Origin of the sequence: Chitinophaga vietnamensis (assembly GCF_902167635.1) — a bacterium.
GTDB lineage: Bacteria > Bacteroidota > Bacteroidia > Chitinophagales > Chitinophagaceae > Chitinophaga > Chitinophaga vietnamensis.
Map to the genome: position 1 here is coordinate 1 of NZ_CABHMS010000004.1, position 461,373 is coordinate 461,373.

General features: G+C 49.3%; 393 protein-coding genes and 5 tRNA genes (1 of these 398 only partly in view). 228 read left to right on the forward strand and 170 right to left on the reverse strand.

The window, feature by feature from the left end; translation table 11 throughout:
* Nucleotides 1-149: 149 nt before the first annotated feature.
* A complete protein-coding gene (locus FPG75_RS11120) occupies nucleotides 150-860 on the reverse strand; it encodes an FKBP-type peptidyl-prolyl cis-trans isomerase (protein WP_143306927.1) in 711 nt (236 codons plus the stop codon).
* Nucleotides 861-973: 113 nt separating this feature from the next.
* On the opposite strand from FPG75_RS11120, the gene FPG75_RS11125 reads away from it, so the two are divergent.
* Nucleotides 974-2,158 (forward strand): acyloxyacyl hydrolase, encoded by a 1,185-nt coding sequence (locus tag FPG75_RS11125; protein WP_143306929.1) that lies wholly within the window; start codon nucleotides 974-976, stop codon nucleotides 2,156-2,158.
* A 43-nt stretch (nucleotides 2,159-2,201) separates the two neighbouring features.
* On the opposite strand, the gene FPG75_RS11130 is transcribed toward FPG75_RS11125, so the two are convergent.
* From FPG75_RS11130 to FPG75_RS11145, 4 genes are all read right to left on the reverse strand, one after another.
* The gene (locus FPG75_RS11130) at nucleotides 2,202-4,094 is read right to left on the reverse strand and encodes a CocE/NonD family hydrolase (protein WP_143306930.1); all 1,893 of its coding nucleotides are present in this window, start codon (nucleotides 4,092-4,094) and stop codon (nucleotides 2,202-2,204) included.
* 44 nt (nucleotides 4,095-4,138) lie between these two features.
* Nucleotides 4,139-4,486, reverse strand: a complete 348-nt coding sequence (locus FPG75_RS11135) for an MmcQ/YjbR family DNA-binding protein (protein ID WP_143306931.1) — start codon at nucleotides 4,484-4,486, stop codon at nucleotides 4,139-4,141.
* A gap of 76 nt (nucleotides 4,487-4,562) precedes the next feature.
* On the reverse strand, nucleotides 4,563-5,462 hold the full coding sequence (locus tag FPG75_RS11140) for a hypothetical protein (RefSeq protein WP_143306932.1): 900 nt from the start codon (nucleotides 5,460-5,462) through the stop codon (nucleotides 4,563-4,565).
* An 18-nt stretch (nucleotides 5,463-5,480) separates the two neighbouring features.
* On the reverse strand, nucleotides 5,481-5,993 hold the full coding sequence (locus FPG75_RS11145; RefSeq protein ID WP_143306933.1) for a hypothetical protein: 513 nt from the start codon (nucleotides 5,991-5,993) through the stop codon (nucleotides 5,481-5,483).
* Between the two features lie 234 nt (nucleotides 5,994-6,227).
* On the opposite strand from FPG75_RS11145, the gene FPG75_RS11150 reads away from it, so the two are divergent.
* Nucleotides 6,228-7,484, forward strand: coding sequence for an alkaline phosphatase family protein (locus FPG75_RS11150; RefSeq protein WP_236652770.1), 1,257 nt, complete (start codon nucleotides 6,228-6,230; stop codon nucleotides 7,482-7,484).
* Between the two features lie 42 nt (nucleotides 7,485-7,526).
* Here FPG75_RS11150 and FPG75_RS26315 read toward each other — a convergent pair whose 3' ends face one another.
* Entirely contained in the window at nucleotides 7,527-7,658 is a 132-nt protein-coding gene (locus tag FPG75_RS26315; RefSeq protein WP_262712051.1) for a hypothetical protein, read from the reverse strand.
* A gap of 128 nt (nucleotides 7,659-7,786) precedes the next feature.
* Nucleotides 7,787-10,648 carry an aminomethyl-transferring glycine dehydrogenase gene (gene gcvP, locus FPG75_RS11155; protein WP_143306934.1) on the reverse strand — a complete coding sequence of 954 codons (2,862 nt, stop codon included), beginning with the start codon at nucleotides 10,646-10,648 and terminating at the stop codon, nucleotides 7,787-7,789.
* A 164-nt stretch (nucleotides 10,649-10,812) separates the two neighbouring features.
* Here gcvP and FPG75_RS11160 point away from each other — a divergent pair, with 164 nt between their 5' ends.
* Nucleotides 10,813-11,307, forward strand: coding sequence for a YkgJ family cysteine cluster protein (locus tag FPG75_RS11160; protein ID WP_143306935.1), 495 nt, complete (start codon nucleotides 10,813-10,815; stop codon nucleotides 11,305-11,307).
* 91 nt (nucleotides 11,308-11,398) lie between these two features.
* On the opposite strand, the gene FPG75_RS11165 is transcribed toward FPG75_RS11160, so the two are convergent.
* Nucleotides 11,399-12,655 (reverse strand): MFS transporter, encoded by a 1,257-nt coding sequence (locus tag FPG75_RS11165; protein WP_143306936.1) that lies wholly within the window; start codon nucleotides 12,653-12,655, stop codon nucleotides 11,399-11,401.
* Between the two features lie 119 nt (nucleotides 12,656-12,774).
* Between FPG75_RS11165 and FPG75_RS11170 the strand changes: the two genes are divergently transcribed.
* Nucleotides 12,775-13,998 carry a PQQ-dependent sugar dehydrogenase gene (locus tag FPG75_RS11170; protein WP_161596759.1) on the forward strand — a complete coding sequence of 408 codons (1,224 nt, stop codon included), beginning with the start codon at nucleotides 12,775-12,777 and terminating at the stop codon, nucleotides 13,996-13,998.
* A 102-nt stretch (nucleotides 13,999-14,100) separates the two neighbouring features.
* The gene (locus FPG75_RS11175) at nucleotides 14,101-16,218 is read left to right on the forward strand and encodes a carboxy terminal-processing peptidase (protein ID WP_143306938.1); all 2,118 of its coding nucleotides are present in this window, start codon (nucleotides 14,101-14,103) and stop codon (nucleotides 16,216-16,218) included.
* Nucleotides 16,219-16,404: 186 nt separating this feature from the next.
* Here the strand turns inward: FPG75_RS11175 and FPG75_RS11180 are convergent, their stop codons facing one another.
* The gene (locus FPG75_RS11180; protein ID WP_236652772.1) at nucleotides 16,405-18,012 is read right to left on the reverse strand and encodes a S41 family peptidase; all 1,608 of its coding nucleotides are present in this window, start codon (nucleotides 18,010-18,012) and stop codon (nucleotides 16,405-16,407) included.
* Between the two features lie 159 nt (nucleotides 18,013-18,171).
* On the opposite strand from FPG75_RS11180, the gene FPG75_RS11185 reads away from it, so the two are divergent.
* The 6 genes from FPG75_RS11185 to FPG75_RS11210 all read left to right on the forward strand — a co-directional run bounded on the left by FPG75_RS11185 (nucleotide 18,172) and on the right by FPG75_RS11210 (nucleotide 24,042).
* The gene (locus tag FPG75_RS11185) at nucleotides 18,172-19,020 is read left to right on the forward strand and encodes an N-acetylglucosamine kinase (protein WP_143306940.1); all 849 of its coding nucleotides are present in this window, start codon (nucleotides 18,172-18,174) and stop codon (nucleotides 19,018-19,020) included.
* 21 nt (nucleotides 19,021-19,041) lie between these two features.
* Nucleotides 19,042-19,860, forward strand: coding sequence for an N-acetylmuramic acid 6-phosphate etherase (gene murQ, locus FPG75_RS11190; protein WP_143306941.1), 819 nt, complete (start codon nucleotides 19,042-19,044; stop codon nucleotides 19,858-19,860).
* A gap of 13 nt (nucleotides 19,861-19,873) precedes the next feature.
* A complete protein-coding gene (locus FPG75_RS11195) occupies nucleotides 19,874-20,437 on the forward strand; it encodes a hypothetical protein (protein ID WP_143306942.1) in 564 nt (187 codons plus the stop codon).
* A gap of 100 nt (nucleotides 20,438-20,537) precedes the next feature.
* Nucleotides 20,538-21,221, forward strand: a complete 684-nt coding sequence (locus FPG75_RS11200; protein ID WP_143306943.1) for a succinate dehydrogenase cytochrome b subunit — start codon at nucleotides 20,538-20,540, stop codon at nucleotides 21,219-21,221.
* 19 nt (nucleotides 21,222-21,240) lie between these two features.
* A complete protein-coding gene (locus FPG75_RS11205; RefSeq protein ID WP_143306944.1) occupies nucleotides 21,241-23,214 on the forward strand; it encodes a fumarate reductase/succinate dehydrogenase flavoprotein subunit in 1,974 nt (657 codons plus the stop codon).
* 63 nt (nucleotides 23,215-23,277) lie between these two features.
* Nucleotides 23,278-24,042 (forward strand): succinate dehydrogenase/fumarate reductase iron-sulfur subunit, encoded by a 765-nt coding sequence (locus FPG75_RS11210; RefSeq protein WP_143306945.1) that lies wholly within the window; start codon nucleotides 23,278-23,280, stop codon nucleotides 24,040-24,042.
* 114 nt (nucleotides 24,043-24,156) lie between these two features.
* Here the strand turns inward: FPG75_RS11210 and FPG75_RS11215 are convergent, their stop codons facing one another.
* The 3 genes from FPG75_RS11215 to FPG75_RS11225 are packed head-to-tail and all read right to left on the reverse strand — an operon-like array spanning nucleotide 24,157 to nucleotide 29,361.
* Entirely contained in the window at nucleotides 24,157-25,206 is a 1,050-nt protein-coding gene (locus tag FPG75_RS11215; RefSeq protein ID WP_143306946.1) for a phytase, read from the reverse strand.
* Nucleotide 25,207: 1 nt separating this feature from the next.
* Complete coding sequence (locus FPG75_RS11220; protein WP_143306947.1) at nucleotides 25,208-26,578, reverse strand: hypothetical protein; 1,371 nt, start codon at nucleotides 26,576-26,578, stop codon at nucleotides 25,208-25,210.
* Between the two features lie 11 nt (nucleotides 26,579-26,589).
* The gene (locus FPG75_RS11225; RefSeq protein ID WP_143306948.1) at nucleotides 26,590-29,361 is read right to left on the reverse strand and encodes a TonB-dependent receptor; all 2,772 of its coding nucleotides are present in this window, start codon (nucleotides 29,359-29,361) and stop codon (nucleotides 26,590-26,592) included.
* 196 nt (nucleotides 29,362-29,557) lie between these two features.
* Between FPG75_RS11225 and FPG75_RS11230 the strand changes: the two genes are divergently transcribed.
* Together FPG75_RS11230 and FPG75_RS11235 are read left to right on the forward strand one after the other, a co-directional pair.
* A complete protein-coding gene (locus tag FPG75_RS11230; RefSeq protein ID WP_143306949.1) occupies nucleotides 29,558-30,943 on the forward strand; it encodes a Gfo/Idh/MocA family protein in 1,386 nt (461 codons plus the stop codon).
* A 214-nt stretch (nucleotides 30,944-31,157) separates the two neighbouring features.
* Nucleotides 31,158-33,206, forward strand: coding sequence for a S9 family peptidase (locus FPG75_RS11235; protein ID WP_236652773.1), 2,049 nt, complete (start codon nucleotides 31,158-31,160; stop codon nucleotides 33,204-33,206).
* Between the two features lie 51 nt (nucleotides 33,207-33,257).
* Here the strand turns inward: FPG75_RS11235 and FPG75_RS11240 are convergent, their stop codons facing one another.
* The 3 genes from FPG75_RS11240 to FPG75_RS11250 are packed head-to-tail and all read right to left on the reverse strand — an operon-like array spanning nucleotide 33,258 to nucleotide 35,151.
* On the reverse strand, nucleotides 33,258-33,632 hold the full coding sequence (locus tag FPG75_RS11240) for a DUF1801 domain-containing protein (protein ID WP_143306951.1): 375 nt from the start codon (nucleotides 33,630-33,632) through the stop codon (nucleotides 33,258-33,260).
* A 23-nt stretch (nucleotides 33,633-33,655) separates the two neighbouring features.
* Nucleotides 33,656-34,474, reverse strand: a complete 819-nt coding sequence (gene murI / locus FPG75_RS11245; protein ID WP_143306952.1) for a glutamate racemase — start codon at nucleotides 34,472-34,474, stop codon at nucleotides 33,656-33,658.
* Nucleotides 34,475-34,488: 14 nt separating this feature from the next.
* Nucleotides 34,489-35,151 carry a carbonic anhydrase gene (locus FPG75_RS11250; protein ID WP_143306953.1) on the reverse strand — a complete coding sequence of 221 codons (663 nt, stop codon included), beginning with the start codon at nucleotides 35,149-35,151 and terminating at the stop codon, nucleotides 34,489-34,491.
* Nucleotides 35,152-35,303: 152 nt separating this feature from the next.
* Between FPG75_RS11250 and FPG75_RS11255 the strand changes: the two genes are divergently transcribed.
* The gene (locus FPG75_RS11255; RefSeq protein WP_143306954.1) at nucleotides 35,304-36,947 is read left to right on the forward strand and encodes an ABC-F family ATP-binding cassette domain-containing protein; all 1,644 of its coding nucleotides are present in this window, start codon (nucleotides 35,304-35,306) and stop codon (nucleotides 36,945-36,947) included.
* A 37-nt stretch (nucleotides 36,948-36,984) separates the two neighbouring features.
* On the opposite strand, the gene FPG75_RS11260 is transcribed toward FPG75_RS11255, so the two are convergent.
* The gene (locus tag FPG75_RS11260) at nucleotides 36,985-37,380 is read right to left on the reverse strand and encodes a response regulator (protein WP_143306955.1); all 396 of its coding nucleotides are present in this window, start codon (nucleotides 37,378-37,380) and stop codon (nucleotides 36,985-36,987) included.
* A 427-nt stretch (nucleotides 37,381-37,807) separates the two neighbouring features.
* Nucleotides 37,808-38,770, reverse strand: a complete 963-nt coding sequence (locus tag FPG75_RS11265; protein WP_143306956.1) for a coiled-coil domain-containing protein — start codon at nucleotides 38,768-38,770, stop codon at nucleotides 37,808-37,810.
* Between the two features lie 102 nt (nucleotides 38,771-38,872).
* Between FPG75_RS11265 and FPG75_RS11270 the strand changes: the two genes are divergently transcribed.
* The 3 genes from FPG75_RS11270 (at nucleotide 38,873) to FPG75_RS11280 (ending at nucleotide 41,013) form a co-directional block, all read left to right on the forward strand.
* Nucleotides 38,873-39,598, forward strand: coding sequence for a ribonuclease H-like domain-containing protein (locus tag FPG75_RS11270; protein WP_143306957.1), 726 nt, complete (start codon nucleotides 38,873-38,875; stop codon nucleotides 39,596-39,598).
* 9 nt (nucleotides 39,599-39,607) lie between these two features.
* Complete coding sequence (holA, locus tag FPG75_RS11275) at nucleotides 39,608-40,603, forward strand: DNA polymerase III subunit delta (RefSeq protein WP_143306958.1); 996 nt, start codon at nucleotides 39,608-39,610, stop codon at nucleotides 40,601-40,603.
* Between the two features lie 77 nt (nucleotides 40,604-40,680).
* The gene (locus FPG75_RS11280; RefSeq protein WP_143306959.1) at nucleotides 40,681-41,013 is read left to right on the forward strand and encodes a hypothetical protein; all 333 of its coding nucleotides are present in this window, start codon (nucleotides 40,681-40,683) and stop codon (nucleotides 41,011-41,013) included.
* 40 nt (nucleotides 41,014-41,053) lie between these two features.
* Here FPG75_RS11280 and FPG75_RS11285 read toward each other — a convergent pair whose 3' ends face one another.
* Nucleotides 41,054-41,989: a bifunctional riboflavin kinase/FAD synthetase gene (locus FPG75_RS11285; RefSeq protein WP_143306960.1), complete on the reverse strand. Its 936-nt coding sequence runs from the start codon at nucleotides 41,987-41,989 to the stop codon at nucleotides 41,054-41,056.
* 128 nt (nucleotides 41,990-42,117) lie between these two features.
* Between FPG75_RS11285 and FPG75_RS11290 the strand changes: the two genes are divergently transcribed.
* A complete protein-coding gene (locus FPG75_RS11290; RefSeq protein ID WP_143306961.1) occupies nucleotides 42,118-43,296 on the forward strand; it encodes an AIR synthase related protein in 1,179 nt (392 codons plus the stop codon).
* A 76-nt stretch (nucleotides 43,297-43,372) separates the two neighbouring features.
* Here FPG75_RS11290 and FPG75_RS11295 read toward each other — a convergent pair whose 3' ends face one another.
* Together FPG75_RS11295 and FPG75_RS11300 are read right to left on the reverse strand one after the other, a co-directional pair.
* Nucleotides 43,373-45,001, reverse strand: a complete 1,629-nt coding sequence (locus tag FPG75_RS11295) for a M56 family metallopeptidase (RefSeq protein ID WP_143306962.1) — start codon at nucleotides 44,999-45,001, stop codon at nucleotides 43,373-43,375.
* Nucleotides 44,998-45,369: a BlaI/MecI/CopY family transcriptional regulator gene (locus tag FPG75_RS11300; RefSeq protein ID WP_143306963.1), complete on the reverse strand. Its 372-nt coding sequence runs from the start codon at nucleotides 45,367-45,369 to the stop codon at nucleotides 44,998-45,000. Before FPG75_RS11300 ends, FPG75_RS11295 begins: the two co-directional genes overlap by 4 nt.
* A 155-nt stretch (nucleotides 45,370-45,524) precedes the next feature.
* On the opposite strand from FPG75_RS11300, the gene FPG75_RS11305 reads away from it, so the two are divergent.
* The 3 genes from FPG75_RS11305 to FPG75_RS11315 all read left to right on the forward strand — a co-directional run bounded on the left by FPG75_RS11305 (nucleotide 45,525) and on the right by FPG75_RS11315 (nucleotide 49,104).
* Nucleotides 45,525-46,220, forward strand: coding sequence for a cell division ATP-binding protein FtsE (locus FPG75_RS11305; RefSeq protein WP_143306964.1), 696 nt, complete (start codon nucleotides 45,525-45,527; stop codon nucleotides 46,218-46,220).
* Nucleotides 46,221-46,383: 163 nt separating this feature from the next.
* On the forward strand, nucleotides 46,384-46,656 hold the full coding sequence (rpsO, locus tag FPG75_RS11310; protein WP_143306965.1) for a 30S ribosomal protein S15: 273 nt from the start codon (nucleotides 46,384-46,386) through the stop codon (nucleotides 46,654-46,656).
* A gap of 123 nt (nucleotides 46,657-46,779) precedes the next feature.
* Complete coding sequence (locus tag FPG75_RS11315) at nucleotides 46,780-49,104, forward strand: polyribonucleotide nucleotidyltransferase (protein ID WP_143306966.1); 2,325 nt, start codon at nucleotides 46,780-46,782, stop codon at nucleotides 49,102-49,104.
* 79 nt (nucleotides 49,105-49,183) lie between these two features.
* Here the strand turns inward: FPG75_RS11315 and FPG75_RS11320 are convergent, their stop codons facing one another.
* Complete coding sequence (locus FPG75_RS11320) at nucleotides 49,184-49,765, reverse strand: hypothetical protein (RefSeq protein ID WP_143306967.1); 582 nt, start codon at nucleotides 49,763-49,765, stop codon at nucleotides 49,184-49,186.
* Between the two features lie 86 nt (nucleotides 49,766-49,851).
* Here FPG75_RS11320 and prmA point away from each other — a divergent pair, with 86 nt between their 5' ends.
* The 3 genes from prmA (at nucleotide 49,852) to FPG75_RS11335 (ending at nucleotide 52,446) form a co-directional block, all read left to right on the forward strand.
* A complete protein-coding gene (gene prmA, locus FPG75_RS11325; protein WP_143306968.1) occupies nucleotides 49,852-50,667 on the forward strand; it encodes a 50S ribosomal protein L11 methyltransferase in 816 nt (271 codons plus the stop codon).
* Nucleotides 50,668-50,798: 131 nt separating this feature from the next.
* Nucleotides 50,799-51,440: a glycerol-3-phosphate 1-O-acyltransferase PlsY gene (gene plsY, locus FPG75_RS11330; RefSeq protein ID WP_143306969.1), complete on the forward strand. Its 642-nt coding sequence runs from the start codon at nucleotides 50,799-50,801 to the stop codon at nucleotides 51,438-51,440.
* A 202-nt stretch (nucleotides 51,441-51,642) separates the two neighbouring features.
* Complete coding sequence (locus FPG75_RS11335; protein ID WP_143306970.1) at nucleotides 51,643-52,446, forward strand: M48 family metallopeptidase; 804 nt, start codon at nucleotides 51,643-51,645, stop codon at nucleotides 52,444-52,446.
* A gap of 66 nt (nucleotides 52,447-52,512) precedes the next feature.
* On the opposite strand, the gene FPG75_RS11340 is transcribed toward FPG75_RS11335, so the two are convergent.
* Both FPG75_RS11340 and FPG75_RS11345 read right to left on the reverse strand, forming a co-directional pair.
* Nucleotides 52,513-53,457, reverse strand: a complete 945-nt coding sequence (locus FPG75_RS11340) for a hydrogen peroxide-inducible genes activator (protein WP_143306971.1) — start codon at nucleotides 53,455-53,457, stop codon at nucleotides 52,513-52,515.
* 151 nt (nucleotides 53,458-53,608) lie between these two features.
* Nucleotides 53,609-54,856: a hypothetical protein gene (locus FPG75_RS11345; RefSeq protein ID WP_161596760.1), complete on the reverse strand. Its 1,248-nt coding sequence runs from the start codon at nucleotides 54,854-54,856 to the stop codon at nucleotides 53,609-53,611.
* A gap of 183 nt (nucleotides 54,857-55,039) precedes the next feature.
* Between FPG75_RS11345 and FPG75_RS11350 the strand changes: the two genes are divergently transcribed.
* From FPG75_RS11350 to FPG75_RS11360, 3 genes are read left to right on the forward strand one after another with little or no spacing between them, the layout of a single operon-like run.
* Nucleotides 55,040-55,777: a glycosyltransferase family 2 protein gene (locus FPG75_RS11350; RefSeq protein ID WP_143306973.1), complete on the forward strand. Its 738-nt coding sequence runs from the start codon at nucleotides 55,040-55,042 to the stop codon at nucleotides 55,775-55,777.
* Nucleotides 55,778-55,790: 13 nt separating this feature from the next.
* Nucleotides 55,791-56,588 (forward strand): O-methyltransferase, encoded by a 798-nt coding sequence (locus tag FPG75_RS11355; protein ID WP_143306974.1) that lies wholly within the window; start codon nucleotides 55,791-55,793, stop codon nucleotides 56,586-56,588.
* A gap of 48 nt (nucleotides 56,589-56,636) precedes the next feature.
* Nucleotides 56,637-57,428, forward strand: coding sequence for a carboxylesterase family protein (locus FPG75_RS11360; RefSeq protein WP_143306975.1), 792 nt, complete (start codon nucleotides 56,637-56,639; stop codon nucleotides 57,426-57,428).
* A gap of 149 nt (nucleotides 57,429-57,577) precedes the next feature.
* Here the strand turns inward: FPG75_RS11360 and FPG75_RS11365 are convergent, their stop codons facing one another.
* The 12 genes from FPG75_RS11365 to hemA all read right to left on the reverse strand — a co-directional run bounded on the left by FPG75_RS11365 (nucleotide 57,578) and on the right by hemA (nucleotide 71,649).
* Nucleotides 57,578-59,008: a TolC family protein gene (locus tag FPG75_RS11365; protein ID WP_143306976.1), complete on the reverse strand. Its 1,431-nt coding sequence runs from the start codon at nucleotides 59,006-59,008 to the stop codon at nucleotides 57,578-57,580.
* Nucleotides 59,001-62,141 (reverse strand): efflux RND transporter permease subunit, encoded by a 3,141-nt coding sequence (locus FPG75_RS11370; protein ID WP_143306977.1) that lies wholly within the window; start codon nucleotides 62,139-62,141, stop codon nucleotides 59,001-59,003. Before FPG75_RS11370 ends, FPG75_RS11365 begins: the two co-directional genes overlap by 8 nt.
* A 22-nt stretch (nucleotides 62,142-62,163) precedes the next feature.
* On the reverse strand, nucleotides 62,164-63,282 hold the full coding sequence (locus FPG75_RS11375; RefSeq protein WP_143306978.1) for an efflux RND transporter periplasmic adaptor subunit: 1,119 nt from the start codon (nucleotides 63,280-63,282) through the stop codon (nucleotides 62,164-62,166).
* A 77-nt stretch (nucleotides 63,283-63,359) separates the two neighbouring features.
* Nucleotides 63,360-63,773 carry a hypothetical protein gene (locus tag FPG75_RS11380; RefSeq protein WP_143306979.1) on the reverse strand — a complete coding sequence of 138 codons (414 nt, stop codon included), beginning with the start codon at nucleotides 63,771-63,773 and terminating at the stop codon, nucleotides 63,360-63,362.
* Between the two features lie 177 nt (nucleotides 63,774-63,950).
* Nucleotides 63,951-65,237, reverse strand: coding sequence for a glutamate-1-semialdehyde 2,1-aminomutase (gene hemL, locus FPG75_RS11385; protein ID WP_143306980.1), 1,287 nt, complete (start codon nucleotides 65,235-65,237; stop codon nucleotides 63,951-63,953).
* Between the two features lie 32 nt (nucleotides 65,238-65,269).
* On the reverse strand, nucleotides 65,270-66,241 hold the full coding sequence (gene hemB, locus FPG75_RS11390; protein WP_143306981.1) for a porphobilinogen synthase: 972 nt from the start codon (nucleotides 66,239-66,241) through the stop codon (nucleotides 65,270-65,272).
* A gap of 21 nt (nucleotides 66,242-66,262) precedes the next feature.
* Nucleotides 66,263-66,640 (reverse strand): four helix bundle protein, encoded by a 378-nt coding sequence (locus tag FPG75_RS11395; protein ID WP_143306982.1) that lies wholly within the window; start codon nucleotides 66,638-66,640, stop codon nucleotides 66,263-66,265.
* A 177-nt stretch (nucleotides 66,641-66,817) separates the two neighbouring features.
* On the reverse strand, nucleotides 66,818-67,732 hold the full coding sequence (hemF, locus tag FPG75_RS11400; RefSeq protein WP_143306983.1) for an oxygen-dependent coproporphyrinogen oxidase: 915 nt from the start codon (nucleotides 67,730-67,732) through the stop codon (nucleotides 66,818-66,820).
* Nucleotides 67,733-67,734: 2 nt separating this feature from the next.
* Entirely contained in the window at nucleotides 67,735-68,763 is a 1,029-nt protein-coding gene (hemE, locus tag FPG75_RS11405) for a uroporphyrinogen decarboxylase (RefSeq protein WP_143306984.1), read from the reverse strand.
* A gap of 9 nt (nucleotides 68,764-68,772) precedes the next feature.
* Nucleotides 68,773-69,480: a uroporphyrinogen-III synthase gene (locus tag FPG75_RS11410; protein ID WP_143306985.1), complete on the reverse strand. Its 708-nt coding sequence runs from the start codon at nucleotides 69,478-69,480 to the stop codon at nucleotides 68,773-68,775.
* Nucleotides 69,470-70,390: a hydroxymethylbilane synthase gene (hemC, locus tag FPG75_RS11415; protein WP_143306986.1), complete on the reverse strand. Its 921-nt coding sequence runs from the start codon at nucleotides 70,388-70,390 to the stop codon at nucleotides 69,470-69,472. Before hemC ends, FPG75_RS11410 begins: the two co-directional genes overlap by 11 nt.
* 5 nt (nucleotides 70,391-70,395) lie before the next feature.
* Nucleotides 70,396-71,649, reverse strand: a complete 1,254-nt coding sequence (gene hemA, locus FPG75_RS11420; protein ID WP_143306987.1) for a glutamyl-tRNA reductase — start codon at nucleotides 71,647-71,649, stop codon at nucleotides 70,396-70,398.
* 308 nt (nucleotides 71,650-71,957) lie between these two features.
* On the opposite strand from hemA, the gene hemH reads away from it, so the two are divergent.
* The 7 genes from hemH (at nucleotide 71,958) to FPG75_RS11455 (ending at nucleotide 79,953) form a co-directional block, all read left to right on the forward strand.
* Nucleotides 71,958-72,992, forward strand: coding sequence for a ferrochelatase (hemH, locus tag FPG75_RS11425; RefSeq protein WP_143306988.1), 1,035 nt, complete (start codon nucleotides 71,958-71,960; stop codon nucleotides 72,990-72,992).
* Nucleotides 72,993-73,014: 22 nt separating this feature from the next.
* On the forward strand, nucleotides 73,015-74,361 hold the full coding sequence (gene hemG / locus FPG75_RS11430; protein WP_143306989.1) for a protoporphyrinogen oxidase: 1,347 nt from the start codon (nucleotides 73,015-73,017) through the stop codon (nucleotides 74,359-74,361).
* Nucleotides 74,362-74,423: 62 nt separating this feature from the next.
* Entirely contained in the window at nucleotides 74,424-75,554 is a 1,131-nt protein-coding gene (locus FPG75_RS11435; RefSeq protein WP_143306990.1) for a Re/Si-specific NAD(P)(+) transhydrogenase subunit alpha, read from the forward strand.
* A gap of 32 nt (nucleotides 75,555-75,586) precedes the next feature.
* The gene (locus FPG75_RS11440) at nucleotides 75,587-75,904 is read left to right on the forward strand and encodes an NAD(P) transhydrogenase subunit alpha (RefSeq protein ID WP_143306991.1); all 318 of its coding nucleotides are present in this window, start codon (nucleotides 75,587-75,589) and stop codon (nucleotides 75,902-75,904) included.
* Nucleotides 75,905-75,943: 39 nt separating this feature from the next.
* The gene (locus FPG75_RS11445; RefSeq protein WP_143306992.1) at nucleotides 75,944-77,476 is read left to right on the forward strand and encodes an NAD(P)(+) transhydrogenase (Re/Si-specific) subunit beta; all 1,533 of its coding nucleotides are present in this window, start codon (nucleotides 75,944-75,946) and stop codon (nucleotides 77,474-77,476) included.
* Nucleotides 77,477-77,500: 24 nt separating this feature from the next.
* On the forward strand, nucleotides 77,501-78,904 hold the full coding sequence (locus tag FPG75_RS11450; protein WP_143306993.1) for a methyltransferase RsmF C-terminal domain-like protein: 1,404 nt from the start codon (nucleotides 77,501-77,503) through the stop codon (nucleotides 78,902-78,904).
* An 86-nt stretch (nucleotides 78,905-78,990) separates the two neighbouring features.
* Nucleotides 78,991-79,953, forward strand: coding sequence for a LysM peptidoglycan-binding domain-containing protein (locus FPG75_RS11455; protein ID WP_161596761.1), 963 nt, complete (start codon nucleotides 78,991-78,993; stop codon nucleotides 79,951-79,953).
* Between the two features lie 68 nt (nucleotides 79,954-80,021).
* On the opposite strand, the gene fmt is transcribed toward FPG75_RS11455, so the two are convergent.
* Nucleotides 80,022-80,948, reverse strand: coding sequence for a methionyl-tRNA formyltransferase (gene fmt / locus FPG75_RS11460; RefSeq protein ID WP_236652774.1), 927 nt, complete (start codon nucleotides 80,946-80,948; stop codon nucleotides 80,022-80,024).
* Between the two features lie 219 nt (nucleotides 80,949-81,167).
* Nucleotides 81,168-82,340 (reverse strand): exo-beta-N-acetylmuramidase NamZ family protein, encoded by a 1,173-nt coding sequence (locus FPG75_RS11465; protein WP_143306995.1) that lies wholly within the window; start codon nucleotides 82,338-82,340, stop codon nucleotides 81,168-81,170.
* Between the two features lie 101 nt (nucleotides 82,341-82,441).
* Between FPG75_RS11465 and FPG75_RS11470 the strand changes: the two genes are divergently transcribed.
* Nucleotides 82,442-82,870 (forward strand): FKBP-type peptidyl-prolyl cis-trans isomerase, encoded by a 429-nt coding sequence (locus tag FPG75_RS11470; RefSeq protein ID WP_143306996.1) that lies wholly within the window; start codon nucleotides 82,442-82,444, stop codon nucleotides 82,868-82,870.
* Here FPG75_RS11470 and FPG75_RS26355 read toward each other — a convergent pair.
* A complete protein-coding gene (locus tag FPG75_RS26355) occupies nucleotides 82,867-83,097 on the reverse strand; it encodes a cysteine-rich CWC family protein (RefSeq protein ID WP_143306997.1) in 231 nt (76 codons plus the stop codon). The two genes, FPG75_RS11470 and FPG75_RS26355, sit on opposite strands and share 4 nt — an antisense overlap.
* A gap of 19 nt (nucleotides 83,098-83,116) precedes the next feature.
* Complete coding sequence (locus FPG75_RS11480) at nucleotides 83,117-83,815, reverse strand: uroporphyrinogen decarboxylase/cobalamine-independent methonine synthase family protein (protein WP_143306998.1); 699 nt, start codon at nucleotides 83,813-83,815, stop codon at nucleotides 83,117-83,119.
* A gap of 194 nt (nucleotides 83,816-84,009) precedes the next feature.
* Here FPG75_RS11480 and pepT point away from each other — a divergent pair, with 194 nt between their 5' ends.
* From pepT to FPG75_RS11495, 3 genes are read left to right on the forward strand one after another with little or no spacing between them, the layout of a single operon-like run.
* Nucleotides 84,010-85,257, forward strand: a complete 1,248-nt coding sequence (gene pepT, locus FPG75_RS11485) for a peptidase T (protein WP_143306999.1) — start codon at nucleotides 84,010-84,012, stop codon at nucleotides 85,255-85,257.
* A gap of 51 nt (nucleotides 85,258-85,308) precedes the next feature.
* The gene (locus FPG75_RS11490) at nucleotides 85,309-86,025 is read left to right on the forward strand and encodes a MotA/TolQ/ExbB proton channel family protein (protein WP_143307000.1); all 717 of its coding nucleotides are present in this window, start codon (nucleotides 85,309-85,311) and stop codon (nucleotides 86,023-86,025) included.
* A gap of 48 nt (nucleotides 86,026-86,073) precedes the next feature.
* Entirely contained in the window at nucleotides 86,074-86,439 is a 366-nt protein-coding gene (locus tag FPG75_RS11495) for an ExbD/TolR family protein (protein WP_236652775.1), read from the forward strand.
* Between the two features lie 41 nt (nucleotides 86,440-86,480).
* Here FPG75_RS11495 and prmC read toward each other — a convergent pair whose 3' ends face one another.
* Nucleotides 86,481-87,332, reverse strand: coding sequence for a peptide chain release factor N(5)-glutamine methyltransferase (gene prmC / locus FPG75_RS11500; RefSeq protein WP_161596762.1), 852 nt, complete (start codon nucleotides 87,330-87,332; stop codon nucleotides 86,481-86,483).
* A 139-nt stretch (nucleotides 87,333-87,471) separates the two neighbouring features.
* Here prmC and ribD point away from each other — a divergent pair, with 139 nt between their 5' ends.
* Together ribD and FPG75_RS11510 are read left to right on the forward strand one after the other, a co-directional pair.
* On the forward strand, nucleotides 87,472-88,500 hold the full coding sequence (ribD, locus tag FPG75_RS11505) for a bifunctional diaminohydroxyphosphoribosylaminopyrimidine deaminase/5-amino-6-(5-phosphoribosylamino)uracil reductase RibD (RefSeq protein WP_236652776.1): 1,029 nt from the start codon (nucleotides 87,472-87,474) through the stop codon (nucleotides 88,498-88,500).
* 62 nt (nucleotides 88,501-88,562) lie between these two features.
* On the forward strand, nucleotides 88,563-89,159 hold the full coding sequence (locus FPG75_RS11510) for an IMPACT family protein (RefSeq protein WP_143307003.1): 597 nt from the start codon (nucleotides 88,563-88,565) through the stop codon (nucleotides 89,157-89,159).
* A 90-nt stretch (nucleotides 89,160-89,249) separates the two neighbouring features.
* Here the strand turns inward: FPG75_RS11510 and FPG75_RS11515 are convergent, their stop codons facing one another.
* Complete coding sequence (locus FPG75_RS11515; protein ID WP_143307004.1) at nucleotides 89,250-90,137, reverse strand: 3-hydroxybutyryl-CoA dehydrogenase; 888 nt, start codon at nucleotides 90,135-90,137, stop codon at nucleotides 89,250-89,252.
* A gap of 65 nt (nucleotides 90,138-90,202) precedes the next feature.
* On the reverse strand, nucleotides 90,203-90,859 hold the full coding sequence (locus tag FPG75_RS11520) for a carboxypeptidase-like regulatory domain-containing protein (protein ID WP_143307005.1): 657 nt from the start codon (nucleotides 90,857-90,859) through the stop codon (nucleotides 90,203-90,205).
* Nucleotides 90,860-90,998: 139 nt separating this feature from the next.
* Here FPG75_RS11520 and FPG75_RS11525 point away from each other — a divergent pair, with 139 nt between their 5' ends.
* The 3 genes from FPG75_RS11525 (at nucleotide 90,999) to pyrF (ending at nucleotide 93,676) form a co-directional block, all read left to right on the forward strand.
* Nucleotides 90,999-92,096, forward strand: coding sequence for an Mrp/NBP35 family ATP-binding protein (locus tag FPG75_RS11525; protein ID WP_143307006.1), 1,098 nt, complete (start codon nucleotides 90,999-91,001; stop codon nucleotides 92,094-92,096).
* Between the two features lie 62 nt (nucleotides 92,097-92,158).
* A complete protein-coding gene (locus FPG75_RS11530; RefSeq protein ID WP_143307007.1) occupies nucleotides 92,159-92,788 on the forward strand; it encodes an FMN-binding negative transcriptional regulator in 630 nt (209 codons plus the stop codon).
* A 78-nt stretch (nucleotides 92,789-92,866) separates the two neighbouring features.
* Nucleotides 92,867-93,676, forward strand: a complete 810-nt coding sequence (gene pyrF, locus FPG75_RS11535) for an orotidine-5'-phosphate decarboxylase (protein ID WP_143307008.1) — start codon at nucleotides 92,867-92,869, stop codon at nucleotides 93,674-93,676.
* 75 nt (nucleotides 93,677-93,751) lie between these two features.
* On the opposite strand, the gene FPG75_RS11540 is transcribed toward pyrF, so the two are convergent.
* Nucleotides 93,752-94,189: a YciI family protein gene (locus tag FPG75_RS11540; protein WP_143307009.1), complete on the reverse strand. Its 438-nt coding sequence runs from the start codon at nucleotides 94,187-94,189 to the stop codon at nucleotides 93,752-93,754.
* Between the two features lie 77 nt (nucleotides 94,190-94,266).
* On the opposite strand from FPG75_RS11540, the gene FPG75_RS11545 reads away from it, so the two are divergent.
* Together FPG75_RS11545 and FPG75_RS11550 are read left to right on the forward strand one after the other, a co-directional pair.
* Nucleotides 94,267-95,445, forward strand: coding sequence for an acyl-CoA dehydrogenase family protein (locus FPG75_RS11545; RefSeq protein WP_143307010.1), 1,179 nt, complete (start codon nucleotides 94,267-94,269; stop codon nucleotides 95,443-95,445).
* Between the two features lie 8 nt (nucleotides 95,446-95,453).
* Nucleotides 95,454-96,494, forward strand: a complete 1,041-nt coding sequence (locus FPG75_RS11550) for an FAD:protein FMN transferase (protein ID WP_143307011.1) — start codon at nucleotides 95,454-95,456, stop codon at nucleotides 96,492-96,494.
* A gap of 81 nt (nucleotides 96,495-96,575) precedes the next feature.
* On the opposite strand, the gene FPG75_RS11555 is transcribed toward FPG75_RS11550, so the two are convergent.
* From FPG75_RS11555 to FPG75_RS11590, 8 genes are all read right to left on the reverse strand, one after another.
* A complete protein-coding gene (locus FPG75_RS11555) occupies nucleotides 96,576-97,196 on the reverse strand; it encodes an outer membrane beta-barrel protein (RefSeq protein ID WP_143307012.1) in 621 nt (206 codons plus the stop codon).
* Nucleotides 97,197-97,243: 47 nt separating this feature from the next.
* Nucleotides 97,244-97,882: a DUF4136 domain-containing protein gene (locus FPG75_RS11560; protein WP_143307013.1), complete on the reverse strand. Its 639-nt coding sequence runs from the start codon at nucleotides 97,880-97,882 to the stop codon at nucleotides 97,244-97,246.
* A gap of 179 nt (nucleotides 97,883-98,061) precedes the next feature.
* A complete protein-coding gene (locus tag FPG75_RS11565; protein WP_143307014.1) occupies nucleotides 98,062-98,691 on the reverse strand; it encodes an HAD family hydrolase in 630 nt (209 codons plus the stop codon).
* A gap of 61 nt (nucleotides 98,692-98,752) precedes the next feature.
* A complete protein-coding gene (locus FPG75_RS11570; protein WP_236652777.1) occupies nucleotides 98,753-100,000 on the reverse strand; it encodes a DUF2130 domain-containing protein in 1,248 nt (415 codons plus the stop codon).
* A 136-nt stretch (nucleotides 100,001-100,136) separates the two neighbouring features.
* A complete protein-coding gene (locus FPG75_RS11575; protein ID WP_143307016.1) occupies nucleotides 100,137-100,394 on the reverse strand; it encodes a hypothetical protein in 258 nt (85 codons plus the stop codon).
* Between the two features lie 72 nt (nucleotides 100,395-100,466).
* Nucleotides 100,467-101,966: an eCIS core domain-containing protein gene (locus FPG75_RS11580; RefSeq protein ID WP_143307017.1), complete on the reverse strand. Its 1,500-nt coding sequence runs from the start codon at nucleotides 101,964-101,966 to the stop codon at nucleotides 100,467-100,469.
* Nucleotides 101,967-102,135: 169 nt separating this feature from the next.
* Nucleotides 102,136-102,222, reverse strand: a tRNA-Leu gene (locus tag FPG75_RS11585).
* Nucleotides 102,223-102,301: 79 nt separating this feature from the next.
* On the reverse strand, nucleotides 102,302-103,450 hold the full coding sequence (locus FPG75_RS11590; RefSeq protein WP_143307018.1) for a sensor histidine kinase: 1,149 nt from the start codon (nucleotides 103,448-103,450) through the stop codon (nucleotides 102,302-102,304).
* Nucleotides 103,451-103,570: 120 nt separating this feature from the next.
* On the opposite strand from FPG75_RS11590, the gene FPG75_RS11595 reads away from it, so the two are divergent.
* The 5 genes from FPG75_RS11595 (at nucleotide 103,571) to FPG75_RS11615 (ending at nucleotide 106,632) form a co-directional block, all read left to right on the forward strand.
* Complete coding sequence (locus tag FPG75_RS11595) at nucleotides 103,571-104,593, forward strand: glycosyltransferase family 2 protein (RefSeq protein ID WP_143307019.1); 1,023 nt, start codon at nucleotides 103,571-103,573, stop codon at nucleotides 104,591-104,593.
* Nucleotides 104,594-104,658: 65 nt separating this feature from the next.
* On the forward strand, nucleotides 104,659-104,865 hold the full coding sequence (locus FPG75_RS11600; protein WP_143307020.1) for a hypothetical protein: 207 nt from the start codon (nucleotides 104,659-104,661) through the stop codon (nucleotides 104,863-104,865).
* A 136-nt stretch (nucleotides 104,866-105,001) separates the two neighbouring features.
* Nucleotides 105,002-106,228: a PepSY-associated TM helix domain-containing protein gene (locus FPG75_RS11605; RefSeq protein WP_143307021.1), complete on the forward strand. Its 1,227-nt coding sequence runs from the start codon at nucleotides 105,002-105,004 to the stop codon at nucleotides 106,226-106,228.
* A 195-nt stretch (nucleotides 106,229-106,423) separates the two neighbouring features.
* A tRNA-Gly gene (locus FPG75_RS11610) sits at nucleotides 106,424-106,499 on the forward strand.
* A 57-nt stretch (nucleotides 106,500-106,556) separates the two neighbouring features.
* A tRNA-Gly gene (locus tag FPG75_RS11615) sits at nucleotides 106,557-106,632 on the forward strand.
* A 138-nt stretch (nucleotides 106,633-106,770) separates the two neighbouring features.
* Here the strand turns inward: FPG75_RS11615 and FPG75_RS11620 are convergent.
* Nucleotides 106,771-107,919, reverse strand: a complete 1,149-nt coding sequence (locus tag FPG75_RS11620; RefSeq protein ID WP_143307022.1) for a hypothetical protein — start codon at nucleotides 107,917-107,919, stop codon at nucleotides 106,771-106,773.
* Nucleotides 107,916-108,878: a DUF2157 domain-containing protein gene (locus FPG75_RS11625; protein ID WP_143307023.1), complete on the reverse strand. Its 963-nt coding sequence runs from the start codon at nucleotides 108,876-108,878 to the stop codon at nucleotides 107,916-107,918. Before FPG75_RS11625 ends, FPG75_RS11620 begins: the two co-directional genes overlap by 4 nt.
* 154 nt (nucleotides 108,879-109,032) lie before the next feature.
* Here FPG75_RS11625 and FPG75_RS11630 point away from each other — a divergent pair, with 154 nt between their 5' ends.
* Together FPG75_RS11630 and FPG75_RS11635 are read left to right on the forward strand one after the other, a co-directional pair.
* Nucleotides 109,033-109,935 carry an SMP-30/gluconolactonase/LRE family protein gene (locus tag FPG75_RS11630; RefSeq protein WP_161596763.1) on the forward strand — a complete coding sequence of 301 codons (903 nt, stop codon included), beginning with the start codon at nucleotides 109,033-109,035 and terminating at the stop codon, nucleotides 109,933-109,935.
* 148 nt (nucleotides 109,936-110,083) lie between these two features.
* Complete coding sequence (locus FPG75_RS11635; protein ID WP_161596764.1) at nucleotides 110,084-110,377, forward strand: GNAT family N-acetyltransferase; 294 nt, start codon at nucleotides 110,084-110,086, stop codon at nucleotides 110,375-110,377.
* A gap of 169 nt (nucleotides 110,378-110,546) precedes the next feature.
* On the opposite strand, the gene FPG75_RS11640 is transcribed toward FPG75_RS11635, so the two are convergent.
* Nucleotides 110,547-111,047, reverse strand: a complete 501-nt coding sequence (locus tag FPG75_RS11640) for an OmpH family outer membrane protein (RefSeq protein WP_161596765.1) — start codon at nucleotides 111,045-111,047, stop codon at nucleotides 110,547-110,549.
* Between the two features lie 234 nt (nucleotides 111,048-111,281).
* On the opposite strand from FPG75_RS11640, the gene FPG75_RS11645 reads away from it, so the two are divergent.
* The 4 genes from FPG75_RS11645 to FPG75_RS11660 all read left to right on the forward strand — a co-directional run bounded on the left by FPG75_RS11645 (nucleotide 111,282) and on the right by FPG75_RS11660 (nucleotide 115,807).
* Nucleotides 111,282-111,860: an RNA polymerase sigma-70 factor gene (locus FPG75_RS11645; RefSeq protein ID WP_143307027.1), complete on the forward strand. Its 579-nt coding sequence runs from the start codon at nucleotides 111,282-111,284 to the stop codon at nucleotides 111,858-111,860.
* Between the two features lie 10 nt (nucleotides 111,861-111,870).
* Complete coding sequence (locus tag FPG75_RS11650) at nucleotides 111,871-112,851, forward strand: FecR domain-containing protein (protein WP_143307028.1); 981 nt, start codon at nucleotides 111,871-111,873, stop codon at nucleotides 112,849-112,851.
* A 2-nt stretch (nucleotides 112,852-112,853) separates the two neighbouring features.
* Nucleotides 112,854-114,665 carry an STN domain-containing protein gene (locus FPG75_RS11655; protein ID WP_143307029.1) on the forward strand — a complete coding sequence of 604 codons (1,812 nt, stop codon included), beginning with the start codon at nucleotides 112,854-112,856 and terminating at the stop codon, nucleotides 114,663-114,665.
* A gap of 65 nt (nucleotides 114,666-114,730) precedes the next feature.
* Nucleotides 114,731-115,807: a hypothetical protein gene (locus tag FPG75_RS11660; protein ID WP_143307030.1), complete on the forward strand. Its 1,077-nt coding sequence runs from the start codon at nucleotides 114,731-114,733 to the stop codon at nucleotides 115,805-115,807.
* A 94-nt stretch (nucleotides 115,808-115,901) separates the two neighbouring features.
* On the opposite strand, the gene FPG75_RS11665 is transcribed toward FPG75_RS11660, so the two are convergent.
* Both FPG75_RS11665 and FPG75_RS11670 read right to left on the reverse strand, forming a co-directional pair.
* On the reverse strand, nucleotides 115,902-116,795 hold the full coding sequence (locus FPG75_RS11665) for an NHL repeat-containing protein (protein ID WP_143307031.1): 894 nt from the start codon (nucleotides 116,793-116,795) through the stop codon (nucleotides 115,902-115,904).
* Nucleotides 116,796-116,856: 61 nt separating this feature from the next.
* Nucleotides 116,857-117,741 (reverse strand): AraC family transcriptional regulator, encoded by an 885-nt coding sequence (locus FPG75_RS11670; protein WP_143307032.1) that lies wholly within the window; start codon nucleotides 117,739-117,741, stop codon nucleotides 116,857-116,859.
* Nucleotides 117,742-117,788: 47 nt separating this feature from the next.
* On the opposite strand from FPG75_RS11670, the gene FPG75_RS11675 reads away from it, so the two are divergent.
* From FPG75_RS11675 to FPG75_RS11685, 3 genes are all read left to right on the forward strand, one after another.
* Nucleotides 117,789-118,190, forward strand: coding sequence for a hypothetical protein (locus tag FPG75_RS11675; protein ID WP_143307033.1), 402 nt, complete (start codon nucleotides 117,789-117,791; stop codon nucleotides 118,188-118,190).
* Between the two features lie 162 nt (nucleotides 118,191-118,352).
* Complete coding sequence (locus FPG75_RS11680; RefSeq protein ID WP_143307034.1) at nucleotides 118,353-120,899, forward strand: phosphocholine-specific phospholipase C; 2,547 nt, start codon at nucleotides 118,353-118,355, stop codon at nucleotides 120,897-120,899.
* Between the two features lie 129 nt (nucleotides 120,900-121,028).
* A complete protein-coding gene (locus tag FPG75_RS11685) occupies nucleotides 121,029-121,586 on the forward strand; it encodes a collagen-like triple helix repeat-containing protein (protein WP_143307035.1) in 558 nt (185 codons plus the stop codon).
* Here the strand turns inward: FPG75_RS11685 and FPG75_RS11690 are convergent.
* A complete protein-coding gene (locus tag FPG75_RS11690; RefSeq protein ID WP_236652778.1) occupies nucleotides 121,583-122,341 on the reverse strand; it encodes a murein L,D-transpeptidase catalytic domain family protein in 759 nt (252 codons plus the stop codon). The genes FPG75_RS11685 and FPG75_RS11690 overlap by 4 nt on opposite strands.
* Before the next feature lie 315 nt (nucleotides 122,342-122,656).
* On the opposite strand from FPG75_RS11690, the gene FPG75_RS11695 reads away from it, so the two are divergent.
* Both FPG75_RS11695 and FPG75_RS11700 read left to right on the forward strand, forming a co-directional pair.
* Complete coding sequence (locus FPG75_RS11695) at nucleotides 122,657-124,366, forward strand: DUF885 family protein (RefSeq protein WP_143307037.1); 1,710 nt, start codon at nucleotides 122,657-122,659, stop codon at nucleotides 124,364-124,366.
* A 31-nt stretch (nucleotides 124,367-124,397) separates the two neighbouring features.
* Nucleotides 124,398-125,174 carry a DNA-formamidopyrimidine glycosylase family protein gene (locus FPG75_RS11700; protein WP_143307038.1) on the forward strand — a complete coding sequence of 259 codons (777 nt, stop codon included), beginning with the start codon at nucleotides 124,398-124,400 and terminating at the stop codon, nucleotides 125,172-125,174.
* A gap of 9 nt (nucleotides 125,175-125,183) precedes the next feature.
* Here the strand turns inward: FPG75_RS11700 and FPG75_RS11705 are convergent, their stop codons facing one another.
* The 8 genes from FPG75_RS11705 to FPG75_RS11740 form a co-directional block, all read right to left on the reverse strand.
* Nucleotides 125,184-125,999, reverse strand: coding sequence for an SDR family NAD(P)-dependent oxidoreductase (locus tag FPG75_RS11705; RefSeq protein ID WP_143307039.1), 816 nt, complete (start codon nucleotides 125,997-125,999; stop codon nucleotides 125,184-125,186).
* Between the two features lie 38 nt (nucleotides 126,000-126,037).
* Nucleotides 126,038-126,916 carry a phytanoyl-CoA dioxygenase family protein gene (locus tag FPG75_RS11710; protein ID WP_143307040.1) on the reverse strand — a complete coding sequence of 293 codons (879 nt, stop codon included), beginning with the start codon at nucleotides 126,914-126,916 and terminating at the stop codon, nucleotides 126,038-126,040.
* 377 nt (nucleotides 126,917-127,293) lie between these two features.
* The gene (locus tag FPG75_RS11715; protein WP_143307041.1) at nucleotides 127,294-127,872 is read right to left on the reverse strand and encodes a nucleotidyltransferase family protein; all 579 of its coding nucleotides are present in this window, start codon (nucleotides 127,870-127,872) and stop codon (nucleotides 127,294-127,296) included.
* Nucleotides 127,869-129,011, reverse strand: coding sequence for an XdhC family protein (locus FPG75_RS11720; RefSeq protein WP_143307042.1), 1,143 nt, complete (start codon nucleotides 129,009-129,011; stop codon nucleotides 127,869-127,871). Before FPG75_RS11720 ends, FPG75_RS11715 begins: the two co-directional genes overlap by 4 nt.
* A 2-nt stretch (nucleotides 129,012-129,013) precedes the next feature.
* Nucleotides 129,014-131,215: a xanthine dehydrogenase family protein molybdopterin-binding subunit gene (locus FPG75_RS11725; protein ID WP_143307043.1), complete on the reverse strand. Its 2,202-nt coding sequence runs from the start codon at nucleotides 131,213-131,215 to the stop codon at nucleotides 129,014-129,016.
* Entirely contained in the window at nucleotides 131,212-132,192 is a 981-nt protein-coding gene (locus tag FPG75_RS11730; RefSeq protein ID WP_143307044.1) for an FAD binding domain-containing protein, read from the reverse strand. The genes FPG75_RS11725 and FPG75_RS11730 overlap by 4 nt, the downstream gene beginning before the upstream one ends.
* Nucleotides 132,189-132,806 (reverse strand): (2Fe-2S)-binding protein, encoded by a 618-nt coding sequence (locus FPG75_RS11735; protein ID WP_143307045.1) that lies wholly within the window; start codon nucleotides 132,804-132,806, stop codon nucleotides 132,189-132,191. Before FPG75_RS11735 ends, FPG75_RS11730 begins: the two co-directional genes overlap by 4 nt.
* 89 nt (nucleotides 132,807-132,895) lie before the next feature.
* Nucleotides 132,896-133,207: a hypothetical protein gene (locus FPG75_RS11740; RefSeq protein WP_143307046.1), complete on the reverse strand. Its 312-nt coding sequence runs from the start codon at nucleotides 133,205-133,207 to the stop codon at nucleotides 132,896-132,898.
* Between the two features lie 174 nt (nucleotides 133,208-133,381).
* Here FPG75_RS11740 and FPG75_RS11745 point away from each other — a divergent pair, with 174 nt between their 5' ends.
* From FPG75_RS11745 to FPG75_RS11770, 6 genes are all read left to right on the forward strand, one after another.
* Nucleotides 133,382-133,999, forward strand: coding sequence for an RNA polymerase sigma factor (locus FPG75_RS11745; RefSeq protein ID WP_143307047.1), 618 nt, complete (start codon nucleotides 133,382-133,384; stop codon nucleotides 133,997-133,999).
* A 153-nt stretch (nucleotides 134,000-134,152) separates the two neighbouring features.
* Nucleotides 134,153-134,713, forward strand: coding sequence for a hypothetical protein (locus FPG75_RS11750; RefSeq protein ID WP_143307048.1), 561 nt, complete (start codon nucleotides 134,153-134,155; stop codon nucleotides 134,711-134,713).
* Nucleotides 134,714-135,196: 483 nt separating this feature from the next.
* Complete coding sequence (locus tag FPG75_RS11755; protein ID WP_143307049.1) at nucleotides 135,197-136,267, forward strand: FecR family protein; 1,071 nt, start codon at nucleotides 135,197-135,199, stop codon at nucleotides 136,265-136,267.
* A 193-nt stretch (nucleotides 136,268-136,460) separates the two neighbouring features.
* Nucleotides 136,461-140,186 carry a SusC/RagA family TonB-linked outer membrane protein gene (locus FPG75_RS11760; RefSeq protein WP_143307050.1) on the forward strand — a complete coding sequence of 1,242 codons (3,726 nt, stop codon included), beginning with the start codon at nucleotides 136,461-136,463 and terminating at the stop codon, nucleotides 140,184-140,186.
* An 18-nt stretch (nucleotides 140,187-140,204) separates the two neighbouring features.
* The gene (locus FPG75_RS11765) at nucleotides 140,205-141,812 is read left to right on the forward strand and encodes a SusD/RagB family nutrient-binding outer membrane lipoprotein (RefSeq protein WP_143307051.1); all 1,608 of its coding nucleotides are present in this window, start codon (nucleotides 140,205-140,207) and stop codon (nucleotides 141,810-141,812) included.
* Between the two features lie 149 nt (nucleotides 141,813-141,961).
* The gene (locus tag FPG75_RS11770; RefSeq protein ID WP_143307052.1) at nucleotides 141,962-142,630 is read left to right on the forward strand and encodes an ankyrin repeat domain-containing protein; all 669 of its coding nucleotides are present in this window, start codon (nucleotides 141,962-141,964) and stop codon (nucleotides 142,628-142,630) included.
* 3 nt (nucleotides 142,631-142,633) lie between these two features.
* Here the strand turns inward: FPG75_RS11770 and FPG75_RS11775 are convergent, their stop codons facing one another.
* Together FPG75_RS11775 and FPG75_RS11780 are read right to left on the reverse strand one after the other, a co-directional pair.
* Nucleotides 142,634-143,185, reverse strand: coding sequence for an SMI1/KNR4 family protein (locus tag FPG75_RS11775; RefSeq protein ID WP_143307053.1), 552 nt, complete (start codon nucleotides 143,183-143,185; stop codon nucleotides 142,634-142,636).
* The gene (locus FPG75_RS11780; RefSeq protein WP_143307054.1) at nucleotides 143,158-144,369 is read right to left on the reverse strand and encodes a tetratricopeptide repeat protein; all 1,212 of its coding nucleotides are present in this window, start codon (nucleotides 144,367-144,369) and stop codon (nucleotides 143,158-143,160) included. Before FPG75_RS11780 ends, FPG75_RS11775 begins: the two co-directional genes overlap by 28 nt.
* Nucleotides 144,370-144,456: 87 nt before the next feature.
* Between FPG75_RS11780 and FPG75_RS11785 the strand changes: the two genes are divergently transcribed.
* The 4 genes from FPG75_RS11785 to FPG75_RS11800 all read left to right on the forward strand — a co-directional run bounded on the left by FPG75_RS11785 (nucleotide 144,457) and on the right by FPG75_RS11800 (nucleotide 152,695).
* Nucleotides 144,457-144,723: a hypothetical protein gene (locus FPG75_RS11785; protein WP_143307055.1), complete on the forward strand. Its 267-nt coding sequence runs from the start codon at nucleotides 144,457-144,459 to the stop codon at nucleotides 144,721-144,723.
* 1,676 nt (nucleotides 144,724-146,399) lie between these two features.
* Nucleotides 146,400-149,681 carry a SusC/RagA family TonB-linked outer membrane protein gene (locus FPG75_RS11790; protein ID WP_143307056.1) on the forward strand — a complete coding sequence of 1,094 codons (3,282 nt, stop codon included), beginning with the start codon at nucleotides 146,400-146,402 and terminating at the stop codon, nucleotides 149,679-149,681.
* Nucleotides 149,682-149,701: 20 nt separating this feature from the next.
* Nucleotides 149,702-151,090, forward strand: coding sequence for a RagB/SusD family nutrient uptake outer membrane protein (locus tag FPG75_RS11795; protein ID WP_143307057.1), 1,389 nt, complete (start codon nucleotides 149,702-149,704; stop codon nucleotides 151,088-151,090).
* A gap of 39 nt (nucleotides 151,091-151,129) precedes the next feature.
* A complete protein-coding gene (locus tag FPG75_RS11800; protein ID WP_161596766.1) occupies nucleotides 151,130-152,695 on the forward strand; it encodes a peroxiredoxin family protein in 1,566 nt (521 codons plus the stop codon).
* 1,076 nt (nucleotides 152,696-153,771) lie between these two features.
* On the opposite strand, the gene FPG75_RS11805 is transcribed toward FPG75_RS11800, so the two are convergent.
* From FPG75_RS11805 to FPG75_RS11840, 8 genes are all read right to left on the reverse strand, one after another.
* Nucleotides 153,772-154,107, reverse strand: coding sequence for a hypothetical protein (locus FPG75_RS11805; protein ID WP_143307059.1), 336 nt, complete (start codon nucleotides 154,105-154,107; stop codon nucleotides 153,772-153,774).
* 149 nt (nucleotides 154,108-154,256) lie between these two features.
* Nucleotides 154,257-154,703, reverse strand: coding sequence for a MauE/DoxX family redox-associated membrane protein (locus FPG75_RS11810; RefSeq protein WP_143307060.1), 447 nt, complete (start codon nucleotides 154,701-154,703; stop codon nucleotides 154,257-154,259).
* Between the two features lie 10 nt (nucleotides 154,704-154,713).
* Nucleotides 154,714-157,350 carry a class III lanthionine synthetase LanKC N-terminal domain-containing protein gene (locus tag FPG75_RS11815; protein WP_143307061.1) on the reverse strand — a complete coding sequence of 879 codons (2,637 nt, stop codon included), beginning with the start codon at nucleotides 157,348-157,350 and terminating at the stop codon, nucleotides 154,714-154,716.
* 14 nt (nucleotides 157,351-157,364) lie between these two features.
* Nucleotides 157,365-158,537 carry a glycosyltransferase family protein gene (locus FPG75_RS11820; protein WP_143307062.1) on the reverse strand — a complete coding sequence of 391 codons (1,173 nt, stop codon included), beginning with the start codon at nucleotides 158,535-158,537 and terminating at the stop codon, nucleotides 157,365-157,367.
* A 4-nt stretch (nucleotides 158,538-158,541) separates the two neighbouring features.
* The gene (locus FPG75_RS11825; RefSeq protein ID WP_143307063.1) at nucleotides 158,542-159,330 is read right to left on the reverse strand and encodes a hypothetical protein; all 789 of its coding nucleotides are present in this window, start codon (nucleotides 159,328-159,330) and stop codon (nucleotides 158,542-158,544) included.
* Between the two features lie 2 nt (nucleotides 159,331-159,332).
* Nucleotides 159,333-160,868 carry a hypothetical protein gene (locus FPG75_RS11830; protein WP_143307064.1) on the reverse strand — a complete coding sequence of 512 codons (1,536 nt, stop codon included), beginning with the start codon at nucleotides 160,866-160,868 and terminating at the stop codon, nucleotides 159,333-159,335.
* Between the two features lie 401 nt (nucleotides 160,869-161,269).
* Nucleotides 161,270-162,274, reverse strand: coding sequence for a helix-turn-helix transcriptional regulator (locus tag FPG75_RS11835; protein ID WP_143307065.1), 1,005 nt, complete (start codon nucleotides 162,272-162,274; stop codon nucleotides 161,270-161,272).
* Nucleotides 162,275-162,503: 229 nt separating this feature from the next.
* Nucleotides 162,504-163,475, reverse strand: coding sequence for a sugar phosphate isomerase/epimerase family protein (locus FPG75_RS11840; RefSeq protein WP_143307066.1), 972 nt, complete (start codon nucleotides 163,473-163,475; stop codon nucleotides 162,504-162,506).
* A gap of 148 nt (nucleotides 163,476-163,623) precedes the next feature.
* On the opposite strand from FPG75_RS11840, the gene lepB reads away from it, so the two are divergent.
* Nucleotides 163,624-164,814: a signal peptidase I gene (lepB, locus tag FPG75_RS11845; protein WP_143307067.1), complete on the forward strand. Its 1,191-nt coding sequence runs from the start codon at nucleotides 163,624-163,626 to the stop codon at nucleotides 164,812-164,814.
* Between the two features lie 60 nt (nucleotides 164,815-164,874).
* Here lepB and FPG75_RS11850 read toward each other — a convergent pair whose 3' ends face one another.
* From FPG75_RS11850 to FPG75_RS11870, 5 genes are all read right to left on the reverse strand, one after another.
* Nucleotides 164,875-166,293: an amidohydrolase family protein gene (locus tag FPG75_RS11850; RefSeq protein ID WP_143307068.1), complete on the reverse strand. Its 1,419-nt coding sequence runs from the start codon at nucleotides 166,291-166,293 to the stop codon at nucleotides 164,875-164,877.
* 73 nt (nucleotides 166,294-166,366) lie between these two features.
* Complete coding sequence (locus FPG75_RS11855; protein ID WP_161596767.1) at nucleotides 166,367-166,780, reverse strand: YciI family protein; 414 nt, start codon at nucleotides 166,778-166,780, stop codon at nucleotides 166,367-166,369.
* 116 nt (nucleotides 166,781-166,896) lie between these two features.
* A complete protein-coding gene (locus FPG75_RS11860; RefSeq protein WP_143307070.1) occupies nucleotides 166,897-167,733 on the reverse strand; it encodes a helix-turn-helix domain-containing protein in 837 nt (278 codons plus the stop codon).
* Nucleotides 167,734-167,751: 18 nt separating this feature from the next.
* Nucleotides 167,752-169,242: a S41 family peptidase gene (locus FPG75_RS11865; RefSeq protein ID WP_143307071.1), complete on the reverse strand. Its 1,491-nt coding sequence runs from the start codon at nucleotides 169,240-169,242 to the stop codon at nucleotides 167,752-167,754.
* Nucleotides 169,243-169,325: 83 nt separating this feature from the next.
* Nucleotides 169,326-170,432 carry a helix-turn-helix domain-containing protein gene (locus FPG75_RS11870; protein WP_143307072.1) on the reverse strand — a complete coding sequence of 369 codons (1,107 nt, stop codon included), beginning with the start codon at nucleotides 170,430-170,432 and terminating at the stop codon, nucleotides 169,326-169,328.
* Between the two features lie 186 nt (nucleotides 170,433-170,618).
* Here FPG75_RS11870 and FPG75_RS11875 point away from each other — a divergent pair, with 186 nt between their 5' ends.
* From FPG75_RS11875 to FPG75_RS11920, 10 genes are all read left to right on the forward strand, one after another.
* Nucleotides 170,619-171,542 carry a YheT family hydrolase gene (locus FPG75_RS11875; protein ID WP_201747943.1) on the forward strand — a complete coding sequence of 308 codons (924 nt, stop codon included), beginning with the start codon at nucleotides 170,619-170,621 and terminating at the stop codon, nucleotides 171,540-171,542.
* Between the two features lie 218 nt (nucleotides 171,543-171,760).
* Nucleotides 171,761-172,294 carry a collagen-like protein gene (locus FPG75_RS26015; protein ID WP_161596768.1) on the forward strand — a complete coding sequence of 178 codons (534 nt, stop codon included), beginning with the start codon at nucleotides 171,761-171,763 and terminating at the stop codon, nucleotides 172,292-172,294.
* Nucleotides 172,291-172,563 (forward strand): hypothetical protein, encoded by a 273-nt coding sequence (locus tag FPG75_RS11885; protein ID WP_143307075.1) that lies wholly within the window; start codon nucleotides 172,291-172,293, stop codon nucleotides 172,561-172,563. The genes FPG75_RS26015 and FPG75_RS11885 overlap by 4 nt, the downstream gene beginning before the upstream one ends.
* Nucleotides 172,564-172,648: 85 nt before the next feature.
* Nucleotides 172,649-173,239, forward strand: a complete 591-nt coding sequence (locus tag FPG75_RS11890; protein WP_143307076.1) for an RNA polymerase sigma factor — start codon at nucleotides 172,649-172,651, stop codon at nucleotides 173,237-173,239.
* 57 nt (nucleotides 173,240-173,296) lie between these two features.
* Nucleotides 173,297-174,460 (forward strand): FecR domain-containing protein, encoded by a 1,164-nt coding sequence (locus FPG75_RS11895; RefSeq protein ID WP_143307077.1) that lies wholly within the window; start codon nucleotides 173,297-173,299, stop codon nucleotides 174,458-174,460.
* A gap of 288 nt (nucleotides 174,461-174,748) precedes the next feature.
* A complete protein-coding gene (locus FPG75_RS11900; protein ID WP_143307078.1) occupies nucleotides 174,749-178,099 on the forward strand; it encodes a TonB-dependent receptor in 3,351 nt (1,116 codons plus the stop codon).
* A 19-nt stretch (nucleotides 178,100-178,118) separates the two neighbouring features.
* Nucleotides 178,119-179,672 carry a RagB/SusD family nutrient uptake outer membrane protein gene (locus tag FPG75_RS11905; RefSeq protein WP_143307079.1) on the forward strand — a complete coding sequence of 518 codons (1,554 nt, stop codon included), beginning with the start codon at nucleotides 178,119-178,121 and terminating at the stop codon, nucleotides 179,670-179,672.
* A gap of 41 nt (nucleotides 179,673-179,713) precedes the next feature.
* Entirely contained in the window at nucleotides 179,714-180,565 is an 852-nt protein-coding gene (locus FPG75_RS11910; RefSeq protein ID WP_143307080.1) for a PKD domain-containing protein, read from the forward strand.
* Nucleotides 180,566-180,770: 205 nt separating this feature from the next.
* Nucleotides 180,771-181,619, forward strand: a complete 849-nt coding sequence (locus tag FPG75_RS11915) for a glycoside hydrolase family 16 protein (RefSeq protein WP_143307081.1) — start codon at nucleotides 180,771-180,773, stop codon at nucleotides 181,617-181,619.
* Between the two features lie 9 nt (nucleotides 181,620-181,628).
* Nucleotides 181,629-183,077 (forward strand): glycoside hydrolase family 30 protein, encoded by a 1,449-nt coding sequence (locus tag FPG75_RS11920; RefSeq protein WP_201747945.1) that lies wholly within the window; start codon nucleotides 181,629-181,631, stop codon nucleotides 183,075-183,077.
* An 85-nt stretch (nucleotides 183,078-183,162) separates the two neighbouring features.
* Here FPG75_RS11920 and FPG75_RS11925 read toward each other — a convergent pair whose 3' ends face one another.
* Nucleotides 183,163-184,302 carry a TlpA family protein disulfide reductase gene (locus tag FPG75_RS11925; protein WP_143307082.1) on the reverse strand — a complete coding sequence of 380 codons (1,140 nt, stop codon included), beginning with the start codon at nucleotides 184,300-184,302 and terminating at the stop codon, nucleotides 183,163-183,165.
* Between the two features lie 82 nt (nucleotides 184,303-184,384).
* Here FPG75_RS11925 and FPG75_RS11930 point away from each other — a divergent pair, with 82 nt between their 5' ends.
* Nucleotides 184,385-184,930, forward strand: coding sequence for a DUF1543 domain-containing protein (locus FPG75_RS11930; RefSeq protein WP_236652779.1), 546 nt, complete (start codon nucleotides 184,385-184,387; stop codon nucleotides 184,928-184,930).
* Nucleotides 184,931-185,072: 142 nt separating this feature from the next.
* On the opposite strand, the gene FPG75_RS11935 is transcribed toward FPG75_RS11930, so the two are convergent.
* A complete protein-coding gene (locus FPG75_RS11935) occupies nucleotides 185,073-186,035 on the reverse strand; it encodes a 2-hydroxyacid dehydrogenase (protein WP_143307084.1) in 963 nt (320 codons plus the stop codon).
* Nucleotides 186,036-186,084: 49 nt separating this feature from the next.
* Between FPG75_RS11935 and FPG75_RS11940 the strand changes: the two genes are divergently transcribed.
* The 4 genes from FPG75_RS11940 to FPG75_RS11955 all read left to right on the forward strand — a co-directional run bounded on the left by FPG75_RS11940 (nucleotide 186,085) and on the right by FPG75_RS11955 (nucleotide 190,970).
* Nucleotides 186,085-188,082, forward strand: coding sequence for an alpha-N-acetylglucosaminidase (locus tag FPG75_RS11940; RefSeq protein ID WP_143307085.1), 1,998 nt, complete (start codon nucleotides 186,085-186,087; stop codon nucleotides 188,080-188,082).
* Between the two features lie 154 nt (nucleotides 188,083-188,236).
* Complete coding sequence (locus FPG75_RS11945) at nucleotides 188,237-189,727, forward strand: glycosyltransferase family 39 protein (protein WP_143307086.1); 1,491 nt, start codon at nucleotides 188,237-188,239, stop codon at nucleotides 189,725-189,727.
* Between the two features lie 188 nt (nucleotides 189,728-189,915).
* Nucleotides 189,916-190,581, forward strand: coding sequence for a hypothetical protein (locus FPG75_RS11950; protein WP_143307087.1), 666 nt, complete (start codon nucleotides 189,916-189,918; stop codon nucleotides 190,579-190,581).
* A 29-nt stretch (nucleotides 190,582-190,610) separates the two neighbouring features.
* The gene (locus FPG75_RS11955) at nucleotides 190,611-190,970 is read left to right on the forward strand and encodes a hypothetical protein (RefSeq protein WP_143307088.1); all 360 of its coding nucleotides are present in this window, start codon (nucleotides 190,611-190,613) and stop codon (nucleotides 190,968-190,970) included.
* Here FPG75_RS11955 and FPG75_RS11960 read toward each other — a convergent pair.
* From FPG75_RS11960 to FPG75_RS11970, 3 genes are all read right to left on the reverse strand, one after another.
* Nucleotides 190,963-191,979 carry a response regulator gene (locus FPG75_RS11960; RefSeq protein ID WP_143307089.1) on the reverse strand — a complete coding sequence of 339 codons (1,017 nt, stop codon included), beginning with the start codon at nucleotides 191,977-191,979 and terminating at the stop codon, nucleotides 190,963-190,965. The two genes, FPG75_RS11955 and FPG75_RS11960, sit on opposite strands and share 8 nt — an antisense overlap.
* 2 nt (nucleotides 191,980-191,981) lie before the next feature.
* Nucleotides 191,982-193,514, reverse strand: a complete 1,533-nt coding sequence (locus FPG75_RS11965; RefSeq protein WP_143307090.1) for a sensor histidine kinase — start codon at nucleotides 193,512-193,514, stop codon at nucleotides 191,982-191,984.
* Between the two features lie 135 nt (nucleotides 193,515-193,649).
* Nucleotides 193,650-194,585, reverse strand: a complete 936-nt coding sequence (locus FPG75_RS11970) for a DUF3829 domain-containing protein (protein WP_143307091.1) — start codon at nucleotides 194,583-194,585, stop codon at nucleotides 193,650-193,652.
* Between the two features lie 144 nt (nucleotides 194,586-194,729).
* On the opposite strand from FPG75_RS11970, the gene FPG75_RS11975 reads away from it, so the two are divergent.
* The 3 genes from FPG75_RS11975 to FPG75_RS11985 all read left to right on the forward strand — a co-directional run bounded on the left by FPG75_RS11975 (nucleotide 194,730) and on the right by FPG75_RS11985 (nucleotide 197,810).
* Nucleotides 194,730-195,401, forward strand: a complete 672-nt coding sequence (locus tag FPG75_RS11975) for a Rossmann-fold NAD(P)-binding domain-containing protein (protein ID WP_143307092.1) — start codon at nucleotides 194,730-194,732, stop codon at nucleotides 195,399-195,401.
* Nucleotides 195,402-195,411: 10 nt separating this feature from the next.
* Nucleotides 195,412-196,914 (forward strand): sulfatase, encoded by a 1,503-nt coding sequence (locus tag FPG75_RS11980; RefSeq protein WP_143307093.1) that lies wholly within the window; start codon nucleotides 195,412-195,414, stop codon nucleotides 196,912-196,914.
* A 149-nt stretch (nucleotides 196,915-197,063) separates the two neighbouring features.
* A complete protein-coding gene (locus FPG75_RS11985) occupies nucleotides 197,064-197,810 on the forward strand; it encodes a metallophosphoesterase (RefSeq protein ID WP_143307094.1) in 747 nt (248 codons plus the stop codon).
* A 58-nt stretch (nucleotides 197,811-197,868) separates the two neighbouring features.
* Here the strand turns inward: FPG75_RS11985 and FPG75_RS11990 are convergent, their stop codons facing one another.
* From FPG75_RS11990 to FPG75_RS12015, 6 genes are all read right to left on the reverse strand, one after another.
* Nucleotides 197,869-200,418, reverse strand: coding sequence for a TonB-dependent receptor (locus tag FPG75_RS11990; protein WP_143307095.1), 2,550 nt, complete (start codon nucleotides 200,416-200,418; stop codon nucleotides 197,869-197,871).
* A gap of 117 nt (nucleotides 200,419-200,535) precedes the next feature.
* On the reverse strand, nucleotides 200,536-201,246 hold the full coding sequence (locus tag FPG75_RS11995) for a LytR/AlgR family response regulator transcription factor (RefSeq protein ID WP_143307096.1): 711 nt from the start codon (nucleotides 201,244-201,246) through the stop codon (nucleotides 200,536-200,538).
* Nucleotides 201,246-202,280 carry a sensor histidine kinase gene (locus FPG75_RS12000; protein ID WP_143307097.1) on the reverse strand — a complete coding sequence of 345 codons (1,035 nt, stop codon included), beginning with the start codon at nucleotides 202,278-202,280 and terminating at the stop codon, nucleotides 201,246-201,248. The genes FPG75_RS11995 and FPG75_RS12000 overlap by 1 nt, the downstream gene beginning before the upstream one ends.
* Before the next feature lie 388 nt (nucleotides 202,281-202,668).
* Nucleotides 202,669-203,997, reverse strand: coding sequence for an ABC1 kinase family protein (locus FPG75_RS12005; protein WP_143307098.1), 1,329 nt, complete (start codon nucleotides 203,995-203,997; stop codon nucleotides 202,669-202,671).
* 2 nt (nucleotides 203,998-203,999) lie between these two features.
* The gene (locus FPG75_RS12010; protein ID WP_143307099.1) at nucleotides 204,000-204,626 is read right to left on the reverse strand and encodes a TetR/AcrR family transcriptional regulator; all 627 of its coding nucleotides are present in this window, start codon (nucleotides 204,624-204,626) and stop codon (nucleotides 204,000-204,002) included.
* Between the two features lie 148 nt (nucleotides 204,627-204,774).
* Complete coding sequence (locus FPG75_RS12015) at nucleotides 204,775-205,935, reverse strand: MFS transporter (RefSeq protein ID WP_143307100.1); 1,161 nt, start codon at nucleotides 205,933-205,935, stop codon at nucleotides 204,775-204,777.
* 72 nt (nucleotides 205,936-206,007) lie between these two features.
* Here FPG75_RS12015 and FPG75_RS12020 point away from each other — a divergent pair, with 72 nt between their 5' ends.
* Entirely contained in the window at nucleotides 206,008-207,312 is a 1,305-nt protein-coding gene (locus tag FPG75_RS12020) for a DUF4116 domain-containing protein (protein WP_143307101.1), read from the forward strand.
* Here FPG75_RS12020 and FPG75_RS12025 read toward each other — a convergent pair.
* Nucleotides 207,309-207,923 (reverse strand): Crp/Fnr family transcriptional regulator, encoded by a 615-nt coding sequence (locus FPG75_RS12025; protein WP_236652780.1) that lies wholly within the window; start codon nucleotides 207,921-207,923, stop codon nucleotides 207,309-207,311. The two genes, FPG75_RS12020 and FPG75_RS12025, sit on opposite strands and share 4 nt — an antisense overlap.
* Before the next feature lie 162 nt (nucleotides 207,924-208,085).
* Here FPG75_RS12025 and FPG75_RS12030 point away from each other — a divergent pair, with 162 nt between their 5' ends.
* The gene (locus tag FPG75_RS12030) at nucleotides 208,086-209,909 is read left to right on the forward strand and encodes a chloride channel protein (protein ID WP_143307103.1); all 1,824 of its coding nucleotides are present in this window, start codon (nucleotides 208,086-208,088) and stop codon (nucleotides 209,907-209,909) included.
* A gap of 131 nt (nucleotides 209,910-210,040) precedes the next feature.
* Here FPG75_RS12030 and FPG75_RS12035 read toward each other — a convergent pair whose 3' ends face one another.
* From FPG75_RS12035 to FPG75_RS12045, 3 genes are all read right to left on the reverse strand, one after another.
* On the reverse strand, nucleotides 210,041-211,039 hold the full coding sequence (locus FPG75_RS12035; protein ID WP_143307104.1) for an LLM class flavin-dependent oxidoreductase: 999 nt from the start codon (nucleotides 211,037-211,039) through the stop codon (nucleotides 210,041-210,043).
* A 61-nt stretch (nucleotides 211,040-211,100) separates the two neighbouring features.
* Nucleotides 211,101-211,703, reverse strand: coding sequence for a TetR/AcrR family transcriptional regulator (locus tag FPG75_RS12040; RefSeq protein ID WP_143307105.1), 603 nt, complete (start codon nucleotides 211,701-211,703; stop codon nucleotides 211,101-211,103).
* Between the two features lie 196 nt (nucleotides 211,704-211,899).
* Complete coding sequence (locus FPG75_RS12045) at nucleotides 211,900-212,460, reverse strand: NADPH-dependent FMN reductase (protein WP_143307106.1); 561 nt, start codon at nucleotides 212,458-212,460, stop codon at nucleotides 211,900-211,902.
* Nucleotides 212,461-212,535: 75 nt separating this feature from the next.
* Between FPG75_RS12045 and FPG75_RS12050 the strand changes: the two genes are divergently transcribed.
* Nucleotides 212,536-213,165: a helix-turn-helix transcriptional regulator gene (locus FPG75_RS12050; RefSeq protein WP_143307107.1), complete on the forward strand. Its 630-nt coding sequence runs from the start codon at nucleotides 212,536-212,538 to the stop codon at nucleotides 213,163-213,165.
* Nucleotides 213,166-213,224: 59 nt separating this feature from the next.
* Complete coding sequence (gene acnA, locus FPG75_RS12055) at nucleotides 213,225-215,951, forward strand: aconitate hydratase AcnA (RefSeq protein ID WP_143307108.1); 2,727 nt, start codon at nucleotides 213,225-213,227, stop codon at nucleotides 215,949-215,951.
* Between the two features lie 243 nt (nucleotides 215,952-216,194).
* Here acnA and FPG75_RS12060 read toward each other — a convergent pair whose 3' ends face one another.
* On the reverse strand, nucleotides 216,195-218,429 hold the full coding sequence (locus FPG75_RS12060; RefSeq protein WP_143307109.1) for a cation:proton antiporter domain-containing protein: 2,235 nt from the start codon (nucleotides 218,427-218,429) through the stop codon (nucleotides 216,195-216,197).
* 216 nt (nucleotides 218,430-218,645) lie between these two features.
* On the opposite strand from FPG75_RS12060, the gene FPG75_RS12065 reads away from it, so the two are divergent.
* Nucleotides 218,646-219,542, forward strand: a complete 897-nt coding sequence (locus FPG75_RS12065) for a YihY/virulence factor BrkB family protein (protein ID WP_143307110.1) — start codon at nucleotides 218,646-218,648, stop codon at nucleotides 219,540-219,542.
* A 41-nt stretch (nucleotides 219,543-219,583) separates the two neighbouring features.
* Nucleotides 219,584-221,599 carry a patatin-like phospholipase family protein gene (locus FPG75_RS12070; RefSeq protein WP_143307111.1) on the forward strand — a complete coding sequence of 672 codons (2,016 nt, stop codon included), beginning with the start codon at nucleotides 219,584-219,586 and terminating at the stop codon, nucleotides 221,597-221,599.
* Here FPG75_RS12070 and FPG75_RS12075 read toward each other — a convergent pair.
* From FPG75_RS12075 to FPG75_RS12090, 4 genes are all read right to left on the reverse strand, one after another.
* On the reverse strand, nucleotides 221,550-221,975 hold the full coding sequence (locus FPG75_RS12075; RefSeq protein WP_143307112.1) for a hypothetical protein: 426 nt from the start codon (nucleotides 221,973-221,975) through the stop codon (nucleotides 221,550-221,552). The two genes, FPG75_RS12070 and FPG75_RS12075, sit on opposite strands and share 50 nt — an antisense overlap.
* A 133-nt stretch (nucleotides 221,976-222,108) precedes the next feature.
* Nucleotides 222,109-222,567: an IS200/IS605 family transposase gene (gene tnpA, locus FPG75_RS12080; protein WP_143307113.1), complete on the reverse strand. Its 459-nt coding sequence runs from the start codon at nucleotides 222,565-222,567 to the stop codon at nucleotides 222,109-222,111.
* Between the two features lie 425 nt (nucleotides 222,568-222,992).
* Nucleotides 222,993-225,119: a type IA DNA topoisomerase gene (locus tag FPG75_RS12085; RefSeq protein WP_143307114.1), complete on the reverse strand. Its 2,127-nt coding sequence runs from the start codon at nucleotides 225,117-225,119 to the stop codon at nucleotides 222,993-222,995.
* An 86-nt stretch (nucleotides 225,120-225,205) separates the two neighbouring features.
* Nucleotides 225,206-225,616: a response regulator gene (locus FPG75_RS12090; RefSeq protein ID WP_143307115.1), complete on the reverse strand. Its 411-nt coding sequence runs from the start codon at nucleotides 225,614-225,616 to the stop codon at nucleotides 225,206-225,208.
* Nucleotides 225,617-225,839: 223 nt separating this feature from the next.
* On the opposite strand from FPG75_RS12090, the gene FPG75_RS12095 reads away from it, so the two are divergent.
* From FPG75_RS12095 to FPG75_RS12110, 4 genes are all read left to right on the forward strand, one after another.
* Entirely contained in the window at nucleotides 225,840-226,226 is a 387-nt protein-coding gene (locus tag FPG75_RS12095; RefSeq protein ID WP_143307116.1) for a hypothetical protein, read from the forward strand.
* A gap of 122 nt (nucleotides 226,227-226,348) precedes the next feature.
* On the forward strand, nucleotides 226,349-227,161 hold the full coding sequence (locus tag FPG75_RS12100; RefSeq protein ID WP_143307117.1) for an MbnP family protein: 813 nt from the start codon (nucleotides 226,349-226,351) through the stop codon (nucleotides 227,159-227,161).
* Between the two features lie 5 nt (nucleotides 227,162-227,166).
* Nucleotides 227,167-228,204, forward strand: coding sequence for a cytochrome-c peroxidase (locus tag FPG75_RS12105; protein ID WP_143307118.1), 1,038 nt, complete (start codon nucleotides 227,167-227,169; stop codon nucleotides 228,202-228,204).
* A 10-nt stretch (nucleotides 228,205-228,214) separates the two neighbouring features.
* Nucleotides 228,215-229,138 carry a transporter gene (locus FPG75_RS12110; protein ID WP_143307119.1) on the forward strand — a complete coding sequence of 308 codons (924 nt, stop codon included), beginning with the start codon at nucleotides 228,215-228,217 and terminating at the stop codon, nucleotides 229,136-229,138.
* 209 nt (nucleotides 229,139-229,347) lie between these two features.
* On the opposite strand, the gene FPG75_RS12115 is transcribed toward FPG75_RS12110, so the two are convergent.
* The 4 genes from FPG75_RS12115 to FPG75_RS12130 form a co-directional block, all read right to left on the reverse strand.
* Entirely contained in the window at nucleotides 229,348-229,674 is a 327-nt protein-coding gene (locus FPG75_RS12115) for a hypothetical protein (RefSeq protein WP_143307120.1), read from the reverse strand.
* Nucleotides 229,675-229,760: 86 nt separating this feature from the next.
* Nucleotides 229,761-231,425: a response regulator gene (locus tag FPG75_RS12120; protein WP_143307121.1), complete on the reverse strand. Its 1,665-nt coding sequence runs from the start codon at nucleotides 231,423-231,425 to the stop codon at nucleotides 229,761-229,763.
* A 17-nt stretch (nucleotides 231,426-231,442) separates the two neighbouring features.
* Nucleotides 231,443-232,849: a sensor histidine kinase gene (locus tag FPG75_RS12125; RefSeq protein WP_143307122.1), complete on the reverse strand. Its 1,407-nt coding sequence runs from the start codon at nucleotides 232,847-232,849 to the stop codon at nucleotides 231,443-231,445.
* Between the two features lie 30 nt (nucleotides 232,850-232,879).
* Nucleotides 232,880-233,704 (reverse strand): universal stress protein, encoded by an 825-nt coding sequence (locus FPG75_RS12130; protein ID WP_143307123.1) that lies wholly within the window; start codon nucleotides 233,702-233,704, stop codon nucleotides 232,880-232,882.
* Between the two features lie 79 nt (nucleotides 233,705-233,783).
* Between FPG75_RS12130 and FPG75_RS12135 the strand changes: the two genes are divergently transcribed.
* The 9 genes from FPG75_RS12135 to FPG75_RS12175 all read left to right on the forward strand — a co-directional run bounded on the left by FPG75_RS12135 (nucleotide 233,784) and on the right by FPG75_RS12175 (nucleotide 244,256).
* The gene (locus FPG75_RS12135; RefSeq protein WP_143307124.1) at nucleotides 233,784-234,752 is read left to right on the forward strand and encodes an NAD(P)H-quinone oxidoreductase; all 969 of its coding nucleotides are present in this window, start codon (nucleotides 233,784-233,786) and stop codon (nucleotides 234,750-234,752) included.
* 35 nt (nucleotides 234,753-234,787) lie between these two features.
* On the forward strand, nucleotides 234,788-235,627 hold the full coding sequence (locus FPG75_RS12140) for a hypothetical protein (RefSeq protein WP_143307125.1): 840 nt from the start codon (nucleotides 234,788-234,790) through the stop codon (nucleotides 235,625-235,627).
* Nucleotides 235,628-235,718: 91 nt separating this feature from the next.
* Nucleotides 235,719-236,171: a DoxX family membrane protein gene (locus tag FPG75_RS12145; RefSeq protein ID WP_143307126.1), complete on the forward strand. Its 453-nt coding sequence runs from the start codon at nucleotides 235,719-235,721 to the stop codon at nucleotides 236,169-236,171.
* 11 nt (nucleotides 236,172-236,182) lie between these two features.
* Nucleotides 236,183-237,388: an MFS transporter gene (locus tag FPG75_RS12150; protein ID WP_143307127.1), complete on the forward strand. Its 1,206-nt coding sequence runs from the start codon at nucleotides 236,183-236,185 to the stop codon at nucleotides 237,386-237,388.
* A 37-nt stretch (nucleotides 237,389-237,425) separates the two neighbouring features.
* On the forward strand, nucleotides 237,426-238,265 hold the full coding sequence (locus tag FPG75_RS12155) for a helix-turn-helix domain-containing protein (RefSeq protein WP_143307128.1): 840 nt from the start codon (nucleotides 237,426-237,428) through the stop codon (nucleotides 238,263-238,265).
* Nucleotides 238,266-238,328: 63 nt separating this feature from the next.
* Complete coding sequence (locus FPG75_RS12160; protein ID WP_143307129.1) at nucleotides 238,329-239,720, forward strand: TolC family protein; 1,392 nt, start codon at nucleotides 238,329-238,331, stop codon at nucleotides 239,718-239,720.
* A gap of 5 nt (nucleotides 239,721-239,725) precedes the next feature.
* Entirely contained in the window at nucleotides 239,726-242,860 is a 3,135-nt protein-coding gene (locus tag FPG75_RS12165) for an efflux RND transporter permease subunit (RefSeq protein WP_143307130.1), read from the forward strand.
* Nucleotides 242,844-243,923 carry an efflux RND transporter periplasmic adaptor subunit gene (locus tag FPG75_RS12170; protein ID WP_161596770.1) on the forward strand — a complete coding sequence of 360 codons (1,080 nt, stop codon included), beginning with the start codon at nucleotides 242,844-242,846 and terminating at the stop codon, nucleotides 243,921-243,923. Before FPG75_RS12165 ends, FPG75_RS12170 begins: the two co-directional genes overlap by 17 nt.
* A 78-nt stretch (nucleotides 243,924-244,001) precedes the next feature.
* A complete protein-coding gene (locus FPG75_RS12175; protein WP_143307132.1) occupies nucleotides 244,002-244,256 on the forward strand; it encodes a hypothetical protein in 255 nt (84 codons plus the stop codon).
* On the opposite strand, the gene FPG75_RS12180 is transcribed toward FPG75_RS12175, so the two are convergent.
* The gene (locus FPG75_RS12180; RefSeq protein ID WP_143307133.1) at nucleotides 244,248-244,796 is read right to left on the reverse strand and encodes a GNAT family N-acetyltransferase; all 549 of its coding nucleotides are present in this window, start codon (nucleotides 244,794-244,796) and stop codon (nucleotides 244,248-244,250) included. The two genes, FPG75_RS12175 and FPG75_RS12180, sit on opposite strands and share 9 nt — an antisense overlap.
* A gap of 58 nt (nucleotides 244,797-244,854) precedes the next feature.
* Between FPG75_RS12180 and FPG75_RS12185 the strand changes: the two genes are divergently transcribed.
* From FPG75_RS12185 to FPG75_RS12205, 5 genes are all read left to right on the forward strand, one after another.
* Nucleotides 244,855-246,120, forward strand: coding sequence for an acetyl-CoA C-acetyltransferase (locus FPG75_RS12185; protein WP_143307134.1), 1,266 nt, complete (start codon nucleotides 244,855-244,857; stop codon nucleotides 246,118-246,120).
* 30 nt (nucleotides 246,121-246,150) lie between these two features.
* Nucleotides 246,151-246,957 (forward strand): class I SAM-dependent methyltransferase, encoded by an 807-nt coding sequence (locus FPG75_RS12190; RefSeq protein ID WP_143307135.1) that lies wholly within the window; start codon nucleotides 246,151-246,153, stop codon nucleotides 246,955-246,957.
* A gap of 255 nt (nucleotides 246,958-247,212) precedes the next feature.
* Complete coding sequence (locus tag FPG75_RS12195) at nucleotides 247,213-248,001, forward strand: HipA family kinase (protein ID WP_143307136.1); 789 nt, start codon at nucleotides 247,213-247,215, stop codon at nucleotides 247,999-248,001.
* On the forward strand, nucleotides 247,979-248,362 hold the full coding sequence (locus tag FPG75_RS12200; RefSeq protein ID WP_143307137.1) for a DUF3037 domain-containing protein: 384 nt from the start codon (nucleotides 247,979-247,981) through the stop codon (nucleotides 248,360-248,362). The genes FPG75_RS12195 and FPG75_RS12200 overlap by 23 nt, the downstream gene beginning before the upstream one ends.
* Nucleotides 248,363-248,383: 21 nt before the next feature.
* Nucleotides 248,384-248,992: a TMEM175 family protein gene (locus tag FPG75_RS12205; RefSeq protein ID WP_143307138.1), complete on the forward strand. Its 609-nt coding sequence runs from the start codon at nucleotides 248,384-248,386 to the stop codon at nucleotides 248,990-248,992.
* 198 nt (nucleotides 248,993-249,190) lie between these two features.
* Here the strand turns inward: FPG75_RS12205 and FPG75_RS12210 are convergent, their stop codons facing one another.
* A complete protein-coding gene (locus FPG75_RS12210) occupies nucleotides 249,191-252,316 on the reverse strand; it encodes a lantibiotic dehydratase (protein WP_143307139.1) in 3,126 nt (1,041 codons plus the stop codon).
* Between the two features lie 216 nt (nucleotides 252,317-252,532).
* Between FPG75_RS12210 and FPG75_RS26020 the strand changes: the two genes are divergently transcribed.
* The 3 genes from FPG75_RS26020 to FPG75_RS12220 all read left to right on the forward strand — a co-directional run bounded on the left by FPG75_RS26020 (nucleotide 252,533) and on the right by FPG75_RS12220 (nucleotide 254,788).
* On the forward strand, nucleotides 252,533-252,694 hold the full coding sequence (locus FPG75_RS26020; protein WP_161596771.1) for a class I lanthipeptide: 162 nt from the start codon (nucleotides 252,533-252,535) through the stop codon (nucleotides 252,692-252,694).
* Nucleotides 252,695-252,815: 121 nt separating this feature from the next.
* Nucleotides 252,816-254,030: a lanthionine synthetase C family protein gene (locus tag FPG75_RS12215; protein WP_143307140.1), complete on the forward strand. Its 1,215-nt coding sequence runs from the start codon at nucleotides 252,816-252,818 to the stop codon at nucleotides 254,028-254,030.
* A gap of 128 nt (nucleotides 254,031-254,158) precedes the next feature.
* Nucleotides 254,159-254,788: a response regulator gene (locus FPG75_RS12220; RefSeq protein WP_143307141.1), complete on the forward strand. Its 630-nt coding sequence runs from the start codon at nucleotides 254,159-254,161 to the stop codon at nucleotides 254,786-254,788.
* 53 nt (nucleotides 254,789-254,841) lie between these two features.
* Here FPG75_RS12220 and FPG75_RS12225 read toward each other — a convergent pair whose 3' ends face one another.
* The 3 genes from FPG75_RS12225 to FPG75_RS12235 form a co-directional block, all read right to left on the reverse strand.
* Nucleotides 254,842-255,156, reverse strand: a complete 315-nt coding sequence (locus FPG75_RS12225; RefSeq protein WP_143307142.1) for an SWIB/MDM2 domain-containing protein — start codon at nucleotides 255,154-255,156, stop codon at nucleotides 254,842-254,844.
* 68 nt (nucleotides 255,157-255,224) lie between these two features.
* Nucleotides 255,225-255,692 (reverse strand): NUDIX domain-containing protein, encoded by a 468-nt coding sequence (locus FPG75_RS12230; RefSeq protein ID WP_143307143.1) that lies wholly within the window; start codon nucleotides 255,690-255,692, stop codon nucleotides 255,225-255,227.
* Between the two features lie 6 nt (nucleotides 255,693-255,698).
* Nucleotides 255,699-256,826, reverse strand: coding sequence for a family 16 glycoside hydrolase (locus tag FPG75_RS12235; protein ID WP_143307144.1), 1,128 nt, complete (start codon nucleotides 256,824-256,826; stop codon nucleotides 255,699-255,701).
* Nucleotides 256,827-256,938: 112 nt separating this feature from the next.
* Here FPG75_RS12235 and FPG75_RS12240 point away from each other — a divergent pair, with 112 nt between their 5' ends.
* From FPG75_RS12240 to FPG75_RS12275, 9 genes are all read left to right on the forward strand, one after another.
* The gene (locus FPG75_RS12240; RefSeq protein WP_143307145.1) at nucleotides 256,939-258,198 is read left to right on the forward strand and encodes a hypothetical protein; all 1,260 of its coding nucleotides are present in this window, start codon (nucleotides 256,939-256,941) and stop codon (nucleotides 258,196-258,198) included.
* Nucleotides 258,199-258,431: 233 nt separating this feature from the next.
* Entirely contained in the window at nucleotides 258,432-258,608 is a 177-nt protein-coding gene (locus FPG75_RS26025) for a hypothetical protein (RefSeq protein ID WP_161596772.1), read from the forward strand.
* Between the two features lie 194 nt (nucleotides 258,609-258,802).
* Nucleotides 258,803-258,985: a hypothetical protein gene (locus tag FPG75_RS12245; RefSeq protein WP_143307146.1), complete on the forward strand. Its 183-nt coding sequence runs from the start codon at nucleotides 258,803-258,805 to the stop codon at nucleotides 258,983-258,985.
* 257 nt (nucleotides 258,986-259,242) lie between these two features.
* Nucleotides 259,243-259,845 (forward strand): RNA polymerase sigma factor, encoded by a 603-nt coding sequence (locus FPG75_RS12250; RefSeq protein ID WP_143307147.1) that lies wholly within the window; start codon nucleotides 259,243-259,245, stop codon nucleotides 259,843-259,845.
* Between the two features lie 56 nt (nucleotides 259,846-259,901).
* Nucleotides 259,902-261,056 carry a FecR family protein gene (locus FPG75_RS12255; RefSeq protein WP_143307148.1) on the forward strand — a complete coding sequence of 385 codons (1,155 nt, stop codon included), beginning with the start codon at nucleotides 259,902-259,904 and terminating at the stop codon, nucleotides 261,054-261,056.
* Between the two features lie 291 nt (nucleotides 261,057-261,347).
* Nucleotides 261,348-264,599 carry a TonB-dependent receptor gene (locus FPG75_RS12260; protein ID WP_161596773.1) on the forward strand — a complete coding sequence of 1,084 codons (3,252 nt, stop codon included), beginning with the start codon at nucleotides 261,348-261,350 and terminating at the stop codon, nucleotides 264,597-264,599.
* A gap of 19 nt (nucleotides 264,600-264,618) precedes the next feature.
* On the forward strand, nucleotides 264,619-266,199 hold the full coding sequence (locus FPG75_RS12265) for a RagB/SusD family nutrient uptake outer membrane protein (RefSeq protein WP_143307150.1): 1,581 nt from the start codon (nucleotides 264,619-264,621) through the stop codon (nucleotides 266,197-266,199).
* A gap of 8 nt (nucleotides 266,200-266,207) precedes the next feature.
* Entirely contained in the window at nucleotides 266,208-268,259 is a 2,052-nt protein-coding gene (locus tag FPG75_RS12270; RefSeq protein WP_143307151.1) for a glycoside hydrolase family 2 protein, read from the forward strand.
* Between the two features lie 9 nt (nucleotides 268,260-268,268).
* Nucleotides 268,269-269,678: an alpha-L-fucosidase gene (locus FPG75_RS12275; RefSeq protein WP_143307152.1), complete on the forward strand. Its 1,410-nt coding sequence runs from the start codon at nucleotides 268,269-268,271 to the stop codon at nucleotides 269,676-269,678.
* Nucleotides 269,679-269,752: 74 nt separating this feature from the next.
* Here FPG75_RS12275 and FPG75_RS12280 read toward each other — a convergent pair whose 3' ends face one another.
* On the reverse strand, nucleotides 269,753-270,982 hold the full coding sequence (locus FPG75_RS12280; protein WP_143307153.1) for a thioredoxin family protein: 1,230 nt from the start codon (nucleotides 270,980-270,982) through the stop codon (nucleotides 269,753-269,755).
* 135 nt (nucleotides 270,983-271,117) lie between these two features.
* Nucleotides 271,118-271,603, reverse strand: coding sequence for a YdcF family protein (locus tag FPG75_RS12285; protein WP_143307154.1), 486 nt, complete (start codon nucleotides 271,601-271,603; stop codon nucleotides 271,118-271,120).
* 139 nt (nucleotides 271,604-271,742) lie between these two features.
* On the opposite strand from FPG75_RS12285, the gene FPG75_RS12290 reads away from it, so the two are divergent.
* Together FPG75_RS12290 and FPG75_RS12295 are read left to right on the forward strand one after the other, a co-directional pair.
* Entirely contained in the window at nucleotides 271,743-272,708 is a 966-nt protein-coding gene (locus FPG75_RS12290) for a phosphatidylinositol-specific phospholipase C (RefSeq protein ID WP_236652781.1), read from the forward strand.
* 202 nt (nucleotides 272,709-272,910) lie between these two features.
* On the forward strand, nucleotides 272,911-273,603 hold the full coding sequence (locus tag FPG75_RS12295; RefSeq protein ID WP_143307155.1) for a sulfite oxidase-like oxidoreductase: 693 nt from the start codon (nucleotides 272,911-272,913) through the stop codon (nucleotides 273,601-273,603).
* Here the strand turns inward: FPG75_RS12295 and FPG75_RS12300 are convergent.
* The gene (locus FPG75_RS12300; protein WP_143307156.1) at nucleotides 273,594-274,655 is read right to left on the reverse strand and encodes a hypothetical protein; all 1,062 of its coding nucleotides are present in this window, start codon (nucleotides 274,653-274,655) and stop codon (nucleotides 273,594-273,596) included. The genes FPG75_RS12295 and FPG75_RS12300 overlap by 10 nt on opposite strands.
* 217 nt (nucleotides 274,656-274,872) lie before the next feature.
* Between FPG75_RS12300 and FPG75_RS12305 the strand changes: the two genes are divergently transcribed.
* The 7 genes from FPG75_RS12305 to FPG75_RS12335 all read left to right on the forward strand — a co-directional run bounded on the left by FPG75_RS12305 (nucleotide 274,873) and on the right by FPG75_RS12335 (nucleotide 285,308).
* Nucleotides 274,873-275,475 (forward strand): RNA polymerase sigma-70 factor, encoded by a 603-nt coding sequence (locus FPG75_RS12305; RefSeq protein WP_143307157.1) that lies wholly within the window; start codon nucleotides 274,873-274,875, stop codon nucleotides 275,473-275,475.
* 322 nt (nucleotides 275,476-275,797) lie between these two features.
* Nucleotides 275,798-276,802: a FecR family protein gene (locus FPG75_RS12310; protein WP_143307158.1), complete on the forward strand. Its 1,005-nt coding sequence runs from the start codon at nucleotides 275,798-275,800 to the stop codon at nucleotides 276,800-276,802.
* A 35-nt stretch (nucleotides 276,803-276,837) separates the two neighbouring features.
* Entirely contained in the window at nucleotides 276,838-280,299 is a 3,462-nt protein-coding gene (locus FPG75_RS12315; RefSeq protein ID WP_143307159.1) for a TonB-dependent receptor, read from the forward strand.
* A 17-nt stretch (nucleotides 280,300-280,316) separates the two neighbouring features.
* Nucleotides 280,317-281,924 (forward strand): RagB/SusD family nutrient uptake outer membrane protein, encoded by a 1,608-nt coding sequence (locus FPG75_RS12320; RefSeq protein WP_143307160.1) that lies wholly within the window; start codon nucleotides 280,317-280,319, stop codon nucleotides 281,922-281,924.
* Nucleotides 281,925-281,953: 29 nt separating this feature from the next.
* Nucleotides 281,954-283,078: a SusE domain-containing protein gene (locus tag FPG75_RS12325; protein WP_143307161.1), complete on the forward strand. Its 1,125-nt coding sequence runs from the start codon at nucleotides 281,954-281,956 to the stop codon at nucleotides 283,076-283,078.
* A gap of 7 nt (nucleotides 283,079-283,085) precedes the next feature.
* Nucleotides 283,086-284,231, forward strand: coding sequence for a glycoside hydrolase family 76 protein (locus tag FPG75_RS12330; protein WP_143307162.1), 1,146 nt, complete (start codon nucleotides 283,086-283,088; stop codon nucleotides 284,229-284,231).
* 9 nt (nucleotides 284,232-284,240) lie between these two features.
* On the forward strand, nucleotides 284,241-285,308 hold the full coding sequence (locus FPG75_RS12335; RefSeq protein WP_201747946.1) for a glycoside hydrolase family 76 protein: 1,068 nt from the start codon (nucleotides 284,241-284,243) through the stop codon (nucleotides 285,306-285,308).
* Here the strand turns inward: FPG75_RS12335 and FPG75_RS12340 are convergent.
* Complete coding sequence (locus FPG75_RS12340) at nucleotides 285,288-285,665, reverse strand: winged helix-turn-helix transcriptional regulator (RefSeq protein WP_143307163.1); 378 nt, start codon at nucleotides 285,663-285,665, stop codon at nucleotides 285,288-285,290. The genes FPG75_RS12335 and FPG75_RS12340 overlap by 21 nt on opposite strands.
* Nucleotides 285,666-285,759: 94 nt before the next feature.
* Here FPG75_RS12340 and FPG75_RS12345 point away from each other — a divergent pair, with 94 nt between their 5' ends.
* From FPG75_RS12345 to FPG75_RS12360, 4 genes are all read left to right on the forward strand, one after another.
* Entirely contained in the window at nucleotides 285,760-286,233 is a 474-nt protein-coding gene (locus tag FPG75_RS12345) for a cupin domain-containing protein (protein WP_143307164.1), read from the forward strand.
* Between the two features lie 113 nt (nucleotides 286,234-286,346).
* On the forward strand, nucleotides 286,347-287,447 hold the full coding sequence (locus FPG75_RS12350) for a linear amide C-N hydrolase (protein WP_161596774.1): 1,101 nt from the start codon (nucleotides 286,347-286,349) through the stop codon (nucleotides 287,445-287,447).
* A 189-nt stretch (nucleotides 287,448-287,636) separates the two neighbouring features.
* Nucleotides 287,637-290,087: an ABC transporter permease gene (locus tag FPG75_RS12355; RefSeq protein WP_161596775.1), complete on the forward strand. Its 2,451-nt coding sequence runs from the start codon at nucleotides 287,637-287,639 to the stop codon at nucleotides 290,085-290,087.
* A gap of 48 nt (nucleotides 290,088-290,135) precedes the next feature.
* Entirely contained in the window at nucleotides 290,136-291,029 is an 894-nt protein-coding gene (locus FPG75_RS12360; RefSeq protein WP_143307167.1) for a phosphotransferase family protein, read from the forward strand.
* Here FPG75_RS12360 and FPG75_RS12365 read toward each other — a convergent pair.
* The gene (locus FPG75_RS12365) at nucleotides 291,024-291,914 is read right to left on the reverse strand and encodes a DMT family transporter (RefSeq protein WP_143307168.1); all 891 of its coding nucleotides are present in this window, start codon (nucleotides 291,912-291,914) and stop codon (nucleotides 291,024-291,026) included. The two genes, FPG75_RS12360 and FPG75_RS12365, sit on opposite strands and share 6 nt — an antisense overlap.
* Before the next feature lie 266 nt (nucleotides 291,915-292,180).
* On the opposite strand from FPG75_RS12365, the gene FPG75_RS12370 reads away from it, so the two are divergent.
* Genes FPG75_RS12370 through FPG75_RS12380 form a run of 3 tightly spaced genes read left to right on the forward strand, consistent with a single transcriptional unit; the run spans nucleotide 292,181 to nucleotide 294,322 of the window.
* Entirely contained in the window at nucleotides 292,181-292,402 is a 222-nt protein-coding gene (locus tag FPG75_RS12370; protein ID WP_143307169.1) for a helix-turn-helix domain-containing protein, read from the forward strand.
* Nucleotides 292,403-292,410: 8 nt separating this feature from the next.
* On the forward strand, nucleotides 292,411-293,934 hold the full coding sequence (locus tag FPG75_RS12375) for an MFS transporter (protein WP_143307170.1): 1,524 nt from the start codon (nucleotides 292,411-292,413) through the stop codon (nucleotides 293,932-293,934).
* A 10-nt stretch (nucleotides 293,935-293,944) separates the two neighbouring features.
* The gene (locus FPG75_RS12380; protein WP_143307171.1) at nucleotides 293,945-294,322 is read left to right on the forward strand and encodes a nuclear transport factor 2 family protein; all 378 of its coding nucleotides are present in this window, start codon (nucleotides 293,945-293,947) and stop codon (nucleotides 294,320-294,322) included.
* Here the strand turns inward: FPG75_RS12380 and FPG75_RS12385 are convergent, their stop codons facing one another.
* The 6 genes from FPG75_RS12385 to FPG75_RS12410 form a co-directional block, all read right to left on the reverse strand.
* Entirely contained in the window at nucleotides 294,323-294,931 is a 609-nt protein-coding gene (locus FPG75_RS12385) for a sterol desaturase family protein (RefSeq protein ID WP_143307172.1), read from the reverse strand.
* 20 nt (nucleotides 294,932-294,951) lie between these two features.
* Nucleotides 294,952-295,716: a LytR/AlgR family response regulator transcription factor gene (locus FPG75_RS12390; protein WP_143307173.1), complete on the reverse strand. Its 765-nt coding sequence runs from the start codon at nucleotides 295,714-295,716 to the stop codon at nucleotides 294,952-294,954.
* On the reverse strand, nucleotides 295,713-296,795 hold the full coding sequence (locus tag FPG75_RS12395; RefSeq protein ID WP_161596776.1) for a sensor histidine kinase: 1,083 nt from the start codon (nucleotides 296,793-296,795) through the stop codon (nucleotides 295,713-295,715). The genes FPG75_RS12390 and FPG75_RS12395 overlap by 4 nt, the downstream gene beginning before the upstream one ends.
* A complete protein-coding gene (locus FPG75_RS12400; RefSeq protein WP_143307175.1) occupies nucleotides 296,792-297,781 on the reverse strand; it encodes an NAD-dependent epimerase/dehydratase family protein in 990 nt (329 codons plus the stop codon). The genes FPG75_RS12395 and FPG75_RS12400 overlap by 4 nt, the downstream gene beginning before the upstream one ends.
* Nucleotides 297,782-297,906: 125 nt before the next feature.
* Nucleotides 297,907-298,704, reverse strand: coding sequence for an SDR family NAD(P)-dependent oxidoreductase (locus FPG75_RS12405; protein WP_143307176.1), 798 nt, complete (start codon nucleotides 298,702-298,704; stop codon nucleotides 297,907-297,909).
* Nucleotides 298,691-299,332 (reverse strand): START domain-containing protein, encoded by a 642-nt coding sequence (locus tag FPG75_RS12410; RefSeq protein WP_161596777.1) that lies wholly within the window; start codon nucleotides 299,330-299,332, stop codon nucleotides 298,691-298,693. Before FPG75_RS12410 ends, FPG75_RS12405 begins: the two co-directional genes overlap by 14 nt.
* A 175-nt stretch (nucleotides 299,333-299,507) precedes the next feature.
* Between FPG75_RS12410 and FPG75_RS12415 the strand changes: the two genes are divergently transcribed.
* The 3 genes from FPG75_RS12415 to FPG75_RS26155 all read left to right on the forward strand — a co-directional run bounded on the left by FPG75_RS12415 (nucleotide 299,508) and on the right by FPG75_RS26155 (nucleotide 301,831).
* Nucleotides 299,508-300,092 (forward strand): RNA polymerase sigma factor, encoded by a 585-nt coding sequence (locus FPG75_RS12415; RefSeq protein WP_143307178.1) that lies wholly within the window; start codon nucleotides 299,508-299,510, stop codon nucleotides 300,090-300,092.
* Between the two features lie 63 nt (nucleotides 300,093-300,155).
* Nucleotides 300,156-300,935, forward strand: a complete 780-nt coding sequence (locus tag FPG75_RS12420) for a helix-turn-helix domain-containing protein (RefSeq protein WP_143307179.1) — start codon at nucleotides 300,156-300,158, stop codon at nucleotides 300,933-300,935.
* 71 nt (nucleotides 300,936-301,006) lie between these two features.
* On the forward strand, nucleotides 301,007-301,831 hold the full coding sequence (locus FPG75_RS26155; protein ID WP_143307180.1) for an ester cyclase: 825 nt from the start codon (nucleotides 301,007-301,009) through the stop codon (nucleotides 301,829-301,831).
* Nucleotides 301,832-301,838: 7 nt separating this feature from the next.
* Here the strand turns inward: FPG75_RS26155 and FPG75_RS26320 are convergent, their stop codons facing one another.
* The gene (locus FPG75_RS26320; RefSeq protein WP_262712055.1) at nucleotides 301,839-301,970 is read right to left on the reverse strand and encodes a hypothetical protein; all 132 of its coding nucleotides are present in this window, start codon (nucleotides 301,968-301,970) and stop codon (nucleotides 301,839-301,841) included.
* A gap of 82 nt (nucleotides 301,971-302,052) precedes the next feature.
* Between FPG75_RS26320 and FPG75_RS12430 the strand changes: the two genes are divergently transcribed.
* The 9 genes from FPG75_RS12430 to FPG75_RS12475 all read left to right on the forward strand — a co-directional run bounded on the left by FPG75_RS12430 (nucleotide 302,053) and on the right by FPG75_RS12475 (nucleotide 318,305).
* Nucleotides 302,053-303,021, forward strand: a complete 969-nt coding sequence (locus FPG75_RS12430) for a FecR family protein (RefSeq protein ID WP_143307181.1) — start codon at nucleotides 302,053-302,055, stop codon at nucleotides 303,019-303,021.
* 223 nt (nucleotides 303,022-303,244) lie between these two features.
* Nucleotides 303,245-306,685, forward strand: a complete 3,441-nt coding sequence (locus FPG75_RS12440) for a TonB-dependent receptor (protein WP_201747948.1) — start codon at nucleotides 303,245-303,247, stop codon at nucleotides 306,683-306,685.
* A gap of 24 nt (nucleotides 306,686-306,709) precedes the next feature.
* Nucleotides 306,710-308,446 carry a DUF4397 domain-containing protein gene (locus FPG75_RS12445; RefSeq protein ID WP_236654214.1) on the forward strand — a complete coding sequence of 579 codons (1,737 nt, stop codon included), beginning with the start codon at nucleotides 306,710-306,712 and terminating at the stop codon, nucleotides 308,444-308,446.
* A gap of 8 nt (nucleotides 308,447-308,454) precedes the next feature.
* On the forward strand, nucleotides 308,455-309,624 hold the full coding sequence (locus tag FPG75_RS12450) for a hypothetical protein (RefSeq protein WP_143307183.1): 1,170 nt from the start codon (nucleotides 308,455-308,457) through the stop codon (nucleotides 309,622-309,624).
* 11 nt (nucleotides 309,625-309,635) lie between these two features.
* Nucleotides 309,636-310,670 carry a fasciclin domain-containing protein gene (locus FPG75_RS12455; protein ID WP_143307184.1) on the forward strand — a complete coding sequence of 345 codons (1,035 nt, stop codon included), beginning with the start codon at nucleotides 309,636-309,638 and terminating at the stop codon, nucleotides 310,668-310,670.
* 11 nt (nucleotides 310,671-310,681) lie between these two features.
* A complete protein-coding gene (locus FPG75_RS12460; RefSeq protein ID WP_143307185.1) occupies nucleotides 310,682-311,851 on the forward strand; it encodes a fasciclin domain-containing protein in 1,170 nt (389 codons plus the stop codon).
* A 14-nt stretch (nucleotides 311,852-311,865) separates the two neighbouring features.
* A complete protein-coding gene (locus FPG75_RS12465; protein WP_143307186.1) occupies nucleotides 311,866-312,837 on the forward strand; it encodes a fasciclin domain-containing protein in 972 nt (323 codons plus the stop codon).
* Between the two features lie 14 nt (nucleotides 312,838-312,851).
* Complete coding sequence (locus FPG75_RS12470) at nucleotides 312,852-316,112, forward strand: TonB-dependent receptor (RefSeq protein WP_143307187.1); 3,261 nt, start codon at nucleotides 312,852-312,854, stop codon at nucleotides 316,110-316,112.
* A gap of 18 nt (nucleotides 316,113-316,130) precedes the next feature.
* Nucleotides 316,131-318,305, forward strand: a complete 2,175-nt coding sequence (locus tag FPG75_RS12475) for an IPT/TIG domain-containing protein (protein WP_161596779.1) — start codon at nucleotides 316,131-316,133, stop codon at nucleotides 318,303-318,305.
* A gap of 520 nt (nucleotides 318,306-318,825) precedes the next feature.
* Here FPG75_RS12475 and FPG75_RS12480 read toward each other — a convergent pair.
* From FPG75_RS12480 to FPG75_RS12490, 3 genes are all read right to left on the reverse strand, one after another.
* Nucleotides 318,826-320,529 (reverse strand): RagB/SusD family nutrient uptake outer membrane protein, encoded by a 1,704-nt coding sequence (locus FPG75_RS12480; RefSeq protein WP_161596780.1) that lies wholly within the window; start codon nucleotides 320,527-320,529, stop codon nucleotides 318,826-318,828.
* Nucleotides 320,530-320,548: 19 nt separating this feature from the next.
* Nucleotides 320,549-323,947 (reverse strand): TonB-dependent receptor, encoded by a 3,399-nt coding sequence (locus FPG75_RS12485; RefSeq protein WP_143307190.1) that lies wholly within the window; start codon nucleotides 323,945-323,947, stop codon nucleotides 320,549-320,551.
* A gap of 307 nt (nucleotides 323,948-324,254) precedes the next feature.
* Entirely contained in the window at nucleotides 324,255-325,232 is a 978-nt protein-coding gene (locus tag FPG75_RS12490; protein WP_143307191.1) for a FecR family protein, read from the reverse strand.
* Nucleotides 325,233-325,408: 176 nt separating this feature from the next.
* Here FPG75_RS12490 and FPG75_RS12495 point away from each other — a divergent pair, with 176 nt between their 5' ends.
* From FPG75_RS12495 to FPG75_RS12510, 4 genes are read left to right on the forward strand one after another with little or no spacing between them, the layout of a single operon-like run.
* Nucleotides 325,409-325,969, forward strand: a complete 561-nt coding sequence (locus tag FPG75_RS12495; RefSeq protein WP_262712056.1) for an RNA polymerase sigma-70 factor — start codon at nucleotides 325,409-325,411, stop codon at nucleotides 325,967-325,969.
* A gap of 53 nt (nucleotides 325,970-326,022) precedes the next feature.
* Nucleotides 326,023-326,658 carry a class I SAM-dependent methyltransferase gene (locus FPG75_RS12500; protein ID WP_143307193.1) on the forward strand — a complete coding sequence of 212 codons (636 nt, stop codon included), beginning with the start codon at nucleotides 326,023-326,025 and terminating at the stop codon, nucleotides 326,656-326,658.
* The gene (locus FPG75_RS12505; protein WP_143307194.1) at nucleotides 326,651-326,908 is read left to right on the forward strand and encodes a hypothetical protein; all 258 of its coding nucleotides are present in this window, start codon (nucleotides 326,651-326,653) and stop codon (nucleotides 326,906-326,908) included. Before FPG75_RS12500 ends, FPG75_RS12505 begins: the two co-directional genes overlap by 8 nt.
* Nucleotides 326,868-327,587, forward strand: coding sequence for a YoaK family protein (locus FPG75_RS12510; protein ID WP_143307195.1), 720 nt, complete (start codon nucleotides 326,868-326,870; stop codon nucleotides 327,585-327,587). Before FPG75_RS12505 ends, FPG75_RS12510 begins: the two co-directional genes overlap by 41 nt.
* Here FPG75_RS12510 and FPG75_RS12515 read toward each other — a convergent pair.
* Nucleotides 327,578-328,276 (reverse strand): Crp/Fnr family transcriptional regulator, encoded by a 699-nt coding sequence (locus tag FPG75_RS12515; protein ID WP_143307196.1) that lies wholly within the window; start codon nucleotides 328,274-328,276, stop codon nucleotides 327,578-327,580. The genes FPG75_RS12510 and FPG75_RS12515 overlap by 10 nt on opposite strands.
* A gap of 310 nt (nucleotides 328,277-328,586) precedes the next feature.
* On the opposite strand from FPG75_RS12515, the gene FPG75_RS12520 reads away from it, so the two are divergent.
* From FPG75_RS12520 to FPG75_RS12555, 7 genes are all read left to right on the forward strand, one after another.
* Nucleotides 328,587-329,174 carry an RNA polymerase sigma factor gene (locus FPG75_RS12520; protein WP_161596781.1) on the forward strand — a complete coding sequence of 196 codons (588 nt, stop codon included), beginning with the start codon at nucleotides 328,587-328,589 and terminating at the stop codon, nucleotides 329,172-329,174.
* Between the two features lie 97 nt (nucleotides 329,175-329,271).
* Entirely contained in the window at nucleotides 329,272-330,426 is a 1,155-nt protein-coding gene (locus FPG75_RS12525; protein WP_143307198.1) for a FecR family protein, read from the forward strand.
* Nucleotides 330,427-330,674: 248 nt separating this feature from the next.
* Complete coding sequence (locus FPG75_RS12530; protein ID WP_161596782.1) at nucleotides 330,675-334,001, forward strand: SusC/RagA family TonB-linked outer membrane protein; 3,327 nt, start codon at nucleotides 330,675-330,677, stop codon at nucleotides 333,999-334,001.
* Between the two features lie 17 nt (nucleotides 334,002-334,018).
* Nucleotides 334,019-335,590 carry a RagB/SusD family nutrient uptake outer membrane protein gene (locus FPG75_RS12535; protein WP_143307200.1) on the forward strand — a complete coding sequence of 524 codons (1,572 nt, stop codon included), beginning with the start codon at nucleotides 334,019-334,021 and terminating at the stop codon, nucleotides 335,588-335,590.
* A gap of 24 nt (nucleotides 335,591-335,614) precedes the next feature.
* Nucleotides 335,615-337,093, forward strand: coding sequence for a TlpA disulfide reductase family protein (locus FPG75_RS12540; RefSeq protein ID WP_143307201.1), 1,479 nt, complete (start codon nucleotides 335,615-335,617; stop codon nucleotides 337,091-337,093).
* A 622-nt stretch (nucleotides 337,094-337,715) separates the two neighbouring features.
* Entirely contained in the window at nucleotides 337,716-338,291 is a 576-nt protein-coding gene (locus FPG75_RS12550; RefSeq protein WP_143307203.1) for a DUF3347 domain-containing protein, read from the forward strand.
* Nucleotides 338,292-338,371: 80 nt separating this feature from the next.
* The gene (locus FPG75_RS12555) at nucleotides 338,372-338,779 is read left to right on the forward strand and encodes a heme-binding domain-containing protein (RefSeq protein WP_236652782.1); all 408 of its coding nucleotides are present in this window, start codon (nucleotides 338,372-338,374) and stop codon (nucleotides 338,777-338,779) included.
* Here FPG75_RS12555 and FPG75_RS12560 read toward each other — a convergent pair.
* Nucleotides 338,773-339,390, reverse strand: coding sequence for a 2,3-bisphosphoglycerate-dependent phosphoglycerate mutase (locus FPG75_RS12560; RefSeq protein ID WP_143307205.1), 618 nt, complete (start codon nucleotides 339,388-339,390; stop codon nucleotides 338,773-338,775). The two genes, FPG75_RS12555 and FPG75_RS12560, sit on opposite strands and share 7 nt — an antisense overlap.
* A gap of 50 nt (nucleotides 339,391-339,440) precedes the next feature.
* On the opposite strand from FPG75_RS12560, the gene FPG75_RS12565 reads away from it, so the two are divergent.
* Both FPG75_RS12565 and FPG75_RS12570 read left to right on the forward strand, forming a co-directional pair.
* On the forward strand, nucleotides 339,441-340,526 hold the full coding sequence (locus FPG75_RS12565) for an alpha/beta fold hydrolase (RefSeq protein ID WP_143307206.1): 1,086 nt from the start codon (nucleotides 339,441-339,443) through the stop codon (nucleotides 340,524-340,526).
* Nucleotides 340,527-340,611: 85 nt separating this feature from the next.
* Nucleotides 340,612-341,055: a hypothetical protein gene (locus FPG75_RS12570; protein WP_143307207.1), complete on the forward strand. Its 444-nt coding sequence runs from the start codon at nucleotides 340,612-340,614 to the stop codon at nucleotides 341,053-341,055.
* A gap of 59 nt (nucleotides 341,056-341,114) precedes the next feature.
* Here the strand turns inward: FPG75_RS12570 and FPG75_RS12575 are convergent, their stop codons facing one another.
* The 4 genes from FPG75_RS12575 to FPG75_RS12590 are packed head-to-tail and all read right to left on the reverse strand — an operon-like array spanning nucleotide 341,115 to nucleotide 343,755.
* Nucleotides 341,115-341,756, reverse strand: a complete 642-nt coding sequence (locus FPG75_RS12575) for a response regulator transcription factor (RefSeq protein WP_143307208.1) — start codon at nucleotides 341,754-341,756, stop codon at nucleotides 341,115-341,117.
* On the reverse strand, nucleotides 341,753-342,544 hold the full coding sequence (locus tag FPG75_RS12580) for a sensor histidine kinase (protein WP_143307209.1): 792 nt from the start codon (nucleotides 342,542-342,544) through the stop codon (nucleotides 341,753-341,755). Before FPG75_RS12580 ends, FPG75_RS12575 begins: the two co-directional genes overlap by 4 nt.
* 12 nt (nucleotides 342,545-342,556) lie before the next feature.
* A complete protein-coding gene (locus tag FPG75_RS12585; protein WP_143307210.1) occupies nucleotides 342,557-343,207 on the reverse strand; it encodes a hypothetical protein in 651 nt (216 codons plus the stop codon).
* Between the two features lie 2 nt (nucleotides 343,208-343,209).
* Nucleotides 343,210-343,755 (reverse strand): hypothetical protein, encoded by a 546-nt coding sequence (locus FPG75_RS12590; protein WP_143307211.1) that lies wholly within the window; start codon nucleotides 343,753-343,755, stop codon nucleotides 343,210-343,212.
* 289 nt (nucleotides 343,756-344,044) lie between these two features.
* Here FPG75_RS12590 and FPG75_RS12595 point away from each other — a divergent pair, with 289 nt between their 5' ends.
* Nucleotides 344,045-345,577 carry a hypothetical protein gene (locus FPG75_RS12595; protein WP_143307212.1) on the forward strand — a complete coding sequence of 511 codons (1,533 nt, stop codon included), beginning with the start codon at nucleotides 344,045-344,047 and terminating at the stop codon, nucleotides 345,575-345,577.
* A 53-nt stretch (nucleotides 345,578-345,630) separates the two neighbouring features.
* Here the strand turns inward: FPG75_RS12595 and FPG75_RS12600 are convergent, their stop codons facing one another.
* Nucleotides 345,631-347,070, reverse strand: a complete 1,440-nt coding sequence (locus FPG75_RS12600) for an amino acid permease (RefSeq protein ID WP_201747949.1) — start codon at nucleotides 347,068-347,070, stop codon at nucleotides 345,631-345,633.
* Nucleotides 347,071-347,178: 108 nt separating this feature from the next.
* Between FPG75_RS12600 and FPG75_RS12605 the strand changes: the two genes are divergently transcribed.
* The 3 genes from FPG75_RS12605 (at nucleotide 347,179) to FPG75_RS12615 (ending at nucleotide 348,933) form a co-directional block, all read left to right on the forward strand.
* Nucleotides 347,179-347,607 carry a MarR family winged helix-turn-helix transcriptional regulator gene (locus FPG75_RS12605; RefSeq protein ID WP_143307214.1) on the forward strand — a complete coding sequence of 143 codons (429 nt, stop codon included), beginning with the start codon at nucleotides 347,179-347,181 and terminating at the stop codon, nucleotides 347,605-347,607.
* Nucleotides 347,608-347,643: 36 nt separating this feature from the next.
* Nucleotides 347,644-348,201: an NADPH-dependent FMN reductase gene (locus FPG75_RS12610; protein ID WP_143307215.1), complete on the forward strand. Its 558-nt coding sequence runs from the start codon at nucleotides 347,644-347,646 to the stop codon at nucleotides 348,199-348,201.
* Nucleotides 348,202-348,306: 105 nt separating this feature from the next.
* Nucleotides 348,307-348,933 (forward strand): hypothetical protein, encoded by a 627-nt coding sequence (locus FPG75_RS12615; protein WP_143307216.1) that lies wholly within the window; start codon nucleotides 348,307-348,309, stop codon nucleotides 348,931-348,933.
* A 1-nt stretch (nucleotide 348,934) separates the two neighbouring features.
* Here FPG75_RS12615 and FPG75_RS12620 read toward each other — a convergent pair whose 3' ends face one another.
* The 5 genes from FPG75_RS12620 to FPG75_RS12640 all read right to left on the reverse strand — a co-directional run bounded on the left by FPG75_RS12620 (nucleotide 348,935) and on the right by FPG75_RS12640 (nucleotide 356,790).
* Complete coding sequence (locus FPG75_RS12620) at nucleotides 348,935-352,102, reverse strand: error-prone DNA polymerase (RefSeq protein ID WP_143307217.1); 3,168 nt, start codon at nucleotides 352,100-352,102, stop codon at nucleotides 348,935-348,937.
* A gap of 17 nt (nucleotides 352,103-352,119) precedes the next feature.
* Nucleotides 352,120-353,619, reverse strand: a complete 1,500-nt coding sequence (locus FPG75_RS12625) for a Y-family DNA polymerase (RefSeq protein ID WP_143307218.1) — start codon at nucleotides 353,617-353,619, stop codon at nucleotides 352,120-352,122.
* Nucleotides 353,620-353,621: 2 nt separating this feature from the next.
* Nucleotides 353,622-354,356, reverse strand: a complete 735-nt coding sequence (locus FPG75_RS12630) for an ImuA family protein (RefSeq protein WP_143307219.1) — start codon at nucleotides 354,354-354,356, stop codon at nucleotides 353,622-353,624.
* Between the two features lie 168 nt (nucleotides 354,357-354,524).
* Entirely contained in the window at nucleotides 354,525-355,766 is a 1,242-nt protein-coding gene (locus FPG75_RS12635; RefSeq protein WP_143307220.1) for an MFS transporter, read from the reverse strand.
* A gap of 85 nt (nucleotides 355,767-355,851) precedes the next feature.
* A complete protein-coding gene (locus FPG75_RS12640) occupies nucleotides 355,852-356,790 on the reverse strand; it encodes a helix-turn-helix domain-containing protein (RefSeq protein WP_143307221.1) in 939 nt (312 codons plus the stop codon).
* 73 nt (nucleotides 356,791-356,863) lie between these two features.
* Here FPG75_RS12640 and FPG75_RS12645 point away from each other — a divergent pair, with 73 nt between their 5' ends.
* Nucleotides 356,864-357,442, forward strand: a complete 579-nt coding sequence (locus FPG75_RS12645; RefSeq protein ID WP_143307222.1) for a hypothetical protein — start codon at nucleotides 356,864-356,866, stop codon at nucleotides 357,440-357,442.
* An 80-nt stretch (nucleotides 357,443-357,522) separates the two neighbouring features.
* Here FPG75_RS12645 and FPG75_RS12650 read toward each other — a convergent pair whose 3' ends face one another.
* Both FPG75_RS12650 and FPG75_RS12655 read right to left on the reverse strand, forming a co-directional pair.
* Entirely contained in the window at nucleotides 357,523-358,230 is a 708-nt protein-coding gene (locus FPG75_RS12650; RefSeq protein ID WP_143307223.1) for an MgtC/SapB family protein, read from the reverse strand.
* Between the two features lie 19 nt (nucleotides 358,231-358,249).
* Nucleotides 358,250-358,933 (reverse strand): response regulator transcription factor, encoded by a 684-nt coding sequence (locus FPG75_RS12655; RefSeq protein ID WP_143307224.1) that lies wholly within the window; start codon nucleotides 358,931-358,933, stop codon nucleotides 358,250-358,252.
* 272 nt (nucleotides 358,934-359,205) lie between these two features.
* Between FPG75_RS12655 and FPG75_RS12660 the strand changes: the two genes are divergently transcribed.
* On the forward strand, nucleotides 359,206-362,235 hold the full coding sequence (locus FPG75_RS12660; RefSeq protein ID WP_143307225.1) for a SusC/RagA family TonB-linked outer membrane protein: 3,030 nt from the start codon (nucleotides 359,206-359,208) through the stop codon (nucleotides 362,233-362,235).
* Between the two features lie 33 nt (nucleotides 362,236-362,268).
* On the forward strand, nucleotides 362,269-363,624 hold the full coding sequence (locus tag FPG75_RS12665) for a RagB/SusD family nutrient uptake outer membrane protein (RefSeq protein ID WP_143307226.1): 1,356 nt from the start codon (nucleotides 362,269-362,271) through the stop codon (nucleotides 363,622-363,624).
* A gap of 98 nt (nucleotides 363,625-363,722) precedes the next feature.
* Here FPG75_RS12665 and FPG75_RS12670 read toward each other — a convergent pair whose 3' ends face one another.
* Entirely contained in the window at nucleotides 363,723-364,469 is a 747-nt protein-coding gene (locus FPG75_RS12670; protein WP_143307227.1) for an alpha/beta fold hydrolase, read from the reverse strand.
* A 132-nt stretch (nucleotides 364,470-364,601) separates the two neighbouring features.
* On the opposite strand from FPG75_RS12670, the gene FPG75_RS12675 reads away from it, so the two are divergent.
* Together FPG75_RS12675 and FPG75_RS12680 are read left to right on the forward strand one after the other, a co-directional pair.
* On the forward strand, nucleotides 364,602-367,808 hold the full coding sequence (locus tag FPG75_RS12675; protein WP_143307228.1) for a TonB-dependent receptor: 3,207 nt from the start codon (nucleotides 364,602-364,604) through the stop codon (nucleotides 367,806-367,808).
* A 266-nt stretch (nucleotides 367,809-368,074) separates the two neighbouring features.
* On the forward strand, nucleotides 368,075-369,025 hold the full coding sequence (locus FPG75_RS12680; protein WP_201747950.1) for a hypothetical protein: 951 nt from the start codon (nucleotides 368,075-368,077) through the stop codon (nucleotides 369,023-369,025).
* Here the strand turns inward: FPG75_RS12680 and FPG75_RS12685 are convergent.
* Nucleotides 369,022-369,903: an AraC family transcriptional regulator gene (locus FPG75_RS12685; RefSeq protein WP_143307229.1), complete on the reverse strand. Its 882-nt coding sequence runs from the start codon at nucleotides 369,901-369,903 to the stop codon at nucleotides 369,022-369,024. The genes FPG75_RS12680 and FPG75_RS12685 overlap by 4 nt on opposite strands.
* 105 nt (nucleotides 369,904-370,008) lie before the next feature.
* On the opposite strand from FPG75_RS12685, the gene FPG75_RS12690 reads away from it, so the two are divergent.
* Nucleotides 370,009-371,721 carry an IlvD/Edd family dehydratase gene (locus FPG75_RS12690; RefSeq protein WP_143307230.1) on the forward strand — a complete coding sequence of 571 codons (1,713 nt, stop codon included), beginning with the start codon at nucleotides 370,009-370,011 and terminating at the stop codon, nucleotides 371,719-371,721.
* A gap of 15 nt (nucleotides 371,722-371,736) precedes the next feature.
* Complete coding sequence (locus FPG75_RS12695) at nucleotides 371,737-372,501, forward strand: SDR family NAD(P)-dependent oxidoreductase (RefSeq protein ID WP_143307231.1); 765 nt, start codon at nucleotides 371,737-371,739, stop codon at nucleotides 372,499-372,501.
* Nucleotides 372,502-372,584: 83 nt separating this feature from the next.
* On the opposite strand, the gene FPG75_RS12700 is transcribed toward FPG75_RS12695, so the two are convergent.
* Together FPG75_RS12700 and FPG75_RS12705 are read right to left on the reverse strand one after the other, a co-directional pair.
* Complete coding sequence (locus FPG75_RS12700; RefSeq protein WP_143307232.1) at nucleotides 372,585-373,538, reverse strand: amidohydrolase family protein; 954 nt, start codon at nucleotides 373,536-373,538, stop codon at nucleotides 372,585-372,587.
* Nucleotides 373,539-373,605: 67 nt separating this feature from the next.
* Nucleotides 373,606-374,175, reverse strand: coding sequence for a Crp/Fnr family transcriptional regulator (locus FPG75_RS12705; protein ID WP_143307233.1), 570 nt, complete (start codon nucleotides 374,173-374,175; stop codon nucleotides 373,606-373,608).
* A gap of 550 nt (nucleotides 374,176-374,725) precedes the next feature.
* Here FPG75_RS12705 and FPG75_RS12710 point away from each other — a divergent pair.
* The 3 genes from FPG75_RS12710 (at nucleotide 374,726) to FPG75_RS12720 (ending at nucleotide 380,296) form a co-directional block, all read left to right on the forward strand.
* On the forward strand, nucleotides 374,726-377,860 hold the full coding sequence (locus tag FPG75_RS12710; RefSeq protein ID WP_143307234.1) for a SusC/RagA family TonB-linked outer membrane protein: 3,135 nt from the start codon (nucleotides 374,726-374,728) through the stop codon (nucleotides 377,858-377,860).
* Nucleotides 377,861-377,887: 27 nt separating this feature from the next.
* Entirely contained in the window at nucleotides 377,888-379,390 is a 1,503-nt protein-coding gene (locus FPG75_RS12715; protein WP_143307235.1) for a RagB/SusD family nutrient uptake outer membrane protein, read from the forward strand.
* Between the two features lie 114 nt (nucleotides 379,391-379,504).
* On the forward strand, nucleotides 379,505-380,296 hold the full coding sequence (locus FPG75_RS12720; RefSeq protein WP_143307236.1) for an AAA family ATPase: 792 nt from the start codon (nucleotides 379,505-379,507) through the stop codon (nucleotides 380,294-380,296).
* A gap of 8 nt (nucleotides 380,297-380,304) precedes the next feature.
* On the opposite strand, the gene dxs is transcribed toward FPG75_RS12720, so the two are convergent.
* On the reverse strand, nucleotides 380,305-382,224 hold the full coding sequence (gene dxs, locus FPG75_RS12725) for a 1-deoxy-D-xylulose-5-phosphate synthase (RefSeq protein ID WP_143307237.1): 1,920 nt from the start codon (nucleotides 382,222-382,224) through the stop codon (nucleotides 380,305-380,307).
* 79 nt (nucleotides 382,225-382,303) lie between these two features.
* Here dxs and FPG75_RS12730 point away from each other — a divergent pair, with 79 nt between their 5' ends.
* From FPG75_RS12730 to FPG75_RS12740, 3 genes are all read left to right on the forward strand, one after another.
* Entirely contained in the window at nucleotides 382,304-383,710 is a 1,407-nt protein-coding gene (locus FPG75_RS12730; RefSeq protein WP_143307238.1) for an aminotransferase-like domain-containing protein, read from the forward strand.
* Between the two features lie 86 nt (nucleotides 383,711-383,796).
* Nucleotides 383,797-384,321 carry an N-acetyltransferase gene (locus FPG75_RS12735; protein ID WP_143307239.1) on the forward strand — a complete coding sequence of 175 codons (525 nt, stop codon included), beginning with the start codon at nucleotides 383,797-383,799 and terminating at the stop codon, nucleotides 384,319-384,321.
* A gap of 22 nt (nucleotides 384,322-384,343) precedes the next feature.
* Complete coding sequence (locus FPG75_RS12740) at nucleotides 384,344-385,555, forward strand: MFS transporter (protein WP_143307240.1); 1,212 nt, start codon at nucleotides 384,344-384,346, stop codon at nucleotides 385,553-385,555.
* Between the two features lie 149 nt (nucleotides 385,556-385,704).
* Here the strand turns inward: FPG75_RS12740 and FPG75_RS12745 are convergent, their stop codons facing one another.
* Nucleotides 385,705-386,121, reverse strand: coding sequence for a Fic family protein (locus FPG75_RS12745; RefSeq protein WP_143307241.1), 417 nt, complete (start codon nucleotides 386,119-386,121; stop codon nucleotides 385,705-385,707).
* A gap of 238 nt (nucleotides 386,122-386,359) precedes the next feature.
* On the opposite strand from FPG75_RS12745, the gene FPG75_RS12750 reads away from it, so the two are divergent.
* The 4 genes from FPG75_RS12750 (at nucleotide 386,360) to FPG75_RS12765 (ending at nucleotide 391,267) form a co-directional block, all read left to right on the forward strand.
* Nucleotides 386,360-387,184, forward strand: coding sequence for an ImmA/IrrE family metallo-endopeptidase (locus tag FPG75_RS12750; RefSeq protein WP_143307242.1), 825 nt, complete (start codon nucleotides 386,360-386,362; stop codon nucleotides 387,182-387,184).
* Between the two features lie 224 nt (nucleotides 387,185-387,408).
* A complete protein-coding gene (locus FPG75_RS12755) occupies nucleotides 387,409-388,761 on the forward strand; it encodes a hypothetical protein (protein ID WP_143307243.1) in 1,353 nt (450 codons plus the stop codon).
* A gap of 4 nt (nucleotides 388,762-388,765) precedes the next feature.
* Nucleotides 388,766-389,797, forward strand: a complete 1,032-nt coding sequence (locus FPG75_RS12760) for a hypothetical protein (protein ID WP_143307244.1) — start codon at nucleotides 388,766-388,768, stop codon at nucleotides 389,795-389,797.
* Nucleotides 389,798-390,193: 396 nt separating this feature from the next.
* Nucleotides 390,194-391,267 carry a hypothetical protein gene (locus FPG75_RS12765; protein WP_143307245.1) on the forward strand — a complete coding sequence of 358 codons (1,074 nt, stop codon included), beginning with the start codon at nucleotides 390,194-390,196 and terminating at the stop codon, nucleotides 391,265-391,267.
* Nucleotides 391,268-391,312: 45 nt separating this feature from the next.
* On the opposite strand, the gene mobC is transcribed toward FPG75_RS12765, so the two are convergent.
* The 3 genes from mobC to FPG75_RS12780 are packed head-to-tail and all read right to left on the reverse strand — an operon-like array spanning nucleotide 391,313 to nucleotide 395,027.
* Nucleotides 391,313-393,304, reverse strand: a complete 1,992-nt coding sequence (gene mobC / locus FPG75_RS12770; RefSeq protein WP_143307246.1) for a conjugal transfer protein MobC — start codon at nucleotides 393,302-393,304, stop codon at nucleotides 391,313-391,315.
* Between the two features lie 44 nt (nucleotides 393,305-393,348).
* On the reverse strand, nucleotides 393,349-394,659 hold the full coding sequence (locus FPG75_RS12775) for a relaxase/mobilization nuclease domain-containing protein (protein ID WP_143307247.1): 1,311 nt from the start codon (nucleotides 394,657-394,659) through the stop codon (nucleotides 393,349-393,351).
* Nucleotides 394,644-395,027, reverse strand: a complete 384-nt coding sequence (locus FPG75_RS12780) for a plasmid mobilization protein (RefSeq protein ID WP_143307248.1) — start codon at nucleotides 395,025-395,027, stop codon at nucleotides 394,644-394,646. The genes FPG75_RS12775 and FPG75_RS12780 overlap by 16 nt, the downstream gene beginning before the upstream one ends.
* A 553-nt stretch (nucleotides 395,028-395,580) precedes the next feature.
* Between FPG75_RS12780 and FPG75_RS12785 the strand changes: the two genes are divergently transcribed.
* Nucleotides 395,581-395,955: a hypothetical protein gene (locus tag FPG75_RS12785; protein WP_143307249.1), complete on the forward strand. Its 375-nt coding sequence runs from the start codon at nucleotides 395,581-395,583 to the stop codon at nucleotides 395,953-395,955.
* 230 nt (nucleotides 395,956-396,185) lie between these two features.
* Here FPG75_RS12785 and FPG75_RS12790 read toward each other — a convergent pair whose 3' ends face one another.
* The 5 genes from FPG75_RS12790 to FPG75_RS12810 form a co-directional block, all read right to left on the reverse strand.
* Entirely contained in the window at nucleotides 396,186-397,265 is a 1,080-nt protein-coding gene (locus tag FPG75_RS12790) for a DUF932 domain-containing protein (RefSeq protein ID WP_143307250.1), read from the reverse strand.
* Nucleotides 397,266-397,360: 95 nt separating this feature from the next.
* Nucleotides 397,361-397,738, reverse strand: coding sequence for a single-stranded DNA-binding protein (locus FPG75_RS12795; RefSeq protein ID WP_143307251.1), 378 nt, complete (start codon nucleotides 397,736-397,738; stop codon nucleotides 397,361-397,363).
* Between the two features lie 39 nt (nucleotides 397,739-397,777).
* Nucleotides 397,778-398,065, reverse strand: coding sequence for a hypothetical protein (locus FPG75_RS12800; protein ID WP_143307252.1), 288 nt, complete (start codon nucleotides 398,063-398,065; stop codon nucleotides 397,778-397,780).
* 424 nt (nucleotides 398,066-398,489) lie between these two features.
* Complete coding sequence (locus tag FPG75_RS12805; protein ID WP_143307253.1) at nucleotides 398,490-398,912, reverse strand: hypothetical protein; 423 nt, start codon at nucleotides 398,910-398,912, stop codon at nucleotides 398,490-398,492.
* A 10-nt stretch (nucleotides 398,913-398,922) separates the two neighbouring features.
* Nucleotides 398,923-400,266, reverse strand: coding sequence for a hypothetical protein (locus FPG75_RS12810; protein WP_143307254.1), 1,344 nt, complete (start codon nucleotides 400,264-400,266; stop codon nucleotides 398,923-398,925).
* Between the two features lie 130 nt (nucleotides 400,267-400,396).
* Here FPG75_RS12810 and FPG75_RS12815 point away from each other — a divergent pair, with 130 nt between their 5' ends.
* Both FPG75_RS12815 and FPG75_RS12820 read left to right on the forward strand, forming a co-directional pair.
* Entirely contained in the window at nucleotides 400,397-400,978 is a 582-nt protein-coding gene (locus FPG75_RS12815) for a Crp/Fnr family transcriptional regulator (protein WP_143307255.1), read from the forward strand.
* A 157-nt stretch (nucleotides 400,979-401,135) separates the two neighbouring features.
* Nucleotides 401,136-402,299: a hypothetical protein gene (locus FPG75_RS12820; RefSeq protein WP_143307256.1), complete on the forward strand. Its 1,164-nt coding sequence runs from the start codon at nucleotides 401,136-401,138 to the stop codon at nucleotides 402,297-402,299.
* Nucleotides 402,300-402,371: 72 nt separating this feature from the next.
* Here FPG75_RS12820 and FPG75_RS12825 read toward each other — a convergent pair whose 3' ends face one another.
* Nucleotides 402,372-402,830 carry a hypothetical protein gene (locus FPG75_RS12825; RefSeq protein ID WP_143307257.1) on the reverse strand — a complete coding sequence of 153 codons (459 nt, stop codon included), beginning with the start codon at nucleotides 402,828-402,830 and terminating at the stop codon, nucleotides 402,372-402,374.
* Nucleotides 402,831-403,178: 348 nt separating this feature from the next.
* A complete protein-coding gene (locus FPG75_RS12830; RefSeq protein WP_143307258.1) occupies nucleotides 403,179-404,162 on the reverse strand; it encodes a sensor histidine kinase in 984 nt (327 codons plus the stop codon).
* A gap of 605 nt (nucleotides 404,163-404,767) precedes the next feature.
* On the opposite strand from FPG75_RS12830, the gene FPG75_RS12835 reads away from it, so the two are divergent.
* From FPG75_RS12835 to FPG75_RS12905, 15 genes are all read left to right on the forward strand, one after another.
* On the forward strand, nucleotides 404,768-404,992 hold the full coding sequence (locus tag FPG75_RS12835; RefSeq protein ID WP_143307259.1) for a helix-turn-helix transcriptional regulator: 225 nt from the start codon (nucleotides 404,768-404,770) through the stop codon (nucleotides 404,990-404,992).
* A gap of 434 nt (nucleotides 404,993-405,426) precedes the next feature.
* Nucleotides 405,427-405,855 (forward strand): hypothetical protein, encoded by a 429-nt coding sequence (locus tag FPG75_RS12840; protein ID WP_143307260.1) that lies wholly within the window; start codon nucleotides 405,427-405,429, stop codon nucleotides 405,853-405,855.
* Between the two features lie 124 nt (nucleotides 405,856-405,979).
* On the forward strand, nucleotides 405,980-406,255 hold the full coding sequence (locus FPG75_RS12845) for a DUF4134 domain-containing protein (protein ID WP_236652913.1): 276 nt from the start codon (nucleotides 405,980-405,982) through the stop codon (nucleotides 406,253-406,255).
* A gap of 32 nt (nucleotides 406,256-406,287) precedes the next feature.
* On the forward strand, nucleotides 406,288-406,665 hold the full coding sequence (locus FPG75_RS12850; RefSeq protein WP_143307261.1) for a DUF4133 domain-containing protein: 378 nt from the start codon (nucleotides 406,288-406,290) through the stop codon (nucleotides 406,663-406,665).
* On the forward strand, nucleotides 406,616-409,078 hold the full coding sequence (locus FPG75_RS12855) for a TraG family conjugative transposon ATPase (RefSeq protein ID WP_143307262.1): 2,463 nt from the start codon (nucleotides 406,616-406,618) through the stop codon (nucleotides 409,076-409,078). Before FPG75_RS12850 ends, FPG75_RS12855 begins: the two co-directional genes overlap by 50 nt.
* An 11-nt stretch (nucleotides 409,079-409,089) precedes the next feature.
* Nucleotides 409,090-409,776 carry a conjugal transfer protein TraI gene (locus FPG75_RS12860; RefSeq protein WP_143307263.1) on the forward strand — a complete coding sequence of 229 codons (687 nt, stop codon included), beginning with the start codon at nucleotides 409,090-409,092 and terminating at the stop codon, nucleotides 409,774-409,776.
* A 23-nt stretch (nucleotides 409,777-409,799) separates the two neighbouring features.
* Entirely contained in the window at nucleotides 409,800-410,441 is a 642-nt protein-coding gene (locus FPG75_RS12865; RefSeq protein ID WP_143307264.1) for a hypothetical protein, read from the forward strand.
* 6 nt (nucleotides 410,442-410,447) lie between these two features.
* Nucleotides 410,448-411,098, forward strand: coding sequence for a TerB family tellurite resistance protein (locus tag FPG75_RS12870; protein WP_201747952.1), 651 nt, complete (start codon nucleotides 410,448-410,450; stop codon nucleotides 411,096-411,098).
* A 6-nt stretch (nucleotides 411,099-411,104) separates the two neighbouring features.
* Nucleotides 411,105-412,322, forward strand: coding sequence for a conjugative transposon protein TraJ (gene traJ, locus FPG75_RS12875; RefSeq protein ID WP_143307265.1), 1,218 nt, complete (start codon nucleotides 411,105-411,107; stop codon nucleotides 412,320-412,322).
* A gap of 11 nt (nucleotides 412,323-412,333) precedes the next feature.
* Entirely contained in the window at nucleotides 412,334-412,951 is a 618-nt protein-coding gene (traK, locus tag FPG75_RS12880; RefSeq protein ID WP_143307266.1) for a conjugative transposon protein TraK, read from the forward strand.
* 162 nt (nucleotides 412,952-413,113) lie between these two features.
* The gene (locus FPG75_RS12885) at nucleotides 413,114-413,437 is read left to right on the forward strand and encodes a hypothetical protein (RefSeq protein WP_143307267.1); all 324 of its coding nucleotides are present in this window, start codon (nucleotides 413,114-413,116) and stop codon (nucleotides 413,435-413,437) included.
* Nucleotides 413,438-413,470: 33 nt separating this feature from the next.
* Nucleotides 413,471-414,805 (forward strand): conjugative transposon protein TraM, encoded by a 1,335-nt coding sequence (gene traM, locus FPG75_RS12890; RefSeq protein ID WP_143307268.1) that lies wholly within the window; start codon nucleotides 413,471-413,473, stop codon nucleotides 414,803-414,805.
* A 32-nt stretch (nucleotides 414,806-414,837) separates the two neighbouring features.
* Nucleotides 414,838-415,671: a conjugative transposon protein TraN gene (gene traN, locus FPG75_RS12895; protein WP_143307269.1), complete on the forward strand. Its 834-nt coding sequence runs from the start codon at nucleotides 414,838-414,840 to the stop codon at nucleotides 415,669-415,671.
* A gap of 63 nt (nucleotides 415,672-415,734) precedes the next feature.
* On the forward strand, nucleotides 415,735-416,460 hold the full coding sequence (locus FPG75_RS12900; protein ID WP_143307270.1) for a hypothetical protein: 726 nt from the start codon (nucleotides 415,735-415,737) through the stop codon (nucleotides 416,458-416,460).
* 690 nt (nucleotides 416,461-417,150) lie between these two features.
* Entirely contained in the window at nucleotides 417,151-418,716 is a 1,566-nt protein-coding gene (locus FPG75_RS12905; protein ID WP_161596786.1) for a recombinase family protein, read from the forward strand.
* Here FPG75_RS12905 and FPG75_RS12910 read toward each other — a convergent pair.
* The 3 genes from FPG75_RS12910 to FPG75_RS12920 form a co-directional block, all read right to left on the reverse strand.
* Nucleotides 418,698-418,783 (reverse strand) — tRNA-Leu (locus tag FPG75_RS12910). The genes FPG75_RS12905 and FPG75_RS12910 overlap by 19 nt on opposite strands.
* A 20-nt stretch (nucleotides 418,784-418,803) precedes the next feature.
* A tRNA-Gly gene (locus FPG75_RS12915) sits at nucleotides 418,804-418,876 on the reverse strand.
* Between the two features lie 128 nt (nucleotides 418,877-419,004).
* Complete coding sequence (locus FPG75_RS12920) at nucleotides 419,005-419,838, reverse strand: hypothetical protein (RefSeq protein WP_143307272.1); 834 nt, start codon at nucleotides 419,836-419,838, stop codon at nucleotides 419,005-419,007.
* A gap of 141 nt (nucleotides 419,839-419,979) precedes the next feature.
* Here FPG75_RS12920 and FPG75_RS12925 point away from each other — a divergent pair, with 141 nt between their 5' ends.
* The 4 genes from FPG75_RS12925 to FPG75_RS12940 all read left to right on the forward strand — a co-directional run bounded on the left by FPG75_RS12925 (nucleotide 419,980) and on the right by FPG75_RS12940 (nucleotide 423,456).
* Nucleotides 419,980-421,038, forward strand: coding sequence for a DUF3667 domain-containing protein (locus FPG75_RS12925; protein ID WP_161596787.1), 1,059 nt, complete (start codon nucleotides 419,980-419,982; stop codon nucleotides 421,036-421,038).
* Between the two features lie 86 nt (nucleotides 421,039-421,124).
* The gene (locus FPG75_RS12930; protein ID WP_161596788.1) at nucleotides 421,125-422,039 is read left to right on the forward strand and encodes a DUF3667 domain-containing protein; all 915 of its coding nucleotides are present in this window, start codon (nucleotides 421,125-421,127) and stop codon (nucleotides 422,037-422,039) included.
* Nucleotides 422,040-422,047: 8 nt separating this feature from the next.
* On the forward strand, nucleotides 422,048-422,827 hold the full coding sequence (locus tag FPG75_RS12935) for an enoyl-CoA hydratase-related protein (RefSeq protein ID WP_143307275.1): 780 nt from the start codon (nucleotides 422,048-422,050) through the stop codon (nucleotides 422,825-422,827).
* 83 nt (nucleotides 422,828-422,910) lie between these two features.
* Nucleotides 422,911-423,456: a hypothetical protein gene (locus FPG75_RS12940; protein WP_143307276.1), complete on the forward strand. Its 546-nt coding sequence runs from the start codon at nucleotides 422,911-422,913 to the stop codon at nucleotides 423,454-423,456.
* Between the two features lie 105 nt (nucleotides 423,457-423,561).
* Here the strand turns inward: FPG75_RS12940 and FPG75_RS12945 are convergent, their stop codons facing one another.
* A complete protein-coding gene (locus tag FPG75_RS12945) occupies nucleotides 423,562-425,808 on the reverse strand; it encodes a Tex family protein (protein ID WP_143307277.1) in 2,247 nt (748 codons plus the stop codon).
* 272 nt (nucleotides 425,809-426,080) lie between these two features.
* Here FPG75_RS12945 and mazG point away from each other — a divergent pair, with 272 nt between their 5' ends.
* Entirely contained in the window at nucleotides 426,081-426,854 is a 774-nt protein-coding gene (mazG, locus tag FPG75_RS12950; RefSeq protein WP_143307278.1) for a nucleoside triphosphate pyrophosphohydrolase, read from the forward strand.
* A gap of 88 nt (nucleotides 426,855-426,942) precedes the next feature.
* Nucleotides 426,943-430,755 (forward strand): sensor histidine kinase, encoded by a 3,813-nt coding sequence (locus FPG75_RS12955; RefSeq protein WP_143307279.1) that lies wholly within the window; start codon nucleotides 426,943-426,945, stop codon nucleotides 430,753-430,755.
* Nucleotides 430,756-430,837: 82 nt separating this feature from the next.
* Here the strand turns inward: FPG75_RS12955 and FPG75_RS12960 are convergent, their stop codons facing one another.
* The 6 genes from FPG75_RS12960 to FPG75_RS12985 all read right to left on the reverse strand — a co-directional run bounded on the left by FPG75_RS12960 (nucleotide 430,838) and on the right by FPG75_RS12985 (nucleotide 436,221).
* Nucleotides 430,838-431,230, reverse strand: a complete 393-nt coding sequence (locus FPG75_RS12960) for a hypothetical protein (protein WP_143307280.1) — start codon at nucleotides 431,228-431,230, stop codon at nucleotides 430,838-430,840.
* A 135-nt stretch (nucleotides 431,231-431,365) separates the two neighbouring features.
* Nucleotides 431,366-432,715, reverse strand: a complete 1,350-nt coding sequence (locus FPG75_RS12965) for a sigma-54-dependent transcriptional regulator (protein WP_143307281.1) — start codon at nucleotides 432,713-432,715, stop codon at nucleotides 431,366-431,368.
* A gap of 6 nt (nucleotides 432,716-432,721) precedes the next feature.
* Nucleotides 432,722-434,275, reverse strand: a complete 1,554-nt coding sequence (locus tag FPG75_RS12970; RefSeq protein WP_143307282.1) for a sensor histidine kinase — start codon at nucleotides 434,273-434,275, stop codon at nucleotides 432,722-432,724.
* Nucleotides 434,276-434,472: 197 nt separating this feature from the next.
* A complete protein-coding gene (gene plsX / locus FPG75_RS12975) occupies nucleotides 434,473-435,423 on the reverse strand; it encodes a phosphate acyltransferase PlsX (protein WP_143307283.1) in 951 nt (316 codons plus the stop codon).
* A 48-nt stretch (nucleotides 435,424-435,471) separates the two neighbouring features.
* Nucleotides 435,472-435,666 (reverse strand): 50S ribosomal protein L32, encoded by a 195-nt coding sequence (rpmF, locus tag FPG75_RS12980; RefSeq protein WP_143307284.1) that lies wholly within the window; start codon nucleotides 435,664-435,666, stop codon nucleotides 435,472-435,474.
* 12 nt (nucleotides 435,667-435,678) lie between these two features.
* Complete coding sequence (locus FPG75_RS12985; RefSeq protein ID WP_143307285.1) at nucleotides 435,679-436,221, reverse strand: YceD family protein; 543 nt, start codon at nucleotides 436,219-436,221, stop codon at nucleotides 435,679-435,681.
* A gap of 252 nt (nucleotides 436,222-436,473) precedes the next feature.
* Between FPG75_RS12985 and FPG75_RS12990 the strand changes: the two genes are divergently transcribed.
* Entirely contained in the window at nucleotides 436,474-438,894 is a 2,421-nt protein-coding gene (locus FPG75_RS12990; protein ID WP_143307286.1) for a PAS domain-containing hybrid sensor histidine kinase/response regulator, read from the forward strand.
* On the opposite strand, the gene FPG75_RS12995 is transcribed toward FPG75_RS12990, so the two are convergent.
* Complete coding sequence (locus FPG75_RS12995) at nucleotides 438,895-439,773, reverse strand: fructosamine kinase family protein (RefSeq protein ID WP_143307287.1); 879 nt, start codon at nucleotides 439,771-439,773, stop codon at nucleotides 438,895-438,897.
* Here FPG75_RS12995 and FPG75_RS13000 point away from each other — a divergent pair.
* Nucleotides 439,772-440,866 (forward strand): DUF3810 domain-containing protein, encoded by a 1,095-nt coding sequence (locus FPG75_RS13000; protein WP_143307288.1) that lies wholly within the window; start codon nucleotides 439,772-439,774, stop codon nucleotides 440,864-440,866. The genes FPG75_RS12995 and FPG75_RS13000 overlap by 2 nt on opposite strands.
* Here the strand turns inward: FPG75_RS13000 and FPG75_RS13005 are convergent.
* Nucleotides 440,863-441,810, reverse strand: coding sequence for an arginase (locus FPG75_RS13005; RefSeq protein ID WP_143307289.1), 948 nt, complete (start codon nucleotides 441,808-441,810; stop codon nucleotides 440,863-440,865). The two genes, FPG75_RS13000 and FPG75_RS13005, sit on opposite strands and share 4 nt — an antisense overlap.
* A 249-nt stretch (nucleotides 441,811-442,059) precedes the next feature.
* Between FPG75_RS13005 and FPG75_RS13010 the strand changes: the two genes are divergently transcribed.
* The 5 genes from FPG75_RS13010 (at nucleotide 442,060) to FPG75_RS13030 (ending at nucleotide 446,366) form a co-directional block, all read left to right on the forward strand.
* Nucleotides 442,060-443,199 carry an acyl-CoA dehydrogenase gene (locus tag FPG75_RS13010; protein ID WP_143307290.1) on the forward strand — a complete coding sequence of 380 codons (1,140 nt, stop codon included), beginning with the start codon at nucleotides 442,060-442,062 and terminating at the stop codon, nucleotides 443,197-443,199.
* Between the two features lie 86 nt (nucleotides 443,200-443,285).
* Nucleotides 443,286-443,972: a YggS family pyridoxal phosphate-dependent enzyme gene (locus FPG75_RS13015; protein WP_143307291.1), complete on the forward strand. Its 687-nt coding sequence runs from the start codon at nucleotides 443,286-443,288 to the stop codon at nucleotides 443,970-443,972.
* 15 nt (nucleotides 443,973-443,987) lie between these two features.
* Nucleotides 443,988-445,220, forward strand: a complete 1,233-nt coding sequence (locus FPG75_RS13020) for a TlpA disulfide reductase family protein (protein ID WP_143307292.1) — start codon at nucleotides 443,988-443,990, stop codon at nucleotides 445,218-445,220.
* Nucleotides 445,221-445,677: 457 nt separating this feature from the next.
* The gene (locus FPG75_RS13025) at nucleotides 445,678-445,887 is read left to right on the forward strand and encodes a hypothetical protein (RefSeq protein ID WP_143307293.1); all 210 of its coding nucleotides are present in this window, start codon (nucleotides 445,678-445,680) and stop codon (nucleotides 445,885-445,887) included.
* 176 nt (nucleotides 445,888-446,063) lie between these two features.
* Nucleotides 446,064-446,366, forward strand: a complete 303-nt coding sequence (locus tag FPG75_RS13030) for a YtxH domain-containing protein (RefSeq protein ID WP_143307294.1) — start codon at nucleotides 446,064-446,066, stop codon at nucleotides 446,364-446,366.
* Nucleotides 446,367-446,460: 94 nt separating this feature from the next.
* Here the strand turns inward: FPG75_RS13030 and FPG75_RS13035 are convergent, their stop codons facing one another.
* A complete protein-coding gene (locus FPG75_RS13035) occupies nucleotides 446,461-447,183 on the reverse strand; it encodes an SRPBCC family protein (RefSeq protein ID WP_161596789.1) in 723 nt (240 codons plus the stop codon).
* A gap of 201 nt (nucleotides 447,184-447,384) precedes the next feature.
* Here FPG75_RS13035 and FPG75_RS13040 point away from each other — a divergent pair, with 201 nt between their 5' ends.
* Both FPG75_RS13040 and FPG75_RS13045 read left to right on the forward strand, forming a co-directional pair.
* Nucleotides 447,385-448,233 (forward strand): 3-keto-disaccharide hydrolase, encoded by an 849-nt coding sequence (locus FPG75_RS13040; RefSeq protein WP_143307296.1) that lies wholly within the window; start codon nucleotides 447,385-447,387, stop codon nucleotides 448,231-448,233.
* A 223-nt stretch (nucleotides 448,234-448,456) separates the two neighbouring features.
* The gene (locus tag FPG75_RS13045; RefSeq protein WP_143307297.1) at nucleotides 448,457-449,686 is read left to right on the forward strand and encodes a DUF4272 domain-containing protein; all 1,230 of its coding nucleotides are present in this window, start codon (nucleotides 448,457-448,459) and stop codon (nucleotides 449,684-449,686) included.
* Between the two features lie 77 nt (nucleotides 449,687-449,763).
* On the opposite strand, the gene FPG75_RS13050 is transcribed toward FPG75_RS13045, so the two are convergent.
* The 3 genes from FPG75_RS13050 to dcd form a co-directional block, all read right to left on the reverse strand.
* Nucleotides 449,764-451,503, reverse strand: coding sequence for a hypothetical protein (locus FPG75_RS13050; RefSeq protein WP_143307298.1), 1,740 nt, complete (start codon nucleotides 451,501-451,503; stop codon nucleotides 449,764-449,766).
* Nucleotides 451,504-451,646: 143 nt separating this feature from the next.
* Entirely contained in the window at nucleotides 451,647-453,392 is a 1,746-nt protein-coding gene (locus FPG75_RS13055) for a DUF885 domain-containing protein (protein WP_143307299.1), read from the reverse strand.
* Nucleotides 453,393-453,523: 131 nt separating this feature from the next.
* Nucleotides 453,524-454,060 carry a dCTP deaminase gene (gene dcd / locus FPG75_RS13060; protein WP_143307300.1) on the reverse strand — a complete coding sequence of 179 codons (537 nt, stop codon included), beginning with the start codon at nucleotides 454,058-454,060 and terminating at the stop codon, nucleotides 453,524-453,526.
* A 77-nt stretch (nucleotides 454,061-454,137) separates the two neighbouring features.
* On the opposite strand from dcd, the gene FPG75_RS13065 reads away from it, so the two are divergent.
* From FPG75_RS13065 to lpdA, 7 genes are all read left to right on the forward strand, one after another.
* Entirely contained in the window at nucleotides 454,138-454,758 is a 621-nt protein-coding gene (locus FPG75_RS13065; protein WP_143307301.1) for a 4'-phosphopantetheinyl transferase family protein, read from the forward strand.
* 32 nt (nucleotides 454,759-454,790) lie between these two features.
* Nucleotides 454,791-455,294 (forward strand): shikimate kinase, encoded by a 504-nt coding sequence (locus tag FPG75_RS13070; protein ID WP_143307302.1) that lies wholly within the window; start codon nucleotides 454,791-454,793, stop codon nucleotides 455,292-455,294.
* Nucleotides 455,287-455,679 (forward strand): DUF423 domain-containing protein, encoded by a 393-nt coding sequence (locus FPG75_RS13075; protein ID WP_143307303.1) that lies wholly within the window; start codon nucleotides 455,287-455,289, stop codon nucleotides 455,677-455,679. The genes FPG75_RS13070 and FPG75_RS13075 overlap by 8 nt, the downstream gene beginning before the upstream one ends.
* A gap of 16 nt (nucleotides 455,680-455,695) precedes the next feature.
* Complete coding sequence (locus FPG75_RS13080) at nucleotides 455,696-457,117, forward strand: alpha/beta fold hydrolase (protein WP_143307304.1); 1,422 nt, start codon at nucleotides 455,696-455,698, stop codon at nucleotides 457,115-457,117.
* Nucleotides 457,118-457,138: 21 nt separating this feature from the next.
* Entirely contained in the window at nucleotides 457,139-459,763 is a 2,625-nt protein-coding gene (locus FPG75_RS13085) for an FtsK/SpoIIIE family DNA translocase (RefSeq protein ID WP_143307305.1), read from the forward strand.
* A 133-nt stretch (nucleotides 459,764-459,896) separates the two neighbouring features.
* Nucleotides 459,897-460,556 (forward strand): LolA family protein, encoded by a 660-nt coding sequence (locus FPG75_RS13090; RefSeq protein ID WP_161596790.1) that lies wholly within the window; start codon nucleotides 459,897-459,899, stop codon nucleotides 460,554-460,556.
* 133 nt (nucleotides 460,557-460,689) lie between these two features.
* Nucleotides 460,690-461,373, forward strand: the start of a protein-coding gene (gene lpdA / locus FPG75_RS13095) for a dihydrolipoyl dehydrogenase (RefSeq protein WP_143307307.1). 723 nt of this gene lie beyond the right edge of the window; the window shows 684 of its 1,407 coding nt (coding positions 1-684); the start codon lies at nucleotides 460,690-460,692; its stop codon lies beyond the right edge, outside the window.

Consider the following 461,373-nt stretch of genomic DNA (forward strand, 5'->3'; position numbering starts at 1 on the left):
GATCTTCTCATCAATCTCCTTTAATCTTTATTAATCCTGTAAAAAAATCCTGGTAATCCTTTCAATCATTATAATCCTGAGCCAAATTAATGCGAGCGAAGCGAGCCTCTGCGCTTTGCGCCTTTGCTACTTAGCGTCTTTGCGTGAACTTACTTCTCGATGGCGAGCAGTTCTACGTCAAATATCAATGTGCTGCCGGGGGCAATCTTCGGACCTGCCTGGCGGTCGCCATAAGCCAGATCAGCAGGGATGAAGAGGCGCCATTTGGAACCTACCGGCATCAGCTGCAGGGCTTCTGTCCAGCCTTTGATCACACCATTCACCGGGAAGGAGATAGGTTCGCCTCTGTCTACAGAGCTGTCGAAAACAGTACCGTCGATGAGGGTGCCATGATAGTGTGTTCTTACTTTATCGGTGGCAGTGGGTTTAGGGCCGTCGCCAGCTCTGAGCACCTGGTATTGCAGGCCGCTGGGGAGCGCTACCACGCCGGGTTTGCTTTTATTCTCTGCCAGGAATTTCACGCCGGCTTCCCTGTTCTTCGCGAATTTTTCTGCTTTTAACTGTTGCAGATAATTACTGATGCTCATATCACTTTGTTCTTTTGTTAATAATAGCGGACTCTTTTTGAGTACGTCCTGTATTGCCTTGCTCAGCACGGCTGTATTCACATTTTCCAGTCCCTGTGTTTTCAGGTTGTCGGCGATATTGAGGCCGATACCATAGCTGATAGAATCGATGCGTGTTTTCAAAACCGCTGCTTTGGCTGTTGCCGCTGCGGGTTTAGGCTTGGCTTTTGACTGGCTGTAACCCTGCAGGGATAACAATCCCAGGGCGCCTAAAAAGAAAATGCTTTTAGTCATAATATGTTGATGTTGCTTAGGGTTTAGGTCTGCAAGTTAATCAAATATGCGGTTATTGCTAATGTGTTTCCCGTTCTCCAACAAAAGCGGCGCTGGATTGTTGTTTCATTCGTATGAAAATCATGTTGCTGGTTGGCCAGCTATTATGTTTTGGCCTGTTTGCATCGGCCCAGGACACCACCGATCTCTGGGTAAAAGCCAGACAGAATCCCAACCTGGGAAGGCACCGCTACCTGGAAGTGAAATTACATGGCGGATCACATATCTATTCCGGCGATGGGCTGGACGAGTTGCTGAAACACGGTTACCGCTCGCTGGAACTCCGCACTGGATGGCAGTCTTCCGGCAGGCAGGTATGGCAGCGCGTATTCAACTGGCCCAGCTATGGCCTTGGTTTTTATACCGGCAATATCGGCGATGTGGCCATACTCGGCAATCCCAGCGGCTTGTATGGCTTTATCTACATCCCTTTTCATGAACGCAAACGGAATCATTTTGAAGCGGGGTTGTCATTGGGATTTACCTATGATCTCAAACCGTATAACGCTAAAACCAATCCGCTGAATGACGCGATCAGTTCCAAGGTAGATGTATATTTTAATGCCAATGTAGGAGGAGTGTTGAGATTATCGGAGATGTTTGATTTCGTGTACGGACTGGACATCACCCATTTCTCCAATGGCCGCACACATACGCCCAACCTGGGTTTGAACATGGTGGGCCTGAATGGCGGTTTCCGTTTTCATTACAATGCGATCGGGCGCATCGTACGGGAGCAGATAGACAGCACCTATATCGCGCCACGGCGCCCGGTGAAACTGGAATTGCCGATACCGCCAGTGAACCATTATCATCAGCTGGCCCTGTACGCCGCCTTCGGCGTGGTGCAGAACGATAGCCGCATCGGCTCCGATGCCTTCTACGGCACTGCTTCGGCAGTACTGGACTATAGCTACCGCTATAGCCACGCCGGTAGTGCAGGCGCGGGCATCGACGGGCTTTACGACGCCTCACTGGGACGGGTATACAAAACCAAATATGGCCGCAACCCCGTTACCGACAGGATGCTGGCAGGCGTGCATCTCGGCCACTCCCTTCACTTGCAGCGCTTCGAGATCATAACGCAGGCTGGTACCTACTGGTGGCGCCGCGACGATGAAAAAGGCAGCTACTTTCTGCGCGTAGCGCTACGCTATAACATCAGTAATTATGGTTTTGTGCAGATCGGTTTGAAGACTTTGTCTGGCGGGGCGGCCGACTGGATCGAGTGGGGCGGGGGCGGAAAATGGCTATGGTAAAGGAAAGCAGCTGTGCAGTATTACTGCACAGCTGCTATAAATATTACTTCACAACAGGCAGTATCACACTGGATGCGTGCTGCGCATCATGATAAATGCGGATATCTGCTTTCTTGAAATCTTTATCATCTGCTTTATAAATATCCATGAACTGCTGCGGGTTCCTGTCTACCAGCGGGAACCAGCTGCTCTGTACCTGTATCATAATGTGGTGGCCTTTCTTGAAGGTATGCGCTACATCGGGCATGGTGAATTTTACGGTAGATGGTTTGTTTGGTACGAATGGTTCCGGCTTTTCCAGGCTGTTGCGGAATTTGCCGCGCATGATCTCTCCGCGTACGAGCATCTGGTAGCCGCCCATCGGGTAGGTGGCGGAAGGTATCCTGCGGTGTTCGCTGGGGGCATCGTCTTCATATTTGAAATCATCCGGGAACACATCGATCAGTTTTACGATGAAATCCGCATCAGTGGTGCTGGTGCTGGCGATGATATCTGCTATCACAGGGCCGGCGAGGGTGATATCGTTATCCAGCGCGGCGGATTCGAATACGGCTACATCAGGCCTGCGTGCGGCAAAGCGCTGATCGTCGGTCATGTAGTTGATGGTGCGGTTGAAGTGTACATCTTCTGTATAAGGCACCGGTTTGGCGGGATCGCTGACATATTCCGTGAAACTGTTGCCTGCATTGGGTTTGGTGAAACTGAGCTTGCCGTTTGCCTGCAGGTAGATGGGCTGTTGCTGCATATCGGCAGGAGGCCATACCGGTAATTTTCTCCATTGATTTTCACCGGTGAAGAAGATTGTCGCTTCTGCGATATCAGGCGCCTGGCCTTTGCCTTTGAGGTAGTAGTTGAAGAAGGGTACTTCTACATTTTCAGCGTACCAGTCGGAGGTGTTGCTGCCGAAACGCACATTGCCGAGATGCGTACCATCGAGCGATGACCATTGGCCATGATACCAGGGGCCCATCACCAGACGGTTGTTGGTAGCAGGGCTTTGCTTTTCGATGGCTTTGTAAGTGTTCCAGGCGCCGAAGCAATCTTCTGCATCGAATACGCCGCCAACGGTGAGCATGGCGGGTTTCACATTATACAGGAAGTTGCGCACATTACGGGCTTTCCACCAGCTGTCGTAGGTAGGATGGTTGTACATCTCCTGCCAGAAGGCTACGCTGTCGCCGATCAGGCGTGCGAAATTTTTCAAAGCGCCGGTTTCGAGATAGAATTTGTAGTTGTCGTGGCTATAGTAGTTAAAGCCCTTAGGCCCTACAGTAGTGGGTTTGGGGTGAGGATGATCGAAGACGGTATAGAAAGAGAAACCATCGGAGATGAAGAAAGCGCCGTTGTGGTGGAAGTCGTCGCCCTCGAACCAGTCGGTCACCGGCGCCTGCGGGCTTACTGCCTTCAAAGCGGGGTGATTGCTCAAAGCCGCCATGGTAGAGTAAAAGCCGGGATAGGAAGTGCCGAACACGCCTACGTTACCATTGTTGCCGTCCACATTTTTCACGAGCCAGTCGATGGTGTCGTAAGTATCGGTGCTTTCGTCAATATCGTTCTTTGTTTTTTTGTTGGTATTGAAAGGTCTTACGTTTACGAATTTACCTTCGCTCATCCAGCAGCCGCGCACATCCTGTAACACCATGATGTATCCTTCTTTCAGGTAGCGGTTGTTCTGGTTGGCGTAGTAAGGGCGGAATTTGTTTTCGCCATAAGGCGCGCAGGAGTAGGGTGTGCGGGTCATCAGGATAGGATGTTTCTCCAACTGGTCTTTAGGTGTGTATATAGCGGTGAACAGCTTTACGCCATCGCGCATCGTGATATACACTTCTTTTTTTGTGTAGTTTTCATACATCCAGAGGGAGTCCTGGTTAACGGCTTTGGTGATCACCGGGAATACGAACAGTGCGGCGCAGGCCAGCAGCAGCCATTTTCTCATAAACAGTTCTTTTTTTTGATATGGACTAAAGTAATAAAAAAAGCTTAACCTAGTTGTTCCCTGAGTTTTTTCGGCAGTGAGGCCACCACGAGATCGTAGGAGTGGCGTATCCATTCCACGATCAGTTTGTTGGGGATGTTACTGTGCGTTTCTACCGAGTTCCAGTGTTTCTTGTTCATGTGATAACCGGGCGTAACGCCGTCATAGCGCTCGCGCAGCTCTACGGCCAGATCGGGGTCGCATTTGAGGTTGATCCATTCAAATTCGTCGAGGTTGGTGAGGGCAAATACTTTGCCCATCACTTTATACACCAGTATGTTGTCGCCGAAAGGAAATTCTTCTGTGACGCCGGGCAGCGACAGGCAATATTCCTGGAATTGTTCGATATGCATGTAAAGGAGATTATGCCGCAAAAATAACACAGGCCCGTCAAATAAATGACAGGCCCGCGTAACTCAAAACAAACAGTTATATTTTCGTATAGGTAAAAGTGATGTGGTATATTTTCTTCACCGGGCGGTCATCTTCATCGGTCTCGTTTTTTTCGTATAGCTGTTGCAGTGGTAACAGGGTAACGGGATCGTATTGATAACGGCAGCTGATCTTGTTCACCACCGTTTCGTTGACGGCGCCCGTGAATGTTTCCTGTATCGTTTTGCTGACTACGTTGTTGGCGGCGTCGGCAAAGAGCACGTTTTCGTTGAAGGTTTCCCTGCTGATGCCCGGGTAGCTGCTGCACAACGGTGCAAACGGGTTTCGATACTGATCATAGATCAGTGTGGTGATGTTCTCATGTTTAATATAGGCGTTGCCGTTAGTACCAGTGGTGAAATAATCCTGCGAGCGCAAGGTGCTCAGGTTGGCGCCGTTGTATAGCAGGTCGTCGTAGGATATGAAACGGTGCAGTTCATCGGTGAGCGTGTCGGGAGTGCCTACCCTGGCGGCTTTCCCGACCTCGTTGAGTGCGATCACCAGTGTGTCGTAGGCCGCATGCGCGGAGGCCTGATGGCTCACGGTATAGCGTATCAGTAGTGAGTCGGTCCATGCCAGCGAGTCTGTTCTCATCAATTCATCTCCCCAATATTCCATGATCTTCGTTACCTTATTATTACCGCCAACAACGTATTCGTTGTGTGCATCCCAGTGCCTGGTGATATCGTCGTAGAACCAGATGGCCGACAGCTGCCGGCGCTCATCGTATACGATACTGTCTGCCGGTACGCCATTGACCGTAATGGTATGCAGCAGCGGCAGGGTGGCGGGCGGCACTGCCATGTGCTTATCTGATTTGACCAGTGCAGCAGACACCAGCAAGGTACTGAGAATGGTAGCCGACAAAAGATAATGCTTGATACGGAGACGCTTCATAGGACCAGGATTTTTTCTTTATTTTTTTTGGATGGAGATGATCACGCGCGAGTAACGGGCATACGTGATCTCTACCTCCTGGCCTGCACGATATCCTTCGAGGGCGCCACGCATCCAGTAAAAAATGCGTTTCTTTCTATTTTCCAGTCTGATAGAAAAGTTGGTCTGGCTGTCGTTGTTTTCCAGGTAAACCGCTTCCAGCGGGGCGTTGAGCGTGGCTTTCTGCAAGGCTACCAGGTCTTTTTTCAAGGCCCAGTAGCGAATATCTGTTACTTTGATCAGGGCAAATATCAGGGCGATCACAAAGCAGATGAGCCATATCCAGAACCAGGCATTGGTATAGGAAAATAAAGACTGGTCGGCATCACCGAGGGTATTGTGTGTGTAGAGGTAGATCTGTGGTATCACCGCTGCTATCAACAATAATCCAATACCGATCAGGAAAAATTTGGTTAACTGTCGCTTGTTCTTCTTCAGCGCTTCCTGTAACAGAAAGTTCTCCTCAGTGGTGATAAAGGTGTAGTCGGACATAGTATAGTATGGTTTTTCAGTTGGCTAATATATAGATTAACAATTAATTATTAAAATTTATATATATTTATTTTATACAGATGATTGTGGTTTCGCCAGGATTGTATCAATTATATAATTGTATGATAAAATATTATCATTAGATAGGGAGAACGGAAATGCGAATAGTTTTCTAAATTGCGAGCCATCCAGCCCTGCAAAAACGGAAACATTCGTAACACTAAAACAAGCATTTTGAAAAGGATCATTTTGTGGATGGCCATACTGGCATTTGTCGGCGGCCGCAGTGACGCACAGGACACCACACAACAGATAGTACCGAACCGTAAGAACAGCGCTTTGCAACAAACAAAGCCTTATGTGATCATGATCTCGATAGACGGATTCCGCTACGACTATGCCGAGAAATACCATGCAGAAAACCTGCTGAAGCTCTCTGAGAGCGGCGTACGCGCCACGGCCATGCAACCGTCTTTCCCCACGCTTACTTTTCCCAATCACTATTCCATTGCTACCGGTATGTACCCGGCGCATCATGGGTTGGTGGACAACCTTTTCTGGGATCGCAAAAGAAAGGAACGTTATAAAGTAGGCGATACCAGCTCCGTGCAGGATGGCAGCTGGTATGGCGGCATTCCGCTGTGGGTGCTGGCAGAGAAACAACAGTTGCTCAGCGCCAGCTATTTTTGGGTAGGCTCTGAAAGCGCCATTCAGAATGTGCGCCCCACTTACTATTTTAAATACCAGGAGAAAACCGGCATCGACCGCCGCATACAACAGGTAGTAGAGTGGCTGTCGCTGCCCGAAGACCAACGTCCGCACCTCATTACGTTCTATTTCCCGGAAGTGGATCATGCCGGCCATGCCTATGGCCCTGGCTCCGACAGCGTGCGCAAGGCCGTTCAGCTGGTAGATGAAAGCATCGGCAAAATGGTGACTGCCGTGAGCAAACTGCCGCTGCCAGTGAGTTTCATCGTAGTAGCCGATCATGGCATGACGGAAGTAAACACGGTTACTACCCTCTCCTTACCGGATACGCCGGTACTGCGGCCAATGAAGATTATGCCTGGCAATGAAAAAGTGATGTTGTATGGAGAGAATGAACAGGAGATCAAAGCGGCCTACCAGTTCCTGAAGCAACATGAAGAGCACTATGTGGCTTACCTCAAGAACGAAACGCCTGCCCGCTGGCACTATGGCCAGGAAGATGTATATAACCGCATCGGAGATATCATCCTGCTGGCGGAACCCGGCTACGCTTTCAGCGAAGACAAACGCAAAATGCATCCCGGCCATCATGGCTATGATAACAACCTCACCGAGATGAATGCCATCTTCATGGCCTGGGGACCGGCTTTCAAGCCGCATACCCGCATCGCTACCTTCGAAAACGTACATGTGTACCCGTTAGTAGCACGCATCCTCAGCCTGGAGATCACACAACCGATCGATGGCAAAGCGGAAGTGCTGGAAGGTATACTGGCGCAGTAATTACGAATGGTATCGCCCCCACGGGGCTTAACGCAGCGTAGCTCATCTTTCTACCGGGCTTTCGCCCGTACCGGGCGATATATTGGTAGATGTGATGCCTGCTACCAATATGCCGCCCGTAGGGGCGGTAACAATCGTACCGCCCTTGCAGGCGGCGATACATTTCGCTGCCACCGTAGATGTTCCGCTTCTATACGCCCCGTAGGGGCGATAGATTTACACAACGCCAACAAATAAAACATTACGGCCCACCAGGTAATCTACCTGGTGGGCCGTAATTATTAATTCGTAATCCGTAATTGCTACGCAGTAGCTTCTTCATAAGCGCTTACCGGCTCGCAAGTGCAGATGAGGTTTCTATCGCCATGGGTGTTATTCACACGGCTTACAGAAGGCCAGAATTTATTTACTTTCACATATTCCAGCGGGTAAGCGGCCTGCTGACGGCTGTATGGACGGGTCCATTCGTCAGCGGTGATCACAAACTGTGTATGCGGTGCATTTTTGAGTACGTTGTTTTGTTTGTCGGCAGTACCGAGTTCTATTGCGCGGATTTCCTCGCGGATGGCCAGCATTGCGTCGCAGAAGCGATCCAGCTCGCCTTTGTCTTCACTTTCAGTAGGCTCGATCATGATAGTGCCAGGAACCGGGAAGCTCATGGTAGGAGCGTGGAAACCGTAGTCCATCAGGCGTTTGGCCACATCTTCCGCTTCAACGCCGGCTGTTGCTTTGAACGGGCGCAGGTCTACGATGAACTCGTGTGCGCAGGTGCCGTTGCTGCCGCTATAGAGGATATCATATGCTTTTTCCAGGCGCGCTTTCATGTAGTTGGCGTTGAGGATCGCATATTCAGATGCCTGCTTCAGGCCATTGGCGCCGAGCATGCGGATGTAAGCATAAGAGATCAGCAGGATGCTTGCAGAGCCGAAGGGCGCTGCTGATACTGCACTGGATTTGTTGCCGCTGTTCAGTTCTACGTGACCGGGCAGGAATGGTGCGAGATGTTTTGCTACGCAGATGGGGCCCATGCCAGGACCGCCGCCGCCATGGGGGATCGCGAAGGTTTTGTGCAGGTTGAGGTGGCACACATCTGCGCCGATGAGACCCGGAGCAGTAAGACCTACCTGTGCGTTCATGTTGGCGCCATCCATGTATACCTGTCCGCCATGTTCGTGAATGGTGGCACAGATATCTTTCACACTTTCTTCATAGATACCGTAGGTAGAAGGGTAGGTGATCATGATACCGGCGAGGTCTTTGGAATGCGCTGCTGCTTTGGCTTTCAGGTCTTCTACATCGATGTAGCCATTTTCCAGTGCTTTTACTACCACCACTTTAAAGCCGGCCATTACTGCTGATGCAGGGTTGGTGCCGTGTGCGGAGATAGGGATGAGCATTACATCGCGGTGACCTTCGCCTCTGCTTTCGTGGTAAGCGCGGATCACGAGCAGGCCTGCATATTCGCCCTGGGCGCCGCTGTTAGGCTGAAGGCTGCATGCATCGAAGCCGGTGATCTTGCTGAGGTATTCTCCCAGTTCTTCTGCTATCTGGTAATAACCGCCTACCTGTGCTTTCGGTGCAAAAGGATGCATTTTGCTCCAGTGCGCCCAGCTCAGGGGGATCATTTCGGAGGCTGCATTCAGTTTCATGGTGCAGGAACCGAGGGAGATCATGGAGGTGTTGAGGGAGAGATCTTTATTTTCCAGTGATTTCAGGTAGCGCATCATCAGCGATTCGCTGTGGTGGCTGTTGAACACGGGATGAGTCAGGAAAGAGGAAGTGCGTTGCAGCGCTGCCGGGATAGCGGTAGTGTTGCTGTTCACGGTAGCGGCGTCGGTGTTACCATCGCCGAATATTTGCAGGATATCGTTGATATCGCTGATGGTGGTAGTTTCATCCAGGGAGATACCTACCTGGCCATTGGCGAAATAGCGGAAGTTGATACCGGCGGCTTCTGCTTTGGCTTTTACATCAGCGCCTGTAACGGTGATGGTGTCGAAGAAGTGGGTAGCAACGAGTTTCAGGCCTTTGGCAGTGAGTTTGTCGGCCAGTGTTTTGGCCAGTTTCGCTACGCGTGTAGCGATATGGGTGAGCCCTTCAGGTCCGTGGTACACGGCATACATGGCGGCCATGTTGGCCAGCAGTGCCTGTGCAGTACAGATGTTGGAAGTAGCTTTTTCGCGTTTGATGTGCTGTTCGCGGGTTTGCAGCGCCATGCGCAGTGCGCGGCCGCCTTGTGCGTCGATGCTTACGCCGATGATACGGCCGGGGATCGCGCGTTTGAAATCGTCTTTTACGGCGAAGAATGCGGCGTGAGGGCCACCGAAGCCCAAAGGAACGCCGAAGCGCTGTGCAGAGCCGAGGGCGGCGTCGGCGCCGAGTTCGCCGGGGCTGGTGAGCAGCGTGAGCGCCAGCAGATCGGTAGCCATGGCTACAAAGGCGCCGGTTTCATGTACCTTGGCGATGAAGCCCTGGTAATCTTCTACCGCACCAATGTTATTGGGATATTGTATCAGCGCACCAAAATAAGATGCGTCGATCTGCGCAGTTTTGTAGTCACCTGTCACCACTTCGATGTGCAGCGGTGTAGCGCGGGTGTAGATCACATCCAGCGTTTGTGGGTACACGTTAGTGTCTACAAAGAATTTAGGTCTGCTTAGGTGGTCATGATCTTTGTTCAGTGCGTTGAAGAACATGGTCATGGCTTCTGCGGCGGCAGTGGCTTCATCCAGCAGGGAAGCGTTGGCGATGGGAAGGCCGGTAAGATCGCTTACCATGGTCTGGTAGTTGAGCAGGCTTTCCAGGCGGCCCTGAGAGATCTCAGCCTGGTACGGCGTGTACTGCGTGTACCATCCTGGATTTTCGAACACATTGCGAAGGATCACGCTGGGAGTGATGGTATCGAAATAACCTTGTCCGATGTAGTTACGTGAAACTTTGTTTTTCAGTGAAACATCTTTCAGGTGACGGAGATAATCGCTCTCGCTCATCGCTGCCGGAACGGCAAGTGGCTGCTGCATGCGGATAGCGCCTGGTACAGTTTTGTTAATCAGCTCGTCCAGGTTGGCAGTTCCGATGGTTTCCAGCATCTGGTTCGTCTCAGCTTCATTCGGCCCTATGTGACGGTGCACGAATTCATTTTGTTGAATATCAAAAAGATTCATGATGTAAGCAGGTAGTTTGAAATAGAATGCGCAAAGCTATGATGTTTTTAAGCATTCGCCAAACAGTGGGCCGGGGCCGGTGAAAACAGTGATAAACAGGGCATCTCCGGCGAGGGGCTATGTCATAGTTTTGTCCATGATTGAAATAACTATCTTTGCAGCAAATGAGCGACTTACTAGAAAACTGGGAACAGAAGGCGAAAGACAAACAAAAAGCCAATAAGCAATTCCTGCAGAAATTGCAGACCCGCCGTGGAAAAGGCGTGGAGAAGCTGCTGCCCGAACTGCATGAGGAGGCTTTCAGCAAGATCGACTGCCTCCAGTGCGCCGGCTGCTGCAAAACTATTAGCCCGCGTTTCAAAGCACCCGATATCAAACGTATCTCCAAATATCTCGGCATGAAGGAAGGCGCCTTCATCGATACTTATCTGCGCATCGATAAAGACGAAGACTATGTCGTGAAATTCTCTCCCTGTCCCTTTCTGGGAGAAGATAACTATTGCAGTATCTATGATGTACGTCCCGGCGATTGCCACAACTATCCTTATACCGATAGCTACGACTTCTTCAAACGCCCTAATATCACGCATCTCAACAGCACGATCTGTCCGGCGGTGTATTATGTGTTGGAGAGACTAAAAGAGAAATTAGATATTTAGGGATTTACGGATTTGTGGATTTACGGATTTATCCAATATTTTCAGGTCTTTCCGTCTCCATCAATCAAGAAATCCGAAAATCCATAAATACCTAAATTTTTAAATCGAGTTTGCGCATCGCAGGTGAGATGATGTAAGTGGTAACCACTACTCCTAATGTTACGCATCCGCCGAACACCACGCTGGGCACGAGTCCCATGGCACGAGCCATGAATCCGCTCTCGAAGGCGCCCAGCTCGTTGGACGAGCCCACGAACATAGAACTGACCGAGGCCACACGGCCACGCATATCATCCGGCGTTTTCAATTGCAGGATCGTTTGCCTGATCACTACACTTACGCCATCCAGCGCGCCGCTGGCCAACAATATCAACAGAGAGAAATAGAAGCTGGTGGATAATCCGAAGAGGATGATCGTGATGCCGAAGCCGAAAACGGCTGCCATCAGCTTGATACCTGGCTTGTTCACCAAAGGTTTGTGCGCGATGATGAACATAGTGATCAGCGCGCCCACCGCCGGTGCAGAGCGCAACAGGCCATACCCCAATGAGCCTACATGCAGCACATCAGTGGCGAAGATCGGTAACATGGCAACGGCGCCGCCAAAGAGCACCGCGAACATATCCAGGGCCATGGCATTCAGCACTACCTTGGTGCGCCATACAAAGCGCATCCCCTGGGTAAGGCTCTCCAGGAAGGATTCCCCGCGGTCTTTATAGTAGATGGGCTTGGGTTTGATCTGTAAGAGGCTGTAAAGGGGCGGGAAGAACATAAACACCACTATGAGCATGGCCCAATGTACTCCGAAGAGATAGATGAAAAAGCCGCCCAGCGCAGGTCCCAGCACACCGCCGATCTGCCAGGCAGAGCTGCTCCACGTAGAGGCGTTGGCGTATAATTGCTTGGGCACCAGTAAAGACAGCAAAGTAAAAGTAGATGGGCTGGTGAAAGCGCGTACCAGGCCGCCTACAAAGGCCAGGCAATAGATCATCATCAGTACCCAATGCTTGGGAATGCCCGCCACAGCACGGTCCCAGGTGAGGAAGAAAAGCCCCGTGCTGATGAAGATATAGGCGATTACACACCTCAGTAGCATGCCCCGTTTCTCGCGTTTATCGACCAGGTGGCCGGCAAATGGCGCCAGCAGCACAGCGGGTATCACTTCGGCCAATCCTATCAAACCCAATGCAAACGGATCTCTTGCCAGTTCGTTCACTTTCCATTCAATGATGGCGAACTGCATAGTAAGTGCAAATACAATAGCAAAGCGGATAACGAGATAGAAATTAAATTCCCGGAAGCGTAACGAGGCGTATGGGTCGTTCTTGGGTGATGCCGAAGTGTCCAATCTGATGAATTTTTTACGAAGGTACGCCAAAGCGAAAAAAATCGTCACGCCATTCATCACATCTATTTATATAATTCGCCAAGATGATTATTTTTAGTGCAGTAAAAAGCTGTATTCTGATGAAAATGCACCGTTTCTTCGGCTGGGCCTTATTGCCGATGTTTACTATCCAGCTTGCCTGCGCAGCCAACCCCGGCAAGGACGAAGCCGCGCCCCCGGCCCGCAAAGCCAAGCTGGAACTGGTTACCGATAAATTTATTTCTCCTGTGAATATGGCTGTTCCGCATGATGGTACGGGCAGGCTGTTCTTCTGCCAGAAAGAAGGAAAAGTGTGGATCGTGCAGAACGGCAAACTCCTGCCGCAACCGTTCGTGGATGTGAGCAGCGAAATGGTGAAGATAAACCCCGCCTATGACGAGCGTGGCTTGCTGGGTATGGCCTTCCATCCGCAGTTCAAAAAAAACCACAAATTCTATCTGTATTATAGCGCGCCCCTGGCCAATCCGGTGAAAGGCGTGAACCACAAAAGCAAGCTGGTAGAGTTCACCGTATCGGCTGCCAACCCTAATGTAGCCGACCCGAAATCCGAAAGGGTGCTGCTGGAATTTGACAAACCTGAATCCAATCACAATGGCGGCCAGCTGCAATTCGGCCCTGATGGCTATTTATACATCGGTGTGGGCGATGGCGGCGGTGGCGGCGACAAGCACGGTACCATCGGCAATGGCCAGAGCCTCAATACCTTCCTGGGTAAGATATTACGTATAGACGTGAACGGAACACCGTACAAAGTGCCGGCAGATAATCCTTTTGTAAAAACGGCAGGCGCCAAGCCGGAAATATGGGCCTATGGCCTGCGTAACCCCTGGCGCTTCTCTTTCGACCGCGACACCAAACGCCTGTTCGCCGGCGATGTAGGCCAGAACCTCTATGAAGAAGTAGACATCATTACCCGCGGCGGCAACTATGGCTGGCGTATCATGGAAGGCTATCACGATTTCAACGTACCTCCGGGCACCGATAAAAGCAAGCTGATAGCGCCTATCCACGAATATGATCATAACCTCGGCATCAGCATCACCGGTGGTTATGTATACCGCGGCAAAGCCATTCCGTCGTTGAAAGGGCTGTATGTTTTCGGAGATTATAATGGCAAGTCTTTTGTACTGGAGCCTTCAGGTAACAAATGGGAGCGGGCCGATCTCGAATTTACCAACCGCCCGAATGAGAATCTCCAGATATTGAGCTGGGGAGAAGATGAAGACGGCGAACTGTATATGCTTACCAGTTACTCCACCAGCAGCGGCTTCAGAGGAGCCATCTACAAACTGGTCAAAGCGTGATCACTACCGCAAATTTTTGTTAAAAGGGATAAAGTGCCCCCGGTGGCGGTTGATTTTATTCTATATTTGGTTAGATAACATTTTTGTTCAATTGAGTATCATATGAGACTGAAAGTGATAATTCCGGTAGTGCTCCTCAGCATCTCCGCGGGCGTGTTGGCTTTTAACAAGCTGGGACATTATGACGACCCTCCCGGTCGTTATGAAGTGATCATGAACCTGGTCGGACAAATGCTGAAGGAAGGCCACTATCAGCCCAAGCCGATCGATGATGCCTTCTCAAAAGAAGTTTTCAATAAATACCTTCGTAGCCTGGATGTAGAGAAAAAGTTTTTCCTGAAAAGTGATGTGAACAGCCTGCTGCCACTCTCCACGCATATCGACGATGAGCTGAAAGGCGCGCCGCTGGACTGTTTCCGCCGCACTAACGAGATCATCAAACAACGTGTAGCCGAGGCAGCCGCCATCTACCCGGAAATCCTCTCCAAACCTTTCGACTTCTCCCAGAACGAACAGGTAACACTGGATGCCGACAAAATCGATTATCCCGCTGATGACGCCGCCCGCAAAGAAGCCTGGCGCAAAGTGCTGAAATATCGCACCCTCGAAAAGATGACCGACCTGATGGACATGCGCGAAAAATCCAAAGATAGCGCCACCAAATCCAAAACAGATGCGCAACTCGAAGCAGAAGCACGTGCCAAAGTGAAACAACTGTACGACCGCTACTTCGAACGCTTGAAAAATAAACAGAACGATAACGACCGCTTCAACCTTTATGTAAATGCGATCACCACTACCATGGACCCGCATACCGACTACTTCCCGCCCGACGAAAAACGCGCATTCGAAGAGCAGATGGCCGGTAAATTCTTTGGTATCGGTGCGCAGCTGAAAGAAGAAGATAATAAGATCAAAGTTGTGAGCATCGTTACCGGAAGCCCCAGCTGGAAACAAGGTCAGCTCAAAATAAACGACGTGATCCTGAAAGTAGCACAAGGCGATAAGGAACCTGTTGACATCACCGGTTACCCGGTGGAAGATGCCGTGAAACTGATCCGTGGTAACAAAGGCACGCCGGTGAAGCTCACCGTGAAAAGCGTGGATGGCACCATCAAGGATATCACCATCGTTCGCGATGAGATCGTAACCGAGGAAACTTTCGCCAAATCCGCCATCATCAACGGCGCGCACAAGATCGGATATATCTACCTGCCTGAATTTTATGCCGACTTCAACGACCGTAACGGCGCGCGCAGTGCCGACGACGTAGCCAAAGAAGTGGCCAAACTCAAAGCAGAAAAAGTAGAAGGTATCATCCTCGACCTCCGTTACAATGGCGGCGGCTCCCTCCAGGATGTAGTGCAGATGGCCGGCCTCTTCATTCCGGAAGGCCCGGTGGTACAGGTACGTTCCAGGGGCGGTGATGCCGTAGTGCTCCGCGACCGCGACAAAAATGTTCAGTATGATGGCCCGCTCGCCATTATGGTAAATGAATACAGCGCTTCTGCTTCCGAAATCATGGCCGCTGCCATGCAGGACTACAAACGCGCTGTGATCATTGGCAGCTCCCAGACTTTCGGTAAAGGCACTGTACAGCGTCTCTTCAATCTCGATGATTTCTATCCGGTGAAAGAAGGCACCAGCCTCGGCGCACTGAAACTTACCCAGCAGAAATTCTATCGCGCTAACGGCGGCTCTACCCAGCGCAGAGGCGTAGCTTCCGATATCGTACTGCCCGATCCTTACTACGAAGTAGCCGAACGTAAAGACAGCGACGCACTGGCCTGGGACGAAATTCCCAAAGCCAGCTTCACGCCCTGGTACAACCCGGTGAACGTAGAACAGCTGAAGAAGAACAGCGAAAAGAGATTGGCCGCCAGCCCGGCTTTCAAGCTGCTGAGCGAAAACCTGAACACCTTGAAGAAAATGGAAAAGCAGGAAACTTATTCTCTCAACCTGCAAACTTATAAGAACGAACAGAAATCCAATACCGCCGCATTAAAGAAATACGATGCTGTCAACGATAAAGTGAAAGAGCTCAACATCAGCAACATCAAAATGGATATGGAGAAACTGGGTAGCGACTCCGCCAAGATCGCCCGTAACAAGGACTGGCTCAAGGCAAGAACCAAAGACTTCTATCTCGATGAAGCGGTGAGCGTAATGAATGACCTGATCGTTCAGACTTATCCCAAGATGCATCGCAAAGCGCAGTAAGCGCGGAGGTTGTCTTGCTCAGGATTATAATGATTGAAAGGATTACCAGGATTTTTTACTGACTTATAAAGATTAAAAAAGGATTCGCGATTGATCTTCGTGAATCCTTTTTTAATCTTTATAAGTCAGTAAAAAATCCTGGTAATCCTTTCAATCATTATAATCCTGAGCAAGACAACCTCCGTCTCAATCCTTCACGGCCTCCACAGTTTCGATAGCTTTCTTGATCACTGGATCATTGGCGTTGATGGTTTCGTAGAAGCCTTCGGTGCGGTACAGTTGACGCGCCAGCATGGCTTTGAGGCGGGCCTTGATCTGGGTTTCGTCGTGTGTATTGAGGTGGTCGAGGCCCGGGATGCTGTCGGTTTTCGCGAAGGTTTTGTAGTCGTTGAACAGGGCCGGCGTTACCTGGAACTGTTTGGTGAAATCTTCAGCGTTCTTGTACGGTTTGAACTCGTCTTTGTGAGTGGTATAATATTGATAGGCGAAATTGCTGAAGGTATTTCGTGTGTACATGGCCGTTAGTGCCGGCGTGAAACGGGAAGTATCGAAGGGCACGAAGATATCCGGGGTGATACCGCCACCGCCGTATACGCGGCGGCCGGAATGGGTTTTATACGGCACGGTATCGGTGATACGGATGCTGTCTTTATTAACCAGTTCGCCATGGTTGTAGCGGTCCATGAGATCTTCATCATATGCCTCATGGCCTTTGCCATAGGGCTTTTGAATGCTTCTGTCGGAGGGGATATAGTAGCGGGCTACGGTGAGGCGCAGGGCGCCGCCGTTGCTGAGATCATACTGTTCCTGTACCAATCCTTTACCGAAGGTACGTCTGCCGATGATGGTGCCGCGGTCCCAGTCCTGGATGGCGCCGGCGAGGATTTCGCTGGCGGAGGCGGAGCCTTCATCGGTGAGGATGGCGAGGGCGCCTTTCTCGAACATGCCGGGGCGTTTGGTTTTATAGTCGGTGCGCGGATAATCTTTTCCTTTGGTATAGAGTATCAGTTTGGGTTCATCGAGCAGTTCATCGGCGATGCGGGTGGCGGCGTCGAGGAATCCGCCGGGGTTCTGGCGCACATCGATGATGAGTTTTTTCATGCCGGCGCGGGTGAGTTTGCGCATGGCGTTCATAAATTCATCGTAGGTGGTGGCGGAGAACTTGCTGATCTTGATATAGCCTACGCCCGGAGCGGCCATGTAGCTGGCATCGATGCTGTAGAGCGGTATCTTGTCTCTTTTGATGGTGACCTGTATTTGTTTCTGCTGGCGCAGCATGGTGGTTTTTACCAGTGATCCGGCGGGGCCGCGGAGCAGTTTGCGGATACGTTCCGGTGTGATGCTGTTGCCCGCAACGGTGCTGTCGTTCACTTTCAGGATCTTGTCGCCCGTTTGCACGCCGGCGATTTCGGAGGGGCCGCCACTCAGCACAGATACGACGTTCACCGTATCTGCCGTAATATTGAACTCTACGCCGATGCCTTCGAAATTGCCTTCCAGGTCTTCATTTACCTGTTGCAGTTGCGAAGGGGGAATGTAGATGGAGTGAGGGTCCAGGTGGGCGAGCAGTCCTTCGATCGCTTCCTGCTGTAGTTGGTCGGTATTGAGCGAATCAACATATTTGGCATTGATCAGGTCCATAATCTCCTGTAACGGACCACGGTTGGGCTTTGTAAAGAAGACAGTAGCGCCGCCGGTATTGGATCCGGGCATCTTATGCCCGAGGAACATGCCCAAGGCTAATACGACTGCAAATAAAAGAGGCAAAAAAACATTCAGCTTCCTGTTAGACATATTCAGATTATTATCCGCTAATTATTATGACCAATCTTTATCGCTTAAACTTCAAAGGTCCTATTTGTTTTTATGGAACCGTTTTGTTTAAATTGTGACAAAAATAGCATAAATCAGGAGCAAACCTTTACGATTCTTTAATTTGATAAAATAACGGACATGCCTGCAAAAATTAAGCTGATAGCTGATAGTGGATCTACGAAGGCCGATTGGGGCCTGCTTGGCGGAAGTGCGACCGGCGTTTTCCGGACACAGGGTATCAGTCCTTATTTTCAGTCGGCCGCTGATATACAAGACGTCTTTGAAAAGGAGTTGCTGCCGCAGCTGCCGGCAGGTATACATATCGATGAAGTGCATTTCTATGGCACCGGTCTCGCACAGCAGAAGAATGTGCAGCTGGTGGAAGGGGCCCTCAAAGCCCTATGGAAAGATGCTGACATAAGTGTGAACCATGACCTGATGGGCGCCGCCCGCGCCCTCTGTGGCCGTGAGGCGGGCATCGCCAGCATCCTCGGCACCGGTTCCAACTCCTGTTATTATGATGGGAAGGAGATCGTCAAGAACAACCCGGGGCTGGGATATGTACTAGGTGATGAAGGCAGCGGCGCCTATCTTGGCAGGAAGGTATTGCAATATTATCTGTATAATACTTTTGATGAAGAGCTGAAGATGCGCTTTGAACAAAAGTATCAGACCAATAAAGACGAAATACTGGAAAACGTGTACCGGAAGCCCTTGGCTAACCGCTACCTGGCCGGTTTTGCGATCTTCCTGGATGAGAACCGTGAACACTTCATGGTGGAGAATATCCTGGAAGATGGATTAAACGATTTCTTTTTTAACCATATTTATAAATACCGCGAGAGCTGGACCACTTCGCTGCACTTCACTGGCGGCGTGGCCTGGGCCTTCCAGGACATCCTGCGGGAGTTGTGCGAACTGTACGAACTGCCCATGGGACGCGTATTGCGCACCCCGATGGATGGCTTGCTGGTATTTCATAGTTAATCATTTTTCAACAGCGTAAACATGGCATTTGTTAAAGTAACTGAACAGACTTCTCACTACCGGCACCTGGAAAAAATGAGTGTGCAGGAATTGCTCACCAATATCAATAAAGAAGACCAATCGGTGCCGCTGGCGGTGGCCGGAGCCATTCCGCAGATCGAGAAGCTCGTAGCCGTTATCGCTGATAAAATGTTGGCCGGTGGCCGCCTCTTTTATATGGGAGCAGGCACCAGCGGCCGTTTGGGCATTGTAGACGCTTCTGAATGCCCGCCTACCTTTGGCGTGCCGCATGGCCTCGTGATCGGTATCATCGCCGGCGGCGATGCCGCCATCCGCAAGGCGGTGGAGTTTGCGGAAGATGACCGCGAACAGGGCTGGAAAGACCTGCAGGAATTCGGTATCACGGATAAAGACGTAGTGGTGGGCATCGCCGCCAGCGGTACCACGCCCTATGTGATCGGTGCGCTGGACAAATGCCGCAGCAACGGCATCATCACCGGCAGCATCAGTTGCAACCCGGATTCCCCGGTGTCTGCCTCCGCCGACTATCCCGTGGAAGTAGTGGTAGGCCCCGAGTTCATCACCGGCAGCACCCGCATGAAAAGCGGCACCGCGCAGAAACTTGTGCTCAACATGATCTCCACCTCCGTGATGATACAGCTGGGCAGGGTAGAAGATAATAAAATGGTGAACATGCAATTAAGCAATGAGAAACTGGTGGATCGCGGCGTGAAAATGCTGATGGAGAAACTCCAGCTCACCGACTATGAAGAAGCCCAACGCCTGCTGCTCAAAGCGGGCAGCGTAAAAAAGGCGGTTGACGATTTTGCAAAAGCCTGATGTAAACAAGATTATGCATGATATAGAGCCATATTACAATTGGCGGCATTTATACACGGCCGAAGACGATGAGCTATCGCCCTTCTATGGCCGTGAATACAGTGAATTTGAATATTCCAATACCGTATATAATTATTATGTGCATCCCCAATGGGATGAATTCGGATCGCGTAATCTCTATATAAAAATATTATATGCAGATTATCAGTTCAATTTTGCCATCATTGAATTGCTGGGAGAATGGAACGATGCGATCGATAATGATATTATGACACTCAAACGGGAGGTGATCGACGTGATGATCGCCGAGGGCATCACCAAATATATTTTAATTGCAGAGAATGTGATGAATTTCCATTCATCAGATGATTGTTATTATGAAGAATGGTGGGACGATATCCGGGATGAAGGGGGATGGATAGCCGCTCTCAACATGCCGGAGCAAACCCGCCAGGAGTTTGAGCGTGCACGGCTGAACAACTACATCACGCTGCTGGACGACGACCGCTGGCGAACATATCAGCCGCTTCATCTGTTTAACATGGTGGATAACATCATGTTACGGCGTCTGGAATAGGTTTTCCTGATAAATATCATTTGGTTTTAATTTTTCCTGCGTTAAATTTGCCCGACATTTCAAAACATCTTTTTATACTAGGAAGCTTAGATTTTTACTTATGAAGTGGTCACAGTTCTTTAATACCTCTATTGGTAAAAAGTTATTGGTAGGTGCTACCGGCTTGTTTCTCTGTAGTTTCGTGATCGTGCACCTGGCGGGTAACATCCAGCTGCTGTATAACGACCAGGGAAAGGCGTTTAACACTTATGCGGCATTTATGGGCCACAACAGCCTGATTCAGTTCATTGCATGGGGACTTAAAGTGGTGATCCTCCTCCACGCCTTTATCGCATTGCAGCTCACTTTCAGCAACAGGGCTGCCCGCCCCGTGAAATATGCGGTGAGCCCAGGCAACAAAACTTCTTCCTGGTTCAGCCGCCAGATGGCCATCATGGGAAGCATTCTCTTCATCTTCATCGTTATCCACCTCGCTAACTTCTGGGCCAAATTCCACTACACAGATATGCCCACTCAAACTTACGCCGGTGTTGAAGAGCCACTGAAAGATCTTTACAGGTTATCTTATGAAACATTCAAAAACGGCTGGCTGGTGGCCTTGTACGTGATCGGTATGATCGGCCTGTCTTTCCACCTGATCCACGGTTTCAAGAGCGCTTGCCAGACTTTCGGCCTGAATCATAAAAAATATAACGGGATCATCAATTTCATCGGCGTATGGATATTTGGTATAGCCATCCCCGTTGGTTTCGCCATTATTCCCGTGTTTATCTATTTTAAATAATTCTGTAAAGTAAGGATATATGTTGAATGCGAAAATTCCTGCCGGACCATTAGCCTCCAAATGGGAAGATTATAAAGGACATTGTAAACTGGTAAACCCTGCCAACAAACGTAACATCGAAGTGATCATCGTTGGTACGGGCCTGGCCGGCGCTTCAGCGGCAGCTTCATTGGGTGAGCTGGGTTATAAGGTTAAAGCCTTCTGCTTTCAGGATAGCCCGCGCCGTGCGCACAGTATTGCTGCCCAGGGTGGTATCAATGCGGCTAAAAACTATCAGAACGATGGCGACTCTGTATTCCGCCTGTTCTACGACACAGTAAAAGGTGGCGACTACCGCGCCCGCGAAGCCAACGTGCATCGCCTGGCAGAGGTAAGTGGCAACATCATAGACCAATGCGTGGCACAAGGTGTTCCCTTTGCCCGCGAATATGGCGGCCTGCTCAGCAACCGCTCTTTCGGTGGTACGCAGGTACAACGTACTTTCTACGCCGCCGGCCAAACCGGCCAGCAGCTGCTGCTCGGCGCCTACTCCGCACTGGAACGCCAGGTAGCTCTCGGTAACGTGAAAATGTACAGCCGCCATGAAATGCTCGACGTAGTGAAGATCGATGGTAAAGCACGCGGCATCATCGCCCGCGACCTCGTTACCGGCGAACTGGAACGCCACTTCGGCCACGCAGTGCTCATCTGCTCCGGTGGCTATGGTAACGTGTTCTTCCTCTCCACCAACGCTATGGGCTCTAACGTAACAGCAGCCTGGAAAGCCACCAAGAACGGTGCTTACTTCGCCAACCCCTGCTTTACACAGATCCACCCGACCTGTATCCCCGTATCCGGCGACCATCAGTCCAAACTGACCCTCATGTCAGAATCACTGCGTAACGACGGCCGTATCTGGGTGCCCAAGAAAAAAGACGATAACCGCAAAGCCAGCGATATCCCCGAAGAAGAAAGGGACTATTACCTGGAAAGAAGATACCCAGCATTCGGTAACCTCGTTCCCCGCGACGTGGCCTCCCGTGCAGCAAAAGAAAGATGCGATGCCGGCTATGGCGTAGGTACCTCCAAACAGGCGGTATACCTCGATTTCGCCGCAGCGATCGAACGTTACGGTAACATCGAAGCCGGTAAACGCCAGCTGACCAACCTCTCCAAAGAAGAGATCATCAAACTGGGTAAAGAAGTAGTAGCAGAGAAATACGGTAACCTCTTCGATATGTATGCGAAGATCACTGGTGAAAATCCTTACGAAACGCCAATGCGTATTTATCCTGCGGTACACTACACCATGGGCGGCCTGTGGGTGGACTATGAACTGCAAACCACCGTTCCCGGCCTGTACTCCCTTGGTGAAGCCAACTTCTCCGACCACGGCGCTAACCGCCTCGGCGCTTCCGCACTGATGCAGGGCCTCGCTGATGGCTACTTCGTGATCCCTTACACCATCGGTAACTACCTCGCTGATGAGATCCGTACCAAAGCAATTCCTACTGACCACCCTGCATTCGCAGAAGCAGAAAAGAAAGTACAGGATACCCTCAGCAAACTGATAAATATCAAAGGTTCCAAGTCTGTTGACTTCTTCCATAAAAAACTCGGCAAGATCATGTGGGACAAGTGCGGTATGGCACGTAACGAGCAAGGTCTGAAAGAGGCGATCGAAGAGATCAAAGCGCTGCGCGCCGAGTTCTGGAAAGATGTACGCATCCCGGGCGAACTGAAAGAGTTCAACCCCGAACTGGAAAAAGCCGGCCGTGTGGCGGACTTCCTCGAGCTGGGCGAACTGATGTGCATCGATGCGCTGAACCGCCGCGAATCCTGTGGTGGCCATTTCCGCGAAGAGTCGCAAACAGAAGACGGCGAAGCAAAACGCGACGACGAGAACTTCAGCTACGTAGCTGCCTGGGAATACAAAGGCGATGGCCAGTACGAACTCCACAAAGAACCGCTGGAATTTGTAGAATGTAAACCTACTCAACGTAGCTATAAATAATGGTTATTGGCTGATCACTGATGAACGGCCAGGATTATAAATCAAATAATTGTCCAAGCATATATGGAACATTATAACATGAACCTCACATTAAAAGTGTGGAGGCAGAAAAACAAAAACGATCAGGGTAGATTTGATACCATCCAGGCAAAAAACATCTCTTCCGAAATGTCTTTCCTGGAAATGTTCGACGTAGTGAATGAAGAACTGATCAACGAAGGAAAAGATCCGATCGCATTTGACCACGATTGCCGCGAAGGCATCTGTGGCATGTGCTCCATGCATATCAATGGCCGCGCACACGGCCCCTGGGATGGTACCACTACCTGCCAGCTGCACATGCGCGCTTTCAAAGACGGCGATACCATCACCGTAGAACCCTGGAGGGCAGGCGCTTTCCCGGTGTTGAAAGATCTTACTGTCGACAGAAGTGCTTTCGACCGTATCATCGAAGCGGGTGGCTATATCTCTGTAAATACCGGTAATGCGCAGGATGCCAATAACATCCCTGTAGATAAAGATAAAGCAGATGCCGCTTTTGCTGCTGCCGCCTGTATCGGTTGCGGCGCCTGCGTGGCAGCATGTAAGAACTCTTCTGCCATGCTCTTCGTTTCTGCGAAAGTATCACAGCTCGCGCTGTTGCCGCAAGGCCATCCTGAAAAGAAAACACGCGCACTCAACATGGTGGCACAGATGGATAAGGAAGGTTTCGGCAGCTGCACCAACACCGGCGCCTGCGAAGCGGAATGCCCGAAAGAAATCTCGCTCACCAATATCGCCCGCCTCAACAGGGAGTTTATTGCAGCAGGTTTCACCACCGAGAAATAAGGACTTAATGATGCAATATAAAAGCCTCTTCCTGCCATAATGGGAAGAGGCTTTTGCATAAATGGAAGAATTAGTATTAAAGAGAACGCCGGCATTTTGTGCCGGCGTTTTCTTTTAATGTTGCTGGATCCTCGCCATCAACTCGCGCCAGTCGTAAATATGAAAGGTACGGTCGGTGCTCATGGCTACAAAGATACCTTGCGGATACTTCGGGCCGAGGTTCACATTGGTAACATCAGAACCATCGCTGTTGATGGCCGCCACCGGAATGCGGGTGATCAGCGTATGCTGATGCGGCGCGCCCTTGCTGCCTTCGCGGGCATATACGTTAAACGCGTTGGCATCCTGGTCGGATACGAGGATGTAACCGGTGCTGTCGCCGGTTTTATAAATGCTGATGCCTTCGTTGTCCGCTTTGTACTGGCCCTGACCAAACAATGCCAGTTCGCTGTCGCCGCGTGCAGGATCAGCGTAATATTTGCGCACACCGGTTTGCTCATCTGAATAGTAGATATACCCCAGTTCATTATCTACTGCGATACTTTCTATCTCTTTCTTGCCACTGTAATTACCAAATTTTCGTACAACCGTTCCAGTTATATATCCTTTATCTCCATTCAACTGGTATTGCCACAGATAACCTTTGGCAGGCCCGCTTTTACGGCTTACCACCGCGAAGATGGCCGAATCTGAAGAACGGGTATACATGCTGATGCCCATGGGCCGCCGCTCTGCTTCGCCGGCAAATACTTCGATACCGCCATTGTCAACAGGCGTCATATCCGGCAGGCGATAGATACGCAATTTGTTGGTTTCACGCTCGGTGGTAACGGCAACGTCTATACGTTGTGAACCGAGTGGCAGGCCATAGGCGATATCCACATTGTTAGGGCGTTTCAGGCCGGCCACTTTTTTTACCACCTTGCCGTTGAGGTCGTACACATACAGGGCGCCGTCGCTGTTTTTGTCGGTGCCTACGATCAGGCTTTTGGAGCTATCGGCCTTGTTGATCCATATGGCAGGATCATCGGTATCATACTGTGTAGCCTCCGTGATCACGGCAGGTTGCAGCGCATCAGTGGCCGCTTTGGCGATGGCCTTTTTGTGCGAGCCTTTGCAAGAGAGCAGCACTGCGGCTGCTCCCAGTAAATACATGTATTTCATATCAGTGTTGGTTACCGCTGCCATCTACCTGGTAGGCGCCAAGGTCTTTACCAGGCGCCATTACATCGGCGGCATATTCGCCGGTGAGGGTAGTGGTGCGTAAGGGTGAAAAAGTAATATTGCCTTTTCCCGCTGCCGGCGAACTGGCCTTGATGCGGTAATTAGAAGTACCTTGCTGCAACAGCGCCAGTGGCTGCTGCTTCCAGGTGGTAGCATTGGCCTTGGTAGTGCCTCCTAGTGTGGTATAGTCAAACTGGTTCACATCGTAAGCATAAAACAGGGGATCGTTCTGTTTCACATCGCCATGTATATCGCTTGCTTGAAAAGTAGCGTTGGAAGCGGCATCCGTAGCATAGAACTGATTGACGAGCGTATAGGCGTTACCGTAGAAAAGATTGTTACCATAGGCGAGGTTTGCAAGATCCGCACCAGTGGCGCCCCCTACGATACGCAGGCTCACACGGCAATTGATGAACAGGTTATTGAATGCCTTGCCTTTACCGAGCGCTTCAAAGTTGATACCGCCACCGCGGCCTTCCTTGGTTTGGCGGAAGCCACAGTTCACCATCGTGTTATTATACACGTAGATATTGGTTTGAATGGTTTTATCGCCGGTATTGGCCACTTTGAAAGCATTGGTAGCAGTGCCGGTAGCGAAGTTGTAAGCTACATCGCCCACGGTGCCTGATTTAATATTGAGCGCCTCACCGCCTTTCTCGCCGCACATCTCGAAGGTGTTACGCATCACGCTGATCTTGCCGCCGTCAATGCGGATGGCATCATCTTTACTGCCGGTGATCCAGCTATCTTCCAGAATAAAATTCTTGTCTACATTGGCGAAATAGATCATATAGCGCGGATCGCCTGCTTTGTAAACATCATTGCCTACTGCAACCGGGCCGCCGGCAAATTCTACGTGCGTCCATTTTAATACGAGATCGCCACCGGATTTGCCTTGCACCGGCGTGCACTGGATACCGCCCCAGATGCCTTTGAAAGCATTGGCAGGTTTGCGCAGCGAATCAGTAACGGTGATATAATTAGGCGCCTCTTTGGTGCCTAAACTGATGAAACTCCCGTTCACCGTGATCTGCGGGCTCTTGAGCTGACTGCTGCCATCACCGAGCGCGATGAGCTTTACACCGCTTTGCATCACCAGCGTGTCTCCATCATTGATCGTGATATCCGTCGCAAAGTAATAAGTTTTGCCTGCGAGTAAAGTGCCTTGTATACTGCCCGACAAGGTATCTGACGTGATCGGTTTGCTTGGCTTCACTACTGGTTTGGAGATGAGCACTTCCGCATCTTTATGACAGGAAGAAAGCATGATACCGCTGCAAATAGCTGCTATGATGTGTTTGTTGAATTGCATACATAATGGTTTTAAATCTTGAAACGAAGGCCCAGCAGGTAAGTCTGGCCATAGGTGCTTTTACGTACAAGGATGTTCTTACCTGTTTCCTGATGCGGCACGCCGGCTTTGTTGTCATCATTTTTATGTTTGATGAACAGCTCGTAAGGTGTGTTCAGCAGGTTGCCCACCTTGGCGTAAAGAGAAAGATTTTTCCAGATCTTTTGTTGCAGGGAGAGATCGAGTTGTACGAAGGATTTTTGCCAGATATCATTATCGAGATAAGGAGATACCTTGTCGATACGCTCACCCGTATACACCATCGCCAATTGCGCGTCTGTACCGCTTTTGGTGTCTTTATACAGCAAAGAGAAGTTGGCGACGTGACGGGATTGTCCTTGCAATGGCCTGGTTTGACTAACGGTCTTCTGTGTAACATTACCATCTTCCTGACGGAACCATAGCGCTTTATTGCTGCTGATAGATGAATTGGTATAAGTATAGTTGGCACGCACGCCAAATTTGCGGATGTATTTCGCAACATCTACTTCCAGGCCATAGTTGGTAGCAGTACCAAAGTTGTTGCTCATGAAATAAATATTGCGGCCTTCCTGTACCAGCGCGGCTTCTATCGGATTCTGAATACGTTTGTAGAAAATGCCTGCAAGCAATTGATCCAGTCCTTTCGGGAAAAATTCATAACGCAGATCGAAGTTGTCGGAAGTGGCGCGTTTCAAGTTAGGATTACCTTTTTCAGTATAATCTGCTTCGGGATCGCCGCCGATATGTGGTATCACTTCATAAAACCCTGGCCGGCTGATCGCGGAGTAATACGACAAACGGATGTTCTGACGTTGATCAGGAGAATATTTGAGATGCAGGCTGGGCATTACATCGTAATATTTGATGCTGCCGGTTTTGCCTGCTACCAGCTCGCTCACATCGGAGCGCCATGATTCGGAGGTATGCTCTACACGCACGCCAGCAAGGGTTTGCAGGCGGCCGGTGCTGAACTTCACCTGTGCATAATAAGCGCCTACCTTTTCTGTGAAATGATAGTTCAGCGCATTATCAAAAGTGCCCAGCCTGGTGAACACACTGAGCGTATGTTTATCGATATCATTGAAGAACTGCTGTGTGGTAGAGTCTGGACGTAATGCATATTCATCGTAATTACTGCGGCGTTGTTTATCGCGGTACATACCGCCTGCGGAGATCTCTGTTTTAATGCCCGCGATCCTGGGAGAATAGATAAAGTTGAGATAAGCACTTTTATCTTCATCCTTGTTGCGCGCCCATTCGTGCGTAACGCCATTGAGGGCATCGAGTAATACAGGTTCTTGTTGCAGACTGTTGTCTTTCTGTTTGGTAACGCCGGTGGTGAGTTTTAATTCAGTGCGGTCAGGGAGATTGGCGGTAGCGCTGGACCATACGGCCGACCAGTTCATATGCAGATGCCTGGCCAGTTTATGATCGCCATGTAAGGTGATATTGGCAATTTCGTTCACGGTGCGTTCGCTGCGGTATTGGTTGCTGATCCTGCCGCTGCCAGGGCCGGTACGGCCCAGTTCCAGGCTGGTATCTGAACTGAAACGGAAGAGATTTTGTCCGAGGTTCATGTAAGCGGCATACAAGGATATTTGTTGATCATCATTAAATTGATAATCTGCTTTACCATGTAATCCAAGTCTTTGTTGCTGGATAGCATATTGCCTGCTTTCTGCCGCGGTGAATGCAGGTTGGTTGGTGGTGCGGTCTACTTCTGTAGAGAGGAACAGGCCTTCATTATAGCGGTAGGTGTTCTGATAGCTGATACCCGCGATGCCGCCCAGTTTTTTATTACGGCTGCGGCCTCCGAGGCTCAGGCCGAAAACGCTGGACAGTGGCGCTTTGCCGGTAGTATAGTGCAAGGGATTGTTCGGGAAGTCTTTGATATTTGCTTCGTAGCTGTTTCCGTTGCTAATGCGCGGAGATAATTTTGAAGAAGCGCTGCGGTCGAAACGGGGATAGTCATTATTGAAAAGCGTTTGTGCGTAACCGATAGCTGCGTTGGCATTCAATACAAAACGGTTGGGAGCGTCTTTCATCACCATATTGGTGGCGCCGCCGATGGCATCGGCTTCCATGGCGGGCGTCAGCGTTTTATATACTTCGAGGCGGTCTACCAGGTCGGCTGGAAAGATGTCCAGCGGTACGTAACGGTTTTTGTTATCCGGGCTGGGGATCTTCACACCATTGATCAGCGTGTATTGATAACGTTTATCCATACCGCGGATGATGGCGTATTGTCCATCTCCATTATTACTTCTCTCCAAAGATACGCCCGATACGCGTTGCATCACGTTCGCGATGGTGATGTCGGGAGAAAGCTGGATGGCATTGGCAGAAACGGTGTTCAGCAATTGGTCTGCTTTCTGGATACTTTTGAGGGCGGCCTGTTCATTGCCTTTATCGCCCTTTCCTTTCACCGTATGGGTTTGCAGGGATACGTCCCTGGTATCCATCGCCAGTTGAAGCGTGAGCAATTGCCCTTTGTTGCAGTGAACATGTTGTTCAATTTCGTGATGCCCCATGTCTTTTACTTTCAGTTCGTAATCGCCTTCCGGGATGTTCTTGAACAGGAAGCTGCCATCGAGGCCGGTGGTGCCGGCGCTGGCGTACTGTGCGCCTTTCAGCTTCACGGTAGCGCCCACGAGCGGCTCGCCGCTTTGCTTGTCTGTGATGATCCCTTTGAAGCCGGTGACAGTTTGTGCTACAGTACTGCCGGCTGTTAGCAGGAACAGCAGGGTTAAAGTTCGTCTCATATAGGTTGTTATTTGAGAGCGAAATAAGCTCGCTTCCCGCAGTATCCGGGTATGAGACCAGTTAAGGAATTATGAAAGAATTATGAAGTTTATATTAAGATTTTTTCAGAGAGATGAATACCGTTCATACGATGTTATTCTTTATTCCGGCAGATTTTTATTATCATGCGATTTCCACGTAAAAATGCAGAGAATTATGTCTGATCAATCCCGCAGAAAATTTATCAAACACCTCGGCAGTACTGCAGCGCTGCTGGGCATTGGCCAGCTGGCCGCCATAGGAAAGGACCATGAACCCGTTCAATTGTTATCAACGGATAACAGAATTTCCGCTAACGACAAGATCCGTGTAGCCGCTGTAGGCATGGGCATCATGGGCTTCGGCGATGTGCAAACCGCCATCAAGGTACCGGGTGTGGAATTTGTAGCCGCCGCCGATCTTTACGATGGCCATCTCACCCGCGTAAAAGAAGAGTTCGGCCCGAATGTATTCACCACGCGTGATTACCGCGAGTTGCTGCACCGCAAAGATATCGACGCCATCATCATCGCTACGCCCGACCATTGGCATGATACCATCTCCATCGCCGCCATGGAAGCCGGCAAAGCCGTTTACTGCGAAAAGCCGATGGTGCAACAGATCGACGAAGGTCATCAGGTGATTGCAGCGCAGCAACGCACCAAAATGATATTCCAGGTAGGCAGCCAGCGTGTGAGCAGCGTTGCATTAGCGGAGGCGCGTAAACGTTATAAAGCCGGAGAGATAGGCCAGCTCAATGTTGTAGAGGCGCGCATGGATCGCCACAGCGCACTGGGCGCCTGGCAATATTCCATTCCACCCGATGCATCACCCAAAACGATCGACTTCGATACCTTCCTGAAAGACACTGCCAAAGTGCCTTTCGATCCCGTGCGATTCTTCCGCTGGCGTAATTATCGCGCTTATGGCACCGGCATTCCCGGCGATCTCTTTGTGCATCTCATCTCCGGCTTGCACTTTATCACCGGCTCATTAGGCCCCAGCCGCATCTATGCCAGCGGCAACCTCGTGCAATGGAAAGATGGCCGCGATGTGCCGGATGTAGTAGTGGCTATCTTCGACTACCCGGAAACCAAGGAGCATCCTGCCTTCCAGATGACGCTGCGCGTCAACTTCGCCGACGGCAGCGGCGGCGGTGAATACACGCGCCTCATCGGCACCGAAGGCGTACTCGAACTCGGCTGGAACGATTTCAAAATTAAAAAGCACAAACTACCTGAAGCGCCCGGCTATGGCGGATGGGATACCTACAACGCTTTCCCGAAAGCCATGCAGGAACAATTCGTAAAAGCATACGATGCCAAATACCCGGCCTCGAAAAGACAAACCATCGAATCTTCCTCCGCATACGCAGCGCCCAAAGGCTACGACGACCGGCTCGATCACTTCATCAACTTCTTTGAATCCATCCGCAGCGGCAAACCTGTAGTAGAAGACGCCACCTTCGGCCTCCGCGCCGCAGGCCCCGCACTGCTTACCAACGAAAGCTACTTCAGCAAAAAAGTAATCGACTGGAACCCGGTGACTATGAAAACGCTTTAAATATTTAGGGATTTCTTGATTTACGAATTTGAGAATTTAAATTCCATGTAAATCTTCATGGAAATTTAAATTCTCAAATTCGTAAATCAAGAAATCCCTAAATCAAGAAATCCCTAAATGTTGTAATTTCCCTAAAAACGCACCCATGATAAGAAACTATGTTTGTTTGCTGTTGGGAATTGTGTTATTGTCCTGTAAAGAAAATAAAAAGACTATGAACGAAAAGGAAAAAGCAACACCGCCAGTAGCAGAGAAAATACCTAAAGAACTGACCATCCACGGAGATACCCGCATTGATAATTATTATTGGCTCAACGAACGCGAAAACCCTAAAGTGATCGATTACCTGAAAGCCGAAAACGCTTACCTGGACACGATCATGGCGCCAGAAGCCAAACTCCGCGAAAAGCTCTTCGATGAAATGAAAGGCCGTATCAAAGAAACGGATATGAGCGTTCCCTATCTCAAAAATGGATTCTATTATTATACCCGCTACGAAAAAGGAAAAGAATATCCCATCTATTGCCGCAAAAAAGGCAGCCTGGAAGCAGATGAACAGATCGTGCTCAATGTGAATGAACTGGCGCAAGGCCATGCCTATTGCCAGGTGGCAGGTATCAGTGTAAGCCCCGATACCAAAATGCTGGCCTATGGCATCGATACCGTAAGCCGCCGCCGATATGTGCTGCGCTTCAAAAACCTGGAAACAGGCGAAGCGCTGAAAGATGAGATACACGAAACCACTGGCAACGCTATCTGGGCCAACGATAACAAAACGGTGTTCTATACCACCAAAGATACCGTTACACTGCGCGCAGACCGCATCATGCGTCATGCGCTCGGCAATGCCCAGAATAAAGAAATGTTCCACGAAAAAGATGAAACCTTCGACGTGAGCGTGGCCAAAACAAAATCAGGAAAGTATATCGTCATCAACAGCAGCAGCACCTTGTCGTCGGAAAACCTCATACTGGATGCAGCCAAACCAGATGGCGAATTTCGCATTTTCCAGCCACGGCAAAAAGATATGCTGTATGATGTGGATCATAAAGATGATAAATTCTATGTGCGCACCAACTGGAACGCGCTGAACTTCCGCCTGATGGAATGCCCGCTGGACAAGACCTCCCGCGAAAACTGGAAAGAGCTGATCCCGCACCGCAGCGATGTGCTGCTGGAAGATCTCAGCCTCTTCAAAGATTATATGGTGCTGGAAGAACGTAAGAACGGCCTCACACAGCTGCGTATCATCAACACCAAAACACACCAGGAAAAATACCTGCCCTTCGCAGAGCCTACCTATACCGCCGGTATCAGCGTCAATCCGGAAATGGATAGCAAAGAGCTGCGCTATTTCTACACTTCGCTCACTACGCCCAGCTCCATCTACGATTACAATATGGAAACCGGCAAGAGTGAACTGAAACGCCAGCAGGAAGTACTGGGCGGCTACGATCCGAAGAATTATATTTCTGAAAGATTATACGCCACCGCAAAAGATGGCACTAAAGTGCCCATCTCGGTGGTGTACAAAAAAGGATTTGAGAAGAATGGCAAAAGCCCGCTCTTGCTCTATGGATACGGATCTTACGGCCATAGCATCGATCCGGGTTTCAATTCCAACCTCCTGAGCCTGCTCGATCGCGGTTTCGTTTTTGCGATCGCACATATTCGCGGCGGACAGGAAATGGGCCGCCAATGGTATGAAGATGGCAAGATGTTTAAAAAGAAAAACACCTTTACTGATTTCATTGATTGCGCAGATTATCTGCTGGCCCAAAAATATTCTACCAAGGAGCACCTGTATGCACAGGGCGGCAGCGCCGGCGGCCTGCTGATGGGCGCCGTAACCAACATGCGCCCCGAACTGTGGCACGGCGTTATTGCGCAGGTGCCTTTCGTAGATGTAGTAACCACCATGCTCGATGAAAGTATCCCGCTGACCACCGGTGAATTTGATGAATGGGGCAATCCAAAGAATAAAGATTCCTATGATTACATGAAGTCATATTCTCCTTATGATAATGTGGAACGCATTGCCTATCCGAATTTGCTTGTCACCACAGGTTTGCACGATTCGCAAGTGCAATATTGGGAGCCTGCAAAATGGGTGGCCAAATTACGCGATATGAAAACCGACAAAAACCTGCTCCTGTTGCATACCAACATGGATGCCGGCCATGGTGGCTCCTCCGGGCGCTTCACGATGTTGAAAGAAATAGCTTTGGAATATGCCTTCCTGCTGAAACTGGAAGAACAATAAAAAAAAGCAGGCTGACCTAAATGAGGTCAGCCTGCTTTATAATTGGAAAGATCATTTCTTCATTCGTTGCTCATAAGCCTTCATGGCTTCCTTCAACAATTGCAACAGCGCTGGTTGCGCTATGTCATCTGCCGATTGTATGGCTACATATGCATGCACTTTTCCCGTGCCTTTCAGCAGTCCTGCCGGGTCCGGCAATTCACGGCCTTTGTAAAACCCCAGCTTGATACCTTTTTGGGAAAGGATGATCGTGCAGATCATTTTCGTATAGCCGGTACCGTAGCCATAGCCTATGATGCGGGCAGCTTCGTCGGGCAGCTCGATGATCCCTGGAAGATGATGGAACAGGAAAGCGCGCAGTTCCATACCCAGTGCGCTAACCTTATCATCATATCTCGCAAGCAGCTGTGTAGCGGTGATCGTCATTCCCTTTAAATTTATGCAGAGGCTTATAACGAAAGATGTTTGGATGCCGCCACCGCCCTGCCGAAGAAGATCTCCGCCATGCGGTCAAATATCGCCGGATCATCCGTAGTGAAATAAGATTGTTGCCCGCCTTTGCTCAGGCGCGCCTCCATTTCTGGATGACGCTTCAGGTAGTCTTTCAGGCTGTGCGCCACGATCTTGCCCTGCGCCAGCACGGTAACGCCGCCGGGCAGGTATTGCCGGATCTTCTTCATCAGCAAAGGATAGTGTGTACATCCCAACACCAATGTATCGATGTTGGTAGACTGCGACAATATTTTATCAAGATATTCCTTCACAAAAAAATCGGCGCCTTCATTTTCATGTTCATTATTTTCTACCAGCGGCACCCACATGGGGCATGCCAGCTGGTGCACTTTCACATGTGGAAAGAACTTCGCGATCTCGATCGGGTAGGACTCTGACGAGATGGTGCCGTTCGTGGCCAGGATACCTACTTCGCCGGTTTGGGTGATGGTGCCCACCATTTCAGTGGTAGGGCGGATCACGCCAAGCACGCGGTTGTCGGGTGCAATGCGGGGCAGGTCTTTCTGCTGGATGGTGCGCAAGGCCTTGGCCGATGCGGTGTTGCAGGCCAATACCACCAGCGGGCAGCCCATATCGAAAAGCTGTTGCACACATTGCAACGTATAGGCGTGTATGGTATCAAAGCCGCGGTTGCCATAAGGCGCGCGGGCATTGTCGCCCAGATAGATGTAATCGTAAGCGGGCAACTCTGCGATGATCTCTTTCAAAACGGTGAGGCCTCCATAGCCGGAGTCGAATACACCTATAGGTCCCATATGGCTAGTTTGAATTAATCGTTATCTTTTTGCATCAAACCTTGTCCGGTGAGATCATAAATACGCTGGATCTCGTGCAATACGCCTTCAAAGTCAATTTCCAGGTCTTTCAGCAGGCCATTTTTCAGATCATATACCCAGCCATGTACGGTGGGGTAACCGTGATCAATATACGCTTTCTGCACTGCGGCCGTTTTGATGATGTTGATGCATTGTTCCTGTACATTCAGCTCTACGAGGCGGTTATAGCGTTCGTGCTCATCTTTGATGGCATTGAGTTCATCCATATGCAGGCGGTATACGTCGCGGATATTACGCAGCCATGGATTGAGCAGGCCGAGGTCCAGCGGCTGCATGGCCGCTTTCACGCCGCCGCAATTGTAGTGGCCGCAAACAACGATATGTTTTACGCCCAGATGTATCACGGCATAGTTGATCACCGCCATCACGTTCAGGTCAGTGTTGCAAACAAGATTGGCGATGTTGCGGTGTACAAACACTTCGCCCGCTTCCAGGCCCATGATCTCGTTGGTGGGCACGCGGCTGTCACTACAACCAATGTACAGATATTTGGGATTCTGTGAATCTGCCATCTTCTCAAAGAACTCCGCATCAGTGGCCTTTTTGGAGGCTACCCAGCGCCTGTTATTCTCAAAAACCTGGTTGTAGTCTGTCATAAGTAAATGATTTTTATGCGATAAAGATACGGAGAGAAAGAATATATGCGTTCGGGTGATGATTATCTTCCGGTAAACATAGCGGTGATGGGCTGGCTTGGAAAGCCCATATAGAATCCGTACCTTTGCGGCTTCAAAATTTCATAGCCAGCATGATCAGTGTTAAAAACGTAACGCTCTCTTTCGGTAAGAGAGTATTGTTTGACGAAGTAAACCTCAATTTCACAAAAGGGAACTGCTACGGTGTGATTGGGGCCAATGGGGCGGGTAAGTCTACCTTCCTGAAAATATTGTCCGGCGAGATCGAGCCGAACAAAGGCACCGTGGAAATCACTCCCGGCGAGCGCATGAGCGTTCTGAAGCAGAACCACTTTGAGTTTGACGAGATTACCGTGCTGAATGCCGTGCTGATGGGCAACAAGAAACTGTGGGAGATCGCCAAAGAAAGAGATGCCATCTATGCCAAAGCAGATTTTACCGAAGAAGACGGGATGCGCGCCGGTGAACTGGAAGCAGAATACGGCGAAATGGGCGGCTATACCGCCGAAAGTGATGCGGGCGTGCTGCTGGGCGACCTCGGCGTGAAAGAAGAAATGCATGGCATACTTATGAAAGATATCGCCGGTAGCCTCAAAGTGCGCGTGTTGCTGGCACAGGCGCTGTTCGGCAATCCCGATATCCTCCTGCTGGATGAGCCCACGAATGACCTCGACGTAGAAACCATCGGTTGGCTGGAGAACTTCCTGGCCGACTACGAAAACATCGTGATCGTTGTATCCCACGACCGTCACTTCCTCGATGCCGTTTGTACACATGTGGCCGACGTAGACCGCGCCAAGATCCAGATCTTCAGCGGTAACTACTCCTTCTGGTATGAATCATCACAACTGATGGCACGTCAGCTGGCCGACAAGAACAAGAAAATGGAAGAAAAGCGTAAAGACCTGCTGGACTTCATCGCCCGTTTCAGTGCTAACGCTTCCAAAAGTAAACAGGCTACTTCTCGTAAGAAAGCCCTCGAAAAGCTGGTGGTGGAAGACATCCAGCCCTCCAACCGTAAATATCCCGGTATCATCTTCAAACAACAGCGCGAAGTTGGTAACCAGATACTCAATATCGAAAAGCTGGAGAAGATCGTGGACGGCCGCAAACTGTTCTCTGATGTGTCTTTCTCTGTGAATAAAGGCGACAAGATCGCATTCATCTCCAAAGATCATCTGGCACTCACCACTTTCTTCCAGGCAATTACCAACAACGTTACTACCGATGGCGGCAAGTTCGAATGGGGCACCACCGTTACCAGCGCCTACCTGCCCAACGATAACGCGGAGTTCTTTACCAATAAGGATGTAAACCTGATGGATTGGCTCCGTCAATATGTGCCGGCGCACGTAACTGATGTGGATGAGCCCTTCCTGCGCGGCTTCCTGGGCAAGATGCTCTTCAGTGGCGACGAGATCATGAAGAAAACTTCCGTATTGAGCGGTGGCGAAAAAGTACGTTGCATGATCAGCCGCATGATGCTGCAGGACCCCAACGTAGTGATCCTCGACGAGCCCACCAACCACCTCGACCTGGAATCTATCCAGTCTTTCAACGAAAGCATGATCAACTTCAAAGGTATTGTGCTTTTCACCACGCATGACCATACCTTCATGCAGTCGGTAGCGAACCGCATCATCGAGCTAACGCCTAAAGGCATCATCGACAGGCTGATGACCTTCGACGAATACCTCGCAGATGAGCGCGTGAAAGCCCTCCGCGAAGAAATGTACGGCAATGCAGTATTAGCTTAACATAAAGAAGAAAGGCTCCGGTAGGAGCCTTTCTTCTTTATAAATATTCTTCAATTACTTTCAGCTTGTTTTTGTCGAGCGGCTTTGTGATATAGGCCATCAGTTCCGGTGTGTGCTGTACCTTTTGTATATCGCGCAGGTCCACAGAGGAAGAGCACATGATAATGGGAATATTATTTTTGAAAGATGATTTCAATCCGCGGTATGCTTCGATAAAATCCCACCCGTTCATGCGTTGCATATTCATATCCAGGATAATGAGAGAGGGGAGTGTTGGCTGCGGCACTGAAGACAGCTGTTCCAGTGCTTCTTCTGCACAGAGGAAAGAGGTGATAGTCAGGTTATCATCTTGCTGTCCCAACATCTTTTTAATGATGAAATGAAAAATTTCATCATCATCTACGACGTACACTATTTTATTCTTGTCTTCCATGCTTGGTTTTTAAATTGGGCTTCTGAACTATTCCGGTCATAGCAAAAGGTAAGCGCATACTGCTTTTGATCTTCCGGTATCGTCTCTTTCATTCAATAAGGGATCAGGACTTCAGGGTTTTCACAGGCGTGCTGAAATCTTACTCGCTTATCATCATGATCGGGTTAAGACTCTTATCGAGAGATCATGGCTACGTTGTTACGCATTGGTTTCTTATTCGCCAGCTGCACAGGCCTTAGGCTATTTGTTGATTACGTACGCAAAGAACGTTAATTTAATTTTATTTTTATATATAACTTTTTGCCAATAACTAATCATTAACAAACGCATGATTAGATGAGAATTGCAGAAATTACCGGAAATAAAACAACAAAGGCGGAACAATGGTTCCGCCTTTGCAAAAAATATTGGTAATAGTGATAGGATCCTAGAACAATCCGCCTTTTCTCAGCGTCACTTTTCCCTGACCGATTTTAAAACCGTTGTGATAGATTTCAACAGCGTAGTCGCCTGGTTTGAAATCGGAATTTTGTTTCCAGTCCATTACAACATTCTGTTTCTGGCCGGTTACATAGGAAACGGTTTTCTTGGCAGTGTATAATTTTTCGGTGCCGTCTTCCAGGGTAAATCTGCCGGAGCCGAGTGCTTCTACTGCCAGCGGGGAGCCATCAGGAGCGGTGATCGCCACATAGATCTCTTTATCGCCGGTAGGTGCGATCCTGTTATCATCCAGGTCAAACTGTACGCGCATCATATCGGCACGTTTTGCTTTGGAAGTTTCTACTTCTTTGCCGTTATGTTTTACGCGGATAGGCAGTAACTTGATGTTGGAGGCATGTAATACAGAGCCGAGATCTACTTTTTTATTCAGGCTGTCTTTTACAACAGAAACGGAATCCCTTTCTTTACGGGCCACGTCTCTTTCGCCAGCCAGTACGATCTTTTCACCTTCGAGGCGCTCGATCGTTTGCTGATAGCCTTCAATATTGGATTTGAGCTGTTCGATGAGTTTACGCGCTTCTGCCAGTTCTGCCTGGGTAGCATTTTTCTTGGAGAGAATGCTGGAGATCCTGGCTTTCATATCCTGGATTTCCTTGTCCTTGGTTTTTACCAGGCTATCCATACGGGTATTCTGAGAGATCAGGTCATCCAGACGGGCGTTGGCGGCATTGTATTCCTGCTGTAAAGCATCGCGGGAGGTGGAAATAGAATCGATCTGAATTTTTTGTTGCTGTGCTACTTCAGTAGATTTGTTTTTGTCATACAACATATATATCCAGGTACCTGCAAGCGCCGCAATCAAAATACCGTAAATCAGACCGTTGCGGCTGCGTGGTTTTTCAGGTCCGGGTGAACCCGGCGCAGGCGTGTTAAAAGTGTTCTCCGTCATAGTTGTTTGTTTTATGTTTAATTGTTATATGGTTAAAAAACGTTATTCAAAAGTAGGTATTTAAATTTTCATTTTTACAAGTTCTAAAACAGTTTTCAAACCGTGCTACCAAATATCGGATTAGATCAGTTGTTACTGCTGGACATAGAAACAACGCCCGGTGTAAAGGCGTTTGAGCAATTGCCGGAACAAATGCAATCGCTCTGGAGGGAAAAATTGGCAAAAATTGCGCCAGTTTCCGAAAATGAAGACGAAGGATACGCCGACAGGGCAGGCATCTACGCCGAATTCGGCAAGATCGTCTGTATTTCTGTTGGTTTTTTCAACCTCGAAGATAACCGGTACCATCTCCGCTTGAAGTCCTTTTATCATGACGATGAAGCAATTGTATTGAGCGGATTTTTAGAATTGATCAATAAATTTCATGCGAGAGTGCCCCGCTTTCAATTCGCCGGGCATAATATCAAGGAGTTTGATATTCCTTTTATTTGCAGGCGTTCTGTGATCCATCAGTTATCTTTGCCCCAGCCTTTGCAATTGCATGGATTGAAACCCTGGGAAGTGCCCATGCTCGATACCCTGCAACTGTGGCGCTTCGGCGATTTCAAACACTATACTTCTCTCAAGCTGCTCACCGCCGTTATGGGCATCGATACGCCCAAAGACGATATCGACGGCAGCATGGTCGGAAAAGTATATTGGGAAGATCATGATCTCGCCCGCATCGCCACCTATTGCGAAAAAGACGTGCTGGCCGTAGCCCAGCTGCTCCTGCGCTTCAAACGCCTGCCGCTGCTGAAGCCGGAAGAAGTGATCATCGTAAAGTAGTTTATCATAATGGAATACCAGGATATTATCAAGGATTGGAAACAACAAAAGTTCAGACCTCTCTACTGGCTGGAAGGAGAAGAAGATTTCTTTATAGACCAGGTCACCAATTATGCCGAACACGAACTGCTGAATGAAGCGGAAAAGGGCTTCAATCTCACCGTCCTTTATGGCAAGGATACCGATTGGAGCACCGTTATCAATGCCTGCCGCCGGTATCCCATGTTCGCTGAAAGACAGGTAGTGGTGCTGAAAGAAGCCCAGGCCATGCGCGACCTTCTCAAACTGGAAGCCTATATCGATCATCCGCTTAACACCACCGTGTTCGTGGTGGCCCACAAACAAGGCAAGATCGATGGCCGTAGCAAAATGGCCAAGCTGATCAAAGAAAAAGGCGTGCTGTTATCTACCAAAAAAATGTACGATAACCAAATCCCTGCCTGGGCAGAATCCTATGTAAGCAGCCGCGGACTGGCCATCACACAAAAAGCCGCCATCCTGCTGGCAGATCATATCGGTAATGATCTCTCCCGCATCGCCAACGAAATCGATAAGCTGCTGGTCAATCTTCCCGCACAAAAAAAGATCGATGAAGCTGATATCGAAAAATATGTTGGCATCAGCAAGGAATACAATGTGTTTGAATTACAGAACGCCCTTGGCCAGAAGAACGCCGATAAAGTATTCCGTATCGTTAACTATTTTGCCGCCAATCCCAAAGCTGCGCCCATCCAGATGACGCTGCCCGCGCTTTATAATTTCTTCGCCAAAGTGAACCTGGTATTCGGCGTAAAAGGCGGCGATAAAGAGATCGCTTCCGCACTCGGCGTTCATCCCTTCTTTGTAAAAGATTATCTCAGCGCCGCCCGCCAGTATGGCCCGGAAGGCACAGAGAAAGCCATCCTGCTGCTGCATCAATACAACCTGCGGAGTATAGGCGTTAACGATAGCGGCGTAGAAGATGGAGAACTGATGAAGGAACTCATGTATAAAGTGATGAACTGAAAAATTGATTGAACTCAGATCATATTGATACTTGTTAAAAGCCGCTGCTGGCCTATCTTCGCAAGAAATCAGTTACTATGGATCAGCAACAACAACTTTTACAGGAAATTTCAGGCAATGTAAGATCAATGAACATCCGCATGGCGGCGATGGAAGGCCGCATGGATGCGCTGGAAACAGGCATGCGCTCCATGGAAATGCAGGTGTTTGAAATGGACAAAAAATTAAATGGATTTATTGTGTCTGTAGATCAAAGGTTTGACAAAATCGATAACCGTCTTGACCAAATCGATAACCGGATCGACACGATGGAGACACATTTCAATGGCAGGTTACAGTCGATAGAAGACAAGATCGAGAAGATCATCGAATGGGTGCCCATCGAAAATAGCGGCTTCCGCATCCGATAGCCAATGAAATCATCAATCGTACTTCCCTTTTCATGATTCGTTACCTCTTCAACATCTCCCTCGCCTTCTCTGAATCCTTATCCATCTGCACGATCAGTGCATCTATATTATCAAATTTCTGATTGGCTCTGATATAATCTTCAAAGAATACGGTGAGTTGCTGCCCGTAAATATCTTCGTTGAAATCAAATAAATGTACTTCCAGGCGGAGGTCTGTACCATTGAAAGTAGGACGGGTGCCGATGCTCATCACGGCAGGCAGCAGGCTGGAATGCCCGGCCAGCTGTACTTCTACGGCATAGATGCCTTCGGCGGGTATCAGCTTGCGGGTATCGGCTAATTGCAGGTTAGCGGTAGGATAACCCAGCTGGCGGCCCATCTTGTCGCCATGCACCACTTCGCCGCTGAGAAAATAACGGTAGCCCAGCAATTCGGTGGCCAGGCGTACCTGGCCTTCCTGCAGGCTTTTACGGATCTTGGTGGAGCTGACGGTAAGGTCATGTACCACTTGCTGTGGTATCTCTATCAGCTTGAAGCCATAACGTTCCTGTTCGGCTTCCAGCAGCTCGAGGCCACCCTCCCGGTTATGCCCGAAACGGTGATCATAGCCGATAATAATAGTATGCGGCTTGAAACGCGCTACCAGAAAGTCTTCCAGGTAAGCTTGCGCAGAAAGTTCGGAGAAGGCTTTGGTAAAAGGAACCACCACCAGGTGATCCACTCCTTGCTGTTCCAGTAAAGTGATCTTTTCTGCTAAAGTGGTCAGCAGGTGTATGCTGCCCGGCTTTGGCGCCAGCACCTCCCGCGGATGCGGATCGAAGGTTACGATCACAGTTTCGCCCCCGCAGGCGGCGGCAGCCTGCTCCAGCTGCTGTAAAATGTAGCGGTGGCCTGCATGTACGCCGTCAAAAGTGCCTATTGTAACAATAGCATTACGGAATTCCGGTAGATGATCTAAGTCCCTGTGAACCTGCATATAATTCTATAACAATCAAAAACGCCGTGCAAATCTAACACATTCGCCGTGCATTCTGCACGGAATCTGTTACTTTTGCAGCCTGAAGAAATCCGTAAATCTCTAATTTTCTAAATCTCATATTCCAGGTGGATCAGAATATTTACGCCAAACGTGGCGTTTCAGCAGGCAAGGAAGATGTGCACAATGCCATTAAGAACATTGACAAGGGCCTGTTCCCGAAAGCATTTTGTAAGATCGTGCCCGATATTCTCGGGGGCGATGAGGCTTACTGCAACATCATGCACGCGGATGGCGCCGGCACCAAATCGTCGCTGGCATATGTATACTGGAAAGAGACCGGTGACCTCAGCGTTTGGAAAGGTATCGCCCAGGATGCCATTATTATGAATATGGACGACCTGCTCTGCGTAGGCGCTACCGATAATATCCTGCTTTCTTCAACCATCGGCCGTAACAAACAGCTGCTGCCGGGAGAAGTGATCGCGGCCATCATCAACGGTACGGAAGAAATACTGGCCGAACTGCGCAGCCACGGTATCAGCATTTATTCCACCGGCGGCGAAACCGCTGATGTAGGCGACCTGGTACGTACCATCATCGTGGATTCTACCGTTACCTGCCGCATGAAAAGGGAAGATGTGATCTCCAACGATCGCATACAGGCCGGCGATGTAGTAGTAGGACTGGCCTCTTACGGACAAGCTACCTACGAAACCGCCTACAATGGCGGCATGGGCAGCAATGGCCTCACCAGCGCGCGTCACGATGTGTTCCATAAAGCTATCGCAGAGAAATATGCAGAGAGCTTTGATCCCGGTATCCCGTATGAACTGGTGTTCAGCGGAAAGAAATCATTGACAGATAAGATAGATATTCCCGGCTTTGGCGCAGTGGATGCAGGTAAACTGGTACTTTCACCTACCCGCACCTATGCCCCGGTGATCAGGAAAGTACTGGAACAGTTCCGTCCGCAGGTACACGGCATGGTGCATTGCAGCGGCGGTGCACAAACCAAAGTGCTGCACTTTATCGACAAGCTGCATGTGATCAAGGATAACCTGTTCCCGGTACCGCCCTTATTCACATTGATACAGGAACAATCCGGCACCTCCTGGAAAGAGATGTATCAGGTGTTCAATATGGGCCACCGCATGGAGTTGTACGTGCCGGAAGCCATTGCGGCAGCGATCATCGATATCTCCAAAAGCTTCAACATCGATGCACAGATCATTGGCAGGGTAGAAGCGGCGGAACAAAAACAAGTGACCGTGAAAGCGCCTGCAGGCACTTTTATTTATCATTAATCAAAGTATTAAATATAAAAGCAAAGCCCTTCATCACGCGATGAAGGGCTTTTTTGTTGGTGGAACAAATAGTGTATCAAGGGCCTGGTGTAAACCGGATGGGCAGATTATATTGCACGTTCACATCGTGTCCGTTCTGTTTGCCGGGATTCCAGTGGGGCATGTTTTGCACCACGCGGATCGCTTCTTCTTCCAGTCCATAGCCTTTCGGGGCGCCTAGTGTTTTAACATCCTGTACCTGTCCTTTACGGTCGAGCACAAACTGAACGGATATGGTACCGCCTTTTTGGGCTTTGCGGGCTTCTTCCGGATATTTGATGTTGTCAAAAAGATATTTGGACAAGGCTTCTTCGCCGCCAACAAAGGATGGTGGCTGCTCTACGAAGGTGAATACTTCTTTGGCTTCATCAATATCTTGCAAGGTGAAGCGGATGGGCAGGTTAAACTCAACGGCTACACGCTTTTTGTTCTGCGTGCCGGGAACCCAATCGGGCATGCCTTCTATCACACGAATCGCTTCTTCTTCCAGCCCATAGCCTTTCGGGGCGCCTAAGGCATGTACAGACCTGATCTTGCCATTGGCATCTACAATGAACTGTATGAACACCGTGCCTTGTTTGTTATTGGTCTGGGCAGCCTTGGGATATACAATGGTCCTGGAGAGGTAGCTGTTCAATGAGTCTTCGCCGCCTTTAAATGTAGGCGGGTTTTCTACGAAGGTGAACACTTCATCGTGCAACTTGCGCGTGTCAGGTTTTACCGTATCTGCAACCGTGCTTTCAGCCACAGTGGTAAAGGGCGTGAAGGCCAGTGGCGCCGTTGATGTGATAGATGGGTGTTTGTCAGCAACAAAGGCCAGGGAGCAGAAAATAAATGCAGCCAGCGGCAGTACCATGATTCTTCGCAGGTAACTGAACCTGGGTGTATGGAACTTTGTGAGCATAACGATTCTACGTTTTATAGGCGGATGGAAGAAATCGTTGGTGATTGTAAACTGTTTGCTCTGAAAGGCCATCTGGAGAATGGTTTCAGCATATCCGGCTACTTCTTTGCCGGCAGCTTTCTGATCGGCGATGAACTCATGTACGAGCGACAGCTCCCGTTTGATCAGGTGAAAGAAGGGATTGATCCAGCAGCAGGCTGTAACTATTTCCAGCAGCATTTTGTCGGCGCTGTGTTTTTCTTTCAGGTGCACCAGCTCATGTTTCAGTATCTGCTGGCCTTCGCGGCTATCAAGCGATGTCTGGTTGTTCCAGAAAATATAGGAGAAGAAGGAGAATGGCGCCTGTATGCCGCGGCCGGTCACAAAGCGGTAGGGTGGTACCTCCTGTACGGTGTTGCGGCTGATCAGCCGCTTTATCTTCACAAAGCTCAGCAGCAGCCGTATCAGTAATACCGACAGCACAGCGATGTAGATAACGGCAAGCCATATACGATAATTCCATACCGGCCGGGGCGCTGGCATGACGGCCTCCCGCAGGGTGATTATACGGGTGGTATAGCTCATCATCACGGAGCTGGTTTCCTGCGGGCTAACGCTAAGGGGTATACGTAGCAGTGGCACCAACAGGGATACCAGTGTGATCAACACCAGGTAGTAACGGTTCCAGTGATGGAAGCGGTTATTGCGCAGCGCGATATGATAATAACCATATAGCAGCGCTGAACACACGATCACTTTGCAGAGATACAAGAGCGCTATCATGATCTGGGCTTTTGAGTGTCTTTGATTTTCTGTATCAGTTTTTCCAGTTCAGTTACGCTCAGTTCCTTTTCTTTCACAAAAAAGGACACCATGTTACTGAACGATCCTTCAAAATATCCTTTCACAATGTTGTTCACCGTTTTATGGCTATAGGCCTCCTTGCTGATGAGGGCATGGTACTGGTGCGATTTGCCGAAGGCCTTGAAATCCACGAAGCCTTTATCCATCAGTATTTTGATCAGGGTGGAAACGGTGTTGTAGTGCGGTTTCGGGTCGGGCATGGCTTCGATGATGTCTTTCACAAATGCGGGTCCTGTTTGCCAAAGGGCCTGCATCACTTGTTCTTCTGCTTTGGTCAGCTGTTTCATATGCCGGAATTATTTAACGAAAGTTATAACTAATTATTTAGTTTGAAAACTATTTTTTTAGTTGATGAAAAAAATTTGTGAAGAATTTATCACAAGGAGTTATGTTGTAATTGGTTATTTTTGTCGCTATCAAGCTTACTAAACTGAAACTAGGAATGACGCCCGAACAACCTATCATCCAATTAACGAATGCCAGCATATACCAGGGGAATTCATTGATCTTGTCAGATGTGAATATCACTGTCAATAAAGGAGAGTTTGTGTATCTCATTGGTAAAACCGGCACGGGCAAGTCCAGCCTGTTGAAAACGCTGTATGGCGACCTGCCTTTGAAAGATGGCAATGGCCAGGTGGTAGGATTTGATCTGAAGAAGATGGATTGGAAGAAAGTGCCTTACCTGCGTCGTAACCTGGGCGTGGTTTTCCAGGATTTCCAGTTATTGACCGACCGTAATGTACACGATAACCTGAAATTCGCTTTGCGTGCTACCGGCTGGCAGGATGCCAAGCAGATCGAAGACAAGATCAACGATGTGCTGGAGAAAGTAGGTCTGGGCACAAAAGGTTTCAAGATGCCTTATGAATTGAGTGGTGGTGAGCAGCAGCGTGTGGATATCGCACGGGCCATGCTGAACTCTCCCCGTCTGATCCTGGCTGATGAGCCTACCGGTAACCTCGATCCTGAAACTTCCGATGGCATTATGCAGTTATTGTTCCGCATATGCCGGGAAGGTACGGCCATTGTGATGGCTACGCACGACTATATCGTGTTGCAGAAATTTCCGTCAAGGGTGCTTCGTACGGAGAATGGCCGGGTAACTGATAACGCTGCGGTGAATTTTTCTTCCTAAAAAGAGATTATATATTTATTATTGGAAGTGAACGATTTATGATCATAAATCGTTTGCTATCAATTATTAATTTCCTGTTAATTGGTATTTCGTATTTTTTGAACTACCTTTGCCCCGGAAAAAATAGCGACAAAAACATTACTATTACTTATTATTATTAAAGATGTCTTACTTAACTGTTGAAAAGAAAGCCAATATTTTTAAGGAATTTGGTGGAAGCGAGAAAAATACAGGCTCTGTGGAAGCACAAATTGCACTGCTGACTGAGCGTATCAACAGCATTTCCAATCACCTGAAGGAGAACAAAAAGGATTTCTCTACCCACCGTGGTCTGATGAAAATGGTTGGTCAGAGAAAGCGCCTGCTTGCTTACCTGTCCAAAACTAACCTCAGCGGCTACCGTGCCCTTATCGAGAAGTTAGGTATCAGGAAATAACCATGACTTAATTATAGCGCTATTCCCAACTTTCTGGTTGGGAATAGTTTTTTGTATGTGTACCTTTTGTTGTTCTTTAGCAAGCAAAAAAAGAATAACTTTATTTTTAATCTTCACTTTTTTATGAATCTGACACCTATTTCAGTGAAATTCGATATAGGAGACGGCCGCATAGTGACCATCGAAACCGGTAAGTTGGCCCGTCAGGCTGATGGTGCCGTTACGGTGCGTTTAGGTGATGCTATTCTGCTGGCTACTGTAGTAGCTAACAAAGAGCCCAAACCCGGCCAGTCATTCTTCCCGCTAACTGTTGACTACCAGGAAAAATTTGCTTCTGCCGGCCGTATACCCGGTTCATTTTTCAAACGCGAAGGCCGCCTGTCTGACTATGAAGTATTGATCTCCCGCCTGATCGACCGTGCGCTTCGCCCTTTATTCCCCGATGATTATTTCTGCGAAGTACAGGTACTCGTTAGCCTCATCTCTTCCGATCCGGAAGTGATGCCGGATGCGCTGGCCTGCCTCGCCGCTTCTGCCGCCCTCGCTGTTTCTGATGTGCCCGTCCAGGAGATCATCTCCGAAGTACGTGTGGCACGCATCGATGGCAAATATGTGATCAACCCGAACCGCACTGACCTGGCTAAAGCTGACATGGACTTCATCATTGGTGCTACTGAAAAGAACATCATGATGGTGGAAGGCGAGAGCAAGGAATGCCAGGAAGAAGACCTGATCCAGGCTATCGAGGCAGCGCACGCTGCTATCCGTGTGCAGGTGAAAGCCCAGGAGCAACTCCGCGACCTGAAAGGCGTTACCGGCAAACGCGAATACGCCAAACCTCACCAGAACGAAGAACTCAAAGCAAAAGTGATCGCTTTTGCAAAAGATAAAATCTACCAGGTAGCCAAATCTGCTTCCGCTAAACACGATCGTTCCGATGCGTTCAAGAAGATCAGCGAAGAGCTGAAAGAACACCTGGGCGAACTGCCGGAAGAAGATCAGCCACTGGTAGGCGAATACTTCCACTCGCTTGAAAAAGAAGTGGTGCGCAACATGATCCTGGACGAATCCATCCGCCTGGATGGCCGCAGCCTCGATCAGGTACGCCCGCTGGCGATGGAAACAGATATCCTGCCTTCTCCGCACGGCTCCGCTTTATTTACCCGTGGTGAAACACAGTCGCTGACTACCGTTACATTGGGTACACCGGAAGATGAGCTGCTGATCGAAAGCGCAGCGGTTTCCAACTACGTGAAATTTATCCTCCACTATAACTTCCCTCCGTTCTCTACCGGTGAAGTGAAAATGATGCGCGGCCCCGGCCGTCGTGAAGTTGGTCACGGTAACCTGGCGATGCGTTCCCTGAAGCAGATGATGCCAGGTAACGATTACCCCTATACGGTAAGGGTGGTATCTGATATCCTCGAATCCAATGGTTCCTCTTCTATGGCAACCGTTTGCGCTGGCTCGCTGGCACTGATGGATGCAGGTGTTCCGCTGCCGAAACACATATCCGGCGTGGCAATGGGCCTGATCTCCCGTGCTTCCGACGGTAAATGGGCAGTACTCACCGATATCCTTGGTGATGAAGACCATCTCGGTGATATGGACTTCAAAGTAACTGGTACCCGCGATGGTATCTGCGGTATCCAGATGGATATCAAAGTGGATGGCCTGAGCATGGATGTAATGCGTTCGGCGCTGGCGCAAGCACAGAAAGGCCGTCTGCACATCATCGACGCTATGTATGCAGCTGTTCCTGCTGCCCGTCCTGAACCGAAACCACATGCGCCACGTATGGAAAAACTGATCATCGACCGCGAATTTATCGGTGCTGTGATCGGGCCTGGTGGTAAAATTATACAGGAGATCCAACGCGAAACCGGTACTACCATCAACATCGAAGAAGTGGGAGAAACCGGCGAAGTGAGCATCTTCTCTGCACAGAAAGAAGGTCTGGATAAGGCTGTGAAGTGGGTGAAAGGCATCGTGGCCGTACCTGAAGTTGGCGAAGTTTATGAGTCAGTAGTGAAATCTATCATGCCTTATGGTGCATTCGTAGAGTTCATGCCTGGCAAACAAGGCCTGCTGCACATCTCCGAAGTATCCTGGAAACGCCTCGAAACCATGGAAGGCGTATTGTCTGAAGGCGAAGTGGTAAAAGTAAAGCTCACCGGTACTGATCCCAAGACCGGCAAGTTCAAACTGAGCCGCAAAGTGCTGATGCCAAAACCTGAAGGTTATGTTGAGCGTGAAGAACGCAGCGACAGACCTGAAAGAGGAGATCGTGGAGATCGTGGTGGCGACCGTGGCGGCCGTGGCCGTGATGATCGCCGCGGCGGTGGCGACAGACGCGATAACCGTGGCCCGCGTGAAGACCGTGGTCCGCGCGAAGACCGCGGCCCTCGTCCTGAAAAGCCACAGGAGCCTTACTTCGATGAACAATAGTCGATAACTGAAATTAGATAAAAAGAAAGCAGTCACGAAAGTGACTGCTTTTTCATTTTACGTATAGGTGTTTCCGTTATCAATGCCGGAGTAATTGTTCTACACAAAAAGTACTCTCCCGGAAAATCTCTTTACCACTATTCAAACGAAAAGTACGGTAGGTTTTTCCATCGATCGGCTCAAACACCATGCGGTAGGAAGCTGCGATGCCCTTGCTGCTTCTGTCTATCACCCTTCCTTTCCCTTCGTTCAACATATTCGGGATGATCTCTTCCACATAAGGATGGAGGATGCCGCCATCTTCTGCCCAGAGCATATACATTTTATCGGTTGTGTAATTCAGATCGCGGTTGGCGCTGTCTGCCAGGTAGCAGAATGCTTTCAGGTAATGGGCGGCCATGTCGTTGCGATCCAGGTGCGACAGCTCAATATGATTGAATACCCGGTTGTTGAACTTGTTGTTGCGCAGCGTGGTGTCCATACTGAGCATATAGTTATAGAGTTCGGCCCGGTCGAGGATGATGACGGCGTTGTCGTTTTGATAGATAATAGAGTCTTTGATCGGTTCCGTAGCAGGCGGTACTTTGATTACTTTAAACTGCTGCGCCATCGCAGCGCTGCCCAGCATCAGTGTTGTGAGCAGGAGAAGAAGTGTTTTCATAGGTATGGTAATATTAAATAAAAAACAAATATAGTAAATGTTGCCGATCCTCCTTTCATCAGTACAATTTTCCTATATTTGCCGCCATGTCACACATTGCCATAACGTTGAAGGCTGGCCCGGAGCTGGCCGACGTGCTGGTTGCCCAGCTGTCGGACGCCGGGTTTGAAGGTTTTGAAGAGCAGACTGACGCCCTCGTTGCCTACATTCCGGAGGGAGATTTCAATGAAGATATTTTACGGGAGATTGTAGCGCCTTACGGGGTCGGCTATACGAAAGAGACGATTCAGCAGGAGAACTGGAACGCGGTATGGGAAAGTAATTTCCAGCCGGTACGGGTAGGGGATTTTTGTGGCATCCGTGCGGCGTTTCACGCGCCTTTCGAGCCGCAGCCGGCGCACGAGATTGTGATCACGCCGAAGATGTCGTTTGGTACGGGGCATCATGCCACTACTTCTTCTATGATACGCCTGATGCAAGGCCTTTCCTTTGAAGGCAGGCGGGTATTCGATTTTGGTACGGGTACCGGCATCCTGGCCATCCTGGCTGAAATGCTGGGAGCTGCGGAAGTAGATGCGATCGATTACGACGAGTGGGCGGTAAATAACACGCTGGAAAATCTCGAAGCCAATCATACTCAACATGTTAAAGTATGGCAGGCAGATACATTGAAGGAGATCTCGGGGAAATACGATATATTGCTGGCAAATATAAACCTGAATGTGCTGTTACAATTTATGGGTGAGATGCGCCGATTGCTGAAGCCGGGCGGCGTGCTGCTGTTGAGCGGTATTATGCCGGCAGATGAACAGCAGATACTAGCGGCAGCTCAACCACAAGGCTTTGAATTTCAGCACAAAATAGAAAAAGACAATTGGCTGGCCATTCAATTCGGGGTGTGATAAGCATGTAAGTAGCGCTAAAAAATACATATGAAAAGTATTGATTTTCGTACTTTTGTGTTACAAACTTTTCTAATATTCGCTTAATTTTAACACATTATTCGTTATCTTAGCAATCCTAACTCATAGTGATGACAGAATTTTTATTGCTTTTTTGTGCTTATCTGATTGGATCTGTACCTACAGCGGTTTGGGTAAGCAAAGGCGTGTTTGGCATGGATATCAGGGAGTATGGCAGCGGTAATGCCGGTGCTACCAATACTTTCCGGGTATTGGGCCCTAAAGCGGGCACTTTTGTAATGATGGTAGACATGCTGAAAGGAGTTTTAGCAGTAAGGCTGGCATACCTGGCTCCCTATTACCATGAACCGGAACATCTCACCCAACTGGTCAACTTTCAGATAGGCCTTGGCCTGGCCGCCGTATTGGGCCATATCTTCCCGATATGGGCTGGTTTCAGAGGCGGCAAGGGTATTGCTACCCTCTTTGGTTTGGTGCTGGCTATTCAGCCGCTGGTGGCGCTGTGCTGCGTAGGCGTGTTCCTGATGATCCTGTTCCTCACCCGTTATGTATCGCTGAGTTCTATCATCGCAAGTATTGCATTTCCGATCCTGATATTATACATTTTCAATGAGCCAGAGATCTTCTACCGCATTTTTGCCATTGCAGTGGCCCTGATGGTGGTATTAACGCACCAGAAGAACATCTCCCGTTTGTTGAAAGGCAACGAAAGCAAAGTACCTTTATTCAGAAACAGGAAAGAAAAACACTAGTTATAGCGTCATCTGTATAAAAACCTATTGGATCGGAATCTTATCCCTTTCAATAGGTTTTATTTTTTACGAATGGCATAACGATTGCTAATAGGCTACGAAAATTTTGACCAGTTGAGTCAACAGGCGATGGACATTTGGTGTTAAAGGATTGGTTATTGTTGCCATTGATTCAGCAGTCATCTCATAAATTGATTCACCCATGAAAAAGATTGCATTATTCTTTACTGCCAGCCTCGGATTAGTGGCTGCCTGTACGCGAGTACCGATCACAGGTCGCAGCCAGTTAAACCTCATTCCCGAAAGCACCATGCAGTCCATGGCCCTGCAGCAGTACCAATCCTTCCTTTCCGAAAACAAAGTGGTATCACAGGCTACCAGCAAGGACGCCGATATGGTGAAACGTGTAGGACAACGTATATCCGCTGCCGTTACCCGCTACATGAACGCCAACAACATGGGCAACGAGGTAGCGAATTACAAATGGGAATTCAACCTTGTAAATAGTAAAGAGGTAAATGCCTGGTGTATGCCTGGAGGTAAAGTAGTAGTATATACCGGCCTCTTGCCGGTTACCCAGAACGAAACGGCGCTGGCTTGCGTAATGGGTCATGAGATCGCGCATGCGATCGCCCGTCATGGTAACGAGCGTATGAGCCAGGGGCTGCTGGCACAAGGCATCCAGGTGGCTGGTTCGGTAGCATTGGGCAAGAACCCGACTGCCGTAGGTATCTTTAACCAGGCGTTTGGTATCGGCGGTAACATGGGCATGTTGGCCTTCTCCCGCCAGAATGAACTGGAAGCCGATCACCTCGGCGTGATCTTCATGGCGATGGCTGGTTACAATCCGCAGGAAGCTATTCCTTTCTGGCAGCGCATGGCCAGCATGAGCGGCGGTAATAAGCCACCAGAGCTGCTTAGCACGCACCCCAGCGATGAGCGCCGCGTAGCGCAGCTGCAACAGCTGATGCCGGAAGCTATGAAATATTATACGCCACAGCGATAAATAAATAACGGAATAAAAAATTACGGCCCCGCCATGTGGCGGGGCCGTAATTTTTTATTCCGTTATTTATTGAAGATCGATCTCCACTACTTTGCGGCTTTTCTGTGCTTTCATCTTCTCGGGTACATGAGCCAATATCTCTTTTTTGAAGGCTTCTATCAGCGCTTGTTTGATGAAGTGGCGGTGGGTAACCAGGCTTACTTCGCGCACCGGCTCCGGCGACTTGAAATAGCGCACCATATTGAGCTGGCGGGCGGAAAGGTCTTGCAGCGATAGCTCGGGAAGTATGGTATAACCTTCATTAAGATCTACCATGCGTTTAAGTGTTTCCACACTGCCGGTATTGTATTCCAGGTTTTTGTATTCGCCCATCGTGAATTTATCCTTGCAGATATTGAGCACCTGGTTACGCATACAGTGGCCTTCGTTGAGGAGCCATACTTCTCTTACATCCAGCTCTTCGGCGCGGATCACTTTTTTATCATAGAGCGGGTTGGTTTTGGCAGTGTATACCACGAACGACTCATAGAACAAGGGATGTTCTTCGAGGTGCGGGTTATGCAGGGGAGTGGCCAGCAGCCCGCAATCCAGCAGTTCCATTTTTAATTGCTGGATGATCTGCTCTGTGGGATATTCCCATATCTCCAGTTTTACTTTCGGATATTTTTTCATGAAGCCGGTGAGGATGCGGGGAAGCAGGTAAGGCGCCAGGGTAGGGATGATGCCTACTTTAAGGTTACCTTGCACTTCTTTTTTCTGATCAGCGATGATCTCACGGATACGTGCATTCTCCTTCAGAATGATCCTGGCTTGCGCAATTACGGCTACGCCAATTTCCGTGGGGACTACCGGCAATTTGCTACGATCGAATAATTTGATGCCCAGTTCATCCTCCAGTTTCTGGATCTGCATGCTGAGGGTGGGCTGTGTTACAAAACATTTCTCCGCCGCCACCACAAAGCTTCTGTAGGTATCTACCGCTACAATATACTCCAATTGAACTGTCGTCATTTCCCAAAATTGATCCGTAAAGGTATTGATAAAATCTATATCATTTTCGGATTTATGAATTTTGGAATTTTCGGATTTAATAGAAAAGGGCCTGGTCTCCAGGCCCCAATCAATAAATCAATAAATCCGTAAATCCGAAAATCAATAAATTCTAAAATATTCTGTATCTGTATTTGATCTTTTCTGTGTTGCTATACAGTTCCCTGATGTTGATAGAGGCCTGTATCTCTTGTACAGCTTCGGTTTTCAGGTTCCTGAATTCGGCCTGTTTCCCTTCGATCACGCTCTTGTCGGCGAGGTTATTATCCTGGGCAATTTTCAGGGAGTTGTTCACCTTGGAATAGTAGGAATCCAGCAGGGTGAAGTATTCGTTGTAAAGATTTTCGAAACGTTTGGTTTGCAGCACGAGATCTTCCAGCTGGTTGTTCACTTCTTTCAGGTTCGGATTTTCGCGCAGCAATGCTTCGTAGTCGATGCGTTTACCTTTGGTATATTGTGCTTCGAGTTTATCGAAGAAATCGGCTACTTTTTCTTTCTTGAAATCGAAGAAATAATCGTTCATGGTCTGGCTCAGGCTCTGGCTGCCCTTTTGCGGAGGCGGGAATTTGAGCGAGGTAGCGGTGAACGAGAGATGATCGAACAGGTTGTCTTGCAGAAGACTTAACTGATCTTTATTGAAGTTGAGGCCGTATTCAAATTTCTGGTTGGCATCGTTCAATGCGGTGTAGTACACCACGTATTTGTTCAGTTCTTTTTCAAATTCCTGTAAGGATTTCTGATTGATCTGTTTATTGTTGACGCTCACACTGTGCAGGAAATTCATCACGGAATTGGCGATGGCCAGCGGAGGTGTGAGAGAGGTAAAGCTCTGGAAGATGGGGCTGTTGATAATGGATTTGGTGGATTCTACGATCTTGCTGTTCTTTTCTCCCTTATCTGATTTATTTTTCAGGATGATCTTTTCTACCAGTTCCACGATGCGGTCGCTCAGCGAGAAGCCAAGGGCCTTGCTTTCGGGGTTGTTCAGTGAAGTGATGAACACGTCGAGATTATTGGTAGTAGTACGGGATTTCAGGTCGATGATCTTTTTGTTGAGCAGGTAATAAGTTTCGCTGGCATTGATGATATTGCTTTTGATCAGCGTGTACTTGCTCATGTTATCTATCTCTTTACCTTGCAGCAAGGCCTGAATAGCGTTGGAGTTCTGTTTGTCGCTGTCAGTGATGCGTTGCAGCTCGTCCACGATCCTTTTAATGGTCGTATCCTGTGTTTTAATGGTAGGAGCTGTAATGGCTTTCACTTCTGGATCCTGGGCTTGTGCCTGGAAAGACAAGAGCAGGACCATGGGCACCGGAACAATTTTCAACCACTTCATTGCCTTCGGTAGGTGTTTTAACATGTTCTTTTTGCTTTTTGTTAACAAAAATTAGAAAATATGATGCCAAAAACATCAAGGAACAAAGATAAATAATTAATAACAGTTAATATTAAATCATGATGGGTGGTTGTGTATGGTTTTACGCTTTATATTTTGAATTATCAGCAGGTAAGTTACCTTTGCAGCCAAATTTAGTCCGCTGTTATGCTCAATAACAAAAAGATAGTGGTTGTACTGCCGGCTTACAATGCAGCGCTCACACTGGAAAAAACATTCCGGGAAATCCCCTTTGACATTGTTGATGACGTTGTGCTGGTAGATGATGCCAGTAAAGACGAGACCATCGAGGTGGGAAAAAGTCTGGGTATCCGGCATCTGATCCGTCACGACAACAACAAAGGATATGGCGGTAACCAGAAATCCTGCTACAACAAGGCTTTGGAACTGGGCGCCGATATTGTGGTGATGTTGCATCCCGACTATCAATACACGCCAAAACTGATCACTGCCATGTGTAGCATCATTGCCAACGACGTGTACCCGGTAGTATTTGGCAGCCGCATCTTAGGCAAGGGCGCGCTGAAGGGAGGCATGCCTTTGTATAAGTATGTATTTAACCGTTGTCTTACCTTAACACAAAATATCCTGATCGGGCAGAAACTGAGCGAGTACCATACTGGTTACCGTTCTTTCTCTGCTGAAGTGCTGCGTAATATTAACTATATGGCAGACAGTGATGATTTTGTGTTTGATAACGAGATGATTTCACAGATATTTATGAAGGGATACGAGATCGCCGAGGTCACCTGCCCTACAAAATATTTCGATGAGGCTTCCAGCATCAACTTCAAGCGCAGCGCCATTTACGGGCTGGGCGTGTTGAGGGTATCGGTGCAGCACCGTTTGTACAAATGGGGTCTTATAAAAGGAAAGATTTATTAAAATTCATATAGCCTTGAGTTTAGCGCAACAGTATAAAGTAGCCCGGAAGTACCTGCGGTATTATTTTACCGCCGGTAACCGTCATGATGTACATTCTCCTTTTGTATTTTCTCTGATAGAGGATGTATTGCGCGACAAGCGGCCACAGGCCGCTTTCGGGGAAATAGAACAGTTGCGCAAGGAGCTGTTGCAGAGCCGGGAAACCTTGCAGGTCACTGATCTGGGCGCCGGCTCGCTGGTATCTGCCGGCAATGAGCGCAAGGTGAGCGACATCACCCGCTACGCTGCGAAACCTCCTAAATTCGGACAGTTGTTTTACCGGCTCATCCAGTATCTGCAACCTAAACAATTGCTGGAGCTGGGTACGTCCATGGGCCTGTCTACCGCCTATATGGCCAAAGCCGCGCCCGGTGCGCAAGTGGTGACGATAGAAGGATGCCCTAATATTGCTGCGCGTGCCCGTAAAAATTTTGATGCGCTCCATCTTCACAATATCAAACAGGTAACCGGTAATTTCGATACGGTGCTGCCCGCCGTGCTGCGCGATATGCAGCGCCCCGATTGGGTATATATCGACGGCAACCACCGCAAAGAGCCTACCCTGGCCTATTTCAGGCAATGCCTGCAATATGTGCATGAACATACGGTGCTCATCTTCGATGATATCCACTGGACGGCAGATATGGAAGCCGCCTGGGAAGAGATACAATCCAATGAACAGGTAACTATGACCATCGACCTGTTCTTTATCGGGCTGGTGTTCTTCCGCAAAGATTTCAAAGTAAAGCAGCATTTTACGCTTAAATACTAAACTTGCAATAACCCTTTACAGGTAGTATATTCGGAGAAAACTATCCTTATGCATCATCTCCGCAATCTCCTTGCTATTTGCGTGTTATTGATCGCCGGCGCTGTACATGCGCAGGATCTCAGCGCCTATAGCTACGAATCGTTTAGCCGTCACGGTGATACCCTGAATTACCGCATGCTCACCCCGCTCAGCTATGATATCCAGAAAAAATACCCGCTGATCATTTTCCTGCATGGCGCAGGAGAAAGAGGATGGGATAACAATGCGCAGCTGTTACATGGCGGTACCTGGTTCCTGAAAGACAGCATCCGCAAAGCGTTCCCGGCATTTGTGATCTTCCCGCAATGCCCGCCCAACACCACCTGGGCGCCCATGAATGTGAAAATGGATTCCACTAAAAAGCGGGTGGTGGGTTTTGACTTTCCGCTGAATCAAAACACGGTGCCTGCCACGTTGTTGAAATCGCTGCTCGACAGTTTACTCGCTACCGGCCGGATAGATACCAAGCGGGTCTACATCGGCGGCCTCTCTTTAGGTGGTATGGGCACTTTTTATATGATCACGAGATATCCTGATATGTTTGCTGCCGCATTCCCCATCTGTGGCGCTGGTAATGTAGCAGAGGCGGGCCGCTTCGCCGGCAAGGTACCCATATGGATCTTCCATGGCGGCAGTGATCCGGTAGTGCCGGTGCAGGCCTCACGCGCTTACTATGAGAAATTACAATCGCTGGGCGCCAAAGTGAAGTACACCGAGTTTCCCGGCGTAGGGCACAACAGCTGGGACAACGTTTTCGTAGAACCCGGCGTAATACCATGGTTGATGGAGCAGAAGAAATAGCAGGGGGATTTACGGATTTATGGATTTATTGATTTATGGATTTATGGATTTACGGATTTGTGGCATGCTTCAGATCCGCCACAAATCCATAAATCAATAAATCCATAAATCAATAAATCCGTAAATCAATAAATCCGAAAATCCCTAGTTTAATAACCTCCTAGTGTTCTGTATAATGTTACCATGCCTTGGTATACGTTCCGGCGGGCGGTGACGAGGGCTAGCTCGGCTTCCAGTACGCTTTTTTGTGCGGTGATCACTTCGAGGTAGGTGGCGTAGCCAGTGGTGAAGAGGGTGTTGGCTGTAGATACGGCGTCCTGCAATACAGCTACCTCCTGACTTTTCAGTTGCCATGTTTCCTGTTCGTTGGCTATTTTGCTGAGCGCGGTGGCTACTTCCTGGTAACCATTTAATACTATTTGCTGGTAGTTGTAGAAGGCGGTGAAAGCCTCTGCCTTGCTGATGTTGAACTGTGATTGTAATTGCTGCTTATTGAAGATGGGGACGGTGAGTCCGCCGATGGCGCCCCAGGCGATGGAGGCCGGTTCAAACAACAGACCTGCCTTGAAGGCATTGAAGCCGCCGTAAGGAGTGAGAGTGAGTGCCGGGAAAAAGGCTGCCCTCGCGGCTTTCACATCGGCTTGTGCGGCAGCCAGCTCAAATTCAGCGCGTTTGATATCCGGCCGTTGCAGTAATAGCGTGGTTGGTATACCCTGCTGTATGGCGGGTGGTAATGCCTCTTCTGCCGCTACACTGCTGCGTTTCACTGGTTGCGGCAGTTTGCCGGTGAGTGCATTGAGTTGATTTTCGGTGGCTGTGATCTGCTGTTTTATGCCATATTCCAATGCACGGGTGCTGAGGAGTTGTGCTGTGAATTGTTGTACAGCCAGTTCTGTGGCCCGTCCGCCAGCTTTTTGAACAGTGACAGTAGCCACCGCTGCCTCCTGTAGCTTGATATTTCTTTTGATGATGGCCAACTCATGATCCAGTGCGATCAGTTCATAATACAGGCCTGCAATGCCGGCTACGATCTGTGTGCCGAGCAGCTGGCGACCCTGACTGGTGGCCAGGAAACGCGCATGGGCAGCCACTTTCTGTTGTCTTAGTTTTCCCCAGAGATCTATCTCCCATGAACTGCGGAGCCCCGCAAAAAACTCCGGTGTGGGCGAAGGGATATGTTGGTCTTCGCTGATGTTGGGAGAAAGATTGGTATCGTAATTACCTACACCGTTCATCGTATAATCGCCGTAGCGGTCTATGCCGGCGCTCAACGAGCCATTGATATGCGGCAGCCAGGCCTTTTTAGCCATCATGAGTTGTTGCTGTGCAATAGCCACCCTTTGTGATGCTGCCAGCAGGTCAAAGTTGTTGTGCATAGCGGTATCGATGAGGCGGCGCAGATCAGGATCGTTGAACACTTGCTGGAAGTTGGCCAGCGAAACCGTGTCTGTAGTGGTTTCCGGCAATTTCACCGCTTCGGGAAGCGACAATTGTTTAGGCGTGTTGCACGCACCGATGGCGGTGGCCAGCAGCAGTGCGTATAGCCATTTACGTGAGTATGTTGTGTGATCGTTATTCATTCGTATATGCTTTAAGTTCAACCTTCTTTTTCGGGACCATGGATGCGAAGAGCACGTATAATCCGGGTATGACGAGCACACCGAACAAGGTGCCGATGAGCATGCCGCCAGCGGCGGCCGTACCGATAGAACGGTTGCCCATGGCGCCGGCGCCGGAGGCGATACACAGCGGTATCAGGCCGGCGATGAATGCGAAGGAGGTCATGAGAATAGGCCGCAGACGCGATACCGCCCCGGCTTTGGCAGCTTCCGGTATGCTGGCGCCGTGTTTGTTTTTGAGGATCGCAAATTCTACGATGAGGATGGCGTTCTTACCTAATAATCCGATCAGCATTACCAGCGCTACCTGTGCATAGATATTGTTTTCCAGTCCGAGTATTTTGAGAGAGAAGAAGGCGCCGAAGATGCCGGCAGGCAGTGAAAGTATCACTGGCAGCGGTAACAGAAAACTTTCGTATTGTGCTGCCAGCAAGAGGTATACGAATACGAGGCAGATGAGGAAGATGTATACTGCCTGGTTGCCGGAGAGGATCTGCTCGCGGGTCATGCCGCTCCATTCGTAGCTGTAGCCGCGCGGCAGTTCTTTTGCCGCCGTTGCCTGTACGGCGCTGATAGCCTCACTGCTGCTATATCCCGGAGCGGCGTCGCCATTGATCATGGCGGCGGTGTACATGTTGTAGCGGGTGAGTTGCTCGGGGCCGTATACTCTTTCCAGTTTGATGAAATCGGCATAGGATACCATTTCACCGCGTTCGTTCTTTACATGCAGCTGGAGCAAGTCTTCCGGTTTGGTGCGGTAACGCGGGTGTGCCTGTACCATCACTTTGTACATCTGTCCGAAACGGATGAAGTTAGAGGCATAGAAGCTGCCCATCAGCGTTTGGAGGTTGCTCATGGCATTGTCGATGCTGACGCCCTTTTTGGCTGCCATGGCCTGATCCACGTGTATCATATATTGCGGGAACTCCGCGTCGAAGCTGGTGAAGGCGCTGCCGATTTCGGGGCGCTTTTTTAATGCGGCGATGAAATTGTTCGTGACCTGTGCGGTTTGTTGCAGGTCGCCACTGCCACTGCGATCGAGCAGGCGGAGCTCGAAGCCGCTGGAATTACCGAAGCCTGGTACGGTGGGCGGCGGGAAGAACTCGATAGTAGCATCTGCAATATGCGAGGTCTGATCTTTCAGGCGTTTGATGATATTTTGTACAGATGCCTTGCGGTGATCCCAGGGTTTCAGGTTTACCATGCCCATGCCGTAAGAAGCGCCAGCCACCTCGTTTACAAGGCTGTAGCCTGCCAGGGTGGATACCGACTCCACTTCACCGAAAGCAGCTGCGATGGCTTGTATCTGGTCGAGTACTTCTTCTGTACGCTCTACTGTAGCGCCCGGAGGTGTTGTCACATTGACATATATTATACCCTGATCTTCGGTAGGGATGAAGCCGGAAGGCAGGATGGCGCTCATGCCCCAGGTAGCGATGAAAAAGAATACCAGGGCTGCGAGGGTGATAAATCTTCTCCCTGCTATCTCGCCAATCCACTGTGCATATTTATTTTCTGTGGCCTGGTATCCTTTGTTGAAACCTGCGAAGCACCTTTGCAGCAGGCTTTTCCGGGCGCTGATGCCGGGGCTGTGTTTCAGCATGATGGCGCAGAGTGCAGGCGTGAGCGTTACCGCATTGATACCTGATATCACGATGGAGATGGCCAGTGTGAGTGAGAACTGACGATAGAAAACGCCCACTGGCCCGGAGAGAAAGGCTACCGGAATGAATACCGCCGACATCACCAAAGTAATGGCCACCAGGGCGCCGCTGATCTCTTTCATGGCTGCCAGCGTGGCTTCCAGCGGAGGAAGGTGTTCTTCATTCATCTTCACATGCACCGCTTCTACCACTACGATCGCATTGTCTACTACAATCCCGATGGCGAGTACCAATGCAAATAAAGTGAGCAGGTTGATGGAGAAGCCCATCATCTGCATAAATGCGAGCGTACCGATCAGCGCTACGGGTACGGCCAGCGCGGGTATGAGCGTGGAACGGAAATCCTGCAGGAAAATGAACACTACCAAAAATACCAGCAGGAAGGCTTCGAAGAGCGTGCGTACTACTTCATGTATAGAAGCGTCGAGAAAACGGGATACATCGTAATTGAAGTTATAGCTCATGCCGGGCGGGAAGGAGGTGTGCTTCATCTCTTCCATCTTTGCTTTCACGTTGTTGATCACCTCGCGGGCATTGGAGCCGGGCCTCTGTTTGAGCATGATGGAAGCCGATGGCCGGCCATCGGTTTTTGATACCATGCTGTAAGTGAGCGAGCCGAACTCTACATCGGCAATATCTTTAAGATGCAGTACTGATCCGTCTTTCCCGGCACGGATCACGATTTGCTCATACTGTTCCGGTTCAAAAAATTTGCCGGTATAGCGCAATACATATTGCAGCATCAGCGGGTTTTTATCGGAGCTCTCGCCGGTTTTTCCGGGCGCGGCTTCGATATTTTGTTTGCGGATAGACTGTATCACTTCTTCAGCAGCAACGTTATAGGCCAGCATGCGGTCGGGTTTCAGCCATACGCGCATGGCGTATTCCTTGGCGCCCATGATCTCTGCGCGGCCAACGCCATCGATACGTTTGAGTTCCTGTAGTGCGTTGATGTCGGCGAAGTTGTAAATGAACTGTTCATTGAGTGTGGTATCGGTGCTCATAAGGTTGAGATAGAGCAGCATACTGTTCACTTCTTTTTCGGTGGTAACGCCGGCTTTGATCACTTCTTCTGGCAGTTCATCGATGATGGTGGCTACGCGGTTTTGTACGTTTACCGCGGCCTGATCGGGGTCGGTGCCTACCTGGAAAAATATTTGTATCACCGTGATACCATCGTTGCTGGATACGGAAGACATGTACGTCATGCCGGGAACGCCGTTGATGGCCCTTTCCAGCGGAGTGGCCACGGCTTTGGCGCATACTTCTGCGTTGGCGCCGGTGTATTTGGCCGTTACCGTAACGGATGGCGGCACAATATCAGGGAACTGGGTAACGGGCAGCGTGAACAGCGCCAGCAGCCCTACCAGCGTGATAATAAGCGATATGACCAGTGACAGCACCGGCCTTTTGATAAAAGTGTCGAACATGATGGTTGATTTCAGCGATAGATTATAAGCTCAGTAAACTGTCCATGGATACGGCTTGCGGCCTTATCTGCATTCCGTCGCGGATATTGCGGACGCCTTCTACTACTACATGTTCGCCAGGCTGAAGGCCTGATTGTACGATGTAGAAATGTGCGAAGCGCGCCTGCGGGGTGAAGTTTTTCATCTTCACTTTGTTGGCGGCGTCCACTACGAAAACGTAGTTTTTATCCTGCATTTCAAAGACGGCTTTTTGCGGGATGATGATGGCGCTATCCATTTCCGTGGTGAGCCGTACCTTGCCGCTGGCGCCATGTTTGAGCAGTTTGCCTGGATTGGGGAAGCGGGCGCGGAAGGCGATGGAGCCGGTATTTTCTTCGAACTCGCTTTCCATGGTTTCGATCTTTCCGCTATGATGATAATCTGATCCATCGGCCAGTACCAATTGTACCTGGCGGTAGTTGTTGTCGCCGTTGGCGAGGGCTTTATTATATTGGAGGTATTCAGTTTCGGAGACGTTGAAGTAGGCATATACTTCGCGTGTATCCGATACCGTAGTAAGGAGGGCGCCTTCGCTGATGAGGCTTCCTTTTTTGAGTGGTATGCGGTCGATGATGCCATCGAAAGGTGCGCGGATGCTGGTGTAGGAGAGACGCATGGCGGCATTGCTGGCATTGGACCTGGCCTCGTCTATTTTAGCTTGTGCCGCGGCGAGACGGGCATTGGCCACTTCAAGTTCGGAGGCGGCAATCACGTTTTTATCGACCAGCAATTTCACACGTTCTACTTCCAGTGCGGCGGCCTTCGATTCGGCTACGGCGCTGCTGAGCACCGCTCTGGCTTTGGCCAGCTCGGCACTGTATTCGGCATCGTTAAGACCGAAGAGCAGCTGCCCTTTCTTCACTTCCTGTCCTTCATCTACATAAATTTTATCAAGAAAACCACTCACCCGCGCTCTGATCTCCACGTTCTGTACAGCCTGTATATCGGCCACATAAGAACGGTGCAATACGGTGTCGGTGGTGATAAGTGTGGTGACAGGCAACAGTTTTAATTCTTCTTTGTTCGTGCTTTCACCTTTAGTGGCACAGGCGGCCATAAAAAGGGCGACAAGCGATGTATATATCCCTGTATATTGACGCATAGCAATAAGATGTTGTTTCCGGTGATGACCGGAATGAATGAAATCAAAAAATAAAAATGCCGGGAAGAGGGCTTGCGTCAAAAGGGAGTGAACCGGAAGAGGAAACTATAGTAAGTGGGCAGAAATGCTTTCTGGACGCGGTATTCGCCGGTTTTATCAACAGGGAGGCAGCTGCTGTTAGCTATCGTATTGGTATCGATATAAGCAACCCTGTTGTCGAAAGAGAATTGTTGAGAAGATGCGGAGATGTAGAATCTCGTTTTACGGCGATGCTTGGTAGCATATACATAATCAGGAAGATCATCATCCGGTTCGATGTGAACGGGTAATTTCGCGAGGAGATTTTCAAAATAATCCTGCCGGGCTTCCTGTATACTGATCTCCTGGAGCAGCGTGTGCCGGTGTGCGGCCACAGCAGGCAATATACCGGCTGCCAGCTGTATGCACAGCAAGAACACAATATAGGTCCATCTGATCAGATGCTTATTCATGAGCAACAAAAATAAACATTTTCGGATTTATTGATTTACGGATTTATGGATTTGAGGATTTGGTGGGAACGGCAAATCCCAAATCCATAAATCCATAAATCCAAAAATAAAAAAATAAAAAAGGGTTGGCTTTTTTCAAAGGCCAACCCACCACTCAGCACAGGATTGAATTGTTAACTATTTGATCGCCTGCATGGCGGATTTGGCTGCTTGTATGGTTGCGTCGAGGTCTTCAGTAGTGAGCGCATTGCTCATGAACCAGCTCTCGAAAGCAGATGGCGGCAGGTATACGCCGCGTTCCAGCATGGCGTGGAAGAAGCGTTTGAATAATTCGTTGTTGGCGGCAGATGCGGCGCTGAAATCGATGATCGGGTATTCGGTGAAATGTACGCTCAGCATAGATCCCAGGGTATTGATGGAGTATACTACGCCGGCGGCGCCGAATGCTTCGCGGAGGCCTTTCACGAGATAGTCGGCTTTTTCCTGTAGCTGTTGATAGACCACGGGATTATCATTCAGTGTTTGCAGGAGGGTATAGCCGGCGATCATGGCGATGGGGTTACCGCTCAAAGTGCCCGCCTGGTATACTTTTCCGGCTGGCGCCAGGTTTTCCATGATTGCTTTCGGGCCTGCTACGGCGCCTACCGGCATGCCGGCGCCAATGATCTTGCCGAAGGTGACGAGGTCGGCACGGACGCCTAACAATTCCTGTGCGCCGCCGCGTGCGAGGCGGAAGCCGGTCATCACTTCATCAAAGATGAGCAGGATATTGTGTTGGTCGCACAGCTGGCGCAGCCCTTCCAGGAAGCCCGGCTGTGGCAGGATACAGCCCATGTTGCCGGCTACCGGTTCCACGATGATCGCAGCGATCTCGTCGGGATGATCGGCAATGAGCTGTTCTACAGCGGGAAGATTGTTGTATGGTGCGGTGAGCGTATCTTGTGCGACGGTGGCGGTAACGCCGGGCACAGATTGTATGCCCAGTGTGGCAACGCCGCTGCCGGCGCTCACGAGGAAGGCATCTGCGTGGCCGTGGTAGCAGCCTTCGAACTTGATGAACTTGTTACGGCCGGTGTAGCCGCGTGCCAGCCTGATGGCTGTCATGCAGGCTTCTGTGCCGGAGTTCACCATGCGGATCATATCGATATTGGGCACCATGCCCACGATCAGTTCTGCTATTTTGATCTCCAGTTCGGTAGGTGCGCCGAAGGAAGTGGAAAAAGTGGCATATTCCTGAATGGCCTTTACCACAGGCTCATAGGCATGGCCGAGGATCATAGGCCCCCAGGAGTTGATATAATCGATATACCTGTTGCCATCCACATCATACATGTAGGCGCCTTTAGCGTGCTGCATGAATACGGGAGTGCCGCCCACGCTTTTGAATGCACGCACGGGAGAGTTTACACCACCTGGTATTACCTGTTTGGCCCGGCCAAATAACATTTCACTTTTGCTATACATGAAAAGAAATAGTTTTATCGCAAGATAATCAATTATAGATTGAGCAGGCGGACAGCGTCTTTCGCGAAGTAGGTGGCGATGAGATCGGCGCCTGCGCGTTTGATGCTGGTCATGCTTTCCAGGATGGCTTTATCTTCATTGAGCCAGCCCATTTTAGCCGCTGCCTTGATCATGGCGTATTCGCCGCTGACATGGTACGCACTAACGGGAACGGTTGTACGATCTTTGATGATGCGTATGATGTCAAGATAGGCCATCGCGGGTTTCACCATTACGATGTCGGCGCCTTCTTCAATATCCATCAGTGTTTCCTTGATGGCTTCGCGGGAATTGGCATAGTCCATCTGGTAAGTTTTTTTGTCGCCGAAGCCGGGGGCGGAATCCAGTGCGTCGCGGAAGGGACCATAGAAGCAGGAAGCGTATTTAGCGCTGTAGGACATGATACCGGTTTTATCGAAGCCATTTTCTTCGAGGATATTACGGATGGCGAGGATGCGGCCGTCCATCATATCGCTGGGCGCTACGAAGTCGGCGCCTGCCTGGGCATGACTGAGGCTCATGCGTGCCAGCACTTCCACGGTGGCGTCGTTCACGATCTCGGTGCCGTCCACGATACCATCATGACCGTAGGAAGAATAAGGATCGAGGGCTACATCTGTCATCACTACCATTTCCGGGATCGCGTTCTTGATGCCGCGGATCGCGCGCTGCATAAGGCCATCGGGATTTACAGCTTCAGTGCCTTTGTTATCTTTCACATGATCGGGCGCTTTTACAAACAGGAGCACACTCTTGATGCCCAGGCTCCACAACTCTTTCGCTTCTTTGATCGTAAGGTCCAGTGAATAACGGAAATAACCAGGCATAGAACTGATCTCTTCCTTCACATTTTCTCCTTCTGTAACAAATAACGGAGCGATGAAATCGCCGGGTGTCAGTATTGTTTCTGCAACCATCGCACGGATGGCGGGAGAGGTTCTTAGGATCCGGTTTCGTCTGATCATAATATTTTCGAATTTTTTGATTTACGGATTTTTTGATTTGATCGCAGTGTGATTGTCTTTTGCTGTTTTGTCTGTTGCATTGAAAATAAGTACCAGCTCAAGTGCTTCCTTTTGCAGCTTGTTGATTATTTCACCGGTGATTATTTTTGCTTCATTCAAAATTTGTAACCAATACAATGATTCATCTGCTTCTTCCAATACTACTTTTATCTTGTATATAAAATCAGGTTTTGATTTGGCCCTGCATGCAGCGCGGTAATTGGCTCCTACGCTACCTGCCGATCGAATCAGCTGCCTTCCGATCTCATATGCAGCAATACCTCTTGGTAATTGATCACAAAGTTTGATGACGGCAATGTGAAATTGCTTGGTCCTTTCCAGTAATTGGTGCTTGTTCATGATAAGGTAAATGGTTGGTTAACAAAACATATCACCAAGTTAACATTTACTTATCAAAACATTCCAATCGCTTCCATCCAAATTCTCACATTCACAAATTCTCACATCCTCACATCCTCACATTCTCACATTCCAATCGCTTCCATCCAATTCTCACATCCTCACATCCTCAAATCTCTAAATATTTATCCAGTCTCTCGGCTTCAACAGCTCTACCAGCTTGGCTTCTGGGCTTCCGGGCTGCGGATGGAAATCGTATTCCCAACGCGCTATTGGCGGGAGGCTCATGAGGATAGACTCGGTGCGGCCATTGGTTTTCAGGCCGAAGAGAGTGCCTCTGTCGTGGATGAGATTGAACTCAACATAACGGCCACGCCTATACGCTTGCCAGTTTCTGTGCGCCTCGGTGTAGGGGATATCTCTTGTCCTTTCTACGATAGGCAGATAAGCGTGGAGGAAGGCTTCGCCATTGGCTTTCGCGAAGCGGAAACATTCTTCCGCGCTACGGGTATCGCTCGGGCGCAGGTAATCGTAAAAGATGCCGCCGATGCCGCGGGCTTCGTTATTGCGGTGTTTATTCACAAAATATTCATCGCAATGCTGTTTATATTTTGGATATAATTCTTCTCCAAAAGGATCGCAGGCATTTTTGAAGGTGCGGTGAAAATGGCTGCCATCGGCCTCTTCGAGGTAGTAGGGAGTGAGGTCGGCGCCACCGCCAAACCAGCAGTCTTTCAGGCTGCCATCCTGATCATACAGTTCAAAGTAACGGAAGTTGGCATGTACAGTGGGCACAAAAGGATTCAGCGGATGTATCACCAGCGAGATGCCGCAGGCCATGAAATTACTGTTGGTAACGCCAAATTGCTGCGCCATCACTTCGGGTAATACACCATGCACCACGGAGGTGCTTACGCCGCCTTTTTCAAAAACATTGCCGTTGGCGATTACGCGGGACCTGCCGCCACCGCCGCCGGGGCGCTCCCAGTGGTCTTCCCGGAAGGTAGCCTTGCCGTCGATGCGCTCGAGCGACTGACATATTTCATCCTGCAGCTGGTGTATGAATGCGATGAATTGATCTTTGATTTGCATGATCAGCCATGTGCTTTTACGGTTTCAACAAATGCTTTGGCATGGTCTACCGGTACATTGGGCAGGATGCCGTGGCCGAGGTTGGCGATATAACGTTGGCGGCCAAAGCCTTGCAGCATCTCTTTTACGGCCTTTTCAATTTCCGGGATGGGTGATAATAATTTCGCCGGATCGAAGTTGCCTTGCAAGGTAACGTTGTTGCCGGCAAACTGGCGTGCCAGCGCTGGTTTGATGCACCAGTCGAGGCCAAGGCCATGTGCGCCGGTGGCGGCCATCTCTTCCAGCGCAAACCAGGCGCCTTTGGCGAAAACGATGGTCGGGCAAACTTCTTTCATCGCCGCAACGATCTGACGGATATATTGGAGGGAGAAGGCTTCAAAGTCTTGTGGACTGAGCAGCCCGCCCCATGAGTCGAAAACTTGTACCAGGTCGGCGCCTGCGGCCACCTGGGCTTTCAGGTACGCGATGGTGGTGTCGGTGATCATCTGTAGCAGTTGGTGCGCTACGGCTGGCTGCTGGTAGCAGAAGGCTTTGGCTTCATCGAAGGTTTTGGAGCCTTTGCCTTGTACCATGTAGCAGAGCAGGGTCCAGGGAGCGCCGGCGAAGCCGATCAGCGGCACGCGGCCGGCGAGGGTTTGTTTGGTAAGTTTCAGCGCATCGAAAACGTAATGCAGCCTTTCGTGCACATCAGGCACACAGAGGCGTTGCAGGTCCTGCGCGCTTTTCACGGGCTCGGGGAGGAGCGGGCCGATCTTTTCTATCAGCTGCACTTCCATGCCCATGGCCTGTGGTACAACGAGGATATCGGAGAAGATGATGGCTGCATCTACGCCTACCTGGTCTACGGGCATCACCGTGATGGCGGTAGCGAGTTCAGGATTTTCGCAGCGTTCAAAGAAAGAATATTTATCACGCAGTTTGATGTAATCCGGCAAGTAGCGGCCCGCCTGGCGCATCATCCATACGGGCGTGCGGGAAACGGTTTCGCCTCTCAGGGCTTTCAGCAGTAAGTCGTTCTTCAATGCGCTCATTCGTAGCAGTTAATGATTGTTAAAATATGATGCAGCTGCTTGCAGGATGCTGTGGGCATCGGTGCCAGGGCTGACGATGATTTCGTTGGATGTATGTTCCTTCAGTGCGGCGGCGGTAGTACGTCCGATGGCGAAGCATATGGTGCTGGCCCCGGGCCTGTTCATGCTGAAAAAGCTGCTCACTGCACTGGGACTGAAAAACAGTATGCCGTCGTAATGCTGCTGTACAGCGGCCGGGGCAGGACTGTTCTCATATATGACGTATTCGTTTACGGTAATGTTTGCCTGGCGTAGTATGGATGGCAATTCGTCTCTTCGCTGCGTACCGCAAAAGAAGTTCACTTCGTGTATGCTTCCCCGTTGTATGATCATTTCCGCCAGTTCTTTGCCATAGGGAGCGGCGGCGAGTATTTCGCAGCCGGGGAAAGCGGCTTCCGCGTGTTGGCGGGTATTGCCGGAGATGCAGCATATGCGGGCATTTCCGGGCGGGCGGCCATGCAGGAATTGTTGCGCCAGTATATCCACCGCATGCATGCTGGTGAAGACGAGCGGCTGGCTGCTGATGTGGCCGATGTTGGCAGTCAGGGCAGGATTATCCAATGGCGTGATGCGGATAAATTCCTGTATGTCGATGATCAGGCCCTGGCGGAGGGCGTTGGCCACGAGGCTGTGGTCCAGCGGCCGTGTGCATAATATGCGATGTTGATCATTTGACATTTCTGATTTGCGCTACTATTTCAGCGCCGCCCTGCGCCATGATCTCTTCAGCGGCGGCCTGGCCGAGGCCGGCGGCCTTGTCTGCAGCCACTTCGCGGGAGGTGCTGAAAAATTGTGAACCGTCAAGACTGCAAAGTTCGCCTCTGAAGTGAACGGTATTGTTTTGAATATAAGCATACGCGCTGATGGGGGTGGTGCATCCGCCCATGAGGGCGCGTAAAAAATCGCGTTCTATCTTTGTTGCCAGTGCGGTTTCGGCATGATTGAAAGGAGCGCAGGCCTGGCGGCAGAAGGTATCATCTTCGCGGCAAACGGCTACCACGGCGCCTTGCGCAGGGGCGGGGAGCATCCAGTCGAGTTCGATGGAATTTTCCGGGCGGATATTGATCCTTTCCAGTCCGGCGGCGGCGAAGATGGCGCCATCCCAGTTTTCGGCGCTCAGCTTCTGCAGGCGGGTGTTTACATTGCCGCGGAGGTTATGCAGCTGGTGCTGCGGATATTGGCGCAGCCATTGCGCGCTGCGGCGTACACTGCTGGTAGCGATGTGTGCGATATATCCGGGTATGTGCAGAAAATCGGTATTGTGTTTATACACCAGCAGATCTTTCACCGGGCCGCGTGGTAATACGGCGGCTTGTACGATCTGTTGTGGTAATTGTGTGGGCACATCTTTGAGGGAATGCACGGCCACGTCTATACGATTATTGAGCAGCGCGAGGTCGAGGCTTTTGGTGAAGATGCCTTGTACGCCTATTTCGTACAGTGGCGTAACCAGGTCAATATCGCCTTCGCTTTTAATGGGCACCAGTTCGGTGCGGTAACCTTGTGCGGTCAGCAGTTCATTCACCTGGTTTGCCTGCCACAGTGCCAGCTGGCTTTCTCTTGTACCTATCCTGATAACTTTGTCCATCGTGCTTATTCCTGGTTAACGCCTGTCTCGAAAATATCATTGATCATGGCGATGTACTGGTCGCTCTTGTCGGTTTCCTTGCGCACTTTGCCGGCCATGAGGTTGATCATTTTTTGGATGATACGGGAAGATACTTCTTCCATATCTTCTATCTTCAATGCGACGCCATTCTTTTGTTGTTGTATCTCGCGCGTATGTATCTCCTGTAATTTCTCTTTCACTGCTTTCAATACTACGGCATGTTTGCGCATTTTGTACCAGTAGAGGAATTCGGCCATGTGCTCATCGATGATGGCGATGGCTTTGGGAACCTCTCCCAGCCTGTTTTGCAGCGTTTCGTCCTGCACTTTGGAGAGCTCATCTACATTCACGAGCGAGATGTGGGCGAGATCGCCAACGGCTGCTTCTACGTTGAAAGGGATAGAGAGATCTACCACCAGTTTAGGAGAAGTATGTTGCAGGTGATGTGCGAGCACGGTAGGTTGTGGTGCGTTGGAGGCAACGAGTATCACATCGGCTTGTTGTAATTCATCCACCAGGTTTTCATACGGCGCGTATCGCAGGCCGTGCTGACCGGCGAAATCGGCGGCTACCTGCATGGTGCGGTTGATGAGCGTTACGGATTGTACGCCGAGGTATTCGATCATGTTCTTGCAGGTGCTGCGGCCTATCTTGCCTACACCTACGAGTACGATCTTTTTATTTTTGATGTCCGGCATTTTGCGTTCGAGCATGCGCACGGTGGCAAAGGCCACAGATACGGTGCCGGCGCTTAAACCGGTTTCTGTTTTAATGAGTTTGGAAACTTGCAGTACGCTGTTCACCAGCCTTTCGAGAAAGCTGCCGAGGGCATTGCTGGCCTTTGCAAACTTCGCTGCGTTGCGGATCTGGCCGATCACTTCGTAATCGCCGAGTATCTGTGAATCAAGGCCGGTACCTACCTGGTACAAGTGACGGATGGCCTCTTCTCCTGATTTGGTATAGGCTAATTCCAGCAGCTGGTCACGATCCCCGTGTGTGATATCACACAGCAGATCGATGAACTGGCCGGCACTTTCGGCGAATCCGTATATTTCCGTTCTGTTACAAGTGGAGAGTACAAAGAGATCATCTAATTGCACAGTCCTGGCACGCTCCAGGAGTTGTTGGTATTGGGCCGGATTGATGGCGTATAATCCCCTGATAGCAGCGTCTGTTTTCTTATAGTTGATCCCAACGATATGAAAATTTGCTATATCTTTTGAATGACTGACCTGCATGTTTTGTATTAGCTTCCGGCTGCAAAAATACTTGCATACGCCGCAAACAAAAGGCTTTAGGCTGTCATTAGTGTGTCATTTCTCCTACTGGTAATCTGCTCCGCCAAAAAATGATTTTTATCAGGTTTTACACGCAGTAGCGGCGGGGGCTGTGATGCGCACGGATATACGAAATATATTCCGCGCGTTCCTTACAAACGCATGACAGAACACCGTGCAGTAATTGTTTTCATCGATCCCGTCAATATCTTGAATCAATATCTTTTATCTGATAAACAGTTATTTTTGCAGCAATCTTTACAAATTGCATGGTATCTAAATCTGAAGTAGGAATTGTACTGATGAATCTGGGTTCTCCCGATTCTACGGCAGTACCGGATGTGAAGCGTTATCTGCTTGAATTTCTGATGGACAAGAAAGTGATCGATTATCCCTGGCTGATGCGCAAGCTGCTCGTAGGTGGTGTGATTGTACCGAAGCGCGCAGAGAAATCAGCGGAAGCGTATAAGTCTATCTGGTGGGAAGAAGGTTCTCCATTGATCGTGCTGACAAAACAATTACAAAAAGCGGTACAGCATGATACCGAGATGCCCGTAGCAATAGCCATGCGTTACGGCAATCCTTCGCCGGAAGCGGCTTTCAACGAGTTGCTGGCGGAACATCCGGGCTTGAAGGAAGTGATACTGCTGCCATTGTATCCGCACTATGCGATGTCGTCGTACGAAACAGCAGCAGAATATGCCAAAGATATCTACCGTAAAAAGAAATATACCTTCAAACTGTCGGTGGTGCCGCCGTTCTATGACGAGCCGGACTACATCGCCGCAGTGGCGGAAAGCATGCGGCCTTACCTGCAACAGGAGTATGATTATGTACTGTTCAGTTATCACGGAGTACCGGTAAGGCATATACGAAAAGGCGATATCACCGGCAAGCATTGTTTGCAAGTGAATGATTGTTGCCATGTGAAATCACCGGCGCACGAATTTTGTTATCGCCACCAGGTCACGATCACCGCGGAGCTGGTGGCAGCGAAGCTGGAACTGCCAAAAGAGAAATGGGGGGTCTCCTTCCAATCGCGCCTGGGCCGGGAAGAATGGCTGCAACCGTACACTGCCTCGATGTTTGAAAACCTCCCGAAAGAAGGAAAGAAAAAATTACTGGTCGTGTGCCCGGCATTTGTATCTGATTGCCTGGAAACACTGGAGGAGATAGCGGTAGAAGGCAAGCACTCGTTCATCAGCAACGGGGGCGATAGTTTCACGATGATCCCGTGTTTGAATGTACATCCTTTATGGGTGAAGGCGATCGTGAAGTATTGCGCCCATGTGATGCAGCAATAAACTTTCTAAAAAACCCGTCCTCATGCCCAAGGAACCCATCATTATCGCCGGCGCCGGCCTGACCGGCCTGAGCGTAGCTTATGAGCTGCAAAAGCAACAGATACCGTATCTTGTTATGGAAGCTGCCAGCCACTCCGGCGGTGTGATCGCTTCCTTTCACCAGGATGGCTTCGAACTGGATGCAGGCCCCAATACCATCGCCGCCAATCCCGCCACGCTGGCCTACCTGCGCGAACTCGGACTGGAAGCCGATATGGAGGAAGCCGCCGCTACCAGCAAAAAACGTTTCCTGGTGCGCAACCGCAGTTTACATCCGGTATCGCCACATCCCTTTAAAATTATCGGCTCCAAATACATCAGCGGTAAAAGCAAATGGCGGCTTTTTACGGAGCAATTCCGCAAATCCGCACCAGTAGCGGAAGAGGAGAGCGTCACAGAATTTGTGACGAGAAGATTTAATCAGGAGATCAACGAATATTTATTTGACCCGATATTGTCCGGCATCTATGCCGGCAATCCCGACAAACTGAGCGTACAGGAAGTGCTGCCCGCATTGCCGCGCTGGGAGCGGGAATACGGCAGCGTCACCAAAGGGCTGATGAAAGAGAAAGAAGCGCTGGGCGGCCGCAAGATACTAAGTCTGAAAGGCGGCAATGCCTTGCTGGTAAAGCGTTTGCAGGAGAAGCTGGCAACGCTGGTGCAATTCAATTGCGCGATCAGCAGGATCATTCCTGATGGAGACGCTTATCGCGTGCAATATGAGGAGAATGGCCACACCGGAGAAGTACGTGCATCCAAAGTAGTGTTGGCGCTACCGGCATATAGCGCCGCTGCTGTCATCGATCCGCTGGATGCCGCTACTGCCGCGCTTTTGAAGCAGCTGCCCTATCCGAAGATGGGCGTGTTGCATCTCGGTTTTGATGCCAGCGCATTGCCACAACCTTTGGAGGGCTTCGGTTTCCTCGTGCCGCATGCAGAGCATTTACATTTCCTGGGCGCCATCTGCAATTCTGCTATCTTCAGCGGAAAAGCGCCGGAAGGCAAGGTGCTGTTCACCGTTTTCACTGGCGGGGCTCGACTGGAGCACCTGCTTGAACAGCAGGACAGCGCCGCATTACAACAAAAGATATTATCCGAAATACAATCTATCCTGCACCTGACTGCCGGTCCGGTGATGCAGCGTTTCACCGTTTGGCCCCATGCATTGCCGCAGCTGAATACCGGTCATGCGAAGTTGCGCGCCGCCGTGGCGGGCTTCGAGCAAAAATATCCCGGCATACACGTGAGCGGTAATTTCCTGCATGGCGTGGCCGTTCCGGCATTGCTGCAACATGCTGCAACATTGGCGGCATCCCTGAAGAAAAATTAATCGGGAAAGAATATCTGTTCGTACTGTTTTTTTCTTTAAATTCCATTATAAACTTCCACCAAATGATCGCAGGGATTTTAAAGGAAAAAGACGGCGAAACCAGGGTGTCCGTAGTACCGGAGATTATCAGGATATTCCGTTCGGTAGCAATGACAGTATGGGTGGAGCAGGGCGCCGGCGAAAAATCATTCATTAACGACGACGACTATACGAAAGAAGGCGCCGTGATCCGGTCCGGCGCCGAGATACTCTCCGGCGCTGATGTGATCTTCTGTATACATCCCCCTACCCGCGAAGAGATAGAAAAGATCCAGCCAGACAAGATACTTATTGGTTTGTTGCAGCCCCTGTACCGGCTGAACGAGGTAGAACTGTGGGCTTCCCGCAGGCTCACTACCTTCAGCCTGGACGCTATTCCCCGCACTACGCGTGCGCAGAGCATGGATGTGCTCAGCTCACAGGCCAATATTGCCGGTTACAAGGCGGTATTGCTGGCGGCGTATAGCTATTCCCGTTATTTCCCGATGTTCATGACGGCTGCCGGCAGCATTGCGCCTGCCCGCGTGCTGATACTGGGCGCCGGCGTTGCCGGTCTGCAAGCGGTAGCCACAGCACGCCGCCTCGGCGCCGTAGTAGAAGTGTTCGACACCCGCCCGGCCGTAAAAGAAGAAGTAATGAGCCTCGGCGCCCGCTTCATAGAAGTGGAAGGCGCCGCCGATGCCAGCGCCGCCGGCGGCTACGCCGTAGAACAAACAGAAGACTACAAAAAACGGCAACAACAAAAGATCGCTGAAAGCATCGCCAAAGCCGATATCGTGATCACCACCGCGCAAATACCCGGCAAAAAAGCGCCCCTGCTGGTGACCCGTGAAATGCTGGACCAGATGCGGCCCGGCGCTGTGATCGTGGACCTCGCGGCCGCCACCGGAGGCAATACCACCGCTACAGAGAACAATGCTACCGTGCACTACAAAGGCGTTACCATCATCGGTAATTCCAATCTCCCGGCTACCATGCCAGCTGACGCCAGCAAGCTCTTCTCCAAAAACCTGTTCAATTTTTTCAGACTCATACTCACCAAAGAAGGAAATACACTGTTGAACTTTGAAGATGATATCGTTGCAGGCAGCTGCATCACCTTCCGCGGTGTGATCAGAAATGACCGCGTTAAAGCCCAGATGCAGCTGGCATAAGCCGCATCCGGACTGCATTAAAACACATCAGCATGGAACAGTTTTTTGCATTCCTCGAACAGCACATGGAATTGATCTATGTGGTGATCCTGTCTATTTTCCTCGGTATTGAAGTGATCTCGCGGGTGCCCTCTGTATTGCATACCCCCCTGATGAGCGGCGCCAACGCCATACACGGCGTAGTGATCATCGGCGCGATCATCGTGATGGGAAAAGCGGAAGAAGGAGACTACCTCGCCCTGATACTGGGCTTCCTCGCCGTTATATTAGGCACCTTGAACGTTGTAGGCGGCTTTGTGGTAACAGACCGCATGCTGGAAATGTTCCGTAACAAAAAGGGAAGGAAATAAAATTTCCTCCGAAAGATTCACCGCTAAAAGCGAATGCATATGGCCTCCGGCATCTTATCTGTTATCTACCTGATCGGCTCTGTTACCTTCATCCTCGGACTTAAAATGCTGAGCAAACCAGACACTGCCCGCAAAGGCAACCTGGTAGCGGCTTTTGGCATGACGCTCGCCATATTGGGCACTATCTTCCTCTATCAATCCGGCGGCAAACACCTGCATAATTTCGGCTGGATATTTTGCGGCCTCGCCATCGGCGGCGCTATCGGCGTAATGGCCGCCAAAAAAGTGAAGATGACCGCCATGCCCGAAATGGTCAGTATGTTCAACGGCATGGGTGGCGCCTGCGCCGCCTTGATCTCTATCGTAGAGTTCAATCATCTCACCCGTCCTGATAACATCGGCGACATGCTGAATGTGTCGATAAAAAACCTGCACATCAATGTAGATATCTCGCAGAACGGCATTGTTTCAGAATTGTCGAAACTGATGGTGACCGATCATAAAGGGGAGATACTGATCATCCTGCTGGGCCTCATCATTGGCGCGGTATCCTTTGCCGGCAGCGTGATTGCGTGGGGTAAGCTCAACGGCAGCATCAGGGATTACGCTTTCTCCGGGCAACACATGGTGAACCTCGCGGTACTGTCGGTACTGTTGATAAGCGCGGTGGCGCTCATCTTCAACGGCAATAACACTTTGCTGCATGCCAGGCCTGATACGTCTTTCACCGGTATGCACCTGCTTTTCTACGGCATACTTTTACTGGCCTTGCTATATGGCGTGCTCTTTGTGTTGCCGATCGGCGGCGCGGATATGCCGGTAGTGATCTCGTTGCTCAACTCCTTTACCGGCGTGGCAGCGGCTTGCGGCGGTTTCCTCTATAACAACCCGGTGATGCTCACCGGCGGTATCCTCGTAGGTTCCGCAGGTACCATCCTCACGATATTGATGTGCAAGGCGATGAACCGCTCGCTCAAAAATGTGCTGATCGGCTCTTTCGGCGGCGCCAAAGGCGGCAGCGCAGGCGGCAAAGAGCAGGGCCATTACAAAGAAATTTCTTTGTCGGATGCCGCGGTGGTATTGGCGTATGCGCATAAAGTGATGATCGTGCCGGGCTATGGCCTCGCGGTGGCGCAGGCGCAGCATGCCTGTCATGAACTGGAAAAATTACTGGAAGAGAAAGGCGTGGAGGTGAAATATGCCATTCATCCCGTGGCAGGCCGCATGCCAGGGCATATGAACGTATTACTGGCAGAAGCAGATGTGTCGTATGATAAATTGATGGAGATGGAAGATGCCAACGGGGAGATGAACACCACAGATGCCGTGCTGGTGCTGGGCGCCAACGACGTGGTGAACCCGGCGGCCAAGAACGACCCCCACAGCCCGATCTACGGCATGCCGATACTGGAAGTGGAAAATGCCAAACATGTGATCGTGAACAAACGCAGTATGAAACCCGGTTATGCCGGTATCGAAAATGATCTTTTCTTTCAACCTAAAACATCCATGCTCTTTGGAGACGCCAAGCAGGTACTGCAACAGCTGGTGAGCGAGATCAAGACGATTTAATTATTTTTGCGGAAAACAAGATCGTTGCCGAATCATATACCACCGGCGCTGGTAGCGTCGTTAGCCGGTTTGCCCGGTTTTAACAAAGAAACTTTTTTAGCTGTACATGCAGCGGCCGAGAAGATCACTTCAGTGCGGCTTAATCCGTTGAAACTCGCTACAGCAGAGAAACGCAGCGAGGTGCTCATTACGCTCTCGCCGCAAGGCCATAGCCGCGTGCCCTGGAGCACGGAAGGCTACTATCTTCCTGAAAGACCTTCCTTTACTTTCGATCCTTTTTTTCACGCCGGCGCCTATTATGTGCAGGAGGCTTCGTCGATGTTCCTTGAACAGGCGGTGCGCGCCACTGTTGATTTAAATGCGCCGCTGAAGGTGCTCGACCTCTGCGCCGCGCCTGGCGGCAAATCCACGTTGTTGCAATCTTTGCTCAACGAGGAAAGTATCCTGGTATCCAATGAGGTGATCAAGCCGAGAGCCGCGCTGCTGGCGGATAACGTCAGTCGCTGGGGCGCCGCTAACGTGGTGGTGAGCAATAACGACCCGCGCGATTTTTCACGCCTGCCGGGTTATTTCGACCTGATCGTGATTGATGCGCCCTGTTCCGGATCAGGGCTGTTCCGCCGCGATCCGGAACTGATCCCGGAATGGTCGCCGGAAAACGTAGTGCTCTGTAGCCAGCGCCAGCAAAGAATCCTGGCCGATGCGCTGCCTGCGCTCAAAGAAGAAGGCATCCTTATCTACTCCACCTGTTCTTTCTCACAGGAAGAAGATGAAATGATACTCGACTGGCTGGCCGCACATTTCGAGCTGGAAAATATTCCCTTGCCGGTAGATGAAGCCTGGCAGATCGTTCCGGCCGTATCACCCAAAAGCAATTGCACCGGCTATCGTTTCTACCCCGACCGTCTCAAAGGCGAAGGCTTTTTCATTGCCTGTTTCCGCAAGCGTAGCGGCGAATCTCCGAGGAAATGGAAAGAGCAGAAAGTGGCTGCGCTTGCGGCAAAAGATAAAGAGAAGTTATCTCACTGGATCGATATGTCCCGGGATCAGCAATACTTGCTGCACCAGGATGAAGCGCTGATCATGCCGCCGGCACTTTACAAGGAAATAGCATTGTTGCAGCAACAGTTGTATATTCGCAAAGCTGGTATCAAAGCTGGGCAGCTCGGCGCTAAAGAGTTGATACCGGATCACCAGCTGGCTGCCAGCACGCTGGTAGCTGCCAATATCCCGCGTGTGGAGCTTGACTTGCCGGAAGCGTTGCTGTACCTGCGCAAGGAGGATCCGGCCATCCACACCGATATCAAGGGATGGGCACTGATACAATACCATCAGATGCCGCTGGGATGGGCCAAGATACTACCCAACAGAATGAACAACTATTATCCCAAAGAACAAAGGATACTGAAGGAAATTACCGGCCTGTGAGTAATATGGCAAGGTTTTTTCCGTTTTTTATAAATCAGATTTTAACGCATATATTAGTTGCCCGAAAAAGTATAAACAGAGTTAGTATGGTAAAAACGATTCTATCAGTTGCCTTGTTTGGTTTGTGCGCAGGAGCTGTCAAAGCGCAGGATACGCTGCAGGTGCAGGGTACAGCACCCAACCTCTACATCACACACGTCGTTAAGAAAGGAGAAAATTTCTATAGCATTGGCCGCGCTTATGGCATCTCTCCCAAAGAAATTGCCAGCGCCAATAAAATATCAATGGATCAGGGCTTGCAGCTCGGTCACGCTGTACACATCCCGCTCACCGCAGCCAATTTCTCGCAGAAAGCAGATGCCGGCGGTCAGCCAGTGTATCACAAAGTAGAAGGTAAGGAAACACTTTACCGTGTGAGTGTAAACTACAACAAAGTGCCATTGGCGAATATCCGCCAGTGGAACGGTTTTTCGGGTGATGGACTGAAGAAGGACAGCTACCTGATCATCGGTTACCTGAAATCAGGAGGTGTTGCACCGGCAAAGAAAGAAAAAGAGCCTGCGCCAGCACCTGTTGCCACTACGCCGGAACCCGCATCCACACCGGCTCCGGAGCAACCTAAAAAAGAAGTAGCGAAGAAAGAAAAGCAAAAAGAACAGGCGCCGCCTCCTGCCACTGAAACACATGATACTGCACCAGCGCCGGCTCCTGCAGCTCCCGTGGTAACATCTACCGGCGGCAGTTTCGAAGAACTGTATGAACAACAAACCAAGGGCGGCAAAAAGGTAACGGCTGAAAAAGGCCCTGGCACCTGGTTCAAGAGCAACGCAGTAGGTAAATACTACGCATTGCATAACAGCGCTCCCCGTGGTACCATCATCAAAGTTACCAACCCGCTCAATGGAAAAGCAGTGTACGCCAAAGTGCTCGATGTGATTCCCCAGATGAAATCCAATGCTGGTTTGATCATCAAACTGAGCGACAGCGCCATGCAGGCTTTAGGCAGCAGCGATGCCAAGTTCTATTGTGAGCTCTCTTACGAGAATTAATATACTTTACATATGCGCAACGGCCCCTCCATTACCGTGGAGGGGCCGTTGCACATATGTAAGTATCGTCAAAACCTGTATCCGCGCAGGAAAGCGGCAATATCCATTTTCTTCTTGCCTTCCAGCTGCACTTCATCGAGGAAGAGGTAACCATCGGGTGCGGCGATCTTCACAAACGTTTTCTGGTCTGTTTCAAATTCGCCGGGCGCCACCGCAGGTTTGCCGGCAACTTTGTGTGCCTTGTAAATCTTGATGGTCTTGTCTTGCAGGGTAGTCCAGGCAGCGGGATAGGGGCTGAGGCCCCGTACCAGGTTGTAAATACTATCCAGCGGTTGTTCCCAGTTGATGCGGCAGGTTTCTTTAAAAATTTTAGGTGCGTGTTTGATATCCGCTGCATTGATGCTGGCCTGTGGTATCTCTTTCACCTCGCCGGCGGCGATGGCCTGCACGGTTTTCAATAGCAGCCGAGCGCCGGTATTCATCAGTGCATCATGCAGCTCGCCGGCGGTTTCATCTTCCCGGATCGCTACTTTATCATTGAAGAGAATATCGCCGGTATCGATTTCGTGTTGCAGCTTGAAAGTGGTTACGCCGGATTCCTTTTCGCCATTGATGATGGCCCAGTTGATAGGCGCCGCGCCGCGATACTGGGGTAACAGTGACGCATGTACGTTAATTGTCCCTTCCGGCGGCATATTCCACACTATTTCGGGCAGCATCCGGAAAGCTACCACCACTTGCAGATCGGCTTTCAGGGCTTTGAGTGCTGCAATAAATTCGGGGTTCTTCAGCTTTTCCGGTTGTAGCACGGTCAATCCTTTAGCTGCCGCATACTTTTTAACAGCGCTCTCCTGCAGCTGCAACCCGCGCCCGGCGGGCTTGTCAGGCGCTGTAATTACACCCACGACATTAAAACCGTTTTGCACCAGTATATCAAGAGAGGCCACCGCAAAGTCGGGCGTGCCCATAAAAACTATTCTGAGATCTTTTGCCATAGGTGCAAAGTTAGTTAAGATTAAACGGATTTACGCGAAGGTTGTCTGGCTCAGGATTATAATGATTGAAAGGATTACCAGGATTTTTTTATCAGGATTTCAAAAGATTCGCGAAGATTATGTCGAGATGATCTTCGCGAATCTTTTGAAATCCTGATAAAAAAATCCTGGTAATCCTTTCAATCATTATAATCCTGAGCCAGACAACCTTCGCGTAAATCATTCCGCATAAAGCAGATACTTCTTCCTCACGGCTTTGAACCGCGACAGGCCGGGTTCCCAGCTTTTGCGGATATCGGCTTCGGAGGCGCCGTTTTTGATTTGTTGCATCAGCTGGCTGTTACCGGCGAGCTTGTTGAAGAAGGGAATGAAGAACTTATCTTTTTGTGGGAAGGCCTGGTAGGCGCTGATGAGCCATTTGAGCTGTAGCTGGCGATGCTTGCCGGGAGCGGCTTCCGGGGAATGGGAGAGATCTTCGCCATAGCATTGCTGATCTTTCAAGGGCGGATTTTTAGCGCCTTCCACGCTGCGGGGTGTGAAGGTATAGCCTTGCTTCGGCAGCTCGGGAGAGCCGTATACCTGGAAAGGCTTGTCGGTGCCGCGTCCCAGGCTGATGGCCGTGCCTTCAAAAAAGCAGATGGATGGATACAACAACACCGCTGCCATATTGGGCAGGTTGGGAGATGGCTTCACCGGCAGCTCATAGAAAGTATGATGGTCGTAGTTTTTGCAGGTGATAACAGTTAACTGACAGGTGCGCTTGTTGCTCAGCCAGCCTTCGCCATTGAGCATTTTGGCGTATTCGCCTACGGTCATGCCATGTACAACAGGCACGCGTTGCATGCCCACGAAGGAGCGGAAAGCGGTGTCCAGTATAGGACCATCTACATAGTCGCCATTAGGGTTGGGGCGATCCAGTATCAGCAGTGGTTTGTTGTTGGCAGCAGCTGATTCCATGATCTCTTGCAGGGAAGAGATATAGGTGAAGAAGCGGGCGCCTACATCCTGGATATCGAAGATGATGATGTCTACATCTTGCAGATCGGCCGCGGTGGCTTTTCTGTGAGCGCCGTAGAGCGATACGATGGGCAGTCCTGTTTTTTCATCGGTAGAGTTAGCGACCGTTTCACCGGCGTCGGCATTGCCACGGAAGCCGTGCTCCGGGCTGAAGATCTTCTGTATGCGTACATGCAGTTTGAGCAGAGAATCTACCAGGTGCGTATGCCCGATGGTGGCTGTTTGGTTAACGAGGAGCGCTACCCTTTTGTTTTTGAGCAGCGGCAGATATGCTTCGGTGCGCGCGGCGCCAGTAACGATGTTGGTGGCGTATTGCGCCCTTGCGTCCAGGAAAAGCAGGCATACCAGTACGGAGAGTGAAATGATACGGTTCATAACGGTAAGATACGGCAAATCTGCTGCCGTAGTAAAAAAAATGGCGAATACAGGTCCTTTTATTACCTTGCATGAATTATTCACATTAAATAGATACGATTATGCAAGCTGTTAAAAACGGGGATACTATAAGAGTGCACTACCACGGCCGTTTAACTAACGGTACAACCTTCGACTCTTCTGAAGGAAGAGCTCCGCTGGAATTCAAGGTGGGCGCTGGTATGGTGATCAGAGGTTTCGACAACGGTGTGCTGGAGATGCAGGTAGGCGACAAGAAAACCATCCATATCCCTGTTGATCAGGCATACGGACCTAAAAGCCCCGAGTATATCATGGATTTTCCTAAAGAAAATATTCCTGCTGACCTGAATCCGGAAGTAGGCATGGAACTGCAGATGAGCAATCCGCAGGGTCATGTAATGCCGGTGAAAGTGATCGCAGTAAATGCTGATTCTATCACGCTGGATGCCAATCACCCGCTTGCTGGCGAAGACCTCGTATTCGACCTGGAACTGGTAGAAATTCTTTAATCTTTTTTTCCGGAGGCGGATAGCATGCCGTCTCCGGAAATCCTTGCTGCTACTATTTCCTGTAAGCAGTCCCCACATACGCACCGGCTGCCATATTGTTGCATCAGCCAATCCCGCTCCGATACCGTTAACACCACTTCCCGGCATGTACAATGCATAATGTCATCTGCCCGGCAGATGAAGCTGCGCCCGCATCGCGGACAGGTGGCCTGTGGTATGTTGTTCATGTCACAAACTTACTATTTTCTATGCAAGCAGCGGGAGCGTAGTGTGTAACCGCAGATAGCTGTAGGCCATGTCGTACAGCGGATGCGCCCTGGCTTCCTCCGTTTCCGGCATGGCGATTTCAGTGGCGCCGGCTTTTTGCAGCTGTTGCAGCAATTCGCCATAGAGTGGCAGGAGCAGCTGCAATACTTGCTGCTGGCTGATTCCGGCGGAAGTAATATTGCCGCATAGCAAAAAAGTTACAGGGCCGGTGAGCAGCGGCTGTGTAAGCACGCCGCTGTTGCGCGCTTCCAGGAACTCGCGGATACAACGTGGTGATAACAGCCGCCAGGGATGGCTCATCTCAAATTCGGGTACGAGGTATTGATGGCTGCCATCAGCCCAGGTAGCGGTTTTCAGGGCTTCAATATCAAATCCATTCTTATGGTAGCCATAGGCCATCGCGAAGTAAAGTTCCGGAGAAGCCGGATTGGCAAGGGTTTGCTGCAATGCCCTGAAACGCGCGGGGATCACGCCAAGGGTCATGCACATGTCGAGGATACGATCGTGCCACGACTGATCATTACTATAGATAGGCCAGGCGCCACTTTGCCGTAGTTGTTCCCATTGCTGTTTTCGTAGCTGCCTTGCCGTTAGTTCCAGTTTTTCCAATGCCATCCTGCCTGCCAGGTATTGCTCACAGGCGGTATCCAATGCGGGCACGCTGCCTATTCTTGTCATATTAATGATCGGTTGTTTGTGCTGGCAAACGTAGTTAATTTTATAATGTTTTCTATATTTATCTTTTTAAAAGAAAAATATTCTTCTAATCGTCTTTGTAAAGAATATTTTACCTGAACGGAAGATGTGATGAATGGGTAAACAGAAAATCCTGCGGCAGAAAGGTATCGCTGATTTTTCCTTACGTTTGCAATATGTTTACCAATTACAAGTACACCGTCGACACACGCTTCATGCGTTATGCACAGATAGACACGCAATCTGATCCGTTAAGCAACAGTTTTCCGACTACCGAAAAGCAGAAAGACCTCTCGGCCTTGCTGGTAAAGGAATTGAAAGAGATGGGCATCACCGATGCGGAGATGGATGAACATGGTTACGTATATGCCACCATCCCTGCCAACACCGACAAGCAGGTACCTGTAATTTGTTTCTGCTCTCACGTCGATACTTCTTCCGATAGCAGTGGCGCTAACGTGAAACCCATTGTACACAAGCAATTCGACGGCAGCGATATCGTACTGCCCGATGATAACAATATTGTGATCCGCACAAAAGATCATCCCTATCTCGCTGAAAAGATCGGCGACGATATCATCACCGCCAGCGGTACCACCTTGCTCGGCGCCGATGATAAAGCCGGCGTAGCAGAGATCATGGATGCCGCCAACTTCTTCATGACCCATCCCGGCGTGAAACATGGCGCTATCCGCATCCTCTTCACACCTGATGAAGAAGTAGGCCGCGGCGTGGAAAAAGTGGATATGAAAAAACTCAATGCGCAATTCGGTTATACCATGGATGGCGGCGAACTGGGCTCCCTGGAAGATGAGAACTTCTCCGCCGATGGCGCCAAGATCACGATCTTCGGCATCAGCGCGCATCCCGGCGCCGCAAAAGATAAACTGGTAAGCGCCATCAAAGTGGCTTCTGAAATTGTGGACGCACTGCCGAAAGACAGTCTCTCACCAGAAACTACCAGCGACCGTGAAGGATTTATCCATCCGGTTCGTATAAGCGGCACCGTAGAAAAAACAGAAATTGATTTTATCATCCGCGACTTTGTCACCTCTAACCTCGAACTGCACGAAGCATACCTGCGCCGTACCATGGAACGCGTGCTGGAATGCCATCCTGGCGCTAAAGGCCAACTGAAAATAACAGAACAGTACCGCAACATGAAAGAAGTGCTCGACCATCATCCTCAAGTAACCGCCTATGCTGCAGAAGCGATCCGCCGCGCCGGCGTGAAACCGCTGAAGATGAGCATCCGCGGCGGCACCGACGGCTCCCGCCTGTCGTTCATGGGACTGCCCTGCCCCAATATCTTCACCGGAGAAATGGCGCTGCACAGCAAATATGAATACGTGAGTATTCAGGATATGCAAAAAGCAGTGCAGACAATTGTACATCTGGCACAGGTTTGGGAAGAAAACGCGTGAGCAATTAGTAATTATTTATTATTTTAACCGTTATTACTATAAAATCACAACATGGTGACAGGACTTATCACGTTATTACAGGATTCAATATTGTCTGCCAAGGCCGATTCGGTTGCACATGGCGTAAACGCGGCAGCGGCCGCAGATCAGCATATCCGCCTGATGGACTTGTTAATGAAAGGTGGTGTGCTCATGATTCCGCTGGGTATTTTGTCCGTGATAGCGGTATTTGTGTTTGTAGAAAGATATATCACCATTGCAAAAGCAGGGAAGCTGGAAGATAATTTCATGCCGATGATCCGTGACCAGATCACCACCGGCAATATCCAGGCTGCCCGCTCGCTGGCCAAGAATACCAACAGTCCTATCGCACGTATGATCGACAAAGGCATACAGCGCATCGGCAAACCAATAGAAAATATTGAGAAATCCATGGAGAACGTGGGCAAACTGGAAGTGTACCGCATGGAAAAGAACCTTGTGATCCTGTCTATCATCGCGGGTATCGCGCCCATGTTCGGTTTCCTTGGTACCATCGCCGGTATGATCCAGACCTTCTTCAATATCTCCATTACCTCCGATATCACACTGGGCACCATTGCGGGCGGTATCTATGTGAAGATGATCACTTCTGCTACCGGTTTGATCATCGGTATTGTGGCGTTCATCGGCTATAGCTTTTTGAATGCACAGATAGACAAGGTAGTTAACAAGATGGAAGGCGCTTCCGCAGAGTTTATCGATATCCTGCAAGAGCCCACCCGCTAAAACCCGTAGCACATGAATTTACGCAGCCGAAATAAAAAACATGTGGAAATGCACAACTCAGCATTGAACGATATCCTGTTCATCCTGCTGTTGTTCTTCCTCATCGTTTCTACACTGGCCAATCCCAATGTGATCAAGCTCATGTTGCCCAAGGCCAAAAGCAATACCAAAGCCAAACAAACGGTGGTGGTGAGCATCAACGACAAACACGAATTTTTCGTTGGTACCAACAAAGTGCCCTTCCAGGGCCTCAAGCAGGCCTTGGCGCCGGCTATCGGGCATGAAGCGGTAGACCCCACCATCGTGATCAATGCAGAAAAAACAGTACCCATCGAAGATGTCGTCAGCGTGATGGAAGTAGCCCGGGAGATGGGCGCGAAAGTAGTACTCGCTACTGCACACGCAGAAAAATAAAAATAAATAAAACACCCGCGCCGTCAGCGCGGGTGTTTTATTTAAAGTTGACCCCTTACCATTCTATCTTTCCCGAACATATCCTGCTTCAACTCCACTTCCGTAAATCCGTGGCTTTCCATGAGTGCCACCACTTCTTTGCCGAGGGCTTCGTTGATCTCGAAATACAGCAGGCCACCGGGTTTCAGCTTGTTCTGCGCCAGCAGCGAGATGTGACGGTAGAACAACAGCGCGTCGTTGTCCGGTACAAACAGTGCCAGCGAAGGTTCAAAACCCCATACCTGTTGTTGCATGGATTTTTTTTCGCTTTGTGTGATATATGGAGGATTGCTGACAATAATATTAAAGTTGGGAAGATCCGCCACCTGTAAGGCATCCAGCACATCGGTATGTTTGAAGGTGACATCCAGTTTCTGACGGACCCCGTTGTTACGGGCCACCTGCAATGCGCCTTCACTCACGTCGATCCCCCACACTGTAGCGGCCGGCAGGCTTTTCTTCAGCGCCAGCGGGATACATCCGCTACCAGTACCAATGTCCAGGATATGCGCTGATGGCTGCGTGGCGGCATCCTGCACGATCCATTCTACCAGCTCCTCAGTTTCAGGGCGGGGGATCAATACATCCGGCGTTACCAGCAGTTCCATGCCATAGAACCAGCTGCTGCCGGTGATGTATTGTACCGGCTCATGGCGCTGTAGCGCTGTGATAGCGGCTTTCAGGCCGGCATGCTGTTCGGTGCTCAGTAATTGTGCCTTGTGGATAATGCGGTCCAGCTTACTCATCCCGGTGAGGTGTTCCAGTACAATATGCGCAATGTTGGCGGCCTCCCGCTCATCATAAATATCGCTGATGGCGCCGGTGAGATAGGTAAATGCTGTTTGTATAGTCAATGCTGCTAATTTAGAGTTGTGCTGTTTGTGTTGCCAGAAAATGCAAGACAGGGGCTGCCTTTCCGTCCGCTAAAAACGATATTTTTGCAAAGTTATTATTTAGGGGATTATGATGGACAGGACCACAAATGAATTTTTTATGCAACGCTGCCTGCAACTGGCAGCGATGGGAGCAGGGCAGGTAGCGCCTAACCCTATGGTAGGCGCGGTGCTGGTGCACCAGCACCGGATCATCGGCGAGGGCTATCACCGCCAGTACGGGCAGGCGCATGCAGAAGTGAATTGTATCAACAGCGTACCGGAAGAAGACCGCGCACTGATACCATTTGCCACCATGTACGTGAGCCTGGAACCTTGCGCGCATCACGGCAAAACGCCGCCCTGTGCAGATCTCATCGTATCGCATAAAATTCCGGAAGTGGTGATCGGTTGTGTGGATACTTTCTCCGCCGTGGCCGGCAAAGGCATCGAAAAGCTGCAGAAGGCCGGTATCAAAGTGCATACCGGCATATTGGAGCAGGCCTGCCGCGATATCAACCGCCGCTTTTTTACTTTTCATGAAGAGAAGCGCCCCTACATCGTACTCAAATGGGCACAAACAGCCAATGGGTTCATGGCCGCCGCAGATGGCGCCCCATTCCGCATCTCCAACGATTACAGCAACCGCCTCGTACATCAATGGCGCAGCGAAGAAATGAGCATACTTGTGGGCACGCGCACCGCCATCACCGATAATCCCCGGCTCAATACGCGCCTGTGGCCCGGCAAAGACCCCCTGCGCCTCGTGATAGACCGGGAGCTGAAAGTGCCGCGCACACACCATCTCTGGGATGGCGCCGTCCCCACTATTTTCATCACAGCCGAAGCAGCAGATACGCACGGCCTCACCGAAACCATGCAGGCCGATTTCCGCCATAACCTGTTGCCGCAACTGATGGAAATGCTCCACCACCGCCAGATACAGAGCATCCTGGTGGAAGGCGGCTCCTACGTATTACAACGCTTCATGGAGGCCGGCCTCTGGGATGAGGCCCGCATTATAACGGGAACGGCTACACTGCCCACAGGCGTGCAGGCGCCCGCGCTTCCCAACGCCACACTGGTGCATACTACGTACCTTGCTGGCGACCGTATCGATTATTTCCGCCGTACCGGCATTGTTGCATAGCTATTTCACCCCGCGGGCGAAAGCCCGGTAGCATTGATATTTGGTTTTTCTAAATTATACTGATGGAGGTTTATTTTACGATTGATAAAACCGCTGTAGCAGAGTTCAAAGACAGAGGCAGCAAATTCCTGGCCTACGCCTGGCCGGTTAAATCCGCGGATGATGTGAAAGCATGTCTGCTGGAAATTAAAAAAGAGCACCCCAAAGCCACGCACCATTGCTATGCCTACCGCCTGGGCACCGATGGCCTGCAATTCCGCGCCAACGACGACGGAGAGCCTTCCGGCTCCGCAGGAAAGCCCATCCTCGGCCAGATCGACAGCAAGCAACTCACCGATGTGCTCATTGTAGTGGTCCGCTATTTCGGCGGTACCCTGCTTGGCGTTCCGGGCCTGATCAATGCCTATAAGATGAGCGCGGCCATGGTGCTGCAACTGATACCTGTTGTGCAAAAAAATATCGAAGCCAAATATCATCTCACCTTCGACTATACGATCATGAACGAAGTGATGATAATCGTAAAACAAAATAATTGCACTGTCATCTCCCAGGAGCTGCAACTCTTCTGCAATATGGATATCGGTATTCCCAAAGCCAGCGAGGAATTGTGCTTGCTGCGTTTGCGCGATATCCGCGGGCTGGAGATAAAAAAAGCCTGATGGATTTATGAATTTTTTGATTTACGGATTTTTTGATTGGAGAGATATCCATAAATCAAAAAATCCGTAAATCAAAAAATTCATAAATGATTACTTAAAACGTTCGCTCACCACCAAATCCTTACTACCCGCGGTATACTTGTAAAATCCTTCTCCGCTTTTCACGCCGAGGTAGCCGGCAGTAACCATATTCACGAGCAGGGGGCAGGGCGCATATTTTGGATTGCCGAAGCCATCGTGTAATACATTGAGGATAGAGAGACAAACATCCAGTCCGATGAAATCCGCCAGCTGCAAGGGTCCCATGGGATGGGCCATGCCGAGTTTCATTACGGTGTCGATTTCCTGTACGCCTGCCACGCCTTCAAAGAGTGAGCAGATCGCTTCATTGATCATGGGCATGAGAATGCGATTGGCGATGAAGCCGGGGTAATCGTTCACTACGCAAGGCACTTTGCCCAGTTTTTCGGATAAGGCGGTGATCTCGGTGGTAACAGTCTTTTCAGTGGCGTAGCCATTGATGATCTCTACCAGTTTCATGACTGGTACAGGGTTCATGAAGTGCATGCCGATCACTTTACCGGGGCGTTTGGTAGCGGCGGCAATTTTTGTGATAGAGATAGAGGAGGTGTTGGTAGCGAGTATAGCATCGGGATGTGCGTGCTGGTCCAGCTCCTGGAAGATCTTCAGCTTCAGCGTTACATTTTCGGTGGCGGCTTCTACTACCAGCGATACGTCTTTCACGCCATCGGCGATGGAGGTGAAGGTGGTGATGTTAGCCAGCGTTTGTGTTTTGGTTTCTTCCGTGGCGGCGCCTTTGGCTACCTGGCGGTCCAGGTTTTTGGCGATGGTCTGTAAGGCTTTCTGGAGGGCCGTTTCAGCAACATCTATCAGGTGTACGGCATAGCCGTTCTGTGCAAATACGTGCGCAATACCATTTCCCATGGTGCCTGCGCCAATGACTGCGATTTTTTGCATGGCGTATGAATGTTTATTTGCTCGTTGGTCTAATTAACAAATAAACGAATAAACCGATAAATCAACTAATAATCATCTTTACGTTTGAAATCGCCCCGTTTCCAGGCCTGGATAAACTGGGCCCATGCCAGCGGGTTGAAGATATTTTGCGGGGCCTGCTGGCCGGCATAATATAGTGATTGCGCCTGTTTGTTGAGGTACATGCCGGTGCCCTCGCGCCCGTCGATCGGCGTGAAACGCGCCAGGGCGCGTATTTTGGCGTTCTCTGTGTTTTTTCTGGCTATTTCGTAAGCATCATCCGGTATCTCGGTGGTGGCGAAGGTGCGTTCAAATTCTTCCCGTGTCGGGTACGGCCTGATGATGGTAACAGGCAGGTAGGTGGTATCTTCCACCAGTAATTGTATCAGGGAAAAACTATTGCCTTTGAGCGTAAGCGGTATTTTGTAATCTTTTTTCCGGAAGCCCACCGCGCTGAAGCTCAGCGTATCGCCTTTGAATGCCACGATGGAAAAGATACCCTGGCTGTTGGAGATCGTACCGCGGCCCTGGCCCTTTATCATAATACTCACCGCGGGAATGGCCTTGAGGCTGTCTGCCGTCATAGTGATACCAGAAATCTGGATAATGCTGTCCTTAAATTCCGTAATCTGTGCTTTCAGCAGGAAAGGAGATAAAAGGAATGCTAAAATAAGTGACAGTATGTAGGATCTTTTGTGATGCATGCCGGCCCTAAGATATTGAAAATTACTTTACTGTTGTAATCCCTTTGTTTTACGGTTTTATCTGCCGTAAAGCGAAATTGTAAATTAAGTTCCAATTGGGTTAACTTTGCCGTCAGGAATCAAATTTTAACAACAATTTATGATGACGAAAGAGCAGATTTTACAGGCCCTGAGCAACGTAGAAGAGCCGGATCTGGGGAAGGACCTGGTTACGTTGAACATGGTGAAAGATATAGAGATTGACGGCAATAAAGTGAAGTTTACGGTAGTGCTGACTACGCCTGCCTGTCCGCTAAAAGAGATGATCCGCAATGCCTGCATCAACGCGATCCATCTTGTTGTCAATAAAGATGCTGAAGTGGAAGTGGTGATGACCGCCAACGTGAACAGCAAAAGAAAAGACGGACAAGGCGCTTTGCCCAACGTAAAAAATATCATCGTAGTAGCCTCCGGCAAGGGTGGCGTAGGTAAATCCACCGTGGCCTCCAACCTCGCGCTGGCACTGGGCCGCGACGGCGCGCGTGTTGGCCTCATGGATGCCGATATCTACGGCCCTTCTGTTCCTATCATGTTCGGCGTACGCGGCGAAAGGCCGATGATGGTGAGCGTAGAAGGCAAAGGCATGATACAGCCGATGGAAAAATTCGGTATCAAGTTCATGTCTATCGGCCTGCTGATCGATGAAAGACAGGCAGTAGTATGGCGCGGACCGATGGCCAGCAGCGCTTTGCGCCAGTTCATCACCGATGTGTATTGGGGCGATCTCGATTATCTCATCATCGATATGCCTCCCGGCACCGGCGATATCCACCTCACGCTGGTGCAAACCGTTCCGGTTACCGGCGCCGTGATCGTGACCACGCCGCAGGATGTAGCACTGGCCGATGCCAGGAAAGGTATCGCCATGTTCATGGGCCAGCAGATCAATGTGCCGATCATCGGTCTCGTGGAAAATATGGCCTACTTCACACCGGCTGAATTGCCCGAAAATAAATATTACATCTTTGGTAAAGAAGGTGGCAAGCACCTCGCCGAAGAACTGGAAATACCTTTCCTGGGCCAGATACCGCTGGTGCAAAGCATCCGCGAAGGCGGCGATGCAGGCGTACCTGTAATGGCCTCCAACGATGCGATCACCCGCAAAGCCTTTCTGGAAGTAGCCGGCAATGCCGCCCGCAGCATCGCCATGCGTAATGCCAACATCGCACCCACCAGGATCGTAGACATTGTTGTTTAATCTATCTATCCATAAAACAACACTGCTCCATGTTAATGGAGCAGTGTTGATAATGTAATGCTATGCACACGCCGAATTATAACAAAGAAACCAATTGGGAAACCATCGCCGCATTTATCCGTGAGAATAGTTTTGGAATGCTGGTCAACACTGATGAAGAAGGAACGCCGCATGCCACGCATATCCCCATGATGCTGGTAGAGAAAAGCCCCGGCAATTTTGTGTTACATGGCCATATCGCGAAGATCAACCCGCAATGGCAATGGTTCACCAAAGCTGATACCCTCGCGGTGTTCTCTGAACCGCATACTTATGTTTCCGCTTCCTGGTATGAGAAAGACAGGATATCTACCTGGAATTATATTGCTGTGCATGTACATGGCCGTATCCGTATCATGAGTGAAGAAGAGCTCCGCCAGGCCCTCGGGGCATTGGTCGATACTTTTGAAGCTGGCTCCGAACATCCGGTGCATATCAGTGATATAGATGAAAAGACCATGCAGAACAACCTCAAGGCCATCGTTGGTTTTGAACTGCCATTAACACAGGTGAATGCGCGTTATAAGCTCAGCCAGAACAAAAATGAACACGATTATAACAGCGTGATCGATCACCTGAAAGCGCGCGGAGATGTGCATTCCCTGCGTATTGCCGCCGAAATGGAGGCCCGCCGGGGAATCAAAAAAAGTTGATCGCTATCACTCCAAAAAAGAATATCTTGCGGTCACTGCGTAAGTTTTGCTTAACTTTGCGCCCCAAATTAACCGACTATGAATCGACAGGAATTGGTGAATCTGATCAAGGAAAGGCAATCTTATCTGTGTGTAGGATTGGATACAGACATACAAAAGATTCCAAAACACCTGCTTGCTCATGCAGATCCGGTGTTTGCTTTTAACAAGGCGATCATTGATGCTACCAAAGACCTTTGTGTTGCATACAAGATCAATACTGCTTTCTATGAAAGCATGGGGATCCGCGGCTGGGAAAGCCTGCAACGTACCGTAGAATATATCCCTGAAGGCATCTTTACCATTGCTGACGCCAAACGTGGCGATATCGGCAATACTTCCGCACAATACGCCAAAACATTTTTCGAAACCTATCAATTCGACTCCGTGACCGTAGCGCCGTATATGGGCCGCGACAGCGTTATGCCATTTCTGCAATTCCCGGAGAAATGGGCGATTATGCTGGGGCTCACGTCCAACGAAGGCGCGCAGGATTTTGAACTGCAACAGTTCGGTGAAGAATATCTCTTTGAAAAAGTGATGAAAGCCGGTATGCAATGGGGAACACCGGAGAACCTGATGTTCGTGGTAGGCGCTACACAATCTTCACAGCTGGGGTATATCCGCAAACTGGTACCGGAACACTTCTTCCTCGTACCTGGTGTAGGCGCACAGGGCGGTAGCCTGGAAGAGATCTCCAAACAGGCCATGAACAAAGATTGCGGCCTGCTGGTAAATGCCAGCCGTGCCATCATCTACGCCGGTAATGGAGAAGATTTTGCAACAGATGCCCGCAATATAGCCTTACAATATCAACAGGAAATGGCGGAATATTTACGAATTTTTTGATTTTTTGATTTACGGATTTAGGGATTTGTGTCGAATTCCTAAATTCTTAAATCCGTAAATCAATAAATCCGTAAATCACTTAAATATACAATTCTTCGCCGTCCACCACGATTTCACCTCAAACCCCAGGCGGCCCGCTTTTACTGCAGGGTCTGTGTTTACAAGGCTTACCGCTTCCAGGCTGTCTTTACAATCCATAATAAAAATCCCTTTCATTTCACCGGCATTTTCGAATGGGCCGGCTATCAGGATCTTGCCATCTTTCGCAAGACGTTCGATATTGGCGATATGCGCCCGTTGTATCTCTTCGGCTTCAGCTTTCGGCTGATCGCGATGTGGACCGGTTTTCAGAAAGATCATCCAGTATTTTTTCAGTTCTGGCGAAACACCGGGTAATGTTTTTTGTGGTATAACTGTCAGCGCAACGGATCGCAATGGCGTGGGGCGAAAGGATATCATCACAGTGACTAAAAACCCCAACAGCAGCAGTGCAGGTATTACTTTGCTTGCCATAGCTCTCGAATTTGCGCCTAAGGTACTAAGTTTCCCGCAAACTGCTTATATTGCTATATACATAAAATTGAGCTCACATGCTGAAAGATCTGTTTCAATCCCCTGATTATTTTGCTGTAGATGCCTTGTTGACCGAAGAACACCTGTTGATCCGCGATGCCGTGAGGCAGTGGGTGAAAAAAGAAATATCTCCCGTTATTGAAGACTACTGCCAGCGTGCAGCCTTTCCCTCTCAGATCATTAACGGGCTTGGAAGTCTCGGCTGTTTTGGGCCTACCATTCCCGTTGAATACGGCGGCGGCGGCCTTGATCATATTGCTTATGGCCTCATGATGCAGGAGCTGGAACGCGGCGATAGCGGCATTCGCTCTACTGCTTCTGTGCAAGGCTCGCTGGTGATGTACCCGATCTTTACGTTCGGCAGCGAAGAACAGAAAAAGAGATATCTGCCCAAACTGGCCACGGGCGAGCTGATGGGCTGTTTCGGTCTTACCGAGCCAGACCACGGTTCCAACCCTGCGGGCATGATCACCAACTTCCGCGAAGATGGCGATCACGTTATTCTCAATGGCGCCAAGATGTGGATATCCAATGCGCCCTTTGCAGATATTGCGGTGGTATGGGCAAAAGATAGCGGCGGAGATATCCGCGGCATCATCGTGGAGCGCGGCATGGAAGGCTTCAGCACGCCGGAAACGAAAGGCAAGTGGAGCCTGCGCGCCAGCGCTACCGGCGAGCTGGTATTCGATAATGTGAAAGTGCCTAAAGCTAATATATTACCCAATGTAAAAGGATTGAAAGGCCCGCTCAGCTGCCTCTCTTCCGCCCGCTATGGCATCGCCTGGGGCGTGATCGGCGCGGCGATGGACTGTTATGATACCGCGCTCCGCTATGCCAAAGAAAGGGTGCAGTTTGGCCGCCCCATCGGCGGTTTCCAGCTCACACAGAAAAAACTGGCGGAGATGATCACCGAAATCACCAAGGCACAGCTGATGAACTGGCGCCTCGGCGTATTGAAAAATGAAGGCAAAGCCACGCCCGCGCAGATATCCATGGCCAAGCGCAATTCCTGCGAGGTGGCCACCAAAATCGCCCGTGATGCGCGCTCCATACTGGGCGGCATGGGCATTACCGGCGAATTCCCCGTGATGCGGCACATGATGAACCTCGAAAGTGTGATTACCTACGAAGGTACACATGAAGTACATTTGCTCATCACCGGCATGGATATTACCGGTTTAGATGCGTTTAAATAAAAAATTACATGTTCAGAAAAGTTTGCTGGCTGCTGTGTTTTTCCGCCGCCATGGCCGGGCATGCGCAACAGCGTATAGCCCGCAACGTTAGTGACACTGCACTCCGCCTGGTAGCCTGCGAAGGCAAAGCGCAAGGCACTTATTACATCGTCAAATATCTTTCGGCAGATACTGCATCGCTGCAAAGCCGTATCGATTCTGTATTTCACGTGATCGATCAGTCGTTATCGCTGTACAAGCCCGGCTCGCTCATCAACCGTTTTAACGAAACCGGCGAAGTGCAGATGGATGAACATATGCGCGCCGTGATCGCTAAAGCCTTGTTCACCAACAAAGCAACGGACGGTCTGTTCGATATCACCGTAAAACCGCTTGTGTACCTCTGGGGCTTCGGTGTCAGCAAACCTTCATTTAAAGGCATCCCGCCGGCAGACAGTATCCGGCGCACAATGCCGTATATTGGTTCCCGTTATCTCGCCGTAAAAGGGAACACTTTACGTACAACAAAGAAAGGAGTACAGATAGATTGTAATGGCATCGCACAGGGATATACGGTAGATGTGATCGGCCGCTTCCTTGAACAGCAGGGCATCTCCAATTACCTCGTGGACGTAGGCGGAGAGCTGTGCGCCAAAGGCCATAACCATATGAACAAGATATGGAGCGTTGGCATCGAGCGCCCATCGCCCGGCGATACTACTTATGAGCCGGTACAGGGGCTGGTGCGGCTGCCCAACAAAGGCATTGCTACCAGCGGTAATTACCGCCGTTTCTTCGATCAGGGCCGTACGCGCTTTGCGCATACCATTCACCCGAAAACGGGAGAGGCCTTGCATAACAATATTATCAGCGTAACGGTGATCGCGAAAGATTGTTTCACGGCAGATGCGTTTGACAACCCCCTTATCCTGATGGGCGTGGAACCCGGACTGCGTTGGCTGCAACGGCATCCGCAATACGGACTGGAAGCATTGTATATTTACAAAGCCAATGACGGCACCATCAAAGAGGCCTTCAGCAAAGGTTTCCGGCATTATATGGAATTCTGACCATAAAAAAATCCCGCAACAGATCAACTGCTGCGGGATACACTCTCACTCTCCGCTTTTCTAGAATATGGATAAAAGATTTTAGTTCAGGTGGAACCTCAATCCGATATTTCCCTGTATAGAATTGAAACTGGTGATGTCGTTGAAGTTGTAAGGCGCATAGTTATACCTTACGCTCGCATTGAACAGCACTGGTGACGCTTTCCCGAAAGGCACGTTGATGCCCACTTCCGGGCTCACCATGAACTGCCAGCTGTTGTTCTTCTCTACAAATTCTCCCCAGTATTTTTCGTAGTTCATATTTGCTGCGCCTATGCCGAGGGAAGCATAGGGGATCACGGGTTTGTCTGGCGTGGTGAAAGCCCAGCCCACGGTAGCTTGTATGGGTATCACCTGCAAGGTACGTGTTTGCACGGCGGATACATCGCCCATCTTATCCGGGTAAACGGCGCGCGGCACTTTTTCATAGAAGTCCTGGAAGCCAGTGCGGAGGCCTACCGACAGCTGGTTGTTCAGCATGTATTGCAATCCGGCGCTCCATCCACGGAAGCTGGTTTTGTTGCTATAATCTTTCAATGATCCGAATGGTTGTGCGATGGAATAGTTCACATCTACAGACAATGGCGGACGTACCTGTGCTGAAACGGCCTGTGTGGCGATACATCCCGCAAAAATCAATATCCAGTTTTTTATCTTTTTCATCTTCCAATCAATTTAAAATTTGCTGAATCAACATCTTCAAAAAGATGTTATTTGTTTTTAGTGAGATAAGGCGATTGGTCGAAAGAAGCTTTGACCATGCTATCCACATTGTTGATGTTCCACACGCCGGAGCCGCGCCATAGCGAGTTCCAGACAGCGGTGAGTTTATTGTCGGTCGGATGTTTCAGATCAAACAGGTCGATGGCAGTTTGTTTTTCGCTCACCTGGTACACTACATAATAAGAAGGCCAGTACCATCCGCCGCCGGGGAAGCCCCAGTAGCCGGGGTCCCACCAGCCTGCACCGCCCCACCATCCCGGGTTCCAGGATACGTTGGTGTAGGAGTTATCGATGCGGGTGAGGTTGATGCCAAGGTCGGGTTTGGCGGCTTTATCCACCAAAGTATAACCACGTGCCTGCATCGCAGTTTTTACAGATGCGATCAGTTGCTTGTCGTAGTCGGTCAATGCTTTCTTTGCAGAATCGCGGGTGGTAAGCACCGCAACGGAATCTACTATACTGAATGTTGAATAGGAGGAGAAATTTGCGTTGCTATCATGGTTCGTGATGTAGATCCGGGATTCTTCCTGCGTCATATCTTTTAGGGGGTCCTTGGCACATCCGCTGAAAGAGACAATTGCCACGAAAGCGGCAATGCTGCTGAGTAAATACAATGTTCTTTTCATATCCTAGCGTATTAATTTTCAAAATGGTTTCCTGGTGGGATTAACAAATGGCATGGTGTTATCATTCAAACGCTTTTGATGGCGAATAGTTACAAAAGGTTTACTAGAGAAATGTTAAGATAATTCTAAAGTAGCGACAGGGTTAACAAGCAGAGTGGTTTATATATTAGATTATAGTTTTAGCTAAGGATATTTTTATCGGAGAGCGCGTGTTGTAATTGCACAGGATCGGTGAAGAGAATGCTGTTGATGCCCAGTGCTTCAGCTGCTTTCACATTGCGTGGATTATCATCGATGAAAAGCGCTTCGGCTGCTTTTACATGGTAGCGGTCGAGCAGCAGGTGATAAAAAGAGGGCGAAGGCTTGCGTTGCTTTTCGCGTCCGGATACCACGATGCCATCGAACCATTGCATGAAAGGATATTGTACCAGCGCCAGCGGGAACGTTTCGTTGGACCAGTTGGTGAGCGCATACAGTTGGTATTTGCCGCTTTTCTTCAATGATTCCAGCAGGGCTACGGTGCCGCTGATTTCGCCGTTGAGCATTTCTTTCCATCGGCCGTAATAGGCGCGGATATTGGCTTCATGGGCCGGGTGCTGGCTAACGAGCAGTTCGGTGCCATCCTGTAAACTTCTGCCTGCATCCTGTTCTTCATTCCATTCAGAGGTGCAGATATTGCTCAGGAAGTATTCCATGTCTTCCGTTTTATCAAATATTTTCCTGTACAGGTACCGTGGATTCCAATCCACCAATACTGCACCGAGGTCGAAGATAATGGCTTTATAAGTAGTAAGCGTCTGGTCTTTCATGGACCGAAAATAATTATATATTTATATATTTTGTTATTTATTTATTTTATGGGAGAGATGATTAATCGGCGAGATCATCGGCGGCATCTTCGAGTAATTTGAGATCGACGGAATCGCTGCCGGCGATGCCTTCGATGGAACCTTTGATGTGTGCGGCATTTAGGAGTACTTTTTCCAGTTGTTTCTCTCTGGCTTTCCATATCTTCTCCATGGCATCGCGTTCTTTTTGTATGGAAAGGCGCATGGACATGAAGCCTTCGCGGATGGCTTTCCATTGTTCTGCAAATTCGCCGCCGGTGAGGTAGGAGTAGAGCATGTGCATTTTATCGCCTTTGTTTTCCTGTGTGCGGAGTGCGCTGGACACCTTTACGATACCGTCGCGGAGCACGTAGGCGAGGGCTTTCACTTCGGCGAAGGTGCATATCCAGATACCTTCTTTTTCGCCGAAGCGTTCCATGTCTTTGGGCATGGTTTGCGTAACGAGGATGGCGATATCCACGCCCTGGCTGCGCATATCGGCTTTGAGTTTTTCTACCCAGTCGCGTACAAATTCTTTGGTGCGTTTGCTTTCGTAGATGATGCGACCGCATTCCTGGCCATATTGGTTGCGTACCAGCTGGATGCAGTCGGCCCCGCGGATGCCTTTGCCGACGGGCGTTATCTCATCGTAGGGGAAGTTGATACGGAGCATTTCTTCCAGCACGAGTTCCTGTACTTCGCCTTGTAATTGAGAGGAGCCTTGTTCGGCGCGGCGCTTCATTTCTTCTGCGAGGCGTCGTTGGTCTTCGAGTTGTTTTTCAAGTTCGCGCAGGCGCAGTTGGTGTTCGGTGTCTTTGAGGAGGTTGCGGTCTGCTTCTTCCTTGCGGATCTGCTCTGCCAGCTCGGTGCGGGCTTCCAGTATTTTCTTCTGTGAGATGATTTCCAGTTCCTGTTCTTTGTTCTTTAGTTCCTGTTCCTTGCGGAGGAATTCCAGCTCCTGTTTGCGGGCTTCTTTGAGTTTTTCTTCCTGCTCTTCGTTGGCTTGTTTGAGGAGGAGGAGCTGGTTGTTATAGTCTTCGGAAATAGACCTGCGGAGGTCTTGCGCAAGGCTTTCCTGGAGGCGTTGTTTTTCCACCATCACCCGTTTGGCGATCTCGTCTTCCTGTTGCTGGCGCAGCGTTTCGATCTGTTGCCGTTCCTGTGCCATTTTACTTTTCTCCGACAGCAAAGTATTCTTTTCTGCTTGCAGCGATTCGAGGCGCTTGCGCCATTCTGATTCCATCTTGCCCCGCATTTCTTTTTCTATATCCGCTGCAAAAGCATCTTCCATTACAAACTGGTGTTTGCAATTAGGACACGTAATTGATGTACCCATAGTACCACTAAATTACGAGAGCGGGAGGAATAAAAAAAGGAAGGAAATTCCTTCCCTTCCAATCAACATAATCAAACAAACAATAATTATCTTATTCTTCTTCGAGTTGGTCTTCTTCAAACTCGTACTGGTCGGCCATTTCATCGATCTCGTCCGTTAATACGAAGAGGAGGGTGATGCGGTCATTGCCGGCCGGTGTGAGCCTTTCCCATTCTTCGATCACCCAGCCTTCGCTGAGGTATTGATTGAGTTCGGGCAGCTCGTTTACAAAACACGCGGCATCTGCATCAGTGCCGGTGGCAGGTTGCAGCTTGGTAGGATCAATAGTAACGGTGATGATCTTTTGCATGATGTAGCTTTTTGTACTATTAAATTTAGATCAGCATTGTTAGGGTTTTATTAAGAAGGGATTACCATAGTGTTATTTCTTGCGCATATCGCCGGCAGAGTCGTGGGCGCCTTGCCAGATAATGCCGGAAGTGCCGTCGGCATTGCAGCACACGCATCCGAAGATGCTGACAATCGGGTAGCCGGGCGTGTTTGTTTCAAAGTGGATGCTTTGTCCGGGGCCTTTGGAGCAGGCGTCGATAATGCCGGGTTTGAACTTGCCCATATCTTTCGGCGCGCCGTATTTTGAAGGATCATAAGAGGCTTGTGCGCGGGCGCTGTATCTTTCAAGGAAAGCGCGCAAGGCTGCTTTGGGATCTTTTTCTCCGCCTTCACAAACGAGTGATGTCCGGTTCATGCGGAAACAATCGTTGCGGGGTTTGTCGGGGTTGCTGGTGCTGGTTTCCGGATCTGCATACGGATCTTCATAAGGGTCTACTTCCGGAATGGGCGCGGGTTGCGGGTTGCGGCGCGGGTTGCGGCGGTTGCTGGCTTTGATCGTTTCCCTGATGAGGCTCACGGTGCGTGCTACTGCTGCTGCGGCTTTTTGCCAGGCGGCGGCGATGGCGTCGGCAGAATATCCTATGGCGAAGCCAACGCCAAAAGCAACGGCGGCGCCCAGCAATACAAAGGGGATGGCCACATCATCGGCGACGCCTATGCCGGTGACATCGTCGGCAGCGAGGCCGCCGGCAGTAACCAGTGCGCCTTCGCCTACTGCCGTGGCGGTAGCGCCGGCAGCGGCCATTTCAGTAGCCGTGACGATAGCCGCTTCTGCTTCTGCGCCGGCAGTGGTAATCGCCGCTGTTTCTTCTGCGGTAACGGCGCCAGCCCTCATTAACTGCGTCACTTGTTGTATCAGCGCCCTCATTTCTGCTATTTGCTGTGGTGTAACGGTTACAGGCGGATTGGGTGCAAAACGTTGCACCGCCTGCTGCTGGCCCCCTTCGCCTTGTTGTACAGTATGCCATAGCTCATGCGCCAGCAAATGCGCGCCTTCTGATGAGCCGGGATCAAATTTTCCCGCGTCGAAATAAATATCATTACCTACTGTAAATGCCTGTGCGTGCAAGCTGCGGGAGAGGCCTGCCGCCTGACCGTCGGTATGTATGCGTACAGCCGAAAAGTCTTGTCCCATGCGCGTTTCCATAGACTGCCGCACATTTTCGGGGAGCGCAGCGCCGCCTCCTTTGCTGGCATGTATGCGGCTTTCGGTATGCGCATCTACGGCCGGCGTGCTTTGCTGTTGTACAACGGCACTCACGGGATGTCGCATCACTTTGTCTTCTTCTTCGCAATGCTGGCATTTCCGTTGGATGAAAGTGGCGGATGGCAAGGGTTTACGGGATATTACCGCATCCGCCATTGCATCGGCTTCCCTTTCAAGGGGATCATCCACAGCGCCCACGGAGAGCTTGCGTTGCAGGGGCAGTTGACGGAAACATTCATTGTGAATTTTGCCGGAAGCGTTTTGAGAGGCGCCAGCACGTTCAGGTGATACCTGTTTGGGGGAACAGAGGCGATGTGTGGTCATTACAATGGTTTTAGAAAATTCGGGGTTTATGCTATCTAAGTTAGCATTTTCGGCAGGGAATAACAAATTTAAAAAGCCCGTAGAAGTACGTATAACGGTACCGGATATACGAAAGAAAGAGAAAGGTACTAAAACAACAAACCCCCACGTAAAACGTGGGGGTTTTATCTGGTGCGAAGGAAGAGATTCGAACTCTCAAGCCCTTTCAGGCACTACCACCTCAAAGTAGCGCGTCTACCAATTTCGCCACCTTCGCATCTGGTAGAATGGGATGCAAAAGTAAGGGCTTTTTGCAAATAACCAAATTTATTTATTCAATTTTTTTTAAACGATTCTTATTTCCGCAGCAGGATGCGAAAAGTAGTGCCTTTGTTGATATCAGAGGATTTCACGGTAAGCCGGCCTTTGTGATAATCTTCGATGATACGTTTGGCCAGTGAGAGGCCGAGGCCCCAGCCGCGCTTCTTGGTGCTGAAGCCGGGCTTGAACACTTTCTCGAAATTTATTTTCGGAATGCCTTTGCCGGTATCTGCTACATCCACGGTGATATAGGTGGGATGATTATCTATCGAGATATCGATCTTGCCTTTGCCCTCCATGGCGTCGAGCGCATTCTTGAGCAGGTTTTCCACTACCCAGTCGAACAGTGGCGGAGAGATCATCGCCGGCAGTTCCTTTTCTTTGGAGTGCAGGGTAATCTGCACTTTTTGTGGCGCTCTTTTGCGGATATAGTTCACCATATTATCGATCTGCTGAACGATATCTTTTTCTTCCAGGCTGGGCACGGAGCCTATCTTGGAGAAGCGGTCCGTGATCAGTTTGAGGCGGTCTACATCTTTGCTCATCTCGGTAACGAGTGGCGCGTTGGCTTCATTTTCGCGCAGCAGTTCCAGCCAGGCCTCCATAGAGGAGAGCGGCGTGCCCAGCTGGTGGGCCGTTTCCTTGGCCAGCCCTACCCATACCAGGTTTTGGGTGGCGCGGTTGGTGCTGGATAATGCAAAAAGGACCACGGCAATGAAGAGGGTGACTACAATCAGCTGTATATAAGGGTAGTATCGGATCTGCCTTAATATCACGGAATCGCCGTAGTAGATGTAGTTGTATACTTTTTGTTTGGCGTCTACCTCCATGATAAAGGGCGGATGCTGCTTTTTGAAAGATTGTAACTGTTCGTGGAGATAGGTGGGATTTTGCGCGATGAGGGCAGAATCGAGGTTGCGGCTATCGATGATACGGCCTTGTTCATCGGTTTGAATAAGCGGGATGGTGGTATTGTTCGTGATAATTTCGATGGCCAGGTTCAGGTTGGCGTCGGTGTCGGCCCGTAGCAGCTCCCGGTTGGCTTCCACCCAGGTAGCTACTTTTTTTCTTTCCTCGCCTTGTATCTTCCCCGACAGGGTACTGACAAACCATATCGTGGTAACAATGATCACCACCGCTATGGCGGCCAGTACAAACTTCCAGCCTATAAACTGTTTAAACATACTTCTAATTTAAGCCTAATTCCGCTACAGCGATTCGTAATTTGGGTTGCAAATATTAAAATCCTTTGTTGCATATTTGCATCTCCGAAAATTATTATTCACGCATAAACGTAATATCAGTTGCCCGTATTGCCATCAGTAGCCGTAGTTATTTTGAACTGGAATGGAAAGTCTTTTCTGGAGCAGTTCCTGCCGTCTGTATGCCGTTCTACCTACGCTAACCTGCAACTGGTGCTGGCTGATAACGCCTCTACTGATGATAGCGTGGCCTTTGTGCGGGAACATTTTCCGCAGGTCAGGATCGTGCAGAACCCCAGTAACGACGGCTTTGCAGGCGGTTATAACGAAGCGTTACAGCATGTGCAGGCAGATATCTACGTGTTGCTGAACCAGGATGTGGAGGTGGAGCCCGGGTGGATAGAGCCGGTGGTGGCCCTGATGGAGTCAGACCGCCGCATTGCGGCTTGTCAGCCCAAATTGCGCTCCTGGCACAAGCCCGATGAATTTGAATATGCCGGCGCTGCCGGCGGCTGGATGGATATCCTTGGCTATACCTTTTGCCGGGGGCGTATCCTCTATACCACTGAAAAAGACTATGGGCAATATGATGATGTGCAGGATATATTCTGGGCTACCGGCGCTGCCTTGTTTATCCGGTCGGCCTGCTTTCATGAGATGAGAGGCTTCGACCGTGACTTCTTTGCACATATGGAGGAGGTAGACCTTTGCTGGCGCCTGCAACGTGCGGGGTACCGCATCTGCTATTGCCCGGATTCGCGGGTATTCCATGTGGGCGGCGGAAGCCTGCCACAGGGCAATCCACGCAAGCTATACCTCAATTTCCGCAACAACCTGATGATGCTCTGGAAGAACCTGCACAGCGAAGACCGCTGGATTGTGCTGTCGCAGCGCTTTTTCCTCGATATACTGGCAGGATTGAAAAGCCTGGTATCGGGCAAACCCAAAGATATGGCCGCCATCTGGCGGGCGTACAAAGACTACTACCGCTGGCGCCGCACCTACGTGAAGCAAGACCAGCTGCCCGAGAAAAAGCTGATGAAGCTGAACGGCGTATTCCACGGCATCATGATCTGGCGCTACTATTTCCTCCGCCGGAAACAGTTCTCCAAGCTGCACGGGTAAAATAATATTTTACAATTGTAAAAATTAAAATCTTGACGTAAGTTTGCGTCGGAAATAAATTACATATGGAACAGAACACAAATACAGTAGAAAATAAGAACGATATCACCCTGGATAAAGTATCTACTTCACGCTTCATCTATTACGTGGGTGTATTTTGCCTGGTAGCCTTTATGCTGGGTGGTTGCTACAATCTCTACAAACACAAATATGCCGGCAAACCGGATGTAGTCGTTCCTGGTAATACGCTCTACGATCCAAAATACAAATAAGCAATCCGCTTCAACATAATTATCCGGGCCTCCTGTAGCACAGGAGGCTTTTTTTATGCCTGTTTCTTTCCTGATCTCGTAAATGTAATTCCCGATGTGAGTAAGCCGTTTGCCGTCTTCGTCAGATTTTTGTTTTATGATCAACAGCAAGGAGAAGCCGGCAAAGAAACGTAACAGGTCGTGGTGGCAGGCCATGGCGGCACAGCTGCACCTGTGGCTGGGCCTGGCTTCAGGAATCATCGTTTTGATAGTAAGTGTTACCGGTTGTTTATTCGTTTTTCAGAAAGAGATCAACGAGATGGTATATCACCGGGAGATGTATGTAAGCCCGCAACCCAAGCCTGTTCTGCCACTCACGGAGCTGCTGGCAAAGGCGCAGGCGGCCCTCGGGCCCGACAGGCCCATCAGGGGCGTTACCGCCTGGCGCGCGCCGGACAAGGCTTGGGAATTTTCTACCTATAAAAGCAATGATACCGCTCTTACCTATTTCGGTGGTATTGAATACTACCAGGCGGCCATGCTAAATCCTTATACCGGCGAAGTGACCGGCGTGCTCGACTACAAGCATAATTTTTTCTCCATCGTAAAAGGCATGCACTGGAGCCTCTTGCTCAATACGCCTTATGGCCAGCCGATCGTGGGCTGGGGCACATTTATTTTTGTGATATTGCTCCTTACCGGCCTGGTGCTCTGGTGGCCGAAGAAATGGAACAAAGCCAACCGCGAAAAGAGTTTCCGCATCAAATGGAAAGCAGGCTTCAAACGGGTGAATTACGACCTTCATAATGTGTTAGGTTTTTACACTTTGCTTGTGGCGCTGGTAATTGCGCTGACGGGCATGGTATGGGCTTTCAGCTGGTTTCAGGCTACGGTGTATGTAGTAGCATCAGGCAGTACCACGCCGCCGGTGGTGGCGAAAGTGGCCTCGGTGAAGCAGGAGGCGCCAGCTGGCAACAAACCGCTGGATATCGCTTTCAAGGCGGCTTTGTCCTTGCTCCCCGATGCCAAACGTTTCTTCGTATATCCGGCAACGTTCCCTGAAGGGGTACATACGATCAGTGGTTACAATACCAATGAAAACTATTATGGCGCGGATCAGTTGCAATTTGATCAATACACCGGAAAACTGCTGGGGCGGCGCAACGACCATCACAAGAACAGGGGCGAACGTTTGATCGATATGAACTATGATATCCATGTAGGCGCTATTGGCGGCATCATCGGAAAATGTATTGCATTTGTGGTGAGCCTCGTGTGCGGATCGCTGCCGGTGACGGGCTTCTACGTGTGGTGGGGCAAGCGAAAGAAAAGTAAAAAATCTACCACAACAGCTAAGAAAATAGTACAGACTGCCGCTTTGTAAGTGAAAAATATTCATTTTTTGCGCCGGCTGTAATGCTTGATGGTAAAGCATTACAGCCGGCTGCTTAAAATCTCTCCTGTATAAATCTGTAAAAAAGTTTAAAAAAAATTTTGTGAATTAACTTCGTTTCCTATCTTTGCAATCCCAACGAAAACGGTGACCACCGGTAAAAGTTGAGAAGTTCTTGACAATCATGCGGAAGTAGCTCATTTGGTAGAGCACGACCTTGCCAAGGTCGGGGTGGCCGGTTCGAGCCCGGTCTTCCGCTCCAGTTTGATGATGTATCACAAGGATGCCTCATCGTTAAAAAGATAATGTTTGACAATTTGCGGAAGTAGCTCATTTGGTAGAGCACGACCTTGCCAAGGTCGGGGTGGCCGGTTCGAGCCCGGTCTTCCGCTCCAAAGCCTGATCGATATATTTCGGTCAGGCTTTTTTTATTTAGCTATTTGATTATTTGTTTATTTTGATATTTAGGTTCTATGAAGATGTTCCTGAAACCTAAATATCAAAATAAACAAATAATCAAATAACAAAATAATTCAGTAGTCTCCACTGGCGCCGCCGCCACTGCCGGTGCCTTCGCCAAACTGGAAGCCTGGTTTTGCAGGTGGTGCAGGTACCATTGTTTGTGCGATCAGCAGCGATTCTGCATTGAGCTTATCTAACATAGCAGGATCATCGGGCGCCTGGTAAGTGAAGCCATGCCTGGGCGTTCGCAGGTAACGGAGAAGCCCCCACGAAATACCGATCATCACGATGCCGGCCAATACCATCGCTACTTCCAGCGGCATCACGGCATGATAATAACGGATGGTACCTATGATGGCCGCCAACAGCAAAAGGCCGCAACGCAACAGTATCGCGTCTTTCTTACGCACGCCGAAGAAAATATACACTAAAGGAATGAGCACGGTGGTGAACCAGAAGAGCTGTAAATTGCTGCCAGTCTGTTTTTCATCCAGTTGATAGATATTCCTGCCCACCTCATTGATAACATAATAATTCAAAGCCGCATAGAGTGTTAGTAAGGACAACACTTCCCATACAGTACAACACAAGCGGTAATAACGGAACTGTTCCTGCTTGCCCAGCCAGCGTGCCAGCACATATGCCCCAATTGAGATGAGCGCCAGCACTACCGGCGTCACTAATTTTCCTTCGCCCGACAACAAAAAGAAAAACATCAGCAGCAATGATAGCAATGCTCCTGCGGCAGCCAGGACATCTGCGAAACGTAAAGTAGCATACAGGCATAGCGCCAGCGCTATCAGGCATGCAGCGGATTCGGGCATCCTGGTGTTTACTATGATAGCTGCGCCCAGCAAGAACATAGAAGACCATAACAAGGCATCGTCTACGCCGGCGCGGTAAAAATGCCTGGTACGTACAAAGCCCTCCAATGCGGCATAGCAGCCAAAAGAGAAGATGATGACGGTTGTACGGATGATCGTGTCGTCAGATGTGTGCCATGTCATCAAGGCCACCAAACCCAATGCCACCAATACGATCAGCAGGGTCAGGAGAATAAGTCCTATCCTGATCACGGGGTTAGGGGTGTAAAAATTCACCGGAAATTTTTCCCGCACGGCCGCCTGCTCCTCCGGCGTAGTGCATTGTTGACGCAGCGCTAAATCCGCTGCCTGCCTGATTTCCAGGTTATCGAGATCTGTAGAAGCATATGCGATCATTGCCGGAGTTTTTTGTTGAGATGAACAAGCAGCAGCACTACGCCTAATGCACTGAAGAGAAAATAGAAAAGGCCGAGATAGATGGCGTCCAAATCTTTCATGTGGTCGAGGCTTCGCAGAACGAGGTAGCTAAGGCCCACATAAGCATAGAGTATGGTGATGAGTATGAAATAAAACGAACGTTCGCGGGCAGCACGCTGGTACACATAGGCTGCCATAGCGGCCAGCAGCAGCACCCAGATGGCGTCCAGCTGCACCATGCCGGCCAGACAGGCCAGGAAGAAAATATGCGTACCAAAATTATGATACGTGAAGGCGAAATGTGCTTTCAGATTTTTTCTTTGCGTAAGCTCTCCTGCCAGCAGCAGGAACACACCCAGCGCGGCGCCGGTGTAAATGGTGACAGGCGCTGAAAATTGCCAGGTATGCAGTAATTCCAGTGGCCTGATAGCCACACCTACCCATGCTGCGAGGTTCACCACCGCCATCGACAATACCCCGAGATGGTCGAAGTAGTAGGCGCTGAAAGCCAATACTGCCAAGGGAATGAAGGTAGCGAGGCCATAAGCGTTACCAAAGGCGGTATACTGCACTTGCAGGTAGCCAATAAAAGTGATCAGCGTAAGGCAACCTAACAGTAACGCATAATCGAAAAATGAGTTGGGCGATGCTACCTTTTGCCAGGAAAAGGGTCTGGCCTTCCGGAAGCAATAGGCAAAGCAGGCAGTGCTGATAGCGGCTATCAGCGCCAGTATCGCCTGATGGCCGATGGTGTCGATGTGTTTATAGACGAGGATACCCAGTCCGCCGCTCAGCAGCAATACGCCCAGGTATAGCAAGGTCTTGATTTCCCAGTGAAGAGAGAAGAGGCGGTTTTTCTCGACGGCTTTAACCTTTTCCAGCGAGGCATCGCTGATTACCTGGGCCCGACGTAACTTTTCAAACAAATGTATGTCCATATTGGGGATTAGCGACCTGAAAATTAGCACAATTACGGCCAATATGGTTAAAATATTTATTAAAATAGCGAAGCAGGTAGCAGCTGATACAAAAGCTGCGCGATATTTTTGTATAAATAGAACCAATCTAACGCTTACGAATAAACGAAATTATATGGAACAGTTTGAGGCCTCCCTTTTCGTGGAACAAAACAATGAGTTGGGCGAAAGCGCCTGCTGGTGGCCGGACAGGGCCTGCTGGTGCTGGGTGGATATCCTGGGCAAAGTACTGTATATCTATCCCCCCGACGGCTATACGCAATCGTTCCCGATGCCCGCATTTGTAAGCGCCATAGCGCCCGTGGCAGGAGGCGAAGAATTGCTGCTGGGCCTCCAGGACCGTGTGGTGCGCTTTTCGCCGGAGCGGGGTATCATCGATACGCTGGCTGTTATTGACGCCAGGCCACATATGCGCTGCAATGACGGCCGCTGCGACCCCGACGGCCGCCTCTGGATCGGCACCATGGCGCTTGATGCGGCGGACGGCGCAGGTACGCTATACACTATACAGGCAGTAAACAGGCTTGAAACAGGCTTGAAACAGGGCGTATCACCGTATCCGCGCTTGCAGGGAGTGAGTGTATCCAATGGCATCGTATGGCAGCAGCAGCGCATGTATTACAACGATTCCCATACCCGTTGTGTGCAGGAGTTTGCCTATGATGCGGCTTCCGGGGATATTACGTTTATCCGCCGGGCCATCGAAATCCCGCAGTGGATGGGCCTTCCGGATGGTATGTGTGCGGATGAGCAGGGGCGTTTGTGGATTGCGCATTGGGGCGGCGCAGCGGTATACTGCTGGGATCCGCTTACAGCGCAGGTGGCTGCCAAGGTGAGCGTACCGGCCTTGCAGGTATCGTCCTGTATGTTTGGCGGAGCGGGGATGAACGAACTGCTGATTACCACGGCGCGGGAACATCTATCGCCGGAAGAGCTGGCTCAATACCCGCTCAGCGGCAGCGTATTTAAAATTACTTTGCCCGTTAAAGGCTTGACTGTCAACTATTTTAAACTATAAAAAGTGTTGCCCCGGGTATTCTGCCTCATTTGTCGTATCTTTGCAGCCGGAACTAACTAATCCTGCTATCTTATTTCAACTTCCCTTTTGCAGATGTTTCCCTATTCCACGTTACCATGAAAACATCAGTATAAATAATTAAATGACCATGAAGGATTTCAAAATTATCGACAACAAGGAGGCCAGGCAGTTCGAGGCACATATCGCCGGTCAGTTGGCCAAAGTGATTTATGAAAGAAACGGCAGCCGCATATTTTTAACGGGAGCCGAAGTACCGCCCACATTGGAGAAGCAAGGCGTTACGCCGCTGCTGTTGGGCAAAGTGATGGAAGAGATCCAGTCACAGAACATTCGTATGGTACCGTCCAGCAAAAAAGTAGCGGAATTTGTACGTAGCAACCCGCGCTGGAAAGCATTGCTGGCGCATGGCTTGCACATCTGATAAATCATAAAAAAGATATTTCCGGACTTTGATCTGTTGGCGTGTAGCTTTGAACGGATGCAGACATTGCTATTATTAGAATGGCGGAAGAAGCAATACCCGTGCAGGAGCTATGTATACGCTTTCATTTCAAAATCCGGAAATGTTTAACCGGGAACCCTCACAGGCACTATTTAATCCCCAACTTCGCTTTCGCCGCGGCCATCAGGTCATCGGTTTCTTCGGCAATTAATACCGCATCTCTGGAGTTATCAATCACGAGCGAGTAGCCTTTTTCTTTAGCTACCGCCTTTAAAGCCGTTTTTGCTTTGTCCACAATAGGTTTGAGCAGCTCCTGCTCTTTGGCCGCCATCTTCTCTTCCATACGCCCTCTGTACTCCTGTATATTGGCCTGCGCCGTTTGCAGACTTTTCACTTTCAATTCTCTGACTGCCTGACTGGTGTTTTTAGGAAGGCTGTCAAATTCCTGCGCCATACGGGTATATTCCGCTACCAGCTGCTGGCCGTCTTTGCTAAGGCCGGACTGGTACTGCTGTAAACTGGCAGTCGCATTTTTGGTTTCAGGCATCTGGGCTACCAGTTGCTGGAAATTGATGTAAGCGGTTTTGGATTGGGCGAAGGCGCTGGCTCCTAAGAACAGTGACAGTAGGCAGGTACAGATAAATTTCATGTGGACAATTTTCAGCAATATTATCATCCCATTTGTGAAATATTTTATAACAGTTATATAAGATAATGTTAAAGTGGAGAGATGATATAATGTATTGATATGTAGGGAGATAACATTGTGCCGGAAAAAAAATGCTGCCGGGCGTAGGGGTGGAAACTACCTGGCGTGTCGTCTATAAAACCCACGCAATTGGCAGAAGGAATTATATTTGACGTCAGTTATCAAAACCTACGCATGGAGTTGCATGATACCGGTAGCGCTTCGTTACTGGAAAAAGAAAATACGCTCACTTTTGAGGAAGTGTTTAAAACCCATTTTAAAGGGCTGCATGCTTATGCCTGTACGATATTGAAAGATGAGATCATGGCGGAAGAGATGGTACAGAACGTATTCTGCAAGCTTTGGGAAAAATCGGGTGATATCAAGATCAAGGAATCTGTATCGGGATACCTGTACCGCTCTGTATACCATGAGAGTATCAATTATCTCCGCCATCAGAAAGTAAAAGCGACGCATCAGGCGCACACAAAATATCAGATGAGCAACGAACATGCTACAGGAAATACCTCCGGCAAAGTGATGCTGAGAGAGCTGGAAGAGCGGCTGGAACTGGCATTGCGCGAGCTGCCGGAAAAGTGCAGGACCGTTTTCCAGATGAGCCGCTTCGAAGAATTAAAATACCAGGAGATCGCCAACCGGCTGGGCATCTCGGTGAAAACTGTGGAAAACCAGATGGGCAAAGCCTTGCGGATACTGCGCCTCAACCTGGTGGATTTCCTTCCCTTACTGTTATTACTATTGCTCAACCTGTAAATGTGGATAAGTGAAGCACAAAGATCATATGAACGACGACTTGCTGGTGAAATATCTGCTCAGGATCGCGGAGCCTGATGAGCAGGTAGCAGTAGAACAATGGCTGGCAGCAGATCCCGAACATCAGCGCTATTTTGATCATTTCCGGCTGATCTGGGATGAAAGCAAGAAGCTCGCCGCCGTCAGCACCGTGAACGAAAACGATGCCTGGCAACGTTTTCAGCAGCGGGTAAATAATAACAACGATCACGGCGCGCGCATCGTGGAGATGCAACCACGCCGCAATAACTGGCTGCGTATAGCCGCTGCCGTTACAGTGCTGCTCGGCGCCACCGGCGCCTGGTTCTGGTGGCAAGGACATTCGTCTGCCAACATGAACATCATACAAACCGCCATGGCCATCCGCCTGGATACCTTGCCAGACGGCTCCATGGTGACGCTGAATAAACTATCCAAACTTTCCTATCCCGCCAGTTTCGGTAAGGTAAGGCAGGTAAAGCTGGAAGGCGAAGCCTTCTTCAATATCGCCACCGATCCTTCCAAACCCTTTGTGCTCAAAGTAAATGACGTGGAAGTAAAAGTATTAGGCACCTCTTTTAACGTGAAGAGCAGCGGCGGACAAACAGAAGTGATCGTGGAAACAGGCGCCGTAGAAGTGGTGAAGAACAAGAACAGCGTGCAGCTCAAATCACATGAAAAGGCCACCGTAGCCGATAACCAGGATGCGCCCGTGAAACAGGACAATACCGATGAGCTGTACAACTACTACCGCACCAGCTCTTTCGTATGTAACGACACGCCCCTGTGGAAACTGGCTAATATTCTCCAGGAAGCATATGGTGTGCATATTACCATTGCCGACAGCAGCAAGCGGAATATGCCAATTACCACTACCTTTGCCAATAGTTCACTGGATAGTATCCTGCGTATTATCAGCCTTACCTACAATATCACAGTAGATAGAGACGGTGATCAGATCACACTTAAATAATTATGTTACGGAAACCTTGTTTACAAAAGATATTTTTTACCACCGCTCTTTTTCTTTGCTGCACTGTTGGCGCCTTTGCGCAGGGATTGCTTAACAAGAGCATCAACCTGAATGTAAAACAGCAGCGGCTTTCAGCTGTGTTGAACCTCATCGGCAAACAGGGCGGTTTCTATTTTTCGTATATCAGTAACAGTTTGCCACAGGATAGCCTTGTTACCCTCTCTGTACAGAACAAAACGGTAAAACAGGTGCTCGATATCCTGCTGGATGGCAATTATCAATACAAAGAATCAGGGGATTATATCATCTTGCTGAAAAGGCCGGGGCAGGCGTATTTTGTCGTCAGCGGCTTTGTCACGGACCGGCATACCGGGCAGCGGATATCCAATGCCAGCGTGTATGAGCGACAGCAACTCATTTCTACGCTCACTAATAACGATGGTTACTTCAGGCTGCGGTTAAGGGATAAATATCCCACCGCAGCCATCAGCGTTAGTAAGGACCTGTACGGCGATACCTCGCTGCTCCTGCGTTCCGGCGTAGACCAGGATATCGCCGTAACCATCTCTCCCGTTACCCATACTTTACAAACCGTTGAAATCACCGGCTACCAGATGGTAGAAAAAACCTGGTTTGGCCGTTTGATGTTATCATCGCGGCAGAAGGCGCAAAGCCTTAACATCCGCTTCCTGGCCGATAAGCCTTACCAGGCCTCTATTGCGCCCGGACTGGGCACGCACGGCAAAATGAGCGGACAGGTAGTGAACAAGTTATCCCTCAACCTCACCGGCGGCTATACCGCCGGCGTAGACGGATTGGAGATTGGTACCCTGTTCAATATCGTGAAGAATAATGTGAAGTCGGTGCAGATATCAGGCGGTATCAATATCGTTGGCGGCAAGGTGAAAGGCGCGCAGATAGCCGGTTTGCACAACAATGTGCTCGACTCGATGACGGGTGTTCAGGTAGCGGGAGTGAGCAATATCGTGCGTGGTAATGTGCTAGGGGTGCAGTTCAGCGGCGTGGTAGGCAAAATATCCGGACGTGTGGAAGGTGCGCAGCTATCAGGCGTCATATCGCTGGCAAGCGGCTATATGAATGGCGCGCAGATCAGCGGTGTTTATAATGATGCCGACAGTAGCATGGGCGGTGCGCAGGTCTCCGGCGTTGTTTCTCATGTAAGAGGAGATGCTGACGGGACACAGGTTTCCAGCGTAGGTAACATCGTGAACGGCACACTCAATGGCGCGCAGGTAAGCGTTATTTTTAACTACGCCAGGAAGATGAATGGCATACAGGTAGGCCTGGTGAATATTGCGGATACCTCCACCGGTTATAGTATCGGGTTGATCAATTTTGTGAAGAAAGGTTATCATAAATTATCCCTCTTCAGCACAGAGCTCACGCCCTTCAACTTCGCGTGGAAAAGCGGGCGCAAAGAGCTGTACAGCATCCTGGTGGCGGGCGCCAGTGTGGGAGCCAATAACAAATCATATACATTCGGATATGGTATGGGACATGAATTTCCATTACCGCACCATCTCGTTATCACTGCCGAAATCACTTCGCAGACGCTCTTCCTGGGCGACTGGTCGCATACTTCACAGATCAACCGTTTACAACCCTCCCTGCAATGGCGGCTGAACAAGCAGATCGCGTTATTTGGCGGCCCTGCGCTGGTGGTCTATTTCAACAACAACGGAGTACCATCGCATGGTTACAAAACGAATATCCCGCCTAACTATCCGGGTTTCAGGATTGGCGATAGTGGCCATGGATGGCTGGGTTGGCAGGCAGGCATCACTTTATTTTAAGCGCGTGTAGGGGTAACTTTTTATTGAGGTGTCGTTATTCAGAATCGATTAACAAAACCTCTACAATGAAAAGAATATTTTTACTGGCCTTGTGTGCCTTTACCATGGCGGCTTCTGCGCAATCGTATGTTTCACCGGCACATATCGGATTCGTTTATCCACTCAGTTCAAACGGAAAAAACGCAGCGCTCTATACCAATCATTTTTCGCTGCACGTGTTGGCAGGTGTTTCCAAAGCGGAAACAGGATCGGCAGTTGCTGGTATTGCCAATATTGTGAAAGACAGTGCCACCGGCGCACAAATCGCCGGTTTCTCCAACTTTATTAACCGCACCTCGCACGCTGCTACCGTGGCGGGTTTCATGAATAGTATCCGTACCAGTTCAGATGGTGCGGTAGTATCGGGCTTCATGAACCTGACCGGGCATCAGGCAAACGGCGCACAGGTAACGGGCTTCCTGAATAACGCCGCCACCCTGAATGGCGTGCAGGTGGCCGGTTTCATGAACATGGCCAAAGACGCTGCCGGAAGCACACAGGTAGCAGGCTTTATGAACAAAGCCGGTGATGTGTCAGTACAGGTTGGCGGCTTCCTCAACGTTGCCAAAAAAGTGAAAGGCGTACAGGTAGGTTTTATCAATATCTCCGACAGCTGCGATTATCCGATAGGCGTGGTGAACATTACGAAGCACGGGGAGAAACAGATCAGTGTGAGCGTGGATGAAACAGCCAATATCATCGCTGCTTTCAGGTCAGGCGGTAAATTCATGTATGGCATATTGGGCGCTGGTTACAACGTGCAGTACAGCGGCGAATCGCTGTATGCGCTGCAAGCGGGTATTGGCTGGCATATTCCTTTGTCGGCGCATTTCCGTTTGAATGCAGAAGCCTACCAGACCGTATTGACCGATTTCAAAAAAGATCCTTACGGTAAATGGTCGCTGGGCATTTTCCCTGCCTACCGTTTCGGTACCCGGATAGAAGTATTTGCAGGTCCTACCTTCAACATTATCCACACCAAAAACGGGCTGGGAGAGGATTTGATGAAGCATTACCTGTGGACCAACAGACATGGTATAGATAATAATAAATTCGAAGCAGGGTATTTTGGCGGACAGGCCGGGGTGCAGATAAGATTGTAGATTGGATTTGTGAATTTTTTGATTTACGGATTTTTTGATTGGAGGGATATCCCTCAATCAAAAAATCCGTAAATCAAAAAATTCACAAATCCATTTAATCCTGGTTCAGACGAATTATACTCGCTTCTATCATTGCAGGCACTATGATATTTCCTTTATTATCGATGGTGAAATCGGCGGGACCGGCAATTGGCGCTTTGTTAACAGTGGTGATTTGATTGTTGGCGAGATCCAGGCGGATGATGACGCCTTTCTTTTCAAATGCTACCCAGTCGGAGATGAGGAGCGCTTTGTTATGATCCACCAGCGCGATGCCGTCGTAGTAGCCGGTGCGGGTGCTGAGCGGCTGAAATGTTTTTGTGGCGGCTGTGATATCGATGTATCCGATTTCGCCATTGGGCTGATTGGCTTCGCCAAAACCGCAAGCGTATAGGCGTTGCCGTTGGGAATCATAAATGAGACCGTTAGCGCCTTTTACGCCGTAGGTAAGCGGCAGCTCTTCAAAGCCGGGCCTTGCACCGAGGTGCACGATGTATATTTTACTGATATCTGTGGCAGAAACGAAGAGCGTGTGTGCGTCTTTTACAGCGAGATCGTTGAGCAATTGTGTTTTGGTGGCGGAGAGGTCGGCCGTGAAAACCTGTTTGCCGGTGTTAAGATCGAAACCTTTTACCTGGTCGATATCAGCTACGTAGAGGGTATTGCCGATGATGGCGGTGCCTTTAGGAGCATCGAGGCCATTGCCTTGCGCGAAAGCGCTCACCTGCCCGTCTTTGTTCATTTTCCAGATGATGCCGTTACCATCTTTTGCTACAGGGTTGTTGCCTTCGCCGAGGTCGGTGATGTAGTAAGCGTCTCCTTTGATGATCACGCTTTCGGGCGCCTTCATCACCTCATTCTTGTTGAGCTTTGTTTGTTGCTGCGCCATTGCGCCGGCGCTGGCCAGTACGATCATAGTGGCCAGCATGGCTATTCCTGGGTAGTTCATGGTGTGAAATATTTACAGCAAAGCTACGTACATCCGCCACCGTGATGATAAGAAGAAACGCTCAAAAAATAGCAATTTTGGTTCGCTGTACATTTTTAGGGGTAGAACCATATTTAGCTTTATACAATTTGATGAAATAAGATACATGCTCAAAGCCGCATTCGTCGGCGATTTCATTCACGTTCTTGTCTGTATGTTGTAACAGGTATTGCGCATGTTTCAACTTCTCATTATTGATCCACCTTTTGGGCGTGTCGTTGAACAGGCGGCTGAATTCACGTTTGAAGGCGGAGAGACTAAGGCCGCAAACCTTTGCATGTTCTTCGAGCGTAAAGGGCTTGAGCAGGTTTGATTTGATGGTAAGGGTAAGACTTTCGGCATCGGTGTGGAACATATGCTTCAGGAAGGCCAGCACCTGTTGGCGATAGGGGCCTGACAACAGCAATAGCAGCACTTCCCGCAGTTTCAGCTCCAGCAGGCGGGAGGTGTTGTCATTGGGGTGTTCCATGTATTCGAGGATGGTATCGCGCACGCGGAGCACCGCATCGGAGCAGGGCACGACCATGGGTACGTTGTGGGGAGCATTTTTCACAGCTTCGATCCCCGCATCTTCCGATAAAAATGACCGGAGCAGCTGATCATCTACACACAACATCAGGGCCTGATAGTCCTGGTCCTCTTCTTTAAAGAAGGCAGACATGAAGTAGGCGCCGCGTTTCAGGAAGATGAGGTCACCACTGTGGGCGATGAGGTTTTCATCGGGGAGATGTATCTCCTTGCTGCCCCTGATCACGAAGGTGAGCGTATTTTCGGTGAGGAACCCTTCGGCCTTTTCCTGGCGCTCCAGCAATTTGAACCAGGCTACCACAGAACCGCCACTGTGGCTCAATCGGATCAGGGGGCTGTCTTTATACGCTTCAAATGCGTGCGGGAAACGAGGTAACATAGTTTATGGCATTGTATTTGGTAAAGCTAGATAAAATAGATTTGTATATGAAAAAATGGTTCTACCTATCCGTACTTCTCCTTGCTGTTGTTTTCACCAGCTGTACGAAAACAACCAATGAGATTATCCCCAACAAAACTATTATTGTACCAGGCAATAGCGGCGATTGGAAATATGACGGTAACACTAAATCTTACTATATCTCCATCAGTGTACCGGAGCTGGACAATAACACTAATCAGACCGACGCTGTAGTGGTGTCTATGGCGAGAAACGGCGGCTCCCTGTACGAGGCCTTACCGGAAGTCTATAACAATACTTCTTTTACATTCATCCACCAACCGGGTACCGTATTGATCGAAGCGCAGGGCGTGAATGGCAGTACTATCCAGTTACCGCCGAATAATATCACTTTCAAGATCGTGCTGATCCCGTCTACACAAATCTAGTTGCTATTTACCGTTTAATTTCTACATACAAAGCTGGGCGCTACGGTGCTCAGCTTTTTTGTTATCAGCCATTCATGGAAATAACGGCAAGTTAACAGGCGCCCTTCGCGGTTTTTTACTACTTTCAGCCATCACAGTGAACTTGAAATAACAAAAAGGACTATGGATACAAGAAGAGATTTTATCAGAAAGGCCACCTTATTATCAGGCGCCGCAGGGATATGGAGTGCGATGCCCTCGTCCATCCAGCGGGCTTTGGCCATCGACCCCCAGCCTGGCACCACTTTCCTCGATGCGGCGCATGTGGTGATCCTGATGCAGGAAAATCGTTCGTTTGACCACAGCTATGGCTCCCTGCGGGGCGTTCGCGGTTATAATGATCCGCGTGCTATCCAGCTGCCGAATAAAAATCTTGTATGGCTGCAAAGCAATCAGCAAGGCGATACCTATGCCCCCTTCCGTTTGAACATCAAAGATACCAAAGCTACGTGGATGAGCAGCCTGCCGCATTCCTGGGCCAACCAGGTAGATGCCCGCAATAATGGAAGGTATGACCAGTGGCTGCTCGTGAAACAATCCGGCAACAAGGAGTGGGCGCCGATGCCGCTCACCATGGGCTTCTACAACCGCGAAGATATTCCTTTCTACTACGATCTGGCCGATGCCTTCACCGTATGCGATCAGAATTTCTGTTCCTCTCTCACCGGCACTACTCCCAACCGCCTGTATCTCTGGACCGGCACCCTGCGCGATACGCAGACGGCCAACTCCAAAGCCAATGTATGGAACGATGATGTGGACTATGGCGCAGAAGCCCATTGGACTACCTTTCCCGAGCGGATGGAAGATCATGGCGTATCCTGGAAGATCTATCAGAACGAGATCAGCGCCGCCGGCCTTGAAGGCGAGAAAGACGGCATGCTGGCCAATTTCACCGATAACCCGCTGGAGTGGTTTACCGCTTTCAATGTGCGTTTTGCCAAAGGCCACCAGCAATACCTGCAACGGCAGGTAGATACGCTGTCGCAGGAAGTGCCGCAGCTGGCTGCGCAACTGGCCGCCACCGATGCCACTGCTGAAGCCCTTGCCAGGATGCAAAAGCAGTATCAAAGCAAGAAAGCAGCGCTCGAAAAAGCCAAAGCAGACATTGAAAAATTCACGGCCGCCAATTTTGCCAAACTGCCCAAACGCGCGCAGGAACTGCATAACAAGGCATTCACCACTAACATAAAAGATCCCGACTATCACGAACTCGAAACACTGCAATATAAAGACGGCGACACCGAAAGAACCGTGCAGATACCGAAAGGCGATATCCTGCATCAGTTCCGTGAAGATGTGAAAAACGGCCAGCTGCCCACTGTATCCTATCTTGTGGCGCCAGGCGAATTTTCTGATCACCCCGGATCGCCCTGGTATGGCGCCTGGTATGTATCAGAAGTGTTGGATATCCTCACACAACAGGAAGCGGTGTGGAAGAAAACCATCTTCATTCTCTGCTATGATGAAAATGATGGTTACTTCGATCACGTGCCGCCCTTCACCGCGCCGCATAAACCCGGTACAGGAAAGGTTTCCCAGGGAATAGATACCGCCATTGAATATGTGACGAAAGAAGAAGAGCAGCAGAAAAAATACCTGCATCCCGAAGAGATACGTGAAAGCCCCATCGGGCTTGGCTATCGTGTACCACTGGTGATCGCATCGCCATGGAGCCGCGGCGGTTATGTGAACTCACAGGTATTTGACCACACGTCCATCATACAATTCCTGGAACATTTCCTGGAACACAAGACCCGCAAGCCTTTGAAAGAAACCAATATCAGCGCCTGGCGACGTACCATTTGCGGTGATCTTACTTCTGTATTCAGGCCCTTCAAAGGAGAAAAGGTGAGCGTTCCTTTCCCCGACCGTAAAGCCTTCATCGAATCCGTATACAATGCCAGGTTCAAGAAGTTGCCGGATAACTTCAAAAAGCTCACCCCGCAAGAGATAGCGGCGATCAACCAGGATCCTGCCTCTTCGGAGTGGATGGCGCATCAGGAGCGCGGTACGCGCATCGCCTGTGCACTGCCATACCAGTTGTATGTAAATGGCCGTCTCAGCGCCGACAAACAACACTTCGATATCAGCTTTGCCGCGGCCAAGGAAGTATTTGGCGCGAAGGCTGCCGGCGCGCCTTTCAACGTATATGCCCCCGGTAATTTTGTGCAGCTGGATACGCAGCAGATGGCGCCATTGCGCGCCTGGTCGTATGCAGTGAGCGCTGGCGACCAGCTCAGCGACCAATGGGCGCTGAAAGATTTTGGCGATGGTCATTACCACCTGCGGGTATACGGCCCCAATGGCTTCTACCGCGAATTTAAAGGCGATAGCAAAGATCCGCAGATAGATATTGCCTGCGATTATCAGCGCAACAAAATCAACCGGAAACAGCTCAATGGCAATGTAGAGCTGAAGATCAGTAACCATGGCCCATCTCCGCTAACCATCACCGCCAGAGATATGGGATACGGTAAGGGAGATATACAGCTCACCGTAGCCGCCAAAAGACAATCATCACTGGTGATAGCCCTGTCTAAAAGCCAGGGCTGGTACGATTTCCGCGTTACTGTAGCGGGCAATGAGCTATACGAACAGCGCTTCGCGGGAAGAGTGGAAACCGGAAAAGAAAGTATCAGTGATCCGGTAATGGGAAGAATAAGCTAATAGTGTTGTATAAATCTGTCGCCCCTACGGCTAGCCCCGTAGGGGCGACAGATTTATACAACACCATTCTCATTAAACATATCGCCCCCTCTTTTTGTATTTATAGTTGTACCCCAAAAACAACTTGTTATGAAAAGAATCCTGCCTTTTCTTCCTACCCTGATGATATTATTATTCGCTGCATGTGGTAAAGATGGCGCACAAGGTATCAAAGGAGATCCTGGTCCGCAAGGCCCTGCCGGCCCCGCCGGCCCGAAAGGCGACAGTACTGCGGTGATCTACTCCAGTTGGATAAGCGTTATTTACAATCCCGATACGGCCATTATTAACGGTAAACTCGACACCCTTGGCTGGACGGGCACGATGGATGCGCCCAAACTAAGCACGTCGATCCTTAACAGCGGCGTGGTGAAAGTGTATGTGAACATCGGCACAGATGCGGAGCCGGCGATTACGCCACTGCCTTATGCAGATGAAGCAGGGGTATTGATCCGCTTTGTGGCCTATGCCAATGCGATCGCGCTGTATGCCAATATCAACGCCAGTACTTTCAATAATAGCAGCGGGAATAAAGTAAACCAGTACCGTTATGTGTTGATGAGTGGCAGCGCAGCTGCACGGGTAGCCAGCGGCGTTAACTGGAACGACTATACGCAGGTGAAGCAGCGTTTCAGGTTGAAGGACTAAGAGGCGCTGGTATCTTTCGGTAATAATTTGGTGTGTGCAGAGTAATATTTATCCGGGCTGTAGAGGAACAGGCAGCTGCCATTGCGGATACGCTCAATCACTTTGCGGTGAACGCTCTCCGGGATGGCGGGGCATCCGAGGCTGCGGCCGATATACCCTTGTGTTTTAATCAGCGTTTCATTTACGTAAGCGGCGCTGTGCATTACGATGCCGCGACTCATGGCATTGTCGTTGATGCCTGCCTCTTCGCCTTCCAGCCGGAGGGAATAGCCATGTTCCCCTTCATAAGTATCGCCGGTAACGTAGAAGCCTAAACTGGTTTTAAAACTGTTGGGCTGATTGGAAAAAGTGTTGGCGCTCAGCGTGCCCGAATTACGGCCATGTGATACCAGCGTATTGAACAACAATATTTTGTTCTGAAGGTCGATGACGAATAAACGTTTTTGGGTAGAGGGCAGGGAGAAGTCGATGATAGAGATGATCTTGTCGTTCTTAATCCTGCCGATGGAGTCGAGATGTTCGAAGCCTGCCATGGCATCGTCAAATGCCTCCCGGGAGAGACCCGTGGTATCGAGCCGCATATCGTCGTACAGGCTTGATTCCACTACAGAGTCGCTGGCAGGCGCAGTGGTGGCCGGCTGCGAGGCAGCGGTCAAATGTGCTCCATTGGTGAGGGTGGTAATAAGGAAGGCGAAAAGCCCTACGGTTACTGCAAAAATCAACGGTTTGATCGCTTGCTTCATATTCAGATTCACGCCGCAATAAAGTTTTGAAGATTACTAGCAAAAAACGAGTCACGAAGGTACGAAAATATGACGGTCCGGATGACCGGAAAGGGCCGACAGCGGCCGATTTTCAACTTTTTTAACATAAGGTTTACATACATCAGAAATGTGTATATATGTGAATGACCATGCAAAACCTGTTAAAAACAGGACAATATCAGCATATATACCCTTAATATGATTTTTATCTTTGATGTACGTTTGGTAAAAAGAGAAAAGCAGCCATAAAAAAGATGGGCCGGCGATTGCCGGCCCATCATTCGTTTTTTCTGAAATTTTCTGATCATGAAAAGAATTTATCTATGCCTCATGGCCCTGGCGCTTGGCAGCACCCGCTTGATGGCCGCCCCCGGCGAACCTGTAGCCGAACTGATCAACCGTGTGAACCGCGATGTGGAAGACCTGGCTAAAGTATATATGTTCCACGACAGCCCCGAATTTTATACCCGCATGCACACTTATTATTCCGGCGTGTTGAAAGAGATGAAGAACATTTCTTTTTCTTCGCTGGATGTATCTGCCCAGGTGGATTACGTGTTGCTGAAACGTAATGTAGAACAGGAGCTGCGCAAGATCGAGAAAGATGAGCAACTGTATAATTCCCTGCAAGCGGTGATCCCTTTTGCAGCAGATATCATGAACATACAAATCAGGCGCCGCCGCGGCGATACGCCCGATGCGCCAAAGATCGCGGCTACCCTGCTCGGCGTGCAAAAGGCCATCATTGCCGCGAAAGCATCGCTTGATAAAAATAACAACCTCACGGCTACGGCTGCACGAAAAGCAGGCGAGATCGTGAAAGACCTCCGTGAAGGGCTCGACAATGTATATGAGTTCTACTACGGTTACGATCCACAGTTCTCCTGGTGGGTAAAACAGCCTTACCGCGAAACGGATTCCCTGCTGAACCTCTACAGCCGTTATCTCAACACGGAAGTGGCCGACAAAGCCGATAAAACGCTGGATGCCTCTGGCATCAAAGGCACGCCCATCGGCCGCGAGGCGCTCATAGAACAGCTCCGCTTTGAAATGATCCCTTACACGCCCGAAGAGCTGGTGGAAATGGCCAATAAACAATTTGCCTGGTGCGATGCCGAAATGCTCAAAGCATCCCGCGAAATGGGCTTCGGCGATGACTGGAAAAAAGCGCTGGACAAGATCAAAGAAAATCATGTAGCGCCCGGTCAGCAGCCGGCACTGATACACCGCCTCGCCGATGAAGCGGTGAAATATGTGGAAGATCATCACCTCGTGACGGTACCAGAACTGGCCAAAGAAACCTGGCGCATGTATATGCTCACCCGTGAGCAGCAACGTTTCGCGCCTTTCTTCCTTGGCGGCGAATCCATACTGGTGGCCTATCCTACAGAAGACATGGATGAGCATACCAAAGAAATGAGCATGCGCAGCAATAACTATGGCTTTGCACATGCCACCGTTTTTCATGAGCTGATACCCGGTCATAACCTGCAAGGCTTCATGAATGAACGCAACAAGCCATACCGCCGCATTTTTTATACGCCTTTCTCCGTAGAGGGGTGGGCGTTATACTGGGAGATGCTGCTGTGGGACAAAGGCTTTCATGCCACTCCCGAAGAAAAAATAGGCGCGCTCTTCTGGCGCATGCACCGCTGCGCCCGCATTATCTTCTCCCTGAATTATCATCTTGGTAAATGGACGCCGCAGCAATGTATCGACTTCCTGGTAGACCGCGTAGGGCATGAACGCTTCAGCGCAGAGTCGGAAGTACGCCGCTCCTTTACCGGCCACTATGGCCCCTTGTACCAGATCGCGTATATGATGGGCGGTCTGCAGCTGCGTGCGCTCCACAAAGAAATGGTAGACGGCGGCAAGATGACCGAACTGCAATTCCATGATGCTTTCCTGCATGAGAATGCTATTCCCGTAGAACTATTCCGTGCTATCATCACCCGACAAAAACTAACGCCAGACTTCAAAACACAATGGCGCTATGCCGATTATCTCCTGAAATAGAAAAAGCATTACATTTATAAAAAGAGATGTCATGCCTGAATTACCCGACCTGCAAGCCTTTCGTCATAACCTGGAAAAAGCCTTGCTACATAAAAAGCTGGATACGATCCATGTGTTGAATAAAAAGAAACTGAAGGTGACGGAAGCCGCCTTGCAGGCCGCTTTGGACAAACAGCCACTGGAAAGGATCGACCGGGTGGGCAAAGAACTGCATTTCGTTTTCAAGAACGGTCATGTGCTGGGGATGCACCTGATGCTGAACGGTAAATTATATCTCTTCGATAAAAAGAATGAACAAAAGCATACCATCGTTGAGCTGCAATTCAGCGGTGGTAAAGGCTTGGCGCTGACCGACTTTCAAGGTCAGGCCAACATTGCGCTGGACCCTCCTGCAAAAGACGCCCCGGATGCTATGGCTGCCGACTTCAACGAAAAGTACCTGCTATCGCATCTGGCCAAGAAAAAAATAACGATCAAAAAATATCTGCTCGACCAGAAAAATGTACTAGGCATCGGCAATGCTTATGCAGATGATATCCTCTGGGATGCGCGTATATCGCCCTTCTCCATCTGTAATAAAATTCCTGCCGCCCAGGTAAAGGCGCTGGTTCACTCCACGAAAAAAGTGTTGGCAGCCGCCGAAAAAAATATCCTTCATCATCATCCGGATATCATCAACGGCGAGCTGCGCGACTTTATGCTGGTGCATCATTCCAGGAAGAAGGAAAGTCCTACCGGCGCAGAAATCCTCCATGACGATGAAGGGCGCCGCACTTACTACACCGCTGAACAGGTATTGTACACCTGATCGCCAGGATTAGGCGCCCAGTTGCGGCACTGCTTTATAATTTTCTTCCCGCGGTTGATAGATATTCCCTGCAATCTTTTCTACAAATGATTTCGGGAAGAATTTGGGCAGCCAGGCATTCAGTTTGTTCACAAACCCCGGAATGATTTCCGCTTTCCCTTTGAAAAGGCCGTCGATGGCCGTTTTAGCGACACTGTCGGCCGTCATGTTGAAACGGTCTGCCAGCTTGCGTGTGCTGGCGCCCATGCGGGCGCGGTTCACGAAATCGGTATCGGTGGAGCCGGGACTTAGCGCGCTCACTGAAACAGGCGAGTGGCGCAACTCGTGCCGCAGTCCGCGCGTAAATGACAAAGAAAACGCTTTGGTAGCTGCATAAATATTGAGATAGGGGACCGTCTGGTACGCCGTAGTGCTGGCCACATTCAGCAGATAGCTCCGCTGGAACTGGCGCAGCACAGGAATGTAAGCGTAGGATAATCCCACTTGCGCGCGCACATTTACATCAATCACATTGAACTGTTCCGCCAGCGTAAGCGATTCAAAAGCGCCATTGAGGCCATAACCCGCATTGTTCACCACCACCTGTAAGCCGTTGTGGTAGGGCGATGTAAAGGCGGTTACTTTTTGCAGTGCATCAGGTGCGGAAAGGTCCTGGTGTAGTATATGTACATGCACGCGGTGCTCCGCTGCGATATCGGCTGCCGTAGCAGAGAGCGCGGCTTCATCGAGATCTACCAGCAGCAGGTGATAGTTCCTGCCGGCGAGGCGCGCCGCGATAGCTTTGCCGATCCCTTTGGCGGCGCCGGTGACGAGTGCGTAAGACATAAATATTTGCGGATTTTTTGATTTACGGATTTATGGATTTATGGATTTGCGGATTTGAGCACTTGCGGATTTGATGTTGTCCACTGTGGTTTTCCGCCGTAGAGGTGTTGTTTCAGCTGCGCCAGTTTATGATAAAAAGGTGTGGGGCTGTTGGCGTGTTTGGGTTGATAGGCGCCGGTGATGATCGGGATATACATCACGCGGCGGCGGCTTTTTTCGCCGGTGTGCGGCGATTGCTGCACGCGGTGCCACAAACGGCCATCATGTACGGTGAGGTCGCCCGCCTGGATATCGAAGCCGGTTTCATTTTTATCGGGCGTATGATCGATGAAATATTTTTTCCGGAAGAGCAGGCGCAGCAAACCCTGATGGTGTGTGCCCGGCAGCACACGCAAGCCGCCGTTGTCATAGGCGCAGTCGTCGAGATGCAGGCCCACATTGAGCATGGGCTGAATGCGCGTACCGAGGAAAAGATCGCGCGGACTATCCGTATGCCATCCTAACTGCCGGAACTGACTGGCTTCCGTATTTACATAATGATTGATCACCAAGCCATCTTTTTCATTTTCCCCGATGCGGCCATCGTAAGGCCCCAGCAGCGAGGTAAGTGATGCCAGTCTTTCATCTTTCAACAACCCGCGCAGCACATTGCTGTAGTGCGACGCGAAAGCAATGCGTTGTATGAGCGGGCTGCCATCGGTATCTGTACCGAATTTCAACGGAATGCCATTCACTTTCTGAATGTTGTTACGCAGCAGCAGTTGCTGCACATGATTCACTTCACGGATAATCAAAGATAAAGTGTCGGGATCCAGGAAGCCTTTAAACTGAATGATCCCATGCTGCCTGAAATAGGCCAGCTGTTCATCGGTGACCGCCTTTTCCAGGCGGAACACAGGTTGGTTGTTCGTTTTCATGACGAAAAAATTTTAATGGAGATAAAAAATTGTGAACGCGCGGATTATTGGTGGGGTCACCGCTGAGGAGAGAAGAGGATTAACAACAACAATACACTACTACAACAGACATGGCTAATGACAGCGGCAAATGGCGGCTGCTGGCTTGTTGGGCATGTATTAGCTGGAGGTTCATGGTAGTGAAATTATTAGTCTACTTATTTTGTAGACAAATGTAGGAAGTAGATTTTAAATAGCAAAAAATATTTTGGCTCATGATTCAAGGATTTTCGAATTTATTGATTTTCGGATTTATTGATTTAATTGAAGCGGATATAAGGTTGTTCATCTCCGCTTCAATTAAATCAATAAATCCGAAAATCAATAAATTCGAAAATCTATAATAATCTGGCGTAGTCATTATGCGTGTCAATATCCACGCTGCCTTCCGGGAAGGGGACGATGCCGTCAGGGGGAGTGTGTTGGAGCAGGATCTTTTTAGCGCCTTCTTGTCCGGAGAGGGACATTAGTTCGGGGAAGAGGGAAGCGTTGAAAAGGGCGGGCGTGCCGAGGGTGTTGTTATAGGCGCAGGCGACTACGGGTGTGAGGCGTGCGCTCATGGTGCTGAGGAGATCGGTGGTGATGTAGGGCTGATCGCAGAGGAGGAGAAAGGCGCGACTAACGGCAGGGGCTACACGTAGTAGTTCCTTCAGGCCTTTTTGTATGGAGCTGGCCATGCCTTGCGGCCATTGTTCGTTGACAACAACGTGCACCTTTTCATGGCGGATGCTGTCGTGCACGGCGGCAGCGTAGGCGCCGAGCACTACTACTACTTCATGACCTGTTTGCAGCACGGTATGTACGATCCTTTGCAGCAGCGTTTCGCCATTGATCAGCAACAGTTGCTTGGGAGTTCCAAGACGTTGCGAGGCGCCTGCAGCCAATATGATGATGCCCGTTTGAGAAGGATGGATCATAGCTGTTGATGGATGATGACCTGTGATGCCCTGTTGTGTATGGCGCCTGCCCTGTTGCGCAAAGGCGCGCTGCTGGCGGCAGCCATTACGGCTTTGATTTCGCTGATGATGCTCAGGGCGATCTCTTCGGCGCTTTCTGCGCCTATATCGAGGCCGGCAGGACCGTGTAGCCGTGAACGTTGTACGGCCGTGACGGGCGCCAGCTCATCGAGCATGCGTTGTAGTTTCTTCGCGGGGCCGAGAATGCCGGTATAGGGCAATGCCAATGGTATCAGCTGTTGCAGAAGGGTAAGGTCGTATTGATAATTGTGCGTCATGAGGATGACGGCAGTATGCGCATCGGGTTGAAGCTGATCCAGCACCGCGGCGGCTTTGGCCACGATCAGCTGCGATGCTTCCGGGAAGCGGATGCGCGAAGCATAGGCGGGGCGGCCATCTGCTACGATGGTGCGCCAGCCGAGCAGGCGTGCGATCTTTTCTACAGGTATGGCGTCGTTGCCGGCGCCGGCGATGAGCAGTTGCATCACCGGCGGAAGGTATTGTATCAATACGCTGAGCTGCCGCTGGCCGGTGGCGTAGGTTTTGATCACGCTTTGCCGTTGCGTGAGCGAATGGGCGGCATCGGCCAGGATAGCGCTTTGCAGCGGGTCTTTGTCCAGGTTGTTGAACTCCATGTTGGGCTTGAGCAGGAGGCGGGTGCCGGGCTGCGGGCCTTTGCGTTGTTGCAGGGAAAAGAGCGTGACGATCACCGCGGCTTCGCGCTGTAATACGGCCTGTTGCAGCAGAAGGAGCGGGTGTTGCGGATCGGCGCTGATCACGGGTTCCAGGAGAATGTGGATAATGCCGTTGCATCCCAGGCCTACTCCCAGCTGATCCTCTTCTTCATCGCGGGTATCGTAGGTAAGCAGCATGGGTTGTTGTTGCATGATCACCATTTGTGCACGGCGCAGGGCGTCGCCTTCGAGGCAGCCGCCGCTGATAGCGCCGGTGAGCGTACCGTTTTCGGTGATGAGCATGCGTGCGCCAGGCTGGCGGTAGGCCGAGCCTTCCACATGTACAACCGTTGCCAGCGCAGTCTTCAAACCTGCGCGGGTGGCCTGTTCGAAGGCCTGCACAATATCTTGCAGCTCTTTGGTCATAGTTAGATCAGCTTGTCGGGCGTGATGGGCAGCTCGCGGATACGCTTGCCGGTGGCGTTGAATACAGCATTGGCCACCGAAGCAGCATAGCCGATCAGGGCAATCTCGCCCATGCCTTTAGAGCCCATCGGGTTAGTGTAAGGATCTTTTTTGTTGACGAATAACACATCGGTGACGGGCGTATCAGCGTTTACGGGCACATGGTAATCTGCATAATTATTATTGATAAACTTGCCGAAACGATGATCCAGTATGGCTTCTTCGGTGAGCGCCATGCCAATGCCGCCCACTACGCCACCGATCATCTGGCTGCCGGCGGTTTTGCTATTCACGATGGTGCCTGAATCGGCTACAGTCACTATATGTTGAAGCCGTATCACACCAGTGGCAGGATGCACTTGCAGTTTGGTGAAATGCACCGAGAAGGAGTACATGGAATATTTTTTCCTTTCGTCGCCCGCCTGTGAGGTAGCGTTTACCTGTACCGATGGCAGCTGCTGTTGTTGCAACACTTCCTGGAAAGGGGTGCGTATGCTGCGGTTGGCGGCGGTACTGATATATCCATCTTCAAAGATCAGCTCTTCCGCTTTTACATTTTTATAAGCGGGAAGATGGCTGATGGCGAGTTCACCGAGTTTATTTTTAAGCGCATTGCAAACATCCACTACGACGCTGCCGACGGTGGATATGGTAGAAGATCCGCCCTGGCGGGGCGCTTCCGGGTAGATGGATTCGCCCAGCAGGAACTTTATTTTCGTAGGTGCGATACCGGTAGTGTCTGACGCAATTTGCACCATGGCGGTGGCGGTGCCGGGGCCGATGTCGCTGGTAGCGCTTTGTATCACCAGTGATCCGTCGGCATGGAAGGTGGCAGCGGCGCTGGCTTTGCCTCTTCCAGCGCTGAAGGTGCCAGTGCTCATGCCGTAGCCTGTGAGCCAGCCATTTTCTTTCATGGCGCCGGGCGTGTTGTTGCGCTGGCGCCAGCCGATCTTTTCAGCGCCCATCTCGTAGGCTTCTTTTAAATGTTTGCTGGAGAAGGGAATATTTTTTTCCGGGTCGATATCGGCATGATTGCGGCGGCGCAGTTCCAGCGGATCCATGTTGAGCTGGTGTGCCAGCTCATCTATGGCGCATTCCAGGGCGAAGGCGCCGGTGGCTTCGCCGGGGCCGCGCATCCATACGGGCGTGCTGAGGTTCAGTGGTACGATCTGATAGCGTGTATTCACGTTTGGACAGGCGTACAAAAAGCGGGAGAGGCTGGTGATGCCTTCCGTAAAATCTTCGTAGGGAGAGGTATTGGCGATGGCTTCGTGCGTGATGCCGGTGAGCTTGCCGTCGGTAGTAGCGCCTATGCCTATTTTCTGGATGGCGGTGGGGCGGTAGCCTACCAATGTGAACATCTCATCTCTGTTGATGACCAGCTTTATGGGCTTTTGCAATTTGCGTGCGGCAACGATGGTGGCAATTTCGTGTGGCCACATCCGTAGTCCCATTCCGAATGCGCCACCTACGAAGGGGGCGTGTACGGTAATATTTTGTTCCGGAATCTGGAAGAGGTTTTTGACGGTTTGCTGCACGCTTTTGACGCCTTGTGTTTTTACCCATAGGGTGAGTTTGTCGGGCGTTTCCCAGTGTGCGATGATACCGGCCAGTTCCATCGGGTTGTGTACTTCGATGGGGAGGGTATATTCCGCTTCGAGCTTTACAGGCGCGGTTTTCCAGGTATCTTCGGCGCCGCGGCTATAGTCTTTCATGCGTTCGTTGCGGAAGGCCTTATCGAGGTTGGCCGTGATATCGGTTTGATGTGCAGCTTCTTCATATTCCACGTTAACGAGCGAGGCGGCATGCACGGCGCGTTCCAGCGTATCGGCCACTACGATGGCGAGCGGTTGCCCGGCGGAGTAGATGCGGTCGTCGCTGAAGATGCGCAGGCCCTGTTTGCTGTCGGGGGCAGCCTGTTTGTAGGCCGGCACTGGCGGCGCATTGAGATGTGACACTACGTCGATCACGCCGGGAGCGCGGAGCGCGTTGCGGGCATCGATATTTTTAATGCGCCCGCTGGCGATGGCGCTGCATACCAGTGACGCATATACGAGATTATCCACCTGGTGGTCGGCAAAATATTTAGCGGCGCCGGTCACTTTCAGGCGGCCGTCTACCCGGTCCATGGCCTGACCTACGGCGTTTTTGTCCTGTTGTTTCATACGGCGGCGGCTTTTAAGAGTGCGGTAACGATGGTGTTGGGCGCCAGTTGCAATTTGAAGTGGTTATACTTATATGCCCTGGCATCCTGCATAGCCACGGTGGCGGCTATACGAAAATTTTCTTCCGTGGGCGCTTTGCCGCTGAGGGCGGCTTCTGCGGCTTTCAGTCGCCAGGGTTTGTGCGCTACGCCGCCCATGGCCAGGCGCGCTCCGCGGATGCTGCCATCGGCGATATCGAGGGCGGCGCCTACGGATACTAGTGCAAAAGCGTAGGAGGCGCGGTCGCGCACCTTCAGGTAGCATATATTTTTAGTGAAGGGATTAGCGGGTATTTCTACGCCGGTGATCAGTTCGCCTCTTTCGAGGTTATTATCTTTCTGTGGCGTGTTGCCTGGCAGGCGGTGGAAATCCGCGAAGGGCAGGCGGCGGTCGCCTTTAGGCCCGGCGATGATGACGGTGGCATCCAGTGCGGCAAGTGCGATGCACATATCGCTGGGATGTACGGCGATGCATTGTTCGCTGGCGCCGAAGATGGCGTGCATGCGGTTAAATCCGCCGATGGCACCGCAGCCGCTTCCTGGCGTGCGTTTGTTGCAAGGCATGGACGTGTCATAGAAATAGCCACAGCGGGTGCGTTGCAGCATATTGCCGCCAACGGTGGCCATATTGCGCAGCTGTTGCGAAGCCCCGGCCAGCAGTGCCTGCGACAGCAAGGGGAAATGTGTTTTCACCTCTTCATGGGCGGCGAGGTCGCTGTTGAGCGCCAGCGCGCCGATGTGGAGGATATCTTTATCGAAACGGATATCGCGCAGCGGGAGGCGGTTGATATCTATGAGCTTCTCCGGCATTACCACGCCGTTTTTCATGAGATCGAGGAGATTGGTGCCGCCGGCGATGAAGCGGGCATTGGCATCTTTTGTGATGGCGTCGATGGCCGCTTTCTGCGTGGCTGGCCGCATGTAAGAGAACTGGTTCATACGGTATGCCCTCCTTGTTTTACGTCCATAACGGCAGCGACTATATTATGATAGGCGCCGCAGCGGCAGATGTTGCCGCTCATAAATTCACGGATATCCGCGGGCGTGTTGGCATGTCCTTCCCGGATGCAGGCAATGGCGGACATGATCTGTCCGGGTGTGCAATAGCCGCACTGGAAGCCATCGTGGCGGATGAACGCTTCCTGCATGGGATGCAGCTGGTCGCCGTTGGCGATGCCTTCTATCGTAGTGATCTTTTTACCTTCCTGCATGACGGCGAGGGTGAGGCAGGAGTTGATCCGTTGTCCGTTTACATGCACGGTGCAGGCGCCGCACTGGCCGTGGTCGCAGCCTTTCTTGGTGCCGGTGAGGCCCAGTTGTTCGCGGATCAGATCGAGCAGCGTGGTGCGTGGTTCCAGAGAAAGGTGGTGTACCTTGCCATTGATCTCCATGCTCACATCCGTTTTTTCGAAGATGCCGGCGATGGCTTCATCATGTGCTGCGGCTTTAAGCACGAGTGGCGGCGCCAGCGCAAGGGCTACCATCGCGGAGGATTGTTTGAGGAAGTCGCGGCGCGCTTCATGCAGGTCCTTTTTTTCAGGAGCTTGTGACATACACAAGTATTTTATGTCTGAAAAGATAACTAAAAAAAAGGTTTTTTCCGATTTTTTAAGATGAGCGGAATCCGCCGTGGATGGCGGGTTCAGGCGGCGCCGAAGGCTTGTTGTTGCAGTGCCTTTACTTCAAAGCAGGACACCCGGAGGTTGTCGTGCACGGTGATGATGCAATGTGCATCGGTGACTACTTTATTGTCGATGATGAGCACTACGGCGCCTTGCTGATGTCCGTGGAGCAGGCGATATGTTTCCGTTTCAGGATCGCGTTGCAGCTGTTCCTTGCGGATCATCTTGGTGTAGAGTTGTTGTATAAGTTCTGGCAATGACAATACTTCGGGTTGTATGCTTTCATCGCGGCCGAAGCGGACCTGGTGTCCGAAACAGGAAAAGTTCATCATGGTAGTCAGGATAGTGGTTATCTATAAATATATAAATTTATTTATTTTTATATTTATTTACCTGGAGAGAAAGGATATTTGTGCGTGTTGAAAAAAAATTCTACCTTTTCTGAAGGTTTATCGTTTTAGCCAGCTTTTGAAAAACCGCTCACAGTAGCCATAAACGGTCCACGAATGCCTGTAATGAAAAACAATATCTTCGATGAAGATACCATCTGGAAGCGGTTCAAAACGGGAGACAGGGAAGCGTTCTCGCAGATCTACCGTCATTACACCGTGTGTTTGCTGCAATATGGTTTTCGCTTTTGTGATGATCGCGAGAAGCTGAAAGATATTGTACATGATCTTTTCGTGGAGCTGTGGAATAGTCGTGATACCATCTCGCATACGGGCAATATCCGTTTTTATCTTTGCAAAAGTCTGAAGTATAAACTGATCCGCGCCAACTACCAATACCGGGTAGCTACGGGGCGTCGCGATCAATACCTGCATGAGCGCTACCAGGAGCAGGCGGAATCCAATATAGAAGAACGTATCATTGATTCCGAGATCAACGGCTCGCGGATGGAATTGCTGGACAAGGCCATCAAGAAGCTCTCCCGGCGCCAGCAGGAGATCATCACCCTCCGTTTTTATATGGGCTTCAGCAATGCGGAGATCGCAGAGCTGATGCATATGAAGTACCAGTCTGTCAGCAACCTGCTATACAGCGCATTGGGCCGCATCCGTGAAACATTGCAAACATCCCCGTTTGCATTGCGGTTGTTGGAGACATTTCATTTGTTTTTATAGGGTAATGGATTTTATAGGGTAATGGATATGCCGCCCCTACGGGGCGGTGGTTGATGTTATCGCATTGGTGTTACCAATATATCGCCCCGCTGGGGCGGTGATGTGTGTTGCCGTGTTGGTGTTACCAATATATCGCCCCTACGGGGCGGTGATGTGTGTTGCCGTGTTGGTGTTACCAATATATCGCCCCGCTGGGGCGGTGATGTGTGTTGCCGTGTTGGTGTTACCAATATATCGCCCCGCTGGGGCGGTGATGTGTGTTGCCGTGTTGGTGTTACCAATATATCGCCCCGCTGGGGCGGTGATGTGTGTTGCCGTGTTGGTGTTACCAATATATCGCCCCGCTGGGGCGGTGATGTGTGTTGCCGTGTTGGTGTTACCAATATATCGCCCCGCTGGGGCGGTGATGGATGTTATCGCATTGGTGCTACCAATATATCGCCCCGCTGGGGCGGTGATGGATGTTATCGCATTGGTGCTACCAATATATCGCCCCGCTGGGGCGGTGATGGATGTTATCGCATTGGTGCTACCAATATATCGCCCCTACGGGGCGGTGGTTTGTGTTGCCGTGTTGGTGTTACCAATATGTCGCCCCGCTGGGGCGGTGATGGATGTTATCGCATTGGTGCTACCAATATATCGCCCCCTACGGGGCGGTGGTTTGTGTTGCCGTGTTGGTGTTACCAATATATCGCCCCGCTGGGGCGGTGATGGATGTTATCGCATTGGTGCTACCAATATATCGCCCCTACGGGGCGGTGGTTTGTGTTGCCGTGTTGGTGTTACCAATATGTCGCCCCGCTGGGGCGGTGATGGATGTTATCGCATTGGTGCTACCAATATATCGCCCCTACGGGGCGGTGGTTTGTGTTGCCGCGTTGGTGTTACCAATATGTCGCCCCGCTGGGGCGGTGATGGATGTTATCGCATTGGTGTTATCAATATATCGCCTCGCTGGGGCGTTGATTTTTGTTGCCATGTTGGTGCTACCAATATATCGCCCCGCTGGGATAATGTGTCGATACGCCCCGTAGGGGCGAAATATTGGTAGCATCGCAATTGTCCATGCAATCCGCCCCGTAGGGGCGGCATATTGGTAGGGGTAAAAAATTTTTTTAAATCTTTTGAGTATAAAAAGATGTTCTCTGTCATTATGTAGAGGAAGGGCACTATGAGCCCTATAAATACCACTGCATGGAACACTTCAACGAAGACACCTGGGAACTGCTACAGGATGATCATTTCATCCGTTGGGCTACACAACCCGATGAAGCCAGCACCCGCTACTGGGAGGCGTGGATGCAGGAGCATCCCCACCGTGTGGATACCTTGCTGAAGGCCAAAGCCATCGTGCAGCAGCTGGGCAGCAGAAGTGCTATGCCAATAGATCCGGCCTTGCCTGAAACCATCTATACCGCCATTGAAAGAGATATTGACCAGCAGGTGATACCATCTCTGACGCTTGTCCACCGTCGCCGATTCCCCTGGCGCGTGGCTGCCGCCGCGGCGATCGCGGGTATCTGCATTTTATTCTTCTTCCTGCCATCAAAAAAAGGAACAACACAAAAAGGTATCACCGCGCAAGTAGATAAGCAACATATCACACGCACCAACCAGAGTAACAGCAACCAGGTGGCCTACCTGGCCGATGGCTCTACCGTGGTGCTCACCGCCGGCGCTTCTATCCGGCATGATCTCTTCCTGAATAACCATAACAGGGAGGTGTTCCTGGAAGGTAATGCCTTCTTTGATATCGCTAAAGATGTGGAAAGGCCTTTTTATGTGTACGCCGGCAAAGTGGGCATCCGTGTGCTGGGAACGAGTTTCAACGTGAGCGCCGACAAGAGCGGCAACCTCACCGTGATGGTGAGAACCGGAAAGGTGGCGGTGTATGACCGCAACAGCGCAGACCAGAACGGCTATGTGGTAACGCCCAATCATAAGATCAGCTTTAATGCACGCACGGCGGCGTTTATACCAGACACGGTTAACGCAAACGACTATACGATAACTACGATGGCGCCTGTCAACCTGCAATCGTTCGCCTTCGATGATGCACCGGTGAACGATATTTTCAGCGCTCTCGAAAAGGCCTATGGTATCAGTATCCATGCCGACAGGCGCCTGTTTGAGAAGTGCAGGGTGACCACCAGAATTGACAATGAATCGTTGGAGAATAAATTGAAGATCATCTGTGCAGCGATCAATGCTACTTACAAGATCAGCGGCGACGCGGTGTATATCACCGGCAAGCCCTGTACCTGATAGTTTTTCCTGTCATTCCACTAAATAAGAAAATATGTTCACTTAGCTCGTTTTATCAACCATCGTATCAACCAAAATGAAAGTGGCGATGCGCTAACACCGCCACCAGATTTTTTCCTGCGGCGTCTTGGAACACTGACGCAGGAAGGTTTTGCCGTTCAATGTATTTATCACAACAAAACACTTTGAAGTTATGCACAAATTTGCAAACTCCAACCGTACTGTCATATTTTTTATGAGAGTTGCCTTGCTACAAATAACACTGTTGTGCTGTTTTATCACCTGCACTTTCGCCAAGAGCGTGAGCGCGCAGGAGGTACTGAACAAGAAGATCTCCCTGAGCCTGCCGCCCAGTGAGCTGCGCAGCATTTTGCGGGTGATCACCGAGCAAACAGCGGTGAACTTCACCTACAGCAACAATACCCTGCCGGCCCGGCAACGTGTGGCCCTCAGCGCCCGTGACGAGAAACTGGGCGATGTATTGCAGAAGCTCCTGCATCCGCTGCATATCACCTTCGAGGTGATCAATGAACAGATCGTGCTGAAGAAAGACAAAGGCAACGAAGCCGCCATGAGCATCGAAGCCCTCCGCCTTCTCTTCAAGAAGATCGGCGGTACCGTGCGTGCGGCCGATGGCTCGCTGCTGCCCGGCGTTACCGTGCAGGTGGCGGGCACCAACCGCGGCACCTCCACCGATGCCAACGGGCATTTTGAACTGGACGCCAAAGAAGGCGATGTGCTGGTATTTTCCTTCATCGGTTTCACGCAACAGCGTGTAACCGTTGGCGGTAGTGACGCCCTCAATATCGTGCTGGTATCCTCTGCCACAGCGCTCGACGGGATCGCTGTTACTGCGCTCGGTATCAAGAGAAATGTGCGCGCACTGGGCTTTTCACAGGAAGAAGTGAAAGGCGCCGAAGTATCGCGCTCCAATGCGCCTAATATCATCAATGCCCTCAGCGGTAAAATGGCCGGTGTGAATGTAACCACTCCCAATGGCGTAGACGGCGGCACCAGCCGCATCGTGATTGGCGGTAACAATACCATCCAGGGCGACAACCAGCCGCTGATCATCGTAGATGGTATGCCTATGGCCAACGACCTCGCACAGCCCTATGATGTACGTACCTCGCCCACCGGCAGCGCCATCTATGCGGGCAACAAAGCCGATGCCTCCAGCACCAGCGCGCCAAAAGATTTCGGTAGCCCTATCAACATGATCAACCCGGAAGATATTGAAAGCATCAGCGTGTTGAAAGGCCCCACTGCTGCGGCTTTATATGGTGGTAAAGGCGCCAATGGCGTGATCCTCATCACCACCAAGAAAGGCGCTAAACGCAGCGGTCTTGGTGTAGATTATACCTATGGTTACAAAGTAACCCAGCCTTACCGCTACCTCAAATTGCAAAATGAATATGGCGCAGGTGGCATGGTGTCGCTCGATCCGGTAGATTATATCCGCGATGCCAATGGCAACGCTGTTTATACCGATGGCTGGACAGGCCTCTACGTAGATCCCATCACCGGCACCGGCCCTTATGGAAAAGACAGCTATGCACAGGTGGGATGGCCAGGCCCTGGCCTCTCCTGGGGACACAAGATGGATGGCACCCTCGTGAAATGGTGGGATGGCACTACCAAAGCGGACGTGCCTCAACCAGATAACATCAAGCTGCTGTACAAGAACGGTATGCAATCCACTCACAATGTAGCTTTCTCCGGAGGCAACGAGTGGGGCTCTATCCGCGGCTCTTTCAGCCGGCTGGATAACACCGCCGTATTGCCCAACAGCGATTATAACCGCAGCACTTTCAACCTGGGCGCTAACATGAAGCTCACCAAGCGCGTGAATGTGCAGCTCACATCTTCCTACATCATCAATCAATACCATAACCCGCCACAACTGGGTAACGACGATGCCAACTCCTGGCAGAAACGCCTCGTGTATAACGGCCCGCGTAACTATCATGGAGAAGATATTCCCGTATATAAAAATCCTGATGGCTCCAAGAACCCACAGAGCGGCTTTCCTTTATCAGGCCCCGATCTCGTGTGGAACATGTATGAAAATAATACCGACCAGACGCGCCGCAAGCTGCTGGCCGGCATACAGCTGAACTACCAGGCTACTGATTTCCTCGACTTCCTCTTCCGCGGCGGCCTCGATAATAACACCAACGAGATGCAGCAGAAGAACACGCCTACGGATATAGCGGGCCTTAAAGGTTACTATGGCCGCGGCCTGGAGCGCGACAATGCCTCCAACATGGACTTCCTCGCCACCTTGCATAAAGACAAATTATTCAACGGGGTGCTGAACGGAAAGATCTCGCTCGGCGGAACGCTGTATGAGCGCAACTCTTACGGTACTTTCAATTATAATGATACCTGGGCGATCCCCTTCGTATATTCTCTGAACGATGGTTCCTTCCTCGGAAACCCGCACCCGGCGGTAGAAAGCCAGTTGCGCAAGAAGATGAATTCTGCCTACAGTTTCATCAACCTGTCTTATAAAGATTTCCTTTATCTCGATATCACCGGAAGAAATGACTGGTCATCTACCTTGCCTAAAGGTCAATGGTCTTACTTCTTCCCGTCTTTTGCGGGCAGCTTCGTTTTCTCCGATCTGCTGCACACCGATCCATCTGTGCTGAGCTTCGGAAAGCTGCGCCTGGCCTGGGCGCAAGCGGCCGTAGACCCGGCGCCGTACCAGGTGAATTACAATTATACGATCAGCACCTTCGGCGGACAAACCGCTATCATGCTGCCCAAATCCTTGCCAGCGCTCAATTTCAAGCCAGCGATCAACACCACTACCGATGTGGGTTTGGTATTGGGTTTCATGAACAACCGTATCAACCTGGATATGCGCTATTACAAAGGAAAATCGCGCAACCAGATATTGCGTTCACCACTGCCGAGCAGTTCCGGTGTGGATAACATCGTGGTGAATACCGGTGTGCTGGAAAATTCCGGTATGGAGATGATCCTGCGCGCCAAAGTGATCGACCGCAAAGACTTCCAGTGGGACGTAGCCCTAAACCTCGCGCACAGTAACAATAAATTACTCTCGCTTTCCGACGGAACGGACCATGTAGATATGAACAGCACCTGGGGTGATGGCGGCGCGCACGGCCCCGTGGTATCTGCCCGCGTGGGCGATCAGTTCGGCACCATCTACGGATATGATTATATCTATGATAAAAAAACTGGACTGCCGCTGATGGCACAAGACCCATTGGGCAATCCTGCCATGAATGGTACGCTCTACCAGGCTACGCCGGGCCTCGTGCCTTTGGGCAATGCTACGCCCAAACTCACTGGCGGTATCACCAACACGTTTACGTATAAAAATATTTCTATCAGCACGCTGATCGATGCCAAGATAGGCGGACAGATATGGTCCGGCACTTATGCCACCATCATGCAACAGGGACAGGCACCTGAAACACTGAAAGAAAGAGATGGCGGCGGCTTGCCCTACACCACGCCCAATGGCACCAAAACCAATTGGGGCGTGATTTTGCCAGGCGTGTTCCCCGATGGTAAAGTGAACGACAAGGTAGTGCACTACTACTACAAGTATATGACCTATGGCGTTTGGAGCAGCACCGACCTTGGCAATGGCGTGAAAGGAAGCGACTGGATAGACCGTAATGCTATTTTCGATAATACCTGGGTGAAGATGAGAGAGATCTCTATCAATTACCAATTGCCGGACCGTATTGCCAGGAAGACCAAAGTATTCCAATCGGCTTCCTTATCATTGGTAGGCAGGGACCTGTTCTATCTCTACACTACGCTGCCGGACCGTATCAACCCGGAAGGCGTGAATGGTGCGGGTAATGCGCAGGGCCTGGAGTTTATGTCGTTGCCCAGTTTCCGTTCATTAGGGTTCCAGGTGAGGGTATCGTTCTAAAATCTAAAACGTGTTAACATGCATTTCTCAAGAAAAATATTCCGTTATATCGCAGGCGCCGCCTTGTTGCTTTCCGCCTGTACCAAGGATTTTCAGGATATCAACACTACGCCGGGCCTGCCGGTGAAGGCCGATATCCCGCCATTGGTAAATGGAGTGATCAGCACCCTGTTCCTGAAAGGGCAGGAGCAGACCTCTATCCACAATGAATATTATTACCCGGTAACGCAGCTGGCCTGGGTTTGCGGTAAATCAGGTTACCTGATCCAGAATGGCGCTTCCGATATCTGGGTGGATTATTACAATACCCTGCAAAATCTCAATCTCATACAAAGCAAGCTGGATCAGTTTGTGGGAGATAAAGAGTCGATGACCAACGTGCAGGCGATCACGTATATCCTCCGTGCGTATAAGACTTTCCGCATCACCGACCAGTTCGGGGATATCCCGTATTTCAAGGCAGGGCAAGCCTTTACGAACAGCACCGATGAGTTCAGGCCCGCTTATGATCCGCAGGAGCAGATCTACGACAGCCTGCTGACGCAGCTGATGTGGGCTTCCAAGCATATAGTAACCGCCGCCGGCGCCAAAACCGCTGCAGGTAATGCTTATGTATCGCTCGGCAACAGCGAGACCTTCTTCAGTAGCGATATGACCAAATGGCAAAAGTTCTGTAATGCCCTGTTGCTGCGCTATGCCATGCAGATCGTAGAGAAGGCCCCGACGAAAGCCACGCCCATCCTGCAATACGTGCTGGGCGGACAGCCGCTGATCGGTGAAGGCGAAGATGTAGGCATGTGGCCGGCGAAGTTCAACGGCTATGTGCTCAACGACAGCCGTTTCTGGTCGTTCACCTCTCATAAACTGGTGCGCACCAGCAAAACCTGTTGGGACCTGATGGCCGATGGCACCAACAACGCGCAGATATTCGATCCGCGCGTATGGCTCTTCTTCGAAACCAACCAGGCAGGCCAGTGGGCGCCTTATCAGCAGGGTGTTGATCCCAGCGAAGGTAAAAATCCCTACACCGACAAACGGGATGATGATATCACCAACAAAGACAACACCGCTTATTCTTTCTTCAATTATTATATCATTCGTGATATTTATTATCAACCGGAATTGTTCATCACCGCAGCGGAAATACATTTCCTGAAAGCCGAGGCTTATGCCCGCGGATTGGGTGTGGGCAAGGATATGAACATGGCGGGCACTGAATATGTAGCAGGTATCCAGTCCTCCGTGAAGTTCTGGTACGACATTGCGCATAATACCAATGTATTGCACGACAACTGGGCTGCGGTGGCGCCGCCTTATCCCAGCGATGCCCAGATGGCCGCTATGCTGGCCAATCCCAAGGTGGCTTTCACAGGCACCGATGATGACAAGCTGAATAAGATATATGCCCAGGAATGGCTCTCCTTTTTCCGGGAGCCCTGGCTGGCATTTAACCTGTGGAGAAGGACCGGCCGTACCCCGCGCGAAGGCGAGCCTGCCACCTACGCTAATTTCTACCGTTTGCAGTACCCTGACCGTGAATCGATCGATAATGCCGCCAATTACAAGGCGCAGTCGGACAAGATGGGAGGCAACAGCACCAACGTAAAAGTTTGGTGGATGAAATAAGACGTTGTTTGTTCGTTGATAAAAATGGAAGATACCCGGATGGTGAAAACTGTCCGGGTTTTTTATATCTTGCAGCAGCTAGCTGATAAAAAGTCCTGTAACTGTTACCGTAATTACCATTTTTTTAAACGAGCGCAATCTACTTGGTTATGACAAGAACATCTTCCTTGTTGCTTTTACTATGTGTGATATTGTTTGCATGCGGGAAAAAAGAGCCAGTGACAATGAATGCCGATAAGTTATTCATGGCGGTTACGGTGAGTGATACCCTGGCGCTGAAAGCGGCCATTCTTCGTGGGGAGCCTATAGATGCGCAGGATGCCCTGGGCCGCACGCCCTTGATGGTGGCTACTTACAAGAACCAGGTAACAATTGCCGGCATCCTGATACGGGCTGGCGCCAATGTGAATACGCAGGACCATAGTTTGAACTCTCCCTTTCTGTATGCCGCTGCAAACGGCTTTACTGATATTGTGAAGCTGTGTTTGAAAACAGCAGATTACAAAGTGCTGAACCGCTATGGCAGCACAGCGTTGATCCCCGCCTGTGAGAAAGCGTACCTGCCTGTGGTGCGGCTGTTGTTAGCCGATAAAAAATTCCCGGTGGATCATATCAATAAACTGGGCTGGACAGCCTTGCTGGAGGCCATTATCCTGGGGCGGGGCGCCAGCCCGCATCAGCAGGTAGTGAGCTTGTTGATCGCTGCGCATGCCGATGTGAACCTGCCGGATAAAGATGGCGTGCGGCCTTTACAGCATGCGAGGCAGCGTAATTATAAAGAGATTGGCGCGATGTTAGAGAAGGCGGGCGCCAGATAATATTTACAATTTCTCTTCGTGTAGCTTTTTAAAATCCCTGATGGCTTGCTCCATTGCCTTTTTGCGGAGCAGGTAACTTTTGAGATCCCATTTTTCTTTTTCCTTATTGAGATTTGTGAGTGCGCTGGTGAGGGCATGGTATTCCTGCCGGAGGCGGAATGTTTCCGATGCCTGGAATGCGGCCACTGACGGGCTTTCGCGGATCACTTGCAGGGAGTAGCCCTTGGCTGTCCAGTGCTGGAAGTCGTGATCCAGCAGTTGGAGGTCGTTGGTAAAGAGGGCGCCATAGCCTGTGATATAAACTGCGGGGTTTCCGGTATTGAGCAAGATGGCCTGTCCGCCGCCATCATCGCCGATGCTGATATATCCAGGGAGATATTTTTGTACTTCGTATAGCTGGTTCCTTTCTACCAGGTCGTTCATGCCATAGAGCATGAGCTCATCGCCGAAGGCGCTGGTTTCCCGCAACTGTTGTTGTTGCAGGAAACCAGCGTAGGCGGCGGGCAAGGCGAGGCCCAATGCTTTTTCTATTTGCTGTTGAGATGATCCAGCCATTGTTGCGCAAATTCGTTGTTCGGATCCAGTTGGAGCAGACGTTCGAAGGCGGTTTTGGCGTTATCTATCTGGTCCATATGTACGAAGAGGATGGCCCTGTTGAGATGTACATAGGGATTGGTAGGCGCTTGTGCGAGGGCTTCGTCATAAACAGCGAGGGCAGGTTCATACTGCTGTTGCAGCATGAGGATGGAGCCTTTGTTCATGAGCAGGTTAGGCTCGCCGGGGGCCAGTTCCAGGCCTTTGTCGGCATATTCCAATGCCTTCGCGAGCTTGTTCAGCACCCCTTGATAGGTGTCGTTGTTGAAGCCATTATCTTCCATGAACTGGATGCCATGCGTAGAGCTTTCGAGGAGGGCCACTACCTGTTGAGCGTACCAGGTGCTGCTTTTCTCTACATTTTCTTTGAAGGGGATGGCTTCCAGGTCTATTTCAGCTTCCGGTGCGGCGCTTTGCTGCATGAGGTCTTTGGCGGGAGCATACCACCAGGTGCAGAACTTGCCGAGTTCGCCGCCCACGGGGATATCATCGATGGGTGGGAGGCCTTCTTCAGGGATAGCTTCATTGGCCACTACGATATCGAGGATGGCTTCGAGCGCTTTATAGTGGACAGGCATGCCTTCCTGTTCCGCCATCATCACGATATAGGGTAGCAGGAGGTACCAGAGGCCGATGGTATCCTTATTTTTTTGTTCGCCGGCGGCTTCGGTAACAATGAGCGCTACTTCGAAGACGTTAATATCTTCGGGCGCTTTGGCGTCAGGGCCAGAGAGGGCGCCATTGGCTACAAGTGTTTCCCATAGCGGAGATCCGGCATCGCAATAGAGGATATATTGTTGGGTATTGTGATCGAAATTGGCATATCCGGCAACCGGATTATTTTCCTCATCCCAATCATGCTCCGGCTTCGTATATATAAAGGAGAACTTTTTGGTAGCGGCCAGGCGATCGAAAAAAGCCTGGTGTTGCTGATAGGCCGGATGGGCGTTGAGGGGGAAGGTATAAACGAACCTTTCCTTGATGAGGATGTCCATCACCCGGAAGTGCGTAAACCCTGTGTCGAAGCTGCTTTGCAGCCGGTAGAGGTTAAAGAAGAGGCTTCTTTTATCCAGTTGTTCGTCCTGGCTATTATCCAGTGAGTAAACGGAGAGCTCAATGAGAGACTCTATCTCGTGCATCGCCATAAATACTATGCTATTAAGTTACGGGCGCAAATTTAAGGTGATTTGAGGAGGTGGAGTGGTTATTTATAAGTATTAAAGTTTTTGTCTATGTCAGAATTTCCACGATTAACGGGTTCGCAGGTGGCATTGCTTAAAGCGGATGCATTTACAGGACACTGTCTGGATCAGCATTTCAACCTGATGATCGGGGGCAAGGACCAGGAGCCGTACACGGTTTTCGAAGATTATGAGGCGGCGTATGGTTATGTGCAGCGTTGCCGTTTGGAGCGGCCATCATTGGAGTATACGATCTTTGCCGCAGGTGAGGAGGTGGTGGCTTTCTTCAATCCGTTTGATGATGATAGTGAGCAGTAGGGTGGGCGTGAATTTTTTTTAGCTCCTGTTTTGCATGCTGTCAATGCAGCGGACCGTGCGTTGCTGGAGAGACAGGCAGTGCTGTTTTCTTTGGCGATGGCGTGGGTGCTGGGCTGTTAAACCTTTCCGGCATATGCTGTTTGCGTTGCCTTCTTACACTTAACTTATAGACGTGAGCGTGTTGTGATCTCTCGTCATTTCTGTTGCTTATGTTATGAGCTTAGTACTTTACCGCTGTAGCGTTATTAGTATTAGACTCCCTATCTACATTTGTTAATCACTCGTTAACCGTTGGTTAATCATCTTATTCTAGCTACCTGTTCAATGGCACACGTCCTCCTCCCCATATATTTGTATTATCAATATAACCATTAAGCAGTTATCATTTTTGAATTAGGAAAATGTTGCTGCATCAGTCTTTTTCCAAGTTATAACCATGGGTTCTTCTTTCTTTAATAGTCAACGCCCGTTAAGGTTTCCGGTTGCAAGGCCGGGAGCCGGCGGGTAGTTTGCAGTGGCTGCTTCCAGTGGGTGGGAAGCAGTTTTTTTGATTTGGATTTTTTAGTGTTCATATGGGGTGCTTGTCTAAGCAACCCCTTTGTTTTTTTATAAGGGGGCTTTGTAGGTTATTTTCGTGTATGCTTTATTGTTATTGTATGCTTACGTGAGAAGAGCGGCTACCATGCAGCGTTGCGGGCGAGAATAGCTTTGTTAATCGGTTGTTAATCCGCTTGTGCTGGTTGTAGTTGATGAGCGCTCTTTCTAGGCTTCAGGAGACTGTAGGATCTTATAAGTATGGTGGAGTTGGAGATCTGGCTATCTGTAGTTTGATGAAAACTTTTTACCGGCCTCAAGAAGTTGTTGTAATCTCACCTTGGTAATAATAATGAGTTCAATGTATGGTTACATTGGAAGCAGTGTGGCTGCCATGAGGCATTTCAGGCGAGGAAGGGTTTGTTAATCGGTTGTTAATCTGCTTGTGCTGGGTGTAGTTGATGAGTAATATTTGAAGGCTTTCTATGGCAGCGGCCGCACCTCGGGCTTTAAATGAGAAGGGCTTTGTTAATAAGGCTGCATTCGTTTAATGAGGCTAAATTCTTTTTGCAGTTTCTGACAATACCAAGCTGCGAGTTTTCTCTAGCAAAATGATCCATGTCAATATGGCCAGGGTATATTTGAAAGGAGGAACGGAGTTCCAAGAGAAAAATAATAAGATCGATAAGAAAAATATCTTTTTGAGAAGCGAATTTTATTTTATCCCTTTTGCAACAAGCTATACAAATTAATTCGATCATACTGATCATTTTTTACTCATTATTTTTGTGAACATTTTCCTGTAACTATGAATGGTGGCTGATTTTACGACAAGGTAAACCGGGTTGTAATTTTATTTTAATTGATGTTAACTGTTTGTTAATCCAAATTTCAAGAAATGATCCCGGACACATAAGCTGTCTCCATAAAATAAATTTGTCAAAGAAGTTTTGCCAAAATGGACAAAATTTCTTCAATGAACAAACAGGGAATTGATTACACTTTTATTCTTCAGATTGAACGATAACAATCGGAGATATGATTGCGCAACGAAAGTATCCAGGCTTTGATTAACCAGACGAACGCCGAGATTACCCACCCTATTACACAATAACTCTTCATTATCGAAAAACTCTACATTCATGCGAGCAAAATCGTGTGTTGCCGGAGGCTTGTGCCGGCCGATATTGATCATACTATTTTTAATTACGGCATTAGACGCCTTCTGTTTAAGCCCTAAGTCATATATAGCCCCAAAGGGAGATGAACCTGATACCAGTATTGTCATCCCCAAATTAACTGGTAAAGTGACCGATTCTTCAGGCATGCCGTTGCCCGGTGTAACCGTAATGGTGAAAGGTACTAAGAAAGGTGCCAGCACCGATGGTAACGGCATGTTTACCTTGAAGGATGTGAAGCAAGGGAGTTGGCTGGAAGTGAGTTCGGTAGGGTATGAGAGTAGGGATGCCAGAGTGATTGGTAATAAGATAGCCGTACATTTGAATATGGTGACGAAAGATTTGGAAGAAGTGCATATTGTTTCGACGGGATATCAGAAGTTGCCAAAAGAACGGGCGACTGGGTCGTTTGCGTTTGTGGATAATAAACAGTTTAATCAGAGGATAAGTTCAGATATTTTGAGTAGGTTGGAGGGGAATGTGGCAGGGTTGGTGTTTAATAAAGGAACGGTAGGTGCAGACGGAAAATTGAATAACATAAGTATTAGAGGACATAGTACTTTGTTCGCAGTTGATCAGCCATTGATTGTGGTTGATAATTTTCCTTATGAAGGCGACTTGAATAGAATTAACCCCAATGACGTAGAATCTGTAACTGTATTAAAAGATGCTGCGGCAGCTTCCGTTTGGGGAGTAAGATCTGGGAACGGTGTAATTGTAATTACAACAAAGAAAGGAAAGAGATCACAAAAGTTGACAACAACATTTAATTCAAATGTTACTATTTCAGGTAAACCTAATCTTTTTTATAGCCATAATTTTCTGGCGTCATCAGATTATATTGGTATTGAAAAAAACCTTTTCAATATGGGCTATTATGACAATATGTTGAATAGCTTTTCAACTATTGTTTCTCCTGTGGTGAAAATTTTATCGGACGCGAGATCTGGAAAAATTTCTTCTAATGAGGCAGATGAGAAGATTTCTCAATTAAGCCATATAGATAGTCGGCAAGAGTATACAAAATATCTTTATCAGAAGGCTATAACTCAGGCCTATGCTATAAGCATAAATGGAGGCGGAGCGAATAGCGACTACTATTTGTCTTTAGGGTATGACCGGAATAGAGCGACCACAGTTGGAGACAGAGATAACCGAGTTACCATTAATTCCACATATAATTTTTATCCAACGAATAATTTGCAAATTGGAGCTGGAATAAACTACGTTCAAACAATAAACTATCCCAACTCTTCTGCAGGCAGGACAATACCGAACTATCCATATACTAAACTGGTTGATGAGAAAGGTAACCCAATAGAGATCCCCGTTGATCTAACTTCTATGTATAAAGATAGCATGACTAATCTAGGTTTTTTGAATTGGAAGTATATTCCTTTGGCAGAAATTAAAATGGCAGACAATAGAGTGAGAAGTAGTGCCACTCGACTCAGCTTTCGAATGAAATATGATATCTTTCCTTCACTAGATGCCGAAATAAATTATCTATATGAGAATAGTGGAATTCAAACAAACAATTATTATAGTCAAGCAACCTATCATACAAGGAATTTAATTAATTTATATACACAAATTAACCAGGATGGTAGTTTGTCTTATCCAATACCAATTGGTGGAATTAACGAGGAAGGAACTTTGACACTATTATCTCATCAAGTAAGAGGACAACTTAACTATAATAAAAAATGGAGAGAGCATAGAGTATCAGCACTCACTGGACTTGAAATTAGACACAACAATGTTACTCAAAATACGAGTACCGCTTACGGGTTTGACAAAAGTACTCTTAATAATATTCCTACCATTGATTTTAGTACCTTTTTCCCTTTGAATCCATTTGGATCCGCTAGAATCCCCAATAATATAGCATACTCCAGTAATATTGATAATTACGTATCTTATTTTGCAAATGCCGCTTATACTTATAAAGAGACATACACCGTTTCAGCAAGTTTTAGAACCGATAAGTCTAATTTGTTCGGCGTTGAAACAAACCAAAAAGCAGTACCGTTATATTCAGCAGGGGCAGCATGGAATTTGAGCCGCGAAAATTTTTATCATGTGAAATGGCTTCCGTATTTGAAGATTAGAGCAACTTACGGTTATACTGCAAATATTAATAAGAATGCAGCAGCAGTTGTGACAACGCTTCAAGGGACAGGTTCGCCATTTTTGGGATTGCCTTTCGAAAGAATCAATAATCCCGGAAATCCGCAGCTACGTTGGGAAAGAAATCGTATGATTAATTTGGCAATTGACTATGGTTTAATGAATGGAGCAATTGTTGGAAGTTTTGAATATTATTTAAAGAAAAGTAGTGATGTGTTTGGCCAGGCTCAATTAGCGCCTTCAACCGGGGTAAGCGCATTCTTTGGCAATACTTCAGGTACTGAAGGGCATGGAGCTGAATTTCAGCTTGTAAGTAAGAATATTAATAAAAAGAACTTCAGATGGACAACTGACGTCAAAGCCAGTTATTCTATTGATAAGGTGACCAATTATGATCTCAAGTCGTCAGTGTTGGATTTCCTTATTTATGGCTCTGGTAACGGGGGGGGGATTATTCCTCATGTGGGATATCCAATGTTTGCCATGTATAGCTTTAAATTTGGTGGACTTACTCACGATGGTGGGGATCCACAAGGTTATTTAAATGGTAAGCTTAGCACTGATTATCAGAGTATTTTGAATGGAGCGACTGTGGATAGCTTGATTTACAATGGCCCGTCCAGACCTACCAAAGTAATTACTCTTGGGAATACATTTACCTATAAACAGTTTACTTTATCGTTTAGATTTTTGTTTAATCTCAACTACTATTTTAGAAGAACATCCATAAGTGACGTGTCTTCCATTACGGGTGGGACAGGAAATGTTGATTACTATAAAAGATGGCAACACCCCGGCGATGAATTGACAACTAATGTTCCATCTTTCAAATATCCTCCGATAAATACCGACAGAATGCTTTTTTATAACTATTCGTCGGCTCTTATTGAAAAAGGTGATAATATAAGAGTGATGGATATAAACTTGAGCTATGAAGTTGATTCTCGTAGACTAAGAAGGTTGCCTGTTTCCAATCTTATTTTTACCTGTTATCTGAATAATATTGGAATTATATGGAGAGCGAATAAAAGTAAAATAGATCCAGATATTTATTCTGATGGACAGCAAATACCGGTGCCAAGAAGTATTGCGTTTGGTGCCCGAGTAACCTTTTAAATAATATTAGAAATTTTTTTATGACAAGAAGAAGTATATATTACTTTACATTTTTACTTATTGTACTGGGAAGCGTTACCTGTAAGAAACAAGATGAGTTTCTTGCAGAAAAGCCAACTGCTGCTCTTGCGGAAATAACGAGTTTGAGTGATATCCAAAAATTGTTAAATAATGAGTCATTGTTTAATGATGGTAATGTTCCTGATTTGCCAGAAGTGTCAAGTGATGAGTATTACGTAACATATGCTGGCTGGATTGAAAGGGTTTATACTGAGCAGGCAGCATACCTTTGGGAGAAAAAGGTTTATTCAGCCGGGGAAAATGTGCGAGATTGGTATAATCCATATACACAGATATACTATGCCAACACTATTCTTGATAGACTGCCGGATATTAAGATTGATGCTGGAGAAAAGCAAATGGTGGATAGACTGAAAGGAACAGCACTTTTCTTCAGGGCGTTTGCATATTTTAATCTTTTACAAGTGTTTGCCGCACCATACGATTCAACAACAGCACAGCGTGATCTCGGAGTGCCGCTGAGATTGATTTCTGATTTTAATGTAAGGGTAGGTAGGAATACGCAAGAAGAATGCTATAATCAGATTTTTCAGGACCTTTCTGATGCATACCAACTATTGCCTGAGAGGCCAATTCAATTAACTCAACCAGGCAAGCTCACAGTAAACGCATTGTTGGCGAGAATTTACAATTGTCTTGGGAAATATGAAATGGCACTGAGCTTTGCCAATAAAACACTTGAAAAAAATGGTATACTCGTTGATTACAATCAATTGACCAATACCGATTATTTTTTTATCACATCTCCAGATAGGTTCTTACAAGAAGATATTTTTCACTGTACTATGCATTTCTATGGCATGTACTCCTTCTCAACAGGAATTGTTGATTCCACGTTATATAGTATGTTTGAAGATAATGATTTAAGAAAGGGGCTTTTTTTTATGAATTATGCTGATGGCTTGCGTTTTAAAGGCTCATATGAGTATGTTAATTTTGGATATTGTTTCTCTGGTCTTGCAACGGATGAAATATACTTGATAAGAGCAGAATCATACGCACGACGTGGCGATATACAGAACGCTATGAAAGATATGAATACACTGCTTGTTAAAAGATATAAAGCAGGAACATTTGTGCCATTGAACGCGTCTTCGGTCGATGATGCATTACGGAAAGTTTTGAATGAAAGAAGAAAGGAGTTGTGTTATAGAGGGCTTAGATGGCTAGACTTACGACGGTTGAATAAAGATACTCGATTTGCTGTAACGTTGAAAAGAGTATTAAATGGAGTGAATTACGTTTTACCTCCCAATGATGTTCGATACACATTTCCGATTCCTGATCGGGAATTGGCACTGAATAATATTCCACAGAACCCAAGATAGTTTCAGCCCAAGAAATATTGAATAATAAATATGTTGTATATGAAAGTGTTAATAGACTGGAGAAGTATATTTGATGACATCATCAATCACTCTTATTGGGAAGAAATAAGTTGCTTTTGCCATATATCTGTGTCAGTATTTTTCTTATTTTTTTGTTCTACTCCTGTTTGCTTTGCCCAAAGCAGGACGGCTACAATAATTGAAAGTAGAGATAGTGTGCTAAGAAATGGGGAAAATGTTAGTTTGACTATCTCAGCGAAAATATTAGGTGCATATGGAAATGAGCAAGTAAATAGAGGTTTTCAATTAGATACTGTTTATAATCAGCCAATACATAATCACTCCTTTAAATTTGTGATTGATAGTATCAAGGATCCAATTGATGTTACTCTTCAATATATTGATTTTAAAGATAGGAAATTTACTATTGGCCAAACATTCATTGTGAGACCAGGAGATTCTGTAAACATGTCTTGGAACGGAAATAGCTTTGTTTTTTCTGGAAGAGGATCTTCTAGATATAATTGCCTGCATGAGCTGAGTATTCTGTCTGATAGTGCGCCGCAATTGTGGAGTACTAAGGCAATACCATCTAATTTTGACTACTATTTCACTCTGGTAGATTCCTTTGCTGAGGCAAGTTTGCAGCTTGTTGATAAATATAAGACAGAACTGAATAGCGATGACTACTGGCTTCTAAGGGCTAAGGTGATAATTGGTTGCCAGACAGCTAAGTATTATTTTGTGAATGACGGTACACCGAATTTTGTTATAAGCAAATTGAATGATGCAAAGATTATTGCATTGAAAAGATATGGAGTGAATCCGATATGGAATGATGGAGTTAGGAATGATTTCATAGGCAATCCCGTTATATCGCACTACCTAGAATTTCTTGACTTCTTGATTGCGGAACATAACTATAAATCGATTTATGAGTTACACAAACCGGAGGATTTATCGAAGGCATATAGTTATTTCGTTCAGATGTTAAATGGCCCAGTTAGAGAGTGGGCTATCTATAGATTGATTAATAAATTTCCATTAGATGTTTCATCTGGATTATGCATTAAAGATGCTTTGGATAAAGGATATATCAAGAATACTTCAATAAAGGAACGCATGCTTTATTTGCTTAAAAATTTTGTACCGGGAGCTACTGCCTACAACTTTTCGTTGAAAGATGTAGCTTCAAATACTGTTCGCCTTTCTGATTTGAAAGGCAATGTTGTTTTAATCGATTTTTGGTATATTGGATGTGGTGGATGTATAAGTATTCATCCATACTTAGATAGTATTCGAAACCAGTTAAAAGACGAAAAATTTAAATTAGTTAGTATTTGCCTTAGTGTCAATGATGATGGAAATACGCGAAAGAAATGGATTAATGCAATTAAAGAAGATAAATATACCTCTCCTCAGAATCTAAATTTAAATGCTCCGGGCAAGTATAAAAGATATCATGAAGTAGCCAGTCGCTATGAAATACTAGGATGCCCCTCTATCTTTTTAATTGATAAGGAAGGTCGATTTATTCAAAATCCTTTACGCCCAGAAATAGATCAGGGAAAAGAACTGATGACTCTTATAAAGAAAAATCTTTGATTGCACAATGAGATTTATTACTCATATGCTGTCGGACTGGGTGATAAATATCTTACATATGGATGACCTTTTATTTTTTCCGATGGGAATATTTTCGAGTATATACTGTTCAGATCTCTAATTGGAATTGTTGTGCTTATTGTGCAAGCAGAGTTTCTAGTGCAAAATATACTAGTGATAGGTGCGGAAGGCCTCATATTCGTATAGAAAAAAGTATTATTTCGTACCAGCGTGTAAACAACTTGCCTATGGTTGCCGCCACTGTATCGTGCGCATATAGACAAACTAAAATTAGTTGCTCCCCAAAGTAGTATTGTTAGAGACGCTCTCATCGTTGAATGAGATTAAAAGAGGTTTAAAGTTAAGTTGTTTTTTAACTTGAATAGCTTATTACTGGTAAACTGTTGGTGGAGGTGTAGTTGTAAGATATCGAACATATCCTGGGCTGTTTAAATGTTCCACAGGGAAGCTAGTCTTATAGCCTGTATTTAAATCTAGTATACTTATAGTAGTGGAAATTGTACATATGCCTTTGAGCGATGCAAGGCAGGTAAGGGGTAAATTTATATGTATAGTTGTGTACACAAAATTCCCACTGACTAATTTAGTATAGACAATTAATGAAGGTGTTGAATGCCTATTGTATCTTGGTGGAATAGCGGCACCTATTCCAATAGCTGATGCAATAAAACAAACGATAAAATGTATCTTTTTCATATACTTTTTATTAGATGGAGTAAAGCTCTATTCATATTATATGTGGACGTTCGAATATGATTGACGGTAAGTACTATGTCGAGGAATATTTGATACGAGATATGCGAAAAGGACCTCTGAAAATGATAGACCGGCTAGCGTTAATCTATAACTGTATTTGAAGTAGACGAACCGTAATCTTCCTGAAATATTTAGCTTGGATCGGATGATATGTAAATATTAATTGAAGTTGTAATCCCCCACAAGCTTATTTTCATTTTCTTTTAATGAATTTAATATTGTAGAACTTAACGAAGAGGATATGTTATTAGGTGGCTGACCAAGTCAGCCACCTAACGGACTAATTATGAGATCTGTTCTTATTGGAACAGTGTGGGCAATTGACCCGGTGTGTAGTTCAAGTAAGTCACGTGAGGTGAAGTTCCTTGAGCTGGGAAAGTCGCATTGTACGGAGCGGCATTCAAAGTCGCAATTGGAATAGTTGTGGTGATAGTGCACACTGCGTTTTTGGTAAAGGTCTGGCAGCTCTTAGGCAGAGGCTTAACTGAAGTGTAAGAGAAAGTAACTGTACCAGAACCTTTCTGTGCATAAACAACAGGGGCAGCATTGCTGCTAGCTTTAGGAGCTAATGCAAATGCGGTACCAACACCGGCGATAGCAGCTACGGCCATCAGACTCATTTGTACTTTTTTCATAGTTTTAAATATTGAAATGATTAACAATTGATCAGATTTTTACGGGACCTGATGTTAAACCCGTTTGCGCAAAATTTTTTTGTGTATTTGGATCACGTCAATGAACAGTTAGTTTTGTATTAAGAGAGCTGCCAATTTTAGCAAGATTTTTATGTTAGTGTTAAACTTGAGGAATGCTTATTGTTTAGCAATTTTTTTTCAGCGATTATACCACTGACAGCAATTAATAGGAAAGTAGAATTGAAAGCAAAGTGTTGAGGCCATGTGAACTGCGAAATTACTCCTCCGCAAGCACAAGGGGTATATGGAAGTAAATTAGCAATTCCTAGTCCTACATAAACGGTAAAAGCGAGCATTACAACAGACGCTCCGTAGAAGCCCCAAAGCCTTGATCTCGAAAATATTAATGCTATAGAAATAAATATCTCAACAATAGGCACAGACCATTGCAAGAATGTTTTTGACCAATTAGGAACTGGTTGCATCTCCATTGCGTGAGTAAAACCAGGCCAGTCAAAGACCTTGCTGAAAGCAGCGTACATAAACATCAAAATCAATGATGTTGAAAGTACTGTTAGGAGAATTTCTCTTTTCATAATGAAATATTTACTTAAATAAAGGATAGGATAATAACTCCCAATTGATGTATCGTAAAAGAAAATGCAAAATTCCTGAATGTCCAGTCATCAGATCGGCGGATGGCAAATTTGTGTTATCTGTTATCCATATGGCAGTGTCATTACTCTCTGGTACTGAGATATGTAAAAGAAATTGAGCTATCCATTCTGCACGGTCTTTAAAACTGGGGTATTTAAGTGCATTGGCAGCATGGATATATACTTCTCCCAAACCTGCAACCCCCCTTTCTATCCCTAGATAAGGACTATTGATCTGGGCTGGGTGATTTTGTAAGGCGGAAATAACTAATTTCTTGTATTGTATGTTTTGTGTGATGCTGTAAGCTTCAATAAAAGGTATTATAATACCAGTGACACCATATTCCAGCCATGGATCAATATCTGTATTTCCATCGAAGTATCCCCAGGACTTATTGCCATTAATTTCTATAGCATGGCTTTCCAAGAATTCAAGCCCTTTCATTGCGGAATGAAGTATTTCCAGCTTCCCTACAGCTTGATAGGCTTTTAGCATGAAGTAGATGATACCTGCAATGCCGTGGGAGAAACTATATAACTTCAGCAAATTTTCTCCTGTAGAAATTACCCAGGAGCCATCTTTCTCCTGTCGTTTTATTAATTCTTCGACTATTTGGTTTAGTAGCGGTTCATAGAACCGATCAAGTATTTTACGGCACTGAAGAACCACCAATCCTTGTCCGGCAAGCCCTTCACTAATACCCAGTTTGTCGGGTAACGTCAATAACCCATTTTTTATCAGATCAAGAATTTCATCAGCCGGTTCCAGCCATCCTATTTCAATGCCCCTTTTTAGTAATAGACTGTTGCCAGCAGTACCGAAATAAAGCCCCTGGGTGGTTGGGTAATCTGGTGAAAGCAACACATTTACCAGATGGCCGAAGTTTTTATTTATTGCCTCTCCACATTGATCGATAGGTTGACCTAATCGAGCTGCATCGACTAGTACATCCACAACTCCGCCTATGCCGGTATGAAGTCCCAAATAGTTCGTTGTTTCGATCAGCTCATTTGTAAGTACTTGGTCACTATTTATGGATTTTGATATCCAAAGTCCATTTTCTGACGTGAGTTTTGCGCCAGTTAACGCTTTATAACCTTTGTTTAGGCAATCCTGTATATCTGTTTTACTACTGAGGAACATCAGCGGTTTCGGCGTGTCGTTGATCTGTGATCCATAATTTTCAAGAAAATCTATCAGCTTTGATACGTTGGGTCTGTTGTTTGGGTTATGATCCAGACAAGCGCAGATAATATCTGCTAATACTTCATCCTGGATTAGAAACCGTAAGTTACGTCGCAGCACCTCCGGGTATGCTGGATTGAATAATTTTGGTGACAAGCAGGTGAAGGCCCTGATCATAATACCTCCTAATCCGTAGACATCCTGCATAGTATCTGGTATGTCTACCCGCATCTGTTCTGGCGACATATATCCGGGTGTACCTAAAGTAAAGGGGGGAAGCGGTTTTTCAGATCGCAAGTTGTACATAAGCTCCAAGTCTATGCAATTTATTTTACCGCTTTCGGTTACCAGGAAGTTTCTTGGACTCAGATCTCTGTGCACGAAACCTCTTTGGTGTAGCCTTTTTATAATATGAAACAGTTCTAATAATAAACCCAGTAAATGTTTGCGTGCATCCATACTGAGATTGAACCACATTTTACCTTGGTAAGTAGCGTCAATTAAATCGCTTAATGGAATCCCGTCCATCATCTGCATTACAAAGTAAAGATTGTCATCTTCCTCAAAAAGATCTATCGCTTGAGGGACGAAGAAATCATTTTCTAGCTGTTTATGTAACTCATACTGCCAGCGAAGCCGATCGCGTACATCTCTTCCATGATCATCTGAAGAGACGTGGTGTTTACCTTCCTTAAGGATGAAATATGAATTCTTCCTGAATTTCAGTGGATTCGTTACAATTGCTACAATGCCTTTTGCATCGTTTTTTAACAATGATGTGATCTGATACTTGCCATTATAGCATGTTTTTTCTTTAATTTCTGTATATTTCTTGATGTTGCTGAAAGGCCATTGGAGGTCATTTGCCAATGTGAATGGTATCGGCTTTTCATCCTTTACCAAGTTGCCGGTAGCATCATAAATAAAGGATTCTAATGCTCCGTTGTTATCCTTGAACTGCATTGGATTTATACCACCGTATCGGGTATATATAATTCCTCCGAGATGATAGTCTGTTGGGATGGCTGGTCCACTGAAGTTGCGGGTAAGGTCGATCAAAAGCATTGCTACGCGTGCAGCTTCCTCGTCAGAGGAAGGATATACCGTAATTATTTTACCCAATAATTGATGGCCAAGATGCCCTCCCAATATAGCTATCGCTATTTCTTCCGTTGCAGGTATTTTAAAGGCAATATTTTCTTTGATCAGTAGCGGACATATCCGCTCTAATAGAGTAATAATTTGAGTTGGTATAACAGACAAATGTAATAGCCATCCTTGTAAGATGTTGCTAACACCCACTTGCAGATAGTGGCCAATAGGCACGAAAGGTATACCGTTTGCTTCCAACCAGCTATCGTACCGTGGACGTTTGGTTATTATAGTTGCTGCTTCTGTCATTTTGTTATTTATGCTTATATCTTGCTCAGATGTGGTTTAATATGCTGTACCGCTTCTTCAGTGAAGGATTGCGGACTATTTTGGATCAACTGTTTTAATTCAATCTGCAATGGCCTTGCCTCACTTATTCTGCCGGAATGTAGGCAAGCAGAATAATGATAGAACAATAGCTGCCACTCATAAACAGATGCCCTTAATTCCGATATATCAACATCTTTCGGCTTTTTTTGATGATAATTCTTATAAGCAAAAGAACTGTATAGATATGCCGTTTGCCATGTTTGCTTTTCAATATAATGCTCTATAATAGGGCAAAATGGTTCACCTCTTCGCCGGTCTATCGCATGGGCTTTGAGCAGATCCTGCTGGATGTCAGACCATCTCTCGCCACATCGGATCTTATTATCTGCAATACGCTCTTTGAGTTTATACTTTTCATCTCTCTCAAGGTTATCTATGTTTAGTGCTTTCTGATAAGTTTCACGTGCCAGCAGCAATAAATCCATTTTCTGCTGGTTGGAGGTACTATGCATTGCAGCTGCACTATAACTTTGCCCTACATAATATATCCATCTGTACTCAGGGTTGCCTTGATCAATAAATGTTTTGAGCTTTTCTGCGTAGTTTAGAAATTTTTGGGTCAGGTCTCCCTGCCAGGAAGCGCCTTTTTTTTCATAGATGACCTGAATATTGTATATAATTGCTTCCTGTATTGTAGGGTCATTGTGTGCGATATATTCATGTACCACCCCTTTCCAGTAGAAAGGTTTTGATAAGCGAAAGAATAGTTGTTTAGTAAAATTTATATCTTCTGAGACAGTGGATACGTAGTAGATATCTTGGTTAATTTGATCTCTTTTGAAAGAAGCAGATATCTCTATTTGCTCGTCGCAGTCGATCCAAAACCCCCAGCTTTGCTCCAAATCCCATCCTGCTGCGTTAGTGGTTTCTTTCAGCATTTCTAATGCGTAGTTACGAGAACTACCAAAGTCATCAAAGGGTCGTTCGAAAACGTAGGTTGGTATATTATGCCGTATGCCGAAATTTTGAATAACTTCAATAGTATCGTCTGTTGACCCAGTGTCTAATGCCACAATGAGATCTGTCAATGGAAGTGCCGAAGTTAACATCCTTTCTATAATATGACTTTCATTCTTACAAATGAAGTTTAATGCGAATCTTTTCATAATTCTATGCTTTCGGTATGGCAATAATGTTGGGTACTCCCCCTTTGTTTTGAATCAATGCAAGCTGATAGTTCCTGAACCTTTCTAAATCATCTGCTGTGAACCATTCTTGATGATTAACCGTATATCTCATCAACATTTCGTATGCTTTCCTTGCTTCATCTTTTTTGCGCAAGGTCAGGCAAAGTGGAAGATGAAACTCCAGGATTTTCCAATGATAGAAAGCTGTATCTATGAACCATTTCCGGGTATCAACAGGTGGTTTCCCCTGTAGTTGAGCCATAAAGTAAGAGCTATATATATAAGCGATCCGCCATTCGTGCATGGCATAATACATTTGAATGATGTTACGTATAGCCTCTCCACGTGCAGTATCCAGCTCGAGTGTGGCGAGATATATCTGTTCTACTTCGGGCCAAGGAGTATCTAATTGCTGAAGAAGCTCCCCTGTTTGCCATTTGGCAAAGTACTGCAGGTCTCTTTCACCTTTTTGTGAAGACAGAAAATCATTGAATGCAGTAAGCGCTTGATCTGTATGATATCGTTGTATGGCGACATTTTCTTGCCCGATGGCTAACTGCTGGTGGAAATAACCAGTTAGAAACGGGATTACATAGTCATGTTTTTTGCCAATCCTGTGTTCATTATCTCTGAGCGTTTCAAGGAACTTCTGATAATGCTCAGATCTATTGCTACCCACACCGACTTGGGAAGAAAAGAAATCTTCAACATAATCTGGTCCGGCAGTGACGTGCTTCGCAAAATCGTAGTATATATTTTTTTTGAAAAACATAGTCATACATTTAATTCCATAGCTCCAGCGCCCTTCGGTGTATGCTCCTTTGCTTTTTCATCTTCATTACTGAACTGTATAGCATAGTCAACGAGTAAGAGCCCAAATGTTAAGAACAGGATCATCGGAAATATCTGGTACCTGAACACAATAGGGGAAGCCAGGATGCTGAACAAACAGTTTGTCAACAACAAGATGCCGATCAACAGCAACCCACTTCTGAAAGAAGTACTAGTCCTTTTTAGTTGTCCACTAAAAAAGAGCCATAGTAACGCGGCAATAAGCATTAACTGTAATAGCATGAATAGCGGTGATTCCAATATCAGCAAACTACCTTGCAATGAGGAGGAAAGGAATCTTATCTGTAAGCTGCTATAACCAAACCATTGTGCTGCTATGGGACTGACCACGTCTTTACCGAGGTTGTAAACTTCCATTTTTTCCAAAGGTGGCACAAGATAGTTGGCCGCATTAGGAAGAAGATAATATCTCAAGAACGCAATCGGATGCTTCTTTATTAGTGCTGTACCGAACTTAGAAAACATAGGAGATACCTTTCCCCAGGCCTTCACATCCGACGCCAAGGTATCGGTAGACCAGTACGCGTACAAGGCTTGTTTCAGTGGAGCGTTTGAATGTTTAATAAAGTAAGCGCCTTTGGCAGGTGTTACGTTTATTGTTTCAAAGCCTAGTGTATCAAAGAACTGCTTGGTTTGTCTTGCCAGCTGTTGCGTTTCTATCGGCAAGTCTTTGTCATTTACCTGTATATGTGGATACATATACATGGCGTTGTTTGCGATCTGCCAGCCGCTGAAAACTGAAAACTGCTTGGTGCCTGTTATTTCCTGTGATTTGTACTCTGTATAATTGATAAATGAATAGATCAATATCAACGGCAACCCTATTCCTATTACTTTGAGGGTTAGGCTACGACGTGAGATGATAAATGCCAGTGCCGTGATGAATGGATAGTAGATCGCATTATACCTCACCGTGAACGCTATCGTGATCACCAGCGTATGCGTAATTATCTGGTACGGCGATGGCCGGTGGATGATCCACAGCAGCTGCACCAGCCACCACATACTCAATCCGAGGAACAGCGCGTCACTGGATATATAATTACTCAGGTAGAGGAAGAGCGGATTAAAAAACAGGAAGATGAAGATAATGATCGCTGTTCTTCTTACCGGTGAGTAGAAGTATAGTACTGTAAAGAAAAAGTAGAGTGATGTCAGTTCTACGAACAGGTACTGAAAGGCTACCACTGCGGTGTCGGAATGCGTGATAACGTGAAACAGTGCCAGGAACTTCGAGTAGCCGATAGGCCATATATTCACATCACGGCCTGTTGCTGCTGCATATATATAACTATAGGAGTCGCTAAAATAATCTGCAAACGGATACAGGATTTTGAATATTACCAATTGTATGATAATGCCAGCCAATGCGATGCCAAGATAGGTCCTGTTCTGTTTTTCTTTCAAGATAAATGACAAGAAATTACTTTCCTGCGTGCGATCGGTAAGGTAGTTCATTGATGTCCTGATTAAAGTTAAATACTGCCGGAGCACAGGATGCCCGCCACGCATGCCAGCAAGGCAAATCATCGCTGTTGTTGATTAAACATTTTTGTTTTAGCTGTAAAACGTTGTGTAGTACGCCAGCTTGTCAAAGCCGGATTATGGGATTGCTAAAATTGCCCGCATAGATTTACTTTTAATTCAAGGGTTTACTCTAAAGTTTTTCAAATGACTCATTGAGGTAATGAGCGCCTGGTATATGTTGTGGCTGTTCTTCCGAACTACCGGTCAACTGGTTATTTTGTTCCGATCTGGTTTTTGAAACGATTTCCGTTTCTCAACCGTCATGTTATAAAATTGCTATTATTTTCAGAAAGATTTCTACAGTATTTCAAATTTGTTTCTATAATTTTTCGTCACGCGCTATTCTTTCTTCTATAATCTAACGGCGTAAATCCAAAGTGCTTCTTGAATACAATGCCAAAGTAATTCGGATTAGTGAATCCTACATTATTACTTACATCTTTCACTGAAACCGCCGTTGTAGACAGCAGATTGGCGGCTTCCTGCAAACGGCATCCAACTATATAATTAAGCGGCGAGTGTCCTATCACTTTTTTGAATGTACGTTCAAAGGTGGTGATGTTCATGCCCGCCTGCTGACTCAATTGTGGAATGGTCAGTTGCTGATGAAAATTCTTCCGGATGAAAGCAGCGGTACTGAGCATAATACTTTCGGTGTTTTTATCTTCAACAGGTAACTGTGTGCAGTGATGGCTGAAATACAGCAGCACAAGATCTGTGATACGCGCATGAAAGAAGAATTTCCTGCCAGGGCCCGGAGATTGGCACTGCTGCATGCGTTGCAGCACATCAGCAGCGGCGGCATCTAATGGAAAGGTGGGCAGGGCTTGTGCGGTAGCTGCTTTTCCCTGCAAGCGCTTGTAAGCCTGGTGGAACCAGGGATGCAGCTCTGTAAATTCGGCGATATAATTGGGTGAAAAAGAGATGTACATCAATTGGTAGATGCCGGGTTCCAATGTAAGCAGGTTACTCACCTGTGGCGGCATATAATAAAAGGTGCAGGTACCAGCGCTTTGTGTGTGTACTTCATGTGCGCGCAAACGAAAGGTAAAATCACCTTGCGTTACACAGCACAGGATGGCGGCGGGCTGCCGGATGCTAGCCTGTAAGGTCACACGTTGGGTGATGTGATATTGCTGCCAGTTGATCAGCCACTCCCGGCTGCTCAGCTCCTGGCTGAAGTAATGGCCGAAAGGCCCTTCGGTAAAGGTGATCGCGGCTTCAGGTATCCGCAGATGATCATATGTGGATGGCAGCTCGTTCATGATGCGGACGAGCGCCTCCATACTGGCCTGCACTGTGAAAGTAATAGCGGCCGGCGACTGTAAAGTAACCATCTTGATATCTATCGTTTTAAGTGCCCCGGCGCTGCGCTAATTCGTATAAGTAATGTTGTGTCTGTTGCGCCGGCTATAGGGTTCGGTTATTTGAGATAGTGCAGCATGCCTACGGTTGCATGAAACACCATATAGCAATTTAAATCAAGCTATTGCGATGTCACAGCAGTAGGCATGAAAAAAGGCATCCCCGCGAGGATGCCTTTTTAGAATCGTCAGCTGAAAAGAACTATTTCAGCAATTTATTCTTCACATACGTGTAACTCTCTTTGATGCTCTCGAAAGGATCCTTGGTGATCCTGTCCTGCTCTACATAGAGATACTTTACGCCAGCTTCTTTGGCTTTGGCGAATATCTCGCGGAAGTTGATGCTGCCGGTACCTACTTCGGCAAAGGTAACGCCGGAGAGCAGCTCCATGGAAGTTTTGTTTTCAGTGCCGGCGGCGGTAAGGCTGCCGGTGTTATTCTTGTCCATATCTTTTACATGCCAGGCGAAGAAGCGGCCGGGGGCTTCTGCAAAGAGTTTCAGCGGATCCTGTCCGGATTTTTCTGCCCAGAAGAGATCCAGCTCGAAGGATACCAGCGCGGGGTTGGTTTCTTTGAGCAGGATGTCATAGCCGGTGCCGCCAGTATCTGTGAGTGGCTTGAACTCCCAATAGTGGTTATGGTAGGCGATTTTAAGATTAGATTTCTTACACAGCTCGCCGGCCTTGTTGAGTTGTGCAGCCATGAACTTGTAATCGTCCGAGGTCACTTTTTTATCCCAGAGCGGCAGGGGCAGTACAGGCACTACCAGGTAGCGCTGACCGAGTTCTGCGGCGATATCGATCTGTGCTTTGAGGGCTTCATCGTTGCCGTTGCCAGGCAGCAGGTAGTCGTTAAGCATGTAGTGGCCGCTGGGCGTGCTCAGGTGATGCTGTTGCAGCAAGGCTTTCAGCTGTTTGGTGGAGAGGCCCCAGAAGGTGCCTTTATCACCGGGGCCTTTGTAGCCGCCGTAAGTTTCGACTTCGCTGTAGCCGATCTTGGCCACTTTGGCGATGGCGCCTTTCGGGTCTTTGTCGAGCTGGTCACGGAGGGTATACAGCTGTATGCCGATCTTTTTAGGCAGCGCACCTGGTGCTGCGAACAGGCCGCGGGGCAGCATCATGGCGGCTGTTGCCAGGCCTGCTGTCTGAAGGAAGGAACGTCTGGAAGTGTGCATTGTAATGAATGTTTTTAACGTGGATTAAAACCGGCCATGAATATAAGTTATTTTGACATTTTATAGAGATGAAAACAGTGACTGCATTCCTGTTGCTGCCGTTTCGGGTTATATTCATTACTCATACTTATCCTAAATTCTACCCGAAATGAATTTTTTTCCCCGGCGCCGCCGACGTACAGAAGAGCGTAAGAAGAAATCAAAGTTAAGAGAATGGGTAGAGGCGGTGATATTTGCCGTGGTGGGCGCTACCTTGCTGCGCACATTTATCTTTGAGGCTTTCGTGATCCCGTCTCCCTCTATGGAAAAGACCTTGCTGGTGAATGATTTTCTTTTTGTGAACAAACTGGCCTATGGCCCGCGTATGCCCAATACCCCGCTGGCGCTGCCTTTTACGCTGCATACCCTGCCATTTTCCAAAACGAGGAAGTCCTATTCTACAGCGGTGCAGTGGCCTTATAAACGGCTGCCGGGCTTCGGTGATATTCAACGCAATGACGTGATTGTATTCAACTATCCCTGTGGTGATACAGTGTTGAAGAGTGTTAGCGGTGACGATATGGATTATTATAGCACGGTACGGTCGTTAGGGTATGGGCAGATTAAAAAAGATTATCCACCGGTTATGTGGCGGCCGGTGGATAAAAGAGAAAACTGGATCAAGCGCTGTATCGGTATGCCAGGCGATTCTTTGCAGATTATAAATGGTAATATTTACATAAATAAGACAGCACTAATATTTCCTAATGAGTCGGAGCAGCCATATCAAGTTATGATGTCTAACAGATGTCGTGATTTGAGCAGTAAATGGTTACAAAATCTTGATATTATTGAAAAAGTTTCAATAAATACGGATTCCACTATCTATATCATTAATCTTGTCCCGTCTGCGGTAAACAAGCTTAGGAAAATGAACGCGATTGTTTATCCTGACATTAGATCGGCGCAGGTGGCCATGCCCGGCATCTTCCCTTTCGAATACCAACACTATCCCTGGAACGAAGACAACATGGGACCTCTCTACATCCCTGCCAAAGGCGCCACTGTCAAGCTGGACAGCCTCTCATTACCTTTCTATAAACGGATCATCGCTACCTATGAAAAGAACAAGTTAGCCGTCATTAACGGCAAGATATACATCAACAACCAACCCGCCACCACCTACACCTTCAAAATGAACTACTACTGGATGATGGGCGACAACCGCCACAATTCAGAAGACTCCCGCTACTGGGGCTACGTGCCTGAAGATCATATCGTTGGCAAAGCATCACTTATCTGGCTCAGTGTAGGAAACCGCAAGATCCGGTGGAGCCGTATGTTCCGACTGATAAAATAAAAAGGACCGGCCTGCGTGCCGGTCCTGGAGCGGTTATTGAGGGTCAGTTATCAGTAACAATTATTTTGTTAACGCCATACTTTCTTTTACGCTACCAAGCAATTTGTCCAGTGCATTTCTGTCGAGTACTTTTCCTTTCACCACCAATGCCGCTATCTTCTGTGTGTTGTGGATATCTTCGAGTGGATTGGCTTCCAGCAGCAGGATATCTGCTTTTTTGCCGGCAGCTATTGCGCCATAATTTGTTTGATGGAGGTAAGCCGGTGAGTTGATCACCGATGCCTGCAAAGCCTGCAATGGGCTGAGGCCATACTCCACCATGCGCGCCAGCTCCTGGTGCAGGCCAATACCCGGAAAATCATATGAGTTGAGATAGCCGGCATCCGTGCCTGCCATGATCTTCACGCCGGCCTTTTGCAGTAGAGGCAGGATCGCAGCGGTGCGCTCAAACACTTCATGACGCCAGGCGATGGCGGCGCTATCATCCTGTGCAGCTCTTTTCACCCGCCACTCGTACGTGCGCTGCAATCCTTTGCCGATATACTGAAGATATGGATCATGTGCGTGATCGTCTTTGTCGAGGAAGGCGATCGTATAGCTGATATTCAACGTAGGCGTAATGGCTGTACCGTTTTTCGCCATGAGGCGGTATGTGCTCATTGCGGCGACTGTATCAAAATGGGCGATGATATATTTATTGATATCACGGCCTTTGAGCTCGCCGGCAGCAATGCGGCGGGAGAGGTCCGCTTCATCTTTCACGCCTGCTTTCCAGGCATAGCCAAGATGCTCTACGGAGCTAAGACCTGCATCAGATACCTCTTGCATGGTGAGCGCATAAGGTACATGCCCGGAGATGGCGAAGCCTCTCTTGCGCGCTTCGCGCACCGCTTCGAGATATAGCGCAGGTTTTATGGTATTGTCAGTGATCTTGATGAAATCCACTTTCAGCTTTTGCAGCGAATCCAGCGCCTGCCGCAGTTCCGCTGTGGTGCCTATTTCCAGGTCATTGAGCCAGATGGATTTATAGCCTTCTAGTTTAGGACCGGAAGTGAAGATGGTAGGGCCTTGCAGCTCGCCTTTGTTCACGGCATCGCGCCATTGCAATACAAGCGGACTGATATCCGCCGCGCAATCACGGATGGTGGTGATGCCATGGGCCAGGTACAGGGATAAAAAGCTTTTGTTCTCTTCTGCAAGGGTATCGCCACCGCCGAAATGCATATGCATATCCCAGAGGCCGGGCATCGCATAGCGATTGCCGCCATCGAATATTTGTGCTGCTTTGTAACGGCTCGCCTGCTGGTCATCCATCACCCGGATGATGCTATCATGCCGGATAGCGATCGACTGGTGCGGCGTGATCTTGCCTGTCTTTACATCTATCACCTGTACGGATCTTATGATCAGATTTACCTGTTGTGCAGATCCGCTCATCGTGTATAATGCCGCTGCTGCGCCGAGGATCAGTTTTTTCATCATTGTTGCTTAAAAAGAAAACAGGCGCCGGCCGTTGATACAACGGTGGCGCCTGTCCTGTATGATTGTTTTATTAGTTGTTCATCACTGCGCGGATCTCCACGCTGCCGCCAAGTTCATAGATAGGACATTTTTTGGCGATGGTAGTGGCATCGTCGAGGTCTGCTGCCTTTACCACAAAAAAGGAGCTCACGATATCGTTGTTGGCAACGTACGGGCCCTCTTTCACGGCTTTGTCTTTGCCGCTGATGGTTCTGCCTTCCTGTGCCGGGCGTAATCCTGTTACCAGCTTGCCTTCCTGCGCCAGTCCGCCGATAAAGGCGCCCCAGTGCTGCATATTATCTTTGATGGTAGCGGGATCCGGCTTGGCGTCGGTATTGTACCGGACGATCAGCATGTATTGTTTCAGATCCTTGTTATCTTTTTGCTGGGCAAAAAGACCGGTAGCGGCGAGGGCCAGGAGGGCCGACAGTAATAGCTTTTGCATCATGCGTATATTTTTTTCAGGACAGAAAAATAACGAAAAAACCTCAAAGACCTTCCCCAAAGTTAGCCCGGCATACCGCCCTGAAATGGTACTAATTATAACAGTGCGGGTACTTTTTATAAGTGCCTGCGGAAATCGAGCGGTGTTTTTCCGGTGTATCTCCGGAAGAAGCGGGAAAAGTAAGAGGTATCATTGAATCCCAGCGCATAGGCTACGCCTTTCACATCCATATCAGTGAGGGTGAGCATCCGTTTGGCCTCCAACAGCAAACGTTCACGGATATACGTTCCGGCGGTATGGCCGCAAGCCTTTCTGCATACGAGGTTCAGGTAGCTGGCCGTTACATGCAGCTTGCCGGCATAGAAGCTCACTTCGCTATGCTGGGCATAATGTTTTTCAAGCAGTACCAGGAAACGGTTGATGAGATGATGCGGCGCCGCTGCTGTATCTTCCGGATACGCTGTTGTATACCAGCGTTGCAGCATCAGCAGCACGATCTGCAAACGGTGATGCAGGATGCGGGCAGATACGCTCCGCTGCGAAGCCTCCTCCAGCATCAGCGACAGCTCATGGGTGAGCTGCGTGTACTGAACGGCATCCAGCTGTAGCCAGGGCGCCGCCGACGGTGTGAAGAAAGGCCACAGCGGCCCTTGCTGCGCCAGGAAGGCGGCAGAGAACATCACCTGGTAACCGCCCGTATTGGCCGACATCGTCCATTGATGGGCCTGCCCCGGCGCGAGGAAAAACACCCGCCGGGCCTTCACCGCGTAATCGTTGAAGTCGATCGTATGCACGCCGCTGCCACGGCTCACCACCAGCAACATGAAAAAGTCGTGCTTGTGCGGTTCTTCAATCACCGGCATGTTGATCGGCGCATGATGCATGATCTTGAAATCTTCCTGCCGGTAAGGCAGGTCGAATATCTTTTCTATACCGAAGGTAGGCAGCGTCATGTTATAAAGATAAGGAAACTACTGCCCTTTGATAAGGCGCATCACAAACTCCAGCTGCGTATCTTTCCCTGTCCGTATCATCCGGATATCGTCAGGCACGGCGATATCAGGCATCACACCACGGCCGGGCGTTAAGGGCGGGGTGGTGTAGTTATCGTAATACACCATCGGGATGTTCAGCTCCACACGGGTATGGGGAAGCGGCATATGCAGAAAGGTGCCGCCATTGCCGCCGGCATAGGCGCCGGGCGTTTCTTCCCCGATCAGCGTAGCCACTTTGTTGGCCTTCAGGGCCGCCAGAAATTCGGATGTAGTGGAATAGCTCGCGCCATTCATGAGCACATACACTTTCCCATTGAAGGCATTGGCGGCCGGCTGTTGCTGCGCCACACCGGCTGCCATGGCTGCTTTGATCGTGAAGGTGCCATCGGGTTCCGGTATCAGCTCTTCATTTACCTGCTTTTTCTCTTCTTCTTCCAGATCGATGTAGGGCATGTATTCCGTGCTGCCGTCAACGATAGTATGCTGGCGCAGGTAGTAGCGCGAAGGCTGATGGATCAGATGAGTGAAAAGCAGCACCCCGAGGGTATCGGCGCCACCATTGTTGTTACGTACATCGATCACCAGGTGACGGATATTTTTCTCTTGAAGGGTACGCATGGATTCATCGAGAAAACGGCCCATATTCATTTTCGAAACGGAGCCAAAGGTGTTGATGGTGAGCACGGCTGCCCGTAAAGAATCTACGAGCTCCAGGCGCCAGGGTTTTTGGCGGTTAAGCTCGCCACGCGGCGTATAGGTTTTCAATAGCCACTGGTTCACCGGGTTACCCGTGACCCACTTCCCCAGCTCCGCCACGGTAGCGGCGGGCACGGTAATAGTATGCACATGACCTTTATCATTGGCATAGGTGACACGGAAGGAATCCGGCCTGCCGATGTTCCAGTAGTATTGCATCATGAATTGTCCCAGGTTGAATTTTTGCACCTTCACATTTTTCGTATAGCCGTCACCGGGCATATAACTCAGCAGGCGCTCCCTGATATCAAGTATATTACGGCCATCGATGGCGAGCAGCCGGTCAAAAACCTTCACGGTGGTATCACTGGTGCAGTTAAGGGAGATGTACACACTATCGCCGATCCAATGCGTGTTGAAAGGGAAGAACTTTCCGTGCTGTTGATAGTACGCACCAAAGCCGGCCGGCGGGAAGGCGGCTGTATGCGCGCACCCGATATAGGCGGTAAGCCAGGCGCAGGTATTGTACCATTCATAAAAAGGCATATCGGCATACAAGGTGGCATAGAGGCTGTCCATGGTACGATCTATATTGGCTTTGCTGTGGTAGCGGTAAAGACCTGGATGTGTTTTTTCGAGCGCTTTACGCATGGTCGTAAAATCTTCTTGTAATGCCTGAAGGGGAAATTTCTGGAATTGAAGGGTATCGGTTTGGGCGGTGGCCGACAAGAAAATAAAGCTCAGGAGGAGCAGGCATGGTAACTTTTTCATGATAACAATTTGTCGCAAAGGTCGGGCGAAACAGGGGGCGCTCCTAAAAAACTGCTGCTCAAATCGCGATTTGACAACAGCTCTTATCCGCTACAGGAGCGCATTTGCAGAAATTGAGAAGGCGGCATGCCGGTGAGCTGCCGGAAGCTGCGTTGGAAGGTAGCCTGTGAATTGAAACCACATTCGAGTGCCAGCCCGGCAATGGTATATTGTTGCATATCGCTCTCCATCACCCGGCGTTTAAATTCTTCTACCCGGTAACTATTCACATATTCGTTGAAATTCATTTGCAGATGTTGGTTCAGCACCGCAGATATTGTTTTAGCCGGGATACCGGTGGCATTGGCTACGGCCTGTAAATTCAGGTCCGGCTGAAGGTACAGCCGTGCTGTTTCCATGGCGTGTTGCAGGGCGCGGATGGCCTGTGCGGTCACCTCTGCCGCTACCGGCTTCAGTGGCGCTGCCGGCAAAGGTTTCAACGATAGCAGGTATCCTTTGATGCTGAGCCAGTAGATGATCACCGTAAGGGGTAGATATACAGGATACCAGCCCATATAGGAGAGCAGATGATCGCGGGTTTGAGGGATGATATACGGGATGAGATAGAATAACCAGATGGCCTGGAAGTAACAGAAGAGCAGCGTGAGCTGGCGGGGCCATTCGCGTATTTCCGTTGGCCGCTGCCGTTGCAGGTATCGTACCGCTGCGGCCACATAGGCGCTCACGGATATCCAGCGGGCAATATCCGTATATACGTTACAGTTATCGATAAAGTCCCAGCCAGAGCGGCCATTGATCCATCCGGCTTTGATCATCGCCGCTACGGCATAGGGCAGCAGGTCCAGCGCCACAGGATAAAAATGAATGGCCTGCCGACGGCGCAAACGGAAATCAGGTTCCAGGTAACTCCTGATATAAAAATATAACAGTGGTCCTACAGGCATGATCACCACTAAGGGAAATATGTTCGCCAGTATATCCAGCCAGGCTGTCATGCCCAACCATGGCTCATTGATGGACATCGTGTTAAAGGAGGCCATCGCCAGTAGTATCAGCAACAACGCCAGCAATACGTTGCTTTGCTTTACGGGTCTGCGGCATAGCAGCAATATAGCCGCAATAATGCCCTGCAAGGCGCCGAACAACACCAGGCTGCGGAAGAAACTGATCAGGAGGGAGGCAAACGTCATGTAATGAAGATATAAAATATTATGGCTGTATTATCTCTGCTGGTGTGGTAGCGATTTGGGATAAAGGGCAAACTGTGCAAAAGCGGGTCAGATAAAAAATTTACATTTGTTTACCACAGTAAACTATTCATGCCGGTTATAAATAATTCAGATTACGAAGCACCGTTCCTTTTGCGCAATCGCCATATGCTGACGATCTATCCGTCGCTGTTCCGCAGCATAAAGCGCGCCAACTATGACCGTATGCGGATACTTACGCCCGACAAAGATTTCCTGGATCTCGACTTCAGCGCTGTTGGCGGCAAGCGTATTGTAGTGATCCTGCACGGGCTGGAAGGAAATTCCACCCGTAAATATGTAGTGGGCATGGTGCATATCTTCAACGAAGCGGGTTACGATACGGTGTCTATGAACTTCCGTGGTTGCAGCGGCGAGCCGAATAAAAATCTGTGTTTCTATCATAGTGGTGAAACCGGCGATCTCGATACGGTTATCCATTATCTCATCTCCCTGAAAAAATATACATCGATACATCTCGTCGGGTTCTCGCTGGGCGGCAATGTTACCTTAAAATATATAGGAGAACGCGGCGACCGCATCGATCCCCTGATACGCTCTGCTGTGGCCATTTCTGTGCCCTGCGACCTGAAAAGCAGTTCCGCAGAACTGGAGAAACGGCATAATATGATCTACATGCAGCGCTTCATCCGCGAGCTGGGACACAAGCTGCAACTGAAGCAGGCGCAATTCCCCAACGATATTCACCTCGATGGTTATCACAACATCCGTTCTTTCCGTCAGTTCGACGACCGCTACACCGCGCCCCTGCATGGTTTCAAAGATGCGCTCGACTACTGGGAGCGTTGCAGCTCATTGCGTTTCCTGCAACAGATATCTATCCCCACCTTGCTCATCAACGCGCTCGACGATCCTTTCCTCGGAAAGGCCTGCTACCCCTACGATATCGCAGCATCCCACCCGCACTTCCATCTCGAAACGCCGCACAGCGGCGGCCATGTGGGCTTCGTCCGCTTCGGCGATGATTACTACTGGTCGGAACGCCGCGCGTTGAAATTCACTCAGGATTATAAGGATTTTCGAATTTATTGATTTTCGGATTTATTGATTTAATTGGAGCGGAGATGGCAATATTGTTCATCTCCGCTCCAATTAAATCAATAAATCCGAAAATCAATAAATTCGAAAATCCTTATAATCCTGAGTGCACCAATACACGAAGGGCGTGAAACAATGTACGAACGCTATTGCCACCAATGTGGCGGTGTGCGAAATTTGTAGTGTAATCAATCACCCCGAAAATCACGATCATGTACCAACTTAAGAAAATCCCTTATACATTTTTACTGACGGTCTTCTTCACATTGTTGATAGTTGCCTGCAAAAAAGAAGGACCTATGGGCCCGCAAGGGCCTGCGGGCGCGCAAGGTAATGCTGGCCCCGTGGGGCCGGCAGGGCAGAACGGCAGTATCATTTATAGTGGCAATGGCACGCCGGCCGGCACTTTAGGCGCCAACGGCGATTTTTATATCGACCTCTCCTCCTCTATGTTGTATGGCCCCAAAACCGCCGCAGGATGGGGTTCCGGATTTAGCCTCAAAGGCGCGACCGGAGCCCCCGGCGCGGCCGGTGCTACCGGCGCAACGGGCGCCGCAGGCAGCAAGATACTGTCTGGCAGCGGCGCACATATGGCTTCTCCAACTCTGCTAGCAGCTATACTTTCTATACCACCCGCTATTACGAGCGTACCAATACCAACATCACGCAATCTATCCTGGATGGTGGTATGGTGGCGGTGTATATCGCTCCTTATCAAAATAATCCCAACCAGTGGGAATCAATGACGTACCGCTTCAGCGATTTCACCGGCAATTATTACCATGTGTTCGCGTATGAAACATCCGTGGGGAAAGTGAGGCTGCATGCGTTCTTCGAACTGATCAATCACACTGCTACGCTGCCCACGCTCAGTACTTACAATATCTACTCCTATAAATTCAAAATAGTAGTGGTGGCCGGCGCCATTGCCGCCCGTATGCGCGATACGCATGTGAATTTCAACAATATCGATGAAGTGAACCGCGCTACCGGCCTCTGGATGCAGGGACGGTAATATTTTTGGATTTTTGGATTTTCGGATTTTTAGATTTATTTGTAGATATAAAAATCCGAAAATTCAAAAATTCATAAATACCCATATGGAGCGAATGCCATTAGAAGAGGAAGTGTTGACCAGGATGAAAGAGGGAGATGAGTCAGCCTTTTCCGGCATCTACCGGCATTATCATCCTGCATTGTATGTATATCTTTTGCGTTTCTGCAAAGTGCCTTCCCTGGCGGAAGACCTCGTGCATGATGTGTTTCTGAAGATATGGGAGATCCGGGAGCGTATCAATCCGCAGCTCTCCTTCAGCGCTTACCTGTACCGAATCGCACGTAACCACGTTTTCAAAACCATTCACAAACTGGCCACTGACCAGGAGCTGCGCTCGCAGCTGTTGTTGCAGCTGATGCAGCGGGAAAGCGAACATCCCGATGAAGCCGCACTGGCTAAAGAATACGACCGCCTGTTCCAGCAAGCCTTGGCGGGCCTCACCACTCAACGGCTCCATGTTTTCCGGCTTTGCCGCCAGGAAGGCAAAAGCTATGATGAAGCGGCAGCCATCCTCGGCATCTCCCGTAATGCCGTCAAGAAACACATGGTACTGAGCATGCGGTTTATCCAGGATTATATCTACCGTCACGGCGATATCCTGCTGGCCGCTTTTATTGTGGCCAGGCTCCGTTAAAAATTTTTTTTTCAAAGAGGGGTACCCTTTTTCTTCGTTGCAGGATATTACTGATATATGCTGCATCCTGAAGAATATTACCAACAACTACTGCAAAAGTATCTCGCGGGAACGGTGACGCCCGCCGAGGCGGCCGAACTGTTCGACTGGCTACAGTCGGACCATGCCCGCAAACCCTTGCTGGCCGCCATGCGCCAGGATTTCGATCAGGTAATGCAAGGCACGCACCAGGCACCGGAAGCGATGAGCAACCGCATCGAAACGAAGCTGTTGCAGGAAATCAGCCGTGAAAAGGTGGCGCCTATGCGCCGCCGCAAATGGCTCGCCGCCGCCGCTGTGGCCGCGCTGGTCACCGTGGCTGCCGCCTTCTTCTTTACCGCCAGACAAACAAAAGCGCCCGCACTTGCACAAAATACCACTACCGATATTACACCCGGCACCAACAAAGCCGTGCTCACCCTCGCCGATGGCTCCACCGTTACGCTTGATAGCGTCGGCAACCAGGTGATACAACAGGGCCATACAATCGTTCAACAAAATAAAGGACAGCTGCAATACACCGCCAATACCGGAGATGCCGCCGCGGGCTACAACGTGCTCGCCGTGCCGCGCGGCGGACAGTTCAACGTTGTATTGCCCGATGGCTCTCACGTATGGCTCAACGCCGCCTCCCGCCTGAAATATCCCACCGCCTTCAACGGTAATACCCGCACCGTGGAAATGGAAGGCCAGGGCTACTTTGAGGTGAAGCCCGATCAAACGAAACCTTTCATTGTAAAAGTAAATAACATCGCTGTTCAGGTGCTCGGCACCGCCTTCGATATCATGGCCTATGCCGATGAAAAAGAACAACGTACCACCCTCATCTCCGGCGCCGTAAAAGTAATCGCAGGCAATACCGAGAAATACCTGAAGCCCGGCCAGCAGGCCATGATGGACAAAGAAACCGGCGCACTGCTGGTACGTGAAGCCGATGTGCAGGAAGTAACAGCCTGGAAAACCGGCTTCTTTGAATTTGATAATGCAGGATTAAGTACCATCCTGCGGCAGTTGTCGCGCTGGTATGATGTAGATATCCAGTACAAGGCCGGCAGCAGCGCCCGCCTGTTTGGTGGCCGTATCAGCCGTAACCTGCCACTGTCGGACATCCTGCACATGCTGGAAAGTACCGGCGCCAACTTTAAACTGGAAGACAGAAAGCTGATCGTAACAACAAAGTAGCTAAATAAAAAAATGACCAAATAAAAGATCGCCACGTTTTCCACGACGCACCACGTAAAAAAGTAAAACTGATTAACAACATGACAACCGAAACGAGCTAGGGCGCGCTACGCCCAAAAAAAATCCGGGAGTGCTGCTACACCCCCGGAAGGTCCGGGCGTTCCTGAAATAAGTCCCTTACAAGAACCTTTTTCGTCATTTCCCAAACACTACAAAAGTATGCAATTAAACTTTAGTGGTACGGTTTCCCCTTGCCGGAAATTGCTATCAACCAAAATGTTCTGCGTTATGAAATTGACCGCCTTTTTGCTGCTCGCAGCATGCTTACACATCAGCGCAAAAGGATTGTCCCAGCAGATCACACTTTCAGAAAGAAATGCTCCCCTTAAAAAGGTGCTGAAAGAAGTAGCCCGCCAGGCGGGGATTTCTGTGGTGTATGATGAGACCTTGCTGGCTACTGCCAATCCTGTTACCATCCACGTCAGGAACGCGACGGTGAAACAGGCGCTGGATGAGGCTTTGGCCGGACAGCCAGTGAATTACCTGATGGAAGATAAACGCATCACGCTGGTGCGCGCGCTCATCACCCGCATCGACACTTCCATCCTCGTAACAGGTACTGTAACGGATGAAAATAATAGCCCGATCATCGGCGCTACCTTACGCGTACAAGGCGCCAACACAGGAGCGGTGACAGATGCCAGCGGTAAATTTTCTATCCATGTGCCGGGTATGCGCGCACAGCTGGCGGTATCCTTTATTGGCTACAACCCGCAAACAGTGGCCATTAGCGGCACTGTGCTGCATATACGCCTGCAGCCTTCGCAAACGGCGCTCACCGAAACAGTGGTAGTAGGTTATGGCGTACAAAAGAAAAGCGTGGTAACCGGCGCCATCTCCAGCGTACGCGCCTCCGATATCGAGTCGCAGCCTGTAACCCGCCTGGAGCAAGTATTACAGGGCCGTACCTCCGGTCTCACGGTAACCTCCAGCTCCGGCCAGCCCGGCTCCGGCGCTTCTGTACGTGTGCGTGGTATCACCTCTTTCAATAACAACGATCCGCTGTGGGTAGTAGATGGGGTAGTGGTAGATAATGGCGGCATCGGCTACCTGAACCAATACGATATCGAATCCGTGGAAGTGCTCAAAGATGCTGCCTCACAGGCTATCTACGGTACCCGCGCCGCCTCCGGCGTTATATTGGTGACCACCAAAAAAGGGAAGGCCGGAAAAATATCTGTCAGCTACAATGGCTACTATGGCGTCTCAGCGCCTGCGCGCAAGCTGAAACTGCTCAACGCCACCGAATACGCCATCCTGCGCAATGAAGCCTCCGTAGCCGATGGCAAAGGCATCGTATTCCCGAATCCTTCTTCACTCGGACAAGGTACCGACTGGCAGGCACAGATTTTCAACAACCACGCCAAGCGCCAGAATCATGAGATCAGTGTGAGCGGCGGCAGTGAAAAATCCACTTTCTATTCTTCCTTCGGATACCTGCAACAGGATGGTATCGTAGCCAGCGATATCTCCAGATATCAACGCGTAAGCCTGCGGCTGAACTCCTCCCACAAGATCACGCCCTGGCTTACCTTCGGTGAGAATGTAGGTTATGCGTACGACAAAGCGCTGGGTATCGGCAATACCAACAGCGAATTTGGCGGGCCGTTGAGCTCTGCCATCAACCTCGATCCTACTACGCCGGTGGTGATCACAGATCCCAATGTGGCTAACGCTGCCCCCTATACGAATGTGGGCATCCGTAAAGATGCGCTGGGCCGCCCTTATGGTATCTCTAACCAGGTAGGACAGGAGATCATCAACCCACTGGCCTATATCAGCACCCATCTCGGTAACTATAACTGGTCGCACAATATCGTCGGCAATGCCTACCTCGAAATAGAGCCAATAAAAGGTCTCCGCTTCCGGTCTACCGTAGGCGCCAAGATCGCTTTCTGGGGCAATGAAACTTTTACGCCCATCTCCTGGCTCAACTCTTCCAATGTGAATAGCCGCACGGCTTTCAACAGAGGCCAGAACCAGGGCTATAACTGGAACCTGGAAAATACGCTGTCGTATACACGTAGTTTCAATGATCACAGCTTTACCGTGTTGCTCGGACAAGGCGCGTATATGGACAACCGCACCCGCAATACCAACGTGACTTACTTTGATATGCCCGTGGATAATTTCAATGACGCCTCCATGAACTACAATGTGCCTTCCGACAAGCGCGTGTCTTCCGGTGGCGAAGGCGTGGATCACCGCGTAGCATCATTGTTTGCACGTTTGAACTATAACTATCGCGAGAAATATTTATTCGAAGGCATCGTGCGCCGCGATGGCTCTTCCCGCTTCGGTCCCAGCTATTCCTATGGTACCTTCCCTTCTTTCTCACTGGGATGGGTGCCTTCCAAAGAATCTTTCTGGCCGCAGAATAACGTGGTGGACTTCCTCAAATTCCGCGGCGGCTACGGCGTAGTAGGCAGTGACCAGATCGGCGATTTTGCGTTTATGTCTACCATCGGTGGCGGCAGAAACTATGCCTTTGGCAACACGGGCAGTTACCTCATCGGCTACAGTCCCAATGCGCCTTCCAATCCCGATCTGAAATGGGAAGAAACCCATCAGACCAACGTCGGCTTCGAAGCCGCGCTGCTGCGCAATTTCAACGTATCGTTCGATTGGTATGTGAAGAAGACCAAGAACATCCTCATGAACCCGCGCATCCCGGATTATGTAGGCGCTATTTCCAATCCTGCCGCTAACGTAGCCGATATGAAAAATACCGGCGTGGAACTGGAACTCGGCTATCACAACAAGATCGGCGATGTGGATTTCTCTGTAAATGGTAATGTATCGTATGTGAAAAATACCGTGGTGAACCTGGGCCGTGGCGTAGATTATCTTTCCGGCGGACAGAGCTTCCAGGCCAGCACCTATCCCATCACGCGCACCGCGGTGGGCCAGCCTTTCAACTCCTTCTACGGATTCAGAACGCTGGGCATCTTCCAGACACAACAGGAAATAGACAGTTATGTAGATCAGAAAGGTAACAAGATACAACCCGATGCAAAACCCGGCGACTTCCGCTGGGCGGACCTCGACGGCGATGGCAAGATCACAGATAAAGACCGCGACTTCATCGGCAACCCAACGCCTTCCTGGACCTACGGTTTCACGGTGAGCGCCGCCTGGAAAGGATTTGATATCATATTGTTTGCACAAGGCGCTGCCGGTAACAAAATATTCCAGGGGCTCCGCAGGCTGGATATTGCCAATGCCAACTGGCAATCCAAAGCCCTCAACCGCTGGACAGGACCCGGCACCAGCAACGATTACCCGAGATTGAGCGCTTCCGATCCGAATCACAACTTTTCCAATCCTTCCAATTTTTACCTGGAAGATGGCAGCTACCTGCGCCTGAAAACATTACAACTCGGTTATTCCCTGCCATCCAATATCACGAAGCATATCGGCTTACAACGTGTACGCGTGTACGTGATGGGAGAGAACCTGCTCACCTTCACCAAATACACCGGTTACGATCCTGAGATCGGCGGCGGCGTGCTGAGCATCGACCGCGGTATCTATCCGCAGGCACGTTCGTATATGGCCGGCCTGAATGTTACCTTCTGATAATTTAAAAATTACGAAAATGAAAAGAACGAAATGCAGATATATCTTACTCATGGCAGCAGGCTTGCAGCTGTTAGGCGCTTGCAGCAAGAGTTTCCTGGAAGTGAAGCCCAAAGGCACCAACCTGGAAGACAACTATTACCGTAACCAAACCGAAGCCTTCAATGGTCTCATCGCCGTATACGATGTGATCGGATGGCAGGGTGGCGGCTATGTTACCAAAGTAGGCGCGATGGATGCCGCCAGCGATGATAACTATGCCGGCGGTGGCAGCGCTACGGATGTTACTTCCCTGCAGGTGATCAGCAACTATACCCTTACGCCCGCCGTTGGCCCCCAGGCTGAATTGTGGCGCAAAGGCTTTGCCGGCGTATTCCGCGCCAATGTGCTGCTGAGTAAATTACCTGCCGTACCAATGGATGATAACACTAAAAAAAGATATACCGCAGAATGTAAATTCCTGCGCGCCTATTTCTATTTCGATCTCGTACGCCTCTTTAAAAATGTGCCGCTCTTCACCAAGCCGGTAACCACCAGCGATATGTACAACGTAGTACAGGCAGCACCCGCTGATGTTTACAAGCAGATAGAGAATGACTTGAAAGATGCATTGGCAGAAACTAACCTGCCCGACCAGGTGCCCATCGCCACAGAAGGCGGCCGTGCCACGAAAGGCGCCGTGCATGCGCTGCTCGGCAAAGTATACCTGTATGAACAACGCTGGGCAGAAGCCATCACCGAACTGAAAGAAGTAAATGGCGAAACACCCGGACAGATAAATGCCAAATACGGCTACAAGCTGCTGGACAATTTCGGCGACCTCTGGAAATCAGACAACGCACATAAATTCAATAGCGAGTCCATCATGGAGATCGCATTCACCTCCACTTCCGCAGGCACCTGGGATTGTGTGGCCTGTACCGAAGGTAATGTGCTCAACATCATGGTGGGGCCAAGAGGCTACAAGGCGCTACAGGCGGGCGCGCCAGACTATATCTCCGGATGGAGCTTCCTGCCCGTAACACCTGATCTCTACAATGTAATGCACAATGATCCCCGTTTCAGATATACCATCGCCGATCTCGACAGCCTCGAAAAGAATGGTATCGCTTCTTACGAGAAAGGCTATATGAATACCGGCTACTTCCTGGAGAAGCTCGCAGGAAGGCTTTCCAACAAAACCACCGGTGGTGGCGTGGTAGAGCTGAATTTCCCGCAGAACATGTACGAGATACGCCTGGCAGATACTTACCTGATGGAAGCCGAAGCCCGCATAAAAGCCGGCGAGGGCGGCGGTGCAGGCACGCGCGCCTATGCGCTCCTCAATGCCGTACGCGCCCGCGTAGGCCTTGGCCCGGTCAGCGCTACCTTTGATAATATCTTCAACGAGCGCCGGCTGGAACTCGCCGGTGAAGGCCACCGCTGGTTCGATCTCGTAAGAACCGGTAAAGCCGCCACCGTACTGGCCAGCAGAGGTTTTGTTGCTGGTAAGAACGAAATATTACCTATTCCCCTGTTAGAGATGGACAACACCAAGATCGAACAGAACAAGGAATACGGCGGCACTAAATAATCATCTGTAACGGTATCGACTACACGAAAAAATAGATCATCATGCAATTACAACATATATTCAAACAACTGCCCCTCGTGCTGGGACTGGCCGTAGTGGCGGCCTGTACGCCGGAATCCGGCAGGAAAGACCTGGGCCCTCTGCCCGTAGCCTCTTTCACCGCTACCCCGCTTGGCAGCAATCCTAACAAGATCGTGGTGAAAAGCACCACGCCCGGCGCTTTCCTCTGGTCGTGGAACTACGCCAATAACCTCACATCCCGGCTGGAAACAGATACGTTCAGCTTCCCGAAGAAAGGGGAGTACTCCATTCAGCTCACAGCCTTTACCCACGGCGGCTATGCCACGGCGGCGCAAAAGGTGAACATCGCCAACGATATGCCGGCCGTGAACATCCTGCCGGGCAGCGACCTCACACAATCCGCCAGCAGCCAATACTGGACGGTGCTGAATACCGGCGGCACACAAACCAGCATCAACTTCACCGCCGCCGGCCTTGTATTCAGCAACACCGGCAACAGCAATGGCGCTATCTTCCAGGGCGTGAAAGTGAATCCTGCCAAGGATTACATCCTATCGATGCAAGTGCAGGGCAGCGGCGCTACCAACTCCTGGTTTGAAGTATACGTAGGTACCGACGCGCCCGTTCAAGGCAAAGATTATAGCGGCAACAAATTCATTTCCCTCAATACCTGGGCTGGCTGCGGCAATGCGCCCTTCAATGGCGACCTTGCCGCCATCGGCTGTAGCGGCAGCGGCACCGGCGCCGGCGGCAAACTTCACTTCACCTCCAACAATACCGTCTACATCCTGATCAAAGCGGGCAGCTCCGGCGGCACCCTCGGCAATGGCGGCATCACCGTGGCGAATGTGAAATTACTCGAACAACAATAGCGAAGTTTGTCTTACTCAGGATTATTTAGATTAAAAGGATTGCCAGGATTTATTTTTCAGGATTTATAAAGATTAAAGGAGATATTCGGGTAGATCTTCAAAAATCTTTTTTAATCTTTATAAATCCTGAAAAATAAATCCTGGCAATCCTTTTAATCTAAATAATCCTGAGTAAGACAACATCCGCGTTCAAACAAGTGTGTTTATGAAACATTATTACCTTCTCCTGCTTCTCTGTCTTCCCGCAGCTTCATGCTCCGGAAAGGGCGATACCACGGCGCCGGCGCCTCCTGTAACGAACGGGCCGGTGGATAAAGGCTGGACCTTCGAACCCACGCCGGTATGGGCCGATGAATTTGATTATACCGGCCTGCCCGACGCCTCCAAATGGGGATATGATACCGGCGGCGGCGGATGGGGCAATAATGAACTGGAATATTATACAGATAATGGCAATGCCTCAGTCGCTAATGGCGTGCTTACCATCACCGCAAAAAAAGAAGACCGCGAAAACCGCCACTACACTTCGGCGCGGATGGTCACCAAAGGGAAGGGCGATTTCCTCTATGGCCGCTTTGAGATAAAAGCCAAACTGCCCGCCGGCAAAGGTACCTGGCCCGCCATCTGGATGTTGCCCACCGACTGGGCCTACGGCGGATGGCCTAACTCCGGCGAAGTAGATATCATGGAACATGTAGGCTATGATCCGGATGTGATCCATATCAGCGCCCATACACTGGCCTATTATTTCAAGATCAATACACAGAAAACAAGTACCAAAAAGATCGATGGCGCTACCACCACTTTCCATGTGTACCGCATGGACTGGACACCCTACGCCCTCCGCGGGTATATCGACGACCAGCTGGTATTCCAGTTCGCCAATGAAGGCAAAGGCTTTGAAGTATGGCCCTTCGACAAACGTTTCCACCTGCTGCTCAATATCGCGGTAGGCGGCGACTGGGGCGGCGCACAGGGCGTGGACGACAGCATCTTCCCCGCTAAAATGGAAGTAGATTACGTACGTGTGTATAAAATGATCGACAAACCATAAATCATGCTGATGAAAACAAACAGAAATATCTTCGTATATACGTTCCTGTTATTGATGGGCGCGGCGCAGGTAGTGAGCTGTCAGGGCAACAAAAATACAGACCAGCCAACGCCTGTTAACCCGGAAGTGAAAACAGATGTACAGTGCTGGCTCACCAATCCCGACCGCACCGCTTTGTTGCAGAAACAAAACATCAGCCTCCTCTTCTCCGCCAGCGACAACGGTTTCCCGACGATAGACGTAGACGATACCCAATCCTACCAAAGCATCGACGGTTTCGGGTTTACGCTCACCGGCGGCAGCGCCACCCTGATCAACAAGCTACCAGCCGATCAGCAGAATGCCCTGCTCCGTGAACTGTTCCTGCCAGATAGCAATGGCATCGGTATCAGCTACCTGCGCCTGAGCATCGGCGCTTCCGATCTCAGCGCATCGGTATTTACATATGATGAGATGCCCGCTGGTCAAACCGATCCGCAGCTTGCGAAATTCAGTATCGACAAAGAACGTGAAGACCTCATCCCTGTGCTGAAAAAGATACTGGCACTAAACCCTAATATCAAGATACTCGGTTCGCCGTGGACGGCGCCCACCTGGATGAAGACCAACAACGCCTTCATCGGCGGCAGCCTTAAACCGGAAAATTTCCAGGTATATGCCAACTATTTCGTGAAGTATATACAGGCTATGAAGGCAGAAGGCATCACTATCGATGCTATTACGCCGCAGAACGAGCCGCTGCATGGCGGCAACAATCCCAGCATGGTGATGCTGGCCCCCGATCAGGCCATCTTCGTGAAAGCCAATCTGGGACCAGCTTTCAAGGCAGCAGGGTTATCTACCAAAATTATCCTCTACGATCATAACGCCGACCGTCCCGATTATCCGATCTCTATCCTCAATGATCCCGCCGCCTATCCTTTCGTGGATGGCTCGGCCTTTCACCTGTATGGCGGCCAGATCACGGCATTGTCTGTCGTGCACAGCGCCTTCCCGGACAAGAACGTGTATTTTACAGAACAATGGTCTGATGGTAAAGGCAGTTTCGCCAACGAGCTGAAAGGCAATACCACTAACCTCACCATCGGAGCTACCCGTAACTGGAGCCGTAATGTGCTGCAATGGAACCTCGCCTCCGATCCGCAGTGGAACCCGCATACCGACAATGGCGGCTGCTCGCAGTGCCTGGGCGCTGTTACCATCGGCGGTACTATCTACCGTAATTCTTCCTATTATGTAATCGGACATGCTTCCAAATTTGTGCGCCCGGGCGCAGTGAGGATTGCTTCTACGATCACGAACCAGCTGGACAATGTGGCCTTCAAAACACCAGATGGCAAACATGTGCTCATCGTGGTGAACAATAACAATATGCCGCAACAATTCCAGATCCGTTTCAAAGGCAAACTGGTAGGCGCCTCGCTCAATAATGGCGCAGTAGGCACCTACATTTGGTAACACAGGGATTTTGGGATTTTCGGATTTTGGAATTGTATGGATGTTTTGTTCATACAATTCCAAAATCCGAAAATCCCAAAATATTTTATTGCAGGAGTTTGTTCATCTCCGCTATAATATGGTCGTATAGTTCGTTGTAATATCCTTGTAAGGCCGCGTGTATCTTGCCATTTCCGTCTACGAGGTATAAAGTGGGATAGCCGGAGATATGGTAGTTTTCTGCCAGTGCTTTGTTGCCGAGCAGGATGGTGTAATTGATATTTCTTTTGCTGAGAAAATCGCGGATCTTTTGTTTGTCGGTGTCGTAGATATTGATGCCGATCACTTCCACATTTTTACCCTGGTATTGTTGCCGGATCTTTTCCAGTTCGGGCATTGCTTTGATGCAGGGCTGGCAGGCCATGTACCAGAATTCCAGCAGCACGACTTTTTTTTGCAGGCCGCGGAAGCGGATCGTATCCCCTTGCAGGGAGGGCAGCTGCCAGTCGGGCGCCTGGATACCCGCTTCCAGCGAGGGTTTGCTCACGTCGCCGCTATAGAGGCTGTAGCTGTAGTAGCGGGTCCAGGCGGGCAATGCAAAAAGTGAAGCGGGAATGTTGCTGTTGATCTGGATATCAGAGAGCGTAAAGGCCTGGTATTGATACACTCCCTGGAACGCTACGGTGTTCACGGTGCGGATGGGAAGGGTATCTTTCTTGCGGATAAATTCATGCGAGAAAATATTCTTGAGGTCAGATTCATCCGGTTGCTGTATGAGGAGATGAAAACAAGGCTGCCGGGCAATCACCGTGTCTGGCATGAGGAATACCGTGCTGCCGGGCGCATGGCCAAAATCGCCCTGGATCAGCGGCGGATACAGTTCATAGCTGCTGATATGATCCCAGCCATATTGTGGCGTATACGTTTCACTCACCGTTTGCTGCGCAATGTCGATATTGTAAATATTGACGCCGTCATATACCGTAAGAAAAGAATCCGCAGTGAGATTATAGAGCTTTGATCCGATAGTATCGCCGGGCAGGCGCTGAAAACGAACGTCGGCGCTTTTGCGCACCGTATCTTTATCCAGCATGTATTTCATTTCAATGGCAATATGGTACTGGCCATTCTTTATATGAGCAAGTTTTTCCGTACACCTTTTCAGCAATACAGCGGCGGTGGTGGATTCTTGTGCAGATGTCCCGAGCCAGAGCAATAGCGTCAGAACGAGCAGGATCGTTTTCATGGAGGCGCCACGAGGGAATTTGTGGATATGAAGTTAATATTTAATTTTAAATTAAACATTGTCAGATAATAAAATGAACAACATGAAACTCTTTATGGTGCTGCTGGGCAGCAAACCGGAAGGCCGGCACACGGAACAGCACGATGTTTTCTTCGGCATTGCCCGGGAACTGCGCGACCTGGTGCCGGATATCAAAGCCTTCTGGCCGGAAGCCAAAGATAAATTGCATATCGACGGTTGGAGAGAAGTGAACTATGTGGATAATTTTCATATATCCGTTGACGTTAGTCCGGCCGAAAACCCCGGCCAGCTCTTCTTCCTGAACCTGGGCGGCTACAAACCAAACGAACTGGAAGAGTTCCATTACAAGCTGCTGCGTGTAGGCAAAGACGTAGGAGAGGCCATCCGCTCTGCCAAAGAAACCACCTTCTATAAACATACCGGTTTCGGCGATCTGGCTGCTTCACATGTAGATGATAAATATGGGGTAGACGTAGATGATGTACATGCAATAGCTGATATCCTGCCCGCCCACATGAAAGGCGTATGGCACCTGAAAGTGACGCCTGTAGCGGAAACCAGGGAAGATGAAATACATCTCGGGTATTTTCAACTGCACAAGCTATGACCGCCATCAACTGGGAGCAGCATCCGGAATTGTAACAAGGGCCACTGATATGTTTCCGGCATGAATTATGCTCCCTTGCCTTTAGTTTATTCGAAGTAAACAGTTTATACAATACCCGTCCGGTTTTTGCCGGACGGGTTTTTTATGCCCGGATAAGATTGGGCAATGGCTCGCCTTTCATGGCGGCGATAATATTTTGCGCTGCAATGCAGGACATGGCATTACGGGTTTCTACCGTGGCGGAGCCGATATGCGGCAATACCGCTACCGTAGGCATGTTGAGCAACGGATTATCCGCCTGCATGGGCTCAGGATTGGTAACGTCCAGCCCGGCGCCCCAGATCAGGCCATTGTTAATCGCGGCTATCAGATCGGCTTCGTTGTGGATACCGCCACGCGCGGCATTGATGAAGATGGCATTGGGCTTCATCCGGGCAAATACCTCTTTGTTGAAACGTCCTTTTGTTTCCGGCGTGAGAGCTGTATGTATGCTGAGCACATCGCTTTGTTGCAGCAGTTCATCAAAAGATACCCGTATGGCGCCCAGTTCCTTTTCGGCGGCGGCATTGCGGCCACGGTTGTGATAGATCACTTTCATATCGAGTGCGCGCACGCATCGCCGGGCCATCACATGACCGATGTTGCCCAGTCCCCAGATGCCGAGGGTTTTACCTTCCAGGGAGATGCCGAGATTGGCCGTAGGATCGGAGAAGCCCCATTCGCCGTTGAGGATGCGTTGGTGCATATAGAACGCTTTGCGCGAAGCGGCCAGCATGAGCAGGAAAGCGGTATCTGCAGTGGCGGCGCTCAATACTCCCGGCGTATTGGTTACCGGGATGCCCAGCTCCTGCGCCGCTTTCATATCAACATAATCGTATCCTACAGATAACAAACTGATCACCTTCAGGTGGCGGCACTGTTCCAGGAAAGTGCGGTCTATGCCGCGCCCGCCGGCATATAACAAAGCGTCGTGCTGTTGGCAATAGGACACCATTTCTTCGGGGGAGAGGTTCCGCTTTTCTGTCCACTGGGTAACGGCAACGCCCGCACGCTGTAACATTTCCAGGCCCGCCGGTGGTAAGACTCTCGTGATAAAAACTCTCATAAATTTATTGGCTATTGTTGTAAATTTCGGATATTAATCGAGTGATACAATGAGAAAAAAACTACTGACAGCAGCGATGTTGCTGTTATCCTTTGCTGTGGCTGCGCAGGATTTCCCTGCCGTGCAGCAGCTGGCGCAGCGGCGCGTTCCCTGGCTGGCATCTTCCCTTACCCTGAAAAATATTCCTGTCAGCGCCGGAAAAGATGGCTTTGAGATCAGCACCGCCGGCGGCAAGGTGCGGATCGCCGCATCCAGCGCCAGCGCTGCCGCAGCGGGTCTCAACTGGTATCTGAAATATTATTGCCACCGCTCTATGTCGCACATGGGCGACAATCTCTCTCCTGTATCTCCTCTCCCGAAAGTAGATGGCACGCTGCGCATCCATACTGATTTCGACTACCGCTATGCCCTCAATTATTGCACCATCAGCTATACGATGAGCTTCTACAGCTGGAAAGACTGGGAGCATGAGCTGGATTGGATGGCGCTTAACGGCGTGAATGTGATGCTGGCCACTATGGGCAGCGAGGCCATATGGCAGCGCACTTTGCAAGACCTCGGCTACAATGCTGAAGAAGTGCGCGCTTTTGTGGCCGGTCCCGGCTTCACGGCCTGGTGGCTCATGGGCAACCTCGAAGGATGGGGCGGCCCCCTTACGCAAGGGCTCATCGACCGCCAGGTGGAACTGGAGAAAAAGATACTGGCCCGCATGCGCGGCCTCGGTATACAACCCGTGCTGCAAGGTTTCTACGGTATGATACCCGTGAACATGAAAGAGAAACTGCACCTCAGCAAAGTGGTGCAGCAGGGCCGCTGGGCTGGCGGCTTTCAGCGCCCCGACTTCCTCCTGCCGGACGACAGCAGCTATGCGCGTATTGCAGGCACTTACTACGAAGAGCTGAAAAAGCTCTATGGCAGCGATATCCGCTTCTTCGCCGGCGATCCTTTCCACGAAGGCGGCAATACGCAGGGCGTAGATGTGACTGCGGCGGCGCGTGGCATACAACAGGCCATGCAAGCGCATTTCCCGGGCGCTACCTGGGTGTTGCAAGGCTGGCAGGCCAATCCTTCCAGCGCCTTGCTCAAAGGCCTCGATAAATCGAAAGTGCTGGTACAGGAGCTTTTCGGAGAAAATACCGCCAACTGGGAAAAGCGCCAGGGCTATGAAGGCACGCCTTTTATCTGGTGTTCTGTTACCAATTTCGGGGAGAAGCTGGGCCTGTATGGCAAGCTGCAACGCTTTGCCAGTGAAGTGTACCGCGCCGCCAATGGCCCTTACCAACAGCTGATGCGCGGTGTGGGCATCATGCCGGAAGGTATTCATAACAACCCCGTGATCTACGACCTGCAGCTGGAACTGCCCTGGCATCAGGATAGCGTAGATGTAAAGGCATGGATAAAATCATATGTACGTGCCCGTTATGGGGTGGATAACCCGGCTATACAGGAAGCCTGGCAAGGGCTGGTAGCCACGGCCTACAGCAGTTTTCCACAATACCAGGAAGGGCCTACGGAATCGGTGTTCACTGCACGCCCCACACTGGAAGACCGCCCCGTATCCACTTGGGGCACACGCAAGCGAAACTATGATACGGCGCAGTTCCGCCTTGCTGTGCAGCGTTTCCTGCAAGCCGGGAATAAAAATCCTACCTATATCATCGATGCGATAGATTTCCGCCGGCAGGTGATCTCCAATGAGGGAGAAGCCGTATATGCCGCCATGGTACAGGCTTTCAAGCAGAAGGACAAAGACGCTTTCAGAAAAACATCTGCCCGTTTCCTCGCCCTGATGCGCCAGCAGGATGCCTTGCTCAGCAGCAATTCACATTTCCGCCTCAATACCTGGACCGATGCCGCCCGCGCCATGGGCCACACGCCCGCCGAGCAACAATTGCTCGTGAGGAATGCCCGCACACAAATCACTTATTGGGGTCCTGACAATCCCGACACCGAGCTCCATGAATACGCCAACAAAGAATGGGGTGGCCTCTTCCGCGAATATTATATCCCCCGTTGGAAAAAGTTCATAGATGCACTAAAGATGTGAGAATTTATGGATTTACGGATTTACGGATTTACGAATTTGTGGCGGATCTGAAGCATGCCACAAATTCGTAAATCCGTAAATCCTTAAATTCGTAAATCAAAAAATCCCCTACCTTTGTGTGCCTACCACAACTGCGCTGTCACAATTAATAATTATGAAGTCGGGGAATAGCTTGAGTACCTATCTGTACAAGCATCGATGGATAGCGCTTTCCATCAGCGTAGTCACTATTTTAAGGTTACTGTTCATAGGCCTGATGGGCCTGATGCCGCAGGATGCCTATTATTATTTTTACGGGCAACATCTGGCCTTGTCGTATTTCGACCATCCGCCGGCGATCGCATGGTTGCTGAGAGGCGCCACAGACCTGCTGGGGCGGCATGCTTTTGTGGTGAAGCTCACCGATACGGTGATCACCTGGTTTACCTTGCTGGCCTTTTACCGGCTGGCGCAAAAGTTCCTCAGTCCGCATCGCAGCTGCCGCGCGCTGCTATGGCTCTACTCCACGCTGATGGTCACCATCCTCTCGCTGGTATCTACGCCCGATGTGCCGCTGCTGCTCTTCTGGGCCATCGCATTGAACTGCCTGTATAAGGCCCTGTTCGAAGAAAAGCCACAGTGGTGGATATGGACAGGCGTCGCCATGGGCCTCGCATTCGACAGTAAATACACTGCAATATTTTTACCTTTTGGCACCGTGTTATTCCTGTTGCTGTCTGACCGGCACCGGAAGCAATTCTTATCTCCCTGGCCTTATCTCGCCGTATTATTTTTTCTGCTCACCATCTCGCCGGTGGTGATCTGGAATGTATCCAACCAGTTTGCTTCTTTCCGGTTCCAATCCTCGCAAAGGGTGGGTGGTATTGAATTACACGTCATGGATATCTTTGGCGTGATCGGGCATCAGTCGGGGATATTGATACCGGTATTGTTTTTCGGGTTATGTTATTTTATTTACCGCTCCTTTCGTAAGTACGGGCTGCGGTGGCGTCGCATCCCGGCGCGGCAGCTCTTCCTGTTGTCTTTCTTCGCACCGCTGTTCTTTGGTTTTCTGATCATCTCTCCCATCTACTGGGTAAAACTCAACTGGATGATGCCTGCCTATATCACCGGTATCATATGGGTGAGCACCTGGCTGGGAACAAAGTGGCTGCGCTGGCAGTGGATTATCTCCATGGTGATACATCTCGCGCTGGCTGTGGAGATACTCTTCTACCCGGCGCCGGTAAAGTCTGATGATACCTGGGTAGGATGGGAAGATTTTGGTAAACAGGTGGCTGCTATACAGCAGCAGTATCCGCAGGATTTTATTTTTTCGGCAGATGATTACAAGACCAGCGCCATCCTTAATTTCTATCTCGGCAGGATGGTATATGCAGAAAATATTATCGGCCGGCGCGCCCTGCAATTCGATTTCGTTGGTACCAATGTGCAAACAATGAAAGGCAGGAATGCCATCTTTATTAATTCTCTCACAGATGTAAATGATGATAAAGATGAACAGCGGGAGATCAATGACCTGCGGCCTTTCTTCAGTGATATCACGCCATTGCCGCCAGTGGTGGTAGTGCAGCATGGGCGGGTGGTGCGTAAGTTCCTCGTGTTCCGCTGCATTGGCTACCGGCCTCCGCAGCAGCCATCATGATCAGCATCATGGGGGATGATGACCATGATCATTGATCGTGTAAATGCAGGTGCCTATATTTGCGCGAGCGTCATTTACAGGTATCCAATCCACCTGGGTTCAAAAAATGGATTTCATGTTTCAGTCCAAAGATTGGTCACCGTTGTTTGCCAGCGGTGGAATTTTTCTCTTCAGAAAAAACGTGTGATATGTTAGATCTATTCTCAACAGCCATCCAGAAAAAATTCTGCGAAGGGTTTCTCTTTTTCCCTTTCAAACGCCTGAAAAAATCGGGAGCCTTTATTTACAAACAGTATGCACAGCGTTCAGGTATCCGTACCATCCTGAATTTACGCCGCGACACCTACGATTTTCACTGTCATTATGCGACTGTGTTGCACGACAAGATCGCTACACAGGCGCTGCCACAAAGCATGGCCGTATTGAAGCAACTCGAAGGCCTATACGAAACGGCCGACAGGGAGATACTCAGCGGCGCCGAATTGTATACCGAGTTCAATGATGTGATGACCAACTATTACAAAGAGTTGAACAATTTCCAATCCATCGTGATGCTGCGTTTGCAACATGAGTTGCGGCCGCTGGTGCGCCGCGTGCCGGACGATCATTACATGGTGTCGGGCCGTCACAACGAGTTGCAGCGTTTGATCAAACTCTTTATCTCGCAAGGCAATATGGTGATCAGCTTCCTGCAACATTGTATCGACAGCGGCGCTGCCAGTCAGCAACCGCAGCTGGAAGAGATCATCACTGCCATCCAGCGCATGAATGGCGTACATGATGAGATGGTAGCGCAGTTACAGCAATGGGAGCTGATACAGGCGCAACACACCCGGCAGGTCTATTTCAACTAATACCTATAACGCCGAAAAACCCTAACAGTATGAGCCGTGAGGAACAATTACAGGCGTGTCAGTTATGGATTTCCGGACTGGAATCCTTGCGGGAGGAGAACGCCCTGCTGATACACTTGCTGGCCGGGGCTTTGAGCGATGCTACCAATACGCAATTTATTGAGAGCGCCGAAAACTATCAGGGTAAGCTGTTGCTCAAAGAAGAGGCGCTGGTGCTGCTGCGCCACGAGGTGAGGGAACAACTGTTATGGCTAAACGCCGGACATGCCGGCCAGGCGCCGCATGTGCATGCATCGCTGGCCGGCGACATCCGCAGGATGGAAGAGGAGTTCATGCAGCTGCGCCAGCATTTTCTCATCTTCCTGGAAAATGAAAAAGAAATTAGTTGATCAGGCCGGCCAGCTTGTGCCGGTCGTTGAGCAGAATATTGCCTTCTCTTAAACGGATGAGCGCCTCATCCCGGAAATCGCTCAAAGTACGTATGAGCGACTCTTTCGCCACACCGGCCACCGCTGCGAGATTTTCGCGGCTAATATCTATCTCATAGGCGGTATCGCTGCCAGGATTGTATTTTTTGTCGAGCATCAGTAATGCTTCCGCTACTTTTTTCCGCAATGAATTATACGCGAGGCCGATCAGCTGCTGCTCTTTGTCGAGCATATTTTTAGTGAGCAATTGCACGAGCTGTTTGAGCACTTCGGGACTGTGCGTTGTCAGCTGCTCAAAGTCTTCCCGCGGGATCACGGCCAGGGACGCGTTTTCCAGGGCTTCGGCATATTCCTGGTAGCAGCCGTCTTCCAGCAAGGCATAATAGCCAAAGAAATCGCCTTCATTGTAAAGGCCGGTGATGAGCTCTTTACCTTCGTTGTTCCTGCGATAGGTTTTTACTTTACCATTCAGTACATAATACAGCGCAATAGGCCGTTGGCCTGCATTGTAGATGGTTTGTTTCTTTTTACAGTGATGGATGTTACGGTTATCTTTCAGTGATTCCAGCAGGTCTTTGCTGGAGATGTCCGGCCGTATATCGGTATGCCGTTTCAGGCGACTGTCGATAGCGCTGAGTAGTTCGGCGCCTTCAAAAGGTTTGGTGATGTAGTCGTCTGCGCCCATTTCCATGCCTTTTCGTATATCCGTTCTTTCGGACCGGGAGGTGAGGAAGATGAAGGGAATGTTTTGCAGCGTGGGTTGTTTTTGCAGGAGGTGCAGTACGCCGTAGCCGTCGAGCACGGGCATCATGATATCGCAAACAATGAGATCGGGCGTATGCTCCAGCGCCATTGCCACGCCCTCTTTGCCGTTGGTGGCGCGGATCACAGCGTAGTTGGCCATCTCCAGTATCTCCGATATATTATCCAGTATCTCTTCATTATCTTCTATGAGGAGTATTTTTTTCATGGTTAATTTTTGGGAAAGGGAAGGGAGACAATAAATTCTGTTCCGGCGCCAATACTGCTGTTGCACGTAACAGTGCCATTCATCAGCTCTGCATAGCGTGCCACGATGTGCAGCCCGAGGCCTGTGCCCTGGATATGCGTGGCGTTGGCGCCGCGGAAGAACCGCTCAAAAAGGTATGGGCGGTCTTCTTCGGAAATACCGATTCCTTTGTCTTTCACCGATAATACCAGTCCGTCGTTATTACATTGTGTACGTACAGAGATGACGGCGCCCTCGGGCGAAAATTTGATAGCGTTGGAAACCAGGTTCATCACGATATGTTTTAACAGTGTAGGATCCAGCCGTGCTGTGGGATTGCCGTGGTGGGCATAGTAGATGTTCTGTGATTTTTTCTGCAATCCCTGCATCTCGCTGATGATAGTGCCGATATGTTTACCAGTCTCGAAAGTAGCGGTGCGCACATGTATCTTGCCTTCTTCAATTTTACCGACAGAAAGAAAATCGTTGAGGATATCGGTTAGCATGTTTACGGAAGATATGATGCGCCGTATATGTTTAGCCCTCCTGGGCTGATCAGCGGTATGATCAAATTTAGAGATCAGATAGGTGGAAGACAGGATGGTGCTCAGCGGCGTACGGAATTCATGCGAAGCCAGTGATACGAAGCGCGACTTCAACTCATTGAGTTCCTTTTCTTTTTCCAGCGCGCTGCGTAACTCTGTTTCGGCGCTTTTCCTTTTTGATATATCGATGGCGATGCCTACATACCCGGTGATAGTAGTTGCATCGCGTATAGTCGATACCGTTAGTGACACCGGCAGCCGGGAGCCGTCTTTACGGATATACCACCATTCATATTCATTGGGGAGGTCGAGTTGCGCTTTGATGGTGAGTGTTTCGAGGCCCGCTTCTACAGGCTGTTGCAGCTGCCTGGAAAATTCTTCCGCTCTTTTTGCGATCTCTTCCGGATCATGGAAGATGAGGGCGGAGTAGATATCGATCACTTCAGTGGCTTTATAGCCCAGTGTTTTTTCGGCGGTGGGATTGAACCATTTGATATATCCTTCGGGGCTTACTACTATGATGATGGCGTCGGCATTGTTCCAGATGCTGTTGAGGAAGCTGTTCATGCGTTGCAGGGTGCTGTCTTTCACTTCTGCTTCGCGTACGCGTAGTTTGAGTTGTTCCAGTGCGTTTTCATTGGCTTTGCGGTCGGAGATATCGGTAACAAAGGCGATCACGAAATGCCCTTTGTTATTGGCGTGGGCGCTGAGGTTTACTTCCGCCGGAAACTCGCTGCCATTGCTGCGGATGGCTAACAGCTCCTGGCTTGTAGTGGCAGCACTGCAATATAATGGCAGCAGCTTTTTTACGGGTTCTCCAGTGATCTCTCCGGCCGTATAACCGAATTGCTGTAAGAGGAAAGGATTTGCCAGCAGGATGTTGCCCTGGTCGTCCGCCAGCAGGATACCCGTGGTGGCATGATCGAAGAGCACTTCAAATCCTATGTTGTGATCTTTGTTTCCGCTGGTCATTTACTTGAGGTTGGCTGCTATATAAATTTAGCCACTTTATTTGATTATTTGGTTATTTGGTTATTTGATTATTGACCAATAACCAAATAACCAAATAGCCAAATAATCAAATAACCAAATGACCAAATGGTCTTTTTAGGAATTAAAAAGATTATAGGTAGATACGAGGCTGTTCAGGTCACTATCCAGTGAGTGGATATCGCTTTCAGTGAGCGTGCCTTTTCCTTCGGCATCGCGTAATACCCTTTTGGCGGTGAGCAGGAAATTATGCAGTTGTTCGTAGAAACGTTTGAAGGAGCGTTCTTTGTCTGCTTTCTTTGCATCATCGGTATCGATGGCGGCGTGTTTGGCCTGCGCGGCTTCGAGCGCATTGTAGGCTGCCTGCGCCTGCGCGCTGATCTTGCTATAATCTGCGCTGTTATCATCGAGGAGGTCAATGAGCTGGCGCACACTTTTCAGATCGGCTTTCATGGCGAGCACGTAATCGCGGAGGGGACTGTCTTTCAGCACAACGGCCTCGCTGGCATCTGCCACCTCGCTGATCTTCTTCAGCAGGGCCGCCCTTTCGGTATAGATCAATTGCGCGGTGCTTCGGATAGAATCCACGAGAGCAAAGCCTTTCGCGCCTTTATCATCTTTATAGTCCTGCGCTTTTACGTAGTCGTCCAGCTGTTTGTATTGCGCCTGGAAACGGGCGAAATCACTTTTGTACTGCGCTACCGCTTTCCCGAAGAAGGCACGGTCCGCCGGGCTCATCTCTTCTGCGGGCTTGTCGATATTCGCTTTGGTCATCGGGTGCGGACGGAAAAACGGGGTGGTGGTCATCACACCGGCAAAGGCATAGGACTCATTCGGATGTTTCAGATCGCGCTCGATCACCTGAACGTTGTTCATCGCACTACGGAGATAGTTGTTCTGGTCATTAGACATATCCACAATGAGGTTGGTATATTCGATGACATGACTGGCAGCTTCCACAGCGCCATCTTTACCACCACCAAGATTGTTACAGGATACGGTTGTTGCCAGCAAAGCGGTGCTGCAAGCGGCAATCAGGATGTTTTTTTTCATATTATATAAAGATATTTTCCGGTTTATATATTTGCCAGGGACTGTAAACGGGTCAAACAATCACAGTACTGGGGGTTATACTGGCGCAAAGATATTTTAAAGCAATAAAGAAACAATACTTTCTTATCTTTCCGTTACAGACTTATGAAGATCAAGGCCATCATAACAGGCACTACCGGAATGGTCGGGGAAGGCGTTTTACATGAATGCCTGCAACACCCTGAGGTAGCATCCGTGCTGGCGATCAACCGCAAACCTTGCGGGGTACAGCATCCCAAGCTCACCGAGATCATTCACAATAACTTTTTCGACCTGAGCGCGATAGCCGATCGCCTGTCGGGCTACAATGCCTGCTACTTCTGTCTCGGCGTATCATCTGTGGGCATGAAAGAAGAGATCTACCGTCATCTCACCTATGATCTCACCATCTACATGGCGGGCATACTGGCAAGCCGTAACCCGGATATGACCTTCTGTTACGTATCTGGCGCGGGTACCGACAGCACAGAGCAAGGCCGCAGCATGTGGGCCCGCGTAAAAGGCAAAACCGAAAATGACCTGCGGAAGCTGGCATTCAAAGCCGTTTATCTTTTTCGTCCGGGCTATATCCAGCCTACCAAAGGTCTCCGCTATGCGCACCGGTTCTATTACGCTTTCTCCTGGCTTTATCCCGTATGGAAGCTGTTTTTCCGTAACTACGTATGTACCCTGGCCCAGATAGGGCTGGCCATGATAGCCGTTTCCCGCGATGGCTATGATAAACAGATCATTCATGTAAAAGATATGCTGATACTCTCGGCACGCGCACGCCACTAATGTGAACAATATGAAAAAAAAATTTCTTTTGCTCTGGGCCTGCGGACTGCTCTGTTCCGCTGCCATGGCTCAATCCAGGCCTAATATCATTGTTTTCCTTGTAGATGACATGGGTTGGCAGGATACCTCGGTCCCTTTCTGGGATCAGCTGACAGCCCTCAACAAACGTTACCGCACACCCAATATGGAAAGGCTGGCCCGCGAAGGGATGAAGTTCACCAACGCCTATGCCACGCCAGTTTGCACGCCTTCCCGCGTGAGCATGATCACCGGCATGAATGCCGCCCATCACGGCGTTACCAACTGGACTTCCCCGCAGAAAGACAAAAGCTCCGATGCGCCCGATAGCGCACTGCTGCCCGCCCCCTGGAAATACAATGGCTTCAGCCCTGTAAAAGATATTCCCAACACCGTATATGCGACACCGTTACCCGCCCTGCTGCATGCGGCTGGATACTATACCATCCATGCCGGAAAGGCGCACTGGGGCGCCATCGGCACGCCTGGCGCCAATCCGTACAACATGGGTTTCCAGGTGAATATCGCCGGTCATGCCGCCGGTCATCCGCAGAGCTACCTCTCTGAAGAGAACTACGGCAACCTCCCTGGTAAAAGCACGCCGCAAGCGGTGCCCGATATGGAAGAATATTATGGCTCCGGCACTTTCCTCACGGCAGCGCTCACCCGCGAAGCCCTGAAAGCGCTCAACGATCCTGTGAGCCGCCACCAGCCTTTTTACCTCTACCTGGCGCATTATGCGGTACACGTACCTTTGCAGGCCGACAAAGACTACGTTCACCACTATACGAATCTGGAAGAGCCCGAAGCCCGCTACGCCAGCATGATCGAAGGGATGGATAAAAGCCTCGGCGATGTGATGGACTACCTCCGGGAGAAAAAGATCGACAAAAATACCATCATCCTTTTCATGAGCGACAACGGAGGCCTCAGCCTGGCGCCCCCGCGCGGCGGACGGCCACACACGCAGAACCTGCCGCTGCGCGCGGGCAAAGGCTCGGTATATGAAGGCGGTATCCGCGAGCCGATGATGGTGAAATGGCCCGGCGTTGTACAAGCAGGTACCAGCACCAGCCAATACATTATCATCGAAGATTTTTTTCCTACCATCCTCGAGATGGCAGGTATCCGTCAATACCATACCTCCCAAACCATCGACGGGCGCAGCTTTGTAAAGGTATTACAACATCCCGCCACACAGGATACCACCCGCAGCCTGGTATGGCACTTTCCCAACAAGTGGATCGCAGAAGATGGTCCGGGCATCAATTACAAAAGCGCTATCCGCCAGGGCCGCTGGAAGCTCATCTACAACCAGCGCGATGGCAGCGCCGAACTCTACGACCTCCAATCCGATATCGGCGAAGAACATAATCTCGCTGCCACCTTCCCTGCCAAAACACATGCACTGCTCCAACAGCTGTCCTCCCAACTGCAACGCTGGCAAGCGCCGATGCCGGTACCCCGCGCGAAGGGCTTTACTCAGGATTTTTGAATTTATGGATTTTCGGATTTATGGATTTAATTGAAGCGAAGATGACAACATCTCCGCTTCAATTAAATCCATAAATCCGAAAATCCATAAATTCAAAAATCCCGAGCTAAATTCCTTACTATTATGCACAAATTTAAACGTGCCGCAAGATGAATATAAGAACAGCTACCTGGGTGATCGGCGATATCCACGGCGGCCTCAAGGCTTTACAGCAAGTAATAGAACGTATCGGTCCGGAAAGCATGGACCGCCTCATTTTCCTCGGCGATTTCGTAGATGGATGGTCTGAATCGGCGGCGGTGATCCGCTACCTGATGGAGCTGGATCAGCAATATGCATGCATCTTCATCAAAGGTAATCACGATGCCTGGTGCGAATCCTGGCTGGATGGTACAATGCCGGGAGATGTAGAAGCGCACTGGCTTTTACAGGGTGGCCTTGCCACCGTACAAAGTTATCTGCAGCTGTCTCCCGAAGAAAAGTTGCTGCATCTGTCCTTCTTTCAACGCATGAAAGATTATTATGAAGAGGAGGAACGTTTGTTCATACATGCGGGCTTCACTTCGCTGCATGGCCCGGCGCATGACCGTTTCGTAGGTACGCACCGCTGGGACAGGACCCTCTGGGAAATGGCGCTCGCCATGGACCCGCGCATCCAAAAGGATTCCAGGCTATACCCGCGGAGATTGCTGCTGTATAAGGAAATATTCATCGGTCATACTATCACGCTCAAATTCGGGTCAACGCTGCCTATGCAGGCCTGTAATGTATTCAATGTAGATACCGGCGCTGCCTATGACGGAAAATTATCCGCGATGAATATCGATACCAAAGCCGTGGTGCAGAGCGATCCGCTGCCGTTACTGTATCCAAATGAAAAAGGCCGGAATGCTTAGGGGCCCGTCCCTTCGCATTCCGGCGCTTTTACTATTGCTGTGTATTGCCGTGTACTGACTATTGCACTACTTCAGACATGCCCTGCATACCTGCGCCCATGTTCTTGCGCTTGAAGAGGGTGGCATCCATCTTACCGAAGCGGTAAGCGAAGTTCAGTCGGATCATCTGCGGATCTTTCAACCTGCTGTAATCCTGTGTGAAGAAGCTGCTTTCAGAGTACTGATCTGTAATACGGCTTCTGAAGATATCGCTGAAGGCCAGCGTTACAGAAGCGGCATTGTTTTTCAGGAAGCTCTTCTTGATAGCGATATCCACGCCATAGAAAGATTTGATATAACCCTGTGAAGCGCTCAGTGCAGATTGCATCGGCGGTCCGAACTGGCCCTGGTTGTTATTGATCGGCAGGTTGGTTTTCGACTGGTAAGTACCGGTGAGCTGCACTTCAAAGTTCTTCGGCAGCTTGAAAGTACTATTCAGTTTTCCAAACCAGCTCCACATCGCATCCTGCTGCTGTTTCACGCTATCGGTATTGATCTTCGAATTGTAAAAATTCACGTTGGTAGTAAGGTTCCACCATTTGGTGATATTGTTCATCGCAGTGATCTCAACACCGGTAGAGTAGCTGGAATTAGCATTGATGTAAGAGTTGATCAGCAGTTCTGTGCCACTAACCGGATCTTTTTCCTTGTCGAGGTAACGGGTGATCAGGTTGTTGGTATGCTTGTAGTAAGCAGACACCAACAGGGTATTGTTACCTTTAAAGGTTTTCAGGTAAGATGCTTCCAGTGATTGCGTGAACTCTGGTACGAGGTCAGGATTACCTTTGGTGATATTCAGTTTATCGGTAGAATCCACGTAAGGTATCAGCTGGAAGAAGTTAGGCCTGTTGATACGGCGGGTATAGCTCAGTTGCAGTTCCTGTTGATTCTTCAGTTTCTGGCTGAGGAAGACAGACGGGAACAGGCTGATCGGATAGCTGTTTTTGAACTCCTGGTTGGTGGTAAGCAGCGTACCGGTGTAGTTGGAACTTTCACCGCGCAGGCCCACTTTATAACTGAAGTTTTTGATCGTATGTGAGATGCTCACATAGGCAGCATATACGTTATCGTTGTTCTTGAACTTGCTGCCGGCGCCAGTGATCAGCACATATTTGCCGGTAGCAGGGTCGAGGATAAAATTGTCGAAATCTGTTTTTGTTGTTCTGGCAGATACGCGGAGACCAGTTTCCAGTTTCAGGGTTTTGGTGAGCGGATTCACATAGTCTGTTTGCGCAGTGAAGAAGCCGATGTTGCCACTACCGCTGATCTTCTGGATCATCTGGTTATCTACCGCGCCGCCTTTGTAGTAGCTGGTAGTGTACAGTGAATTGTTATCACTGTTGGCGCCGAAATAGTTCGCATCTACGGTCAGCTCTTCTCCTTCTTTCGGGAAGAGGTGTTTCATGCCAAGCACAAGACCGTTGGCGGTGAACTGATGTTTGGCATCGGTATGGCGCTGGCTGAAGCTGCGTACGCGGTCTGTTTTGTAGATACTGTCGGTGTTGATATCGATATCTTCATTAGGTTTGAAGGTACCGTGCACCTTGATACCGGAGATAGAGAACGTAGTACGTGCGGTAGCGAAATAGTCTACACCTACTTTACCGAACAGGAAGCCGCCATTTGTTTTGTTGTAGTTCGACTGATCGATGTACGTCGGGATGTTATCACCGAAGTTGCTGCGTGTAGTCGTTCCCGTAGTAACGCTCTTCATCTGGTTACCCATGCCGCTGGCGGAGATATTGAATTTGCCCTGGCGCAGGTTGAGGTCGATGCCGCCATTAAGGGCGCCGCGTTTATCAACACCGGCGCGGATGTTACCGTTATAGCCGGTTTTGCGGTTTTTCTTCAATACGATATTGAGCACGCCGGCATTACCACCGGAGGCATCGTATTTAGCGGATGGGTTGGTGATCACTTCCACGCTTTCGATCGCATCGGCGGGGATCTGGTCCAGTGTGAGGGTGGTAGGGCGACCATCGATGTACAGTTGCGGCGGGCTGTTGCGCACCGTTACATTACCGTCGATGTCTACGTTCACGGAAGGAACGTTCTTCATCACGTCCACGGCGGTACCGCCGGTGCTGGTGAGGCTTTTTTCTACGTTGAACACTTTTTTATCGCCATCGAGTTGTATCAGCGGTTTGGTGCCGGCAACGGTTACACCTTGCAGCTGGCTTACGCTGGTAGCCAGTTTAACATTACCCAGGTCTTTATCAAAAGGAGGGAAGGTGAGCGGGATATCAAGATTTTTATAGCCGGTGGCGGTTACGCGCACTTTCATATGGCCTTTTGCGGGAACATCTTCCAGTACGAAATCGCCATTACCTTTGGTGAGGGCGCCCTTTACGAGCACTTCTTTCATTTTTTTGGTGGCGGTATCCATACGGTTTTGCAGGATGATCACGGAGGCATAAGGGATGGCTTTTCCGTCGGCGTCGGTAATTTTACCGTAGATGTGGGCATTCATGGACATTCCCATACCCCGGCCGCCCATACCGGCGGGCGCCTGGGCCTGTGCCTGGAGGGTCAACAGGAAAAGGGCAATGAACAGGTAAATTTTTTGCATAAGAAAACCAAATTAAACGATACAAAATTATTAGCCGCCGACGTATTATAATAATAAATGCGACGAGCGTGAGAAATCATGCGACGAGCGGCAAAAAATAATCATGACAGGAGATATTCAGAAGCCGGATTTACCTGTGATCTGTTGTAGCGACTCGCGGAAAGTATCGCCCACAGGGAGTTCCAGCTCGTCAAGAAATATGCTGTTTTTACGTATGGCAGTGATAGAAGATATAGCAACAATATATGATTTATGAATCCTGATAAAGCGGCCGGACGGCAATTGTTCTTCCAACCCTTTAATGCTGACACGCGTTACAACAGGCTTATGGTTACTTTTCAGGTAAATACGCACATAGTCTTTCAGTCCCTCTATCCAGATGATATCTGAAAATACTACTTTCAAAAGGCTGTAGTCTACATTTACAAAGAAGAAATCGGTCTGGTCGCGCTGCCCTTTGCTGGCGGATTTCAGCTGCCACAACTCCCAGGCTTTATTGCAGGCCTTGATGAAACGCTCCAAAGATACGGGCTTTACGAGGTAGTCTGTTACGTCCAGGTTGAAGCCTTGCAAAGCATATTTTTCGTAGGCCGTAATGAGGATTACCATGGGCTTGTGCGCCATGGATTGCAAAAATTGCAGGCCGGTGAGACCAGGCATCTGTATATCGAGGAAGATAAGGTCTACTGCCTGTTGTTGCAACACCTGGATGGCTTCGAAGGCATTATTGCATCTGGCCACCAATTGCAGGTAAGGCACCATACTGATATTATCTTCCAGCAGGTCCAGCGCCAGTGGTTCATCATCTATGGCTATACATCTGAGCATTAATGCAGGTTTAGTTCCAACGAAACACAAAACCAGCCGTCTTCTTTTTTGATATCCAGCCGGTGTTGTTGTCCGTACAACAGGTTCAGCCTCCGTTTCACATTCGGCAGGCCGATACCGCTTGTCTTGTCTTTGATTTCTTCGGAAAGATAACTGTATTTATTTCTTACTGAAAAAAATAATTTATCATCTTTTGTATGCAGGTTGATCGCGATCATCGCCTGTGGAATCATACCGGTACCGTGTTTGAAAGCATTCTCCACAAAAGGTATCAGCAACATCGGTTCTATTTCGGAGCCGTTGTCCGGCACATCCAGCAGCACGTTGATAGATACATTGTTGCCGAAGCGCTGTTGCTGTAAATCAATATAACTTTGCAGGTACTCGGTTTCCTGCTGCAAAGGTACTTTTTCTTCGTCTGTTTCATACAGCATGTAACGCATCAGCGACGACAGCTTGATCAGCGAAGGTTCCAGCGCATCCGACTTTTTTCTCGCCAGCGATACCATGTTGTTCAGCACATTGAACATGAAATGCGGACTTACCTGCGAACGCAGCAGGGATAATTCCGTTTTCAGGTTCTCGTTCACCTTCTGCGTAGCGATCCTCTCCATCTTCAGCCGGTCGCGGACCATCCGGTAAGCCGTACTGGTAGAGAGTATGAAGAAATAAGTGAAAAAAGTGAACAGCACGGCAGGCCTTACATCCACTTCATGTGCGGGTAAAAATACCACCTCAAAAACATACCGGACGCTGTACATCACCAGGAATACCGTAATGATAGATGCCGTATATTCCAGGTATCTCTTTTTATAAACCATCCGGGGAATGTACAACAGCGCATTGAGATAGAAGAAGGCCACCAGCATAGCATAGTGCGCCATAATAAAACCAAACCAGGCGCGGGAATTCGGCTCCTTATGCTGTTCGTGGTAGCTGGGTTTCAACAGGAATGGCAAGGAAAAAAGCAGCACCCACGCAAAAGTATGTATGGCCACAATGGCCCATTTCTTATTATACCATTCCTGTTTCATGGGGGAAAATTAAGGATATTTCCGCCGCTGCAGCCGCCTTTGCGACTAACCGCCGAAAAGTTACGACGAATGGGTGGGGAGATGAAGAGGGGAATCTTTAAATTTGGAGATTGAAATGGATGTTATGGCTACCGGGCTTTCGCCCCTACGGGGCGGAATATGGGTAGATGAAACGCGGGCTACCAATATTCCGCCCCGTAGGGGCGAAAGCCCGGTAGCTGTTACAAGGCACACGCCAGGCTGTCAGGAAACTGATAGAGAAAAGGGCAGCCAGTAATGACGAGCTGATAGTGGCTGATAAAAATGGCAATCCTGTCAGCGTTCCCGCGAAAGAATTACTCAAGACACTGAAATAAGCGCTCCGTTACTCGCCACCCTTTCTCTTTAATCAAACTTTCTTCCCCTCCACCAGCGCCTGAATACGCCCGCGGCCAGTGACCACATTGGCTTTCAGGTCACTCAAAATAGAATAGAGGCCGAAATAAGTCCTGTTTACGTATAGGCTATGACGTGAGCCTCTCGCCACTTTGGATTCACGTATCTCCTTCATATTGTACAACTCATCCATGTAAGCATAGATCTCATTGAAATAGGCCTCGTCGCCGAAATCGAACTGCTCCACCGTAAAGGGCAGCGTAAGCAGATCGATCATATGCTGGAAGAGGCCGGAGAAGAAAGCTACCTCTTTAGGGGTATCAGTAGGGTGGATCATTTCCAGGTTGGTATAGATCTCATGGCGCCGCTGTTCATCTTTCAGCACCTCTTTATCTACCAGCAGAAAATAGTTTACATAGAAATCTTCCGGTATCTCTTTCACACAGCCAAAGTCGAAGATGCCGACCGTACCATCCGGCCGCATGAGGAAGTTGCCGGGATGCGGGTCTGCATGCACCTGGCGCAGCTTGTGCACCTGGAACTGGTAAAAGTCCCACAGCGCCTGGCCTATCTTGTTGCGCACCTCCTGCGAAGGATTGGTTTGCAGGAACTCCTTGAGATGCTGGCCATCGAGCCAGTCCATGGTGATGATCCTTTCGGACGACAGCTCCGGGTAATACAGCGGGAACAGCAGGTTGGGGATGTGGGCGCATTCATGGGAGAGGGCCATGGAGCGCGCCAGTTCCAGCTGGTAGTCGGTTTCTTCGAGTAGTTTGGATGCGATCTCGTCGAAATATTTGTCCATATCCACTTCATTCATGCCTACGATGCGGATGGCAAAAGGTTTTACGATGCGGAGGTCCGACTGTACGCTGTTGGCTACGCCGGGATATTGGATTTTTACGGCCAGCGGCTGCCCGTTTTTCCAGGCGCGGTGTACCTGCCCTATGGATGCGGCATTGGAGGCGTGCATCTCAAATTTATCGTAGAGCTGCGCAGGCGTTTTGCCGAGCGTTTTTACGAAAGTATTCACTACCAGCGGGCCGGAGAGCGGTGGTGCACTGTATTGCGACATCGCAAACTTTTCCGTATAGGCCTTGGGCAGCATGCCCTTGTCCATGCTGAGCATCTGCGCCACTTTCAGGGCGCTGCCTTTCAGGTTGCTGAGCGTATCGTAGATATCGGCGGCATTATCCTGATGCAGCGCTTCCTTGCTAACAGAAGGGTCCAGCAGTTTGCGCGTATAGTGTTTGATATAATTGCTGCCTACTTTGAGGCCGGTCGCGACGAACCGCCCGGCACGTTCTACTTTGCCGGTGGGTATGTTGGATTGTTCTTTCATGGCTATTTCCGTGTAAAGATGAATTTACCGAAGTCGAAAAGGCTGTCCAGTGTGTTGGAGCCTATAAGCTGGAAACTCAGGTTCACGGCTTTTTCAATGGCGGCATCGGTCATTTCGAAATTGTGGCTGCTATCATCGAGCCAGTATTTGAGCACAAAAAGGGCTTGCACCCAGAACCCGTGCACGTACTGATCGGAGATGAATTTCCGCTCTTTGATCTCGTTGGACTGGTAGCCTTCTTTCACCAGCTCGGCGGTATATTCATAGAAGGCGCGTTTGAATGTTTCCAGCTTGCTCCGGTAGATGACCGGGATGTGGAAAATATCTTTCTGAAGCAGGAAATAACTGCGGTCTTCTCTCAGTTTGGATACCCAGAGGAAATAAAATGCGAGCAACTTTTCCTGTGCGGCATACTGGTGGTAGGTTTCATCGCTTTTCAGCTGTTCCAGTGTTTCCTGGAAAACAGAAAGCCAGATATCTTTTTCGATGGCTTCCAGTGAGCTGTAATGTTCATAAAATGCAGTTTCCGGCATATCAAGCGTTTTGCAGAGTGCATACACAGACACCGGGGCCTTGCCGTTTTCCAGCCAATACAATTTGTACGCGTTACGGATCTTTTGTTTGTCCATAAAAATGAGGTTTTACAGTGTTGGAATAACCCCGTTGCAGCTGGCCGCCGGAATTGCCGCAGCGAGGTAAAATAGACGTCTACAAATTTACGCCAGGATCAATTACAAACATCAAATTTTAAAGGAGAGAAATGTTAAAAAACGAATCTCATTTTTCCTCATCGATCTTGCTCACCATCCAAACGATGAGCGCGCCGCAGAGCGCCATAATGGCGAAAGATGCACGCAGGCTGAAAGCCTGTGCCACAAAGCCGATCAGCGGCGGCACTACCAGGAAGCCCAGGTAGCCGATGGTAGAAATGGATGCCAGCGTTTGCCCGCTGTTCGTATTTTTTGATTTACCTGCCAGACTGAAAACCAGCGGCACCACACAGGCTACGCCCAGCCCGGCACAGATGAACCCTACAACTGTAGTGGCAGTATGTGGCAGCAATATGGTGAGCAGCAAGCCGCAGCCGATAAGCCATCCGCTGTAACGCAGCATGGCCTTGATGCCCAGCCGTCCTACAAATCTGTCGCCCACAAAACGGCCCAGGGTCATCGATACCATGTATACCACGAAAGCCGCTGTGGCTGCGGACCTCGTGCCATGCACCACCTTCTCGAAATAAATACTGCTCCAATCGTACATGGTATTTTCCGTGGCCATACACGCAAAACAGATCACGGAAAATTTGACAAGTGATTTATCAGGAAGCGAAAATGCCGGTTTCTTCTCCAGCTGCGGCACGGGCGTATCTGGATAGGTTTTGGGATAATACAGCAAAGTGAATAACAGCAGGAGAATGCTGATCATCAGCATATGCCAGGAAGGCGCAATATTGCATTTCACCATCAGGTAGCCGATGGCCGCCCCTGTGAAACCCGCCACACTCCAGATGCCATGGAAAGTAGTGATGATCGACTGTGGGAAAAGCCGCTGCACCTGCACCGATTGCGCATTCATGCTCAGGTTGAGCAGATTGCGCGCAGAACCGAAACAGAACAGTACCAGCGCCAGTTGCCAGATATTGGTGGTAAATCCCGGCAGGCTGATCACCGTATTAAAAAACAGGGCGCCGAAGATCATGATCTTGCGGCTGCTGTATTTGCCAAGCAAAGTACCCGTAAGCGGCATGGTAAGCATCAGCCCGATGGGGAGCGCCAGCAAAACCGCGCCCAGCTGGGCCTCGTTGAGATGTAATTGTTGCTGTATCGAAGGTATCCGGGATGCCCAGGTGGAGTAGCCCAGGCCGGAGATAAAGAAGAATACCGATGTGGCGATCCTGTATTGTCGTGCATTAGCCTCGCTGTGAATATCTATGAACATGGCAGCGCAAAATTAGAGAGAAAAACGCCCCGTTTTGTAGTTTAACTGTAATAAATCCACGAATTTAGTGGTATGAAGAACCTGTTTGAGTTGATCCCCATGGTAGATGCGGTGGCGCGTTATCACGTCCACAAAAAGATCTACGAAGGTGAGTCCGATTTCAACGGCCTCATAGAACCGGATAGCTACTGGTATGTACATGAAGGCGACCTGCTGCTGAATGAAGATTTCATCCTCGATACCGACGAACTGGCGGATGCCAGCCCGGATAAATGGGTGGCGGGATATATCATCCACGGCAACCTGATCGTGAATGGCAGCGTGCTCAATGAAGAGGGCGACTATGGCCCGGCCCTGCTGGTGACGGGCAGTCTCGTATGCCGCCACCTGCTGATCGGCGGTTCGCCGGTAAATGTAGAAGGCGATATCACCGCTGAAGAAGTGGTGATGCTGCATTACAATCATAGCTGGATGGCCTGTGGCGGCCTTATCAAGGCGCCGGTATTCATTGCAGACGATTTTCATTTTGTTCCCAAAAGAAAGAAGATCGCCGACTTCTATTATAATTCAAGAGATGTGACGAGCCCGGAGGAGAATGCCTGTTATGAAGATGAGTATGGAGATGAGCATATCGCAGAGACGCTGACGGCACTGCTGAAAAACCCGTCTATCACCACTTTCGAGGAGTTGCGGCGCCGCCTCGCCACTGGCGAATCGGTGTTGAAATCCGCCGCTTCCGAACCGCATGATGTGACTTATTTCCGCAACATTGTTCAGAAAAATTACCGCGACCTGAAAACTGTTCCTCCTGAATTTCTCACCAAAGAGCTATGCATGCTGGCCTTGCAGCAAACCGTGTTTGCGTTGCAATTTTTTCCATCTTCTTTTATTGATGAAACGATTGTGCGCAAGGCAGTAGAGAAAGATGGCATGGCGCTGCGTTATGTACCGGAACACCTCATCACGAAAACGCTTTGCTACCAGGCTGTGAACAATGGCGGTCTTCTCGGCATCGATATCCCGGAACAGTTCTATGAACCGGGGCTTTTGCTGGCTGCCATCCGCAAAAAAGATTTCCAGATGGAAAAGGTGCCTGCCAACTACATCACAGAAGACTTGCTGGTAGAATACGTGAAAGCCGGCAGGGGCGCGTATCTCGACCGCTATTGCGAATCCTGCGGCATCTCCAAACAAGCAGTATTGCACCGCGTGATCGATGCAGATATTGCCTACCTGCAAAATATTTTCGGCTGGCATCTTTCTGAGGGTACTTACCAATATGCAAAACTGAAATACGATAAGGAGGCCTACGCCCCGCAATGGGCGGCGTTTTCGGAGCAATATGCCGCCAAGATCAAGCGGGTGTTGAAAACCTAGCCGATCAGCTTCTGTAATTTCTTTTCGTGCAGGATGGTGATGGTTTTGCCTTCAGCAGCGATCAATTGTAATTGGATAAACTCCTGCAAAATGCGGTAGATGGTTTCGTAAGTAGTGCCCGCAAAAGCGGCGAGGTCCTGCCGGCTGATAGTGAACTTTTTATTGCCTTGCTGCTGGTTGATTTCCAGCAAAGCTGTTGCCAGCCTGCTTTTTACATCCATGTGCACCAGGTTGCGCATTTTCTTTTCTGCTTCCTGTAATTCATCTGCATAAAATTGCATCAGCTTGTAGGTGAGCTTTCCATTCACTTTCAGCGAGGCTTCAAAAAAATCGATATCAATATAACACACGGTGGTATCTTCCAATGCGGTGGCGGATACGGGGTACACGCGCTGGCTGCTGCCGAGGCCGCGGTGACCAAGGATATCGCCGGGGCGGGCAAAACGGATGATGAGGTCTTTCTCTTCTCCCCATTGTTTATGCACCTTCACACTGCCTTCATATAAAAAATAAATTCCTTTGGCGGGAGAACCTTCTGTGAAAATGGTTTCGCTCTTTTTAAAAGCGAGGTGCTGCCGGCTGGCTTCCACGGCTGGCTTCCATTCGGGCATACAATATTGACACAAGAAACAGGTTTGCAGATCGCAGTGGCCAGCTTTTTTCATGATTGCAATAGTAATACTTTTTTGAGTTTTTGATGATAAAATTAGAGTTTAATATGATTTAGATCATATTTTTGCATTGTTTTAATCATCGAACAAAGAAAATTTTATATGTCAGGTCATACAAACGGCAGGCAGCAACTGCCGGGAAATGTATCACGCAGAGTATTTTACCTGAGCGTGCAGGCATTTGTAAATGCCGTAGCAGTAGGCTTCGTAGCCAAAGTATTGGTTTGGTTGATCAGTCTTATTACCAACATTGCTTTTTACGGGAAATGGTCATTTGAAGAGAGCAGTCCTGCGGGCAACCATCTCGGCTGGATTGTTGTGCTGGTGCCCATTGCGGGCAGTCTTGCTGTAGGAGTGATGGCGCGTTTTGGCAGCAAGGCCATACGCGGGCATGGCATCCCGGAGGCGATGGAGAATATTATTTTGAATGAGAGCCGGATACCGCCGGCGATCACCTGGCTGAAACCTTTGTCTGCCGCCATTTCCATCGGTACGGGCGGCCCCTTCGGGGCAGAAGGTCCGATCATCGCCACGGGTGGCGCATTGGGATCATTCACCGGGCAGGTGATACATATTTCCGCTGCGGAGCGTAAAGTGCTGCTGGCGGCGGGCGCCTGCGCGGGTATGTCGGCCATCTTCGGTAGTCCGCTGGCGGCGGTATTGCTGGCGATAGAGCTGTTGCTATTTGAATTTTCGCCGCGTACAGTGATACCTGTGGCGATCGCCTGCATCACGGGCGCAGGCATGCATCTCCTGTTGTTCAGCAGCGAGCCGGTATTTGCGATGCCGGCCATCCCGGCGGTATCCACTCAGGCGCTGGCCATTTATGCAGGGATGGGCGCCCTGGTGGGCGTGGTGGCGGCATTGGTATCGCGCTCGGTATATTATGTAGAAGACCTATTCGAGAAGCTCCCTATACACTGGATGTGGTGGCCTGCGCTGGGCGCTGTAGTGGTGGGCATTACCGGTTATTTTGCTCCGCGTACGATGGGCGTGGGATATGATAATATCCGGTTTTTGCTGACTGGCAGCGCTCCGCTTGCCATCATTTGCTCGCTTTGCGTACTGAAATATATTTCCTGGGTATGGTCGCTGGGCAGCGGCACTTCCGGTGGAACGCTGGCGCCTTTGTTCACCATCGGCGGCGCGCTGGGCGCCTTGCTGGGCACAGGCGTGCTGCTATTGTTCCCTGGCTGCGGCATTAACCTGGCTACCGCGGCGCTCATCGGGATGGCGGCGATGTTTGCCGGCGCTTCCCGCGCACTGCTCACCGCGATCGTATTTGCGCTGGAAACAACCGGACAACCAAATGGGCTGCTGCCCTTGATCGGCGCTTGCACCACCGCTTATTTTGTGTCTTTCTTTTTAATGAAAGGCAGTATCATGACCGAGAAGATCCGCCGCAGGGGCGTATCTGCACCGGAGGAATACATGCCGGACCTGATGCGGCTGATCACCGTTTCCGGTGTGGCTGTACAAGCGCCCCTCGTTATGGATTCGTATAGCCATGCCCGTGTGCAATTGCTGCTCGACAATACTGCTGATTACTTCCATCAATATCTCCCCGTTGTAAATGAAGCGCATGTGTTGGTAGGGTATCTCAACAGGGCACGTTTAACCGATAGTGAAACGCCGGTAACAGATATCATCGAAAAGCGTGCGCCTTATGTGTATAACAGCGATGACATGAATACCGTTACGGAATTACTGGAGAAGTATGCGCCGGATGTGCTGGCGGTGGTTGAAAACCCGCAACAGAAGCGGGTGACAGGCATCGTAAGTGCAGAGGGGATAGTGAAAGCATACACCAGTATGCGTAACAAGGATGCTAAATATCATTCTGCTTTTTATGGCAATACAAGGCTGCTCCGCCTGATGGCAAGAGGAAAGAGGCTGCTACCGGGCTATCGCCCCTACGGGGCTTGATCTCTAGCAAACGTCTTTGGAAACCTGTAGCCCGGTAGGGGCGATAGCCCGGTAGCCGGATATGCATTCAAAAAGTTCCGCCCCCAACGGGGGCGGAACTTTGTATAAATTTTTTCGTTTATCCTTCACTGTTAGAACAGGTTAGCTACCAGTTCCATTGATTTTTTAGTGGCGTCGAGGTCGTCGTTGAAGGTAGATAATATGATTTCGTCGGTGCCGTATTCTTCTGCGAGCGCTTTCACACGGGCGCGCATTTGTGCCGGGGTACCGAACACCATGCGGCGGCGATTGAAGTTGATGCGTGCCTGGTGGGCCGGTGTATATTCGATCTTGCGGATCTCTTCGTAGGAAGGGTATTCGCCTTTGGCGCCGGTTTCGATCCAGAGCATACGGAAATCCATTTCGGTGAGCCAGCGTTGCAGGGCTTCTTCATCTTCCGAGCAGAAGCCGAAGATGCCTACGTTTACGCGGGGTTCTGGCAGCTGCAAAGAGGGTTTGAAATAGTGGCGATATTGTTTTACGGCCTGTGCGCCACCGTCGGGGTTGATGAAATGCGCGAAGGAGAGGGCCATGCCCAGGTGAGCTGCAAATTGGCCACTGCCGCCGCTGGAGCTGAGTATCCACATTTCGGGCGCGGTTTCGGCTTCGGGAATGGCGCGGATATGATCATATTGCGAGCCGCCTTCGCGGTGGTCGGTAAGGAAAGAACGCAGGTCGATGAGCTGCTGCATAAAATCCCTTTCACTGAAAGTATTGGAGGGGTTGAGGATGGAAGATGTTTCGCGGTCGCCGCCTGGCGCGCGGCCGATGCCCAGGTCAATCCGGCCAGGGAAGAGGGTTTCCAGCATCCTGAAATTTTCCGCCACTTTGAGGGAGCTGTGATTCGGCAGCATGATGCCGCCGGATCCTACGCGGATGCGTTTGGCCTCTCCGGCCAGGTGCGCGATGAGCACTTCCGGTGTGGAGCCGGCGATCCTGGGCAGGTTGTGGTGTTCTGATACCCAGAAGCGGGTGTATCCCAGTTCGTCCGCTACTTTCACCAGTTCAGCGGTGCGTAATACCGCAGTGGTGGCGTTGCCGCCTCTTGGTATGATAGATTGATCCAGTACGCCAAATTTTATCTTTTGCATGTCTCCTTTTTTATCTTAATGAGTATGTTTAACGAAAGCGTTAGTTTACATTTAAAAAAATTTATTTCACGAAGAGCCGCTTCAGTATGAGTGCTTTGCGGTCGGCCACGATCTTCTGGTAATTACGGTCGCTGATATTGAGCATATTTTTATACAAGGGCGCAATGATGATAGGATAGGTGACCAGGGAAAGCAGGTCCATCATGAAGTTGAGCGGTTCTGTTTTGTAGATGGCGCCTTTGTCCATCTCCTGTTTCACCTCCTGCAGGAATTGCCGGAACTGTTTCACTTTATAATCTTCGGGGTGTGAAAAGGTTTTGCAGTTCATCTCGATCACAATAAAGGCATCGAGGAAGGGATATTTGATCTTTTCGCAGAGGATATCCTCCACCAGGTTACCAACTTTTTCTTTGAAGGGGGCATCGGAATGGCTCATGGCTTCAAATTTTTCACTGAGGCATCCGATAGAATCCTTGTAAAGTTGTTGAAAGAGCGCGTCCCGCGAGCGGAAGTAGTAGTTGATGAGGGTCCGGTTCACACCAATCTCGTCTGCAATATCCTGCAAGGTAGCATGCAGCCTGCCTTCCGTATAGAACATACGGCGGGCGGTATCTTTGATCAATTGCTCGGTACCGGTATCTTTTGCTACTACTTTTTTACGCATTTGTTTAACGAGTTCGTTAGGGAACAAAGATAGGTACTCTTGATTATATGATTGAAAGGATTAGCAGGATTTTGGAATTTATTGATTTACGGATTTACGGATTTAATTGAAGCGGAGATGAACAATGTTGTCACATCTGCTTCAATTAAATCCGTAAATCCGTAAATCAATAAATTCCAAAATCCTGCTAATCCTTTCAATCATTATAATCCTGAGGCCGGAATTTTACGTCTGTTAACAGATTTATCAGGAGGTCGAATTTTTTGCGGTACTCTTCTGTGATGCTATGATCGGCGGCGATGAGGTGCCCGCGAACGGCTGGTACGGAGTAGGGCAGTACCCAGGCGCGAAGTGATTTGGCAACGGCCTCCATGGCGTTGATGCCTTGCATGGCGTGGCCGCCTTCGGCCCAGCAGATCATGCTCACAACTTTGTTGGTGAGATAGGGAACGGGTTGTTTGGCGCTGGTTTCGATCCAGTCGAGGCAGTTTTTCATGGCGCCCGTCATGCAGCCATGGTACAGTGGCGTAAGCCATATATGAAGGTCCGCATCGCGGAATATAGCGGTCATCAGTTCAGCAGATTTCGGCACATTGCTCAGCGAAGTGTCGAAAAACGGTATGCTGGCTTCCGAGAGATGGAAAATGTTGAGGTCTATACCTTTCTCTTCCAGTTGCTGCTTCAGGTAGTTGATGATGGCAAAGGAAGTGCTGGTGGGCCTCTTCTCTAATGATCCATTAAATATTAATACTTTCATGAGCCCGGGATTAATTTTTTCTTTGCGGCAAAGTTATTACTTTTGTGAATAAACCAAATAAATACTTTGTTTATTATGAAAAATAATTTACCCGACAATGAGCAGGCCGTGTGGATCATCAAAACCAGCGGGCCTATGCCGCTGGCAGCACTGGCGGAAGCATTGCAGGTAACAACGGAAGGTGCGCGCCACCAGCTGCAAAGGCTGGCAGCGGAAGGCCTCGTACAGGCCGCCACCGCCGTAAAGGGCCGTGGCCGCCCGCAACAGATATGGTCACTCACTGAAAAAGGAGAAGCCCGCTTCCCCGACACCCATGCAGACCTCACCCTGAGATTGATCGCCACCATCCGCGACACGCTCGGTGTAAGCGCCCTGCAAAAAGTAATTGACGCACAACAACAGCACAGCGCACGTAAATATACCCAGGAGCTGAAACCCTTTGCCAGCCTGCAAGAGCGGGTGAAGGCCCTCGCCGGCATCCGCAACAGGGAAGGTTATATGGCCGCCTGCGAAACGGATGAAGAAGGCTTCCTCCTCATCGAAAATCATTGCCCCATCTGCACCGCCGCCAAAGCCTGCCAGGGATTCTGCAAAGCTGAACTGGACACCTTCAAAGAGGTGCTGGGCAAACATGCGAAAGTGAAACGCATCGATCATATCGTTCAGGGCGCCAGAAGATGCGCCTACCGGATCACTCCGCGATGAACAAATTGTGTTGCCGGCTGTTCTATGATATTGTTTGTTCAGTTTCATAACACGTCACTATGCAACCTCGTATCGCCTCTCTCAGCAAATTAGAAAAAGAAGGAAGGAACATCGCCCGCTTGCCATTCTCCATCCGCATCCTGCTGGAAAATGTATTGCGTAACCACGACCAGTTTGCCATCACCGATGAGCATCTCGACACCTTGATCAACTGGGCACCGGAGCCGACAGACAAAGAAATTCCTTTCAAGCCCGCACGTGTGCTGATGCAGGATTTCACCGGCGTGCCCGCCGTAGTGGATATCGCCTCTATCCGTGCGGAAGTGATCCGCCGCGGAAAAGATGGCAGCCGTATCAATCCCGCCATACCGGTAGACCTGGTAGTGGATCATTCTGTACAAGTAGACTTCTTTGGTACCGATTACTCCTATACGAAAAATGTTGCCTACGAATATGAACGCAATAAAGAGCGTTACCAGCTGCTCAAATGGACGCAGCAGGCCTTCGATAACTTCACGGTGGTGCCGCCGGGGATGGGCATCTGCCATCAGGTGAACCTGGAATACCTTGCCCATGGCGTGATCGACCGCGATGGCTGGTTGTTTCCCGACACCCTGGTAGGCACCGATTCCCACACGCCTATGGTGAACGGTATCGGCGTATTGGGCTGGGGCGTAGGCGGCATCGAAGCGGAAGCCGCCATCCTCGGACAACCCATTTATTTTTCCTGTCCGCAAGTGATCGGTCTCAAACTCAGCGGGCAACTCACCGAAGGGGTAACCGCCACTGATATGGTGCTTGCCATCACGGAAATGCTACGCAAATACGGCGTGGTGAACAAGTTCGTGGAAGTGTTCGGCGATGGCCTCGATCATCTCTCTGTGCCCGACAGGGCCACTATCTCCAATATGTCGCCCGAATTTGGCTGTACGGTCACCTACTTCCCGATAGATGCGCAAACCTTGCAATACATGCATCGCACTAATCGCCCCAAAGCCTTGATAGAAAAGGTGGAATCTTATTGCAAAGAGAATATGTTATGGCGGCATGGTAATGAGAACATCACTTACTCCGATGTGCTGGAGCTGGACCTATCCAAAGTTGTAGCCTCCGTTGCCGGCCCGAAACGCCCGCAGGACCGCATCGCCGTAAAAGAGGTGAATACCCGCTTTGAAGAGCTGTTGCATAAAGAGTTCCTGCGCATGTACACGCCCGAAGGCAAGCGCCGTGATACCGCCTGGCTCTCGGAAGGCGGCTCCGGCACCACTTTCACCTACGAGGTACAAAAGCCGATCGGAGAAGTGGAAATAGAAACGGAGAGCCTGAAATCAGTACGTATCAAATTAAGCAACCAGGAATATGTGCTGAGTGATGGCGCCGTGGTGATCGCCGCCATCACCAGCTGCACCAATACTTCCAACCCGACAGTAATGATAGGCGCCGGTTTGGTGGCCGCCAAAGCGGTGAGCCGCGGCCTCGCTGTAAAGCCCTGGGTGAAAACCAGTCTGGCCCCGGGTTCCAGGGTAGTCACCGAATATCTCAAGCGTGCAGAAGTGCTCACGGATCTCGAAGCTTTGCGCTTCCACGTGGTAGGTTATGGTTGCACTTCGTGTATAGGTAACAGTGGTCCGCTACCAGCGCATATCGGGGAAGCGGTGGATAAAGGCAATCTTGTGGTAGCTTCGGTGCTCTCTGGCAACCGTAATTTTGAAGCGCGGGTACATCCGCAGGTGAAAATGAACTTCCTCGCCTCGCCCTTGCTGGTAGTGGCTTACGCGCTGGCGGGCCGGGTGGATATCAACCTGTATGATGATCCGCTGGGCTACGATCCCAACGGCGAGCCCGTATACCTCCGTGATATATGGCCCACGCAAGATGAGATCAACGCCGCCGTAGGCAAGGCTTTGCGGCAATCGGATTTCGAACAGGTATATAAAGTGATATTCGATGGCGATGAGCAATGGCAAGGACTGCTGGCCCCCTCCGGTAAAGATTATCATTGGAGCAAAGAATCTACCTACATCAAAGAAGCGCCTTTCTTTTACGATCTGCCCGAAAAGCCGCAACCAGCGCAGGATATCACGCATGCGCGCGTGTTGCTGATGTTGGGAGATTCCGTTACCACCGATCATATTTCGCCCGCCGGCTCTTTCAAAACAGATTCGCCGGCCGGCAAATACCTGCTGGATCATGGCATCGATGCACGCATGTTCAACTCCTATGGCTCCCGCCGCGGCAATCATGAAGTGATGATACGCGGTACCTTCGCCAATGTGCGCATCAAGAATGCGTTATCGCCCAAAGAAGGCGGCTACACTACTTTGATGCCTTCCGGCATGGTGATGTCTGTTTATGAAGCGGCCACCCAATATGCTGTCAGCAAAACGCCGCTGATCATACTGGCCGGCAAGGAATACGGCAGCGGCTCCTCGCGCGACTGGGCCGCCAAAGGCACTTTCCTGCTGGGCGTTCGCGCGGTGATCGCTGAAAGTTATGAACGTATCCACCGCAGCAATCTCGTAGGCATGGGCGTACTTCCCCTCGAATACACCAAAGGCCAGAACGCAGCACAGCTGGGCCTCACCGGCCACGAAACTTACAGCATCAGCGGCATCGCCGACAATATCACTCCGGGCAAACTACTAACGGTAACGGCTACACCGGCATCCGGCGCCCCTATCATTTTCAAGGCCAAATGCCGCCTCGATTCCGCTATCGAAATTGCGTATTATAGTAATGGCGGGATTTTGCAGTATGTGTTGCGCGATTTCCTGACCAGGATTTAATGATTAAAAAAGGATTCGCGTATGTTGTCTTACTCAGGATTATACTGATTGAAAGGATTACCAGGATTTTTTTTACAGGATTAATAAAGATTAAAAAAGATTGGCGGGAAGATATTCGCGACGATAGCCCTTGAAGGGCTGAAACCTCGTTGATCTTCTCGTCAATCTTTTTTTAATCTTTATTAATCCTGTAAAAAAAATCCTGGTAATCCTTTCAATCAGTATAATCCTGAGTAAGACAACCTACGCGTGGGTGAATTCCGTTATCTTCTTCCTATCCCCTACCAGCCACACAACATCTTCCCATTCGAATACGGTATCGGAGGAGGGGTTAAGCATTTTTTCGCCGCCGCGGGCGATGCCAACAACGAGGGCCTGTGTTTTTTCACGGATGCCGGAATTGCGGAGGGTCTTGCCTTTGAGGCCATTGTGTTCATCCACTACGATGCTGATAAGTGCGATGTTTTCGCCATCATCTTCATGATCTTTTTTGGTGACGAAGGTGCTGAGCATCTTGCTGAATTCCTCCAGTTGCTGCTCATTGCCGATCACGGTGATCTTGTCGTAGGGGAACAACTTTTCGTAACGGGAAGGGGTGTAGATGATCACATCGCCGCGACGGATGGCGCCGATGTTGATACCATATTTTTCGCGGAGCTGCAAGGCTTCGAGGGGCTGATCTATTAATGATGACCAGGGATCTATTTCCACTTCGGATACCTGCGCATCCCAGGGCAGCGACACGGGCTTGGGCACGTGTTGGGCTGCAGCAGCGGTTTCGCGGGCATTGAGGTTGGTAAGGAAGCGGTGCTCGATGCGGTCGTAGAATTTTTGTAATTGTCTTCTTACCAATACCAGTACGATCAGCATGATGATAGCGGTGCCAATGAGGGTAGGCCATAGCGGGAAGAACTGGTGTACGAGGAAACCTACGAGCAGCACGGCGATCACGCTACGGAGGATTTCTACCGTCACGAGCGGGCCGCGGTTGTATTTGGAATCAAGCCACAATGATTTATAGGCATTGCTTTGTATCTTCTGCACCATCAATGCCCAGATGAAGGGCGACATCGCCGCGATGCCCAGCACCACGGCTGCGAGCTTGGCCCACAGCTGGTTATCGAGGTATCTGATGAGGAAAGGCGATACATAATATTTACACAGCAGGATGATGGCGAGCATCAATACCGTGTTGAGCAATATCACGCGGATATAAGAGCGCAGCACGAGGCGCCAGTCGCTTTCGCCTTGCAGGGTTTGGGAGCTGGCGCTGTAGCGGTTCAGGCCAGCGAGCCATTTGGCGGGCAGCACTTTCTCCAGCCAGTTGTACAGGGGCGTGGAGAACTTGATCATATACGGCGTGGTGAAAGTGGTGATGGCGGAAGTGCCTACCGCTACGGGGAAGAGGAAATCGCTTGTTACGCCCAGGGTTACGCCCAGGGTAGCGATGATGAAAGCAAATTCACCCACCTGCGCCATGCTCATGCCTACCTGCACGGATTGTTTCAGGGGCTGGCCGGATAGTAAAGCGCCGAGCGAGGTACTGAGAAATTTACCGGCAATGGTAAGCAGCGTTACCCATAGCACCGGCCATTTGTAGGCAATGATCATCTGCGGATCGATCAGCATGCCTACCGATACGAAAAAGATAGCGCCAAAGAGATCTTTTACAGGCTGTATCAGGTGTTCCACTTTTTCGGAGGAGGTGGTTTCTGCGATGATGGAGCCCATGATAAATGCGCCCAGCTCGGCGGAGAAGCCCACTTTGGTAGCCAGCAGCACCATGCCGAAACACAGCGCTATACTGAGGATGAGCAAGGTTTCACTGTTCATGTATTTTTCCATCTTCTTCAAAAAAGTAGGCAAGAGGAAAATACCTGCCAGGAACCATACTGCCAGGAAGAATAATAATTTGAGGATGGTAAGCAGCATGTCCATTCCCTGGAATTGCTTGCTCACGGCCATGGTGGAGAGTAACACCATCATCAATATTACCACGATATCTTCAATGACCAATACCCCGAAAACGATACGGGTAAAAGGCTTTTTCTTCACGCCCAGTTCTTCAAATGCCCGGATGATGATGGTGGTGGAGGAACTGGCGAGCAAGCCGCCAAGGAAGACGCTGTCCATATAAGACCATCCCATCCACTGGCCTACGAAAAAGCCGGCTACGGTGATACAGGCGATCTCTGTAAATGCAGTGATGGCGGCCGTTCCGCCTACCCGCATCAGTTTTTTGAAACTGAATTCCAGTCCCAGTGAAAACAGGAGAAATATCACCCCGATCTCCGACCATGTTTTGATCCCTACGGGATCGCCGATGGAAGGGAATAGTTTGAAATGAGGGCTTACAATAAATCCCGCGATGATATAACCCAATACCATGGGCTGTTTCAGGCGCCGGAACAATAAGGTAATGATCCCGGCGGCCCCGAGTATCAATGCGAGGTCGATAATAAGTTGAGGTACATGCATACAGTCTAAATCGTTTAATACGCGTGATGAGTCTGGTGCCGGCACGAAGTGCTATATTGAGCAAAGCCAGTTTTCTGTTTCTCTGATGTGTGCTAATATATTCTTTTTTTGCCGGAGCGGTGCATCTTTTTTTCAGGATGATGACTGTAAACAGGCTGTGAGAGAAGATTTGCGGGAACTATTGTGTGTGATGAAGGGGTTTCACTATCTTCGTGTATGCGCTGGAAACCATTCCTGTTAACATTTAAAACAGCATTCCGGGAGCTGATGGTCAACGATCCGTTGCGGCTTGCCGGTGCTACCGCTTTCTTTACCACCTTTGCATTACCAGCAATATTGGTGATCCTTATTCAGTTGCTGAAGATGATCTTTCGTATCCCGCATTCGGGCCGCCGCCTGCTGGAGCAGCTGGAAGGCGTGATCGGAAGGGAAACAACGGAAATGATCGTTGGCACGCTGCGCGCCATTCGTGGCATCGCACAAAATGAGATCATCACGATATTAGGATTCCTTTTCCTCTTGTTTGTGGCCACTACCTTGTTTAAAGTGATACGCAGTTCTCTGAATCAGCTGTGGGGTATCCGCATCCATGCACGCCAGCATTTCGGGCATATCATGTTGTCCAGGTTAAAAGGAGTACTGGTCATTTGTTTTATAGGCGTATTGTTTGTGTTAGATCTGGTGGCGAGTGCTGCGCAGGCCTATGTGGCAAAATTCATCGACCTGTATGTGCCGGCCATCGGCGGATATTTTAACAGCGCATTGAATTATGGTATCTCTGTGGCCACGGTAACGTTGTGGTTTGTACTGGTATTTTACTTTTTGCCAGATGGACGACCTACCAGGAGAGTGCTGATCACCGGCGCTTTTGTAACAAGTATTTTGTTCAATATCGGAAAGCTTGTGTTGCGCTGGGCGCTGAACTACAGTAATATCAACAGTATCTACGGCGCTTCTGCTTCTACGGTGCTCTTGCTGTTGTTTGTATTCTATACGGCAATGATCTTTTATTTTGGCGCGGCATTTACGAAAGCCTGGGCCTATGCCAGTGGCAGCAGTATCAAGCCTTTGCCGCATGCTACCCGTTACAAGCTTACGGCTACTGATGAGTGATCAATATCGTCAACAAAAAAATCGGTAAATTACTATCGTCATTGCAGTCCATATCCTGTGATGAAAGAGCCATGGTTACCAACGACTATCCTGAAACACCTTTTGATGATATCGCCTTTTCTCTTTCTGGTGGCGGATTCCGGGCGGCGGCGTACGGTCTCGGTGTGATCTCCCTGCTGCACTACATCCGCCTTGATGCGCATCATGATGCGGAGGAGCCTACCTTGCTTCACAAGGTGCGCTTTATGTCATCCGCCTCCGGCGGTACTTTCACGCTGTTGCTATATGCGGCAGCCTTGCGGAAAGGCATTTCTTTTGAGGCTTACTACCATCATCTCAATCAACAGATCAGTGGCGAAGTGCTGCTGCAGGAGGCGATCCGCATCCTGAAAGCAGATGATGAGTGGAAAGAGGCAGGCAAGACCCGCAACCTGATCAACGCATTTGCCAAAGCATATCATCAGCAATTGTTGTCATTTATGGGAGAGGAAGATACCCGTATCCTGGCGTCGTTGATGGCTCCTGCCATGCAGGTCGCCACCAGCCAGCATTTGCAGGAGGTGTGTTTCAATGCCACCGATTTTTATTCGGGGCTGTCGTTCCGCTTCCAGGTGGGGGTCAGCGGCGAGGATACGCATCCCGGCCGTTTTGGCAATAACAGCATCTCCCTGAATGTAAGCACGGAAGTGCCCGGATCATCGATGGAGATCATCAGCAAGATCAGGCTGGCAGATGTGTTGGCGGCTTCCTCCTGCTTCCCCATTGGATTTGAGCCGATCGTATTCCCGAATGATTTCCTGTATCCGTCGGGGCCCTCAGCTCCTGAACTGAAACAGGCACTTTACCTGCGCACTTATAGCTGGGATGATCGAAAGACGGCCGCTGAAAACGCCCTCAGCACGCGCGCGCCGAAAGAAAAGGCTTTTGTGGATAATGGCGTTTTCGGTTTGATGGATGGTGGTATCTGCGATAACCAGGGTATCTACAGCATGATACTGGCCAATGAACGCCGTATCCGCAATGATCATAAAGGTTTCGACCTGATGATGGTGAGCGATGTGAGCAGCTATCTGATGACGCCCTTCAAAATCCCTGAAGTGCAAACAAACCAGCCGTGGATGAAGCAATCCCCTGATTATTATTTCCAGAAAGTGACGCATTGGTGGTGGCTGGTGAAAGACCGCGGCAATTTTGTGCTTTCGGTAGTGATATTACTTGCCTTGCTTATGATGGTACCTGTATTCATAGAAGGGCCGCGTTTGTCGTCCATCATGCTGCTGGTGATCGGCCTTGGACAGCTGGCTGCGGCTATCTACGCCGGGCGTGTATTCCGCCGTTTCCGGGATAAAAATATATTGGTGGAAAAAGTGTTAGAGAAAAAAGACCTGTATGATGTGATCACCTCCCAATGGCCGCCGGAGAAAAATTTCACGAACAACATGGTGGGCAAAGTCACGGAATATATGCAGCATGTGCAGCTGGGGCCTATCCTGCAGATGCTCAACGCCCGCCTGCAATCCGCCATCAGCATGACCAGCGACGTTTTCCTGAAGCAGGTACGCCGCCTGATCTACGATGAATTTTATGACGACCGGAGCTTCCGTTTCAAACGTATTTCCAGTCTGATCTATACCCTCACCTATACGAACGATAAACGCCGCCGCACACGTAAGCCCACCCTCGATTCCAGCGATACCACCCCCGAAAAAAAAGCGGCCTTCCTGAAAGAAGCTGCGCGGCATCTGGCGGTAACGCCTGCTTTACAATCCGCAGCAGAACTGGCCTACAGCACCGGCACCACCCTGTGGTTTGAAGTGAAGCCCGATGCGCCGCCCAACAAAGACAAGCGCCGCGCCGTAGTGGCCTGCGGGCAATTCACTACCTGCTTCCGCCTGCTCGAATATGCCTTGGCATTAAAATATACCCGCTATTTCGATTCCCTGGAAAGCCGCTACCAGAAAAGGATTGAGCTGATGATAGGTCAGCTGGCGCCGCTCGCGGATGCATTCAGGGAAGATCCGTATTATTTGTATGAGAAGATGGAGAAGGGGCAATAATATAATTTTCATATCTGTCGCCCCATGGGGGCGGTATATTGGTAGCAAAAAATGTGATCTCCATATCTGTCGCCCCATGGGGGCGGTATATTGGTAGCAAAAAAATGTGATCTCCATATCTGTCGCCCCATGGGGGCGGTATATTGGTAGCAAAAAATGTGATCTCCATATCTGTCGCCCCATGGGGGCGGTATATTGGTAGCAAAAAAATGTGATCTCCATATCTGTCGCCCCATGGGGGCGTCATATTGGTAGCCAATAATGTGATCTCCATATCTGTCGCCTCATCGGGCGTCATATTGGTAGCCAATAATGTGATCTCCATATCTGTCGCCTCATCGGGCGGTATATTGGTAGCCAATAATGTGATCTCCATATCTGTCGCCCCATAGGGGCGATATATTGGTAGCCAATAATGTGATCTTCATATCTGTCGCCCCACAGGGGCGGTATATTGGTAGCCAATAATGTAATCTTCATATCTGTCGCCCCATAGGGGCGATATCTTTCTATATTGGTTTAAAAATATATCGTTCATCAAATGCTATTTCAAATTTTTGGAGCATATCGACATATTCTTCAATGAAGGATTTTTTTGAATGATGTTTTTCCTGATTCTTGATATATTTAATAACATTGTCTAAATGCGACCTGGAATAGGAAAATACACCGAAGCCTTCCTGCCATTCAAACTTTCCGCGTACTAAACGCCGACCATTAATCCATTTTGTAGAGCATGATTTTATTTGATTAACTAGTGTGGATATCGCTTCCGTGGGCCGCATCCCAATGAGAATATGTACATGATCTGGCATACCGTTGATTATACACAGTTTATGACCACGATTTTGAATAGTTCCTGTAATAAACTTATATAATTCGTCTTTTAAAATTGGAGTGATGAGTGATTGTCTGTTTTTGACCGCAAATACAATATGCAAATGGATCTGAGAATAGGTATTACTCATTTTGATTAGTTTTTGGGTTAACAAATTTTATTGTATTTAGATTACGAACATTCCGCCCCGCTGGGGCGGAGTTGGTAGATTACATTTTTTGCTACCAATATGTCGCCCCGCTGGGGCGGAGTTGGTAGATTACATTTTTTGCTACCAATATTCCGCCCCGGTGGGGCGGAGTTGGTAGATTACATTTTTTGCTACCAATATTCCGCCCCGGTGGGGCGGAGTTTGTAGGTCGCATTTTTTTTGCTACCAATATATCGCCCCGCTGGGGCGGAGTTTGTAGATCACATTTTTGCTACCGATATTCCGCCCCGCTGGGGCGATGTTTGTGGCTCGCATTTTTTTGCTACCAATATGTCGCCCCGCTGGGGCGATAGAATAGATATGAAGATCACATTGTTTACCAACATGGTGCTTCGGCGATGACACTATTCTGCTATAATATTAAACCCCGCATCCATCACTATCTTCCCTTCTTTCTCGCTACCATCGGGCATTTTAAGGCCTTTTATCTTCATGGTTTTGCCTTTGGTGATGAGGTCGGATAATTGTTTATCGCTGAGTTTTTTGCCGAATAATTCAAAGGGTATTTTGAAACCGCAAATGTTGAAGTTGGCGCAGCCGTAGGCGGTGTGGCCTTTCTTCAGGGGATGGGCTTTGCATTTCGGGCATTGCAGGGTATCCGGCGCGGCAACTGGCGGCTTGGGAGCGCGTGGCTTGCGTTCTTTTTTGGGCGCTTCTTCTTTCGCTGGCGGCGGCGCTTCCGGCGCGATAGTGATCACTTTGTAGGCATTGGTTTTCACTTCCTGCGTGAGGTCCACCACCATTTGTATGAGCTCCTGTTTGAAGGTATCGAGGGTGTATTCCCCTTTTTCGATGAGGCGCAGTTTGCGTTCCCACTGGCCGGTAAGCTCGGGGCTTTTGAGTATTTCTGTTTGTATGGTATCGATGAGGTCTATACCGGTTTGAGTGGCGTAGATGTTCTTTTTCTTTTTGTCGATGTATTTTCTTTTGAACAATGTTTCGATAATATTGGCGCGGGTGGAGGGACGGCCGATGCCGTTATCTTTCAGCAGTTCGCGCATCTCTTCATCATCCACCTGCTTGCCGGCGGTTTCCATGGCACGGAGTAAAGTGGCTTCTGTAAAGGGTTTGGGCGGTGTGGTTTTACCCTGGTGCACGCGTGGTTCGTGTGGGCCGCTTTCTCCCACTATAAATACGGGAATGATCTTTTCTTCTTCTTCTTCGCCTTCTTTTTTAGCCGTCTGATCGTTGGCGTACACTTCTTTCCAGCCGGGCTCGATGATCTGTTTGCCGGTGGCTTTGAATTCCACCTGGCCTACCTTGCCGAGTACGGTGGTGTTGGATATCTTACACTCCGGATAGAAGGCGGCGATGAAGCGGCGTGTAACGAGATCGTATATACGTTTTTCTTCGAGCGGTAAGCCTTCCGGATATACGCCTGTGGGGATGATGGCGTGGTGATCGGTTACCTTTTTATCGTCGAAAACGGTTTTGAGCTTGGGGATGGGCTTCGCCAATATGGGCGCGGTGAGCGCGGCATAGGGCGTGAGGTCCTGCATGATGCCGGCGATCTTGGGGTGCAGGTCTTCCGAGAGGTAGGTGGTATCTACTCTGGGGTAGGTGACCAGTTTCTTCTCGTAGAGGTTCTGGATATATTTAAGTGTATCGTCGGCGGAGAAGGCGTAGCGTTTGTTGGCGTCTACCTGCAGGGCGGTGAGGTCGTACAGGCGCGGGTTTCCTTCTTTGCCTTCTTTTTTCTCGAAGGAGGTGATTTCGAAGAGATGTTCTTTGAGATAGGCGAGGCCTTTGTTGGCCTTCTCTATATTTTTGAGCCGCTCGATGGTGGCGGTAAATTCAGTTTCGCGGTAGATGGTTTTGAGTTCCCAGTATTCCTCTATCACAAATGCGTTGATCTCTTTCTGGCGGGCTACGATCATGGCGAGGGTAGGGGTTTGTACGCGTCCGATGGAGAGCACTACTTTTCCTACGGCAAATTTTTTAGTGAAGAGACGGGTAGCGTTCATGCCAAGGAGCCAGTCGCCGATGGCGCGGGCGCTGCCGGCGGCGTACAGGTTATTGTACTGGTCTGCCTCTTTGAGATGCTGGAAACCATTGCGGATGGCTTCTTCCGTGAGGGAGGATATCCACAGTCTTTTTACCGGGGCGGTGCATTTTGCTTTGAGCAGCACCCAGCGTTGTATCAGTTCGCCTTCCTGGCCGGCATCGCCGCAGTTGATCACTTCCTCACATTGTTGTACCAGCTGTTCAATAACTTTGAACTGCTTTTCCACGCCATTATTTTCTATGAGTTTGATACCGAAGCTGGGCGGGATCATGGGGAGGTCTTCCAGCCGCCAGTATTTCCATTGTTCGTAGTAATCGTGCGGTTCTTTGAGGGTACAAAAATGCCCGAAGGTCCAGGTTACCTGGTAGCCATTACCTTCGTAATAGCCGTCCTTACGTTGTTTTGCTCCTATCACTGTTGCAATATCCCTTGCCACGCTGGGTTTTTCTGCAATGCAAACCCTCATTATTTGATTATTTAGTTATTTGGTTATTTATTTATTCATTTATTTCTGCGGTAGCAAAATAAATAAATAACCAAATATCCAAATGACTAAATATGAAAGAGATGTTTCCATTTATTCTCCAGGATATTCCGGATACCATCGCAGAGATCGGTGAAGGAGCTGGGTTTGGTCATGAAAAACTGGGCGCCGAGTTTTTGCGCGTCGGAGAAATCTTCCCGGAGGGCAGAGGTAGATAACATCACGATCTGGGTGAGTTTCAGGTGCGCCATTTTTTTGAGTGCGGTAAGGCACTCTTTGCCGTTCATTACCGGCATGTTCAGATCCAGGAATATGTAGTCAGGTACAGTGATCTTTTTTTCTTTCAACAGGCGGACGGCTTCTACGCCGCTTTCGCAGGTGAGCGCTACACTGCCTGGTGAGACTTCACGGATAGCATCACAAAAAAATTGTCTGTCATCTGCATCGTCGTCGATCATTAAGATAGTTTGTGCTTGCATAATGGTTACATTTATAGGTGCAGATAATAGGCGGTTCCCCTTGTTTGTCTTAGTTCCTCTGATACGGTCCGTTAAAGATAATCAAATGATCATTAATAACACATTAATTTATATCGTATGTGGGAACATCTAATAATGCCATATGGGAAGGAATGACAACTATCATGTTTTGCAAAAGTATTTTATCACTACCTTTGCGCGGAAACACTGATACTATAGCAAAATGCGGAAACACCTGATCACGGCCTTCTTCTTGCTGCTCTGGCTTTGCCAGCTGTCGGGCCGTTACCTGGTGATGCTCGAATTTTACATCAATCAATCCTATGTTGCGGCCAATCTCTGCGAAAACCGCGATAAACCACAACTGCATTGTAACGGTAAATGTCACCTGAGAAAGCAATTGAGCGAAGAAGAAAAGCGTAACCAGGAAAGCCCGGAACGCCGCGCAGAAAATAAGAGCGAAATATTCTACGCTTCCTGCTTTATCGATCATCTCTTTCAACCCGCACAATTTGAAACATCAAATACTTATACTATTCCCAATAATGTTGGAAGCCCTGTAGATCAACCCCAGTCTATATTCCATCCTCCCGGCATCACCTGCTGCTAATATCTTCTTTCCTGAAATTTATTTTTTCTGACAGACGAATAAACGTCTGACCACCACCTTTTTATTGTGTTGCTGCTGATGAAATTTCAGCGGCAGGATCACTATTGTCTAAAAAAAAACTTATGCGATCATTTAAATATATACCCGCCATCCTCTGCATTTTATTTTTAGCTGCCTGTTCAAAAAAAGATGACCCGACGCCTTCCAATACCAATACCATGGCCACTTTGTCGATACAGTTCGACAATATCGCCGGCAGCAAAAACCTCCAACTGAATACCGGCACTTATGTAAATGCTTCCGGCGAGAGCTTTAAAGTGTCCTTGTTACAATATTATATCAGCAATATCAAAGTAACGAATGCTAACGGCAACGTATACACGGTACCGCAAGATAGCAGCTACTTCCTCGTGAAAGAGGCCGATGCCGCTTCACAATTTGTGAAAGTGCGCGTGCCTGCGGGCGATTATACATCGCTGAGCTTTATCCTCGGCGTGGATAGTTTGCGCAACACGATGGATATCAGCCGCCGCACGGGCGTGCTGGATCCCGCCACCGGCATGGATAATGGCATGTACTGGGGCTGGAACAGTGGCTATATCTTTTTCAAGATGGAAGGCACGGCTGATGCTGCGCCATTGGACCCCAGCGGCCAGCATAAGTTCCGGTATCACATCGGCGGCTTTGGCGGCTATTCCGCGCCAACGATCAATAATATCCACACGATCGCCATCGACCTCAATACCGGCGGCATCCCGAAAGTGCGCCAGGGCCGCGAAGCTAATGTGCACCTGATGGTAGACGTGCTCAAGATGTTCAATGGCAGCACCAATGTGAGCATCGCTAAAAACCCTACGGTGATGTTCAGCGATTTCAGCGTGCTGGTAGCCAATAATTTTTCAGGGATGTTTAGTCACGATCACACGGAAAATTGATCGTCATGACCCGGAAACATGCTACCATACTGATGGCGATCGTACTGTGTGTTGCGGCATGCAGCAAAAGCAATGATATCATTGCAAAGTTTACCGGCTTCCAACAGCCGGTAAACTTTCCCGCGCCGGTGTATAATATGTCCGCCAATCCGCTTACCCAGGCGGGTTTTGAGCTGGGGCGCAAGCTGTTTTATGAGCCGCGTCTCTCCCGTAATAATACCATCTCCTGCGGGGATTGCCATATACAAACATCTGCCTTCACGCATCACGGGCATGATGTGAGCCACGGCATCGACGACCGTCTCGGCAGCCGCAATGCGCCACCGGTGATGAACCTGGCCTGGCATAACACCTTTATGCTCGATGGCGGCGTGTTTGATCTCGACCTGCTGCCCATTGCGCCCATCACCAATCCGGTGGAAATGGATGAAACGCTGGATAACATACTGAAGAAACTACGTGCCCAGCCTGCCTATCCGGCCCTGTTCAGGAAAGCGTTCGGCACGGAAGAGATCACCAGCGCACGCATGATGAAAGCCCTATCGCAGTTCATGATCATGCTGGTGAGCGACCAGTCGAAATACGACCATGTGATGCGCCACGAAGGCGCCTCCTTCACCGCCGATGAACAGGCAGGATATGAGTTGTACAAAGCTAAATGCAGCAGCTGCCATGCAGAACCATTGTTTACCGACAATTCTTTCCGCAACAATGGCATCGGCATAGGGCCTAACAATGATGAAGGCAGGTACCTGGTTACGCTCAAGGCGGCCGACAAATACAAGTTCAAAGTGCCTAGTCTGCGCAACCTGCGCTACACCGCGCCGTATATGCACGATGGCCGCCTTCGTACGCTGGATGCCGTGCTGGATCATTACACCTCCGAAGTACAGGACGGGCCTACACTCGATCCGCTGCTGAAACAGAACGGTCAGCCCGGCATCTCCCTCACCGCAATGGAGAAAACCAGGCTGCTGGCCTTTCTCAACACTTTGAACGATTCTTCTTTTATCCGTGATAAAAGATTTTCAGAACAACCTTAAGCCAGGAAAAATGAAAAAGATACTTTTAGTGATACTATTGTCCGCTCTAACGGTAATGGATACACGTGCCTGTGATATCTGCGGCTGTGGGGTAGGCAGTTATTACATCGGCCTGCTGCCGGATTTCAAGAAACGCTTTATTGGCCTGCGTTACCAATATAAAACCTTGCGGTCGCACCTTGGGCCGGGCGGCGCCACTTCTTATCTCACCACTGATGAAACCTATCAAACTGCGGAGCTATGGGGTGGGTGGAACATCGGGCAACGTTTCCGCGTGCTGGGTTTCCTGCCAGTCAATTTTAACCAGAAAGATAACCAGGGCGTGAGGCAGCACCAGTCAGGCCTTGGGGATATCGCGGTGATAGGTTACTACCGCCTGCTCGACAAACAACACATGCTAGGCAACAAACTACTCGTTCATTCTCTCTGGCTGGGCGCTGGCGTCAAGCTGCCTACGGGCCGTTACGAGCCTGCCGTAAAGAAAGAAAATGAAGATACGCCCAACAATTTCCAACTGGGCACCGGCAGTACCGACTTCACCCTGAATGCCATGTACGATATCCGTTTGATGGACTTTGGCATCAATACTAACCTGAGTTATAAGATCAATACCAACAACCGTTACGATTATCAATACGGCAACAAATTCACGGCCAACGTACTGGCCTACTACAAAATACGGCTGGCGAACAAAATAAGCATCGCGCCCAATGCTGGTATCCTCTACGAAACCGCGAAGAAAGACACCGACGGCAAAACCGTTACTGTCGATATTTCCGGAGGCTACTCGGTCATGGCCACCGCCGGCCTCGAAGCTACCATCGGCCGCATATCCATCGGCGGCAACTTCCAGCCAGTGCTCTCCCAACAACTCGCCGATATGCGCGTTAAAGCCGGTAACAGGGGCATGGCGCATGTGACGTATTTATTTTAGCGAATGTTGTCTTTGCTCAGGATTATAAGGATTGAAAGGATTACCAGGATTTTCGAATTTATTGATTTTCGGATTTATTGATTTAATCGAAGCGGAGATAGGTTGTTCATCTCCGCTTCGATTAAATCAATAAATCCGAAAATCAATAAATTCGAAAATCCTGGTAATCCTTTCAATCCTTATAATCCTGAGCAAAGACAACATTCGCGCTACTCCCGGTCTTTCTTGAACAGGTATACCGGGTCGTTGTCCACCACAAATGCTGTAACGAGCTTCCAGCCCTGGCGGCCGATGTAGTTGAGGGCATCGGTGGGGGAGTCGAAGTACATGAGGTGGCCGGTGCTATCGCGTACCGGGTTGGGATTCAACAGCGATTTGATAGGCTGGCCGTAGTCGGCTTGCATGGCTACTCTTTTCTTGAAGGAATTGGACCTGATAGTAACATGGCAGTAGCGTTCTGATGTTTGAGCGGAAGATTGGGCTTTGGCAACTACAGTAAGGCATAGCAGTGTAGTTAATGTGAGCAATGAGCGCATGGTTTTATATTTATGAATTTTTGGATTTTCGAATTTAGGGATTTAAACAAATCCGAAAATCCAAAAATTCTCACATTCTCACATTCTCACTTCACTTCTGCCAGGTATTTATGTACGAAGCTGATGGCCATAGAGCCTTCACCAACGGCGGCGGCTACACGATTCATGGCGGTGGCGCGTACGTCGCCGGCGGCAAAGATGCCAGCACAGCTGGTTTCCAGCAGGTAGGGGTCGCGGGATTGCTTCCATATTTTGTTGAAGGTGTCGTATTTTTTCAGTTCGCGGCCTGTTTCGATAAATCCTTTTTCATCGCGTATGATGTTGCTGGATATCCAGTCGGTGAATGGTTTGGCGCCGATGAAGATATACAGTGCGCCGGCGGCTTCGGTGGTGGTGTTGCCGGTATTGATGTCGCGCACTATCAGCTGTTCCAGCCTTTCTTTTCCGAGGGCTTCCGCTACCTCTGTTCCGGGCCTCACTTTGATGTTGGTGGTGGCATTGATCTGATCTATCAGGTAAGACGACATCGTGCTGCTCAGATCATCTTTGCGGATGAGGATATAAACCACTCTGGCAAATTTGGAGAGGTACATGGCGGCTTGTCCGGCAGAGTTGCCGCCGCCAACGATGAAAACGTCTTTGTCTTTGCAGGCGGTGGCTTCGGTCATGGCTGCGCCATAATAGATGCCGGCTCCGGTGAAATCCGCTATCCCTTTGGTGTCCAGCGTTCTGTAGTCTACGCCGGTGGTGATGATCACACTGCGGGTGTTCACGGTGGAACCATCTTCCAGCTGTATCTTTTTATAGCCGTCTACCTGTTCGATGCTGTTCACGGCCTGTGGCGTGATAAATTCGGTGCCGAGCCTGGTAGCTTGTGTGATGGCTCTGCGCGTGAGTTCTGAGCCACTGAGGCCTGTAGGGAATCCGAGATAGTTTTCGATGCGGGAGCTGGTGCCTGCCTGTCCGCCAGGGGCGCGCTTTTCGATGAGCAATGTTTTCAATCCTTCGGAAGCGCCGTACACGCCGGCGGCGAGCCCTGCGGGCCCTGCGCCGATGATCACCACATCATACACTTCATGTTTGATCTGCGGGTTGAGGCCTACTTTGCGGGCCAGCTCAATGATAGAAGGAGCAGAGGCCCAGGTGCCGTCTTCAAAAAATACCAGCGGCAGCTCTTTGGTAGAGCGTTTATTGAGTGATAACAACTGCTGGCCTTCTTCGGATACCTGTACATCCAGCCATTGATAGGGAATGAGGTTGCCGGCAAGAAAATCCTTGATGGCATGCGATTGCTGCGAATACTGGTAACCTACTACTTTGATGCCTTTGAAATCAGGATGGTAGCCGTTTTGCCAGTCGTCGAGCAGTTCGTCGATGATGGGATACAGTTTTTCTTCCGGCGGGTCCCAGGGCTTCACCAGGTAATAGTCCAGCTGTACGGTGTTGATGGCCCTGATGGCGGCTTCGGTGTCGGAGTAGGCGGTGAGCAATACCCGTTTGGCTTCGGGATAGTATTTACGTGCGCGCTCCAGGAAACTGACGCCATCCATTTCGGGCATGCGTTGGTCGGAGAGGAAGAGCGCGATGGTCTCTCCCTTGTTTTTGAGTTCGAGCAAACTGCTCTCTGCTTCTTTTACGGACGCAGTGCTGATGATCCTGTAGTGTTCACGGTATTTGTTCCGGAGGTCCCGGACGATAGCGCGTAACACCTGCGGGTCGTCATCTACACATAATATAATGGGTTGTGTCATATATTTAAATATACAGATTATCCATTGATCGGCAGCGCTACGGTAAACTGTGTGCGGCCCGGTACAGCGCTCACTTTCAGGTTACCTTTGTGTTGCCGTTTCACGATCTGCGAAGTGATATCGAGGCCAAGGCCCGTACCCTGGCCGATAGCTTTGGTGGTGAAGAAGGGATCAAAGATCCGGTCAATGATATCGGGTGGGATACCCGGCCCGTCATCGATGATATCTACCGCCACACAGTTGTGGCCATCTTTGCGGGTGATGATCTCCAAAGTGCCTTTGCCATTGGCTTCCATGGCATCGATGGCGTTATCGATGATATTGGTCCATACCTGGTTCAGCTCACCGATATGGGCATTAACGGGCGGGAGAGTAGTATCGAATTGTTCTTTCACTGTAATATTGCCTTTCCTCAGTTTGTGTTGCAGCATCACCAGCGTGTTGTGAATGCCGCTGTGAATATCCGCGAATTGTTTGTCGTGGCCCTGGTCCATATGCGTGAATGTTTTCACAGAGCCCACCAGGTCGGCAATGCGGCGAGAGGCAGCTTCTATATCAGTCACCATTTTTTCGGTGATGAGGTTATTGTTGATCCAGTTGAAGACGGGAGAAGCGAATTTTTCCGGGACGTGTTGATGTACCTGCTCGAGATGAGCAACCGTAAAACCAAAGTCGACAAGGTTTTCCGCCAGTTCCAGGGCATTGTTGATGTGATGGGCATCGAGCCAGTCGGTGAGCGCATCTTCTCTCTCTGAACGCTCCATCATCGACAGCGCCGCTACGGGACCCTGTGCGATCATCTCAAATAATATTTTATTCACGGCGTCTACGTCGTCCGGTGGAATATCCATAGACAGTATCTGCTTGAAGGCTGCCGGCACGAGTTGCAGATGATTTTTTAAAGATACGGCGCCGCGCACTACGGCGGCAGCGGGATTGTTCAGCTCATGTGCCAGTCCGGCGGAGAGCTTGCCCAGCGCCATCATTTTCTCATTCTGTTGTTGTTGGGAGGTGAAAGTGCGCACGCGGTTGGTCATCACATGCACCAACGCCTGCGTGAGCTCATAATGGTGATGGATCAACTCAGACATGCGCGCTACCGGGAAACGTAGCAGCTTCAGGTCTTCCAGCACTTCGCAGGTGCCGAGGGTTTTTTTCATGCGGGAGAAGGGAAGCACGCCAGTGATGGATGGCGCTTCCATCATCAGTATTTCTCTTTGTTCATTGTTCTGCACGGCATATACACGGGCGCGGCCACCGAGAACGATTACCATAAACTCCGCAGGGTCGCCGGCACGAAAATAGATATCTCCTTGCGGCACGAGAAGGCATTCGCTATTGTCTATCAGCCACTGTAGCTGGTCTTCGGGCACATTGCCGATCTCTTCGATCGCTTGCAGCTGGCGGGTGGTAACCTGTTCCATGATAGTAAAGTGTGACCGCTAATTTACACTTTACCGTGGAAAAATGAGCAGCGGGATGGTGCTGTTCCAGGCCAGTTTCTGCGAGATACTTTTTTGGAAGATAGACAGGATACTGTTCTTTTGTTTGTGCAGGGTGATGATGAGATCGGCCTGATGGGTGGCGGCAAAATCGTTGATAGTGCCGGCGATATCTTTGTCTGTATCATAATGATAAGCAGGCTGGTATTTGTCGAGCAGCTGGTGTAGCAATGCGATCTGGTCTTTAACTTCAGGTGTGTAGCGGTCGTTGTTGGCGATGTTGAGCACCAGCAGTTGCAAGTGCAGCATATCCAGCAGTTGCAGCAGTTGGTCTTTCGGCGCTTCCTCGATATTGTCGAGGTCTACAGCCAGCACGGCTCTCTTGGGCAGGGCGAGGCTGCTATCGCCGGGAATCAGCAGCAGTGGCAGTTCGCAGGTGTTCATGGTGCGGATGGCGGTACTGCCGATGAGCACTTTTTCCAGGTTGGATTTGCCTTTCATGCCCATCACTACCACATCGGCCTGTTCTTCATTGCCGACAACGTTCACCACGTCTGTAACAGGCAGCTCGCTGCTGACGTAGTGAATGGTTACATCAGGGCCGGTGATGGCGGAGAGGTTCCTTCTTAATTGCTCGAGATAGTCGTTGCTGTCTTTCTGAAGATCAGGAAGACCTACTACAGCCACGGGTTCCGGGGCAAGGGCGGTAGGGTTTACAAAGTAGCTGTTCAACAGGATCAGTTGGCGGCTCTTGTAATGTTTGGCAAGGAAAGCGGCATATTCCGCTGCATGAAAGGCGGCATCAGAGAAATCGGTCAGTACGAGAATGGTCTGCATAAAAGATAGATTTGTGTCTGATGCTAGAACAAACGAACAGGATTATAGTTTTATGTAATTTTCATTTAAATATTAAATTATGCAAGCCATTGTTATTACGATGCCCGGCGCGCCGGATGTGTTACAGTACCAGGAGCGGGAAGTGCCGGTGGCAGGGCCTGGCGAAGTATTGATAAAGGTGGGCGCTGCCGGGGTGAACCGTCCGGACGTGGCGCAACGCAAGGGTCATTATGCACCGCCTCCGGGTGCGCCGGTGGATATACCCGGACTGGAAGTGGCCGGTGTAATAGAAGCCTGTGGCGAAGGCGTGCGCCAATGGCAGGCAGGCGATAAAGTATGCGCGCTGGTGGCAGGCGGCGGTTACGCAGCATATGTGACAGCGGTAGCTGAGCATTGCCTGCCGGTGCCGGCAGGCTGGAATTTCGTGCAGGCGTGCACGTTACCCGAAACCGTTTTCACGGTATGGCACAATGTTTTTCAGCGTGGCGGTCTGCAAGCGGACGAGCGCCTGTTGGTGCATGGCGGCAGCAGCGGCATCGGCATCACAGCGATCCAGCTGGGCAAGGCTTTCGGCGCTAAAGTGTTTGTGACCGCAGGCAGCGCCGCCAAATGCGCGGCCTGTGAGGAACTGGGCGCTGATATCGCCATCAACTATCATGAGGCCGATTTCGAAGCAGTGCTGCACGCCGAAGGTGTTGATGTGATATTGGATATGATCGGCGGTGATTACATCCCCAAAAATATCCAGCTGCTCCGCACGGATGGCCGCCTGGTATTTATCAATGCCATGCGTGGCGCCACAGCTACCCTCGATGCCATCGCGGTGATGCGCAAACGGCTTACCATCACAGGCAGCACCTTGCGCAACAGGGAGCATGCCTTCAAAGCTGCGCTGGCAGCGGAAGTGAAAGCCAAGGTATGGCCGCTGATCGAGGAAGGCAAGTTCAAACCAGTGATCTACCAGACCTTCCCATTGAAGGATGCCGCCAAAGCCCATGCCCTCATGGAAAGCAGCGAACATATCGGGAAAATTGTACTGGAAGTGTAGGACTTTTATTTACTTTGACGCCAAACAACACCCTGATGAACACCGACTGGAACTGGTTCTTTAGCTCCTTTTGCCAGAGCGCGGCCGCGCTCATCGGCATCATCGCGGCATTCCTGATATCAAGGCTCATCGGTCTTAATGAAAAGGTACATGCCATCATCTCCGGCTTTGAAGAACTGGTGATAGACCGTAACAAGATCCTGCACAGCCTTGGCCAGCGCCGTTTCCGCTGGTATAACTCCACTCTCATGCAGGTCAGCACGCACCTGCGTGACGAAATCCGCGCCGGCGAATTTGATGATCTTTCCGATATCGATATCCTCGAAAAAATCTATTCAGAAGACGACCGCCTCTATAAAGCCAACGACGTAGTGCTGAAAACATTTCATGAGTTGTATGAGAGATACCGCCACCCGCAGGCCACAGAGCTGCCGCTTACACATGCGCTCTCCGAAAACATCCGCAAGGAAAGGGAATTGATAGAACAGCTGGAAGTGGAAACGCGCAAACTGATACTGCTCTTCAAAAAGAACGAACAGGAACTGCGGGTGTTCAGCGATACTTTCAAACCGGTGAGCCTGATCATTATCGTGCTGATGATCGCTTTTCCCGTTACCGTGATCTATCCCCTGCACTTCCTGCCGGTAACAGGTAACAAGATGCCTGATGCCGACTGGTATCCGCTGCCGGTGTTGTCATCCCTGTTCAGCCTGAAGAATTTCCTTCTGCTCTTCTTCTTCATCACCATAGAAGGCATCTTCCTGCATTTCCTGAATATGAACTACAAGATGAGCCGGGAGATCACTGCCGCGCTGGGCAAGCATTCCCGCGATTTTCAACAGATAGAATGGTATTCGCCTTATCTCGGATCCTGATGCGTAACTGGACTACCAAACAGGTGGATTCTGGACTAGTAAAGTGTGCCAGTAAGTTTCGACTTTTGTATCGTTAAAACAATATTTGGATATGAACACTACGACTAGCAAATCCACCGCTATTGCACAATTATATCTCCGCCTGGCATTGGGCATCGACTTCCTGGTAATTGGCCTGGACCGTGTGGGCGCCTGGGGGCCTTACGGCGCAAAATATGTAAGCTGGGGCGATTGGGAACATTATTTCGCCTATGCCAAAACGCTGATGTTCTTTCTGCCGCTGCCACTCGCCAAACTGCTTGCCGCTACCGCCACTGTATGTGAAATTGTTTTCGGGGCCTTGCTGGTAACGGGTTTCCTTACCCGCTGGGCGGCTATCGGCAGCGGCATACTCACCCTCTGTTTTGCCCTGTGTATGGCGGCGGCCAATGGTATCACCTCTCCAATTGGTTACTCCGTATTTGTGGTGAGCTCCTCCAGTTTCCTGCTGGCCACCTTGCCTTATCATAAATGGAGCATCGACACTTTTTTGAAAAACCGATAAACGATCAGTAAATGTTATTGAAGATTGCCAGAACCTACCGCACCTCTTTCACCGGCCTTAGCAGGGAATCGTGGTTACTCAGCCTGGTGCTGTTGGTGAACCGTTGCAGCACGATGGTGGTGCCTTTCCTGAGTATGTACCTCACACAAAGCATGCACCGCAGTATCGCGGATGCCGGCCTCGTGGTAACATTATTTGGCGTGGGCGCCGTACTGGGATCCACGGCCAGCGGCTATTTCATCGACAGGCTGGGATTCAGGGCCGTGCAGATCGCCACCTCGCTGATCGGCGGGCTGCTCTTCATTGCATTTGGTTATATCTCCAATTTCTCGGTGCTCTGCGGCATGACCCTGCTGCTGGCCTTTGTGGCAGAGGCTTTCCGGCCGGCTAACGTGGCGGCAGTATCGGCCTACTCCACACCGCAGAACCTTACCCGTTCTTTTTCGCTCAACAGGCTGGCCATGAACCTGGGCTGGGGCCTGGGCAGCTCCCTGGGCGGTATGCTTGCCGCTATCAACTATCACCTGCTCTTCTGGGTGGAAGGCGGCGTATATATTATCGTGAGCCTGATGATCGTTACACTGTTGCCTGATACGCATCTTCCCAAAAAAGAAAAAGTAGCGGCCTTGCCCGCAGCCGATACATCATCTCCCTGGAGAAACCCTTTCCTGCTGCGTTTCCTGTTGTTGATGGTATTATATAGTTCCTGTTTTATACTGATGTTCCGCCTGGTGCCGGTGTTCTGGAAAGAAAGCCTGCATATCAATGAATCCGTGATCGGCTTGCTGCTGGGATTGAACGGGATCATCATTGCCTTGTTCGAGATGGTGATGGTGAAATACCTCGAAACCCGCCGCAGTGGCACTTATTACGTGATTGCGGGATTGGTGGCCACCGGTATCGGTTACGCTTTCCTCGCCATGCCGGCCTTTGCGCCGATGGTGATGGCGCTGGGCGCCGTGCTTTTCATCACCATCGGGGAGATGCTGGCCCTGCCTTTCGTGAACACCATCGTGATGGGCAATGCACAGGAACATAACCGTGGCAGTTATGCTGCGGCCTATTCCCTCACCTGGTCCATCGCGCAGATCATTGGACCCGGCGGCGGTGCGCTGGTGATCGAAAAATATGGCTACGTTCCGCTCTGGGCCTTGCTGGCATTGATCTGTATGGCCTGCGCCGGCGGTATGCGTCTGTTGTTGAAAAAGGAAGCATAATCGCTTATCTTTACCGGTAGCTGCAAACCTCTTACGCATGGACAGGAGCATACCGGTGAACGATAAGATCAGCGCGGATCAGCACATCAAGGCGGCGGAGTTCCGCAAGGACATCCGTGTTACGCGCCCTCATCGTCATAAACAATACTTTGAAATTGTATACCTGTCGCAGGGCAGGGGCCATCACTGGATCGACGGCGTTTGCTATGAAGTGAAGCCTCCCGTGCTGTTTTTCATCAACCGCGAACAGGTACATTACTGGGAACTGGACCACGAACCTGAGGGCTATGTGGTGATACTCAAAAACAGTTTCCTGCAACAATCGCGCGATGAATCGCTGAAACAATTGCTGCATCAATTATGGCATGCGAACTGCCTTTACCTGAAAAAAGATACGGTGCCGGAAGTCTTATTCCCGCTCTTATGCGCGCAGGCGGGGGAGCGTCATGCCTATCAGCCTTATGCGATGGATGGCCTGCTGAAGGCGCTGGTGGCGCATCTGCTACAGGCCGGGCGCGGGCATTTCAAGCATAGCGGCCTGCAAACGCAATTGTACGCGCGGTATATCGATCTGCTGCTGGCACATCCCGCTGCGCAAAACCCGGTGAACCATTTTGCGGCGCAATTAAATACTTCCTCACAAAACCTGAATGCGGCCTGCCGCAAGGCGGTGAATAAATCTGCCAGTGATATCCTCGATGATTTTATCATCAATGAAGCCAAACGTTTGTTATTATATACAGATGAACATGTGGGAGAGATCGCCTACCGGCTGAATTTCAAAGACCCTTCGTACTTCACGAAATATTTTAAAAAACATCTTTTTACAACGCCGGAAGAGTACCGGAAAGCGGGTTTTCAAAATTACCATTTATGATCCGGTATTTACCATAAAAAATAGTGGAAAGCAACGTTCTTTACAGCCAATATCGCATCGGTCATGAGCCTCTTCTCTTTTTTTCATTTTTGCCGTCGTACTATGCTGGCAGGTTGCAGCCTGGTTATTTTCGGTCAGGCTATAGGCCAGCAGCGGCTCATCTCTATGAAGGAGGCTATTACGCTGGCTACGCAGCAGCAGCAGTTGCAGGCCATGCAGGGCCAGGCGCTGGCCAGCAGCTATGAGGCTGCCCTGGCGAAGAATTCGCTCATGCCTGACCTCAGCGCTGGCTACCAGGCGGGCTATGCTACTTATAACAATATCACCGGCATGAATTACCCCGGCCTGATGATGCCGATCACCGGTCCGCCATCCAGCGGCAACCGTTATGATCCCGTGGCAGGTACCGCGGCCGCTTTGTTACTGAAGTGGAGCCCTGTTACCTTCGGGCAGCGCAAAGCCGCGGTAGACAAGGCCATGGCGCAGTTCCATCTCTCCAACAGTCAATACAACAGTGAAGCATTCCGCCAGCAATACCTGGCGGCCTATACCTATCTCGATGCAGTGTACCTGCAAAGCCTGCTGCATAGCATGGATGCGAACATTGTCCGCACAGAGGCCGGATTGGCGCAATCGCTGGTACTGGCGCATGAAGGCCTGCGTGCAGGCATAGATACCATCCAGTTTCAATCAGTGCTGGCGCAGGCCCGCATGGACCGCATCAACACCCTCCGCCAATATCAGTCGCAGCTGCTGGAGCTGGCGCGCCTCGCAGGATTGCAGCAGTTGCCGGAAGATATTGCGTTGACAGACACCTTGCTCATTACTAAGGTTCCCGCCTATACGGACACCGTAAGCAGTTATGCACAAAACCCTGTATATAATTATTACACCGCCCGGAAAGCTGTGAGCATGGCCGCTTTGCATGAAGTGAACACCGCCTGGCGGCCTCGCCTGGATATATGGGCCAATGCCTATTCCCGCGGTTCCGGCGTAGCGGCCGATGGCGCCGCACATGCGGCAGATGGCTGGTCGCTCACCCGTAATAATTTCGGCGCAGGCGTGCAGGTGAGCTTTCCCCTGTTACAATTTTCACAGGTGAATATCAGGAAGAAGCAGTTCAAAGCCTTGCTGAAGGCCGATGAGCAGCAGTTGTCGCAGGTATCCTTCAACCTCCGGCAACAGTTGCAGACAGCGCAATATAATTACCGTCAGAACGCACAGGCCGCGCAATTGGCGCCTGTGCAAACGAAAGCGGCATCCCTGGCCTATGAGGGATTGAAGGTGAGCTATGCTGCCGGTCTTACGGATTATTCGCGGCTGATACAAGGGCAGTACGATCTGCTGAAAGCAGAAACAGCTGCAGCCGCAGCCAACCTGCAAGTGTGGCGCTCCCTGCTGGAAATCGCCACGGTGGCGGGCGACATGCACCTATTTACCGATCAATTGAAATAAAAGAGATGAAAATAATTGTTGCAGCCCTGAGGCATCCGGTAACGATATTGGTAGCAGTGATGGCTATCGGGCTGTTCTCGTTTTTGTCGGTCCGCAATGCGAAGGTGGATATCTTCCCGAAGATGGGCCTGCCCACGGTGTACGTGGCGCAGCCCTATGGTGGCCTTTCTCCCGAGCAGATGGAGGGCTTCGTTACTTCTTACTATGAATACCACTTCCTTTATATCACCGGCGTGAAATATGTGGAGTCGAAAAATATACAGGGCGCGGCGCTGATCAGGATCGTATTCAACGAAGGCACTGATATGAGCCAGGCCATGGCAGAAGTGGTGGGCTATGTAAACCGTGCGCGCGCCTTTATGCCGCCCGGCACCGTACCGCCTTTTGTAACCCGTTTCGATGCCGGCAGCGTGCCCGTAGGACAATTGGTGTTCAGCTCTGAAAGCCGCTCCCTCAGCGAGATTTCAGACCTGGCCTTATTCCGGGTGCGACCCATGTTTGCTACTTTGCCCGGCGTGTCGGCGCCGCCGCCATTTGGCGGTAACCAGAAAACAGTGCTGGTGACGATAGATCCGGAGAAGCTGCGCAGCTATAATCTCTCGCCCGACCAGGTGGTACAGGCGCTGGTAAAATCCAACAGCATCACGCCGGCGGGCAACCTGCGCATGGGAGATTCTACTTTTCTCACGCCGCAGAACAGTGTGATAGAGACCTTGCAAGACCTGCAAAATACGCCACTGCAGAGCGTTAGCGGCGCTGCTGTTTATATCCGCGATGTGGCGGCGGTGAGTATGGGCGCTGATGTGACAACGAGTTATGCTTTGATCAACGGCAAACGTTCCGTTTACATACCCGTTACTAAAAGAGCCGATGCTTCCACCTGGGATGTAGTGCAGCGGGTAAAGGCCGCCCTGCCTGATATGCAGGCGGCTATACCAGCGGATATCAAAGTATCGTATGAGTTTGATCAGTCGGGATATGTGATCAACGCGATCCGCAGCTTGTTGTTTGAAGGCGGTCTCGGCGCGCTGCTCACGGGTTTCGTGGTGTTGTTATTCCTGCACGACCGCCGCAGCGCATTGATCGTGGTGCTCACGATCCCTTTGGCATTGTTATCGTCTGTCACGATATTATATCTCTGCGGGCAAACCATCAACATCATGACGCTGGGAGGTTTAGCTTTATCGGTGGGGATATTGGTAGATGAAGCGACGGTAACGGTGGAGAATATCCACCGGCATATGGAAACGGGCAAACGCAAAGCGAGAGCGATTGCAGATGCCTGCCGGGAGATCGCGGCGCCCAAGCTCCTGATATTGATCAGCATACTGGCAGTGTTTGTACCGGCATTTTTTATGAGCGGCGTGCCGCGGGCCATGTTCCTGCCGCTCTCGCTGGCTGTGGGTTTCGCGATGATCGCGTCGTTTATCCTTTCGCAAACATTTGTGCCGGTGATGGCGGCTTGGCTGTTGAAAGATCATCTCCCAGCAAAAACTTCTTCTCCTGATAAAATAAAAAACAGGTATCTCCATATCATCAGTAAGAGAGAAAAAAATTATCGTCTTCCGGCAATCGCATTCCTGTTGCTTTCTTTTTGCCTGATGATCCTCTTCTTCCGTTTAACCGGCGCCGCCTTGTTCCCGTCTGTAGATACAGGACAAACGCAAGTTCGTTTACGCATGCCCGTAGGAACGCGTTTTGAACGGACGGAAGATGCCACCCGGCGCTTGTTACAGCTGACGGACAGTATCGCGGGGAAAGGTAATGTAGAGATCACCTCGGCGTTTATCGGCACGCAGCCATCGAGTTACCCGGTGAACTATATTCACTTGTGGACCAGCGGCCCGCATGAATCTGTGACGAGGATCCGGCTGCGCGAAGGCGCCATCCGTATCGCTGATTTCAGGGAGCAGTTGCGCGCTGCTGTCAAACGCGATATCCCCAAAGCCAGGATATCTTTTGAGCCTGGCGACCTGGTGGAACAAGTGCTGAACCTCGGTACCACCAACCCGGTGGAGATTGCGGTGCTGAACCGCAACCTGGCCGAAGGCCGCAAAACGGCGCAGCTGCTGGTACAAAAACTATCCGGCATCTCTACGCTGCGCGATCTGCAGATCGCCACACCGCTGGACTATCCCGCAGTGAGAATGGAGATAGACCGCGTAAAAGCAGGACAGCTGGGCATCAGCGCCGATCAGGCCGCGAAGGCCCTGGTAACGGCCACCACTTCCAGCCGTTTCACTGCACCCTCATACTGGCTGGATAAAGCCACTGGCACGGCTTACCAGGTGCAGGTACAATATCCCGAATATCGGATGAACAGTACCGCGCAACTGGAAATGGTTCCCGTGTCTGGCGGAGTAGGCGCCACTCATTATCTCAGCGAGATCGCCAGCTGGAAACGGGTGAACATGCCCGGTGAATATGACCGTCTTAACCAACAGCGCTATATTACCATCACCGCCAATATTGCCACTTCAGATGCGGGCAGCGTATTCAAAGCAGTACAGCAGCAGATCGATTCGTTGGGCAAATTGCCCAATGGCGCCAAAGTATTGCTGCGCGGGCAACCGGAGCTGCTGGCGCAAACGCTGGATAGTTTACAGTTCGGACTCCTGATTGCTATTGTGGTGGTATTTCTGGCGATGGCGATATACTTTCAGTCATTTCGTATAGCCCTTACCGTATTATCTGTATTGCCGGCGGTGGTAGCGGGATCGCTGCTGCTGTTGTGGCTTACGGGGCAGTCGCTGAATATACAGTCGTATATGGGAGCGATCATGGCGGTGGGGGTATCGGTAGCGAATGCCGTATTATTTATCACCAGCGCTGAAACCTGGCGGCGGCAGTCGGCCGCGGAGCCGCTGTATCATGCTGCTGGCATGCGTTTCAGGCCTATCATCATGACGAGCATTGCGATGATTGCGGGGATGTTGCCGATGGCGCTGGGCCTCACGCGAGGAGGCGATCAGGCGGCGCCCCTGGGCATTGCCGTGATAGGAGGCCTCGTCGCCTCTCTTGTCAGCGTATTATTCTTCCTGCCGCCGGTATACCAGTGGATCATCGGCCGCAGGCCTTATCAATATATCTCCCTTGATCCGGATGATGCAAACAGCCCATATTATGAAGCATCCTTATAAACTGGCGCCGCTGCTGCTATTGCTGGCAGCGTGCCACCAAAGCACTTCGCCGCCGGCAGCGCAGGCCAACGCAAAAGATACCATAGCGGTATTCCTGCTGAAGGCTGATACAGTGCGCAAAAACACCGAGCTGCCCGCGGAGCTGATACCCTTGGAGCAGGCTGATCTGTCGGCCAAGGTGCCAGGCTACGTTAAAGAGATAAAAGTGGATATAGGCGATCACGTTAGTAAAGGTCAGCTGCTGGTACTGCTGGATGCACCGGAAGTGCGCAGCCGCTATGCCGAATCGGAGGCGGGCCTGCAAAGCGCCAAAGCGCGCTGGGCCAGCAGTACTGACAACTATGAACGACTGCTCCGTGCATCGCAGGCCAATACGCCCGGTATAGTGGCGCCGGTGGATTTGCAACGCAGCCGTAACCAGATGCTGGCCGACAGCGCCGCCTACCTGGCGGCCGTGAGGCAATCGCAATCTTATAATGATATTTCCGGCTACCTCACGCTGCGTGCGCCTTTCGACGGGGTCGTCACCGCGCGCAAGGCCGATCCCGGCGCGCTGGTAGGCCCCGGCGCCACCATCCTCACCGTGCAGAACAATCGTACGCTTCGTGTACGCGTGCCCGTGCCCGAGATATACGCCGGCACTGCCGCCATCAGCAAAGAGATCACTTTCCGGGTAGATGCCTATCCTACGAAGTTGTTCCATGCGGCGCCAGCACGGAAAACGGCCGCCATCGATCCGGTCACCCGCACAGAGCTGTGGGAGTTCCGGTATGATAATGCTGCTCAGGAGCTGAAGGCCGGCGCCTTCGCCTTTGTGAAACTGCGCATGGAAAGGCCAGAACCCTCGATGATGGCGCCTTTCAGCGCCGTAGCCACCACACAGGAGCGCCGCTTCGTAATACGTGTGAAAGATAACCAGTTACAATGGATAGATATCCGGCAGGGCATGACGAATGACAATGGTATAGAGATATTTGGAGACCTTCACCCGGGCGATACTTTGGTGGTGAAAGCCAGCGATGAGCGAAAGCCCGGCAGCAGCGGGTATTGGAAGTTGCAGTAATTTTCGTGTATTCGTTGCCGTAATATCCGGAAAAGAGTTGTATATTTCCTATACGACCAACGCGAACGTTATAAAGCTATGACCATCGAAGAATTTGTACACCAAACTATCCGGCGGATAGCGGAAGGTGGCTATTACCATGAAATAGAGCGGATATTGAGGGATGCCATTCTTTCTCTGGAAACTGACAACAAGCAAGAATATCTTAACAGCCTGCAAATAGCGCTGGAAGGCGCTGTGCCGGTTTCAGAAAATGTCAGCTATTATTACGCGATGATGTGCCTGCGGAATTTTTCGCTGATGCAACGCGAGAGTAAAGCGCACCTAAACTGAGCGGCGATACTCTTCTCTCAGCAAGGCAAACATGTTGATATCAAAGAATTTTCCATTCCAGAGCATCCACTGCTTCAGCAGGCCTTCGTGATGAAAGCCGCTTTTAGCCAGGATGCGCTCTGAAGCTGTATTGCCCGGCATTACCTCCGCCTCGATACGGTTCAGGTCCAGCACGTCAAAACCAAATCTGACGGCGGCCTGCAGCGCTTCTGTCATCAGACCTTTGTTCCAGTGTTCATACGCCAACGCATATACGAGCACGCCTTTGTGCCCGTTGGTGAAAGTATTGTAACCGATGGTGCCTATCATAGCGCCGGTATCTTTTAGCCGGATGCCCCAACGCAGGCCCAGCCTGTCTTTGAAGCGGCGTGAAAACCAGTCGATCACCGTGATCAGGTCTTCTTTCTGCGTCATCGGCATCACGTTATAATATTCCGTTACGCGCGGGTCTGTCATCAGGGTAAACAGCTCCGCGCTATGTTCGTGCGTGAGCTCGATCAGGTCAAGCCGGGCCGTATGTAGTGTAGGAAAACTGGTCATACTGTAAAGTAGAATTTTTCAGGGAGATAATGATGTAACTTTAATAAAACCTCCTGTGATGAAAAAAGTAGCCATTATCGGCGGCCAACGTGTACCCTTTGTAAAATCCTTTACGCACTACGCCCGTGTTTCCAACCAGGATATGCTCACCGCCTGCCTGCAATCGCTCACAGATCGTTTCGGCCTTTCCGGCGAAAGGATCGGCGATGTAGCGCTGGGCGCCATCATGAACCGCTCCACCGATTGGAACCTCGCAAGGGAATGTGTGCTGGGCACCACGCTTGATCCGCATACGCCAGCCTATAGCGTGGTACGCGCCTGTAGCAGCAGCCTCGATGCTGCCGTACAACTGGGCCACCGCATCGCAACCGGACAAATAGATACCGCCATTGCCGGCGGCAGCGATACCAACAGCGATCTGCCGATACTCTTCTCCAAACAGTTCAGCTGGAAGATGATAGACCTGCGCCAGGCGCGCACTTTCGGGGAGAAGCTAAAAGTGCTGTCGGGCTTTCGTTTCAAAGACCTGAAGCCACAATATCCTTCTATCGTAGAACCACGCACTGGCTTATCGATGGGACAGCATACCGAGAAGATGGTGAAGGAATGGAACATCTCCCGCGAAGCGCAGGACGAGCTGGCATATCATAGTCATATGAACGCTGAAAAGGCTTACCAGGAAGGCTTTTACGATGATCTCGTATTTCCGTTCAAAGGTGTGAAGAAAGATACGATCATCCGTCCCGGCACCTCTATGGAGCAATTGGCGAAGCTGAAGCCGGCCTTCGATTTCAGCGGGCAGGGCTCACTTACCGCCGGTAACAGCACTTTATATTCTGATGGTGCGGCTGCCGTATTGCTGGCGTCGGAAGAGTATGCGCAATCCCGCAACTGGCCGGTGCTGGCCTATCTCGCCGATGCTGAATCTGCTGCGGTGGATTATGTACATGGTGAAGGATTGCTCATGGCGCCCACCTATGCCGTAGCCCGCTTGTTGAAACGCAATGGCCTGCGCTTGCAGGATTTTGATATTTACGAGATACATGAAGCCTTCTGCGGGCAGGTGCTTTGCACCCTCAAAGCCTGGGAAGATGCGGACTATTGCCGCAGCAAACTGGGCTGGGACGGGCCTTTGGGCAGTATCGACCGCAGTAAGCTGAATATCAAAGGCGGCAGCGTAGCGATCGGTCATCCTTTTGGTGCTACCGGTGCGAGGATATTGGCGCAAACCGTCAGGATACTCCACCAGCGCGGCGGCGGACGTGCATTGATATCTATCTGCACGGCCGGCGGCATGGGGCTCGTTGCCATCGTGCAACGTTAGTATTTGCGTACCTTTATACAAATTACCTTTATGGGATCACAAGCTGTACAAGGACCGCTGTGGGACCGTCACGCCAAAGACTGGGCCAGCATCCAGGAAGCCACTGCTATGCCGGGCTACCGTTATGTATTGGATAAGCTGCATCTTCAAAACACCGACCGGCTCCTTGATATCGGCTGTGGCTCCGGCCTGTTCTGCCACCTGGCTGCCGGCGCCGGCGCATTGGTAAGCGGCATTGATGCCAGCGAAGCGCTCATCGATGCGGCTATGCACCGCGACAATACCATCGATTTCTTCGTCGCCGATATGGAAGAACTGCCATTTGATGATCATACCTTCGACATTATTACCGGTTTCAACTCTTTCCAGTTTGCCGCCGATCCGCACCACGCGCTGGCGATAACGCACCGCATATTAAAAAATGATGGCCGGATCGTTGTGATGATCTGGGGCAATTATTCCGATTGCGAGGCCAGCGCCTACTTCCAGGCACTCGCCCGTCTGTTACCACCGCCCTCACCCGGAACACCAGGCCCATTCGCCCTTTCCGAAGACCGCTCATTGGAAAACCTGCTCGAATCCGTTGGCTTCATCATCACAGAACAGGAAGACATTCCCATTGTATGGCACTACGAAAATACTGATATCGCACTCCGGGGCCTGCTCTCCGCTGGTCCCGCCACCAGAGCCGCTGACCATGCCGGCGCCGAGGCCGCCCGCCATGCCATAGCTGCGGCTATTAAACCTTTCACACAAGCCAACGGACATGTGGTAATGCATAACAAATTCAGAGTAGTGTTCGCGCGAAGGCTGTCTGGCTCAGGATTTAATGATTGAAAGGATTGCAAGGATTTTTTTGCAGGATTAAAAAAGATTAAGGGAGATTGGCGGGAAGATCAACGAGGTTCCAGCCCTTGAAGCGCTCAAAGCGCTTCAAGGGCTATCTTCGCAAATATCTTCCCGCCAATCTCTCTTAATCTTTTTTAATCCTGCAAAAAAATCCTTGCAATCCTTTCAATCATTAAATCCTGAGCCAGACAAACTCCGCGCAAATCCGTTTAATCTTGCTATATTTCCGGGAAATGTTTAACAATGATCAATCATCAGCATCAGTTGCGTACCGTTAACGTAACCCGTTACGTGACGCCGCTGAGGGAGGGAGGCTCGATGCCGGCTATTGCCGAGGCGGACGATGGCTTTTTATATGTGCTCAAATTCCGTGGGGCCGGACAAGGTATTAAAGCGCTCATCGCCGAATTGATAGGTGGTGAAACCGCGCGTGCGCTTGGCCTCAAAGTGCCGGAGCTGGTATTTGCCAGTCTGGATGAAGCTTTTGGCAGAACGGAACCCGACGAAGAAATACAGGATCTCAACAAAGCCAGCGTAGGCCTTAACCTGGCGCTGCATTACCTGATGGGCTCCATCACTTACGATCCTTCCGTTGTGAAAATAGATCCTTTGCTCGCATCGAAGATCGTATGGCTCGATTGCCTGCTCACCAATGTAGACCGTACGCCGCGCAATACCAATATGCTCATGTGGAACCGGGAGCTGTGGCTGATAGACCATGGCGCCTCCCTGTATTTTCATCACAACTGGAGCAATTGGGAAGAGCAGGCCAAACGCCCTTTCGTGCAGGTAAAGGACCATGTGCTGTTGCCGCAGGCATCCCGCCTGGAAGAAGTGGATACTACTTTCCGTCAATTGCTCACAGAAGAAAAGATCCGGGCTATCGTAGCGCTGGCGCCCGACGAATGGCTGACCGCAGAAGATACGCCGGAAGCCACCCGCGAGGTATATATCCGTTTTTTGATGACACGTATTGCTAACGCAGATATTTTTGTAAAAGAAGCACAACATGCAAGAGAAGCACTTATTTGAGTATGCCGTAATACGCATCGTGCCAAGAGTTGAGCGGGAAGAATTTCTCAATGTTGGTGTGATCCTTTATTCCCGTCAGCAACGTTTCCTGCAAACGCTGATCACGCTGGATGAGGCACGGCTGCGGGCCTTCAGCGCTGCGGCAGATATTGCCGAAATAAAATCCTACCTGCACGCCTTCGAACAGATCGCAGCAGGCAACTACGCTTATGGACCTATCGCACAGCTGGATGCCGCGGCCCGTTTCCGCTGGCTTACCGCCACCCGCAGCACCGTGATACAAACATCCAAAGTGCATCCCGGCTTCTGTGGCGATACGCAGGCGGCCCTGCAAAAACTACATGCGGAGCAGGTATTGTAGGCTATCAAAATTTTTTACCCTATGGAGAAAAACCGCCTAGAAGCATTTTCCGACGGCATCTTTGCGATCGTTATCACCTTGCTCATCCTCGAAGTAAAAATACCGGAGGTAAGCGACGACGCCCTCTGGCCGGCGCTCCAAGCGCTCGCACCCCGACTGGCCAGTTTCCTGCTCAGCTTCGTGATCATCGGCAGTTACTGGGTGGCGCATCACAGCCTGCTCGTATACGTAGAACGTACCGACCGAAACCTGCTATGGTTAAATATTCTGGTATTGCTCACCGTTGTATTCCTGCCGTTTCCGGCAGCATTACTCGGCCAGCATCCCGGCAAACTGGCCACCATTGTCATATACAGCGTGTCGCTCAGCCTGGTGAATACCACCGATACCCTCCTGTGGCGCTATGCCACGAAGCACCCGAAGCTCCTCAAAAGGAAGCTGTCGACCCGTTTCATACGCAACATCACCCTGATTCACATGAGTCCTGTTATCGTATATGCGTTAGCGATAGCCGCTTTCTTTATCAGCCCGGTCATTTCTTATTTGCTTTACGCGGCTGTGCCGCTATTTTTCATGGTGCCCAACCCGGTGATGAAGCGGATTTTATCTGGCTCAGGATTTAATGATTGAAAGGATTACCAGGATTTTTTTACAGGATTAAAAAAGATTAAAAAAAGATTGAGGAGAAGATCAACGAGGTTTCAGCCCTTGAAGCGCTTTGAGCGCTTCAAGGGCTATCATCGCGAATATCTTCCCGCCAATTTTTTTTTAATCTTTTTTAATCCTGTAAAAAAATCCTGGTAATCCTTTCAATCATTAAATCCTGAGCTAAACAACCTTCGCTTTCTTCGCTATTGCCAACTGTGAATCGTAATATTTCTGGAGGAAATGATAGATCACCAGTTCGTGTTTGCGTTGGTTGGATACTATCATGCGGTTCAGGAACATGTGGATGTAGCTGGAGAGGAGGTCATTGCGGAGCAGGAGCTTATTGCCGGAATGTGCGTCTATGGCGGATTGTATCCTTTGGGAGCGGATGGTGAAGAGGGCGATGGCCTCTTCGATGCCGTTGGCTTCGTCCTGGGATGGGTCCATGATGCTGGCAATGCGGCGCATTTCTGCGCGGTATTTATCATTGAGCTGGTTGTGTAAAGGTTTGCCGCCACCAAATTCTTCGAAGAAGTTTTTTTGCAGCAGTTGCAGCAGCTTGCTTTTGGCGGGGAGGTCATAGCCGAAATCCCGCAGCAGCATGTCGATGCCGCGTGCGGCAAGGAGCCAGCGGTATTGTTCGCCTTCTTCGCCATCGAGGAGGTCGAGGAAGGAGATGACGCTTTCGCTGTCGTAGTGGAATACGGACTCGCTGAACAGCATGGTGTCGGCGCCGTAGCGCTCTATCTCTCTTTCGTAAGTATCTGTTTGTATGCGATAGGAGAGGCCCTGGTCTGCCAGCGGTTGCAGGCAGCTGTAAAGGGCGTCCAGCGTGGCTTTCCAGAAATCTTTGTTGCTGCCGTGGTGGAAGCGGATGCGTATGTGGTTATCAGGATCGCCGTAGCGGAGGAAGAACCATTGGTCGATGATGCCGGCTTCCATCAGTTCGGTGGTGAGCGGCCGCAGGGCCTGTTTCAGGATACTTTCCGCGCTGGTGGTGCCGCAATATATTTTTACGTATAGCCATTCGCTGCCGGGGATGAATTGCCTGCGGGGCATTTGCGCCGGCGGCGTTAGTATGGATGGCGTATGAGCGGCGGCGGCAACGCTTTGTTTCAGCGGGATGATGAGTTCGTGCACATGAAGGCCGTCCGGGCCTTCCACCCAGCATTGCCCCTCGCCAAAGGTGAACTCTTCCAGGGTGAGCTTTTCCTTTTTGATCAGGTTGGTGGCCAGCAGGTGTATGCAGGAGGCGTTGTCGAGGTCGATGAGCAGTTCATTGTCGCCCTCGGCAATCACGACATAGCGCGGCAGGTCGAGCTGCTGGCGGATGCGCGTGAAGAGGGCGACGTAATCCGTTGTCTGTTTTTGCAGCAGCTCGGGATAATCTTTTTTCTGTAGTATCCAGGTGCATTTGCTGAGCAGTATTTTTTTATAGACCACACGTGGCAGGAAGCTGGCTTCTGCGGGCAGCTGCCATTGCCAGATGACCGGCCCGCTGAGTCCCTGTGATTGCAGGTCGCAGAGGAAACGGTAGGCGAGCAGCCCATTCCTGAAATTGTGGGCGGTGCTGAGGCGTGGTATAATTATTTTGTTGAGCTTCTTTGAACGCAGTACAATTTTATTCTGACGTACGCTCACGAGCAGATCGCTCAGGGGTATCTGGTGTGATGCCGGCGTGCTGCTGTTGGAGAGGTACACAATTTCGTAGGGGCGTAAGCGTGGTCGCATGAGAATGTTGCCGGTGCGGGCTTCCGGGAGATGCACAATTTCGGCGAAGATGGCATCGGGATCGCTGGCTTCTTCACTGCGGAGGGCGTCCATCACTTTTTGTGTGAGGGTATCGTCGCCATGGCAGAACCTTCCGAGGAGGTTGGCCGCAGAAGGGCCGCTACAGCCGTTGAGCGAGAAGAGGTAGTCGCCCGCATCTATGGCGGCGGCACTGTTGGCGAGCAGGCTGCCCATCAGGTAGGTGCTGTAGGGCGGCGTGGGCGGGTCTTTATGTTTGAGTGCTTCGAGATGTTCATCAGTGAGGATGATCTCTTTGCGGTGCTCTTTTAAGCAACGTTGTAGCTCCTGTAACTGGAATGCCTGCATTTTGCTGCGCGGCATGCTGTCGGTGGTGGCGTTGCCGGGTGTGATGATATCGTCTACCAAAGGAGTATGGTCGCCACGGCCGCCACTGTGGCTGGCATAGCCGATACCGGATTCACTGTCCAGCGCAACCGCCAATGGTACTTCCTGTTCTTCAAAGCGTTCGCGGAAACGCTGCATGAAATCCTGCAGGTCATTGTTCTGGTTGGGTAAAGATAGTTTCCAGAGCTGATCTACCTGTTGGGTGATATCCTTGATGGCGGCTGAACTGATGGTATTGGTGTGTGTTTGCAGAAAGAGGTCTGTTTGTATCAGGTCTTTGTTGCTGGTTTCCGGCAGGATGGATTTTACCAGCTGGTGCGCCGTAATATATTTGGCGGTGCCGTGCGCGGGATCCTGTAATAATTCGTGTATGCGTTGCAGTGAGTGCGTAAAATTTTCACTGCCGGGTATGTTGGCGAGCTGGCGGGAGAAATAACTGAAGAACTCTTCACCGGTAACGGTGGGTTCCAGTGCGCTCACCAGCAGCTGGCTGTCTACCAGTTCCTGTACAAAGTCGCGCGCTTCTTCAGGCGTGATGTCATCCGCTACGATGCTTTGGCTCAATGCCTCGAGGGTGGCGCCACTGGCGGCTTTCAGGAGGATGATCTCCAGGTATTCCGTGGCATTGACAGAGGTAAGGTAATAGTGCCGGTATTTATCTTTGATCGTATAGGCGGCATATCTCCAGGTGCTGCCCATTTTATACAGGGAGCTGTTGGGATACCAGGTAAGTTGTTCGCGTATCGTTGGCGTGGCGGTGATGGTGGCGGCGAGTTCCGCTACGTAGTTCATATCCAGGCGGCTGTGTTTTTTATGCAGGTTTCTTTCCTGCAATTGTACCGCAGTATGGCTGCCGAAGGCGCCGGTGGCGCATCCGGCGAAGAGGCCATAGGGCGTACTTCTGCTGCTCATACGCAAAAGATAACGGAAGAGCGCGGACGTTAATTTATCTTCTTCTCTCGGAGAAAAGGGAATGCCTTCCAACCATTTCAGCAATTCCTGGTGCAATTCAGGAGAGGCAATATAAATGGCTTCCTGTAAATAAGGATCGGTGAGTAACTGCTTTAAAGTGGCTGCCAGCGCGGCATGCGGCAGATTGTTGAACCGGTCGAGAAAATTAAATGGTAAAAGCGGTGTCCTGATTAAATAGAAGTCTTCGGCTATCGTCATAACGCTACTATGTTGAATGAAAATGAAGATAAGGGTTTGCTGTTTTAAAAAAAATCACGCTTTTACGTGATTGGTGGGTCCATGAAATGTGCCTACATTTATTTCATCAATCCTGTTATCAATGAAAATCCTTTGGTGAAACCTGTATTGTAATCATGTAGCAGGGCCAACACTCACTTGGTCTTTTATTTTCCACCTATAAAATTTACAATTTTTATGAGAAAAACATCTGAAAAAAAATTATCGCTGGGTAAAGTGAAAATTTCGAAATTGAATGCATCTGTAATGGAAAGAGGTGATGCGAAAGCGCCTACTTATACCGGCTGCAGCCTGATGGCAAAATGCACGCCTCCTGTTTCTAAAGACAATTGCTTCTAATCACCCATGATATTGTAGCGAAAAATTTAAACCTTAAAAGGTTTATCTATGGCAAGGCAGGTACTGTTAAGCGTATTAACAGGACATGCTTTGCCATTATTTTATTTCATAAATTCATAAGATGGATTATAAGAAGGATATCGCACTGGCATTGCAGGCCATCAACCGGGAACTGGATGGCATGATACAGCAAGACGTACACCCCGGCCTGCTGGGCGGCTATTCAGGGATGGCCTTGTTCTACGCCTATTATTATCAACATAGCGAGGCCGATGAACACCTGGAAAAAGTACACAGCCTGATAGAACGCTGCGTAAACGACTTGTCGGAGATGCCGCTCACCGGCGCGCACAGCGCGGGTATCGCCGGTATTGCCTGGACCCTGCAACACCTGGTACGAATGGGATTTATGGAAGAAGATGATATGGTAGATGCTTTTGAAGAGATCGACACTGCTATCGCCGGATTTATGGATACAGAACTGGCGGAAGGCAGGAACGATTTTCTGCATCAGGGCGTAGGCGTAGCGCTGTATTTCCTGGAACGCCTGCCCAACGAACATGCGGCCAAACAACTGTCGCGCTTTGTGCAATACCTCAAAGCGAGCGCTGTTGAAACGCCGTATGGCATTGCCTGGAAAGACCAGTTTTCGCGCAGCAGCCAGGAAGACCTGGAGAATGATTATTACAACCTCGGCCTCGCGCACGGTATCCCGGCGATCATCGCCATACTGGCACGCATATACGAAAGCGGCATCGAGACTGAAACCACGCGTTACCTCGTGGAAAATAGTGTGCGCTGGGTGCTCTCTACGCATAATACGGATGTCAGCGGGTATCAATCGCGCTACCCGGTACTGATCAATGCCAACCATCAGGCAGTACATGAAAAGCATAGCCGTTTGGGCTGGTGCTATGGCGACCTTGGCATCGCTACCAGCTTATGGTATACGGGCGCACGCTTGCAACGGCCCGATTACCAGCAGGCGGCGATGGACGTATTCCATCATGTGGTACAATATCGTGATGAAGAAAATGGCAACATCAAAGATGCCTGCCTTTGCCACGGCAGCGCAGGCGTGGCACACATCCTGCACCGGGTGGGCGCCGCATCTGGCGATGCGCAGGTACAGCAAGGCGCGCTGAAATGGTTGCAAACCACTTTGCAATTCAATCACCATCCCGAAGGGCCTGCAGGATACCGCTATTTTCAACACCCTGATTATATAGACAGTTACAACCTGCTGGAAGGGATCACGGGCATAGGCCTCGCGCTGCTGGCCTTTCTCGATACCAACAACAGCCCCGACTGGGATGCCAGTTTGCTGATGTCGTAAACTTTTCTTGAATTGTTTTCCTAATTATTTTTTCAGTAAATTAGGTGATTAGTAAATGAAACCCGAAGTGTGTTGTTCACCCGGAACAGCTATGCCAAAGAAAACACGTTACAGCAAACTGAAAAACCATGATCCGATTATATTTCGTAGATGATCATCCATTAATACTGGAAGGGCTGCGCTCATTGCTATGCCTGGAAAAGGATATGCAGCTGGATGGTGAAACCAGGACAGGCAAGGCTTGTCTTAATTTTTTATTGCATCATTCCCCGGATGTGATCCTGTTAGATACACGCCTTCCTGATATTAGCGGCGCAGAGTTATGCACCATCATTAAAAGAAGATATCCACAGGTGATGGTGCTGGGCCTTAGTTATCACAAAGAATACAACAGCATCGCCGCGATGCTGGAAAGTGGCGCCAGTGGCTGCCTCATGAAGAATGCAGATAAAGCGGAACTGCTCAAAGCCATTCACGCCGTATATGAAGGTAAAACCTGGCTCTCGGAAGAAATAGCCGAGTTGCTGAGAAAAGAAGGCGGCAACGGCGGTATGCTGCCACTGCATATTACCAAAAGAGAGAAAGAAGTGTTGTCGCTTATCGCCAACGGGCACACGAACCACGAGATTGCAGAGAAACTTTTTATCAGCACTGATACCGTAGATAGCCATCGCCGCAACCTGTTAGGAAAACTGAATGCGCGTAACACGGCTATGCTCATCAAGTGCGCGATAGATCACAAGCTGTTAGTTACATGAAGTAAAAGCCCTTGAAGCGCTCCTAGCGCTTCAAGGGCTTAAAAATTTATGCATCAGCTCACATGTTTGCTCACCACTTTGGCCAGCTCGAACATGGAGATCTGTTTTTTGCCATCGAAAACCACCTTCAGGGTTTCATCAGCATTGATCATGCGTTTGTTCACCTTGTCCTGCAGGTCGTGTTTCTTGATGTACTCCCATATTTTTTTGATGATCTCAGTTCTGGGCTGAGGAGTGGAACCTACCACCTTGGCCAGCTGGGCACTGGGCGTTACAGGGGCTTTGATACCAGTAGCGGCTGAACTGGCAGCAGCTTTTTTGGGCGCGGCTTTTTTGGTGTCGGTACCTGATGACTTGGTCTTTGCCATAATACGGAGGTTTTTATTGTTGAGTTTGGAATAATATGCTGCTATTTCCCATTTATCATGCCAGCCTTTTATAATCCGGCATTTTTTAATTTCAGAAGCAGTTCATCGATCATCGGCGCCTGCGCTGCATGTATCTTTTTTTTAGCGGTAAGGACATCAAACCAGGCGCCCTGATCCACTTCCGGCACCTCTACCCATTTGCCTGAATGTGGCGGCCATTCCAGCTTACAGGTGTTGGACCGCAGCTGCGCCGGATCGAGATCGCCGGCCACCGCCCAGGCGCTCACCAGCTTGCCCGACTTCAATTTCACCGGACTGAGGGTGATAAAATCGCCGCTGGGCACCAGGCCGGTCTCTTCCTCAAATTCCCGCACCGCTGCCTCAAGGGCCGTTTCGCCATCGGTATATTCACCTTTGGGGATCGACCAGGCGCCTTCGTCTTTTCCGCGCCAGAAAGGCCCGCCGGGATGTACCAGGAAAACGGCCGTGCTACCAGCTTTCCGCCTGTATAATAATATGCCCGCACTGGTTTTCAAAGTCTGTTATTTTTCTATTTGCATTCCGTCCAGCTTGTCGAACCGGGCGATGATCCCCCAGCCGTAGAAGTCATTAGCTACGCCTATCAACAATTCGTTATCGCCTTTGTTCAATGGAACCGCAAAAGATGCATTTTCGAGCGAACAGCGACCCTCCGGCTTTTTGATGATAGGGGCAATGTACGTGTTCTTATCTATATAAAGATACCTTCCGTTGAGGAATACATACACATCATCGCTGAAACCCAGCGATAGTACCCGGCTTTGGGCGCTATCGGAGCGGATATTGGTTTTCAAAAATACCAGTCTCCGGGCCTTGGGCACGAAGCCCAGCTGCCGCGTGAGGTTCACCAGGCCGCCGCGTTCCGCCTGTATGGCGGTCCAGGGGCCATCTTGTTTCGGGATGTAATATTTACTGAAGTCGATACTGTCCGGCACTGCGATGGCCTGGCTCAAGGCCCATTTGCGCAGGTAGCGCGGATCATTGCTGGCAGGGTCGATGCCGGCTTGCGCGGGCAGGCCCTCTGTTTGTCCGGGTTTTACAACAAGGTTGGCGATGATCGCATGGCCATCGAAAGAGAGGGCGCCATGGCTGCTGCGGCTTTCCAGGAAAGGCACTTCGAGCGTGGGCCGGTTCATATCATTGACGTATACCCGCAACTGCTTGCCGGATACCACCAGTTTCACATGGTTCCAGCGGCCCGGGTCGAAGCTGGCATTGCCCTGGTATTGCGGGTACATATCCCACATGTTCACGCCATCGAGGTAGGGCGCGTATTGCACGGCATCGATCGCATTGCTGTTGCCGGCGCGGGCGCTCCTGAAATAAAAGTACTCGGTTTCTTTTGCGTTGCTGCGCCTGAAATAGAAGCCGGAGAATTTCGCATCCAGCAACTCAATGTCATATTCAATAGTGCCGTCGGTGAAGTCGAACTGTTTCAATATGGCGCTGTCCCTGCTGCCCGCTATGCGCATGGCAGGTACTGACTTGTAATTGATAAATTCCACAGTACCGGGCTGGAAGTCCCAGCTGCTGGCCTGCAAAGGCACGGTGATGCCGGGTTTACGGGAAGGCTGCGCCACCGCACAGGTGGTGGCCAGCAGCAAAAAATGAAGGAGCAATGTTCTGATCATGTCAAAAAAATTTTGGTATGGGGCAAAGCTGAATAATAAGTAACTTGATCAGCATTCAAAGCGGCATCAAGTTGATGCAAGTTGGTGCAAGCTCATAACCACCTTATGCTGAATGGATAATAATTCTGAAAAGAGATACATACAGGCATGCCTGGCAATGGTTGAACAGCAGTTGAACCGGGGGAGCAGCCATGACTGGACAACTTACGATTTTGAAAAATTGAGTGAAGAGATACAGGAAGCCACGCAGGTGGCCCTGAGCGTGACTACCCTGAAACGTTTATGGGGGAAGTTGAAATACGACAATGCACCGGCCGTCACTACACTCAATACCATTGCGCAGTTTGCCGGCTATGCCGACTGGCGGGCATTCAAATATCAGCATGCGATGCCGGCTCCTGCATCTCCCGAAAAAATAAAAATAGCTCACCGGCGATGGCCTTATGCTTTACTGGGCATCATTCCATTATTGGTGATCCTGTATTTTCTTGTCTTTTCCGGCACTGATCCGAAAACTGCTGCCAATGCGGCTTCCTTCTATTTCAGCAGCAACAAGACCGTCACCAGCGGCGTGCCTAACTCGGTGATCTTTCACTATGAAGCCCATGCCGCCGCCGATACCGTATTCATTGCACAAAGCTGGGATGTGAGGCGGAAGGTGGCCGTACCCCGCGACCAGCAAGAGTATTCGGCTATCTATTACCAGCCCGGATATTTCAGGGCGAAGCTGATGGTAGGCAAACAGATCGTAAAAGAACATGACCTGATGATCACATCCGACGGATGGGTGGCCTTGGTGGAGAATAATAAAACGGAGGCGCCGCTGTATTTCAGGCAGCAGGAATTCCGCCATGATAGCGGCGTGGCGGTAAGCAGGGCCACGATGGAGGCCTATCACCTGGGCTTGCAGCCCGAGGCGCCGAAGCTGCGCTTTATCAATGTACGCGATATGGAAGGTATCCAGAACGACCAGTTCGTTTTTGAAACCAGTTTAAAAAGTGATTTCAATGAAGGCACGGCGGCTTGTCAGCGTGTACAGGTGCTGATCCTTTGTAAAAATGATGTGATCACCATCCCGCTCTGCGCCAAAGGCTGTGTGGGCGAGATGAGTTTATACGCCAATGGCGCTGCGGCCAGCAGCCGGTCGGCAGACCTTTCAAAATTTGGCTGCAATATGAGCGACTGGGTGAAACTGCGTGTGGAAGCCAATAACCGGCATCTCCGCTTTTTTGTAAATGGTGTAGAGGCCAGCGCGCTCGACTGCCCGAATGCACCCACAGATATCGTAGGTCTGCAATACCGCTTCGATGGCCCGGGCGCTATCAAAGATACCCGGTTCATCAAAGGGAATCAGGTGATCAACTTTCAGTGATAGCCCGATATTTTCTTCCTGTTTATTGCTGCTCCAAAAACCGGATATGTCATTTCCCTGCGATGGCATCAAACGGATATTTTTGTACCTTGAACATAGGCCGCTGTCACCGGCTATGCGCACCGCAGCATTTTCACGCGCCTTCAGGCAGCGCTATGGCATTACGCCGCTGCAACTATATAAGTAGTGATATGGAATTGGTACGGATTTTTCATCTGAAAAGAAAAAAAGTTATGATGCCACAGCCACCCAAACGCCGCCATGGGGAGATCACGCCCGAAGAACCCTGTTTGTCCGGAGAAAGCATTGAAAGCACTCCTGACGATATCATCGCCGCCGCTATCCGCGACGCCACCCTCGATGCCCCTTATGATGCCATAAATGATGATGGCGAAGACCAGGAAGATTGATTCACTAAGTTTTTTCTAATAACTTTCTAAAGGTATGCTAACAGCCCTTTCCGAAGTGGCAGCGTATCTTTGCCATGCATTTTAAAAAATATGCACCCACGTATCATGGATAGTATTCCGGAACGATCAAAACAACATTGTTAATCTCCCGCCACGGCGCTCCGCTGCCCCGTTGCGGGGCAAAACCAGCAGCCATGTTCAAATTTCTTTTCAAAGCATTCCGTTTCGAATCAAACGACAAAGACCTGTTTCCTATCGGCGAAGATGTGCGCCCATTCATCAATAGCAGCAACAACCGTCATGCCCTTTCCCATAAGAACAAACACTATTACAGCGGCATGCGGAAACGCAAAAGCCATCATATAGGCCTCATGTAAGGCGCGCGCGAAGGTTGTCGGGCTCAGGATTATTTTGATTAAAAGGATTACCAGGATTTTCGAATTTATTGATTTTCGGATTTATTGATTTAATTGGAGCGGAGATGAACAATGTTGTTATCTCCGCTCCAATTAAATCAATAAATCCGAAAATCAATAAATTCGAAAATCCTGGTAATCCTTTTAATCAAAATAATCCTGAGCCCGACAACCTCCGCGTAATTTTTTATCTTACGCTCCAAAATCTGTAACACGCTGTGAATATTAACGAGGACAGGATACTTTTTTCGCGGGTAGCGGAAGGTGATGAAGCTGCATTCCGTGAGCTGTACCATCGTTATAACGCGGTGCTGGCGGGATCGGTGAGGAAGTTGCTGAAGTCGGAGGAGGAAGCGGCGGAGGTATTGCAGGAGGTGTTCCTGAAAGTGTGGATGATACGTGAAACATTGACTGATATTGACAATCCCGGCGGGTGGTTGTATCGTTTGTCGGCCAATTATTGTTTATCGGTGTTGCGGAAGCATGCCAAAGAAAGATACCGCCAGGAAGGGATATTGGAGGAAGACATCAAAGACCAGCACGATCTGTCGGAGGGCTTTGATGCCAAAGAATTACAGGGCCTCGTGAAAGAGGCTATTGAGCAGCTGCCGGCTTCGCGCAGAGAGGTATTTCTCCTGAGCATGCAGGAAGGCAAGAGCCGGAAAGAGATCGCCGGTCAGCTGGATATATCGGAGCATACGGTAAAGAATCAATTATTATCTGCCCGTAAATTTATACGGGAATACCTTGAAATGCAGACGGGTAGCAAGTTTCCGATGGTGCTGGTGATGTTGATGGCCGGCCTCCGGAAATTTTTTTGAGTAACGCGTAGTACAGCGCATTATTTTTTGCGTCTAGGCAGCAAAAGGACCGAACAGTGGAAGCAAAGGCCTATTACAAATTTTTATTGGAGCGATATTACAACGGCACCGCCAGCGCTGCGGAAACGGAGGAGCTGTATGCCGCGCTGATAGCGCATCCTGAAGATGAGGACTGGCAGGAGCTGATCGCCGGGCTGCATGCTGCCGAGCCGGCAGATCCGAACTACGATCCGCAAAGATATGAGCAGCATATCCGCCGTATCCTGTTGGCAAGGCCGCGGCGTATTTCTTTCTTCCGGCGCTATGCCGCTGCTGCGGCCGTTTTGCTGCTGCTCCTCGCTGCTGTAGGATATTTCCTGCTATCTACCACCATCAAAAAAATAACGCCTGTCGCCACCACTGCCGATGTGAAACCTGGCCACAATGGGGCTATCCTCACGTTAGCCGATGGCAGTGAACTGGTGCTCGACAGTTTGCAGAACGGCGTTGTTACCACCCAGCAAGGCACCCGCGTGGTGATGCACAACGGCCAGCTGCGCTATGAAGCCGGCAGCAATAGCGCCGTGAGCAGCAATACCATGTCCACGCCGAGGGGCCGCAAATTCAGGCTGCAACTGCCCGACGGCACCGTGGTATGGCTCAATGCCGCCAGCGCCATCACTTTCCCCACAGCCTTCACCGGTCATGAAAGACGCGTACAACTCAAAGGGGAAGCCTATTTTGAGGTAGCACAAAATAAAGAACAGCCTTTCCGCGTACAGCTCCACGATGAAATAGCGGTAGAAGTACTGGGCACACATTTTAATATCAATGCTTATGACGACGAGGCCAATATCAGCACCACGCTGATGGAAGGCGCCGTGCGCGTAAACGCCCGCCAGCGCCCGGAAATACTGAAGCCCGGCCAGCAGCTGCTGGTAGACAGGAACGCCGGTATGCGCCTGGTGAACCACGCCGATACCTCCGCCGTACTGGCCTGGAAAAATGGCGTGATGAATTTCCAGGATAAGCAATTAACAGAAGTAATGCGCTTGCTGGCGCGATGGTATGATATTGAAATAGTGTATGAAACAACGCCACCGGATATTACCTTCTATGGCGAAATAGGCAGTGATGTCAATCTCTCCAGCGTATTGACATTCCTGCGGGATTCGGGCGTGCCATTCCGGATCGAAGGACGAAAACTGATCGTTGGCGCGAAGCCGGCATAATTTATTCATCAACCAACAGCTATCGACAATAAACAGTGAACAGACAAATTCCAGTTAGTTAGATAAAACGGCTTTGCCTGTAAATAAAAAACCGAAGGTGCTTGGACCCACCTCCGGTTGAATGGTTTACAGCTATGCAAAGCGATAAGTGTGCAAATACAACTCTTTTTTCACAAGCCAAACCGCTACAAAGCTATGCAAAAAATTGCTCTTTGTTGCCGGCCCTGCCATGTGCCTATACCTCGGAAAGGTAGCAGCAGCCGCCGGTTTTCAACCAAAATGCTGTTAGTGATGAAACTGACATTTTTCTTTCTTACCGCCGCATTTCTCAATGTGAGTGCCGCAGGATATGCGCAACTCATTACCTGGTCGGGCAAGGATGTGCCGATCGAAAAGGTGTTCCGCGCCATCCGCCAGCAATCCGGTTATACGATCGTTGCGAGCCGGGATGTGCTGGAAAAGGCGCGCCCTGTAACGCTCAACGTGCAACACGCACCCGTAAGCACCGTGCTGGATCTCTTACTGAAAGATCAGCCACTCCGTTACGTGATCGATAATAAATCTATCTTCATCTCTCCCAAACCCTTGCCGGTGGCTGATCACAATGATATGCTGCTGGCAGTGGCCGCGGCGATGGATATACGTGGTAAGGTGACCGATGAAAGCGGCAATCCGCTGCCAGGCGTTTCCGTGCGCGTGAAAGGCAGCTCGCTCGGCGTCACCACCGCGGCCGATGGCGCCTATGCGCTGCATATACAGGCTGCGCCACCGCAAGTGATCGTGTTTTCCTATCTTGGCATGGAACCACAGGAGTTCACCGTCAACAACAGCCGTGAGCTGGATGTACAGCTGAAGATATCTACCACGCAACAGAATGAAGTAGTGGTGGTAGGCTACGGCTCGCAGAAAAGAAGCGATGTAACCGGCTCCATCGCCTCCGTGCCGAAAGAGCGCCTGAAGAACCTGCCCGTGACCAATGTGCTGCAAGCCATACAGGGCGCCACTCCCGGCGTGAACATCATCAACAACTCTACCCGTCCGGGCAGCTCTCCGGCCTTTTATATGCGTGGCCTGAAATCTATTTCTGCCAGCAATGCGCCCCTGATCGTACTGGATGGAATGCCCTTCAGCGGCAGCTATAACGATATCAACCCGAATGATATTGAGTCGATAGATATGTTGAAAGATGTATCTGCTACCGCCATCTATGGCGCCCGCGGCGCTAATGGCGTGATCATGATCACTACCAAAAGAGGGAAGTCCGGCAAGCCTGTAATATCCTATAACGGTTACGGCGGTCCGGAATTCCAATCGAATGTAATGAAGCCGATGAACGGAGAACAATACCGTCAGAAGAACCATTGGTACAATATCCAGGCAGGACGCCCGAGCGCGCCCGACCTGCCTTATCTCTCCGAGCAACAGAATTTCGCCAACGGCGCCAAAGAAGTGAACTGGCTCAAGGAGATCAGCCAGCAGGGCTATATCCAGAGCCATGAGCTGAATATCTCCGGTGGAACAGATCAGGTACGGTATTATATCTCCGGCACTTATCTCAAACAACTCGGTACGCTGAAAGGCTACCAGTTCAACCGTTCCAGCGTGCGCGCCAATATTGATGCGAACATCACGCCCTGGTTGAAATCGGGCCTCAATATGGCATTGGTGAATAACAATGAAGATGGCGGCAGGGCGGACCTCTTCAGCGCTAACTCATTAAGCCCTTACGGTACCTTGTACAATGCCAAGGGCGATTATGAAGTGTATCCTATCGCGCCGCAAACATTGTATACGAGCCCGCTCATCAATCTCTATAACCCTGCTCTCAACCGTGGAAAAAATATCATCACCGGCGGTTTTGCAGAAGTGACACCCGGTTTTGTGAAAGGGTTGAAATACCGCCTCAATGCTTCCTATACCTGGCGGCCCAAGCGCACGGCCAGTTACAGCGGCCGCAATATGGGCGATATGCTCGGCACCGCCAATGTGTATAATGAGGAAAATAAACAGTGGATCGTAGAAAATATTCTCAGCTATCATCTCACTATCAAAAAAAATGCGCTCGATTTCACAGCCTTGTATAGCGCGCAGAAAGATGAGCAGTTCACCTCCACGCTGGATGCCAACACCTTCGTGAATGATCATCTCGATTTCAATAATCTCTCCGCCGCACAGGTGCAGAAAACATCTTCCTCTTATACCGGCAGCAGCCTGCTATCGCAGATGTTCCGGGTGAATTACAATTACGACAGCCGCTATCTTTTCACGGCAACAGTGCGCCGGGATGGCTTCTCCGGCTTCGGGCGGGATAACAAATATGGTATCTTTCCTTCAGTGGCAGTAGGATGGAACATGCGGAACGAGCATTTTATGGCAGCCGTGCCCGCGATCTCACAACTGAAGCTGCGCGCTTCTTACGGCCGTTCCGGGAACCAGGCGGTAGGCGCTTATCAAACCCTCACCAGGCTCAATACCATCCAATATATTTATGATGGCGTGACCACCGTAGGGCTTACCCCCAGCAGTTTAGGTAATCCCAACCTCAAATGGGAGACCACCACAGGACTCAATGTGGGCGTGGATTTCGGGCTGTGGGACAATCGCCTGAGCGGTAGCATTGAAGGATACACTACCCGCACGTCCGACCTGCTGCTGAGCCGCAAGATACCCGCTATCACCGGCTATAGCTCAGTGTTCGACAACATCGGTAAAACAGCGAACAATGGTATCGAAGTGCTGTTGAACAGCCGGAATATCGAGCAGGGCAACTTTACCTGGAACACCTCTTTCAATCTCTCCGTAAATAAAAATAAAGTAGTATCGCTCTATGGCGATAACAAAGATGACATTGGCAACAACCTCTTCATCGGCAAGCCACTGCTGGGCATTTACGACTATACCGTAGTAGGCGTATGGCAGGAAGGAGAAGATAATAAAGTAGATCCAAGCACCAAGCCAGGATACCTGAAGTTCAAAGACATGGACGGTAACGGGAAGATAGACGCCAACGACCGTTCTTACCTCGGTACCCAATTGCCGAAATATATTGCTGGTCTTACCAACACGTTCAGCTACAAAAATTTTACGCTTAACATTTTCATACAGGATGTGCATGGCTCGCTGCGCGCCAACAATATCTTCGATAACCGCGACCAGGCCGGGGTGATCAACCTGCCCGCCAGCATTCCTTACTGGACTTCAGACAACAAGATCAACACCAATCCTTCGCTGTTCTACAGCAACCCGAGAGGCTACAAATATGCGCAGGATGCGTCTTTCATCCGTTTGAAAGATGTGACCCTCAGTTATAATTTCAACAAGGCTTCTTTGCAACGCTACAAGATCTCCAACCTGATGGTGTACATCAGCGGCCGCAACCTGGCCACCCTTACCAAATGGAAAGGATATGATCCGGAAACGGCGCCATCTTCTATCACATCCAGCAGCGCAAGGCTGAATAACGGACAGGGCGCGGGCCAGCAGAGCTCCGACTTTTATCCGCTCACCGCTACCGTAGTGATGGGGATCAATATCAGTTTATAAAGAGATTAAAAATATTGACATGAAGAACATCTTTTATACAGGCAGGATATGGATGATCGGTTTGATGATGACCGGCCTTTTTTCCTGTAGCCAGCATTTCCTGGACGAAGAATTGAAATCATCTTATACGCCTGGCAACACACTGGTAGATGAACTTGGCTTCGAAGCCGCCAGCACCGGCATGTTGAGCACTTTCCGTAACGACTATGGCAATACGCAAGGCTTGCTGGCCACTTTCTATGTAGGCACCGATATGGCTTACACCGGTCAGCCCAATGCATTACAAGCGCCCTTCGACGATTACCGCAACCTCAATCCACAGGTAGGTTCCGTGAGCACCATCTGGAACTGGTGCTATAACCTGATCAATAATGCAAACGGTATTATTGCGGCATCGGCCAATCCGAAAGCCTCGCTCACCGATGCGCAGCGTGCCTTTTACAAAGCGGAAGCCAGTTTCTTCCGGGCTTACGCCTATAATCATCTCTCGATATTGTTTGGCGGCGTGCCCATTATCACCGCGCCGGTAGCTACGCCACGTACCGACTATGTGCGTGCTTCCGAAGCGGATGTGATCAAACTGATGATTGATGATCTCACCTTTGCAGAAGCCAATCTGCCCGATCCTGCCAATGTAAAAAAGCAGGGCCGTATCAGCAAATATGCGGCCTCGCAATTGTTGGCAGAAGCGCTGCTGCGCGCCAACAGGCCGGCTGATGCCGCCGCCGCCGCACAACGCATCATCGACAGCAAATTCTATACGCTCATTACGGCGAGGTATGGCGTGAAAGCCAATCAGCCCGGCGATCCCTTTGCCGATATGTTCACCTATGGCAATATGCGCAGGAGCCAGGGTAATACAGAGGCGATATGGGTGATAGAACAGCAGTACAATACGCCCGGCGGCGGCGCTTCATTTGATCAGCGGCGCCGGGAATGGGGACCTTTCTATGTGAACGTATCCGGTATGAAAGTAGCGGATTCCCTTGGCGGGCGCGGCATCGGCAGGATCAGGCCTACCAACTGGTGGACCTATCAGCTGTATGAAACGAAAGATATGCGCAACTCGCCTTACAATATCCGTCGCCGTTTCTACTATAACGATCCGGCTTCGCCTAAATACGGTCAGCCAGTGGTGGTGAGTGGATTTGATACCGTACAGAATATCTTTGCGCATACCACCAAATGGTACGAATTTCAACCACAGGACCCGCAGGGCGCCAGCTCCTTCAAAGACAGGATACAGATGCGCCTCGGCGAAACCTACCTGCTGCTCGCAGAAGCGCAGCTGATGCAGGGCAATACCGCCGCTGCCGCAGCCAGCATCAACGTGGTAAGGCAACGCGCCAATGCCACGCCGGTACAGGCTTCCGACGTAACGCTCGATTACCTGCTGGATGAAAGAGCCCGCGAGCTCACCGCAGAAGAGCTGCGCAGGCTTACCCTGGCGCGCACTAAAAAACTGGTGGACCGCGCCCGCCGCTACAACCCGAAGGCCGCTGTCAGCATCAGCGATTTTAACCAGCTGCTGCCGATCCCGCAATCCGAGATCGATGTGAACAAAGACGCCGTGCTGACGCAGAACGATGGATACAAGTAACACTGCCGATGATAAAAAAAATTGTAATTGTTTGCGGCTTACTCACCTGGCTGTACGCTTTGGCGTATAGCCAGGATGGCCGCCAGACGCAGGCCTTCAACGATGGCTGGCAATTCAGAAAAGGACCGCTGCCCGACAAAGCCGCACCCGATACCGGATGGACCGCCGTACAGCTGCCGCATACCTGGAACAGCCACGACATGCAGGAAGGCCGCCACTTCTATGCCGGCGACGCCTGCTACCGTAAAACGCTGAAAGTAGCGGAACAACTGAAAGGCAAACGACTCTTCCTGCGTTTTGAAGGCGTAGGTTCCGTAGCAGATCTTTATGTAAACAACCGCTTCATCGGCCAGCACAGAGGATCTTACTCGGCCTTTTGTTTTGAAATTACACACTCCGTAAAGTATGGCGAAGAAAATACAATCCTCGTAAAAGCCAATAATACGCCACGGGAAGATGTGATCCCGGTGAATAATTTCCTCTTCGGCATCTTTGGCGGCATCTATCGACCGGTATCGCTCATCGTTACCAATGATATCAATATCTCTACCACCGACTATGCCTCTCCGGGTATTTATATTAAACAAGATGCGATCAGCGAACAACAGGCAGCGATTACGGTATTGTCGAAGATAGAGAACAAACGCCCGCATCATACCGATGTGGAGATACAAACGGTGATACGCGACCGTAACGGAAAGCGTGTAGCCGTTAACGTGAGCAAGCTTTCCGCCGCCCCGCAGGGGATCAATATTGTGCAGCAACGCTTATCCCTCTCAAAGCCGCACCTGTGGAAGGGTTTGAAAGATCCTTATCTCTACTCCCTCACTACTTCCGTGATCGACCATGGCCGCGAGATCGATGCAGTAACGCAGCCACTGGGCCTCCGTCATTTTGAGGTAGTGGCCGGCAAAGGATGTTTCCTCAATGGGCAACCTTATCCTATGCATGGCGTAACGCGGCACCAGGAGTGGCAGGACTGTGGCAATGCCCTGAGCAATGCACAGCATAAAACCGATCTGGACCTGATCCGCGAAATAGGCGCCACCACCATTCGTTTTGCACATTATCAACAAGCGGAATATCTTTATTCGCAATGCGATACCATGGGCTTTGTGATCTGGGCGGAGATACCTTTTGTCAACGCTGCTACCGGCAAAGAGGGCGACAATGCCAAGCAACAGCTCACAGAGCTGATACGCCAAAACTTCAACCACCCTTCCATCTATGTGTGGGGCATGCACAACGAAGTGTACGCCAAAACGCCGGATGAACAGATGGCAGTACTGACGCGCCAGCTCAACGACATCGCGAAAACAGAAGACCCTGGCCGCTATTCCGTGGCTGTAAGCGGCTATGGCGAAATGAACCGACCTGCCAACCTCGCCACAGATATACAAGGCATGAACCGCTACTATGGCTGGTATGAAGGCCGTATCGGAGATATTGAAGGATGGGTGAAAGGACTCGAAAAAGATTACCCGGATTATAAATTGATGCTCACGGAATATGGCGCTGATGGTAACATCCGCCAGCACAGCGATTCCCTGATCACTGATTTCGATCCGGTAAGCGGCCAGTTCTTCCCGGAAACCTATCAAACGGCCACGCATGTACGACAATGGGCGGTGATAGAAAAACATCCGTATATACTGGCTTCCTACCTGTGGAATACCTTTGAATTTGCAGTGCCCATGTGGAACCGCGGCGGCGTGAATGCCCGAAACCTCAAAGGTCTTATCACTTACGACCGTCAGCAAAAGAAAGATGCTTTCTTCTGGTACAAAGCCAACTGGAACCCGGAGCCGATGATCTACATCGCGGAGCGGAGGAATCATATCCGCAAGGATCCGAAAGTACAGGTGGAAGTATTCACCAACCTGCAACAGGTCAGGATCACGGTGAATGACGGGCCGCCCCTGACCGGCCACGCCGGCGCTAACGGCCATGATATGCTCTTCGATAACATCACCCTGCAACCCGGTAATAATGTGATCAAAGCCAGCGGCGTATATCAGGGCCGCGCGCTTACGGACACCATTACCTGGCAGCTGCAATAAAAAGGAACTATGCTCAAATGGATCATCGCCGGCCTGCTGCTGGCACAGCTGCACAGCCGTGCGCAAACACACGATACCATCCCGCTCCTGCACGGTGCGCACCGTAGCGGCAACAGAACCGACGCCGATATGGAACGCTGGCGCAGCCTGCGTTTCGGGCAGTTCATCCACTGGGGCGTTTATGCCATCGCCGGTGGTGAATGGAATGGTAAAGTATACAACGGCGCCGCCGAATGGATACGCTCCTGGAAAGAGATGCCCAACAAGGATTATGATGCCTTGTACAAACAGTTCAACCCCGTGAACTATCAGCCGCAGGAGTGGGCGCAGATGGCAAAGAACATGGGCGCAAAGTACATGATCATCACCACCAAGCACCACGACGGCTTTTGCCTCTGGCCCAGTAAGTATACTAGCTACACGGTAGCGGCCACACCTTATAAAAAAGATATCATTGGTCCGATGGTAGCTGCTTACAACAAAGCGGGCATCGATGTATACCTGTATTTTTCTATCATCGACTGGCATCATCCGGATTGGCGTACATCGCTGAAAACGCCCGCCGATAGCGCCGCGTGGGGCCGTTTCAAGATATTTGTGAAGAACCAGCTGAAAGAACTGCTCACCAAATACCCCACCGTAAAAGGTTGCTGGTTCGATGGCACCTGGGATGAATCCTGGAAGAATGATGGCGCCTTCAGCGATGAACTGGAACAATACCTGCACCAGCTACATCCGGGTTTTATCATCGGCAGCCGCTTGCGCGCAGATGAAAAAGGCGCGCGCCACTTCGATTCCAACAACCATCTCATGGGCGATTACGAACAAGGCTGGGAACGCAAGCTGCCTGAGAAAGCCGCCGATGTGCATGGCAATGATTGGGAAGGTGTGATGACCGTGCCGGAAAATCAATGGGGCTACCATCAGCACTGGACGGGGCATATTAAAACAGCCAATGAGATCATTGAAATGCTGGCGAGGTCCGTATCGTTGGGCGGTAACTTTGTGCTTAATTTCGGACCGAAGAGCGATGGCACTTTCAGGCCGGAAGAACAACAGCTGGCGCAAAACATCGGCCGCTGGATGCAAAAAAACGGCGCAGCTATCTATGGCGGCGCTTATGCCGGCTTTGATAAACAGGACTGGGGCTACTATATCCGCAAAGCCGGTACAGATACGGTTTTTATGGTAGTGTGCAATATACCGGTATCCGGTAACCTGCGCGTGAAATTGCCCGCACAGCAAACGATCGTGCATGCGGCCACGATGGATCAACAAGATATTACGCCGGAAGTGATTGGCAGAAATGAATATTTTGTCGCCGTGCCGAAAGTAGCATATGATGCGCCTTTGGTGATTGTGTTGAAGGTAGCGCAAGCCGCGGGGCAGGGAAGTGGTTTTGAGAAGGCAAAGACTTAAAGCGTAAGCACTTAAAGCGAAGAAGCCCATGAAGCGCTCAAAGCGCTTCATGGGCTTCGGGCCTTAATAGCAAATTAATCCCAATATTTTTCTCCTTTCTTCATCTTCTCGATAGTATCAGCATATGTTTTCTTCTCATCGCCATTAGCCTGGTTCATAGCTTTTTCTTCCCAGGTGATGGCATCAGCTTTCTTACCGGACTTGAAGAGAAGGTTGGCGTAAGTATCCATGAAAGCAGGTACAGGCTGATCTTTTAAGGAACGTTTGCTCCATTCCAGCGCCTGTTCCACGCATTTCATATCATTACATTTTTCGAAGATGGTCCAGGCAAATTCGTTCAGCTCCATAGGGCTGGCTTTGTGGCCGAATTTTTTCATATAGGCGACGATGTTAGCCACGGCGTTGTTGGCATCCTTTACATACATGAAGTATTGCACTTTCGATTTCAGGATGGCTTCTTCGGCTACCCTCGGATATTTGGCGGCTACATTTTTTTCGATAGCTTTCCAGTCGGGAGTGGAACCATCTTTTTTCATCAGCTGCGGAAATATTTCTTCCTGTGCAACAATGGCTATCAGTTTTTTATCAGCAGCGCCGGGGCCGAGCACTTTATCTACTTTATCGGCGTGGTGCAGGTACATGTCGAAACCTTTGTCCTTGCTGGTTTTAGTGAAGCGGTCCATGAATACCAGGTTCTCTTCTGTATACAGGTCTTTTTGTGTGGCCAGGTATTCATTGGAGAATTTGGCGGCATTATTCTGGTCGTATTTTTCTGACGCCAGCATGGCCAGCTCGCGGATGAAGGCAGGATCTTTCTTGCCTTTATCATAGGCCGCTAACTGGGTGTAGTACTGGTTTTCAGGGTTCAGTGACGCTTTGGAAGCTGCAATGAAATCGGCTGCTTCGCCGCCACCTACGTGGCGGTCTACCGCTTCGCCATCAGGAGAAAAATATAGGAAGGTAGGATAAGCGCGCACGCTGTATTTGTCTTCAATCATCTTGGCATCATCATACCATTTCTTTACATCGTCGTTATCATTCGCGGTACGGTCCATCTGTACCTTTACGCAGATGAATTTCTCATTCATAAAAGTACCTACTTCCTCCTGCGGGAAAATGTTGGCAGACATATATTTGCAGGGACCGCACCAGGTGGTGAAGCAATCCATGAAAATATATTTGTTTTCGGCTTTCGCTTTGGCTTTGATATCGGCCCAGCTGAGGTTGTGTTCAAAATGGATACCTTTCTCCTGGGCCACCGCCAGCATAGGCAGCAGCAATGCCAGTAACAGTAATCTTTTCATAATGGTGTTGTTGTTTTTGATTGGGTGATTAATATCTGATAACAGGAAATGCTCTTGTACACGGGTTACATACGGATACTAATTTAAGGAATTATTAGTGCCAGCTGTAAATATTTCTACATGACAAGTTGAATGTTAAAGGGTAGCGGTAAGGCTATTGATAGCTTGCAGTTCGTGTGCTTCCAGTTTGGCCATTTCTTCCGGTGTAACCGTGGAAGTGGCCGGCCAGTATAATGTTGCGGGATAGTTAACCCATCGCTTCTGTATGATGCCGGCTCTTTTCATGTGGAAGTCGGAGGTAACAACGATCAGCAGTTCCGGCGCCAGTTTGAAGATCAGGTCTTTTGCATTTTTAAAATCCTCCATAGTATTGGTGGAATACACGGCCGGCGCAAAGGCCGCTGCGGGAATGCCGCGTTGTTGCAGGTACTGTTGTGAATAAATGTAATGGGCTTGTTGGGTTTCGTTGAAATGTTTCCCGATGCCGCCGGTGCAGCATACCTGGAAGGAGGGATTGAATCGGAATACCTGCCATACCGTATCCAGTCTGTTTTTTGCGATGGTGCTCAGTTGTCCGGCCGCGTCGTTAGGCGCTCCCAGCGATAGAATAAGTCCTTTCATAGTGAGGTGTATTTTTTCCAAGATACAACTTCATATTATGTAATTGTTAACCTGGAAAGAAGAGTAGTTATCAAGATCGGGAGGAGTGACTTACACTCGATAAACCCACTTATTTGTTAACGTAAAGAAAACCTTCATTATGAAAGTAGCACACCTGGCCATCGGCCTGATGGCTGTATTATCCGCCACTGTAATGTCCTGCCGTAAAGACCTGAACGACACTGTCGCCCCTGCCACTGCCAAAGGGCTGACTGCAGGCGTTACAGCGGCTAACTGGTCTAACAACAACTGGATGACGGCCATCCCGGATAACACGGTATTGTCTGCGCTCACTATCCCGGGCACGCACGATTCCGGCGCCCGTAACGAGCCATTTCCCGGCACTGCCAAAACCCAGACGCTCAGCATCGGCGACCAGCTGAATGCCGGCATCCGTTTTCTTGATGTGAGGTGCCGCCACATCGGTGATGCTTTTGCTATCCACCATGGCTCGATCTATCAGAACCTGAACTTCGATGATGTGCTCAATGCCTGCTTCGCCTTCCTGGCCAGCAATCCCGGCGAAACCATCGTGATGAGCGTAAAAGAAGAGTACGACCCTACCAACAACACCCGCAGCTTTGAAGCTACCTTCGACAGCTACGTGGCCAAGAACCCTGGCGGCTGGTACCTCGGCGCTACCATCCCGCAGTTGTCAACGGTGCGTGGCAAGATCGTATTGTTAAGAAGGTTCAGCTCTTCCAATACCAAAGGCATCGATGCCAGCGCCTGGGCCGACAACACCACTTTCTCCATCAACAACAGCAACGCCAACCTGCGCATCCAGGACCAATACCAGGTTCCCGACAACAACGGTAAATGGAACGTCATCACCTCCCTGTTCAATGAAGCCACCAGCGGCAACAGTGCTACCCTGTATATCAATTTCACGAGCGGTTACAAATCGATGATCTTTGGTATCCCCAGCATCACCACCGTTTCCGATGATATCAATGGCAGGCTCGATAGCTATTTCAGCACCGCCGCACATGCGCGCTACGGCATCATCCCTATGGATTTTGCTACTGCGGATAGAGCAGGGAAGATGATTACGACGAACTTCTAAGCGAAGGTTGTCTTAGCTCAGGATTATACTGATTGAAAGGATTACCAGGATTTTTTACAGGATTAAAAAAGGATTCGCGAAGATCAATTCGATATGATCTCCACGAATCCTTTTTTAATCCTGTAAAAAATCCTGGTAATCCTTTCAATCAGTATAATCCTGAGCTAAGACAACCTTCGCTTTTTTTCCGTAACTTTTCTTTATGGAAGAATCAGACAAGCTCCAGCGCATTGTAGAAGCGCGTATGAAGTTGAAGGCAAGATTTGAGCAGCAGATGGCGGCTACGCCTTCGGTGGCGGATCAGCGGCCGATGGGGAGTGGCAGGCCTAACCGGCATGGGATGCCGGTGTTGCCGGTAGGGCAGGTGGTGACGAAGAAATGGCCGGTGCTGGACCTGGGCGTGCATCCAGATATTCCGCTGGCGCAATGGCAGCTGGTGGTAGATGGCGCAGTAGAGCATCCGCTGCAATTGAAATGGGAAGAGTTGATGGCATTGCCGCAAACGGATGATACGTCTGATTTTCATTGCGTAACCACCTGGTCTAAACTGGATATCCCTTGGAGCGGTGTGCGCCTGCTGGATATCGCTGCGCTGGTGATGCCCCTTATAACGGCTACGCATATACTCTGTTACGGTTACGATGACTATACCACCAATCTCTCACTGGAAGAGGCTTTGAAGCCTGATGTAATGCTGGTGCATACGGTGGATGGCCAGCCGCTGCCCAAAGAACATGGCGGCCCGCTGCGGATGATCACCCCGCAGCTGTATGCCTGGAAAGGCGCCAAGTGGATACAGCGCATCGAATTTCTGCAAGAAAATAAATTGGGTTTCTGGGAACAACGTGGCTACTCCAACACGGCCTATCCCTGGCGTAACGACCGCTACTCCTGAACATCAATCCGGCTATTCATTGGCGTGAGCGCATGTGTTTTCAGGTTACTAAGACTGAAAGCAATGGCTGCGCCCGGGTTTTCAGCGGTGGCGCCGCGGAGTTGCTGCAAACTGGCGAACACCTGCTGTAATGCAGGCAGGTCGAGGGTTTGGGCGGTCATGATGCCGCCGGTGCCTTCGTGCTGCGCATAGTAGCGGATGTTGGTTCTGCCCAGCAATAACATTTCGGCGCCGGTCATGCCTTCATGGCGGGAAGCTTTGCCGGCGATGATGCGCAGTGCGGCGAGATCGAATGGTGTACTGTATTTGAGCGTGAACACCAGGATGCCCCTGCGGCCGTATTTGATGTCGCTAACATATAGCGGATTGTCTTGTGCGGTGGCTTCCGAAACCGGCGTGGTAAACAGCTGGCCGTCTTTCGGAATATCCATATATACGCTGTACAGCCTTTGTTCATAGCTCATGTAGAAACCTCCGCCGGTGCTGTCGGTAGCGCCGGTGGGCACAGGTGATTGATCTGCATAGGCCACCTGGATACGGTCGTAGTAAAGATCTCCGGAGATGCCCCATGAGATGCCATTTGAAGGATAGGTGGCGTTGCCCTGAAAAAATCTTTTGAGGAATAACTGCGTAGCACTGGCAGATGGCGGGTCCATCAGGGTGCTGGCATTGGTATAGGTGAGGGTAGCGCCTACGCTGGCGGGCTTGTAAGTGTAGCCTGTGAGGGGAGTGAAAATACCGTCCGTTACAGTGCTGCCTTTGAAGGCGGCGCCGGGGAATATTAATGCGGCATTGTTGGCGGTGATGGGAAAGGTATTGCTTTCCAGTAAGTACGTATGTCCGTCACCGTTAGGCCATGCGCTGTCTTTGGATACAAAGGAGCCTGGAGGCGTAATGAGCAGCAGGCGGCTTTTTTTGGTATTGCCGCCGGGTTGTACCGGCCGGAAGGAAGTATCTACCGGGTTGGGATCATGGATGACGGTTGTTTCCTCTTTTTTACAGGCATTGATAATGGTTGCCGTGAGGGCCAGTACAGTCAGGTATCTTTTCATGTGCGGAAAATACAATTGGTCAACGGTGTGAAGGTAAGGCCATTGCGCGTTTGTGGCAGTTGATTTTTTTAGCTAGATATCTTCAAAAGGACCGTTGTATTTATAAAACCTTTTGTCTATTATTGTCAGTGGAATTATATCAACCGAAATAGCAGCCAAAACAACGACGACCGATTTTTTCTTTTTTTTGTCCGTACAGCAAAAACGTTTTAGCCACATGAACGTGGAGGATATCCGTGAATGGCAGGTGCAGATTGCCGGAGATGATGAGCAGGCTTTTGCGCGCCTGTTCCGTTACTTTTATGAGCGTTTGTTGCACTTCTGTCTGCAATATGTGCCGGCGCGGGAAGCGGCAGAAGAGATCGTATCGGATGTATTTGTGAAATTATGGAATCGCCGTCATGAGCTGGAAAGTATCCTGAACCTGCAGGTATATCTTTTTGTGGCGGTGAAAAATCACTCGCTCAACTACCTTGAACAATATTCCCATTTGCGCATTGTGCCGCTGGCAGAATCAGGCGTGGCGGACCTGCGCAACAGCGTTGACCTGGAACGCGATCTCGAATGGAAAGAGATGCGTTTTAAAATGGACCAGGCAGTAGCTTCCCTGCCCGCCCAATGCCGGCGCATCTTCCAGCTGATAAAAGAAGATGGCTTCCGCTACAAAGAGGTAGCGGAGATCCTCAATATCTCACCACGTACCGTTGAAACACAGCTATTCCGCGCCATGCGCCGCCTGAATGAAGAGCTGTCGCGTTTAGGTAAGGGCAGCAATATCCTGCCGCCTTTGATTGCCTTGGTGATAGCACAGTTGTTTTGAGAGCGAAGGTTGTCTGGCTCAGGATTATTTTGATTAAAATGATTACCAGGATTTTTTTTATAGGATTTATAAAGATTAAAGAAGATTGGCGGGAAGAACAACGAGGTTCCAGCCCTTGAAGCGCTCAAAGCGTTTCAAGGGCTATCGTCGCGAATATCTTCCTGCCAATCTTCTTTAATCTTTATAAATCCTATAAAAAAAATCCTGGTAATCATTTTAATCAAAATAATCCTGAGCCAGACAACCTTCGCTAAAAAATATTTTTATCCCCTGTACGTAGTTCTCTTCCCGCTACCTGTCCTTATAGGAGAACATTCCACTTATGATGAACGAAGAGCGTTTCGTTTTACTGATCACCCGCAAAATGGCCGGTTCGGCGGCGCCGGAAGAGCTACAGGAGCTGGAAGCCTTATTGGAGGCTCATCCTGCCTGGAAGGAGCGGTATCAGCACCTGGTGCATTATTTTACTGACCAGCCCAATCTGGCGGCCGAACAAACGGAGCTGGCCCTGCAACGCACGCTGTCCAGGATCAGGGCGCAGCAGGAAGCTGGTCCGGTGATGAAACCGGTACGTAATCATTATTGGCGATGGGCTGCTGCGGCGCTGCTCCTGCTGGCCGCAGGAGGCGCCTGGTTTTTTTTCGGGAAGGCGCCGGCGCCCGGCATCGCTGCTAACGTACAAGCGCATCACAATGGCAAGGCTACCCGCTCTTTCATGGAGCTGGCCGACGGTAGCAAGATATGGCTCAATGCCTCGAGCACCGTTACTTATCCGCCTAAATTCAAAGGCAATACCCGCGAAGTATCGCTGGAAGGAGAAGCCTTCTTCGATGTGGCTTCCGATCCCCGCCGGCCTTTCATCATCCATCTGAAAAATGGTACCATCAAAGTGCTGGGCACCTCTTTCAATATACGTGCTTATGACAACGAACCTGTACAAGCCGCTGTGGTAACAGGAAAGGTGGCTTTCATATCACGCTATCACCAGGAGAACCGGGCAAGCGATACCATCCTCATCACACCGGATGTAAAGGTGACCTATGCCTATGATCAGGCAACCCTGGTGAAAGACCATACCATCGGCGCAGAAGAAAAAGCCTGGACAGAAGGCCGCCTCATCTTCCGGAATGCTACGCTCGAAGAGATCGGCGCTACACTGGAACGCAGCTTCAACAAACATGTGGTGTTCGATGCCAATGCTCCACGCGAATACCGCCTCACCGGCGCTTTCCACAACAATTCCCTGGAAGAGATCATGTATTATTTCAGCCGCTCAAAAGCATTTCATTATCACATTACAGATAGCACGCTGGTCATCAGCGAATAGCAACCATTCTTTCATTATTAATTCACCACTACGTTATGAGAAAGGAATTCCACCCGCCTTCTTTCCGTTCGCCTTTCCTGTCGCTGATCCTGTGCCTCGCGCTGTTCAGCGTGCTGGACCTCCGCGCCCAGGTGGCCTATGCTTCCACGCAACAGGTGAAAGGGCAACATAAGTCCGCATTGTCCGACTATCTCGTGAGTTTGCAGGTCGAGCAAGCCAGTCTCGTGGCGGTGCTCGACAAAATAGAAGCGCAAACAGCGCTCGTATTTGTATATGCCAACGATGATATCAAGTCGGCGCCTCCCGTTACGCTGCACGTTACCAACAACAAACTCGATGAAGTACTGCAACAGCTCCTGCAACCGCTGGACATACGTTATGAGCTGATCAATAACAAGATCGTGCTGAAACGTAATGCCCTGGCCGGTTTGCAGCAACAAGAGCTGGTGATTAACGGCCGCGTGGTCAATAACAAGGGAGAAGGCATCCCCGCGGTGAATATCCGCGTGCAAGGCCTCAGCATCGGCACCACTTCCAACGGAGATGGCGCCTGGTCGCTCAAAGTGCCCGCCGCACAGGCGAATGGCACGCTGGTATTTTCCTGCGTAGGCTATATCCCTTCGGAGATCGCGATCGGCGGTCGTACAGCCATCACCGTTATACTCACGCAGGATGCGAAAGACCTGGGAGAAGTAGTTGTAACGGCTTACAGTCAACAGAAGAAAACGCAGGTAACTGCCGCCATCAGCACGGTAGCCGCGAAGGATATCACCAGCCGCCCTGCTACCAATATGTACCAGGCTTTACAAGGCCTCGCGCCTAATCTCATCCTGCAACAAAATACGGCCGAACCCGGCGCCCCGCTTACCATGAATATCCGCGGGGTAGGCAGCTTAACCGGCAACGCCCCACTGGTGATCATCGACGGCGTACAAGGCGGCGGTACCGCCTTGCAGAATCTCAACCCCTATGATGTGGAAAATATTTCCGTATTGAAAGATGCCGCGTCTGCCGCTATCTACGGCTCGCAGGCCGCCAATGGCGTGATCTATATCACCACTAAAAAAGGTAAGAAAGATGAACGCCCCTCTGTGCAATACAATGGCATGTATGGCTGGCAAACGCCTACCACACTGCCCCGCCAGGTAGAAGCATGGCAATACATGACGCTGAAAAATGAAGCGCTGGTGAACTCGGGTAAAACGCCGCAGTTCGCACCGTCGGATATACAATACTGGCATAACCACGGCTCCGAACCAGCGATGCTGCATGAGATGATCCGTAAATACACGCCGCAGCAAAACCACAACCTGAGCGTTACCGGCGGAGGCAAAACCAGCAGCTACCTGTTTTCCCTCGGTTATGTGGATCAGGGAAATATGCTGCAAAACAAATGGTTGCCCTCTGATCAGCAGTTTTACTACAAACGTTACAATGCCCGCCTCAACGTATCTGTAGATGTAAGCAAGTATGTGAAAGTGACGGGCAATGCGGCATACACACGCTCGCTCATCCGCAACCAGGTATTTGATATGGGCCTGCTGATGCGCGATGCCATGCGTGTGCCACGCATCTATCCCGTAAAGGATTCGCTGGGCAACTGGGTAGTGCCGAGCCTTACGAGCAACAGCGTGTTTGCCTTGCTTGCTGATGGCGGTTTTAAACTCAACACCATCGATAACCTCATGGGCGGAGTAGATGTAGTGATCACACCGGTGGATCATTTCAGGATCAACCTGAACGCCTCCGGTAATTACAATATCAATAATGAACAAAGACGTATCAACAAATTTACTTACGCGCCCTATTATACTACGGCTACGCCGCCGCAGTACAACGAAATGCATCAGCAGGAATACAAAGATCTTTATACCAACGTATATGCGACCGCTGAATATGAGAATACTTTCGGCCGCCACTACGTAAAAGGACAGGTAGGTGTGCGCAGCGATGCGATCAACGAGGGCTACGGCTTCCGGGCAGATCGTTTTGGCACCACCAACCTCGACCCAACATGGTCTATCGGCGGAGGCTACATCCCCAAGCCGGATGGCACTTTTGACTATTCGCAGATCGGTACCTACAACGATTTCTCCAATCCTAATTTATACGCGCTCAATTCTCTCTTCGGAAGATTGAACTATGTGTATAACGATAAATACCTGGCAGAATTTACCTGGCGCTATGATGGCTCTTCCAAATTAGCGCCCGGACACCGCTGGCAGTTCTTCCCCGCATTCTCGCTCGGGTGGCGGCTCACAGACGAATCGTTCATGCAGTATGTGAAAGAGCATATCGGTAATGTGAAGCTGCGCTACTCCTGGGGGCAGGTGGGTAATTCCAATATCGGCGGCTTCAATTATCTCGCAAGGGTGAGCATCAACCAGGGCTATTATTCTTTCAATAATACGCCGGTGGCAGGATCTACTTTCTCTACCTTCAACGACCGTTTGAAATGGGAAGTATCTGCCATGAGCAATTACGGTATCGATGCCGATTTCTTCAAAGGCAGGCTCACGGCCTCTTTCGACTACTTCGATAAAGTAACTACCGGTATCTATCTTTTTCAAACGGCGCCCGGTACCGCTGGCACCAATGCACCGCTGGAAAACGTAGGCAAGGTAGATAACAGGGGATGGGAGCTGGCATTAACCTACCGCGCTGCTACCGGCGCTTTCAGACATGCCGTGAGCTTCAATGTATCCGACAACCTGAACAAAGTGGTGCGCTTTGGCCAGGAATCCATACGCGGCGCGGATTTCACCTATATCATCAAAGAAGGCTATCCGATCGCATCGTATTATGGCTATAAATCTGCGGGCCTCTATCAAAACCTGAACGACCTGAAAAACGCACCCAAGGTGCCTTTCGCGTATAACCAACAGGTGATGCCCGGCGATATCCGCTATATAGACCGCAACGGCGATGGCGTGATCGATGAAAACGACCGTTACGTATTCGGTAATCCTTTTCCGCGCTACACCTTCGGCTTTTCGTATAATGTTACCTGGAAGAACTTCGACTTCACCATGTTCTGGCAAGGCGTAGGCAAACGTTCGCAGTTCCTGCGCGGCGATATCGTGGAAGCCTTCCACAACAACGAAGACCACGCGATGGTGCAGCACCTCGACCGATGGACGCCCACCAATCCCGGCGCTTCTTACCCGCGCCTCACCATCGGCGCCGCGGACGCCAACAACTTCGCCTATTCCGATTACTGGTTGTTTGATACCAAATACCTGCGCCTCAAGAACCTGCAAATTGGTTATTCATTGCCGGCATCATTACTGAACAGGGTGCGCATACAACAGCTGCGGGTATATTTCACCAGCCAGAACATTATAACGATCATGCCTAAACGATTCCGCGAACTGGGCGTAGATCCCGAGTTTACACAGTACGACGACAAACTGGATATGTCCAACTACAACCCGATCGCAGGCCGCAATTACCCGAATGCCGCCACTTACGCCATCGGCCTGGATATCAAGTTCTGACGCTAAAACATGTTTGTATGAAGCAACTACTTTTGATCATCATCATCGCTATAGGCTTGTATGGCTGTCGCAAGCTGGACCAGCCCATCACCCGCGAATTTACGGAAACAGCCTACTGGCGCAATACGCAGGATGCGCTGGATGCTTTGTCGGCCTGCTATGAACATCTTTCCAAGGACGATTATTTTTATGGAGATGAAGCCCTGAGCGATAACGCCTATGTTTACGGCGATGGCCTGCTGGCGGTAGACAAGATATCCAATGGCAGTTACGACGGCTCCAATGCCCGTGTGAAAGATACCTGGGGATATTATTATACCACCATCCGCCGTTGCAACGAGGTAACGAATAATATCAACAAGGTGCCGGCTATAGACAGTACGCTCAAGCATCGTATCCTGGCCGAGGCGCGCTTTATCCGCGCCTATGCTTATTTCCAGCTCACCGCCTGGTATGGCGATGTACCCTTCTTCACCGACCTGATCTCCATCGATGATTCCCGTAAGATCAGTCGCACCGATAAAAATACCATACAGCAATTCGTATTACAGGAGTTGAATGATATCCGCAAAGACCTGCCTGTGAACACGGCGCTGGCCGACAACGACCGTGGCCGCGTGACCCGCGGCGCCGCCATTGCCATGAGTGCGCGCGTACACCTGTTCCGCAGCGAATGGCAGGCCGTGATCAGCGATTGCGAACAGCTGATCAACAACAGCAGCAACGGCGCCTATGGCCTGTTCCCCAGCTACAGCGGCCTCTTTACAGTAGCCAATGAATACAATAGTGAAGTGATCCTCGACCTGGAATATGGCGGTGGCCGTACGAGCGACAAACAACGCATGTTCATGCCGCAGACCATTGCCGCATTGCGCAGCGTGCTGGTACCCACACAAGACCTGGTGAATGATTATGTGATGAGCAATGGTAAAGGGATCAGCGAAGCCGGATCGGGGTATGATGAGAACAATCCTTATGTGAACAGAGACCCGCGTTTCGAGGCTACCATATTGCATCACGGCTCCAAAGTGACAGACTTTAACGGTAACGTACAAACGATTTTAACGCAGCCGGGTTCCGTGCCTGCTACCAATAGTGTAGATGATCAGGGCGCTTCTCCCAGCGGTTATTATTTCTATAAATATTATGACCGCACGGCCACCAATTATCAATCCACGCTCAATCTCATCCTGATCCGTTATGCAGATGTGTTGTTGATGTATGCCGAAGCGAAGAATGAGCTGGGGCAGATGAATACCGCCCTCTGGAACCAGACCATCCAGCCCCTGCGCGTGCGTGCAGGCTTCACCGATGCCGGCGCTACACAGTTCAATGCCAGTCTTTCGCAGGATCAGCTGCGCACCGTGATACGCCGCGAAAGGCGCGCGGAGCTGGCTTTTGAAGGCCTGCGCATTTTTGATATCCGCAGATGGAAAACATCGCAGGACGTGCTGAACCGGCCTGTCAGGGGTATTAAAGTGTCGTCAGGCGCATTCAACAAAGATCCGAATGGCTATATCATTGTAGAGAACAGGATATTCATCAATCCCAAACATTACCTCTGGCCGGTGCCTACGTTTGAAAGGGATCAGAACAAGAACCTCTCACAAAACCAGGACTGGTAAGCATTTCATCATCTGCAAAAAATCATCACATGCAACGATATTTCATTTTGATCATCGGAATTTTATTTTTCAGTTGTAAGAAAGACAATTATAAACTGAACACCAATCTGAAACCGGTGGATAAACTGATGGCGCCGGCGGATAACAAATATATCAAGCTGCAACCCACTACCAGCGCTACGGTGAGCTTTGAGTGGAACCAGGCCTATGCAGAAGATGGCTCGCTGGTACTATACCAGGTGGCCTTCGATAAAGAGGGCGGCGATTTCAGCAACCCTGTAGCCATCTATGCTGCAGACGGCGGCGGCGTGCAAAACAAACTGACCTTGTCGCACAAAGACCTCAACTCCATTGCCGGCAAAGCGGGCATTGCCTCTCTGGCCACCGGCAAGTTAAAATGGACCGTGCTCGCATCCAAGGGATATAATGTGCAGAAAGCGCAGGAATCGCGCCTGGTGGAGGTAGAGCGGCCTAACGGCTTCGCAGAGATACCCGCTGATGTGTATCTCACTGGCGACGCCACAGAAGCAGGTACGGATCTCTCTAAAGCGCTCCACCTGAAATCCACCGCGCCGGGTGTCTATGAAATTTATACTTCACTGGCAAATGGCAAGTATCATTTCACGAACCGCAATACCGGTACGCCCTCTACGTATTCCATTAGCGGCGCAGCTTTGAAAGAAGGCGGCGAAACACAGCAAACCGCCGGTACCAAAACCTACCGCCTGCGCCTTGATTTCAACAATGCGGCGGTTACCGTTACAGAGATCAAGAGCATCGGGCTGTGGTTTGCGCCTTTGAATAAATTCCTCTTTGAGCTGAGCTACAAAGGCAGCAGCACCTGGACGGCGCAGAACCAGCTGATCACCTTCAAGCAGGAATCATGGGGCCGCGATGAACGTTACAAGTTCCGCATTGCCACCATCGGCAGCGATGGCACGCCCGCAGATGAATGGATCGGCAGCTCCAATGCGGACAACAGTCGCCCCACCAGCGGCACGCCTGCCGCCTATTGGGAACTGCATCCCATCAGCAATAACGACCAGTGGAACTACTGTTTCAAATTCGCAACAGAAGCAGACACCAAAAATTGCGATGTGAATGTGTACTTCAACCCGGATAAAAATTATACGCACGAAGTGATCGTTAAATAAACTAACTATGACGCATATACGCTATTTTATATTATTGCTGATGCTCGCCTGCAACTCCTGCCTCAAAGAGCCGGTGGACGATGGCCCTGGCCCGGGCGCCGGCAAAGCGCGCTACAGTTTCGACTGGCAAAAGATCGCCGACTCGGCACAAACCAGTTTGCAGGCCAATTTCTGGAATGCAGATAAATACTTCAACCAGAACAGCAGCGGTAACACCACCTTCAACTATTGGCCGCAGGCGCATGCGCTCGATGTGCTCACCGATGCCTGGCTGCGGAAAAGCGACCCGGCTATCAAAGCCCGCATGGCCGATCTGCTGGATGGCGTGAAGAACAAGAACGGCAACACCTACATCAATTTTTTCTACGATGATATGGAATGGATGACGCTGGCCTGTTTGCGCGCCTTTGAAGCCACCGGCGACACCCGTTACAAAGACGTAGCCACCCTGCTCTGGACCGATATCAAAGGCGGCTGGGATGATGTATGGGGCGGCGGCATCCACTGGAATAAAGACAAATCGAAACAATACAAGAACACGCCGGCCAACGCGCCCGCCTGTATCATCGCCTGCCGCATGTATGGCATCACGCAAAACCCCGATGATATCGCCTGGGCCAGAAAGATCTACGACTGGGAAAAGAAAACGCTCGTAGATCCGCAATCCGGCTTCGTTTGGGACGGTATCAACCAGGATGGCAGCGGCACCGTTAATAAAAGCTGGGCCTTCACTTACAACCAGGGCGTTTTTATCGGCGCAGGCGTAGAGCTGTATAAACTCACCGGCGAAAGCGTGTATCTTAACGATGCGCTGCGTACGGCCAACTATGCATTAGGCGGCGCCTTCACCAAAAATAATATCCTGAACAGTGAAGGTGGCGGCGATGGCGGATTGTTCAAAGGCGTGCTGGTACGCTACCTGATGCTGCTCATCACCGATGCGGGCCTCAGCAGCACAGATGCTTCCAAATATGCTAATTTCTTACAGCTGAATGCGCAAACCCTGTGGTTGCAAGGCACCACCCGTCCGCAACTGCTTTTCAATACCAGCTGGCAAAGCACTGCGGCCACCAGCGATCTCACTACACAGCTCAGCGGCATAATGGTGATAGAGGCCACTGCGCAGCTCAAAGCGTTGGGTCTGATCAACTAAACGGATAGCATGAAAAAATTATTTCTTTTCTTCACTTGTTTGCTGCCCGCAGCAATGTCCCTGGCCCAGCATAATGCACAGCGGGCCGACAGTCTGCATGCCGCTATCTACCGGCATCTCTACGAACCCGGAACAGGCCTGTTCATCCAGACCAGCGACCCTGGACATAATAACAAGCCCCACGCCGATCTGTGGGGCTTGTGCGCGTTGATACAAGCCGCCAATGAAATGGAACGCTTGCATCCCGGAAAACCTTATCTGCCGCCGGTGGTGGCCGCCGTGAATCAATATTATGATCATTCGCCGCCCGCGCCGGGCTATGCCTCTTACGTGGTAAAGGAAAAGCGGGAAGACCGTTACTACGACGATAACCAATGGATAGGCATTGCATACATGGATGCTTATGCCCGCACCGGGCAGCCATTATATCTGCACAAAGGCCGCGAGATCTATCACTTCATGATGACAGGTTATGATACCATCGCTGGCGGCGGCCTCTATTGGAAGGAGCGCGATAAAACCACCAAGAACGCCTGTTCCAATGGCCCCGGCATCCTGCTGGCATTGCAGCTATACGAGGCCACGCACAAGCGTTCTTATCTCGATACTGCCAGGCTCCTGTACGATTGGGTGAACAAGCGCCTGCGCGCGCCTGCCGGCATCTTCTGGGATGCTATTAAACCAGAGGAGCAGGGCCGTATCGATTCCGCTGCTTACACGTACAATGCCGGCACTATGCTGGAAGCCAATGTGAAACTGTACCACCTCACGCATCAGGCGCAATACCTGCGGGAGGCGCAACATATCGCGGAAGGAAGCTACCAGCGCTTCTTTCGCCGGGGTCGCTTTCAATCCGGCTATTGGTTCAACGCCGTATTGTTGCGGGGTTATATCGCTTTGTATAAAACAGATGGCAACAAAAAATACATCGCTGCCATGCAGGAATATGCAGATAAGGTATGGGAGCAAGACCGGGATCAACATACTAACCTACTGGGAAAGCATCCCGCGAAGGAGTTGCTGGGACAGGCAGGGATGATGGAGATATATGCAAGGTTAGGAGTGGTGAATGATTGACGACTTCACCACTTCCCGGTGATGAAGCCCCCACTGGATCAGCGTATTCATCACCGGGATCACGCTGTGGCCATAGTCGGTGATGGCATATTCTACGCTGCCATCAGCTTGTTGGGTGCGGGTGATGAGCAGGTTACTTTCCAGTTCACGCAGTTCTTTGCTGAGCATCTTGGCCGACAGGCCTTCAATCTCTCTTAATATCTTTTTAAAATGATGCTGTTCTGTGGTGCGCAGGGCGAGATACAGCATGATCCGCAATTTCCATTTGCCACCCAGCACATCGAGGCTGTCGCGCAGCGCGATCAGTTCTGTTTTGCATTTCGTTTGTGCATGGGCGTTATCATTCTTTATTTGCATACCGGGCCGGTTTATTACAGGTAACCGGTAACATACCGGTAACCACTGTCAAAGATAGATCAATGTTACAGTAGTTTTGCATCAAAGCATACATATGAGCATAGCTACTATTCCGCGCAGGATCGTTACTGGCCTGCGCGACGGCCGTTCTGTGATCATCAGCGACGCTGTGTCCGACAACGTGTCTGAACATATTCCCGGCCTGATCATGTCTGATATCTGGGCTACGGATTCCATGCCGGTAGATCTGCATCGTACCCTGGTGCCGGAAAACACCCTGTTCCCACAAACGCCGGCCAACGGCACTTATTTCAGGTATGTGCAGATACTGCCCGATGAATTGCTGGAAACGCCGCCACAGGCGGGCCAGCCGCATCCGCTGATGCATCAGACAAACACGCTTGATTACGTTGTGATCCTCTCCGGCGAAGTATGGCTGGTGATGGAAGAAGGGGAGACCTTGGTACGCGCCGGCGATATTGTGATACAAAGAGGTACCAACCACGCATGGAGCAACCGTTCCGGGCAACCCTGTATTCAGCTGGCGGTGCTGGTGGCCGCAAAGTAATCCTGATAAATAAAAGATCCCCGCGAGGGGATTTTTTATTTATCAGGATTACTTACTTATATTGCAGCCGTTTTTTAACCATAGCCCCGTCATGTTTTAAACCCAACATACATATGAAGAAACCTGTCATCTATTGTCTCCTGGCCCTTTTGCTCAACATCCCTCAAATTGTTTCCGCTTGTACCGGTATTCGTTTGAAAGCAAAGAATGGCGCCATTGTTTATGCACGTACCCTTGAATTTGGTGTGTCCCTTCCTTCCACCGGCATTTTTGTTCCCAGAGGTCATGCCTTTATTGCTGTAGGTCCTGAAGGCAGAAGGAACGGCATGGGCTGGATGTCCAAATATGCTTTTGCCGGTATCAGCGCGGCAGAGAAAGAGATGGTGATGGATGGGGTGAATGAGAAAGGCCTGGCGGCCGGCGCCTTCTACCTGCCTGGTTTCACGGAATACCAGGACGTGAGCGGAGCAGATATCAACCGCTCCCTCAGCAGCGTAGATGTAGTAGGCTGGATACTTTCCAACTTCGCCACCGTAGAGGAGGTGAAGCAGGCTATTCCCGCCGTTCCGGTGAACAAGGCCACCATCGCGGAACTGGATAATAAGGTCGTACCGCTGCATTACAGTGTGCAGGATGCCCAGGGCAATGCCATTGTGATCGAATATGTAGGCGGTAAAGTGAATGTGTACGACAACCCCGTAGGCGTGATCACCAATGCCCCTACGTTCGACTGGCACCTCACCAACCTGCGTAATTACATCAACCTCTCCGCGATCGATGTACCTGCCGCCAAACTGGATGGCCTTACACTCGCGCAAACAGGCCTGGGCAGCGGGCTGCTGGGATTACCCGGTGATTTTACACCGCCTTCCCGCTTTGTACGCGCGGTTGCTTTTACAACGAGCAGCGTACAGGTAGATAACGCAGAAGCCGCCGTAGATCAGGCTTTCCACATCCTCGATAATTTTGATATCCCCAAAGGCGCGAGCCGTACGGCAGACAAACGGGAAACGGAATACACCCTCTGGACCAGCGCCAACGATCTTCAAAATAAACGTTTCTATTTTCATACCGCTGATAACCGCCAGCTACAGATGATCGATCTGATGAAAATGAACCTCAACGGCCGCAATGTGCTGTACTTCAGCATGGACGAGCCACAGGCCGTGAGAACATTGATCAATGGTACTACGCCGCGCAAGCGTAAAAAATAAAATGATCCTATACTATTAAGAAGATCAAACGAGCTTGATCTTCTTAATAGTATAGGATTGTTCATTATCGAACAAGCCCTGTGCTCATCCGGACACTCAATTAATACACTTCATAGTTAAGTCGCTGTACTTCATATGTCTGCAAAGTGGCATGATAATTCATGCCATCCCGCAATACTTCCTTTGCATATGAAACTCCTGATCAAAACTATCTTCCGCCAGCTATGGCGTCAACGGCTCTTTACCTTTCTCAACATCCTGGGAATTGCCATTGGTGTCAGCGCCTGTTGGGTGATTTACCGCATCGTTAGTTACGAGTATAACTTTGAAAGCCAGTTGCCTGATCGCACGAATACTTACCGGCTGATAACGGGGATGATGTTTGATCAGAAAGAAAGTTACAGTGGCGGCGCTTCAGCTCCGCTATACCAGTATTTGCGCGAAGAAGTGCCCGGCCTGAAATGTGTAGTACCTGTTTTTGGACAATGGATCACTACGGTGGAAACTACAGATCAACGGCAACAACCGGTTGTTGCGGACAATGTAAAGAATGTAGTGGCTACCGATTCTTCCTACTTTACTATGGTGCCCTATACGTGGGTGGCTGGTAGTCCGGCTACCGCATTGAGTGCACCGGAAAATGTGGTGCTTACAGAAAGTCGCGCAAAAAGTTATTTCGGTACGGCCAACCCTGATACGGTACTAGGTAAAATAATTACTTATAATAAAGAGAAAAAACGGACAGTAACCGGTATCGTAAAAGATCTTAACTACCCTACAGAATTTACTGCGCAAGAGATCTTCAGGCTTCCTCCTGCAACATATACGTTGGGCGAATGGACCAGTACAGACGGATCTAACCGGGTGTATCTCCAGTTAGGCGCGGGCACGGATACCGCAAAGGTGCTGGCGATGATAACAAAGGTGGCCGGTGAAAAATGGGAGGAGAATTTACAGCATACCCAACTTCCGCGCAGTATCAAACGCTGGTTCAAATTAATGCCCCTTGCTGAATCGCATTTTTCAACCTTCATGCCTGAGTGGCAGGTGCGCAAAGCCAGCAAACCGGTGATGCACGGGCTTATCGCTCTTGGCCTGCTGCTGATCATAGCGGCCGGTATCAATTTTGTAAACCTCACCACTGCCCAGTTGCCGCAACGTACAATGAGTATCGGGGTACGAAAAGTATTAGGCAGCAATAATGGATACCTTGTAAAAACAATGCTGGGAGAGACATTTCTGATCGTACTGTTGGCAGTTGCTTTCTCTTTTCCGCTCACCAGAATGGCATATCATCTTTTGGGCGATATGATCCCTGAAGGGATGTTTAATTTTTCTACCGGCTGGGGTTTTGCCATTTTCATTGCGGCCATGCTGGCAAGTGTTACGCTGCTCTCCGGCGCCTACCCGGCCTGGCTGATCACTAAAGTAAAGCCCATCGCCATTATTCAGGGTCATGGTACCATGATCACCGCTGGCAGCCACCGGCAGCCGCTCAGGAAAATACTCATCGTATTCCAGTTCGCGATTGCGCAGATATTCATTGCCGGCGCCCTGATCATGAGCTTCCAGCTGAAATATACTTTGAAGAAGGACCTGGGATTTAATAAAGACGCAGTAGTATTTGTGGAGATGCCCCGGAAAATACTGGGGGATTCAGCGTACAAAAACAAACATTATGTTTTTGCAGAAGCCCTGAGAAATGAAACAGGCATCGCTGCAGTGTCTGTGGGTCGTGAACCAATGACCGAAGGCTGGATGTCCACTATTTACGAATATCACAGGCAGCAAGGGCAGGAGCCCGTCAGGCACCAGGTATACAAGAAGTGGGTCGATACTGCTTATCTCCACGTATACGACCTGAAACTGCTGGCTGGCCGCAATATCAGCGCATCTGATACCACAAATGAATTTGTGATCAATGAAACAGCGGTAAAGGCTTTCGGATTTGCCTCTCCACAGGATGCCATCGGTAAAATGATCGGACAGCCAGGCAGCCAGCAATTTCCTATCGTGGGAGTGATAAAAGATTTTCACCTGAGAAACTTCCATGTGGCGATCGACCCCGTAGCGTTAATGGCTGATAAAAAGGAAGCCAACAATATCAATATCCGGTTAAGTGGAACCGATCCTGCAAAATGGCAGGCCACCCTGAAAAAGATTGAGCATCGCTGGCATGCCATATATCCCACGGAACAATGGAACGGCAAGTTCTACGACCAGCTGCTGGCCGCTATGTACAAACAGGAGCGTGACCTGGCCAGGCTCGTGAACCTTGCTACTACTATCGCTATTATTATCAGTTGCCTTGGTCTTTTCGGACTCGCAGTAGTCATCGCGTTCCAGCGTACAAAGGAAATCGGTATCCGGAAAGTGCTGGGCGCTACGGTCACCGGCATCATTCAGATGCTGATGTCAGACTTTGTTAAGCTGGTGGTCATCGCATTGCTGATCGCTGCTCCCATTGCATGGTGGGGTATGTCGAAGTGGTTACAGAATTTTGTGTACCGGATTGCTATTGAATGGTGGATGTTTGCGTTGTCGGGCGTTGTGGTGATCATCATTGCTATGCTTACCGTGGGCTTTCAGGCGGTGAGGGCGGCGCTGGTCAACCCGGTGAAGTCGCTGCGATCAATGTAAATCAGGAAGGGGCGCTATCTTATCGGAACAATAGGTATATTACATATTATGGACTCCGATACCCACACCGCCGCTGCTCTTTCCGACATCCACCGCAACTTCCCGCAGCTGGACACGCAGGTGATCCGCTTTTGCGGCGAAGGCATGGATAGCCGTGCTTTTGAATTGAATCATTCTCTCATCTTCCGCTTCCCGAAATATGATCATGTGGCGGAGCAGCTGCGAGTAGAGCGCTGCCTGCTGCCCCGGCTGCGCAGCCATGTGAGCGTTGCTATCCCTGACTTTAGCTACTTCGGATACCAGCAGGAGAATGGCCTGCCCTTTGCCGGTTATGAAAAGATCAATGGTATACCGTTAACGGATATACGCCGTTTACCGTCACCGGAGCTGATCAACGATATCGCGGCATTTATCCGGCAGGTACATGCGTTTCCGGTGGCCGATGCACTGGCATGCAATACCAACCTGATTGAGCAGCGATCGCATTACGAGGAGTTGCTGGAGATCGCACAAACCACCTTGTATCCGCATATCGAAGCGCACAGCTATGTGGAAACGCTCTTTCATGATTATCTCTCTGAAGAAAAAAACTTCGTATATACGCCGGTGTTATTGCACGCTGATCTTAGTGCGGATCATATCTTCATCGATCCTGCTACGCAAAGGTTAAGCGGTATTATTGATTTCGGGGATGTATGTATCGGCGATCCTGATTTCGACCTGATGTACCTGTATGCCTATCCGCCCGCGGAGGGCTTCCTGCAGCAGCTCCTGGCTTATTACCCGCATCACGATACCATTGCGCTGCTAAAGAAACTGGATTTCTTCGCGCGCTGCAACACCATCGAAGATGTGCTCACCGGCATTGAAAGAAAAGATGATGCGATCCTGTCTTCTTCCATGGCGCAGTTTAAAGCAGAAGCTGCCAGCTATGTATCATGACGTTACTTTGCGGTTGCTGAGCCAGATGCCTGTCAGCACTAACACTGCCCCCACCAGTTGCAGGCCGGTGATATTATCTTTCAGAAATAAATAGGCGATCAGTGCGCCGATCACAGGATTTAAATTAAGGAAGTTACCTACCTGTGCTGCCGGAAGGCTTTCCAGTGCACGATTATAGAGGAAGTAGGCCAATGCGGAAGAGAAGCAGCCCAGGTAAGCCATGCCAGCCCAGGCTTTCCAGGAAATAGGCGGCAGGCCATGTTGCGCGACTGTGATAAAGAAAACCGGCAAAAGGCAAGCCGTTCCAATGAAGGTGCTCACGGCGGTAACCACCACACTGTCCGAACTTTTCAAACTTCTGGACAGCATCGTGTATAGTCCCCACAACAATACCGCACATACCATCAAAAAGCTGCCCAGCAGTGAATTACCCGGCCCGTGCGCGGCGCCGACAAAGCCCACTAATATTACCCCGATCACAGATAATACAATACCCGTTATCGTTTTCTTATGCAGGTGCTCTTTCAAAATCACCGCTGCCAGTACCGCGATCACCACGGGTATCAGCCCTTCCACCAAAGCGCCGGTGGAAGCGGTAATGCGGCTCATCGCCGAATTGAAGAAACAATAGTAAACAGCGATGCCGGTAAGGCCCATTAAAGTGAGCTTGCCATAAGGCAGCGGCCGTGTCACCTTTTTGCGGCGCATCAAATAAAACGGGAACAGTACAATACAGGCAATGATGTGGCGTAAAGTGGCAAATACAAATGGGTTCACTTCTGTTACTACTATCTTGCTGACTGTAAAAGAGCTGCCCCAGATGAGCATTACGAAGATGATACTGATAAAGCCTTTGGTCCGTTCGTCAAGGGTGATCTTGTTCATAGTGAACGCAATGTAATCAATTACAGATTACGAAGTAGTGGGAGAGGTGATGAGGCAGGTAGGGTATTACATTCTTCACAAATACGCTCCCTGAAAAGCAATGCCAGCTGTGACAACTTTGAATGAATGAGCAACAATTCATTTGCTTCTGTAAGTGATCTAATCATAATACTGAATTTTGATTACGACGCTAAATTAATGATTATTTTCTTTCACTGGGCGATCACCCAGTGAATAAAATAGAAAATATTTCCACTTTTATTTCAATGAGTGAAATAACAAAGGAAATATTGAAGGATTTCGGTGCGCATCTCAAAAAGTTAAGGGAGCGGAAAGGGTTGACCCTACTGGACCTGGAAGTGCGCAGCGGTATTAATAACGGAGATATTTCCCGGATAGAAGGAGGAAAGATCAATCTTGCATTTACCACATTAGCCAAGCTGGCCAAAGGATTAGATGTATCAATGAGCGAGCTGGTGAAATTCTGATTTGCCCCATGTCTACCGTCGCACTCCGCAGTACCGAAGGCCGCTGGATCATGGTATCCACGATCCTCGCCTCTTCCATGGCCTTTATTGACAGCACCGCGCTCAATGTAGTGTTGCCTTCGCTGCAACGCAGCCTTCATGCTTCCGGCGCCGACCTCTTCTGGATACTGAATGCCTACCTGCTCATGCTGGCTTCGCTGATATTGGTTGGCGGCGCTTTGGGTGATAAGCTGGGCCGCAAGAAAGTATTTATAACGGGTATCCTCATTTTTATTGGCGGCTCTATTGCCTGTGGTTTCGCCGCTACGGCGGGCCTGTTGATCGTGTGCCGCGTGCTGCAAGGCATTGGCGGCGCGCTGATGATACCGGGCAGCTTGTCGCTGATATCTTCGTCTATACATGACAGTGAGCGTGGCAAGGCCATCGGCACCTGGTCGGCGGTAACAGTGCTGGTAACGATGGGCGGGCCGGTGCTGGGCGGCGCCCTGGCGGATGCCGGCCATTGGCGTTATATCTTTTTCATCAATGCACCGATAGGATTAGCAGCCGTTTTTTTCCTTTGGAAACATGTGACGGAAAGAAAAGATACGGACAGCCCGCCCGGACTGGATTTCACCGGAGCCCTTCTCACCGCATCGGGATTGGCCGCACTGACGTTCGGATTCCTGCGCATGCCGGCGCTGGGCTTTTCACATCCGCAGGTATGGGGCGCCATTGCTGGCGGTATCCTGCTGCTGGCGGTTTTCGTAGCGGTGGAAAAGAAAAGCCCGCATCCGATGATGCCGCTACACTTGTTCGCTAACCCGGTATTCACGGGTACTAATTTGCTTACACTTTTCCTGTATGCAGGATTGGGAGCGGGCATGCTGTTCCTCTCGCTCAATATGGTGCAGGTGCAGGGCTATAGCCAGTTACAGTCCGGCCTTACATTTTTGCCATTTACCATATTGATGATATTGATTGCGAGATACGCGGGTACGCTGGCAGACAAATACGGCGCCAGGCCTTTCCTGGTGGGAGGCCCGCTGATGGCTGGCATCGGGATGCTGTTGTTGTCGATGGTGAAGCAAACGAAAGGCCCCTCGGAATATTGGACCACCTTCTTCCCGGGCGTGCTGGTATTGGGTTTGGGGATGTCTTTCACAGTAGCGCCACTGACAGCGGCCGTGATGGGGGCCGTTAGCAATCATTTGTCGGGCGTGGCTTCCGGTGTGAACAACGCTATCAGCAGGATCGCAGGCGTGTTTGCGAATGCGGTTTTCGGCGCGCTGGCTGTACTGCTGTTTACGGCGGCCTTACAGAAGGAAGTGCAATCGCTGCCGCTTACGCCGCCACAGCAGGAGGCCGTGATGCAACAGGCTGTCGACCTGGGCAATGCCGCGGTGCCGCCGGGTATCGATAACAAAGCGCCTGTGGTAAAGGCTTATCACAACGGTTTCATCAATGCCTATCGCAAGATACTCGCCCTCTCCGCTGGCCTCGCCTTCCTCGGCGCTTTGATGGCATTGATTTTTTTCAGACCTTCGCGTTAAAGTACGTCTTATGAAAAACCGGGAAGCGATCATACACCACTACGTTGCTGCTTACAATAATTTCGATGTACCCCGCATGATGACCCACCTGGATGAAAATATCCGCTTTGAAAATATCTCCAAAGGCCAGTCCAGGCTGGTGCTCGACGGCCTCCTGCAATTTCGTAACCAGGCCGAACAATCCAGGCAATTCTTCTCTGAAAGAAAACAAACGATCCGCTCTTTCGATCACATCGATGATCAAACCACCATCGAGGTAGACTATCACGCTGTGCTGGCCATCGACTTGCCCAATGGCCTGAAAAAGGGACAGACACTGCAACTCAGCGGAAAGTCCATCTTCACTTTTGCGAAAGATAAAATTATCGCCCTCACAGATATCAGCTGATCAATCGAAGAAAGTACCGAATATACGATCCCATAATGAAGAGCTGACACCGAAACCTTTCTCTTCACTTTTGTAGTGATGCAGGTGATGGTTACGCCACAGCGGTTTCATAAACGCAAATGGCGGATTCCACGCATGGATAGCATAATGTATACTGCCATAGATGAGATAGCCCAGTAAAAATCCGGGAAAGAAAGAGAAGGCCGCTTGCCGCATTACGAGGTACATGCCGCCGAATATGATGCTGGCCAGTATCAGGCTGGGCACAGGCGGCATGAATAGCCGCTGTTTGTCGCGCGGGTATTCATGATGGTTGCCATGCAAAGTGTATATCACTTTTTGCACGCGGCGGTTTTCGCTGATCATATGAAATACAAAACGGTGCATGATATATTCAAACAGCGACCAGCTGAACAGCGCGCCGGTAAATACCATCGCCACTGTGCTGACGCGGTAGCCTAAAGTAGTAGCGCTGTAATACAGCATATATGTGATCAACGGGAGGTACATGCCCCATATCACGAGCGGATGGGTTTTTGTCAGCATTTCCAGGTAGCGGCTTTCAAACAGCCGTGCCTGGCCTTTGTTCTTCGGTTTGGCGTGTTGCATGGTTTCAGCGTTTTTCGCGTTTATAAACTGGCGCCTTTTCCTTCGAGCCAGTTCTTGAATTCAGCCACTCTCTCGCGGCTAATAATAACATCAGTATCAACATCAGGTTCCAGTTGTAGTATTAAGCGGCTATTGTAATAGGTCAGTATTTTTTTGATGGCATCGATGTGAACGATAAACTGGCGGTTGATGCGGAAGAATTGATTTCTGTCCAGCAGCTTCTCGATCTGATCCAGTGAATAGTCCAGCGGCATGCGTTGTTTAGCCGCTGTGGTGGCCCAGGTCACGCCTTTCACGAAATGGATATAAGCGATATCTTTTGCTTTTACATAGATGAGCTGATTGTTAACCCGCCCGATGAAGCGGGTGCTGTCGCGCTTCAGGAACTCTTCTGCAATGCGGCTGATATCCACCGTGTAGTTCACCGCCGGTTTGAACTGCTCATATTTCTGCAAGGCCTTTTGCAGGTCTTTGCTATCGATGGGCTTCATGAGATAATCGATACTGTTCACTTTAAAGGCTTGCAGCGCAAAACCATCGTAGGCGGTGGTGAAGATGATGGGCGTTTTCACTTCGGTTTGACTGAACAGCTCAAAGCAGTTGCCGTCCGACAGCTGTATATCCATCAGCATCAGGTCTACCTGGTTTTTCTGTTCCATCCATTTCATGCCTTCGGCTACAGAGCCGATCACTGCTACGATCTCGATGTCTGGTGCACACTGTTTCAGCAGTTGCATAAGCCTTTCGGCATTGTGTATTTCGTCTTCGAATATGGCTACCTTCATATTTGTTGTGTAATGACAGGAATTTTTACAATGAACATATTGTTATCGCGGGAGATGATGATGCTTTGTCCGTCCAGCAGGAGATAGCGTTTCCGGATATTTTCGAGGCCGATGCCTGAAGAGATCTCGGGGTGCAGTTTCTCCCGGATATGATTGCTCACCACCAGGTATCCGTCTTCACTCTTCACTTCAATCACCAGTGGGTCATTCACGGAAAAGCGGTTATGCTTGATCGCATTTTCAATAAGCAATTGCAGGGTGGCGGGCGGTATCATGCCGCGCATTTTTATTTTGTCGTCAATAGCCGCTACAAAGCGGATGCTTTGCTGGTGCCTGATCTGGATAAGGAACAGGTAAGCGTCGAGGAAATCCAGTTCTGTTTGTATCGTTACGAGGTTCTCGAATTTTTTATCGAGAATATAGCGGTATGTTTTCGCCAGCTGTGTGATGTAATCGGCCGAGAGGTCCGGGCTTTTGTACACCAGGTTGGTGAGCACGCTCAGTGAGTTGAAAAAGAAATGCGGATCTATCTGGTTGCGCAGCGCATCGTATTTGGCTTGTATATTTTCGCGCATCAGGCGTTCTGTTTGCACCTGGTATTCTTTCCAGGCGCTGTAGTAGAACATGATCCCGTTGAAAGCCAGCAACATCAGGTAGAACATGAAGATGCCGAAATTGAGGTCGTAGCTCATCCGGCGGAAACTTTCCCAGGCTTCGTAACGCTTGAAGAATACAATATCTGCCAGGCCATAGAAAAATCCGAAGCCGTAAGCGGCCGCCAGCCCGAATAGCAGCAGGCCGCCACTCAGCATGATGAGGCGCTGCGAAGCATTCTTGTGCACCATTTTCTTTTCAATGAAGCGGGCCAGCCAGGAGGCGCCTTCCCATATGATCAGCCCGTACAACACGTAGCAGACGCTGAACACCTGCCCGCGGATATTCAGTATGCCGAGCTGTTTCACAAAAGTGTGATCGAATGTTTTGAAGATGACGCTGAACGCATACAGGACCAGTATCCTGGACAGATACAGCAGCAGCTTGCTGGAAAATATTTTCTCGGGTGCTTGTGCAGGCTTCATTGATAATACTCGTTTTCCTTGAACCATGTGAGGGCCGTGGATATTGCTTCTTCCATGCCCGTGTACCTGATCATTAATTCCCTTTCTGATTTCTTTCCTGAATAGTAGTTGTCAAGGCATAACAGGAAAGCGGAGGTATTGTTCAGCTTTACAGAGATACGGGTCAGTCGTTCCAGCAGCGAACCCGCCATCCCGGCCAGTTTGAGCAGCGCCGCAGGGATGGTGATCAGGATACCGGAAGTATGCGCCGACTGCTGTACCATCCGGAAAAATTCGCGGTAGCTGAGGTTATGCCCCGCCAGCAGGTAGCAGTCGCCGATACGGCCTTTTTCGATGGCGCTGATGATACCCTGGCATACGTCAAAAATATGAACAAAATTTTTTCCGCCGGGAGGGCAGAAGAGTATCTTTTTCTTCACGCCGTACAGCAACAATTTGCCGGAGCTGGGCTTCACATCATGCGGGCCTATCATGAAGGTAGGATTTACCACGATGGCCGGAAGCCCGCGTGCCGCCGCCTGTTCCAGCACATATTGCTGTGCGAGATATTTGCTGTTGATATAACCGGAGTTGGCATGAAAGAGGGTGAAGCCATTCAGCTCTGTGCCTGGTAACTGTTTGTTGCCCGGCCCTATGGTATTGGCGGTGCTCACATAAATGAAACGGGTCACGCCGTGCGCGATGCAGGCATCTGCCATATATCGTGTAGCCGTGAAGTTGATCCGCTCATATTCCTCGAATGGAATGGCCCACTGGTCGGTGATGCAGGCCGCATGTATCACAATATCGCATCCTTCAACGGCCTGCATCACATCTTGTTGCCGGTCGATGTTACCGAAAAATATTTCACAGGGAATGTCTGCAATACCTTTGAGATCGGCGGCAGGCCGCACGATCACTTTTACTTCGTATCCGAGGCGGTACAGCTCCCGTGTGAGGTTGGAACCGAGGAAGCCGCTGGCGCCGGTGATGAGGACTTTGTTCATTGATTCGCTTTTATCTTCGCCTGCCCTTGAAGCGCTTTGAGCGCTTCAAGGGCTTTATTCGTGTTTATCTTCGCGTTAGCGCTTGAAGCGCTCAAAGCGCTTCAAGCGCGGGAACCGCAATATGCCTATCCTTCATATTGCATTTCTTTCTTCACTTCTCTTGACACAATGCGCAGCTTCATGAGCGGTGGCAGCAACCGCATCAGCAGGTGGTTCACCTGGTTCATCATACCGGGGATGATGAGGGAACGCTGCGCCAGCGTGCCTCGCAGCGCTATCTGCGCGATGGTGGCGGCGGGCAGCAATCCCATCTTGCCTTTCAGTCCCTGGCTGATGATGCGGCGGCTCGTGCGGGAATTGGTCATCATCGGGCCGGGGCACACCACGCTCACGGAGAGGCCGGTGCCGGAAAATTCTTCTCTCAGTCCTAAAGAAAAAGAAGAGATGAATGCCTTTGATGCAGGGTATACCGTTTTATAGGCGATGGGCGTGAAAGCCGCCATGCTGGAGATATTCATGATATAACTCTTTTCATGCTGCAAGAGCTGCGGGATGAGCAGGCGGGTGAGCATCACCGTGCTGCGCACATTGAGCAGGATGATACGGTCGATCCTTTCGAGGGAAGTTTCCGTGATGGAAGAGGTGCCGCCCATGCCGGCATTGTTGATGAGGAAGTTGATGGCATAACGGCTCATAATCTCGTCTGTATGGGTTTTCAGGGCGATAGGGTCGGTGAGGTCGAACTCATATGCCACCACTTCCACGGGATAGTTGCGCATGATCTCCGCTGCCAGTGAAGCCATATTGCCGCCCGGCAACGCCGTAAGGATCAGGTGCATGCCTGCGGCTGCGCAACAAAGCGCCAGCTCTTTTCCCAGGCCGGTGCTGGCGCCGGTGATGAGCGTATATTTAGTGTGATCCATAGTAATGATTTTCCAATAATGATTTAAAACGGGTCATGGTTTTAAAGAGATGATCATGTATGACGGGATCAGCGATCCATCGCGGTACCTTTTTGTTACGGTCGGTCGTAACAAGATAAGTAACCTGCAAGGTGCCTGCACCTTGTTCTTCCATGATCCATTTACCACGGGTGCCGGTAATGCGCGTGGTATTGTGCTGCACCGGAAAGCGGCTGTTGGTGGCGCTTTCAAAGGCCACCTCCGATTGCGTGCCGCTGCTTTGGTAATGATAGTGCAGGCAGGCATCCTGGTCGTCCATCGGCCAGGGGATGTTATAGCGTATATACGTGAGCCAGCTGCTGGTATCGTTGGATGGGATGATGCGGTATTCGCAGGCATTGATATTCCATTCCCGTCCTTTCTGCTGATCTTTGAAGAGGCCGATCACTGCGGCTACATTTGTCTTCACCTGGAAAACGGCTTTGATCTCCCGCACTTTATCACCACTGCCGGTGCTGATCCATCGTTCATAGAGCGCGATCACTGCATCTTTTTTTACCAGCCGGAAAGTATCGACGCCTGCACTTTCCGCCAGCAGCGGCAGCAGGAGCCATATACAGCTGATCATACTTGTCCGTAAGCGTTCCATACGTCTTGCAATATTTTCTTGCAAAAATGCGGTGATGTGGCAGCGCTGCCGCCGATTTTTCCCTGAACTGTAGAAATAATGGCCTGACCTGTCATTAAACGGCATGGAGTTCTTAACAATTATTTTATATACGAGCCAGCCGCAGGCTGTTTACTTTTGAAACGAAATTGATCATATGGGTATCGATAAGGGAGAACTGCCTGGCGAGTCTTTTCTGGTAGAAAGATTACAACAGGGAGATGAGAAAGCATTCCGGGAAATTTACGACTACTACTGGGAGAAACAGTATGATCTTGCTTTTTATAAACTGGGCCTGAAAGAGCTGGCAGAAGAGATCACCCAGGAAGTATTTGTGGCCCTGTGGCTTAACCGCTCGGAGCTGGACCCGGAGCGCCCGCTGGGCGCCTATCTCTACGGTGTGATGAAGAACAGGGTATTGAATGCTTACCGGAAGAAGATGAACCACCACAAATTCCTGCAACAGGCTCCCCTGCAGGAGATCACCAACAATACGGCCGACCAGCTTTCCTACAACGAATTAAACGCGGTGGTGAACCAGAGCATCAGCCGCCTGCCTGAAAAATGCCGCGAAGTATATATGCTCAGCCGTGTAAACGGCTTCAATGTGCAGCAGATCGCCGATACGCTCAATATCTCGCCTAAAACCGTGAACAACCACCTGGTAAAGGCTTTGAAGATCATCCGTGGTAACCTCAAAGATTATATCACCATTATATTGGTCATCACCCTGAAGCACTGATGTATCAGGCAGCAATTTTTAGTACCTTGAGGAAGCTCCGGTAAATTTCCCGCAGCAAATAAAATGAAAATCGAAAAATTTCTTCCTTCACTTCCACTAAGGCCTTTTATCAGGGAAATCATGATCATCGAAAGTGAGCTGGCTACAGACAGCAGCATCACGCCAGATACTTCGATCGTGATGGCTTTCCGTTTTATGGGCCATGTTGCAAAGAAGGAAGGAACGGAGAAAGCCATCATTCCTGCCAGCTCCATCACCGGTATCAGGAAATCTGTACGCACCCTTTTCTATGAAAAGGCAAGCGCCAACCTGCTCGTGATGTTCAAAGAAGGCGGAATGGCCGCATTTTCCCGGACGCCCGCGCATGAACTGTTCGGTCTTCATGTTTCGACAGATAATATATTCCTTTCCAGTGAACAGGAGGAGATACTGGAAAGACTGGTAGCGGCGCCTGACAACCAGCGCAGGATTGCGATCATCGAAACCTTCCTGCTGAAAAAATTATTCGATGGAAAAACAGGCCCTGATCCACGCATCGATCATGCTATACAGCTGATCAAACAGCAGCATGGCATCGTCAGGATCAAAGAGCTGGCGCCCGCGCTGCATATCAGCCAGGACGCCTTCGAGAAAAGATTCAGGGCGCTGGTTGGCGCTACTCCCAAACAATATGCTTCCATCGTCCGCCTGAAAAACCTTATTAACAACTACGCTTCCTATACTTCTCTCACTGATGCTTCTTATGAGGCCGGTTATTTCGACCAATCTCATTTCATAAAAGACTTCCGGGGATTTACTGGACAAACGCCCAAAGATTTCTTTAAGTCTCCACTGCTCATGTAAGGCGACAAGATCAATGATTTTTTACAATTTCCCCGTCCGGGGCCGGGATAATTTTGTCAAAAAATCAAACAATGGGATCGATACGCACCCGTCTGGGCCTGGCCCTGCTGCTGCTTACAGGGGTATCCAATGCACAGACTATTCATTACAACAACAAAAACAAGGAGCTTACTATGTCTACTATTCAAAAAAACAAAGAAACAGTGAGAAGGCTGTTTGAAGAATCGCTGAACAAAAAGAAGATGGAATTATTGAATGACCTCATATCCGAGGAATTTTCCGGTCCGCAAGGATCGAAAGGCGTGGCTGGTTTTGCAGCGCCCATTACAGCGCTGATCCAGGCTTTCCCCGATGCCCAGTGGAAGATCGAAGCGCTCCTGGGTGAAGGCGACCAGGTAGCGGCCAGGTGGAGCTGGAAAGGAACACAGCAGGGGCCCTTCAACAACATTCCGGCCAGCGGCCAGCTGATCAGCAGCGAAGGGATGGCCATCTTCCAGCTGCGTGAAGCCAGGATCATCTCTTCTCATACACTGACAGATCGTTACGGGTTTTTACAACAGCTGGAAAAAGCCCGCCCGGAGCGGATTTCATTGATCGATAAATTCACGGTTCCTCCCGCTGCCAAACAGGAGTTTTACGAAAGGATGAAGATCAACCGGGACCTTATCAGCAAGTTGCCCGGGTTTATTGAAGATGCGGTTTATGAACATACCGCTGAAAATGGCGACCTGGTTTGTGTAACGGTAGCGCAGTGGCAAAACCAGGAAAGTATCAACAAGGCCAGGGAAGCGGTGCAGGCGACCTATCAGCGGGAAGGGTTCGATATGCCCGCCATGCTTAAACGGCTGCATATTGTGATGGACCGTGGTATCTATACCAGTGTGCAAAGCCGGTAGTGGATTTTCATGCAGAGGCGCAAAGCAGCAAAGCAGCAAAGGCGCGCTCCGCGCGTAAAAAATATTCTTTATACCTGCGGGCGAAGCCCACCTTTGCTGCTTTGCTGCTTTGCGCCTTTGCGTGAAACAAGTTGTTCATATTAATTTAACGTTGGACGGCGTAGGTGTAAACAAATGTTCGCGGTAAATATAGTTTCGGAAAACATCCTCAACTATTTTACATGCAGGACGAGAGAATACACCGGCTGATCGGCCGGTACCTCGCAGGCCACGCTACGCCTGCGGAACAACAGGAGCTCGACATTTGGTTCGCGCAGCTGCACACACCGCCAACGGCTACTGATGATACGCCCCGTGCGCTGCTGGGCGAAAAAATATACGGCGCCATACGGGAACGTATACACGAAAAGGAAGGCGCCCGTGTGATCCCGATGCGCGCTTCCCGCACCTTACGCTGGCGCCTGGCCGCCTCCGTGATATCCGCCGCCATTGTCACAGCGGGCGGATTGCTCTATCGCGCTAAAATGCCTGCACGCAAAGCGCCTGTCAAATACCTCGATCTCTATACCCGCGCCGGCCAGCTCTCTAAAGTAATACTCACCGATAGCTCCATCGTATGGCTCAATGCCGGCAGCCACCTGCGCTACCCGGAAACGTTCACCGGCAACAGAACAGTATACCTACAGGGAGAGGCCTGCTTCGATATCCACCAGGATCCGCAACATCCCTTCATCATCGAGAGTGAAGGCTATCATACACAAGTGCTGGGTACCACCTTCAGCATACGTTCCTATCCCGCGCCGGATGTTTATAAAGTAACCGTAGCCTCCGGAAAAGTGGCGGTATACAAGCCGGGCGACAGCGCCCGCGCCGTGCTGCTCACTGCCGGACAGGAAGTACGCATGCAACACGATGGCCCGCAGGAAGTGAGAAACGTACATGCCGATGCATTACTGTCATGGCGCAGCGGCAAACTCACCTTCGAAAAAGATCCCTTGCAGGAAGTGATCGTATCCCTGCAAAACCGCTACAACGTTACGTTTGAGATCACCCGCACTGCCCTCCGGCGCATGGAGGTGAGCGGCACCTTCGATCATAGCCAGTCGCTCAACGATATCCTGAAAATATTAAGCAAAGTATATGGCCTGCATTTCTCCAAAAATGCAAATGGCATCATCCGTATTTCCTGACCGAAAAAAAATATTTATGACTGAAAGATTTACGTAACCATCAGCCAACAAAAAAACCGGATCACGCACGCGTACCCGGTTCCTGTGCGATGCAGCTGATACCAGGCCTGAGAAACCGCATCACTGCACCGCTGTCATTAACTAACCCGAAGGATTAACTAATTAACAAGGTAAAAGTATGAATTTTTTCCTGGGGAAACCCTGTGCTTATTTAAAATGGGTTATGCGCATCTCCTTTTACGTAATGGCGTTTGCTCTAACGGCTACTAACCTGATGGCCAGCGTGGCAGGTAAGGGACAGTCGGTAAAACGGATACGGATGTCGGTAGATATCCACCATCAGCCGCTGCGGGCCGCCCTGGACGAGCTTTCCAACCGTTCAGGCATAAGGATCTATTTCAATGATGAAAAGGTAGACAAGGTACGTAATGTGAGCATCCATGCCGACGATGCCCCATTGATGGACATCCTCACCAGGTTGCTCCAGCCTGCCGCCATGGTGCCGCAGGTATATGATGATAACCGCATTACCATCGTGGCCGCTACTACGCTGCCGCCGCCTGTAAAAGGAACGGTGATCGACAAAAACACCGGCACGCCATTACCCGGCGTAGGCGTACGCATCAAAGGCCAGAACACCGGCGCCATCACCGATGGCAACGGGCATTTCAGCATCAACATACCGGAAGAAGGCGCCACCCTCGTGATCACCTACATCGGCTACCAGCCGCAGGAGCTGAAAGTGGCCGCCGGCGCCACTTCCGTGCAGATCGCATTGAAGCCCTCCCGCACACTGCTCAACGAAGTACAGGTACAGGCACGCAGGCGTACCAACACCGAAGCCGCCGTACTGCTCGAACGTAAATCGTCGGCCATCGTGCAGGACGCCATCTCCGCCGCCAATATCGAAAAAACGGCCAGCATCACCACCACACAGGCATTGCAACGCGTATCCGGCGTAACCATCACCGATGATAAATACGTAGCCATCCGCGGCCTCGGCGACCGCAGCGTGATCGGGCAGCTCAACGGCGTACGCCTCGCATCTTCCGATCCCGACCGCAGCGCCATCCCGCTGGACCTCGTGCCCGCAGGCCTGCTGGACAATATCACCATCTACAAAACTTATACGCCCGATAAACCCGCTGATGCCGCCGCCGGTATCATCGAGCTGAAAACAAGATCAGTACCCGATTCCGCTATTCTCAACATCACCGTACAAGCCGGCTTCAATACCAACATCGGCCTCGGCGGAAAAGTGAACAGCTTCTATAACAGCAATCCCGGTTTCCTCGGACAGAAAGTAAAACAAGCCGGCCTGCCCGATGATTTCACCGCCCTCGGAACGCAATACCCCGGCGGATTTGCGCAGGTGCAGAACATGATCGCCAACAGCGGCAATGATCCGTCTATCCGCAAAGAAGTAGACCGCATCAACGGTATCATGCACCGCTTTGATCCCGTGCTTACCACCCACTATGCCCCGGCAAAAATGAACCAGATCTATTCCGTGACCTATGGCAACAGCTTCAACGTGTTCCACAAACACAAGCTGGGCCTGATCGCGGGCGTGAACTACTATCAGCGCGCTACTGATATTCACGGCGGCGATCTCACGCAGTGGAGCATCTACCAGGGTGTGCTCACCGGTAACAGCCAGGTGAACAGCACGCGCATCATTCCGAACTATATCACACCTAACAATATCAATCTCGGAAAATATATTTCTTATAAAGAGAATACGGGAACATCCACACTCAACTATGGTTTTCTCGGCGGGCTTACCTACCGCTTCAATGCGCGTAATGAAATCAGTGTGCAGTATATGGGCAGCAGGGGGGCGGAGGTACAGGCCAGCAACCTGTATGGCGCCTATGAATACACCGGCCTCACAGGCCCCGTATCCAACATCGTGTATTCGTTGAAGAGAAGCTACCGTACACTGAATACTTTCAACCTGCAAGGTGAGCACAAGCTCACGGGCGGCCAGTATTCGCCACGACTGAGCTACAACATCGCCACCTCTAACTCCAGCCAGGAAGATCCGGATTATCGCTTTGTGAACCTGGCCGTGTATCGCCCGAATGGCGGCGGCGCTGTGCCAACAAATGGCAGCCTGCCCGGCGGTGATGGCGGCGTATCGGGCACGCCGGTGTATTATTCACTGGTGTCAGGATATGTGAATGGTTACGGCCCCTATGGCATCATACAGGCCGATCCCAACGGACGCCGCTATCGTACGCTCAGCGAAACCAACTACAACTACAAAGCAGATCTCACCCTGCCTTTCCGCCTGCTGGGCCAGCGCCAGGAATTTAAAGGCGGTGTGAACTACCTGCACCGTGATCGTACTTTTAATGAGAATGTATTGTCGCTGCCCGGCTCTAACTTCTCTTCCACCGGCAACCAGGCATTGTATACCGTACATGGTAACCTCGATCATCTCGTAGGTTATGACCAGATCGGCATACGCCAACCAACCGGCGCCACCGGCGAAGGACAGCCCGCTGTTGGCGGATTTTTGTACAACGCACAGAAATCGCCTAACAATTACAAAGGCTTTTATGAAACGCGCGCATTCTATGGTATGCTCGACCTGAAGTTGCGTGAGAACCTGCGCCTCACAGGTGGCGCGCGTTTCGAGCTCACCAACATACAGGCTGCCGTAGATACTGCCGGCGTATTCCTCGATCCTTCACTCACCGCGCCTAACAAAGACGGACAAACAGTGAAGCTGATATTAACAGAACCTAACTCCGTTTATAAAACAGACTACAAGCCCTATTATTCCCTGAACCTGACCTATACCCTTAAGCAGGATATGAACTTCCGCCTGGGCTACAGCACTACGCTGGCAAGGCCGGAGCTGCGCGAGATCACCAACGTGTTTGAATTTGATCCCTTCCAGTTTGCGCTGGTGGTGGGTAATCCGAAATTGAAAAATCAGTCTACCACCAACTACGATTTCCGTTGGGAATGGTTCACTGCACCGGGCGAGGTGCTGGCGGCATCTGCTTTTTATAAACAGATAGATAACCAGCTCACCAAAGTGTATACACAAAACTCTACCGGTTTGAGCGCACGTTTTCCCGAGTTCCCAGCGATCCATTTCGAGAACGATCCTAACAAAGGCCATGTATACGGAGTAGAACTGGAAGTGGTGAAGAACCTGGGCAGATGGTGGCATCCGCTGGATCATTTTTTCCTGGGGGCCAACCTCCTGCTGGCGCAGAGTGAAATTAAAAAGACACCTGAACGGCTAAACGATTCCCGCATTGTAGACAGGCGTTCTCCTTCCAACAGCCCGTTGTTTGAGCAGGCGCCTTATGCTATCAACGTATATCTCAACTACAGCAACCCGCGTTCACGCACGGATCTCACCCTTACTTTCAATGAAGTGGGCGAGCGCCTGATACAGGTGAACCTCACCGGTGAACCTGACCTCTACAGCAGGCCGGCGCCTGTGCTGGACTTTGTGTTCAGTCAATATCTCACCAGGAGACTTCAATTAAAAGGATATGCCAAAAACATACTGGACCCGGCCTGGCGCGAAGTATATGCCAACCCCGGCACCGGCGGAAAATATTATGGCAATACGTATATCCGTCGCAGTTACCACAGAGGCAGCGAGTTGATGCTCGGCCTCAGCTATAATATTTTTTAACAGGAAGACCGAAAATAAATCATGATGCAAGCTGTAAAATATTTTCTGGCAATGCTGCTGTTCACCGGGTTGTGGGCCTGCACCAAAAGCAAGTCCGACTTCGTGTACCAGGAGCAGCCTTTGCCGCCGCTTTCCGCTTCCACCGTGCGTTTGATTAATGTGGGCCGCAAAGCAACAGAACTCCTGATCAACGATACGCCTTTGACCAGCCTTACGCCGCCGAATATTGAAGGAAACTACCTCAGTGATCAGACAAAGCCTACGATCTATTTTCCTACCGGAAGAATAGGCACTACCTTCGCCATCCCGCAACGCTTTATCCGTGGCGATGGTACGGCGCGTATCACCATTGGTTATATGATGTACGGTACGCCGGGACTGGTAGCGCCCAAGAACATCGACATCAAGGAGAATGTGAATGAACCAGCAGATTATTACAACGTATTGTACGGGCCTCATCCCGGTTCCGATATCCTGGTGAACGACAGTACGTTCCGTGTGCCGCGTTCCATCTCTCCTCCCGCCAATCCCGAACATTTCAGGATACGTGTGCTGAACCTCAGCAACCCGGGCGACAGGGCCTCGCTGCAAGGCAATATGAGCCTGTCTTTCGCCGATGGCACGCTCGTGAGCAATACTACCAGCCACGTTGCACCGGGCAATTATTCTGATTACATAGAACTGCCTTATGGCACTTATCAGTTCAAGATAAAGACAGATGATGGCAGGATCGTGCCTGGCGTGCCGCTTAATTCCGGCGAGATGCTGGGTAATGTGAACCCGCTCACCGGCACGATGGTAACAGGAGACAACCAGCCGAAGGATATCTGGCTCTCTTATGCAGCCTCACAAACCTTTCAACCCGGCGGCGTATATACGGTGCTGGTCAGCTCCAATACCGCTTTCAAGTATCTCACGCCCGGTAATACCAGCGCTACCGACCTTACGCTCAACAGCTTCCGGGTGATTGCGGATGTGAAAGAGTCGTTGAACATCACCTATGGCCGCGTACAGGCCGTAAATGCGATCGCCGGCGCTAACATCTCCGTAACAGCCGATGGCCTGCCCTTGCAGGAGAACGTGATCGGCTATACGAATGCATCGGCTTATAAAACGCTGGTGAGCGGCCCGCATGTGATCACCGCGAAAGATGCCAGCGGCAACAAGATCGCGGAAGCTACGCTCAACATCAATGGCAGCGATAACTATAGCGCCTGGCTCTTCAACGATGCTAATGGCAAGCCTGTGATGAAACTGGTGAACAATAACCTGAGCGGCAGTTTCTATCTGCCCACCGCTGGCAGCAACAAGGGCGACGACGGCGCTAACAGCCAGTATAAAGTAACCATGCCTTACTGGGTGCGCTTCCTCAACCTCAGCACTGATGTGCCGGAGATCACTTTCACCGAAGCCAATGGTCAGCTGCTCACCGGCTACCTCACATTTATCGCTACCGGCAGCCAGCATCTCAGTCAGGGCCAGGTGGTGACCGATCAGCCTTATGTGCAGTTCAGCCCGCTCATAGGCATCAACCGCCTGAATGTATATGCTTCCAAACCGGGCGTGTTGCCGGGCGACTGGATCACCACTATACCAGCATTGAAAGGCAGCGATTTTATCGCGCGGCCTGATTTGTACGCTGGTGGCCAATTGCCGCTGTTTGAAACAGGTATCTACACCGTTGCGCTTACCGGTACCTTACATCCGAAGCAAGCAACAGACGTACCTGCAAAAATGATCATCGTAAAGCATAACCAATAATGAGCGCCATGAAATTGATATATCTGAAACGCATACACGCAGTGGGGATGCTGATACTGGCAGGCTGCCTGCTGATGGCCAGCTGCCGTAAAACGGATTTTCCGGATGTTAGTAATCCTGCCTATCTGCGGGTATTCAACTGTTTAACTTATAACGCTACCATCGCCAGCAAGGATGCGCCGCCACCTTTCCTGGCCATGCTGATAGATCCGAAGCTGGACGCGGCCGGCGTACCCGTGGATGCCGCCATCACCTTCGATTTCCTCGATACCCGCGGCCCGCTCGCCAGGCCTTATCCTGATGCCGGCAACACTACGCTCTGGCAGAAAGAATTTCCGGGAACGGCTAAAATACCAGTAGGCCCTATTGTGAATGGATTTGACCTCTCCGGCTATGGCATGGTATCTGGCGGCAAACATCGCTTTATGTTCGTAGCCAGGCCGCAAAGCAATGACCCTTTCTATTCGCTCAATGCCGACCTGCGCAAACGGGTGATGATCGATACCACCGTGGACCTTACCTCAGGAGAGATATATACGATGAATGTGCTGGAAAAGTCCGTCTACACCCGTGTTCCCGGCATCTACCTGCGCAATGAGCAGTTCACCAAGATACCTTTCTCCGATTCGATGGTGTATGTGAACTTCTACAACCTCAGCTCGGAAGGCTATTCGCAAACATATTTCTACAATAGCAACGGACCATTTAACCACAACATAAAGGACACGATGAACGTGTTCTACACGCTGTATGGGGCGCAGTCGAATCCGATCAAAGGCTTTTCCAACGTGTACATGACCACCCTGATGAGGTCGCAGGATACGAAAGTGAGCCCCTACAGCAGCTTTCCGCTGTTCCCCGATACAACGGCCAGTCACATTTTTGCCGGTAATGCCGGGCAGATGTTCAACTTCCTGGTGCCAGGCACTCCGCCGGATTATCAGTACGGCGCCAATAATGAGTCAGGCGGCATCTACACCTCGCTTTCAATCGGCCCCAATGCGCCGGTAGCGGTGTACAACTTCGTAGGAGACGTGCGTACCGGTATGGTGATCTCTGTACACTCCGGCATCTACAACCCGCGCTCCTTTGCTACTGTCAACACCGTGGAATTTGTGAATGGCAACATGTACGTGACTACGTTGCAACGCCGCTATGATCCGCCGGTTTATCAATAAAAAATGTCAAGATGAAACTTATACACAGACTTCATACTTGTTGCTTGCCATTGCTGCTGGTGCTGTTAGCATTGGCGGCAGGCTGCAACAAAACAGACCTGCAAGTGTCTAATGAGCACAGCGCCGGGCTCCGTAATATGGGCGATTTTATCCGTAACAACTACGACCTGAGCCTGCTGGCTGCCGGCCTGCAAAAGATCGGTATGCTCGATAGCCTCAACAGCACCGAGCTGCACACGATATGGGCGCCCGATAACAACGCTTTCAATGCCATCGGCGTGAAAAGGCCGTCCGACTTCAATACCATGAACACCGACAGCCTGCGCTATGCACTGAAAAACTTAATCATGCCGCAGCGTATATACGTGTCCGATATACCCACGCAGATGGACAACAAATACACCGGCCTTGCCGGAGGCCCCTTGCTCATCTCCATCAATAACATCGGCAGCAACAATGCAGATGCTTTCCGCGCCACGGTGAACGGTTGCCCTGTGTATGATGCGCCCAGGCGTAACATCGCTTTGCAGAATGGCGTGTTACACCTCTTGCAGGCTGTGCCGAAATATTTCCCGGAAACGGCGCAAGACTTCCTGGCAGCGGATTCTACCCTGTCTATCTTCACTGCACTGATGAAGAAAACAGGACAGTGGGACGCCCTGAAACAAACCGGCCCGTACACTATTTATGCGCCGGTGAATGACGCCTTCCGTCAGTATGGCCTTACCGCCGACAGCATCGCACGACTGGATGTGAGCCGCTACAAAGCGCTTGCATTTAATATTTACACACTGGAACTGAAACCCTATCACCTCTTTCAAAGTGATCCGGGCATGATGCAGGTGACGGACATTAACATCTATCTCACCGGCGGATACTATATGCAAGCCAGCTACGGCATCAGCATCTGGGCGCCGGGCGGCCGTTATGCCTATCACAGCCCCAGTGGCATCGGGTATGTCAGGAAAGACGATATGACCAACAACAGCGTCATCTTCCATCTCGATAATATCATGCTATACCCCGATTCTCTTTTAATCAAATAAAATCTGTGGAAATGAAGAAACAATATTTCATATATGCGTCGCTGTTAGTAATGCTGCTCATGGCAGCATGCCGGCAGAAAGATGCGCAGGTAGCACCTGTTGGCAAGCCGCTGGAATATAAAGGGCCGCAGAAAACGATCCGGCAACTGCTGGACAGTACCAACTTCAGCATCTATAAGGCCATGTGGAAAATAGTGAACATGGACTCTGTTATACAAGCGCAAACCTTGCAGGGCTATACGCTGCTGGTGCCTACTGACGAGGCTTTCAAAGCCTTTGGTATCACAGCCGGCAACATCAGCAGCCTGGATGCAACGACCCTCGATACCCTGCTCCGCTACCATATCATCGATAGCTGGCTGCCGGGCGACAGGATCAGATCCATTGCGGGTAACATGTCGCTGCACTCGCTGCTGCGGGCTACCGACTTCGGCGATTACAACTCCTGGTCTTTTTACACCTACCTGCAATACCTCGGCGTACATAACGGCAAACTGATGATCAACGGAAAGCCGCACCCGCTCAATACTTTAGAGGCTACCAATGGTACCATCTATGTGATCGATGAAGTGCTGCAGAAACCACAGCAGGATATGATCGACTACCTCAGCAACAACCCGGATTTCACTTTCCTCATGGAAGCCTTCCGGCTCAACGATAGCGTGTATCAAAGCAATTGGGGACAACCGCTCTTCACACAACAGCTGTTGTCATCCACCCAGCGGTTTCACCAGCTTACGCTGTTTGCGCCCACCAATCATGCCTTTCAGCAGGCGGGCTTCAAAACACTGGACGATCTCCGCCAGCGCGCTAACCTTTACCCGGTGGGCTATCCGTACTACGACGATAATCAATATTACCAGTGGCCGCTTACATCACTGGACTCGCTATTGTCGGTCAATCGCCTGGATTATAACGGCGCTGCTACACCTGATTATCCCATGCAGCTTTTTTCCAATGATCTCACCGATAATCCTGCGCTCGCCAACTATCTCATCAAAGCTGGCTCACCGTCTCACAACGGCCCGCAAAATATCCGCCTGATGTTTGGCATGGCCGGCGGCAGCATTACCGCAAAACAGTTGGGCGCCAGCACACCGGCACTGCCGCTGCTTAGCACCGACCTGCTGTTCCGCAACGGCGTGATACACGTGATCAACGACGGATTATTTGGACGATAAAATCATTTAACAAAATGAAAAAAAATATATGCCTTGCCGTGATGCTGTTGTGCTGTTTCGCCTGCAAAAAAGATGATAACAAAACGGCTGCACCGGACCAGAACAACCTGTTGTATGTGATACAAGACAACCGGTTCAACTTCTCCTTTTTCAATACCGCGCTGGTCACCACCAACTTCGGGCAGCAGCTCACAGGGAAAGGGCCGTATACCTTGCTGATACCCGATAATAACGCGTTTCAGGCCTCCGGCTATAACACAGAGAATGATGTGGCCCGGGAACAATCGGCTGTGCTCAACAATATGGTGAAGTACCATACCCTGCAAGGCCTGTGGCAGCTGGATCAATTGCCCTTCCGTTTCAACCAGCAGATCACCACCCTGGCAGGATCGCAGCTGTTTGTAACACACTGGATAAAAGGTCCTGATACCATCATCACCATCAACGGTACGCCTGTTACTGCCAGGAACCTGCCTGCCAGCAATGGTTTGATACAGGTGATCAATGCCGTGCTGCAACCGCTGGTGCAGGACAAGCTCAGTGATGCCGTGGCCGCGGAGCCTACGCTCACCTATTTCAACGCCGCCCTGCAAAGGGCCGGCATGAAAGACCAGCTCAACAGCGCCGGGCCCTTCACGGTGTTTGCGCCCGCCAACAGCGCGTTTGTTGCCGCAGGATATCCCACTACCGATAGTATTGTTCATACCGATCCCGCCGTGCTGCGCGCCATGCTGCAATATCATATGCTCAACAGCCGTCGCTTCGTGTATGATTATGTACTGAGCACTGACGCCAGCAATACCGCACAGCAATCCATGCTCAATAACAGCAGCACCACCGTGAACCTGGTACCTGCGGGAAATGGCTACACCATTACCATCCAGGGCACTGGCAACAACCAGGCTGCACAACTGTTGAAACCCAACGTGCTCACCAACAACGGTGTGCTGCATATCATCGATAAAGTATTGACAGAAAATTTCTGATAAAAAAAGCGATCATGAAGAAGCTATATATCTTATGGTGCCTGTTATGTGCGATGTGTTGCATCCGCGTGCAGGCACAAGAAACGAGTGGCCGCCTCGATGGCCGCGTGATGGATGGCAAAGGCCAGCCCATACCCGGCGTAACGGTGCAGGCCATTCATACGCCCACGGGTACACGCTACGGCACCGTAGCAGGCACGGACGGGCGCTATCACCTCTCCGGCCTGCGCATCGGCGGTCCGTACACCGTACAGGCCTCCATGATGGGTATGGGCAAACAACAACGCGACGGTATCACCATCCGCCTCGGCGAACCTTTGCAATTGAATATCGTACTGGAAGATAGCAAACAACAACTCTCCGAAGTAGTGGTGAAAGGCGCTAAAACCGCCAAGGCCAATACTTATGGCGCAGGACAGAACATCAGTGGCGCACAGCTGCGCAGCATGCCTACCGTTAACAGGAGCATACAGGATATCACGCGCCTGGTGCCGCAGGCATCAAAAGATAACTCCTTCGGCGGTACCAACTTCCGTTACAACAACGTAACGCTGGATGGCGCTATCAACAACGATGCGATCGGCTTCAGCCCTTCACTGGGCGGGATCACCGGTACTTCCGGTATGCCCGGCTCCAGCACCCGCACCAATCCTGTGTCGCTGGATGCGATCGAAGATATGCAGGTATATCTCGCCCCCTTCGATGTGAAGATCGGTAACTTCACCGGCGGTAGCATCAACGCCGTTACACGCAGTGGTACCAACACTTTCACCGGATCGGTATACGGCTTTGGCCGCAACGCTGCCATCACCGGGAAAGACAAGGTTGGATCATCAGGGAAGATGAACAACGATTTCTATGACTATCAAACCGGTATCAGGCTTGGTTTTCCGATTATCAAAGACAAACTGTTCTTCTTCACCAATGAAGAAATCACCGGCCGCCGCGATCCCGCACAGCTGATGACCGGACAGCCAGAAACCGCACAGATACTCAGCGTAAAAGATGAACAGGATATCCGCAATGCCACCATGCAACGCTATGGCAATGCCTTCGATCCCGGTACCGGCGGCGCTTACAACAGCAGCAGCCAGTCGCGGAAATTTTTCAACCGCCTCGACTGGAACATCAACGATAAAAATCAGCTCTCGCTCCGTAACAACACCATCCTCTCCAACGCGATGATCATGGACCGCGACCAGGCCGATTTCCGCTTCACCAGCATGGCTTACAAACAAACCAATAACCAGACATCTACCGTAGCGGAATTAAAAACACGCTTCAACGCACGCCTGGCCAACAGTTTTGTATTGGGCTATACTGTCGTGAACGACAAACGCGATCCTCAGTCGGACCCCGCATTGCCGCAAGTACAGATCATGGGCCGTACTCCCGGCACCACCATCTACCTTGGCACCGACAGGGAGGCCGCCATTTTCAAGATGCAGCAACGCACCTGGGAAATCACCGACAACCTCACCTGGTACAAAGGCAAACATACTTTCCTCTTCGGTACGCATAATGAGTTGTATCATATCAACTATGGTTTCGTGAACAGCTGGAATGGCCGTGTAGACTATCTCTCCATCGATGATTATATCAACAACAATCCCTGGCGCGTAAGAGGAAACTATAATTATACAGATAACAGCCGCGAATATATCCTGTCGCACCCGCAGTCTTTCAACCTCGATATGTTGAGCGCCTACGCACAGGATGAGATCCAGCTTACCGACAAACTGAAACTGACGCCGGGTATACGTGCCGACTATACGCTGTTGCCGCAGATGCCTAACCTGAGCGAGAAAACACGCACTGCCATACAAGACGGATTTCTGGGTAACACCTACTACTATACGCCGTTGAACCAGATCCGCAACAGTTATTTCAACCGCGTGCAGATCTCTCCGAGATTAGGTTTCCGCTACGACTGGAAAGGCGATCAAAGCCTGATCCTGCGTGGTGGCGTAGGTATGTTCACCGGCCGTATTCCGCTGGCATGGCTGGCTTACGCTTACTACAACAATGGCGATACTTACGGTTCTTTCGATCAGAAAGCAGACCAGCAAGCCTTTGTGAAAGGCACCGATCCATTGCGTGCCGGCAAGAATGGCATTGCAGGTTTTATCGCGCAGAATGGCGCGGTGATCAATAATAAAAATTCAGGAAAGACGCAGGTAGATGTGGTAGATAATAATTTCGTGATGCCGAAAGTGCTGCGTACCAGTCTGGCATTGGATTACACCACGCGCAATGGTTACAAGTTCACGATAGAAGGTATTTATACCAAGAGCCTGAAAGATGTGATCTTCCGCCAGGTGAACATCAAAGATGATCCGCGTTATTACGGGTACGATGTAAACCAGCAGCAGCCTGTATTTAGCGGCAGCGTAGATCCACGATTCGCAAATGCCTATGAGCTGAGCAATACCAACAAAGGTTATCGCTACAGCCTTAGCGGCAGTGTGAACCGTAACTTTGAAAACGGCCTGAATGCAGGCGTGTCCTATACTTTCGGTGAATCAAAAGATGTGTCCAACGGCATCCGTAACTCGATGGAAAGTAACTGGCAGCTGAACCAGGCATTGCATCCCAACAATCCCGATGTAGCTTATTCCAACTTCGATATCCGTCACCGCATTGTGGTGCATGTGGATTATCGCAAGACCTGGAATGCAAAATGGGTAAGCAGTTTGTCGCTGTTCGTGAGCGCGCAATCCGGTTCTCCATTCACCTATGGTATTGTGAACAACAGCATCCAGGGATTGCCGCAGCAGGTGAGCCTGGTGTATATCCCGCAGGCTGCTGACGCGATACATTATTTCCAGGATTATAAAGACGCTTCCGGCAATGTTGTTACTGCCGCTGCGCAAGCCGCTGCCTTCAATGCTTATGTAGATGGTAATGCTTATCTGCGCAGCCGCCGTGGTAATTTCACCGAGCGCAATATGGGCCGTACGCCCTGGAACAACCAGGCCGATCTGCACTTTGCGCAGGAGTATCATTTCTCCGCTAAGCCGGGCAGCAGCTATCTCACGTTCACCGCGGATATCATGAACCTCACCAACCTGCTCAACAAAAACTGGGGCATCTCCTATTTCTCTCCCAACACTTTCAACTCTACTGCAAGTGTGGGTTTAACACCCTTGTATCCAACGAAACTGGGTGAGAAAGACGGTCCGGTGTATCAGTTCACCAATCCCGGCAAGCCTTATGCGACGGACTTTTTCAGCTCCCGCTACCAGTTGCAGTTGGGCATGCGGTATTCTTTTTAAGCCATCAAATCAATCATGATGAAACGACTTTTATATTTTCTGTTGCCAGCGCTATGGTTGGTGGCAGCTTGTAAGAAGAACCACCAGGAGGCCACGGCGCCGCTGGCCATCAGCGGTTTCCTGCCGGGCAGCGGTAACCCGGGCACGGTGGTGACTATACGCGGAACCGGCTTCGCCGGCGATATTGCCGGCAACACGGTTGCCTTCAATGGTACCAACGCTAAAATATTAAGCGCCAATGATACCATGCTCATTGTGCAGGCGCCTGAGAAGGGCAGCACCGGCCCGCTGGCTGTAACCGTGAATGGTCATACTGTTCAGGGCAGCACCTATACTTTCCAGGCATTGAGTATCCATAATATTTCACCGGCCAATGGTCCGCAGGGAACGAATATCTACATCAGCGGCGCGGGCTTTACCAGCACCAGCGGCCCTGCCAGCGTGATGATCAACGGACATGCCGCACAAGTGTCCGATGCCAGCGATACCTTGCTGGTGGCCACTGTGCCGGCAGATGCAGGCACTGGCCCGCTGGAAGTGACGGTAAACAACACACATGCTACCGGCCCTGTGTTCACCTACCAGGCGATCACTGCTATCAAACCAATGAAAGGTGGTGAAGGTACCATAGTAACCATCACCGGTACAGGATTCAATACCACCGCGGCCAGCAATATAGTCACCTTCAATGGTACCACGGCTACCGTTACCAATGCTACCAATACCACGCTCACAGTAGTGGCGCCGAAGCAGGTCGGCACCGGCCCTGTGTCTGTCACCATCAACGGGCAGCGTACCAGTGGTCCGGTATTTACCGTAGTGCCGCCGCCATCTGTGAAAACAATAGCGCCTTTAAGCGGCCCTGTTGGTACAATGATCACGATCACCGGCGAACAGTTCAGTGAGCTGACAGAAGAAGATTCTGTTTATATCAACGGTATGGCAGTGACCATACTCAGCGTAGCTTCCAAACAACTCGTGGTGAGTGTGCCGCAAGGCGCCAGCAGCGGGCCTCTCAGGATAGTGGTGAATGGTCAGGCCGTTGCCGGACCAGTATTCACTGTACAGGCATTAGGTATCTCACAGCTGTTACCCGACAACGGACTGGAAGGTTCCATCATCATGGTGAAAGGTACCGGCTTCAGTGCCACTGCAACAGATAACCATGTCACCATCAACGGCGTGGCGATACCAGTAAGCGCCGCTACAGACAGTACACTAACAGTGACTATTCCTGCAGGTGTGAGCACCGGCACGCTGAATGTGAGCACCGGTACATTGTCTGCCGTAGGGCCATTGTTCCGCATTGCAGGCGTCAGCACCTTCTATACCGGCGACTATGCCTCGGGATGGCCGCGTAGCATGGTAGTAGACAGCAAAGGAAACCTGTTTGTAGATAATAACAACCGCATCATCAAATTTGCGCCGGATGGTACGGCTACTGTTTTTGCAGGATCAGGTAATGCGGGTAATGCAGATGGCGCCGGAGCCAATGCCAGCTTCAATTTCATCTGTGGTTTCGTGATCGATGCACAGGATAATCTCTTTGTAGCAGATGCTTTCAATAACTCCATTCGTAAAGTAACACCTGATGCCATAGTCACTACTTATGTGTACAATCCTAACATCTCGCCAAGATATATTGCAGGTGATGGCAAGGGCAACCTGTTTATTGGCACTGATTACAACGGTATACAGATGATTGCTGCCGGCACCCTGCAATACAAGCAGATAGGCTTCGAAGGCATCAACTCGCAGTTTGTTTACTACAAGGGCGCTTTGTACTACAGTAATTCTGATAACAGCGTTATCAGAAGACTGGATCCTGCTACCAGGATGCCCAGAGACTTTGCGGGCACTTCCAATCAGGGAGGTTTCGTAGATGGTATGCCAGGAACCGGTCAGGTCAATGGCCCTGGCGCGCTGGTATATGATCCGGTAGCGAAGCTCATGTACCTGGAAGATGGTAGTAACTACGCCATCCGAAGCATAGATCCTGATAATGGTAATCTTGGCTATATCACCGGCGCCGCAGGCACCTATCAATCATTCAAATGGGGCTTCAAAGATGGCGCTTTGAACAAGGCATTGCTCAATCCTACCAACAGCGGGCCGATAGCCGTAGACGGTGCAGGTAACATCTATTTGATGGAACAGAATAATAAAGCGATCAGGAAGATCACACTAAAATAACAATCAAGTAGCGTAACGTAAGAATGAATATGGCTGGCCTTTTCCAAGGCCGGCCATTTTTTTGGGAGAGATATAATATGGCCCTACCAATATGCCGCCCCTATGGGGCGTATTGCAGCGGATCAATATCTTTCTACCAATATTTCGCCCCGCTGGGGCGGTTTGTTGGTAGACGAAAACGAACGATCAAATGTATTGCCCCGTAGGGGCAGAATATTGGTAGACAATCATTCGCTACAATGCGCCCCATCGGGGCGATATATTGGTAGACGAAAACGAACGATCAAATGTATTGCCCCGTAGGGGCAGAATATTGGTAGACAATCATTCGCTACAATGTGCCCCATCGGGGCGGTATATTGGTAGATGAAAACGAGCGATCAGATGAATCGCCCCGTAGGGGCGGCACCTCCAGCAGGCCACAAAAAAGCCAGTCCTGTAAAGGACCGGCCGTCAGTTTTATATCTGTATTGTAAAAACTGATCCAATCGTGTTTATAACGTTAATGGTTATACGCTTATCACCATCCTTCGTTTTGTTTGAGATTCACGTTACGCAATGTTTCATCTGTGGTGATGGGGATGAGATACATCGCATTGCGCCAGAGGCGGTCTTCTACTTTGAAACGTTCGTAGCGGTATCCGCCGGGGGCGCTGGCATCGGCGATGGGCCGCATGCCCCAGATCGTTTTTTCGGTGTTCTCTGCGATCTTCCAGCGGCGTACATCCCAGAAGCGATGATTTTCGAAACTCAGCTCTATCCTTCTTTCATTGTGGATGCGCTGGCGCATGGCGGCCTGCGTGAGGCCTGCGGGCAGCGCGGGCTGACCGGCGCGGGCGCGTACCAGGTTCACATATTTCGCGATGTCGGGATTGCCGGGATCGTATTCGTTCAAAGCTTCTGCATAGCTGAGATAAAACTCTGCCAGGCGGAAGATGATGCCATGAACCAGGCGGCCAGGGCCCTGGTTGATGGTGATGCTTTCATCGGCCAGTTTGCGGCAGCTGTAGCCGGTGCGCGTATGGTCTGTTTGCGTGGTCTGTTCATCTTTGCCATGCTCGAAGGTCTCTATCTTACGGCCTTTCCAGGGTGCGCCATTGTAAGAGATATCGGTATAGAAGCGGGCATCACGGCCTTTATACGGCTGTGCAGGATCATAGCCGGAAGCAGGATCGCTGATGGGCAGGCCATTGGCCATTTCATAATCATCCACGAGGTTTTGTGTAGGCGAGCAGCCCGACCATCCATTGCTGCCATAGGGGAAGATGTAGCGGTCGTAGCTTTCGTCGGTTTCGTGCATGCGCATCCAGATCACTTCCTTACTGAGGAGCGTGTTGTTGGTGAACATGCTCAAACGGTTTGCCAGCGTGGGTTCCAGGCTATACATACTGCCGCCTTGCGGGGAGTTGAGATCGATGACCGCTTTGGCGGCAGTTGCTGCTTTGCGCCATTTGTCGGGGTCGGTGGCAGTGGCGCCGGTAGCAATGTCGCCCTGGAAGCTCGTCTTGCCGGCGATGGCCCATAGCGGGCTGGCGCTGTATAACAGCATGCGTGCTTTCAGGGCCAGACAGGCGCCTTGCGTAACGCGGCCTGTTTGAGTGGTGGGATAAACAGCCTGCACGCGTTTCAAGGCTTCATCACAGTCGGCGATGATCTGCAACACGCAGGAATCATAAGTAGTGCGTGGCCTGTTGAGGGCCGCCTGGTCTGTTTGTTCGATGGTTTTGGTAACGATGATCACGCCGCCGAACTGCCGTATCTGTTCTGCAAGGTACCAGGCGCGCAGGAAATATACTTCGCCGATGCGGTTCTGCAAAGCGCCGATATTGTTGGCATCATCGGGGGTCTTGTATTTGGCAACGCCTTCAAGGATGGCGTTAGCCTGGCGAATGGCCACATAGTTATCGCGCCAGGTATTACCGATAGGGTTGTTGTTGCCCGACCAGGAGCCGTTGTTAAAACTCATGGAGGCCATCCAGTTGGACGCGTCTTTGGCTTCGTCGGTGCCGGACGACATGGAATATCCGCCGAGATAGGTGTAAGGCCCGCGGATACGGGAATACAGGTTGTTCACCACCTGATCGGTCATGGCGAAGTTGGTGAAGATATCAGCATCCTGTTGCTGGGTGGTGGCGGCTCTGTCGAGGAAACCTTTTTTACAGGCGGGCAGCAGGGCCAGCAGGCAAAGGCACAGTAATAACCGTTGAAGTATGACTTGTTGCATGGAAGTTTTTTTAAGAAGATTAAAACCTGACATCGATACCGAAGTTCCAGATACGCTGAATGGGATACATGGCGCCGTTACCGTCGTCGATCTCGGGATCTACCTGGTAATCTTTCAGCTTGTCCCAGGTAAAGAGGTTCATACCGTTGGCGTATATACGAAAATAGGAGAGGCCCAGTGGCTTGATCCAGCTTTTGGGCAGCTGGTAGCCTATTTCCGCGTTCTTGAGGCGCAGGTAGCTGGCATCGCGTATCCAGAAGGAAGAGCCGCGGTGGTTGTTGCCGTTGGTGTTGCTGTGCAAACGTGGATAGGTAGCAGTAGCCGCGGTGGCGGGCGTCCATCGGCCGAGGTGGAAAGGTTTTACTTTACCGCCCTGGAAAAATTCGTATACCGCTTCGTTGTTGAGCATGACGGCAGAATGACCGGCGCCCTGTAACAGCATGGAGAAATCAAATCCTTTGAAAGTGGCGCCCAGCGTGGTGCCGAACATGATCTCCGGCGTACGTGCGTAACCGATAGCCGTTTCATCAAAGTCTGATTGAATGAAAGCATATTCCTTACCGGTGAGTTTCTGGTATTTGATATCGCCGGGACCATAGGCAGAAAAATTCTGGAACGGGCTATTGTCTACATCGGCCTGGTCTTTGAAAAATCCTTCTGCTACCAAGCCGAACTTGGTGCCGATGGGATGCCCGGTGCGCCTCATCCAGGGATAGGCGCGCGCCACTTCATCCTGGTAAACGATGTTGTTGCGGGCAAACGTGACATTGGGTTTGAAAAAATAATGTACCTGCCCGATCGTGTTCTCATGGCTCAGTTCCAGCTCAAAGCCCTTGTTATCTACGATGCCGATATTCTGCGCTTTGATATCCTGTCCGAATACATCCGAGAGTGTGCTGCGCCGGATCAGTATCTTGCTTCTTCTTTGTTTGAAGAGATCGAGGGAGATGCCAAGCAGGTTATTCCACAGGCGCGCTTCCAGGCCGATGTTGGCCTGACGGCCGCGTTCCCAGGTAACGCCGGGATTACCGATGGCGCCTTGTTGCCAGCCATTAGCCTGGCTCACATTTGTACCGAACCAGTATTGCGGGCCGCCACCCCAGGAGGTGAACCAGAGGAATCGGTCGGAGCCTGCCTGGTCGTTCCCTACTTCTCCATACGAACCTCTTATCTTCAGGAAATTGATCTGTGGGAGATGGTCTTTGATAAAATGTTCTTCCGATAATACCCATCCTGCTGATACCGACGGGAACAGGCCATAGCGGCTCTCTTTCGGGAAGTTCTCCGATCCCTGATAAGAGGCGCTGATCTCCAGCAGGTACTTCTGCAAATAATTATATGTGCCGCGGAACAGGAGCGATTGATACGCGCGTGGAATGCTGGAACCGCTTTCCGTGAGGCGACGGTTCCAGAGCAACATGCCGGTAGCTTCATGCTTGCCGAAATTGCGGTTCCAGTTAAGGGTACCTTCAAAATAAGTGCTGCGGTTAGCGCTACCGCCACTGAAAGAACCGTTTGGATCTATTTTGGTATCCTGACCGGATTGTTTGTAACTGGTGATGTTGCCCTGTGCATCATACAATGGCTCAAACACAGCGTAGCTGCGGGTGTAGGAGGCATTGGGCGTATTAGTATTGTCGTAGGAGAAAGATACTTTGGCGGTGAGGTTTTTGGTGATCACGTCCAGTTTACGGGTGAGTGCAAAGGTGCCTTGCACGGTGTTGTTGTACCAGCGGCGGTATCCTTTCTGCGACAGCTCGCCAAGGATGTTGGATTGAAAAGTACCGTTGCCCCACAATGATCCGTTAGGATTGACGATAGGATAGATCGGCGCCATGCGGTTGGCGAGGTTCATGATAGAAGAGGCGGAGTTGTTGCCATCGCGGCGGTCTGTCATGATACCGGCGATATCCACGCGGGCGGCGAGCGTGGGCGTGATGTCCACATCTACGTTGGCGCGGAGGTTATAGCGTTTCATGTTGTTGTTGCCGCTGTAGCCATCCTGGTTTTCTTTCGTATGTGCATAGAGGCCGTCCTGTACGTTGTAGCCGGCGGAGATAAAGTAACGTGCGATGTTGTTACCGCCGCTCACGTTGAGGTTGGCCTGCGCTACGGTGGAGGGCTTCATGATGAACTTGTAGTAATCGGTGTTGGGCAGGGTGCCATCTTTGTAGCCTTGCAGTTGTTTATCGGTGAAGGCGGGCTGTGCGCCATCGTTTTGCAGGGCTTCATTGAGCAGGGAAGCATAGTCGTAGGAGCCAAGATATTTAGGCAGCCTGGTAGCTTCGGTGATGCCGGTAGAAGCGCGGAAATTCACGGATGGAGGCCCGGCCTTGCCACGTTTGGTGGTGATGAGGATGGCGCCGTTAGCGCCACGCATGCCGAGTACGGCGGTGGCGGCGGCATCTTTGAGGATGGTGAGTGTTTCGATATCGTTGGGATCTACATAGTCCATCGGCCGTTCGATACCGTCTACCATGATGATGGGCGAGGCGCCGTTGAGCGTGCCTACGCCGCGGATATATAACGTGCTCGCATCTACGCCCGGCTCACCGCTGCGCTGGGTGGTGATGAGGCCGGGGAGCCTTCCTGCCAGCGCATTGGTGAGGTTGGAAACGGGGCTTTGTACCAGTTCTTTGGTGCTGATGGATGCGATGGCGCCGGTAACGGTAGCTTTTTTCTGCTGGCCGTAAGCCACTACCACTACGTCTTTCAGGCCAAGACTGGAAGGCACGAGGGTAACATCCGTCTGGTTGGAGGCCGTGATCTCAACTTCTTTTGTTTCGTAGCCGATGAAAGAGAATATGAGTGTTTTGCTGTTGGCAGGCACTTGCAGGCTATAGGTACCGTCGGCCTGGGTTTGTGTGCCGCGGGAGGTGCCTTTCACCTGTACGGATACGCCGGGTAAAACGGCGTTGGTTTTATTTTCCAGTACGGCGCCGATGATGGTGCGTGTGGCTTGTCTGTTCGGGGCAGGCGTAGGGGCAGTGGTATCTGCTGTAGTGGTGTTGGTGTTTTCTGCCGGACGAAAAATAATGATGATGTTGTCGTTTTGTTTGAAGCTCAGGTAGGTGTTGGCCAGCAGGAGCTCCAGTGTTTCTTTTACGCTGCGCGTAGCTTTGGGCAGCGTGATGTTGTGGTACTTGCTCACTTGTTCCGGCGGGTAGGCGAGCCGGAATCCGGAGAGTGATTCCACCTTTCCCAGTGCGGTTTTCAGGGTTTCATTCCTGAGGGTGAGGGTGATTTGTTTGGTGGCAATATCCTGTGCTCTGCCGGTAGCGCCCCACAATACAGACGATAATAGCAGGATACTCAACAACGCCATGGTGGCGGTTTTCATCAGGCGCCTTGCATGGTGGTACATACAGGGCAAAAGATGGGCTGTCAGCTGTGCGTGCACAGCCTGTGACTTTTGCATAACGGGCAATAGTTTAGAATGTTTAGGAAATAGGCCGCCCGCAGCCGCTATGGCAGCTGTTTTCCGGGCTTTTCACTGAATGGTTCTGGTACGTGCTTAGCTGTTTTTAAGATGCTGATTTTGGTTTCATCGAAGTAGATTTTTTGTGATGTTCATAGAATCAGAAGAAAAAATTTTTATCGTGGAATTTTTGCTAAATTGATTTAGCAAAAAAGGCGTATTTCGTTGATAATTTTGTTTACCAGTATATCGCCTCTTCGGGACGAATGATTGGTCATCTGCCCCGTAGGGACGATATCGATATGCGCTATTGGCAGCCTTTACCTTTTATCATTACATCGCCCTTATCGATCGTGTAGGTGGCATTCCGCACGGCACAAACCACGTCCAGCACTTCTTCCAGGGATTCTGTACCGGAGAAGGATACCCGTATCGGACATTGTTTCAGGGCTTCATCACTGAAGGCTATATTTACTTCATAACGTTTGCTCAAGGTATTGGCAATTGTTTCGAAGGTGGCATTTTCAAAAATCATATCGTTGGTGGTCCAGCTGCTGCGCGCCAGCGCATTCACCTGTTGCTGCTGTGCTGATGCATCTTCGGTATTATATACGATCTGTTGATCGGGGTTCAGCACCGCCAGCACTTTTCTGTCATCTTCCACTCTCACCTTTCCACGTGTAACCGATACCGTTATCTCTTTCTGCCCGGGATAAGCGCTGATATTGAAAGCGGTGCCCAGCACGGTTGTTTTCAGTTTACCGCTGGTGATGATAAACGGTTTGAGACTATCTGCCCGGATATCAAAATAGGCTTCACCATATAATGTCACTTCTCTTTTGCTGCCGAATACATCAGGATATATCAGCCGGCTGCCGGCATGTAACACTACGCTGCTGCCATCCGGCAGGGTGAGGTAACGGCTGAAATCCGCTGCCTTGCCGGCATCGCTGCTAACCCGCTGCTGTGGCGCGTGAGCGCCGGGCTTCAGCAGGTAATAGCCGCTGCCGCCAGCGACCAGCAGCACCGCCAGCACGGCGGCATAGCGCCACCATTTTTGCCAGGGCCGGCGCCGCACTACCTGCAAAGGTTGCAGCTGCGCGCGCAAAGCCCGCAACTGTTGCGCAACGAGCTGCTGTGCCGCATCACTGCCGGGATCGATCACTTCGTCGGGCAGCTGCTGCCCCAGCGAAGCATACCAGGCTTCCAGCGCCTGTAGCTCTTCTGCGTTGCATGTGCCCTGACTATATTTCCTGAGTAATACAAACAGTTGTTGTTCATCCATAATTTTAATGATGCGCGCTATATTAATAACACCAATTTAAATGCTTACCGTTATCCGCCCGGAAAAATTTTTTTCAAGAAAACCCGGCCATACAAAACCGGAAGAAAAAATGAATTATTATTAGATTTGAAAAAAAACTGGACATCGGACCTCATATTGAAAATACGGATTCAACCCTGCTCAGGCAATGGAAGAATGGCGATGAGAAAGCGTTCGACCTGATCTATACCCGTCATTATATCCGGCTGCTCAACATTGCCCATAAAAAAACGGGTAACATGGAAGCATCGCAGGAACTGGTACAGGATGTGTTCCTGTCGCTCTACCGGCAGCAGTCCGCACTGCCGGAGTATACCGTATTGGAAAATTATCTCTTCATCGCTACCCGCAACCGGGTATTCAACTATCACCGCCAGCTGCTGCTGCAATCCAGGAAGGAAGCGCTGCTGCGCAACAGGCTGCCGCTCATGAGCGCCGACGGCCAGGAAGGACTGGAACTGAAAGAGCTGGAAACCCGCCTCCGCGCAAGCATACAGCAGTTGCCCGACCAATGCCGCAAAGTGTTCCTGCTCAGCCGCGATGAGCAACTATCCAATAAAGAAGTAGCGGAACGTTTACATATCTCCGTTAATACGGTAGAGCAACATATGCGCAAAGCCCTGCGCATCTTGCGCGCCTCTTTCAACGACGAACTATCTATGCTGCTCTGCTGCCTGCTGCTGAACATGATCATGTAAAAAGTAATTTTTATCAACGCAGCCTGACGAAAGCTGCACTAAATTTGCAGGCTTTGGAGAGATCAGTAAATATGCAGCAGATCAGATCAATACCTGCGTGGTATGCTAACGATGCCTCTTTCGACTGGCTATATGCGGAACACCTGCAACGCTTGTCGAAACAGCACTGGACCCCGATGGAGATAGCCCGCAAATCCGCGCACTTCCTGGCTGGCGGCCAGGGCAAGCGCATACTGGATATCGGCAGCGGCATCGGCAAATTTTGCCTGATAGGCGCCTACTACCATCCTGAAGCACAGTTCTTTGGCGTGGAACAGCGCCCCGACCTGCACCAGGCGGCCATCAGCGCAAAATCCGCCACTGGCGTGAGCAATGCTTATTTCAAACAGGGGGATTTCGCCCACCTGCATTTTCCCGATTACGATCACTTTTATTTTTATAATGCCTTCTTTGAGCACATCGCCACAGAAGGGCATATCGATCAGCAACCCACTTTCTCTGCTACGCTGTACCATCACTATTCCCGCCGCCTGTTCCAGGCGCTCGACAGCAAGCCTGGCGGCACCCGCCTGGTAACGTTTCACAGCCTGGAAGATGAAGTGCCGCCCAGTTATCAGCTGGTGGATGCCAGCGTAGATTTTTTATTGAAGATGTGGATCAAGAGAGAAGAAAGATATATACATGGCTAAATACCTCGAAGACATCACAAGCGCGCTGCAAGCGGCCGGCAATCACCAACAGGCCGCCAGCATCATCGACACCGCCATCGCGGCAAGTCCTCATGTGGCTCCACAATTGCAGGCATGGCTGGAGCAGTTGTCGCCGCTCGACTGGAACAGCACCCAGTGGTCCTGTTTCCGCTATGCGCGCATATACCTGCATAAACAATATCCTTCACATGTTACGGCACACCGGCAAGAAACGGAGCTACCGGCATAACCTGCGCCTCGCAGTACTGCTATGTTTCACGGCCGGCGTCGTGAACGCCGCCGCGCTCTTTGCCTTTTCTGTACTCACCACCAACGTTACCGGACACGCTGCACTGCTGGCGCATCGCCTGGCCACCGGCGATTTCCGCGCTGCCAGGATGGTGGCGTTATGGCTACTGCTGTTTCTCGCCGGCGCTTTCTTCTCGGCATTATTCACTATGCACCGCTCCAAATGGCGGCATGTGATACCGGTTGTATTGGAAATCATCATATTAGTTACCATCGGCTATACCGGGCATACCTATAAAGGCACGGTAGCTCAAACAGAATATTTCGCCGGCAGCCTGTTGTTTGCTATGGGTATGCAGAACGCGCTGGTGTCAACGGTTTCGGGTTATGTAGTAAGGACTACGCACCTTACAGGCATGTTCACCGATCTGGGGATTGACCTGTGCCATGCGCTGGCGGATGAGCGCAAACCTGACTTACGGCGGAGAATTATATTGCGGCTGGTGATCATCGTCTTTTTCCTGGCAGGCGGTATCGTCGGCGGTTATGCTTTCCTGCGCTATCAGTACAACACTTTTTACCTGCCCGCCGCCATATTGGTGGTTGCCTTGTATTATGATGTATGGCGGATCCGCTTTGCGCGCATGATGCGCCGCCTCCGCATGCAGCATTATTTATGACCGGCAATCGCGATCAGCTGGCCGATATCATGGATGCGTATCTTACTGCCTTTGGTTTCCAGTATCTTTGCTTCTTTAAATTCGGTGAGGAGCCGCACTACGTTTTCCCTGGCCGTACCTACCATTGCGGCGAGATCGTCGCGGCTGATATTGATCTCCGTAGCTATGCCTTCCACTTTATATTTTTCGCGCAGCAGGATCAGTTGCAGCGCCAAACGCTCCCTGGCGGTCTTTTGTGCAAACACGCTGATACTGTTCACCAGCACCGCAAATTCCTGGCTGAGGGTTTTCAGCAGCCGGCTATTGAGCACCGGTGAAGTGTGAAGCACATTCAAGAAATCTTCCCGTGGAATGAAAGCCAGGCGGCTCTCTTCCATTGCGGCGGCAGAATCAGGATAGCGGCCTTCCGACAATATCGCATGATAACCTATCAACTGGCCGGTATTGGCGAGATATATGATCTGCTCCCTGCCGCTATCATCTTTTTTATACTTCTTTACTTTACCCTCGGTGATATAATAGATGCCAGAGGGATAGGCGCCCTCCTTGAAAATAATGTCATTCTTTTCATAGACACGCTCCTCCCTGTTTGCCATCAGCAGCGCCAGATCCGCTGCGGGCAAGTCTTTCAGTATAGACTCACTCCTGAAGCTCCATTTGTCTATCGGGAATTTCCCTTTGATACTCATGGCTCAAAAGTACTTTTTTTAAATGTAAAACCCGACCAACATTACGCCCCTACGGGGCGATGAGGCGTGTTGCCCGTCGTTGCTACCAATATGTCGCCCCTACGGGGCGTAATGTTTTGGATAATGCCTTGCCATCAACATTACGCTCCGTAGGGACGACCAAGGCATTGTTCTATATCCCACGCCCCGTAGGGGCGACATATTGGTAGCGAGACATTGTTCTATATACTACGCCCCGCAGGGGCGTAATGTTGATAATAAAAAAGCGAGAGAGATTCATTAAATTGCCACCCTTCAAATACGGCTGCTATTGGGGGGGAACAAGTTTCATATAGATAAAACAAAACTGATCAGGATATCGGAAGGAGATGAAACAGCCTTCCGGGAATTTTTTTATGAGGTATTGCCCTGGCTTACGCCTTATGTAGGCAGTATGGTGAAATCGCCAGAGGCAACACAAGAGGTGATCCAGGAAACATTTATCCGCATCTGGGTGAGCCGCGACAAGCTCCCGGCGCTGCAAGAGCCACCCGCTTGGATCATCAAAGTAGCCACCAATGAATGTTATACCTGGTTCCACAAACAAGCCTCCCTGCGGCGCCTGGCGCCGGAAGAGCAGGCGCCCGCCTACACCGGCAGCGGAGAAGAGCAGCTGCAAATGAAAGAAACACTGGCGCTGATAAGGGAAGCCGTGAACCATATGCCGCCCCAAAGAAAGAAGATCTATCAGCTGAGCCGCGACCAGGGACTGAAAACACAGGAGATCGCCGATCAATTGCATTGCTCTCACAGTTATGTGAAAAATACGCTCTCAGCGGCTTTGGCTCATATCCGCGATTATCTCAAGGCAGCCGGGAAAGTATTGCCCCTGCTCATTTTCCTGCTGCGCATAAAATAATTTAAAATTTTTTTCGGGGAGATGAGTACCATTTTCTTTTTGAACATTCTTTATACCAATCACCCTGTAATTCGTTACCACACGTTTGAAAGTTTTTATGGAAGAAAGACTCCGTTACCTGTTACAACAGCATCGGGAAAATGCATTGACAGAAGAGGAAACTGCCGAGTTGGAAACATTTTTTCTGGATGAGGACAACCGGGATTTATTTAACCAGGTTGCCCCCTTGTTGTGGACAGATACGCCTGATAGTCGCGCTACAACAGATGCCCGGTGGGAGCCGGTGCTGGATCATATATTGCAGGCCGACAAGCCCGCACATGGCAGGCAGGTATCTTACCATTGGTGGAGATACGCCGCCGCCGCGGTTTTGCTGGGAGTAGTCGCTACCCTGGTGTTTTATCCGTGGCGCCAACATCCGGCAGCGCCACAACAACTGGCCGCGCAAGTGGCGCCCGGCGGTAACAAAGCCGTGCTGCAACTGGCCAATGGCCGCAGCATCGTGCTGTCAGACGAAGCCAATGGCGTGCTGGCACAACAGGGAGGAACACAGCTTGTGAAAAAAGACAGCGGATTCCTCGCCTATGAGCCCGGCCAACAAAATACGAATGATGCCGGCAGCATCAACACCCTCAGCACCCCGCGGGGCGGGCAGTTCAGGGTGAAGCTGCCAGATGGTACCCTGGTATGGCTCAACGCCGCCAGCTCATTAAAATATCCTGCCGCCTTCACCGGCGCCGACAGGACCGTAGAGCTGCAAGGCGAAGCCTACTTCGAAGTGGCTGCCAACGCGCATCAGCCGTTTCATGTAAAATCAAAAGGACAAGATGTAATGGTACTGGGAACGCATTTTAATATCAACGCCTATGCCGACGAGCCGGTGACCGCCACCACGCTCCTCAGCGGCAAAGTGAAAGTAAGCGGCAAAAACTTTGAAAGTGTACTGCAGCCCGGCCAACAGGCGCAATGCAATGCCAGCGGGCAATGGCAGCTGCTCAACCATGCCGACCTTAACAGCGCCACCGCCTGGAAGAACGGATACTTCTCCTTTAACCATGCCGACATCGTCACCGTCATGCGGCAACTGGCCCGCTGGTATGATATCAACGTTCAGATCGAAACGAAAAATACGCAACAGGCATTCGTAGGGGAAATACCCCGGAATGTAAGCCTGGAGAAAGCTTTAGAGATATTGAAATCTACAGACATCCATTATTTGATAACCGGAAATACCATCAGGATCATTAACTAAACAACAACCAACAACCAACCATTATTTTTTCCAACCAACCAAAATCCAACGCTGCACCATGAAGAAAAATACTTCCTAAAAACAAAAAACAGAAGCGCTTGCAACACTTCTGTTATATCCGGGTTTATTGACAACCATCCGACGAAAGAAAGTTTATCATCTCACCCAAACATTACAAATGTATGCAATTAAGTAATTGCTATGGGCATTTCCTTGCCCGTTCTCTTCTAAAGAAAACAATGCTCATTATGAGGCTGAATTTTTTCCTGATCGTTGTTTTTTGTGTACATGTAAGTGCAAAAGGTTTATCTCAGGAGATCACATTGTCACTCAAGGGAGCCACACTGGAGCAAGTACTGACGGACATTAAAAATCAGAGCACTTATCATTTCTTTTACAATGCACAGCTGTTGAAAGAAGCCATACCGGTAAACGTTCACCTGCGTAAGGCTTCGCTGCGACAAGCCATGGACGAGGTGATGCAAGGACAACCTTTCACCTGGCGCATCGATGAAGAAAACAAACTGGTCACCATCGGCAGGAAACTGCCTGCGGTACTGATATTGCCCGCCACGCCGCCACAAGGCCTCGTTCGCGGCACCGTCACCGACGAACACCACCAGCCCATTCCCGGCGCGACCGTTAGCTTACGGCCTTTCAACAGAGGCGCCGTTACCGATGAACGCGGCGAGTTTCTGATCCGGGGCGTGCCCTTCGGCGATTATATCCTCACCGTCAGCTTCGTGGGATACAGTACCACAGAGAAGAACATCAAAGTAAATGATGTGCCGCTGGTGCTGCCCATCTCCATGAAACCTACCGTAATGGAACTGGATGCTTCCGTGGTGATCGGCTATGGTACTACTACACAGCGCAACAAAACAGAAGCGCTGGCAACGGTCAACAGCAAGCAGCTGATGGAAGATCATTCCAGTGTAGCCGTTTCCGATATGCTTGCCGGTCGCCTGCCAGGACTATATGCGCTCAAGTCGGGCGGCGCGCCGGTCGCAGGTTCTACCCTGTTCGTACGCGGTCTCAGCACCTTCCGCAACTCCGCCCCGCTGATCGTTGTGGATGGCATTCCCGACAGAAGCCTGGACGACCTCAATGCCAATGATATTGAAACGATCTCGGTATTGAAAGATGCTTCCGCTATCTCCGTATACGGCGCCCGCGCCGCTAATGGCGTTATACTCGTCACCACCAAAAAAGGGAATACCGGGCATACCAGCATCACCTTCAGCGCCAATGCCATCAATCAAAGACCGGTACAATACTACAAGCAGCTGAATTCCTACGATTATGCCCTGCTGTATAACGAGGCACTGAAAAATGAGAACATCTACCAGCCCTCGCTGGGCATGGGTTTCAGCGATGTGATGTTACAGAAATATAAAGATGGTTCCGATCCGGATCACTATCCCAACACCAACTGGCTCAAAGACGTGCTGGCATCTTCCATCTGGCAAAGTAATTATAACCTGTCGGCATCAGGTGGCAGTCAGGCCGTGCGTTACTATATCTCCGGCGGCTATACGAAAAACGATGGACTTGTGCCGGTAGAAAATTATAGCCGTTACAATGTGAGAAGCAACCTGGATGCAAAGATCGCCAACAGGTTAAAACTCACGCTCAACCTCAACGGCGCCTTTGCCAAACGCAATGGCGAAGCGGTGTACGGCTCGGAGTATGTAGTCAGCAATGTGTACAACTCTCCGCCGATACGGGTAAACAAGTTCAGCAACGGGCAATATGCCTTTGTGCCGGAGCAACGCGGCAATGCTTATCAGCAATCTATCGGCGCTTCCGGCTATTGGACCACCAACGAAAATACTTTCAACTCGCTGGCCACTTTGCAGTATGACCTGCCCTGGGTGAAAGGCTTGTCGGTGAAGGCTAACGGCGCCTTTGATAAATTCTATTCCTTCGGCAAACGCTTTGCCACGCCTTATGATATGTACAGCATCGACGATGCAGGCAACTACAGCAAGGTAGCGCCTTATCCTACAGCGCCTTTTCTGAGAGAGTATTTCAGCCAGGTGCAAAAACTCACGCTGGAAGGCGGCATACAGTATGATGGCAGCTTTCGTAAACATACGGTATCCGGTATGTTGCTGTACACGCAAACCAGCGGCACAACGGATAACTTCAATACACAACGCGAGGGCTTTGTATCATCGAGCTTGTCGCAGCTGAACCTCGGCGATCCTACGCGTGTCGCCAATGGCGGCGCTGGCTCGCAAAGCGCCAGGAGAGGCCTTGTAGGCCGCCTTGCTTATAACTATGCAGAGCGTTATCTCTTTCAATTCAACTTCCGTTATGATGGTTCTGATATCTTCCCGCCGGACCGCCGCTATGGCTTCTTCCCATCAGTGTCCGCTGGTTGGGTGATCTCCGAAGAACCTTTTATGAGCGGCTGGTCGAACGTGGTGGATTTCCTGAAGCTCAGGGCCTCCTGGGGCGAGCTGGGTAACGACCGGGTAGATCCTTATCAATATCTTACCACTTATGCACTTGGCGCGAGTTCCGGTTATACATTGGGTGGCAGCTCACCGGTATTTTACCAGACGCTTCAACCGAATGTATTGCCCAATCCCGCTTTCACCTGGGAGCGCGCAATCATCAACAACGTGGGACTGGAAGCGCATGTGAAAGGTAACCTGCTCACCCTCGAAGCAGATTATTTCTACAAACGTACCCGCGATATCCTGGCGCCGCCATCGGCGCAGGTGCCGGATGTTATCGGCATCGGCCTGCCTGATCAGAATAGCGGCATCGTTGATACGCGCGGTATTGAAATTGCTTTGGGACATAACAATCATATCGGTAAGCTCAGCTATTTTGTATCGCCTAATATCAGTTTCAGCAAAAATAAAGTGGTGAGCTATCCCGAATCGCAGAGCATTCCCGCCTGGCAGCAGTTGAGCGGAAAATCCATCGGCTTCTTCTCCAGTTATGTAGGTAACAATTACCTCGGATATCAATCTGCTGGCCTCTATCAGAGCAAAGATGAAGTAGCCAATGGTCCGAAGCCACTGTATCCGAATGTACAGCCCGGCGATATCCGTTATGTAGATATTGATGGAGATGGCCAGCTCACAGCGAAAGACCGTGTGCTGATCGGCGCAGACTTTTTTCCGCAGATACAATACGGTATCCGCTGTGGTTTGAAGTATAGCGGTATTGAGCTGAATGTATTTTTCCAGGGCGCCGGCAACGTAAAAGGTTATGCCTTCAATAACCTGCCTGCTACTGTGGATAAGCTGGACCGCTGGACGCCCGAACATACCAATGCCAGTTATCCGCGCCTGTGGGTGAATAACCAGAACAACCGCCAGACCTCCGATTTCTGGGTACGTAACACCGCTTACCTGCGTGTGAAGAATATTGAGCTGGCATACAACCTGCCAGGATCGCTGATCCGTCATATCGGCGCAAAGGCGCTACGGTTCACGGTGAGCGCCAACAACCTGTTTACGTTCACGCATTTCAACATGTACGATCCGGAAGGAGCAGGGCAGGTGCGTGATCCGCTCATGAAATCATTCGCCGCCGGCGCCACTTTACAGTTCTAAATTTTTAATGGTTCGATATGAAAAAAATTTCCGCTTACCTGCTACTGGTGATGGGCGTGTTGTCGGCCTGCAATAAAGACTTCCTCAATAAAGGCCCCCTCAACCTGTACAGCGATGCTAATATATGGAAAGACAGTGCGCTCATCAGCCGTGTGCTGTTGCAATCATACAGCGGTATCCACAGCATCTATGACGATGCAGGCAACTGGATGCCTTGTGATATTACCGATGAAGCTAAATCCGCCCGCGTATTTCACCAATGTAATCTCGTCAATGCAGGCCAGTACTCAGCTTCAGACGGTTTGTATGCCGACGTATGGACAGGTACTTACACCAATGTGCGTAACTGCAATGTGATCCTGTCGCACCTGAATGATATGCCCCTGAGCGATGCCGGCAAACAACAGGTCAAAGGCGAAGCGCTCTTCCTGCGCGCCTTGCATTACCTGGATCTGTATTATACCTTCGGCCGTTTCCCGATCATCGACAAAGTATTATCACTCAATGATGAACTAGCCGTGCAACGCGGCACTGATGATGATTGTGTGAAATTCCTGTTGAATGACCTGAATACTGCCGCCACTTTACTGCCTGCGAGCTACCCGGCATCTGCATTGGGAAGGGCCACGAAATATGCCGCCATCGGCATGAAATGCAGGCTGCTGCTCAATCGTAAGGATTATGCCGGCGCCGCTGCCGCCGCTAAAGAAGTGATCGACAAAGGCAATTACAGCCTCTTCCCGGATTATGGCGCCATGTTCTTTCCGGAGAATGATGATAACAAAGAAGTGATCTTCAATAAAGAATTTGGGGGAGATCAGAGTGGACAAACGCACTCGCTGGACCTCTACGACAATGCCGCTTTCTTCACCGGCTTCAGCAGCCTGGTAGAATGCCCCACGCAAAATCTCGTGGATCAATACCTGATGAAAGACGGCCAGCCCTGGGATGCCTCGCCACTCTATGATGCAGCGCATCCCTATGCCAACCGCGATCCGCGCTTGGCAGCCAGCATCATGCACGACGGCGCCACCTGGATGAATACCAATATGGATATGAAGCTGGGATCGGCTATTAATCCATCTACCCGCAGCACCGCCATCACCGGGTATATGCTGCGGAAGTTCCTCAACCCGCATTACGTCTTCTATGGTAACAATACCAATTATCAGAACTGCATCATGCTGCGTTTGGGAGAAATATATCTCAACTATGCCGAATGCCAGCTGAAGCTCGGTAATGCAGAAGAGGCGCGCATTTACATCAACCTGCTGCGCAGAAGGGCGAACATGCCGGATGTATCGGCCGGCCAGCTCACCTGGGACCTGTACGTGCGGGAACGCACGGTGGAACTGGCTTTCGAGGGACAGCGATGGAATGATATCCGCAGATGGGGTACCGGCGCCACCATGATCGGCGCCGCCATCAATGCCGTGAAGATCACCGAAACCGGCGGCGTACGCAGCTATACCAGGGTACAACTGGAACAACGCTACTTCGATCCGAAAATGTATTATTTCCCAATCCCGCAGACGCAATTACAAAAATACCCGGCAGGAAAAGTTCTGGAACAGAACCCCGGCTGGTAACCATCCATTCAAAAAAAACAGCTCATGAAAACGTACACAAAATATTTTATGTTGGCCGCTGCCTTATCAGCGCCCGCATGGCTGCATGCGCAAAATGCAAAGTTCGATAGCCTGAAAGCCGTGATCAGCCAGCATCCTGAAGATGTGGCGGCACATACGGAATTTATCAGAAGGCCACCAGAGGACAGCGCCCTGATCTCACAACAATATGCACAATGGATGAAACAGTTCCCGAATGTAGCCGCGGTATACTATGGCTATGGCGCTTTCTTTGCACATCGTGAAAGCCCCGCCGCACAACCTTACCTGGAAAAAGCCATTGCGCTGGACCCGAAATTGGGACCCGCTTATGTGGAGCTGTCGCTGGATGTAGAACGCCGCGGTGATTTCAACAAGGCCAGCGAATACCTGGGAAAGGCCGTGGCAGCAGATCCTGGCAATGTAGACTATCTCTCTTCCTATGCTTATTCTTTTCAGAAAACGAATCCCGCAAAATATATAGCGCTGAGTGAAGAGCTGCTGAAGAAATTCCCGGAAAGCCAGCGTGCGGCGCAATCGCTGTACTGGCGGGCTTACCGCGCGAAGAACGATAAAGAACAACTCGCCATCTATGAACGACTCCGGAAAGACTACCCGGTTGCTAAATTTGCATGGTCCGGTTATGCGATGAGCGACTATGTGGATATCCTGCTGGATACTAACCCGGACGAGGCCCTGAAACTCGCTACAGCACTGAATAAGGAGTCGAGTGAAGACTTTGGCGAGAAGCTGGCTTATGTAAATCAGATCAGGACCATCAATGCTTTGATCAAAGCTAACAAAGGCGACGAAGCAGAAGCAGTATTATCAAAAATGAAGATACGCAGATATGGCCGTCCCTATGAATTGTACACCCTGCTGAAAGCCAAAGCAGTAGCCGGTCGCAGCCCGCTGCAATCGTATGATACCCTGCTGAAATATTATGCCAGCACCCCTTCCCGCCGTGTGAAAGAAAGCCTGTACGCTTATGGCAAACAAAACGGGAAAGATGCCGCCAAGGTGGAAAAGGAATTGCGCGACTATCTCGTTGCTGCTGCCAAGCCTGCCGCCTTCAACTTTGAGGCCTACCTCACACCAGGAAAAGTAACCATGCAGGATTATAAAGGTAAAGTGGTATTGCTCACTTTCTGGTTTCCCGGCTGCGGCCCCTGCAGAGGCGAGTTTCCGCACTTTGAAAATGTATTGCAACATTTTAGGCAGTCGCCCGTATCATACGTAGGCGTGAACATAGTGAGCGAGCAGGATGATTATGTAATACCTTTTGTAAAGGGCAGTGGCTATAGCTTCCGGCCTTTGAAAGATGAGGAGTCGGCACGCACCAACCTGCCGGTACGTGGCGCGCCATCCAACTTTCTCATCGACCAGGAAGGCCGTATTATCTTCAGCGGCTTCATGATCGGCAACCGTGAAGAGGAGGAGATGTTGCAGGATATGATTGAACTGTTGCTGAATAAGCGGGCATAAAAGATGCTCCTGATTTAACGTGAAGACCAACGCGGTTCCAGCCCTTGAAGCGCTCAAAACGCTTCAAGGGCTTCTTCGCTTAAATCTTCCGTAACGATAATAAAAATGTAAATCTCTCTTGAAATTATATAACAACCACCCCATATAATCCTTCTACTTTTGTCGCGAATGAAAAAGCTGTTTGCGCTCATATTAGGCCTGCTATACCTGGTGTCGTCCTCCAGCGCCACTTTCCATATTGATTAAAATGATGCTACCTGCTCTGTTGCTGTCTGCATGTGGCACGCCGCCTGCGCCATCCACTCCGGCGTCTCCACAGGTAGCAGTAAAAGCAGTGGAAAACTTAAAGCTGTAGAACGACCGTGTGCAGGCGGTGCATCAGCAATATGAACTGTTGACCAATGCACTGATCTATGAAGATGCGGCTGCAGCACGTATTGCGGTTAATGCCATCACAGTAGGCGCTGTTGCAGTCGAAGGTGGCAAGTCCTTGCAGAATGCTGCATGCAAGACAAAGGCGCACTGTGGCTAAGCAATGGGCTTGCGATAAAGAATCCCTATTTCGGCGAAAAAATGATGACCTGCGGTACGATAAAAGAAACCTTACAATAAAATAAAACACATGAAAAAGATCCTCCTCAGCGCTACTGCTGTATCTGTGCTGATCCTCGCAGCTTGTAACAACAATGCACACAAAGAAGCTGCTGCCGCGCCATCGGCGCCGGTGGCCGCACTTGTAGACAGTAAAGCAGATGCCGGTTTCACCACTTCATGGAAAGCGGTGGTTGACCAATATCTTGCACTTAAAAATGGCCTTGCTGCCGATGATGATGTCGTTGCCGCCAAGGCCGGTGAAGCCATGTATCAAGCATTAGTGACTATAAAAACAGATGCGCTCGCCGCGGACCAACAGAAAATTTACAAGGATAATGAAGATGATCTGAAAGAACATGCAGAACATATTGGTAAAAATGCCGGTAACATCGGCCACCAGCGTGAACACTTTGAGCAGATGAGTGCCGACATGCTCGCGCTGGTAAAGGCTTTTGGCGCAGGTCAAACACTCTACCAGGATCACTGCCCGATGTATAACAACAATAAAGGCGGTAGCTGGCTGAGTGAAACGGAGGCCATCAAAAATCCTTATATGGGCAGCAAGATGTCTGATTGTGGCAGCGTACAAACTGTGTTCAAATAAGTATATTTACAAGGACGTTGTGAGGCGTCCCTCAATTTATCTCTATGCGGAAGAAAATAATTTGGATACTATTGGTCCTTATGGTGGTGATACAATTCATTCGGCCGTCCAGGAACCTGAACAGTGGCCCGTTTCCGCAGGATATCGGGCATGTATATATGGTGCCGGCATCCGTACGCACGATACTGGAAACGGCCTGTTACGATTGCCATAGTAATAACACCCGTTATCCCTGGTATGCCAACCTGCAACCAGTGGGATGGATGCTGGCATCGCATGTGAAAAATGGGAAATCAGAACTGAACTTTTCTGAATTTGGCAGCTATTCGGCCAAACGTCAGCTTAATAAACTGAAGAGAATGCGCTCCGAGATAGTAAAAGGCGATATGCCCCTCTCTTCCTATACCCTCATACACACAGACGCCCGTTTAGACGCTGTGCAGAAAGACAGTATCCTCCACTGGATCGACAGCGTAGTGCCTCAATAATGATCCGGCGCCTGTTTTAATTCCGCCAGCGTCTGATCACTCAACTGGTATGTCAAAGGCACGCCGGTGGCGATTTCCCGCTTTAGTATCTCATCAGGACTGAGGTGATCGAGGAACATCACCAATGCGCGCAGGCTGTTGCCATGCGCCACCACGAGCACATTTTTTCCTGCTGTGAGATAAGGTAATATCTCTTGCAGAAAATAGGGGATCACGCGGTTGTAAGTATCTTTCAGGCTTTCTCCTCCCGGTGGTCTTACATCAAAAGAGCGGCGCCAGGTATGTACTTGTTCTTCACCATATTGTTTCGCGGTATCTGCTTTGTTGAGCCCTTCAAGATCGCCGTAGGAGCGCTCGTTCAGGGCCTTGTTGCGCAGCACCGGGATGTGTTGTAGCCCCGTTTCTTCTAGCACAATATCCAGCGTATGTTGTGCACGTATAAGCGTTGACGTGAAAGCGATATCGATCCGCTGCCCTTTTAAATCGATGCCCGCCTGATGGGCTTCCGCCTCGCCGGCAGGAGTGATGTCGATGTCTTTCCAGCCTGTGAAGCGGTTTTCCAGGTTCCATTGTGATTGTCCGTGCCGGATCAGAAATAGTGTAGCGCTCATAATGGATGATGATAAATGTTGTAATTTCACTGAATGCCAATTTCTAAATTATGAAAAACATTACAACTGTCATCATCTCTCTCGTATGCCTGTTCTCGTTCGCAAGCGCTCAAACCAAAGACAAATACGCTTCCAGTAAAAAAATCATCACCGACCTTGGCCGGATACTGAACCCCGACGGGGTACAGGAAAGCTATCCCGTTGATATCAACGGCGTGCAGCAATGGGTATTTGTACGTGGGCAAGACCGGAGCAATCCTGTGATCCTGTTCATTCATGGCGGCCCGGCCTCTCCGATGGCGCCCATCGCGTGGACCTTCCAACGCCCGATGGAAGAGTATTTCACCATGGTGCAATACGATCAGCGCGCATCCGGCAAAACCTTCCGTACCAATGATACCACTGGTTTGGGTAACACGATCCACATTGATCAATATGTAGATGACGCGGTGAAGCTGGCGGAATTTATCCGGAAGAAATATAACAAGCAGAAAATTATTCTGATGGGACATAGCTGGGGCACGGTAGTGGGCATGGCGGCCGCTTTGAAACGTCCGGATCTTTTTTATGCCTATGTGGGTATCGGGCAGAATGTGAATACGCAGGACAATGAGCGCCTGAGCGTGGAGTTCGCGATCAAAGAGGCTACCCGGCTGAAGAATGATACAGCTTTGAAAGAGCTGCTGTCTATCTCTCCTTATCCCGGTGGTAAGCCGATCACGAGAGAACGTATCATCATCGCCCGGAAATGGCCACAGTACTACGGCGGACTGGCCGCCTACCGTCATGATTTCGGGTTTTTCTTCAACGCGCCTTTGCTCTCGCCTGATTATACGGATGAAGATGCGAACGCCATCGACGAGGGGAACATGTTTACCCTGGGCCGCATCCTGCCGGAGTTTTTGAATGTAGACTTTAAATGGGTGAAGAAATTCCCTATCCCGGTGTTCATGTTCATGGGGCGCCACGACTATACAACCCCTGCGGAACCGGTGGCGCTGTGGATGAAACAGGTGCAGGCGCCATTGAAGAAAGCCATCTGGTTTGAGCACTCTTCCCACCTTATTCCGATGGAGGAACCGGGCAAGATGTTGCTGACACTGGTGCAGGAGGTGCGGCCGCTCGCCTTAAAATAGACTTAAATTTACGGTGGAAGGGGGGCTTAACGGATCGCTTTGGCAGGGAAATTGTCTACTTTGCGTTTACTAAAACTTCATCAATATGAAAAACTTAGTCGTTGCTGCTGCACTGCTGATCGCTGCTGCACCTGCATTCGCACAAACTGCGGCTACCAAGGCGCCTGCTGCACAGCAAGCCCCGGCCAAAGCACCTCAACAGGCGCCGGCTAAAGCGCCTCAGGCAAAGAAACAACTCCCTCCCCCGGAAGAAAGAGCAAAGATTTATGCCGATGAGCTGAAGTCGAAATTATCGCTGACCGACGACCAGTACAAAAAAGTATTGGATGTAAACACAGAATGCATCCGTCGTAAAGATGCGCTGAAAGCGAGCGGCCAGAAAGATGCCAAAGGCTTCAAAGACATTTCTGCTTATCGTAAGCAACAATTTGCTACCATCCTCACACCCGACCAGCAAGCCAAACTGAAAGCACTGAATGCACAGGGTGGCGGTCATGGTAAAAAAGATGGAGATGACGCAGATCACTAGTATTTGCTGAAAAATAGAAAGGCCCGCTGCGCGTTGTGTAGCGGGCTTTTTTATTTTCATTACAGCGACACAAATTCTTTTCTCAGCGCTTCCAGACAAAGCCCTACGCGGCTTTGCACGTGGAACTTCTCAAACAGGGATTCGCGGTACCCGTCGATCGTTCTTTCGCTTAACTTCATGTTGGCGGCAATTTCCTTGTAGGTAAGCTCACTACAGGCGAGTTTCAGGAATTGCAGTTCTTTGGCGCTCAGTTTTATTTCTTTCAGTTCATCCGCTTTCTGTAACAGGCGTCTGAAGTTAATGTTGGAGGCGTCGGCATTGTAATAGCCTTTGGTATGTATTTCGTGCAGTGCCTTTTCCAGTTCGTTGGGATGAGTATCTTTGAGTAGGTAGGCACAGCATCCGGCTTGTATCATCTTGATGATGGCCTGGTCGCTATCGTTCATGGATAGCGCTACCAGTTTTATTTCGGGATGATGGGTTGTTAGCCAGCGGGCGGTTTCGATGCCATCCATCACTGGCATGTTCACATCTATCAGCATTAAGGATGGCTTGCTGTTAGCCGTTGCCAGCTTGTGTTGCAGATCTTTTCCATTGAGTGCTTCTACCGCCACTTCATATACCTGGAAGCTCTCGAGCATCATGCCCAATGATTTCAGGAAGAGTTGATGGTCATCTACCAATCCGATTGTAATTTTCATAAACTATTTTTTTCGGGAATAACAATTTGCACGCTGGTGCCGGTGTTGGGCAGGGTATGCCATTGAATGTCGCCTCCCAGCAGGGTGGTGCGGTGTTTCATGTTGAGCAGGCCCATGCCGGTGAGCTTGGCGCTTGGGCTGAAGCCTTTTCCATCGTCATCGATATGGATATATACTGCCTGGCCGTCGCCTTTGATATTAATGAGGATATTGTGTGCCTGTGCATGTTTGATGGCATTCTGAATCGCTTCCTGCACGATTCTGAAAAGGATGATTTGTTCTTCGGACCTGAGCGGGAGTGTGCATTGATCCTTGAAAGTGGCGGCAATCCGTAGTACGCCGGTATTGTTGATCCGGGTGATTTCAGTGGCGAGGTTGTCGGTGAAGCTGAACTGTTCCAGCCATTCACGGTTCAGTGATTTGGAAAGGGAGCGTAGTTCGCTGATGGCATCGCCGAGGGTGGCGTAGGCGGTGAGCAGTGTATCCGGCGGGTTGGACATGTTTCGTTCTGTGAGGCCCAGCAGCATCCGCGAGGTGCTGAGCAGCTGGCCTACGTTGTCGTGCAGCTCTTTAGAGAGGGCATTATACGTGTATTCCTGCACTTCAATTTGTGATTGAAGCAGTTGCCGCTGAAATTCTTTTTTGAAGGTGTCTATCTCTTCATGATGTTTTTTTCTTTTCTTCCGGAAGATCAGCAGATAGGAGATGCTGAATACGGTGAAGATAAAAAACAGCACGGTGCAGAGGATGGCGGCATACATTAGTTCTTCGGTGAATGAAGCTGTCATATTTTCAATAAACTATCCTGTTGTCTGATGCTGCTGCCGTATGGATAGCCCTGCGGTGAAGCAGATGTACATCCATATGTTGCAGATGTCGTTAATGAGGGTGATCCCGAATAGATCGCGGTTGACCGGGTCCCTGACGTAATGGTACAAAGCTGTGGAAAGTAACGTACACGGGGCGTATATCAGGAATGCCAGCAGGTACCAGGTAAATGGTGTGCTGCTGTGGATCAGGTCATTGTCTGCATCGTATTGTTCTTTCAGGAAGAGGAGTATCCAGGTCATGTATATGATATTGTTTACACACGCGAGTATATTCAGGAAGCCGTCGCCAATGCCTTGTTGCAGCACTATGCCAAGTGTTATGATCACATACAGCATGAGTGATATGAATAACCATCGTCGGTGGAAAGAGGATACCATTTTTTTTCTGAATAAGAGATACAAGATGCTGAACTCAATGGGTGTATAAAGATTATAGCTGATACTGAGCCAAAAGGTTTCCTTATTGATAATAGGCGTCAGGAACTGGGGCGGGAACGCCGCCAGCGTAAGTATGAATATCCATCTGGAGTCATTGTTCAGCCTTTTGTAGTTGATGGCGCCTGTTATGGCAGGAAGAACAACGATCCAGATGGAGAGGGAGTGGAGTATGGTTTTGAGCATGTTTAGCCAAAGATGCCGTGCACGTCAGTGATTTTAGAAGGAACGGGTATCAGGTCCTGGTAAGGCCCTGGTATTCTTGTCAGTTTAATACCTCCACCTGTTCCTGGGTGTTCTTCACCAACATCTGTAAGATTGTAAAAGCTGTAACTTTCCCGTAGCGTAGGTACCTGGTCTTCTTCACATTTAAATGGGAATACCATAATAGTCGGTCTTCCTTTAGGAATCTTGGAAGTATCTTCACCTGTCTCTGCATCCCATTCCGGGCGTGCTCCGTGAAACAATACGAATCCATCGGCTTTGTCTTCCAGAATCTTTGTTAGCATCGAGGTAAGCGTTTGCTTGTCAAAATAGAACGCCATATCTTCGGTTAAAGGGTCCAGGCGTTTATCTGGTCTGCCACAATAATACCGTATTGCTTCGTCGTCTCCTTCCAGCGCTTTACTGATTTTTTCTATTGATCGTTCCCTGATTCTGATGTACGATGTAAACAGTTGTGTTGCAGAATTTACGTCAATGGGCTTACCGAACTTTGGTTTAGGATTTGCCATGCTTAGGAGTTTTTAAGGTTAGGAATTAATTACAGGTGCAAAGTAATGTCGTGTTATGCGCGCCACATACGGGAATTTCCCCGGTATCTCACCGTCTTTTTCCCCTTGTATTTCCCTGCTTCGTATAGGAATTTTACAGCAACAAATACAACTGTACAGCATTGTTTAAAAGTATCGTGCTCCCGGTTATCCTGTGAGTACAGCTTTTCGAGGTAACTAAATTTACGAAATCCCTGGATATGAAAGTAAATGGAGCAGCACTTATTTATCTCATCCCAAATATTGTTATATGAAACACTTCATCTTTTTCCTTCTCTTATGTAGTTGGTGTGCGCAACTGTTGGCGCAGCAGCGGGAGTACAAACTCAATCCATTCAGGCTCGATAATACTATCCGGAGAGCGAAATTCGACTCTTCTGTCAAAATACTTGTCTCTAATGTGAATACATTTGTAATGATTGGCGGGGCTGCCGTTTCAAAGAAAGACCTGGGACTGGATACCGCCATCAACCTTACTGGTATTTTTTCTGGCGACCTGCCGGGGATATCAGGCATTCTCGCTGGAATGAAGGAGGGTAATGGCGAGGAAGGAACTGTGCTTGATAAAAAAAAGGCAGTCCGTCACTTCAGAGAAATTGTTACTGGAAGAAGGGCTAATAAAGTCGTTGCTGTCGCAGCACACGAAAAAGCTATCAGAAGAGCTGATAGTTTGCATGAAGCACTGACCAGGCATTGCAATGATTTTTTTGAGGCATTTAGAGCCATCCGTCGTTATGTGTCTGCTGAAGATTATATTGATACCTTGCTACTACCACCTTTTATTGAAGACACACTTGTATTCAAGTCGAATTTGCAGCATTATATGTGTAATTCTGTCAACGCCGGAGATACGAATATTAACCGGATAAGGATGGAGGTCGAGGAGGAGATGAATAATCTTGCTTCCGCTTATGTTAAGGCCAAGGGCGTGTACAGGCTCCTGAACGTGCCAGCAACGATCGAAGAAAAAGCAGCGGTGAAAGTAAAGATCACCGCCCCAGCTGAAGGATTCACTGTAAGAGTAGAAAAAGATAAAAGCGCAGCCATTGATAATAAACAATCCTTCAGTAAGGATTTTGATCTGCTGACAAAAAAATTTGAGCAGATTGATAGCAAACGTATTGATATCATTGCAAAGGCTAACCGGGGAGTAGATCTCTACTATCGCGTTATGAACGCAACATTTACGGTAGTGGCGTGTACGGTAACGCTCGATAGTGATCTTGTTACAGTAAGAGCTCAACTAAAAGACCGTGCCGGAAAGCTCATTAAAGAATTTGATCCTATTATCTTCCGAACAGATGGTGGCTGGAAAATAGACATGAGCACCGGCTACCTTCTGAGCTTCCGTGGCGATGAAAACTATACTTATGTATATGATGGTAAGGGCGTTACCGGTGTGCAGAAAAACCGTGGCGATATGCTCAAACATGCTGTAGGCCTGATGTTTCATGCTTATCAAAGGAAAGCAAAAGGCTTGACTTACGGTGGTTCTGTTGGTATCAGCGCCCCAACGGATGGGCAATCTATCGGTTTTTATTTTGGCGCAAGTCTCTTCATGATGGCGCGGAACCGCCTTGTACTTACTGCCGGCTGTGCCTTCAACCGCTTCAAATTACTCAATACCGCTAACCTTGAGTACGACAACGAAGCCAGTAATAAATCGCAAAAAGCAACCTACAAATTTACAAATGTAAACAACACCGAAATAAACTACGACCAGGTATACCGGCCGGCCTTCTTCATCGGCTTTACTTACAACATCTTCTCGCTGAAAAAATAACCCCAAATATACATGGAAGCCTCCCTCGCTAAAGCGGGGAGGCTCCTTGCTATTTACGCTTGTTCTGCATTCCTCTTCTTAATTCCCAGAAAACAGACATACAAAAACAGTATCCAGCCAGGAATCAATGCCACTGGCAGTTTCATGCCGGTGAGCCACATCAGGATGAGGATACCCACCAGGAATATCAGGCAGATATAATTTGATACCGGGTAGAGAAAAGATGGAAACTTCGTTTTGATATCCGCTATCCTTTTATTTTGTTTGAACTTCAAATGCACCACACTAATCATCAGCCAGTTGATCATCAGGGAAGACACCACCAGCGACATCAGCACTTCCAGCGCTTTCTCCGGTATCAGCTTGTTAACGATGATGCAGATCGCGGCGAATAAGCCTGATACGATGATGGCATTTACCGGCACGTGATTGGTGTTGAGCTTCGACAGGAAAGCAGGCGCATTCCGTTGCCGCGAGAGGCCATACAACATCCTGCTGTTGCTGTACACGCAACTGTTGTAAACCGACAGCGCCGCTGTTAGCACGATCAGGTTCAGCACATTGGCGATCAAACTGGTGAAATAAATGGTTTTACCAAAGAGATGGAACTGGAAGCCTTTCAGGCTTTCAAATACCATCACAAAAGGACTGCTGTTCGTAGTAATGCCTTTCCAGGGAGATAAAGAGAACAGGATGATCAAAGCGCCTACATAAAATATCAGGATACGGTAGATCACCTGGTTAGTTGCTTTCGGAATGGTTTTATCAGGCCGGTCAGCTTCCGCAGCGGTGATGCCGATCAGTTCCAACCCGCCGAAAGAGAACATGATCAGTGTGATAGCCGCAAACAGGCCCTGGTAGCCGCCTTTGCCATCAGAAGATAAGAGACCTTTCGGGAAGAAGCCGCCATCGTTCCAAAGGTTTTGTATGCTGGCTTGCGGTCCGCCGCTGCCACTGATCAACAGGTAGGTACCGAAGCCGATCATCGCCACGATTGCGATCACTTTGATGATCGAGAACCAGAACTCCGCTTCGCCGTAAACCTTTACAGAGCTGAGGTTCAGCGCATTGATCGCTACAAAGAAGAACAGGCTCGATGCCCATAAAGGTATGCCAGGCGCCCAGAAATGTACATAGATGCCGATGGCTGTAAGCTCCGACATGCTCACCAGGATATACAATATCCAATAGTTCCAGCCAGAGGCAAAGCCGGCAAAGGTGCCCCAGTATTTATAGGCAAAGTGGCTGAAACTGCCGGATACCGGCTCTTCTACCACCATTTCGCCCAGCTGCCGCATAATAAAAAATGCGATTACGCCTGCCAATGCATATCCTAAAATAACAGAAGGCCCCGCCAGTACGGCCGCAGACCCTATCCCCAGGAACAGCCCGGTGCCAATGGCGCCTCCCAGCGCTATCAGCTGTATATGCCTGTTCTGTAAGCCCCTCTTGAGCTTTTGAGATTCCGGTTGTACGTGTGTTGTTGATTCCAATGTGATGTATATAGATATGCTTGCAAGATGAGGTAATTTCATCAAAAAGCATAAACTAATTGCGAAAAAAAACTTAGGTGACTAAATATATTTTCCTATATTTGGAGCATGAAAAAACACTTGCCGAAGCATGCCATCGGCCGGCTGTTTATAGAGATCAGCAAATCACGCCGCAACAAGACCAACGCGTTGTTGTCGGATGTGGGCATTCATGCCGGGCAGGATATTCTCCTGTATTATCTGCACCTGGAAGACGGGCAGCTCGTATCCTCATTGGTAGATAAGCTGTGCATCCAGCATGGCACCATTTCAAATATGATTGACCGCATGGTGGCAAATGAACTGATCTCCAAAGAGAAAGATACAAAAGATAAAAGAGCCTCCCGCATTTATCTCACCGAAAAAGGGAAACGGGCATATAAACAGATCATGAAAGTGTGGAATACCATGGAAGCACTGACCACCCAAGGTTTTACAGAAAAAGAAACAGCCGAACTTTCCCGGCTGCTGGAAAAAGTATACAATAATCTGGTATAAAATTTTTTTAATCAAATACTTAGCCGACTAACTAATATGAGCATACTTTTGTTAGCTGGAAGCAATAGCCAGCAATCGATCAATCAAAGCCTGGCGGCCACGGTCGCAGGCATGTTGCCAGCAATGGAACATACTTTGCTGAGCCTGCGCGATTTTCCATTGCCGATGTATTCTCCGGATGAAGAAAAGGAGCAGGGCATACCGGAAAACGTTTTTCGCCTGAAAGAAATCCTCGACAGCGCCAGCGGCCTGGTAGTGGCCGTACCGGAGCACAACGGATCGGTGCCGGCATTTTTTAAAAATACGCTCGACTGGATATCACGCGCGGCACGCAATTACCGGATACTCAGCAACAAGCCGGTACTGCTGCTATCAGCCTCGCCAGGCGGCGGTGGTACTATCGCCATCACGCATGCAGAAGTGATCCTGCAACGACTGGGCGCAACCATCACCGGGAAATTTACTGTCAGCTATTTCTTTCAACATGCTGAGATACATCAATCTGCAGCCGTATTTAAAGAACCTGCTTTGCAGGAGCAGCTGGCGGCGGCCGTCGCGCAATTTGTAGATCATCTGAAAATGAAAACAGCCTGATAAAACTGGTACGGCGTAGCAGGCTGCCAACTACGTAGTGGCGTTCAGGTAAACTTTTTGACGTGATCGGATGTTTATCATTCATCACCCAAAAAAAATTACATTATGAAAGTTTCACCGCTATTGCTATTAGCCGCCATGCTGTTGGCCGCCTGCTCCTCTACCAGCCTTATCTCTACCTGGAAAGAACCGGGCCTGCCGCCACAAAAATTCAGTAAGGTACTCGTGCTTGGGATGGCCGGTGCGAAAGACAGGGAGATCAGGGAAAGCCTTGAAAACGCTATGTCGCAACAGCTGACTGCCAGCGGCATCCAGGCCGCCACAGCTACTGCTACCTTTGGCCCGAAAGCATTTGAAGGCCTTTCCGAAACGGAAGCCGTGAGCCAGGTGAGCGATAAAGGTTTTGATGGCGTGATGATCCTCTCCATGCTCGACAAAAACAAAGAAAAATATTATTCACCCGGCCGTATGTCTTACACGCCGTTTGCCGTGATCCGCAGCCACTGGTATCCTTACTACCGTGTGATCTACGACCGTACTTATACTCCCGGCTATTACAGCACTTCCGTAGATTATACATTGGAAGCGAACCTGTATTCCGTAAAAGGGCAAACGCTGGATTACTCTGCACAGGGCAAAACCTTTGATCCCAGTAATGCCTCGGCGCTGGCCACCAGCTTCAGTAAAGCGGTAGTGGCAGATATGCAGAAGCAGGGAGTAGTAGCGAAATAGGCTACTTAAAATTCCTTCCCTCGTGAAAAATCCTGCCTTGTCCCGGCACATTGTTCTCATCCGCTTCCACAGCCTTTTTCGCAGGAAGCAGGTGGCGCAGCAGCTTTGAGAAGTTATAACAATGCTCTACCACTACGTGTATCACTTCTCCTTCGCGTTGCAATTTGCCTTCTACCATGAGTAGCTTTGATTGCACGATCTCTTTGTGAAAAAGGTCGAAGAGTTGCTTGAAAACAACCAGGTTACTGCATCCTGTTTCATCTTCGATGGTAATAAAACAGATACCGCTGGCGGTGCCGGGCCTTTGCCGTACCAATACGAGGCCGGCCACTCTTACAAAATCGCCATCATTCATTTGTTCCAGTTCCTGGGTAGTGCGCACCTGCAACCGTTGCAGCTGATCGCGTACAAAGCTGACGGGGTGCGCCTTCAGGGAGAGGGAGGTGGTGCTGTAATCCTGGATCACATGTTCTGATTCCATCATCTCGGGCAGCTGGATGGCCGGCTCGGCGGCACTTTCAGAGGCTTGCCCGGTGAACATACCAGTGGGACGGTCATGTAGTGCCGATACTTCCCAGAGTGCGCGGCGGCGGTCGAGCCCCATGGACCGGAAAGCATCTGCGTCGGCGAGTTTTTCCATCGCCGTTTGCGGTACGCCGGCATCGCGGAGTGCATGAACAGTGGCATAGTGCGCCTGCCTGGCGTGGATAAGCGGCAGTATATCATCCTCCTTCAAACCCTTCACCTGCCTGAATCCCAGGCGTAGTGCATGTTGCGTTTCATCGATCTTTTCCAGGGTATTATCCCAACAGGAATGATTCACATCTACCGGCCTTACAGTTACCTGGTGTTTACGCGCATCGATCACGATCTGTGCGGGTTGATAAAATCCCATGGGCATACTGTTCAATAAGGCACAGGCAAAAACATCGGGGTAGTGGCATTTGATCCAGGAAGAGATGTATACCAGTACGGCAAAGCTGGCGGCATGCGATTCCGGGAAACCATAGCTGCCAAAGCCTTCCAGCTGTTTGAAGATGCGCTTTGCATACGCCTCTTCATAGCCTTTTGCTACCATGCCATCGATGAGCTTTTTCTCAAAACGGCTCACCTGGCCGCCGCTTTTGAAAGTAGCCATACTGCGGCGAAGCGCATCTGCTTCAGTGGGCGTGAAGCCTGCGCCTACAATAGCGATCTTCATCGCTTGCTCCTGAAAGAGCGGCACGCCCAGGGTTTTCTTCAATATTTCTCTCAACTCCTCGGAAGGGTATTCTACTTTTTCTTCCTCTTTGCGTCTACGCAAATAAGGATGCACCATCCCGCCCTGAATAGGCCCGGGCCTTACAATTGCCACTTCTATCACAAGATCATAAAAGTCCTTGGGCCTCAACCGCGGCAGCATGGATTGTTGCGCCCTGCTTTCGATCTGGAAAACGCCGATCGTATCTGCATGGCTGATCATCTCATATACCGCCGGATCATCTTGCGGCACATTCGCCAGCGTGTATTCCTTACCGTAGTGATCTTTCAGGAGGTCAAACGCTTTGCGGATGCAGGTGAGCATGCCCAGTGCCAATACATCTATCTTCAGGAATCCCAGCGCTTCGATATCATCTTTGTTCCACTCGATGTTGGTACGGTCTTCCATGCGTGCATTGAGTATCGGGCAGAGGTCCGTGAGCTTGCCCTGTGTGATCACGAAGCCGCCGGTATGCTGCCCCAGCTGCCTCGGAAAGGAGATCAGTTGCTCCGTTAGCTCCAGCACTTTGCGCAGGTGCGGATCATCAGGACTGAAACCCTGATGGGAAACATGCCGGCCATCAAACCACTCATCTGTAAATTCCCAGATGGAATCAGACAGCCGGCCAACCATATCTACAGAGAGGCCCATGGCCTTTCCTACATCACGGATGGCGCCCTTATGCCGCTGTTGCGTAACGGTAGCCACGATCGCCGCACGGTCCCGCCCATATTTATCATAGATGTATTGTATCACTTCTTCCCGTCTTTCATGTTCAAAATCCACATCAATATCAGGTGGTTCATTACGGGCAGAAGAGAGAAAGCGTTCAAAGAGCAGATCGAACTTGGTGGGATTTACTGCGGTGATGCCCAGGCAGAAACAGACCACCGAATTAGCCGCAGACCCGCGCCCCTGGCAGAGTATACGCTGCGACCTCGCAAAGCGCACAATATCATGTACCGTGAGAAAATAGGATGCATAATTCATTTCTTCTATGAACTTCAATTCATAGTTGATGTCTGTTGTGATCTTCTCCGGTATCTCCTCACCGAAATGCTCTCTCGCGCCGAGCCAGGTGAGGTGGGTCAGCTCTTCCTGCGGCGTGCGCCCTTCGCTGGTCAGCTCTTCCGGATAAACGTATTGGAGCGAATCCAGCGAAAACTGACATGCTTCAGCTATCTCCTGCGTGCGGCGGATCGCATCGGGATACTGGCGGAAGAGGCGTTCCATTTCTTTAGGATCTTTAAGATATCTTTCCGCATTTTCGTATAGGCGGTAGCCTGCGGTATAGATGGTGCATTTCTCCCGGATGCAGGTGAGCACATCCTGCAACTGCCTGCGTTCCGGTATATGATAGTGCACGTCGTTGGTGGCCACCAGCGGGATGTTCAGCCTGTTGCCTAATTGTGACAAACGGAACATCTTTTTGAAATCATCGCCCTGGTATCCTCTTGTTACGGCGAGATAAAGTTGTGATCCCAAGGCCTCTTTATATTCGGCTATCACTTGCTTGAAAGTATCGTCGTAATCGAACTGGCTGTTCAGCGAGGCGGGCGGGATGGCGATGAACAGCAGCCCCTTTGCATGTTCGTATACATCTGTTTTATAAAGATGGCATTGCCCCTTTTTCGTGCGCAGGTTTCCCTTTGTGAGGAGCGCAGATAACCTGCCATAGGCCTCCTGGCAGGTAGGGTATGCGAGCATACTGGCGCCATCTACCAGGTCGAGACGGCATCCCGGGATGATGCGCATGTTTCTTTCTTTGGCAGCCACATGGCCTCTCACGATGCCGGCCACGCTGTTGCGGTCGGTGATCGCGATCTCCTTGTAACCGAAGCTGGCAGCCTGTTCTACCAGTTCGTCCGGATGGGAGGCGCCACGCAGGAAACTGAAGTTGGTGGTTACCTGTAGTTCTGTATAATGCATACTCGCCGTTTCAAACTTCACGAAAAAAAGCCGTGGATAAACCACTGTTGTTGTTCCATATCATAATGCCCGAGCCTGAAAATCCAGTAGCGGCGGCCCTCTTCATCTTCTACGTTGTAGTAGTCGCGATGCTCGCCTGTTTCCAGCCACCATTCCCGTTCGATACGTTCCGGGCCATCCGCTTTTTTGAGGCGGTGCAGTTGCCCGCGATAGATGAACAGCATGGGCGGATAATCCGGTATCGGCGCCGCTACCTGTATTGGCGCGGGTTCCGGCAGGAGCCACAAGGGCCTTGGTTTGTCTGTCCGCCATTCGATCTCCGGCTGTTCGCTGAAAGTAACTGCGCTTTTGATGGACCTTTCCGGCCAGTGATGCTGATCGGGAAGGTAACGGTGAACAGTGCCTTTGCCTGTTTTGTTGGTGATCCGGTCCAGCAGTTCCGCAACAGCCTTGTTTTCCAATCCACCGTTCTTAGCCCACAACGCTTCCTGGGCGGGCGTTACAGCCTCTACTTTGGGCGCTTCCAAAACAAACAGTTCGATGCCGGGGCCTGGCGCTACCTGTGCTATTTTCAGCTCAAACAATTTGAAGAGGTGTGCCGCATTGTGCGAAGCGCGGTTGGTACCGATGGAGATCGTGGTAGTTTTATCATCCACGCGGTAGCACTTGAAAGTAGCGCTGCGGAGGCCATTGCTTTCGCGTTCGAGGCGCTGGCAAAGCGTATCCAGCAACTGTTGCAGCGCAATAGTTATACCGGTGGCAGTTTTGATCGGTTCCAGGCTGGGTAGCCGCTCCTGGTAAGGCAGGGGAGGTTCCAGCGGAATGATGGCTTCTGCAGCCGTGCCCATGGCCTGATGCAGCCTTTGTAACAACGCGGCGCCGAAACGGCGGCGCAATGCGCTGCGTGGCAGGTGGATAAAATCATTCACCTGATGTAGCCCGAGTTTCTGCAAACGCTCCACTATGGAGGGCTCCAGCCGGAGCGCCGTGGGCGGCAGCGGTAACAACGCTGCTGTTTGTTCGCCGGAAGGCACTACTGGCAGCTGCGGCCGGTAGCGTGCTATTGCCCATGCGGCGCCGATACTATCGGCCATGCCTATACGAACATCGTAGCCGAAGTTACGCAGGCGTGTAACGATATCTTTGAGATAGGGCAGCTCGCCGCCCCACAGGTGCGCACATCCGCTGGCATCGAGCAGGAGCCCTGCTGGCGGATCGATCGCAACAACAGGCGTATAACGGATACACCAGTGGCCCAGTGCGGTGAGCAATTTTTCTTCCTGGCCGGGGATATCATCCAGCACTTGTAATGCAGGTACAAGCGCTTTGGCATCCGCTATGGTGGCGCCGGTATCGATACCTTGCTGTTGTGCTGCTTTGTTGGCTGCCGTTACTTTCATGCGGCCATGATCCGGCGCTGCAAATACGAAAGGCAATTGTTTCAGCGCAGGCTGCCGGCGTGTTTGCCAGTCCGTCAGCAGGTGACAGAACCATATGGATACATAGCGCCGTGGCATGCCTAGCTGATTTTACGCATGGGCCGCTGTGGTACGGTAGCCATGCGGTGGTGAATGGATTGTAATTTTCCATCAGACCATTCTACTTGCCATGATCCGGGCTTGCCGCCGCGGATCCTTTGCAGTACTATATTCCAGCGGGGAAACCCTACGCCGGGTAATAGCTCTTCCGGACCGCTGGCGAGTGGTGACACCAGCCAGCGGGATACACAGGTTGTTGTATTAACCGTACGTGGCTGATGACGGTGAATGAAACCTGTTACCCTGCTTTTTTCCACCGCCAGCTGCAAACGCCTGGAATGCGTGAAGCTCACGTCTTTTATCTCGCCCACCACAGCTGCGAGGCCTTCACATTTGAGTGCTTCTTCCATTACCCAAAGCGACTCTTTATCGTTGGCAGTATCAATGAAAATGATGCGGTCCGGCTCAATGCCGAAGCTCTTGAGCGCTGGCGGAAATATCTTTCGCGCAGTACTGATCCAGATCACAGCACGGCCATCCTGCATAAGACCTCCCAATATGCTGCTGATGAAACCTGTAGTGGCCGCGGCATGCTCCGCATCTGCACTCAGTAATTCATGTACAGCGCCTGTGGGAAATATCCCATCTGCAAATGCTTCTCTCACCGGCCCAAGCCCTACATCCACCGCAGCATTGTATAATGTTGGTTTGAGCCCTTGTAACAGAAGGATATCCCTTTGCAGCTGTGCGATGATATCTGCTCTTTCAGTGGGCAATTTACGCTAAAATTTTTGGTAAAAATACTAATATTTTTAGCATTCCAATAAAAATTTTTGATGTAAGAATGTGAGAATGTGAGAATTTATGGCGGACCTGAAGTTTCCATCAAATTCTCACATTCTCACATTCTCAAATCCTCACATTCTCACATCCCTAAATTCCCCTCACATTGCTGCCTGCATAACAGGTACTTCTTCTTCTACTTCTTTGTGGGCTACTGGTGTTGCGCCTTTCCATTTTGTCCTGGCAAGGAACACAATAGCAATAGCTGCAATGATACCGTAAGTTAAACCCAGCGCCGGCTGACTGGTAATAGAAATAGTTTTTACCATGGAAGAGCTGAGAATAGAAGTGATCACCGCAAATCCGCCACCAGTGAGACCGCTGGACTTACCGGCATATTGCGGAAAGCGGATCAGGCAATACGACATCAGGTTGTTGAAGATGAACCCGGCAGTGCTGTGCAAAAGGAACACATATACTAACAGCGTGAATAAATTATGATAGTACATCGTGAGCGGGATCATAATGGCCACAGCCAGCAACTGTATAACATTGGCCAGTATCATCTTTTTTGAAAATGGTTTGCTCACCAGCATCCTCGATACTGATCCGCCGATCATCACTGACACACCGGAGAATAATGAACAATAGCCGGTCACTGCTGCAGAGAAATGTAATTGCCGCTCGATCAGGAACGGACTGCACATGCCATATAGCAATACCATGCCGTAGGAAAGTCCGAGTACTACAATACCCGCTGTGAAGTCGGGTGTGCTGAGCATGGTGCGATACGTTTGTGCCATAGTGCGCACACTGAATGGCTGTGCCGCTTTCATAGATTCGCCGCCAATGGCTGCTTCAATGAGAAAGAATGCCAGCCCGAAATAACCGAGGAACATGAAGTTGGACGACCAGCCCCAGGTGGTTTGGAAGAATCCGCCGAGAAAAGGCGCTACGATCGGCGCAATAGACCAGATCACCGAAAACAGGCTGGTGTATTTCTTCAGCGCTTCCCCTTCATAAAGATCGATGAAATAAGCGCGCTTGCTGATCGCGATCACTGCCACCGTAAAACCCTGCACAATACGCATGGCATAGATCACCTGCAGGTTGGAGGAAGAGGCAATGATAAAGCTGGCGATACTGAACACCAGCATAGACGCCATGTTGGGAATGTAGCGCCCGTAGCGGTCGATCAGCCCGCCCACCACCAGCTGCGAAATACCATAGCTGACGATGAACAATGAAAGTGTTAATTGAATAGCGGCAGGCGAAGTGTGCAATTGTACTGCCATATCTGGTAACGATGGAATGAATATATCCATGGCAAAGCCCGACAAAGGGATAACGCTAAGTGCCATTATGGTATTCCAGCCCGTTCTTGATGCTTTAATCCTTCTCATAATTTTTGCTTTTGAATTAGCGATGTAAAATTAGGAAGGAGGGTAACTATGGCAATTACACGATTCAAAGGGATGATTATACAAATCAAATACGGGCGGTCGTCAATTTTTTTCCGCTGCGAAATTCCAGCGGGGTGCGGCCGGTGAATTGTTTGAAGTATTTATTGAAATGAGAAGGATATTCAAAACCCAATGCATAGGCGATTTCCGAGATGTTCCAGCTGGTATTGCGCAGCAATGTTTTGGCTTCGGTGATCACCCGTTCGTGAATGATTTCGCGGGTAGTTTTATTGGTGTGCTTTTTTACAACACTGTTCAGATGGTTTACATGCACGTGCAGCTGACTGGCAAACAGGGCAGGTGTTAATAATTTCAAAGGCACCTCTGGCGAATCTACCGGGAACTCCTGGTTCAGCAGGGCAAAGAAATCATTCATCAGCCGGTCGCGCACTATGAAGGCCGGCTCCTGGCGGCTTTGCTGCAAACGGATCCCTTCATGGATCAGCAGCTGCAACAGGTTGCGGATCATATCCCATTTGAAAGGATAGTCTGTGGCTTGCAGCGCCTGCATCTGCGTGAAGTATGTCTGCAAACGTTTTTTTTCTTCCTTGGTAAGCGGTATCACCGGCATCAGGGAAGGATTGAATAAGGGACAGGCCTGTTGCACATCCCGCGGAATACATCCTTCTATAAAAGGAGTGTTGAACAGGCAATAAGAACGATAGAACGGCACTTTGATTTCTATAGAAGCAGGTACGGCAGGGTTGGAGAGGATCAGGCAGCTTTGATCCAGTGGTATTTCCTGGTCGTTATACAGCAGGACGCCGCCGCCCTTTTTTATATCGCTCAGGCATATCTTGAAATAATCGCGGCGGTTGAAGGCCGTCTGGCGTACAACAGAAAGGCTTTCCCGCACATTGAAATGTGGATTGCCTGATGTATGGCGCAGTTCAGGAGGAATGTCCTGCCCGGTACGTTTGTAGAATTCTGCCAGCGATTCTGTAGGAATGAGTTTGTCTGTCATAACTTTATCCCTTATATAATTCAAAGGTACGGGAATTTAGAATTTTATTAGATTTACCAATAAAAGCGCAATAATGAAACACCTGTTTAAACTATGCCTCGCCCTGATCTGCTGCCAACCCGCTATGGCACAGCAAAAGAAAGAACGTGAACTCCATTACACCAGCAGTCTGCAACAGATGATCACCGTATATCAGGGTAATATTTTTGTGAATGGCAAGAAAACCTTCACCTTCAGCCGGGACAGCATCAACTACAGCAGCAAACGTAACCGCCTGATCGAAGATGGCAGATCGGTATTCCTCTTCCTGGAAATAAATGACCGTCCCAATAAAAATAAACTCTGCGTCTTCAATGTGGAAAACTCGCATGCCGACTCCATCCTGACGGCCATCAGCTCCGATGTTAAAGACTGGGACCACGACGGCAACCTGGAATTTGGCGGCAGCGAGCAAACTCCCGCCTATCCCTCGCACGACTCAATGTACTACGTTGCTTCCCGCTTCTACGAAATAAAGAAAGGCAAACTCACTTATGATGCGGAACTTACCGAAGCCACAGACAAAAAAGTGAATGGCGTTTTTTTAACAGAGCCGATGGATAGCAATGGTAAACCGAAAGTGATAGCGGTAGGGAAGGGGAAGAAGCGGTGATTTGTTATAAGGAGAAAAAATAGAGGAGAAGATGTGACAGGAAAGTTGAAATTTTCATTGTAGATAAAATCATTCCTGAATTAAAGATCATACTCACTCGCCATCCTGTTCCAGCTTACTTCCGTAACATCCTGTTCTATTGTAAGGCGTGCCGCCATCTTTTCCATGTTGCTGTCTTCATTGCCATTGGACAGTATTTCCGCAGTGATGATCGCATTGGCGGGATCGCCGTTGTCGCTGCTTCTCAGCGAGCGTAGCAACAGTTTGTGGTCGGCATTGGCAGCTTGCAGGAGCAGTACACGCAGGTGATTTTCTACCTGCTGCTTACATTTGATCACCAGTATATAACCGATTTGTGCAGACAGTTTCCTGTTGATAGGCAGATTACCCAAACGTACGCCCAGTGGGCGCATCAGCAGGTGTGTGCCTAAGATGAATACCGCCCCGATACATGCTTCGGCCAGTAGCCCCAGCCCACAGGCAGCGCCCACGGCGGCGGAGCACCAGAGTGTGGCGGCAGTGTTCAGCCCTTTTACATTGAGGCCATCTTTCATGATCACACCCGCTCCCAGAAAGCCTATGCCGCTCACCACGTACGACGTAACGCGCCCGGCCGCTTCCGGCGATAAATGCATGCTGATCCCCACAAACATGCTGGCGCCCAATGCCACCAGCATATTGGTTCTGAGGCCGGCCATACGCTGGCGGTATTGGCGCTCCATTCCTATCACAGCACCCAGGATAAAAGCAATGCCCAGTCTGGCGGCAAATGTTAATGGTGAAAGCATGGTCTCTTCCTGTTAAAATTTAAATACCTGTTTGCAACATAAAACCCATTCCTGTCCTCGTATAGATCAACCTGGGCTTAAAATCCCGGTCAATCTTCCTGCGCAAATTATTTACATAAACATCAATGAAATTCGTTTTCCAGTCGGTCGTATTCCACACACGATCTGCGATCTCTGTTCTGGTAAGCACACGGTTCGGATTTCTCATCATAAATTCCAGTAAGGAAAATTCCTTCCGGGTAAGACTGATCGCTTGTCCGGCGCGTGTTACTGCTTTAGTGTAGAGATTCAGTTCGAGGTCTTCTATCTGTAATACAAATCCTCCTTTGTAAATATTCGCCGCACTTTTCCGGCGTGCCAGGATGCGCAGGCGCGCCAGTAACTCCCGGAAGTCGAAGGGCTTCACGAGATAGTCGCTGGCGCCGGCTTCGAAGCCCTCCAGCTTGGTGCCTGTTTCGCCCAATGCGGTAAGTATTAATACCGGCAGTTCCGGATCGAGTTGCTTCAATGTCTTGCACAGCGCGATGCCATCCATCGCGGGTAGCATAATATCCAACACCGCCATATCCGGCTTCGAGCTGAGTGCCAGCTCGTAAGCCGACTCGCCATCAAATGCCTGCAACACGTTGTAGCCCTCTTCTGTAAGGCCTTTGCGGATCAGGTCTGCAATTCTTTTTTCATCTTCAACAACCAGAATTTTCATATGGTTTCATTGCCGCAAAGATAGGCAGGCCTTACAGTGTAGCCCATTAGATTTTTCTTAGAAGCAGCGGAAGATGCGTTAAGTTTTTTCTAATTATTTTCTGTTCGTCCTTTAAGCGACTTTTCTATCACGCCAGTTTACCTTTGCGACGCACAACAAAAAAATCCTGAAGGTATATAACGTAAACGTATATACGTAGCATACATCCGGACACCGGCAGGACCTCGCATGCCCAAAGGAAAAGAATATACAAACAGATCAAACAAAATGTTATGCTGAAAACATTTACAAAAAGAAGCGAAGCGCGCAAATGGTTCCTCGCATGCCTGCTATTCATGACAGGCATCCTGTCTGCCCACGCGCAAATCATGATCTCCGGAACAGTGAAAAACAATACAGGAGAGCCTTTGCCGGGAGTGAGCATTGCTGTGGCAGGCACGCATAAAGGCACCACCACAGATACCGCCGGTTATTACAGAATCAATGTAGCCAAGGGCAGCGATGTACTGTTGTTCAGCCTGATAGGTTATCAATATAAACAGGTGAAAGCCGGGAACGCCTCCCGCCATGATATCGTAATGGAAAGCACCGCTTCACAATTATCGGAGATCGTAGTAACAACGGGATTGGCGTCCAGCATCAAAAAGAGCAATGCAGCCAATGCGGTGGTATCTATCCCTGCGGCCAGACTTACCGGCACCACGGTACCGTCTACACTGGATGGCGCGCTGAGTGGAAAGGTAGTGGGAGCCACCATTACGCAGATGAGCGGGGCGCCCGGCGGCGGCATCTCCATGCAGCTCAGAGGTATCTCTTCTATCACGGGCAGCTCGCAGCCTTTATTTATCCTCGATGGTGTGATCATCAACGATGCCAGCTTCGATGCAGGCCGTGGCAGCAACACATTCAACGGTTCCAACAGCATTTCCAAAGGGCAGGATAACCTCGCTAACAGGCTGGCAGATATCAACGCTGCTGATGTTGCCTCAGTAGAGATTCTCAAAGGTTCCAGCGCAGCGGCCATCTACGGCACATTGGCCAATGCCGGCGTAGTGATCATTAATACGAAGAAGGGAACTGCCGGTCCTACCAGGGTTACTTTCTCTCAGGATATCGCTGCCATCTCCGCCACTAAATTCCTGCCCTATGGCAGCTGGGACGAAGCCAAGATACGCGCTTTCTACGCTGATACCGCACAACAAAACAGCGAGATCGCTGCGTGGAAATCTGCCCGCGATGCCGGCCACATCTACAATTATCCCAAAGAGATCTATGGCCATACTGTACTCGGAACCTACAGCCAGCTGGGCATTTCAGGCGGATCAGAAAAGACAAGGTTCTACCTCTCCGGTGGTTATAACAATGAAAATGGTCTTACTAAAAATACCGGCTTTCAACGGGCCACCCTGCGGGCGAATCTTAACCATCGTATCAACGAGCGCTGGAACCTGCAACTGAATTCAGTATTTATCAACAACGTTACGCAGCGCGGTTGGGAAAATAATGATAACAATGGCGTGAATATCGGAACCAACCTTACCTCGCTGCCATCCTATGCGCAGATACACCGGCTGCCGGACGGGAGATATCCTGTAAATCCGTACTACGCCGAAAATCCTTTTCATGTGCTGGATGCATTCATCAATAAAGAAACCACTAACCGCCTGATCGAATCGTTCCTCACTAACTATACCTTCATTGAAAAGCCGCGCTACCAGCTGAAAGCCAGCTTCCAGGGCGGTATGGATTACCTGCTCACCGAGGCGCAGCTTTACGCGCCGGCAGATGCGCAATCACAGCAGAATGCGATCAGCGGTTATCCCGGCGCTGCCAGGTTTACCAACAACCGTAATATCAACACCAATTTCCAGCTGGCTTTGGTGAGCACCCTCACTTCGGGCCGCTTCATCAATAAAACTTCCGCGGGCCTCGTTCGTTTTAATCAACAACTGAACATCAACGCGGTGCAGGGAGAGGGGATGGTAGATGGACAGACAAATCCCAACAATGCCGTGATACGCTCCACCTACAGCTATTTCCAGCAGATACAGAATGCGGGCGCGTTTCTGCAGCATGAAATGAACTGGGATGACAAGATCATTGCTACTGCCGCTATCCGTGTGGATAAAAATACCACGAATGCAAACTACAATACTTTTTACCCTTTCCCGAAAGCCGCGCTGGCTGCCAATCTGGCGAAATTCAGCTGGTGGCGCATGCCCTTCATCAACCAGGCCAAACTGAGGGTCGCCTATGGCGAAACCGGTGGCCCCGCTGCATTTGGCAGCAATTTCAGTCAGTTGAACCCGGTCGTTTACCAGAACACGCTTGGCATCGCCGCTCCTGTTACTATCGGCAATAATAAAATCAAATACGAGATCGCCAGCGAGATGGAATACGGCGCAGACCTGGGCTTCTGGAACAACCGGGTCACACTGGAAGTAACGCTCTACGACAAGAAAGTACGCAACCTGTTGCAACCCTTTGTGCTGGCGCCTTCCACCGGGTATGCCAGTATCACCGGTTATCCGATTGGCGATCTGCAGAACAAAGGGCTGGAAGTATCTCTCGGCTTCATGCCGGTAAATACGCATGCTATTAAATGGAATTCTACCTTCAACTACTGGTTTAACAGGAGCAAGATCACCCGTCTTGTAATCCCGCCATCTGCCGCAGGCCCCAATCTTGGCGCATTATACGGCTTCAATGAATTGAGAACGGGTCAGTCGCCCACTGCCTTTGTAGGTACGCCGGTAAGGCCGGATGGCTCGCCCACCGTTTATGGCGATGCACAACCGAAGTTCCAGCTCACCAGCTACAACAAGATCGAGTTTGCAAAGAACTTTGAACTCTCCTTCCTGCTGCACTGGAACTACAAGAGCTATGTGAGCAACTTCACCCGCTTCCAGCTGGACCAGGGCGGGCAGAGCCCCGACTGGATGGTACCCACCAATGTTGATGCTTCCGGTAACAAGATCCCCGGCGGCCCGCTGCCTACGGGCCTCGCGAGACAACAAGGTCTCACTGCTGCTTATTTCATTGAAGATGCCAGTTACATCAAACTGCGCGAAGTAGCATTGAAATATATTTTCGATCAACACCAGCTGGAAAGACTTTTCGGCCATCACATCAAAGGGCTCAACTTTGGTATCAGCGCCAACAACCTGTTCACCATCACGAAGTACACCGGCTATGACCCGGAAGTATCTGCCTTTGGCCAAACATCGGTAGGCAGCAACTATGATATCGTGAGTGCGCCTTATACCAAACGGATCGTATTCCATCTCGGCGTGGAACTGTAAGTAAAAATATTTATCATCTCTAATTCCGTGAACATGTTACAGCAAAAAAATATCGCCACCATCGCATTGGTATCCTTGCTCATGGCGGCCTGCAACGGTATTACCAATACATCCGAAATAAAAAATCCGAATGGTGCGGAACTGTCCGGCGTACAGGTAAACGCCACGCGCGACCAGCTGAAGCAATTGGCCACCGGCACTTTCTCCGCCATGAGAACCGGCTACAACACCAACCCCGGTAATGGCACCAGCAGTTATGAGTCCTATTGTAAAGTGGCCGGCACATTAGGTCGGGAAGTGTATGTGATCAACCAGTCAGAAACCCGCTGGGTGAATGAGCTGGCCGGACAGAACGGCGTGCTCGATCCCGGCGCATTTTACAATGGCTATTATTTTTCATTCAGCAATGCGCGGCAAACAGCGGCCATATTCCAGCAGGCGGCATTGAATACGAATGCGGTGAATGCAGCGGAAAAATCAGGTATTCAAGGCTTCAGCAATACGATCATCGCCTTCGAAATGCTGCACATATTGAATATGCAGGGTAAGAACGGCATACGGGTAGATCTGAAAGATTACCTGAATCCCGGCCCATTTGTGTCTTACGACAGCAGCCTGGCTGTGATCAGCGGCTTGCTGGATACCGCCGCTGCGCAATTGCAGGTTGCAGGCGCTGCTTTTATGTTCAACACACCACCGGGTTTCGCCGGCTTTGATGCGCCGGCATCTTTCCTGAAGTTCAATCGCGCGATAGCCGCGCGGGTAGCCATCTACCAGCAGCAATGGCAACGGGCGCTGAATGATCTCAATGCGTCTTACTTCGATCTTCATGGCGACTTAAACGCCGGGCCGGTATTCAATTGGGGCCTTTCACCAGATATGTTAAACCCGATGTATCAACCGCTGAACAACGCTGTGACCGTAGTTGCCAATAATGCTTTCGTAGCCGAGGCAGAGCCAGGCGATGCGCGCCTCTCGAAAGTGGCGCGCCGCAGCGCAGCGGCCAACCTGGTAGGCGTTTCCGGCGCTTACGATGTTAATCTCTATCCATCCAATCTTGCACCGGTATCTGTTATACGCAATGAAGAGCTGATCCTGATCTATGCAGAATGCATGATACAAACAGGTCAGCTCTCACAAGCGAAATCCGCGCTGGACGTGATCCGGCAGGGCGCCGGCCACTTGCCTGCCTATCATGGCGCCGTCACTAAAGATGCGCTCATTGACGAGTTATTAAAGCAGCGCCGCTATTCACTTTTTTATGAAGGCCATCGCTGGATTGATATGAGAAGATATGGAAGATTGAAGCAACTGCCCATAGATCAGCCAGGACAAACCATCTTCGAGGCAATGCCACGACCACTCGCAGAAACCAACTGGGGAAAATAGTTTTTATTTCCTTGCATACATAGTGAAACGGTAAAGAGAAAGGCCCGCAGCAGTCCTGCTGCCGGGCCTTATTGCACTTCGTTTTTGCTGACAGAAATTTATTTGGCCGCACAGCTGATAAAGGCGGCTGTTTGCGCCAGCACCGTCTCTTTTGCATCTTTGTGCGGCGTATGCCCGATGCCCGGAATGATGAGGGATTGGGCTTTTCCGGCTGTTTGCCGCATGATGCCGTTCACCTGCGCTATCGTACCAAATTCATCGCGCTCGCCCTGTATCGCCAGTACGGGGCATTGTATCTGTGGCAGAAAATGTTCAATGTTCCAGGAGCGGAAAGTTTGTGTAAGCCAGGTATCTACCCACATGTGGAACACGGCGGCGGTTTTGTTGCCATGATACTTTTGCAGGCGCTCTTTCAGATTGGTGTTGTGATAGGTCATCACGGCATCGCGTATACCATTGAGGGTAATATCTTCCACGAAGATGTGCGCGCCTTCGGTGATCACGGCCGTCACCAGTGAGGGATATTTCGCTGCTGCGATCAAGGCGATAGAGCCGCCATCGCTATGGCCGAATAAAATGGCTTTGTTCAACCCGCAGGCAGTCAGTATTTCAGCGAGGATATCGGCCTCGGCTTCCAGGTAGTTATTGTCGCGCTGCGCAGTAAGGAAAGGAGCAGAGCGGCCATAGCCCTGCCGGTCATATACCAGCACATTGCATTGCGCCCGCTCGCCGAGCGCTTGTGGAAAGTCCCGCCATAGCTCCGCACAGCCCAGACTGTCGTGCAGGAATACGATCGTAGGCCGGTTCGCATCTTCTCCCTGTCTGAAAATATATATGTTCTCCATGATGCTAATTAAAATGTCGGTGTGTGTTGACGAATATCGGAAAACAATTTCTTTTACCTGTCTCATAAAAATTAATCAGCGGAAATCATAAAAAAATAATATATTCATCGATAACCAAAATCTACACCCGCTATGAAACATTCACTTCGTATCGGATGCCTAACCCTTTTGTATCTATTGATAAACCTGTTTGTTCACGCCCAGGTAACTACCGCCACATTGAGCGGTACTGTGCGGAGCAAAGAAGGGAAACCTCTCGCAGGTGCTACTGTCAAGATTGAGTTCAGGGAAGCAGGTATCAGCAAGTACATCGTTACACAAAACAATGGCTCTTTCCAGGTGCCGAACCTCCGTGTGGGCGGCCCTTACCGGGTAACGGCCACCTTCGTAGGCTTTATGGACAAATCGGAAGAAAACATCTTCCTGGAGCTCGGACAAAATACGGCGCTGGATATACGAATGGAACCCAGCTCCGGTAATTTGTCGACCGTTACCGTTACCGCCGGCCGTTCTAAAATCTTCGACAACCAGCGTACCGGCGCTTCTACCAATATCGGCTCGCGGCAATTGCGACAGCTGCCCACCATCTCCCGCTCCGCAGATGATTTCACGCGCCTCACGCCCTCTGCTTCTGCTACCATCAACGGTACTTCCTTTGCCGGCCGTAATGGGCAATACAATAACTATTCGCTGGATGGCGCCGTATTCAATAATCCCTTCGGACTGGATGCGCCCACGCCCGGCGGACAAACAGGCGCACAGCCGATTTCACTGGATGCCATCGATCAGATACAGGTGAACATCGCCCCCTATGATGTAACACAGGCGGGCTTCACCGGCGCCGGCGTTAACACCGTTACCAAGTCGGGCACCAATACTTTCGGCGGTACCGTATATGGCTTCTACCGTAACCAGGGCATGACCGGCAAAAAAGTAGACGGCGACAAAATAGTAGTACCCAACCTCACGCAGCTACAGGCGGGCTTTTCCCTGGGCGGCGCCATCGTGAAAAATAAGCTCTTCTACTTTGCCAATTTTGAAACAGAACAAAGGGAAGATGCCGCCAGCAGCTACGTCGCCCGCACCGCTACCAATGGCGGCAACAGCAATACTTCCCGCGTACTGGAATCAGACCTGATCGCCGTTAGCGATATCCTGCGTTCCAAGTTCGGGTACGAAACCGGCCCGTATCAAGGCTTTAATCTCAAACAAAAAAACTATAAATGGCTGGCCAAACTGGATTGGGTGATCAACAATAATCATAGCCTGTCGTTTACCTACAATGGCTTGCAGGCCACAAAAGAGAAACCGGCGCATCCCAATGCCATCCGCGATCGTGGCCCCGACTACCAGACTTTACAGTTCAGGAACTCAGGGTATGAGATTGAAAATAAATTGCAGTCTTTCGGCGCAGAACTGAAATCCACTTTCGGCAATCATTACGCCAATAAGCTGAGAGCGGTGTATACAACGTTCAAGGATAAACGAAATCCTTTCTCTGCGCCTTTCCCGGTACTTAACATCACCAAGTATGGTACCATGTACATCGTGGCGGGCCATGAACCGTTTTCCATCAACAACCGTCTGAACCAGGATGCTTTCCAGGTAACAGATAATTTCAACATCATCCTGCCCAAACATACGATCACGGTGGGCGGCTCCTATGAGTCTTTCAAGTTCGCCAACTCTTTCAACCTCACCGGCTACGGCCCGGCGCTCTTCAGTGATGCGGATATACAAACGTTCAAAGACAGCGTGCCTGCCAGCGGCAAATATGTTTTCGGCGCCTACCCGCTGGATGTAGACGTAGCCGCCGCCAGGGCCGCCGGCGCGGCCGACAAATGGAACTGGTATTACATCACCGTAGCGCAACTATCTACCTATGTGCAGGATGAATGGAAAGCGACCGATAACCTGCGCGTCACCTTTGGCCTGCGCATGGATATCCCGCTCTATATGAATTCCTCTTTCCAGACACCCGATGGCAAAAAAACATCTCCCACCATCCCCAACAACGATGACCTCACGCTCTTCGATGAACATGGCGAACCCGTGAAGAACGGGCAAGGGAAACAACTGGATAATACCCGTTTACCATCTTCCAAACCCCTGTTCTCGCCAAGACTCGGTTTTAACTGGGATGTGAAGGCAGATAAAAGTTTACAGCTGAGAGGCGGTACCGGCCTGTTCACCGGCCGTTTCCCCTTTGTATGGATCGGTAACCAGATCGGCAACCCTACCTCAGGCTTCTATTGCGCCACCGACCGCAATTTTAAATGGCCGCAGATATGGCGTACCAATGTGGGCGCCGATATCAGAACCGGGCTGGGCACCATCTTCAGCGTAGATGTAGCCTATTCAAAAGATGTGAACGCGATGATGGTGAGAAACTATAAACTCGGCACTCCCACCGGATCGCTGAACAGCGGCATCGGCGATACCCGTGCTGTTTATAAAAGTACAGACCAGGGTAACACCAACGCCTATATTTTTACGAACACCAATGTCGGCGATCAGTTTAATATCAGCTTCAGCGTACAGAAAACATTTGCCAATAACCTCTTCGTATATGGCGCCTACAACTACCTCGTGGCGCATGATGCCAGCTCTATTTCTGCCGAGATCAGCGGTGATGCCTTTGATCGCAATCCTGTTCTCAACAACGCCAACGAAGCCCGGAACACGCCTTCGCTCTATGGCAACACTCACCGCTTCGTAGTGGCTGCCAGCAAGAAGTTCAACTACGGAAAAGGTAAATATGCTACCACCGTTTCGCTCTTCGGCAACTGGAGCAGCGGCAACCGCTTCGCATACGTATATGCCGGAGATATCAACAACGACGGCACCGCTACCAACGACCTCTTGTATGTACCTAAAAACAGCGAGATCGATAAAATGCAATTCGCGCCGCTCACCGATGTGAATGGCGTAGTCCAGAACGCTGCCGCGCAAAAGGCTGCCTACAAAGCATTCATCGAACAGGATCACTACCTGCGTGGCCGTCGTGGCATGTACACAGAAAAATATGCCGGCGTAAATCCCTGGTTCAGCCAGGTGGATATGCGCATCCTGCAAGACTTCAATTTCAAAAGCGGCGACAAAGTTCGCACGGTACAGGTAAGTCTTGATATCGTGAACCTCGGTAACCTGATCAACAGCAACTGGGGCGTGCGCAAATACGCCAGCAATTCAGGCTATTTCCAGCCGATCACCGTTACCAGCGTAACCAACGGCGTGCCCACCTATCAATTCGATCCTTCCCGGAAACGGACCTTCATCGCCAGTCCTGACCTGCCAAGCCGCTGGCAAACGCAGTTAGGATTGCGGTTTATATTCTGATGAAAACGTAGACCAGGATTAAACGGATTTATAAGATTCTCCTGATTTAACGCGAAGATCAACGAGGTTCCAGCCCTTGAAGCGCTCAAAGCGCCTCAAGGGCTTCTTCGCTTAAATGATCTTCGTTAAATCAGGAGAATCTTTTTAATCATATTAATCCTGGTTCAGACAATCTCCCCGTAAAATCTTATTAATCTTATAAATCCGTTTAATCCTGGTCTATGTTTGTGTAGATTTATATCTTCGGCCGGTTAAATACCCTATATATGAAATTGATCAAATCTTTTGCAGTACTGTGCATTTTGTTGACCTTCCAAAGAAAAACAGCAAGCGCCCAGGTAGTTTGGGGAGTAGATAGTTCCCGTACAGAATATAGAGATGATGCCGGATTGCAAGGAAATGCCGGTGCGAAGTCAGGCTTTTATAATGCTTTGAAGCCGGTTAATTTTCCGGCTGGCGCTACCAACTGGTGGCATTTGCTGGATGTGCGCCATTCAGGCGCTACAAACAATTATGCGATGCAGTTTGCAGGTAGCTTCTTTGATCAGAGTCTGTATTTCAGGAAAACGAATAATAATCCTGCTCAGACATGGTCAAGGGTGCTGACGGAAACAGATGGTAAAGTAGGCATCGGGATCAGCAACGCGGCAGATAAGCTGCATATCCAGGGAAGCACAACCAGCCTTCGGATGAACCCCGATTTCCACGGTGGCTCCTATATCTACTCATATAACGATACCGTATACACGCCATTGGTTTTTCAGTCGGTAAATTTTCAGGTGCTCACCGGTACTAACGCGCTCACAGAGCGCCTGCGCGTTACAGAAAGCGGCAATGTAGGAATTGGAACAAGCAATCCGCAGGAAAAACTTTCCGTTAATGGCAATATCCTGGCGAAAAGAGTGCGCGTATCGCAGAACTGGGCCGACTACGTTTTCGATCCGGCTTATACCTTGAAGCCGCTGAATGAAGTGCACCATTTTATCCAGGCCAACAAACACCTGCCGGATATGCCCGCTGCAAAGGTGATAGAACAGGAAGGACTGGATCTCGGAGAGATCATAAAACAGCAACAGGTGAAAATAGAAGAGCTGACTTTATACGTGATAGACCAGGATAAGCGAAGCACCGCGCAGCAAGCGCTGATCGAGCAACAGGCAGCATTGCTGAAGCAGTTGGAAAGTCAAGTGCAACAACTGCAAAAATCCCGGCGCTAACTCCCCATCGAAGCCCTGTATTGCAGGGGGCTCACGCCCGTGCGGTCTTTGAATACGCGGGAAAAATGCGAAGAAGAATTATAACCGCATAAATACGCGATATCCGAAATAGCTTTATTGCTCCGTATCAGCAGCTGGCAGGCCTGTGCGATGCGGAGCTCACTCAGGAATTGTGAGAAACCTTTCTTCGTTCTTTTTTTGAAGAAGCGGCAAAAACTCTGTTCCGTCATGCAGGCGATATCGGCTACCTGGCGCAACGTAATTTGTTCATGCAGGTTTTCTTTGATGAATTTGATCACTTCCATCAGCCGGTCGGGATACAGTTCGTCGTAATGATCGGGCGCTTCATTTACAATAAACTCCTTTTCCGCTGAAATAGCGATCAGGTGCATGATTTGCAGCAATCCTTCTACTTTTTCAAAGCCTTTGATATTCGATAAGGCCATCAGTTTCTGTGCGATCAGGTTCCTGGTTTCTCCCAATATCCTGATCCCTTTGGAAGATTGCCGGATCATCTCACGGATACCATCGAACTCTTTGATCGATTCAAATATCTGCATGAAAATTTTCGGATTGAAATAAGTGACGATCGCCTTCGACCGGAGCCCCGAATTTTCTTCATAAAAAACAGGATCGCTCAGCCACAGGTGCGGCACATTGGAGCCGATGAAAACCATGTCCCCAGCGGAAAAGGGCTCTATCTTGTTGCCGATGATGCGTTTCCCATGGCCTTCCATAATGAATACCAGTTCCAGCTCCGGATGCGAATGGAATGATGGTTGAAGATGATAGGGAGAAGAGAGGAAAGTTTGTTCCCTGACATCCACATGCATTACATCGTTGATGAGCGGCGTTATCTCGGTTTTTAACAGCTTCATAGTTTCCTTAAGATACAGGTAAGAGGTAAGATTTCAAAACAATGTGACAATATTTTGCAATTCCGGCGAGCTACGGGTATTAACTTTATCCTAAAAGCACCACACATGGACACGCCGTTAAGAAGCCGCCAATGGTTTGGTAAAAAGGGGAAAGACGGATTTATTTATCGCGCCTGGATGAAGAACCAGGGCATTCCTGCTGACGCATTCGAAGGCAAGCCGGTGATCGGCATTTGCAATACCTGGTCGGAGCTGACACCCTGTAATGCCCATTTCAGAGATCTCGCGGAATCCATCAAAAGAGGGATCATTGAAGCCGGCGGTTTCCCGGTAGAATTTCCGGTGATGTCATTGGGAGAGACGCTGATAAAGCCTACTGCTATGCTTTTCCGCAACCTGGTGAGCATGGATGTGGAAGAATCTATCAGGGCCAATCCCATTGATGGAGTAGTGTTGATGTGCGGTTGTGATAAAACCACGCCTTCGCTGGTGATGGGCGCCTGCAGTGTGGATATTCCGGCCATTGTCGTATCCGGTGGCGCTATGCTCACCGGCAAGTTTCAAGGTCGCGATATCGGCACCAGCGACGTATGGCGCTTCTCAGAAGAGGTACGCAAAGGCAATATGGAAGAAGCTGAATTACAAGATGCCGAAGCCGCCATGTGCCGCAGCCAGGGCCATTGCGCGGTGATGGGCACCGCTTCTTCTATGGCTTGTATGGTGGAATCTCTCGGGCTCTCGCTGCCTGGCAATGCCGCCATTCCTGCGGCAGATGCCCGCAGAAAAGTATTGGCACAGCTATCAGGCCGGCGCATCGTGGAGATGGTGAGAGAAGACCTGAAACCTTCGCGCATCCTCACTCGTGAGGCTTTTGAAAATGCGATTAAAGTGAATGCAGCCATCGGCGGCTCCACTAATTTTGTCATCCATCTGCTGGCCATTGCAGGCAGGGTAGGCGTGCCATTGGAGATCGATGATTTCGACCATCTTTCACAAGGCATACCACTGATCGCAAACCTGCAGCCCTCCGGGAAATTCTTCATGGAGGATCTTTATTATGCCGGCGGACTCCCCGCCGTGATGAAAGAGATCAGCGGAATGCTGCATCCCGCCTGCATTACAGCCAATGGTAAAACAGTGGCGCAAAATATTGCAACTGCCCGGTGCTGGAACCGGGAAGTGATTGCCACGCTCGCACAGCCCGTGAATGAGCGTGCCGGCATCGTCGTGTTGCATGGAAATCTCTGCGAGGCGGGCAGCGTGATGAAGCCTTCCGCCGCAGATCCCCGCCTGATGCAGCATAAAGGCAGAGCCGTTGTATTCGAAAACATAGAAGACTACAAAGCCCGCATCGATGATCCCGCGTTGGATGTAGATGAAAACTGTATACTGGTATTGAAAAATGTAGGCCCCAAAGGATATCCAGGCATGCCGGAAGTAGGCAATATGGGCCTGCCAAAAAAGCTGCTGGCAAAAGGCGTAACAGACATGGTACGCATCTCCGATGGCCGCATGAGCGGCACCGGCTTCGGTACCGTGGTGCTACATGTATCTCCTGAAGCCGCCGACAACGGCGCCCTTGCGCTGGTAAAAAATGGCGATATGATCGAACTCGATGTAGCGCAAAGAACATTGAACCTGTTGGTAGATGAACCTGAATTGAAGGAGAGAAGGAGAACGATGTTATCCGCTCCTGTAAAGCCTTCGCGGGGATATGTAAAACTGTTCGTGGAGCATGTGGAGCAGGCGCACCTCGGTGCGGATTTTGACTTTTTGAAAGGAAGTTCAGGAAGTGAGATAACAAGAGATTCACATTAATTCAAATCGTTTCATATGAGCGCACAGCACTTTCAGGGAAAAGTGGCCATCGTCACCGGAGCCGGTATTGGTATCGGGTTTGAAATAGCGCAACAACTAGCGCTTGGCGGCGCCTTCGTGTTGTTGAATGATATTGAAGCGGCGGTAGCGGAACAGGCAGCAGAAAAGATACGTTCGCAACACGGCCACTGCACCGCATTTGCCGGCGATGCCGGCGATATCGCTTTCATCCGCGGATTGGTATCGCAGGCGGTGAGCGCCCACGGCAGATTGGATATAGTGATCGCCAATGCAGGCATCACCTTGTTCGGCAATTTCCTCTCCTATACGGAAGATGCCTTTATGAAGGTGGTGCAACTTAATCTGCGCGGTAGTTTTTTCCTCGCACAGGCGGCCGCCAATCAGATGAAAAACCAGGGTAGTGGTGGAACGATCTTGTTCATGTCGTCGGTAACAGGCCACCAGGCACACAAGCACCTGGCCGCCTACGGAATGACGAAAGCCGCATTGGAGATGCTCGCAAAAAGCCTGGTGGTGGAGCTTTCGCCGTATCGTATCAATGTAAATGCCGTAGCGCCCGGAGCTACCATCACCGAACGCACACTGGCTGATGCCGCTTACGAAACAACCTGGTCTGCACTCACACCGATGGGCCGGCCCGCTACCACCAGCGATATCGCCGCTGCTGCCTTGTTTCTCGTTTCCGATGCCGCCAGGCATATCACCGGCCAAAGCCTGGTGGTAGATGGCGGATGGACGGCGGTCAGCCCTTCTCCATGAATCCCTTTATGATAAAGCGTATATTCGTTACTGTTAGTATATTGCCTGGCTCCATGCCAGGCAATATCTGTTTATAATCCGCGCTAAGACAGGCCGAGTAACTTCTCTGCATTTCCACCGGCGATCTTCGCTATTGCTTCAGGAGCCAGTGGAATGCTTTCCAGCAGTTGTTTTCCGGCTTCGTTTGTGCTGAAAGGATAATCCACGGAGAACATCACATTATCGATACCAAAAGTTTCCAGCGCAGCCATCAGTGGCGGTAGCGTGAAGATGCCGCTGGTGGTGATGTGTACTTGGTCGCGCAGGGTTTGACTAACAGCGCGTTGATGATACCCTGTACTGCTAACATTGAATTTCTCATCCAGCCGCGACATCATCATCGGTATCATCTCTCCCATATGACCAATGATGAGCTTTAAACGGGGATACCGGTCTAATGTTCCGGTGACAATCAAACGCAATACCTGCAAGGCTGTTTGTGCATGCCATCCCCAGCCGCCGCATGCAAGCATCACACCTGTTGATCCCGGCAGATCCTTGTAATAGGCTTCAGCCACGGCTTCAGGCGGCAGACCGGGATGCAGGTAAAGGGGCATTTGTAATTGTTCTGCTTTTTCCAGTAGCGGCCTGAATGCCGGAAGGTCCAGGAATTGATCATTGATAAGCCCGTTGATCAGGGCCCCACAGAAATGGTGTTCTTCCTTTGCTCTTTCCAACTCATCTGCTGCGGCTGCTGGCAAAGACATGGGCAAATGTGCGAACGCCTTGAACCGCGTGGGATGTGCGGCAACGCTTGCGGCAAGAGTATCATTGTACCTGGCGGCAAACTTCACGGCTTCCTGCGGTGGCAGGCTTTCTGCGCCCCTGCCCACAACAGACAGTACCTGCATGTCAATGCCGTTGTCGTCCATCGATTTTAAGCGGATATCACTGATGTCGGCGAGCAGTTCCGATGCTTGCCGGGGCAATGGCCATTGTTGTATTTCGTGGGCAAACTCAGGTAAGGCAATGTGTTCTTCTAATGTTATAATACGCATAGCTGATTGAATTGAGATACAAAAGTCCAGCTATCCGATATTTATATTCTTGATCCTGATCAAATAATCACATGTCAGATTTTATTCTGCTGAGCGCCTCCTGGGTAATGTTGAGATAATTGGCCACCAGCTTGTTCGGCAAACGGAGCACCATCTGCGGGTTCTCTTTCAGCAGCAATTGATAGCGCTCCCGTGGATTTAGTGTAATGAAATCTTCCAGTCTCCTGGTATTGCTGACATAGGCATATTCAAGAAAGCCACGGTAAAATACTTCCCAGGCGGGAATCGTATTCAGCAGGGAGTAAAAATCTTCACGATGAATATACAATAATTCCGATGGCTCAACAGCTTGTGTATCTTCTTTGAGCAAGCTGCCATCGATAAAAGAAGTGAGGGAAGTGGAGAACGAATTTTCGAACGCAAACCGGCGCGTAGCTTCTCTTCCGTCGGGTTTTATGAAGTATACCCGTAGGCATCCTTTGTTGACAAAAAACATACGCCTCGATGGCTCGCCTGTTCTGCCTACCACCTCATGCTTCTTTGCTTTCAGGAGATTAAAACAGGAGAGTACCCGCTGTAGATCGGTTTCACTTAATTGAACTCTGTCTGTGATGTATTTAGTCAGCTGTTCGTGCATACGGATTGATTATCCTGAAAGTTTAGCTCCATTTGGAAATGCTTTAATTGCTTTGAGAAGGGCTGCCTTTTCTGAAATCAGCATGCTTGCTCACATTTTTTAAATTTACGACAAAGTTGTCGCGAAATGTCGTTTTTTTCTGACGAGATGATAATCAGAGATAAGACCAAGTGAATGCTTTTACCCTTTACATGATAGCTTGTAAATTCCTCTTTTGTTAAATTACTATTTCACTTGGCGAAAATGCTGGAAGGAATTGTTGGATTAAATATTTAATATTGTTTGGATAACTAATTTATCTTAATTATCAACCAGAAATACTGTATCTACATTCGGGCAATGGGTATAGGCTAAGCTAAGCGCTAGTACCCATTGTGGCTATTCTTTGGCTTTGTATATTAAAGCCATCTTCTTCCTTTTATTTCCTTTTTTACCCCGGTGTTGCCATCCATCGGCATAACCTGCCTTTGCTATTACACTGGTGTGTACATAGATCTGCTTTTCGATTGATGTACCATAAATAAAGACTTAATCTGATAATTTTTAAACTATGACCCAATTTTTCACGTTATTGAAAACGCTGGCCCCGCGCCAGCAGATCATTTATGCTGTTTTTGCTTTGCTGATAGTAGGCGCAACACAGCTTCATGCGAAAGATCCGGCGATGCGGGATCATTCACGAAGTTTATTAATGGACGTACATGGTAAGGTGTTGGATGAGAATGGCGGCCCGGTACCAGGCGTGAGTATAAAAGTAAAGAATGCCAACAAGGCAACAACCACAGATGGCAATGGCATCTTCAGCATTAAAGGCGTTGCTGATGATGCCGTTTTGATGATTTCCTACATAGGCTATGTTACACAGGAGGTAAAAGTTACTTCCACGGAAATGCTGATCAAGCTGGCGCCACAGGTGAAGAAAATGGACGAAGTGGTAGTAGTAGGATACGGAACAACGAAGAAATCTGATCTCACCGGTGCTGTTGGTACGGTTAAGGCAGACGTACTGCAGGAGCGCCCGGGCTCTTCGCTAAACCAGGGCTTATCCGGCCGCGTAACGGGAGTGAATGTGTCGTCGAACTCGGGAAGACCGGGAGGTAGAACTAATATACGTATCCGCGGTTCCAGTTCGCTGAGTGTATCCAATAATCCATTGTATGTAATAGATGGGGTGATATTGAACCCGGTAGATCTGCGGAATGGAAGTACCCCTATTGATTACATCAACCCTAATGATATTGCTTCCATAGAGGTATTGAAAGATGCTTCTTCCACCGCTATCTACGGTGCCCGTGGCGCGAATGGCGTCATCCTCGTTACTACAAAAAGAGGCGCTTCAAATGGAGGGCGCGTTACGTATGATCCGGATTTCAGTATAGGCGTGCTGCCCCGGAAATTGCCCGTGCTCAATTCAAAGGAGTTTCTGGCAGTAGAAGACCTGGCTTATGCCAATGCACAGAAATATGACCCCGTTGGATGGGCAACCGGAACGAAATATGTGGATCCCAAAACCAAACGTACCAATCCCAAATTATTTGACGCACAAGGAAACCCGCTCTACGACACGGATTGGCAGGATGTTGCATTTCAAAAAGCATTCACACAAAATCATCAACTCGGATTTACAGATGGTGATGAGAAGAGAAGTATAGGCGCCTTTTTAAACTATCGTACCCAGGAAGGACTGGCACGTGGATCGTGGCAAGACAGATACGCGGGCCGCCTGGTGTTTGATAGCAAGATAAAAGAATGGCTGAAGGTAGGCGGTACCATGAGCTATACTGATCAGCGGGAAAAGCAGGTAGATCAGTTAGATGGCAGCGGTATTACCATGATGCGCCAGGTGCTGGAAGCATTGCCGCTCATCCCGGTAAAGTATGCCGACGGTTCATGGGCCAGCAACAGGGATTATCCCGGAATGGAAGGTGGCGATAATCCGCTGCGGGTGGCTGCCGACAGACAGTCTATTCTGCATACGCAAACTTTTCTGGGCAACCTGTTTACAAACATACATTTCGCGCCCGGACTGGAATTGAAGTCGATCATCGGGGTCAATATCATCAATCAGAGAGAAGATTATTTTGCTGCAAAAGGATTACGTTATATTTCAGACAACGGAGACGCTTCTGTAAACAATAGCAGGTACAATTCCTGGCAGTTTGAAAATTATCTTACCTACAACAGAGAATTTGCAAAAGTGCATAGCTTGAATGCTATGGCAGGCGTGTCGTGGCAGCATCTCGACCGATTCGATAATTCGGCAATTACCCAGGGCTTCACAGACTCTTATTACAGGTATTATAATCTTGGTGCAGGTTCCAGCCCTCAGCCGCCCACTTCGCTGGGAATTGCCAATGGACTGAATTCTTATTTCGGCCGCGTCAACTACGGCTTCCGCAACCGGTACCTCGTCACTTTTACCGGCCGTATGGACGGTTCTTCAAAATTCGGACGTGATAATCAGTTTGCGTTCTTTCCTTCTGCGGCGCTCGCGTGGAGGGTAACAGAAGAAAACTTTATGAAGAATATTCCTGCGATATCAAATTTAAAACTCCGTGCCAGCTATGGCGCTACCGGTAACTCCGAAATTCCTGCCTACAGAGCATTGGCAGGCTTGGGGAACTACAGTGTGATCTTTGACGGCGCGCGTAATTCAGGCGTAGGTATCGATCGTTTGGCTAACCCCGGTTTACGCTGGGAAAAAACAAAACAGGTTGATGTCGGAATGGAGTTGGGTCTCTTTTCTAACAGACTAAATATCGAATTAGATCTGTACCGCAGAAAAGTAGATGGTATGCTGCTGGATGCTCCATTACCATATACCACCGGGCGTGATAAAATTTTCTCGAATGTGGGAAGTATGGAAAACAAAGGTGTTGAAGTGGGCATTAATTCCACCAACATTAAAACAGATGATTTCTCCTGGATGACCACTTTTAATATTTCTATCAATAAAAACAAAGTACTGGCATTAGCCAATGGCGACATCCTTTCCGGTAACGGGATCATCAGGGTGGGCGAGCCCGTTGGCTCTTTCTTTGGAAGGGTCAGTCTGGGTACATGGAGTACGAAAGAAGCGGACGAGGCAAAGAAATACAATATGCTGCCCGGCGACATCAAGTACAAAGACATCAACAACGATGGCGTCATCAACGATCTGGACAGGGTGATCATTGGCAAAGGCATCCCCGACGGATATGGTACTTTCCTGAATACCTTTCAGTATAAAGGCTGGTCGCTCACCGTAGATCTACAGTTTATGTATGGCAACGATGTACTCGACAGGAGCATACATTCAGCAGAAGACAGGCAGGGTATCGCTAACAGTTACAAAACCGTGCTGAATGCCTGGACGGAAACGAACCAGAATACGCCTATTGCACAAATTCGCCCGATCAGCGCCTATTACACCACCAATAACGATAGCCATAAAGTGACAGACGGATCGTTTATCCGTGGCCGTAATCTGTTATTGGCATATGCATTTCCTTCAAAAACCGTATCTGCATTGAAGCTCAGCCGGCTGAGAGTATATGCCTCCGTTCAGAATTTTTTCCTGGTCACCAAATTTAAAGGATACGATCCTGAAGTTTCCAACTCCAGCTCTCCGTTCGATCAGGGCGTAACGGTATACGACTATCCGAAACCGAGAGTGTTTATGCTGGGGCTTAATATTGGGTTATAGTATTGTGTAATTTTTAATGAGAAAATTATGAAAACAACAATAATAAAATATGGATTGCTGGTATTAACAACAGGAACATTATGTCTGACCGGTTGCCGGAAATTTTTGGATGAATCGGATCCCAGTAATTATACAGAAGATACGTACTTTACAAAACCCGAACATGCCAGGAGCTCTGTCAATGCTATCTATGCAAGTTTACGCGATCCGATGTCCGGCGATTTCAACGGCGCACCCTGGACCATGACGGAATTTGCCACCGGGCAGGCAGCCACAGATCTGGGCCAGGCCGTTAACAGCTATTACATAAAAGATCTGCATAATACAGCTGACAATGCTTACGGAGAAAACTACTGGAGGAATTATTATAAGGGCATCTCCAACGCGAATCTGTCTATCGCTAAAATTCCAAAAATTAATATGGATCAGGCAGAGATGAAAAAGCTCTTGGGCGAAGCTCATTTTTTAAGAGCGTGGTATTATTTTAATTTGGTACAAATGTTTGGTAATATCCCTTTGGTGACTGATCCTATTGATTTAAAATCGGACCAGTTAAGACCCAAACAGGCGCCTCCGGAAGATGTGTACAAATTAATCGTTGATGATCTGACAGCAGCTGAGAGCTCCGGATTGCCGTGGACTGATGCAGGTGGCAGAGTATCCCTCGGCGCCGTGAAATCATTACTCGCCAAGGTGTACCTTACAATGGCCGGATACCCGCTGAAAAAAGGCAATCCGTATTTCGACCTGGCGGCTAAAAAGGCTGCGGAGGTAATAGATTCAAAACAATTTAAACTATTCGACAGCTATTATTCGCTTCATGATCCGGCAAAGAAGAATGTAGAAGAGAACATCTTTATGATCCAGTATAAAACACAGGTTATCCCCGGCACCTGGCAGTCGCTGATCATTCCGTATAACAAAGGGATTTCTGCCTATTCCGCAGAAACCGGAGGTATTTATGCCACCGCTGATTTTGTAAAATCGTACGATCCGGCTGACCTGCGGGCAAAGGAGGGACAGTTCTTTTTCACTAAATTCAGCAGCAGAAGTGATAGAACACAGACGGTACAACTTGGCGGATATTTTCTGTATAAACTTTTCGACGTAACAGCCCAAACCACTACTGCCAACAGTGATCTTAACTGGTCGCTGCTCCGTTATGCTGATGTACTACTGGTATATGCCGAAGCCGCAAATGAAGTGGGAGGGCCAGGAGCAAAAGCTTATGATGCAGTGAACCAGATAAGGACAAGAGCTCAGTTACCCGCACTGGCGGGGCTATCGCAGGATCAGTTTCGTCAGGCAGTATGGCGTGAGCGATGGTATGAGCTGTGTTTTGAGAATGTAACCTGGTTTGATATGGTGCGCCTGCGTAAAGCGTTTAATCTAACCACGAAGGGATTTGATGATTATGTTGGGCATAAGTTTACTTACGGTCCGGTATTAACAGAAAGAGAGCTGTTGTTTCCGATACCGAGCAGGGAGCTGAGGAATAATCCTAATCTGGTGCCCACGAAGGGGTATTGATGGAAAGACGCCGGCAATTACACAAAACCCTTGTAGAATCAGCATTCTACAAGGGTTTTAAATTTCAGTTCCTTATTTTATTGTATTATTGATAGAATTTAAAAATGCTGGCATATGCCCTTCATCCGTTCTTTTTCCGTAAACACCCATTTGCGGCACCCGTTTCCTTATAATGTTCCAGCCGTCAGAAATGCGCAGAACATTAAACTTGATAATAAAGTTACAATTTTCACCGGCGATAATGGAACCGGCAAATCCACTCTGCTGGAGAGTATTGCGCTTAAATTGAATCTTCCATTGATAGCTGGCAATATTAGTAATGGACAAGATTTTCTTGCCGCCAGGCAACTACAGCCATTCCTGCAACTGCAACAAGTCAGGAAACAGCTTCATGGATTCTTTTTCAGGGCGGAAGACTTCAGTGCTTATATTCATCAGTTACGTCAGAAACAACGCGGCGATAATGCATTCCTCACAGATATTATGAAAGACGAAGTAGCGGATAGCGTTATAAAAGAGATAGAGGAGAATATGAACAGCGTTTTAAAAGATATGCGCCGAAACTATGGAGAAAATCTGTTGGCCTTTTCTCACGGTGAAGGCTATCTGAAAATCATACAAACAAAAGTAGGCGATAATGGTATTTTTCTCCTTGATGAACCCGAGGCAGCCCTGTCTCCTTTAAAACAACTATCGCTGATACTGCTCATACGGGAAGCTACGAAGAGTAACAATTCTCAGTTTATAATAGCCACGCATTCGCCGATTATAATGGGAATGCCGGAAGCATTGATTTATGAGATAACGGAAGATGAGATCAGGCAGACTGCTTTTGAAGCTACGGAGCATTATCGGATTACTTATTCATTTTTGTCTAATCCGGAGCTGTATTTGAGGCATTTCTAAAGGGGCGATCATTTTTTTGAAAAACTTTCATTTGATTTATTTATTAGTGCAAGCCGTTTGACCACGCTGATGATTGTTTTTTTATCATAACCATATAACTCATGAAGTTCTTGCTGGGTACCTTGTACAGCGAACGTATCCGGCAGCCCCAGTCGCTTTACGGTAACATGGTAACCCTGCTCCGCTATAAACGCTATCACCGCACTTCCCACACCTCCCGTGATACAACCATCTTCGATAGTGATCACTTTGGAAAACTGTCGGCATACCTCATGTAGTAATGCTTCATCCAGTGGCTTAAAGAATCGGAGATCATAGTGGGCTACGTTTAGTTCATACTCTTCCAGCTCCTCGCAGGCTTCTTTTACATATTGTCCTACCGGGCCAAGGGAAAGAATAGCGATATCCTTACCGGCTCTGATCTTTCTTCCTCTTCCTATTTTCAGTTTTCTGAAATCTGAAGATACAGGCGTTGATGCTCCCTGCCCCTTGGGATAACGAATGGCAAATGGTCCGTTTCCCTTGCTGGCCTGCGCTGTAAAGAGAAGATTCCTGAAGTCTTCCAGGTCCATGGGGGATGCACCGATGATGTCAGGTATACATCTTAGAAAGGCAATATCAAATGCGCCGTGATGTGTGGGCCCATCCTGGCCTACGACACCCGCCCGGTCAATACACAATATGACGTTCAACTTTTGCAGCGCTACGTCGTGAATGATCTGGTCATAGGCACGTTGTAAAAAAGTGGAGTATATTGTGCAAAAAGGTATCATTCCATCAGCAAGACCAGCCGAAAAAGTAACTGCATGTTGCTCGGTAATGCCCACGTCAAAAACACGTTCAGGCATTTCTTTCTTCATCCTGCTTAGCGCGCTGCCCGACAACATCGCAGGCGTTACCGCCATAATCCTTGCGTTTCTTTTTGCCAGTTCAATTAAGGTATCACCGAATACTGCCTGGAAAGTGATAGCCTTATTTGCAACTCTCTCCGCATCCAGTGTGGCGCCGGTAAATTTGTCGAATTTTTTTGGCGCATGCCATTTCTCCTTGTCGGTCATAGCTGGCGCAAAACCTTTTCCTTTGGTCGTTACACAATGCAATAGTTTAGGTCCGGGTATATGCTTCAGTTTTTCCAATACATGGATCAGCTTTTTAAGATCATGGCCGTCAACAGGGCCAAAATAACGGATATTCAGCGCTTCGAAAAGATTACTGTAGCGCAACAGTCCTCCCTTCATGATTTTCCGGAGCTTCCGTACCACATCCACAGGCCATTTGTCTGGCTGCCCGGGATGTGATAACAACTTCTTAATATGCGACTTTAACACATTATAATGCTTACCGGTAGTGAGTTCCGTAAGGTAGTTCTGTAAAGCACCGGTATTGGCATCGATCGACATATTATTATCGTTCAGTATTACCAACATGTTTGGCTGTTCATAACCGGCATTATTCAATGCCTCAAACGCCAGCCCTGCCGTCATAGCCCCGTCACCGATTACAGCAATATGCTGGCGTGTATTTTCACCGCTGTATCTGGCTGCACAGGCCATGCCCAATATGGCCGAAATAGATGTGGAAGAATGACCAGTTCTTAAGGCATCGAATTCACTCTCTTCCCTGCTTGGGAAACCGCTGATACCACCCAGTAATCTGTTGGAATAAAACCTGTTCTTCCTCCCCGTCAGTAATTTATGCGGATACGCCTGGTGACCAACATCCCAGACAAGTTTGTCTTCCGGCGTATTAAATACGTAATGCAGTGCCACCGTAAGTTCAACAACCCCGAGGCTGGAACTGAAATGTCCTCCATTTGAGGCAACATGATCAATTAAATAAGACCTCAGTTCCTCGCAAAGGCCATCCAGAGATGAAATGGGTAGACTCCGCAGATCATCTGGTGTATCAATATTATATTTTCCGGGCATCCAGCTTTCTTTCCGGCAAATTTAAATCGCTTACATTTACAATACAGATACAGAGTATGTATAAATTACCAGTACAGATATGAAGGTGTATAAATTCGAGGCCTTTACCAACGCTATTGAAAAAAACATACGTGAGGGCGTTTTCAAACCCGGGCATAAACTACCATCTGTCCGTGATCTGAAAGAGCAATATCAAACAAGCATCAGCACTATACAGCATGGATATGAGCATCTGGTAGCCAGCGGATTGGTGGAGAGCATACCCAAATCGGGGTATTATGTCAGTAACAGACCCAACTTGCCGAATCAGCAGGAGAAGGCCAAACACCGGCCGGTAGCCAGGGACGCTATTTTCAAACATCATCTTGGACTTACGACCTCGCTGAAAGCAGGACGCAAATTCTCAGAGTTTAATGTAGCGGCTCCCGGCGATCTGTTAATACCTCAAAAATTACTGCTCCGTACCATGCAACAGGTGATCAGAGAGCAAGGCGCCGCTTTGCTACGATACTACCATTCAAATGGATCAACGGAATTAAAAGAGAATATTTTAAAAAAAGCAGCTATTCACCAAACCATTATCAATCCCGATGAACTGCTTATTACAGATGGCGCATTACAGGCACTACACATCGCTTTAGCTGCAGTATGTAATGCGGGCGACGTGATAGCTGTTGAAAGTCCTTGTGTATTTTCCGTGCTGGAAGTGATAAGAGTCCTCCGTCTCAGAGTTATCGAAGTTCCGGTTGATCCCTATACCGGATTTGATGTTGACTTCCTGAGAAAGGCCTGCCGTAACAATGCTATTAAAGCCGTCATCGTAACGCCCAATTTCCATAATCCTACCGGGATACTATTGACCGATGAGCAAAAGCTGGCACTGCTATCTGTTGCACATCAATATAATGTTGCGCTGATCGAGAATGATGTTTATGGAGATCTGAACTTCCACGGCCACCGGCCTTCCATCATAAAAAGATTTGATGATAGCGGGCTGGTGTTATCTTACTCGTCTTATGCAAAAACACTGGCACCGGGCATAAGGGTTGGCTGGCTGGCAGCAGGGAAATTTATGCAACGCGCAGAGCAGATCAAGTTTGCATTGGGCAGTACCGTCTCGCCGTTGTACCAGGAAACTGTCAATCGCTTGTTAGCCGGCAACAGTTATGACCGCCATCTCCGTTCATTCAGAATGCAGCTGGCAAAGAATGCACACTTTGCCATTAATTTGTTATCCGCTCATTTTCCGGAAAAGACTGCTATCCTCAGACCTTCTGGCGGATACAATATCTGGGTGAAGATGCCAGATGATACAGATATGGCTCACTTCTATGATCAATGCGAAAAAATCGGAGTAAGGTTTACGCCAGGTTACACCTTCTCGTTTTCAGGAGCCTTCGATAAACATTTCAGGATAGTCTTTGCGGATAAATTTTCTCCCAAAAGGATAGAGGCCATCCGGCTGGCCGGACGGCGGGCGCGATAACATCTGTACTGCTTATAATTTCAAATTGTGTACAGCCTGTGATTCGGGGAAGCATGATAGATTTGCCTGTATAATTACGACAGGATATGAACATCATCACGAAATTTACAGTGGTTACAAAACAGGGAATGGAAGCGCTTTTGTTGCTAACAAAAGAACTGGCCACAGAGAAGTATTCAACCCTCCTCAAACAAAAAATATTAGACAACTATATCTTCAGAAACTTTAATGAACAGGCCCTGGTTGCTGAAGTTAACAGTATATCCAATCAGTGGCTGATAGTGTATGTTGATGACCAACCTGCAGGATATGCATGTATCACGTCTAAGGGTAAACGGCCAGCGCCCCTGGAAGGCAGGCGGGCTGTCCGCATCATGGATTTCGGTGTGTTAAAAAAATATCCGGCGCCTGCTGTTAAAGATGCGCTGCTCGAAAAATGCCTTGCCGTTTGTAAATCATATGATAGTGTATGGATAACTGAATATGCTGATAATCCCCTGATTGAGCTTTTTGAAAACAAAGGATTCGCCAGGCAACATACAACCGGCCAACTGGATGAATTACCATTAGCCGCGGTGTGTTTGATCTCACAAAAGTTATTAGTGCCTTGATCATCGCTCAACAGAAATGCAAATGGAATTGAGTAATGAAATCACAGCCGTCAGGGGGGATAACGTTAAACAGCGCAAAACCTCTATGTTGCCCGTATTGGTTATTTCGCTGGCTACTTTTGTCATATTTTTTCAGGGATTGATGGTGGCCCCTTTGCTGCCTATGTTATCGGGATATTTCAAGACAACGGTCAGGCATGCAAGTTTTATAGAACCTTCCTACCTGCTGGGTTATGGCCTTTTTACACTGTTCTACGCTCCTTTAAGCGACAGGCTGGGAAGATTTAAGGTCATCATTTTATCCTTGCTGTTGTTTACCATGCTAACGCTAGCCACTACAATTGTTGATGACATCAACCAGATGATCCTCTTACGGTTGCTTACAGGAATGGGTGCAGCCGGTGTAGCGCCAACCACTATTAGCTGGATCAGCGATACCTATCCTTACGAACGAAGAGGACATGCACTCGGCATTTTCTTTGGCTGCATGGCAGGCGGTACCGCCCTTGGTTCCAGCGTTGGGGCGCTGTCTTCTTCATTGATTGGCTGGAGATGGCTATTTGTGGGCGTTGCAGCAGCCGGTTTGGTTATTTCGCTCATGATCATCGTATGGAGACATTGGTTATTTGATACAGCGGAGAAGGTTATCAATAATCAGAAGGATATCCTGGCAACCTTCCGCACTATCCTCTCGCAAAAACGGGCCAGGTGGGGTTATAGTTATGTAATGTTCAACGGTATGTTTCACAGCGGGGTCTTCGCGTGGTTGGGATACTTTTTCTATAAAAATTATGGATTGAATGAAATGCAGATTGGTCTGGCTTTACTCGGCTATGGCATTCCCGGGCTATTGCTGGGGCCTTTTCTGGGAAAACTGGCAGACCGCTATGGCAGGAGTAAAATCATACCATTGGGCATTTTCGTTGGGTCGTTAGCGGTGCTGCTGCTTAGTCAGCGATTCAGCCTGGCGGCTTCGTGCTTGCTGGTTACTCTTTTATCACTGGGCTTTGATCTTTCGCATCCGTTGTTTGCAGCGATCATTACCACTTATAGTGCCAACAAGGGCGCTGCAACGGGGCTCTTTGCCTTTTTCCTGTTTCTTGGATACGGACTTGGCAGTTTAGTATTGAGCCTGATCGTCAACATCGGACTGGAAAAAGCCTTTCAGTTATATGGCATGTGCGCACTTATTGCGGGCGCAGTAGCAGTGTTTGTTTTCAGAAAAGAAAGGTAAATATTTGACTCCAAAAACAGACCTCGTAACCAACGCGAGGTTTGAAACTTTTAGCTTAGGAGTGGCTACCACCAAGGTGTTAATCATTTGGGTGTTTCAGTGCGTAATGACAGTATTAACTTTTAATCGAATCACCATCTGCCACCGCTTTACTCAGCATTTCCACAAAAGGCAGTGCCTTGCAACATATTTTGATTTCTGAAGCGACCCTGCCAGTTTTTGGACACAATATGCTTGGCCAGTATACCGTGTACCGTGGAAATGTTTTCTCTGTCAGGAATATGATCTTTCGCAAATTGGTAGGCAAGATATAGGTCATCGATTTTTCTGGTATAATCTGGCGGGAATTCAATACCAAACCTTTTATGTTTTATATAAGAATCTAATTCAATGGGTTCTCCCTCGATCTTGCTGGAATAAACAGATGCAACGGAAGTGTAGAAACTAAAGTCTGCTGTTGATAATTCAGCATCTTCCAATTTTGAGAAAGCCGCCGATAGTTTCTTTGCATCAACTTTATTACTAAAGCTTTCCAGCAAATCATCTTGAAGCGGGTAGGTCCTCATAAACAGAAATATAACGATTCTTCAACAAACAAAAAAGGCACCGCTCCCGCGATGCCTCTAATTTCTTCAGAACGCCAGTTCTGATAAGTACCCCAGATGGGAGTTCATTTGAACCACTTTTCCATGTGGCTGATTTTGTTTTGCAGCTTTATGAAGAGAAGAATATTCTATAGCAGTTTTCATGTAGAGCGAGAATATATATGCGTCCAGTTATATATACTATCGTAGGCGGCTAAGTATGACGAAGAAGAATCTTTCTGTGTCGGAAGCCAAACGAAATATCATCCGTATCGGAATTGAGAAATTATTGAACAGCATCGACCTGCCGGAAACAAATTTGTTTCACTGGGATGTCTCCCAGCACGGCAGTCCGCAGGACGCAGCGCATTTACTTCGTGAGAGGTGGAGGCTGCCGAAAGGAAAAGTTGATAACCTTACTAAAGTAATAGAGGATAACGGTATTATCATTGTTCCTTTTGATTTTGGTGGAGATAAAATCGACGGTATCAGCCAGTATACCGAGAAAAACCATCCACTTATTTTTGTCAACAACAAATTAAGCCCTGACCGTTACCGGCTCACAATAGCCCACGAACTCGGGCATCTTATCCTGCATTTTAGAAATCCGATTGCGGAAGATCGTGATGTGGAAGCGGAGGCATTCATGTTTGCCAGCGAGCTGCTTGTTCCAGCAGATGACTTTAGAAAAAGTTTTGAATATCTGGATTTCAAGGTACTTACCAATTTGAAGTTATATTGGAAAGTATCTATGGCAGCGCTGGTAATGAAGGCAAAGCACATAGGAAGCATAACGGAAAATCAAGCAAAGTACCTGTCTGCGCAGCCATCGGCTCTGGGATATAAACTGCAGGAACCCCCTGAACTCAGTCCGCTGAGGGAGTATCCTATGTTGATAAAGGAAATTCTGCAAGTATACAGAGAACAGTTGGGATATACTGCTGAGGAAATGGGCAGTCTTTTACACCTGCACTATACTGACTTTCAGAATTATTTTAATCTGGATACAGGTAGGCTACGAGTAGTGAGAGGTGCGCATAGTTGATTCTCTGATTTAAGATTTTGCTGCCGGTCTATCCATATGGATTGACCGGCAGTTTTTTTGTTTTCCGGATAAGAGGGCTTGGTGAGCAGGCGCTCTTTATACGGAAAGGTCTGTTTTTTATACAGGTATTTAATATTGGGCGAAGGGGCCTTAGATTTCTTTGTAAATAAAAAAGAATATCATTATATTTATCAAGGTTTTAAACCTGCTTTCGTCCACATTGTATGAACATTAAACCCATATATTTAACCTATACCTGGACCTTCTTCTTTTTCTTCCACAGTTCAGGATATGCGCAGTTGCCGGGAGTTGGTAATTTGAACTTACCGGCCACCCCACAGTTTAAGCCGCTTGCACCCATTTCCGTCTTGTCTAATAATGGAAACCAGATCAATGAATCAACGATGCGGATAATGAATGAAGTTGATCATTTTAAAAGCCGGGAAGATCGGAGGTTACTTGTCGAAGAATGCCTGCGGGATTTCAATGAAGAAAATGAAAGATCGAAAGTACCCGTCTCCGGAGTATACAGGATTGATTTGGGATACAAAACCGCTTTAAATGAGCTGGAAACAATGGAAACATTACCGGACAGTATGTTTTCTATTACGGATGCAGTTTATAAAGTAGAAAACGCTTTTTTTGATCAGAAGCTCCCTTACGATAGATTTAAAGCCCTAATACAGTTTCGTGCTGGCCTTTGTAAGAATCTACTTAGGAAGGAAAAACTTGATAGCACTGATAATTTATCTAAGAACTATGTTATACAGAAATTATTTACAGATACCTTAATATACAATAATTCGGCTACAAGGCAGCGCAGAAAAATTCCTCCTTTGAAGTATGATTTTGAGGATTATAAAGGAGAAGAGCACTGGGAAAATATGTTTGTGAGTAAATTATTGCTAACGGGAAGAGGGCAATGCCATTCAATGCCATTAATGTATTTAATGGTTGCAGAAGCGCTTGGGGCCAGCGCGTATCTGTCTTTAGCTCCTGAGCATTCTTATATTCAGTTTCCCGGACCGAGTGGCAGGAATTTTAACTTTGAGACTACAAGTGGGATATTGGTGTCGAATAGTTGGCTGATGCAGTCTGGCTTTATAAATACGGCAGCAATAAAACAGGGGACCTATATGAATACGCTGGATAGGAAAAGATTATTGGCGTACATGATCATGGATTTGACACTAGGGTATTTACACAAATATGGATTTGATAGTTTTGTTGCTGAATCAATCAAAAAAGTTAAGCGAATGGACCCTGACAATCTCAATATGCTTCTGTTGGAGAGTAATTTGCTTACACAGCAAACAATGACCATGATTAAAAATGCCGGAAGTCCACCCCCTGATAAACTTCCTCAATACCCAACGTTATACACACAGTATAAGAAGATGCTGGCATCTTATGATAAGGTTGATGATCTTGGCTTTCAAGCCATGCCGAAAGAAGCATATCAGGCATGGTTGAAATCAGTTAATAAAGAAAGAGAAAAACAACTGAATGGAGAATTGAAAAGAAGTTTACATCTGCAATTAAATAATAAGTCAATCAAATTGACACCAAAGAATTAAATGTATGAAGCCATTTATCTCTATTCTACTACTTTGCATTATGTGTAGCGTCTGTATGGCACAGGAGAATCCATTTAAGACAATTGGCAGAAAATCGAAGGTTCATAGTCTTTCCAAAGACCATGTTGAAACTTTCGATAATGATAGCATCCAACGTATCGGAACCGTGCTGATGAACATCCGGACAAAAGAAATTGTTTTACTTTTAGACAGTGATAGTGTTTTTAGAGCCAGTAGTGACAATTCCTCAGCCAGCAGATGGTATAGTATAGATCCACTGGCAGATAAGTTTTCGTCCTGGAGTCCATATCATTTCACCTACAATAACCCTATTTCATTTATCGACCCTGATGGCAGAGCTGCAGAATGGGTGCCGGAAGTGCAAATTAATAAAGATAAGAAAGGAAATGAGACCGGTGGGCAGATAGTGGTTCGGATGGAGAAGGGGGATAATGCTCAGACCCTTTCAAAATATCTTGGTGTTGATCAGAAGAAGGCTGATCAATTAATGAGTACAATGGGTAAAGATGGTACAATAGCATTGACAAATGATATTCCTGGTGTTGCTGCGATTAACGCATCTATTAATGACATGGTGACAAATTCTGATAACTATTCTCATAATATTTTTACAGCCAATAATTTATTTGAGACAAATTACAATTGTTGGACTTGTGCATTAGCTATTACACAAGGAGAAACGCCGGGCTTTTCGACCTTTACATCAGAGTCTCAGTTTGTAAACGACATTCAGAATAATTATGTAAACGTCTCAGGTAACCCATCAAGTTTTAAGTTTGGTCAAACTGCTATTTCATTTGGTTATAAGGAAGATTTTGGATATGGTGCGACGAAAATTGTTCATGGAGCGGTATACCTCGGAACCAGCAAAGATGGGACACAATATGTTTGGACAAAAGATGGTAAGTGGTATCCTCCTAGAGTAGCTACATTGAATGAGACAGTGAGCAAGTATGAACCGGTGATGGGGGTAAACGGTGAGAAGGGGAAAGGATATTATAACCCGAGGAAATAAAAAATGTTATTATGAAGATTTTAAAGGTTCTGTTAGTTGTCATTCTTACTCTTCTTTCAATCGGGAGTATTTACTACCTTTTTTCAGAAGGTGGTGCAGGTAGGCTTACAAATTGGATAACGATATTAATTCCCATGTTTTTTATCCTTGTGATTCTAAAAAGGAACAAAATACTTTGGCTTATATCTATATTGGTGGTGATCTGGGCTATAGTAGACGTTTTCTACTATGGTAGTTACAGTGCCACGGCTCCCACAATGGAGTTTACCCGGATGATTAGTGAAAACACAGAAATTTCATGGATAAAACGGCCGCTTAATATTTTTTCCGTTTTGTTCTATCCCATTGTATTAATAGTGCTGTTGCTGCCATCTGTACGTAAAAAGTACCTAAACCATGATTAAGAAGATTCAGATAATCCTTTTCAGTATAGTTGTTTCCCCGATTTTATTATACGGCCAGGACGTAACAGAAAGAAGAGCAAATTTTGATACGGCTTTTTTGGTTATTAAAAAACTCGTTGAAGAAGATCAGCCAAAAACATTTAAGAAAGCTGTTTTTATTACGGAATATGCTTTCATGGGCAGGCAAATTGATTATAAAAAATTTGACGATTACATATACCATTTAACGTTTCTATGCCAAAAATTTGCTGACGTTAATCCTTTAACAGGATACAATTATCCTGACAGCCTTAATTTACAAAATAACTATGCCGTATTTAAATTGATGAAAGATACAATACGGACGCTGACAAGGGGCAAGATTGACGTGATAAATTACCCGTACACCTATAACTTCGACGATTTTTTTGGACACCAGGACTGGACCAATATGTTTGTTTCTAAGTTACTGGTAACTCACAAGGGAAACTGCCATAGCCTTCCTTATCTGTATAAAATCCTGTGTGATGAGCAAGAGGCGACATGCTGGCTTGCAATGGCTCCCAACCATCTCTATATCAAGAATCGTTGTAAAAAAAGTGGTTGGTATAACACAGAATTGACATCTGGTGATTTTCCAATTGATGCTTGGATTTCTTCATCTGGGTATATACCAATCGAGGCAATTAGAAGTGGCATCTATATGGATACACTAAGTAATAGGCAGGCAATTGCGCTGTGTGCAATAGATCTCGCAAAAGGCTATGAGCGTTTGATTAAAGACTATGATGACGGATTTATGATTAAATGTTGTGATTTAGCTCTTCAGTACCATCCGCAGAATGCACAGGCGTTATTGTTAAAAGCTGAAGTGCTGAAACGTATTTATACAAAACGCCTTCAGCTGAACAATAAACCGGATGATGAACTATTCGGCCAAATGAAGGCTGTATATAGCAAACTTGTGGATCTTGGTTATAGAGAAATGCCGGAAGAGATGTATGTTAATTGGCTTAATTCTGTAAGTAAAGAGAGAAGTAAGTATACTAACCATAAATTATTAAGTGATCTAAAAGGAACCAATTAGTATAACATTTGAGCCGGTCGCCAATATTGGCCCGGCAGTTTGTTATCATGCCTTCCGGACGATTAAGGATTCAAGAGCAGGGTCATTTATTATCCTCTCCAATTCCGCGTTGATAATGTCTTGCACGTCCTGTTTAATCTGCAAAAAATTCTGCTGGACTATATTGTTATCAAGGTTCCTGACTACGGGCAGCTCTTTATATTTATCATGCTCTTTCTTCAGGGCGGCCGGGTCATTCTGTACCCGGCAGTGAAATACCTTCTGTTTTATCTCCTGACCGGGATTGTCGGCAACGATACCGACGAACTCCCCGGAGGACAGCCCGGATATTGTGGAAGCAGGTACTGCAAGGTCCAGCTGCTGAGAATGATTAACAGAGGTATCGGAGCTATTGACGGTAATGCTGGAACGGTCCTGCATGATCTTGCCTATCCGTTCGCTCATCTGTTTGGCAGTATCACCGGAAACCTGCCCGCTGATGATATTGCCGCATAGGTTCATCAGCACATCCGCCATTTCCCGGGAATAATCTTTCCTTACCTGGTCCAGGTTCTGGATGACAATGGTAGTTGCTATGAGATTTGATCTGCCAGTACCGACCAGGGCATCTATACCGTTTACTGTCAAAGTGGGGAACTCCTCGAAGTTCACACCGCACTTGATTTTCCCCTTTTTATTGATCTGCTTTATCAGCCGATTTATATATAAGGACAATACGGCGCCATATACGGTCTGCTTCTGTGGGTTGTTTCCCATGCAGAGTATTTGCGGGGCATCGGGGTTATTGATATCCAGGCTGAGGTCCGAGCCGGAAAGCACAAAATAGAGTTCAGGAGATGACAGGCGGGCCATCGCAATCTTGGCGGCAGCTATCTGTCCTTCCAATTGCTCCATTACGTCCTGCTCGAAGGCGGTAATGAAGGGAGAGACGAGTAGTTCCAGTTCCCTGTCTTTCTCACAACGCAGTACTGTAAAGAGCTTTGAGTATTCTACCTGCATCATTTCCACGACGTGGGGCAGGGTGCAGAACTCCCCATTACGGTACTTCCGGAGATACCATATAATGGCGGTGACGAAAATAATTGGACTTTCTATGAAGAAGTCGCCACTGCGCTGCAACCACGTCCTGTTAAGGCCCAGCAGGATGGTGCGGGCGCTTTCTGCGGCGTCGGTGATATCGGTCATGCCCGCCGGCTCCAACGGGTTACACCTGGCAGTCCGGCTGAGATCTTCAAAGATGATGGCGTTGAACTGGGGAGGAACTTTATACCTGTGCTTATACCTGAGAAAGTGATTATAGGCGATCTGTGACAGGTCCGGGAACTTATAGTCATATATAAACTGGGCATATCCCTTTTCAATCTGCTGTTTGATGATGTTTTCCAGAATGTACCAGGTCTTACCGCTACCGGGCTGGCCGCACACCAGGCAGCCTCGCATAGGGTTGATCAGGTTTATCCAGGATTTGCGGGTACGGGCTTTGAGCTGATAGGTGGCGGGGATATTGATGGAAAACTCATTGGTGAGCAGGCGCTCTTCCTGCGGGAAGGACTGGCTTTCCTTATTGAAGATATCAGCACGGTTGATCTTCAGTTTCAGGACGCGGGATAGCAGGGTACCGCCGGTTAAGATGAGGATATAACCTGCCGCGGTGATACCTATATATAAGGTACCCCGTGTGAGGGCGTCGGTCGGCAGCAGGAAAATGAGATAGCTGATGAAGTATAGCAACAGGCCGCAGGTCATATATGACAGCGCGGCACCATACTTTATCTTTTCATCCTTGCGGCCCTGAGCTCCCAGCAGGGTGATGCCCAGGAAGTCCAGGGCAATCAGCTTGGATTTATGGAAATAAGAAAAAAGACCTGTTTTGGAAATGTTTTCCAGCAGCCGGTCGGTGATCTCGGCTGTCCAGTGCCAGGCGTGAAAGGCACCATAACAATAATAATAAAAGTGCATGACCAGCACGACAATGCTGATCAAGCGGGTAAGGTCCAGGATCTTCCGCAGACCCTGCTCGTTTTCTCCTGTGCGCATTTTCCAATTCCTCCATTTCCCTTCTGCACAAGCGCATGGGTACTTTAATCGTCAACAGATGGGCGTTTCCGCCTCTTTTTCCCCTTATGGTGTTCCGGTCCCTGAAAATTATATTCAGGCTGAAACAGTTGTTCAACAAGGTTACCGACTATAGCTACCGGTAACGTATTAGTGGTATGAGCTGCATCAATCTTATGCAAGCTGTTATCAGGGGCCTGCCCGGCTTCCGCTGCCGCAGGTTTTTGCGGGGCGGTATTTTGCCGCTGGTGTGCAGCCTGAGAAGGGCGCTGGGCTTCCTGGTCCGGTGAAGTGCATCTTTTCTGCAGGCCGGCAGCGCTGTATTGTTTGCCCAGGTCGCTGCCGTTAAAGACACACCGGGTCCGGTGGTCAATGAAAGTGATACCGTAAAGCTGGCCGGCGGCGCTCTGCCTCCTGACGGTGGCAATACCCTCTTTTTCCAGGGCAGTGATCAGCTGGGGAAGGGAGAGGGGCTGTTTTCCGGCAAGCGTCCAGTCTATAGCCGTTTTCAGCCGCACCGCATGGCCTTCTTTTAGCGGCTGGTTTTTCTGAAACTGATTTTCCAGGTAGGCCAGCGTGGGTTTGCTGTGAATGGAGCTGGCTTTGATGGGAACGCCTACCTTATTGCCATGATCATCCAGGATACGGTACAGAAGCCCGCCTTTCTGAAAGATGCGGGAATCCTCCTTTCCCCGGTCTGCTGCTACATTATAGAGGCGTAGAATGGCATTCAGCTCTGGTAAAGAGCTATATTTATAGGTCTTCAGCACAGCATCCAGCACATTAGTAATACTTCTTTTGGTTTCCGTTCGCCCATAGATCACCTTCTGCGCACTTACCGGCTGAATGTTCTGCTGCTGGCGCCGTTGGTCTTCGGCCCGCACAAGCCCATAGCGTGATTCAATGACTTTGCGAGCGGGTTCGGACTTGTCCCTGCCGATATTGTGCAATGGAATACGGCGGCCTGTTGCCTGTATGCAGGAGGTAACAATATGGATATGAGGGTGGCCGGCGTCAAAATGTTCATAAACCAGGTAGGGTTGTTTGGCAAAGCCAATGCGCTCCATGTAGTCATCAGCTATGCCGGCCAGCTTTTCAACGGAGAAGGTTTCTGTTGGATGGAAGTTGAGGGAGATATGAACCGTTTTGTTGGCTGTCCGCTGGTTGAGTGCATGGAGGTGCTCAAAGCGGTCCAGCTTATCATAGAAGTTCATATCCTCTTTTTCCTGCAGGAAATTACCGGCATGTATCAGCCGCGCGTTTCCTTCCTTCACTTTATTCTCGTTATAGTTGAGTACCCGTAGGATACTTTTAGGCGTTTTTATCTTTGCAACCATTGCTGATAGATTTGGTTCATACGCTGGTTTATCTCAGCTACCTTTTGTAGCAGCTCCTGCTGCTGTCTTTCATATGAGAGAATCCCGGCCAGGTATTCGGGTTGTTCGCGCAGGGTATGCAGCTTTTTAACAGCCTGGTTAAAGTTGTTGCCGATGGCGCGTAGCTCATTTTTCATAGTGATTAGCTCTGTCAAAAGGTCATCGGCAGACTGATTACGGTGCTTCACCGTAACGGGCATACGAAGTAAAACTGCCCTGACATATTCGCTTAACTTGCGGCAGGTGGTCGCCTGATAAAGCTGAAATATCTGCCGGTATTCTGCCGGCTTCACCCGTATGCTAATCCACTTTCTTTCCTTAATGTTCATAAGTATCCTGTTCTTTTCTTGAAGAAATTCCGAGTTCCGAGGAATTGAGAAATACACCGCTGCCGACTTCGGAGGCGTGCGGCGAGATTCCGTTGTGCAACAACGGTACATCTCGCCGGGTGCCATCAATGGTACCCTGGAGCGGTGCCTTCCGGATGTAAAAGGCGCCTTGGATTTAGGTACCTGCCAGCCGACGATGATAAACCTGGAAGGAGGTAGCGGGTGATTTTATTTCTGTCCCCATCATCGGAAAAAAATGAGCGAGATAAAGAAAGATGATGGGTGGCGGTATCCATCGCGATGCATCTACATTGATATTGCGGTACTGAAAAACTGGCAGCCAGATCACCAATGGGCCGGCCTGGGATAGAAACAGATATGCTGTAACTGATCATCATACATCTACATTTTCAAATTTCATCAATCAGTATTTATTGCTGCAAAGCTAATGTTGCACAAGGGTTCAGCAAATACCTGTGTCTATTCTATACGGGCTACGTATATTGGTTTACGTTAGTTTTGTATCATATTCGTTAATCAAAAATCAAATGCGATGGATGGAAATGTGCAAACCTTCAATGAGGCCATTGCTGCCGGATATGAGCCAAGCGATTATCTGTTTGATACAGCCCACCTGCCTATCGGAACAGTTCGTGCTTTCCTGGATTTCAAAATATGGACGAAAACCGGCACAGGTATTACGTGCTTTTTCCGGGAAGCAGAAACAGAAAAGAAATTCCGGTTGACAGTATTTCGGAGGAAGGGGAGTGATGCCTATAAGCTCGCTGACGCTCGCATAGATTTCAGGAATTGCCCGGTCGATGTGCTGTATGAGCTGACCGCTGATAAGAACAGCAATGGCAATGTAGTGCTACGGACGGCAGGAGTGGTGGAAACAGGGGAGCAGCGTATAAGTCTGGAGCCATAGGCTTCCGGAGATAGATTGGTTTCGTAGTTTCAGTTATAGGTAAAGTGTTCCGGGTATTCCTGCCCGGATTTTTTATTGTAGTTCAGGTGGTGTGAGGTTTGAGGCTACCTGCTTCTGAAATATCCTCAACGGCCTGTCCCGAAGGGCAGGCCGTTTTTATACAAAAACAGCGCTTTAAAGGATTCGAGCAGGAAAAAAAGCAGTGGGGAGCATCGCTCCCCCTGTTTTGATCAATTGAAGATTAATGCTTCCATTCCTTTGCTGGCAAATGCTTCACAGAGATTAAATGCAGCCTGAGTACGCAGCTGTGCGGTGCCATTTATAATGGAGTTTAGTTTCATTTCCTGGTTCTTGTACGTTCGTACATTTTGAAAGTAGCCACTGACAGCATTATATGCACCGAATACGGTGCCGCGTGTGGTATCTGTCTGTTGTGTGCTGTTGCTCATAGCATACTGATAGGCATCTTCAACAATGTTGTTAAAAGCGGCGGACAGATCATCCCTTCTATCGGCTTGTAGTTTCTGCAATACTTCTTTGTTCGGTACCATCGCCAGCTGAATAAGTTTTTTTACCTCGGGGTCGGTGATCCTGACTTTTGCCCAGTGGTTAAAAACCTCCTCCAGTCGTATAGATAGTTTGTTGACAAGGCCCATTACCCTGTGGGCCTGCGCTAGTCGCTCCTTTGCGCTTCCGGTGTGTCTGATTCTTATACTGTTGGAATGGTGACGCATGGCGGCATTCAGCGTATTGTTGCAAACGATGCGTATAGGCGTAAATGCTGCTGTGATGCTTCCCAAGCCGTTATGAGAAGTAGTAAGAAACAGGTATTGCTCTATCAGGTCATCATTTCCCACGCGGATATACCGGGGAAGTTTGGCGGTAATAAATATGCGTTCTCCCGCACCAAGTGCCCCGGCAGTTTCATAAAGAATGCCGTCGCCACTAACGATGGAGTCAAAGAAAGAAAAGGCATCTGTGTTTTGCACCACCTTGTAATCTTTGCCCACAACACCCAGCACGGCCTCGTTATCTGTACGTACGGTGGCGTAGTAGTTAGGCACTTCAATTTCAGGGATGATAATACTGAAATCTTCGTCCTGCCTTTTTAAACTGTTCGCGCATTTTTCGCTATCGTAGGTAAATAATGGGCGTTTTTCCACAAGGTAGTCAAGCCCTGCAAATTTGATGGCTTCTTCGCTGGTAGGGTAATCCTCTACGACTTGCCCCAGCCCGTGCCATGCCTTCTGTTGTACAGAAAAGAAACTATGTTTGCCAGTTTGTTCGTTGAAAAAAATATTATGTGCCATACAATAACCCAATATTAATTTATAGGCCGCAGGAGGGGAAACTGCGGTAAAAAGTGAAAGGTTTTATCCGCCCGGATACCGGGCGGATATAAATGCTAAAACGGCAGATCGTCGGTAGCCGTTACAGAGGTAGTATTGTCGGTAGTAGGCGTATTGGCCTGGCTGCTCTTCATCTTGTGAATCCTTACAGTGTTAACACGGAAAGTGATTTTGGCGCGCGCTTCGCCTGCAACAGAATAAGCGTTTACACCCAGCCTGCCACTTAGCTGTACCAGTGTGCCTTTTTTCAACAGGTCGGCAACTTTGGTACTAATCCAATAGGAACAGGATACGTAAGTAGTGGTCTTTTTTATTTCTGTGCTACCTTTGGGACGATAGTATTCATTAATTGCAATATTGAAATTTACTACCTGTTTATTGTCTGTAACCTTTGCTATTATTGCATCTGCAGTTAATCTTCCAATGATTTCCATAACTGTAATTTTTTGACGTGAATAAAAATGATGTTTTGTTCAATCTCCTATAAGTGTTAACTGTTCTGGGTTTACACGATTTGGATAACTGGTGTGGCTGTGCTTTTTGATCAGGAACCATACTGTTATGTCTTCGTTCAGGAGGATAGCCCATGCAGAGAAAAGGGCTTTAGACCTTGATATATGGCGTTCGCGCTGAATCCGCCATGATAGCCGCATCAAGCGGGAAAGATGATTTTGTTTCATGTCGTCTTTTTTAGAATGAAGAATATTTAAGGCTCGGCGCCCTGCCTGCCATACAACCGTAGCGACCAGCCAAAGTGCCATGAAGGAGGGAGAAAGTTTGAGGAAAAAAAATACGACCGCGGTCCATTGAAGAAATCATCATGAACGTGGTGGAGATTTTTTTTGCTCAACCGCAGGCCAGCCGTAGCGGAGCGGAGGCGCAGACTTTCGTACGAGCTGAATGGTACTTTATCTTTCGGAGGGGAGAATGAGTAGATATCCCAGGTCTTCAGAAACCAGGAAAGAGAATGATCTATAGTAGATATTAGGTTGAACGGAGCGTCGCAACGGGTGTTATATAGAATGATCAACTGATCTCCAAAATTGGAGCAGGTAGGCAACAATCAATGGTTCTGTAAGAACTGCATGAATGACTTTCTGCTGAATCAATGAAAAAGGGCTCCAGGAAAGGAGCCCTTATGATATAAAAGTAAAACGAATTTCGTATGTGCCTGAAATGGGCTATCTATTTAAGTTTGCTTGCGGCTTCCTTAATTAATGTACCCCACTCATTCACACTATCATCGGGCAATGTGTATAATGATTTTTCAGGCTCACGTATTACGTCCCCTCTTGAACTCACAATCAGTTTATGGCGTTCACCATCCTCAGTTGTTACTACACCAAGGAAGTAGACTTTCCAAGTATACTTTTTTGAATCATCACAGGTAGATGTGCTCAGGATTCTGCGGAAATCAGATACAGATATCTCTGCACCTTGTAAACTGTCTATAACATTCCACGTCAGGTCGGGCAGGTATTTTGCGTACGGCCATCTATAGATTTTGAATGACTTCGCTTTCTCCCAATTAATACATTGCGTGTCTTGCGGCATCTTGGCCGGAGCGCAGGAAAGTTGTAACGCAAGGACAACAAATAGAATTTTCATGATATCAAATTTAATTACAAAAACCAACATTCGCGGGAGATTGTCCGTGGAAATCTTTGGATGTCATTTTCCCTTGTATGGGCAAGTTCCGCAAATCTTCTCCGAGATCACCTGGGTCGGGGCCTTCACCAGCTGGCCATATGCCACTAGTGCGAGGCACTTTTAAGCCAGCACTATTTAGCGCATCGATAGCTGTAGATGTGCAGTTGTTGCTATTCAAATTGTAAGATTTGGAGCCCAGATTCATAAACCCTCCGAGAATACTAAAAAAAGTATTGGCATCAACCGTGAAGGTTACGGAAACATCATAGTCGGTAGATGCATCATCACCGAATACCCCGGCAGACATGAAGTTAAGCGGAGTTACATTTCCCGCAGGATAAAAACCGATGGTCCTGGTTATCGTAGTGCTATTCCTGTAATAAGCCTGACTGAATGTAATAAAAGTGTGTCCTACAGTAAAGTCATTTTTGAGCACAACTGGATAGCTCACATTACCATTCTGATCTGATATTACAGCCCTTGTGCCTGGCTTCGGCTGTTTCACGCATAATTTCACTGTGTATCCTGCTAACCCTGTACTGGTGAAACATTTTGTGAAGTCAGTAAAATTAATTATATTTTTGGGTGGAGGAGGTGTCACCAGTGTCACATTGGTGAGATCAAGAATTACACCCGAATGTGAGCCGGCAGTGGGCTCACCTGGCGATGAGCTTCCTGGATCTGTGCCGTCTGGAATGTCCATGCACTGGACGGTGGTATAGTTGTACTGACAACCATAGCTGACACCGCCAATGTAAGTACATTGATACCAGTCAGTTTCAGTACAAACAGTTTGCCCCCTTGCTGTGCCGTTGGCAACAGTACCGGTATTTACAGAGGTATGAAGAACGGAACCATTCTTTAGTATATAACTGGTTTTGTACATTCCCTTCTCATCAAAAACAAAAAGATCTCTTTGCAGTTGCGGTGATGAACCTGAAAACATGAAGAGGCGTTCCATAATAATACCACCGCTATCATCTTTTTGGAAAAGGAGGAAATGGTTGACGGATCTGTATGCAGTATCAGAAGACTGCTGGACACGTAACCGTATTTCAGGAATTGGAACCAGAATAACCTTTGCGCCTTGGTACGTTCTTTCTTTGGCAAGGCTCCAGTCTACTTTTTTAGTTACTACCGGAGCTTTGGGAAATGTACCAGGTGTGGTGTCCGGTGATAGTTTCTCAAAATATGCTCGTGCATCCGTTACAGTGATAGGTGTCCCTGGCGCAGCAGGAGAATTATCTTTTTTACAGGACGACCAGCTACAGGCCAGAATGAAAATGAGAATAAATGCAATATAGTTTTTCATAGCTTTGAGGTTTTCAGCAAATTACCTTCTTGACAAGCAGCGCAGATTGACATGTGTCAATTATATATAAGTATCTGTATGTGAAATGATTGAACCTGCTTTTTATAACCCGATATAACCATATTCTAAAATGAACCCACATTTTGAGCCACTTCTCGAATACCTGAATTCAATATATCCTCTTTCGGAGCAACTGCGCCAGGATTTGGCAGAACGGCTTATTTACCGAAAATATTCCAAAAAAGAACTTGTGCTACGTGAAGGAGAAATCAACAACTACATATACTTTGTAAAAAGTGGAACACTGCGTGCATACTATGAGAAAGATGGCGAAGATATGACCAGCTGGCTTATGACAGCAGGTGATGTGATCATCTCTGTGTACAGCTTCTTCACCAGGAAACCAAGCTCGGAGTGCATCGAAACACTGAAGGAAAGTGAATTGGTCTTCATGCATTACGATGATCTCAACAGGATATACAATAAACACGTAGAATTTAATGTCGTTGGCCGAAAGCTCACCGAGTACTATTATATGAAAAGCGAAGAACGTGCCTTCTTTATGCGGAGAAGCCGGGCTATTGAGCGGTACGAGTTTTTGGAGAAGAATTATCCTCAGATCATACTGGAAGTTCCTGGCAAGTACATCGCTTCTTATTTAGGTATGACGATTGAAACGTTATCGCGTATACGAAATTCCAGGATTAATTGACGGTTGTCAATTTGATGTAAATAATACCATTTTAATTTCGTGGTGATCAAAATGGAACAACTCTTTGTCAAGGCAGTTTGTGTTGTATTCGGTACTGGTTAATTGTCAGGAAGGATAACTATCTTATTTCCCACCGTGAAGAATAAATGATCACCCGATGTGTAGGAATTTTTTATTGGAGTGGTTTGAATTGTTTATTTCCCAAACCTTGGCAGATGTACATGCACATTCAAATCTCATCAACGCCGCATTTGTGAGAGAGAGCTTGAAGCGGATCGATTCAGAGAGAAAGAGAGTTCGGCATGAATTATTGCGGGATATCTTCTGGACGGCAAGCGAAAGTGAAATGGCGGCGATGGTGCAGCGATATCAGTTTATGTTGTACTATTTGCTGGATGAGCTGGATGCCTGTGAGCAGCGGTTTTCAAATAAGTTGCTGGATATTATATATATAAGGCTCCAAGCGTGTATTACTGATATTCTCGAATTACTGGAAAATAGCTTTGGTAGATATTTTGAACAGGATCGAAAAGTACCTGAAAGTTATCTCAGGTCATGCCGGGAGCAGCTTGGCCGTGATATCGGGAATCTCGAAGATAAACTCTTTAAATTGAAGCAGGACGCCAGGTTGGTGCAAATTGTCGTTGATCATGTACGTGCCTTCATAACCAGCCAGCAGCCACACCTCAGCTACAGGAATTATAAATATGTAATTGGCGCCTGGCAAGAGCTCATGTGGTCACCGCTTTATAGCAAGTCGGGTCGGGAGCTCCCCATTCTTGTTGAACTGCTGATCAGGATTAATTATAACTCATCTGCATTCACCAGTTATTTCATAAATGAATATATGGTGTCCCTTTTGAATAAGGCTGGATCAACAGATGAGAAGATACGTGCTGTCTATCATTTAAGGATTTTAATTCAGCAGGTTAGCACCTCTTCAAAAATACCACTGCTGGCCGACTTGCCGGATATTTCCGACCAGATAATGAACAGGCTGGAAGAGGAATTGACGTTTTTGCGCGCATCGCCTTTCCAGCCTGCCGACTCCGGTACGATCAGTGGAGAGTTTAAAATTCAAACAACATTGCCAGTGCCGGTTATGGCAGCGGCAGTAAGAGTGTTTAAAGAAGGTGGTGTTATTCTGAATACTAATGTAAAGAAAATGTTGGAGTTTATTTCTCAACATTATAGTAGCATGAAACAGGAGAAAATTTCCTACACTCATTTACAGAGCTCTTACTACGATATTGATCCGCGCAATAAAGAAAGGCTTTATGATATGCTTATCATGCTGGCTAATGTCTGCAAGAAAATGTAGCCTGATGGCAAGCCTTTGGTTGGACCCTGTTGAAATGGTCATATTTTATCACAATGAAAATGATCACAAGATTCAGTCATGATTCTCTATTTGAATTTCCTGAAAGGAGAGAATGAAACGTTTTAGATAAGAAGCTGCCATTCGGACGACGGTGATGCCGGTAGGATGTGTGTAATCATCTGTGAATAGGATATGACTATATTTATCAAATAATACTTCCCAGCTTTCGTAATTATAGTACTCATTGCAGGAACGAAACTCAGTTATAAAATCTGCCAAATCTCCCGAATGTATTGAGGTGGGAACAGTTCTACTCTTTTGTATTAGACACTCTTTAATTTTGAATGATAATTCAATAATTCTTAAAACTAGAGATAAGAATATTAGGAATTCACAACGCTCTTTTACTCCCCAGGTTTTATTGCCTCCGGCGCATATGTATTCAGCCCATTCCCAACATAGTTCCCGCAGTTCCCAGTCAGAACAATATCCTGTCATCTCAATCAATGTATGCAATAAGCCTTTCTTCATGGATTTTGTTTTATAAGCAAATCTTGCATGGTATTGGCATTGAGTTTCACAATCGGTAGATGTCAACTGTTATATTCCTGCAATCTTTCTTTTACTTCTCGTAGAACATCATGAATTTTATCCTTTTCTGCGTTGCTTAATGAATGGGTTATTTTTCCGTCTTCGTCCGGATTACAATCCATGCGCATTTTCCTGTAGAACGTGGGAATGCTCCATGCACACTCTTCACAGATCCTTCCTTTAAAGAATTTTGGTAGGTCAGACAAAAAAGTGTGGATATCAAATAGTTCATTTTTTTTCATTGATCATCATTTATTTTAACTCCTTATCAGCTGTGAGCTTGGCTTGCTAAAGTTTTACAGGAATGACAAGTGTAAACTTTATTTCATTTTCCTGAATGAGTTTCGCTGATATCCTTCCTCCCAAGAGCTCAGCATAAAGTTTACAGACAAAAAGGCCAATGCCCATACCAGCTTTTCCCTGGTCTAAAACCTTAAATGGCTCGAATATCCACCTCAGCTTGTCTTTCGAAATTGATATGCCTACATTTATAACACTGATGATCAGATGATTGTCAAATGTTGATGCCAATAATTTTATAGGTTTGTTCGGGGTACCGTGTTTAATCGCATTCAGAAGTAGATTGTGAACAATCTGTTTAAGTTTTTCTTTGTCAGTAAACAGTTCCAGCTCTCTCACCTGTTCAATGTCAATTTCGATGAGGGACAGATCGGAGATAAAGGGCTGCTGAAAGATGGATATACATGATTGTAAAACAAGGTCTGCATCGAAAGTACTACGGTTTGCGATCAGTCTTGTTTTTCCTTCGTAAAAGCTGACCGTGCTTCTCATGTTGTCAAGGACTGAGAGTGTATTGGATGCAAGAATCTTGATATAGTTGAAATATTCTATAAACTTAGTGCTACATTCACTTTGGTGGGCTTCTTTATGGCCGTCGATGATTTCAAGTGCCTGTATAACTCCTGAGAATTGACCATTTAGCTCGTGTGTAAGAAGGGCAATAAATTTCAATATTTCAGGGTCGCTTACAGTATACTTGTTTTTTAGGCGTATTTCGCGTTTTGATATCTGGAATGCGGCTTCCAGGCATTTTTCAAGCTCTTCTCTGAACCAGATGTATTCCAGCGGTGCGGGAGTTTCTGATAATAGCGCGCGTTCTTGCCACCTTGTTAATGATTCCCTGATATCTGGAAGCGGATATTCTCTGAAGAACGCTGTCAGCACCGGGGAAGGGTCTTTGATTTCTTTCTTATTTAGCCTCCACGGTTTTTTGTGCCACTTGGGAAAGCTAATACTGTCTTTGTTTTCCATAATTTAATGTTTTTTTATTAACGATCTCAAAGCTCGGCTATCTGCGAACACAGTTATGATCAAGTTATGATCAAGTTGTGATCAAATTTGTATACACAGCTGATAGGCTGCGAAACTGTTGGTTCGCTTTCAGGAGATTACAATGTGGAACTAAGTGAAGGGGGAATGCGGTTGGGGCAAAAAAAGCGCAGGCATTCACAATCCATTTCAGAGGTACTGGTATACCCGATGACGAGAAAGTGAAGCCCACGCAGTATCACGTGAGCAACTCACTTCATCTCTCGTCATCTTAAAAATTACCAGTTTTCTGAAACGAGACCCTTGTGTGTTGCTTCAAAATATCAGTTGAAGCTACAAATATAACTTTTAAGTGTTTTTTGCGAACACTCAGACTAATTTTTTAAAAAAGAATCTTTTTGTACTTATACTGAAACAATATGTTGCATAAGAAAATCTTTTCGACATAAAATTATTATAAATTTTTGAAAGAACCAAAAAGTATTAAATGTGATACTAAAAGATTTTCTTATGATTCAATAGGTATTCATTTGATTCAAAATCAATAAATTAGAGAATAATATATTTGCTCAATAACGAAAACTTCGATGAGCAAACCTACATATAACAGAATCAAAGCTGTGCTGGCGCTTAAAAAGAAATCAAATGAAGATTTAGCTGAGGCGCTTGGTGTGTCCAAAGGCGCTGTATCCACCTGGAGCAGGAATTTTAAACAGCCCTCCATAGAGCGACTTTTTGCTATTGCCAAATTTTTGAAAGTAGAGGCCACCGATCTGCTGAATCCTATGAAAGACGTTGATAACCTGGAATAATAACATCATCTCTTTATCTTTTTCATATATGCGTCAGCGGTAGATAGCCTATCCAAGCCATTGCTTTCTGTATCCCATCGCTACATCATACGCTAGTCAGGCGCGCCATATGTTGCTATCTTGTTATTCATATTTATTCTGTTATCCCACCTGGGGCATCACCTGATCACCACAGTGAAATAAACGGCCATACCCTTCACGACTAAACGTTTTAAATTTCCTCCATACTCAAATTACTTTAAAAATAATGTGAACTGTATCATAATCACTTAGACCCCCTAGTACTAGGTGTCTCAGGTTTTTTCGCCTTCCTATCGTCGCATATTTGCACTGAACAGTTTTAGTACCGCAGCAGAGTGATGTGTGATGAGTGGGTGTACTTGAACACATAGGCTGCATGATGGTAGTGATGTGAGGTTTTGAAAAAACAGCCTATGTTAAGTTCAATTTCATGGGCGTGCTACCTGCTGGTAGCCGCCCTTTTAATCGGAATCTATTACAGCATAATTTTCATCCGGTATTTCCGGAGGCCGCCACCTCGTGAAAGTGAGGAAAGAAGGCCGATTGATCCGCAGTTGTCGTTATTCGATGGTGAGCAGGAAGATTTGCCGAACGCAAATCCGGCTGATCTTTTTACGCCGGCTTTGGGGCTTTCTGCCAGGGTTAGGGATGTGATGAAGACGGCCGCAGATGAAAAGTACAGCAAAGCTGGACTGGTCCTCATATTACGTCAGCTGATTGCTGAGTATCCTGCTCTCAAGGGCACACCGTTTCAGGTAGCCATTAACAATGTCATTATATCAGAAAGTAAAAATATGGGCGCTGCCGGCCTCAATGATGATGATGTGCGGCTTTTGTGGTAAGTGTGGGCGGCAGTTATGACCATATTGGATAGCGAGAATAAAAATGTGAGGTATGAAAAGGAGGTGGCCAATGCTCAGGCGAAGAAGTAGTGTTTGTGTTTTCGTATGTACGTCGACGTTAGTAATGCTGTTAAATGCTACTGCCATGGCTCAAGGCCAGGCTGACGGAAAGGCTGGTATAAAAGAGGCCAGCGATAAAGTCCGTTCTTATTTTGACTCCGGAACAGATCTGATGTATGCGGTGGGGGCTGTGGTCGGACTGATAGGCGCCGTGAAAGTTTATCAGAAATGGTCAAGTGGAGATCCCGACACATCAAGAGTAGCAGCGGCATGGTTCGGAAGCTGTGTCTTCCTGGTGGTTGTGGCGACGGTATTGAAATCCTTCTTTGGTATTACCTGATGTCTCGTGTTGGTTGATTTAATATACAGCGTATGGCGAACAGCGTCTATACCATCAATAAGGGAATAAACATCAGCATCGAATTTAAAGGTTTGAAAGCGCAGTACATATGGTATGTAGCTGGAGGAATGTTGGGTATTATGATGCTGTTTGCCGTCCTGTATATATCAGGTGTGAATGCATATCTGTGTGTAGCCGTCGCCGGTAGCGCCGCCGGTGGTATGATCACCTGGATATATCGACTAAGCAACACCTACGGTGAGCATGGATTGAGTAAGAAATGGGCGCGACGGAGAATCCCGTCCTGCATAAGGGCCGGTAAGGACCGCAGCATATTTATTGGCAATTTAAGTGGTGGTTATGGAAAAAGTGATGGAGGAAATATTGCCAATCATGGCCGTGGAGCATGATTGCATCCTTTCAAAGAGTGGTGATATTACGGTGGCATTTCGGGTAGAGCTACCGGAAATATTTACTTTATCAGCAGGGGAGTATGAGGTACTGCACCAGGCTTTCATAAAAGCAATAAAGACCCTGCCACCAGGCAGCGTCTTTCATAAGCAGGATTGGTTCATCAACCGCAGGTATGAAGGAGATTTTGAAAAGGACGGTGATTCGTTTCTCTCCAGGAGCAGCACCCGCTTTTTTCATGAGCGGCCGTTCCTTGATCATACCTGCTACATTATGGTTTCACGGAGACTAGATGGCAGAAAGCTCTCCAGCTCATTGTTTTCATCTCTGTGCCGAAAGTCCATTGTGCCACGTGAATTGTTGCAGCACAATATCCTGCATGATTTTCTGGATACTGTTGGGCAGTTCAAAAGCATATTGGAGGGAAGCGATTTACTTACGCTGATACGGCTTACCGATGCAGAGCTGGTGAGCAGCAGGCGGAAAGCAGGATTGATTGAAAGATATTGCAGCCTTGCTCCGGACACTGATAGACCAATTGGCAAGGATATTTCCTTTGGCGATGATATCCGCATCGGTGACGACTATCTTCAGATGTACACGCTGGCAGATATTGAAAGCCTTCCAGGGCTATGTGGCAGCCGGATTAATTACAATAAGTATTCCAGCGATAAAAATAAATACAGTATTGGGTTTGCTAGTTCTTTGGGGCAGCTGCTAACCTGCGATCATTTATATAATCAGTTTATCTTTCTTGGTGATCCTGCCGCCAAAATTCAACAGCTTGAAAAAAAGCGGCTCCGACTACAATCACTATCTGCTTATAGCAGGCAGAACGCACTGGCGCGTGATGCCGTCAATGATTTTCTTCAGGAGGCAGTCGGTCAGCAACGCCTCCCCGTTCAGGCCCACTTTAATATCTGCACCTGGTCAAATGACAAAGCTGTACTGAAAGAGCTGAAGAATCAGGTGGCCACAGCTTTTGCTCAGATTGACGCTTCTACTAAACAGGAAATGGTGGGCGCTCCGCAGATCTTCTGGGCAGGGATACCAGGTAACGAAGGTGATTTTCCAATGAACGACACCTTCGACACTTTTTGCGAGCAGGCTTGTTGTTTTCTGAATCTGGAAACCAGTTACAGGACTAGCGTCAGCCCATTCGGTATCCGGCTGGGCGACCGCCAGACCGGCAGGCCGCTGCATGTGGATATTTCTGATGAACCCATGAAGCTGGGAGTCATCACCAACCGGAACAAGATAGTGATTGGTGGGAGCGGCAGCGGAAAGAGTATGTTCATGTGTTCCCTTTTGCGGAGCTACTATGAGCAGGGGGCACACTGTGTTGTTCTTGATGTGGGGAGTAGTTATGCCGGATTATGTAAGTTACTGAATGGTTACTATTTCAGCTACACAGAGCAAGACCCCATCCGGTTTAATCCATTCTATATTTCGGAAAATGATATACTCGATATTGAAAAGAAAGAAAGCCTCAAAACATTGCTGCTGGCGCTTTGGAAAAGGGAAACAGAATCGTTTAACCGATCGGAGTATGTTGCAATTTCAAATGCCTTGCAGCTTTATTATGAGAAGCTGGCTTGCGATAAATCCATTTTCCCATGCTTTGATAGTTTCTATGAGTTTTTGCAGGATGAATATACAACAGTTCTTGAAAAGGAACGTGTACAGACGAAGGATTTTGATATAAATAATCTCCTGTATGTTCTTAAACCCTATTTCCGTGGTGGTGAGTTTTTCTATTTGCTCAATGCCAGAGAGAACCTGAATCTGCTGGAAGAACGGTTTGTAATTGTGGAGCTGGACAACATCAAGGATCATCCGATTTTATTTCCTGTTGTTACGCTCCTGGTTATGGAAATGTTCATTTCCAAGATGAGGAAGCTGAAGGGTATCCGTAAAGTGATCACCATTGAGGAAGCCTGGAAAGCCATCATGCGCAATGGCATGGCGGAGTTCATGAAGTACCTGTATAAGACCGTCAGGAAGTTTTTTGGGGAAGCCATTACTGTGACCCAGGAACTGGCTGATCTGATCAGCTCTCCCATTGTGAAAGAGGCTATCATTTCAAATGCTGACTGCAAAATCCTTTTGGATATGCGCAAGTTCCAGAACAAGTTTGACGATATACAAGCGCTACTTGGTTTATCCGACAAAGGAAGAGAAATGGTGTTGTCAGTAAACCGTTCCAATGAACCTGGCCGCCGGTACCGGGAGGTATTCATTGATCTCGGCGGTCAGCGGATGAAGGTTTACCGGTACGAACCTTCCCCCGAGGAATACTATGCTTTTTCTACGGAAGAATCAGAAAAGATGAAAGTGATGGCCTACGCGGAAAAGTATGGCGGTGATATCCGGCGTGGTATATCCGCGCTGGTACAGGATTTACAGTATTGAAATTGAATGGTATGAGAAGTGCGTGTAAGGTGATGCTGTGTGTGGTATTGAGTTGCGGCCTGGTTGTGCTGCCTACAAAGAAGAGCCACGCGATAGTTTGGGTTGTTATAAAAGCAGCGGCAAAGAAGGTTATTAAAGCCATCGACTTGCAGGTGCAGCGGATGCAAAATAATACCATCGTTCTTCAAAATGCTCAGAAGAACTTGGAGAACACACTTTCTAAATTAAAGCTACAAGAGATTTCCAGCTGGACTGAAAAGCAACGGCAGCTATATGCCAGCTATTTTGATGAGCTGTGGAAAGTAAAGAACGCTGTCGCTACGTATAAAAAAATCAAAGAGGTGGCCCGACGGCAAGTGGCTCTTGTGGACGAATATAAAAGAGCTTATGAGTTGCTGCGAAAGGACACCCACTTCACGCCGGATGAGATTGATTATATGTACCAGGTGTATTCCGGTATTTTGACGGAAAGCATCAAAAACATTGATCAGCTACTGTTGGTTGTTAATTCTTTTTCTACGCAAATGTCCGATGGGAAGCGGCTGGAAATTATTGCTGCTGCTGCGGATGGTATTGATGATAACATGACTGCTTTGCGTCAGTTCACAGACTATAATGTCGGCATCAGCATTCAACGGGCGAAAGGAGGTAGTGAAATCGAAATGGTTAAACGCATGTACGGGCAGCCTGTTAAATGACGTGCTATATAATATGGTGTGATATGAAGATGGTGATGTTGGTCGGATTTGTGCTGCTTTATTCTCTTCACTTGCATGCTCAGACTTTCAATGAATGGTTTCGGCAGAAGAAGACCCAACGGGAGTATCTGATAAAACAAGTAGTCCTGTTGCAACAGTATCTTGGTTATGCCAGGAAGGGGTATAATATCGTACAGAAGGGCCTTGGCACGATATCGCAAATAAAGAATGGCGATTTGAAAATCCACCTGTTATTTTTCAGAGCACTGAAGGAGCCCAACCCTTTCATTGCAAAGAGTCCCAAAGCAGTTGATATCATTACCTCCGTTCTGGCCATAAATGCTTCTTGTGACAAGGCTTTGCGAAAGTTCAATATGCATGGGTTTTCGCTTCCTGATGATCGGGATTATGCACGGCGAGTTCTTCTCAGGATCAGGCGTGAGAATGATAAGAGCCTAGAGGATCTGCTGATGGTTACCACCAGCAACCAGCTTCAACTGTCCGATGATCAGCGTCTTTCGAGGATTGACCAGTTGCATGCCGACGTGAAAGATAGAGGTGCATTTGTATCCTCCTTCATCAATCAGCTGGAATTGTTGTCCCGGCAGTACCATTCGGAAATCGCTGATGTCGATATGCAGCGGGCTGTTTATGGATTAAAATAACGTGTTATGAGGAGAGTGCTTGTTTGTATGATGGTGATGTTGATCTCTTCGCAGTTTTTGCTTTGCATACCTGCCCGGGCTCAGGCAGATGAGCTTGCCCAGCTGGCATTGAATATCCAGAAGCTCAGCCAGCTGAAGAAAATTCTGCAAAACATGTACAATGGTTACCGGATTGTCAGCAAGGGATATAATACCGTCAAAGATCTTGCTCATGGTAATTATCAACTGCATGAAGTTTTCTTAAATGGCCTGTATACTGTTAACCCGGCGATAAAAAATTATAAACGTATATCTGACATTATTCGATATCAAGGCCAGATCGTGCGGCAGTACAAAATTGCGTTCAACACCTTCAGATCGTCGGGCCTTTTTGGAATGGAGGATATTGATTACATGGCAGCTGTGTATGGCCACCTTACAAAGGAAAGCCTGAAAAATATTGAGGAGCTTGTATTGATAGTGACAGCCAGTAAGCTCAGGATGAGTGATGATGAGCGATTGGAGGGTATAGATCGCATCTATGCCGAAATGCAGGATGCTTGGTTGTTTCTCTGCAATTTCAATAATAAAGCCAGGATGCTCGCTTTGCAGCGAGCGAAAACGAACAATGATATAGAGGCCATAAAGGCGCTCTATGGTATCGGGAAGTTAAAATGAGGGAGTATGAGATGGTGTGGAAAGCCGCTGGGATGCGCGGTTGTGGGGATTTTATTGCCCGGTATCTGCAACGCTCAAAGTGTTGCTGGTAGTATTGGCGGCCTGCATGGCGTACTGGACCAGTTATATGATGACATGATTCCGCTTTGCGGCGATATGATCGATATCGGACGAGCTATTGCTGGTTTTGCCGCTATCTTCTATATATCTGCCCGTGTGTGGAAGCATATCGCCAATGCGGAGCCGATTGAACTTTATCCGCTACTGCGACCTTTTGCTATAACTATCGCCATTGGCATGTTTCCGCAAGTATTGGATATCATTAACGGAGTGCTGAAACCAGTATCTACAGCGACTGCCGGTATAGTGAAGAATGGCGATACTGCTATTGCGGTACTTTTACAACGTAAGCAGGACGTTATCAAAAACACAGAATTTTATAAAATGTATGTTGGTGTTGATGGACACGGTGACAGTGATCGATGGTATAAATACTATCACCCGGATGATGCAGACAGGCAGCATGAAGGGCTATTTGAGAAGATCGGGAATGACATGAAATTTAGCTTGGAACAAGCGGCGTACTCGATACGTAACTCAGTCAAGCAGTTTTTATCGGAAGTCTTACAGGTGCTCTTCGAGGCTGCCTCGCTGTGCATAAATACTATCCGGACTTTTTATCTCATCGTGCTGGCAATATTGGGACCTCTTGTATTTGGTATTTCTATTTTTGATGGATTTCAACAATCGCTTATAAATTGGCTCGGGCGATACATAAACTATTTCCTGTGGTTGCCCATTGCCAACATCTTCGGAGCGATCATCAATAAAATTCAGATAAACATGCTGCAAATAGATATCGAACAAATCACAAAATACGGCGATACCTCGTTCGGCGCAAATGACACAGCCTATTTGATTTTCCTCATTATGGGCATTGTTGGTTATTTCACCGTACCAAGTATTGCTGGCTATGTAGTTCATGTGGCGGGAAGTAATCCTCTTTTGCATAAAATCACTGGTATAACGACTTCTGTCGCCTCGGGCGGCGCAGGTATGGCAGCTTCCAGGTTGGGGCAGGGAATATCCAATGCCTATAACGCACCGAAGAATTTTAATGAAGGATACAGTGGTTGTAACGCGGGGGCAGGTGTGATGGCGGATATTGGCCGGGCGGCGGGAAAGACTGGTGGCTACATGTATGACGATTTGGCGGGAAAATAAACGTAGAGACTATGTTCAGGCAGTTGAGAAATATTGATAGTGCTTTCAGGTATATCCGTGGCTTTACCATTGCTGTTGTTATTGGCAATATGCTGCTGGCCGGTTTTTGTTACTATCATAGCTATCAATTAGCAGGCAAGGTTCAGGGAAAAATCTATGTTTTATATGGCGACAAAGTGATAGAGGCATTTGCAGATGACAGGAGAAGTTACTTACCCGTTGAAGCCAGGGCCCACGTCAAAAATTTTCATCGGCTGTTCTTCACGCTTGATCCTGATGAAAAGCTAATTCAGTCAAATATTTCCAAGGCCATGTATCTGGCCGACGCTTCGGCCCGGAGTAAGTATCAAAGTCTGAAGGAAAGCGGCTTCTACACCGGCGTGATTTCCGGCAATGTGAGCCAAAGAATAGAAGTGGATAGCGTAAGTGTTGATCTCAAGCAAAAGCCTTATTATTTCCGTTGCTATGCAACACTACAGATTAGGCGGCCAACCAGTATTACCACAAGAAACCTGGTTACCGAAGGTTTTTTGCAGGACGCTGCAAGCACAGATAACAATGAACACGGCTTCCTTATCCTGAATTGGAATATCATCCGCAATGAAGATATAAATGTCATAAACCGTTGAAATATGCTGTGGTGGCGCAGAAACAGAGAAGGAGATCACAATCGAAATGTCGGCTATACATCCAGTGCGTGGCAGGAAAGATTGTTGGCGTGGTGGAAAGGACAACTACATGCAGTATGTAGCAGAATGGAACGGCATATCAATAACATTCATCCCCGGTACATGAAAGCAATCCTGATATCTTTCTGCCTTTCCGGTACTGTGATGTTCGCGTATTTCGGATTGGAGGGTAATAATGGCATGCGTGGCACCGTGTTCAAAGTCGTCCCTGTTAGTCTGCCATCGCACGCATTGCAGGGGTATGAAGGTACCACATATGTGATTAAGTCTGGCATTGGATTTCAGAATATTCGCCAGTTTAAAAAATATGTAGACAGCCTTGCGACCACCTCTGAAGGCCGGTATGTGCTGGATAGCCTACGTATGGTCAGACCTGGATTGCTGGACAGTATGGTTCTTATCAATAAAGTTTTGGGGTTGCAATAACAGTGAAGTGTGGACGTTTTAAAAGTATGTGTTATGGATAATCAACAGCAATCACTATCAGAGGAGCAATTGAGGAAGCGGAAATTCGCCATGGTATTGCCGCTTATCGTTTTCCCTTTTGTAACTATTTTGTTTTGGCTATTGGGGGGCGGAAAGGGCATAGCTGCTCCGCAGGAGCATGTGAAAGATGCATTTAACTATGAGTTGCCTGCTCCGGTGTTACCTGATGAGTCTCGTATGGGTAAGTTGGATTATTATGAGAAAGCAGCGAGAGATTCCGCAAAGTGGCGGGATATTGCCCGCCGTGATCCTTACTATGACTCAAAACCCGCCAGTGACACAGAAAGAACTCAGATTGATGATATCGACTTCAAAAGTTTCATGGAGGCTGAAAAAAGGAAATCTCAGCTGAAGCCGGGTGCAGTCGAATCTCCTTTTTCTTCCCATGAGGCAGACGACAATGTGAGCCAGGTGAATAGGAAGTTGGCAGAACTGGATAGTGAGCTGAGAAAATCAACTTCTGTAAAGCCCAATAGTATTGATCCCGCCGTCGCCAGCGGTGCAGATGCCGGAGCCGTAAATACGGAAGTGGCACAGCTGGAGAAGATCATGCAAGCTACGCAAAACACGACCGGTGAAGATCCGGAGATGACAAAGATAGACGGCATGCTTGAAAAGATATTGGATATTCAATACCCCTCACGTATGCAGGATAAGCTCAAGAAGGCTTCTGCTGAGCATAAGCAACAGGTATATCCTATATCATCTGTAAAAAATGATGTCGTACCAGTTTCCACATTGCAGCCAGGACCGCAGACTGCGCCCACTCGTTTCGATACTCTTCTGTCCATTCATCCCATCGCCAATGGTTTTTATTCTCTGGATGATGGTTCGACAGAATCAGTGGAAGAGAATGCCGTGGAGGCGGAAATCCCTGAAACGCAGACGTTGGTTACCGGTTCTACAATAAAACTGCGGCTGACTCAGGACGTTTATATCGCCGGCAGGCTGGTGCCGAAAGATACCTACGTTTATGGTGCAGTATCCATAAATGGCGAACGCCTGCAAGTGGAGATCAATTCTATCAGACTAGCCAATTCTATATTGCCAGTTGCGGTATCTACCTATGATATGGATGGTATGATTGGAATTTATATTCCTGGCGCCATCACCCGTGATGTTACGAAAAACTCCGCTGATCAGGCAATACAAGGCCTTGGTATTACATCAATGGACCCTTCGCTGGGCGCACAGGCGGCCAGCGCGGGCATTGAGACAGCCAAAACTTTGCTTAGCAGAAAAGTCAAGCTGATAAAGGTGACTGTAAAAGCGGGATATCAGGTTTTATTGAAAAACACACAAAGCTGACAAATTATTTTTCATGATAAAATTCCTATGTGATGTTGAAATGTGCCGTTTGGATGACAGGCTTTGCCTGTCTGTTAGGGAATGTATCTGCTATAGCGCAGGAATACGAGGTACTAAAGCCGTTGGATTTACGGGTATCTTACAACAAGACGACTAACCTGATATTTCCCTACGCCGTCAGTGGCGTAGATAGAGGAACCCGTGATCTCCTCGTGCAAAAGGCAAAGGGTGCCCGGAACATTTTACAGATTAAGGCCAGTAAAGAAAACTTTCCCGAAACAAACCTGAGTGTTGTAACCCAGGACGCCCGGTTTTATTCTTTCGTTGTCAGGTATGACAGTATACCCTCCGCATTAAATCTCCAGTTTGGCAGGAGCCAGGGTACTGGTCTCTACGGTGGTCCGATTCAAATGGCCGCCGATACATTAAATGCCGCCGACCTGCAACGCACTGCGGAGCTGGTCCGCATCAATAGGGAGCAGCATTGTAGAGTATCAGATGCAAAATGCGAGATGCGGCTTCGCCTTAATGCCATTTATATAAGAGATGATATCTTTTATTTTCAGTTGACGCTAAAGAATAACTCTGCCATCAATTACTATTTTGATCAGGTGAAATATTCTATACAAGATCGAAAGGTGGTCAGGCGAACAGCTCACCAGGAGAAAATCATCTCCCCGAAACTTGTTATAGGGCCTGCTGATGTTGTTGCTGCCAACAGCGAAACAGTTATGGTGTTTGCCTTGCCTAAATTCACCATACCAGACAAAAAGAACCTGTATCTCTACATAACAGAAAAGGACGGCGGCAGGCATCTGAAGATCAGGATCAAGAATCGGCAATTGATTGGTGCGCAAAAAATCTGATTGGTTCGGGCAAGGTCCGAGACATCAACCCGATTCATTTACACTGCAAAAATGAATGTGGCCATGAATGAGAAAGTGTATGAATATCATAAGAAAGACTTGAGGAGCCGCGGCGTTGGTGACGTTTTTGACGAAGCGTTGAAAATGGCGCTGGAAAAAGGCGAAAGTAAATTCAGTCTCTATCATACCGCCAGATATGGAGAGGATTTATCCGTAGCTTCTTTCCACTACAAAAAGTCAACCCGTCCGGAAAGTGATCTGGTATTTCTGAACCGGATAGACCTATTGGTGAAGCCCAAGGTAGGAGAAATTCAAAATCAGTCATTTGAAATTGGTAAAGACACGGAGAAATTTACCTTGAAAAATGCCTACAATGCAATGCTGGGGCGGTCTTTTCTTATTAACAAAGATAAGAATGAATGGGCCTATCTTGATTTTAAACAAACCGATAAGCATGGAAACCATCCACTGGTAAAGGTTACTGGGTATGATGTGCAAAAGGTAACTGGCCGATACCCAATTGACCAGCTTAAAAATCCGGAGGAAGCACAATTGCTGTATGCTTCTCTGGAGCGGGGGAACCGGCAAATGGTTAGCGTTAACGAAAACCGTTTTTTTGTCGAGGCGTTGCCCTTGCATGATACGCTGCGCGTGTTCAAAGAGAACATGCAACAGACAACAGTAGAGGCTTTGAAGGAGACTGCCAGCATCAAGCAAGCCCCGAGTCAGGATGTAAAGGAAAAGAAAGCCCAGAGGAATAACCATCGGAAGGGGCAGTCCACTTCTTGAATATGGTGAAAAATATTTGTGAAATTGAATTTGTGTGCTATGGAAAAAGCAAGAGAAAGGCTGACTACATTTTTCGATGCCGTAAAGAACGATGGCAGGATCGGGTTCCCACATCTGAGTTTATATTTGGCGCTATTTCAATTGTGGAACCAAAATGATTTCCAGGAGCCTGTTACGATAAATCGCTCAGAGGTTATGGCGATGGCAAAGATCAGCAGATCTACTTATCATCGATGTATAAGTGACCTGAATTTGCTTGGATACATAAAGTATGTTCCTTCCTATCACCCTATACTGGGCAGTATAGTTTTTATGTCAGAGTTTGACCCGCCTTTCGATGGAAGATCCAGGTATTAGCTTTCATGTGGCATTGCAAGCCTGAAAAGGAAACAATTAGGTAGGAGTACCGTTGTCAGCGATAGGGTTTGCAGATGGGGATAAACCTTAACCAGAGCTCTTCTTGGGCTTTGGTTATCTTTGTTGGTACTTTTTGTGAAGTTCTGTAAATTCGAGTAGACTACTGAATAGACAACTGTCCCCATACACCTCGTTTTGTTTTTTCACTTATCAGCTGCGTGCTTCATTTTGTGATGTTGGAAAATTGTGTGTTATGGATGAAATCGAAGATCAATTGCTTGAACTTGTTGCTGAACTCATTGTAGAAGTTATTTTAAATTACCCGGAATGATTATGAAAGACACTTTATTATCCAGTATTTTCAGTGATGTTAAATTAAATGCAATAGGTTATATCCGGATAAGTATTAAGGATCAATCTTTATATTCCTTAGAATTTCAAACTCAAAATATTAAAGACTATTGCAGCCGTAATAATATCAATCTGATAAGTATTTTTAAAGATGATGGTGAGCATAGCGACACCTTTGATCGCCCTGACTGGCTTGCGTTGGAGGATTTTATTAAAAAGCATAAGGGGAGAGTTAATTATCTTATAATAATAGATTATGATAGATTTAGCAGGGATATGGCTGAAGCGCTTATCAAGATAAGAGAATTGGAACGTAAGTATTCTGTCAAGATACTTTCAACAGGAGAACATATTGATACAGATACGGAAGATCCGGCTACATTTCTGCATCGGGCTTTCAAACTGATGATTGCAAATCATGAGTTGATCAATATACGAAAGCGCACCAGGAATGGTATGCGCACTGCCCGGTTGGCGGGACGGTTTGTGAATAAAGCTCCAATTGGTTATCTCAACAGGAGAGACGATAGTGACAAAAGTATGATTGTGGTTGATGAATCCAAACGTGCAATCATTGTCAGAATTTTTAACGACTTCGTTTGCGGCCTTTCATATCCTGCTATCCTGAAAACTGCCAGGATGCACGGGTTTACCTTAAAAGGAAATAGCGCTTTAACTCGTCTGCTTACCAATCCGGTGTACGCAGGTTTTATAAAGATTCCGGCTACGGGTAATCAACCTGAAAAAATGGTCAAAGCCATTCATGAGCCTATTATCAGTGAAGTCGTATTTTGGAAGGCGAATGAGATAATTAACGGCAAAAACAAACTAAGGTCTGTTCCTAATTCAGATGTTCCTTTAAGAGGGATTATTAAGTGCACTTGCGGTTCACAGTTTACTGCGGGATATAGCAAAGGGAAATTGAAATACTATCTGTACTATAGATGCACCACTGAGCCAGGAAAAAATTTTCGAGGCGACAAGATTCATGCGCTTCTCCTTGAACTGTTGGAGGGCTTATCCTTTGCACCGTCTCAGCTGAACAGAGTATATGAGAAAGCCAAAAGTAAGATGGATGAGGCGCTAAAGAACCGTAAGAATTTGCTTGCTGCAAAGAAAAAGGAAATTCAGGAGCTAGACACCAAAATTGAAGCAGTGGAAGATAGGCTGATGAACAATGAAATCGAACTGACGACCTATAAGAGATGGTATAATAAGCTGGCTACCGCAAAATCAGAGCTTATTAACGAGATAGAGAAACTGTCCAGTAATGTAAACGAGAAAATAGAACGGCTGGAACGGGCAATTCCATATTTATGTAACCTCAAAGCACTTTATGAGAATTTGGGATTGCCCGGGAAACAGAAGCTGCTAAATGGGGTGTTCAAAGTAGCTCTTGTGTTTGACGGAGAGAGATTTAGAACACCATTTCTTCATCCGGCTTTAATGTATAATTACATGAAAGTAAATGAAAAAGGGCTGCTCTTGATAGAGCAGCCCTCGCTGGATTCGGCCATGAATCCCGTATGTACCCCAGATGGGAGTTGAACCCACACTCGCATTGCTGCGAACGGGATTTTAAGTCCCGCGTGTCTACCAATTCCACCACCAGGGTATCAAGGTGTAAAACCTCAGAGCGGAAGACCGGGCTCGAACCGGCCACCCCGACCTTGGCAAGGTCGTGCTCTACCAAATGAGCTACTTCCGCTTGTAAAGAACTCCCGCACAATCAAGCCTGTGGCCTTTTTTCGTTGGGATTGCAAAGATAACAATCTTTTTGAATCTGCAAACTTTTTTTCAGCCTGACAGAAAGAAAATTATGTATCTTAATAATCCTTATTGATTGTACGTGTAATTGTATTGCACAATGCCCAACAACTCATTACCCTTGCCATAACACATCTCCTTCAGCGGTAACCCGTTTTGTTGATAACTGTACTGCCAGATCGTATAGCTCGATGTTTCCGTATTCACCGTCGTCATCTTGCTCAGGCGTTGCTGCGCATCATATTCGAAGATATAATCCGGCAGCATACGCTTCTTCGCAGGCTGATAGCGGTACACATCGGTCAGGTGGCCTTGTGGGTCGTAGTTGTAGTAGGTGCGTTTGCCACGCATTTGTTCTTCGATCACGTTGCCGGCGCTATCAGTTTTGAAAGTGACCACCGTAGAATCGCCACCCATGCCCTTTTTCTGGACCATCGATACCAGGTGGCCCAGACTGTCGTAATTGTAGTTACGCGTTTCATCGAAACGCATTTTGCTGTCGAGCGCCAGGGAATTGCTGCTCACGCTGAGCAGGTTGCCTTTGGTATCATAGCGGTAGAGCGTTACCGTTACGCTGGAGCTGGAACTGTCCACCGTTTTGGTCAGCCATCCTTTCTGCGAAAAAGAAGAGGTCATGCTGGTATAGCCGGTAGACCTGGAGCTGGTGATAGCGCGCATCTGGTGGTAAGTGGGGCTCAGCATGCGCTCACAACGGAAGTCATTATCGGTTTCCTGGTTGGCGTCCATGCTGCGCACAAATTGTGTCTTTACCTTGTTGCTCCTGAGCTGGGCCAGGTTGGCAATGGCTTGCCGCGTATTATAAATATCCTGGAAATAGAACTGGCACTTCGCCTGGATAGCCAGTCCCAGTATACAAATAACCGTAATGATCGTCGTCTTCATGAAAGTAATCGTCGCTAATTTTGTAACAGTTGTAAATGTAAAACGTAAAATGCAATATTAAATTTTTCAGATGTCAGTTTTTATAATACAACTTCCGGGAATTTTTTATCTTTATCGGATATCTAAACCAGCTTCCAGATCGTGAAATTACATTCCCTGCGCAAGGAAAAAGACTGTCTCAATTGTGGCGCCGAAGTATTAGAAAGATTTTGCCCGCACTGCGGACAAGAAAATACAGTAACCCATGAAACGTTCTCCCATCTGGCGAAACACTTTGTGGCAGACATTTTCCACTACGATTCCCAGTTTTTTAAAACACTGAAATACCTGCTGTTCCGCCCGGGATACCTTACACGGGAATATACTTCCGGTAAAAGGTTGCGTTATGTAAACCCGATCAAACTGTATGTATTCGTGTCTTTCGTGTTTTTCTTTGCCGTGTTTGCATTACAACACGAAGATAAAAAGCACAAACATAAAGAGGTGGTAGATGAATTTGTAGATAATACCGTCAAAAACACTGCGGCAACAACGGGAAAGAAGTACCCGGCAGATACGGTTGATGTAGCTGCTAACCCGGCTGGTTTCAGCAAAAAACTGGTGAAAGATATTGCGAAAGATATCGATACTACGAAAAGCGATGATGAATTTGACGACGTGATGAAATCGCTCGACAAATACGAAACGGTAGGTGAATTTGAGGCGGCGCAGGCAAAGCTGCCCGACTCGCTGCGCATGAAAGGGAGCCACAAGATAGTGGCCCACCGCCTGATGGACCTGAAAGAAAGGTATAGCGGAGATGATGGAGAAGATGTGCTGAAAGAGAGCTTCAAGCATAACATCCCTAAGTTCATGTTCTTCATGCTGCCTTTGTTCGCCATGTTCATGTTATGGATGTACCGCCGCAGCGGTAAATGGTTGTACAGCGATCATGCTATCTTCACCATCCACTTTCATGCCTTTACCTATATGCTGTTCCTGGTGGCCGCGCTGCTGAAATGGGCATGGCCGCAACTGGACTTCTATGGCTGGGCTTTCCTCGGTATGTTGATATACCTGATAGCTGCCCTGCATAACTATTACAAGCAAGGCTGGCTCAAGTCAGCGCTGAAGGGCTTCCTGCTGATCTTTACCTACCTCATTGCTATGGGCATCGTGTTTACGTTGCTGGTCATTATTATGTTTGCGGTAGTGATTTGATAAATATAGAAAGATAATAATATGTCTCCGCTGGATAATTTCCAGCGGAGATTTTTTATCTTTAGAAAGATATCAACCACCTGCAATTGAAAACACAACCACTCCGCACAGACAAGACCTGTCTCAACTGCGGCACTGAAGTACCGGAAAGGTATTGCTCGCATTGCGGGCAGGAAAACGCTGTCACGCACGAAAGTTTCGGTCATCTCCTCAAACATTTTGTGGCCGACATTTTCCATTATGATTCGCAGTTCTTCTCCACACTGAAATATCTCTTCTTCCGTCCTGGCTTCCTTTCGCAGGAGTATATGGCAGGAAGAAGGGTACGTTATGTAAACCCCATCAAGCTATATGTGTTTGCCTCTTTCCTGTTTTTCTTCGGCGTATTCACGCTGCCTGAAAGTGAGCCACGGGAAAGGGTTACCGTGCAGGAAGCCAGTAAGCTGAAACCAGATTCGATGCATATCCATGGCTTTGTGATCGACTATCCCACCGTGTATGCCTATGATTCTGCGCAACTGCGTTTGCCGCCGGCAAAGCGGGCCTCCGCTACTGAAAGGGCTTTCACCCGCCGCCTCATCACGCTCCATGCCCGCTATGGCAACGATATACAAAAGGTTTTCCTGGAAATGCTCGAGCACAACATCCCCAAACTGATGTTCCTGCTGTTGCCGCTGTTCGCCCTCTACATGCGCTGGATGTATAACAAACGGAAATGGCTATACGCAGATCATGCGATCTTTGCTATCCATCTGCATGCTTTCGCATACCTGCTCTTCCTGCTGGCAGCCATACTGGCGGCCATTTTCAGCAGTGACACCTTCATCAGTATCGCTTCCTGGATTTTATTTGCCTATTTTGTGCTCGCGTTGCACAGGAACTATGGCCAGTCGCGCTGGATATCTTTCTGGAAAGCTGCCTTCCTGGTGAGCATCTATTTCCTGTCCATGCTGGCCGTATTTACGGGTGCAATGTTGCTTATATTTACCTTAATTCTGTAATTTTAGCTATGCAGCCAGAATTTATCATCATACACCAGCAGGTAGCGCCCCATGTGGCCCATATCCAGTTAAACCGGCCCAAAGAACTCAATGCCCTCAACCTTCAGCTGATGGGGGAATTGCGCGATGCGCTCAAACAACTCGATGCAGACGACACTGTACGGGTAATCGTACTGAGCGGCAATGAGAAAGCCTTTGCCGCCGGCGCCGATATCAAACAGATGGCTGATAAAACTGCGGTCGACATGTACAATATCGATCAGTTCAGCACCTGGGATGCGATTAAAAAGATCAAGAAACCCATCATTGCGGCGGTGAGCGGATTTGCGCTGGGCGGCGGCTGCGAGCTCTCCATGCTCTGTGATATGATCGTGGCCAGCGAAACAGCCCGCTTCGGGCAACCAGAAATCAAGCTCGGCGTAATGCCCGGTGCTGGCGGCACACAACGCCTCACCCGCGCAGTAGGAAAGGCCCTCGCCATGGAAATGGTGCTCAGCGGGCGTTTCATCACTGCGCAGGAAGCACGGCAGGCTGGCCTGATCAACCATGTAGTACCAGTGGAGCTGTACCTGCAAGAGGCAATCAAGCTGGCGGCAGCAACGGCCACCATGAGCCCCCTGGCTCTGAAAATGGCCAAGGAAGCGGTGCTCAAGGCTTTTGATACCACCCTGGAAGAAGGGCTCCATTTCGAACGTAAAAACTTCTATCTCCTCTTCGCTTCAGAAGATCAGAAGGAAGGTATGCGCGCATTCACCGAAAAAAGAGCACCCGTTTTTACAGGAAAATAAATAACTATTAAACTATTGTATTATCTGATTTGTTAACCCAGCCGACAGGGAAGTGGTGTCTGTCGTGTTGCTAACCCGTTCATATGTACCGAATAAACGTATTAACCATGACTGTGAAATGGATACCGCTGGCGTATCTTTTTAGTGCTGCCCTGCTCTCGTGCAAAGGGCCGGCACAGGACGTACACGCCATCGTGCTGTCCGACAATACACCGTCACAAGCCCCGGCTACTGATACCATGCGGCCCGTAGCCGACACCATAGAGGCCGACATGATCGCCTCCTGGAATGCCTTCAACAGCTTCGATGGCCGCTATCCGAACGATATTGACCTGTTCGAAAAAGAACCACTCAAATCACGCTTTGTACAATTGCTAAGCAGGGCCCGGCAAACTTTTATGGAGAGATTTAAAGTTACGCCGCCGGTAGAAGTAGAAGACCGCATCCTCTTCGATGAAGGATACATGCCCGGTAAATCAGGCTATGATGAAGCCGCCGTGGCAGTGGATATGGATCATGATGTGATCTATCTGGGTATCGCGGTGAACAGGAGCCTGCATATCTTCAGCGAAAACGGAGATACGAATTACCCGCAGAAATTCCGGATATGGATGAAAAAGTTTGACTAATCATTTTGCTATTTTATTATTCTATTATTTTGATATTTAGCCTCCAGGAAAATATTTTCTGGAGGCTAAATATCAAAATAATAGAATAATAAAATAGCAAAATGATTAATTGAATTTATTTTTCAGCGCTGCGAGCTTCGCCTGGAAATCATTCATCGGCGCCTCTTTCGCCGGTTTCTCCCGGCGCTCTTTGCGCGGGCCGCCGCCCTGTTGCTGTCCGCCGCCTTTTTCATTGTCTTTCATCGACAGCGAAATACGTTTGCGGGCCACATCAATTTCGAGCACCGTCACCATCACTTTCTGATTCAGCTTCACCGCCTCATTGGGGTTGCTGATGAATTTGTTGGAGAGATGGGAGATATGTACCAGGCCATCCTGCTTCACACCAATATCTACGAAGGCGCCGAATGCCGTGATGTTAGTTACCACGCCAGGCAATACCATACCGGGTTTCACGTCTTCGATCTTGTGGATGCCTTCTGCATATTCAAAGATAGAGATCTCATCACGCGGATCGCGGCTGGGTTTGGCCAGCTCTTTCAGGATATCTTCCAAAGTGAGCAGTCCCACCTCTTCACTGACATAATCTTTCGGATTGATTTTCTTGCGCAGCTCGTCCTTGCTCATCAGGTCCTGGATGGTGCAATGCTGCTTCTCTGCCATGGTCTCAATTACGGCATAGCGTTCAGGGTGCACCGCGGAATTGTCGAGCGGGTTATCGCCGTTCTCGATGCGGAGGAAGCCGGCGCATTGCTCAAATGCTTTATCGCCCAGGCGGTGTACTTTCTTCAGCTGCATACGGTTGCTGAAGGCGCCATTTTCCTTGCGGTATTTCACAATATTTTCTGCAAGAGAAGGACCGAGGCCTGAAACATAGGCCAGCAGGTGCTTTGAAGCAGTGTTCAGGTTCACGCCCACATTGTTCACGCAGCTTACTACCACGCGGTCGAGGCTCTGTTTCAGGAACGACTGGTTCACATCGTGCTGGTACTGACCTACGCCAATAGATTTGGGATCGATCTTCACCAGCTCTGCCAGCGGATCTATCAGTCTGCGGCCGATGGATACGGCGCCACGCACGGTAACGTCCTGGTCAGGGAATTCTTCACGGGCCACTTCCGATGCGGAATACACAGAGGCGCCGCTTTCATTCACCATAAATACGTTGATCTTCTTGCCGAAGTCGATCTTCTTCACAAATTCTTCGGTCTCGCGGCCTGCGGTACCGTTGCCCACCGCGATGGCGGCGGTGTCGTAACGGTTCGCCCATTTTTTCAGCAGGGCTTCGGCATCATCTCTCTTATAATTTTTTTCCAGCGGGAATATCACATCATGATCGAGCATGTTGCCCTGGTTGTCGAGCGCTACGACTTTACAGCCGGTGCGGTATCCGGGGTCGATGGCGATCACGGCTTTAGGGCCCAGCGGCGCTGCAAGCAGCAGCTGGCGCAGGTTTTCAGCGAATACATCGATGGCTTCGGTATCGGCTTTTTCTTTAGCGCCGGCCCTGAACTCGTTTTCGAGCGAGGGACGCAGCAGGCGCTTATACGCATCTGCGGCGGCTTTGCTTACTTGTTCGGCAGCAGCGCCGCGGCCTGTTACAAACTGTTTGTTGATCAGTTCCATGGCCTCTTCTTCCTGTGGCGCTATGGAGCTGAACAATATACCTTCCGACTCTGCCCGGAGAATGGCCAGCACACGGTGTGACGGCATCTCGCGCAGGTCTTCCGAAAATTCAAAGTAGTCTTTATATTTCACGCCTTCTTCTTCTTTGCCTTCCACCACTTTGGAGGTAAGCTTGCCGGTATGCGCGAACAGCTTGCGCAGCTTATCGCGGCATTCTGCATTTTCGTTGATCCACTCTGCAATGATATCGCGTGCGCCTTTCAGGGCTTCCTCTGCTGATGCTACCTGTTCATTGAGGAAGGTGGCGGCAGCGTCGGTATTGCCATCCTGTGATTCAAACAGCAGTTTAGCCAGCGGCTCAAGACCCTTCTCGATGGCCACTGTAGCGCGTGTTTTGCGTTTCGGTTTATAAGGCAGGTAAATATCTTCCAGCTCGGCGAGCACCCAGGTAGCTTCCAGTTTAGCCAGCAGCTCGGGTGTCATTTTCTCCTGCTCTGTGATCGTTTTGATAATAAACTCACGGCGTTCATCTACCTCCTTGTAACGTTTCTGCAGGTCTTCTATCCGGCCGATCTGTACTTCATCCAGGCTGCCCGTTACCTCTTTACGATAACGGCTGATGAATGGTACAGTAGATCCTTCAGATAACAGGTTCATGGTATTTTCCGCCTGCCTGGCTGCAATACCTAACTCCGATGAAATAAGCGCAATGTGTTTCGGATTCATATCAAATTCATTTTGGGATTTTCGGATGTGAGGATTTTTTGATTTACGAATTTTTTGATTTACGGATTTCTTGATTTATTGCGGACTTCAGATTTGCCATAAATCAAAAAATCCGTAAATCAAAAAATTCGTAAATCCTCAAACCCTCAAATCCTCAAATTCAAAAATTTTTACTAGGTCGCAAATGTAATTAAAATGGCCTTTTTCCCAAGAAAAAGTAATTAACAGTTGCAGCCCCCTGCTGGTGGACTTTTTTAACTATTTTTACGGCCATGGAAAAGATTGCTACATTCGATCGTTTATTGCAGATTATGGACGATCTGCGGGAGAAATGCCCTTGGGACAGGAAACAGACCATACAGTCGCTCCGCCAGCTGACCATCGAGGAAACCTATGAACTGGCGGATGCCATCACCGGAGAAGACTGGACCTCCATCAAGGAAGAACTCGGCGATATCCTCCTGCACATGGTTTTCTACGCCAAGATCGCTTCCGAACAACAACAATTCGATATCAACGATGTCATCAACGGCGTATGCGATAAGCTCATCGCCCGTCATCCGCATATCTACGGCGATGTTGAAGTGGCCGATGAAGAAGAAGTGAAACAGAACTGGGAAAAGCTTAAACTCAAAGAAGGCAAGAAATCCGTGCTGAGCGGCGTTCCCAAATCATTGCCCGCCCTCGTGAAAGCGATGCGCATACAGGAAAAAGCCAAACAAACCGGCTTCGAATGGGAACAAACCGCACAGGTGATGGACAAAATAAAAGAAGAGATATCCGAACTGGAAAATGCCGTGGCGGAAGGCAACACCGCTGAAATAGAAGCCGAATTTGGCGATGTCATGTTCTCGCTCGTCAACTACTCCCGCTTCCTCAAAATAGATGCAGAGAATGCTCTGGAACTCACCAACCGCAAGTTCCAGCACCGCTTTCAGCAGATGGAAGCACTCGCCATCGCACAAGGCAAACGCCTCAACGATATGTCCCTGGCGGAAATGGAAACACTCTGGCAACAGGTGAAAAAGAATGATTTGAGAATGTAAGGATGTGAGAATGTGAGAATGTGAGGATTTGTTGCCGCCTTCAAATCACCAAATTCCCAAATCAAAAAATTCCAAAATATTTACGGTTTTGATCGACGCTAAAGAAATACGCCTCTTCTTCCTACGGCACGGATATCTACTGATCATCGCAGCATGGCTGTTCACCTTCGCGTTCCTGTTCAGTAACTACTGGTCGTACTACTCCTCTCCGCAAGGAGTACAGCGGAGCCTCGAAAAGAGCCTCCACAGAAGGGAAGCCGCCTTCGAAGCCATCCTGGCCGATACCGCCACCATCAACACGCTCTTTGACCGTACCTATAGCGAACATACCATCAAAGCGCTGGCACACGACGAATTTTATATTTTCGCTTACGACTCCACCACCACAAACGGCTCCTGGCTTACGTTCTGGAGCACCAGCCTCGTGCAGCCCGACGACTCGCAAAATGTACTGCGCCTCGGTGAACAGTTTGTGAAACTCAGGAACGGTTACTATGAAATGATCACCCGCCGCATCGCCGCACCCGCCGGGCATTTCCGTTTCCTCGTAGGCCTCGTGCCCGTACGCATGGAATATACCATTCAGAACAACTACCTCGTTGATCACTTTTACAATAAGCCTGCACTGGGCCGCGAATACCAGATCGTTATGCAGATGCCCGGCCTGCAAGCCTCCGGCCACGTAACCCTCCCGGTGGTGAACAGCCATAACAAAACATTGTTCTACCTCGAACACGACCAGAGCATCCACACGCATCCGCCTAATACCCTCAGCGTCATATTGCGCGTGCTCGGCAGCATCTGTGTGCTCATCTTCCTTAACCTCTTTGCCACACTGCTGGCCAAAACCACCAACCCGCTGTATGGCTTCCTGTTCCTGTTCATAGTGGTGTTCGGCTTTCGTGTGCTCAGTTATTTCTACGCATTTCCTTTCAACATGCGTAGCCTCAATATCTTCGATCCCTCCATCTATGCCAGGGATGAAATATTTTTCTCCCTCGGCGACCTGCTCATCAACACCCTGCTGGGCTTCTGGATGGTGCTCTTCTTCCGGGAACATGTAAAAACCATCAACCCGCCCGTCATTAAAAAAAGATGGCTGCAAAGCCTGGTGATCATCTTCGCCAGCCTCGTGCTCTATATCGTGGAACAGTTCATGGCCGATCTGATACAGAGCCTCGTGATCGATTCCCGTATCTCCTTTGATGTCACCAACCCATTCAGCCTTAATGAATACAGCGTGATAGGCTTTGTGGTACTGGGTTTCATCTCCTTCAGCTTTTTGTTCTTCTCGCAGATCATCAACTACCTGCTCAATGAACTGACGAATTTTCAATACCGCACAAAATATATCTGGCTCGCCGCAGTAGGTATCATCTGGGTGCTGTTCCGCATCAGGAATGTAGACCTGCCTTTCACCGTTACCATGGTGGTATGGCTGCTCATCTACATTGTATTGCTCGATTTCATTGCCGACCGCTTTGAAAGCAGCGTATCCACCGTGCCTTTCCTGTTCTGGCTCTTCCTGCTCACCATCACCACTTCCGGCGCCCTGGTGTATTACAATAACCAGAAAGAGATTACCACCCGCCAAAGCCTCGCGAAAGATCTCTCCAAACAGAAAGATCCCTATCTCGAAATATTACTTAACGATATTGGTAAGAAGATAGAGAAAGATGAATACGTACAGAATTTCTTTCTAACCAAATCCAACAGACCCCCGAAATCAGAACTGGAATCAGGGCTTACAGACAAATATTTCCAGGGATACCTGAGCCGCTTCAACGTCACGTTTTATCCTTATGATGAGAATGGAGAACCAGTGTATCCTTCCGATAGCATCAGCCTTATTTCGTTCAACCGGCACATGCTGTTCGACGCAGAAGCTACGCCTGTACAGCTGGGCGGCAATGATCTCTATTTCTTTGAAAAGAGTTTCAAGGACTACAGCTATATCGGCAAGAAAGAATTTTTTAATACCACCGACCACACAGGCATCGGATGGCTGGTGTATGTGATCACGCCGAAAGTGAGCAGCACAGAGCGTATCTATCCCGAACTGCTGGTGGAATCGGATATGAATGATTACAACTGGGAATTTGGCTCTTCGTATTCCTACGCCGTGTACGACAAAGGCATCCTGGTAAGCAACAACAACGATTTTCCTTTTCCTACCAAAATATACAACAATGAATTGCCGGCGGCAGATGTATCGGTGAGAACAGATCATGGCCACTCCGAGCTGGTGTTCAGGGCCTCGCCGGATAAAGTGGTACTGGTGGTGAAAGAAGGACGCACCTTTGTGGAGTTTATCACGCTGTTCTCTTACATGTTCTGTCTCTTCCTGTTGATAGTAGTGATCTACAAGATATTCGACCTGCTCATCAAGGCCCGCATGCGCATCAGCAATCTCCGCGCATTGGTCAATTTCAGCATCCGCAGGAAAGTACATGGCACCATCATTTTCATCGTCGTATTTTCTTTCATCATCCTCGGTCTTACTACGATCAAATTCTTCATCTACCGTTCTGAATCGCAGAACCGGGAGAAGCTGAGCAAAGCCATGGTAGAGGTTTCTGCCGATGTGGAAAAAGTATTCGATAACCAGGAAACACACGACCAGGTAGGGGATATCTACGATTCACATTTAGTGGGGCAGTTATCTAATGCCTTATCCGGCATCGCGGACGATCGGGCAATCGATCTTAACGTATACGATCGTGACGGCAACCTGCAGATCACCACGCAACCATTGATGGTAGAGAAAGGGCTGATATCCCGCAAAATGAATCCCATGGGCTATTACCAGCTATACCGGCTGGGATATATACAGTATATACAGTATGAGAAGATAGGCACCATGTCTTTCCTCTCGGGCTATGTTCCCCTGCGTAAAGATGGCGGCGAAGTGTTTGCGTATCTCAACGTACCTTACTTCGCCACGCAAACGGAATTGAACCAGCAGATCTCCAACTTCCTGGTGGCATTGATCACCTTCAACGCGTTCATCTTCCTGATCGCCGGTATGATCGCTTTGCTCATCACCAACTCCATCACCCGTTCTTTCTCGCTGGTAACGGAAAAGCTGCGCCATGTAAATCTCGGCCAGCGCAATGATGAGATCGAGTGGGACAACGACGATGAGATTGGCGCGCTTGTAAAAGAATACAACAAAATGGTACGTAAGCTGGAAGTGAGTGCGGCCCGCCTCGCCAAAAGCGAGCGTGAAGGCGCCTGGAGAGAGATGGCGCGGCAGGTAGCCCATGAGATCAAGAACCCGCTCACGCCGATGAAGCTCAGCATTCAATACCTGCAACGTGCTATCGCAAGCGATTCGCCTAATGTAAAGGAACTGTCGAAGAACGTGGCCGGCACGCTGGTAGAGCAGATCGAGCACCTGGCCAACATCGCTTCCGATTTCTCTGCTTTCGCCCGCATCGGCGAAGCCAACAACGAAGTGGTGCTGCTGAATGAAGTGCTGCATTCGCTGGCAGGCCTCTACCAGGGCCATCCCGATTGCGATATCATATTCGAAGAACCGGCGCAGCCCTACTACATATATGCGGATAAAACACAGATGAACCGCCTCTTCACCAACCTGCTGCAAAATGCGATACAAGCCATTCCGGATACGAAACGCGGACACGTAGAAGTGAAGCTGCGCCCCACGCCGGATCACTTCATCATCGTAAGCGTAGCTGATAACGGCATGGGTATTTCACCAGAAGTGCAATCCCGGATATTTGTGCCCAACTTCACCACCAAATCTTCCGGTACGGGGCTGGGGCTGGCCATGTGCAAGAATATCGCCGAACAAACCCGCGGCGAAATATGGTTCGAAACTAAATTGAATGAAGGCACTACTTTCTATGTGAAGCTGCCTTTGCATGATAAAAAATGATCCGGAAGGCACAGTGGCGCAGCAATGCGGCTTTGTTAACAGCATGCGGCCGCAGGCCGCTGCCACCGCGCCTCCGGGAACATCAATTCCGCGATCTTTCCGTTTTCAATATCCAGGCAATGCTGTACATGTGATGGAAATTGTCGTAACGATGCAACTCATCATCGCTGCGGAATAAGGCGTCTACCTGGTTGTGCAGGCGGTTGTCGCCAGGGAAAGCACTTTTAATGTTGTAGAGGTTCAGATCCCGCAGGGTGCTGTCGCCCGGCGTAGAGAAATAATACTTCACACGGGGTGAGTTTTCATCTTTAGGCGCCACCATCATGTTACGCTTGTACAGCGTGATGTCTGGCGATTCCTGTACGATCAGGTAACGTACTTTCTTGCTTACTCGGTAATTGTTCTGGTGCTGTCCATAGGCTAAAACGGTCATGCAGCTCAGGATCATCATCGGGATAATCAATCGTCTTTTCATTTCCGGACTTTTTTGTACCGGAAGATACGCAATTGCGGTGCCAGGCGTAAAGATCATCTACCGTAGCGGGTTTACGACGAAGCACGGCCATGGTGGCCTGTTTCAGAATGATAAAACCATGTCATTTTGGCAAGGCTATACCAGCCGGTATTCTTCGAGCTTGCGGTAGAGGGTCGACAGCCCAATATTCAGCAAACGGGCCGCCTGGGTTTTATTGCCCTTGGTAACGGTCATCACCCGCTGGATATGTTGCTTTTCAACGGTGGCCAGGTCATAGGTGGATGCCGGCTTCAGGCGGCTGCCATCCTGCAATTGCAGCTCTAACGGCAACGACTCTACGGAGAGCACCGGTTCGGCGGAGATGATTACCGCCCGCTCTATCACGTTCTTTAACTCACGTATATTGCCGCGCCAGTCGTGCTGTTTCAGCTGCTCTACAAAGGCATGGCTCATGCCTTCCAGGTGCAGGCCTTTGCGGGCTGCATAGGTTTGCAGGAAATACCTGGCCAGCGGCGGGATATCGCCGGGGCGCTCCCGCAGCGGCGGCAGCAGGATAGTAAATACATTCAAACGATAGTAAAGGTCTTCCCGGAAACGGCCCTGGGCAATCTCCTCCCGCAGGTCGCGATTGGTGGCGGCAATAATTCGTATATCCGCTTTCGTTACCCTTGTATCGCCCACTTTGATAAACTCGCCGGATTCCAGCAGGCGTAGCAGCTTGGCTTGCAGCTCAAAAGGCATTTCCCCGATCTCGTCGAGGAACAGCGTGCCCTGGTGCGCTTCATCTACCAGTCCGCGTTTGTCTTTGGCGGCACCGGTGAAAGCGCCGGCCTTGTAGCCGAATATCTCGCTTTCCAGCAGTTCTTTGCCGAGCGCGCTGCAATTGATCGCCACGAAATTTTTGCCGGAACGTTTGCTGCCGTGGTGGATGGCTTGCGCAAACATTTCTTTACCGGTGCCGGTTTCTCCGAGGAGCAGTACGGAAGCATTGCTGGGAGCGGCTTTGCGGGCGATGTCAATAGCTGCTTTAATGGCCGGCGATTGCCCCGTGAGCTGATCAAAGGTGCTGTGCCGGGCCTTGACCTGCTCTTCCAGTTGCCGGATGCGCCTTTGCAGCTGCACTTTTTCCATGGCGCGGTAGAGGAGGGGAATGATCTTCTCATTATCATTACCCTTGGTGATATAATCAAACGCGCCATTTTTGATAGCCTGCACGCTGTCAGGGATATTGCCGAAAGCCGTGAGCAGCAACACTTCTGTAAGATTGTTATGTGCGCGTACGCGTTGCGTCAACTCAATGCCATTACCGTCCGGCAGCTTGATATCACAGAGGATCACGTCTGGTTCTTCCTGCTCCAGCAGCCGCAGGGCGGGCTTTACCGCCGCCGCTTCAAATATCGTGAAACCTTCCAGCGCAATGATCCTTTTCAGCAGCTGCCGAAGTTTATCTTCATCTTCAACGATCAGTATTTTTCCGTTATGCATATTGTTTTATTTAATGGGGAGAGAAAAAGAGAAGGTAGCGCCACGGCCATATTCACTGCTCGCATGTATGCTGCCATGCTGCGCTTCAATAAATTCCCTTGAAATGGCAAGGCCCAGCCCCGTGCCTTGCTGGGAGCCACTTCCAGGCACTTTGAAATAGCGGTCGAACACCCGCGGCAGATAAACGTCTGCAATGCCCGGGCCTTCATCCTGCACAGTAAATACCACCTGTGTGCCGCAGCGTTCCGCACGCACCTGCACCATGGCTTGTTCCGGCGAATAGCGGATGGCATTGGTGAGAAAGTTCACCAGCACCCAGGCCGTTTTTTCCGGATCGGCATAAATGAGTGGTAATGTTTCGGGAAGATGGATACGTATGCGCACCTGCTTTTGTTTGGCTTGCACGCGCACCGCATCTGTAGCGCGTTGTACGATATCGTTTGCAGTGATGTCCTGTTGCCGCAACGTGATGTTGCCGGCTTCTACCTGCGCGAGGTCCAGCAGCTCGCTGGTGATGGCAAGCAGCCGCGCAATATCGTCTTCAATACTGTCCAGCAACTCGCGCTGTGAGCAATCCAGGTGGCTCACCCGCTGATCTTTCAGGAGACTCAAACACATCTTCACAGCAGAGATGGGCGTTTTCAGTTCATGCGATACTGTGGCAATGAAATGTGTTTTAGCTTCCGCCAGCTCCTGGAATGGCGTGATATCGCGGAATATCAGCACTTCCCCGGGAATATCGGCATCGCGGCCAATCACTTCTTTCTGGTAATACACCGGTTTATCTTCCTGCATCATGCGTACAGGCGTGAGGTCTTGCTTGTCCAGTGCGATTTTGATGAGATCATTTTTTTGAGAAAGATGATCAGCATTCATTCCAATCACTTGTTTTTCATTCAGCTGAAACAGCCGGGCCGCGGCCTGGTTGATGAAAAGTACCTGCCGGTTATCATCGAACCCGATGATGCCGTCGCGCATCTGCCGGATAATGGCCTCTATGCGGGCCTTTTCAGACTTCAATTGCGCCAGGCGGATGTTATCATAGGCATACAGCCGGTTGATGAAAATAATAGAGAAGAGCGTCAATAACACGGCAATGATCACCAGCACGGTGATGGCCTTTTGTACGGAGAGATGGCCGGCCTGACTTTTGGCGAGGATGGCTTGCTGGTTGATCTTTTCCACTTCCAGTATATGCGCCCGCAAACTATTGATGGTGGCGGCATCGCCGGGATGCCGCATCAGGGCGTTGAAGGCTTGCAGCAGATAGTAGGAGCTTACGGCTTCGCCGGGCTCTGTGATATTGTGCAGTTGTAATTGGAGATTGTTGCGGAACTGTTGTGCAGCTTTACCGCTGTAATGCCCGCTGCTGGCCATTTGCAGGAGTGCGTCATCCATATTGTTTGCATAGATGAGGGAGCGGTGATTGTTACGCAGGATAAGTTGTGCATTGTTGTGTTGCTGATAGATATAGATAATGCCGGTGATGCCGAATGCCAGCACGATCCCCGACAGGCACGCCAGGCCGAGGGTGAGTTTTGTTGTAAACCTTATACGCATGCGGGAGCCCGATCAAAGCAGGTGCCACAGCAGGTAAATGATTGATAACGAATGATAAGCAGCAAAGCAGGAGAGGGGCTACCATGCAGAAATGAGAGGGTATGCTGCAAAAACGGCAAAAAGAAACCGGGACCTCTGGCGGCAGATCCGTTAGCAGGAAAGCATCATAGATGTGCGGTCAGCGACCCCGGAAAGTATTACTGCTGCTGGGCTTCAAAGCTTTCTTTGATCTTCTCGAGCAGTTTGGTTTGTATCATTTGTTGGGCGAGCAGTATCATGTTTTTGAAGGCAATGCCTTTGGAGATACCATGGCCGATGATCACAGGTTTGGAAACCCCGAGCACCGGTGTGCCGCCATATGATTCGAAATCGAATTTATTGATGTATTCGTCGTTGATGCTGCGTTTGTGTGCGATCTCATAGAAAGATTCGGCCATTTTCAGCACGATATTGCCGGTGAATCCTTCACAAACGATTACATCTGCTTTTGTATTGAAGATATCCCTTCCTTCTACGTTACCGATGAAATTGAGTTGTTTGTTTTCTTTCAGCAGCGGGTAGGTGGCTTGGGCGAGCAGGTTGCCTTTTCCTTCTTCTTCTCCGATATTCAGCAGGCCTACTTTAGGATTGGGCATTTTCAGGATATACTGGGAATAAAGGGAACCGAGGAGGGCGAATTGCGCCAGATTTTCAGGTTTGCAGTCGGCATTGATACCCACGTCTAGCAAGAGGCCGAATGAGCCGTCTTCGCGGGGCACGGGAGTAGAGATCGTAGGACGTTGCACCCCATCAATGGCTTTAATAGAATAATAGGTACCTACCATCATCGCGCCGGTATTACCCGCGCTGATGAAAGCATCTACCTTGTCATTCTTCAGTAAGTGAAAACCAATAGAGATAGAGGATTGTGGCTTTTCTTTCAGTGCCTTGGTAGGGTGTTCATTCATCCCGATTACCTGGGATGAATGAACAACTGAATATTTTGATTGGTCCAGCTGCGCATCGGCCAGTAGGGGAGTTAAGGCTTGCTCATCTCCGATCAGGACCAGGTGCACATCAGATGCAACGGTATCTAAAAATAATTTTACTCCTTTTACTGCTTCAAGAGGTGCGAAGTCGCCCCCCATCATATCAAGCCCGATTCTCATGTAACTCAAGTTTGTTCTTGTTAGCTCGGGTAAAAATAGTAAAATTAATTATTTAGCGTTGCTCTGTTTTTCCAACACTACTTTTCCTTTGTAGTACAGTTTGTTTTCTACCCAATGAGCACGATGTCTCAGGTGCACTTCTCCGGTTGCGCTGTCTGTGCTTAATGTATCCGCTACCGCCTTATAATGCGTTCTTCTCTTTGCTGATCTTTGCTGAGAATGTCTGCGTTTAGGATTTGGCATTTTATTTAATTTTTAATTGTCCTTAAATTTATCCAACCCTTTCCAGATTGGGTTATCGTTCTCTTTTGCCTGCTGGTTCATGCGTTCCAGCATTTCAATCACTTTCGGATTACATCCGCTGGTACCATCCGGTTTGTCGGGATGGATACGCTGCATCGGGATGCTCAGGTGAATGAACTCATAAATCCAGTCCGCCACATTTAAATGTGACTCGGCTTTGGAAATATACGTTACATCCGGGTCCTCTTCGCCTTCCGCCATTTCTTCCGGATTGTCCACCAGCTTTACCACCTGGTTGAAATCATCCCACAACCGTAATTCAAAAGGCTCGCCGCAACGGTCACAAATCACAGTGGCAGTACCGCCAATCTCGAATTTCAGCATGAAGAAATTACTCTTCTTGTCCAGGCTCAGATTGATCGTTGCCTTACAGTTACTGAAATCCTTGGGCCCTTCGTAGTTGTTGAAGAAATCCTCTCCTACCTCATACTGAAATGAATGCACCCCTGGTTTTAATCCTACAAAGGCTATATCAAATTCGCGGAGTGGTTTCATATCAATATCCTCACTTTTAGAGGGATGCAAAGGTAATTAAATATTTGCAATTGCAAAAATTTCCTAAATTTGTTCACTATTGATATTATATTTATATATATATTTATATAATAATAAAATATCTGCCATATAACTGTTTGTGGCAGCATGGCCGGACTACAAAGGTAATTATTTCACCCCGTATCCCGGCAGCATTTTCACAAACAACACGAAAATCCGAAAAACCCTTAAGTCCCCTGTTCCATCAAAACGATGAAGCCCATAGGAAAGAAAGATAAAAAGCAGCCAGATCCCGCTCCTACCGGGATATTGCCAGACAGTCTGCCGGAACAGTTTTCTATGCCCATCACCGCCTGGCTCGCCAGTAACAGCGCAGGCGTAATGGTAACCAACGAAAAACATCAATGCATCTGGATCAATGAAGTGCTCCAACAACACCTTGGCGGCGCTTTTCCAGTCCATCCTTCCTATAATGAACTCATCAGTTTTTTTAAACCGCTGGTAGCGGAACCCGCCGCCTTCGAAGAAAAAATGCGCTCCCTCCGCCGGAAAAAAAAGCCCTGGTTCGGATGGGAAGTAGTATTCAACAACGGCAAAACCCTCGAAGTTACCTACCTGCCTGTATTTGACGGCAAAACATTCCGGGGCAGCATCTGGCAGTCGGTAGATGTGACCCGCCGCCGCAACGTACAGGAAGAGATCCGGCGCAACGAAGAGAAGTTCAAAGTAATCCTCAATAACCTCAATGCCGCCATGTGCGAAACGGATGTCAAAGGCAACATCACCCGCGTGTATGAAAGCTTTTGCCGCCTCTCCGGCTACAAAGAGGAAGAACTGCTCGGCAAAAATATTACAGAAGTATTTGTGCCGGCAGAGAACCGACGCTATGCCCACGCCCTCCGCAAACGCAGGCTGGACGATAATGTGCCGCTTGTCTACGATATGGAAGTGGTGCTGAAAGACGGCTCCCGCCGCTGGGTGCTCGCCAGCTCCGCCAACGTGTACGACCGTGATGGCAAAATTATCGGCGGCGCCGGCATCCACATGGATATCACCGGCCAGAAAATGTTGCAGAAAGAACTGGAAACCGCCCGCAAACAGGCGGAAGAAGCCCAGCAGGCACAGAAGGAATTTCTTGCCAGCATGAGCCACGAAATCAGGACGCCGCTCAACGCCATCATCGGCATGGCCCACCTCCTCGAAGAAACTAATCTCGATCCGCAACAAAAAGAATATATTAACATCCTCAAACACTCCTCCGGTATACTGCTGGGCATCGTAAGCGATATCCTCGATATTTCCCGTATCGAAGCCCGGGAACTACAGGTTAACCAGCGGGAGTTCAACCTGCGGGAGCTGATTCAATCACTCCGCCAGACCTTCGAACTCAAGCTGGGCCGCCGTCCTATCACGGTCAGCGCCGAACTGGACGCCGCTATCGATACCTGGCTCATTGGCGACGACGTACTGCTGAACCAAATACTAATCAATTTGTTAGGTAATGCAGAGAAGTTCACCAGTGAAGGAGAGATCGCCATTAAAGCGGTACAGGAAAGTTGGCTCGACAATAAACTATGGGTGCGTTTTCGTATATGCGATACCGGTATAGGTATCCGGAAAGATAAACTGGAGCTCATCTTCCACAATTATAAACAGGCAGAAGGGGAGATCCGTGAAAAATACGGTGGCACAGGACTGGGCCTCGCCATCGCCAAACAACTGGTAGAATTACAGGGAGGCACGATTTCAGTGGAAGATTGCCCGGGATACCGTACCTGCTTCAGCTTTAACCTGCCTTTCATGGACAGCCGCAAACCATTGTCGGCATCCGGCCGCAAAACCGGCAGAAGGCTCATTCAACGCACCTTTGAAAACGCCAGGCTACTCGTAGTAGAGGATAACCCGATGAACCTGCGTTATATAATGAGTTTACTCGAGAAATATAAGATCAACTACCAGCTGGCCACTAACGGCCCCGATGCTTGCTATTTCCTGGAATCCCGTCAATACGACCTGGTGCTGATGGATATCCGTATCCCCGGAATGAATGGACTGGAACTGGCACAGAAGATCAGGGCAGATGAGAACAAGCCCAATGTGGCGACCCCCGTGATAGCGACTACCGCAGTAGCAATGGAAAGCACCGCAACGATGGCCAGAGCTGCCGGGATTACCGATATCCTGACCAAACCATATACACCTGAACAATTACTACAGGTGTTCAACAAATATCTCAACGAAGACGAAACAGAACTTATAATGGAAGAAGTGCAGAATATCAGTGGATTTGAATTTCATCCTGACCTGGATGTACAATACCTCACGGAATTGTATGAGAACAATATCTCCTATGCCGCTGACCTTTTCGAGATCTTTATCCGCACCATCCGCGACGAGATCGCCAAACTGCGGGAAATGGTCGATGAACATGACTGGGAATCAATGAAGTTCCAGGTGCACAAGCTCAAACCTAACTTTGCGATGGTAGGGCTCACCTGGATCACCGACAAAATGCAGGCACTCGAAAACTACCTGCGCACCGACCAGGAACATCACCTGGCCGATATCTCCAAACTGTTCAACGAAATATCCACGGAAGTAGACAAGTTTTATCCTGTTGTAGATGAAGAATTCCAGAAGATGCGTCAGTTCATTGCTAACAACGGGCTTTGATCAGAACGCCTGCAGCACCTCTCTGATGCTGCTGTAATAATTTCCCCCAAACAAGATTGTATGCACCAACAGCGGGTATAGCTGACAAACACCGATGCGTTGCTGCCAGCCCGGCTGTAATGGCCACAGGGACTGATATGCATAGTAGAAACGGGTATCAAAGCCGCCGAATAACCTCGCCATGGCAAGGTCCATTTCACGATGACCGAAATATGCTGCCGGATCATATACGCAGGCTTTACCATTGGCGCCTACCATGAAATTGCCCGACCACAGGTCGCCATGCAGCAAGGCAGGCGCCTCGCCGGGAAACAGCTGTGGCAGCCGCTTGCAGAGATGTTCCATCTGTCGCACGGCGCTGCCTTCGATCAGGCGCTGGTCGTACGCCATGCGGGTGAGCGGCATCAGCCGGTTAAACGCATAGAACACCGGCCAGCTGCTATAAGGAGTATTGTATTGTTTGAGAGAACCGATGTAGTTAGGAGCCGGCGCGCCAAAATGTGCCTGCGTTACCTGGTGCTGCTTTACCAGCAAACTGGCAAAATTTTCCCAGAAATCCGCCACCGCATTGCCTTTGGTAAGATACTCCATCAACAGGAACGCTTTGCCGCCCGCCACGCCATAGGCGAGGGGCTCCGGCACTGTCAGCGCCTGCGCGGCACGCAACATTTTCAGCCCCGCAAACTCCTGGGCAAACATATCAGGAAAACGCGCCGCATCATTCATCTTCAGAAAAAAATAGCCTTCGTTCGTGGCTATACGAAATGTTTCATTTATATCGCCGCCGCGTACGCTTTTTGATTCATTAATATGTATTTTCACTTTCAGTTGCCGGGATATCACTTCACCCAGTTGCTGCTGTAGAATATCATCTATCATGTTCGCCACTTATATGGAAACAAAAGCCAAATTTAAAAACAAGATCCTCCGTATCGTACTAACACTTACGGCTATACTGTTGTTGAAAGGATTGTTTGCCTGGAGTAACCGCTTCGAATATCTCTACTTCCACAAGTGGTATGTTTGGATCAGTGCAGTGTTTAGACAAGTCACAGGTATAGTACCATTCAGTGTTGGCGACGTAATATATACCGTCTGGATTATAACAGGAATACTTTATTTGTTAAAACTATGTTATAAGCTGGTGAAGCTGCAATGGCCCGATCTCGGCCTGCAACTGTTACGGGGCCTACATTTCCTGCTCAAAGCGTACTTTGCATTCCTGCTGCTCTGGGGCATGAACTATGAGAGGAACCCGCTCCTGCAGGATACTGGCTTGATCACCGGCCCTTATAACACTCAGCAACTCTACCAATTATCTGATACCCTCCTGCAACTGGTGAATAAAGAGAAGGCTAATATCGGCGATACCATCAATGCTACCACGCCGGATACCACCGCGCTTTTCAAAAGGGCCGTGGCGGCCTATGAGGCGGCCGCAAAACGCTGGCCGGCCTTCACTTACCGCCATCCCAGCGTAAAGCCCGCACTCTTCGGCCACTGGCTGAACTATGTAGGCACTACCGGTTATCTCAATCCTTTTACCAACGAGGCACAGGTGAATACCACCACGCCGCCGGTACTGCAGCCTTATATCACCTGTCATGAAATTGCCCACCAGCTGGGCTATGCGCCGGAAGAAGATGCCAATTTCGTAGGTTACCTGGCCGCTACCAGTTTACCGGATAGCCGTTTCCGTTATGCCGCCAATTTTGAGATGTTCCTGTACAGCGTAAGGCAGCTGGGCCGCCGGGATACCACGCTGGCGCGGCAACTGTGGCAGCGCACCGTACCCGGCGTACGGGCCGATTACAAGTCCATTATCGCTTTCTATGAAAAATATGAAGGCAAGGTAGATGATTATTCCGCCGCCTTGTACGATCAGTACCTGAAAGCCAACAAACAACATAAAGGCATCCGCAGCTACAGTGAAGTAACCGGGTGGCTGATGGCCTATTTCAAGGTACACTAGTTCATCATCAGTACGTTCACGCTGCGTTGCAGGATGTTGAACGCTATTTCCGCCATGAGGTTTTCGCGGTCCAGCGTGGGGTTCACCTCTGTGATTTCAAAGCAGCAGATCTTGCGGTGTTGCATGAATTTGGCGATGAGGTCTTCCGCCTCGCGTTCGCGCAGGCCATTGCTCACCGGCGTGCCGGTACCCCTGGAAATAGAAGCGTCGAGACTGTCCACGTCAAACGATACATAAATATATTCGCAATCGCTGAGATAGCGGAATACAGAACGGGAGATGTTTTCCGGGCCTTTGCGGCGTACTTCATTGGTAGTGATCACCTTCATGCCGTATTGCTTGATAAGGTGATCTTCTTCCTTCTCATAATCTCTCAATGAAATAAAAACGATATCCTCCGGTAATACCTTCGGTGCGATCTTGCCGATATTCTTCAGGGCATTCCACATTTTGGCAGTGTTCTCGTCGAGATCATGGACCTTGCATTCGAGATTGTCTTCTGCAATGGAAGCTGCCAGCGGCATACCGTGCATGTTACCGGAAGGCGTGGTGTAAGGGGTGTGAAGATCGGCATGGGCATCGATCCAGATCACGCCCAGCTTGGATTTGGGATGGGCCATCTTGAGCCCTGCGATGGTGGCGCCAGCGGTGCTGTGATCGCCGGAAAGCACCACCGGAAACCAGTTGGCCTTCACCGTTTCACAGACGCTTTTGCTGATACGCTCGTACATACTCAGGGTGCCTTTGATCCTTTTGGCAAAAGGAGATTCAATAGGCTCGAACAACAGTTTGTTTTCTGTTTCGATCGATTCCGTAGGAAAGTGAACAAAGAAGTTGCTCATGAAGTCGAGTGCTGCGATCTTGATGGCGTCTATACCAAGACTGGCGCCCCTTGTGCCGGCCCCTATCTCCGATTTAACCTCGATTATCTTGATGTTCTTCATAAAATACTGAATTGCTTCATTAGCGGCAAGCTACAGGATTTTATGGGAACGCCCAAAGCGCAACACCCGGAAAAGATAAAAAGGCCTGCGTGCTTATGTGAACCAAATCCAACACTGTAGCCATATCGTAACGATTTATTCAATAATTTAATGGATATGATGGATAACATTGAATTTTAACAGGGGCATTTTTTTAGCTCCTGATTTATAGATAATTTGAGACATCACTAAAACAATAATATTACAACCATGGACTATCAACTGACGGAAGAACACCTGATGATACAAAAAGCAGCGCGCGATTTTGCTGTGAATGAACTGTTGCCAGGTGTGATTGAGCGGGATGAACAACAGAAATTTCCGAAAGAACAGATCAAAAAGCTCGGAGAACTGGGCTTTCTGGGGATGATGGTGAGCCCGAAGTACGGCGGCGCCGGCCTCGACACCATTTCCTATGTATTGGCCATGGAAGAAATATCGAAGGTAGATGCCTCCGCCTCTGTAGTCATGAGTGTGAATAACTCATTGGTATGCTGGGGCCTCGAAACTTTCGGCACCGAAGAACAAAAACAGCAATACCTCGTGCCGCTCGCCAAAGGAGAGATCATCGGCGCCTTCCTGCTCAGCGAGCCGGAAGCCGGATCAGACGCCACTTCCCAGCGTACCACCGCTGAAGATAAAGGCGATCATTATCTTCTCAACGGCACCAAAAACTGGATCACCAACGGTAACTCCGCCAGCGTATACCTCGTGATTGCACAAACGCATCCTGAAAAGGGCAGCAAAGGCATCAACGCGCTCATCGTAGAAAAGAACAGTCCCGGCATCACCGTTGGCGCCAAAGAAAATAAACTGGGCATCCGCGGCAGCGATACCCACAGCATCATGTTCCAGGATGTGAAAGTGCCGAAAGCAAACAGGATAGGGGAAGATGGCTTCGGCTTCAAATTCGCGATGAAAACATTGGCCGGAGGCCGCATCGGTATTGCCTCCCAGGCGCTGGGCATCGCCAGCGGCGCTTATGAGCTGGCACTCAAATACTCCAAAGAAAGAAAAGCATTTGGTAAAGAAATATCCCAGCACCAGGCCATCCAGTTCAAACTGGCAGATATGGCCACCCGCATTGAAGCATCGCGCCTGCTTTGCCTCAAAGCCGCCTGGGAAAAAGATAACCATCTCGACTATACGCTGAGCGGCTCTATGGCCAAAGTATTCTCCTCCGAAACGGCCATGTGGGTAACCACAGAAGCAGTGCAGGTACACGGCGGCTACGGCTACGTAAAAGAATACCATGTAGAACGCCTCATGCGCGATGCCAAGATCACCCAGATCTATGAAGGTACTTCTGAAGTACAACGCATCGTTATCGCCAGAAGCATTCTTGGCTGATTTGTTATTTGAGGATTTGAGAATTTATGAATTTGTTTTAAATCAATAAATTCTCAAATCCTCAAATAACAAAATATCTTTGCCGGATGGCAATCAATTTACCCGCATATAACACCGTGCTCAAACAGCTGGCGCCTTATGGAGCAAAGCTGGTAGCAGTTTCCAAAACCAAGCCCGTAGCGGATATCGCAGCATTCTATGCAGCCGGGCAGCGCCTCTTCGGCGAAAACTATGTGCAGGAACTGGTAGAGAAACAGGCCGCACTCCCCACTGATATTGAATGGCATTTCATCGGTCACCTGCAATCCAACAAGGTAAAATACATTGCGCCTTTTGTGCATACCATCCATGCGGTAGACAGTATTAAACTGTTGCAGGAGATCAACAAACAGGCAGTGAAAAATAAACGGGTCATCAACTGTTTATTACAGTTGCATATTGCCGAAGAAGAAACTAAATTTGGGATGGATACCGCCGAAATGCAGGCATTGTTGCAGGCATGGCAGCAGGAGCCTTCCGCATTCGCCGGCGTACGTATCGTTGGCCTGATGGGAATGGCTACCAATACATCCGATGAAATCCAGATCCGGAAAGAGTTCCACCAGCTCCACCAGGTTTTCGGATCCGTGAAAGCAACGTATTTTGATACGGTTGATTATTTTAAAGAACGCTCCATCGGTATGAGCGCCGATTATGCCATCGCTTTGGAAGAAGGCAGCACTATGGTGCGCATCGGCAGTCTGCTCTTTGGAGAAAGGAACTATAACAAATAACAAGGGTTTTAACTTATGAAAAAATTATTGATCTGCTGCCTCGCCGGACTGGGCTTTGCTGCTTGCAGCAATGGCGCGGGCAAAGGACTGCGCAACGGCGTATGGCAGGCGAAACTGCACCGCAAAGATGGCGCTGATATCGTGTTCAACTTTGAAGTAGGCGATAGCGCCGGTAAAAAAGTATTGTATGTGCTCAATGCAAAAGACCGGCTGTATGTAGATGATGTAAAGGTGAACGGCGATTCGCTCTTCATCAAAATGCCTTTCTTCGATTCTGAATTCAAAGCCAAACTGGCCGCCGACGGCCGCGCAGAAGGCCTGTGGATCAGGCATCTGGCTGATAAGGATGTGAGCATACCCTTCACTGCCATTCCCAATACCGCGGAACGTTTTAAAGTGAGCGCCCCCGCCAAAGGCAGCGTGAATGGCCGCTGGGCTACGTACTTCCTCGATCCCGCAAAAAAGGATTCCTCATTTGCAGTAGGCGAGTTCAAACAAACCGGTAACATCGTACACGGCACTTTCCTCACCAGCACCGGCGACTACCGCTTCCTCGATGGCGTGATGGATGGCGATACCCTGCGCCTCTCTACCTTTGATGGCTCGCATGCCTATCTCTTCACAGCCAAACTGGAACAGGACAATACCCTGTCGGGCACCTTCTTCGCCGGTATCGGTGATGGCCGGGAAAAATGGATTGCCCGCAAGGACGACAACGCCAAGCTGCCCGATGAAACTTCGCTCGCAGGCATGAAGCCCGGTCAAACGAAGCTGGACTTCTCTTTTCCCGATCTGAACGGCAAGAAGGTCAGCATCAACGATTTTAAAGGCAAGGCGGTGGTGATCACACTGATGGGCTCCTGGTGCCCTAATTGCATGGATGAAACCGGCTACCTGAGCGATTGGTATAAAAAGAATAAAGACCGCGGGGTAGAAGTGATTGGCCTGGCTTATGAGCGCACTACAGATTTCGAGAAGTCGAAGAAGAGCCTCAGTGGCTTCCTCCGCCGTTTTGATGTGCAGTATCCTGTACTGATCACGGGCGTTACCCCTGCCGACCCGCAGAAAGGAGAGAAGACCCTGCCGCAACTGACGGGTATCAAAGGATTCCCCACTACGATCTTTATTGACAAGAAAGGAAACGTAAAAGAAGTGCATACCGGGTTTTCTGGTCCGGGTACAGGAGAACACTATGAGCAGTTCAAACTGGATTTCAATCGTCTCGTGGATGAGCTGCTGAAAGACTGAAAATGAAATTATCGTTAATAAAAAGCGTAATGCCCCTTTCGGGATGTTACGCTTTGTTTTTTTATCTTTCTTTTATAAGTCGTTGTAAATCATTTGCAAAGCTCTCCTTCCAGACTTTTTAAGAAAATTTATTTTTTCATCTCTTTCAAAAAGTTTTGAAAAATTGAATATCCTGACTATTTTACTGCTCCGTTTGACTTTATAAATTCCATTATCTACTCGCTTGTCTTATCCACCTGCCGGAACAATGTCTGACGATATTGTTCCGGGCAGTGTTTCGTAGCAGTTCGTTTTCTTTCCGTATATTTATGCCCTCGATAACAGATAGATTGTTCAATAGCGGACAGGCTTCGTGCATTCGTGAACAGTGAATAGAAACCGTGTTATTGAAAATCAGTGATTTATACTGCGGCATTATCCTTGAAACTTTGTTGACCGGTTAAATCCCGTATACAAAATGAAACCTAGAACTAACAGTATCATGATCTTTGCCATTGCCGGAATACTGGCTATGGCAGCCCTTGTAGGGTACGGCCTGGGAATAGGTATCCGGCATGATATCTCTGTATACAGTGCTTGCCCTGATGCCCCGGCAAAAGTAAATACTGGCGGAATCCTCTATCCCATAGATGCCATGCTGCAGCATGTGAACCGCAGGACTAACTAACGGTAACGCATATACGATATTTTATTTAACAATTTTTTAGTGTTGATTGAATTAAGTAATTCAGCCTATGTAGCAGATTAGGCCATTCCTGGCCTGATATTTGAAAAATTTGGTTTTCGCAGCGTAGGGTGAACCAACAGCTGTGGTGATTTGTTAAACTTAAAAAATCAGTGATTATGTCTACTACCAAATTTTTAGCAGGCGCCCTGGCCGGACTCACTACCGGCGTTGTGATAGGTTTGTTAACAGCTCCTGACAGTGGCGAAGGAACCCGTAAAAAAATCAAACATACCGCCGAAGGATGGCGTTATAAGATCAACAAGCTTGTCGGTAAAGGCAGCGATGATCTTGCAGAGCTGAAAAAGGTGTTTGAACATGAGGTAACAGGCCTCAAAGATGATGTGCGCGAGCGCGTACTGAAACTGATCGATGAAAGTCAGAATTCCTACAATAGATTCAAGAAAGAAGCATTGTCATAGTTAGTCATCATGCTATTTTGATGGCAAGCAAAAAAAATAAAAGACCCTTTGTACAATTTGTGCAAAGGGTCTTTTAATGACGGGTTTTCAACAATTAGTTAACGATTTCCCCTGTTTCCATATAATTTTTGAAGCGTTTGATATCGCGGATGATCATGTTTTCAAACGCAGGATTGAGCAGCCACATGAGGCCGGTGCCTACATAACCTGCAGGCGGGCGGTAGGTGATCATCACATCTATTTCGGTGCCGCCATTCAGTGTATCCCTGAACGTTACCCTGCCTGCGGTGGCAATAGACGATCCCTGCAGGGAGCGCCAGCCAAGGAATTCGCCGGGTTGCTCCTTCACGATCTCTGCATCCCATTCCAGGGTGCCAATGCCGCCCGGACCTTTTACCACCCAATGCGAATGAAACGGATCCAGCTCCTCAACGGATTGCAGGTGTTTCATGAACACCGGCAGGTTATTGAGTTGCCGCCAGAAATAATATACTTCTTCACGGGGATTGTCGATCATCACCGTGGTCCGGATATTAATAGCCTCGGTATGATGATCCGGCCTGCGTTTGCCGAAAAGCCCGTTGAGCAGGTTATTGCCCGAAATGCCCTGGTACAGCAGGTAGCCAGCTCCCAACAACCTGAATAAACTGCCTACCGGTTTTTTATCCACTTTGCTGATAGCCGCGCCCAGCAGCCAGGCGCCAGTGAAAATAGAAACGATCCTCCCTTCCGGGCTCACATTAATGATGTTGGAACTTTCATAGATCGGCCCCGCCATTGGCTGGCTATGGCCATTCAAGATATCTGTTGCACTCATAAATACTTTTGAATACCCCTCATCATAAATCTTGCAATTCAGTAAATGTCTGATGTTGAATTGAAAAGATATTAGCAATAAGATGATGTAGTGTAGAAGTTGCTCACGGTGCGTAAAAAAATACACAATGATCTTTAACGAATTGAACATTGTATTTATGCGTCAAACAGCCTATCTTACTCCCCATCAAACAAGGAACGAATGAAAAACATACTGACCACGTTATTTACACTCGCAGCCCTCAGCTGCGCCGCCCAGCAAGAGATTGCTCCAAACAAATGGGTGAAGATGTTCAATGGCAAAGACCTTAAGGATTGGGATATCAAGATCACCGGCCATGATCTCAATGATAATTTCGGCAATACTTTCCGGGTGGAAAAGGGCTTGCTAACCGTTAACTACGATCACTATAAAAATTTTGATGACCAGTTCGGGCATATCTTCTATAAAAAAAATTTCTCTGCCTACCTCATAGTGGTAGAATACCGCTTCACCGGCGAACAGGTGAAAGGCGGCCCCGGATGGGCTTACCGCAATAGCGGCGTGATGCTGCATGGCCAAACAGCGGCCTCCATGGGCAAAGACCAGGACTTTCCCATTTCGTTGGAAGAGCAATTACTTGGCGGCAATGGCAAAGATGTACGGCCTACTGCCAACCTGTGCACGCCCGGCACCAACGTGGTGATGAATGGTAAACTGATCACCGATCACTGCATCGGTTCCACCGCCAAAACATTTCATGGCGACCAATGGGTACACGTAGAAGCCCTGGTACTGCGGGATTCCGTGATCAAGCACATTGTAGGTACCGATACCGTACTGGTATATGAGAAACCGCAGATCGGCGGCGGCAGCGTATCACACTACGATCCGGCCGTAAAGCAAGACGGGAAGCTGCTGACAGAAGGCTCCATCTCATTACAGAGCGAGAGCCATCCCGTTGCCTTCAGGAAAGTAGAGCTGTTTGATCTGTCGCCCTACATCAACAATCCGGCGAAACTCAACAGGATACTACATTTGCTGCAACAGCGCAACAAAGCTAAAAAGTGAGGCGCGGGGCCTCGGCGGATGTGGAGGAGCCGGTGGCCTTCTTGGCGGAACACAGCTGAGGGCCAGCAACAATAACATGGCTATCACAGCCGGCATATGCTTCTTCTTCATATGATCAGCTTTTTACTAACAGCTACCACAAAAATGCAGCCGATAGCGGCCCCACATCGGGGCCGCATTGCTTTGTAAGAAAGCCGTAAATTGCACCCTCGAAAATCTCAGCATGGAAATTTGTACGCTCTATACGCATGAAACCGATCTTGTGAAGATGCTTCCCCGCCTGCGCGACCACTTTGGCCATCAGGCTGTAAGCGTGGACGGTACAGCAAACGATTGGCAAAGTATTACAGTAATATCTGGAAAGAAATTATTCCGCAAAGGCAGCACGCTAACTATCACAAAACGTCAGCGAATAGAACCGGGATACCAGCTGCAACGCAGCGATGATGAAGTAGTGGCGAACCTCTCAGGCATGTACAACTTCGTGCAGGCCCGGCCCGCAGCCAACAAAGAACTGCAACGCCTGCTGCTCGCCAAAATAGAAACGATCAATTCCGAAGTGAATTTTACGGCGGAACCTGCCTTTACCGGCGAAATGAGAGCCGCCATCATGGACCTGGCACAAGATCTCGATGCCTTCTTCTTCTCTGGCGGAAATGCCATCTTCGATACAACAGTGCAAGGCTTCTGGGATAAAACCGGCGCCCTGCTGCTGGATGTGAATGGCCATTCCACCGCCACCCATCTTGCCGTAAATATCCACGCAAAATATTTCCATACACCGGAACAGGAATCCGCGCCTTCAGCGGAAGCCGCTTCCAGAAAGGATCGCAGCCTGGCGTTGCTACAAGCGTCAGGTATTCATTCCCTCGCTTCGCTGCCCGTGATAGCAGACAGTACACAGGCATCGATACGTAGCGTAAAGGAAGTGACGGAACGTGTGTCTGTGCTGGCAGCCGTTAATACCGTGGCTTTCGGCTACTTCGATAGCGGCGATATCATCATCTACCTGAAAGAAAATGATCTCTGGGATAAAACTACCGATGCGGAAAAGAATTTCCTGGCAGACCCCACAGAAGAACAGAAAAAGCGCGAAACATGGAAGTGTGAAGATATCTGGGTGCTGCTCTGGGCTTTGAACATTGTACCTGAACTAGGTAGCATGGATGCGCTCTGTAACCTGGATATGGCGCCTGAAGCGGCGTTCCCCTTCCGCGGAACTGGTACGGCTGCCGCTACATTTTTATCACAGCCGCATTCGCTCCGCCCTGCCTCCGAGATACTGGATGCCAACGATCTTTATTATCGCGCTAACTGGGCTTGTACTGATGCGCGTATCAAAGGCATGCAGGCGCCGGCGCACCCAGGCATTGTATACGAAAGGCATTATGCGCTCAACTGGTTGATTGGCTACCGTAACCAGCCATGGGACTATGTTACCTGCGATACATGATTTTTTGGAAAAGGAGTAATAAATAAAAAATGCCTCCGGAATATCCAGCTTTCGGAGGCATTTTTTATCATGAGTTATTACGACAGGCTTTCAAAGAATACCGTAACTTTTACAGATCCTGAAGAAAAGCTCTTGCCATTTTGCATTTGCAACATTAATCCCAAACTGGTGTCAGTAATTGGTGGCAGGTTATTATATATTTTTTTGATTTTGGCGCCAGTGGTCAAAGACAGGGAGGATTCAATAAGGAATGTAACACCATGTCCTATGCCATCTCCAATGAACAGGTCAAAGGCTGTCCCGCCATCGCTGGACGTAATGTCTGTCAGTATTTCCAATACGATCGCGCGTATGCTGGAATAGGGCGTAATGAGCCCTTCGTTAGCCCCGGATCCTGGATAAAGATAGATATAGTTAGCCGGTGAGGTGATCACTGTAGACGCATATCTGGCGCCACTTAACAATGTGTGCCCTTCTTTTGCAAGCGATACACCGTTATTCTTGACTGTCAGATCCGGTACCTCAAGCCTGCCAGCTGTTGAGAAGGTGACAGCGGTTTTAAGCCATGTAGGATCGCCGCCGACAGGTTTCGTGGTTGGATAGAAGAACATGGAGTTGATATGCAGATCGCCAACATTTGCTCCGCCATAGATGGAGTAATTAGTGCCTGTTCCAGGAACTATGTCAGTTGGGCTTTCTATTGCGATGCCACCAATCAGGTTACCGCTTCCTCCATATTGAATAGTAAGGAGGCTACCGATCGTTCCATCACCTGACTTGTTATTGGCTGCCGATTGCGGATTAATGAGCCTTATATTATTAGCGCCATCTTCTATTCTGAAAGCGGATTTAGATGCTTGTTCAGCACCACAACTTACAAAAGTAAGCGAGTTGGCATTTGAGTTAGCATTTCCTTTGATCAGATAACCATTGGTATCGCTGCCATCTGTTGCACAACTGATAAAAGTACTGTATACGGTTCCGTCAACTACATAGCCACAGCCTCTCAAATAAACAGCCCTGATGTTCAATGACGTATTTGCTACGCCGCAAAGCATGCCGATGCCGCCGCTTGACTGGTAGATATCGATATTGGATACAGACCCGGCGAAAACAGCATAGGCGCCAGGGTTAGATGGTATCTCATCATTACTCTTGCCCAGAGAAAATGGACGTACGCTACTGCCCAGGTTCGACTCTATTGTGATGTTATCTATTTTGAAATTAAATCCCCCGTATAATTCGAGGATTTTTGAACGCTCTTGCTGTGTCGCTGGTGTTACAGCTCTTGTGTTGATGATATTGATGTTTTGTATGGAGATATCCTTGAAACCTTTCACCACAAGGTAATCTGTGTTCGCCGGCGCACCTGTAAAATCAAGTACGCTGCGCTTTATACCGCCACTTACGGATTCATTTCTTGCATTTCCTTCGATGGTTATTCCGTTCATGTTGTCGAGGAGCACGCTTGATAGCATGGTATATTTTCCTGAGAGGACAAGCTTTCCTCCGCCAATTGCTTTCAGATATGCTATTGCGTTCTGCAGAGGGGTGTAGGAATCTGCACTGCCCGTAGGATCGGCACCAAACCAGTCCAGGAAAACCGGGCCATTGAAAAGCCGCTTCCATCTTCCATTGGCGCTTACGGTTGATTGGAATATAGTTCCTTTATCTTCCACGCTGGTCAGGTCTGAGCTGTCCCAGTAGAAATCGCCGCCGCCATTGTCCCCTGGCTTTGCGTAGTACAGTACTTTAATAAAATTGTCTGATGGAATAGGGGCATTCTTCAGGTCATTGATGGTGTTAACAACTGTCATAAATATGGGGTTTAAAATATTAGGGTAACTCACCTAAGTTGGGAAAAAAAACCGAAAGAAAGGAAGGTAATTTCAATAATGTGGAAAAGTTTTTTTAATGAGGCCCCGGAAGTTTTTTACAACTTTCAGGGCCTCTCTATTTTTTACTTCAACATCAACTCTTTAATATATTTAACCGGTGCGCTACCGTAGCTAAGGAATTTCTCGTTGAAGGTCTTCAGCTTGTAATCCTTGCCCATCTTCTGTTTGTAGGCTTCGCGCAGATCGATGATCTCTTTGTAGCCGGTGAAATAGCTGGTGAGCTGTACGCTGGTAACGCTTACCCTTCTCCATTTACCTTCGGCTTCCGCCTGTTGCTGGAAGGCTTCTTTGGTGAGCAGGTGCAGCGCATCTTCCTTGCTCATGTTCTGCGTATGTACGCTGTAATCCAGGATGGTATTGCATACCGCGCGGAGGTTCCATTTGTACCACATCAGCCACATTTCAGGTTCGTTGTTGCCATAGCCGTTTTCAAGCATCATCTGTTCTGTATATACGGCCCATCCTTCGATCATGGCGCCATTGCCAAGTAATGATTTGATCAGGCTCGGTGATTGGTTGGCATATACCAGCTGTGTATAGTGGCCGGGGATGGCTTCGTGGATGTCCAGTATCTGCAGGATGTATTGATTGTATTCACGCAGGTAGCTTTCTGCTTTGTCTTTCGGCCATCCTTCGAGTGTGCCTACGTTGTAGTAGGTGTTGCCTGACTTGTCATAGGGGCCAGGCGCGCTGATGGAGGCGCCGGCAACGCCAGCCATATAAGCCGGCTCTTTACGTACCACCAGGGGTTTGGTGGAGTCGAGGTACAGCAGGTCTTTCTCTTTGATGAAGGCGATCAGTTTGGGCAATTGCTTTTCGATGGCAGATTGGAACTCTTCCGGTTTCACATGTTGAATGGATAAGGTGTCGATCATGCGGCCTATGAGTTCCAGTGAATCAGCGGGCATGGGCGCATTGCCAAAGTATTTAGGCCAGAGGCTGCGGCTGATCCTGGTCATCTCGCGATGCACAAATTTCTTACGCGCTACGGCAGAATCATATATCTGCGCAGCGGTATAAGAAGATTGAATATTGTAACTGAATTTCTGATCGTATAATTCCTTGCCCAGCCTGAAACTGCGTGGGTGTGCGGGTTTCAGGTCTTTGAGCCAGGCGGCGTAATCCTGGATGGCTTTGGTGGCCGTTGCTGCGCGGGCGAGCATTGCTTTCTTTTCTTCGGCAGGAATATTTGTTTTGTTGAGAGAATCAGCAAAATCTTTTCCGAAGATAGACAGGCCGCCATTATTCTGATCGATGGCCAGCGATGTTAATTCCGGCACGGGATCTTTGATCTGTTTTTTTGCGGCTTCGTAGTAGGCAGGAATATTTTTCATGCGGAGGAAGAAGCTGCGCAGCCTGGATTCCAGCGGAGCGTAGTTTTCATTGAGGATGAACGCGAAGGTATTGCTCACATTGAAAGAGGAGGGATCCCATTCATTGGCTTTCTGATCGTTGATGGCCCATTGCGATCCTTTGAGATAGTTTTCGATGAGCTGGTAATCGATCTGGTTAGCGGGTGTGAGCTTATCGAGCTGGTATGCTTTGAGTGAATCGAGTTGTTGTTGGGCGAAGGCCAGCGAGGCCTGGGTGGCGGCGGCATCCGGCACTATGAGCACGGAGTCGTAGTTGTGAAAACCCACGGTGGTGGCCCAATCCGGGTTCTCTTTCCATAACGCGTCTATAAAGTGTTGTTCATAGTTGCTGAAAGTGGCGTTCAGCGTGCTGTCGCTGCCCTGGCTTTTTCCGCCGCCATTGTTACAGGCCGACAGCGCAGCAGCTGCAGCAGCATAAATAAGGATTTTTCTCATTGCAGTTAGTTGATAGTTTAAAAAGGTAGATCGAATATACAAATTCCGGTTCTTTTCGTTTGGCGGGCGCACTAAAATAGCCAAGGCCCGCTATGCAGGTTTGCTAGCGGGCCTTGGCTATTTTAAATTTATCAAAAATCATTTCGCCACATCATGCTCTCCACCGGCCTGATGGTGCGGCCATTATATTTGGCGTTACCTTTCTTGTTATAGAATGTTTCCACTTCGCCTTCTACTACAAAGTAGATCAGCTGGCCGATCGGCATGCCGGCGTATATGCGTACCGGTTGTGCGCAGGAGATTTCGAGCGTCCAGGTGTTACAGAAGCCTACATCGCCTTTACCGGCGGTAGCGTGAATATCGATCCCGAGGCGGCCGGTGCTGGACTTGCCTTCCAGGAAAGGGACGTGCGCATGTGTTTCGGTGTACTCTTCAGTTACACCCAGGTATAGTGTGCCCGGTTGAAGGATGTAACCTTCTTCCGGTATCTCGAAATGTTCGATCTCATTGTGTTTACGCGCATCCAGGATACGGTCTTTGTACGTAGCGAGGTACTTGCCGAGGTGTACATCATAGGAATTGGTACCGAGATATTTACGGTCGTACGGCGAGATCACGATCGTGCCCTTTTCAATTTCCTCCAGTATCCGTTTGTCTGACAAAATCATGCTGAGTGGTTAGTTTGTTAGGTGAAAGAGAGTTTTAGTAAGCAGCATTCCGCTTTTTTGCTTTAATTTGGCAAGATATGCCATTAATACGTACCATACAAATTGATCCGGAAACCAGGCTGGGAGTGTGGAAAATTGGTGAACAAGAAGATTTTTTCCGGGCCAGGGTGAACATCAGTCCTGAGATACATCATCCGCATAAACGACTGCAGCATTTCGCCGGGAGATACTTGTTGGTGAGCCTTTTCCCGGAATTTCCGCTCCATGAGATCAGGATTGCAGGAAGCCGCAAACCGGTGCTGAGCTGCAACAGCTACCATTTCTCCATTTCGCATTGCGGTGATTATGCCGCTGCTATCGTGAGCCGTAAAGCCGCTGTGGGCATCGATATAGAAGAAGTGAAGCCCAAGATAGGGCTGGTAGCGCATAAGTTCCTGTCGCCGGAAGAGCAGGCCTTCATTGATCCCCTGCATACCTTGCGGCATCAAACCATCTGCTGGAGCGCCAAGGAAGCCATGTTCAAATGGTATGGCCACGGAAGCGTTGATTTTAAAGAGCATATGCGTTTGCATCCCTTTCCTTACCAGCCGCTGGGTTTTATTAATGCTGATTTTATGAAGCCGGATTCAAATACCCGGTTATATTTGCAATATGTAATGGAAAATGATCTATGCCTTGCATGGACGCATCCTGCGTGAGGAAAGGATTTTATCATAACGCTTGTATTTTTATGAAGATTTTTTTACTTGGCTTCATGGGAGCCGGAAAATCCTATTGGGGAAAACAGCTGGCCGAACACTGGCAGCTGCCCTACTATGACCTGGATGAAGTGATCGTGGAAGCAGAAGAGATGGCCATCAGCGATATCTTTGCCACCAAAGGGGAAGATTATTTCCGGGAACGGGAAAGCATGTTGCTGCGGGAATTGTCGCGCCAGGAAAAATTCCTCATCTCCTGCGGCGGTGGCACGCCCTGCTTTCAGGATAATATGGACTTCATGAATGAACGCGGCATCACCATCTGGATCAATCCATCCATACAGGCAATGGTGGAAAGACTGCAGAGGAAAAAATATAAACGTCCGCTCATCGCCGATCTCGAAGACGAGGACCTGGTGGACTTTGTAGAGAAGAAGCTGGCCGAGCGCCTGCCCTTCTACCAGCAATCAAAATATATAATTTCATCCGATACTATTTCATTGGATACCTTTACAAAAAATATCGAGCATGCATAAAAGTTTTTTAGTGTGGGCAGCAGCTTTGGGTGCATTGGCAGTGATCTTAGGCGCCTTCGGCGCGCACAAGCTCAAAGAGCTGGTGCCTCCTGAAACTGTCAGCACCTTCCAGACAGGCGTTACTTATCAGTTTTATCATGTGTTTGCATTGCTGGCAACCGGCATCCTCTTTGCTTATGTGCCCGGCAATCAGCTGCAATGGGCCGGCAGATGCTTTATCATCGGCACCCTTCTTTTTTCTGGTTCACTGTACCTGCTCACCATGCTGAAAATGACCGGCAGCGTGGGTTTGAAAGGAATAGGCATATTAACGCCCATCGGTGGCGTGTTTTATATTGCAGGGTGGATCTGCCTGCTCAGCGGCGTGCTGAAACTGAAAGCTTAAAAGCAAACCGACATTTATGTGGAAATTTTTTGGTGTGCTGTTAGGATGCGTGTGCCTGGGAACAGCCATCTTCGCACAAGGTAACCAACCCATCACCGGTAAATGGTATGGCGTAGCCACTTCGTACTATGGTGAAAAACAACGTTTGATCGTAGAACTGAACCGGCAGGGCGACCAATACACCGGCACCCTGCAAAGCCCCGACCAAACCAGCGAAGCCATCGCCTTTGATCAGGTGGTGTACCGAAAAGATACGCTGCTGCTGAGTATTGCCGATATCCGCTTCGCCTATACCGGCGTGTGGGACGCTGCCACACAGGCTTTCAAAGGCCTGTTCTCCTGGAGTGGGCAACAAAGTAATTTCGATCTTTCCCGTAAGGAAATAAAAAAAGAAGACCTTTATAAAAGGCCACAGGAGCCCAAACCACCGTATCCTTATCATACGGAAGAAGTGAAGTTTGTGAACCGGCACGACAGTGTTCAGCTGGCAGGCACTTTCACCCGGCCGGCAGATAATATCAGCCGCTATCCGGTGGTAGTGATGATCTCGGGATCAGGGCCGCAGGACCGCGATGAAGAAATGGCTTCACATAAAACATTCCTTGTGCTGGCCGATTATCTCGCCCGTAATGGTATCGCCTCCCTCCGTTATGATGATCGCGGTACTGCGGCTTCCGGCGGCACCTACGCCACGGCAGATATCTATGCATTTGCACGCGATGCCGCCGCCGCTGCGGAATATCTCAAAGGACGGAAAGATGTAGACCCGCACAGCATCGGCCTGCTGGGCCACAGCGAAGGCGCCATCATCGCACAGATCGTGGCAGCCAATAATCCGCACATCGCTTTCGTTGTATCTATGGCAGGCGTGGGGCTCACCGGCCGCGAAATGGTAGACCAGCGTATGATCATGGATGCGATGCTCAACGGAGAGCCCGACAGCCTCATACGCCGCCAGCTGCAACGCTACAAGCCTTACTGGGACGCACTCGCCGAAGATACCAGCATCGAAGTAGCGAAAGCCAAAGCCAGCAATGTGCTCCGCAACCTGTATCACGAAGCGCCGGCAGAAGTGAAGCAACAAGTGAATGAAGAAGAATTTGCAGGAAACATTGACCTTAGTCCCGAAATGTTATCTATATTACGCTACAAACCCCTGCCATATCTGAAGCAGATCAAATGCCCGTTTATGGCAATCAACGGTTCCAGGGATGTGCAGGTCAATGCGACGGCCAACCTCACTGCACTGGAACGCGGACTGACGGAGAATGGCAACCGGCTGGTAACGATCCGCAAGTTTGAAGGGTTGAATCACCTGTTCCAACGCTGCAAAACATGCACTGTCACTGAATATGGCGAGCTGGAACAAACCATCGATCCCCTGGTCCCGGAATTTATCGCGCACTGGATTTTGCAGCTGCCGCCGCTGGGCCAGTAGTCCCAATTTTGAAGCTATATTATGTCCAAGAATAAACTGAAAACCGAAAAACCGGAGAGCAAAAAGACCAAACCCGCCGCCCCCAACAACCCGGACGTGCTGAAGAAAGACAAGGAAGCGGAGGTAAAGGTAAAAGAGCTGGTGAAAGATGAACGCACCCACAAAGTATTGGGCGTGTTCTTCCTCTTACTGTCTCTGTACTGTTTCATTGCATTCACCTCTTATCTGTTCACCTGGGAAGACGACCAGGACAAAGTATTTCACTACACTACCCGCGAACTGTTTTTCGGAGACGTGAAAGTGGATAACCTGCTCGGCCGCCTCGGGGCCTATGTTTCACACAATTTCTTCTACAACGGATTTGGTATCGCTTCGTTCCTCTTCTGTTATTTCTTCTTTATCCTCGGTATCAATTTTATTGTAGGCCGCCGCGTATTTCGTATATGGCGCAATGTAAAATATATCCTCTTTGGCCTGCTGTTCATCAGCATGACCTGCGCCTTCCTTACCCCTGGCTCGGAATTCCCATGGGGCGGGGCTTCCGGCAATGCGCTCAACAAATGGACTTCCGGTTTCGTTGGCAAAACAGGTACCGCCTTGTTGTTGCTGGTAGCCGGCTTATCCTGGCTCATCTGGAAATTCAATTTCGATTTCAAATTACCGGAACGTAAACCTAAACCGCCCAAACCCGCGCCAGTACCTGCTGTGCCGGATGCGGCCAATCCTGCGCCGGTGACGGCGGGCAAAGCAACGCCGGTACGCGGCAACGGCCTGAAAGATGATGGCGGCGTAGTAGTGATACCGCCTGTCAGCTATGAAGAGGAGAGCGAAGATCTGCCTGCCATGCACCTGGTGGAGAAAGAAGACATCACCGTGATCCCTTCGCATCCGCCGGTGGCAGCGCCTTTGCACGTAGTGACGCCGGAGCCGGAAGAAGAGCCGCTCGCGATCGATGAACCGGAAGAGCCGGAAGAAGAAGGCGGTCCGCTGCTGTACATCGAAGAAGTGCCTGAACAAAATATCAGCGCCGGCAAGAAAAAAGATCAGCCTGATGAAGTGACCTTTGAAATCAAAGAGACTTTCAAAGATGAGGAAGAAGAAGTGGAAGAAGTGGAACCTGACCGTTCCTCCATCCCGGTAGATCCTTATGATCCTTCGCTGGACCTGAGCAATTACCGCTTCCCGGGCCTGGATCTCCTCGAAAATCACAATGCTGATAAAGTGATCGTACAGGATACCACCGAGCTGGAAAAAAACAAGAACCAGATCATCGACACCCTGAAGAACTACGATATCTCTATCCAGAAGATCAGCGCTACGGTTGGTCCTACAGTTACTTTGTATGAGATCGTGCCCGCTGCGGGCGTGCGTATTTCGCGTATCAAAAACCTGGAAGATGATATTGCGCTGAGCCTTTCGGCGCTGGGTATCCGTATCATTGCGCCGATACCGGGCAAGGGTACCATTGGTATTGAAGTGCCGAATGTGAAGAAGAGCATCGTATCGCTCAAGAACCTGCTCGCCTCCGAGAAATTCCAGAACAGCACAATGGACCTGCCCATCGCTATCGGTAAGAAGATCGACAATGAAAACTTCATCGCCGATCTGGCCAAGATGCCACACTTGCTGATGGCAGGTGCTACCGGCCAGGGTAAATCCGTTGGTATCAATACTTTGCTGGTATCGCTGTTATACAAAAAACATCCGTCGCAACTGAAGTTTGTACTGGTAGATCCGAAGAAAGTGGAATTGTCGCTGTACAAACTGATCGAGAAACATTTCCTGGCCAAGCTGCCCGGCGAAGATGATGCGATCATCACGGATACCAAGAAAGTGATTCACACGCTGAATGCCTTGTGTATAGAGATGGACCTGCGCTACGACCTGTTGAAAGAGGCCGGCACGCGCAATATCCGCGAGTATAATAACAAGTTCACACAACGCAGGCTCAATCCGCAGAAGGGCCACCGTTACCTGCCATTCATTGTGCTGGTGGTTGACGAGTTCGCCGATCTGATCATGACGGCCGGCAAGGAAGTGGAGATGCCGATTGCGCGACTGGCCCAGCTGGCGCGTGCGGTGGGCATACACCTGATCATTGCTACGCAGCGCCCGTCCGTGAATATCATCACCGGTACGATCAAGGCCAACTTCCCGGCGCGTATCGCATTCAAGGTATCTTCCAAAATAGATTCGCGTACCATCCTGGATATCGGCGGCGCCGAACAGTTGATCGGGCAGGGGGATATGCTGGTATCATTCAATGGCGAGCTGGTGCGCCTTCAATGCGCATTTGTGGATACGCCGGAAGTGGAAAACGTAGCAGAGTTCATCGGCAAACAAAAAGGCTATCCCGATGCTTTCCTGCTGCCTGAATATGTTGATGAGAAAGACCTGGAAGGCAAAGAGCTGAGCCTGGCCGATCGTGATCCTTTATTTGAAGAGGCGGCGCAGGTGATCGTGCAAACGCAGCAGGGCTCTACCTCGCTGTTACAGCGCCGTATGAAGCTCGGTTATAACCGTGCGGGCAGGTTGATGGATCAACTGGAAGCTGCTGGTATCGTGGGTCCCAATATGGGCAGCAAGGCCAGGGATGTGTTGGTGAAAACAGATGCAGAGCTCTTCGATATTCTTAATAATTTATAATAATATGTTAAGAGTTTGTAGAATATGTGGAGAGATTCATTGAAATATACGAATTTCGGGGCGCTTTAAGCAACCGATTAAACACACCGGCATGGCATTTGTCCAATGCGGTAAGAAACCAAAAAAAACTACGATGAAGAAATTTCTATTAACAGGAATGTTGTTGGGTGGAATCATTTTCAGTGGCATGGCGCAAGGCAAAGCTGCCAACGATCCCAAGGCAAAAACAATCCTGGATGGTGTGAGCACTAAATTCAAATCGCTCAAATCCGTAGTGGCTAATTTTATATTGAAAGTGGAAGGCGCCAACAACAGCGTATCCGATTCCAAGAAAGGAACTGTATATATGAAAGGCCCGAAATATAAAGTGACCATGGAAGGGCAGGAGATCATCAGCGATAACAAAACCTCCTGGACCTACGCCAAGGACGTGAATGAAGTAACCATCAACAATGTAGACCAGAGCAGCGGCTCCATCACGCCGGCGAAGCTCTTCACCAATTTCTACGATAAAGATTTCCTGTACCGCCTTTCCGGCGAAACCAATGAAAAAGGTAAAGTGCTGGAGAATATTGAAATGACGCCGACAGACAAGTCCAAGAATATATTCAAGGTGATCGTTTCTGTGGATAAGAAAGCCCAGAATATCGCTAAAATGAAAGTGTTCGAGAAGAACGGTAACCACTATACGTACGAGATCACCAACTTTACGCCCAATGCGACTGTAAGTGATGCTACGTTCACCTTCGATCCCAAGAAATATCCTGGGGTAGAGGTGGTGGACCTCCGATAAGATAATTACGAATTACGAGTTAAGAATTACGGCCCATCCGATAGATCGTCGGTGGGCCGTAATTCTTAACTCGTAATTCGTAATTCCTGATTATTTTTCTACCTTTGGCAAGTTTTAATTAAAATTAAACAATATGGCATACGACGTAATCGTAATTGGTAGTGGCCCGGGCGGATATGTGGCTGCTATCCGTGCTTCTCAGCTGGGATTTAAAACCGCAGTAGTGGAAAGAGAAAACCTGGGCGGTATCTGCTTGAACTGGGGCTGTATTCCAACCAAGGCTTTATTAAAGACCGCGCAGGTATTTGAATATACTCAACATGCCAAAGATTACGGTATCTCCGTATCCGACGCAAAGGTGGAATTTGACGCTGTGATCAAACGCAGTCGTGGCGTTGCTGATAAAATGAGCAGGGGCGTACAGTTCCTGATGAAGAAAAACAAGATTGATGTGTTGATGGGCAATGGTAAAGTGAAAGCCAAAGGCCAGGTAGAAGTGACCGACAAAGACGGCAAAGCTACTGTATATGATGCCAAGCACATCATCCTCGCTACAGGCGCCCGCGCCCGCGAGCTGCCTAACCTGAAGATCGACGGTAAAAACGTGATCGGCTACCGCGAAGCCATGGTACTGCCTCAGCAGCCTAAATCCATGATCGTAGTAGGTTCCGGCGCTATCGGCGTAGAGTTTGCCTACTTCTATGCTACCCTCGGCACTAAAGTGACCATCGTAGAATTCATGCCGCGCATCGTACCGGTAGAAGATGAAGATATCTCCAAAGAACTGGAAAAGATCTATAAGAAGAAAGGTATCGAA

Excerpts from the sequence above, each read along its gene's own strand:
- FPG75_RS11540 (WP_143307009.1), bottom strand. The coding sequence starts at position 94,189 with ATGGCAAGCAAAGTAATACCTGCACTGCTGCTGTTGGGGTTTTTAGTC.
- FPG75_RS12470 (WP_143307187.1), top strand. The coding sequence starts at position 312,852 with ATGAAGAAGCTATATATCTTATGGTGCCTGTTATGTGCGATGTGTTGC.
- FPG75_RS11790 (WP_143307056.1), top strand. The coding sequence starts at position 146,400 with ATGCGAGCAAAATCGTGTGTTGCCGGAGGCTTGTGCCGGCCGATATTG.
- FPG75_RS12165 (WP_143307130.1), top strand. The coding sequence starts at position 239,726 with ATGAAAATAATTGTTGCAGCCCTGAGGCATCCGGTAACGATATTGGTA.
- FPG75_RS12440 (WP_201747948.1), top strand. The coding sequence starts at position 303,245 with ATGCGCATCTCCTTTTACGTAATGGCGTTTGCTCTAACGGCTACTAAC.
- FPG75_RS26355 (WP_143306997.1), bottom strand. The coding sequence starts at position 83,097 with ATGAACAACATACCACAGGCCACCTGTCCGCGATGCGGGCGCAGCTTC.
- FPG75_RS12380 (WP_143307171.1), top strand. The coding sequence starts at position 293,945 with ATGAAAAACCGGGAAGCGATCATACACCACTACGTTGCTGCTTACAAT.
- FPG75_RS11930 (WP_236652779.1), top strand. The coding sequence starts at position 184,385 with ATGAAACTCTTTATGGTGCTGCTGGGCAGCAAACCGGAAGGCCGGCAC.
- FPG75_RS12035 (WP_143307104.1), bottom strand. The coding sequence starts at position 211,039 with ATGCAAAAGATAAAATTTGGCGTACTGGATCAATCTATCATACCAAGA.
- FPG75_RS12220 (WP_143307141.1), top strand. The coding sequence starts at position 254,159 with ATGATCCGATTATATTTCGTAGATGATCATCCATTAATACTGGAAGGG.
- FPG75_RS11815 (WP_143307061.1), bottom strand. The coding sequence starts at position 157,350 with ATGACAGAAGCAGCAACTATAATAACCAAACGTCCACGGTACGATAGC.
- gcvP (WP_143306934.1), bottom strand. The coding sequence starts at position 10,648 with ATGAATCTTTTTGATATTCAACAAAATGAATTCGTGCACCGTCACATA.
- FPG75_RS12195 (WP_143307136.1), top strand. The coding sequence starts at position 247,213 with ATGATCAATCATCAGCATCAGTTGCGTACCGTTAACGTAACCCGTTAC.
- FPG75_RS11220 (WP_143306947.1), bottom strand. The coding sequence starts at position 26,578 with ATGCAATTCAACAAACACATCATAGCAGCTATTTGCAGCGGTATCATG.
- FPG75_RS12075 (WP_143307112.1), bottom strand. The coding sequence starts at position 221,975 with ATGGAGATCACATTATTGGCTACCAATATACCGCCCGATGAGGCGACA.
- FPG75_RS12515 (WP_143307196.1), bottom strand. The coding sequence starts at position 328,276 with ATGAGTATCAAAGGGAAATTCCCGATAGACAAATGGAGCTTCAGGAGT.
- FPG75_RS11600 (WP_143307020.1), top strand. The coding sequence starts at position 104,659 with ATGGAACAGAACACAAATACAGTAGAAAATAAGAACGATATCACCCTG.
- FPG75_RS11580 (WP_143307017.1), bottom strand. The coding sequence starts at position 101,966 with ATGACCACACATCGCCTCTGTTCCCCCAAACAGGTATCACCTGAACGT.
- FPG75_RS12340 (WP_143307163.1), bottom strand. The coding sequence starts at position 285,665 with ATGCAAATAAAGAATGATAACGCCCATGCACAAACGAAATGCAAAACA.
- FPG75_RS12350 (WP_161596774.1), top strand. The coding sequence starts at position 286,347 with ATGAAGAAACCTGTCATCTATTGTCTCCTGGCCCTTTTGCTCAACATC.
- FPG75_RS12465 (WP_143307186.1), top strand. The coding sequence starts at position 311,866 with ATGAAAAAAAATATATGCCTTGCCGTGATGCTGTTGTGCTGTTTCGCC.
- FPG75_RS12775 (WP_143307247.1), bottom strand. The coding sequence starts at position 394,659 with ATGGTTGCAAAGATAAAAACGCCTAAAAGTATCCTACGGGTACTCAAC.
- traN (WP_143307269.1), top strand. The coding sequence starts at position 414,838 with ATGTTGAAATGTGCCGTTTGGATGACAGGCTTTGCCTGTCTGTTAGGG.
- FPG75_RS11915 (WP_143307081.1), top strand. The coding sequence starts at position 180,771 with ATGAAACATTATTACCTTCTCCTGCTTCTCTGTCTTCCCGCAGCTTCA.
- FPG75_RS12450 (WP_143307183.1), top strand. The coding sequence starts at position 308,455 with ATGAAATTGATATATCTGAAACGCATACACGCAGTGGGGATGCTGATA.
- FPG75_RS12765 (WP_143307245.1), top strand. The coding sequence starts at position 390,194 with ATGATTAAGAAGATTCAGATAATCCTTTTCAGTATAGTTGTTTCCCCG.
- traJ (WP_143307265.1), top strand. The coding sequence starts at position 411,105 with ATGAGATGGTGTGGAAAGCCGCTGGGATGCGCGGTTGTGGGGATTTTA.
- FPG75_RS11900 (WP_143307078.1), top strand. The coding sequence starts at position 174,749 with ATGAAATTGACCGCCTTTTTGCTGCTCGCAGCATGCTTACACATCAGC.
- FPG75_RS11480 (WP_143306998.1), bottom strand. The coding sequence starts at position 83,815 with ATGACAAGAATAGGCAGCGTGCCCGCATTGGATACCGCCTGTGAGCAA.
- FPG75_RS12275 (WP_143307152.1), top strand. The coding sequence starts at position 268,269 with ATGCTCAAATGGATCATCGCCGGCCTGCTGCTGGCACAGCTGCACAGC.
- FPG75_RS11205 (WP_143306944.1), top strand. The coding sequence starts at position 21,241 with ATGTTGAATGCGAAAATTCCTGCCGGACCATTAGCCTCCAAATGGGAA.
- fmt (WP_236652774.1), bottom strand. The coding sequence starts at position 80,948 with ATGGCAAAAGATCTCAGAATAGTTTTTATGGGCACGCCCGACTTTGCG.
- FPG75_RS11925 (WP_143307082.1), bottom strand. The coding sequence starts at position 184,302 with ATGAAAACGATCCTGCTCGTTCTGACGCTATTGCTCTGGCTCGGGACA.
- FPG75_RS12570 (WP_143307207.1), top strand. The coding sequence starts at position 340,612 with ATGAAAAACTTAGTCGTTGCTGCTGCACTGCTGATCGCTGCTGCACCT.
- FPG75_RS12005 (WP_143307098.1), bottom strand. The coding sequence starts at position 203,997 with ATGAAAGAACAATCCAACATACCCACCGGCAAAGTAGAACGTGCCGGG.
- FPG75_RS11520 (WP_143307005.1), bottom strand. The coding sequence starts at position 90,859 with ATGCATCACAAAAGATCCTACATACTGTCACTTATTTTAGCATTCCTT.
- FPG75_RS12805 (WP_143307253.1), bottom strand. The coding sequence starts at position 398,912 with ATGAAAATTCTATTTGTTGTCCTTGCGTTACAACTTTCCTGCGCTCCG.
- FPG75_RS12525 (WP_143307198.1), top strand. The coding sequence starts at position 329,272 with ATGGAAGAAAGACTCCGTTACCTGTTACAACAGCATCGGGAAAATGCA.
- FPG75_RS12810 (WP_143307254.1), bottom strand. The coding sequence starts at position 400,266 with ATGAAAAACTATATTGCATTTATTCTCATTTTCATTCTGGCCTGTAGC.
- FPG75_RS12815 (WP_143307255.1), top strand. The coding sequence starts at position 400,397 with ATGAACCCACATTTTGAGCCACTTCTCGAATACCTGAATTCAATATAT.
- FPG75_RS12865 (WP_143307264.1), top strand. The coding sequence starts at position 409,800 with ATGAAGATGGTGATGTTGGTCGGATTTGTGCTGCTTTATTCTCTTCAC.
- FPG75_RS12190 (WP_143307135.1), top strand. The coding sequence starts at position 246,151 with ATGGGATCACAAGCTGTACAAGGACCGCTGTGGGACCGTCACGCCAAA.
- FPG75_RS11195 (WP_143306942.1), top strand. The coding sequence starts at position 19,874 with ATGCATGATATAGAGCCATATTACAATTGGCGGCATTTATACACGGCC.
- FPG75_RS12445 (WP_236654214.1), top strand. The coding sequence starts at position 306,710 with ATGCAAGCTGTAAAATATTTTCTGGCAATGCTGCTGTTCACCGGGTTG.
- FPG75_RS12420 (WP_143307179.1), top strand. The coding sequence starts at position 300,156 with ATGAAAATCGAAAAATTTCTTCCTTCACTTCCACTAAGGCCTTTTATC.
- FPG75_RS11350 (WP_143306973.1), top strand. The coding sequence starts at position 55,040 with ATGCTCAATAACAAAAAGATAGTGGTTGTACTGCCGGCTTACAATGCA.
- murQ (WP_143306941.1), top strand. The coding sequence starts at position 19,042 with ATGGCATTTGTTAAAGTAACTGAACAGACTTCTCACTACCGGCACCTG.
- FPG75_RS11850 (WP_143307068.1), bottom strand. The coding sequence starts at position 166,293 with ATGAAAAAACTGATCCTCGGCGCAGCAGCGGCATTATACACGATGAGC.
- FPG75_RS12320 (WP_143307160.1), top strand. The coding sequence starts at position 280,317 with ATGAAGCAACTACTTTTGATCATCATCATCGCTATAGGCTTGTATGGC.
- FPG75_RS11770 (WP_143307052.1), top strand. The coding sequence starts at position 141,962 with ATGACAAGAACATCTTCCTTGTTGCTTTTACTATGTGTGATATTGTTT.
- FPG75_RS11895 (WP_143307077.1), top strand. The coding sequence starts at position 173,297 with ATGCTGCATCCTGAAGAATATTACCAACAACTACTGCAAAAGTATCTC.
- FPG75_RS12750 (WP_143307242.1), top strand. The coding sequence starts at position 386,360 with ATGACGAAGAAGAATCTTTCTGTGTCGGAAGCCAAACGAAATATCATC.
- FPG75_RS11575 (WP_143307016.1), bottom strand. The coding sequence starts at position 100,394 with ATGCAAAAGATCATCACCGTTACTATTGATCCTACCAAGCTGCAACCT.
- FPG75_RS12265 (WP_143307150.1), top strand. The coding sequence starts at position 264,619 with ATGAAGAACATCTTTTATACAGGCAGGATATGGATGATCGGTTTGATG.
- FPG75_RS11945 (WP_143307086.1), top strand. The coding sequence starts at position 188,237 with ATGAAGTCGGGGAATAGCTTGAGTACCTATCTGTACAAGCATCGATGG.
- FPG75_RS11550 (WP_143307011.1), top strand. The coding sequence starts at position 95,454 with ATGTTCAGAAAAGTTTGCTGGCTGCTGTGTTTTTCCGCCGCCATGGCC.
- FPG75_RS26025 (WP_161596772.1), top strand. The coding sequence starts at position 258,432 with ATGATGCCACAGCCACCCAAACGCCGCCATGGGGAGATCACGCCCGAA.
- FPG75_RS11300 (WP_143306963.1), bottom strand. The coding sequence starts at position 45,369 with ATGAAACAGCTGACCAAAGCAGAAGAACAAGTGATGCAGGCCCTTTGG.
- FPG75_RS12175 (WP_143307132.1), top strand. The coding sequence starts at position 244,002 with ATGACCATCGAAGAATTTGTACACCAAACTATCCGGCGGATAGCGGAA.
- FPG75_RS11170 (WP_161596759.1), top strand. The coding sequence starts at position 12,775 with ATGAAAATGCACCGTTTCTTCGGCTGGGCCTTATTGCCGATGTTTACT.
- FPG75_RS12640 (WP_143307221.1), bottom strand. The coding sequence starts at position 356,790 with ATGACAGACAAACTCATTCCTACAGAATCGCTGGCAGAATTCTACAAA.
- FPG75_RS11860 (WP_143307070.1), bottom strand. The coding sequence starts at position 167,733 with ATGACGCTGCCTACCTTCGGTATAGAAAAGATATTCGACCTGCCTTAC.
- FPG75_RS12400 (WP_143307175.1), bottom strand. The coding sequence starts at position 297,781 with ATGAACAAAGTCCTCATCACCGGCGCCAGCGGCTTCCTCGGTTCCAAC.
- FPG75_RS26155 (WP_143307180.1), top strand. The coding sequence starts at position 301,007 with ATGGGATCGATACGCACCCGTCTGGGCCTGGCCCTGCTGCTGCTTACA.
- murI (WP_143306952.1), bottom strand. The coding sequence starts at position 34,474 with ATGGGACCTATAGGTGTATTCGACTCCGGCTATGGAGGCCTCACCGTT.
- FPG75_RS12995 (WP_143307287.1), bottom strand. The coding sequence starts at position 439,773 with ATGATAGATGATATTCTACAGCAGCAACTGGGTGAAGTGATATCCCGG.
- FPG75_RS12235 (WP_143307144.1), bottom strand. The coding sequence starts at position 256,826 with ATGATCAGAACATTGCTCCTTCATTTTTTGCTGCTGGCCACCACCTGT.
- FPG75_RS11785 (WP_143307055.1), top strand. The coding sequence starts at position 144,457 with ATGTCAGAATTTCCACGATTAACGGGTTCGCAGGTGGCATTGCTTAAA.
- FPG75_RS11130 (WP_143306930.1), bottom strand. The coding sequence starts at position 4,094 with ATGAGAAAATGGCTGCTGCTGGCCTGCGCCGCACTGTTCGTATTCCCG.
- hemF (WP_143306983.1), bottom strand. The coding sequence starts at position 67,732 with ATGCAAATCAAAGATCAATTCATCGCATTCATACACCAGCTGCAGGAT.
- FPG75_RS12885 (WP_143307267.1), top strand. The coding sequence starts at position 413,114 with ATGAAAGCAATCCTGATATCTTTCTGCCTTTCCGGTACTGTGATGTTC.
- FPG75_RS11660 (WP_143307030.1), top strand. The coding sequence starts at position 114,731 with ATGAAAAGAATATTTTTACTGGCCTTGTGTGCCTTTACCATGGCGGCT.
- FPG75_RS12735 (WP_143307239.1), top strand. The coding sequence starts at position 383,797 with ATGAACATCATCACGAAATTTACAGTGGTTACAAAACAGGGAATGGAA.
- FPG75_RS13075 (WP_143307303.1), top strand. The coding sequence starts at position 455,287 with ATGCATAAAAGTTTTTTAGTGTGGGCAGCAGCTTTGGGTGCATTGGCA.
- FPG75_RS11990 (WP_143307095.1), bottom strand. The coding sequence starts at position 200,418 with ATGCAAAAAATTTACCTGTTCATTGCCCTTTTCCTGTTGACCCTCCAG.
- FPG75_RS12690 (WP_143307230.1), top strand. The coding sequence starts at position 370,009 with ATGGACACGCCGTTAAGAAGCCGCCAATGGTTTGGTAAAAAGGGGAAA.
- acnA (WP_143307108.1), top strand. The coding sequence starts at position 213,225 with ATGCAACCTCGTATCGCCTCTCTCAGCAAATTAGAAAAAGAAGGAAGG.
- FPG75_RS12620 (WP_143307217.1), bottom strand. The coding sequence starts at position 352,102 with ATGCATTATACAGAACTACAGGTAACCACCAACTTCAGTTTCCTGCGT.
- hemA (WP_143306987.1), bottom strand. The coding sequence starts at position 71,649 with ATGCAGGTCAGTCATTCAAAAGATATAGCAAATTTTCATATCGTTGGG.
- FPG75_RS12355 (WP_161596775.1), top strand. The coding sequence starts at position 287,637 with ATGAAACTCCTGATCAAAACTATCTTCCGCCAGCTATGGCGTCAACGG.
- FPG75_RS26020 (WP_161596771.1), top strand. The coding sequence starts at position 252,533 with ATGAGAAAAACATCTGAAAAAAAATTATCGCTGGGTAAAGTGAAAATT.
- mobC (WP_143307246.1), bottom strand. The coding sequence starts at position 393,304 with ATGCGCACAGGAGAAAACGAGCAGGGTCTGCGGAAGATCCTGGACCTT.
- FPG75_RS11640 (WP_161596765.1), bottom strand. The coding sequence starts at position 111,047 with ATGAAATTTATCTGTACCTGCCTACTGTCACTGTTCTTAGGAGCCAGC.
- FPG75_RS11830 (WP_143307064.1), bottom strand. The coding sequence starts at position 160,868 with ATGAACTACCTTACCGATCGCACGCAGGAAAGTAATTTCTTGTCATTT.
- FPG75_RS12990 (WP_143307286.1), top strand. The coding sequence starts at position 436,474 with ATGAAGCCCATAGGAAAGAAAGATAAAAAGCAGCCAGATCCCGCTCCT.
- FPG75_RS11175 (WP_143306938.1), top strand. The coding sequence starts at position 14,101 with ATGAGACTGAAAGTGATAATTCCGGTAGTGCTCCTCAGCATCTCCGCG.
- FPG75_RS12115 (WP_143307120.1), bottom strand. The coding sequence starts at position 229,674 with ATGCGCTCATTGCTCACATTAACTACACTGCTATGCCTTACTGTAGTT.
- FPG75_RS12225 (WP_143307142.1), bottom strand. The coding sequence starts at position 255,156 with ATGGCAAAGACCAAGTCATCAGGTACCGACACCAAAAAAGCCGCGCCC.
- FPG75_RS11280 (WP_143306959.1), top strand. The coding sequence starts at position 40,681 with ATGGATCAGCAACAACAACTTTTACAGGAAATTTCAGGCAATGTAAGA.
- FPG75_RS11315 (WP_143306966.1), top strand. The coding sequence starts at position 46,780 with ATGAATCTGACACCTATTTCAGTGAAATTCGATATAGGAGACGGCCGC.
- FPG75_RS11620 (WP_143307022.1), bottom strand. The coding sequence starts at position 107,919 with ATGATCGCATATGCTTCTACAGATCTCGATAACCTGGAAATCAGGCAG.
- FPG75_RS12580 (WP_143307209.1), bottom strand. The coding sequence starts at position 342,544 with ATGACAGCTTCATTCACCGAAGAACTAATGTATGCCGCCATCCTCTGC.
- holA (WP_143306958.1), top strand. The coding sequence starts at position 39,608 with ATGGAATACCAGGATATTATCAAGGATTGGAAACAACAAAAGTTCAGA.
- FPG75_RS12720 (WP_143307236.1), top strand. The coding sequence starts at position 379,505 with ATGCCCTTCATCCGTTCTTTTTCCGTAAACACCCATTTGCGGCACCCG.
- FPG75_RS12050 (WP_143307107.1), top strand. The coding sequence starts at position 212,536 with ATGAAAAATAATTTACCCGACAATGAGCAGGCCGTGTGGATCATCAAA.
- FPG75_RS11370 (WP_143306977.1), bottom strand. The coding sequence starts at position 62,141 with ATGTTCGACACTTTTATCAAAAGGCCGGTGCTGTCACTGGTCATATCG.
- traM (WP_143307268.1), top strand. The coding sequence starts at position 413,471 with ATGGATAATCAACAGCAATCACTATCAGAGGAGCAATTGAGGAAGCGG.
- FPG75_RS11645 (WP_143307027.1), top strand. The coding sequence starts at position 111,282 with ATGGAGTTGCATGATACCGGTAGCGCTTCGTTACTGGAAAAAGAAAAT.
- FPG75_RS11960 (WP_143307089.1), bottom strand. The coding sequence starts at position 191,979 with ATGAAAAAAATACTCCTCATAGAAGATAATGAAGAGATACTGGATAAT.
- FPG75_RS12550 (WP_143307203.1), top strand. The coding sequence starts at position 337,716 with ATGAAAAAGATCCTCCTCAGCGCTACTGCTGTATCTGTGCTGATCCTC.
- FPG75_RS11360 (WP_143306975.1), top strand. The coding sequence starts at position 56,637 with ATGCATCATCTCCGCAATCTCCTTGCTATTTGCGTGTTATTGATCGCC.
- hemG (WP_143306989.1), top strand. The coding sequence starts at position 73,015 with ATGCCCAAGGAACCCATCATTATCGCCGGCGCCGGCCTGACCGGCCTG.
- FPG75_RS12210 (WP_143307139.1), bottom strand. The coding sequence starts at position 252,316 with ATGACGATAGCCGAAGACTTCTATTTAATCAGGACACCGCTTTTACCA.
- mazG (WP_143307278.1), top strand. The coding sequence starts at position 426,081 with ATGGAAAAGATTGCTACATTCGATCGTTTATTGCAGATTATGGACGAT.
- FPG75_RS11905 (WP_143307079.1), top strand. The coding sequence starts at position 178,119 with ATGAAAAGAACGAAATGCAGATATATCTTACTCATGGCAGCAGGCTTG.
- FPG75_RS12305 (WP_143307157.1), top strand. The coding sequence starts at position 274,873 with ATGAACGTGGAGGATATCCGTGAATGGCAGGTGCAGATTGCCGGAGAT.
- FPG75_RS11655 (WP_143307029.1), top strand. The coding sequence starts at position 112,854 with ATGTTACGGAAACCTTGTTTACAAAAGATATTTTTTACCACCGCTCTT.
- FPG75_RS13020 (WP_143307292.1), top strand. The coding sequence starts at position 443,988 with ATGAAAAAATTATTGATCTGCTGCCTCGCCGGACTGGGCTTTGCTGCT.
- FPG75_RS26015 (WP_161596768.1), top strand. The coding sequence starts at position 171,761 with ATGTACCAACTTAAGAAAATCCCTTATACATTTTTACTGACGGTCTTC.
- FPG75_RS12395 (WP_161596776.1), bottom strand. The coding sequence starts at position 296,795 with ATGAAGCCTGCACAAGCACCCGAGAAAATATTTTCCAGCAAGCTGCTG.
- FPG75_RS11760 (WP_143307050.1), top strand. The coding sequence starts at position 136,461 with ATGCACAAATTTGCAAACTCCAACCGTACTGTCATATTTTTTATGAGA.
- FPG75_RS11910 (WP_143307080.1), top strand. The coding sequence starts at position 179,714 with ATGCAATTACAACATATATTCAAACAACTGCCCCTCGTGCTGGGACTG.
- FPG75_RS11185 (WP_143306940.1), top strand. The coding sequence starts at position 18,172 with ATGCCTGCAAAAATTAAGCTGATAGCTGATAGTGGATCTACGAAGGCC.
- FPG75_RS11920 (WP_201747945.1), top strand. The coding sequence starts at position 181,629 with ATGAAAACAAACAGAAATATCTTCGTATATACGTTCCTGTTATTGATG.
- FPG75_RS12390 (WP_143307173.1), bottom strand. The coding sequence starts at position 295,716 with ATGAAGGTAGCCATATTCGAAGACGAAATACACAATGCCGAAAGGCTT.
- FPG75_RS12820 (WP_143307256.1), top strand. The coding sequence starts at position 401,136 with ATGTGTAGGAATTTTTTATTGGAGTGGTTTGAATTGTTTATTTCCCAA.
- FPG75_RS12280 (WP_143307153.1), bottom strand. The coding sequence starts at position 270,982 with ATGAAAAGATTACTGTTACTGGCATTGCTGCTGCCTATGCTGGCGGTG.
- FPG75_RS11495 (WP_236652775.1), top strand. The coding sequence starts at position 86,074 with ATGCACAACTCAGCATTGAACGATATCCTGTTCATCCTGCTGTTGTTC.
- FPG75_RS12260 (WP_161596773.1), top strand. The coding sequence starts at position 261,348 with ATGAAACTGACATTTTTCTTTCTTACCGCCGCATTTCTCAATGTGAGT.
- FPG75_RS12680 (WP_201747950.1), top strand. The coding sequence starts at position 368,075 with ATGAAATTGATCAAATCTTTTGCAGTACTGTGCATTTTGTTGACCTTC.
- FPG75_RS11890 (WP_143307076.1), top strand. The coding sequence starts at position 172,649 with ATGGAGCGAATGCCATTAGAAGAGGAAGTGTTGACCAGGATGAAAGAG.
- FPG75_RS12530 (WP_161596782.1), top strand. The coding sequence starts at position 330,675 with ATGAGGCTGAATTTTTTCCTGATCGTTGTTTTTTGTGTACATGTAAGT.
- FPG75_RS12790 (WP_143307250.1), bottom strand. The coding sequence starts at position 397,265 with ATGGCACATAATATTTTTTTCAACGAACAAACTGGCAAACATAGTTTC.
- FPG75_RS12415 (WP_143307178.1), top strand. The coding sequence starts at position 299,508 with ATGGGTATCGATAAGGGAGAACTGCCTGGCGAGTCTTTTCTGGTAGAA.
- FPG75_RS11675 (WP_143307033.1), top strand. The coding sequence starts at position 117,789 with ATGAAAAAATGGTTCTACCTATCCGTACTTCTCCTTGCTGTTGTTTTC.
- FPG75_RS12335 (WP_201747946.1), top strand. The coding sequence starts at position 284,241 with ATGAAAAAATTATTTCTTTTCTTCACTTGTTTGCTGCCCGCAGCAATG.
- FPG75_RS11950 (WP_143307087.1), top strand. The coding sequence starts at position 189,916 with ATGTTAGATCTATTCTCAACAGCCATCCAGAAAAAATTCTGCGAAGGG.
- FPG75_RS11605 (WP_143307021.1), top strand. The coding sequence starts at position 105,002 with ATGATCAACAGCAAGGAGAAGCCGGCAAAGAAACGTAACAGGTCGTGG.
- FPG75_RS12615 (WP_143307216.1), top strand. The coding sequence starts at position 348,307 with ATGAAAGTTTCACCGCTATTGCTATTAGCCGCCATGCTGTTGGCCGCC.
- FPG75_RS12705 (WP_143307233.1), bottom strand. The coding sequence starts at position 374,175 with ATGCACGAACAGCTGACTAAATACATCACAGACAGAGTTCAATTAAGT.
- FPG75_RS12510 (WP_143307195.1), top strand. The coding sequence starts at position 326,868 with ATGTTACGGCACACCGGCAAGAAACGGAGCTACCGGCATAACCTGCGC.
- FPG75_RS12655 (WP_143307224.1), bottom strand. The coding sequence starts at position 358,933 with ATGAAAATTCTGGTTGTTGAAGATGAAAAAAGAATTGCAGACCTGATC.
- FPG75_RS12045 (WP_143307106.1), bottom strand. The coding sequence starts at position 212,460 with ATGAAAGTATTAATATTTAATGGATCATTAGAGAAGAGGCCCACCAGC.
- hemC (WP_143306986.1), bottom strand. The coding sequence starts at position 70,390 with ATGGACAAAGTTATCAGGATAGGTACAAGAGAAAGCCAGCTGGCACTG.
- FPG75_RS11525 (WP_143307006.1), top strand. The coding sequence starts at position 90,999 with ATGATGACGAAAGAGCAGATTTTACAGGCCCTGAGCAACGTAGAAGAG.
- FPG75_RS11365 (WP_143306976.1), bottom strand. The coding sequence starts at position 59,008 with ATGAATAACGATCACACAACATACTCACGTAAATGGCTATACGCACTG.
- FPG75_RS11395 (WP_143306982.1), bottom strand. The coding sequence starts at position 66,640 with ATGAACAAGCACCAATTACTGGAAAGGACCAAGCAATTTCACATTGCC.
- FPG75_RS12710 (WP_143307234.1), top strand. The coding sequence starts at position 374,726 with ATGACCCAATTTTTCACGTTATTGAAAACGCTGGCCCCGCGCCAGCAG.
- FPG75_RS11835 (WP_143307065.1), bottom strand. The coding sequence starts at position 162,274 with ATGGTTACTTTACAGTCGCCGGCCGCTATTACTTTCACAGTGCAGGCC.
- FPG75_RS13090 (WP_161596790.1), top strand. The coding sequence starts at position 459,897 with ATGAAGAAATTTCTATTAACAGGAATGTTGTTGGGTGGAATCATTTTC.
- FPG75_RS11380 (WP_143306979.1), bottom strand. The coding sequence starts at position 63,773 with ATGAATAAGCATCTGATCAGATGGACCTATATTGTGTTCTTGCTGTGC.
- FPG75_RS13055 (WP_143307299.1), bottom strand. The coding sequence starts at position 453,392 with ATGAGAAAAATCCTTATTTATGCTGCTGCAGCTGCTGCGCTGTCGGCC.
- FPG75_RS11710 (WP_143307040.1), bottom strand. The coding sequence starts at position 126,916 with ATGAAAACGAACAACCAACCTGTGTTCCGCCTGGAAAAGGCGGTCACC.
- FPG75_RS12795 (WP_143307251.1), bottom strand. The coding sequence starts at position 397,738 with ATGGAAATCATTGGAAGATTAACTGCAGATGCAATAATAGCAAAGGTT.
- FPG75_RS12460 (WP_143307185.1), top strand. The coding sequence starts at position 310,682 with ATGAAGAAACAATATTTCATATATGCGTCGCTGTTAGTAATGCTGCTC.
- FPG75_RS12900 (WP_143307270.1), top strand. The coding sequence starts at position 415,735 with ATGAATGAGAAAGTGTATGAATATCATAAGAAAGACTTGAGGAGCCGC.
- FPG75_RS11700 (WP_143307038.1), top strand. The coding sequence starts at position 124,398 with ATGCCTGAATTACCCGACCTGCAAGCCTTTCGTCATAACCTGGAAAAA.
- FPG75_RS12200 (WP_143307137.1), top strand. The coding sequence starts at position 247,979 with ATGCAAGAGAAGCACTTATTTGAGTATGCCGTAATACGCATCGTGCCA.
- FPG75_RS11530 (WP_143307007.1), top strand. The coding sequence starts at position 92,159 with ATGCACACGCCGAATTATAACAAAGAAACCAATTGGGAAACCATCGCC.
- FPG75_RS11970 (WP_143307091.1), bottom strand. The coding sequence starts at position 194,585 with ATGAAAAAAAACATCCTGATTGCCGCTTGCAGCACCGCTTTGCTGGCA.
- FPG75_RS11625 (WP_143307023.1), bottom strand. The coding sequence starts at position 108,878 with ATGGACATACATTTGTTTGAAAAGTTACGTCGGGCCCAGGTAATCAGC.
- FPG75_RS11630 (WP_161596763.1), top strand. The coding sequence starts at position 109,033 with ATGGAACAGTTTGAGGCCTCCCTTTTCGTGGAACAAAACAATGAGTTG.
- FPG75_RS11720 (WP_143307042.1), bottom strand. The coding sequence starts at position 129,011 with ATGACCAAAGAGCTGCAAGATATTGTGCAGGCCTTCGAACAGGCCACC.
- FPG75_RS12215 (WP_143307140.1), top strand. The coding sequence starts at position 252,816 with ATGGATTATAAGAAGGATATCGCACTGGCATTGCAGGCCATCAACCGG.
- FPG75_RS11995 (WP_143307096.1), bottom strand. The coding sequence starts at position 201,246 with ATGCTCAGATGTATAGCCATAGATGATGAACCACTGGCGCTGGACCTG.
- FPG75_RS12325 (WP_143307161.1), top strand. The coding sequence starts at position 281,954 with ATGCAACGATATTTCATTTTGATCATCGGAATTTTATTTTTCAGTTGT.
- FPG75_RS11200 (WP_143306943.1), top strand. The coding sequence starts at position 20,538 with ATGAAGTGGTCACAGTTCTTTAATACCTCTATTGGTAAAAAGTTATTG.
- FPG75_RS12560 (WP_143307205.1), bottom strand. The coding sequence starts at position 339,390 with ATGAGCGCTACACTATTTCTGATCCGGCACGGACAATCACAATGGAAC.
- FPG75_RS12870 (WP_201747952.1), top strand. The coding sequence starts at position 410,448 with ATGAGGAGAGTGCTTGTTTGTATGATGGTGATGTTGATCTCTTCGCAG.
- FPG75_RS13000 (WP_143307288.1), top strand. The coding sequence starts at position 439,772 with ATGTTCGCCACTTATATGGAAACAAAAGCCAAATTTAAAAACAAGATC.
- FPG75_RS12365 (WP_143307168.1), bottom strand. The coding sequence starts at position 291,914 with ATGAACAAGATCACCCTTGACGAACGGACCAAAGGCTTTATCAGTATC.
- FPG75_RS11840 (WP_143307066.1), bottom strand. The coding sequence starts at position 163,475 with ATGCACACTTCCAGACGTTCCTTCCTTCAGACAGCAGGCCTGGCAACA.
- FPG75_RS12085 (WP_143307114.1), bottom strand. The coding sequence starts at position 225,119 with ATGAGGGTTTGCATTGCAGAAAAACCCAGCGTGGCAAGGGATATTGCA.
- FPG75_RS11210 (WP_143306945.1), top strand. The coding sequence starts at position 23,278 with ATGGAACATTATAACATGAACCTCACATTAAAAGTGTGGAGGCAGAAA.
- hemB (WP_143306981.1), bottom strand. The coding sequence starts at position 66,241 with ATGATCAGACGAAACCGGATCCTAAGAACCTCTCCCGCCATCCGTGCG.
- FPG75_RS11555 (WP_143307012.1), bottom strand. The coding sequence starts at position 97,196 with ATGAAAAAGATAAAAAACTGGATATTGATTTTTGCGGGATGTATCGCC.
- FPG75_RS12940 (WP_143307276.1), top strand. The coding sequence starts at position 422,911 with ATGTACCGAATAAACGTATTAACCATGACTGTGAAATGGATACCGCTG.
- FPG75_RS11490 (WP_143307000.1), top strand. The coding sequence starts at position 85,309 with ATGGTGACAGGACTTATCACGTTATTACAGGATTCAATATTGTCTGCC.
- FPG75_RS11590 (WP_143307018.1), bottom strand. The coding sequence starts at position 103,450 with ATGTTTAAACAGTTTATAGGCTGGAAGTTTGTACTGGCCGCCATAGCG.
- FPG75_RS12020 (WP_143307101.1), top strand. The coding sequence starts at position 206,008 with ATGAAGAACCTGTTTGAGTTGATCCCCATGGTAGATGCGGTGGCGCGT.
- FPG75_RS12555 (WP_236652782.1), top strand. The coding sequence starts at position 338,372 with ATGGTGGTGATACAATTCATTCGGCCGTCCAGGAACCTGAACAGTGGC.
- FPG75_RS12065 (WP_143307110.1), top strand. The coding sequence starts at position 218,646 with ATGCGCTGGAAACCATTCCTGTTAACATTTAAAACAGCATTCCGGGAG.
- FPG75_RS12760 (WP_143307244.1), top strand. The coding sequence starts at position 388,766 with ATGAAGCCATTTATCTCTATTCTACTACTTTGCATTATGTGTAGCGTC.
- FPG75_RS12840 (WP_143307260.1), top strand. The coding sequence starts at position 405,427 with ATGTTAAGTTCAATTTCATGGGCGTGCTACCTGCTGGTAGCCGCCCTT.
- FPG75_RS12665 (WP_143307226.1), top strand. The coding sequence starts at position 362,269 with ATGTTACAGCAAAAAAATATCGCCACCATCGCATTGGTATCCTTGCTC.
- FPG75_RS12270 (WP_143307151.1), top strand. The coding sequence starts at position 266,208 with ATGATAAAAAAAATTGTAATTGTTTGCGGCTTACTCACCTGGCTGTAC.
- FPG75_RS11975 (WP_143307092.1), top strand. The coding sequence starts at position 194,730 with ATGAAGATCAAGGCCATCATAACAGGCACTACCGGAATGGTCGGGGAA.
- FPG75_RS11140 (WP_143306932.1), bottom strand. The coding sequence starts at position 5,462 with ATGAAGCGTCTCCGTATCAAGCATTATCTTTTGTCGGCTACCATTCTC.
- FPG75_RS11160 (WP_143306935.1), top strand. The coding sequence starts at position 10,813 with ATGAGCGACTTACTAGAAAACTGGGAACAGAAGGCGAAAGACAAACAA.
- FPG75_RS12330 (WP_143307162.1), top strand. The coding sequence starts at position 283,086 with ATGACGCATATACGCTATTTTATATTATTGCTGATGCTCGCCTGCAAC.
- FPG75_RS11955 (WP_143307088.1), top strand. The coding sequence starts at position 190,611 with ATGAGCCGTGAGGAACAATTACAGGCGTGTCAGTTATGGATTTCCGGA.
- FPG75_RS11800 (WP_161596766.1), top strand. The coding sequence starts at position 151,130 with ATGAAAGTGTTAATAGACTGGAGAAGTATATTTGATGACATCATCAAT.
- FPG75_RS12120 (WP_143307121.1), bottom strand. The coding sequence starts at position 231,425 with ATGACACAACCCATTATATTATGTGTAGATGACGACCCGCAGGTGTTA.
- FPG75_RS11455 (WP_161596761.1), top strand. The coding sequence starts at position 78,991 with ATGGTAAAAACGATTCTATCAGTTGCCTTGTTTGGTTTGTGCGCAGGA.
- FPG75_RS13065 (WP_143307301.1), top strand. The coding sequence starts at position 454,138 with ATGCCATTAATACGTACCATACAAATTGATCCGGAAACCAGGCTGGGA.
- FPG75_RS11335 (WP_143306970.1), top strand. The coding sequence starts at position 51,643 with ATGAAAAAGATTGCATTATTCTTTACTGCCAGCCTCGGATTAGTGGCT.
- FPG75_RS12755 (WP_143307243.1), top strand. The coding sequence starts at position 387,409 with ATGAACATTAAACCCATATATTTAACCTATACCTGGACCTTCTTCTTT.
- FPG75_RS12145 (WP_143307126.1), top strand. The coding sequence starts at position 235,719 with ATGAACACTACGACTAGCAAATCCACCGCTATTGCACAATTATATCTC.
- FPG75_RS12800 (WP_143307252.1), bottom strand. The coding sequence starts at position 398,065 with ATGGCACTTTGGCTGGTCGCTACGGTTGTATGGCAGGCAGGGCGCCGA.
- plsX (WP_143307283.1), bottom strand. The coding sequence starts at position 435,423 with ATGAGAATCGGGCTTGATATGATGGGGGGCGACTTCGCACCTCTTGAA.
- FPG75_RS11230 (WP_143306949.1), top strand. The coding sequence starts at position 29,558 with ATGTCTGATCAATCCCGCAGAAAATTTATCAAACACCTCGGCAGTACT.
- FPG75_RS11470 (WP_143306996.1), top strand. The coding sequence starts at position 82,442 with ATGCAAGCTGTTAAAAACGGGGATACTATAAGAGTGCACTACCACGGC.
- FPG75_RS11440 (WP_143306991.1), top strand. The coding sequence starts at position 75,587 with ATGGAACAGTTTTTTGCATTCCTCGAACAGCACATGGAATTGATCTAT.
- FPG75_RS11685 (WP_143307035.1), top strand. The coding sequence starts at position 121,029 with ATGAAAAGAATCCTGCCTTTTCTTCCTACCCTGATGATATTATTATTC.
- FPG75_RS11345 (WP_161596760.1), bottom strand. The coding sequence starts at position 54,856 with ATGTTAAAACACCTACCGAAGGCAATGAAGTGGTTGAAAATTGTTCCG.
- FPG75_RS12295 (WP_143307155.1), top strand. The coding sequence starts at position 272,911 with ATGGAAGAATCAGACAAGCTCCAGCGCATTGTAGAAGCGCGTATGAAG.
- FPG75_RS11740 (WP_143307046.1), bottom strand. The coding sequence starts at position 133,207 with ATGATGAACTTTTCCTGTTTCGGACACCAGGTCCGCTTCGGCCGCGAT.
- FPG75_RS12360 (WP_143307167.1), top strand. The coding sequence starts at position 290,136 with ATGGACTCCGATACCCACACCGCCGCTGCTCTTTCCGACATCCACCGC.
- FPG75_RS12605 (WP_143307214.1), top strand. The coding sequence starts at position 347,179 with ATGAAAAAACACTTGCCGAAGCATGCCATCGGCCGGCTGTTTATAGAG.
- FPG75_RS13015 (WP_143307291.1), top strand. The coding sequence starts at position 443,286 with ATGGCAATCAATTTACCCGCATATAACACCGTGCTCAAACAGCTGGCG.
- FPG75_RS11570 (WP_236652777.1), bottom strand. The coding sequence starts at position 100,000 with ATGGAAGATGCTTTTGCAGCGGATATAGAAAAAGAAATGCGGGGCAAG.
- FPG75_RS12000 (WP_143307097.1), bottom strand. The coding sequence starts at position 202,280 with ATGAAACAGGAATGGTATAATAAGAAATGGGCCATTGTGGCCATACAT.
- plsY (WP_143306969.1), top strand. The coding sequence starts at position 50,799 with ATGACAGAATTTTTATTGCTTTTTTGTGCTTATCTGATTGGATCTGTA.
- FPG75_RS11735 (WP_143307045.1), bottom strand. The coding sequence starts at position 132,806 with ATGTCACAAGCTCCTGAAAAAAAGGACCTGCATGAAGCGCGCCGCGAC.
- FPG75_RS12945 (WP_143307277.1), bottom strand. The coding sequence starts at position 425,808 with ATGAATCCGAAACACATTGCGCTTATTTCATCGGAGTTAGGTATTGCA.
- FPG75_RS12030 (WP_143307103.1), top strand. The coding sequence starts at position 208,086 with ATGTCAGGTCATACAAACGGCAGGCAGCAACTGCCGGGAAATGTATCA.
- FPG75_RS12015 (WP_143307100.1), bottom strand. The coding sequence starts at position 205,935 with ATGTTCATAGATATTCACAGCGAGGCTAATGCACGACAATACAGGATC.
- FPG75_RS11870 (WP_143307072.1), bottom strand. The coding sequence starts at position 170,432 with ATGACGTTTGCCTCCCTCCTGATCAGTTTCTTCCGCAGCCTGGTGTTG.
- FPG75_RS12100 (WP_143307117.1), top strand. The coding sequence starts at position 226,349 with ATGCGATCATTTAAATATATACCCGCCATCCTCTGCATTTTATTTTTA.
- FPG75_RS12965 (WP_143307281.1), bottom strand. The coding sequence starts at position 432,715 with ATGCATAACGGAAAAATACTGATCGTTGAAGATGAAGATAAACTTCGG.
- FPG75_RS12905 (WP_161596786.1), top strand. The coding sequence starts at position 417,151 with ATGAAAGACACTTTATTATCCAGTATTTTCAGTGATGTTAAATTAAAT.
- FPG75_RS12310 (WP_143307158.1), top strand. The coding sequence starts at position 275,798 with ATGATGAACGAAGAGCGTTTCGTTTTACTGATCACCCGCAAAATGGCC.
- FPG75_RS12370 (WP_143307169.1), top strand. The coding sequence starts at position 292,181 with ATGAGTGAAATAACAAAGGAAATATTGAAGGATTTCGGTGCGCATCTC.
- FPG75_RS11755 (WP_143307049.1), top strand. The coding sequence starts at position 135,197 with ATGGAACACTTCAACGAAGACACCTGGGAACTGCTACAGGATGATCAT.
- FPG75_RS13010 (WP_143307290.1), top strand. The coding sequence starts at position 442,060 with ATGGACTATCAACTGACGGAAGAACACCTGATGATACAAAAAGCAGCG.
- FPG75_RS12635 (WP_143307220.1), bottom strand. The coding sequence starts at position 355,766 with ATGAGAAGGATTAAAGCATCAAGAACGGGCTGGAATACCATAATGGCA.
- FPG75_RS11705 (WP_143307039.1), bottom strand. The coding sequence starts at position 125,999 with ATGTCTTACGCACTCGTCACCGGCGCCGCCAAAGGGATCGGCAAAGCT.
- FPG75_RS11725 (WP_143307043.1), bottom strand. The coding sequence starts at position 131,215 with ATGAAACAACAGGACAAAAACGCCGTAGGTCAGGCCATGGACCGGGTA.
- FPG75_RS12825 (WP_143307257.1), bottom strand. The coding sequence starts at position 402,830 with ATGAAGAAAGGCTTATTGCATACATTGATTGAGATGACAGGATATTGT.
- FPG75_RS12150 (WP_143307127.1), top strand. The coding sequence starts at position 236,183 with ATGTTATTGAAGATTGCCAGAACCTACCGCACCTCTTTCACCGGCCTT.
- FPG75_RS12110 (WP_143307119.1), top strand. The coding sequence starts at position 228,215 with ATGAAAAAGATACTTTTAGTGATACTATTGTCCGCTCTAACGGTAATG.
- FPG75_RS12835 (WP_143307259.1), top strand. The coding sequence starts at position 404,768 with ATGAGCAAACCTACATATAACAGAATCAAAGCTGTGCTGGCGCTTAAA.
- FPG75_RS12745 (WP_143307241.1), bottom strand. The coding sequence starts at position 386,121 with ATGAGGACCTACCCGCTTCAAGATGATTTGCTGGAAAGCTTTAGTAAT.
- ribD (WP_236652776.1), top strand. The coding sequence starts at position 87,472 with ATGCAACGCTGCCTGCAACTGGCAGCGATGGGAGCAGGGCAGGTAGCG.
- FPG75_RS12010 (WP_143307099.1), bottom strand. The coding sequence starts at position 204,626 with ATGGACAAACAAAAGATCCGTAACGCGTACAAATTGTATTGGCTGGAA.
- FPG75_RS12095 (WP_143307116.1), top strand. The coding sequence starts at position 225,840 with ATGCGGAAACACCTGATCACGGCCTTCTTCTTGCTGCTCTGGCTTTGC.
- FPG75_RS11885 (WP_143307075.1), top strand. The coding sequence starts at position 172,291 with ATGACGTACCGCTTCAGCGATTTCACCGGCAATTATTACCATGTGTTC.
- FPG75_RS11715 (WP_143307041.1), bottom strand. The coding sequence starts at position 127,872 with ATGATCCATCCTTCTCAAACGGGCATCATCATATTGGCTGCAGGCGCC.
- FPG75_RS12130 (WP_143307123.1), bottom strand. The coding sequence starts at position 233,704 with ATGCAGACCATTCTCGTACTGACCGATTTCTCTGATGCCGCCTTTCAT.
- FPG75_RS11865 (WP_143307071.1), bottom strand. The coding sequence starts at position 169,242 with ATGAAAAAGTTACCATGCCTGCTCCTCCTGAGCTTTATTTTCTTGTCG.
- FPG75_RS11235 (WP_236652773.1), top strand. The coding sequence starts at position 31,158 with ATGAACGAAAAGGAAAAAGCAACACCGCCAGTAGCAGAGAAAATACCT.
- FPG75_RS11780 (WP_143307054.1), bottom strand. The coding sequence starts at position 144,369 with ATGGCGATGCACGAGATAGAGTCTCTCATTGAGCTCTCCGTTTACTCA.
- FPG75_RS12670 (WP_143307227.1), bottom strand. The coding sequence starts at position 364,469 with ATGGAGAACATATATATTTTCAGACAGGGAGAAGATGCGAACCGGCCT.
- FPG75_RS11515 (WP_143307004.1), bottom strand. The coding sequence starts at position 90,137 with ATGCAAAAAATCGCAGTCATTGGCGCAGGCACCATGGGAAATGGTATT.
- FPG75_RS13050 (WP_143307298.1), bottom strand. The coding sequence starts at position 451,503 with ATGACAGTTGTTAACACCATCAATGACCTGAAGAATGCCCCTATTCCA.
- FPG75_RS11985 (WP_143307094.1), top strand. The coding sequence starts at position 197,064 with ATGAATATAAGAACAGCTACCTGGGTGATCGGCGATATCCACGGCGGC.
- FPG75_RS11435 (WP_143306990.1), top strand. The coding sequence starts at position 74,424 with ATGATCGCAGGGATTTTAAAGGAAAAAGACGGCGAAACCAGGGTGTCC.
- FPG75_RS12830 (WP_143307258.1), bottom strand. The coding sequence starts at position 404,162 with ATGGAAAACAAAGACAGTATTAGCTTTCCCAAGTGGCACAAAAAACCG.
- FPG75_RS12430 (WP_143307181.1), top strand. The coding sequence starts at position 302,053 with ATGCAGGACGAGAGAATACACCGGCTGATCGGCCGGTACCTCGCAGGC.
- FPG75_RS12025 (WP_236652780.1), bottom strand. The coding sequence starts at position 207,923 with ATGCCCGAATGGAAGCCAGCCGTGGAAGCCAGCCGGCAGCACCTCGCT.
- FPG75_RS11445 (WP_143306992.1), top strand. The coding sequence starts at position 75,944 with ATGGCCTCCGGCATCTTATCTGTTATCTACCTGATCGGCTCTGTTACC.
- FPG75_RS11375 (WP_143306978.1), bottom strand. The coding sequence starts at position 63,282 with ATGCGTCAATATACAGGGATATATACATCGCTTGTCGCCCTTTTTATG.
- FPG75_RS12685 (WP_143307229.1), bottom strand. The coding sequence starts at position 369,903 with ATGAAGCTGTTAAAAACCGAGATAACGCCGCTCATCAACGATGTAATG.
- hemH (WP_143306988.1), top strand. The coding sequence starts at position 71,958 with ATGGTATCTAAATCTGAAGTAGGAATTGTACTGATGAATCTGGGTTCT.
- FPG75_RS11670 (WP_143307032.1), bottom strand. The coding sequence starts at position 117,741 with ATGTTACCTCGTTTCCCGCACGCATTTGAAGCGTATAAAGACAGCCCC.
- FPG75_RS12695 (WP_143307231.1), top strand. The coding sequence starts at position 371,737 with ATGAGCGCACAGCACTTTCAGGGAAAAGTGGCCATCGTCACCGGAGCC.
- rpsO (WP_143306965.1), top strand. The coding sequence starts at position 46,384 with ATGTCTTACTTAACTGTTGAAAAGAAAGCCAATATTTTTAAGGAATTT.
- FPG75_RS11180 (WP_236652772.1), bottom strand. The coding sequence starts at position 18,012 with ATGTCTAACAGGAAGCTGAATGTTTTTTTGCCTCTTTTATTTGCAGTC.
- FPG75_RS11340 (WP_143306971.1), bottom strand. The coding sequence starts at position 53,457 with ATGACGACAGTTCAATTGGAGTATATTGTAGCGGTAGATACCTACAGA.
- FPG75_RS11775 (WP_143307053.1), bottom strand. The coding sequence starts at position 143,185 with ATGGCTGGATCATCTCAACAGCAAATAGAAAAAGCATTGGGCCTCGCC.
- FPG75_RS11225 (WP_143306948.1), bottom strand. The coding sequence starts at position 29,361 with ATGAGACGAACTTTAACCCTGCTGTTCCTGCTAACAGCCGGCAGTACT.
- FPG75_RS12565 (WP_143307206.1), top strand. The coding sequence starts at position 339,441 with ATGAAAAACATTACAACTGTCATCATCTCTCTCGTATGCCTGTTCTCG.
- FPG75_RS12245 (WP_143307146.1), top strand. The coding sequence starts at position 258,803 with ATGTTCAAATTTCTTTTCAAAGCATTCCGTTTCGAATCAAACGACAAA.
- FPG75_RS12345 (WP_143307164.1), top strand. The coding sequence starts at position 285,760 with ATGAGCATAGCTACTATTCCGCGCAGGATCGTTACTGGCCTGCGCGAC.
- FPG75_RS12985 (WP_143307285.1), bottom strand. The coding sequence starts at position 436,221 with ATGAAACCACTCCGCGAATTTGATATAGCCTTTGTAGGATTAAAACCA.
- FPG75_RS12475 (WP_161596779.1), top strand. The coding sequence starts at position 316,131 with ATGAAACGACTTTTATATTTTCTGTTGCCAGCGCTATGGTTGGTGGCA.
- pyrF (WP_143307008.1), top strand. The coding sequence starts at position 92,867 with ATGAATCGACAGGAATTGGTGAATCTGATCAAGGAAAGGCAATCTTAT.
- FPG75_RS12780 (WP_143307248.1), bottom strand. The coding sequence starts at position 395,027 with ATGAACATTAAGGAAAGAAAGTGGATTAGCATACGGGTGAAGCCGGCA.
- FPG75_RS12300 (WP_143307156.1), bottom strand. The coding sequence starts at position 274,655 with ATGAAAAGATACCTGACTGTACTGGCCCTCACGGCAACCATTATCAAT.
- FPG75_RS12040 (WP_143307105.1), bottom strand. The coding sequence starts at position 211,703 with ATGCGTAAAAAAGTAGTAGCAAAAGATACCGGTACCGAGCAATTGATC.
- FPG75_RS12385 (WP_143307172.1), bottom strand. The coding sequence starts at position 294,931 with ATGCAACACGCCAAACCGAAGAACAAAGGCCAGGCACGGCTGTTTGAA.
- FPG75_RS12485 (WP_143307190.1), bottom strand. The coding sequence starts at position 323,947 with ATGCAAAAGTCACAGGCTGTGCACGCACAGCTGACAGCCCATCTTTTG.
- pepT (WP_143306999.1), top strand. The coding sequence starts at position 84,010 with ATGTTTACCAATTACAAGTACACCGTCGACACACGCTTCATGCGTTAT.
- FPG75_RS12155 (WP_143307128.1), top strand. The coding sequence starts at position 237,426 with ATGGACAGGAGCATACCGGTGAACGATAAGATCAGCGCGGATCAGCAC.
- FPG75_RS12590 (WP_143307211.1), bottom strand. The coding sequence starts at position 343,755 with ATGGCAAATCCTAAACCAAAGTTCGGTAAGCCCATTGACGTAAATTCT.
- FPG75_RS12170 (WP_161596770.1), top strand. The coding sequence starts at position 242,844 with ATGAAGCATCCTTATAAACTGGCGCCGCTGCTGCTATTGCTGGCAGCG.
- FPG75_RS12740 (WP_143307240.1), top strand. The coding sequence starts at position 384,344 with ATGGAATTGAGTAATGAAATCACAGCCGTCAGGGGGGATAACGTTAAA.
- FPG75_RS12490 (WP_143307191.1), bottom strand. The coding sequence starts at position 325,232 with ATGGATGAACAACAACTGTTTGTATTACTCAGGAAATATAGTCAGGGC.
- FPG75_RS11295 (WP_143306962.1), bottom strand. The coding sequence starts at position 45,001 with ATGATAGCGCTCTTGTATCTCTGCAAAGTGATCGTGTGTTCAGCGCTG.
- FPG75_RS12205 (WP_143307138.1), top strand. The coding sequence starts at position 248,384 with ATGGAGAAAAACCGCCTAGAAGCATTTTCCGACGGCATCTTTGCGATC.
- FPG75_RS13005 (WP_143307289.1), bottom strand. The coding sequence starts at position 441,810 with ATGAAGAACATCAAGATAATCGAGGTTAAATCGGAGATAGGGGCCGGC.
- dcd (WP_143307300.1), bottom strand. The coding sequence starts at position 454,060 with ATGATTTTGTCAGACAAACGGATACTGGAGGAAATTGAAAAGGGCACG.
- FPG75_RS11260 (WP_143306955.1), bottom strand. The coding sequence starts at position 37,380 with ATGGAAGACAAGAATAAAATAGTGTACGTCGTAGATGATGATGAAATT.
- FPG75_RS12135 (WP_143307124.1), top strand. The coding sequence starts at position 233,784 with ATGCAAGCCATTGTTATTACGATGCCCGGCGCGCCGGATGTGTTACAG.
- FPG75_RS12410 (WP_161596777.1), bottom strand. The coding sequence starts at position 299,332 with ATGGAACGCTTACGGACAAGTATGATCAGCTGTATATGGCTCCTGCTG.
- FPG75_RS12185 (WP_143307134.1), top strand. The coding sequence starts at position 244,855 with ATGAAAAAAGTAGCCATTATCGGCGGCCAACGTGTACCCTTTGTAAAA.
- FPG75_RS12785 (WP_143307249.1), top strand. The coding sequence starts at position 395,581 with ATGGATGGAAATGTGCAAACCTTCAATGAGGCCATTGCTGCCGGATAT.
- FPG75_RS11665 (WP_143307031.1), bottom strand. The coding sequence starts at position 116,795 with ATGAACTACCCAGGAATAGCCATGCTGGCCACTATGATCGTACTGGCC.
- hemE (WP_143306984.1), bottom strand. The coding sequence starts at position 68,763 with ATGAGCGCATTGAAGAACGACTTACTGCTGAAAGCCCTGAGAGGCGAA.
- FPG75_RS12610 (WP_143307215.1), top strand. The coding sequence starts at position 347,644 with ATGAGCATACTTTTGTTAGCTGGAAGCAATAGCCAGCAATCGATCAAT.
- FPG75_RS12180 (WP_143307133.1), bottom strand. The coding sequence starts at position 244,796 with ATGACCAGTTTTCCTACACTACATACGGCCCGGCTTGACCTGATCGAG.
- FPG75_RS12920 (WP_143307272.1), bottom strand. The coding sequence starts at position 419,838 with ATGAAGACGACGATCATTACGGTTATTTGTATACTGGGACTGGCTATC.
- FPG75_RS11510 (WP_143307003.1), top strand. The coding sequence starts at position 88,563 with ATGGAGGTTTATTTTACGATTGATAAAACCGCTGTAGCAGAGTTCAAA.
- hemL (WP_143306980.1), bottom strand. The coding sequence starts at position 65,237 with ATGTATAGCAAAAGTGAAATGTTATTTGGCCGGGCCAAACAGGTAATA.
- FPG75_RS12850 (WP_143307261.1), top strand. The coding sequence starts at position 406,288 with ATGGCGAACAGCGTCTATACCATCAATAAGGGAATAAACATCAGCATC.
- FPG75_RS12660 (WP_143307225.1), top strand. The coding sequence starts at position 359,206 with ATGCTGAAAACATTTACAAAAAGAAGCGAAGCGCGCAAATGGTTCCTC.
- FPG75_RS13025 (WP_143307293.1), top strand. The coding sequence starts at position 445,678 with ATGAAACCTAGAACTAACAGTATCATGATCTTTGCCATTGCCGGAATA.
- FPG75_RS12645 (WP_143307222.1), top strand. The coding sequence starts at position 356,864 with ATGAAACACCTGTTTAAACTATGCCTCGCCCTGATCTGCTGCCAACCC.
- FPG75_RS11730 (WP_143307044.1), bottom strand. The coding sequence starts at position 132,192 with ATGAACCAGTTCTCTTACATGCGGCCAGCCACGCAGAAAGCGGCCATC.
- FPG75_RS11255 (WP_143306954.1), top strand. The coding sequence starts at position 35,304 with ATGATCAGTGTTAAAAACGTAACGCTCTCTTTCGGTAAGAGAGTATTG.
- FPG75_RS12405 (WP_143307176.1), bottom strand. The coding sequence starts at position 298,704 with ATGGATCACACTAAATATACGCTCATCACCGGCGCCAGCACCGGCCTG.
- rpmF (WP_143307284.1), bottom strand. The coding sequence starts at position 435,666 with ATGCCAAATCCTAAACGCAGACATTCTCAGCAAAGATCAGCAAAGAGA.
- FPG75_RS11135 (WP_143306931.1), bottom strand. The coding sequence starts at position 4,486 with ATGCATATCGAACAATTCCAGGAATATTGCCTGTCGCTGCCCGGCGTC.
- FPG75_RS11285 (WP_143306960.1), bottom strand. The coding sequence starts at position 41,989 with ATGCAGGTTCACAGGGACTTAGATCATCTACCGGAATTCCGTAATGCT.
- FPG75_RS12140 (WP_143307125.1), top strand. The coding sequence starts at position 234,788 with ATGAACACCGACTGGAACTGGTTCTTTAGCTCCTTTTGCCAGAGCGCG.
- FPG75_RS11810 (WP_143307060.1), bottom strand. The coding sequence starts at position 154,703 with ATGAAAAGAGAAATTCTCCTAACAGTACTTTCAACATCATTGATTTTG.
- FPG75_RS11680 (WP_143307034.1), top strand. The coding sequence starts at position 118,353 with ATGGATACAAGAAGAGATTTTATCAGAAAGGCCACCTTATTATCAGGC.
- FPG75_RS12160 (WP_143307129.1), top strand. The coding sequence starts at position 238,329 with ATGAGCCTCTTCTCTTTTTTTCATTTTTGCCGTCGTACTATGCTGGCA.
- FPG75_RS12505 (WP_143307194.1), top strand. The coding sequence starts at position 326,651 with ATGGCTAAATACCTCGAAGACATCACAAGCGCGCTGCAAGCGGCCGGC.
- FPG75_RS12595 (WP_143307212.1), top strand. The coding sequence starts at position 344,045 with ATGAAACACTTCATCTTTTTCCTTCTCTTATGTAGTTGGTGTGCGCAA.
- FPG75_RS12535 (WP_143307200.1), top strand. The coding sequence starts at position 334,019 with ATGAAAAAAATTTCCGCTTACCTGCTACTGGTGATGGGCGTGTTGTCG.
- FPG75_RS12970 (WP_143307282.1), bottom strand. The coding sequence starts at position 434,275 with ATGCGTATAAGGTTTACAACAAAACTCACCCTCGGCCTGGCGTGCCTG.
- FPG75_RS13080 (WP_143307304.1), top strand. The coding sequence starts at position 455,696 with ATGTGGAAATTTTTTGGTGTGCTGTTAGGATGCGTGTGCCTGGGAACA.
- dxs (WP_143307237.1), bottom strand. The coding sequence starts at position 382,224 with ATGCCCGGAAAATATAATATTGATACACCAGATGATCTGCGGAGTCTA.
- FPG75_RS12960 (WP_143307280.1), bottom strand. The coding sequence starts at position 431,230 with ATGAAAAGACGATTGATTATCCCGATGATGATCCTGAGCTGCATGACC.
- FPG75_RS11820 (WP_143307062.1), bottom strand. The coding sequence starts at position 158,537 with ATGAAAAGATTCGCATTAAACTTCATTTGTAAGAATGAAAGTCATATT.
- FPG75_RS11120 (WP_143306927.1), bottom strand. The coding sequence starts at position 860 with ATGACTAAAAGCATTTTCTTTTTAGGCGCCCTGGGATTGTTATCCCTG.
- FPG75_RS11855 (WP_161596767.1), bottom strand. The coding sequence starts at position 166,780 with ATGCAAAAGCTATTACTGTCGGCCCTCCTGGCCCTCGCCGCTACCGGT.
- FPG75_RS12700 (WP_143307232.1), bottom strand. The coding sequence starts at position 373,538 with ATGCGTATTATAACATTAGAAGAACACATTGCCTTACCTGAGTTTGCC.
- FPG75_RS11805 (WP_143307059.1), bottom strand. The coding sequence starts at position 154,107 with ATGAAAAAAGTACAAATGAGTCTGATGGCCGTAGCTGCTATCGCCGGT.
- FPG75_RS12455 (WP_143307184.1), top strand. The coding sequence starts at position 309,636 with ATGAAACTTATACACAGACTTCATACTTGTTGCTTGCCATTGCTGCTG.
- FPG75_RS13035 (WP_161596789.1), bottom strand. The coding sequence starts at position 447,183 with ATGAGTGCAACAGATATCTTGAATGGCCATAGCCAGCCAATGGCGGGG.
- FPG75_RS12090 (WP_143307115.1), bottom strand. The coding sequence starts at position 225,616 with ATGCAAGCACAAACTATCTTAATGATCGACGACGATGCAGATGACAGA.
- FPG75_RS12240 (WP_143307145.1), top strand. The coding sequence starts at position 256,939 with ATGGATAATAATTCTGAAAAGAGATACATACAGGCATGCCTGGCAATG.
- FPG75_RS12585 (WP_143307210.1), bottom strand. The coding sequence starts at position 343,207 with ATGCTCAAAACCATACTCCACTCCCTCTCCATCTGGATCGTTGTTCTT.
- FPG75_RS12935 (WP_143307275.1), top strand. The coding sequence starts at position 422,048 with ATGCAGCCAGAATTTATCATCATACACCAGCAGGTAGCGCCCCATGTG.
- FPG75_RS11935 (WP_143307084.1), bottom strand. The coding sequence starts at position 186,035 with ATGAGAGTTTTTATCACGAGAGTCTTACCACCGGCGGGCCTGGAAATG.
- FPG75_RS12855 (WP_143307262.1), top strand. The coding sequence starts at position 406,616 with ATGGAAAAAGTGATGGAGGAAATATTGCCAATCATGGCCGTGGAGCAT.
- FPG75_RS12625 (WP_143307218.1), bottom strand. The coding sequence starts at position 353,619 with ATGCCACGGCGCTATGTATCCATATGGTTCTGTCACCTGCTGACGGAC.
- FPG75_RS11215 (WP_143306946.1), bottom strand. The coding sequence starts at position 25,206 with ATGAAATACATGTATTTACTGGGAGCAGCCGCAGTGCTGCTCTCTTGC.
- FPG75_RS11765 (WP_143307051.1), top strand. The coding sequence starts at position 140,205 with ATGCATTTCTCAAGAAAAATATTCCGTTATATCGCAGGCGCCGCCTTG.
- FPG75_RS11320 (WP_143306967.1), bottom strand. The coding sequence starts at position 49,765 with ATGAAAACACTTCTTCTCCTGCTCACAACACTGATGCTGGGCAGCGCT.
- FPG75_RS11410 (WP_143306985.1), bottom strand. The coding sequence starts at position 69,480 with ATGTCAAATGATCAACATCGCATATTATGCACACGGCCGCTGGACCAC.
- FPG75_RS13030 (WP_143307294.1), top strand. The coding sequence starts at position 446,064 with ATGTCTACTACCAAATTTTTAGCAGGCGCCCTGGCCGGACTCACTACC.
- FPG75_RS11875 (WP_201747943.1), top strand. The coding sequence starts at position 170,619 with ATGCTGACGATCTATCCGTCGCTGTTCCGCAGCATAAAGCGCGCCAAC.
- FPG75_RS12285 (WP_143307154.1), bottom strand. The coding sequence starts at position 271,603 with ATGAAAGGACTTATTCTATCGCTGGGAGCGCCTAACGACGCGGCCGGA.
- tnpA (WP_143307113.1), bottom strand. The coding sequence starts at position 222,567 with ATGAGTAATACCTATTCTCAGATCCATTTGCATATTGTATTTGCGGTC.
- FPG75_RS13085 (WP_143307305.1), top strand. The coding sequence starts at position 457,139 with ATGTCCAAGAATAAACTGAAAACCGAAAAACCGGAGAGCAAAAAGACC.
- FPG75_RS13040 (WP_143307296.1), top strand. The coding sequence starts at position 447,385 with ATGAAAAACATACTGACCACGTTATTTACACTCGCAGCCCTCAGCTGC.
- FPG75_RS12105 (WP_143307118.1), top strand. The coding sequence starts at position 227,167 with ATGACCCGGAAACATGCTACCATACTGATGGCGATCGTACTGTGTGTT.
- FPG75_RS11795 (WP_143307057.1), top strand. The coding sequence starts at position 149,702 with ATGACAAGAAGAAGTATATATTACTTTACATTTTTACTTATTGTACTG.
- prmA (WP_143306968.1), top strand. The coding sequence starts at position 49,852 with ATGTCACACATTGCCATAACGTTGAAGGCTGGCCCGGAGCTGGCCGAC.
- FPG75_RS26320 (WP_262712055.1), bottom strand. The coding sequence starts at position 301,970 with ATGAACAACTTGTTTCACGCAAAGGCGCAAAGCAGCAAAGCAGCAAAG.
- FPG75_RS12650 (WP_143307223.1), bottom strand. The coding sequence starts at position 358,230 with ATGCTTTCACCATTAACATTTGCCGCCAGACTGGGCATTGCTTTTATC.
- FPG75_RS12860 (WP_143307263.1), top strand. The coding sequence starts at position 409,090 with ATGAGAAGTGCGTGTAAGGTGATGCTGTGTGTGGTATTGAGTTGCGGC.
- FPG75_RS12480 (WP_161596780.1), bottom strand. The coding sequence starts at position 320,529 with ATGCAACAAGTCATACTTCAACGGTTATTACTGTGCCTTTGCCTGCTG.
- FPG75_RS11695 (WP_143307037.1), top strand. The coding sequence starts at position 122,657 with ATGAAAAGAATTTATCTATGCCTCATGGCCCTGGCGCTTGGCAGCACC.
- FPG75_RS12290 (WP_236652781.1), top strand. The coding sequence starts at position 271,743 with ATGAAAGTAGCACACCTGGCCATCGGCCTGATGGCTGTATTATCCGCC.
- FPG75_RS11250 (WP_143306953.1), bottom strand. The coding sequence starts at position 35,151 with ATGACAGACTACAACCAGGTTTTTGAGAATAACAGGCGCTGGGTAGCC.
- FPG75_RS11980 (WP_143307093.1), top strand. The coding sequence starts at position 195,412 with ATGAAAAAAAAATTTCTTTTGCTCTGGGCCTGCGGACTGCTCTGTTCC.
- FPG75_RS12060 (WP_143307109.1), bottom strand. The coding sequence starts at position 218,429 with ATGCATGTACCTCAACTTATTATCGACCTCGCATTGATACTCGGGGCC.
- FPG75_RS11940 (WP_143307085.1), top strand. The coding sequence starts at position 186,085 with ATGAGAAAAAAACTACTGACAGCAGCGATGTTGCTGTTATCCTTTGCT.
- FPG75_RS13070 (WP_143307302.1), top strand. The coding sequence starts at position 454,791 with ATGAAGATTTTTTTACTTGGCTTCATGGGAGCCGGAAAATCCTATTGG.
- FPG75_RS13045 (WP_143307297.1), top strand. The coding sequence starts at position 448,457 with ATGGAAATTTGTACGCTCTATACGCATGAAACCGATCTTGTGAAGATG.
- FPG75_RS11545 (WP_143307010.1), top strand. The coding sequence starts at position 94,267 with ATGCTGAAAGATCTGTTTCAATCCCCTGATTATTTTGCTGTAGATGCC.
- FPG75_RS11965 (WP_143307090.1), bottom strand. The coding sequence starts at position 193,514 with ATGACCAGCGGAAACAAAGATCACAACATAGGATTTGAAGTGCTCTTC.
- FPG75_RS11265 (WP_143306956.1), bottom strand. The coding sequence starts at position 38,770 with ATGACGGAGAACACTTTTAACACGCCTGCGCCGGGTTCACCCGGACCT.
- FPG75_RS11305 (WP_143306964.1), top strand. The coding sequence starts at position 45,525 with ATGACGCCCGAACAACCTATCATCCAATTAACGAATGCCAGCATATAC.
- FPG75_RS11240 (WP_143306951.1), bottom strand. The coding sequence starts at position 33,632 with ATGACGATCACCGCTACACAGCTGCTTGCGAGATATGATGATAAGGTT.
- FPG75_RS12375 (WP_143307170.1), top strand. The coding sequence starts at position 292,411 with ATGTCTACCGTCGCACTCCGCAGTACCGAAGGCCGCTGGATCATGGTA.
- FPG75_RS12540 (WP_143307201.1), top strand. The coding sequence starts at position 335,615 with ATGAAAACGTACACAAAATATTTTATGTTGGCCGCTGCCTTATCAGCG.
- FPG75_RS12730 (WP_143307238.1), top strand. The coding sequence starts at position 382,304 with ATGAAGGTGTATAAATTCGAGGCCTTTACCAACGCTATTGAAAAAAAC.
- FPG75_RS11145 (WP_143306933.1), bottom strand. The coding sequence starts at position 5,993 with ATGTCCGACTACACCTTTATCACCACTGAGGAGAACTTTCTGTTACAG.
- FPG75_RS12675 (WP_143307228.1), top strand. The coding sequence starts at position 364,602 with ATGAAACATTCACTTCGTATCGGATGCCTAACCCTTTTGTATCTATTG.
- FPG75_RS11565 (WP_143307014.1), bottom strand. The coding sequence starts at position 98,691 with ATGAAAGACCAGACGCTTACTACTTATAAAGCCATTATCTTCGACCTC.
- FPG75_RS12125 (WP_143307122.1), bottom strand. The coding sequence starts at position 232,849 with ATGGAACAGGTTACCACCCGCCAGCTGCAAGCGATCGAAGAGATCGGC.
- FPG75_RS11465 (WP_143306995.1), bottom strand. The coding sequence starts at position 82,340 with ATGAACCGTATCATTTCACTCTCCGTACTGGTATGCCTGCTTTTCCTG.
- FPG75_RS12715 (WP_143307235.1), top strand. The coding sequence starts at position 377,888 with ATGAAAACAACAATAATAAAATATGGATTGCTGGTATTAACAACAGGA.
- FPG75_RS12315 (WP_143307159.1), top strand. The coding sequence starts at position 276,838 with ATGAGAAAGGAATTCCACCCGCCTTCTTTCCGTTCGCCTTTCCTGTCG.
- lepB (WP_143307067.1), top strand. The coding sequence starts at position 163,624 with ATGAATTTTTTTCCCCGGCGCCGCCGACGTACAGAAGAGCGTAAGAAG.
- FPG75_RS11825 (WP_143307063.1), bottom strand. The coding sequence starts at position 159,330 with ATGTTTTTCAAAAAAAATATATACTACGATTTTGCGAAGCACGTCACT.
- traK (WP_143307266.1), top strand. The coding sequence starts at position 412,334 with ATGTTCAGGCAGTTGAGAAATATTGATAGTGCTTTCAGGTATATCCGT.
- FPG75_RS11745 (WP_143307047.1), top strand. The coding sequence starts at position 133,382 with ATGCCTGTAATGAAAAACAATATCTTCGATGAAGATACCATCTGGAAG.
- FPG75_RS11125 (WP_143306929.1), top strand. The coding sequence starts at position 974 with ATGAAAATCATGTTGCTGGTTGGCCAGCTATTATGTTTTGGCCTGTTT.
- FPG75_RS11635 (WP_161596764.1), top strand. The coding sequence starts at position 110,084 with ATGAAGGATTTCAAAATTATCGACAACAAGGAGGCCAGGCAGTTCGAG.
- FPG75_RS12575 (WP_143307208.1), bottom strand. The coding sequence starts at position 341,756 with ATGAAAATTACAATCGGATTGGTAGATGACCATCAACTCTTCCTGAAA.
- FPG75_RS11560 (WP_143307013.1), bottom strand. The coding sequence starts at position 97,882 with ATGAAAAGAACATTGTATTTACTCAGCAGCATTGCCGCTTTCGTGGCA.
- FPG75_RS12845 (WP_236652913.1), top strand. The coding sequence starts at position 405,980 with ATGCTGTTAAATGCTACTGCCATGGCTCAAGGCCAGGCTGACGGAAAG.